The sequence below is a fragment of the Streptomyces sp. iso_384 genome (assembly GCF_056172905.1).
The window spans coordinates 4,528,249-4,987,896 of the sequence record NZ_JBWBTT010000001.1 but is presented as its reverse complement, the minus strand read 5'-3'; the positions used below and the strand labels follow the sequence as shown (position 1 = coordinate 4,987,896).

Sequence of the window (459,648 nt, the reverse complement as noted above, 5' to 3'; positions counted from 1 at the left end):
TCCTCGAAGTACCTGCGCCGCAGCCCGGTCTCCTCGGCGATGTCCATCCGGTCCAGATACGGCTGCGGCAGCAGGCCCCGGTAGGCGTGCTGCCAGCCGCGCACCCGGACCGTGGCGACCGCCTCGCAGTCCTCGGTCCTCATGTCACGGACGGTGGCGCCGGGCGAGGACGGGGACGGGTGCGGGGGAGTGGCGGAGTGGCTCATGCCGGGCCATCCTGGTCCACTCTCCCGCGCCCCGCCCGTGATTTTCCTCGTGCCGTCAACCGGCCGGCCGGAGGCGGCTCAGCGGCGGAAGCCCAGCAGACCGTGCAGCCGGCTGCCCTTGCTGTTGTCCACCGACTGGGCCGCCGCCTTCTCGGCGGGCAGCGGCTTCGGGTCCGGCAGGGCGGCACAGACCGCGTCCGCCTCGCCCCGGCCGCGCGGCACCGTGCCGTCGGTCAGATAGGCCGTCAGGTGCTCGTCCAGGCAGTCGTTGCCGCTCAGCGTGATGCCGTGGTTGCCGCCGCCCTCCTCCACGACGAGGCTGGAGCCCTTGAGCTTGCGGTGCATGCTGACCGCGCCGCCGTACGGGGTCGCCGCGTCGTCCGTGGCCTGCAGGATGAGCGCCGGGGGCAGATGGTGGTTGTTCACCCGGATCGGCTGCAGCGGCGCCACCGGCCAGTTCGCGCACGGCGCGTTGTACCAGGTGTTGTTCCAGGTCATGAACGGCGCCTTCTTGTGGATCCGGCGGCTGTCGTTGCGCCAGGTGCTCCAGTGCTCCGGCCAGCCGGCGTCGCGGCACTGGACGGCCGTGTAGACCGAGTAGCCGTTGTCGCCGCTCGCGTCGACCGCGCCGAAGTTCTCGTACACCTCGACCAGCGCCTCGGCGTCGCGGTTCTTCACGTACGCGGCGAACGCCTCGGCGAGGTAGGGCCAGTAGCCGTTGTAGTACCCGCCGGGCAGGAAGGTGTCCTCCAGCTCGCTCGCGCCGACCGTGCCGCCCGCCGGCTCCCGCGCCACGTCCGCCCGCATCCGGTACCAGGCGGCCTCGACCGCCGCCGGGTCGGTGCCCAGGCCGTACGCCGCGTCGTGCTTCGCGACCCAGGCGCCGAAGGCCTTGTGGCGGTCGTCGAAGGCGTAGTCCTGGCCGAGGTTGCCCTCGTACCAGACGTCGTCCGGGTCGACGACCGAGTCCAGGACCAGCCGGCGCACGCGCTCCGGGTGGAGCTTGGCGTAGACCGCGCCGAGGTAGGTGCCGTAGGAGTAGCCGAAGTAGTTGATCTGCCGGGAGCCCAGCGCCCGGCGGATCACGTCCAGGTCCTTGGCCGCGCTGACCGTGTCCATGTACGGCAGCACATCGCCGTGCTTCTCGCCGCAGGCCCGGGCGAAGGACTCCGCCCGGTCGCGGTTGATCCGCTCCGTGCGGTAGGAGTCCGGCACCGAGCCTGGGCGCACCGCATCGAAGTGCCCGGGCAGGCAGTTCAGGGCCGGGGTGCTCTTGCCGACGCCGCGCGGGTCGAAACCGATCACGTCGTACTGCGCGGCGACCTTCTTCGGCAGCGAGGACGCCACGAACCCGGCCATCGACAGACCGCTGCCGCCCGGACCGCCCGGGTTGACCAGCAGCGGGCCCTGGAAGGTCTTCGCGGTGTGCGGGACGCGGGACAGCGCGAGCGTGACCTGACGGCCCGACGGGCGGCGGTGGTCCAGCGGGGCACGGACCTTCGCGCACTGGAGCGTCGGATAGCTCTCGGTCGGACAGGCGGTCCACTTCAGCTTCGGGGCGGGCGGCGTGCTCGCCGAGGTGGCGGCGGCCGGGCCGGGCGCGGCGGTCAGCAGACCGGCCACGGTCGCACCGACGGCGACCAGAATTCCTGCACGTTTCGTCATGGGGCCTCCCGGAGTGGCGGGACGCGGCGCCGGATCACCGGTCCCCGCCGCATGGTCCCCGAATTCCCCGGCGGAAGGGCCCGTTCCGTGCGGACCGGGCCCGTACGGTCACGCCATCGGCCCCACCGCAGGCCCCACGGTCCTCACAGCAGGGTCAGCTGGGTCGGGCCGGGCTCCGGTGCGGCGGCGGGCGCCGGGTCGATCCGCCGGGCCGCGCCCCGGTGCGCCGGACCGATCCCGAACTCGTCCGCCAGCTCGTGCACCTGACGGGTGATCCGGCGCTGGTACCAGGTGGGGGCGTACGCCCCGTCCGCGTACATCCGCTCGTAGCGCTCCACCAGATGCGGGTGGTGCTGCCCCAGCCAGTGCATGTACCACTCGCGCGCGCCGGGGCGCAGATGCAGCACCAGCGGGGTCACCGAGGCCGCACCCGCGTCCGCGACGGCGGCGACGGTGGCGCGCAGCTGCTCGGGGCGGTCGCCGAGGAACGGGATGACCGGGGCCATCAGGACCGAGCAGCCGATGCCCACGTCGGTGAGCGCGCGCACCACGTCCAGCCGGCGTCCGGGCGAGGGCGTGCCGGGCTCGACCGTCCGCCACAGCTCCCGGTCGGTGAAGCCCACCGAGACCGAGACACCGATCTCGGCGACCTCCGCGGCCTGCCGCAGCAGCTCCAGGTCCCGCAGGATCAGCGTGCCCTTGGTCAGGATGGAGAACGGGTTCGCCCGGTCGCGCAGGGCGGTGATGATGCCCGGCATGAGCCGGTAGCGGCCCTCGGCCCGCTGGTAGCAGTCGACGTTGGTGCCCATCGCGATGTGCTCGCCCCGCCAGTGCCGGGAGGCCAGCTCCCGCTGGAGCAGCTCGGCGGCGTTGATCTTGACGACGATCTGGGAGTCGAAGCCGATGCCGGTGTCCAGGTCCAGATAGCTGTGGGTCTTGCGGGCGAAGCAGTACACACAGGCGTGTGTGCAGCCCCGGTACGGATTCACCGTCCATTCGAACGGCATCCGTGAGGCTCCCGGCACCCGGTTCAGGATCGAACGGGCCCGGATCTCGTGGAAGGTGATTCCCCGGAATTCAGGTGTGTCGAACGTGCGCGTGGTCACCGCGTCCGCGGCGAAGAGCGCGCTGTTCCCGGTCGTCGAGCCGTTCTCGACCAGATTGTCCCAGCGCATGGACGCCTCCTCGGTAGCACTGACCGCAGAATAGAACACTTGTTCCCTTGATCGTGCGGGGCAGGCCCGCGACAACCGTGCGACCCTGCGAGAAACCGCTAGGTGACCGGAGGTCCCGACCATGGCCGGCAAGTTCACCGAACTCGCGATCGACTGCGCCGACCCCGCCGGCCTCGCCCGCTTCTGGTGCGCGGTCCTCGGCTACGAGGTGCAGGACGCGGACGAGGACGACGGCGTCGTCATGATCGGCCCGCCCGAGGTGCCCGAGGGCAAGAGCCGCCCCGGGCCCGTGCCCCCGGCGCTGACCTTCGCGCGGGTCCCCGAGGGCAAGACCGTCAAGAACCGGCTCCACATCGACGTCAACCCCACCGACCGGGAGCAGGGCGAGGAGGTCGAGCGGCTGCTCGCGCTCGGTGCCCGCCGCGCCGACGTCGGTCAGGGCGACGCGCACTGGGTCGTCCTCACCGACCCGGAGGGCAACGAGTTCTGCGTCCTCGGGACCCGCTGCCCCTGACCGCACCCGGCGCCTCCCGGCCGGATCCGCTCCGGGCCCCGATTTTGAGCGGCTGTGCCCCAGGTGGTTGGCTCAGCTCACCCACCGAACAACCGAATGCTGGAGGAACAGCCATGGCGCAGGTCGAGGCCACCACGGAGCGGATCATCGCGGCGGACGCAGAGGCGGTGTTCGACGCGCTGGCCGACTACAAGGACGTCCGCGGCAAGGTGCTGACCGGGCACTTCAGCGAGTACGAGGTCCGGGAGGGCGGCGACGGCGAGGGTACCCTCGTGCACTGGAAGCTCCAGGCGACCAGCAAGCGCGTCCGCGACTGCCTGCTGGAGGTCAGCGAGCCGACCGACGGGCAGCTCGTCGAGAAGGACCGCAACTCCTCCATGGTCACCACCTGGACCGTCACCCCGGCCGGTGAGGGCAGGTCCAAGGCCGTCGTGACCACGGTCTGGGACGGCGCGGGCGGCATCGGTGGGTTCTTCGAGCGGACCTTCGCGCCCAAGGGCCTCGGCCGGATCTACGACGAGCTCCTCCAGAACCTCGCCACCGAGGTCGAGAAGTAACTCCCGGGAGCCTCCTCTCCCCGCACCGGAGGCCGGACGATTCCGGCCTCCGCGAGCGCGGCCGGCCTCACCGGAACGGGTGGTCTTCCGGGGCGGCCGGTTGTGCGCCGTAGTGGCTCCCACCGGCGCATAAGCCCTCCGTACGCGCCGTGCACGCCCCTCGTCATGTTTGCCCCGCCTTGCCGCGCGATGCGAGAAATGGGCGGCGCAGGTGCGACGAGGGGAGCGTTACGTGGTGGGTGGTATCACGCTGGTGAAGGACGAGCCGGACGGCACGGGACCGGGCGGCCCGGATCCGGACGGCACGGCGGCGACCCGCGAAACCGCCGCACCGCCGCCGCCCCCAGCGGCCGGACCCGGCCCGGACACCGCGGAGATCAGCCCCCGCAAGGTCCGCATGGTCTTCCTCGGGCTGATGCTCACCCTGCTGCTCGCGGCGCTCGACCAGATGATCGTCGCCACCGCCCTGCCGAAGATCGTCGGTGAGCTGCACGGCCTGGAGAAGATGTCCTGGGCGGTCACCGCCTACCTCCTCGCCTCCACCATCGTCCTGCCGCTCTACGGCAAGCTCGGCGACCTCTTCGGCCGCAAGGGCGTCTTCCAGTTCGCCATCGTCGTCTTCATCATCGGCTCCGCACTGGCGGGCTGGTCGCGCACCATGGACGAGCTGATCGCCTTCCGCGCCCTCCAGGGCATCGGCGGCGGCGGCCTCATGATCGGCGTCCAGGCGATCATCGCGGACATCGTCCCGGCCCGGGAGCGCGGTCGCTACATGGGCCTCATCGGCGCGGTCTTCGGCCTCGCCTCGGTCGCCGGACCGCTGCTCGGCGGGTTCTTCACCGACCACGCCTCCTGGCGCTGGTGCTTCTACATCAACGTCCCCTTCGGCCTGGTCACCCTGGCCGTCATCGCGGTCGTCCTCAAGCTGCCCCGGCCCGCCGTCCGGCCCCGCCTCGACGTCCTGGGCGCGGTGCTCCTCGCCGTCGCCTCCACCTGTCTGGTGCTGGTCACCAGCTGGGGCGGCACCGAGTACGCCTGGGGCTCGCGCACCATCCTGGCCCTCTCGGTGGGCGCGGTTCTCACGACGGCGCTCTTCGTCCTCGCCGAACGCCGGGCCGCAGAACCGATCATTCCGCTGCGGCTGTTCCGCGACTCCGTCTTCAACGTCACCGGCCTGGTCGGCGCGGTCGTCGGCATCGCGCTCTTCGGGGCCGCCAGCTACCTCCCCACCTACCTCCAGATGGTCGACGGGGTCAGCGCCACCGAGTCCGGGCTGCTGATGCTCCCGATGATGATGGGCATCGTCGGCGGCTCCGTCGTCTCCGGCCAGCTCATCACCCGCACCGGCCGGTACCGGATCTACCCGATCGTCGGCAGCGCCGTCTCGGTGGTCGGCATGGGGCTGCTGTCCCTGCTGGAGGCGGACACCTCCCCGCTGGCGTACAGCTTCTACCAGGCCGTTCTCGGCATCGGCATCGGACTGGTCATGTCCGTCCTGGTGCTGGCCGTGCAGAACTCCGTACGCCCGTCCGACCTCGGCACCGCCACCAGCGCCAACAACTACTTCCGGCAGATCGGCGGCAGCGTCGGCGCGGCGATCTTCGGCACGCTGTTCGCCGGGCGGCTCTCCGACGCCCTCGGCGTACGCCTGCCCACCGGCGCGGAGCTGCCCGACCCCGAGTCGATCACCCCGCAGATCGTCCACGCGATGGAACCCGCGCTGCGCGACGCCTACATCCAGGCGTACGTCGACGCGATGCCGCGCATCTTCCTCTACCTCGTGCCGGTGCTCGTGCTCGGCCTGGTCCTCGCCTTCTTCCTCAAGGAGAAACCGCTGGTGTCCCACCACAGCCCCGAAGCCGCCGCCGAGCCCACGACCACCCAGATCCCCGCCGCCCGCGCCGACTCCGGCCGCCCGGCCGCCGGTCACCTCTCCGGCGTCCCGGTCCACGGCAGCGTCCAGCACCCCGATGGCACCACCGTCTCCCGGGCCGCCCTCACCCTCATCGACGTCCAGGGGCAGCAGGTCGGGCGCGGGGCCAGCGGCGAGGACGGGCGGTACGCGCTGAGCGTGCCCGGCTCCGGCTCGTACGTCCTGATCGCGGCGGCGGGCGGACACCAGCCGCAGGCCGTCAGCGTCACCGTGGGCGAGCGTCCCGTCGAACTGGACGTGGTGCTCGGCGGCGCCGGACGCCTCGCCGGATCCGTGCTCACTCCCGACGGCGCCCCCGTACCCGACGCGGCCGTCACGCTCACCGACGTACGCGGCGAGGTCGTCGCCTCCACCCGCACCGGGCGCGAGGGCGGCTATGTCATCGGCGAGCTGATCGCGGGCGAGTACACGCTCGCCGCCAGCGCCCCCGCCTTCCGCCCCGCCGCCCTCCCGGTCAGCGTGCAGGCCGCCCGCGAGACCCGGCAGGACATCGAGCTGGCGGGCGGAGCGGTCCTGCGCGGCGTCGTCCGGGCCACCGGCGGACGCCCCGTCGAGGACGCCCGGGTCACCCTGCTCGACGCGGCGGGCAATGTGGTGGACACCCTCACCACCGGGTCCGACGGCTCGTTCCGGTTCGTCGATCTGTCGTCCGGTGAGTACACGGTGATCGCGGCCGGCTACCCGCCGGTCGCCACCGTCCTCCAGGTCGCGGGCGGCGGCCGCACCGAACGCGACCTCCAGCTCGGCCACGAGGACTGAGGCGAACGGCACGGAGGCGTCCGGGGGCGGGCCGGGCGCCCGGGCCGGTGAGGCTCCGGGGTTCAGCCCGCCGCCGGCTCCCGTACGGCCTCGCCGGCCGGCTCCCGCACCGGGTCCTCCTCCACCAGCCGCATCAGCGCCCGCGCCCCCGGGCTCAGACTCCGCGCCGCCGGCAGCACCGCCACGCTCTCGTACACCGGCCGGTGCGCGCCCGCCAGCTCCACCGTGACCAGCCGGGCCGCCTCCGGCTTCCGGGAGAAGTGGTGCGGCACCACCGCGATCCCCAGCCCCTCCTGCACCAGCTCCAGCAGGCTGTGCACATCGTTGACCTCAAGCCCCACGGTCCGCCGCACCCCGGCCGCCGCGAACGCCTCGTCGGCGGCCCGGCGCGGCCCCCAGTCCGGGTGGAAGTCGATGAACGACGCCCCCGGAAGCTCCGCCCACCCCACCTCCGGCCGCCCGGCGAACCCGTGCCCCGCCGCACACAGCAGCACCATCGGCTCCCGGGCCAGCGGCACCAGCTCCCCGCGCCACTCCGCCGGGCTGACCGTCGCCGCGAACGCCAGGTCGAGCCGTCCGCCCGCCACCCCGTCCAGCAGACTGCTGGTGCCCTCCTGCCGCAGCCTCAGCTCCATCTGCGGATGCTCCCGGTGGAACGCCGCCAGCAGCCGCGCCGGGCTCACCCCCGCCACGCACTGCTCGACCCCCACCGTCAGCGTCCCGCGCAGCAGCCCCCGTACGGCATCGACCGCGTCCCGCGCCGCCCGCGCGCCCGCCAGCGTGCGCTCCGCCTCCACCAGCAGCGCACGCCCGGCCTCGGTGAGCCGGACCGTGCGCGTGGTGCGGCTGAACAACGGGGTCCGCAGCTCCTGCTCCAGCGCCCGTACGGAGGCGGAGAGCCCGGACTGCGAGACGGCGAGGCGCTCGGCGGCGCGGGTGAAGTGCTGCTCCTCCGCCACGGCGACGAAGTGCTCCAGCTGACGCAATTCCATGATTGAGCAATGTAGGCGATGAATCCGAGCGGAATCTCCTGTTGGACTGCTGGATCGATCTGCGGAAGCCTGGGGGCCGTCCCCCTACGCCCCGGATCTCTCCAGCGGAGCCTGCCCATGTACCTGCCGTCCGCCGACCGCTACTCCGCCATGCCCTACCGGCGCACCGGCCGCAGCGGCCTCCTGCTGCCCGCGCTCTCGCTCGGCCTCTGGCACAACTTCGGGGGAGACCGGACGCCCGAGACGCAGGGCGCGATCCTGCGCCGCGCCTTCGACCTCGGCATCACCCACTTCGACCTCGCCAACAACTACGGCCCGCCGCCCGGCTCCGCCGAAGAGACCCTGGGCCGCGCCCTGGCGACCGACTTCGCCCGGCTGCGCGACGAACTCGTCATCTCCACCAAGGCGGGCTACCACATGTGGGAGGGGCCGTACGGGGAGTGGGGCTCGCGGAAGTACCTGCGCTCCTCGCTCGACCAGAGCCTCAAGCGCCTGGGCGTGGAGTACGTCGACATCTTCTACTCCCACCGCCCCGACCCGGACACGCCCCTCGAAGAGACGATGGGCGCGCTCGACTCCGCCGTACGGCAGGGCAAGGCGCTGTACGTCGGCCTGTCCAACTACTCCGCCGCCGAGACCCGCGAGGCCGCCGCGATCCTGAAGGACCTCGGCACCCCGCTCCTCATCCACCAGCCCCGCTACTCGATGCTCGACCGCCGCATCGAGGACGACGGGCTGCCGGACGTCCTGGACGAGCTGGGCGCCGGGTCCATCGCCTACTCGCCGCTGGAGCAGGGCATCCTCACCGACCGCTATCTGAACGGCATTCCGGCCGGGTCCCGGGCGGCGGGCACGAGCCCCTTCCTGTCCGCCGACGCCGTCACCCCGCAGCTGGTGGAGCGGCTGCGCGCGCTGGACGCGCTGGCGAAGGAGCGGGGCCAGTCGCTCGCGCAGCTGGCCCTGGCATGGGTGCTGCGCGGCGGCCGGCTCACCTCCGCCGTCGTCGGCGCGAGCAGCGTGGCCCAGCTGGAGAACAGCGTCGAGGCCGCCCGGAACCTGGACTTCACCGAGGACGAACTGTCCCGGATCGAGGAGCTGCTGCGGGACGCGAAGACGGGCTGACGCCGGTCACGTACGGGGACAGGGCGGGCCGGCGCCGGTCACGTACGGACGGAGGTCAGGCGCCGGAGAGCGGTACGGGCGGGGCGGCCGGCAGCACATGGTCGCCCGCCTTGTCCGTGCTCAGGCACAGCGAGCAGACCATGGCCCCGTGCGCGGCGCAGGCGGCCAGGTCCGGGCGTTCGAAGGACTGCCCGCAGACATGGCAGTCGTACGGGTCCGCGCTCGGGTTGCCCTCGGCGTCCAGCAGCGGCACCGGCATGCCGTCGTCGCTGCGGCGCAGGTAGTACCGGCCCCGGGTGACGATCGCCATGACCGGGGTGAGGACGAAGGCGATCACGACGGCGGCGACCGGGGAGTACGGCTGGACCGTGTCGCCGAAGGCGTGGAAGTACATCGCGATGGACAGCCCGGAGGCGGCGGTGAACGCGGTCACACCGACCGGGTTGACCGCGTAGAGCATGCCGCGACGGAACTCCGGGGCGTGCGGGGACAGCTTCAGCAGGTACTTGTTGACCCCGATGTCGGTGGCGACGGTCACCACCCAGGCGATGGCGCAGTTGGAGTAGAAGCCCAGGATGCTGTTGAGGAAGCTGAACATGTCGGCCTCCATCAGGATCAGCGCGAAGGCCAGGTTGACCAGGACGAAGATCATGCGGCCCGGGTAGTGCTTGGTGACGCGGGTGAAGGAGTTCGTCCACGCCAGCGAGCCGGAATAGGCGTTCGTCACATTGATCTTGATCTGGCTGATCACCACCAGGACCACGGCCAGCGGCACCACCAGCCAGGACGGCATCATCGCGTCGAACGCCCCGCGGAACTGCTGGATCGGCTCGGTCGCCGCGGCCGGCCCCACCTCGGAGAGGATGTAGACGGCGAGGAAGACGCCGATGGCCTGCTTGATCGCGCCGAGCACCACCCAGCCGGGCCCTGCCATGACCATCGCCGTCCACCAACTGCGCTTGTTCGCATCGGTTTTCGGCGGCATGAAGCGCAAGTAGTCGATCTGCTCGCCGATCTGGGCGATGAGCGAGAGGCAGACGCCCGCGCCGAGCAGCACGGACGCGGTGTTGAGGCTGCCTTCGCCGTCGGTGCCCGCGTAGGCGAGGAAGCTGTCGACCGTGCCCGGGTCGGTGGCGACCAGATGGACCAGCGGGCCGACCATCAGCAGCAGCCAGACCGGCGTGGTCCACACCTGGAGCTTGCTGAGCGCCTTCATCCCGTAGACGACGAGCGGGATGACCATGAGCGTGGAGACGGCGTAGCCCAGCCACAGCGGCAGCCCGAAGCCGAGCTTGAGGCCCTGGGCCATGATCGCGCCTTCCAGGGCGAAGAAGATCACGGTGAAGCTGGCGAAGATGACGGCGGTGAGGACCGAGCCGTAGTAGCCGAAGCCGGAGCCCCGGGTGATCAGGTCCAGGTCGATGTTGTAGCGGGCCGCGTAGTAGGCGAGCGGGAAGCCGGTGATGAAGATGAGGGCCGCCGCGACCGTGATCGCGACCAGGGCGTTGCCGGTGCCGTGGGCCATGGCGATCCCGGCGCCGATGGAGAAGTCGGCCATGTACGCGATACCGCCCAGCGCGGTGGTCGCCACGACCATCGGGGTCCAGCGCCGGTAACTGCGCGGCGCGAAACGGAGCGTGTAGTCCTCCAGCGTCTCCCGCACCGCCTGACGTTCGTCGGGGGCGGCGGGCGGTGCGGGGTCCGGTGGGGCCGGTTCGGCGAGCTGTGTGCGGGTGTCCATGGCGGGCGACGCTAGGCAGTCGCCATTACCCTCGCGTACGGCCGGTGTGAAGGCGGCGTTTCGCTGGGCTCACCGCATGGTGACGGTATGTCAGGGCGCGATGCCCACCCCGTCGATCCGGCCCCAGACCCGCTCCTGGGCCGCGGTCATGGCGGGCCAGCCGAGCCCGCCCGGCCGGGGCAGGACCCGGGAGGCGTACGAGAACGGGCGGAAGGCCGGATCGTAGAAGCAGCCCGTGCCGTACGTCCGGTCGAAGGCGGCGCACGAATCGGCCAGCGAGCGCGCGGTGGGCTTGCGGCCGGTACGGGCCCAACGGTCCAGCGCGGTGATGGAGTTGGCGTACTCCGCGCTGCTCAGCCCGGAGTGCTCGCTCTCGCGGGTGAAGCTCTGCAGGAGACGCTGCTCCCGGCCCGCGCCGCGCAGAGTGGCCCGGTAGGCGGACTCGTGCTCGACGAACGCGGTGGGGTCGTCGATCGCGTGCAGGGTGAGGACGGGCAGCGACACCCGCCCGGTCAGGTCGCTGTCCCACGAGAGGTCGCGGCGCGCGGCGGGGTCGGCAGAGAAGCGCTCCACGCCCGCGTTCAGCGCCCGGTCGTCGTGCGAACCGGCGTACCGCACACCCCGGTTGGAGAAGGGGTTACGGCCCTCCAGCCGGGTCGAGACGATGTCGCGGAAGGTGAACGTCGCGAACCGCAGATGTGACTCCAGCGACCGCTCCGGAACACCGGTGACCGCCAGGATGTCATCGAGGTTGCGCTGCTGGAGCGCGGTCCGGGCGGCCGGGTCGGCGTCGAAGCCGGTGCACTCGCGCAGCCGGGCGCGCAGGCCGGTGGCCGTCATCGTGGAGTCCGGGCGCAGTCCCTGCCACAGCGGGTACCGCGGCTCGGTGGGGCGGGGGTGGTTGCCGCAGTAGTACTGGTAGACCACGCGCAGGTCCACGCGGTAGTCGTAACCGCGCGAACCGCCGCCCAGCACGCCGTTGGTCAGCAGCACCCCGTCGTACGCCCCCGGCTTCGTGCCGTACGTCTCCGCCACCTTGGCGGCCACGTTCCCGCCCCAGGACTGGCCGTGCACAAAGGTCCGCTCCGGCTTTCCGAACCGGTCGAGGAACACCCGTCGCACGCTCTCGGTGTCGGCCGCCGCCATCCGGGTCCCGTAGCCGCCGCGCCGGTAGGAGGAGCCGGCCCAGGCGTACCCCTCCTCGACCATGACCGCCCAGCGCTCCAGGTCCTCGGTGGAGCGGGCCGGGTCCGAGGCGTCGCCCAGGTAGGGCCCGCCGTGCGCGTGCACCACCAGCGAGCCGTTCCAGCGGGTGGGCACGGCGAGCGCGTAGTGCGCCCCGTTCCCGTCCTGCCCCGTGTAACACCGTGCCTTTCCGGCCAGCGCCGCCGGGCAGTCGGCGGCGACCGGGGCCCCGGCCGGGCTACCCGCCGGGGCGGGCGCCGCCGGAGCCTTGCCCGCGGTGCCGAGCAGCAGAGCCGTGATCGTGGCGGCCAGCGCGGCGGAGCGGAACCGGTGGCGGCGGTACATCGGCCGGACACGGGCGGGCGGGTGGGGGGAGTTCACGGGCGCGGCTCCTGGCTGTCTGCCCGGCGCGGAGTGCGCGGGGATTGCCGGGATGCTAGGAAGCGCCGCGGCCGGGGGAGAAGCCCCGCGCACATTGCGTTCATAGTGTTCGCCCGGACGCCCGACGAGGGCCGGCGACGAGGGCCGCCGGCGAGGGCCCCGAAGGGGCCACCGGAGGGACCTTCGGCGGACTGGACCACTGGCGGGCCGCCCCTCCCTGGCCCGCGCCGCTCACGGCGCGTACGGTGTGGCGGCATGAAGATCCTCATCAGCGCGGACATGGAAGGCGCGACCGGAGTGACCTGGCCTGCCGACGTGCTGCCGGGGACTCCGCAGTGGGAGCGCTGCCGGTCGATGTTCACCTCGGACGTGAACGCGGCGGCGCTCGGCTTCTACGACGGCGGCGCGGATGAGGTGCTGGTCAACGAGGCCCACTGGTCGATGCGCAATCTGCTGCTGGAGCACATGGACGATCGCGTTCAGATGCTGACCGGCAAGCACAAGTCGCTGTCCATGGTGGAGGGCATCCAGCACGGCGACGTGGACGCGGTGGCCTTCGTCGGCTACCACACCGGGGCCGGCACGGAGGGTGTCCTCGCCCACACCTACCTCGCCAACTCCATCACCGGCGTCTGGCTCAACGGCATCCGTGCCAGCGAGGGCCTGCTCAACGCGCATGTCGCCGCCGAGTACGGCGTGCCCGTCGTCCTCGTCACCGGAGACGACCTGACCTGCGTGGACGCCGAGGGGTACGCCCCCGATGCCCGGAAGGTCGCCGTCAAGGACCACGTCTCCCGCTACGCGGCGGTGTGCCGCACCCCCGCCCGTACCGCCGCCGACATCAGGGCGGCGGCGAAGGCGGCCACCGTGCTCGCGGGCCGGCGGGAGCCCGTCACCGGCACCGCGTTCACCGTGGAGCTGGAGTTCGACGCCGAGCATCTGGCGGCCGCGGCCACCGTCGTCCCCGGCGTGGCGGCGAGCGGTGAGAGGCGTGTCGCGTACACCAGCGCGACGATGTACGAAGGAATTCGCACGTTCAAGGCGGTGACGACGATCGTGTCGGCCGCCGTGGAGGAACAGTATGGCTGACGCCCCCGACCTGCTCGGCCCCGTCGACCGGCAGGCGCTCGACGAAGTGGTGACGTTCACCTCCGAACTCATCCGCATCGACACCACCAACCGGGGCGGCGGCGACTGCCGGGAGCGCCCGGCCGCCGAGTACGTCGCCCAGCGGCTCGCCGACGCCGGAATCGAACCGACGCTGCTGGAGCGGACCCCCGGCCGGACCAATGTGGTCGCCCGGATCCCCGGCACCGACCCGTCGGCCGACGCGCTGCTCGTCCACGGCCACCTCGACGTGGTGCCCGCCGAGCCCGCGGACTGGACCGTGCACCCCTTCTCCGGCGAGGTCAGCGACGGAGTCGTGTGGGGGAGGGGCGCCGTCGACATGAAGAACATGGACGCGATGGTCCTCTCCGTCGTACGGGGCTGGGCCCGCGAGGGCTCCCGGCCCCGGCGCGACATCGTCATCGCCTACACCGCCGACGAGGAGGACAGCGCCGCCGACGGCTCCGGCTTCCTCGCCGAGCAGCACGCCGACCTGTTCGAGGGCTGTACGGAGGGCATCAGCGAGTCCGGGGCCTTCACCTTCCACGCGGGCGACGGCCTCTCGCTGTACCCGATCGCGGCGGGCGAGCGCGGCACCGGCTGGCTGAAGCTGACCGCCGAGGGCCGGGCCGGTCACGGCTCCAAGGTCAACCGGGAGAACGCGGTGAGCGCGCTGGCCGCCGCCGTCGCCCGGATCGGCGAGCACGAGTGGCCCATCCGTCTCACCCCGACCGTCCGGGCCGCGATCACCGAGATCGCCGCCCTGCACGGCATCACCGCCGACCTCGACGACCCCGGCTTCGACATCGCCCAGCTCCTCGGCAAGCTCGGCCCGGCCGCCTCACTGGTCGAGAACACCGTCCGCAACAGCAGCAACCCGACGATGCTGGACGCCGGTTACAAGGTCAACGTCATCCCCGGTCACGCCGCCGCCTTCATCGACGGGCGCACGGTCCCCGGCGGCGACGACGAGTTCCACGAAACCCTCGACCGGCTCACCGGCCCTTACGTCTCCTGGGAGTTCTACCACCGCGAGACGGCCCTGACGGCCCCCGTCGACTCACCGACGTACGCCAAGCTGCGCGCCGCCGTCGAGCGGTTCGACCCGGACGCGCACACCGTCCCGTACTGCATGTCGGGCGGCACCGACGCCAAGCAGTTCTCCCGCCTCGGCATCACCGGCTACGGCTTCACCCCGCTGAAGCTGCCCGTCGGCTTCGACTACCAGCGACTCTTCCACGGCGTCGACGAGCGCGTCCCCGTCGACGCCCTCCACTTCGGCGTGCGCGTCCTCGACCACTACCTGCGCACCGCCTGACCGCCCGTCCGACCGCCTGCCCGTCCGACCTCTGCCGACCGATCCGCACCCCGGGGGGACCGACCCACGTGAACACCGTGCCAGCAGCGCCGTACGGAAGTTGGCCGTCGCCGATCGACGCGGCGCTCGCCGCCTCGCACGACGGCCGACCCGACCACCTCGGCACCGTCGGGGACGAGGTGTGGTGGACCGAGCCGCGCCCCGCCGAGGACGGCCGGCGCGCCCTGATGCGCCGCCGCGCCGACGGCACCACCGCCCCCGTGCTGCCCGCCCCCTGGAACGCCCGCAGCCGGGTGATCGAGTACGGCGGACAGCCCTGGGCCGGCACGGTGCGCGAGGACGGCGAACTCCTCGTGATGTTCGTCCACTTCACCGATCAGCGGCTGTACGCGTACCGCCCCGACGGGCCGGACGAGCCGTGGCCGCTCACCCCCGTGTCGGACCTCGGCGGCGGGCTGCGCTGGGCGGACCCGCAGGTGCGCCCGGAGCACGGCGCGGCGGGCGAAGTGTGGTGCGTGCTGGAGGAGTTCACCGGGCCCGCGCCCACCGACGTACGGCGGGTCGTCGCCGCCGTTCCGCTGGACGGCTCGGCGGCCGACGACCGTTCGGCGGTCCGTGAACTCTCCGACGACCGGCACCGGTTCGTCACCGGACCCAAGGTCTCCCACGACGGTCGGCGGGCGGCCTGGATCGCCTGGGACCACCCCCGGATGCCGTGGGACGGCACGGTGGTCATGCTGGCCGACATCACCGACTCGGGCGCGTTCGCCGGCGCACGGCCCCTCGTCGGCGACCTCGACGAATCGGTCTGCCAGGTGGAGTGGGACCGCGACGGCAGCCTGCTGTTCGTCTCCGACCTCGCCGACTGGTGGGAGCTGCAGCGCATCCGGCCCGACGCGGTCGCGGGCGGCGTGGTTCCCAGCAGCCGCCTGCTGCCGCCCCGGGGCGAGGAGTTCGGCGGTCCGCTGTGGAAGGTCGGGCTGCGCTGGTTCCATCCGCTGGACAACGGGCTGATCGCCGTCCTGCACGGCAGAGGCGGCATGCGGCTCGGCATCCTCGACCCGGAGACCGGTGAACTCGCCGACGTACCGGGCCCCTGGACCTCCTGGGCCGACACGCTCGCCGTCCACGGCAGCCGGGTCGTCGGCGTCGCTGCGAGCCCCCGCAGCAGCCCCGAGATCGTCGAGCTGGACACCGCGACCGGGCACGCCCGCGTCATCGGCACACCCCACCACGACGCGGTCGACCCCGCGTACTACCCGGTGCCCGAGGACCGCACCTTCACCGGTCCCGACGGCCGCGAGATCCACGCCCACATCCACCCGCCGCACAGCCCCGACCGCACCGGACCCGAGGGTGAGAAGCCGCCGTACGTCGTCCGGGCGCACGGCGGGCCCACCGGCCACGCGCCGCTCGTCCTCGACCTGGAGATCGCCTACTTCACCTCGCGCGGCATCGGTGTGGCAGAGGTCAACTACGGCGGCTCCACCGGTTACGGGCGCGGCTACCGCGAACGGCTGCGCGGCCAGTGGGGCGTGGTCGACGTGGCCGACTGCGCGGCCGTGGCATCGGCCCTGGTCGAGGAGGGCTCCGCCGACCCGGACCGGCTCGCGATCCGGGGCGGCAGCGCGGGCGGCTGGACCACGGCCGCCTCGCTGACCTCCACCGACCTGTACGCCTGCGGGACGATCCTCTACCCGATCCTGGACCTCGAAGGGTGGGCCGCGGACGAGACCCACGACTTCGAGTCGCGGTATCTGGAGTCCCTCGTCGGCCCGTTCGCCGAGGTGCCCGAGCGCTACCGGGAACGCTCCCCGATGAACCGCACCGACCGGCTCAACACCCCGTTCCTGCTGCTCCAGGGCCTGGACGACGTGATCTGCCCGCCCGCCCAGAGCGAGCGGTTCCTCGCCGCCGTCGCCGACCGGGGCGTCGCCCACGCCTATATCGCCTTCCCGGGGGAGAGCCACGGATTCCGGCGAGCGGAGACCCTGGTCCGCGCACTTGAGGCCGAACTCTCCCTCTACGCACAGACGTTCGGTATCGACCGGCCCGATGTGGACCCCCTGGAGCTGACCACATGACCGGTGAGGACCGGGCCCCGGCGGCCGGGGCCCACAGCCCGGCCGCGCCGCTCGCCCGGCCGCCCCGGCTGCGCCCCGGCTCCCGGGTCGCCGTCGTCGCGCCCAGCGGCCCGGTGCCCGCCGACCGGCTGGAGGAAGGTCTCGCCGTGCTGCGCGACTGGGGCCTCGAACCCGTCGTCGGCGCCCATGTTCGCGACACCCACCCGGAGCTGGACCACCTCGCCGGGGCGGACGCGGACCGTGGTGCGGACCTCCGGCAGGCGTGGTGCGATCCGTCCGTGGACGCCGTCCTGTGCGCCCGGGGCGGCTACGGCGCGCACCGGATGGTCGACCTCGTCGACTGGGCGGCGATCCGGGCCGCCGGGCCCAAGGCGTTCGTCGGCTACAGCGACATCACCGTGCTGCACGAGGCGTTCGCCCTGCGGGCCGGGTTCTCGACCCTGCACGGGCCGATGGTCGCCACCGAGACGTTCCTCAAGGACGCGCCGACCCGCGAGCACCTGCGCGCCACACTCTTCGAGCCGGAGAGCGTCCGCACCTTGGGCCTGGAATCGGCCGGGGCCCTGGTCCCCGGCCGGGCGCGGGGCGTCCTGTACGGCGGTTGTGTCAGCCTGCTCGCCGCCGACCACGGCACCCCGGGAGGCCGGACGCACGGCCGGGGCGGGCTCCTGGTGATCGAGGACACCGGGGAGGAGCCCTACCGGCTCGACGGCATCCTCACCCGGCTGCTGCGCTCCGGGGCCCTGGACGCGGTCGCCGGAGTGGCCTGCGGCTCCTGGCAGGAGTGCGGACCGTACGAGAAGATCCGCGCCGTCCTCGCCGACCGGCTGGGCCCGTTGGGCATACCCGTGGTCGAGGAGCTGGGCTTCGGCCACGGCCCGACCGCCCTCACGATTCCGCTGGGCGTGTCCGCGGTGCTCGACGCACCGGCGGACGGCGGGCGTTGCACGCTCACCGTCGAAACCCCCGCCCTGCGCTGAGCCTGTCCTCGGGCCTCCCGCCCGAAGATGTGTGCATGGGTGCGCGGAACGTGAACTTCCGTCAAGAACCGCTGACCGATGCGTTGACACGGCTATGAGCTGTGTCACAGCATGAGCGCGGCCCAATACTTACCGGCCGGTAAGGTGTCCTCGGTGTGGAGGTCTTCGTGTCAGGTGCTGTTTCCAGAGTGCGCGGCCCGCTGGTGGCGGTCGCCGGGGCGGCCCTCGCCGCCCCCCTCGTCCTCGCCGGCCCGGCCCATGCCGAGGCCGACCCGTACACCGTCACCCCGCTGACGTTCACCGTCGAGGCGGGCGACCGCACCTGCACGGTGGACGCCGATCTCTACCGGCCCACCGGAGTCGACGCGGGCCGCCCCGCCCCCGCCGTCCTCGCCACCAACGGCTTCGGCGGCAGCAAGGACGACGGCTCCACCGACGCCATCGGCAAGGCCTTCGCCGAACGCGGCTACGTCGGGCTCGTCTACTCCGGCCTGGGCTTCGGCAAGTCCGGCTGCCTGATCACCCTCGACGACCCCGGGATCGACGGCAAGGCCGCGACCGAACTCCTCGACTTCCTCGGGGGAGCCCGCACGGCCGACGACGGGACCAGGGCCGACTACGTCACCCAGGACGCCGACGGCGACCCGCGCGTCGGCATGATCGGCGGCTCCTACGGCGGCGCGATCCAGCTGGCCACCGCCGCCGTCGATCCCCGCGTCGACGCCCTCGTCCCGCTGATCACCTGGAACGACCTCGGCTACGCGCTCGCCCCCAACAACACCGGGGCGCGCACCGGCGTCACCTCCGACACCCCGGGTGTCTTCAAGTGGCAGTGGACCAACGGCTTCTACCTCATCGGCGAAGGCCAGCCGCTGCTCAACCCGAGCCTGGACCCGTCCCGCATCAACCGGCTGGACTGCCTGCACTTCGCCACCCGCGCCTGCGAGACCATCCGGCTGCTCAACTCCGGCCGCTACCCCGCCGATCAGGCCGAGGACATGCTCGCCTACGCGCGCAGCGTCTCGCCCGTCTCCTACCTCGACCGGGTCAAGGCCCCCACCCTCATCGTCCAGGGCCAGGCCGACAGCCTGTTCAACCTCAACGAGGCCACGGCGACCTACCGGACGCTCAAGGCGCAGGGTACCGAGACGAAGATGATCTGGCAGTCCTGGGGGCACAGCGGCGGCCAGGTGCCCGGCGAACTCGACCTGAGCCAGGGCAATCTGGAGAGCAGTCACGTCGGGCAGCGGGTCCTGTCCTGGTTCGACCGCTACCTGCGGAAGAGGACGGACACCGACACCGGACCCGCCTTCTCCTACTACCGCGACTGGCAGAGCGGCTACGGCTCGGCCGCCGACGTCCCCGCCCTCTCGCAGTCCCTCTACCTCTCCGGCGACGGCAAACTCGTCGACAACCGGTCCAAGGTGGCGCGCGGCAGCCGCCAGTACACCAACTGGCTCGTGCCCACCAGCCACTCCGAGAGCTCCATCGCCCCGCTGATCGGCCTGCCCGACCCGAAGCCGTACGACATCAAGGGCACCTACCTCGGCTGGCGCAGCGAGCCCCTCACCGCGCCCCTCGACGTCGTCGGCGCGCCGAAGGCCACCCTGAAGGTCCTCTCCCCGAAGGCGGAACGGGTCCAGAACAGCGGCGACGCCTCCGACAAGCTGGTCCTCTTCTCCAAGGTGTACGACGTCGCGCCCGACGGCACCCGGACACTGGTGAACCGGCTCGTCTCGCCCGTCCGGGTCCCCGACGTCACCCGGCCCTTCACCGTGGAGCTGCCCGGCATCGTCCACCGGTACGAGGAGGGGCACCGTCTGGAGTTCGTGATCGCCGCCAGCGACACCGCGTACTTCGGCAACCGGGGCGTCAAGCCCGTCACCGTCGTCCACGCCCCCGAGGACACCGGCGTCCTGGAGCTCCCGGTGGTCCCGGCCGGCTGATACCCGTCACCCTCGCGTTCACCCGAACGGCGCAACATCACCGCCCTCCGGACCCGGCATCCGTCCATGCTGGGAACCCGGGGGGCGGTCGCGCGCACGACGGCGGGCCGACGGGCCAGGAACGAGCGAAAGGGCCGGACCATGAGCCCCAAGGACGTATCGAGCGACAGCGGGCGCGCCCAGGGGTGGCTCACTCCAGGGCGTATCGCGGTCGGTGTGGTGGTCGTGCTCGTCATCGTGTTCATCTGCGTGAACACGAACGACGTCACCATCCGGTTGCTGATCCCCGAGGTGACGATGCCGCTGTGGTCCGCGCTGGCCGCCATGTTCCTCATCGGGCTCGGCTGCGGCGGCTACCTCTTCCGCCGCCGGGGGAAGTGACGGCGGGCACGGACCGGGCCGGACGGGAGCCGCGCGCTGTCGGCGAAGCGGCTTGAGGGCTGTGCGCCACGACCCGGGCGACCGGCAGGAGCGCGACGGGGTGGTCGACGCCGCCGCCATCGCCCGGTACCCCCGCACCCTCGCCGACCGCGTCGAAGGACATGCACGGGCCGGGGAGTTCGCCCTCGTCCTCGGCGGCGACTGCTCCATCCAGCTCGGCGCCGCCCTCGCCCTGCGCCACATCGGCCGGTACGGGCTCGCCGCCGTCGACGGATCCGCCGACTTCCGGCACGCCGGCAACAGCGACCGGATCGGCGCGGCGGGCCCGGGCGCGCGAAATCCGGCCGACCGGGCTCTGGTCCACGCGGCCACCTGCGTGTTCCATGGTCACCGGGGGCGCCCGGACCTGCGGCGGCCCGCCGCGAGGGAACGAGGGTGCCTTGGCCACGACCGTACGACGTGCCGTACTGAACCTGCCCGCAGCACCGCTCGGGCCGGAGAACCCGCTCCCACCGCTGGGCACGCCCGCCGCGCCGCCCACCCTCGACCCCCGCGAACGGGCCGGTCTGCCCCGCGACATGGCCCGGCAACTGGGCCACCGGCCGCTGCGCACCATCCTGCCCACCCGGCTGCTCGACGGCTACGGGCGCGAGCGCACCCCCACCGACCTCGACGCCGTCGTCATCGAGAACGACCGGCTGCGGGTCACCGTGCTGCCCGGACTCGGCGGCCGGATCCACTCCCTGCACCACAAGCCCACCGGCCGTGAACTGCTCCACCGCAACCCGGTCCTGCAGCCCGCGGCCTTCGCCCTCAACGGGGCCTGGTTCGCCGGCGGGATCGAGTGGAACATCGGCGCCACCGGCCACACCACCCTGTCCTGCGCACCCCTGCACACCGCGCTCGTGCCCGCACCGGACGGGGGCGCGATGGTCCGGCTCTGGGAGTGGGAGCGGCTGCGCGACCTGCCCTTCCAGGTGGACCTCTGGCTCCCCGACGACTCCGACTTCCTGCACGTCGGTGTACGGATACGCAACCCGCACGAGCAGCCCGCACCGGTCTACTGGTGGTCCAACATCGCCGTCCTGCAGACCCCGGACACCCGGGTGCTGGTCCCGGCCGAGGAGGCCTGGCACTTCGGCTACGACCACACCCTCACCCGGGTCGGCGTCCCGGAGACGGACGGCCTCGACCACACCTACCCGCTGCGTTCCGCGTACCCCGCCGACCACTTCTACGAGCTGCCCGAGGACGCCCGCCGGTGGATCGCCGCGCTCGACGCGGACGGCCACGGACTCGCCCAGACCTCCACCGACCTGCTGCGCGGCCGCAAACTGTTCCGCTGGGGCCACGGGAAGGGCGGCCGCCGCTGGCAGGAGTGGCTGAACGGCCCCGAGGGCGGCGGCTACGCGGAGATCCAGGCCGGTCTCGCCCGCACCCAGCTGGAGCACGTCCCACTGGATGCGGGCGCCGCGTTCAGCTGGCTGGAGTCCTACGGCCCGCTGTCCGCCGACCCGGCCACCGTGCACGGAGACGACTGGGCCGCCGCCACCGAGGAGACCGGCGCGCGGCTGGAGCAGGCGCTCCCGCGCGGCACGGTGGAGGAGGCCTACGCGGCCTGGCTGCCGTACGCCGACGCCGAACCGGGCGAGATCCTCGCCACCGGATCCGGCTGGGGCGCGCTGGAGGTGCTGCGGGCCGGCCACCGGCTGCCCGGAACGCCGTTCCCGGTCTCCGCCATCGGCGCACCGCAGGCCCCTTGGCGTGCGCTGCTGGAGCACGGCACCCTGCCGCAGCCGGGCCCGGACGGCATACCGGGGCCGACACCGGTCTCGCCGCCCTGGCGCGACATGCTGGAGACCGCCGACGCCGACCCGCACACCGAATACCACCTGGGCATCGCGCAGTGGCACGCCGACGACCGGGCCCAGGCCGTCCGCAGCTGGGAACGCGGCCTGGAGTGCGATCCGGCGCCCCGCTGGCCGCTGCTGCGCTGCCTCGCCGTCGCCGCCGAGGAGAGCGGCAGGCCGGACCACGCCGCCGAGCTGTACGCCGAGGCCTTCGCGGACCTCGGCGCTCCGGGAACGGGCGACCTCGCCACATCGCCGGAGGGCGGCGCCCTGCTCGCCGCCCTGGCCCGCGAGACCATCGAGGCACAGCTGTCCGCCGGCCGGTCCGGCGCGGCCCGGACACTGCTCACCGGACTGCCGGGCGCGATCCGCGAGCGCGGACGCTTCCGGCTGCTCGACGCCCGGATCCTGGTCGCCGAGGGCGACACCGGAGCGGCGCGTGCGATCTTCGACGCCGGATTCGAGGTCGCCGACCTGCGCGAAGGGGCCGCAATCCTCGGTGAGTTGTGGGCATCCGTCAGCGACGAGCCGCTGCCGGACGCCTACGACTTCCGGATGCGCCCGCCCCAGGAGTGATCGCCGCGCCCCGGGCGGCCGGTCAGACGGTGACGTTGCGGTCCACGTACTCGAAGACCGAGCCGTCCGGGTGCAGCGCGATGAGATTGCGGCCGGCCGGGGTCGGCACCGGCCCCGCGATGACCCGCGCGCCCGCCCGGGTCAGCGCCTCGTTCGCCTCGTCGACATCCTTGACGGCGATGGTCGCGCCCACCTTGCGCAGCACCTCCAGCTCCGACTCCGGCCCGCTCATCAACAGGAAGCAGCCGATCGCGGCCACCGACACCCCGCCGCGCTCGAAGCGCAGAGCCGGGGTGCCCGTCAGCCCCTCGTAGAAGGCCACCGCGGCCTCCAGGTCGTCGACGCAGATACGCAGCGTGGTTCCGAGGATCTCCATGCGTACGAGGGTAGTTGGCGGCCGCCGCCGGCGTGATCGATTCCGGTCGGGCCGGGCTTCCGCTCACGCGCCGTCGCGTCCCCCGCGTCACCTCACACCCGGCACAGCAGCTCACCGTGCGGGACCAGGAACCAGCCGTCGCGCTCCTCGCCCCAGGAGCGCCACGCCCCGGCGATGGCCGTGAGCTGTTCGGTGCTCGCATGGCCGCCGCGTACGGCCAGTTCGGCGTAGACCGAGTCCGTCGTACGGTCCGCCCACAGGCCGCTCCACCAGGCTCGGGTCTCCGGGGTGGCGAAACACCAGGCGCCCGCGGTCGGGGTGATGTCGGTGAACCCGGCCCGCCGCGCCCACGACAGGAGCCTGCGGCCGGCGTCGGGCTCGCCGCCGTTGCCGCGGGCCACCCGGCCGTACACCTCCTGCCACTCGTCGAGCCCGGGGGCCTCCGGATACCAGGTCATCGCCGCGTAGTCGCTGTCGCGCACCGCGACCGCGCCGCCGGGCCGGCAGACCCGTCGCATCTCGCGCAGCGCCTGGACCGGGTCGCCCACGTGCTGGAGCACCTGATGGGCGTGGACCACGTCGAACGAGTCGTCCGGGAAGTCCAGCGCATGGACGTCGGCCACCGCGAACCCGACGTTCTCCAGGCCTCGTTCGGCCGCCACCGCGGCGGCCTGGCCGAGGATGTCGGTGCTGGTGTCAACCGCGGTGACCCGGCCCGGCGCGACCAGGGCGGCCAGATCGGCGGTGATGGTCCCGGGACCGCAGCCGACGTCCAGCACCGTCAGGCCGGGGCCGAGTTCACCGAGGAGATACGCCGCCGAGTTGGCGGCGGTCCGCCAGCGGTGCGAGCGCAGGACCGACTCGTGGTGGCCGTGCGTGTACACGGCGGTCTCCTTCGGCATGGCGTTGCGTCCTCTCCCGAAACCTCGCGCCGACGGGCACGGCGACAGGAACCACCGTACGTCGCCATGTCGGATGATGAGATAGGCGTCTTGCCATGCGGACCAGTGCTGCGGTGCGTCAGACCGGCATCGGGCAGTAGACGGTCAGCGCCTCCGGCAGCTTGTCGATCAGCAACTCCGTTCCGGAGTGCGCCACTTCACCGTCGTACGCGTACGGCGTACCCGGCGCGAGGCCGCCGATCCGCACCCGGCGCCGCCGCACCGCCGCATGGGCGGGGGAGCGGGTCAGCGGTCCCGCCACCGCCGCCGCCAGCAGCCGCAGCGCGGGCCCCCGGCCGCCGTGCACCACCCGGACGTCCAGCAGCCCGTCCGCCAGATTGTGGCGGCGGCCCGGAGCGGGGCCCACCCGCTGGAAGAGCCCGTTCCCGACGAAGAGCAGCCACAACGGACGCCTGCGGCCCTGCAGTTCGGCCTCCAGCGGCCGCTCGCCGCGCAGCACGTGGAACGCCGCGAGCACCCCCGCGGGCCAGCCGCCGATCCGGGGCGACCAGTGCTCCCGGGTGCGCACGAGGTCCGGATAGACGCCCAGCGAGAAGGCGTTGAGGAAATAGCCGTCCGCCCCGTCCGCGCCCTTGGGGCCCGGCCGGAAGCGGCCGAGGTCCACCCGGATCGCATCGCCCGCGGTGAGGGCGGCGGCGGTGTCGTGGACGGTCTCGATGCCCAGGTCGTAGGCGAAGTGGTTGAGCGTGCCGCCGGGGAAGACGGCCAGCGGCATCCCGTGCGTCGCGGCGACGGACGCCGCCAGGTTCACCGTGCCGTCGCCGCCGCACACGCCCAGCGCCCGGCCCTGGCCCGCCGCCTTCTCCAGCGCGGCCGACAGCTCCTCGGGCGGCACCTCCACGACCTGCGCCGCGGGCAGCGCCTCGCGCACCAGCGACGCGGTCGCGGTGGCCGTGCCCGACTCCTGGTTCACCACCACGACGAGGTCCTTCCCGGCGGGCAGCGCCGGGGCCTCACCGGGCGGGCGGCCGGGCGCGGGCAGCTGGCCACGGGTGGGCACGACCCCGCGCAGGGTGAACGCGGCGCCCACACCGAGCGCCGCACCCGCCAGCACATCGCTCGGATAGTGGACGCCGGTGTAGACCCGGGAGGCGGCCACGGCCACCGCGACCGGGGCCACGACCGCGCCCCAGCCCCTGGACTCCAGCGCCACCCCGGTGGCGAAGGCGGCGGCCGACGCGGCGTGGCCGGAGGGGAAGGAGGTGGTGACCGGCTGCCGCTTGAGCTGCCGCACCACCGGCACCAGGTCGACTATCGGCCGCTCGCGGCGCACCGCGCCCTTGCCGACCGTGTTGATCGCCGCCGAGGCCACGGCGAGGGACGCCACCCCGCGCACCGCGGCCCGCCGGGAGCGCGCACTGCTGCCGAGGGCCGCGATCCCGGCCGCCGCCCCGAACCAGAGCAGCCCGTGGTTGGCGCTGCGGCTCAGCCTGGGCAGCAGCGGGTCGGCGCCCGGCCAGTGCCGGTCCGCGACGCTCCGGAAGACGGCCAGGTCCCGCCCTTGCAGCCAGCCGCGCAACCGGGCGGCGGCGGGGGCGGCGGATGAGGTTCTCGGTGTGGACATGGCTCAGCGAATACCCGGCCGGGCCGGGCTGAACCAGCAGGCGCGCTGAGACCCCGGCCACGTGGAGCCACCGACCGGCGGAACAGCCCACGCGGTGACGGCCCCGGCGCCGGGTGCGCGATGTGAGCGGGCGGGCCGCCCGGAACCTCCGTATAAAGAAGCCAGAGAGGCCGTCATGGAGAAGCCGCGGACGCCGTCGGCCCGGGGCCGGAGCCGGATGCGGCCCCGGGCCCGGTGGCAGGGCGGGCGGCCGGGGGCGCGCAGACGCGGAGCGACGAACGGCGGAGGAGGCCCGGATGCACGGGACCGAGGACACCGGCCGGCCCGGGAACCGGGCCGGGGCGCAGGACCCGGCTCACGGGCAGGACCGGGTCCGTCGGCCGGGTGAGGAGGCCGCCCACGCGCAGGACCCGGCCCGTCGGCCGGGTGACCGGGCCGTCCACGCGCACGAGGACCACGGGCCCGTCCGCTACGGGCCGCCCGCGCCCGACCCCGGTCTCCCGGTCGTCCCCGAGCTGGCCGCCGTTCTCGCCGCCGCCTCCGCCCGGACCCGCCCCGAACCTCCCGGCGGCGGCCCGGTCCTGCGGGAGGCGGCCCGCGGCTACTGGGACCGGCGCGGGCTGCACGGTACGGCGGGCAGCATCGCCGCCGCCCCCGGCGCCCAGCCGCTCCTCCTGGCGCTGATCGGCGCGCACGGCGGCGACGTCCTCATGCCGCGACCCTGCCCGGCCACCTGGATGCCACAGGCCCGGCTGCTGGGGCGGCCCGCCTACCACGTGCCGACCCCGGCCGAGTGCGGCGGTGTGCCCGACCCGTACGCCCTGCTGGAGACCGTCCGCCGGGTCCGCGCCGAGGGCGGCCGGCCGAAGCTGCTGCTGCTGTCCGTCGTGGACGACCCCACCGCCACCGTCGCCCCGCCCGAGCTGGTCCGTGAGGCCTGCGAGGCGGCGGTCGGCGAAGGGCTGCACATCATCAGCGACGAGACCTGGCGCGACACCGTGCACCGGCCCCGCGACACCGTCCTGCTCAGCCCCGCCGAGATGTGCCCGGACGATGTGACGGTCATCGCCGACCTGGCCGGAGCCCTCGCGCCCGCCGCCTGGCCGGTCGCCGTCGCCCGCTTCCCGGACACCGCCCGGGCCGCCGTCCGGCACGCCCGCACCCTGGACATCCTCACCGCACTCGGCGCGCTCGTCGCCGGTCCGATCGCCCACGCGGCCGCCCACGCGCTGGCGGAACCGGATTCCGTACGCGACCGGATCCGGCGGGCCGCGGCGCTCCAGACCGAGGTCGCCGCCGCCGCCCACCGCGCGGTCCTCGGCTCCGGCGCACTGGCCCGCCCACCGCAGGCGGGCCGCCACTTCTACGCCGACCTCGGCCCGCTGCGCGCCCGGCTGGCCGATCTGGGCGTCACGGACTCCATGGAGCTGGAGGAGTACCTCACCGACCGGCTCGGCGCACCGGCCCCGGGCGGTCACCGCTTCGGGGACGAGCTCGGCGCCCTGCGCGTACGCATGGGCACGGGTCCGCTGCTGGGCGCCACGCCGCAGCAGCAGACGGAGTCCCTCACCGCCGCGAAACCCCTGGAGCTCCCGCACGTGGTGCAGGCGCTGGACGGCTTCGCGGCGGTCTTCGCCGCACTGCGCCGATGACGGGCGGGACCGTGCGTGGCCGCCGAGCGAGGCTGCGAGGGCACGCGGTCACGAACACGCCGGGCCGAACCGCGACCGCAGCCTGCGCCACACCGCCGGGGCCCCGCTGACCAGCAGCGTCAGGACCACCGCCGCGACCACCCCCTGCCACGGCTCCGGAAACAGCGAACCGCCCAGGATGCCGATCAGCTGATACGTCGCCGCCCAGGCCAGACACGCCGGAACGTCGCCCCGGGCGAACCGGCGCAACGGCATCCGGCCCAACAGGCAGGCCAGCATCACCGGGATCCGCCCGGCCGGCACCAGCCGGGAGAGCACCAGCACCGTTCCGCCGCGCTCGTCCAGCTTCGCCTGCGCCTGGGCCAGCCGCTCCGGCGCGGCCCGGCGGGTGATCGCCTCCAGCCACTTCGAGCCGTTCTTCGACCGCACCCCGCGCTGCCCCAGCCAGTACAGACAGATGTCGCCGAGGAACGCGGCGGCCGACGCCACCACGAACACGAAGAGCAGGGCGAACGGCGACGTCTGGTGGAACGCCACCACCGCCGCCGTACTCACCAGCGCCCCCGTCGGCACCACGGGCACCAAGGACCCCAGCGCCACCAGGGCGAACAGCGTCGGGTACCCGACCGCCTGCTGGGTCGACTCGGTGGGCAGCTCCCGCACCACCTGCTGGATCTCCTGGATCACCGGCCCACCTCCGGACCCACCCGTTCTCCGTGCCCCAGCAGGTGCACCGCCACCTCGGGCGCGCGCTTCGCCGCGTGCCGGACGAACTCGTCGCCCGGCGCGTGGAACTCGTGCGGACGCACCCCGTCCAGACCGATCGGCCAGTACGTGCCGTAGTGCACCGGCACCGCGGAGCGCGGCGCGAGCCGGGTCAGGGCCTCGGCGGCACGGGACGGGTCGAGATGGCCGTGCCCCAGGTAGGGACCCCAGCCACCCACGGGCAGCAGCGCCACGTCCACCGGACCCACCGCGTCCGCCATGTCGTCGAAGAGCCCGGTGTCCCCGGCGAAGTACGTCCGGGCCTCGCCCTCGACCACGTAACCGAGCGCGGGCGCGCGGTGCGGGCCGACCGGCAGCCGTCGCCCGTCGTGCAGCGCGAACACCGCCCGCACCCGCACCTCACCGACCCGAACCGTGTCGCCCGGCTTCACCTCGGTGATCTGCAGCTGCCGCCTCCGCCGGAGCATCCGCAGCCCCGGCACGGCCGCAACCGCGCCGCTCGGCACGATCAGCCGGCTGCCGGGGGCCAGCCGGGCCAGCGACGGCAGATGCAGATGGTCGGAGTGGAGGTGGGAGACCAGCACCACCTCCGCGACCGCGGCCTGCGGCGGCGGCACCTCGCCCCGGCGGCGGCGCAGATGCGCGAAGCGCCGTACGAACAGGGGGTCGGTCAGCACCCGCACCCCCGAGTCCTCGATCGTGCAGGTGGCATGACCCCACCAGGTGACCTCCACCGGCACGTCCGCCTCCTCGCTCGACCCCCGTGACCCCGTGTCCCGGCGCGGCCCGCGCCACCCGTGCCCGGGTGCGCTGCCGCTACGAGCCTATGCGCCCCCCGTACCGTCCCGCCGCCCCCGGCCGGTCCGCCCGGAAGCCGCTGACCGGGACCGACGCTGTGAAAAGCTGAAGAGCGGGCCCCGGACGCGCGGGGCCGGGGGCGGAGAGGGCGTGAGGTGGACCGGCGTGGGTGACGGGAAGTGGCGTACGGCGGGCAGAGCCCTGATGCGGGTGACCGCGGTCTGGGCGGTGTCCACCCTCACCATGCTCGCGCTCGCCGGCATCCTGCCCGACTTCCAGCTCCAGTCCGACGACGGCGACACCATCACCAAGACGGCCTTCACCGCCGCCTGGGGCGCGGGCGCGTTCGGTCTGCTCTCCGCCCTGGTCTGGCCCGTCCTCGTACGGTCCCTGCTCATCGTCCCGGCGCTCGTCCTCGGCGCGCTGGTCTTCTTCCTCAACGGTTCGCTGCTGCTGATAGCGCTGCGGCTCATCCCGGACGGACGCGGCGACGCCGCGCCGGAGACCGCCGTCGTCGTGGCCGCCGTGATGTCCGCCGTCGCCTCCGCCACCTCCACCGCCCTCGCCGTCCGCGACGACGAGGCCTACCGCCGCCGGCTGTCCCGGCTCGCCGACCGGCGCCGCAGACGCGGGCGCTCCCCGCGCCCGCCGGAGCCCGGCCGCGAAGGACCGCCCGGCACCGTCTTCCTCCAGCTCGACGGCGTCGGCCACGACGTCCTGGTGAAGGCCGCCGCAGACGGGCTGATGCCGACCGTCGCCGGCTGGCTCGCCGACTCCTCCGGACACCGGCTCACCCCCTGGCGCACCGACTGGTCCAGCCAGACCGGCGCCAGCCAGCTCGGCATCCTGCACGGCAGCAACCACGACGTGCCCGCGTTCCGCTGGTACGAGAAGGAGACCCGCACGCTCATGGTCTCCAGCCGGCCCGCGAGCGCCCTCGAAATGCAGCGCCGGGCCATCGCGCGCACCCGCGACGGAGGGCTGCTCACCGTCGACGGCGCGAGCCGCGGCAACCTCTTCAGCGGCGGCGCCGGACAGCTCGCCCTGGTCCTCTCCATGGCCGCCCGGCGCGGCAAGGGCCGCCGCTCCCGAGCCGGGTACTTCGCCTACTTCTCCGACCCCGCCAACGCGACCCGCACCGCGCTCTCCTTCGTCGCCGAGGTCTTCCGCGAGATCGGCCAGTCGATCCGCGCCCGCGCCCGGAAGGCCACCCCCCGGATCAAGCGCGGCGGGCTCTACCCCTTCATCCGCGCCTTCGCCACCGTCGTGGAGCGCGACGTGGTCGCCGCCGCCGTCCTCGGCGACATGTTCGCCGGACGCACCGCCGTCTACGCCGACCTGGTCGCCTACGACGAGGTCGCCCACCACTCCGGCCCGCACAGCCGCGACGCGGAGAAGGTCCTCGTACGCCTCGACCGCTCGCTCGCCCTGATCGCCAAGATCGCCGACCACACCCCGCGCGCCTACCGGATCGTGCTCCTGTCCGACCACGGCCAGAGCCCCGGCGAGACCTTCGCGGGGAAGTACGGGCTCACGCTCAAGGACCTCGTCCGGGCGGGCTGCGGGCTGCCCGTGCCACGCCGGGCCCAGCGCACCCGCAGCGCCTCCGAGGCCCGCGACGCGGTGCGGATCGCCCTCCACCGTCCGGTCGAGGACCAGGAGGCCGAGCACCCGGCCAAGCTCTCCGACCCGATCGTGCTGGCCTCCGGCAACCTCGGGCTCATCTCCTTCCCCGACATCGAGGGCCGCGCCTCCCGCGAACAGATCGAGCGCCGCCATCCGGCGCTGCTCTCCACGCTCGCCAACCACCCGGGGATCGGCTTCCTTCTCGTACGCAGCGAGGCACACGGCTCCGTGGTGCTCGGGCCCGGCGGGGCCGAGGTCCCCGTCGCCGGACTGGCGGACGGCGAGGGCCCGCTCGCGGACTTCGGCGTCGGGGCGGCGGCCGCCGTACGGCGCACCGACACCTTCCCGCACGTCGCCGACGTCATGGTCAACTCCATGTACGACCCCGCCACCGGCACCGTGCACGCCTTCGAGGAGCAGATCGGTTCGCACGGCGGCCTCGGGGGCGAACAGTCCCGGCCGTTCCTGCTCTGGCCGCGCGGACTGACGGATCCGCTCGACATCGTGGCCGCCGAGACCGCGGAGGGCGCGCCCGCGCCGCCGGGCGGCGGGCTGGTGGGCGCCGAGGCGGTGCACCGGGTGCTGACCCGCTGGCTCCAGGAGTCCTCAGGACCTCAGGTACCGGTCCGGGCGGAGGGCTTCGCCGGGGCCGACCTGGCGGACGAGCCGTTCCCGGCCGCGGCTCCGGTGCCGAGGACTCCCGTTCCGGAGGCCCCTGTTCCGGACGTGCCGGAGACGGAGGCCTGACTCAGGCCGACTGACGCCGTACGAGCGTCGGCGGGAAGAGCACGGAGGGCGAGGGGCCGCTCGGCTCACCGATCTGCTTCAGCAGCAGCCGGGCCATCTCCGCGGCCATCTCCTCCACCGGCTGCCGGACCGTGGTCAGCGGCGGGTCGCAGGCGGCCGCCGCGCTGCTGTCGTCGAAGCCGACCACCGCCACATCGGACGGCACATCGCGCCCGGCCCGGAGCAGCACCGGGAGCGCGCCCAGCGCCATCAGGTCGGAGGCGATGAACACCCCGTCCAGGTCGGGGCGGTCCGCCAGCAGCCTGCGCATGGCCGCGGCCCCGCCCAGATGCGTGAAGTCCCCCTCGGCGCAGGCCACGTCCTCGATGCCGTGCGCGGCGACGGCCTCCAGGAAACCGGTCAGCCGGACCTGCCCGGCGGGCATGTCCTGCGGCCCCGAGACGGTGCCGATGCGCCGCCGCCCCAGCGCGGCCAGGTGGTCGGCAGCAAGCCGCGCCCCGGCGTGCTGGTCGACCTCCACATAGGCCAGCGGCGACGGCTTGTGCGGACGGCCCGCGAGGACGGCGGGCATCCGGGTCTCCTGGAGCAGCCCGGGAAGCGGATCGTCGGCGTGCGTGGTGATCAGCACGACCCCGTCGACATGGCCGTGCCGCAGATAGGAGAGCAGCTGGGTCCGGGAGGCCTCGTCGTCGGCCAGCATCACGACCATCTGGATCCCGGCCGGGCGCAGCACCTCCAGCAGCCCGCTGACGACCCGGCCGAAGTACGGGTCGGAGAACATCCGGCCGACGAACGGCTCGGACATCGGCCGCCGTTCCCGCTCGGAGACCACCAGGGCCACCGAGTCGGTCCGCCGGGTCACCAGCGAGCGCGCCGCCCGGTTGGGCACATAGCCGGTGGTCGCCACCGCCTCCTCGACCACGGTGCGCAGGGCGGGGTCCACCGTGGTCGCCCCGTTGATCACCCGGGACACCGTCGCCCGTGACACACCGGCCACGGCCGCCACGTCCTCCAAGGTCGTGGGGCGTACGGGCGGCGGCACTTCGGCTGTCATGCAGCCCTTTATACCCGCAGGCAGGCCGCCCCGTTCAGCCGAGGGCCCGCTCCGCGCCCGGCAGTCGTTCCAGCTCGGCGAGGAAGGTCTCGCGCGCCGTGACAAGGGCGCGGGCCAGTTCACGGGCGTCCGCCCGGCCGCCCGCGGTGATCTCGGAACGCGACACCTGCGCGGACTGGCGCAGATGGTCCCGGATCCCGGCGAGGACGAGCCGGTCGAACGCGGGCCCCTCGGCTGCGCGGGCCGCCGTCAGGTCCCGCTCGGTCACCATGCCGGGCATGTCGTGCCCCGCGTGCACATCGGTCAGGGGCAGCCCCATCCGGGTCGACAGAGGCCGCAGACGGTCGAGTTCGGCCTCCTGGCCGGCGCGCAGCCGGACCGCGAAGGCGCGGAGCCGCGGTTCGTCCGCACGCTCGGCGGCGAGCGTCAGCAGCTTCACCGCCTGCTGGTTCATCGGCGTCATCAGCTGGATCCAGCCGACGTCGGTGGCGGAGGCGGATCTGATGGCGGACGGCGGGGTGGACTTCCGTACCTCTGCGGTACGGGGCGCGGAGTCCGCCGCCGTACGGGGTCCGGAGTCCGCCGCCGATGAGCAGCCGGCCGCGCCGGTGAGGACCAGCACGCCCAGCAGGCCGAGGACGGCGGCCCGGTGGGGGAGCGGCGGGAGGTTCATGCGGTTCATGAGGTGTCCTCGTACGGTGGGGGAGGGTGCCCGCCCCGGAGCCGGGGCCCCGGAGCGGACGCGGTGCGCACGGAGTTGACGGCTGATCAGGGCATGCCGTCGAAACCGCACTTGACGATCGCGTTGATGCAGTCGCGGACGCGCTGCGTCATCTCCTCCTCCGGCCATACGGTGAAGAAGTCGCCGTGCATGGTGTAGCCGGGCCCGGACGCCAGCCGGAAGCGGGCCGGGTCGCCGTTCACCGGATAGCGCAGCACCTGCCGGAGCTTGGGCACCGGCACCGGGTGGGTGGCCGGGCAGCCCCCGGCCACCGGGTAGGCCATGTGGCTCTTGTGGTCGGCGGAGTCGAGATCCGTACCGTTCCAGCACTGCGGGAAGTCCAGGTAGGACTCCATCATCGTGCCGGGCGGGCAGTTCACGAAGTCCGTCGAGGGGTTGACCTCACCGGCGTGCAGGCACGACCAGCGGGCGATCGTGTTGTCCTGCGGGCCGGTCGCCTTCGCGTTGCCGGCCACGATGCGCAGGCCCCGCGGGAAGGGCTGGATCTGCCGGATGACGTCGTCGCTGACCCCTTCGCCGAGGTAGTAGAAGGTGGTGCCGGTGGGCTCCACCTCCTGGTCGCCGTCGTAGAGGGTGGGCACCCAGTACGACGACAGGTCGGTGTCGGGGGAGCACGAGGTGCGGCCCTGCTCCAGCGAGGCCAGGTCGGAGCCGGCGTGCGTGGTGTCGTTGCCGAAGAAGCTGTGCATGTGGGAGGCGCCCGGCAGCCCGGGGAAGACGATCGGGTCGCCGGGGGCCCGGTGGGTGTACGGGCATTCCGCGAGGAACTCGGCCACCCGCACCACATCCGCGGCGGCCTTCGGAGCGGTGTCCGCGGTGGCACGGTCGGCCGCCGCGTTGCCCACGTTGGCCTGGAGGAAGGAGAGGGCGAGGGCCGCCGCGGCGAGCCCGGCGATTCTGTACCGCCAGGGCGGCAGGGAACGTTGGCGGCGGTGGTCCGGATCGCGTCGATGACGAAAGAGCACGGCACTCCTGTTCGGGACGTGGGGGATGGAGGATTCCTCGATCATGAGAGAGAGCGCTCTCTCGGAGGAACGTGGAATTGCCTTCTGTGCATGCCAAGAGAGTGTGCAGGCCAAAGAAATAAGCCTGATCGAAAGCGAGTTGGGGATGCCTGTGATGAAGAGCGCTCTCTCGCGATCGAGGTGGAGGAGGGATCAGCGGCGTTGTCAGTGGTGGGCGGAAGAATGGTGGCCATGACGAACTCAGCTGCTGTGCTCGCCGATGCCGCCGCCTATGCCGCCGCGGTCGAAGAGGCCTCGCTCGCCGCCGCCGCGTACTACGCCACGGGCGAGAGCGCGCTGGACGACGACGCCTACGACCGGCTGGCGCGCGGGATAGCCGCGTACGAGGCGGACCACCCGGACGAGGTGCTCGCCGCCTCGCCGACGGGCAAGGTCGCGGGCGGGGCCGCCGTCGGCGACGTGCCGCACACGGTGCCCATGCTGTCGCTGGACAACGTGTTCTCGGCCGAGCAGTTCGCGACCTGGACCGCGTCGCTGGAGCGCCGGATCGGCAGACCGGTGACGGCATGGAGCGTCGAGCCGAAGCTGGACGGCCTGGCGGTCGCCGCGCGCTATCGGAGCGGCCGGTTCGAGCGCCTCATCACCCGGGGCGACGGCACGGCGGGCGAGGACGTCTCGCACGCGGCCGGTGCGGTCGTCGGGCTGCCGGAGCGGCTGGCCGAACCGGTCACCATCGAGGTGCGCGGCGAGATCCTCATGACCAACGAGCAGTTCGAGCAGGGCAACGCGATCCGTACGGAGCACGGCGGCGCCCCCTTCGCCAATCCGCGCAACGGGGCGGCGGGCACCCTGCGCGCCAAGGGCCGGGCCTACCGCGTGGAGACGACCTTCTTCGCCTACGGCGCACTGCCGCTGCACGATTCCGGGGAGCTTGCCGAGCCCCTCCCCGAACTGCCCCACAGCGAGCTCCTGGCGTACGTCGCCGGCCTCGGCGTGCACACGGCCGCGGGCACCGACGTGGCGCCGGTCCGGGTCGCCACGGTCGAGGAGGTCCAGGCACGGGTGGCCGAGACGGCCTCCCTGCGCGCCTCGCTGCCGTTCGGCATCGACGGGATCGTGATCAAGGCCGATCTGGCGGCCGACCAGCGCGAGGCCGGCTCCGGCACCCGCGCGCCCCGCTGGGCCATCGCCCACAAGCTGCCCGCCGTGGAGAAGATCACCCGCCTGCTGTCCGTCGAGTGGAACGTCGGGCGCACGGGCATCATCGCGCCGCGCGCCGTCCTGGAGCCCGTGGAGATCGACGGCTCCACCGTCGGTTACGCCACCCTGCACAACCCGGCCGACATCACCCGCCGCGACCTGCGGCTGGGGGACCAGGTGATGGTCTACAAGGCCGGCGACATCATCCCGCGCATCGAGGCTCCCGTCGTGCACCTGCGCACCGGCGACGAGACGCCCATCGCCTTCCCCGAGAGCTGCCCGCAGTGCGGTTCCGCCATCGACACGAGCGAGCAGCGCTGGCGCTGCACCCGGGGCCGCGACTGCCACCTGGTCGCCTCCGTCTCGTATGCGGCGGGGCGCGATCAGCTCGACATCGAGGGCCTCGGCTCCACGCGGGTCGTCCAGCTCGTCGACGCGGGTCTCGTCGCCGACTTCGCGGATCTGTTCACCCTGGAGCGCGAGCAGCTGCTCTCCCTCGACCGGATGGGCGAGACCTCCACGGACAACCTCCTGGCGGCCATCGACACCGCCCGCGCCCGGCCGCTCTCCCGGGTCTTCTGCGCCCTGGGCGTGCGCGGCACGGGGCGTTCCATGTCGCGCCGCATCGCGCGGTATTTCGCCACGATGGACCGGATCGTCGCCGCCGACGTGGAGACCCTTCAGCGGGTCGACGGCATCGGCAAGGAGAAGGCGGCCGCGGTGGTCGCCGAGCTGGCGGAGCTGGCTCCGCTGATCGGCAAGCTCGTCGCGGCCGGGGTGAACATGACGGAGCCGGGCGCCACCCCGCCCCCGGAGCCCGGGACGGAGGCGCCGGGCGGCGCGGACGCGCGGACGGGTGGCGGAGAGACCGTGGCAGAGGCCGGTGGCGACGGCGGAACCGGCTCCGCGCTGCCCCTGTCGGGGATGACCGTGGTGGTCACGGGCGCGATGTCCGGAGTGCTGGAGAAGCTGACGCGCAACCAGATGAACGAGCTGATCGAGCGGGCCGGCGGCAAGTCGTCCTCCAGCGTCTCCAGGCGCACGAGTCTGCTGGTCGCCGGGGAGAAGGCCGGATCCAAGTGCACCAAGGCGGAGGACCTGGGGGTCCGGATCGCGGTGCCGGAGGAGTTCGCGGAGCTGGTCGGCGCCTTCCTGGAGGCGGGGGAGGAGCGCTGACCTGATGGCGCCCGCTGTGCGAAGTCGAGGTTCAGTCCTGTGAATCTGCGGGGAAGTGGCGTTCCACCACCCCGTATTGCATAGTGAGGGATCGGTCGCGCCTCGCTATCAGCGGGCCGACGGGGTGCTTGGACGGCTGCGACGGGCGGCCGGGGGTGAGGGACGATGCGTTCTGTGCACGACGGACAGCGACCGGGTCGCGCCGTCCCCCCGTCGTCGGGCCCCGCCCCGGCCGCCGCCCTTCCGACCACACCGCCACCGGCTGTCCGTATCCCGATCGCTTCCGCGCCCGGCGAGTGGCGAGGGCCGCTCCGCCCGGGTGCGGGCCCATGGGGGAAGGGCCCCGGACCGCTTCGTGACGGGAGCGGTGCCGGGGCGTTCGGGGCGGGTCGTTCCCACGCGGTCCTCCGCACGTACCACCGGCACGAGGGCGCGCCGGGCGCACCGGGTGCCACTCCGGCCGCCCGGGGGCTGGCCCTGGACCTCGGCAGCTCCCGTACCCGGGCCTGGGTGCCCGGCCGGGGCCTGGTTCCCGACCCGTACCCCGCCTCCGGCCCCCACGGGGGCGCCGAACGGCCGGTCCGGCGCGGACGCATCGTCGACCCCGAGTCCTGCGGACGGCTGCTCGGCCGGATCGCCGACGCGGCCCTGGGCCCGGACCGCAGCGACAGCGTGATCGTCCTCAGCCACCCGGTGCTCGCCGGGGCCGAACACCGCACCGCCGCACGGGCGTTGCTCGCCGGGCTCGGGACGACGCGCGTCGTGGTCCTCAGCAGCGCCCGGGCCGCCGCCGCGTACGCCGGTCCGAGGGAGGCGGGCCCGCTTCTCGTCGTCGACATGGGGGCCGAGCTGACCGAGGTCACGCTCCTGGTGGGCGGCCTGGTCGCCGACGCCCGGCAGGCCGAGAGCGGACTCGACGATCTCGACGGCCTCGATCCGGCGGCGCTGCCCGCCGCCCTCGTCCGCACCGTGCTCGACATGATCACCTCCATGTGGCGGCACGACCGGCACGGCGCGATCCGCGGAGCCCTGCGCAAGGGCCCGGTGCTCGCGGGCGGCGGCGCGCTGCGGGCGGATGTCACCGATCGCATCGCCCGCTGCCTCGGCACCCGGGTGCGGCTGGCCGACGACCCGTCGACCACGGTCGTCCGGGGCGCCGGACAGATCCTCAGCTCCGTGCTCCGCCATCGGACGGCGCCGCCCGAGCATTCCGGCCGACCGAGGTGACGCCGTACCCGGGACGGCCCCGGGCGAACGCGTTCCGGGTGCGGTCCGTGCTGACCACGCTGCTTCTCACCGTCCTCACCCTGGTCGGCGGCGCCGCCACGGCGAGCGGCGCGGTACCCGCCCTGACCGCCCGAAGCACGGTGCCCGCCGTCACGGGCGCCGGCGCGCCCGCCGCCACCGCCGTGTCCTCGGTGTCCGCCGCACCGACGACCCACCGGACCGGGACCGGCCAGGCGCGGACCGATCGCACAGAGGCCCGCCGCACCGGTGCGGTGGCGCGGGCCGGGCACGAGCAGCCCCGGGCGGCGGCCGACCCGGCGCAGGCTCCGCGGGCGGGCAGCGGCCGGCCGTATCTGCTCCTTCACGCCCCGCCGCCACCGCACGACGCGCTGACGCCCGCTCCGCCGGGGCTCGCCGAGCCGCGCGCCGGAGTACGGCGGACCGCCACGGAAACCTTCGACGCACCCGGCAGCCGCAGGGGCGCGCTCCCCGGCGTCCGGGGGCCTCCGGGCAGGACGACCACCGGTCCCACGACCGGTCATCCGTCCTGTTCCGCATCTGCCGCATCGGCGTCGCGTCCTCACTGAGGTGAGGGCGCTCGACGCCCCACCGGAGGATTTCCATGACTCGCGCCACCGTGGTGCGAGCGGTTCTGGCTGTCGCCGTCCTGCTCGCCTCCGCCTTCATCAGCTTGACCATGTCGCCCAGACTCGGCCTCGACCTCCAGGGCGGCACCCGTATCGTGCTCCAGGCCCGGGACACCGCCACCGTCCAGGCGGACCGGGAGACCACCGACCGCACCCTGGAGGTGCTGCGCCAGCGGATCGACTCGCTGGGCGTCTCCGAACCGAATCTGACCCGTTCCGGCGAGGACCGGATCATCGTCGAACTGCCCGATGTCCAGGATCCGCGCCAGGCCGCCGAGGTGATCGGCCGGACGGCCCAGCTCAGCTTCCACGCGGTCGAGGGCCCGGCGGCCGAGGAGCCGGACGGGAAGGCCCCGGAGTCCGACCCCACCGACCCCGAGCGGCTGACCCTCCCCGACGAGCAGGGCCGCCTCCTCGCGCTCGGCCCCAGCCGGCTCTCCGGCGCGGGCGTCGAGGACGCCACCGCCGCGTTCGACGCGCAGCGCGGAGCGGGCTGGCGCGTCTCGCTCGAATTCCGGAAGGACGCCGGAAAGGACTGGACCCGGCTGACCGGCGAGGCCGCCTGCCATCCCGCCGGGGACGACCGGCGCAGGGTCGCCATCGTGCTCGACGAGAAGGTCATCTCCTCACCGCAGGTCGACCCGTCGGTCGGCTGCCGGGCCGGACTGCCGTCGGGGGCCACCCAGATCACCGGTTCGTTCGGCGCGGACGAGGCGCGTGACCTGGCGCTGCTCATCAAGGGCGGGGCCCTGCCCGTACCCGTCGAGATCGTCGAGCAGCGGACCGTCGGCCCGACGCTCGGCGCGGCGGCCATCGACGCGAGCGCCCGGGCCGCCCTCATCGGAGCCGCCGCCACCGCGCTCTTCATCACCCTCGTCTACCGCCTGTTCGGCGCGCTGGCCGCCGTGGCGCTGGGCGCGTACGGGGTGATCTCCTACGCCGCGCTCGTCGCCCTCGGCGTCACGCTGACCCTCCCCGGCCTCGCCGGTTTCGTCCTCGCGATCGGCATGGCGGTCGACGCGAACGTCCTGGTCTTCGAACGGGCCAGGGAGGAGTGCGCGGAGCGGCCGAAACGCTCGCTGCGCTCCGCGCTGGCCACCGGGTTCCAGCAGGCGTGGAGCGCGATCGCCGACTCCAACGTGACCACCCTCATCGCCGCCGGGCTGCTCTTCTTCCTGGGCTCGGGCCCGGTCAAGGGCTTCGGTGTCACCCTCGCCATCGGCGTCGTCGCCTCGATGTTCTCCGCGCTGGTCATCGCCCGCGCGCTCACCGAGATCGCCGCGAACTCCCGCTTCGTCAGCGACTACCGCAGCGTCAACGGCATGGGGCGCCCCGGCGCCGTGCGGACCTGGCTGGTCCGCAAGGATCCGAAGCTCTTCCGGAAGCCGGCCCGCTGGCTCGTCGTCTCGGCGGCCCTGGTCGCCGTCGCGGTGGCCGGGATCGTGGTGCGCGGGATCGATCTGGGCGTCGAGTTCACCGGGGGCCGGCTGGTCGAGTACTCCACCAGCCGGCCGGTCGACGTCGAGACGGCCCGGGACACGCTCACCGCCGCCGGGTTCGGCGACGCCGAGGTCACCACGGCCGGCGACGGCGATCTGTCCGTACGCACCGGGAAGCTCGACAACGACGGCGAACACGCCCTGCGGGCCGCCCTTGCCGAGGAGGGCGGCGAGACGACGAAGGTGCGGGACGAGCTGATCGGCCCGAGCCTCGGCGACGAACTGCGGCGCAACGCGCTGATCGCCCTGGCGGTCGCGGTGGCCGTGCAACTGGCCTATCTGGCGGTCCGGTTCCGCTGGACGTTCGCCGTCGCCTCCGTCGGGGCCATGGTGCACGACGTGATCCTCGTGGTGGGCGCCTTCGCCTGGCTGGGGCGGCCGGTGGACGGCATCTTCCTGGCCGCCCTGCTCACCGTCATCGGCTACTCGGTCAACGACTCGGTGGTGGTCTTCGACCGGGTCCGTGAGCTGTGGGGGGCCAACCGGAAGAGCCCGCTGGACACCATCGCCCGCCGGGCCGTTCTCCAGACCGTTCCGCGCACCGTGAACACCGGGATGGGTGCCCTGTTCATCCTGGCCGCCCTCGCGGTGCTGGGCGGCGACTCGCTCGCCGACTTCGCGCTCGCCCTGCTCATCGGCATCGTCGTCGGCACCTGGTCCTCGGTGTTCGCCGCCGTGCCGGGCGCACTCGTCCTGGAACGGACCGCCAAGGCCCCGCCGCCCGTACCGGGCAAGGGGAAGGGCACGGCGCGCGGCAAGGCCCGTGCGAAACGCCGCGACCCGCTCGACAACGGAGCCCGCGTCTGAGGACGGGCCCGTATCCGAGGTGACGGGCCCGCGTGCGAGGTGACCGGAAGGGGGCGGGTCAGGACGGCACGTGGGCGTGCAGATAGGCGGCGGTCTCGCGGTCGGCGGGAAGGAACGTCTCGATGGCCAGCTCGGCCACCGTCACGTCCATGGGCGTGTTGAACGTCGCGATCGACGACACGAACGACAGGACCCGGCCCCCGTGTTCGAGCCGCATCGGCAGCGCGAACGCGGCGGGCCGCTCCTGCTCCCGCCCCCGCCCGGGCTCCGTGGCGTCCGCCCGTGCGGGTACGGGATAGGCGGCGACCTCGTCGTACAGCGCGCGCAGCTCCGGCGAGCGTACGAGGGCGATCTGCCGGTCCATCTGTGCCAGCAGGTCCGCCCGCCACTCGGGGAGGTTCACGATGCGCGGGGCGAGCCCGTCCGGGTGGAGGGTGAGCCGCATGGCGTTCACCGGCGGGGCCAGCAGCTTCTCCGACACCCCTTCCAGCAGCAGGGTGATGCCCCGGTTGGCCGCCACCACGCCGTAGACGCCGTCCACCACGAGCGCCGGATACGGCTCGTACGCCGCCAGCAGCCGGTCGAGACCCTCGCGCAGGGCGGCCATCGCGGGGTCGTCGAGCGGCGTCTGCGCATAGCGGGGCGCGTAACCGGCGACCACGAGCAGCGCGTTGCGCTCCCGGACCGGGATGTCCAGCTGCTCGGCCAGCCGCAGGACCATGTCCTCGCTCGGCCGGGAGCGGCCCGTCTCGATGAAGGAGATGTGGCGGGCCGAGGAGTCCGCGCGCAGGGCAAGCTCCAACTGGCTGATGCGCCGCTGCTCCCGCCAGTCGCGCAGCAGCGGCCCCACTCCCGTGTCGGGCAAGACAGTCGTCATGCCAAGACCGTAACGTCACCGGCGGGCCGGGGCCGGTACGGGTCGCTCCGGCCCGCTGTGACGCATGCGCCGACCACCGCGACGTAAGCGGCCGAGACACCAGCAACCGAGATACCAGCAACCGAGACCCGAGCAACCGAGACACCAGCAACCGAGACCCACGGGAGCCGTTCCATGAGCGCCGAACCGCTGTCGCCGACCGAGATCGACCGCCGGCTGGAGAGCCTGCCCGGCTGGGCGCTGGAGGGGGACCGGATCACCCGGACCTTCCGGCTGCCCTCCCACTTCGCCGCCGCCGCGCTGACGGTCCACATCGCGCGGATCCAGGACGAGCTGAACCACCACTCCGACCTGACGCTCGGATACAACACGGTGGCCCTCTCCGTCCACACGCACGACGCGGGAGGCGCGGTCACCGAGAAGGACCTCGCGCTCGCCGCCCGGGTGGCGTCCGCCGCCCCGGCCCACGGCGCCGAATAGCCCGGCGCACCACGCGGCCTCCGGCTCAGGACACTGTGCCGAACCGCGGGTTCGCGCCGAGCCACTGTGCGTAGACCGGGCTGCGCGACACCGCTTCCGCGTACGCCGCGCGGGTCGCCCCGGCCACCGTCCCCGCCGCGGCGTCCGCGGCGGGGGAGTGCGGGTGCCAGCCCACCAGATGACGCCAGCTGAGCGGCGCACCTGCGAGCGGTCTGGTCACCACCCCGGGCGTGGGCGGGAACGTCGCCCGGCACAGCCCGATCGCCCGCCCCACCTGCACCAGATGGACGACGGAGGAGGTGTCCGTCTCGTACACCGACACCGGGGTGAAGCCCGACCGCGCACAGGCCGCGGTGAAACAGTCGGCGAAGCAGCCGTCGCCCGGCACATCCGCCCAGCACTCGTCCGCGAGCGCGGCCAGATCCAGTTCCGCTTCGCCGGCCAGGGCGTGATCCTCCGGCAGCATCACGAAGACCGGATCCACCCCGACCACCTCCCAGACCAGCCGGTCCACCAGCGGTGGCGGACTCTCGCCGCACGTGCCGATCAGCGCGAAGTCCAGCCGCCCGTCGATCACCAGCGAGGCGATCTCGGCCACCGACCACGAGGTGTACGTCGACACCGGCACCGACGGGTGCGCGGTGGCCATCCGGTCCACCAGACCGCCGAGCAGCGGACCGTGCGTGCCGCCCAGCCGGAACCGGTCCAGCGCCCCCGTGGCATTGGCGAACCGCACGGCCTCCGCCTGCAGTTCGCTGACCGCGGGCAGGACCACCCGGGCCCGCTCCAGCACCAGTTCGCCGAGCGGGGTGGCACGGGCTCCGGTGTGGTCACGGTCGAAGAGAGCGCCGCCCAGGGCCTTCTCGATCCGCCGCAGCTGAGCACTGAGAGCGGGCTGGGCAAGCCCCAGCGTGGCGGCGGCCTTGGTGAGGCTGCCGGTGTCGGCTATGGCACGGACCGTTCGCAGATGGCGCAACTCCAGCTCCATAAGGGCAAGTTATGGGCCCGGCGTCACCCCGGCAATATGTGTGCTCCGCCTACCGTTCGGTCGGTGTACAGGTGAGGGCATTCCGCCCGGCCGGACGACGGCGAACGACGTTCCGGTTCAGCCGTGCCGGGCGCCGTCCGCGACGGCGGCCTCGACTTGCCGAACCGGCAAAGAAGCTTGCCGCGCGCATTCCGTCCGGGGAGGCTGACCCCATGAGCAGCCACGCCGGCCACGGCCACCACGAAGCGCACCCCGCCGACATCGACTGGGACGTCCTGGGTCCCCTGTTGGAGCAGGAGGCCGAACTCAACGGTACGCAGTACGAGGAGGCGGCCCGCTGGATCGCCGCCCTGCCCACCGCGCCGAAGGTCCGCCGGGCCCTGGACGTCGGCAGCGGTCCCGGTGTCGTCTCCTGTCTGCTGGCAGAGGTCTTCCCGGAGGCCGAGGTGGTGGCCGTGGACGCCACGCCCGCTCTGCTGGAGCGCGCGACGACCCGTGCCCGACGCCTCGGCGTGATCGACCGCTTCCGGACCCTGGAGGCCGAACTGCCCGGCGACCTCGACCGGTTGGGCGAGGCCGATCTGATCTGGGCGGGCAACTCCCTGCACCACCTGGGCGATCAGCGCGGCGCTCTGGCCGGATTCGCCGCGCTCCTGCGGCCCGGCGGCACGGTCGCGCTCGTCGAGGGCGGCCTGCCCGCCCGGCGGCTGCCCCGCGACATCGGCATCGGACAGCCCGGTCTGGAGGCGCGGATGACCGCGGCCGCCGCCACGCGCTTCGAGCGCATGCGGTCCGAACTCCCCGGCGCCAAACGGGAGACCGAGGACTGGAGCGCCCTCTTCACCGCGGTCGGCCTCGTCCCGCAGGGCACCCGCAGCTTCCTGCTCGACCTGCCCGCCCCGCTCTCCCCGGCCGCCCGCGACCATGTCGTCGCGAGCATCACCCGCGAGCGCGAGGTGCTCGGCGACCTGCTGACGGCCGAGGACAGCGCCGTACTGGACCGGCTGCTGGACCCCGAGGACCCCGAAGGCCTGCACCACCGCCCCGACGTCCACCTGCTCGCCGCCCGCACGGTGCACCTGGGCCGCCGCGGCGACTGAACCGGCGACGCCGGTCCCGGGCTGCTCCGCGGCCCTACGTCACCGGCTCTCTCCGCGGTCTTACGTCACCGGCTCCAACTGCCACCACTGGAAAGGGGAGTCGGTGTCCTCCCACTGCTGGATCGTGCCGCCGCCCTCGGTGGAACGGTCCGCGACCTCCATGACGAGCCCGCTGATGAAGCTCACCAGCGTCACCGTTCCGGGGGCCTCCGGATGCTGCTCGATCAGCCACTCCTGGGCGCCGAAGTTGTTGGCCTTCCACTGCTGGATGCGGGTGCCGTTCGACGTATCGGCGCCTGCCACGTCCAGCCGCTTCCCGCTGTGCTCGTTGACCAGGTGGAAGAGGGCCGCGCCCTCGTGCACCGGGGACAACCGCCACACCTGCGCGGCCGTCCCGTCGTCCTCGCCCTGCTGGACCCGGGCCCCGCTGCCCCTGGCCGCGCCGTGCACCTCCAGCAGCAGCCGGCTGCCGACGTTGCGCAGGCGGTAGAGACCCGTCTCGACGACGGGCGCGAGTTCGCCGCTCATGTTTCCTGTCTCCCCGACTCGACGTGTGTGCTGCCGCTGGAACACGGCTGACGACGGCGGCGCCCCCACCGCGATCACGGTGGGGGCGCCGGGTGGCCGTCGGTTCAGGCGCCGGCGTCGAACTCCGCCGGGTCGGGGCCGAGCCGCCTGCCCTCGTCCAGGGCCGCGAAGGCGGCGAGGTCGTCGGCGTCCAGCTCGAAGCCGAACACATCGAGGTTCTCCTTGATCCGCGACGGGGTCACGGACTTCGGGATCACGATGTTGCCGGTCTGCAGGTGCCAGCGCAGCACCGCCTGGGCGGGGGTGCGGCCGTGCTTCTGGGCGATGGCGACGACCGTCGGCACCTCCAGCAGGCCCTTGCCCTGGCCCAGCGGCGACCACGCCTCGGTGGCGATGCCGTGGTCGGCGTGGAAGGCGCGGGACTCGGCCTGCTGAAGCTGCGGGTGCAGCTCGATCTGGTTGACGGCCGGGACCACGGAGGTCTCGGCGAGCAGCCGCTTCAGGTGCTCGGGGTGGAAGTTCGACACGCCGATGGCCTTCGCGCGGCCGTCGGCGAGGATCTTCTCGAACGCCTTGTACGTGTCGGTGTAGGCGTCCTTCACCGGAACCGGCCAGTGGATCAGGTACAGGTCGACGTAGTCCAGGCCGAGCTTGTCCAGCGAGGCGTCGAAGGCGCGCAGCGTGCTGTCGTGGCCCTGCTCGCCGTTCCACAGCTTCGTGGTGACGAAGAGCTCGTCGCGGGCGACGCCGGAGGCGGCGATGGCCTTGCCGGTGCCCGTCTCGTTCTCGTAGATCGCGGCGGTGTCGATGCTCCGGTACCCGGTCTCGATGGCCGTGGCGACCGCCTTCTCCGCCTCGTCGTCCGGCACCTGCCAGACGCCGAAACCGAGCTGCGGCATGTCGAGGCCGTTGTTGAGGGTGATGGAGGGGACCTGGCTCACGAGCGATCGATCCTAACGTCGTCGGTTGGTGACTCCCCACGACAACGACCGGGCTGGTCCAGGCATTCCCGTGGCCGCCGGTCAGTGGTAGAGCGCGTCGACCTCGACCGCGTACGCCGTCTCGATCGCCTTGCGCTTCAGCTTCAGCGAGGGCGTCAGCAGCCCCAGCTCCTCGGTGAACGGATGGGCCAGGATCCGGAACGTACGGATCGACTCGGCCTGCGACACCGCCGTGTTGGCGGCAACCACCGCCCGCCGGACCTCCATCTCCAGGTCCGGGTCGCGCACCAGGTCGGCCGGGCCCAGCGGGGTCCGGCCCTGCATCGACAGCCAGTGCTCCACGGACTCCTGGTCGACGGTGACCAGCGCCGCGATGTACGGGCGGTCGTTGCCGACGACGATGCACTGCGCCACCAGCGGATGCGCCCGTACGCGTTCCTCCAGGCCGGCCGGCGAGACGCTCTTGCCGCCGGACGTCACCAGGATCTCCTTCTTCCGCCCGGTGATCGTCAGATAGCCGTCCTCGTCCAGCGCACCGAGGTCCCCGGTCGCCAGCCAGCCGTCCTGCAGCACCGCCCGGGTGGCCGCCGGATTGCCCAGATAGCCGGAGAACACGTTCGGCCCGTGCACCCACACCTCGCCGTCGTCCGCGATGTGCACCGAGGTACCGGGGATGGGCTGCCCGACCGTGCCGTACCGGGTCCGCTCGGGAGGGTTCGCCGTCGCCGCGGCGGTCGACTCCGTGAGCCCGTACCCCTCGAAGACCGTCACCCCGGCGCCCGCGAAGAACAGCCCGAGCCGGCGGTCCATGCCCGAGCCGCCCGACATCGCGTGCCGCACCCGGCCGCCCATCGCGTCGCGGACCTTCTTGTAGACGACCTTGTCGAAGAACTGGTGCTGCATCCGCAGCCCTGCCGAAGGGCCGGGACCGTCCCCGAACGCCTTCTGCTCCAGGGCCTCCGCGTACTTCACCGCGATGTCGACGGCCTTGTCGAACGGCCCGGCCCGGCCCTCCGCCTCGGCCTTGCGCCGGGCCCCGTTGAACACCTTCTCGAAGATGTACGGCACCGCCAGGATGAACGTCGGCCGGAACGTCATCAGGTCCGGCATCAGCGCGTTCGCCGACAGCTCCGGCTGATGGCCGAGCTTGACCCGGCCGCGGATCGCGGCGATCTCGACCATCCGCCCGAAGACATGGGCCAGCGGCAGGAAGAGAAGCGTGGCCGCCTCGTCGCCGGGCTTGGAATGGAACACCGGCTCCCAGCGCGTGACCATCGTGTCGCTCTCGAACATGAAGCTCGCGTGCGTGATCACGCACCCCTTGGGGCGGCCCGTGGTCCCCGAGGTGTAGATGACGGTCGCCACGGAATCGGGCGTCACCGCGCGCCGGTGCCGCTGCACCACCTCGTCGTCGATGCCCACGCCCGCACCGACCAGCTCGTCCACCGCTCCGGCGTCCAGCTGCCACAGCCGCTTCAGATGCGGCAGCCGGTCGATCACCGAACCGACGGTCATCGCGTGGTCCTCGTGCTCGACCATCACCGCCACCACCTCGGCGTCGTGCAGCATCCACAGGACCTGCTCGGCGGAGGAGGTCGGGTAGATCGGCACCGACTGGGCCCCGACGGTCCAGAGCGCGAAGTCGAAGAGCGTCCACTCGTAGCGCGTACGCGACATCAGCGCGACCCGGTCACCGAACCGCACCCCGTGCGCGATCAGCCCTCTGGCCAGGGCCAGCACGGAATCGCGGAACTCCCCGGAGGTCACATCACGCCACTGGCCCCGGGCGTCCTTGCGGCCGAGCGCGACGCGGTGCGGATCGTCCTCCGCGTAGTCGAAGACCACATCGGCCAGACCGCCGACCTGAGGCGCCGCCGCCATGGGTGGGACAGTGAAATCGCGCAATGACATGCTCCTAATGGCGCTCCGCACAGCGCCGCGACGCTACCCCAACGCGTGGCCCGGCGGGAGGGGCCCGGAGCCTCCGCACACCGAGTCGTCCGCACAGGTCAACCGTCGAAATCCGGCCAGATGGGCAAGGCTCGGGCGTCCGCCCGGTCCAGTTCTGACGGAGGGGTAAGCGGCTCGCGCCGGAATCTCCACCGAATCCGCCCGCTGTTGCCACGGCCGGCCCGCGCCGGACGCGGAGAGGGCGGGGTCGCTTCCAGGGCGTGTCCGGCGGATCAGGACCGGACAGGCCGTGCCGGGCGTCGCGGCCCCGGTCAAGATCGGCCGGACACGCCCTGGCCGCCCGCCCCGCGGTGCAGCCGGTCGCCGCCCGCCAGGATCGCGGAGGCCAGCGCGTCGGCCGCCTCCTGGGACGCGCCCCGGCGGCTCCCGTGCAGCAGGACGAAGTCGACGGTGCCGAGCTCCGGCAGCCCCGTCCTGGCCGGAACCGGCACCAGGCCCGGTGGGACCATTCCGCGCGAGTGCGCCATCACCCCCAGGCCCGCCCGCGCCGCCGCGACCAGACCGCTCAGACTCGTACTCGTACAGGCGATCCGCCAGGTCCGCCCGTGCTCCTCCAGCACCTCCAGGGCCCGGGCCCGGGTGATGGCCGGCGGCGGGAAGACGACCAGCGGCACGGGGCGCTCCGGATCGACGCGCAGCTGTGGTGCGCCGATCCAGTCCAGCGCGTCCTGCCACATCAGTTCGCCGTGGGTGTCACCGGTACGCCGTTTGGCCAGCACCAGATCAAGCCGGCCCGCTTCGAGCTGCCGGTGCAGCGTCCCGGACAGCTCCACGGTGAGCTGGAGCTCGACCTCCGGATGGTCGCGGCGGAAGGACTCCAGGATCTCGGGGAGCCGGGTCAGCACGAAGTCCTCGGAGGCCCCGAACCGCAGCCGACCGCGCAGCCGGGTGCCCGCGAAGAACGCCGCGGCCCGCTCGTGCGCCGACAGGATCGTCCCCGCGAAGCCGAGCATCGCCTCGCCGTCCTCGGTGAGATCGACGCGATGGGTGTCCCGGGCGAACAGCTGCCGCCCGGTCGCCTCCTCCAGCCGCCGCACATGCTGGCTGACCGTGGACTGGCGGATCCCGAGCCGGCGCGCGGCCTGGGTGAAGCTGAGCGTCTGGGCCACGGCGAGGAACGTACGCAGCTGGGCGGGGTCGTACGTGGCGTCCATGAGGTCACGTTATCGGGTTCTGTGATGACAGTCAGAGTGGAATACCGGATTCCCGATGGCCCGGTACGGGAGCAGGATGGACGCCGGAACAGAACGCCTACCGCCGGAGCGCCCGAGCACATGACCCGCCGCTTTCCACGACCGCCGTCCTGGCTGCCGGTCGACGCCTACATCCTGGCGCTGGCCGCGACCGTGGCCCTCGCGGCGCTGCTGCCCGCCCGGGGTACCGCCGCCGATGTGGCGGGCGGGGCCTCCACCGGTGCGGTCGCCCTGTTGTTCTTCCTCTACGGGGCGCGGCTCTCCACGGCAGAGGCGCTCGACGGACTCAAGCACTGGCGCCTCCACCTCACCGTTCTGGCCTGCACCTTCGTCGTCTTCCCGCTGCTGGGGCTGGCGAGCCACGGCCTGGTGCCCCACGTGCTGACGCCCGAGCTCCAGGCGGGCTTCCTCTTCCTGTGTCTGGTCCCCTCGACGATCCAGTCGTCCATCGCCTTCACCTCGATCGCCCGGGGCAATGTGCCCGCCGCGATCTGCGCCGGGTCCTTCTCCAGCCTCGCCGGGATCTTCGTGACCCCGCTGCTCGCCGCTCTGCTCCTCGGCTCGACCGGGGGAGGCTTCTCGGCGGACTCGCTGCTGCGGATCGTGCTCAAGCTGCTCGTCCCGTTCCTCGCCGGACAGCTGCTGCGCCGCTGGGTCGGCGGCTTCCTCGCCCGGCACAGGAAGGTGCTCGGACTGGTCGACCGGGGGTCGATCCTCCTCGTCGTCTACACCGCGTTCAGCCAGGGGACGGTCGCGGGTGTCTGGCACCGGGTCACCCCGGCCCGGCTCGGCGGGCTGCTCGCCGCCGAGGTGGTCCTGCTGGCGCTGATGCTCGCCCTGAGCTGGTACGGGGCGCGGCGGCTGGGGTTCGACCGGGCGGACCGGATCGCCATCCAGTTCGCCGGTTCGAAGAAGAGCCTGGCGGCCGGGCTGCCGATGGCGAGCGTCATCTTCGGGGCGCACGCGAGCCTCGCCGTGCTGCCGCTGATGCTCTTCCACCAGATGCAGCTGATGGTCTCCGCGGTGATCGCCGAACGCCGCTCCCGCGACCCCGGACAGCCGCAGGACCCGGCCGTTTCCGAGCGCGCCAAGGACTCCGGTCACGCCAAGGGCTTCACGCCGGAAGCCCCGGAAACCACCGGCGCCGCACCGGCCACGATGCCCCGCTAGGACCTGGCGTCGAACTGCCGCCTGCCGTCCCCGGCCTCACCCCCGGGGCACCGCCGCCTCCAGCGCGATCCGGTGCTCACCGGCGTACACGTTCATCGACGGGCCGCGCAGGAAGCCGACCAGCGTCAGTCCGCTCTCCGCCGCCAGGTCCACGGCCAGCGAGGACGGGGCCGAGACCGCCGCGAGCACCGGGATCCCCGCCATCACGGCCTTCTGCGCCAGCTCGAACGAGGCCCGTCCCGACACCAGCAGCACGGCCCGCGACAGGGGCAGCCGATGGTCCGTGAGCGCGCGGCCCACCAGCTTGTCGACCGCGTTGTGCCGGCCGACGTCCTCGCGGATGTCCAGCAGCTCACCCTCCTCGGAGAACAGCGCGGCGGCGTGCAGACCGCCCGTCCGGTCGAACACCTGCTGCTCGGCCCGCAACCGGTCCGGGAGGGCGGACAGCAGTTCCGGAGTGACCCGCACCGGGGGAGCGTCGGACACCGGGTGCCGGGTCGTGGTGCGTACCGCGTCCAGGCTGGCCTTGCCGCACAGGCCGCACGAGGAGGTGGTGTAGACGTTCCGCTCCAGCGTGATGTCGGGGACCCGGACCCCGGGAGCGAGCTTCACGTCCACCACGTTGTAGGTGTTCGCACCGTCCGCCGTGGCCCCGGCGCAGTAGACGATCGACTGGACCTCGTCCCCTTCGGCGATCACCCCCTCGCTGACCAGGAAGCCCGCGGCCAGTGCGAAGTCGTCGCCCGGCGTCCGCATGGTGATGGCCAGTGGCCGGCCGTTCAGCCGGATCTCCAGCGGTTCCTCCGCCACCAGGGTGTCCGCGCGGGAGGAGACGGCACCGTCCCGGATGCGGAGGGTGCGTCGGCGTTCGGTGACCCGTCCCATGGATGTGAACCCGATTCTGTCCGTGTGCGGCGGCTTCCGCGTCCGTGGGCGGAAGCCGAAACCTGACTCCGTCATTGTCCGGCACCCGCACCGGCGTGTCGCAGCCGCCGGTCCAGCACGCTGACCTGGCTGTTGTCAATGCTCCAACGTGTGGGCCGGATATCTGTGGGATCACGTGCCCCCGTACCCGGCGGTAGCGACCAAGACTGGATGTTTCCTGCCCTACCTGACGATGGGAACCCGTATGACCGGCTCACGTGTCGTGGCGCTCGGCCACTACCAGCCCGCCAAGGTGCTCACCAACGACGACCTGGCGGCCATGGTCGACACGAGCGACGAGTGGATCACCAGCCGGGTCGGCATCAAGACCCGCCATGTGGGTGGCCCCGACGAGCCGGTGGACGAGATGGCCGCGCACGCGGGAGCCAAGGCTCTGGCCACGGCCGGTCTGCAGGCCTCGGACATCGATCTGGTGCTCGTCGCCACCTCCACCGCGATCGACCGGTCCCCGAGCATGTCGGCGCGGGTCGCGGCCCGGCTCGGCATGGGGTCGCCCGCCGTGATGGACATCAATGTGGTGTGCTCCGGCTTCACGCACGCGCTGGCCACCGCCGACCACGCGATCCGGGCCGGTGCGGCCACCCGGGCGCTGGTCATCGGCGCCGACAAGATGGCCGACATCGCGGACTGGACCGACCGCTCCACCTGTGTGCTGCTCGGTGACGGCGCGGGGGCCGCGGTCGTCACCGCCGACCCGGCCGCCCCCGACACCCCGGACGGGCCCGGCATCGGACCGGTGCTGTGGGGCTCGGTGCCGGAGATGGGCAACGCGGTCCGGATCGAGGGGACGCCGCCGCGCTTCGCGCAGGAGGGCCAGTCCGTCTACCGCTGGGCCACGACCCAGCTCCCCCCGATCGCCCGGCAGGTCTGCGAGAAGGCGGGCATCGCCCCGGAGGACCTGGGCGCGGTCGTCCTGCACCAGGCCAATCTGCGGATCATCGAGCCGGTCGCCCGCAAGATCGGCGCGGTCAACGCCGTCATCGCCCGGGACGTCGTGGACTCCGGAAACACCTCGGCCGCCTCCATCCCGATGGCCCTGTCGAAGCTGGTCGAGCGCGGTGAGGTGGCCTCCGGAGCGCCCGTTCTGCTCTTCGGATTCGGCGGGAACCTCTCGTACGCGGGCCAGGTCATCCGCTGCCCCTGACCGCCTCCGAGGATCTCCGCGCCCCCTCCCCGTCGATCTCCGTGACCCCCCTGTGCCGACCTTTGTCCTGAGTGTGGAAAAAGTTGGGGCCGATTCCTGCGCAACTTCTTCCCACTCCGGGAAAGCGCTGCTACGTTCCCCTCGAAAGCCCGACGGACTGGCCGATGTGGCGGGGAGGGACGCGTGAGACGTATGACGGCACGACCCGCGAACGCGCATCAGGCGCGGCTGCTCCGACTGCTGCGCGACGGGGGCCCCAACTCCCGTGCGCAACTGGGTGATCAGGTCGATCTCTCCCGCTCGAAGCTCGCCGTCGAGGTGGACCGGCTGCTGGAGACCGGCCTGGTGGTGGCCGACGGACTCGCCGCATCGCGCGGCGGGCGCCGCTCGCACAACATCCGGCTCGCTCCCGAACTGCGGTTCCTCGGGGTCGACATCGGTGCCACCTCGATAGATGTGGCCGTCACCAACGCGGAGTTGGAGGTACTGGGACACCTCAACCACCCGATGGACGTGCGCGAGGGACCCGTCGCCGTCTTCGAGCAGGTCCTGTCGCTGGCCGCCAAACTGCGGGCCTCCGGGCTCGCCGAGGGCTTCGACGGCGCGGGCATCGGGGTTCCCGGCCCCGTCCGCTTCCCCGAGGGCGTGCCGGTCGCGCCGCCGATCATGCCCGGCTGGGACGGTTTCCCGGTCCGCGAGGCGCTCAGCCAGGAGCTGGGCTGCCCCGTCATGGTCGACAACGACGTGAACCTCATGGCCATGGGGGAGCAGCACGCGGGCGTGGCCCGCTCCGTGGGCGACTTCCTCTGCGTCAAGATCGGTACGGGTATCGGCTGCGGCATCGTCGTCGGCGGCGAGGTCTACCGCGGTACGACCGGCAGCGCCGGCGACATCGGGCACATCCAGGTGGACCCGGACGGCCGGCCCTGCGCCTGCGGTAACAAGGGCTGCCTGGAAGCCCACTTCAGCGGCGCCGCGCTCGCCCGCGACGCGGAGGACGCGGCCCGGGAGGGCCGCTCGCCCGAGCTCGCCGCCCGGCTGGAGACGGCGGGCCGCCTCACCGCCGCCGACGTGGCGGCCGCCGCCGCTGCCGGCGACGCCGCCGCCCTCGACCTCATCCGTGAGGGCGGCAACCGACTCGGCCAGGTCATCGCGAGTCTGGTCAGCTTCTTCAATCCCGGTCTGGTGGTGATCGGCGGCGGGGTCACCGGCCTCGGTCACAACCTCCTCGCCAGTGTCCGCACCCAGGTCTACAAGCAGTCCCTGCCCCTGGCCACCGGCAACCTCCCCATCGTGCTGGGCGAGTTGGGGCCCACCGCCGGAGTGATCGGCGCGGCCCGGCTCATCAGCGACCACCTCTTCTCACCGGCCTGATCCCAGGCCGTACGACGCACCACGGAACCTTCCCGTCAGCAGTGGTACGCACCACGCGCCACGGAACCACCTCCTGTCAGCAGCCGTTCGCGGTGCCGCCGGCTCCACGGCACCTCCAGCCCTGCGCCCTGTCCGCTCACCGGCCCTCCCCGGCCTCTCGGCACCGCCCGAGCAGGGGAGACCCCATTCGCCGAGGGGATTCGTCATGGCACCAGAACCACCCCTGCTCACCATGTCAGGCATCACCAAGCTCTTCCCGGGCGTGCGCGCCCTGGACGGCGTCGACCTGGAAGTCCAGGCCGGCGAGGTCCACTGCCTCCTCGGCCAGAACGGTGCGGGCAAGTCCACCCTCATCAAGGTGCTCGCCGGAGCCCACCAGCCGGGCGACGGCGAGATCACCTGGCGCGGCGAAACCGTCCAGCTCAAGTCGCCGATCGCCGCCATGCGCCTGGGCATCGCCACCATCTACCAGGAACTCGACCTGGTCGAGGGCCTGTCGGTCGCCGAGAACGTCTTCCTCGGCCACGAGCCCACCAGCGCGGGCTTCATCGTCCGTACGGGTGAGGGGCGTTCGGCGGCGAAAGCGCTGCTGGCCCGCCTCGGTCACCCGGAGATCGACCCGGCCCGGCACGTCGGCGACCTCTCCGCCGCCCAGCAGCAGATCGTCTCCATGGCGCGGGCGCTCTCCCACGACGTCCGGCTCATCGTGATGGACGAACCCTCCGCCGCCCTCGACCCCGACGAGGTCGACAACCTCTTCCGGATCGTCGACGGCCTCACCGCCGACGGGGTGGCGGTCGTCTACATCTCGCACCGGCTGGAGGAGATCCGCCGCATCGGCGACCGGGTCACCGTCATCAAGGACGGCCGGACCGTCGCCGTCGGACTGCCCGCCGCCGACACCCCCACCCGAGACATCGTTGCCATGATGACCGGCCGCGACGTCGCCTATGTCTTCCCGCCCCGCCCCGAAGAGCCGGTCTCCGTCACCGCCGAACCGGTGCTCCGGGTCCAAGGCCTGTCCCGCAAGGGCGAGTTCGCACCCGTCGACCTCGAACTGCGGCCCGGCGAGATCGTCGGCCTGGCCGGGCTCGTCGGCTCGGGCCGCTCGGAGATCCTGGAGACGATCTACGGCGCCCGCAAGGCGAGCACCGGAACCGTCACCGTCGCGGGCCGGCAGCTCCGGCCCGGCAGCGTCCGCGCCGCCGTCGCCGCGGGCATCGGCCTCGCCCCCGAGGAACGCAAGGCCCAGGCCCTGCTGATGACCGAGTCGGTCACCCGTAACGTCTCCGTCTCCTCCCTCTCGCGCTTCGCCCGGATCGGCTGGATCGACCGGAGCGGCGAGCGGAAGGCCGCACGGAGCGCCACCCGCGAACTGCAGATGCGGCCCGACAACCCGGACGCCGCCGTCCGCACCCTCTCCGGCGGCAACCAGCAGAAAGCCGTCCTCGCCCGCTGGCTGCTGCGCGGCTGCCGGGTCCTGCTGCTGGACGAACCCACCCGTGGCGTCGACGTCGGCGCGCGCGCCGAGCTCTACGCCGTGATCCGCCGGCTGGCCGACGAAGGCCTCGCCGTACTGCTCGTCTCCAGCGAAGTGCCCGAAGTCCTGGGCCTCTCCGACCGGGTGCTGGTCCTCCGCGAGGGCGAAGTGGTCCACACGGCCCCCGCCCAGGAGCTCGACGAGCACCGCGTACTCGACCTCGTGATGGAAGGGAGCCCGACGCCATGACACAGCCCGCCCCGTCGGCGCAGCACAACGGGCCGGACAAGGGGGCCCCCACCGGCTCCTCCGACGCACCGCACGGGAAGCCGGGCGGCGGCAGGCCGGCCCTCGGACTGCGGCTCGACGTCCGGATCCTGTCCCTGCTCGGCGTCCTCGCCGCCCTGATCCTGGTCGGCGGCATCACCGAACCGGACGCCTTCCTGGACACCGGCAACCTTCAGCTGATCCTGACCCAGGCCTCCGTCATCGGTGTCGTCACCGTCGGCATGACCTTCGTCATCATCAGCGGCGGCATCGACCTCTCCGTCGGAGCGATGGTCGCCCTCGCCTCGGTGTGGGCGACGACCCTGGCCACCCAGGAGTACGGCTTCGCGGGCATCGCGTTCACCGCGGTGATCGTCGGCCTCGCCGCCGGACTCGTGAACGGCGTCCTCATCGCGTACGGGGGAATGGTCCCGTTCATCGCGACGCTGGCCATGCTCGCCTCGGCCCGCGGGCTCGCCCTCCAGATCACCGACGGCAAGACCCAGATCGTCACCGTCGACTCGGTCCTCGACCTCGGCCTGCCCGACTCCTACATCCTCGGGGTCCCGCCGCTGGTCATCATGTTCGCGGTGGTCACCGTCGTCGGCTGGCTGATCCTCAACCGGACCACCTTCGGCCGCCGCACGGTCGCCGTCGGCGGCAACGCGGAGGCCGCCCGGCTCGCCGGCATCGACGTCCGCCGTCAGCGTCTGTACCTCTACCTGCTGTCCGGGCTGTGCTGCGGCATCGCCGCCTTCATGCTGATCGTTCTGGCCGGCTCCGGCCAGAACACCAACGGCAACCTGTACGAGCTCGACGCCATCGCCGCCGCGATCATCGGCGGGACGCTGCTCAGCGGCGGCCGCGGCACCATCGTCGGCTCCGTGCTCGGTGTCCTGATCTTCACCACGATCACCAACCTCTTCGCGCTCAACAACCTCCAGAGCGACGTCCAGCAGATCGCCAAGGGCGCCATCATCGTCGCCGCCGTCCTGGTCCAGCGCCGCACCATGCGCGGCAGGGAGACCTGACCGCGCGCAACCGCACCCGAGCGCCCCACAACGCACCCCCCCGCACCCGCACCTCGTAGCACCCACCGGATGAAGGGTCAGACCGTCATGCCAGAAACCAGCCGCAGAGGGCTGCTGTTCGGAACCGCCGCCGTCTCCGCGGGCGCGCTCCTCACCGCCTGTACCAGCAACGAGCCCAAGAAGACGGAGCCCGCCGGCAACAGCGCCCCCGCCGACGACAAGCCGGGCAAGGCGGTCACCATCGGCTTCGCCGGACCGCAGGCCGACCACGGCTGGCTCAACGCGATCAACGTGAACGCCAAGTCCCGGGCGGAGACGTACTCCGACGTCACCCTGGAGATCACCGAGGGCTCCAACGACACCGCCGCCCAGATCGGCCAGGTCAAGACCCTCATCAACAAGAAGGTCGACGTCCTCGTCGTCCTCCCCGCCGACGGCAAGGCGCTCACCCAGGTCGGCCTGGAAGCGATGCGGGCGGGCATCCCGGTCGTCAACCTGGACCGCATCTTCGCCTCCCCGCAGGCCTACCGCTGCTGGGTCGGCGGCGACAACTACGGCATGGGCCTCAACGCCGGGCACTACATCGGCGAGCAGCTCAAGGACAAGCCGAACGCCAAGGTCGTCGAACTCGCCGGGATCGACAACCTGGAGCTGACCAAGCAGCGCAGCCAGGGCTTCGCCGACGCGCTCAAGAACTACTCCAACATCAAGCTGGTGGCTCGTCAGGCGGCCGAATTCACCGTCGAGTCGGGGCAGGCCAAGATGGCCCAGCTCCTCCAGGCGCAGAAGCAGTTCGACGCCCTGTGGAACCACGACGACGACCAGGGCGTCGGAGCCCTCCGCGCCATCAAGCAGGCGGGCCGCGACGAGTTCATCATGGTCGGCGGCGCCGGCGCCAAGTCCGCGATGGACGCCATCAAGGCCGACGACTCGGTCATCAAGGCGACCGTCCTCTACCCGCCGACGATGGCCGCGTCCGCGATCGACCTGGCGCGGGCGCTCGGCCAGGGCAAGGGCGTCAGCGGACTCTCCGAGATGGAGATCCCCACCTCCCTGACCCTGTACTCCGCGGTCGTGACGAAGGACAACATCGACCAGTACCTGCCGACGGGCTTCAACTGACCGGGACTCCGGGGGGTGCGGAGAGCGCATCCCCCGGCCCGTTACCGCACATCGACGAGGAGGAAGTCCGCATGGCCCGTAGTCAAGAGACGGAAACGCAAGCCCCAGCAACCCCGCCGCGGCAGGCGCCGGGAACGCTCGGGGTCGGCATGGTCGGATACGCGTTCATGGGCGCCGCCCACTCCCAGGGGTGGCGCACCGCCGGACACGTCTTCGACCTGCCCCTGCGGCCCGCTCTCGCCGCGATCTGCGGACGCGACCGGGCGGCGGTCGAGGCCGCCGCCGCCCGGCACGGCTGGGCCGCGGCGGAGACCGACTGGCGGGCCCTGATCGCCCGGGACGACGTCCAGCTGATCGACATCTGCACCCCGGGCGACAGTCACGCGGAGATCGCCATCGCCGCCCTGGAGGCGGGCAAGCACGTGCTGTGCGAGAAGCCGCTCGCCAACAACGTCGACGAGGCGGAAGCGATGGTCCGCGCCGCCGAAGCGGCCGCCGCACGCGGCCAGATGGCCATCGTGGGCTTCAACTACCGCAAGGTGCCCGCGATCTCCTACGCCCGCCGGCTCATCGCGGACGGCCGGCTCGGCCCGCTGCGCCATGTGCGGGCCACCTACCTCCAGGACTGGCTGGTGGACCCCGCCTCCCCGCTCACCTGGCGGCTCAAGCGCGAACACGCCGGGTCCGGCGCGCTCGGCGACCTCGGCGCGCACATCGTCGACCTCGCCCAGTTCCTGTCGGGCGAGCTGATCACCGGGGTGTCCGCCGTCTCCGAGACCTTCGTACGGGAGAGGCCCCTGCTCTCCGGGGCCTCGGCCGGGCTCTCCGGCAGCGCCGACACGGTGGAGCGCGGTGAGGTCACCGTGGACGACGCGGCGATCTTCACCGGCCGCCTGGCCTCCGGCGCACTGGCCTCCTTCGAGGCCACCCGGATGGCGGCGGGGCGCAAGAACGCCCTGCGCCTGGAGATCAACGGGGAGCTGGGCTCGCTCGCCTTCGACCTGGAGCGGCTCAACGAACTGTCCTTCCACGACCACACCGAACCCGCCGCCACCGCGGGCTTCCGGCGCATCCTCGTCACCGAACCCGAGCACCCCTACCTCGAGGCCTGGTGGCCGCCGGGCCACGCCCTCGGCTACGAGCACACCTTCGTCCACCAGGCCCGCGACGTGATCCACACGATCGCCGAAGGCACCGCGCCCCGGCCCTCGTTCGCGGACGGGCTCCAGGTGCAGCGGGTGCTCGCCGCCGTCGAGGAGAGCGCCGCCAAGAACTCCGTCCACACTCCGGTCCCCGCCTAGGAGGTCGCCGCCCATGCCCCGCCCCTTCACCCTCTTCACCGGCCAGTGGGCCGACCTCCCGTTGGAGGAGGTCTGCCGGCACGCCCGGGACTTCGGCTACGACGGACTGGAACTCGCCTGCTGGGGCGACCACTTCGAGGTCGACAAGGCGCTCGCCGACCCCGGGTACCTTGACGGCAGGCACCAACTGCTCGACAAGTACGGGCTGAAGTGCTTCGCGATCTCCAACCACCTGGTCGGCCAGGCCGTCTGCGACCACCCGATCGACGAACGCCACCAGGGCATCGTGCCTGCCCGCATCTGGGGCGACGGCGAGCCCGAGGGTGTACGGCAGCGGGCCGCCGCGGAGATCGCGGACACCGCCCGGGCCGCCGCCGCCTTCGGCGTCGACACGGTCATCGGCTTCACCGGCTCCTCGATCTGGCACCTGGTCGCGATGTTCCCGCCCGTTCCGCCGCACATGATCGAGCGGGGCTACGAGGACTTCGCCGAGCGCTGGAACCCGATCCTGGACGTCTTCGACGCCGAGGGGGTGCGCTTCGCCCACGAGGTGCACCCGAGCGAGATCGCCTACGACTACTGGACCACCAAGCGCGCGCTCGAAGCGGTGGACCACCGGCCCGCGTTCGGGCTGAACTTCGACCCGAGCCACTTCGTCTGGCAGGACCTCGACCCGGTCGGCTTCCTCTACGACTTCCGTGACCGGATCTACCACGTGGACTGCAAGGAGGCCCGCAAACGTCTTGACGGACGCAACGGCCGCCTCGGCTCGCACCTGCCCTGGGGCGACCCCCGGCGCGGCTGGGACTTCGTCTCCGCCGGCCACGGCGACGTGCCCTGGGAGGACGTCTTCCGGATGCTCCGGTCCATCGGCTACGAGGGCCCCGTCTCGGTGGAGTGGGAGGACGCCGGCATGGACCGGCTGCACGGCGCTCCGGAAGCGCTTGCCAGCCTCAAGCGGTTCGACTTCGACCCGCCGTCGGCCTCCTTCGACGCGGCCTTCGGCGGCGGCGAGTAGCACGGTCTGCCAGGCCCCGGGGGCATGATCCGCGCATCGGGCCCCAGCCCCCGGGGTGGCCTCGCCCTGCCCGGAAATCGCTTTGTCCTGACGGAAGCAGAAGTTCGACTTACCTGTTGCACAAGGGCTTTCCGTCGAGGACGAACAGGTCTACCGTCCACCACGTGTACACGACATGACTCGCGTCACCGGGGTCGCTCCTGACCCCGGCGACGCACGCGCGGCAGTCCCCGCGCGGCACGGCACGGCTACACCCGCCCGTACAACCGGCACTCTCCGGAGGACCTACGTGCACAGAACCAGAAAGCGGCTCCTGGCCCGGACCCCCGTCCGTAAAACCCTCGCGCTGCTCACCGGCGGCCTGCTCGCCGCAGCCACCCTGACCCTCGGCTCCGCCCCCGGCGCCGCCGCCCACCCGGGCCACCCCGGGCACGACGAGCCCGTGGCGGAGGACTTCCAGCAAGTCACCCTCGCCAAGGGCGCCGAGGAGACCGGCGAGCCCATGTCGCTCGCCGTCCTCCCCGACCGCAGCGTGCTGCACACCTCGCGCGGCGGCGAGCTGCGGATCACCGACAGCGCCGGCAACACCAGGATCTCCGGCACCCTCCCCGTGTACACGCACGACGAGGAAGGCCTCCAAGGCGTCGGCGTCGACCCGGACTTCGCCGAGAACCGGGCGATCTACCTCTTCTACGCGCCCCCGATGGACACCCCGGCGGGCGACGCCCCCGAGACCGGAACCGCCGCCGACTTCGCGAAGTTCGACGGCGTCAACCGGCTCTCCCGCTTCGTCCTCAACGAGGACGGCACCCTCGACACCGCCAGCGAGAGGAAGGTCCTGGACGTCCCCACCTCGCGCGGCATCTGCTGCCACGTCGGCGGTGACATCGACTTCGACAAGGACGGCAACCTCTACCTCTCGACCGGCGACGACACCAACCCCTTCGCCTCCGACGGCTTCACCCCCATCGACGAACGCCCGGACCGCAACCCGGCGTTCGACGCCCGCCGCACCTCGGGCAACACCAACGACCTGCGCGGCAAGATCCTGCGCATCAAGGTCGCCGACGACGGCTCGTACACCGTTCCCGAGGGCAATCTCTTCGAGCCGGGCACGGACAAGACCCGCCCCGAGATCTACGCGATGGGCTTCCGCAACCCCTTCCGCTTCTCCGTCGACCAGGCCACCGGCACCGTGTACGTCGGCGACTACGGCCCCGACGCGGGCGCGGCCGACCCCAAGCGCGGACCGGCCGGCAAGGTCGAGTTCGCCCGGGTGACGAAGGCCGCCAACTTCGGCTGGCCCTTCTGCGTCGGTGACAACGAGCCCTACATCGACTACGACTTCGCCACCAAGACCTCCGGTGCCGCCTTCGACTGCGCCGCCCCGAAGAACGAGTCGCCGCACAACACCGGGCTCGTCGACCTGCCGCCGGCCGAGGCCGCGTGGATTCCGTACGACGGCGGCTCGGTGCCCGAGTTCGGCACCGGCTCCGAGTCCCCGATGGGCGGACCCGTCTACCGCTACGACGCGGACCTCGACTCCCCGGTGAAGTTCCCCGAGGCCTACGACGGCGACTTCTTCGCCGGTGAGTTCGGCCGCCAGTGGATCAAGCGCATCGAGCAGGACGCCGACGGCGCCGTCCAGTCCATCAACGACGTGCCGTGGTCCGGCACCCAGATCATGGACATGGCCTTCGGCCCGGACGGGGCGCTGTACGTCCTCGACTACGGCCTCGCCTGGTTCGGCGGCGACGAGAACTCCGCGCTCTACCGCATCGAGAACGCCACCGGAGGCCGCTCGCCCATCGCGGAAGCCTCGGCGAACAAGACCTCGGGCACCGCGCCGCTGAAGGTGAAGTTCTCCTCGGCCGGCACGGCGGACGGCGACGACGACCCGCTGACCTACTCCTGGGACTTCGGTGACGGCGGCACCTCCACCGCCGCCAACCCCACGTACACGTACAAGAAGAACGGCACCTACACCGCCACCCTCACCGCCGAGGACCCGACCGGCCGCACCGGCTCCGCCAGCGTCCACGTCACCGTCGGCAACACCGCCCCGACCGTGGAGCTGGTGCTCCCCAAGGACGGGCAGCTCTTCGAGTTCGGTGACTCCGTGCCGTTCAAGGTGAACGTCAGCGACCCGGAGGACGGCACCATCGACTGCACCAAGGTCGAGGTCAAGTTCACCCTGGGCCACGACAGCCACGGCCACGACATCACCACCGAGCACGGCTGCGAGGGCACCATCAAGACCGCCATGGAAGGCGGCCACGATCCCAACGCCAATATCTACGGCGGCATTTCGGCCTCGTACACCGACAACGGCGGTGGCGGCCAGGGCAAGCTGACCGGAAAGGACGCCTCCCGGCTCCAGCCCAGGCACCGCCAGGCCGAGCACTTCGACGACTCCTCCGGCGTCACCACGCCGAGCAAGTCCAGTGCGCACGGCGGCAAGACGGTCGGCGACATCCACAACGACGACTGGATCTCCTTCAACACCTACGTCCTGGCAGGCACCACCAAGCTCACCGCCCGTGTCTCGTCGGCCGGTTCCGGCGGCTTCCTCGAAGTCCGCACCGGATCGCCCACCGGCAAGATCCTCGGCTCCGGCCCGGTCCCGGTGACCGGCAGCTGGGACACCTTCCAGGACATCGACATCCCGCTGCGCGGCGCGCCCAAGAAGCAGACCGAGCTCTTCCTCGTCTTCAAGGGCGGCGACGGAGCCCTCTACGACATCGACGACTTCGAGCTCTCCAACACCCCGGTCGACAAGACCGCCAAGCGCGTCCTGGTCTTCTCCAAGACCGCCGGCTTCCGCCACGACTCGATCCCCACGGGCATCGAGGCACTGAAGGAGATCGGCAAGGACACCAACATCACGGTCGACTCCACCGAGTCCGCCGCTCAGTTCACCACCAGCAACCTGGCCCGCTACGACGCCGTCGCGTTCCTCTCCACCACCGGAGACGTCCTCAACGCCGAGCAGCAGAAGGCGTTCGAGAACTACGTGGCCACCGGGGGCGGTTACGTCGGCATCCACGCGGCCGCCGACACCGAGTACGACTGGGAGTTCTACGGCGGCCTCGTCGGCGCCTACTTCGACTCCCACCCGCAGATCCAGCCCGCCACCGTCCGCGTCGAGGACCACGACCATCCGGCCACCGCGCACCTGGACGAGGAGTGGGAGCGCACCGACGAGTGGTACAACTACCGCACCAACCCCCGGGACAAGGCCAAGGTGCTGGCCACCCTCGACGAGACCACCTACACCGGCGGCAACATGAAGGGCGATCACCCGATCTCCTGGTGCCAGACCTACGAGGGCGGCCGCTCCTTCTACACCGGCCTCGGCCACACCAAGGAGTCCTACGCCGAACCGGCCTTCCGCAGCCACGTCCTGGGCGGCCTGCGCTACGCCACCGGCCAGGTCAAGGCCGACTGCAAGCCGGACAAGGACTACCGGCCCATCTTCAACGGCAAGACGCTGGAGGGATGGAAGCAGGCGGGTCCGGGGAAGTTCTCCATCAGTGACGGAGCCCTGCACTCCGAGGGCGGCATGGGCCTGCTCACCTACCAGGCCAAGGAACTGAAGTCGTACTCGCTCAAGCTCGACTGGAAGATGGCCGGCGACGACAACTCCGGTGTCTTCGTGGGCTTCCCGGAGTCCGACGACCCCTGGTCGGCGGTCGACAACGGGTACGAGATCCAGATCGACGCCACCGACGCCGCCGACCGCACCACCGGCGCCGTCTACACCTTCAAGTCCGCCAACATCAAGGCCCGCGACCGCGTCCTGCGGCCGCCGGGACAGTGGAACAGCTACGAGATCAAGGTCCGGGGTGAACGTCTGCAGGTCTTCCTCAACGGAGCGAAGATCAACGACTTCACCAACACCGACCCGGCCCGCAGCCTGAAGGACGGCTACATCGGCCTCCAGAACCACGGAGCCGACGACCAGGTGTCCTTCCGCAACATCCAACTGAAGGAGCTGCCCTCGAAGTAGGGCGGCCGCCTCTGCCGACGACGGGCGGGGGAAGCACGCACCTTCCCCCGCCCGTCGTCCACCACCCCGACATCCCCCCAGGGAGGCAGCCCGTGACCGCACACGCCGATCGTGAAGGCCGAACCGACGCCCCAGGCCGAACCGACACCCCGAGCCTTTCGGAGGCTTCCGGCCTCGCGGGCTCCGCGGAGGTCATGGGCCTCGCCGGTGCCGCGGACCGTGCGGAGGTCGCGGGCCGTACCGGCGTCTGGTTCATCGGAGCGCGCGGCTCGGTGGCGACCACCGCCACCGCGGGCTGCGCCGCCATCGCCGCGGGCCTGCACCCGCCGACCGGCATGGTCACCGAGACGTCCCCCTTCGCCGACGCCGGTCTGCCCGCCCTGACCGACCTGGTCTTCGGCGGCCACGACACCCTCGACTGCCCGCTGTCCAAGCGGGCCGAGGCACTGGCCGACGGCGGTGTGCTGCCGCACGGACTGCCCTCCGCCGTACGCGCCGAACTCGACGCCGCCGACGCCGAGATCCGCCCCGGCGGACCGCTCCCCGGCGACACCCGCAGCGACCAGGAGCTCATCGCCGCGTTCGCCGCCGACCTCACCGACTTCGCCCACCGCCACGGCCTGGCCCGCGTTGTCGTCGTCAACGTCGCCTCCACCGAACCCGCGCCCGGCCCCGACGACACCCGGCTGCCCGCCAGCTCGCTCTACGCGGCCGCCGCCCTGCGCGCCGGCTGCGCCTACGCCAACTTCACCCCCTCCACCGGACTGCGCGCCCCCGCGCTCACCGACACCGTCGCCTCCAGCGGACTTCCCCACGCAGGACGCGACGGCAAGACCGGCCAGACGCTGCTCCGTTCCGTGCTCGCCCCGATGTTCCTCCAGCGTGCCCTCGCCGTACGGGCGTGGTCCGGGTCGAACCTGCTGGGCGGCGGGGACGGGGCGGCGCTGGCCGATCCGGCGGCCGCCGCCGCGAAGAACGCCGGGAAGGAACGGGTCCTGGCCGACACCTTCGGCACCCCGCCCGAGGGTGAGGTGCACATCGACGACGTGCCCGCGATGGGGGACTGGAAGACCGCCTGGGACCACATCGCCTTCGACGGCTTCCTCGGCTCCCGCATGATCCTCCAGACCATCTGGCAGGGCTGCGACTCGGCCCTCGCGGCCCCGCTGGTCCTGGACCTGGCCCGGCTGCTCTCCCGCGCCCACGAGGCCGGGATCAGCGGCCCGCTGCCGGAGCTGGGCTTCTACTTCAAGGACCCGGACGGCGGCACCTCGGCTGCGCTCGCCGAGCAGTACGCCACCCTGCTCTCCTTCGCCGAGCGGCTGCGGGCCCAGGCATGAGGCGGCGAGGGCGAGCCGTTCCGGCCGCGCTGGTGGCGGTTCTGGCGCTGCTCCCGGCCGGGCGGCGGAACGGTTTTGCACACGGCGGCCCGTCGGCTGCCGTGACCGATGACCGCCTGTCCGGTGCGGGTGGGACTGCGCCCGCACCGGACAGGCCCGGACCGCCCCCCACGGGCCGGACCGGAGAACAGGGCGCGGACACCGGCGAGAGCCGGCCCCACGCGGCGCCCGGCCGGGGCACGCCCCGGGAACGCCTGCGGGCCTGGGCGGAACTGCTCCGCGTCGCCGCCCTGTTCTCCGTGCCCGGGGACGCGCTGGCGGGCGCGGCGGCGGTGGGCCGCCGTCCCGGCCGGGGCACCGCACTGGCCATAGGCGCGTCGCTCTGCCTGTACGAGGCCGGGATGGCCCTCAACGACTGGGCCGACCGCGAAGAGGACGCCGTGGACCGCCCGCACCGCCCGATCCCCTCGGGCCGCATCAGTCCGGCGGCGGCCCTGGGCGCGGCCGGGGTCCTGACCGCGACGGGTCTCGCCCTGGCGGCCCGGGCGGGTCGGCCCGCGCTGACCGTGGCCACCGGCCTGGCCGCCACGGTCTGGGCCTACGACCTGCACCTGAAGCACACGAAGGCGGGCCCGGCGGCCATGGCGGCGGCCCGCTCACTGGACCTCCTGCTGGGAGCGACGGCCACGGCCACAGCGCCGGGGGCCGGTACGCCGGGCGGTGGAGGGCTCTCCGACAACGTTGCCGGGGTGACGGCGGCCGCGACAGCGGCAGTGGTGCCGGCGCCGGGCACGCTGACGGCATCCCTGCCCGCGCTGCCCGCCGCCTTGGTGCTCGGGGCCCACACCTACGGCGTCACCGCCGTATCGCGCCACGAGGCGCAGGGCGGTTCCACGGGCGTCCCGCTCGCGGTGCTGGCCACCACGACGGCACTCGCGGCAGCGGTGCCGGGGGGTGGAGGGCGTTCCAGCTGGGCCACCGCCCGCGGTGCGGGCCCACAGTCCGGCGGCACCCCAGGGCAAGACCTCTTCGGGCGAGGCATCCCCGGGCGAGGCCTCCCCGGCCGGGCCACCGACCTCCTCCGGCTCCTCGTCATCGCGCTCACCGGCGCCTACCTCCGTACCGCCGGGCCACCCCTCCTGCACGCCGCACTCAACCCGTCCCCGCCGCTCACCCAGCGGGCGGTCGGCGGGGGCATCCGGGCCATGATCCCGCTCCAGGCCGCGCTCGCCGCCCGCGCCGGCGCGCCCGTCACCGGACTCGCCGTCATGGGGCTCGTCCCCCTCGCCCGCAGCCTCGCCCGGAAGGTGAGCCTCACATGACCCTCCACCTCGGATACGGCACCAACGGGCTCACCGACCTCCGCCTCGACGACGCCCTCGGCCTGCTCGCCGACCTCGGCTACGAGGGCGTCGGCCTGACCCTCGACCACATGCACCTGGACCCCATGGCCCCGGACCTCGCCGAACGCACCCGCCAGGTCCGCCGCAGGCTCACCTCCCTAGGGCTCCGGGTCACGGTGGAGACCGGCGCCCGCTATGTCCTCGACCCGCGCCGCAAGCACGGCCCCTCCCTCCTCGACCCGGACCCCGACGCCCGCGCCGCCCGCACCGCGCTGCTCGTCCGGGCCGTCGACGTGGCCGCCGAACTCGGTGCGCACGCCGTCCACTGCTTCAGCGGCATCACCCCGCCCGGCGCCTCGACGGACACCGCGTGGAAACGGCTCACGGAAGCGCTCGCCCCCGTCCTCGAAGCCGCGGACCGGTCCGGCGTTCCTGTCGCCATCGAGCCCGAACCCGGTCACCTCCTCGCCACCCTCGCCGACTTCCACCATCTGCGCGGCCTGCTCGGCGACCCGGGGCCGCTCGGCCTCACTCTCGACATCGGCCACTGCCAGTGCCTGGAGGAGGCCTCGCCGGTGGAGTGCATCAAGGACTCCGCACCCTGGCTCCGGCACGTCCAGATCGAGGACATGCGGCGCGGAGTCCACGAACACCTCCCGTTCGGCGACGGGGAGATCGACTTCCCACCCGTGCTCGCCGCCCTGGCCGCCTCGGACTACCGGGGCCTCAGCGTCGTCGAACTGCCCCGCCACTCCCACGCGGGCCCCGAACTGGCCCGCGCGTCCATCGACTTCCTGCACGACGCCATGACACGCGGTACCGCGACCAGGGGAGCCGCCCCGTGCTGAAGTCCCGCAAGGAACTGGACGCCGAACTCGGCGGGGCCGCCCGCGACTGGCTGGACGAGGCCCTCGCCGAGGCAGCCCACGACGCGGCCCGTGCGGACACCGCGCACGACGCCCCCGGTGCGGAGGCCGCCCACCCCTACGCCTCCCCGCCGTGGGAGTTGCGCTACGCCGCCGCAGGCCGGCACTGCGGCCTCGATCACGCCGACTCCGTACGCTCCCTCCTGCTCGTCGAGGCCCGCGCCTCACTGCCCTCCGTCACCCGGCTCTACCAACAAGGCACCGCCGCCGAACGCCGCGCCGTCCTCCTCACGCTGCACCTCCTCGACCTCGACGACACCGCTCTCCCGCTCGTCGAGGACGCCCTGCGCACCAACGACACCCGGCTGGTCGCCGCCGCCGTCGGCCCCTACGCCGCCCAGCACCTCGACACGCACGCCTGGCGGCACGCCGTACTGAAGTGCCTGTTCACCGAGGTGCCGGTCGCGGCCGTCGCCCGGCTCGCCGAGCGGGCCCGCGGCGACGCCGAACTCGCCCGCATGCTCGGCGACTTCGCCGCCGAACGCACCGCCGCCGGCCGCACCGTCCCCGAAGACCTGCGCACGGTCCTCGCCCTCACCGCCCCGGCCGCCGAGGAAGGCCGCCCGGCCCCGCCGACCGCAGCTCCCGCAGCCCCCGCCCCCACGGAGGAGTCCTGATGCGCATCTTCGACCCCCACATCCACATGACCTCCCGCACCACCGACGACTATCAGGCGATGTACGACGCGGGCGTCCGCGCGCTCGTCGAGCCCTCCTTCTGGCTCGGCCAGCCCCGCACCTCGCCCGCCAGCTTCTTCGACTACTTCGACGCACTCCTCGGCTGGGAGCCCTTCCGCGCCTCGCAGTACGGCATCGCGCACCACTGCACGCTCGCCCTCAACCCCAAGGAGGCGAACGACCCCCGCTGCACCCCCGTCCTGGACGCGTTGCCCCGCTATCTCGTCAAGGACTCCGTCGTCGCCGTCGGCGAGATCGGCTACGACTCCATGACCCCGGCCGAGGACCACGCGCTGGCCGCCCAGCTCCAGCTCGCCGCCGACCACGGCCTGCCCGCCCTCGTCCACACCCCGCACCGCGACAAGCTCGCCGGTCTCCACCGCACCATCGACGTCATCCGCGAATCGAACCTCCCCCCGGAGTTCGTCCTGCTCGACCACCTCAATGAGACAACCGTCAAGGCCGCCACCGACAGCGGCTGCTGGGCCGGGTTCTCCATCTACCCGGACACCAAGATGGACGAGGACCGCATGGTCACCATCCTCCAGAACCACGGCACCGAGAAGATCCTCGTCAACTCGGCCGCCGACTGGGGAAAAAGCGACCCCCTCAAGACCCGCAAGGTCGCCGACGCCATGCTGAAGGCCGGCTTCACCGAGGACGACGTCGACCAGGTCCTGTGGCGCAACCCCGTCGCCTTCTACGGCCAGAGCGGCCGCCTCCAGCTGGACGTCCTGGCACCCGATCCACTCCACGAGGGCAACTCCATCCTGCGCGGCGGGGAGTGAGGCGGCCATGCGCTTCCGCCACCCGGACGGCTCCACCGTCCACCTCGCCTACTGCACCAACGTCCACCCCGCCGAAACCCTGGACGGCGTCCGCGCCCAGCTCCGCGACCACTGCGAACCCGTCCGCCGCCGACTCGGCCGGGACCGCCTCGGCATCGGCCTCTGGCTGGCCCGGGACGCCGCCCGCGCCCTGATCAACGACCCCGCCGAACTCCGCGCGCTGCGCGCCGAACTCGACGGCCGCGGCCTCGAAGTGGTCACCCTCAACGGCTTCCCGTACGAGGGGTTCGGCGCCGACGAGGTCAAATACCGGGTCTACCGGCCGGACTGGACCGAACCCGACCGGCTCGCCCACACCACCGACCTCGCCCGCCTCCTGGCCACCCTGCTCCCGGACGACGTCACCGAGGGCACCATCTCCACCCTGCCGCTCGCCTGGCGCACCCCCTACGACGGTGACCCCGAGGCCGCGCGCACCGCACGAGCCGCCCTCACCACGCTCGCCCAGCGCCTCGACGCCCTGGCCGAGATGACGGGCAAGTCCGTCCGTATCGGACTCGAACCGGAACCGGGCTGCACGGTGGAGACCACCGCCGACGCCATCGCCCCGCTCACCGACGTCGGGCACGACCGGATCGGCATCTGCGTCGACACCTGCCACCTCGCCACCTCCTTCGAGGACCCCGCAACCGCCCTGCAGGCCCTGGCCGCCGCCGGCGTACGCGTCGTGAAGTCGCAGCTCTCCGCCGCCCTGCACGCCGAGCACCCCCACCTGCCCGAGGTCCGCTCCGCCCTCGCCGCGTTCGCCGAACCACGCTTCCTGCACCAGACCCGCACCAGCACCGCCGCCGGGCTGCGCGGCACCGACGACCTCGACGAGGCCGTCACCGGCCGGGCACTCCCCGATTCCACCCCCTGGCGCGCCCACTTCCACGTACCGCTCCACGCGCCCCCCGCGCCCCCGCTGACCTCGACCCTGCCCGTGCTCCGCGACACGCTCGCCCGGCTCGTCGGCGGACCCGCGCCGCTGACCCGGCACCTGGAGGTCGAGACGTACACCTGGCAGGCGCTGCCGGCCGAACTGCGGCCCCGCACCCGCACCCAGCTCGCCGACGGCATCGCCGCCGAACTCACCCTCGCCCGCGACCTCCTGGTCGACCTCGGCCTCAAGGAACTGCCATGAGCGCGCCCGAACCCGGCACGGAAACCGCACAGGAGACCGGCGGCCCCACCCCGCTCCTCGTCCTCGACGTCGTCGGCCTCACCCCCCAGCTCCTGGCCCATATGCCGAACCTCCGGGCCCTGGGCGAGCAGGGCGCACAGGCGCCGCTCTCCACCGTGCTGCCCGCCGTCACCTGCGCCGCCCAGTCGACCTTCCTCACCGGCGCCATGCCCGCCGAACACGGCATCGTCGCCAATGGCTGGTATTTCCGCGAGCTCGGCGACGTCCTGCTCTGGCGCCAGCACAACGGGCTCGTCGAGGGCGACAAACTCTGGGACGCGGCCCGCCGCGCCCACCCCGGCTACACCGTCGCCAACATCTGCTGGTGGTACGCGATGGGCGCCGACACCGACTGGACCGTCACCCCGCGCCCCGTCTACTACGCCGACGGCCGCAAGGAACCCGACTGCTACACCCGGCCCCCCGCCCTGCACGACGAACTGACCGACAAACTCGGCACGTTCCCCCTCTTCCACTTCTGGGGCCCCGGCGCCGACCTCGTCTCCTCCCGATGGATCATCGACGCCACCCGGCACATCATCGCCACCCGCACCCCCGACCTCGCCCTCTGCTACCTGCCCCACCTCGACTACGACCTCCAGCGTTACGGCCCCGACGACCCCCGCTCCCACCAGGCCGCCACCGACCTCGACCGGGCCATGGCCCCGCTGCTGGCCGACGCCCGGGCCGAGGGGCGTACCGTCGTCGCCCTCTCCGAATACGGCATCACCCGCGTCGACCGCCCCATCGACATCAACCGCGCCCTGCGCCGGGCGGGCCTGCTGGAGGTCCACACCCAGGACGGCATGGAATACCTGGACCCGATGGCCTCACGCGCCTTCGCCGTCGCCGACCACCAGCTCGCCCACATCTACGTACGCCGCCCCGAAGACCTGGAGGCGACCCGGGCGGCCCTCGCGGACCTGCCGGGCATCGAGCAGCTGCTCGACGACGAGGGCAAGAAGGCGCACCACCTGGACCACCCCCGCTCCGGCGAACTGGTCGCCGTCGCGGAGAAGGACGCCTGGTTCACGTACTACTACTGGCTCGACGACGCCCGCGCCCCCGACTTCGCCCAGCTCGTCGAGATCCACCGCAAGCCCGGCTACGACCCCGTCGAGCTCTTCATGGACCCCCAGGACCCCTACGTCCGGGTCAAGGCCGTCTCGGCGGTCGCCCGCAAGAAGCTCGGCCTGCGCTACCGCATGGCGGTCGTCCCCCTGGACCCCTCACCTATTCGCGGCAGCCACGGCCGCCTCCCCGAGAGCGACGACGAAGGTCCGCTCATCCTCTGCTCCACCCCCCACGCGTTCACCGAACGGGTCAGGGCCACCGAAGTGAAGTCCCTGCTCCTCCAGCTTGCCGGACTGCACTGACATTCCCCGTCACGCACCCGGCACCGCACCACTCATCCCGCACCCACCCGTCAGGTCACCAAGGGAGTCACGCGAACATGAGCCGCACCTCCAAGGACACCGAACTCGCCCGCAGACTGAGCCGCCGCAACATCCTCGGTGTCGCCGCCGGAGCCACCGCCGCCACGATCATCGGCACGGCGAGCGCCCAGGCCGACAGCCGCGACCGCGGCCAGGGACACGGCAAGGGCCACGGCCACGGACATGACCACGGCCACGGCCACGGGCACGGCAAGGGCAAGCCCGTCCTGCCGCCCGGCCGCCTCGGCATCCAGCTCTACAGCCTCCGCGACCAGGTCTCCACCCTCGGCTTCGCCCCCGTCTTCGCCGAACTGGAGAAGTACGGCTACGACGAGATCGAGTTCGCCGGCTACACCCAGGGCTCGGCCGGCGCCATCACGCTCGCCCAGCTCAAGCGGCTGGCCCGCGACCACGGGCTCAACCCGATCGGCAGCCACGTCGGCTACTACGACGACAACAACCCCGGCGCCTACACCTTCGCCCAGAACCTGGAGAAGGTCCTGGACGATGCCCAGGCGCTGGGCCTCAAGCACATCGGCACGGCCTCGGGCCCGTTTCGTTACGGCGACACGGTGGACGGCTGGAAGCGTGCGGCCGAGGACTTCAACACGTACGGGGCGGCCGCCCGTAAGCGCGGCATGAAGTTCTACCAGCACAACCACGCCGAGGAATTCTCCTTCGCGAGCGACAAGCCGCGCGTCCGCCTCTACGACGTGCTGCTCGAAGAGACCGACCCGGACCTCGTCTACCTGGAGATGGACATCTACTGGGCGTTCTGCGCCCAGTTCCGCTTCAGCAGGCGCGCGGACGGCAGTTCGGCCCCGCTCGACCCGCTGAAGTACGTCCTGAAGCACCCGAACCGCTACCCGCTGTTCCACGTCAAGGACGGCGTCCGCGACGACACGACGCGGGACGGCTACCGCATGTCGGACGTCGGCGACGGGGACATCGACTACAAGACGTTCCTGTCCAAGGTCACGCACCGGACCCATCAGGGCCGGACCTACCACCACTGGCAGGCCGAGCACGACAACCCGGTCGAGTCGCTCGCCTTCGCCCGCAAGTCGAGCGAGCACCTGCACTCCCTGCGCGAAGGCCGCTGCGGCGACTGAGGTACGAGGCCGGGCCCGCCGGATACGCTCCGGCGGGCCCGGCCGCCGCCCTGCTCACCGCGCCGCTGCCGCTACCCGATGCCCTGCCGGTCCGGAAGCAGGGCGAACTCCCGGTCGGCGGCCACCGGTACGTTCCGCTCCACGGTCTGCACGAGCAGCTCACGATGCCTGACCAGTGACCTCTTCCGGTCCTCCGGGGCGATCAGCAGCAGGTCGTCGAGGGCGGCCATGAGCCGGCGCGACACCTGGGGACTCCCGGCGACACACCAGCGGATCTCCTCGAAGGCGAGGTCGACCAGGTCGTCCCACCCCGGACCGTCCTGCACGAGACGCACCCGCCCGGCCCGGTCCCGGTGGTGGACGGTACCGAGCGGCAGATGCGCCACGGCCGCGAGGAACTGCACGATCCGGTCCAGGCACTGCACGGCGGTGGTCGGATCGTTCACGGACGTCGACAGGGCCCGCAGCGCGATGTCCGTGAGCTGCCGCAGCCCGAACGCCAGATCCTGGTGCAGGGTGCGCTCCACCGAGACGGACACCGAGTGCCGGAGCCGGTGCCGGGGCGGCACGGACCCGCCGTGGACGGCGAGGACCGGCGTCCCCGGCACCACGAAGTCGCCGATCCGCGGGATGAGCCGCAGCACGACGTCCTGCCGCCGCGCGGCCCGGACCAGCCGCGCGGTGTTCACGTCCCGCAGCACCCCGGCCCGCCCCTCGTGCCTCACCCGCGCGGTCTCCGGCCCCGGATCGTCCTCGCCGCCCAGCCCCCTCGGCATCCTGCCCAGCACCCGGAACGAGTCCCGCGCGATCTTGTCGACGACCGGCCCCACCTGCATCAGCCGCAGCGTCGCGCTCACATAGACGACGAAGAGCAGCAGACTCAGCCCGAGCAGCACCAGGATGAGCAGGCTCTGCACCAGCGGGACCGAGACCACCAGGCGCGGGTCGGTCTCGCCCTCGTACGAGGAGAGAACGAGCAGCGAGAAGAGGAACGTCGCCAGGAACACCGTCAGCGTGAGCTTGCTGATCCGGCTCCGGACGAAGATCCGCACCACCCGGGGCGTCAGCTGGCCGCTGGCCATCTGCACCGCGACCAGCGAGATGCTGAACACGACACCGATGAAGGTCATCATCGCGGAGCTGATCGTGGTGACGATCGTCTTCGCGTCCTGGGAGAACGCGATGAGCTGACCGAGCTCGTCGTACGCCTCCTCCCGCCGGAGCAGTGTGACGATCGCGTCGTCCAGCTCGGTGGCGATCAACCACAGGACGAACACGCAGACGAACCCCATGGTCGGGGCGAACCAGAACGTGTCACGCAGATGCTCACGCAGAGGGGACAGTGGACGGGGCCGGCGGTAGCCGCGATCACTCATGGACGCGAAGGTAGCCCCGGGAGCTCCACGGACCGGGGAGGCCGAGGTCGCATCGGCACGCCGCACCGCACTGACCACCAGATATGCACCGGATACGCAGGTGAAACGCACTCCGAACCCCTGGTATTGTTTTCCATGTCGCCGCGGGGAACACACCGCGAACGACAGACACCTTGTCCGGGTGGCGGAATGGCAGACGCGCTAGCTTGAGGTGCTAGTGCCCTTTATCGGGCGTGGGGGTTCAAGTCCCCCCTCGGACACCAGACCAGCAAGACCCCACTTCAGGTGGGGTCTTTTGCTTTGCCGCGCGGCCCCGCGGCGTGGGCCGGGGCAGCGCGCGCGGCGGAATCGGTCACCCGACGGAGAACAGCGCGACCGTCGCCAGGACCAGGGGGGCCGGGCAGGCCAGAGCTCCCAGCAGGAGGCTGCGTCCGTCACCGGACATACGCCGCACCGGCGGTGCCCGGCAGACCGCGACGAACATGCCCGCGCCACCGCACAGGACCGCCGAGCAGCACAGCAGGAAGCCGCCGACCGGCGCGCCCGACGCCGCGCCCCACAACGCCGTCATCCCGACCAGGAAGCACAGCCAGGAGAGCGACATCGCGGTGAGCAGCCACAGCGCCGCGGACAGCAGCACCACGCCGGGGCGCCGAGGCGGAGGCGCGATCCGGGCCGGCCGGTAGAGGGCGTCATACGTGCGGGGATCCATGCGCCGATCCTCGCCGGGCGCCCGCCGTCCGCGCCTGAGGTGTACGACTCGGCCGGGCGCGACTTGGTACTCACTTCGGCGAGGGCGCCACTCGCGGTACGGCACGGTCCGTCCGTCCCGCGTCCTTCCCACGCCCGCGCTCCCACCCCTCCGTCACGATCCGGTCTCGGCCACGGGAGGGGGTCTTGATTTCGGCCATGTAATCGATTCCAATCATCCGTGTAATCGATTCCACGGATGTCGTGCCGCCGGCCGTCACCGGTTCGTCGCCGATCGTCCCCAGGTTTCGAGGTGTACGGAAACCACAGGGAGGTGGTCCGGACATGGCGGGCATCAAGGATGTCGCGGCCGAGGCGGGAGTGTCCGTCGCGACGGTCTCGCGCGTGCTGAACAGCCATCCGTCCGTCAGCGAGGAGGCGCGAGGGCGCGTCCTCGCCGCCGTCGAGGCCCTCGGCTACCGGCCCAACGCGGTGGCCCGCTCGCTGCGCACGGCCCAGACCCGCACCCTCGGGCTGGTCATCAGCGATGTGCTCAACCCGTACTTCACCGAGCTGGCCCGCTTCGTCGAGGAGGAGGCCCGCGCCCTCGGCTACAGCGTCATCATCGGCAACGCCGACGAGCGGCCCGAGCTCCAGGACCACCACATCCGCACGCTCATCGACCGCAGGATCGACGGGCTTCTCGTATCGCCCGCCGACGGTGGCTCCCCGGTGCTGCGCGAGGTCGCGCCGAGCGGTACGCCGATGGTCTTCGTGGACCGTTGGATCCCCGGCATCGACGTTCCCGTCGTCCGGGCCGACGGTACGGGCGCGGTCAGGGATCTCGTCGCGCATCTGCACGGACTCGGTCACCGCAGGCTCGCCATCATCGCCGGGCCCGCGGCCACCACCACCGGCAACGAGCGCGTCGAGGCCTTCCGGGACGCGATGCGGGAGCTCGGGCTCGCCCTGCCCGACGCCTATATCGGGCAGGGCGACTTCCAGGCGGCCAGCGGGCGCCGGGCCACCGAGGGGTTCCTCGCCCTGCCCGACCCGCCCGAGGTCGTGTTCGCGGCCGACAACCTGATGGCGCTCGGCGCGCTGGACGCCATCAGGGCCCACGGCCTGCGCGTCCCCGACGACATCGCGCTCGCCGCCTTCGACGACATCCCGTGGTTCGTCCACACCGATCCGCCGATCACCGCCATCGCCCAGCCGACCGCGGACCTGGCACGGGCCGCCGTGCGCGCGCTGGCCGATCTGATCGAAGGGCGGACCCCGCAGTCCGTCACCCTGCCCGCCCGCCTCGTCGTACGCCGCTCGTGCGGCGGGGCCGCAACGAACCAGAGGAGCGACCGGTGACCCCACTGGAGGAGCAACCGGCCACCGTGCCGGACGAGTTGCTGCGCATCGAAGGTCTGCGCAAGACCTTCCCCGGCGTGGTGGCGCTCGACAACGTCGACTTCGACCTCCGCAGAGGCGAGGTCCATGTCCTGCTCGGCGAGAACGGCGCGGGCAAGAGCACCCTCATCAAGATGCTCTCCGGCGCCTACCGCCCCGACCGCGGCCGCATCCTGGCCGAGGGCCGCGAGGTCCGCATCGAGGGCGCCCAGGACGCCGAACGGCTCGGGATCGCGACCATCTACCAGGAGTTCAACCTCGTACCCGACCTCACGGTCGCCGAGAACATCTTCCTGGGCCGCCAGCCGCGCCGCTTCGGGCTCGTCGACCACCGCCGGATGCGCCAGGACGCGGAGAAGCTGCTGCGCCGGGTCGGCGTCGACGTACGCCCCGACGCCAAGGTCCGTGAACTGGGCATCGCCCGGCTCCAGATGGTGGAGATCGCCAAGGCGCTCAGCCTGGAGGCCCGCGTTCTGATCATGGACGAGCCGACCGCCGTGCTCACCTCCGAGGAGGTCGACAAGCTCTTCGCGATCGTGCGCCGACTCCGCGAGGACGGCGTCGGAATCGTCTTCATCACCCACCACCTCGAAGAGATCGCCGCACTCGGCGACCGCGTCACCGTCCTCCGCGACGGCCGCAGCGTCGACCAGGTCCCGGCCTCCACCCCCGAGGACGAACTCGTCCAGCTCATGGTCGGCCGCAGCATCGAGCAGCAGTACCCGCGCGAACGCCCCGATGCGGGCGACGCGTTGCTGTCCGTGCGGGGGCTGACCCGTAACGGCGTCTTCCACGACATCAGCTTCGACGTGCACGCCGGTGAGGTCGTCGGCCTCGCCGGACTGGTCGGCGCCGGGCGTACGGAGGTGGCGCGCGCGGTCTTCGGCGCCGACCCGTACGACACCGGCACCGTCGACGTACGCGGCGAACGCCTCGCCCGGCACGACGTTCCGGCGGCCATGGGCGCCGGAATAGGCCTCGTACCGGAGGACCGCAAGGGCCAGGGCCTGGTCCTCGACGCCTCCGTGCAGGAGAACCTGGGCCTGGTCACCCTGCGTTCCGCGACCCGCTCCGGGCTCGTGGACCTCAAGGGCCAGCGCACGGCCGCCGCCCGCATCGCGAAGCAGCTCGGCGTCCGCATGTCCGGCCTCGGCCAGCACGTCCGCACCCTCTCCGGCGGCAACCAGCAGAAGGTCGTCATCGGCAAGTGGCTGCTGGCCGACACCCGGGTGCTCATCCTCGACGAACCCACCCGGGGCATCGACGTCGGCGCCAAGGTCGAGATCTACCAGCTCATCAACGAGCTGACGGCCTCCGGCCACGCCGTCCTGATGATCTCCAGCGATCTGCCGGAGGTCCTCGGCATGAGCGACCGGGTGCTGGTCATGGCCCACGGCCGGATCGCCGGGGAGCTCCCCGCGGACGAAGCGACCCTGGACGCCGTCATGGCCCTCGCCGTCGGCACCCAGGGCCCCGCCGACACGCCCACCGACGCACCCGCGCCCACCGAACACCCCGCACCGAAGAAGGAAGAGGAGGGCCCCCGTGGCCACTGAGACACTCAAGAGTGACACGGGCGTAGGGGGCACCTCCGTGATACGCCGCGTCCTGCTCGACAACGGCGCGCTCAGCGCCCTGGTCGTCCTGGTGGTGGCGATGTCGCTGCTCTCCGGCGACTTCCTCACCACCCAGAACCTGCTGAACGTCGGCGTCCAGGCCGCCGTCACCGCCATCCTCGCGTTCGGCGTCACCTTCGTCATCGTCTCTGCGGGCATCGACCTGTCCGTCGGTTCGGTGGCGGCCCTGTCCGCGACGGTCCTCGCCTGGTCGGCGACATCGGCGGGCGTGCCGGTCGTCCTCGCGGTCGTCCTCGCGATCGCCACCGGCATCGCCTGCGGCTTCGTGAACGGCGCGCTCATCTCGTACGGCAAACTCCCGCCGTTCATCGCGACGTTGGCGATGCTCTCCATCGCCCGCGGTCTCTCGCTGGTCATCTCGCAGGGCAGCCCGATCGCCTTCCCCGAGTCCGTCTCGCGGCTCGGTGACACGCTCGGCGGCTGGCTCCCCGTACCGGTCCTCGTGATGATCGCGATGGGCCTGATCACCGCGATCGTCCTGGGCCGCACGTTCATCGGCCGCTCGATGTACGCGATCGGCGGCAACGAGGAGGCGGCCCGGCTCTCCGGGCTCCGGGTCAAGCGCCAGAAGATCGTCATCTACGCCCTGTCCGGCCTCTTCGCCGCCGTCGCGGGCATCGTCCTGGCCTCACGCCTCGTCTCCGCGCAGCCGCAGGCCGCCCAGGGGTACGAACTCGACGCCATCGCCGCCGTCGTCATCGGCGGCGCCAGCCTGGCCGGCGGCGTCGGCAAGGCATCCGGCACCCTGATCGGCGCGCTCATCCTCGCCGTCCTCCGCAACGGCCTCAACCTCCTGTCCGTGTCGGCGTTCTGGCAGCAGGTCGTCATCGGCGTCGTCATCGCGCTCGCCGTCCTGCTGGACACGCTGCGCCGCAAGGCCGGTTCGGGAGCGGCCTCCTCGGCGGGCGCCGCGCCCGGCGCACCCGGGTCCGGCCGCAGGAACGTGCTCAAACTCGGCGGCGCGGCACTCTGCGTGGCGATCGTCGTCGGAGCGGTCTCCTTCTTCAACTCCGGCTCCTCCGGCGGCACGACGAAGGTCGGTATGTCGCTCTCCACGCTCAACAACCCCTTCTTCGTACAGATGAAGGAAGGCGCGCAGGCCGAGGCCGAGAAGGCGGGCATCGACCTCACCGTCACCGACGCCCAGAACGACGCCTCCCAGCAGGCCAACCAGCTCCAGAACTTCACCAGTTCCGGCGTCTCCTCGATCATCGTCAACCCGGTGGACTCGGACGCCGTCGGACCGGGCGTCCGCAGCGCCAACAAGGCGGACATCCCCGTGATCGCCGCCGACCGGGGCGTCAACAAGGCGGACACCGCGACGCTCGTCGCCTCGGACAACGTGGCGGGCGGCAAGCTCGCCGCCGACGCGCTGGCCGACAAGCTCGGCGGCAAGGGCAGCATCGTCATCCTCCAGGGCACGGCGGGCACCTCCGCCAGCCGTGAGCGCGGAGCCGGCTTCGCCGAGGGGCTGAAGGCGTACCCGGACATCAAGGTGGTCGCCAAGCAGCCCGCGGACTTCGACCGCACCAAGGGCCTGGACGTCATGACGAACCTCATCCAGTCGCACCCGGGCGTCACCGGAGTCTTCGCCGAGAACGACGAGATGGCGCTCGGCGCGGTCAAGGCGCTCGGCAACAAGGCCGGAAAGTCCGTCTCGGTCGTCGGCTTCGACGGAACCCCGGACGGACTGAAGGCGGTCGAGGCCGGCACGCTCTACGCGTCGGTGGCCCAACAGCCCGCCGAACTGGGCAAGATCGCGGTACAGAACGCCGTGAGGGCGGCGAAGGACGAGAAGGTGGAAAGCACGGTGAAGGTGCCGGTCAAGGTGGTCACCCGCGAGAACGTCGCCGACTTCTCGTGAACCCGGCCCGCGTACCGGTTCTCCTGAACCGCTCCCGCGAACCGGCCTGTTGATTCCGGTGATCCCGGACCGACGAAAGCAGGAAGCACGCACATGCACGACAACGCCCCCGACGACCGGTACGACCTGCTGGTCGTCGGGTCGGCCAACGCCGACCTGGTGATCGGCGTCGAGCGCCGCCCCGCGCCCGGCGAGACGGTCCTCGGCTCCGACCTGGCCGTCCACCCCGGCGGCAAGGGCGCCAACCAGTCGCTGGCCGCCGCCCGCCTCGGCGCCAGGACGGCCCTGCTCGCCCGGGTCGGCGACGACGACCACGGACGGCTGCTGCTGGAGACCCAGCGCGCGGCCGGCGTGGAAACGGACGGCGTCCTGGTGGGCGGGGCACCCACGGGCGTCGCGCTGATCACCGTCGACCCCTCGGGCGACAACAGCATCGTGGTCTCGCCCGGCGCCAACGCACTCCTCACACCCGAGGACGTCCGGGCGGCGGCCCCGCTGCTGGCGGCCGCCCGGGTCATCTCCGTGCAGCTGGAGATCCCGCCGGCAACGGTGGCCGAGGCGGTACGCGGCCGGGGGCCGGAAACCCGCTTCGTCCTCAACCCGTCGCCGCCCGCCCCGATCCCGGAGGAGGTGCTCGCCGCCTGCGATCCGCTGGTGGTCAACGAGCACGAGGCGCGGTACATCCTGGGCGAGGACGCGGGGGAGACGCCGCACGACTGGGCCACGGCGCTCCTCGCGCTGGGACCGCGCTCGGTCGTGGTCACCCTCGGCGCGGCCGGTGCCCTGGTGGCCGACAGCCGAACGGACTCCCTGGACCACCTCGTCAGCCCGAAGGTGGAGGCCGTCGACACGACCGGCGCCGGGGACGCGTTCACGGCTGCCCTCGCCTGGCGGCTGGGCCGGGGCGACGACCTGCGGGAGGCGGCGGCCTTCGCGGTGCGGGTGGGCGCGGCGGCGGTCACGGCTCGGGGGGCGCAGGAGTCGTTCCCGACGCTGGAGGAGGTCGACGCGCTGTGAAGAAGTCGGGCATCCTCAACCGCCATCTGGCGGGAGCCATCGCCGAACTCGGCCACGGCGACACCGTCCTGATCTGCGACGCCGGTATGCCGATCCCACCCGGCCCCCGCGTCGTCGACCTGGCCTTCCGCGCCGGCACTCCGTCGTTCGCCGAGGTTGTGGACGGCCTGCTCGACGAGCTGGTCGTCGAGGGCGCGACGGCCGCCGAGGAGATCCGGGAGGCCAACCCGGAGGCAGCGGCGCTCCTCGACACCCACTTCCCCTGGCTGGAACTGGTGCCGCACGACGATGTGAAGGCGCTGACGCCGGCCGCCCGCCTGGTCGTCCGGACGGGGGAAGCCCGGCCGTACGCGAACGTGCTGCTGCGGTGCGGGGTCTTCTTCTGACGGGCGTCCGGCCGAGGAGCTGTTCTCAGCCGGACGTGCCCGAGGCGAGTGCGCAGGAACCGGACCTCTGCGCCCCGTCCTGTCCCCTCAGCGTCACGACCCCCCGGCCGTCGGTGGCCTGGTTGTAGGCGATCGTGCAGGTCAACTGGCGTACGGCCGTGGCGTCCAGTCCCTGCACGGCGAGGGGCAGGCGGGCGGTGACCCTGCCGTCCGAGGAGACCTCCACCTTCACGGTTCCCTTCTCGCGGACAGCGGGAAGCGCCGTGGTCAGACCTGCGGCCCGGTCCGCCTCGGCCGGCCCGGAGAGCAGCGCCAGGACGACCTTCTCCGTGGGTGCGGGGCCCGCCGGCCCGGAGGGGTCCCGTTCGACGGCGCCCGGCTCGACGTACTCGTCGCCGAACCCGGCCGAGGGAGTGACATCCCGGATCACGGGACTCAACCCGCCGTCCGGGGAAAGGAAGAAGAGCAGCATGTCGGCGTCACGGTTGAGGAAGGCCTCGACCGTCGCGGGGCCGCCCGCCTCGATGACGTCGGAGTCCTGGATCCCGCAGCCCCCCACCAGCGGTGCCCCGACCGTGGCGACGACGGCCGTGGCGAGGCCGCGCCACCACGCACGCCCCCTCGCGACACCGCGCCACCGCGTACGTCTCATCTGGCGGCCTCCTCGGCACGGAGCGGTATCTCGACGGTGAAGACGGCACCCCCGCGGGGCAGGTTCCCCGCGCGGATCGTGCCGCCGTGCAGATTCACGTTCTCCAGGGTGATCGCCAGGCCCAGGCCACTGCCGGGCGAGCGCGTGCGGGCCGCGTCGGCCTTGTAGAAGCGGTCGAAGATGTGCGGGAGCGCGGCTGCGGGGATGCCGGGGCCGCGGTCCGCGACCTCGACGACGAGCGCGAGCGTGCCCGAGGAGCTCGGTTCGGTGCGCAGGAGCACAGTGACGGGCGCGCCGCCGTGCCGCAACGCGTTCCCCACGAGGTTGGCGATCACGACGTCGAAGCGGCGCGGGTCGAGCCGGGCCCGGACGTCCGGGGGGAGTTCGGTGCGGATCCGGTCGTCGTCCGCCCAGCGCCGGGCCTGGAGGGTCTTGCGGATGGCCTCGGCGACATCGATCTCGTCGGAGTTCAGCTCGGCCGCGCGGGCGTCGAAGCGGGAGATCTCCATCAGGTCCTCGACGAGCACGGCCAGCTTTCCGGTCTCCGCGCTGACCAGCCGGACCGCCTGGGCGGTGTCGGGGTCCAGCCGGCCCGCGTCCTGGTCGAGGACCTCGGTGACGGCAAGCATCCCGGCGAGAGGGGTGCGCAGTTCGTGAGAGACGTCGGAGGCGAAGCGGCGCGCACGCGCTTCGGCATCGCGCAGTTCACCCACGGAGCGCTCCAGTTCGCCCGCCGACTCGTTGAACGTGTCGGCCAGGTCAGCCAGTTCGTCCCTGCCACGTACCGGTATGCGGGTGTCGAGTCTGCCGCTGCCCATGCTCCTGGCCGCACGGCGCAGCTCCCGCACCGGACGCAGCACACTGCGCGCCGCGAGCAGGGCGGGCACGAGCGCGACCGCGAGGCCGGGCAGGGCGCCGTTCCGGGCGGCGATGTGGAGGGCTTCCACGTTGATCTGCTCGTCGGTCATCCGCATGACGGCGTACAGGACGAGCCCGGTGGGGAGCTCACTGTGGGGCCCGGTTCGGAAAACAGTGGGCATGCCGATGGTCAGGTAGGGGACGCCGTCCTTGACCACCCGCTCGAAGCTGCCGTACCGGGCGCCTGTCGCGGCCCGGCGCAGTTCGGGGGTGATGACGGTGGAGACCGGGTTCTCGCCCGAGGACGCGCGGATCGAACCGTATTCGGCGAACACCACCCAGGGGCGCGGCTTGCCCGAGCGGGCGAGGTCGCGCAGGAAGTCCTCCAGCCCCTCCTCCTGGACGGGCAGCCCCCAGCCCGTCCGCTGAACCTGGTCGCGGAACGTCGAGACGGCCGTGTCCTGGGAGGTCTTCAGCAGCGCGTTGCGGGCCTCGCGGAAGGTCAGTGCGGACGTCGTGCCGGCGCTGACCGCGGCGACCAGAAGGAAGGCGGCCAGCAGCCGGGTGCGGAGACCGAACGCCCTGACCCGCGAACGCTCACGGGGGTGTGCGGCCGGCCCCGCGCCGTCCGTTCGCTCGCTCCCGCCGCCGCGCGGGCGGCCGGGGCGGGGGACGGTGGTCACAGCGGGCCGAAGCGGTAGCCGAAGCCCCGCAGGGTCTGGACGTACCGCGGGCTGCCGACCTCGTTCTCGATCTTGCCGCGCAGTCGGGCGACGCAGGCGTCGACCAGTCGGCCGTCGGCGTGGAAGGTGTGCTCCCAGACGTTCTCCAGGAGCTGCTGCCTGCTGAACACCTGCTCGGGAGCGGCGGACAGGTGCAGCAGCAGTCTGAGCTCCGAGGGAGCGAGCGTCAGAGGTCGGCCGGCCTTGGACACCGTGAGCCCGACCCGGTCGATGGTGAGGTCGCCGTAGACCTCGATGGCCGGGCGCCCCGTCGAGCCGTCGTCCATGCGGCGCAGCACCGCACGGATCCGGGCGTCGATCACCTCGGGCCGGGCGGGCTTGACGATGTAGTCGTCGGCACCGGCCTCAAGACCGATGACCACGTCGAAGTCGTCGCCGCGCGCGGTGAGCATGATGATCGGCAACTGGCTGTGCTCCCGGATCCGCCGGCAGACCTGTACGCCGGTCATGCCGGGCAGCATCAGGTCCAGCAGCAGCAGATCGGGGCGGAACTCGGCCAGCGCGGCGAGGCCGTCCTCGCCGGTTCCGGCTGCTCGTACGTCGTGGCCGCGTCGGCGCAGACCGAGTTGGACCCCCTCACGTACGAAGGGGTCGTCCTCGACGAGGAGCACGCGGGACATCGGCTGTTTCTCCCTCGGTGGTGGTGGGCGGGTCAGGTCCGGAGCCGCCGACTGTGTACACGCGAAAGCAGCGCGTTCAGTTCGGCGAGTCGCAGCGGACGGGCGAGCAGGGCGAAGGCGAGGCCGACGGCGGCCGCGCCGGCGACGGCGGCGGCCAGGGCTCCCGCCCGTGCCGCCCCGAGGTACGCGAGGTGGCCGAACGCGACGGCGGGGACGGCGGCGAGCAGCAGGCGTACGTGAGCGGCCACGGGGGACGACCGGAGGGGCCGTACGACGTCGAGCCGGCGGCACAGCACCCTGCCGGTCAGTGCCCAGCCCGCGCACAGAGCCAGCGAGTAGGCCGCTGCCATGCCCGTGACGGCCCAGCGCGCCGGCAGCAGGTGCGCGGCGGCCAGGGACAGTCCCGCGTTGAGCGCGACGATCACCAGGTTGAGCAGGAACGGCGTGCGGGTGTCGGAGAGCGCGTAGAAGGCGCGGGACAGGACGTACTGGCCCGACAGGGCGATCAGCCCCGGAGCGAAGGCCATCAGGATCCCGGCCAGGGCGGCCGTGTCGGCAGAGCTGGTCCTGCCGTACCCGAAGACGAGGGACGTCACCGGCCCGGCGAGGGCGAGCAGCGCGCAGGCGGCCGGCACGACGGCGGTGGCGCAGACCCGCAGGGCGTGGGAGACATCGCGCCGCACACCGTCGAGGTCCCCGTCGGCCGCCGCCGCACTCATCCGCGGCAGGAGCGCCGTCACCACGGACACGGTGATGATGCCGTGCGGTACGACCCACAGGACGTAGGCGTTGTTGTAGGCGCCGAACCCTGGTCCGCCGTCGAGGCCGGCGCTCGTGGCGAGCCGGGTGGTGACCCAGTAGGCGGCCTGGTTCGCGAGGACCAGCAGCACCAGCCACCCGGCCGCCCGCAGGGGCCGGGTCAGGCCGCTGCCGCGCCAGTCGAAGCGGGGCCGCCAGCGGAAGCGGGTGGCGCGCAGGGCCGGGACGAGAGCGAGCGTCTGGACCGTGATACCGGCGGTCGTGCCCCAGCCGAGCAGGGCCGTCCCGGTCGGTGTGAGGGTGTCCCCGCCACCCAGGGACAGGGCCAGGTAGAGGCCGAAGACGGCGATGACGACGACGTTGTTCAGGACCGGCGTCCACATCATCGCGCCGAACCGGCCCCGTGCGTTGAGTATCTGTCCGAGCAGCGTGAACAGTCCCAGGAAGAAGATCTGGGGCAGGCAGTAGCGGGCCAGCGCGACGGTCATCGCCGACTGTCGGCCGGTGTAGTCGGTATAGACGTCGACGATGGCGGGGGCGGCCCACACCGCGGTCGCGGTGATGACCGACAGGGCGACGACGCAGACGGTGACGAGCCGGTCGGTGTACGCCACCCCCTCGTCGGGGTGCTCCTTCGCGGCCCGCACCAGCTCGGGCACGAAGACGGCGTTCAGCGCGCCGCCCAGCAGCAGCATGTAGACGATGGTGGGCAGGGCGTTGCCGACCGCGTAGCCGTCGGCGGTCGGCCCGATGGTGCCCAGGGCCGCCGCGACCACAGCGGACCGGGCGAAACCGGTGGCGCGGGCGACGACGGATCCGGCAGCCATGACCGCACTGCCGCGCGGAGCGGTGACCGTCGTCTTCGTATCCGGCGGGACCGCGGCGCCGGGGTCGGTGCGCGTCGTCGGTGACGTCTGCTTCATCGGCGGTTCAGGTAGGCCTGGAAGGCACGGTGAAGCGCATGGTTGGCGCTACCGCCCACTGACCTCTCCCATTCCCCCGACGTCTCGACGACCTGACCACCGGTGCCGAGCTTCCACCGCAGCAATCCGTACGCACGTTCGCCCGGATCGAGAGTGGAGGGTACACCGCGCATGTCGTAGATGTCCGCTCCGGTCGCGTGGGCGTCCAGCAGCATCCGCCACTGAAGGGCGTTGGAGGGCCGGACCTCGCGGCGGTGGTCGGCCGACGCGCCGGTCTGGTACCAGATCCGGCGGCCCACGGTGATCATCGTGTGGGCGGCCAGGATCTCGCCCCGGTGCCGGGCGAGGTACAGCTTCATGCGGCCCGGTTCCTCGGCGTTGAGGGCGGCGTACTGACGCTCGTAGTACGCGAGTGAGCGGCCGAGACGGAATCCGTCGCGACGCTCGGTGAGGGTGAGCAGGCGGCTGAACTCGGGCAGGTCCGCGGCACTGCCGACCACCACCTCCACGCCCTCCTTCCGGGCCCGGCGCACATTGCGACGCCACTCCTGGTTGAGCCCGGCCCACAAGTCGTCCGGGGTGCGTCCGGCGAGCGGTACCTGGAAGACGTGGCGGGGCTGGGCATCCCCGCCCTGGCCCGTCCCGTCGCCACCGCAGCGCCGCCAGCCCCTGACCCGCAGCCGGTCGGCGACGGCGGAGCCGAGGGGATCGACCTCGCTGGCCAGGATGTCGCCGAGGCGGCGGCCCGGGCCGGCGAGCGGCTTGAGCCGGGCGGCGTCCCAGCGCCGGTAGGCGGGTGACGGTCCGATGCGCACGGCGAAGACCCCCGCACGGCGCAGGTGTTCCAGCAGCGGATCGAGCCAGTCGTCGACGTCGGGGTCGCTCCAGTCGACGACGGGCCCTTCGGGGAGGTAGGCGAAGTACTTCCGCGTACCGGGGAACTGACGCAGCAGCACCAACGCCGCCCCTGTCAGCGCGCCCGCCCCCGGATCGGGCCCCCAGCCGAGCAGTCGGGAGTGCCAGCCCTCCTTGACGTCGGCCCAGGACGGGCACTGGAGGAAGCCGGGGCCGAGGGCCCGGCCTTCGGGGGACGCGAGAAAGGCGCGATAGGTCTTCGGGGGGATGGTTTCCAGGGCCGGGCCCCGGTTCCGTGCGCGGCGCACGGGGCTGGACGACGACGACACGAGCAGCGCTGACACGGTCTGGCCTCTCCTTCTCCCCGGACGCGGTCGCGGGAGGGATGGCCCCCTCGGATGTTCCGTGGGGGCGACTCCCCGGACGTTCCGTGGGGGCGGCTCCCCGGACGTTTCGCGGGGATGCAGAGGATGCTCACAGCGCTTCATGACCGCTCCGAGCGGCGAATGTGACCGGACCATGACCGTTCCTCGCCAGTCTCCGTCACATCGCACCAGGGCGTCTGAACTGGGGTTTTCCGGCTCTACAGTCGCAGCATCGCCGACTCGTCCGGCTCTCTCACGGCTCTCCCGGAGGTCCTGTTGTCCCGCTCGTCACGCATACCCGTACTGATCCACGCCCGCGTCCGCGCCGCCGTCGTGGCCGCTCTGGTGGCACCGCTCGCCGCCTGCTCGTCGAGCACCTCTTCCGGCCCCCCGGTCGTCGAGGCGACACCGAGCCCCGACGACCGGCCCGTCACCGTCTCCGTCACGCCGACGGGCAAGCAGGTCCCGGCCGGTGAGCCCGTACGGGTCACGGTCTCGGGCGGCCGTCTCAACTCGGTGGCCGTCACCGACGCCGAGGGCCACCGGCTCGCCGGCAAGGCCTCCGCCGACGGCCGGTCCTGGGTCTCCGACCGTAAGGCCGTCCCCGGTACGGCGTACGAGGTGACGGCCGCGACCCGGAGCGCGGGCGGAACCGCCCGGAGCGTCCGGTCCACCTTCACCACGGCGGCGGCCGGCACGGTCAACAAGGTCGACTGGCGACCGGGCACCGGCACCACCGTCGGCGTCGCCCAGCCCATCTCCCTGGTCTTCGACCATCCGGTCCAGAACCGGGCCGAGGTCGAGAAACAGCTCAAGGTCACCACCTCGAACGACACCGAGGGCTCGTGGGGCTGGATGCGCGACTGGTCGGGCCGGGACCGGGTGGACTGGCGGCCCAGGACGTACTGGAAGCCGGGGACCGAGGTCACGCTGAAGGCCGAGCTGAACGGCACCGACTCCGGAGCGGGCGGCGGCTGGTTCGTACGCGACTACACGACGGCCTTCACCGTCGGGGACCGCCAGATCGTCGAGGTCGACCTCGACCGCCACCGGCTCTCCCTCGTACGGGAGGGAAGGACGGTCCGCCGGATCCCGGTCTCCGGCGGCACGCCCGGCGGCGACAAACGGTCCTGGCGAGGGACCGCCGTGCTCATGGCCAAGGAGGGCACGATCAACATGAACTCCGAGACCGTGGGTCTCGCCGACGCCTACGACAAGATGGTCGATCACTCCATGCGGTTGACCTGGTCGGGAATGTACGCGCACGCCGCCCCTTGGAACGCCCGCCATCTCGGCAGGGCCAACCGGAGTTCCGGGTGCATCGGCATGAGCGACGCGGACGCGGCCTGGTTCTACGGGCAGGTGCGGCCGGGTGATCCGTTCGAGATCACCGGCAAGGACACCAAGGGCGTGGTCGCGCCCGGGAACGGATTCGGCGCATGGAACCTCTCGTGGACCGAGTGGCAGGGGATGAGCGCGTTGCGCTGAGACGAGTGCCGGTCAGGAACGAGAACCTGAACTGCCTTGCGGGCCGGGGCGGGTGCGAGGAACGCGCCGGGGTGAAGCCACCGGCGCGACATGTCTCGTCGGGACTCCAGTCCCATGAAGGCGCCTGACGGCATCCGCCTCGGCAACGCTGTCACCGCGCAAGCGGGCCGCGGGGATGCCGGGGCGATCGCCCGTGGTGACACGGTTCCCCCGGGTTGTGCGGATACGGTCGACGTGCAGGGGACCGACCACGACGTGGTCGGGCACGAGTCCGGCCGGTGGGAGTGTTCCAGGCCCACCGGGGGCGCGCGGCGCAGGATGAGCCGGCTTGTTCCGGTCAGCGGAGTGGCCCGTCAGCGCTGCTCAGGGGTGATGCCGATGGCCCGCCGACCTCCGAGCGCCGCTCCGTCGGAGAAAAAAGCTCTGGCAGATCCTGGTGACCGGAGTTAGGATCCCCGCGATGACTCACTCCATGAACAGATTGGGGGACCCGTCCGCGCAAGGTGAGTGCTGATGCTCACTTCGACCGCGGATCGGGATTTCCACCCGTCCTTCCCGCCTTCCCCCTTCTTCCCGTCGTTCTGGCCGCGTGTACGTGAGTTCGCCGTGCCGAGCGCGATGATCGAGACTGCGACCGCCCGCCGTGAGGCCGGGGACTGGGCAGGAGCGTGCGCCGCGGCAGGCGTCGACATCGATTTCCGCCTCCGTTCCGTGGCGCGCAGCCACGGCCGGGAGCTCGCCGCCCGGATCCGGGCGGACCTTCGCCGTCTGGCTCCCGACCTGCTGCGCTGGCATCTGCCGAGAATCGCCCCGCACGGGCTGCTGCGCCCGGGGCTGACGATCGCGCTGGCCCGCTACGACCCACCCGAGCGAGACGGGCCGAGCCCCTTGCACCTGGTCGTCCGGACCCCGCCCGCCTGGGCGGACGCCGGGCAGCGGATCAGCCTCGCGCTGTGGGACGGGTCGCACACCGAACCGGGCGCCCGCCGCCATCCTCACCCGCATCCCAACCGGCGCTACCGTCTCGATCTGCACCGCCATCTGTGGGATGCGCGCAGGGTCGATGAGTTGCGGATCCGATCGGGCGTTGACGGTTCGTCACCCCGGCATGTTTCCGGCGATGTTGACCCGGAGACGTGGCGGTTCGTGCCGACGGACCGTCGCTGCGCAGTCGAACGGTGGGCGGCGGAGGCGGCGATCCTGCTCCGGGCCGAGGGGCTGGGACCGGGCGGAACGGTGGGCGTGCGGCTGGGCGGTCGGCGGCGGCTTCTCCTGCACGTGGAGGCCGGGGAGGAAGGCGGGGGCGGAAATGCTGTCGCGCGGATCGCAGCCGTGACCCCGGACCCGGGTGCGTCCACCGCGCCGGTGCTGCCGGACGCGGCCACCTGGGTGCTGCCCGACCTCGATCTGCTCCGTGCCGGGGCGATCGAGGCCGGCCGGCTGCACCCGCTGGTCGCGCGGGCCCTCGTGCCCGATCTGCCGCCGCCGGATCCGGCGGCGGCAGATCGGGCGGCGGCTCGCTCGCGTAACGGCGAACCGGCCGGGGCGCCGCGCCTCGTGGAATGCCGGGGGGCCCAGCACCGGATCGGCCTGGTCGAAGGGGCGCTCGCTCCGCTGGACCACGACCCGGCCGAGATCCGCCGCGAGGAGCTGCTGGTCGCCCTGACCGGCACTCCGCTGCCCTGCCTCCAGGCCATCGACGAAGCGCACCGCCGGCCGGACTGTCTCACCGGGGTACGTGAACGTCTCGACCACGGGGACATCGCCGGTGCCCTGGCCGTAGTCGAGGGGCTGCTCGGGCCTGGAGCGGTGCTGAGGAGCGGACCACTGCGGGACGAGCTGGAGGCCGCCGCGCAACGGCGGATCACCTACGGGCTGTTCCGCGCCGACCTGCTCGGGCCCGGCCCCATCCGCCACCGCTCCGACGCTCGCCGCATCGTCGACCCCCGTCCGCGCCGGGCACGGCGCTCGCGCCCCACAGCCGTCCGCTGACCCTGGGTCCCGGGCCCGCGGACCCTCGCTCCCCGACCACACGTACCCGCACCCACACCCGTACGCAACCGTACGCACCCGTGCTCATTCGCCCTCCCGCATACCCTCAGGTGATCACCCATGTCTTTGAACAGCCCGTCCGCTCCCGTGCTCACGGACCCCACTCCTGCCTCCCAACTCGCCGTCGCCGACGCGCTGATGAGCCTGCTCCGCGACACCACCACCGAGCCGCGCCCCGACATCCAGCTGGAGGCGCTGACCCTGGCGGTCTCCGCCGATCTGCCCGTGCTGCTCTGGGGTGAGCCGGGGATCGGCAAGACCGCCGCCCTCACCCAGCTCGCCGCCTCCCTGGACCTGCCGCTCACCACGGTCATCGCCAGCGTGCACGAGCCGTCCGACTTCTCCGGGCTGCCCATCGTGGGCGACGATCCCGCCGAACAGGGGGTTCCGATGGCCCCGCCGGACTGGGCCGTCCGTCTCGTACGGGCCGGAAAGGGCCTGCTGTTCCTCGACGAGCTGTCCACCGCACCGCCCGCCGTGCAGGCCGCACTCCTCCGTCTCGTACTGGAGCGGCGCATCGGTGCCCTCCAACTCCCGCCCGGTGTAAGGATCGTCGCCGCCGCCAACCCGCGTTCCTCGGCGGCCGACGGCTGGGAGCTGAGCCCGCCGCTCGCCAACCGGTTCGTCCACCTCCAGTGGACCCACGACCACGAGGTCGTCGTACGCGGACTCGCCGGCACCTGGCCCCGCGCGACGCTGCCCCGTCTCGACCCCGAGAGGCTGCCCGAAGCCGTGGACTTCGCCCGGCGCGCGGTGTGCGGGCTGCTCTCCGCCCGGCCCACGCTCGTCCACCGGCTGCCCAGTACGGAGACACGCCGGGGCGGCCCGTGGCCCTCCCCGCGCAGCTGGGACATGACCCTGAGTCTGATCGCCTTCGCGACCGCCGCCGGGTACTCCAGGGAGGTGCTGTCCCTGCTGGTCAGGGGCACGGTGGGGGACGGCCCGGGGCTGGAGCTGCTGGCGAGCCTGGACCGGATGGACCTTCCCGACCCGGAGGACCTCCTCGCCGACCCGGAGGGGGCGGTGCTGCCCGATCGCGGCGATCTCCGCCAGGCCGCACTGGACGGGGTCGTCGCGGCGGTGCGCACCCGCCCGGACCGGGTCCGTTGGGACGCGGCATGGGCGCTGCTCGTCCGGGCACGGGAGACCGGCGCCCCGGACCTGGTGGTCGTCCCCGCGACGACACTCGCCGCGCTCCGCCAGGAGGACTGGGACGTACCGGCGGCCATCGAGCAGCTCGCGGGCGTCGTGTCCCTGTCCGGACGCGCGGACCGCGCGGCGGCCCGGGTCGCGGCGAAGGCGAAGTCCCCGGCGACGGTGGGACGGTGAGGATGACGACGACGGGAGCGCCGGGCGCGCTCGACCTGGACAAGCTCTTCGCCGCCCGACTACAGGCCGCCCGCGCCCGCCCCTATCTGGCGACCGCCCTGTTCGCCCTGCACGCCGTGGAGTCACGGCAGGTCCCGACGATGGCCGTCGACCGGTACTGGCGGTGCTACGTCTCGCCGTCCTTCGTGGCCCGGACCCCGGTGGAGGAGCTGGCCGGTGTCTGGGTCCACGAGGTGTCGCACCTGCTGCGCGACCACCACGGCCGCAGCGACCGGGTCGCCAGGCAGCGCGGGCTGACCGCGCCGGGCGACCGGCTGCGGATGAACATCGCCGCCGACTGCGAGATCAACGACGACGTGTACGGCGACGGTCTGGCCCGGCCGAAGGGCGCCGTCTACCCGTCGACGCTGCACCTGCAGTCCGGCGAGCTGATGGAGGACTACCTGTACCAGTTCCGCCTCGGATCGCGCACCCAGCACCTCGCCTGGCTGGACTGCGGAAGCGGCGCGGACGGGCTGGAGAGGGAATGGGAGCTGGGGCCCGACGGTGCCCACGGGCTCAGCCCGCACGAACAGGACGCGGTCCGTTTCCGGGTGGCGCAGGGCATCACGGGCCGGCCGGGAAACGCCTCGAAGGGCTGGAAGCGGTGGGCGGAGGAGGCGTTCCATCCTCCGCAGCCCTGGCGGGAGTTGCTGGGCGCGGCCGTACGCTCGGCCGCCTCGGGGCCGGGAGCGGGGGAGGACTACACCTACGGCCGCCCCTCGCGTCGCTCCACCGGGCTGCCCGGTGTCGTCCTGCCGAGCCTGCGCCGCAGACCGCCCCGGGTCTCGGTCGTCATCGACACCTCCGGCTCGGTCAGCGACGCCGAACTGGGCAGCGCCCTCCTCGAAGTCGCCGCCATCTCACGTGCGGTGGGCGGCCGCCGCGACCTCGTCACCGTCCTCGCCTGCGACGCGGCGACCCGGGTCGTCCACCCGCTCTGCCAGGCCGAGGGCATCCCGCTGGTGGGCGGAGGCGGAACGGATCTGCGTACGGGCTTCGCCAGGGCGCTGCGGGCACAGCCGCGGCCCGACGCGATCGTCGTCCTCACCGACGGCCAGACACCGTGGCCGTCCTCGCAACCTGCGTGCCGGACGGTCATCGGACTGTTTCCACGTGAGCGCAGGAGGCGTTCCCACGACGAGGAGAACCTCGACTACGTGCCGCCCGGACCGCCGCTGTGGGCGCGGGTGGTGGAGATCGGTTGAGGGCCGGCGCATCGGGGGCCTTCGCGCGCTGTCACTCCGGATCGTTCCGGATGCCGTGGCACGGGGGCCGGTGAATACATTGCGTACCAGCGGAACCTTCGGCATCGGGCGTTGGTTCGACCACGGGAAGGAAGCGTGCGTAGACGTGCGCAGTACGAGCAAAGTCTTTGCGGGCGGGGCTGTTGCCATCGCCGCCCTCGTGTCCCTCGTCCAGGCTCCCGCCGCCCTGGCAGCCGGCGCCCCGTCCTCGTCGGCCGGCGCCGCGGCTCCGGTGAGCCTGTACGACGCCCAGTCCTTCCGGAACCAGGCCACGGGCCGGTGCATCGACGACACCGACAACGGCTTCCGCACCTGGAGCTGCAACGGCAGCAACGCGCAGAAGTGGAACGTCATCTCCTGGAACGACGGCACGCGCCAACTGCGGAGCGTCAACACGGCCCGCTGCATGGAGGACACCGCCAACGGCTTCCGCACCGTGCAGACCTGCAACTCCAGCCCTGAGCAGAGCTGGTGGGTCAAGGTATGGAACGACGGCTCGATCCGGTTCCAGAACCAGGCCACCGGCCGGTGCATCGACGACAGCAGCCTGGGCTTCCGCACCTGGGCGTGCAATGACACCGCGTTTCAGAGCTGGTTCTGATACCGGTTCGACGAGCTGACCGACCCGCACCATGAACCCTCGCGACAGGAGATCACGTTGAACGACAAGCAGCCGCCCACCCGCAGGAACGTCCTCCGGGCCGTCGGAGGGGTCTCCGCGGCCATGGCCCTCGGTGGCGCGGGCGTCCTCGCGTCGGCGTCGTCGGCGACCGCGGCCACCCGGGGGGCCGCGGCCGGTGACGGCTTCGGACTGCGCATCGTCGACCGCATGGAGCACGACCCCCGCATGTGGTACTACCGCTTCGAGACCGCCGCGATCGGCTGGGCGCCCGCCGTCAACGTCCTGCTCCCCGACGGCTACCACGGAAGCGGGCGCACCTACCCGGTCCTCTATCTGCTCCACGGCGGCGAGGAGGACTTCATCTCCTGGGACCGCAGGGAGATCCGTGCGATCACCGCGGGCAAGCCGATCATCGTGGTGATGCCCGACGGCGGACGCGCGGGCTGGTACTCCAACCCGGTCAGCACCAACGTCGGCCCCCGCAACTGGGAGCACTTCCACATCGAGCAGCTGATCCCGTGGATCGACGCCAACTTCCGGACGTACGCCGAATTCGACGGCCGGGCCGTCTCCGGCTTCTCGATGGGCGGCTTCGGCGCCCTGAAGTACGCGGCCAAGTACTGGGGCCACTTCGCCTCGGTGAGCTCCCACTCCGGCCCGGCCAGCCTGCGCGGCCCCGTCGCCGGAGTCAACGGCGCGGTCACCCACTGGGCCAATGCCTCGTCCGCCGCCGTCGAACTGGGCGGCGGCACCATCTACGGCGCGCCGTTCTGGGACCAGGCGAGGGTCACCGCGGACAACCCGATCGAGCGGCTGGAGAGCTACCGGGGCAAGCGGATCTTCCTGGCCGCCGGCACCAGCCCCGACCCGGTCAACTGGTTCGACACGTTCAACGAGGTCGGCGTGCTGGAGACGCAGCGGGAGTTCCGCGGCTTCCTCGACCGCGCGGGCATCCACCACGAGTGGCGTGAGCGGGGAGGCGGCCACTATGTCGACCGCCGCATCTTCGAGGACGACCTCAACGGCATCATCGGCCGCCTTCGCAAGGCGTAGCGGCGGACAACGGCGCCCCGGTCCCAGCCCCGGCTCCTGCCTCGGCGCCGGGGCCGGGGCGCTCGCGCGCGTACGCAATCACGGGTGCACGAGCGCGCGGCGGCCGGAACGATCACACCGGCCCGACGAGCCCCACCAGCTCCGCCAGCGCCCCGGCCAGCATGTCGAGCCCCGGCCCCGCGTGGCCGCCCGGCTCACTCATGTACGTGTCGCGACGGATCTCGATCATCAGCGCGCTGACCCGGCGGTCCGTTCCGTAATGCCGGAGCGGAACGTACGTACCGGCGAACGGTGTGTCGTGCCCGATGCCGTCGTGGCCGACGCGACCGCCGAACGCCTTCTCCGCCGCCGCGAGGAGCCCGGGCGGGGTGTGGAACGGGTCGGTGCCCAGACAGACGGGTGGGCGGGGGCCCGTGCCGTGCAGTTCGTAGGGGAGGGGCGCGGTCGGGTACGAGTGGACGTCGATGATCACCGCGCGGCCCGCGGCGGCGAGGCGCGCCTCGACCGCCGCCGTCATCGCCTCGGCGTACGGGTGGAAGTACGCCTCCAGCAGCGGGCCCGGGTCCGTCCCCGGCGGGCGGAGCGGCTCGCGGTGGGTGGTGCGGGTGTAGACGGCGCCCATGCCGGCGGCGAGCATCTCCTCCCGCTCGTCCGGGAAGCGTTCCGGGTCGACGACCAGCCGGGAGAGGTTGTTGACGAAGCGCCACGGGGCGGACGGCGCGGCCCTCGCCGCCGCGGCGGCCAGTTCGGCGGTGTGGGCGTCGGTGATGTGGTCGAGCTCGCGTTCCAGGGCGGCACCGTCCAACGCGATGCCGGCGCGTACCTGGTGGGGGAGGTGGCGGGATCCGTGCGGTACGTGCAGGAGGACCGGTGAGTCGGCAGCTCCCGGGATGAGCGTGAACGGCTGCTGCGGATCTCTCACGGGTACTCCTTCGGTGTGCTTCGTCCGTTCCCGCACCAGCATCCCCGACCGCTCCGGAAGCCGTCGTGCGGCAGTGGCGCTTCGCGGACGCGTACGACTGCTTCGACGAGGCGTACACCGTCTTCGACGGCATCGGCCCCTGCGACGAAGGCGCGGCGGACGTACCGGGAGCGCGGGCGTGGCCCAGCGTGCCGCTTCGTCGCCGACAGGCACCCGTATCCACTGGGCCTGACCCTCGTTCATACCGGCCCTCTCGCGCTCCCGGACGCAAGCGCCGGCCACGATATGTCGGCAGGGTCCGGGCGATGTCGCCGTCCCCTTTGGCGCGGGGCGGAAGGGGACGGCGGCGTCATGGTGCGGTTACCGGCCGGAACCGATCACCGGGTAGTGGTCGGAGAGGTTCGTGTACGTGTAGCTGGTGCCCCAGCTGGACACCGTCCAGGGGGCGCTCTCCTCCTTGATCACATCGTTCTTCCAGCCCGACGGCTTGGCATGGCCCGCGCGGTGCAGGACATGGTCCAGGTCCTCGCGCGGGTCGTCGGGGTAGCGCTCGGAGGCGATGGAGTTGTCGCGGGTGTCGAAGGAGTACGGGTGGCCCGTCCGCGCGTCCGGTGCGGTGAGGCCGGCGTCGGCGAGGAACGAGGCGTACTCCGCCGAGTGCCCGTCGACGTTGAAGTCGCCCGCGACGACGACCTGTTCCGATGCCGGTATGTTCTTCGCGTCGAGGAACGCGTCCATCGCCTTGAACTGCCGGCTGCGCATCTGGGCGGCCTCGCCCGCCGAGCAGCCGGGGTCGGTGGACTGGGCGTGGGTGCCGACGACGTGGACCCGGGCGCCGTTGACGTTCAGCACCGTGTACGCGAAACCCTTGTTCGACCACCAGTCGGCGCCGCACGCGTCCTTGTAGACGTACTGCTCCTTGCGCACGATCGGCCACTTGCTCAGGATGGTGACGCCACCGTCCTCCGGCGTCGCCGCCGCGTACGAACCGCCCGTCGCGTCCCAGCCGCTCTTGCTCCGGCCGACCACCGGGGTCTGGTACGGGTACTGGGCGGCGGCGTTCCGCAGCAGCGCGTCGGAGGAGCTGTTGTCGAAGGCCTCCTGGATCACCACGACGTCGTTGCCCTGGAAGAACGAGGTCTTCGGGATCTCGGCCGCTCGGTGGTCCTGGCCCCAGTTGGGGTAGAGGTTCTTGCTGAAGAGGAACGCGTTGTACGAGAGCACCCGCAGCGCGGGGGTCTCGGCAGCCGCTGCCTGCGGTGTGCTCACGGCCAGGGTGACGGACGCGAGAGTGGCGGACAGGGCCACGCCGGTCAGACGGCGGAACGCGGTGTTCGGCACGGAATCTCCTGCGGGTAGGTGGGGGGCGTACCGGGTGCCACCCATCAAAGCAGCGGCAGTTACCCACGGGTAGACATCGGATGGCACGAGTCTGTCCGGACGGCCGCCATCCGGATTCCCGGACCGAACACGCCGCCTACCGGACGAGGGCGCCGTACACGATGAGGTTGTCGACCGGATGGCCCTCCGCGTCGAACTCCCCGTCGCACGTGATGAGCCGCAGCGTGCTGTCCTTCGTCGGGCCGTAGACCTTCTCGGTGGGGAACGCCTTCTTGCTGACCGCTTCCTTGCCCGTGACCGTGAAGCGCAGAGTCCTCCCCGTCCCGTCGCGGACCAGCACCTCGGCGCCCTCGTGGATCTTCTTGAGGTCGTGGAAGACGGCCCGGCCGAAGCGGGTGTCGTTGTGGCCGATCAGCACGGCGGGCCCCGGTGCGCCGGGCGTGGACCCGCCGCTGTACCAGCCGGCCGTCATGCCCTGCTCCGCGGGCGGGACCTCGACCGTGCCGTCCGCGTTGAGACCCAGCTCCATGAGGGTGCTCCGTACGCCGATCGAGGGGATGGAGACCTCGGTGGGAGCCGGCCGCTCCGGCTCATCGGTCCGGGGCGGCGTGGCCGGCCCGGAGCCCGCCGCGTCCCGCGCCGACGCGGAGGGGGCGGCGGCGGTGGCTGCGGAGGGCTCGGCGGACGAGCAGCCGGCCAGGGCGACGCAGGCCGCGACGGCCGTCAGCAGGGCGGCGGTCCGCCGGAAGCGGTGGGGCGTACGGGACGGCGACGGCGACGGCACAGAGGGCTCCGGGATCGGGGTGGGGTCGGGTGGGAGGAGGAAGGGGCGTGAGTGGGTGTGGCGCCGCCCCGGTGCGGGGCGGCGCCACGGTCAGCGGTGGTGCGCGGTGCAGGTCAGCCGTTGTGGCCGGCCGCCGAGCGGCGGCGCAGCACGATCGTGCCCGCGCCCGCGAGCAGCGCGGCCCCGGCCACCGAACCGGCCAGCACCGCGGTGCTGTTGTCGCCGCTGCCTGCGGGACGTTCACCGGCGGCGACACCGCCGCGCGGCGTGACCGACGGTGCGGCCTCCTTCGCCGCGGGCGCCGGGCGGTCGCCCGCCGCCACGCCGCCGCGCGGCGTGACCGACGGTGCGGCCTCCTTCGCCGCGGGCGCCGGGCGGTCGCCCGCCGCCACGCCGCCGCGCGGGACGGCCGACGGGGCGGCGTCCCTCGGGGCTTCCGCGGCGGCCTCGCTCCGCTCCGGGGCGGGCGTGGCCACGGCGGGCTCCGACGGCTTCGGGGAGGCGTCGGCGAAGGCGGCGGCGGACGGGACCAGCACCGCTCCGGCCGCGACAGCGGCGAGGACGGCCGCACGCAGGGTGGGGCGAGAGATCAAAGCGGTCATACGGATGGCTCCATTCCATACTCGGCCCCATGACGGTCCCGGATGCGGGTGCGCACCGGGGACGGGGCATGCGGCCAGGCTGGCGTGGAGATATGAAGAAGCTGTCAGAACGCTGTGGTCATCCCATCAGGGGCCGGAAGGCTCCGTTCCGGCGGGCAGCCGGAGAGCGAACGTCGATCCCTCGCCCTCGGTACTCGTCGCCTCCACCGTGCCGCCGTGCGCCTCGACCAGCTTGCGGACGATGGCCAGGCCCAGTCCGCTGCCGCCCGTGCGGCGGCTGCGGGACTTCTCGGCGCGCCAGAACCGGTCGAAGACGTGCGGCAGATCCTCGGCGGGAATGCCGGAGCCGGTGTCCTGCACCTCGATCACCACCGTGCCGTCGCACGCCTTCCCCTCGTCGTCGCCCTCATCGCCGCCCTCGGAGGCGTACGCGCTCAGCGTCACCCGCCCGCCCTCCGGTGTGTGCCGTACGGCGTTGGACACCAGGTTGCCCACCGCCTGCCGGAGCCTGACCGGGTCCGCGCGCAGGGCCGGTTCCGGGCCGGTGGCCGCGACCGCGACGGTGAGCGTGACGCCCGCGTTCTCCGCCCGGGCCTGATGGGCGGCGGCGACCTGGCTCAGCAGCTCCCGGATCCCGACGGATACGGCATGCAGCCGCAGCACCCCGGCGTCGGCCGCGGCCAGGTCCTGGAGGTCGTCGATGATGTGCTGGAGCTGCACGGCCTCCTCCAGCAACGAGGAGACGAACGCCGGGTCGGGGTCGGCGAGTCCGTCCTGGGCGGCCTCCAGCCAGCCCCGGATGTTGCTCAGCGGGGTGCGCAGCTCATGGGCGACGTCGCTCACCATGGCCTTGCGCTGTTCCTCCAGCCGCGCCCGGTGCGCGGACATGTCGTTGAACGCGGCGGCCAGCCGTCCGACCTCGTCGTCCCCCGACACGGGCACCGACGCCGGCTGTTCCCCGTCCCGCATCCGCTGCGCCGCTCCGGTCAGCGCGTGCAGCGGGCGCACGAGCCGGGTGCCCGCGAACACCGACGCGCCCACGGTGAGGGCCAGCACGAGCGCCGCGGCTCCGGCGATCTTGGCCGTGTTCGCGGGGGAGAGGTCGAAGCCGGGCAGCGTCGCGCCGCCCTCGTCGCCGATGAAGAGGAGGGCGGGGGAGGCCACGTACGAACTGAGCTGTTCGCTGCGGGCCGTGCCCACACAGGACGCGATGGCCCGGTCGTTCTCCCCGGTGCGCTCCTGCGGCACGACGGACGGCGCGGTCTCCGCCGCGGGGACGTCGCGCGGCGCCGGCTCCGGCCGTGGCGACAGCGGCCCGGCTTCGCCCGGTACTTCCACGGCGGCCGGATCGCCCCAGGACAGATCGTTGTTCAGTCGCACGCCCTCGCGGCCCTGGCGCTTCAGACAGGCGTCGGCCAGTGCGGTGAGTGCGTCGAGCGCCTTCTGTTCCGAACGGGTCGGCGTGTCCAGCGCGGCCAGATCGCAACGGGTGCCCAGAGCGCGTTCGGGATCGTTGCCCACGATCTGCACCCGGGGCCGGCCGCTCGCGCCGACCACCACGTCGGAGGCGATCCCCGCCCGGTTCAGGCACGCCACCTTGGCGTCGGCGATCCGTCGCAACGCCGTGCTGTCGGCCGTCGACAGCCGGAACGGACCCACCGCCCGCGGATCGATCCGGTCGGCCGCGGTGCGCTGCCCGTCGGTGCCGCGCGCCGCCAGGACGGTGTCCACGGACAACGGGTCGACCACGGCGGACGCCTGCGGCGGGAGCGCCGGGGCGGTCGCCGCGGTGGCGGAGTCGGCGAGCGGCTGCCGGCTCTGCGTCGTCAGGGCGACCCGGCGGCCCGACTCCCGGGCCAGCTCCCGCACGGTCGCGCCGACTCCGTCCCAGGTCGGGTTGCGGGCGGCGTACTCCAGCAGGGTGTCGTAGATCCGGGCGTCCGCGGTGAGGTTCTGCCCCTGCTCCTGCTTGATCGCGCCCGAGGTGGTCTGCACGGCGATCCAGGCGGTGGCCGCCACCGAACACGCGGCCACCAGCGCCGAAACCGCGAGCAGCCGCCCCAGCAGGCTCCGGCGCAGCGGCAGCCGCGCCCGGCCGCCACGTCCCTTTCCGGCCGCCACCCCATCGCCCCCGCCGCGCGTCCTACGCACGCCGGGCGGCCTTCTCCGGGTCGGTGAGTTTGTAGCCGACGCCGAAGACCGTGAGCAGCCGCTCCGGCCGGCGCGGGGCCCGCTCGATCTTCTTGCGCAGGTTCATGACGTGCACGTCGACCGTCCGGGCGCTGATGTAGCGGTCGAAGCCGTGGAGCTCCTCCAGCAGCCGCTGACGGCTGAACACCCGGTCCGGCTCCGCCGCCAGGGCCGCCAGGATCCGGAACTCGCCCGGGGTGCACTCCACCGTCGCGCCGCCCACCGACACCTCGTGCCGCTCCGGGTCGACCACGAGGGCGCCGACGCGCAGGACGGGGTCCTCGGCCACCGGCTCCGGGGCGAGCGGCCGCCGGGCCCGCCGCAGCAGCGTACGGACGCGGGCCATCAGCTCGCGCGGACTGTAGGGCTTGGTCATGTAGTCGTCGGCGCCGAGATCGAGGCCGAGCAGGAGATCGTCCTCGGTCGACCGGGCGGTCAGCATCAGCACCGGCAGTCCGCGGTCCTCGGCCCGCAGCACCCGCACCACGTCCAGGCCGTCGGCCCGGGGCATCATCACATCGAGGACGAGCAGATCGGGCTCCTGGTGCCGGACGGCGTCGAGCGCGGCGAGGCCGTCGCCCACGATCCGTACGGCGTGTCCTTCCCGTTCCAGATAGCGGCGTACGAGTTCGGCCTGCTTCTCGTCGTCCTCGGCAACTATGACGTCTGCGCACACGCCTCCGATCGTAGAGCGCGGATACAGTGCGAGGCCGGGGCGGGTTCCGGAACACGGAAGCCGGGAAGGGAACCGGCGCGTTTCACCTGCGCGAGGTGGTCGCACCGGCGGAAGGAGACGGGTTGAACAGCTTCGGTACCGACGGCGGCGGGGCCGCGTCCCACGCGGCGTACAACACGGTGTCGGGGGACGCCGTCATCGTCGGGCCCGTCCTGATGGCGCAGCACATCGAGGGCATCCAGCTGCCCACGCCCCCGCCGGACGTCCCGCCGAGCCAGGGGCCCATGCCCAGCCGGGTGTTCGTCAACCGGACGGAGGAACTGGCCGATCTGCGGGACGCGGCCCTGTCCCTGGCCGCCGGACCGGAGCCGGGCGTCGTGCTGGTGGTCGGGGTAGGCGGGGTCGGCAAGACACAGCTCGTCGCCCAGGCCGTCCGGCGCGAGCTGCACCAGCTCTTTCCCGATGGTCAGCTCTACGTCGACCTGGCGGACCACCGCCGGGACGGAGCGGTCGACCTCGCCGCGGTGCTCGGGGAGTTCCTGCGCGCCCTCAAGGTCCACAAGGACTACGTGCCCGGCGGACTCGCCGAACGGACGGCGCTCTTCCGCAGCGTCGCCGCCACCCTCCGCCTCCTGGTGAAGGTGGACGACGTCCAGCACGCCCCGGAGACGAGGGCCCTGGTGCCGCCGCAGGGGCTGCTCGTGGCGACCGGGCGCCGGGTCCTGCCGTCGCTGCTGATGGACGGGGCCGTGCTCATCGATGTCGCCCCGCTGGACGAGGCGGCGGGGACTGAGCTCGTACGCCGTTGGCATGCCGACGCGGACGAGGGGACGGCCGCCGATGTCGTGCGGCTCTGCGCGGGGCACCCGTTGGCGCTGCGGGCGGCGCTGGAGTGGCTGGCCGCCCGGCCGCAGCTGACCCTCGAAGACGTGGTGCGTGATCTGACGGCCGGGCGGCACGGAACGGGCGACTACGGCGTACGGGAGGCGATGGCGGTGACCATGGGTGTGGGTGGAGGGACCGATGAGGGCGGTGTGGGCGAGGCCGTCGACGCGGTGCTGGACTCGGTGGTGGCGGGGGTGGCCGGACACACCCGGCACCTCTACGACCTCCTGGGCGTCCTGCCCGGCACGACGGCCACGGCCGATCTGCTGAAACGGCCGCCGGCGCCACCCGGGTCGACGAGGGCCTCGGTGAGCTGCTCTCCTGCCGGCTCGCGGTCCTGGTGGAGTCGTCGGACCGGCCCCGCCGCTACCGGCTGCACGACGTGGTGCGGGCCCATGCCCGGCTTCGCGCAAGGGCGTTGCCCGAGGAGCGGCGGCGGGCCGTCCTGCGGCTCGTCGTGGACTTCTACGCCGACGCGGCGGCCCATGGCGACGCGCTGGTGCTGGGCGACCGGTTCCGGATCCAGCCGCCGCCGGGCCGTCCGCTCTCCGAACTCGCCGTGCGGGGCACGCTGTTCACCGGCCGGGCCGAGGCCCTGGAGTGGCTCGACGCGGAGCGCGTCAACCTCCGGGCCGTCGTCCGGGTCGCCGTCGACGAAGGCTGGTACGAGGAGGCGTGGCGGCTCTGCGAATCGCTGTGGGCGCTCTACCACAGTCGTAAACACCTCGCGGACTGCGTCGAGTCGGGCCTCCTCGGCATCGAGGCGGCCCAGCACGAGGCGCGCCCCGATGTCGAGGTCAGGATGCGGAACCAGGTCGCCCGGGCCGCCTACGAGCTGGGCGACCTCGACCGCGCGGAGTCCCAGCTCGACGCCGCGGTCGACCTGCTGGGGCTGGCCGGCGACCCGCGGCTGAGCGGGGTCGTCCAGGAGAGCCGCGGGCTCATCGCCCTGGCGCGCGGCCGGTCGGAGGAGTCGCCCGGGGCGGCGCGCGGGCGGGCCGAGGAGGCGCGGGAGCTCTTCGAACGCGCGCTGGCGGCCAACCGTGCTGTCCCCGACCCGCACGGCATCGTCGTGCAGAGCTACAACGTGGCCCAGGCGCTGGTAGCGGGGGAGCGGTGGGCCGACGCCCTCGACGTGCTGGACGAGGCGGCCGCGACCGCCCGGACCACCGGCGACGAACCCATGCTGCCCCGGATCGACCTCGTACGGGCGCACGCCTTCGCCGGGCTGGGCGCGCTGGACCGGGCGGTGGCCGCCGCGGGCGAGGCGGCCGACGCGGCGGCCGGGCTCAGACAGTTCGCCAAGCTCGACCAGGCGCTCGAACTGCTCACCGCGCTGGCCGACCGGGCCGAGGACCGGCCGCTGCGGGCCGCCTGCGAGGAGAAGCTCGCCACGCTGCGAGCGACCATGGGGCTGAGGCCACCGGTCGCGCCGACGGCCTGAGCCTCCGCCTACTCTTCTCCCTGTCCCTTTGCCTCCCCCGGAGCCACGCGTTGTCCTCGGTGTCATCACTGCTGAGCCGCCCGTCCGGCTGGTTCCGTCGTTCCGGCCGGTCGGCCCCGTCCCGCTGGAACACCTGGGATCCGCCGAAGGCCGAGGTGCTCGGAGTGGCCCGGACGCTCACGTCCGCCACCCGGGTGGCGGACGTGATGCATCTGCTGCGCAGCGAGGACGGCATCGAGAAGTACTACACGGTCAACCCGGGTTCGGCGTTCGCGGACGGGCTCGACACCTATCTCTCCGGCCTCGGGATCCATGTGCTGAGCTGGGAGGAGGCGACCCGGCGCTCCTTCGACCTGGCCGTGAGCTGTTCGGTGCATCCGACGATGCGCCGCCTCGACGCCCCGCTGATGGTGCTGCCGCACGGCGCCGGGTACAACCGCCTCGTCACCGAGTCGACGGGTGACGCCCTCGCCCCCGCCGGGCTGTCGCGTCGGGAGCTGATGTGGCGGGGGAAGGTGGTCCCGAAGGCGATCGGCGTCTCCCACCAGGGGCAGATCGACCGGCTCGCCGAGACCTGCCCCGAGGCCGTTCCGTACGCCCTGGCCGTCGGCGACTGGTGCTTCCAGCGCATCATCGCGAGCATGTCCCACCGGGACCGGTACCGCTCGCGGCTCGGTGCGGTCGACGGGCGGCGGCTGGTCGTCGTGCACTCCACCTGGAGCGAGCACTCGCTGCTCGGGCTCCATCCGGAGCTGCCGCTGCGGCTGGTCGCCTCGCTCCCGGCCGACGAGTTCGCCGTCGCGGCCGTCTTCCACCCCAACGTGTGGGCCCGGCACACCCACGCCGGTGTGCTGGAGCGGCTCGGGGCCGCGATGGACGCCGGGCTCATGGTCATTCCGCCCCAGGAGGGCTGGCGCGCCGCGGTGGTGGCCAGTGACTGGGTGGTCGGCGATCACGGCAGTACGTCGTTCTACTCGGCAGCCGCGGACCGCGTCACGCTGCTCGCGGCCACCGGCCTCGACGAGCTGGACCCCCTCTCGCCCGCCGCCGCGTTCGCCCGGGGCGCGCCGCGCCTGGACCCCGACGGGGACGTTCTCGAGCAGCTGCTGGACGCGGCGCGCCGGCACGACCCGGCGGCGCTGAGGCCGGTGGTCGACGGGCAGCTCGCGTCGGTCGACACCTCCGGTGAGGTGACGCGGGCCCGGATGTACGAGTTCCTCGCCGGGCGCGGGGTCCGCGCTCCCCGGGAAGCGCCGCGGCCCGTTCCCGTACCGGCGCCCGAACCGGTGCGCAGGGCGCAGGTCACGGCGTACGACGTGACCGGGACGCACGACGCCTGGGGCGTGGCCGAGGTCCGGCGGCGGCCTCTGGTCGCCGGGCACCACACGGAGGCGCTCGGCTTCTACGCCGTCACCACCGAGGAGAACCACCCCCACTGGCCGAACGCCGCGGAGGTGCTGGCCCGTACGGTCGAGGACGCGGAGGTGGCCGCGCTCGACTGGATCGCGGACGCGGCCCGGCGCCACGAGAACCTCAACGTCCTGGTCGCCCGGCTGGACGAGACCCGCTGCCTCGTCCAGCTGCGCGGCGGGCGGCAGTTGGAGGCGCGCACCGAACGCGCCTGGGGCGCCAGGCGACCCGCGCTCGACCCGGTGCTCCTGGGCTCGGCCGTCAACCTGTGGCTGACCGACCTGGAGCGGTCGAAGGATCTGACGGACGGTCTGACGCTCCGCACCGGACAGTGGACCGTACAGGTGGCCTTCACCCCGGGGAAAAGGGGAGAGTAAACCGAACCATACCGAACCGTTCCACGGCCGGTCGAAAATGATCGCTCAAGCCCTCCAAGGGTTCACGAAACCTCCTTATAGTGGTGCCGCGTTGATCGTATGGTCACAACGCGCGAAGCCGTCGCCACTGGAGTCCGTACGATGACGAACCCCTCGTCCGCCATGCCCGCGTCCACGACCGGCGGCGGAGGCTGCCCCATGGGCGCCGCCACGGGCGCCGTCCAGCTCGGCGGACCCGGCTTCACCGCCGAACCGCAGGCGCTCTACCGGTCCATGCGGCGCGAACACGGGCCCGTCGTCCCGGCCGAGCTGCCCGGCGGCTTCCCCGCCTGGCTGGTGATCGGCTACCGGGAACTCCACCAGGTCACCAGCGACGGGGAGTTGTACCCCAGGGACGTATCGCTGTGGAACCAGTGGGAGAACATCCCCGCCGACTGGCCGCTGCTGCCCATGGTGGGCACCCCCATGCCGTCGATCTACTTCACCGCCGGGGCCGAGCACCGCCGGCACGTCGAGATGGTCGTACCGGCCCTCGAAGGTGCCGACCCCTTCGAGATCCGGCAGCACTGCGAGCAGTTGGCCGACCGGCTCATCGACGCCGTGTGCAGCCGGGGCACCGCCGACCTCGTCGCCGAGTTCGCCGAGCCGCTGCCCGTCCTGGTGCTCGCCCGGCTCGTCGGCTTCCCCGACGACGAGGGCACCGACATCGCGCGCGTGCTCAAGGACCTAGCCGACGGCGGGCCCGACGCACAGAATGCGCATCAGCGCTTCGGAGAGCACATGCACCGGCTCGTCGCGGCCAAGCGGGCGCGGCCCGGCGACGACGTGACCTCGCGGATGCTCGCCCACCCCGAACCGTTCACCGACGAGGAGTACGCGCTCGACCTGATGGCCATCACGGCGGCCGGGCACCTGACCACCGCCGACTGGATCGGCAACTCCACCCGGCTGATGCTCACCGAGGACCAGTTCGCCGACGCCCTGTCCGGCGGCCGGCACAGTGTCGCCGAGGCCATGAACGAAGTGCTCTGGGAGGACGGACCCACCCAGATCCTGGCCGGCCGCTGGGCCGCCCGCGACAGCCGGCTCGGCGGCCGGAACATCGCCCGCGGCGACATGCTGCTCCTCGGCCTCGGCGCCGCCAACGCCGACCCGCACATCCGACAGCAGGTCACCGCCTCCGCCGTACGCTCCGGGCAGGGCGGCAACAGCGCGCATCTGGCGTTCAGCCACGGCGAGTACCGCTGCCCCTTCCCCGCCCAGGAGATCGCCGAGATCATCGCCCGTACCGGCATCGAGGTGCTGCTGGACCGGCTGCCCGACATCGAACTGGCCGTACCCGCCGCCGAACTGGTCCGCCGGCCGTCCGCGTTCCTGCGCGGGACGACCGCGCTGCCCGTCCGCTTCACCCCCGTACGCACGACAGGAGACGCATGGTGAACTGCCCGCACGCCGAAGCCGCACAAGCCGACCGGAGCGCCGGGGTCATCACCATCGACCCCATGGTCCAGGACCTGGACGGCGAGACCGCGCGGCTGCGCGACGCCGGGGTCCTCGCCCGGATCGACCTGCTCGGCGTGCCGGCCTGGACGGTCACCCGGCACGCCGAGGCACGCCAACTGCTCGTGGACCCGCGGCTGGTGAAGGACATCGACGCCTGGGGCCCGTGGCAGAGCGGAGTGGTGACACGCGCATGGCCGCTGATCGGCATGATCGACGCCGGGCGCTCCATGTTCACCGTCGACGGGTCCGAGCACCGGCGGCTGCGCACCAAGACCTCGCAGGCGCTGACCCCCCGCCGCCTGGAGGCGATCCGCTCGGACATCGAGAAGTTCACCGAGGAACTGCTGGACGCCCTCGACGCCGCACAGGGCGAGGACGGCGTCGTCGACCTGAAGGCGGTGTTCGCCCAGCCGCTGCCGATGAAGGTCGTCGGCATGCTCATGGGTGTCGACGAGTCCCAGCACGCCATGCTCACCCGGCAGTACAAGGCGTTCTTCTCCATGCTCACCCCGCAGGACGAACGCCTCGCTCTGCTGGCCGAGTTGGACGTCTTCTACACCGACCTCGTCCGGGAGAAGACCGCCCGGCCCACCGACGACCTCACCAGTGCGCTGATCCTGGCCGAGGAGGGCGGCGACCCGCTCACCGAGGAAGAGGTCGTGGGCAACCTCAAGGCCATGGTCGCCGCCGGGCACGAGACCACCATCGGCCTCGTCCTCAACGCCGTGCGGGCTCTGCTCTCCCACCCCGACCAGCTCCGCGCGGTGCTCGCCGGAGAGATCGGCTGGGACGCGGTGGTCGAGGAGACGCTGCGCTGGGACACCCCCACCACCCATCTGCTGATGCGGTTCGCCACCGAGGACATGGCCGTCGGCGACGAGGTGATCCGCAAGGGCGAAGGAGTCGTCATCTCCTACCGGGCCATCGGACGCGACACCGAGCAGCACGGCCCCGACGCCGACGCGTTCGACATCACCCGGCCCACCCGCAACCGCCACATGACCTTCGGCCACGGCCCGCACATCTGCCCCGGCGCGGCCCTGTCGCGCGTCGAGGCGGGTATCGCGCTGCCCGCCCTGTTCGGCCGCTTCCCCGGACTCCGCCTCGCCGTCCCGGACGAGGAGATCACCAGGCTTCCGGTGATGACGCAGAACGACATGGCCGCCTTCCCCGTCCTCCTGGGCTGACGGCGACCGGCCCGGGCGCCTGGTCCGCGAACGGGACCGGGCGTTCCGGCCGGCCCGCCCCGCCGGGGCCGTGCCCCGGGCCCCGGGACGGTGTTCGAAACGGGCGCGGCGGGGCCGGACAAGATCCTGGTTGCCGAAGATTCAATCGTGATAACTTCGCCGCCAGCCATGTGAGTTGGACCGACTCGGCGGGGGATGGTCGGCTGTGGACGCTGTCCCGCACGGGCGCCCGGGACCGGATCTGGTGCAGGCGCTGGTCGATGCCCTGACCCTGCTCGACTGCGTCAAGGACCGGGGCCAGCGGTACGAGTTCGTGGACACGGTGGCCTACCGGCTCGACATCGAGCTGACCTACCCGGACAGCACGCCCCGCATCGACATGATGCATCTGGTCCGCAAGGTGATCCACCGGACCGGCGGCCCCGAGGCGATCCTCTACGCGGTCCGCGTCGTCTCCGGCAAGGACGACGCCGAGCGGATCGCCGCCGAAGCGGGCATCCGCACCGACGGCGACCGGCCGGGCCCCTGGCCCGCACCCGTCTTCGCCGAGAGCGTCGCCCGGCAGGCGCGCCCGCTGCTCGACGAGGCGACGGACATCGACGGCGTACGGCTGCGCGCCCTCCTCGCCGAGGAGCTGCCCGGCGAACTGCCCGACAGCGGAACCCCGGCCGAACTCTTCGACCAGGCGCAGGACATGACCGCGCGCGCCGACGGCCTCCCGGCCGCCGTCGTGCTGGTCGAGGCGGCCGCCACCCTGTCGGCCGAGCGCGGCGCACCGCTGCGCCGTTGGTCGGACCGCTGGGCGACGGGCGACCCCACGGCGGCGGCCGACGACGCCCGGGCCGGGGTTCCCGGGGCGTCGGATGCACTCGCCGTCTGCCGGCAGCGCCTGGAGCGGCCCGCCGCCCCCGACCCGACCGTGCCCCGGTGCCTGGTCGTGATGGTCGACCCGGCCCGGGACGGTTCACCGGACGTCTTCGTCCGGCACTGGATCAACAAGGCCCCCGGCTACTGGCGACCGGAGCCGGGCCAGGTGCAGACCGTCACCCTGGACACCCTGGCCGAAGCGGTCGAAGCCGCCGTCGAGCAGGGCGAGGCACTGTGGGCCGACCGGCCCGCGACCGGCGAACAGGGTCCGGTCCACGTCGAGTTCCTGCTCCCTTTCGACCTGCTCAACCACGACATGGCCCGCCTGGAACTGGGTACCGGAGCCCCGAGGCCCTGGCCGATCGGCCTGCGCTACCGCGTCCATCTGCGCAGCCTGGACCGGATGCGCGGCGACGCCGGGCAACTGCGCCGCTGGCAGGCCCGCTGGGACCGGCTGCGGACCGCACCCGCCCCGGCCCCGCACCGATGGAAGGCGGCGGACCGGGACGGCTTCGAGCGCTGGCGCGCCCATCTCGCCGGTGACGAGTCGCTGACCGCGGTCATCCTCGACGCGCCCGCGGTCCAGGGGCACGGTCTGGAGGCGCTGCAGACCGCCGTCGTCGAGGGCATCGGTCTCGCCGCCTGGGACCGCAGGCTGGAGAGCACCTCGCACTCCAGTGAACTGCTGACCCTGCTCCTGGGACACGCCTACGCCCAACTGCCGGACATCGTGAACAGGTTGAGGATGGGAGCGGAGGTCGACGAGGACGGCCCGCTCTGGGTGGGCCGGCACATCGCGTTCTTCTGGGACGACCCGTACCGACTGGTCGATCGTGAGGAGTTGTTGTCGGCATGACCGGACCTACCTCCGCCGCCCCGCCGCCCCCGTGGTGGGTCTTCCACGCGACCGGCAAGGCGCCCGCGGGCGAGCCGCCGGAGCTGCCCGCGCCGCCGCCCTGGCGGACGTTCCCCGGCGCACCGCTCCAGCCGCCACCGCCCGAGGACGACCGGGCCGCCGATCGCCGCCTCGGCCGGGTCCAGGACGGGCCGCAGCTCCGCCGCGAGGAGATCGACGCGGTCAACGCCGCCCTGCTGCTGCGCCGCCCGCTGCTCATCACCGGACCGCCGGGCGTCGGCAAGTCCACGCTGGCCTATCTGCTCGCCCGTGAGCTGGGGCTCGGCCGGGTGCTGCCCTGGAGCGTCGTCAGCCGCAGCACGCTCAGGGGCGGTCTGTACGCGTACGACGCGATCGGCCGCGCCCAGGCCATCGCCGCCTGGCGGGCGGCCGACGCCGGGAACACCCACGGCCCCGCACCGGACGACGCCGGTGCGGACGCGGGTGAGCGGGAGGCGACCGGTGAAGGGCCGCCCGCGCTCGGCGACTTCGTCACCCTTGGCCCGCTCGGCACCGCCCTGCTCGCCTACGAGCGCCCCCGGGTGCTGCTCGTCGACGAGCTGGACAAGAGCGACATCGATCTGCCCAACGACCTCCTTCACGTCCTGGAGAACGGCAGCTACGAGATCCCCGAACTCGTGCGCAGCAACGAGGAGTCGGCGACCGTGTTCACCGACGACCCGCGCGGCACGGCGAGGATCGAGGGCGGCCGGGTGGAATGCGCGCAGTTCCCCGTCGTCGTCATCACCAGCAACGGCGAACGGGAGTTCCCCGCCGCGTTCCGCCGCCGCTGTCTGCCGCTGGAGATGGAACCGCCCGGCCGCGAGCAGCTGATCGGCATCGTCGTCAGCCATCTGAGCCAACGCCCGGAAGGCGTCGAGGCGCTGGTGGACGAGTTCGTCAACCGCCAACGCGGCGGCGGCACCCAGTCGATCGACCAGTTGCTCAACGCCGTCCAGCTGACGACCGCGGGCGGTTTTCAACCCGACGCCGACGGGCGTAAGCTCGTCGAGATGCTCCTCCGAGACCTCTCGAAGGGCCGCTGATGAACGGCTTGCCCAGGGAGCGCGCTCCGGACCCCGCGTCCGCGCCGGCCGCCTCCCCCGATCGCGCCACCGGCGACCGGACCGAGGACGGCAGCCCGTACGACCCGGGCGCGGGCGCCGACTGGACGGAGCTCGCCGACGCCGCCTGGCTCGCCGCCGCCCGGCTCGACGCCCACCGCACCACCGGGCCCGCCCCGGACCACCCTCCCCACGCCGAACCGCGCCCCGACGCGCCCCGCCCCGCCCGCCCGTCGCCCCTCGGGCCACCGTCCGCAAGAGCGCCCGAGCCCCCGCCCGACCCGTTCCCCGGCCCACCACCGCACCCCGCGCCCGACACCGTGCCCGGGGTCTCCGGGCTGCCGGGGCCCGCGGCGTACGAACGCGAGATCCGGACCGTCCGGGAGCACACGCGCACCGGCCCCGACCGGCTGCCGGGCTCCGGACGCGACCGGGCCGTGCGGAGGGCCCGGTTACGGCTGGCCAGGTCGCTGCGCGGGCTGGGCCGCAGGGTGCCCACCGGCGGCCGCAGCGCGCTGGACGAGGAGAGCACCGCCGAGCACGGGCTGACCGACGGCCTCTGGGTCCCCTACTTCCTCCCCGACCGTGAGCGCGCCTTCGACCTGGTGCTCCTCGTCGACCGGGCCCCCACCATGCCGCCGTGGCACGGCACCGTGCGGCAGATCGCCGACGAGGCCACCCGCAGCGGGGCCTTCCGTGATGTCCGCACCGTCGGGGTGACCCTGCCCGCCGACGGCGAACCCGCTCTGCGCTGGCCCGGCGGACGCGACGGCGACCCCGCCGAACTGCTCGATGGCCGGAGCTCACGGCTCTTCCTCGTCGTCACGGACGGGCTCGCCCACGGCTGGGCGGGCCCCGGCGCCGACCGGTTGCTGGAACGGCTCACCTCGGGCGGGCCCACCGCGCTCGTCCACCTCCTGCCGCCCTATCTGCGCCACCGCTCCTCGCTGTTCCCCTTCCGCGCCCAACTGGACGCCGGCGGCTTCGGCGCACCGAACCGCCGCTTCCACTGCCGCCCGCCGCACGGCGCCCACGACCCCGTACGGCCGCTGCCCGAACCGGACGACGACACCGTGCCCGTACCGGTGCTCAGCGTCCGCGCCGGGTCCTTCCGCGCCTGGGCCGACCTGGTCACCGGCGAACGCGGGGTGCGACGGACCCTGCCGGTCGTGCTGGCGGGCGCGATGGCCAAGGGAGCCTCCGCCCCCGGGCTGCGCGCCCCGGTTGTCGACGGCCCCCGGGCGGCGGCCGCCGCCGTACGCAGGTTCCGCTCGCTCGCCAGCCCCCTGGCCCGGCAGCTCGCCGTGCTCCTGGCCCTCGTCCCGATGGACTTCGCCGTCATCCAGGAACTGCGCGAGGCAGCCCTGCCGGACGCCGGGCCCGAGCACCTCGCCGAGGTCATGATGGGCGGCCTGATCGACTGGGACACCGACGCCGAGGGCGGGCCGGACTTCGCCGACGACGTACGCGAAGCGCTGCTCGCCACCAGCACCAGGACCCAACTCGCCCGCACCGTCGGCCTGCTGGCGGAACTGCGTACGGGCAAGGGGCACGGCGCCCGGCTCCGCGCGGCCCTCCACGACCCGGTGCGCACCGCCCTGCCCGGCGTGGAACCCGGCGCCCGCCCCTGGCTCCGGATCGAGCTCGCGGTGCTGCGGGCGCTGGCCGGCCCGTACGCGGGGCGGGCCGCCCGGGTGGCGGCCCGCCTGGTGCGCCCGCCGGGCGGCCCCCCTGCCCGGCCGGGTGAGATCGGTGCGAAACCGATGAAAGACGCCCCGAATTGGGCAAAGCTGCCACCGGACAGCGTCGTTTCACCAGGAGGACCCGTGCCGCCCACGACACCACCAGCAGCTGACACCTCGGCACCAGCTGACAACACCGCCCGGAGGGCCCACAAGGAGATGGAAGTCAAAACGCCGGAAGCACGCTTCGTCCGTTCGGGCCAGCCGAAGATCATGGGCAATGTGCCGCCCAAGAACCCCAACTTCACGGGCCGCGAGTCGCTTCTCGCCGCCGTGGAGCGGCAGCTGACCGAGGACGAGACGACGGCGGTCCTCCCGCACGCTCTGCACGGCCTCGGCGGCGTGGGCAAATCGCAGATCGCCGTGGAGTACGTCTACCGCCACAGCGGCGACTACAACGTCATCTGGTGGATCCCCGCCGAGCAGGAGAGCCTGATCCTGGCCGCGCTCGCCGAGCTGGCGGCCAGCCTCGGCCTGCAGGTCGGCCCGCAGGCCAACACCGCCGTGCCCGCCGTCCGCGAGGCCCTGCGCACCGGAAAGCCCTTCGACAACTGGCTGCTGGTCTTCGACAACGCCGAGGACATCGAGGCGGTGCGCTCGTACTTCCCCAACGGCGGCACCGGAAAGATCATCGTCACCTCGCGCAACCGGGAGTGGGAGCGGATCGCCACGCCCCTCAGCGTCGACGTCTTCGACCGCGAGGAGAGCATCGCCCTGCTCCAGCGCCGGGCCCGGGGACTGAGCACCCACGACGCGGGCCGGCTCGCCGAGGCGCTCGGCGATCTGCCGCTCGCCGTCGAGCAGGCCGGCGCCTGGCACGCGGCCACCGGCATGCCGGTCGACGAGTACCTCCAGCTGCTGGAAGAGCGCCGCCCCGAAATCCTCGAACTGGCCCCGTCCCCGGACTACCCGCTGCCCGTCGCCGCGGTGTGGGACATCTCGCTCGGCAGGCTCACCGCCGAGAACCCGGCCGCCCGCCAACTCCTCCAGATCTGCGCCTGCATGGCGCCCGAACCCATCCCGCTGAACATGCTCCGCGGCGGCCGCAACGTCCAGATCACCCCCGAGCTGGACCCCGTGCTCCGCGACCCGCTGCTGCTCGCCCGCGCCACCCGCGATCTGAGCAAGCTCTCGCTGGTCCGCCTCGACCACAAGGCCGGCACGCTCCAGATGCACCGGCTCATGCAGAACGTGATCGTCGCCCGGCTGGACCCGGAGGAGCGGGAGCGGATGCGCAACGCCGCCCATCTGCTCCTGACCACCGCCAAGCCGGGCCTGCCCGCCTCACCGGAACAGTGGTCGACCTACCTCGGACTGCTGCCCCACATGATCGCCTCCGGCGCGGTCAACAGCTCGGACGCCTGGGTGCGCGACCTGGTCTTCGACATGGTCACCTTCCTCTACTACTGGGGCGCCCACGACGCGGGCGCGGACCTGACCCGGCAGGCGTGGGAGGCCTGGAGCGAGCAGTCCGCCGAGGACGACCTGCACGTCATCCGGATCACCAAGATGCTCGGCTTCTACCTCCACCACCTCGGCCGGATCGCGGAGGCCGCGGCGCTGAGCGAACAGGCCATGGAGGTCTCGCGCACCGCGCCGATCCCCGAGGAGGAGGTGATCGACTCCATGCTCCAGCTGGCCGGCTCGCTGCGGTACCGGGGCGACTTCGAGGCCGCCCGCGAGCTGAGCGCCGAGGCCTACGAGCGGGCGAGCGACCTCTACGGCCCCGAGGACCCGACGACGCTGAGCGCGGCCCACAGCTACGGCCTCTCGCTGCGGGTGAACGGCGACTTCCGGCAGGCGCGGGAGATCGACGAGGAGTCCGCCAGGCAGCGGCAGTTGCTCTACGGCCCGACCAGCGGGCTCACCGTCAACACCCTGAGCGCCCTGGCGGCGGACACCCGCGAGGCGGGCGACTTCCTGGAGGCCCGGGCTCTGCAGGAGTCGACCTACCAGACCTACCGCACCCACTTCGGCCCCACCAACGCGGCGACCATCCGGGCCGCGCTGAACCTCGCGATCTGCCGGCGCCGGGCCGGATTCCTGGAGGGGGCGGCGGAGCTGGTCGAGGATATCCTGGAGCGCTTCACCAGCAGATACGGCGCGGCGTACCCGGAAACCCTGGGGGCGGCCCTGGCGGCGGTCGTCGACCGCCGGATCGCGGGCAGGCTGGAGGACTCCCGCCGCCTCGGGCGGCAGACCCTCGACGGCTACCGGGACATCTTCGGCGAGCACCACCCGTACACCCTGTGCGCCATGATCAACGTGGCTGCCACCCTGCGGGCCCTGGGCGAGGTGGAGGAGGCCGAGCGGCTGGACACGGTCGCGGGGGAACGGCTCCGGGCGGACCTGGGGGAGCGGCACGTCTACTCACTGGCCGCCGCTTTCGGCCGGGCCAACGACCACTACGCCAGGCTGGACTTCGCCGGCGCCCTGGAGGTCGACAGCGCCACGCTGCCCCTGCTCACCGAGGTGGCGGGCGAGGATCACCCCTTCACCCTGGTCTGCGTCGCGAACCTCTCCCTGGACCATCGCGGACTGGGCCACTCGGCGGAGGCGGACCGGCTCAACGCCCGGGCGGTGGAGGGCCTGACGCGTGTTCTGGGGGAGGAGCACCCGTGGCGGACCTCGGCCCGGCTGCACCAGCGCATCGAGTACGACGCGACGGTGATCCCGCTGTGACGTGACGTGACGTGACGTGACGGATCGGTACGGGGGCGGGGCCGGGAGACCGCCGGCGCCGGACGTGTGACGGGCAGGCCGGTAAGCCGCTGACGGCAGACGTGTGACGGGGTGCGGCCGGCGGGAACACCACTGACGGGGGCGACGCATGACCACGGTCATCTTCATCCACGGCACGGGCGTGCGGCCGCCGCACACCGAGGCCCTGAACGCGAAGGTCACGGCCTCGCTCACCGAGGCCGCCCCGGGTGTGCGGGTCGTGCCGCTCGACTGGGGCGAACGGTACGGCGCCCGGCTCGCGGCGGGCGGGGCCAGCATTCCGCCGGACGGGGCCGGGGCCACCGAACGGGACGCGGCGGGCGAGGAGGACGAGGAGACCGCCGCCTGGGAGCGCCTCTACCGGGACCCGGAGGCGGAGTTGGCCCTGGTCGCCGCGCACGGCCCGGCGGAAGAGACACCCCCGGGCGCGGCCTTCCCGGACGAGGAGTTCCAGGACCGGCTGGCCCGGCTGGCGGCCCGCGGCGAGAGCGTCGCCCCGGAGCTGGGGCCCGGCCTCGGAGCACGGGCCGCCGACCTCGCCCGCAGCCCCCTGCTGGCCCCGGCCGCCGAAGCCCTGGACCCCGAAGACCTGGCGCCGCTGCTGGCCCGCGCGCTGGCCGCCGCCGTGATCGGCGCGGCCCTCGCCGAGGACGCGCCGGTGATCACCGACGGCCCCACCCGCGACGCCGCCGTGGACCGGATCGCCAGGGAGCTCGGCGCCACCGCTTCCGGCTCCACCAGGGGTCCGGTGGGCCGGCTGATCGGCCGGCCCGCGCTGCGGCTCGGCTCCCGTTACGCGGTGCGCCGCCGCCGCGCCCTCACCGGGGCCGCCCACCCGGCCGCGGGCGACGTGCTCAAGTTCCTCGTCCGCGGCGGCCCCCTGCGCACCGCTCTGCGCGAGCTGGCCGCCGCCGTGGAGCCGCCCGTCGTCCTCCTCGGCCACAGCCTCGGCGGGATCATCGCCCTCGACACCCTGATCGAGGCCCCACTCCCCGGCGTCCGGCTGCTGGTCACGGTGGGCTCGCAGGCGCCGTTCCTGTACGAGACGGGGGCGCTGCCCCACCTCGACCACCCGGAACCCCTGCCCGCCCATGTCCCCGGCTGGCTCAACCTCCACGACCGCCGCGATCTGCTCGGCTTCGCCGCCGCACCGGTGTTCCCCGGCCGGGCCGAGGACATCGCTACGGACAACCGGCAGCCGTTCCCCGCCGCCCACAGCGCCTACTGGAGCGACCCGGCCGTCTACCGCGCCATCGCGGAGCGGCTGCCGTGAGCGCGCCCACCGTCGACCCCGCCCGGGTGGTGGCGCTCGTCGTCGGCGTCGAGGCCTATGCGGCGGGTCCCCGCTGGACCCTGCCGGGCCCGGCCCGCGACGCCCTGCGCTTCCGGGACTGGCTGCGGTTCACGGGCGTGCCGGACGGCAACATCCTGCTCCACCTCGCCCCGGCACAGGGCCCGGACGCGGTCACCGGCCACCGCGGCGCCGACCACGAGACCCTGCGACGGGCCCTGGTACACGAACTGCCGGCCCGTCAGGGGGACATGCTCTGGATCTGGTGGGGCGGGCACGGCGTCCTGGACCGGGACGAACACCTGCGGCTCTACTGCGCCGACGCCACGGAAGCGGACCGCCGCAACATCGACCTGGAGTCCGCCCGCCGCCGGCTGAGCAGCGATGTCCTGCCCGGGTTCGAGAGGCAGAACTGGGTCGTCGACGCCTGCCAGACCTTCGAGGAGCGCCACCGCCCCGCCGTCACGATCCCGGACGGCAGCCTCCCCGCCGGGCAGCGCCTGCGGATCCACCGGCAGAGCGTGCTGCTGGCCGCCGACCGGGGACAGCGCGCGGCCAACGACCCCGTACGCGGTCAGGGTGTCTTCTCGGACATCCTCCTGCGCGAACTGGCCACCCTGCCCGGCGGCCCGGCCCCCGACCCGGAAGCGCTCTTCGCGGCCGTCCGGGGCCACTTCGACCGGCTGCGCGCCGAGGGAGGCCCCACCCAGCTCCCCACGCTCCAGCTGCACCGCCCCGGACACACGGAACACCTGCCCGCCCCGCCACCACCACGGAACGGAGAGGCCGCCGGGCGGGGCCGGGCGGGCGGCGGGCTGGTCCGGGTGGTCGAAGCGCTGCTCGCCTATCCGCTGATGAGCGACCGCGACGAACGCCAGACGATGGTCGCGGAGCTGGACCCCGTCCTGGTGGCCCGAATGCCGCGGCACGCGGTGCCCCGTACGGACATCCTGGGCATCCTGCGGACGCTGCGGCGGCGTCCGGAAGGCCCCTGGGACCTCTACCGGGCCGTCACCCTGCTCGACGACGACCCGGACCGGGCCGCCGAACTGGAGCAGGCCCTGCGGGAGTTCCTGGACGAGGAACGACCGGGCCCGTGATCGTACGGCGTGATCGCACGGGTTTCCGGAAGGCAACCTATTCGTCATGATGGGGAAGGACGGGTGGCATCGTGTGCCGCCGGACCGATAAGGGGGAACAGGCCTTGCAGCAGACGGCATCGGCCGGCGATCCGGCCGACTACCTGGAGTCCGATGTCGCGGACCTCGCGGAGGTGGGCGTCGCCGCCGTGCGCGCCCTCGCTCCCGCTCCCGGACGGCGTCTGCTGGAGGAGATCCGAAGAGCGCGCACCAGCACGCTGTCCGAACCCCCCACCGCCCGCGCCGACTGAGCGCTGTGCGGCCCGCCCCGGAAGAGACCCCACAGGGTCACGTCGGGACCACGACAGAGGAGAGCGGGTGCGCGGACCGATACGGATGCCCGGCCGCTGGTTCGACGAACTTGCCACGGGCGGAGGGTCGGTGGAGGCGGTCGGCTTCCTCGCACAGGCCGAGCGGTCCCGATGCCTCCTTATGATCGGCGAGTTGCTGAGCCGGCTGGAGGAGCGGCCCGCCCTGCTCGGCCCCGTCGACCTCGGCGCCGGCTGGCGGACCGTGGAGCGGGCCGAGGCGCGGAGGCCGGGCTGCGCAGAGGAGTTGCTGCTCAGCCCACAGGTGGGCAGCTGGCTCGCCCATACGCTGCGCCGCCTGCACGGTACCGCCGTCGGCCCGCCGTTCTGGGTGGACACCGGGCACGTGGCCGCCGTCGCCCTGGTGGCCGCGCTCCGCGCCGGAACGGCTGCCGACCTCGTCGTACCCGCGAGAGAAGGCGCGGTGTCGCTGCCGACGCTCGGACTCGCCCGGCTGCCGGGCACCCCGCTGCTGGGCTTCCAGCCGGTTCGCGCGCGCGTACGCGAGGGGGAGCTGCACCTCGCCCCGACCGTACGGGGCACGGGGGCGACCGCGCTGACCGTGCGCCCGCTCACCGCACCGCAGAGCGCCGTGTGGTGGCCGACGCACCGGCTGCCGGTCAGGCCGGGCGGGCCCGCGGTCGCCCTCGACGACACCGACCCCTACCGCGACCTCGACCGCCCGATCCCGCCCCGCCGGCTCACACCACGCGAACTCGGCACCTGGCAGCGGCTGTTCGCCGAAGCAGTGGGGCTGCTCGATGCCGACCCGGCCCTCGCCCCCGCGTCAGGCTCCGACGCCACGCCCGCTTCCGGCCCCGATCCCACCACCGGATCCGGCTCCACCCGCCCCGGCACGCTGCGACCCGAGGAGGTCAGGCGCATCGTGCCCTGGCCCGGGCGGCTGCCGAACGGCCCCGTCGAAGGGCTCAGCGCCTCCACGGCGGACGCGTTCGGCTCCATGGTGGTGGCGGAGCCGCCGAACGGCGCGGCGCTCGCCGAGACGATGGTCCACGAGTTCCAGCACAGCAAGCTCGGGGCGCTGCTCCACCTCTTCGCGATGCTCGACGACGACCGCACCGATGAGCACTACGCCCCCTGGCGTCCGGACCCGCGCCATCTGCCGGGGCTTCTCCACGGCGCGTACGCCTTCGTCGGCGTCGCCGGATTCTGGCGGGACCGGATCGGGGACCGGGCGGCCGATCCGCTGGACCTGGCGCCCTTCCGCTTCGCACTCCGCCGCATCCAGACCCGTACGGTCCTGCGGACCCTGGCGACCCGCGGCGCGCTCACCGGCCCCGGCCGCCGGCTGGTCGCCGGGCTCACCCGCACCGTCGACGGCTGGCTGCGCGAACCGGTGGACGGGCGGGCCGTGGCGCGGGCCCGGGCGGCGGCGGCCGGCCACCGGGCCGAGTGGCGGCTGCGCCATCTGCGGTGCGCGGACGAGGAGCGCGCCGGGCTGGCGGCGGCGCTGCGCTCCGGGACGCCGCTCCCGCCGGCCCGGCCGCCCCGGCTTGTCCCGGCAGCGGAGCGCACCCACTGGCAGGACGTACGGGGCGCGCTCTACCTCCGTCCGGATGCCGCACCGGACACCGCACTGGACATCGCACCGGGCCCCGGGCCGGACACCGGGCCGGACACCGCACCGCCCCGGGCCGATGTGCTGTTGGTCCGGGGAGAGGCCGCGGCCGCACGGGAGGCGTACCGGGAGCGCTGGTCCGACGCGCCGGGGGATCCGTACCTCCTGGCGGGCTGGCTGCTGGCGCACACCGCGCTGCACCCCGGCCACCGGCGGCTCCTCGCCCGCCCGGAGCGGTTCGCCGCCGCCGTCGCGGGGGAGGGGCCGGAGGTGTGGGAGCGGGCCGCCCGTCTGCTGGCCGGTACGGAACCACCCGCCTGACCAGTACCGGGCCGTCCCGCACGGAGCCCCGGGAACCGCCCCGAAGAGGCCGTCACGCGTGAGGCGCATCACTCTGCGTGAAATTCTCGGCATACATTCCGCCGGACCGGGGAGGGGTCCAGGCCGCTGGTGTGCCGTACCCCGGTCCACCGCGCAGCTTGCCCCGGCCGAACCGGAGGGGGCATTTCAGGCACGGAAGGCGAAAAACGACATGTCGGCGCTCACTACCATCCACATCGACGGCACCTGGCGGGCCGCCGGATCAGGCGCGACGCGCGAGATCCTCGACCCCGCCGACGCCACGGTCGTGGCCGTCGTCGCGGAGGGCGGAGCCGAGGACGCCGATGCGGCGATCGCGGCGGCGCGGCGCGCCTTCGACGACGGCCCCTGGCCGCACAAGCCCGTCGCCGAGCGGGCCGGACTGCTGCGCCGGGTCGCCGAGCTGCTCCAGCGGGACCGCGAGGAGATCGCGATCACCGAGAGCCGCGACACCGGCAAGACCCTCGAAGAGGGCCGGGTCGACGTCGACGACGTGACAGGAGCTTTCCGCTACTTCGCCGACCTCGTGATGAACGAGAGCGGCGGCCGGGTCGTCGACGCGGGCGACCCCGACGTCCACAGCATCGTCGTCCACGAGCCCGTCGGTGTCTGCGCCCTGATCGCCCCCTGGAACTACCCCCTCCTCCAGGCCAGCTGGAAGATCGCCCCGGCCCTCGCCGCGGGCAACACCTTCGTGCTCAAGCCCAGCGAGGTCACCCCGCTCTCCACCGTTCACCTGATCCGGCTGCTCTCCGAGGCCGGACTGCCCGACGGCGTCGCCAATCTGGTCACCGGCGCGGGCGACCCGGTGGGCGCCCGGTTCTCCGAGCACCCGGACGTGGACCTGGTCTCCTTCACCGGCGGCCTCGCCAGCGGTACGAAGGTGGCCCAGGCGGCCGCGCCGACCGTGAAGAAGGTCGCCCTGGAGCTCGGCGGCAAGAACCCCAACGTGGTGTTCGCCGACGCCTGCGCCACCGAGGAGGGCTTCGACACCGCCGTCGACCAGGCGCTGAACGCCGCGTTCTTCCACAGCGGCCAGGTCTGCTCCGCCGGAGCCCGCCTGATCGTCGAGGAGGGCATCCGCGACCGGTTCGTCACCGAGCTGGCCCGCCGCGCCGACGCCATCCGCCTCGGCCGGGGCACCCTCGACGGTGTCGAGTGCGGCCCCCTCGTCTCCGCCCAGCAGCTCGCCAAGGTCGAGATGTACGTCGCCTCCGCCCGCGAGGAGGGCGCGATCGTCCGGGCCGGCGGCGAGCGCCCGAAGCCGAACGACGTACGCCCCGAGGGCGGCTACTTCTACCGGCCGACCGTCCTCGACGGCTGCCACCGCGGGATGAAGGTGGTCCGCGAGGAGACCTTCGGCCCGATTCTCACCGTCGAGACCTTCCGTACCGAGGAAGAGGCCATCACGCTGGCCAACGACACCGACTACGGTCTCGCCGGCGCGGTCTGGACGACCGACGCGGGCCGGGCCCGCCGGGTCGCCGGACGGCTGCGCCACGGCACTGTCTGGATCAACGACTACCACCCCTACCTCCCGCAGGCCGAGTGGGGCGGCTTCGGGAAGTCCGGCACGGGCCGTGAGCTGGGCCCGACCGGGCTCGCCGAGTACCGCGAGTCCAAGCACATCTACCAGAACCTCAACCCGCGCCCCCAGCGCTGGTTCGCCGGCTGACGCCTGCCAGCGCCTGTCGTCACATTCCCGCCTGCCGGGCGACGACGGGAATGTGACGACAGGCCCTGGGGCCCCGACCGCATCGACCCCGGGGCCCCCGGCTGTTCGCAGCACCACGTACACGCACGAACCTTGCAGAAGGAGCAGTGACCGATGCCCTCCACCCCACGCAGCACCGCAGTCCCCGACGGCCCCGTGGCCGACTACGTGATCGTCGGCGGCGGCACCGCCGGATCGGTCATCGCCTCCCGGCTCACCGAGGACCCGGACGTCACCGTCACGGTCATCGAGGGCGGCCCCACCGACATCGACCGCGACGACGTGCTGACCCTGCGCCGCTGGCTCGGCCTCCTCGGCGGCGACCTCGACTACGACTACCCCACCACCGACCAGCCGCGCGGCAACAGCCACATCCGGCACAGCCGCGCCCGGGTCCTCGGCGGCTGCTCCTCGCACAACACCCTCATCAGCTTCAAGCCGCTGCCCGGCGACTGGGACGAGTGGGCCGAGGCGGGCGCCGAGGGGTGGGACGCGGCCGCGATGGACCCGTACTTCGCCAAGCTGCGCAACAACATCGTCCCGGTCGACGAGAAGGACCGCAACGCCATCGCCCGCGACTTCGTCGACGCCGCCCAGGAGGCGGCCGGAGTGCCGCGCGTGGACAGCTTCAACAGCAAGCCGTTCCACGAGGGCGTCGGCTTCTTCGACCTCGCCTACCACCCCGAGAACAACAAGCGCTCCTCCGCCTCGGTCGCCTATCTCCACCCGCACATCGAGGCCGGTGACCGCCCCAACCTCCGTATCCTGCTGGAGACCTGGGCCTACCGCCTGGAGTTCGACGGCACCCGCGCCACCGGCGTACACGTCCGCACCAAGGACGGCGAGGAGGTCCTGCTGCGCGCCGCCCGCGAAGTCATCGTCTGCGCGGGCGCGGTGGACACGCCCCGGCTGCTGATGCACTCCGGGATCGGCCCGCGCAAGGACCTGGCCGCGCTGGGCATCGAGGTGCGCCACGACCTTCCGGGTGTCGGCGAGAACCTGCTCGACCACCCCGAGTCCGTCATCGTCTGGGAGACCGACGGGCCCATCCCGGAGAACTCCGCGATGGACTCCGACGCGGGACTCTTCGTCCGCCGCGACCCCGGATCCCGGGGCCCGGACCTGATGTTCCACTTCTACCAGATCCCGTTCACCGACAACCCGGAGCGGCTCGGCCACGAGAAGCCCGAGCACGGGGTGTCGATGACGCCGAACATCCCCAAGCCGCGCAGCCGGGGCCGCCTCTACCTCACGAGCGCCGACCCCGAGGTCAAGCCGGCTCTGGACTTCCGCTACTTCACCGACGAGGACGACTACGACGGCCGCACACTGGTCGACGGCATCAAGCTCGCCCGGGAGATCGCCCGCACCGAACCGCTCGCCCACTGGCTCAAGCGCGAGGTCTGCCCCGGACCCGAGGTCACCTCGGACGAGGACATCAGCGAGTACGCCCGCAAGGTCGCCCACACCGTGTACCACCCGGCGGGCACCTGCAGGATGGGCGCAACCGACGACCAAGAGGCCGTCGTGGACCCGCAGTTGCGCATCCGTGGCCTTCAGGGCATCCGGATCGCCGACGCGTCCGTCTTCCCGACCATGCCCGCCGTCAACCCGATGATCGGGGTCCTCATGGTCGGCGAGAAGTGCGCCGAACTCCTCGCGGACCGGGCGCGTGAGACCGCGCCGGCCGCCGGAACCAGCACCAGCACCGGAGGCGATGCCCGATGACCGGAACCAATACCGTCGAGGCCACCGAGCCCGCCGGGAACACGGCGGCCACCGGGACGGACGAGAACGCCGTGTTCTCCGTACGCAATCTCTGGAAGGTCTTCGGCCCCAAGGCCGACCGGATCCCCGGCAGCGAGCACGCCGCGCTGCCGCCCGCCGAACTGCGCGAGGCCACCGGCTGCACCGCCGCCGTCCGCGACGTCTCCTTCGACGTCCGCAAGGGCGAGGTCTTCGTCGTCATGGGCCTGTCGGGCTCCGGCAAGTCGACCCTCGTACGCTGTCTGACCCGGCTGATCGAGCCGACCAGCGGCACCCTCGCCATCGACGGCGAGGACGTCCTCGCGATGGACCGGGCCCGGCTGCGCGAACTGCGCCGCCACCGCGCCGCGATGGTCTTCCAGCACTTCGGACTGCTGCCGCACCGAACGGTGTTGGACAACGTCGCCTACGGCCTGGAGATCCAGGGCCTGGGCAAGGCCGAACGCCGGGCGAAGGCAGCCGAGTTGGTGGCGAAGGTCGGCCTCGCCGGTCTGGAGGACCGGCGCCCGTCGCAGCTCTCCGGCGGCCAGCAGCAGCGCGTCGGGCTCGCCCGCGCGCTCGCCGTGGACCCCTCCGTCCTCCTCTTCGACGAGCCGTTCAGCGCGCTGGACCCGCTGATCCGCCGCGAGATGCAGGACGAGGTGGTCCGGCTGCACCGCGAGGAGGGCCGCACCATGGTCTTCATCACCCACGACCTCAGCGAGGCGCTGCGCCTGGGCACCCGGATCGCGCTCATGCGCGACGGCGGCATCGTCCAGCTCGGCACCCCCGAGGAGATCGTCGGCTCGCCCGCGAACGACTACGTCCGCGAGTTCGTCCGTGACGTGCCGCGCGAGCAGGTCCTCACCGTCGCCACCGCCATGCGCCCCGCGCTCGCCGGGGAGAGCGAGCGCGGCCCGGCCGTACGCCCCGACGCCACCGTCTCCGAGGCCATCGAAGCGGTCTCCCGCTCCGGCGACCCCGCCGCCCGGGTGATGGACGGCGGCCGGCTCGTCGGCGTCGTCGACCACGCCTGCCTGCTCGACGTCGTCGCCGGAACATCCGGCCCCGGCGAGGCGACCACCACGGCCACCGCCCCGGACGCCTCCACCGCCACCGATGCCCCTGACGCCCCCGACGCGCCCGACACACCGGACGGCTCCCGCGAGGTGACCCTCTGATGGCCACCGCACAGGCCACCGGGGCCCGCGCCGTGCCGGCGGGCGCGCGCCGGGGGCCGGTGGCCGCACTCCGCGACCGGCCGGCCGCCGCCAAGCTCCTGCTGCTCGCGCTCGTCGCCGCGGTCGTCGTTCCCGTCGTGCACAGCCGCTGGGGCGGGGGCATCTGGCCCGACGCGCTGACCGCCGACCTCTCCGCGCCGCTCGGTGACGTGACGGACTGGATCATCTCCAACCGCGACAGCCACCCGCTGTTCCTCTACGTCTTCGGCCACATCAGCAACGCCGTCGTGCTCTCCGTGCGCGGCGTCTATCTGGTCCTCCTCGCCCTCGGCTGGGCCGGTGTCACGGTGTTCGCCGCCGCCGTCGCCTGGCGCGTCGCCGGTCTCCGGCTCGCCCTCACCGCGGCCGTCTCGTTCCTGGTCTGCGGACTGCTCGGCATGTGGGTGCCGACGATGCAGACGCTCGCGCTGATGGTCGTCGCGGTCCTCGCCTCCGTCGTGCTCGGTCTGCTCCTCGGCCTCGCCGCCGGTCTGTCCGACCGCGTGTTCCGCATCCTGCGCCCGGTCCTGGACACCATGCAGGTGCTGCCCGCCTTCGCGTATCTGCTGCCCGTGGTGCTGGTCTTCGGCATCGGCGTGCCCGGAGCGGTCCTCGCCACCGTGGTGTACGCGGCTCCGCCGATGGCCCGGCTCACCGCGCTCGGACTGCGCGGCGCGGACAGCGGGGTCATGGAGGCCGTCGCCTCGCTCGGCGCGACCGGCAAGCAGCGCCTGCTGAGCGCCCGGCTGCCGCTGGCCCGCAAGGAACTGCTCCTCGGCCTGAACCAGACCATCATGATGGCGTTGTCGATGGCCGTGATCGCGTCCGTGATCGGCGCGGGCGGCCTCGGCGACCGCGTCTACCAGGCCCTGTCCTCCGTGGACGTCGGCGCCGCCCTCGCCGCGGGCATCCCGATCGTGCTGCTGGCCGTCGTGCTGGACCGTACGACGGAGGCGGCCGGACGCCGCATCGGCGCCGAGCCCACCGGTCCGGCCCTGCTGCGCGGTTGGCGCGGCTGGTCCCTGGCCGCCGCGGTCACCGCGGCCGTCGCCGTCGCCGGACGGGCCACCGACGGCCGGGTCTGGCCCGAGGACGTGACCGTGGCCATCGCCGGACCGGTCAACACCGCCAAGGACTGGATGGTCGACCACCTCTACACCGGGGTGCCCGTCGTCGGCGGCACCGCCGACCTCGCCTCCCACTTCACCAGCGGCGTCCTCAACCCGCTGCGCAGCGGGCTCACCGGACTGCCCTGGTGGTCGGTGCTGCTCATCGTCGCCGCCCTCGCCTGGACGATCGGCACCTGGCGCACCGCCGCCACCGCCGTCCTCGCCATGGCCGCGATCGGCGTACTCGGCGTGTGGGAACCCTCCATGGACACCCTCAGCCAGGTGCTCGCCGCCGTCGCGGTCACCCTGGTCATCGGCTTCGGCGTCGCCGTCGGCGCGGCCCGCAGCGAGCGGCTGGAGAGGCTGCTGCGGCCGGTCCTGGACGTCTTCCAGACCATGCCGCAGTTCGTCTACCTGATCCCCGTCGTCGCCCTGTTCGGCGTCGGCCGCGCCCCCGCCGCCGCAGCCGCGGTCGTGTACGCGCTGCCCGCCGTCATCCGCATCACCACCCAGGGCCTGCGCGGAGTCGACCCGGCGGCGATGGAGTGCGCCCGCTCGCTCGGCGCGACCCCCGGCCAGCAACTGCGCCAGGTCCAGATCCCGCTGGCCAGGCCCTCCCTGCTGCTCGCGGTCAACCAGGCGGTCGTGCTGGTCCTCGCCGTCGTCATCATCGGCGGACTCGTCGGCTCCGGCGCACTCGGCTACGAGGTCGTCCTCGGCCTCGCCCAGGGCGACCTGGCCACCGGCCTCGTCGCCGGAGCGGCGATCGTCTGCCTGGGCCTGATGCTCGACCGGGTCACCCAGCCCACCACCCGCCGCCAGCGACAGGAGAGCTGAGATGAACCGCTCCCGTACGCGCCTGATCACGGCGCTGTCGTCGGCCGCCGCGCTGCTCGCCACGGCGGGCTGCGGCGCCGCCGACATGACCAAGCAGGCCTCGCCGTTCGCGGCCCCCGCCGGGGTCAAGACGGTCACGCTCTCCGTCCAGTCCTGGGTCGGCGCCCAGGCCAACGTCGCCGTGGCCGAGCAGCTCCTCAAGGAGGAGCTCGGCTACCGCGTCGACCTCGTCCAGACCGACGAGGTGCCCGCCTGGGACGCCCTCAGCCAGGGCCGCGTCGACGCGATCCTGGAGGACTGGGGCCACCCGGACCAGGAGAAGCTGTACGTCGACGAGAAGAAGACCATCGTCCGCGGCGGCGACCTCGGCGTCACCGGCCACATCGGCTGGTACGTCCCGAAGTACTGGGCCGACGAGCACCCGGACGTCACCGACTGGAAGAACCTCAACAAGTACGCGAAGGAACTCCGGACCGCCGAGAGCGGCGGCAAGGGCCAGCTGATGGACGGCTCGCCGTCCTATGTCACCAACGACGTGGCCCTGGTGAAGAACCTGGACCTGGACTACAAGGTGGTCTTCGCCGGCTCGGAGGCGGCCCAGATCACCCAGATCCAGCAGTTCGCCAAGGAGAAGAAGCCCTTCCTCAGCTACTGGTACCAGCCGCAGTGGCTGTTCAACGAGGTTCCGATGGTCGAGGTGAAGCTCCCCGAGTACACCGACGCGTGTGCGGCCAAGGACCCGGCGGACATCGACTGCGCGTACCCGACGACACCGCTGCAGAAGTTCCTCAACGCCGACTTCGCCGAGCGCGGCGGTGAGGCGTCGGCGTTCCTGAAGAAGTTCCACTGGTCGGAGAAGGACCAGAACGAGGTCTCCGAGATGATCGCCTCGCAGAAGCTGACGCCCCAGGAGGCGGCGGAGCGCTGGATCGAGCGCCATCCGGACGTCTGGAAGAAGTGGCTTCCGCAGGACTGACGCGACCGGCATCACGGCGCCCGGCCCCTCGCACGAGGAGCCGGGCGCCGACCGCTTTCCGGCCCGTCCGGCTATCGCGCCCGGACCGTCGCCAGCACGTCCCGGTCCGGCTGGAGCGTCAGGCCCGTCACCGGCCCGATCTCGCCCGGGTCGACGTCCAGGGTGAAACGGCGGGCCAGCACGGCCAGCAGCAGCACCGCCTCCACCATCGCGAAGCGCGTACCGATGCAGACCCGGGGGCCGCCGCCGAACGGGAACCACGCGTACTCCGCGATCTCGTCGCCGCTCGTGGCGTCCCAGCGCTCGGGCCGGAACTCCTCCGGCTCGGGGAACCACCGCGCGTCGCGGTGCGTGGCCCACTGGCTGCTCCACACCCGGGTGCCCTCCTCGATCGGCAGGCCCCCGATCGTCGCCCCTTCCTTCGCGACCCCGGTGATCAGCCAGACCGCCGGATACAGCCGCAGGGTCTCCTTCACCACGGCCTGGGCGTACGTCAGCCGGGCGTAGTCCTCGAAGCCCGGCTCGCGGTCGCCCAGCACCCGGTCCAGCTCCTCGGCGAGCGTGTCGCGGACGCGGGGGTTGCGGGCGAGCAGATACCACGCCCACACCAGCGTCGTGCTCGTCGTCTCGTGGCCGCCGATGTACAGCGTGACCGCCTCGTCGCGGATCTCCTCGTCGCTGAGGTGCGTTCCGCTCTCGTCGACCGCGGTGAGCAACCGGCTGAGCAGGTCGGGGCGTTCCTCCTCGCCCTCCCGGTGCCGGGCGACCACCCGGCCCACCTCGGCGTCGATGACGGCGGCGGCCTTCCTGATACGCGCCCGGCCCGGCGTCGGCACCCAGTCGGGGAGCAGCGCGCCGATCCCGGCGAACTCCTTGCCGATCTCCAGCTGGGCGACGTCCATCGCCCGGCCCATCGCCTCGGAGTCCGCCGGGGTGTCCACCCCGAAGATGGTGCGCACCGCGATCTTCTGCGTCAGCTCGGCCATCTCCCGCTTGATGTCGACGCGTTGGCCGTCCGACCAGCGGTCCGCCAGCTCCACCGCGCAGTCGGCCATCGTCGCCGCGTACGACTTCACCTGCTTGGGCCGCACCGAGGGCTGCACCAGCGAGCGTTTACGCCGCCACTCCCGGCCGCGCGACACGATCACCCCGTTGCCCAGCACCGTACGGAACGCGATGCCGAGCTTCGGCTGGTCGAAAGTGCGTTCCGTCTCGGTGAGCAACTCGCCTATGCAGTCGGGTTCGGTGAGGAAGACGCACCGGTTGCGGCCGAACCGCCAGCGCACCATGTCCCCGTGCTCGCGGAGGAGTTCGAAGAACGCGAGCGGATTCTTCCCGAACTGCGGCAGATTTCCCACGAGCGGCAGCCCCTTGGGGCCGGGGGCGAACGCGTGGCCGCGGGGCTGGGTGTCGAGCGCCGGGCCGGTCTGCGTGGACATCGAGGAACTCCGCTCCCTGGGGCGCGCCACTGCCGGCGCGCGCACGTTCGAAGCCCATCGAACAGGACGGGGGCAGCGCTCCACCAGGGCGGCGACAGGGCGTGGCCTGAAACCGTCATCAGCTCTACGGCATACGGGAGTTGTCTAGCGCAACCGGTGAACGCCACGTATCCGAACGATAGTTCCGGTGAGAGTTGCGCCGGGCGCGCGAGAATCCCGCCATGCCGCCCGACCCGGCCGACCCGCTGGTGTCCCGCGCCCGTGCGCTGTGGCGGGAGCTGGCCGCCGGACCGGCGCCGCCTTCGGAACTCCCGGCCGCCCGGGGGTGGTCGTCGCCGGGGTCGTCGCCGGCCCCGCCGTCCTGGGTGGGCGTGGTGGCCGTCGGCGACGCCGCGCTGATCACCGCGCCGACCGACCGGGCCGCCCACCTCTGCGTGCTGACCGCACCGGACGCACACGGGGCAGGGGCCTCGCCCGACAAGTGGCGCGCGCGGCCACCGCGCACGCACTCATCGCCGAGCTGCTGCCGCAGTGGCGGCCCGGCCTCCCGCCTCCCGCCTCCCGCCGGGTCGCACAGGCGCTGGGCTACCGGGAAGCGGGCCGTCAGCTGAGCGTACGGCTGCCCTGAGCAAGCTCCGCCGCATCCGCTTCGGCGTCCGTTCCTGCCCCGTGCCCGCCACCGGTCCGGGGCACCACCACGATCTGGACATCGTCCTCGTACACCACCCGGCCGGGATCCGTCGACTCCAGCCGCTCGCACGGCACCCCGTGCGCGGCCAGCAGCGCGAGATAGTCCGGGATCCGGTCCAGCAGATGGGTCGCCGACGTCTTGAACCAGGCGACCGCACCGGGATTCACCGCCGGGTCGTACACCGTCGGATCGACGCTCGAGGGATCGGCGTAGGCGGCGTCGTACCAGTCGTTGCCCGCCCGCCAGACGCGGTGCTGCTCCTCGGTCAGACGGCCTTCCCGGGCCAGGCCGTTGGCCAGCGCGAAGATGCCGGGGAAGTGGCCCCGGGGGCTGCGCCCGGTGCTTTGGAACCGTACGTACGTCGTCGTCGCGCTCATCCCGTTGTCCTCCGCCGCGGCCGGTGAAGGATCCAGCGTAGGTGCGGAACTGCCACACCGGCCGGACCTCCCCGACCTCGAAGATCCCGCCCCTTCGGGGGCCAGGATCTTCGAGGTCCGGGGAGGCTGCCGACCGGGGGAGTGGCCGACGGGACCGTCAGGCGCCCTGCGGCGCCCGGGCCGGCCGGCCCCGGCCCCGTGTCAGCGAGTAGCCGAACACGGCCGCCAGCGCGGCGAGCACACCACCGCCCACGGTCCACAGCCAGCGGTCGGTCCACCAGCCCGAGGCCCAGCCGTCCTCCGGCTCACCGGCCGACGGCACACGCGGCGCCGCCGATCCGGCGGCGTCGCCCGCCGAGGCGACCGAGACGCCCGGCACCAGCGGCTCGGAGAGCGCGCCGTCCACGTCGTGGGCCCCGCCCTGCTCCTTGACGGTCGCCTTCACCTCGGCGCCGACCGGCAGTCCGAGCTCGTCGGCGGGCAGGTCCACCACCGTGAGCCGGACGTAGTAGCTGCCGGGCAGCGGGTCGTTCGCCCACGGCTCGGACCAGGCCCGCACGGGCCGCAGGACGCAGGACAGCTCGACGGTGGCCGCGTCGGCCGCCGCCTTCCTGGTCTGGTGCCCGTACATGCAGGCCTGGCGGCGGCGCAGCCCGTCGTACACATCGATCTGCCAGGTGGACGTGGAGCGCCGGGCCGCGTTCTCGGGCAGCTTCACCGTGGCCTCGACGGTGGGCCGCTGACCGGCGTCGGCCGGGAACACCCAGTACAGGTAGTCACCCGCCGAGGCCTGGGCGGTGCCGGTCTGGTCCGGCTTCAGCGCGGTGGCCGTACGGAAGGTGGTGCCGGCCTCCGTCGGGCCCGCCTCGTCCCCGGCGGGGCTCGCGCTCGCCGACGGGTCGTCCGCCACCGCCGCGCCGGCCGAGGTGAGCAGGGTCAGTCCGGCGAGCAGCGCTCCGGTGAGCGCGCGTCGTACGCCGTGGGTACGGCGAGTTGTCGTACGCATCAGTTGGTCCTCCATACGGCGACGCGCCAGCGCGAGATCCAGCCGGTCAGCAGGCCCGCGACCAGTCCGGTCAGGAACAGCACGCCGAGCAGCCACCAGCCGCGGCCGAGCCCGAAGGCCGCCACGTCGGATGCGGTGTCCGGGCCGTCCACCAGATCCACGGTCAGTTCGACCGGCAGACCGGGGGACTTCTTCACCGAGGCGGGCGCGGAGAAGGAGTGGGCGAGCTGGAGGCAGACGGTCTCGGCGGCGGGCTTGCCGTCGCCGTCGTCGCCGTCCTCCACCTCGGGCTTCGGATAGCGCAGGCCGGACGAGATCACGTCGGTGCGGCCGGTCCCGGCCTCGGAACCCCGGACGATCTCGCGCCCGTGCGCGGTCACCGCGCGCAGCAGGACCCCGTAGTCGTCGTCCACGGCACGGTCGGCGGCCACGCTCGCGGAGGCGCGCAGCTCCTGACCGGGCAGCACGTTCACGCGGTACCAGCGGTGCTGGCCGATCTCCGAGCGGTCGGTGAAGAGACCCGGCTTCAGCTCGGGCGCCGCGGAACAGCTCTTGGCCCCTTCGGTGGCCACCGGAGTGACCGCGGGCTCGGCGGCCCGGTCCACCAACTGCTTGACGCGGCCGGACAGTTCTTCCTTGTGCTGGACGGCGGTGTAGGTGCCGCCGGTGGCCTCCGCGATACAGGTCAGCTGCTGGCGGATCTTGGCGTTGGGCACCAGGCCGAGCGTGTCCACGACCAGGTGGGTGCCGCGCGCGGCGATCTCCCGGGCCACCTCGCACGGGTCGAGCGGCCCGCAGGTGTCCTCGCCGTCCGTGATGAGCACGATCCGCCGCGAACCCTCCCCACCCTCCAGGTCGTCGGCCGCGCCGAGCAGGGCCGGGCCGATCGGGGTGAAGCCGGTCGGGGCGAGGGTGGCGACCGCGGTCTTGGCCTCGGTACGGTCCAGCGGGCCGACCGGGTAGAGCTGCCGGGTGTCCTTGCAGCCGACCTTGCGGTCCTCGCCCGGATAGTCCGCGCCGAGCGTCCGGATACCGAGCTGTACCTGCTCGGGCACCGCGTCCAGCACATCGTTGAACGCCTGCTTCGCGGCGGCCATTCGGGACTGGCCGTCGATGTCACGGGTGCGCATGGAGCCGCTGACGTCGAGCACCAGCTCGACCTTGGGGGAGGGGGCGGCGGGGGCTTCGTCGGCGGCGGCGGGGATCGCGGTGCCGAGCCCGGCGGCCAAGGTGGCGAGCGCTATGCCCACCCCGGTCGTCAGCCGTTTTCTAGTGATCATCGCCGGATCTTATGGAAAATCAGATCGTATTCCCAACCGAGCTCCTCGGGGCCCCCTGCCAGTGCTCGGAGACGCCGTTCGCGGCATGCGGATCCTGCCTATGCTGCGCCCGTGGGGATGGATCTCACGTTGTTCATGGTGGACTGGGGGTGGCTGGGCGCCGTCCCCGTCGCGAGTCGGATCGAACGGCTTCAGGACGCTGCCTGGCCGTCGGAGACCGATGTCCCGTACGGGGTCGGCCGCCGGCGGGACGACGGCTGGGGCCGGCCCCCGGGTCCGGGGGCGGCGTGGTGCGCCGAGTACGCCTTCTCCACCACCACCGGCGCTCATGCCCCGCATGTTCGCGCGGGCGCGGCATGGGAGGACATGCGGTTGCTCGTCGACCCCTCCGTGCGTGAGCCGATGGACACCTTTCTCGACGGTCTGCTCCGGGACGCGGATCCGGTCTCGGCCGGCGGCGGGGCGTTCTTCCCGACGGCCTCCGCGGACACCCGGCACCGGCGCGTCCTGCTGGCCTGCCCGCCGGAGGTGCTACCGGGCAAGGTGCGGGCCTCGGCGACGTCCCGCCCAACGTCGAAGTGCGCTCCTGGGTCCCGCAGCGGGCGATTCTGGAACAGGCGGACGCTTTCGTCACCGACGCCGGAATGGGCGGCTGCGGCGAAGGGCTCCTCGCGGGCGTCCCGATGATCGCCGTGTCCCAGGGCGCCGAACAGTTCATGAACGGGGACCGGTTGGTGGAGCTGGGCGTGGCCCGTCGCATCGACACCCCGGACGCCACGGCCGCGACCCTGCGAGCGGCCCTGGAGGAGCTGATCGACGACCCCGAAATCGCCCGTCGGTGCGCACAGTTGCGGGCTGACGCCCGAAGCGAGGGCGGCCCCCCGCGCGCCGCCGACCTCATCGAGGACATGCCGGCCTCCGGCGGTGTCAGGAACCGCCGAGCAGCGGACCGGACGCCCGCTCCAGGACCGAGGTGACCCGCCCCCAGGTCTCCACATCCCGTTCCACCGGCTCCAGTCGACGGTCCGAGCCGGACTTCTGCCAGGCCGTCGCCAGCGCCACCGGATCGCCCCCGCCCGCCGCCGACGCGGCGAGCGCCGCCGCACCGAGGGCCACCAGCTCCCCGCTGCCCGGGATGACGAGCGGGCGGCCCGAGAGCCGGCGTACCGTCTCCACCCACATCCGCCCCTGCGCCCCGCCGCCGATCAGTCGCAGCGGGCGGCCGGCGACCTCGGGCGCGTCCGGGTCGAGGCCGCAGGCCGACAGCAGTTCGTCCATGGCCCGCAGCACGGTGACGGCCGCGCCCTCGTAGGCGGCGCCCAGCAGCTGCTGCCGGGTCGTGTCGTGGCGCAGCCCGGTCAGGAGCCCGGAGGCGGTCGGCAGGTCGGGGGTCCGTTCACCGTCGAGGTACGGGAGGAGGACCGCCTCGCCGCCGGGCGCCGCGTCCTCGCGGTCCAGGCCGAGCAGGGCGGCCACCTTGTCCACGGCGAGCGTGCAGTTGAGGGTGCAGGCCAGCGGCAGGTACGTACCGTCGGCGGCGGCGAAGCCGTTCAGCGCGGTGGACGTGGGCCGGGTGCGGGAGGCGGCGAACACCGTGCCGGAGGTGCCGAGGCTGAGCGCCGGGTGGTCCAACAGGCCGTCGCCGCCCAGCCCGAGGCCCACGGCGGCGCTCATGTTGTCGCCGGTGCCGGCCGCCACCGCGATGCCCGCGGGCAGCCCGAGCGCGCTCGCCGCCGCCTCGGTGAGCGAGCCGATCCGGGCCGCCCCGGTGGGTGCGACCTCCGGAAGCAGGGCCGCGTCGAGACCGAGGAGCTCCAGCAGATCGGGGTCGTAGGCGCCGGTGGCGGTGGAGTACCAGCCGCTGCCCGAGGCGTCCCCCGGGTCGGTGGCGGCGACGCCCGCGAGGCGCTCGGTCAGGAAGTCGTGGGGCAGCCGGACCGCCGCCGCGTTCGCGGCACTCGCCGGGTCGTTCTCGCGCAGCCACTGCCACTTGGATGCGGTGATGGACGCCACCGGCACGGACCCGGTCCGCTCCGTCCAGGCCCCGGGCCCGCCGAGCGCCTCGGTGAGAGCGGCGGCCTGCGGCGCGGAGCGGGTGTCGTTCCACAGCAGCGCGGGGCGCAGCGGCCGGCCCGCCGCGTCCAGCACGACGAGCCCGTGCTGCTGTCCGGCGACCGCGATACCGGTGACCGCGCGGGCCGGAAGCCCGGACTCCTTCAGCCCGGCGGTCACCGCATCGCACAGCGCCCGCCACCAGATCTCCGGATCGCTCATCCGGGCCCCGGCCTCGCCGGTGACCACGTGAGGGGCACGCCCCACGGCGAGCTGCTCGCCGGTCTCGGCGTCGATGATCGCGGCCTTGGTGGACTGGGTCGAGCTGTCCACGCCGATGACGACGGCGGGTGACGGCATGGGGGCCTCTTTCGCGCTGCGGGTGCTTGCGGGTGCTGGGTGGCACGCGTGCTGATCATTCGGCTGCGGCACGAACAAATTACGGGATGAGCGGCCCTCTGCACAGGGGGTCGGAGGTGCTCCGTACGGCAGAGGGCTTCCGTGCCCGGGGTGCGGTGTGCTTGATTAGTCATGACACTGAACAAATAGGGGTGCCGGGCCTGTCGCCGGGCGTCCCGACGGCAGGCGAAGGCGGTCGGACGACGATGACGGAACGCTTCACCCCCACCCCCGAGGACAAGTTCAGCTTCGGTCTGTGGACCGTGGGCTGGCAGGGCCGGGACCCCTTCGGCGACGCGACCCGCGCGGCCATCGACCCCGTCGAGTCGGTGCAGCGGCTCGCGGAGCTGGGCGCCTGGGGCGTCACCTTCCACGACGACGACCTGATCCCCTTCGGCGCACCGGAGACGGAGCGCGAGGCGATCGTCAAGCGCTTCCGGCAGGCGGTCGACAGCAGCGGACTCGTCGTGCCCATGGTGACGACGAACCTCTTCACACACCCGGTCTTCAAGGACGGCGGGTTCACCGCCAACGACCGTGACGTACGCCGGTACGCGCTCCGCAAGACCCTGCGCAACATCGACCTCGCCGTCGAACTGGGCGCGACCACCTTCGTGGCGTGGGGCGGCCGCGAGGGCGCCGAGTCCGGCGGGGCGAAGGACGTCCGCCTCGCACTGCACCGGATGAAGGAGGCCTTCGACCTGCTGGGTGAATACGTCACCGAGCAGGGTTACGACCTCCGCTTCGCCATCGAGCCCAAGCCCAACGAGCCGCGCGGCGACATCCTGCTGCCCACCATCGGCCACGCCCTGGCCTTCATCGAGCGCCTGGAGCGCCCGGAGCTGGTCGGCGTCAACCCGGAGACCGGGCACGAGCAGATGGCCGGGCTCAACTTCCCGCACGGCATCGCCCAGGCGATGTGGGCGGACAAGCTCTTCCACATCGACCTCAACGGCCAGTCCGGCATCAAGTACGACCAGGACCTGCGCTTCGGCGCGGGCGATCTGCGCCAGGCGTTCTGGCTCGTCGACCTCCTGGAGAGCGGCTACGAAGGCCCCCGCCACTTCGACTTCAAGCCCCCGCGCACCGAGGACTACGAAGGCGTCTGGGCCTCGGCAGCGGGCTGCATGCGCAACTACCTCATCCTCAAGGAGCGGGCCGCCGCATTCCGCGCCGACCCGGAGGTGCGGGCGGCCCTGCGCGCCTCCCGCCTGGACGAACTGGCGCGCCCCACCGCCGGAGAGGGCCTGGCGAGTCTCCTCGCCGACCGCAGCGCGTACGAGGACTTCGACGTTGACGCCGCCGCGGCGCGTGGCATGGCCTTCGAGGCGCTGGACCAGCTCGCGATGGACCACCTGCTCGGCGTGCGCTGACGTCCGGGCCGATGCGCCGGGTGGGCCGGGGCCGCTGACGTACCGGCCGGCCCGGCGTCGGCGGCGTACCGGAGTGGTCGGGCCCCTTGCCGCACCGGACGGGCCGGGCCCCTCGTCGCACCGGACGGGCCGGGCCTGCGGGCGTACCGGAGGAGCCGTGCCCGCGGGCGTACCGGAGAGGCCGGGGCTCACCGGCGTACCGCACGAGCCGGTGCCTTCCGGCAGGCCCCGCCCACGGCCCCCGCCCACGGCCCCCGCCCACGGCCCCGGCCCACGGCCCCGGCTCACCCGCCGGACGGCTCCGCGTACGCCACCGGATCGTCCAGCACGTCCTGCACCACGAGCGCCGCCGCGCCCCGCGCCGCGTCGCCCGCCACCGACGACGCGCGGAGCCGGCCGCTGCCCGGGGACCAGAGCCCCGACACCACGCGGCCGGTCAGCTCCTCGTCGGCGGGCGACGCCAGCCACGGCATCAGGCCCCGGTAGATCCCGCCGAGCACCACCGCGTCCGGGTCGATCAGATTGACCGCCCCCGACAGCACCCGGCCCAGCATCCGGCCCGCCTCGGCGACCGCCGCCACCGCGCGCGGGTCACCGGCCTCCGCGCGCCGCTCCAGCTCCAGCACCCCGGAGGCGCCGCCGAGACCGTCGATGCCGGCCGCCCGCAGCAGCGCCGCCTGGCCGGCGTACTGCTCCAGGCACCCGCGCGAACCGCACCGGCACTCCGGCCCCACCGGGTCCACCACCACATGGCCGATCTCCCCGGCGAAACCGTGCGCCCCGCGCAGCAGTTCGCCGTTCAGGACCAGCGCCCCGCCGACCCCGATCTCGCCGGTCAGATAGAGGAAGCTGCGTACGTCGTCGAGTCCGCCGAACCACAGCTCGGCCAACGCCGCGAGATTGGCCTCGTTCTCCGAGGCGACCGGCAGCACCGGGCGGCCCGGGCGCAGGGCGGCGAGGGCGTCGGCGAACAGTCTCTGCGCCGGGACCTCGTTCCAGCCGAGGTTGGGCGCCTGCCGCACCGAGCCGGCGGAGACCAGGCCGGGCAGCGCCAGCGCCGCGCCCACCGGACGCAACTCCTGCTCGTACGCCGATTCCAGGGTCCGCGCGGCGATCCGGGCCGCCCGCTCCAGGGCCTCCTCGGCGGGCGCGCCCCGGTTGTCGAGGTGCTCGGTCTGCCGGACCCGGCCGGTGCCGGCCAGATCCACCACGCACACCGACACGTAATCGATGTTGATCTCCACGCCCAGCCCGGCCGGGCCGGTGCGGGCCACCTTGAGCGCGGTGCCTGGGCGGCCCGCGTGCCCGCTGAACGTCTTGCCCGACTCGGTGAGGAATCCGCTGTCCATCAGCTGCTCGACGAGCGAGGACACCGCGGCCCGGGTCAGCCCGACCCGGGCGGCCACTCCGGCCCGGGTCGCCTCGCCGCGCTCGCCCTCGTCCCGCACGGCGCGCAGTACCAGGCTGAGATTGTGCCGTCGCACGGTGTCCTTGTCGGCCTTGGGCCCCAGCGGAGTGAGGATGCTCTTCATATCGTCGCCGAGCCTATGTGATGTCGGGCTCCCGGCGGGGGTACGGGAAGGGGGCGGCCCCGGCCGTCCGGCCGGAACCGCCCCCTCCTGGCTCAGGGCTTGGCGCCCCGGGCCTTCAGCATGTCCGCCATCAGGCCGATCTCCGACTGCTGGCCGCGGACCATACCCGCCGCCAGGTCGCGGATGACGTCCGTCTTCGCCGCACCGGCGGCCGCTTGCGCCATGTCCGCGCCCGCGCGGTGGTGCACGGTCATCAGCCGCAGGAACAGCACCTCGGCCGCCTTGTCCTCGGCGGCCCCCAGCTCCTCCAGCTCCGCGTCGGTGGCCATGCCCGGCATCAGCGAACCGTCGTCGGTCGGCGTGACGGTGTGCCCCATCCACTCCATCGGCGGCCCGGCCGCGCTCTTCGGCAGGCCCCACATCTCCAGCCAGCCCAGCATCATGCCGCGCTGGTTGGCCTGGGTGTTGATGATGTCGTACGCGAGCCGCCGCACGTCCTCGTCGTCGGTGCGGTCCCGCACGATGAACGACATCTCGACGGCCTGCTGGTGGTGGATCGCCATGTCCCGGGCGAAGCCCGCGTCCACGGAGTCCTCCGCCGGAGCGGACCGCGCCGCCGAGGACGCCCCGGACGGGGAGGCCTCGGAGGGACGCTGGATCATCAGCGCCACCAGGCCCAGCGCCAGGAGCAGGACACCGGCTCCAGCGAGGACCATCCGGCGGGTGGAGGCGGAAGGCGTCGAAACGGTCACTTGTCCAGCCCGCCGGTGCAGGCGGCCCCCGGCTCGGGGGTCTGCGGGCCCTGCACGTACTTGGTGAAGAACTGCGCGACCCGGTCGTCCGAGGCGCTCTCGACCGTGACCTGCTTGCCCCACGCGCTGAGCATCAGCGGGTCCTTCTGGTCCTTGACCGGGCTCATCAGGGAGTACGGGGTCGACTTGACCTTCTTGGCGAGCGCCTCGACGTCGGCGTCCGAGGCCTTGTCGTTGTACGTGACCCAGACCGCGCCGTGCTCCAGCGAGTGCACGGCGTTCTCCTTCGGTATCTCGTCGGTGTAGACGTCCGCGTTGCAGTTCATCCAGACCTGGTTGTGGTCGCCGCCGACCGGCGGGTTCATCGGATAGTCGACCTTGTTCGCCACGTGCTCCTGCGTCAGCTTGTCCCAGCTGCGCTCGCCGGTGACGGGCGAGGTCTTGGCCTGCTCCTCCTTCTTGTCCTTCTCGTTCGCCTGCGCCATCAGGTAGCCGCCTCCGGCGACCAGGGCGCCGACCACGGCCACCGACGCGCTGATGGTGATGATGCGGACCCGGCGCTCACGGGCGCGCTCCTTGCGGCGCGCCTCCTCCAGCTTGGCGCGACGTGCCGAGGCCGGGTTGTTCTGGTTCTTGGCGGAAGCCATGGGAAGTCCTCGTCGTTCAACCGATGCATACGGGGCGATGCATGAGGGGGAAAGGAATGCGGTGCATACGGAAAGCCGCTCCCGGTGAACCGGCGCCAGGGCGCGGCGGGAGAGCGGATCCGGCCTCTAGATCCGTTGGATCTGCAGGCGCAGTTGATCGACGGAGCGCACACCGTCGTGCGCGGGACCCCGGATGGCCGCCGCGCCGGTGAGCGGGGAGGCGGGCACCTGGGCCACGAGGGAGGGAACGGCCACGGGGGCGGAAGACGCCGGAAGCACGACGGCCGCCGTGTGCGTCGAGCCGCCGTGGCACGAGGTCCCGAGTCCGCGGTCCGCCGCGGTGGCCATGACGACCGGTTCGAAGGCCGCGTCCGGTGTCGGGGTGAACGCACGGACGGCGCCCGCGCCGGCCGGGCCCGCCGCGACCGGCACGGCGGCGGACGAGGTGGTGGCCGAGCAGCAGAAGAGCATGGCGAGCAGGAAGAACACCCAGCCCAGGGCGAGAGGCGCACGGGAGCGGTACCGCTGCCGGTCGGTCCGCGTGCTCACCCTGGTCATCGCCCGTCATCGTAGTGGGTGTATGAAGATTCAAAGAATATGGGTCGCGCTGTCCGCGGGATAGTGTGCCCGAGTGACCACGCAATCGAACATAGCCGCGGGCTGGTTCCCTGATCCCCATGGCGCCCCGCAGCTGCTGCGCTACTGGGACGGGACCCGGTGGACCGAGCACACGCACCCGGCCGACGGACAGCAGGCCCCCGCCGCCGCCCCCGCCCAGCAGGCGCCGAACGCCGGAGGATTCCCGGCCCAGCAGCAGGCCCCGGGCGCCGGAGGTCATCCCGCTCAGCAGGCGCAGGCCGCCGCCGGAGCCCCCGGTCAGCAGGCGGTGTCCGCCGGCTCGCTCTTCGACCAGCCGGTCCTGGTGGTGAACCAGAAGGCCAAGCTGATCGAGGTGACGAACGAGTACCGCGTGTTCGACCAGCACGGCGCGGCCGTAGGCTCGGTCGTCCAGGTCGGCCAGAGCGCGCTGCGCAAGGTGCTCCGGTTCGTCTCCAGCATCGACCAGTACCTGACGCACCGCCTGGAGATCCGCGACGCGCACGGCCGGCCGCAGCTGCTGCTGACCCGCCCCGCGAAGTTCATCAAGTCGCGCGTCATCGTCCAGCGCCCCGACGGGCAGCCGGTCGGCGAGATCGTCCAGCAGAACGCCATCGGCAAGATCAATTTCGCGATGACGGCCGGCGGTGCGCAGGTCGGCGCGATCAAGGCGGAGAACTGGCGCGCCTGGAACTTCGCCATCGTCGACCACAACGGCACCGAGATCGCCCGGATCACCAAGACCTGGGAAGGCCTCGCGAAGACCATGTTCACGACGGCCGACAACTACGTGCTCCAGATCCACCAGCGACTGCCCGAGCCGCTGCTCAGCCTCGTCGTCGCCACGGCGCTGACGGTGGACACCGCCCTCAAGCAGGACGCCCGGGGTCTGGGCTGACCGACAGCCCTCTCCGTCACCCCTCAGGACGCCGCCGCCCCGAACCGGGCGGCGGCGTCCTGTCGCGTACCGGGGAGAGGCAGGGCGATAGGCAGGTCTTTTACAGGTGTAACACCTGTTAACGTGTAGGGGTGAGTGATACATCCGTACGGCCTCGGCGGCCCTCCGTCCGAAGCCTTCCGCTGGCCTCGGCCCTCCGGCTCTCGCGACCCTCGGACACCTGGTTCAAGCCCGCCCTCAGCGTGGTCGTCGCCTCCGCCGTACCCCATCTGACGCTCCTGGCCCTCGGCCGGCTCGACCTCGTGATGTACACGATGGCGGGTTCGCTCTGTGCGCTCTACGGCCACGGCCTGCCGTACGCCCGGCGGGTCAGGTCCGTCGCGGGCGTGGTGCTCGGAATGACGGCCGGGCTCGCGCTCGCCCTGCTCACCGCCTCCCTCATCGGATCGACCGCCGTACTCATCGCCGTCGGGGCGCTGCTCGCCGCCGCCCAGAAGGTGCTGTGCGACGCCACCCGGATCGGACCGCCCGGCCATGTGATCTTCACCTTCGTCAGCTCCGCCGCCCTCTTCGCCCCGCAGCACCCGGCGCAGATCCCCGGCCACCTCGCCCTGACCCTCGGCGCCGGCGCGGTCGCCTGGCTGGTCGCCGTCGCACCCGCCCTGGTCCGCCGGGAGGGCCCCGAACGCCGCGCCGTCTCACGCGCCCTGGAGGCCGCGGCCGCGTGCGCCGCCGACCCCGGCCCCCGTACCCGCAACGCCGCGGCCGCCGCCGTGCACGCCGCCTGGCAGTGCCTGCTCGCCTCCGGCCGCCCCACCCCCGTGCGCCGGTCGCTGGAACGCCTGGTGGTGCACGCCGAAGCCGCCTTCGCGGCCCCGAGCCCCGGCGGCGGAGCGGCGGATCCGGACCGGCTGCGCGCCTGGGCCGCCCTGACCCGGGCCCGGGGTCCGGTGCCCGCGCCGCCGCCGGCCCCCGGCACCGCCGACGAGCTGTACGGGATCGACGCCGAACGCGCCGCTCTGCGGACCCCCGACGGCCGCCGCGCCACCCGCCGCACCCTGCTGCGCCGCCTCGGCCCCGGATCGCCGCTGCTGCCCGTCGCCGTCCGCACCCTGACCGGCTGTGCGCTCGCCGGATACCTCTGCGCCGCGCTCGGCGTCGGCCGCCCCTACTGGGCGATCGTCACCGCCGCCTCCCTCTACCAGGCCAACATCACCCTCTCCTGGAACCGGGCCCTCCAGCGCACCCTCGGCAACCTCCTGGGCGTACTCGTCTTCGCCGCCGTCCTGCCGGTGTCCCGCATCAGCCCGCTCGCCCTCGTCTGCTGCTGTCTCTTCTTCAGCTTCGCCGCCGAGGCCCTCATCACCCGCAACTACTGGCTCGGCTCCGTCGCGGTGACCCCCATGGCCCTGCTGGTCCTTGATTTCGGCGGTACCCACCCGGCCGGCGAGCTGATCGGCGACCGGGTCCTGGACACCGTCCTCGGTGCGGTCGCCGGCTTCCTGGCCGCGACACTCGTCACGAACCGGCGGGCGGCCGGGCGGGTGGAGCGGGCCCTCGACGCCACCCGCCGGGCCCGCGCCGACGCCGAACGGACCGGCGCCGACCCCGCGGCCGCCCCCGCCGATCGGGACCGGGCACGCCGGACGCTCACCGCGAGCCTCGTCGAACTGCGCGAGGCGGGTGACACCGCTGCGGGCGAATGGTGGCAGCGCGCCCTGCCCGAGCAGCGCCTTCTCGCGGCCGAGCAGGCCGGACACCGTACGCTCGCCGCGACAGCACAACGGCGGGGACCCGCGGTCCGCGCCCCTTCGATCGGAGCGGAGTGACCGACGACATCGTTGCCTCGGTGGTCCGGCAGTGGCAGGCCGTCAACCCGGAGCTCGACACCGGACCGATGGAGATCATCGGCCGGATCAACCGCTGCGCCGCCCTCCTCCAGCAGGCGGAGGACGCCCCGCTGCGCGCCGCCGGACTGACCCGCGCCGAATTCGACCTCCTCGGCGCCGTACGCCGGACGGACCGGGAGCTGACCCCCGGTGAGCTGGCCCGCGAGACCTTCTCCTCCGGGGCCGCCGTCACCAAGCGGCTGCGCGCCCTCCAGGACCGCGCCCTGGTCGACCGCCGCGGCGACGACCGCGACCGACGGGTCGCCCATGTCCGCCTCACTGACGAGGGTCGCTCCCTGGTCGACCGGCTGCTGCCCGAGCAGCTCGCCTACGAACGCGCGGTGCTCGCCGGTCTCGACGAGGGAAGCCGCGACGAACTCAGCTCCCGCCTGGGCGAGTTGCTCGTGCAGCTGGAGGGCCGACTCGGCGGCGCCCGGCGCTGAGAGGGGGGCGGACCGGGCGCGGCGGAAGGCCTGCGCGCCGGGCCTCCGTATACGCGTCAGCACGGCGTATTTTCGCATCACCCGCCCGTCGGCGAGGAATCTGCTCCTTTCGATCCGGTTCGATCACCTGTGCCTTTGGCTTGTTTCCTGGGGCTTGAGCCGTTGATGAGATGTCACTTCGCCAGCGAATGCACCAATTTGGTCATTCGTTCCTCTTCCCTTTCGGTGTGAGCTGCCCTGTTCGGCGGCGACTTTCGGCCTCGATCACTCACCGCGCACGCTCCGGAGCGCAGAGTAGAAAAACTGGCGAGTGTATTCCTCTCGGCGGGCTTCCGCAGGGGGTTGGGTGAATATGCCGAAGCACTGTTCTGATCTGGCTAAGCTCACGCGCAGTGAAGTCGAGTTGAGATGAATTCGAGCACTTGTTCCCGAGTCTCCGCTCACGTGCGCATACATCCCGGAATCAACCGCCAGAGGGTTTTAGATGGTCCGTGTTGAATCACCGCCGACCGACAGAGAAATTCCCGTCGTTCGCGTAGTCCTGCTGCCCGTGGTCCTGCTCCTCGGCGCAACCGCCGCCGGATCGGCCCTGGTCGCACCGGCCGCGCGGATACCAGTCGCCGTGTGCGGCGCGATCGCCACGCTCGTGGTCGCCGTACTCACCGTGGCGCTGCACCGCCGCCGGCGCGCCTTGCGCGTCCAGCGCGCGGAGTACGAGCAGCGCATCGCCTACCTGGAACACCGCATCCAATCGCACGACGCCGAGACGGTCCGGCTCACCAAGGACGTCATGCCTGCCGCCATCCGGCGGCTGCGGGTGGGCAATTCGCCCGAAGAAGTGATGCGCGACATCGTCGACGCGGACGTGGCCAACCGCCATCTGCCCAAGGCGCTGCGCGAGCAGATCTACCAGGTCCTCGAAGTCATCGACAACGAGGAGGCGCGGCGTGACTCCGCTCAGCGCGCCTTCGTCAGCGTCGCCCGCCGCGTCCAGGCGATCGTGCACCGCCAGGCCAGTGAGCTGCGGGAGATGGAGAACCACTACGGGCGTAACCCCGAGGTCTTCGACGACCTCCTGCGCATCGACCACGGCACCGCGCTGATCGGCCGCCTCGCCGACTCCATCGCCGTGCTCGGCGGCGCGCGTCCCAGCCGCCAGTGGCCCAAGCCCGTACCGCTGTTCAGCGTGTTGCGCGGCGCCATGTCCCGCATCCTGGAGTACCAGCGCGTCGATCTGCACTCGATCGCCAAGGTCGCCATCGTCGGCACCTCGGTCGAGCCGCTCATCCACGCCTGCGCCGAACTCCTCGACAACGCGACCCGCTACTCGCCGCCCCAGACCCGGGTGCACGTCACCGCGGTCGAGGTGCAGACCGGCATCGCCATCGAGATCGAGGACGGCGGCGTCAGCCTCAGCGAGGAGGCCCGCGCCCGGGCCGAGAACATGCTCGCCCAGGCCCAGGCCGGCATCAACATGAACGACCTCGGCGAGTCCCCGCGCCTCGGCATGGCCGTCGTCGGCCGGCTCTCGCGGATGTACCAGCTCCAGGTGTCGCTGCGTCAGTCGGCGTACGGCGGCGTCCGCGCCGTCCTCATCGTGCCGCGCGACATGATCACCACCGGGCCCGCCCCGGGCATCGCCCACGGCATCGGCGCCACCTCGCGGCCCACCAGCTCGCTGGACATGTCGCAGCTCCAGCATGTGGTGCCGCCGCCCGGCAAGCGCAAGCCCAAGCCCGCCGCCACCGGCCCCGTGCCGTCCGTGGCCGCACCGGTCTCCACCGGAGCCCCCGCGGCCACCTCGCGCCCGGCCGTGCCCCCGGCGGCCATGGAGGACGACGTTCCCGTGGTCACCGAGTGGACCGAGAACGGGCTGCCGCAGCGCCGCAGCCGGGGCCGCGCCCCGCTCGGCTCGCACAACCTCCCGCAGCAGCCCCCGCCGCCCCCCGCCCCCGCCCCCGCCAACGGGTTCCAGCCCGGCCGGGACGAGGGCACGGACGGCGGACGCGGCGAGGAGAAGCCCCCCGGCCTGTGGCTGGAGGCCTTCACCAAGGCCGTCAACGGCGTACCGCAGGAACGAAAGCACGGCGAAGACTCCGATGACGCGTGGGACAAGGGAGACCTGAAGTGATCCAGCAGCGGGGAAACATGGACTGGATGCTCAAGGAGCTGGCCGACGACGTTCCGAGCATCCACCAGATCGTGGTGCTCTCCTCGGACGGCCTGCGCATCGCGATGCACGGCGGCGACCCCGACGTCGCCGACCGGCTCGCCGCGGCCTGTGCCGGACTGCAGAGCCTGGCCGCCGCGGTGGCCACCGAGATCCCTTACAGCGACGGCCTCATGAAGCTCGTCGTCATCGAGGTGACGGGCGGGTTCTTCTACCTGATGGCGGCCGGCGCCGGCGCCTATCTCGCGGTCCTGGCCGGCGAGACCGTCGACGCCGGCCTCGTCGGCGCCCGGATGCGGGACATGGTCGTGCGGATCGGAGCCCACCTGACCAGTCCGCCCCGCCACGGCGGGCAGTCCGGATGAGTGGACCTCGACGAGAACGCCGCAAGGCCGACCCGGATCTCCTCGATCCGGAACGGCTGTACGTGATCACCGGCGATCTCGACGACAGCGAACGGGCCGCGCTCGACCTGGTCACGATGGTCGTCGCGCAGGCGGAGCCCTCGCCGACCTTCCAGCCCGAGCAGGCGGCCATCCTGCGGCTCTGCCAGGCCCCGTTGTCCGTCGCCGAGATCTCGGCCTATCTCAGCCTGCCGTTCAGCGTGGTCACCTCGCTCCTGAGCGATCTCCTCGCGACCGAACTCATCGAGTCGCGCGCGCCGATCGTCCGCGCCACCCTCCCCGACAGGTCCCTTCTCGAAGCGGTGATGCATGGACTTCAGAAGCTCTGACACGATCACCGGACCACGCACCGAGGACGTCCTTCCCACCACGGCCACCGCCGCGGTGAAGGTCGTGATCGTCGGCGGGTTCGGCGTCGGCAAGACGACCATGGTCGGCTCGGTCAGCGAGATCCGGCCCCTGACGACCGAAGAGACCATGACCCAGGCCGGCGTGGGCGTGGACGACAACGCCGGGGTGGAGACGAAGACCGCCACCACCGTCGCCATGGACTTCGGCCGGATCAGCCTCAGTGAGGAACTGATCCTTTATCTGTTCGGCACCCCCGGCCAGGAACGCTTCTGGTTCCTGTGGAACGGCCTCTTCGAGGGCGCACTCGGCGCGGTCGTCCTCATCGACACGAGGCGGCTCGAAGTCAGCTTCGACGTCATCGGCCGGCTGGAGGAGCGCGGCGTGCCGTTCGTGGTGGCCGTGAACACCTTCCCCGACGCACCGCACCACCCGGTCGAGGCCCTGCGCAGGGCCCTCGACCTGCCGGACGAGGTCCCGATGATCGACTGCGACGCCCGGCTGCGGGCCTCCAGCCGCGATGTGCTGATGACCCTGATGCGCTATCTGCACAGCCTGGCCGTCCCGCTCGCCTGACGTCCCCGCGCCCCGGGCCCCGGCGACGGGACCGCCCCGGGGGCGCGCGCCATCCCCCGGCGTACGTCCCCGGCCCGGTCCGTGCCCTGACGGTCCGTCCCGTCCCACCCCGTCCCGCCCGCTTGCGCACTAGCCCTGGAATCCTGATCCCTGGAGCCCCTGTGACAACCCCCTTCCACCACGAACCCGGCGCCGTGCCGCCGCCCCAGTGCCCGGCCCACAACCTCGACATCGGCCCCGGCGGACTGCGCCGGCTCTACGGCCCCGAGGCGGAGGACAACCCGGCCGGCCTCTACGACAAACTCCGCGCCGAACACGGCACCGTCGCCCCGGTCCTGCTCCATGGCGACGTCCCCGCCTGGCTGGTGCTCGGCCACAGCGAGAACCTCCACCTCACCCGTACGCCCTCCCAGTTCTCCCGGGACTCGCGGCGCTGGCGGGCCCTCCAGGACGGCAGCGTCGCCCCGGACCACCCGCTCGCCCCGATCTTCACCTGGCAGCCGGTCTGTGTGTTCGCCGACGGCGCCAAGCACGAGCGGCAGCGCGGCGCGGTCACCGACAGCATGGGGCGCATCGACACCCGCGGCGTGCGCCGTCACATCAACCGCTTCAGTAACCGCCTCGTCAACGACTTCTGCGAGAAGGGCACCGCCGACCTGGTCAGCCAGTTCGCCGAGCATCTGCCGATGATGGTGATGTGCGCGATCTTCGGCATGCCCGAGGAGTACGACGAGCGCCTCGTCCAGGCGGCCCGGGACATGACCCGCGGCACCGAGACCGCCGTCGCCAGCAACGCCCACATCGTGGCCGTGCTGACGCGCCTGGTCGAGCGGCGTCGCGCCGACCCCGCGCCGGACTTCGCCAGCTGGCTCGTCGAGCACCCCGCCACGATGACCGACATCGAGGTCGTCGAACACCTGCGGCTCATCCTCATCGCCGCCTACGAGTCCACCGCCAACCTCATCGCCAACGTGCTGCGCATGGTCCTGATCGACCCGCGCTTCCGCGCCCGGCTCAGCGGCGGGCACATGACCGTGCCGGAGGCGGTGGAGCAGACGCTGTGGGACGAGCCGCCGTTCACCGCCGTGTTCGGCCGCTGGGCGGTCGGCGACACCGAGCTGGGCGGCCAGCAGATCAAGGCGGGCGACGCCCTGCTCGTCGGGATCGCCCCGGCCAACACCGACCCCACCGTCCGCCCGGACCTGAGCGCCGACATGGGCGGCAACCGCGCCCACCTCGCCTTCAGCGGCGGCCCCCACGAGTGCCCGGGCCAGGACATCGGCCGCGCCATCGCCGACGTCGGCGTCGACGCCCTCCTGATGCGCCTGCCCGACCTGGAGCTCGGCGTCGGCGAGCGCGAACTGCGCTGGGTCGGCAACATCATGTCCCGCCACCTGGTCGAGCTGCCGGTGAAGTTCGCCCCCAGCCCGCAGCAGAAGCTGGACGCCGACCCGCTCGCCGTGATGAGCCGCACCGCCCGCCCGGCCGACGCCTGGGAGATCTCCTCCCCGGCCAGGACCGTGCCCGAGCCCCGGCACGAGGCGGGCGGCGCGCAGCCCGCCCACGCCCCGGGCGCGGTCCCTGGAACCGCCCCGGCCGCACCGCCCGCCGCCGAACCGGCCTCCGCCTCCGAGCCCGCTCCGGTGGCCACCATCCCGCGGCAGCGCCGCCCGGCCGCCCCGGCCCGGCTCTGGCAGGCGGTCGCCCGCTGGTGGAGCGGCTACTGACAGCTCGTCGCCCGGCCCCGTCGCGGCGGCCCCGGATCACGCCCACCGGCCCGGGGCCGCCGCGTCGTCCGCGCCGGGGCCGGGCGCGGCCCCCACCGGACGGCTCCGGCCTGCCCGTACCATCGAGCAGCGTGAAGCTGACAATTCTTGGCGGTGGCGGATTCCGGGTGCCTCTCGTGTACGGGGCCCTCCTCGGCGATCACGCCGAGGGCCGCGTCACCCGGGTCACGTTGTACGACACCGACGCCGACCGGCTCACCGCCGTCGCCCGCGTCCTCGCGGAACAGGGGCGGGACAGCGCGGACGCCCCCGCCGTCGTCGCCACCACGGAGCTCGACGAGGCGTTGCGCGGCGCCGACTTCGTCTTCTCCGCCATCCGCGTCGGCGGCCTGGCCGGACGCGCCGCCGACGAACGGGTGGCCCTCGACGAAGGCGTCCTCGGCCAGGAGACCGTCGGCGCCGGAGGCATCGCGTACGGTCTGCGCACCGTCCCCGTGGCCCTCGACCTCGCCCGGCGCATCGCCCGGCTCGCCCCGCACGCCTGGGTCATCAACTTCACCAATCCGGCGGGCCTGGTCACCGAGGCCATGTCCCGGCATCTGGGCGACCGGGTCATCGGCATCTGCGACTCGCCGGTCGGTCTCGGGCGGCGCATCGCCCGCGTCCTGGGCGTCGACCCGGACCGGGCCTGGATCGACTACGCGGGGCTCAACCACCTCGGGTGGGTGCGGGGGCTGTACGTGGACGGGCGCGACGAACTGCCCCGGCTGCTCGCCGACCCGAAGCTGCTCGACTCCTTCGAGGAGGGCCGCCTCTTCGGCGCGGAACTGCTCCGTTCGCTGGGCGCGATCCCCAACGAATACCTGCACTACTACTACTTCAACCGGGAAGCCGTACGCGCCTACCAGGAGGCCGAACAGACCCGGGGCGCCTTCCTCCGGGACCAGCAGGAGGGCTTCTACGCCCGGATGCGGGAGCCCGGCACCCCCGCCCTGGCCACCTGGGACCGTACCCGCGCCGAACGGGAGGCGACGTACATGGCGGAGAACCGCGAGGTCGCCGGGGCGGGGGAGCGGGCGGAGAGCGACCTGGAGTCAGGCGGCTACGAACAGGTCGCGCTCGCCCTGATGCGGGCCGTCGCCCGCAACGAACGCACCTCGCTGATCCTCAACGTCCGCAACCGCACCGCGCTTCCGGTCGTGGACGCGGACGCCGTCGTCGAGCTGCCCTGTCTCGTGGACGCCAACGGGGCCCATCCGGTGGCCGTCTCGCCCCTCCCGTACCACGCGGTCGGTCTCGTCACCGCGGTGAAGGCCGTGGAGCGGGCGGTGCTGGCGGCGGCGGAGAGCGGATCCCGCGCGGCGGCCGTGCAGGCGTTCGCGCTGCACCCACTGGTCGACTCCGTGGCGGTGGCCCGGCGACTGCTCGACCGGTACGCCGAGGTACACCCGGGGCTCGCCTACCTCGACCGGCCCTGAATCACCGGATCGACGACGGATCAGGGCGCGGACACGACGCTCGGCGCGCCGGCGGCCACCCAGCTCGGCGCCACCCCGGTCACCTGGCAGACCATCAGGAAGAGCGGAATGGGCGGGGTGTACGGAGTGAGGCCGTCCGGTGAGTGGATCAACCGGGGCCGGCCGCCGGGCACGTCCGCGTCCCGTGCGTACGTCACCTGCTCGGGCCAGTCGAGATCCAGGTCGGAGCCGGCCGGGACGATCCACCACCAGCGGTCCGCGTCGGCGAAGACGCATCCGGTGCGCGGCAGATGGGACATGAGGTGGAAGCCGTGCCGGGCGGGCACCCCGACCGCGTCGCAGCCCAGGCTGGCCGACATCGAGGCGGGCAGCGCCAGCCGCACCCGGCCGCCGCGCGTCTGCTCGGGCGTCCGGGACCGGTGCGCCGAGCGGAGCCGGGACAGCGCGTTCTTCAGCATGGCTGCTCCGTGCCGGACGGCTGCTCCGCGTCGTGCGGCAGCTCCGCCCAGACGATGCGTCCGGAGGCGTACCCCGCGTCGTGCGAACCCCAGGCGCTGCTCATCGCGTCGACGAGGAGCAGACCACGGCCGTGCTCGTCGTCGGAGGACCGGCGCAGCCGCGGGCCGCCGGGCTGGTGCCCCTGGTCCTGCACGGCTATCCGCAGTCGTCTGCCGAGGCGGCTCAGCTCGCACACCACCCGGGTGCTCGCCGTGTGCACGACCGCGTTGGTCACCAGCTCCGAGACGATGAGGACGGCGGCGTCGCAGCCGTCGCGGCCCAGCTTCCAGGCGTCCAGCCTGGCTCGCGTCAGCTCGCGCGCGCCGGCCACCGACTCGGGGTGCGCCGGCAGCGCGAAGCAGTAGCGGAGGGCCTCCGTCCCGGGGCTGAGGTCCATGAGCCGGGGGATGAGCGCACTGCCAGGTGCCACGACCGATTCCTCACAGTGGGGGCTGCGTCACGCTTCGTTCTCCGGACGGCCGGGGGCGGGCATGACTGAGCGAACTGGTTCGGGAGTCAACTCTCCCCCTGACGATGACACTTGGCAAGGGGCACTCTGAAATTTCCAGAGTGACTGTGTCGTCGGGGGCGCACGCATGGCACACTGCTCGCAAAACAGCGCATGGGGAGGTCTGAAGTGAGCGAACCGCGGTCCGCCCCGACCGTGGGCCAGGTCGTTCTCGGCAAGCGCCTGCAGGATCTGCGTGAGCGTGTCGGCCTGACCCGTGACCAGGCGGCGAAGGTGCTCAGGGTCGCCCCGGCGACGATACGCAGGATGGAGACGGCCGAGGTCGGGCTGAAGATCCCCTACGTCCAGTCGCTGCTGAAGGCGTACGGCGTCGCCGAACAGGAGGCCGACGCCTTCGTCGAGCTGGCGGAGGAGGCGAACAAGCCGGGCTGGTGGCAGCGTTTCCACGACGTCCTGCCCGACTGGTTCAGCATGTACGTCAGCCTGGAGGGCGCGGCGAGCCTGCTGCGTATGTACGAGCCGCACTTCGTGCCCGGACTGCTCCAGACCGAGGACTACGCACGCTCCGTGATGCGCACCGGAGCAGTCGGCCAGACCCGCCCCGAGGACATCGAGCGCCATGTGGCGCTGCGGATGGAACGCCAGTCCCTGCTGGCCAAGGACGACGCCCCCAGACTGTGGGCGATCATGGACGAGACCGTGCTGCGGCGGCCCGTCGGCAGCCCGCAGGTGATGCGCGGGCAGATCGACAAGCTGCTGGAGGCCACGGAGCTTCCCCACGTCACGCTTCAGATCGCGGAGTTCGCCACCGGCCACCACCCGGGAACCTACGGACCGTTCGTCCTCTTCCGGTTCGCCGTCCCCGAACTCCCCGACATGGTCTACAGCGAGTACCTGACCGGTGCCGTCTACTTCGACGCCCGCCCCGAGGTGGCCTCCTACCTCGAAGTCATGGACCGCATGGCGGCTCAGGCCGCAACTGCACAACGCACGAAGGAAATCCTCCGGGACTTCCGCAAGGAGCTGTGATGAACCACATATACAACGGCATGCCCGCCGCTGACCTCGGCTCCGAAGGCTGGTACAAGCCGTGGAGCGGCGGGAACGGCGGCAACTGCATCGAGGCCATGAAGCTCGCCGACGGGCGGGTCGCCGTACGCCAGTCGGCCGACCCGGACGGCCCCGCCCTCATCTACTCCAACGGCGAGATCGCCGCGTTCATCCAAGGCGCCAAGGCAGGCCAGGCGGACTTCCTTCTCACCTGACATCGCACCCCTCCTCCGTACGGATCCTCCGTGCGGACCCTCGACCACGGAGCGCGCCATGACCGGGCAAGAACCCCATTCCATCGAGATCGACACCAGCACGCCGCATCCGGCCCGGATGTACGACTGGTTCCTCGGCGGCAAGGACAACTACCCGGTCGACGAACAGATGGCGCGCCAGCTCCTCACCCTCGACGCACGGGGCCGTGACATGGCGCGGGTCAACCGGGCGTTCATGCACCGGGCCACCCGCTGGCTCGCCGAGAGCGGTGTACGTCAGTTCCTGGACATCGGCACCGGCATACCCACCGAGCCGAACCTCCACCAGATCGCCCAGCAGGCCGCCCCCGACGCCCGTGTCGTCTACTGCGACAACGACCCGATCGTGCTCGCCCACGCGGCGGCCCTGCTCCGCTCCACGCCCGAGGGCGCCACCGAGTACATCCAGGCCGACGCCCGCAAGCCCGAGACGATCCTGGCGCAGGCCGGCGAGGTCCTGGACTTCGACCGGCCGATCGCCCTCTCGCTGCTGGCCCTGCTGCACTTCATCGACGACGAGGACGGCGCGGCCGAGCTGGTCGACAAGCTGGTCGGGCAGCTTCCCTCCGGCAGCTATCTGGTGCTCTCGCACACCACCGGCGACTTCGACCCGGAGGGCGCCGCGCAGGCGCGGGCCATGTACAAGGCGCGCGGGATGACGCTGCGGCCCCGCAGCCGCGCCGAACTCACCGCGTTCTTCGACGGCCTCGAACTGGTCGAGCCGGGCGTCACGCTCTCCGCCGAGTGGCATCCGGAGCTCGGCGAGGCCATCGACGTACCGGGCGACGAACCGATCCCCGGATACGCAGGCGTCGCCCGCAAGCGCTGACCGGATCCGCGCTCAGGTGCCGAGCGCGTGGCCCGTGGTGACGTCCACATGTCCGGGCACCACGTCGTGCGCGTCGCCCACCGTCGACGTACCCGACGGCTCGAAGAGCAGGATCGAGGCACCGCCGCTCGAACGCGGCAGATGCCAGACGCCGCGCGGGACGACGAAGACCGAGCCCTGCTCCAGGGTCACGGACCGTTCGTCACCGTCGCCGCCCCTGTCCCCGTCGCGGAGAGCGATGTGCAGCGTGCCGTCCAGGACGAGGAAGAACTCGTCCGTGTCCTCGTGCACATGCCAGACGTGCTCGCCGGCCACCTTGGCCACGCGCACGTCGTAGTCGTTGACCCGGGTCACGATGCGCGGGCTCCACAGCGCGTCGAAGGAGGCCAGGGCGGCGGTCAGCGGAAGGGGTTCGGTGGCGGCCGGCGCCGCGTTCTCGTTGCTCATGGGCACCATCCTGTGCGCTGGACGCCGCTGCTCGTGAGTGCTACGAATCGCATATGGCGAAAGAATCCTCGCATCGGGTGGTGATGATCGTCTCGGTCGGTTCCAACCCGTTCGAGATGGGTGTCGCGACCGAGCTCTTCGGCCTGCGCCGGCCCGAGCTGCCCGTCGACTGGTACGACTTCACCCTCTGCTCGCCGACCCCCTCGGTCCGCATGCACTCCGGCTTCTTCCAGCTCTCCGAGGTCCCCGGGCTGACCGCCGTGGACCGCGCGGACACCGTCATCGTGCCCAACCGGCCCGACCCGCTGGAGGAGCCCGACCCGGACGTCCTGACGGCGATCCGGCGCGCCCATGCCCGCGGCGCACGCCTCGTCAGCTTCTGCACCGGCGCCTTCACCCTCGCCGCCGCCGGAGTGCTGGACGGCCGGCGGGCCACCACGCACTGGCGGTGGGCGGACTCCTTCACCGCCCGGTACCCGCGGGTCGACCTCGACCCGGACGTCCTCTTCGTCGACGACGGGCAGGTGATCACGGCGGCCGGCAGCGCCGCGGCCCTGGACGCCGCGCTCCATATCGTCCGCGGCGACCACGGCGCCGAGACCGCGGCGGCCGTCAGCAGGCGGCTCGTCCACCCGGCCCACCGGGACGGCGGCCAGCGCCAGTTCGTCGAGCACCCGGTGCCCGGCACCGCCGAGGCCTCGCTCGCACCGCTCCTCGACTGGGCCACCGAGCACCTGTCCGACGGCCTGGACGTGGCGGCGCTCGCCGCCCACGCGGCCGTCAGCCCCGCCACCCTCCACCGCCGCTTCCGCGCCCAGCTCGGCACCACCCCGCTGGCCTGGCTCACCGAGCAGCGCGTCACCCTCGCCCGCCGCCTCATGGAGCGCGGCGAGGAACGCCTCGACGTGATCGCCCGCGCCAGCGGACTCGGTACGGCGACGAGCCTGCGGACCCAGCTCCGCCGCCGTACCGGGCTGACGCCCACCGAATACCGACGCCGCTTCGCCCCTGCCCCCTGAGCCCGTCCCCACGCGTCACAATGGACCCATGGAACGACGCACCTCCCGGCCCCGGGGTTCCGCCGCCCCGCGGATCACCGCGGCCTCCCCGTGCCCCTGCGGCCTGCCCGCCGTCTATGGGGACTGCTGCGGCCGCTTCCACTCCGGCAGCGCCGCCGCGCCGACCTGCGAGGCCCTGATGCGCTCCCGGTACGCGGCTTTCGTCGTCCAGGACGCGGCGTACCTGCTGCGCACCTGGCACCCCGAGACCCGGCCGCCCGGCGTCGACTTCGACCCGTCGATGCGCTGGGTACGCCTGGAGATCCTGGAGACCACCGAGGGCAGCGCCTTCCACTCCACCGGAACGGTCACCTTCCGCGCCCACTACACCGACGACGGGCGCCCCGACTCCCTCCACGAGAAGAGCCGGTTCGCCCGCGTCGAAGGAGCCTGGGTCTACACGACGGCCGTCTTCGTCGACTGAGACGCGTCGAGAACCGCGACCGCGACGACTTCCTCGTCCTCCTGGAGGACGGCACCCCGGTCGGTCACATCGCCCTCATCGGGGAGGACTTCGCCGACGGCACCGCCGAGGCCCACCTCGCCCTGAGCGGAGCCGGTTTCGTGCCGGAAGGCGCTCCGCCCGTACGGGCCCGGGGCCCGGGGATGCTCAGGCCGGAGCCCCCACCCGCGTCGAGCCGCCCGGTCCGGCCGCGGGTGACAGCTCCTGCGCAAGGTCCTCCGCCAGCAGCCGCTTGGCGATCATGTCCACGGTGGCCCGCAGCCGGCGGTCGTCGGGGCGGGCGCCGTCCTCGGCCAGGCGGTCGTTGAGCCAGCGGCCCCAGGCGTCGGAGATCACCGCCGCCTCGCGCCGGCCTGCCGCCGTGTGGGAGAAGATCCGGCCGTCGCCCGTCAGATAGCCCTCCTCGATCATCCGGTCGAAGACGGGCACCAGCACTTCCGGCGGAATGCGGTGCCGGGCGGCGATCAGACCGAGGCCCGCGTGGCCGACCATCCTGGTGAACAGGTCCACCTGCATCACCGCCCAGGCGCCCGCCATGTCGAGCCGGGTGTCGCACCCGGAGGTGATCCGGCGGGCGGTGTCCGGGCCCGCGCCGTGCAGGATCGTGGCCACCGAGTACTCGAGCAGCTTCGCCGAGTCCCCGCTGCCCGGCTGCGCGAAGCCCTCGCCCATGTCCGTCGACCCGAGCCGGGCGGAGTCCCGCAGCTTCACCTCCTTCAGGAACAGCGCGACGACGAAGCCGATCAGCGCGACGGGCACCGTCCACAGGAACACGGTGTGCAGCGTGTCCGCGTAGGCCAGCGCCAGCGGTTCCAACTGGGCGGCGGGCAGCGCGTGCAGGGCCTGCGGGCTCTGCGAGGCATTGGCCAGGACCGCCGGGTCGCCGCCCGCGGCCACCGCCTGCGCGACCCCGTCGGTGAGGTTCGGCTTGAGCGCGTTGGCGTAGATGGTGCCGAACACGGCCGTTCCGAAGGCGCTGCCCAGCGTACGGAAGAACGTCACGCCCGAGGTGGCCGTGCCCAGGTCCTCGTAGTCGACGGTGTTCTGCACGGCGATGGTCAGCACCTGCATGGCCAGGCCGATGCCGAGCCCCAGCACCACCATGTAGAGCGACTCCAGCCAGACACCGGTACCGGGCCCCATCCTGGACAGCAGGAACAGCCCGGCCGCCATCACCAGCGTCCCCACGATCGGGAACACCCGGTAGCGGCCCGTCTTGCTCACCACGTTGCCGCTGAAGATCGAGGCGGCCAGCAGACCGACGACCAGCGGCAGCGTCCGCACTCCCGAGAGCGTCGCCGAGTCCCCGTCCACGTACTGCAGATAGGTCGGCAGGAAGATCATCGAGCCGAGCATCGCGAAGCCCACGATGAAGCTGAGGATCGAGCAGACGGTGAACACCGGGTTCCGGAACAGCCGCATCGGCAGCATCGGTTCCTTCGCCCGCGTCTCCACCCGGCAGAACAGCGCCAGGGCGATCAGCCCGGCGACGAACAGCCCGATGATCATGCCCGAACCCCAGGCGTACTCGTTGCCGCCCCAGCTCGTCGCCAGGATCAGCGCGCTCGCCCCGACGGTGACCAGCGCGATTCCGGCGTAGTCGATGACCGGCCGGCCCGCTGCCTTCACCGACGGGATGTTCCGGGCGGCGGCGATGACCACCACGATGGCGATCGGCACATTGACGTAGAACGCCCAGCGCCAGGTCAGATGGTCGGTGAACAGCCCGCCGAGCAGCGGCCCGATCACGGTCGAGATGCCGAAGACCGCCCCGATCGCCCCCTGGTACTTGCCCCGTTCGCGCAGCGGGATCACATCCGCGATCAGCGCCATCGACGTGACCATGAGACCGCCCGCGCCGATGCCCTGCATACCGCGCCAGATGATCAGCAGCAGCATGTCCGAGGCGAGGCCGCAGAGGAACGATCCGGTGATGAAGACGATCGCCGAGACCTGGAAGACCAGCTTCCGCCCGAACAGGTCGCCGAACTTGCCGACCAGGACGGTGGCCACCGTCTCGGCCAGCAGATAGGCGGTGACCACCCACGACATGTGCGCGGCGCCGCCCAGGTCCGAGACGATCGTCGGCAGGGCCGTGCCCACGATCGTCTGGTCCAGTGCGGCGAGCAGCATGCCGAGCACGATCGTGGCGAAGACGATGTTGCGCCGCCGCCGGTCGAGGACGGGCGGCGGCGCGGCGGCACTCTGCGCGGCGGGGGCTTGCTCGCTGGCAGTGGTCACCTTTGCACCCTCACACCGGCCCTCCGCCCCCGCATGCGGGGGCGGGCCGGACGGGGGTCAGCGTGGCAGCGAGGCCAGCGACCTCTTCAGCCGCGCGACGAACGCCTCCCGGACCTCCTCGCCGACCCGGTCGAGCGACAGATACGGATTGAGGTCCTCCAGCTCCACGAGCAGCAGCCCGCCCCGGGCCGTACGGCAGGCGTCGACGCGCTGGACGCCGTGCGTGAGGGAGTTCCAGGCGATGAAGCGCCGGGCGAACGCCAGATCCTCCGCGCTCGCCGCGTACGGCTCCAGCACCCAGCGCCGCTCCGGGTCCGGGGCGTACAGCGCGTACTGGAAGTCGTGGTCGACGAAGTAGAAGGACACCTCGTGGCGGAAGTCGATCCGCGGCTGTACGAGGAGGGAGCCCTCGGCCGCCCGCTCCAGCTCGGCCCGGGCCTCCGCCGCCGTGACGAACCGCAGCCCGACCGAGTCCGCCCCCAGCTTCGGCTTGACCACGTACCGGGGCACGTCGGGCAGCTTCGGCAGGTCCGCCGCACGGTCCACGGTGGGGATGACCGGGAGACCGGCCCGGCTCATCTCGACGAGGTACTCCTTGCCCGCCATGTCGCCGCGCCCGCCGAGCGGGTTGTAGACCGCCGTCCCCAGCTCCCGGGCCCGTGCGCAGAACGCGTCGTACGCCTCCCGGTAGTGCAGCACGGGCCCGCTGTTGCGTACGAGGGCGAGATCGAAGCGGTCCAGCAGCGCGGCCGCGTCCCGCGGATGGCACAGCGCCACGTCGAACGTCTCGCGCAGCCGGGAGCCGAGGTGGATGTCCTCGTCGCAGTAGCGGCGGCCGCGCGCCTCGTACGCCAGATCGGTGACGAGCAGGAGGGACGGGCGGCGGGCGCCGGCGGGTGACGCGGCGGTCATGTGGTTCTCCCGGGGTGAGGACGCGGACGGACGCTCACTATCGCCGACACCCCGGCCGGGCCGGGCGGAGGGGGTGGCTCCCATCGCGCCGGGGCCCTCACCCGCTCCCGGCGCGCCCGCCGCCGTCCCCGTACGTCAGACGGCTTCGGTGGATCCGCCCCGCACGGCCGCCACCCACTCGACGAGAAGCCGCTCGTACTCCCGGCGGCCCTCCGGCGACACCACACCGCCGTCGGCGACCAGCGCGCGGATCTCCGCGTTCAGTTCAACCATCGGGCGGGCAGGCATCGGCTCGGTCGAAGTGGAGGTCATGTGAAGAGGCTAGTGGCACGGAGCCGGACCGGGTGCCGATACAGCGTGTGGAACCCGCCACGCACACCGTGCGGCCCGGCCCGGCGCCCGCGTCGGCGCGCTGCCCTCCCGCGCCGCGGGCATCTCCACATCGTCGTCACGCATCGCCATGACCGGGCGCCCCGAACCCTGTTGCCCCACGTCCACGGCGTGTGACGGGCTGTCGGCACTGTCGCATGCGCTTCCCGACACGCTCGGTGACGACCCCTGCCGCCGGGGCCGGAGGCCGAAGTCCGGGCTTCGGTTCCGGTGCCGTGCTACGAGTCAGGGCGACGAGAATCACATATGCCGACGTCCTGCTCCCCCTATTCGCAGCCCACTCCGTCGCCGTCACGGTCCAGGTGCCGCCCGTACCCGGGCTGCCCGGACCGGATGGGCGCGACACCGGCGGATGAAGTACGACCAACTCAACAGCGGGGACCTCGCCGTCCACGGCGGCCTCTACCTCGGCAAGACGAGCGACGACCCCTACGAGTTCAGCACCCTCAACCCCACCGCCGGCTACCACCTGATCCTCCGCCAAAGCGGGGTGCTGCGCCTCTATCGGCACCTCACCACCCAAACCGGCGTATGGCCCTTGGGGCCGGAGACATCGCAACAGATGCCGCAGTGGCCGGCCAGTCCATGACCATCCAGGTCGACGTCACACCCACCACCATCGAAGCCCGGCGGCTCGGCAACGCCGCGTGGACCACCGGGCCGATCACGGACACCACACACCGCGGCGGCTACTTCGGGCTCAGCAACGGCAGCATCACCGACACCGCTTCCCGCCCGTTCTGGCGGAACCTCGTCATCACCCAGCTCTGACAAGGCCCGCCGGCCGCCTACTTGATAGTGCCGGTGAACTCAGGGAAGGCGAGGAAGTCGTCGTCCGTGGTGCGCTGCACCGTCACCACGATGTCCCTGCCGTACCGCTTTTCCAGGGAGTGGTCGCTGGTCTTCACTGCCGACACCCCTTTCGCGAGACGCCCTTCGAGAGGGGCACTGTTCTTCGAGAAGATCGTCAGGTCAGCGGTGCCACCGTTCGTCGCACCGTCCACCGACACCGACAACTGATCCAGGTCAATGGCCTGTCCGCTCTTGTTGTCGAGCTTCACCCGCACCCGGAACTCGTGCGACTTCGGGTCGGGCTCCTCGAACTCGTCCCAGTCAGAGAACACCTTCGCGTCCACGACCGTGACCTCCAGGCCGTCCGGCCACGCGAACGGCTTCCCGAACGCCAGATCCGTCGACGGGGCCTCCGACTCGGCAGGAGTCTCGGTATTGCAGTGCTCCATCCAGTCCGACTGGTTCAGCGACGTATCCGAGCAATCAACCTCGTGCTCCGGGACCGACGCCTTCACCGAGGACTTGGGCGCGGCCGGCTCGTCACTGCCACCGCAGGCAGTGAGAGAGCAGGCAAGGAGAAGGGCTGCCGCAGCAGCAGAGCGGGTACGCATCAGCAGCTCTCCTCGAACTTCACTGCGGTGAACTCGACCGGCTGACCGTTCAACGCGGCACCGGCGGCGGGCTTCTGGGTGCACACCTTCCAGTTGGACTCCAGCAGCACCATCCGGTCCTCGGCCGCATCGGTCACGGTGATCGACGTACCGGAGGCCAAGGTGCCACGAGCCGCCTTCACGGACTCCCCGGTCAGGTCCGGCATCTTCCCGCCTGCCGCCTCGGGTGCCTTCTTGTCGCTGGCCGGGCACTCCTCTTCCAGCTTCACTGCACCGAAGTCCAGGGTGCTGTCCGTGGATGCCGTCTTCCCCGCCTTGATGTTCTGCGAGCAGACTTTCCAGTTCCGGTCGAACGCCTGGAACCTGTCCCGGCCGGTGCTGTCGTGGGACTTCAGCGAGTAGAAGCCCTTCTCCTGCGCGGCGTCCTGCGCAAACTGGAGACCCATCCCGACGAAGTCAGGGACCTTCTGTCCGTCGTCGGCTTCCTTCTTCGGCGCCTCAGCCTGCTCGGCCTTCGCGGGCTTGTCGTCGGCCTTGTCCTTCGCTGGCTCCACCGGCTGGGCGGTCACGGTCTTCGTCACCGTGGGGGCCGGCTTGCTACTGGCAGCGTCCTCGGTGCCGCCACTACCGGCGGCACCGAACATGATGCCGAGGACGAACAGACCGGCCCCCGCAGGGATGACCACCCGCTTCTTCGCCCACTTCGGCCCACCGGTCTTCGGCGGCTCGGGCGTGAACGGCTGCTGCCCCCAGCCGGGCTGCTGGTACGACATGTGTCCCCCTACGTGCGGTTCGTGGAGGCCTGACCGTAGCCACCCGACCACACTCGGGGGAGCGACTTGTTCCGGTGGTGACGGAGTTGTGACCAAACAGCGAGGGAAAGGTGGCGGGGCTGTCAGGTGCCAGCGTCGAACGCCGGGTTCTCTAGTTGTCGGGCGATCTTCCACTCCCGGTCACCGCGGCGGCACGTCAGCACGAGGCGGATGGGCTGGCCCACGTACTCTCCCTGCCACACGCCCTGGGTCTTTCCCTCCATCCAGAAACCGGGGTGGGTTCTCTGCATCGCTCGTCGTGTACCCGTGCCAACCTCCAGCGGGAAGGGCTCCGGGCCGCGGCCGTGTTCGTCAGTCCCGTTCGCGCCGTAGCTGAACTTGAACGGTCCCCACACGAAGTTGTCGAGGTCAGCTCGGGTGACCCCAGGGCCCGGCACCACGGAGGCAATGTCCCTGTCGTCGTTACCAACCTCTATGGCGATGTGGTCGAGGTGCCGCAGCGAATCGGGCCCGTTGAGGTGGGCAGACAGCAGGGCGTGGCCGTTGCCGGTCTCGATCAGCCTCAGGTCGAACTGAGGGGTGAGGTCGGACTGCCACCGCTCCTCCTCGATACGAGTGACGGAGGCAGCCGCTTTCGCTGATCGCTCCGCTGCGCGCCAGGCGCCGAACGCGGCGGCCACGCCAGCCGCGGCGGTGATGTAGGTGGCGATGTCGCCCCAGGGGGTGCTCATGCGCCGGGACTCTAGCCGCGGACACCGGCAACGCGCCCAACGCGCCTGCGCCCCGCTCTCATTCGAGGGCGGGGCGCAGTGCTGTGTGCGGGGTCAGGCGTCAACGAAGGGCGCCGGCCCGATGCCAGAGCAGCCGCTCTCGCGTCGGCCGCCGGTTGCCATGAACTCGCTCTCGCGCCCGTTGGGCAGCCGGAGCACTCCGGGGAACGCGTCCGAGAGGTCAACGTCTGGGGCGTCCGCAGCGAGCGTGACGCTGCCAGCCCAGGTGCTGTTCCGGTCGGACTCGCGGTTGTCGTCGCGGCTCGGGTCGTAGCGCAACACGAGAGAGGCGGCGACGGGGGCTTCGCTTCCGTCCTCAAAGACGACGATGGCGGGGCCCACGTAGCGAAGGCGTCCGTCTCCGGGATGGAAGGGGCGGCGAGTTGTCATGGCGGGAGAGTAGTCCCGGAGTCCCGGCGCGCGCCGACAGGTAGCACATAACGTTCCCTTATGCGCTAGGAATTCGGTACCTCTGTAGCATGGACAAGGACGCGCTTCCGCTGCTCTTAATCGACGTCGATGGACCGCTGAATCCGTGGATGGCGAAGCCCTCTCGCCGCCCTGAGGGCTACACCACGCACCGGATGCGCCCGACCGGGTGGGAGCAGCCGTACCAGAAGCCTCTGCGGGTCTGGCTGAACCACGAACACGGCGCCCAGCTCACCGCCCTGCCGTACAACCTCGTCTGGGCCACCACCTGGGCCCACGAGGCGAACGAGTGGATCGGCCCCCACCTCGGGTTGCCCGAACTCCCCGTCATCACCTGGCCCGATGATCGGCCCGCGAGCAGCCCGTACTGGAAGTCCGAGCCCCGGATCTTCTGGAAGACCGCCACGATCGTCGAGTACGCCGCCGGGCGCCCCTTCGCATGGATCGACGACGACATCACCGACCTCGACCGCGAGTACGTCACCACCCACCACCAGGGGCCCGCGCTGCTCCACCACATCGACCCGCACCTCGGGCTGCTCCCCGCCGACTTCGACACGCTCGCCACATGGGCCGCGTCGGTCCGAGAGGATGCTGCGTGACCGAGCAGTCCATCACTCAGCGAGCCGGGCAGTCGATCGCACTGCCTGGCTCGGACCTCTTCGAGGAAGTCCGCCGCAAGCTCGTCGACGACCTCGGCATGGTTCAAGTCGACCGCCAAGGACAGCAGCGTACCTACCGACCCCGCGCCGAACTCCTCGCCGAAGCCGTCACACCCGAGACCTTCGTCTGGGTCATGGACTGGCTTACCTCCGTCCGTCGGAGCAGCCTCCAGACGAAGCGCAACTACGTCGACGACATCCGGCGCGTCTGGGGCGCCTACGCGCAAGAGCTGGGCCACGAGCGGTTCGCCCTCGGCTGCTTCACCGCCGACCACATCCGCGCCTGGCGACTCCGCATGGAAGGCCGTGGGGCGCCCCCCACCACGATCAGCCGCTACCTCAACACGCTCTCCTCACTCCACACCTACGCCGCCGAGAAGATCGACCTCCCAAAGAACCCCGTCACCCAAGACGACCGACCCAAGGTCGACAAAGGCAACACCTCCCGCAGCACCCCCGTGCTTGAAGTCGACGAAGTCCAGGCAGTCGTGCGAGCGGCGGAGAACGAGTTCGATGCCCTCGTCGTCCTCCTCCTCTACACCCTCGCCGGACGCGTCTCCGAGATGTGCGCCGCCGACGTCACCGACCGGATCGAACGAGGACGACGCTCCTACCTCGACGTCACCCGCAAAGAACACAAGGAACGCATCCTCCCGCTCCCCGTCACCGTCGCCGAACTCCTCGACGCCCACACCGCAGGCCGCGCGGTGGTCACAGAAGGCGTAGGAAACGCCTTGCTCCTCGACTCCGCTGGCGAGCGCCTGGACCGGCACGACATCGCCCGACTCCTCACCCGCCTCGGACGCAAGGCGCGCGTCCTCACGTGCCCGGCCGTCGACCAGCCGGGCCACGCCTTCGCCCGGTGCAAGATCTGCCGGAAGCTCACCCCGCACGTCCTGCGCGCCAGCCGAATCACGCACATGCTCGACGACCACGTCGACCTCGCAGAAGTCCAAGCCTTCGCCGACCACGACAACCCCGCCACCACCGTCGGCTACTGGAAACGCCGCAACAAGGGACAGCGCAACGCCAAGCACGTCGACGCAGCCGAAGCCCTCTTCGGCGGCATCACCGACCGCTTCCGTCAGGAGACAAAAGGGTGAGCACCGCACACGACGGAGACCACGAGCATGAGGTAAGGGCCCGGTTGCTCATGCTCCGGGCAGAGCAGTCCGTAGTTGCAGCTTTCAGGGTCCGTGCCTACGAGTTGGGCTGGTCCCTACGCGGGCCGGTAGGCGGCGTCAACGAGCCCGTGAAGATGGCTTGCGGCGAGGGGCACACCGCAGAGGCGAAGCCCATCAGTGTTCTGGTGGGCGGCTTCACTCTCGACAGCCATGTGGGGCCCCTGCCGAGGAACGAGCTGGAGTCGTGCTTTACCTGCATGAGGGCCCGGAAGGAGGTGGAGGGGATCGCAGCCTTTCCGCAGTACGCAGCCGATTTCGATCTGCGGGTGTTGAGTGACGAGAAGACTCAGTACGGCAGGCCCGCGAAGGTGGTGCGGTGTCTCTCTGGGCACGTCTTCACGCTGCCCGCTTTGGATCCCCGGATTGATTGGCAGCCATCACCGAATCACGAGTTCCTCAACTTCAAGGAACGAGATCCGCACGAACACCCATGCCCCACATGCAAGAAGATCCGCGAGACCCCCAAGCTAGCCGCCTTCAAGGCCAACGCCGCCGCTCAGGGCGCGATGATCCTGGAGCCACTGGTTGGACGCGTAACTCAGCGAGTGGCGATCTGCTGCATCGTTGGCCACCTCTCCCAGATCGGCATCAATCAGGGGTACAACGCGGAGGCCATGTGTCGAGTATGTAGGACCGGGCGAAGTGCTCCGCCGCACGATGTTTTCTACATCGTCAGCGGCACCGACACCGTCACAGGGATGCCGACGGTGAAGCTTGGGATCAGCTCAGGCGCCGGGCACAAGCGCCTGGAGCAGCATTCGACTGTCGGTCTCAGCCAGCGGCACCTCGTGCGAACAGGGCTATCCCACGGCGTGGCGCGCACGTTGGAGTCCGCCCTATTGGCGCACCTAGCTGAGGAGGGATGGAAGCGAACCCGCGGCGAGGAGTACTTCCCGGCTGAAGCGCTGCCTGCTGTTGTCGCTTTCGCGGAGAACTGGTTGGGCGCTGGCCAGTACGAGACCGACGCCGCATCGGAGGGCATCGGCCTATGAGGCCCCAGGGGAGGGCAGCCCAGACAAACCGTCGGCTGTCCGCTACCGTCGAATCAGGCGCGGGGCCTGCAGCGGTCGAGGGATGACCGCAATGAGTCTTGGAGGACTCATGCCCATAGGCCGCGTCAACGCCGCCAAGTTCATCTCGCGCTACCTCGACGAGCCGCATGAAACGGACTTCGGCGGCGAGGAAGCCCACCACCTGATGGCCACCGTGCACGCCGACCGCGCCTGCCCGCCTTCCGGGCACAGCATCGGCTGGCACGACTGCTACCTCAGCGCCGACATCCTGCCGCTCATCTGGAAGGCGGATCTGCTGCTGGAACCGAACGGAGACCCGAGACCCATCCCGGACTACCTGACCGGGGAGGCGCGGGAGCGGGCCATAGAAGCAGGGCGGCTCGCCGCTCGGATCCGACGCGAGGCTCATCGCAGGGGCCTGCACTGATCTGAGGCAACCGTTTCCGGTCACACCTCTACCCCTGTGGCCGAATCGGGTGCATCGTTGCTCTTGCGGCGCCGGATGCTCGCCAGGTTGAGGGCCCCGCTTCAGGCCCTGCCCGCTGACCCCCTGCGGGCGGGGCCTGCCGCTCCTCCCGGCTCCCCACGGGAGGCCAAGCGGCTGCCCGCGCAAGGGCGTTGGTTGTAGCATCGACGTACCGTCCCATCGGGGGATGGCGTAGCACCTAGTCCTGTCGGAGGACACCATGGCCTTGAGCCGTATCGCGCGTGAGCATGCCGCCGAGATCAGAAGGCACGACTGGTCCGATGCCCCTTTCCGGGCCGACCGTGCCGGTCACGACCGTGCAGTTGACGGCAAGGGTGGGCGGGTGCTCACCGACCAGGAGGCCGACACCGTCCGCATGAACGTGATGTGGGTGACTGCCCAGGTGTTGGGCTACCAGGACCCCAACTTCGACGTCTACGAGTTCGCTGCGGCGTGCGGCGTCGAGATCATGACTCGGTCGGGGCGCCTGAACGGCGGCATCGAGGCTGGGGTCCGTCTCCACGATGGCAGGTACATGCGCCCCGGGACATGGGACTCATCCGAAGGCGACTGGCTCGACGAGGTAGACGCCCAGGACCGTCGGTGAACTAACTAGCTGCACTCGCCCTCCCTCGGTTCGTCCGGGGGAGGGCGTTCCTATGCCGCTTCGTAGTGGTGCGCCCGCCCACCTCGCCATTCGACCCAGTCGGATTGGTCTACGAGGTCCGCCGCGTCGGGGAGCCCGGCCCGTCTCTGGAATTCGATGACGTCCTCATCGTTGTGCGCGAGCCCGGCGATCTGTCCTTGGATGGTGACTCGTCGGCCGCCGGTGGGGGAGGGGCGGTGGATGGCAATGGGCGCGGACATACATCCAGCGTGCTCCCGACCTGCTGCTATCGCATGCGGGTGACGGTGAGCGTCCCGTGCCTGCCGGAGGCAGCGAGCACCTCGACGGTGAGGTCGGACTCAACCCGGGTGTACGTCTCTCCTTCGGCCCGCCGCTCCCCGACAACCTCGGCCGCGGTGAGCGCCTCACCGATCCGCCCGGCGAGTACAGGGTCGAGGCGTGTGGTCAGCCGGATGGGTCCGCCTTCGTCGCCTACTGCGGGTGCGAGCCGGTGGGGTCGGCACCGGGGCCCGAGGTAGCCGACGACGAGCGCGTCCTCGGTGTCGGCGTGCCGGACCTTGGTCCACCCGCGGCGGCCGGCGGGGTAGCCAGCCGCCCCCTTCTTACAGACGATCCCTTCGATGCCCTGCTCCTGGAGTCCCTCGTACCAGGCGACGGCAACCGCTCGGTCGTCGGTGGCAGGGACGGCCTGGATCGGGGGCGGGATGTCGTGGAGGAGGTCGACGAGCAGTCCGCGCCTCTCTGTGTAGGGGAACCCTGTGGTCTGCCCGCGCTCGGGGTGCTCCAGAACGTCCCACGCGGCGTAGCTGGCGGGGTGTTGTGCGGCGAGGGCGCGGGCCCGGGTGATGGTGGAGGCGGCCCGGGACTGGGCTGCCCCGAAGTCGATGCGGCCGTCCCGCCAGATGACGGCTTCCCCGTCGAGCGTGGTCCCGGGTGGGAGTTGCATGGCGGCGACGGCGAGGTCCATCCAGTGGCTGGTGACGACCCGGCCCGAGCGCGCGTACAGGATGACCTTGTCTTCGGTGCGCCGGAGGATCGTGCGGTGCCCGTCGAACTTCGGCTCGTACCACCAGTCGGGCCCGTCGGGGATGGCGGGTACGGCTTGGGTGAGGGCGGGTCGGATGGGGTATTCCACGGTCCGATCCTGTGCCGAGGCAGTGGTGGCCGCACGGCTAGCTACTCCGGGCCACCGAATCAGACGAGAAGCTAAAGAGAATTAATGGGTGACAGATGAGGGCTGCCGCGCTACTCTCGTTTGGCAGGCATTAATCCACGTCTGTAGCAGTGAGGGGAACATGAAGATCACGATCACCGTCGAGGAGCCCACCGGGGACTTCCAGGAGAAGCTCCTGGCCCTCCTCGCCGACCACACCGCCGACATCGAACCCGACACCACCTGGACCAAGGAACGAGCCGAGCGTCTCTACCTTGCCCTGCCCGCCAACGCACGCCGCATCATCAAGGAAGCCGCCAATCGCGGCGGATACGTCTCCGCCGGCGACCTGCGCAGCGGGGAGGACAGCAGCCTGCGGGGCCACAGCGCCGCCATCAAACGGGCCGTCGACCGTGGGGCGCGTGACGGCTGGTGGCCGGACACCCTCAAATCGCCGATCCAGGCGCAGGGCCCGGGCTTCGGCAAGGTCGTCGGCTACCTCATCCCCGAGCCCCTCGTTGAGGTGTTCAAGCACGCCGCCAACAAGCCCAGCCGCGACTGGTAGACGACACCAGAGCAACCACCCAACCAAAGGAGAAGTGACCGTGAACGGTATCTACGACGACGGCGCAACCTACGGCCCCAACCCGGACGCCCAGCTCCCGCAGGATGTTCCGGCCGACCCGATCTACGACGACGGAGCCCAGTACGGGCCCACCACCGAGCAGTGAGGACCACGACCATGGGGCAGCAGGTCATCACCACACTCAAAGGTCGCAACTACCACCGTCCCGACTGCGGCCCCGGCTTCCTGTCGGCTCGCGCGAAGGGCGAACGCCTTGGGCGCAAGCTCCACCCTGTCCTGACCATGACGGAAGCCGATGCACTGCAACTCGGCAAGAAGGCGTGCGGCCATTGCGGCGGCACCGAGGCGAAGGAGCACTGACCATGCCTTCACAGGCAGCCCAGGCCTTGGAGAAGACCATCCGTGCCCTCGGCGGCACGTGGGATACCCGCCGTTCCGTGACCGCCCTGCGTGACGCAGGGCTTGGTGATGGCGACCAGCGGGCACAGGAGAAGCGGGCCCGTGACGCGCTGCGGGACCTGGCGAAAGCGGGCGTCATCGTGAAGATCGACCCGGACAGTGCCACCTACCGACTCGGCGCCGAGCAGTGAGGACCACGACCATGGAGTACATGCCGCCTGTCGGTGGAGCGAAGCGGGATCTACCGGAGCTGACGGATCAGTGCCGCCCGAGTGGCGAGCGGACCTTCGCAGAACACGACTACGCACCGGAAAGCACGCCACGGTGCCGTAGGTGCGAAGCTGTTGAGCAGTAGCCGCACAGCGCGACGCCCCGGCCGAGGTAAGCGGCCGGGGCGTCGCCGTGTCAGCGTATCGCCCACCTGGGCTGGAACGCACCGTCACCGGCTGGCCAGGTACCGCCTTCGCAGCGGGCCTGGCATCGGCCAGTGCCACCAGCGCTCCAGCAGATCCATTCGGGCAACCTCGACGAAGGAGCGCATGGCGTGCATGAAGAGCACCTCCTCATCCTTGGAGAGGTCCACCCCAAACTCTTCTTCAAGATCTGTACGGGGCAGATAGTCCTGCTCTTCGGTGTCAAAGATCCATCGCTGCCCTTCTCCGAGAGCCCCCGCGTCTGCAGTGGCGTAGACGCGATCGACTAGGCCGGAAGCCGCCTCGCGCACCTTCTTCCCGGAACGCAGATTGACGGCTTGCCATGTGGACCAGACCTCGGCGACGCCATCGGTAGTGGAACGGTTGCGTACTGCGCCAGCGCACGCTTTTAGGAATCGGTCGTAAGCCATCGCGCGGTCCTCTCGGCGACCGTGCTTGACGAGCGTCACAGGACTAGCGGCTGCCTGCGCCATCGATACGAGTTGACGCAGCGCAGCCATCGGGATGGCGGAGGTAGGTTCGGGCATGCGGAGAAAAGTAGCGCGCCCTGCGCGACCCCGGACCGTTTCGAGACAGTTGCCCGAGCGCCTGACCGCAACTGAACCAGCACTGCCTTGCGCCCGCCACGCCGGGGCTGATCGAGCACGGGTTGTCAGTGCCCGGTCGTAGGCTTGTCACATCAACCCCCAGGGCCCACGGGCCCACGGGCCCACGGGCCCACAAACAAGGGGATTGCTCACCACCCCCATCCCGGCTGCTCCCGGGACGGGGGCGGGGCTGCGTCGGGGGCTACTCGACAGCGCCCAGCCGCTTCGCCATCCGCTCGAACAGTGCAGCGGCGGCCTGCTTGTCAGCGGGGGAAGGCGATCCGTCTGGGCGAGCCACGTTGAGCGCCGCACGCAGCTCGCGCTTCGTGCAGTACAGGGTGTACGCCGCGTCCTCGTCGGCTTCGGCGGCGGCACAGGCCTCTGCGAAGGTCATCATGACCCGCTAACGGTCCCGCCAACAGAAGGTCACCTCAACCGTCCAAGGACTCCTCCGGGGGCAGTACGGCCTTATTCGCGGCCTGCTCCAGCTCGAACCGGCTCTGCTTCGGCTCCTGTGCGGCCTCGGTTGTCACCGCAGCTTGGAACGTTTCCGCAGCCTCACGCCACGGCCGCCAGCCTTCCTCCGTGTACGGCTGGGACAACGCCTCACGCTGAGCTTCCACGGAAGCCCGGTACAGCTCGATCAGGTTCTCACTCGGATTCGCCACGGCCGGAAGCCTAAACGGCACCACTGACAACGGTCGGTCTGCCGCGCTGGGTGGCGACGACGGAAGTCCTAGGAGCCTCCGCCCGGAACGGCGCGTGCGGGATTCCACCCCTCAAGGGGCGGTGGAGCCTACTCCGGGCAGGCGGCGCACATCCGCGATGGGGCGTCACTCCGCCGCCGCGTCTGCCGGAACAGCCGGGTCTGCTGCCAGACCCACCCGCAAGGTGCCCCAACAGGGGGACGTCCACCGAACGGGACAGAGGCCCCGGCAACGTCCAGCCTTACGCCCGCCCTCCATGTGGGGGCGGGCGTTCGTGCGTGGCGGACGGAGCCTCCATGCCACACTCGCAAGATGAAGATGTGGCACAGCTACTCCTACGGCTTGTGGTACGGCCTCTTCCAGGCGTTCATGGTCACCGTCTGGGTCGCCAGCGGCATCGGAATGGTCGCGGGAATCCCTTGGCTTCTCTGGCTCGAAGCCGGGCTCTAAGCCGCCTCGGTGACATCCCCGCGCACCGCCGCAGCCCACTCCACCAACAACTCCTCATACCGGCAGCGCCCCTCCGGCGTGACCAGACCGCCGCCCGTGAGTAGCGCCCGGATCTCCTCATTCACCACAGCCAACGACCGGGCGGCGCGCGGCGAGGCAGGAGGAGTAGGCATGCCGTGAGTCTACGGGCGGGGTGTGACAACCGCCTCGACCGCGTCCAAAGCGCGAGACCACGGAAACGCCTTCGAGTCGCCCTGCTTCGGCGGGTGCGACTCGTACCCGTCCGGACCGTCTAGGTACACCACACCCTGCGCCCGCAGATCCGCGACGCTCCGGGCCACCGCTGGCTGAGCCCCCTGCGCCTGGTTGAAGTACGGCATCGCCAGCACCGGCACACCCAGGTGCACGCCTTCCGATACCAGACCCAAAGCCACGGTGTCCGCGATGCCCGCCCCCCACTTGTTCAGGGAGGTGCACGACAGCGGTGCCACCAGCATCGCGTCCGCCTTCGGCAGCGCATCCTTCTCGCCCGGCAGCTTGTACTGCGACCGCACCCGGTGCCCTGTCAACGCCTCCAGCTCACCCATGCGCGGCTCCCACCACCGGGCAGCGGACGGCGTCAGGATCAGGCACACATCCCACCCGCGGGCCTGCGCCAACCTCACCCCCTCGTCGACGTACTCGGTGGGGCCGGCGGCACAGGCGATGAGGTACAGGACTCGGGTCATGCCTGGAGTCCACATCGTGCGGCCAATGCGCGCAACTCCCCGCCCGGCTTGGCCGTTGCCCCCACCACGTCCTTCACCAAGTTCACCGTGGCCGGCCTGCCCTTGAACTCCTCCGGCGCCAACCGGGCCGCCTCCGTCAGCGACTTGGCGGCGGCTTCCTTCTTCCGTGTCAAGAGCTGAGCGCGTGCCATCGTAATCAGGTGCCCGGCCTGCCGCTCCGCCTTCAGCCCCTGCACCGCCGCACCGTCCATGCCGTCGGCGGCTTCGAGCGCTGACCAGCCGTCTTCGAACCGGGCCAGGACATCCACCCGGTGCAGGCTGACGTTCGTCGGCCCGAAGTTCGTCCAGTCGGCGTTCATGTCGGCACCCTGCTGGTCGGCGACCTCATCAGCCTGGTCGACGTGCTCCACGCGTCCCGCACACGATCCGGGGTCCGTCCCATCGACGACGCAGAGATCGCCGCAGACAGGTACAGCATGCCCAACGTCGACAACCCGAGCGGCCCGGCCGTAGTCAGGTCGGCATGGAGGCGGCGCGCGGACCCTATGGCGAACTCCACTGCGGCGGCCGGCTGCTGTTGGTTCGAGAGGGACTTCGCGACCCGCCTCGACGCGGCTCCGATCGCCACCGGATCCCCGGCCCGCTCCGCGGCCGCCAGGGCCCGATCCGCCACCACCGCAGCCGGCGCGGCCGCGGGCTGCCCGTACTTATGGAGGAACGACGCGGCCAACTGCAGCACCCGAGAGTTCAGCATGTGCGCCTCCCGGCCCTCGGTTCCGGCTGCCGCCGCGGCTTGGCCGGCGCCGACAACAAGGGCGGGGAGGTCACGGCCGAGCGCACCGTAGTGGCAGGCCTGGAACGCCTCGCAGCAGTACGTGAGCCTCCGCCGCAGGGCATCCAGTGGCAGCGGCGGGTCGTCGACGGGATCCCGGTAGAGGATGTCGATGACCGCGGCGGCCTCAACGGGTGGGCGGCCGGGCGCGGGGGCCGCGGGTGTGGTGTCGGTCAAGAGTTGCTCCAGGGGGACGCGCAGGGCCTCGGCAGCCCGGACGAGCACGGACAGGCGCGGGTCCTGCTGGCGCTGGCCGCCTTCGAGGTCCTGTACCCACCGGCGGCTCTGCCCCATGATTCGACCGAAGTCTTCCTAGGTGAAGCCGCGTTGCTCACGCCAGTACGCGATACGGCGGCCGATGCGCTCAGTGTTCATGCAATGCCCCCGGGTAAGGCACGCAGGTTGCGTGCACACCCCTGTTGTACCGCGACCTACCGTGCAGAAACAGCAGGTCGTCAACACCAAGGGGCCGCCATGACCACCAGAGCCTTACCGCCAGTCACCGCCCTGACCGAGGCACAGCAGCGTGGCTGGGCGTGCGTCTGGTGCCGGGCCCCGCTCGGTATCGGGCTGGGCGCCGACCTCAGCGAGCAGCGGGTCCGACCGGCCGACGGCGCGGCGTACTCCGGTTCCCACGCCAGTGCCTCGACCCGATGGCATGTGCCGAGAGGGAGGCGTCGTGATCTGTGCCCGCTGCGACCAGCCGATCACCGGCGACAGTGTCACCCTGGACCGGTCGGACTCGATGTCCGGCGCCCGCCCGGACGACCATGCCCACCGGGTGGGGGATCCGGAGTGCCGACCGTTTCCGGCCGCCACGTCACCGCTCCAGACCGCACTCCGACGCCATGGCCGGTAAGGGCAACCTGGCCTCTGGGCTGGAGTTATACGCGCGGTGACCCTGACGGATGGTTAGGGCATCAATTGCCACTCGACACTAGTTTTTCGGTCAAAAGTGAGTAAGGCTCGATGGGCTGACTGACCCCAGAGTCCGTAGCCGGAGTGTGTCACCGGCTGCGCAAACGGATCAACCAACGATCGATGGGGAGGACGAGATCAGCAGTCTCCACCGGAGCGCCGTCCTCACCGAGGCGAGTCCGCACCAGACGAAACGCCACCATGTCCACCAGCAGGCCCAGAGCGTGGGCCTGGTCCGCAGTCAGAGGCGCCGTACCCACCTCCACCACATGGCTGGTGTGCGGCCTGCGCTGCCCCCCGCCACCACGACGACACGATCATCGCCGAATGCCCCCGGGGTCCAGGCACTCCACCGTTTCGTGATGCAGCATCACCCCAGGCCGGACCTCCAGCCGTGCGGCGAGCTCCTCGGTCGCGGGCCGCGGCCGGGTGTCGGTCGTCTCGCTGCTGTACGGCCATGGCAGGTCGGCGTTCGTGAGGGTGCGCACAGCAGGAGGATGCGCCACCGTGACGTGACGCCCCTTCTCTTCGTCGAGAACACCACTCCTGCGGAGCAGGTCGTAGGTGAGGCGGATCGTCTGCTCGTGGACCCGGTAGTGGCCGGCGATCGTCCGTCGGGAAGGCAGTGGCTGGCCGATGGTCCACTCGCCGGCCCGGATGCGGCGGCGGATGTCGGCGGCGATACGCCGGTACGCCGCTTCTGCCATCCGAATCTCTTACGCCGATCGATGATCATCGAGTGAGGTTCGAACCTATGAAGCGGGCTGTGGTCCTGATATATCAAGATGACCGTGCAGGGTCGTGGCATATGCCGCAACGCCGGGAGCAGTCTCTCTACTCGAATATATGTTCGATTGATCACGTGACTCGATCCTTCTCCATCCGTTAAGCGGATAGAAGGGTCGCCTCCCCAAGGGCGTGCCGGACCCAGTGAAAGAGTGGCCTCCTCGCCGGGCCTCCGGCACAAGTGAGCCCCCTCCGCTCAGTGGAGGGGGCTCGCGCATATTCTGCACTGTTCGCCGTCGAGGGTGACACCCACTGCCTGATTCGAAGCGGCCCTCGCGTAGCGCTCCAATTCTGGGAGATTCTTGGGAGACGGGGGGTGCCGCGCAACCCCGTAGAGCGCTGCGCAACGCGACGCAACGCCAGCCGTTCAGCGGATGGGCCGCCCCGAGATCGCCCGGGCGATCACCAGCCGCTGGATCTCGCTCGTCCCCTCGAAGATCGTGTAGATCTTCGCGTCGCGGTACATGCGCTCCACCGGATGCTCCCGGCTGTAGCCCGCGCCGCCGAGGATCTGGACCGCCTTCTCCGTTGCCGCGACCGCGAGTTCGCCGGCCCGCAACTTCGACATGGAGCCCTGGCCCGCGTCGAAGGTTCGGTCGTTGCGGGCCATCCAGGCGGCCTGCCAGATCAGCAGGCGTACGGCTTCGATCTCGGTACGGATATCGGCCAGGGCGAAGGCGATCGACTGGTTCTCGATGATCGGCCTGCCGAACGCCTCCCGTTCACCGGCGTATTCCAGGGCGTATTCGTAGGCGGCCCGCGCGATGCCGAGTGCCTGCGCGGCGACGGTCGGGCGGCTGACCTCGAACGTCGCCATGGCTGCCTGGCCCTTGGCGGTGGCGCCCTCGCGGGCTCTGGCGAGGCGGGCGTCCAGTTTCTCCTTGCCGCCGAGCAGGCAGTGGCCCGGCACGGTGACCTCGTCGAGGAAGAGGTCCGCCGTGTGCGAGGCGCGCAGGCCGAGCTTCTTGACCGTGCGGCCCGCCGTCAGGCCCTTCGTGCCGGGCGGCACGATGAACGCGGCCTGTCCGCGGGAGCCGAGCGACGGGTCGACCGAGGCGACGACGACATGGACCTCGGCGATGCCGCCGTTGGTGATCCACGCCTTCTGGCCGGAGATCACCCACTGGTCGGCCGCCTCGTCGTAACGGGCCCTCGTCGTCATCGCGGAGACGTCGGATCCGGCGCCCGGTTCGGAGACGCAGAAGGCGGCGACCTTCGGATCGTCCTCGTCGCCGTAGCACTGCGGCACCCACTCGGCGAGCTGGTCCGGGGTGCCGGAGGCGAAGATTCCGGCGACCGCGAGAGAGGTGCCGAACAGGGCCATGCCGATGCCCGCGTCGCCCCAGAACAGCTCCTCGTTGGCGATCTGGAGGGACAGCCCGGTCGGGTCCCCGTACAGGTCGGCGAGCGACTCGAAACCGTACAGACCGATCCGCGCGGCCTCCTGGATCACCGGCCAGGGGGTCTCCTCGCGGGCGTCCCACTCGGCGGCGGCCGGGCGGACCACCTGGGCGGCGAAGCCGTGCACCCAGTTACGGAGGTCCTGCTGTTCCTCGGTCAGGGCGAGGGAGAAGAAGCTCATGCCCTCACGCCTTCGGGATGTCGAAGTAGCGGGTCAGGCCGGAGGCGAGGCCGACGTCACCGGCGACCTTCAGCTTGCGCGTCATGAACATCGTGACCGGATTGCCGTTGCCGGAGACCAGTTTGAGGAACTCGGCATCGCCCATCACCAGTGTGGTGCGGGGTTCGGCATCGGAGCGTCCGGAGGTGACCCGGCAGGCGCCGTCGGCTATCGCCGTCTCGTAGACCACGTCGTCCTCGCCGGTGATCCTCCAGCGGATCAGGGCGGTGAGGCCGCCTGCCGCGTCGGGCCGGAACTGCTGCCGCATCCGGCCGAAGACCTCGCCGAGTATCCGGGTGCGCAGCTCGCCCCGCATGACCTCGGCGAGTTGCTTGGCGGACAGCCCCTTGACGATCCGTGCGAACTCCTCGGGCCCGACCGCCGCGAAGTCGAGCCCGGCCAGACCGTCGGTGAGGTTGCCGCTGCTGGTTCCGTCCACGCCAATTCCTTACTCCAGAGTAAACTTACTTTGGAGTAAGGTAAGGGGAGTGACGGCGGGTCGCAAGACCGGTCCGCCGCCGAGGCGCTCGATGGCGATGCGGGTTCAGAACGGTGAGCCGGGCAGTACCGCCAGTCGCGGATGGTGCGCGGCCAGCACCTTGTTGGCGCGTGCCAGGTCGGACAGGGCCTGCTCCCGGTCGGCCTGGTCCTCGACGCCGAGCCGGGGGCCGCGGAACCTGCGGACCTCGCGGGCCGCGCAGTAGGCGTCGAACTCCGCCTGGAGGATGTGCGGCGGAATGCACGAACCGATCAGCGCGGCGACCCGGTCCGGGATCGGCACGGGGACGAGGAGGTGCGAGGCGGTCATGGGGTGTTCCCTCTCGGATGGTTGGCCAGGAGGCGGTGCACGGGGCCTGTCGCCTGATGGGCGGCAGGTTCCTTCCTGTGTACGGGACGCGGTTCCGGGTTTCTCGTCGGATACGTCTCCGTGTCGCAACCGTTTGGGACTGACCGTCTATTTCGCCTTACGCGCCGGTAAGTTGACCCGGCGCGCCGAACATGATCCGGATCAGGGGGATGTGCCGGTGGCGCGGGATCGCAGGCGCTGTGCCCGTAACACCGCCTCGGTGGCGAAACGGCGCTCGGGATCGACGAGTTGGTCACCGAAGATGGTCTCCAGGCTCCGCATGCGGTAGCGCACGGTCTGCGGGTGGACATCCAGCAGTGCGCCCATCTGCGCTGCCGTGCCCCGGGTGTCGAGCCAGATCCGCAGCGTCTCGACCAGCCGGTCCCGGCGGGTGGCGCTGATCCCCGCGACGGCGGCCAGCTCCCGCTGGGCGAGCTGGTCCAGCAGGGCGGGGTCGGACAGCAGCCACAGGGTGATGAGGTGGTCCTCGCAGCGGATCAGCGGGGCGTCGTCGATCACGCCGGAGTCGACGAGCTCCAGGACCCGGCGGGCCCAGCGGATCGACTCGCAGGCCAGCGCGGTCGGCACGGTCAGGCCGATCGCCGCACGGCCGGCCGGCAGGGCCTGCTCCAGCATGGCTCTTCGCGCGTCGTCCAGAGCTCCCGGGACGAGCAGGTGCGGCTGCGGGGCGCTCAGGTCGACGAGCAGGTCACGGTCCGCGCTGAGCCGGTCCAGCTCCGCCGGGGCGCGCACGGCGATCAGCGTGACCTCCTCCGGCAGCGGCCAGCCGGCCTGCTCGCACAGTTCGGCGATGGCGCTGCCCGGGGCCGGACGCCCGGCGAGGATCAGGTGGAGCAGACGGCGGCGCAGTGCCTCGCTGTGCTCGCCCGACTGGGACTGCACTTCCAGGAATCCTTCGCGGGAAAGCGATTCCAGTTCGTCGACGTAGGCGAAGAGCGCGTCGGCGAAGCTCAGCATCAGCGTGGGGGAGAGGTGATAGCTCTGCCCGACCTTCTTCGCCCGCCGCAACGCCACCCGCGCGCCCAGCCGGTAGGCCCCCTGGAGGGTGTCCATGCTCCGGCCCTCGTACGCCTCGAACCGTCCGAAGCGCCGGCACATGTCGTCCCGGAGCGTGGTGGAGGAGGAGGGTTCGGCCACCAGATCGACGAAGGAGGCGAGGCTCTGCTCCACGCCCACCCGGATGGCCTGCCCGTTCGGCCCGTCGAGCAGTCGGGCGTATTCCGGATACGCCCGGGTGACCTCGACGCCGATTTCCTTGATGAGGCTGGGCAGTTCGGGCCGCATGATCGCCGCGAATTCCTGGGGAAGCGGCCCCAGCGGGTCCTCGGTGTCCAGCGGCTGTATGAGATGTGCCATGACATGTCCCCTTGCTCTCGGCGCCCGGTGGGGGTGAGGCGGTGGGGGGAAAGCGCTCCCACGAACCGACAGGTGCGTACCAAGTTCGCGACGAAGATAGACCAAGGAACAGGCACTGCACACCACTTGGACAAGATCGAAGTGCAAGGGGCACACATCCTGGCCGCACTGTGCGACTTCCGTGCAGGTCGGGCCGTACTGCGCGCTTTCGGACAATGAATTTCGGCCGCCTGCTCCGGTGATGACAACAAAGCCGTTCCGTGACGACCGAGTTGTTCCCGGCCCGGTGTACGCAGGACCGGTCGGCACCCGCGATGGCCGCGCACACGGGCGTCTCACCACGGCGAACGCGGGTGAACAGTCCCTCCTGGGCGGGCATTTCCGGCCGTATGGCCGAATCGCAGACCGTCTGTGAGCGAACGGAAGCGGGACTTCCGCAGCCCCCCGCTCCGCGCACGCCGGATGCGCACGACGCGCGGGGTTCCGGTCGTCGCCGGGTATTTCCACGCCGCCGCGTACGCATTCCTTGACAAGGGCACGGCACTCCGATGCTCATTTCCGGATCAAAAAGAGTGCTGCACAAAGAATCTTAGACGGACGGATTGTGTCGCCCTGTTTCCCGCGAGTAACATCACGCCTCGATCAATTCGGTCACGAAATCTGCCCGAAATTTGATGCTCCGATCATCCGCCCCCGGGCCCACCCGAGGCTCCATCGCCGTCGACGTCCGTCGCGGTGCGGGCATGCGTTGCAGAACCGGTCAACTTCGTGCACGAGGCCGCGCCACGGCGGCCGACAGAGGGGACGACATGAGATCTGTTTCCAATCGAACCCGCGTAGGTCTGCTCGCGGCATTCACGGCGTTCAGCGCTCTGCTCTCCACCGGATCGGCCACCGCCGCCACTCAGCTCAACGGCGACTGGGCGCCCTTCGACCGCTGCCCGGTGGACGCACCCGCCATGCTGGCCGCGGACGGCATCAACACCATCGCCACCTGCATAGCGTCGAACTCGGCCACCGGATCCATCACGCTGGGCAAGACGGAGGTGGCCACCGGAAAGACCGATCTGCAGCTCGGAGTCATCCAGCGCGCCGACGGCACCGCCGCACTGGTGGCCCCGCCCGAGGGTGCGCTGACCGCCGACCCGGCGGAGATCCCGGGCGGGCTGCTCGGGCTGATGTGCCCCAGCGGAATTCCGCTCGTATCAGGAATCTGCCGACAGCTCACCGACAACAATCTCAACCGGGTGACAGCCACCATCGAACCGGCCGGAGCGCCGCGCGACTTCAATATGAGCGCCGCCTTCTCCACCGGTGAGCCCATTCTCACCATCCCGGTCCGCATCCACCTCAAGAATCCGTTCCTGGGTGACAAGTGCTACATCGGGACCACCGCGAATCCGGTGCTCCTGAAGCCGCAGAACGTGACGGCGCCGACCCTCTCGCTGCAGCGGTTCTCGGCCGACGGAACCCCGAACGACGACGAGGGCGAGATGGGGCGCTACACCTTCGACGGCGCCGACCAGGGCGACGCGGCCTTCGCGGTGCCGGGTGCCAGCGGCTGCGGCGCCGGGCTCCTGAACTGGGCGGTGAACCTCAAGACCGGTCTGCCGTCCGCCGCCGGGAAGAACAGCGTCTCCCTCGACGCCACCACGACCTACTTCGGCAGCCCCTACGACCCCGCCGGCCTCGCGCCGGACGAGGGCCGGAAGCTGTCGGAATTCTGGCACTCCGCGAAGCGGTAGGCCTCACCCCCGGTGCGAGGAGGTGATGCGAGAGCCGCCCCCACGTCCAGCCCTGTGGACCCCGCCGCATGTGCCGCACCGTCCGGCACGGCGGACAACAGCGCAGAGACCTCTCCAGTCACGTTCAGCCGAATCCCCAACGGAACGAGAAAAGGGAGTACCCCCATGTTCAAGCGAACCGGTTTCCTGACCGCGATCGGTGCCGCCGCGGCATCCGTGGTCCTGGCCGCCCCCTCGGCCGTCGCAGCGCCCACCAGCTGGACGATCAGCCCGACCGGTGCCTTCAACGGCAGCGCCGGAGTGACCGTCCTGACCGACAACAACGGCAACAAGATCCAGTGTGCGACCTCCGCCGCCTCGGGCTCCGCGCCGACCTCCCCGGTCGCCGGCAGCCCGGCCAAGCTCGCGTCCATCTCGGCGATCTCGTTCAACTCGCCGTGCACCGGGCCGTTCAGCTCCACCTGGACGGTGTCCACCACCCCGCCGTGGGAGATCTGGGGCCTGGACTACGCGCCGGGCGCCGGCACCAACTCCACGGGCCAGACGACCGGTGAGATCAGCACGATCAAGGCGAAGGTGACCGGGAGCAGCATCCTCGGACCCTGCACCTTCGACGTGACCGGCAAGGTCGCGGCCAAGTACAACAACCCGAGCGCGGGCGGCAGCAACGGCACCCTGAACACCGCGGGCGGCGGGCTCACCCTGTCCATCGCCAACAAGGTCGGCGGCGGCTGCGGCATCGTCGGCACCACCGCCAGCTTCCAGGGGCTGTACACCATCGTGAACGCGGCATCGGGCCAGTCCCCGGTGATCAGCGGGTGACCCACCGCCGCTGACGTCCCGTACCGAGCGTCGTGCCCGGCCGTGCGCACCCGACGGCCGGGCACGACCGTGGCCGGGCGCGCCGCTCTTTTCGCGCACCCGCGGACAAGGGCGCGACGGCGGATTTGTCACCGTCTGCCAAACTCCGCGGGCCGGTGATCCGATCGGGAACCCGGCCCTTCCCAGGCGTCGTCGGCGTGCGTACCGTACCCGTCGGTAGGGGGATCCGAAGCCCGGCCGGGCCCCGGCCGGCGTACGGCGGACCCCGCTTGACGTACGGCCGCACCCGCTCGAGCCACAGCCGAACCGAACCCCGCCCGACGTCCGTTCGCGGTCCGCCCGGCCCCAGCCGCGAGGCCGTCGCCGGGAAGCGGACCCGCTGTCCGCAGCCACCCCTCCTCTGGGCCCACGCGCGCCGGAAGGACACATCCGTATGACCGTCGATGCACGCGCCGCAGCGAGACGACCGATCCACTGGGCCGTGGGCGGGGCGCTCGTCGTCGCCACCGCGCTCGTTCCCAGCGCCGAATCGGCCGCCGCGGAACAGAAGTCGGAGGTCGCCCTCCGCTACGCCTGCCCGTTCCCCTCCGGGCCCGAGGAGGTGGACGTCGCCGTCTCGGCGGTGCTGCCCACCTCGGTCCGTACGGGCGAGGAGATCCGCCCCGACCAGGTCTCGGTGGACGTCACCCTGCCGCCCACGGCGCTCGCCCGGTTCCGTGACCTCGACACCGGGACCCTGTCGGCCGTCGCGCGGCTCACCGTCCGCAACACCGTCGGCGACCGGTCCGCCGACGCCTCCTGGCAGGAGCTGACCGCCCCGCCCGTGCCCCTGCCCGACGAGGGCCAACTGGCGCTCACCGCCACCGGGGACGTGCCGACGGTCGCCTTCGGCAGCCCCGGACGCGCGACGCTGACCCCCGACGCGCTCGCCCTCTCGCTCTCCTCCCGTACGGCCGACGGCGAGCCGACCGAGCCGCCGGGGCTCGACGTCGCCTGCGAACCGGTCCCGGGCCAGGAGCCCGAACTGGCCGCGGTCACGGTCCGCGGCGACACCGACCCCACGGCCCCCGCCCCTCGCCCCGGGGAGAGCGACTCGGTACCGGAGCCGAAACCCACCCGGCCGGACGAGGGGCTGCCACCCACCGCACGGGAGAAGATCGACGCCCTCACCGACGAACGGCTCGAAGCCCTCGCCGACGAGGACCCGGGCAGCTGCCCGATCGAGATCCCGCCCGAGTGGGTGATGACCACCGCCGAGACCTACGCGGCCGGCTACGCCAACGCCGCCAAGCTGGACGGCGCGGCGGCGCTGGGGCCCGCGTTCATGAAGGTGGTGCTGAACAAGCGCTACATCAACGACTCCTGCGCCTCGACCGTCGACGTCAGCTCGGAGGTGAACTTCGACTACGAGGGCCGCCGTCAACTCCCGCCGACGAAGGCCACGTTCCTCAGCTACGGCTTCATGCCGACCACCGCGACCATGACACTGGAGCAGGTCGGTCCGCCGGCCGCGATCCACACGCACACGGTCACCAACACGCCGACCTACCCGGAGGAGACGACCGTCACGGCCCAGCTCGTCATGCGGCTCTCCGATGTGAAGGTGAACGGGGTGCCCCTGGACGTGGGCCCCGACTGCCGCACGGAACGCCCCTTCGAGCAGGTGCTGCGGGGGTACGGCCAGAGCTATCCGCCGGCCGGTTATCTCGTGGCGTTCGGCGGCTCCTTGACCGGCTACGCCCATATCCCGCCGTTCGAGGGGTGCGGTGTGGGCGAGGACCTCGACCCGATCTTCACCTCGGCCATCTCCAGCCCGGGCAAGAAGGCCGACAACTACACCAAGATGACGCAGGCGCCCCTGTGCGTGGCGACGAACCCGGAAGGGCCGGACTGCCCGCCGAGGGTGCCCGACCCCGAACGGTGACCCGAAAAGCCTCCGAGCCCTTCCGGTCCCACGGGACCGGAAGGGCTCTTTTCATGCCCGCCGGGCCGGTCCGCCGGCATGCGTTTCCTCATCATCCGACAGGTTTGACGGGCGGATTGCTCACCCGGCAACAATCCTTCGCACCACATGAATTCTCGCCGAGGAAAATCTGTACCCAGTATTGCGAAGTCAGGTTACCGGCCCGTAGCGTCCCAGACGTGCCGATCGGGAACGCCCGGGTGCTTGCGCAGATTTCGACAAGGTCGGGGACCGGCTTTGTCACCGAATGACAAGTGATCCACTCTCAGCACCGCGTTCGTCGATCTCCGCTGTTCAACGGCTTGCCCTGGCGGTTTCGGCGGACATAACGTGCGCCCCCCGGTGCATGTGTGACGAGCCGCCATCGCTTTTCTCAGAGCCGGAGCGCCTAACGATGAACACGTTCACCGCCACCTGGAGGGAGGGCCGATGGGAATCGAAGTAGTCGTCGAGGGCCTGACGAAGTCCTTCGGCAAGCAGAACATCTGGCAGGACGTCAGCCTCACCCTGCCCGCCGGTGAAGTGAGTGTCATGCTCGGTCCTTCCGGAACCGGAAAGACCGTTTTTCTGAAATCCATCATCGGGCTTCTGAAGCCCGAACAGGGACGCGTCCTCATCAACGGCGTCGACATGGTGAACAGCTCCGAGCGCGACATCATGGAGACCCGGAAGCTCTTCGGTCTCATGTTCCAGGACGGGGCTCTTTTCGGCTCGATGTCGCTCTTCGACAACATCGCCTTCCCGCTGCGCGAGCACACCCGCAAGAAGGAATCCGAGATCCGCCGCATCGTCATGGAGCGGATCGACATCGTCGGGCTCCTCGGCGCCGAGGGCAAACTGCCGGGCGAGATATCCGGCGGTATGCGCAAGCGGGCCGGCCTCGCCCGCGCCCTGGTCCTGGACCCGCAGATCATCCTCTGCGACGAGCCGGACTCCGGCCTCGACCCGGTCCGCACCGCCTATCTCTCGCAGCTCCTCATCGACCTCAACGCGCAGATCGACGCGACGATGCTCATCGTCACCCACAACCTCGACATCGCGGCCACCGTCCCCGACAACATGGGCATGCTGTTCTGCCGCAACCTCGTCACCTTCGGCCCGCGCGAGGTGCTGCTCACCAGCGACACCCCGGTGGTCTCCCAGTTCCTCGCCGGACGCCGCGAAGGACCCATCGGCATGTCCGAGGAGAAGGACGCCGCCACTCTCGCCGCCGAGCAACTGGGCGACACCGCACCGCTGCCCACCGGGCCCCGCACCGTCGTCCCCCAGCTGGAGCCCTCGCCCGGGATGCCCGTACGCCAGGGCGCGCTGCGCCGCCGCGAGCGGGTCATGTCGATGATGGGCCAGCTGCCGGAGGCCGCCCGTACAGCCATCCTCAACAGCTACGCTCCGGCCGCGGGAGGTGCGCGCGCGTGACCGCCCCGATGCCGGTGCGGCCGCCCGAGCCGCCCGAGAAACCCCCGCCCGCCGCCTCCGGGAATGCCTCCGGGAAGGCCCCCGAGCAGCGCCGGCCCTCCCGGCTGCTCGCGCCGCTCCGCGAGACCGGGAAGCTGTTCGCGCTCGCCGTCGCCGTGGCTAGGGCCATCTTCCGCCGGCCGTTCCAGGTAAGGGAGTTCATCGAACAGTTCTGGTTCGTCGCGAGCGTCACCATCCTGCCCGCCGCCCTCGTCTCCATCCCGTTCGGCGCGGTCATCGCCCTCCAGGTCGGCTCGCTCACCCAGCAGCTCGGTGCCCAGTCCTTCACCGGCGGCGCCAGCGTCCTCGCCGTCATCCAGCAGGCGAGCCCGATCATCGTGGCGCTGCTGATCTCCGGCGCCGCCGGATCCGCGATCTGCGCCGACCTCGGCTCGCGCAAGATCCGCGAGGAGCTGGACGCGATGGAGGTCATGGGCGTCTCGCCCATCCAACGCCTCGTCGTGCCCCGGGTGTTGGCCACCATGCTCGTCGCCGTCCTGCTCAACGGGCTGATCTCGGTGGTCGGCACGCTCGGCGGCTACTTCTTCAACGTGATCATGCAGGACGGCACCCCGGGCGCGTACCTCGCGAGCTTCTCCGCCCTCGCCCAGCTGCCCGACCTCTACATCAGCGAGTTCAAGGCGCTCATCTTCGGCTTCATCGCGGGCATCGTCGCCGCCTACCGCGGCCTCAACCCGCGCGGCGGTCCCAAGGGCGTCGGCGACGCGGTCAACCAGTCCGTCGTCATCACCTTCATGCTGCTGTTCTTCGTGAACATGGTCCTCACGGCGATCTACCTCCAGATCGTCCCCGCGAAGGGGAGCTGACCGATGGCGATGCTCAGCTGGCTCGACCGATCCGGCGACCAACTCACCTTCTACGTCAAGGCGCTCGTCTGGATCCCGCGCACCCTGCGCCGCTATCTGCGCGAGGTGCAGCGGCTGCTGGCCGAGGTCGCCTTCGGCAGCGGCGGACTCGGCGTCATCGGCGGCACCATCGGCGTGATGGTCGCCATGACCCTCTTCACCGGCACGGTCGTCGGACTCCAGGGATACGCGGCCCTCAACCAGATCGGCACCTCGGCGTTCACCGGATTCATCTCCGCCTACTTCAACACCCGGGAGATCGCCCCGCTGGTCGCCGGCCTCGCCCTTTCCGCCACCGTCGGCGCCGGCTTCACCGCGCAGCTCGGCGCGATGCGGATCAACGAGGAGGTCGACGCCCTGGAGGCGATGGGCGTGCGGTCCATGCCCTATCTCGTCACCACCCGGATCATCGCCGGAGTCGTCGCGATCATCCCGCTGTACGCGATCGGGCTGCTCTCCTCCTACGTCGCCTCCCGCTACATCACCATCTTCTTCAACGGGCAGTCGGCGGGCACCTACGACCACTACTTCAATCTCTTCCTCTCCCCGCAGGACGTCCTGCTGTCGGTGCTGAAGGTGCTGATCTTCAGCGTGCTGGTGATCCTCGCCCACTGCTACTACGGCTTCCACGCCACCGGCGGACCCGCCGGCGTGGGCGTGGCGGTCGGCCGGTCGGTGCGCAACGCGATCGTCCTGATCAGCGTCACCGACTTCTTCCTCTCGCTCGCCATCTGGGGCGCCACGACGACCGTGAAGGTGGCCGGCTGATGCGTACCTCCAGCACCCGCACGGTCCGCCGACGCCTGGCCGGAGTCACCTTCCTGCTGGTGCCCGCCGTCCTGGTGTGGGTCTCGGTCTCCGTGTACGAGAAGGACTTCACCGACGACGCCACCGTCACCGTCCGCACCGGCCCGGTCGGCAACGAGATGCACGACAACGCCGACGTGAAACTGCGCGGCGTCGTCATCGGGCAGGTCCGCTCCATCGCCGCCGACGGCGGGGGCGCCCGCCTCACCCTGGCCATCGACCGCGACAAGCTCGGGCAGATACCCGCCGACGTCACCGCCCAGATGCTGCCCACCACCCTCTTCGGCGCACGGTTCGTCGCGCTCGTCCCGCCCCGTATCCCCACGGGTTCCACGCTGCGGGCCGGGGCCGTCATCCCGCAGGACCGCTCCTCCAACGCCATCGAGCTGGAACAGGTCCTGGACAACGTCCTGCCGCTGCTGACCGCCGTGAAGCCCGAGAAGCTCTCCGCCACCCTCAACGCCGTCTCCCAGGCACTGGAGGGCCGCGGTGAACGCCTCGGCGAGACGCTGACCACGCTGGACGGCCACCTGAAGAAGTTCAACCCCCAACTCCCCACCCTCAACGCCGACATCAAGGAACTCGTCAAGGTGAGCACGCTGTACGCGGACGCGGCGCCGGACGTCCTCGACGCACTGACCGACGCCACGGTCACCAGCTCCACCCTCGCCGACCAGGAGGCACGGCTGGCCGGCCTCTACGGCACGACCACGGCCGCCGCGCAGGACGTCACCTCCTTCCTGCGGGAGAACAGGGACAACCTCATCCGGCTCTCCGCAACGAGCCGCCCCTCCCTCGAACTCCTCGCCGAATACGCCGAGTCGTTCCCCTGCACCCTGCGCACCATGGCCGGCTTCGTGCCCGCCATGGACAAGGCCCTCGGCAAGGGAACCGACCAGCCGGGACTGCACGTGTCGGTCAAGGCCGTTCCCTCCAAGGGCAAGTACGTCCCCGGCAAGGACACCCCGGTCTACGACGCCACCGGCGGACCGCACTGCTACTCGGTGCCGTACGTCGGGAAGCACGCCCCGACCGCCGACACCCGCCGGGCCGCCGACGTCACCGCACCACCGCCCACCCAGGGCGACGGCGGCGACGGCACGGACACCGCGCTCGGTCTGCCCAACTCGCCCCAGGAGTCCCGGCTCGTCAACGAACTGGTCGCACCCTCGCTGAAGGTCCGGCCGGGAGACCTCGCCGACTGGAGCAGCGTGCTCATCGGCCCGGCCTTCCGAGGTGCGGAGGTGAAGCTCAAGTGAAACGCCGCTCGCTCGCCGGACCGATCACCAAGTCCCTCGTCTTCATCGTCGTCACCGTGCTGGCCACCACCGTCCTCGGACTCTCCATCGCCAACACGGGCGTCGGCGACACCACCACGTACAAGGCGCGGTTCACCGACGCCACCGGTCTCATTCCCGGCGACAGCGTCCGGATCGCCGGGGTGAAGGTCGGCCAGGTCGAATCCGTGAAGGTCGCCGACCGGCGGGTCGCCGAAGTCGCCTTCGCCGTACGCAAAGGACGCACCCTCCCCGCCTCGGTGACGGCGTCCATCAAATACCTCAACATGGTCGGCCAGCGGTACGTCGACCTCGACCAGGGAACAGGACCCGTCGGCCGCGCCTTCGCGCCCGGAGCCACCATCCCGCTCTCCCGCACCACCCCGGCGCTCGACCTCACCCAGCTCTTCAACGGTTTCCAGCCCCTGTTCGAAGGTCTCTCGCCGCCCGACGTCAATCAGCTCGCCGGCTCCATCGTCCAGGTCCTCCAGGGCGAGGGCGGCACCGTCGACAGCATCCTGCGGCACGTCGGCTCGCTCACCACCACCGTCGCCGCCAAGGACAAGGTGATCGGCGAGGTGATCAAGAACCTCAACACGGTGCTCAAGACGGTGAACGACCGGGAGGCGGGCTTCGACGACCTCGTCGTCACCCTCCAGAAGCTCGTCACCGGATTCTCCGGCGACCGGAAACCGCTCGGCGAGGCCATCACCGCGATGGGCGCGCTCACCACCGTCACCGCGGACCTCTTCCAGGACGGCAGAAAGCCGCTCAAGGACGATATCAGGCAACTCGGACGGCTCAGCGGCCAGTTGGAGAAGGGCACCCCGCAGATCGAGAACTTCCTCCAGAAGACCCCGGCCAAGATGGCGGCCATCACCCGGCTGACGTCCTACGGATCGTGGCTCAACCTCTACCTCTGCGAAGCGAAGGTCAGCGGCGTCACCCACGACGACGGCAGCACGCCGCCCACCGGCATCGCGATCACCCAACCGAGGTGCCTGGCATGAGAATCACCCCCATCCGGGAACGCAACCCGGTCGCCGTCGCCGTCGTCGGGCTCCTCGTCCTGGCGCTGGTCGGCCTCGCCGCCTGGCGCGCCGACTCCCTGCCCTTCCTCGACAGCGGCACCTCCTACAGCGCCGACTTCAGCGAATCCGCCGGACTCGCCGACGGCGACGAGGTACGGATCGCCGGAGTGAAGGTCGGCGAGGTCACCGGCGTCTCCCTCGACGGCGCGAAGGTCCGCGTCGACTTCCGGGTGAAGAACGCCTGGATCGGCGACTCCTCCACCGTGGGCATCGCCATCAAGACCCTGCTGGGCGAGAAGTATCTCGCCGTCGACCCCCTCGGCGACGCCCCGCAGGACCCCGGCTCCCGCATCACCGCGAGCCGCACCACCTCCCCGTACGACGTCACCCAGGCGTTCAACGGGCTCGGGGACACCATCGGCGAGATCGACACCGAACAGCTCGCCAAGAGCTTCGAGGCGATCTCCGCCACCTTCAAGGACTCCCCGCCCCACGTCCGCAGCGCCGCCGACGGGCTCTCCGCCCTCTCCCGTACGGTCTCCGAACGCGACGCCCAGCTCGCCACCCTGCTCCGCAGCAGCAAGCAGCTCACCAAGACCCTCGCCGGAAAGAAGAGCAGCTTCGAAACGCTCCTGGAGGACGGCAACCTGCTGCTCGGCGAGATCCGGGCCCGCCGCGACTCCATCCATCTGCTGCTCACGGGCACCCGCGACCTCGGCACCCAGCTCGCCGGACTCGTCAAGGACAACGACGAACAGCTCGGGCCGACCCTGGACTCCCTCGGCCGGGTCACCGCCGTCCTGGTCAAGAACCGCAAGAGCCTGGACAAGGTCCTCGCCGCCACCGGCTCCTACAGCCGGCTCGTCGGCAACACCCTCGGCAGCGGGCGCTGGTTCGACAACTACGTCTGCGGCGTCGTGCCCAAGAACTACCTTCCCGCCGGCACACCCCCGGCGACCGGATGCATGCCACCCCGGCAGCAAGGGGGCCGCTGACATGAGACGCACCCGCATCATCGGCATCGGAGCCGGACTCGCCCTCGTCGCCGTCGCGGCCGCCACCGGCGTCAGCGCCCTGGAGGAGGACGGAAAGACCACCGTCACCGCCTACTTCGACCGGGCCACCGGCGTCTACGCCGGATCCGACCTCCGGATCCTCGGCGTCAAGGTCGGCACCGTCGACTCCGTCGAACCGCGCGGCAAGGAGGTGAAAGTCGTGCTGCGCCTCGACGAGGGCATCGACGTCCCCGAGGACGCCCACGCCGTCGTCGTCGCGCCCAGCCTCGTCGCCGACCGCTACATCCAGCTCGCCCCCGCCTACGACGGCGGACCCCGCCTCGCCGACGACGCGGTCCTGCCCGCCGCCCACAACGCCACCCCCGTCGAGGTCGACGAGCTGTACGCCTCCATCACCGAACTCTCCACCGCGCTGGGCCCGAACGGGGCCAACGCCGACGGGGCGCTCGCCCGGCTCCTGGACACCGGGGCGAAGAACCTCGACGGCAACGGCAAGGCCATCGGGGACTCCATCGAGCAGTTCGGCAAGGCCACCAAGACGCTCGACAAGAGCAGCGGCGACCTGTTCGACACCCTGGCCCACCTGCAGACCTTCACCACCATGCTCAAGGAGAACGACGGCAACGTCCGCAGCGCCGAGCAGCAGCTGAACACGGTCACCTCCTTCCTCGCCGACGACAAGAAGAACCTCAGCGCGGCCCTCAAGGAACTCGGCACCGCCCTCGGCCAGGTCAAGACCTTCATCGCGAAGAACCGCGGCGCGCTCAAGAAGAACGTCGAGGCCCTGGTGCCCGTCACCCAGGCCCTCGTCGACCAGCGCGCCTCGCTCGCCGAGGCGATGGACACCCTGCCGCTCGCCGCCGGAAACGTGCTCAACGCCTACGACCCGGCCAACCGCACCCTCAACGGGCGCACCAACCTCAACGAACTGTCCATGGGCGGACCGCTCGTCGACCCCGGGGCCGCCGAAGCGGCCGGCCGGCTCACCGGCCTCGCCCCCGTCGACGCGACCCGCCGCAAGGCCCTGCCCGTCCTGCCGCTGCCCGAGGTCGGCACGGTCTACGGCACCCCCGAGAAGCAGCCCGGCAAGCAGAAGGGGGCACGACGATGAACGACGACGCCCGGCGCAGACCCGTCGTACGGGCCGCCGTCTCAGCCGTGGCGCTGCTCGCCACCGGCGCCCTGATCGCCCTGGTCGTGGTCCGCCCCGACACCCCCTCCTTCACCGGCATCGAACAGTTCCCGCTGCCCGGCGGCGCGGACCTCGGCGACCGCCCGTACGAGGTCACCGCCGAGTTCGGCGATGTCCTCAGCCTCGCCCCGCAGTCCTCGGTCAAGGTCAACGACGTGTCCGTCGGGCGCGTCACGAAGATCGCCCTCGCCCCGGACGGCTGGCGGGCCCGGGTCACCATGCGGGTCAACGGGAAGATCGAGCTGCCCGCCAACGCGTACGCCCGGCTGGAGCAGTCCAGCCTGCTCGGCGAGAAGTTCATCCAGCTCGCCCCGCCCCCCGAGGGCACCGCACAGGGCTCGCTCGCCGCCGGCGGACGCATCCCGCTCTCCCGCACCAACCGGAACCCGGAGGTCGAAGAGGTCTTCGGAGCCCTGTCCCTGCTCCTCAACGGCGGCGGCGTCAACCAGCTCAAGACCATCACCACCGAGCTGAACAAGGCGCTCGCCGGACAGGAACCGCAGATCCGCTCCATGCTCAAGCGGGTCGACACCCTCGTCACCAACCTGGACGAGAACAAGGGTGACATCACCAAGGCCCTCGACGGCGTCAACCGGCTCGCCGCCACCCTCGCCACCCGCAAGCAGGACGTCGGCACGGTCCTGACCGGGCTCAGCCCCGGACTCAAGGTCCTGGAGAAGCAGCGCGGCTCCCTGCTCACCATGCTGCGCTCCCTCGACACCCTCTCCACCGTGGCCGTCGACACGATCAACCGGAGCAAAGCCGACATGATCGCCGACCTCAAGGCGCTCGCCCCGACCCTCAAGGCGCTCGCCGACTCCGGCCAGGACCTTCCCGACTCCCTCCAGGTGCTGCTGACCTACCCCTTCACGGACGAGGTGCTGCGCGGCGTCAAGGGCGACTACCTCAACGTCTACCTGGATGTGACGGCCCTGCCCGGTACGCAGATCATCCCGCCGCTCACCCCGGACGAGCCCGGCATCCCGCTGCCCCCGGCCGAGGGCGAGGGCGCGGCGGCAGCGGCCCGCAGCACGCTGCCGCTGCCGCTGCCGGCCGTGTCGGGCACACCGAGGACCACCGCTCCGGGCACGCCGAAGACCACACCGGGCACGCCGAAGACCGAGAAGGAGGCGACACCGTGATCACCCTCGCCATCCGGCTGAAGAACCTCGCCTTCCTCGTCATCGCCGTCCTGGTCCTCGGCTATCTCGGCGTGCGGTACGCCGATCTCGGCCACTACGTCGGACTCCGCAGCTACTACACCGTCACGGTCCAACTCCCGCAGACGGGCGGCCTGTACACACACTCCAACGTCACCTACCGGGGGGTCTCCGTGGGCCGCGTCGGCCCGATCGAGCTGACCGACGAGGGCGTCGAGGCCGAGCTGCGGATCGAGAAGGACGCCCCGCCGATCCCGGACAGCCTCACCGCCGTCGTCGCGAACCTCTCGGCGGTCGGCGAACAGTACGTCGACCTGCGGCCCACCCGCGAGGACGGGCCCTACCTGGGCAACGGCTCGGTCATCGACGAGGCCGACACCACCATCCCCGCGCCCCCGACCGACGTCCTCACCAGCGTCGACGACCTGGCGAGCTCGGTGGACCTGGAGAGCCTGCGGACCGTCGTCGAGGAGTTCGGAGCCGCCTTCGAAGGGCGCGGCGACGACCTCCAGGTCCTGCTGGACACCGGCGGCGACTTCATCGAGTCCGCCGACAAGTCCCTGCCGGTCACCACCCGGCTGATGGCCGACGGCGAGCGCGTCCTGCGGACCCAGGCCGAACAGGGGCAGGCCCTCAAGGGCTTCGCCTCGGGAGCCAAGGAACTGGCCGCCGAACTGAAGGGCTCCGACACCGATCTGCGCCGACTGATCGCGACCACCCCGGACGCCGCCGTCCAGATCAGCGGACTGCTCCGCGACCTGGACCCGGCCTTCGGCGTCGTCGTCGCCAACCTCCTCACCACCTCGGAGGTCGCCGTCACCCGACAGCGCGGCCTGGAGGAACTCCTGGTGAAGCTGCCCGCCGTCGCCGCCGCCGGAGCGAGCGCGGTCGACGACGACGGCGCCCGGTTCGGCATGTCCGTCACCTTCTTCGAACCGCTGCCCTGCACCGCCGGCTACGGCGGCACGGTCTACCGCAACGGCCTCAACACCTCGGCCGGGCCCGCCGTGAACACCGCCGCCCGCTGCACCTCCTCGCCCGGCACCGGCATCAACGTCCGGGGCAGCGCCAACGCCCCCAAGGGCGGCCCGGTGCCGAAACCCGCCGTACCGGGCTCGATGAAGCTGCCCGGAACCGTGGACGGCGCAGCCGCGGCCCCGCAGTCGCCGGCCGAGGGCATGGCCGGACTGCTCGGCCTGGGAGGCGGCTCATGACACCTCGCACCCGAAGCCGGGCCGGCTGGGCCGTCCTCCTCGTCGCCGCACTGCTCTGCGGCCTGGGGGCCTGGTCGTACGGGCAGGCCCGCGGCGACCGCTCCCTGGCCTACGCGAAGGCCCGCGACACCGCCCTGACCGAGGGCAAGCGGCATCTCGCCACGCTGAACAGTCTGGACGGCGAGAACGCGAAGCAGGTCGACGAGGGGCTGCGAGCCTGGCTGGACTCCTCCACAGGCCCGCTCCACGACCAGCTGGAGCGGACCCGGAAGGCCGACGCGAAGTCCCTGACGACAGCGGGCGACACGGCCCGCGGCAAGGTCACATCGGCGGCGCTGACCGCACTGGACGAGCGCACGGGCACGGCGGAGCTGATCGCCACCGTGGACGTCCAGGTCACCCCGCGCACCGGCGCGGCCGGCACCCAGCGCAAGCGGTTCACGGCGACCCTCGCCCGTACGGCCGACGGCTGGAAGGTCAAGGCGCTCACGGCGATCGGAACGGGCGGCGGCCGATGAGGCCGCGGGGAGGAACGCCGACGATGAACAGCACGACGAAGGACGCGACGGGCGCGACGGACACGGACACGGATACGGACGTGACGGGCGCGACGGTCACGGACACAGATACAGACACAGAGACGGTCGCGGTGGACGAGCCGGTCCTGGCGGATGCCGTGGACGCGCCCCGCCGCCGGTGGCCACGCGTCCTCGGCGTCCTGCTGACCGTCGCCCTGATCGCCACGGGCGCCGCCCTGTACGCCGAGGGCCGCCAGCTGCGCGACACCCCGGCCACCGCGAACCTCGCCCTCACCGACGCGGAGGCCACCGTCCGCGTCACCGGCGACGTCAGCAGCGCGCTCGGGAAGATCTTCTCGTACGGTCCCGGGGCCACCGCCGTCACCAGGGCGGCGGCGAAAGAGGTCCTGGCGGGCAAGGCGCTCCAGCAGTACGCGGCGCTGTTCGGCCAGGTCGAGCGGCAGTCCACCGACCAGAAGCTGACACTCACCACCGAGGTCGTCCGGGCCGGGGTGACCCGGCTGACCGGCAGCAGCGCCCACCTCCTGGTCTTCCTCGACCAGGTCTACGAGCGCCGGGGCCGCGCCCCCACCACCGCCTCCGCGCAGCTCACGGTGACCGCCGAACTGCGCGACGGGCGCTGGTGGATTGTCGAGATCGGCTCCATATGAGGGCGGCCCGGACACGTTGGCGCACCGGTCCGGTTCGGCAGGCAGGGGAGAGGCAGCACATGGCACGGCAGCGGAAAGCAGAGCAGGACACGGCGCAGCAGGACGCCGCAGAGCGGGACACCGCGCAGCAGGACGCGGTACCGGTGGCCGCGGCACCGGACGGGACCAGGAATCCGCTGGTGATCGTCGCGCTGGCCCTCGCCGTGTGCGCGGCCGGAGCGGCGGGCTGGGGCGGCTGGTCGCGCTACGAGGCAGCGCACGACGACGCGGCGTCCTTCGCACAGGCGCGGGACGACGCGCTGGCGGCGGGCGAACAGGCGGTGCAGAACATGAACACCCTTGACCACCGCTCGCTGGAGAAGGGGCTCGACAGCTGGGAGCAGTCCACCACCGGCGATCTGCACCGCCAACTCACAGACGGACGCGACGCTTTCGCGAAGCAGATCACCGAGGCGAAGACGGTCAGCACGGCCAAGGTCCTCTCCGGCGCGGTGACCGAACTGGACCAACGGGCGGGCCGGGCCGGGGTGATGGTGGCGATCCGGGTCACCGTGACCGCACCGAAGGGCGAACCGGCGGTGAAGGAGAGCCGGTTGCTCGGGAGCCTCGCCCGGACCGCCGACGGGTGGAAGCTCAGCGCGCTGGGTCAGGCGCCCGTCGGCAGCACGGCCGGCTGACCTCCGCCCCCTCGCATCCGCCCAGCCCCGCACGCCCCGGAGAGGACCCCGCCCATGTCGACGACCCGCCACCTCGTCAACCGCCGCCGCCGGCTGGCCACGGCGCCACCGCGCACGGCGGAGACCGGCACGGAACCCGTGGCCGGGCCGACCGCCGGCCCGGCCACCACGACCGAGCCCGATCCACCGGCCGCCCCGTCCCCTTCGGACACCGCCGCCGCATCGAGCACCGATGCCGACACCGCTCCCGAAGCCACGGCGGACGCCCGCCGCACCAGGACGCCCCGCCTCCGCGTCACGCTGCCCGTCCTGCTGTGTGCTCTCACCGTGGTCCTGGGGGCCTTCGCCGCCTGGGCGTTCGCCTCGGCGAGCGGTCTCCGTGACGAGCCGGCCCGGCAGAACACCGCGCTCACCGACATCGGCCGGACCAGTGAGGTGAAGGGCCGGATCAGCGAGGCGGTCGGCGCGGTGTTCTCGTACGACTACGCCTCGCCCGCCCGCTCCGACCGTGCGGCGAGCACCTATCTGACCGGCCGGGCCGTTCAGCAGCACAAGGACATGCTCGCCGACGTACGGGAGCAGGCCCCGAAGCAGAAACTCGTCCTGACCACCACCGTCACCGAGAGCGGGGTCGAGTTCCTCGACGGTGACCGGGCCCGGCTGCTGGTCTTCGCCGACCAGAGCAACACCCGTACAGGCAAGGACGAGGAGACGACGTACGCGGCGGCCATGTTCGCCGTGGACGCCGTCCGCCGGGGGGACACCTGGCTGATCGCCGCCATCGACACGTTCACTCGCTGAGACCCGGAGAGGGGAGCCCCCATGAGGTTCGACCGCACCGTGCGCCGCAGGCTGAGCACCACGGCCACCGCCGTCGCCGCGATGACCGCGCTCACCGCGTCCCAGGCCCCGGGGTTCGCCCTGCCCGAGCCACGGCAGGAGAAGGCGGCGGCCTCCGACGACGTCGTGTGGACCGAGGTGCCGGGCGACGACGTCTACCACACCGAGTTGCCGCCGCTACGGTCCCCGAAGCCGCCGGGGCCACTGAAGCCCGGCGAGAAACCCGACCCCGTAGTGGTCCGCGCCTGGTCCGAGGCGGGCATTCCGGCCACCGTCCTGGCCGCCTACCGCAAGGCCGAGAGCGCGGTGGGCCGCAGCGACCCGGGCTGCGGACTGCCGTGGCAGCTGCTCGCGGCGATCGGCAAGGTCGAGTCCGGCCAGGCCTCCGGCGGGCGGGTCGACGCACGCGGGACGACGCTCAGCCCGATCCTCGGCCCGGCGCTCGACGGCAACGGCTTCGCGCTGATCCGGGACACCGACAAGGGGGCGTACGACGGCGACCGCGCCTTCGACCGGGCCGTCGGGCCCATGCAGTTCATCCCGTCCACCTGGGCGTCCTGGGGCGCGGACGGCAACGGCGACGGACGCAAGGACCCGAACAACATCTACGACGCGGCGCTCGCCGCCGGGCACTACCTCTGCGCCGGGCCGCGCGACCTGGACCGGCAGGCCGACCTGGACCGGGCCATCCTCAGCTACAACCGGTCCGACACCTATCTGCGGACGGTGCTGTCGTGGCTGGAGTTCTACCGCACGGGCAGCCACCCGGTCGCCGACGGCGATGGCGTCCTCCCGGTCAGCCCCGGCCCCGGCGGGAAGACCCGGCCCAAGGCCCCGGTCGGCGGCCCCGGCGCGCCGGAACGCCCCGGCGAGGGCGACGGAGGCGTCGTCGTCGGCCCGCAGCCCACGCGGTCGCCGAGCCCGACGCCCACACCGCGCCCCACGGGCCCCGGCTCGCCGAGCCCCAGCCCCGACCCGACCGACCCCGGCCCCGACCCGACCGACCCCGGCCCCGACCCGACCGACCCCGGCCCTACTGAGCCGGGCCCGAGCCCCAGCCCGGACCCGACCGACCCGGGTCCCACCGAGCCGGGCCCGAGCCCCAGCCCCGACCCGACCGGGCCCACCACACCGCCCGACCCCGGCGGGACCGACCCGGGCTGCCCCGGCGACACTCCGTCGCCGTCCCCGTCCGACGACGCCGGGACGCCTGAGCCGGCCGGGTTGGACGAGCCCTGCGCCACGCCGACCGGTGACCCGGAGTCAGCCGCCTGACAGCACCTCGGACAGGTCGTAGGAGACGACCTCCTCCAGCTGTGCGTACGTACAGCCGGCGGGGGACCGGTCCGGCCGCCACCGACGGAACTGCGTGGTGTGCCGGAACCGGTCGCCCTCCATGTGGTCGTAGGCCACCTCGCACACCCGCTCCGGGCGCAGCGGTACCCAGGACTGGTCCTTCTTGCCCGACCACCGGTTCTGCGTGCCCGGCAGCCGGGACTGCTCGTGTGCCGCCGCGTCCGCCCAGGCGGCCCACGGATGCTCGGCGAACGAGCAGCGCAGCGGGGCGAGTTCCTCGGCCAGCTCGGCACGCCGCTTCATCGGGAAGGCCGCGCAGACCCCGACGTGCTGGAGCACGCCGTCGGTGTCGTACAGGCCGAGCAGCAGCGAGCCGACGACCGGGCCGCTCCTGTGCTCGCGGTAGCCCGCCACCACGACATCGGCGGTCCGCTCGTGCTTGATCTTGTACATGGCCCGGGTGTCGGGCCGGTAGGGGAGGTCGAGCGGTTTCGCCACGACCCCGTCGAGCCCGGCGCCCTCGTACCGGTCGAACCACTCCCGGGCGATCTCGATGTCCGTGGTGGACGGGGCGAGGAGGACGGGCGCGGACGCGCCGGAGAGTGCCGCCTTCAGCACCTCCCGCCGGTCCGCCTGCCGGGTGGAGAGAAGAGAGGTGTCGTCGACCGCGAGGACGTCGAAGGCGATGAAGCTCGCCGGGGTCCGCTCGGCGAGCATCCGCACCCGGGAGTCCGCCGGATGGATGCGCTCGCTGAGCCGCTCGAAGTCGAGCCGCCCCTCGTGGGCGATGACGATCTCCCCGTCGATCACACAGCGCGGCGGAAGGTTGTCCCGTACGGCGTCGACCAGGTCGGGGAAGTAGCGGGTGAGCGGTTTGCCCGTGCGGCTGCCGATCTCGACCTCGTCGCCGTCCCGGTACACGATCGCCCGGAAGCCGTCCCACTTCGCCTCGTAGGCCATGCCCGGCGGGATCCTGGCCACCGACTTGGCGAGCATCGGCTTCACGGGCGGCATCACCGGCAGGTCCATGGTCCGATTCTGGACCGCTCACCCAGCCCATGTCGCCCGATGTGCGGCATATGTGCGACCGGCCTACGGTGGCCGTCATGGGAGCTGCGGTGGAGCTGGACGCGGGCGGACGGGCCGTGAGGCTGTCCAACCCGGACAAGGTGTACTTCCCGGAGAAGGGCTACACCAAGAGGGACGTGGCCGAGTACTTCCTGGCGGTCGGCCCCGGGATCACGCGTGCCCTGAACCACCGGCCGACCACGCTCCAGCGCTTCGTGGACGGGGTCGAGGGCGACTTCTTCTACCAGAAGCGCGCCCCGAAGAACCTCCCCGACTGGATCCCCACCGCGCGGATCGCCTTCCCCAGCGGGCGTCCCGCCGACGAGATCTGCCCTACCGAGCTCGCCGCCGTGATCTGGGCCGCCAACCTCGGCACGCTCACCTTCCACCCCTGGCCCGTGCGGGCCGGGGACACCGACCACCCGGACGAACTGCGCATCGACCTGGACCCGCAGCCCGGCACCGACTACGCCGACGCGGTCACCGCCGCCCACGAACTGCGCTCCGTCCTGGAGGACCACGGTGTACGCGGCTGGCCCAAGACCTCCGGCGGGCGTGGGATGCATGTCTTCGTGCCCATCGAGCCCGCCTGGACCTTCGTCGAGGTGCGGCGCGCCGCCATCGCCGCCGGGCGCGAGCTGGAGCGGCGGATGCCCGAGCGGGTGACGACCGCCTGGTGGAAGGAGGAGCGCGGGGAGCGGATCTTCGTCGACTTCAACCAGACCGCCCGCGACCGCACCATCGCCTCCGCCTACTCCGTACGCCCGTTTCCGCACGCCCCGGTCTCCGCACCGCTGCGCTGGGAGGAGATCGACGACGCCGAGCCGCGCGACTTCGACCTCCGCACGATGCCGGGGCGGTACGCCGAACTCGGCGACGTACACGCGGACATGGACCAGGAGGCGTTCCGGCTGGACGGGCTGCTGGAGCTGGCCGACCGGGACGAGAGGGAGCGCGGGCTCGGCGACATGCCCTACCCGCCGGAGTACCCGAAGATGCCCGGCGAGCCCAAGCGCGTCCAGCCCAGCCGCGCCCGCCACGACGACGGCGAGATGGCGTGAGCGGGAGCGGCGAGACGGGGAGCGAGCACGTCGGCGGGCCGGGCGGGAGCGGCGAGCGGCACGGTGCGCACGGGCGGCCGCTCACCCTCCGCGAGCGCTGGGAGGCCTACAAGAACAGCCCGTTCCTCCCCGCGACCGTCCTCGTCCTGATCATCGCCGCGGCGGCCGGCCTCTTCGCCGGCTCCTACACGTACGCCATGGCCAACCCCACTCCGCACCGCATCCCGGCCGCCCTGGTCACCCAGCCGGAGGTGGAGCGCGGCGAGGCGTTCGTCGCCGGGATGGAGAAGGCGCTCGACGCCTCGCTGGAGCTGCGCGACTACCCGGACGTCGCCGACGCCCGCCGCGCCCTGGACGAACAGAAGGTCTTCGCCATCGTGCGCGCGGCCGACGACGGGGTGGCACTCGACGTGGCCGGAGCCTCCGGCGCGTCCGTGGCCGAACTGCTCGGCAAGGCGGGGCTCGAAGTCGGGGACGCCACCGGCGTCGAGGTCACCGTCCGGGACGTCAAGCCGCTCCAGCGGGGCGATCCGCGCGGGCTCGCCCTGTTCTACATCTCGCTGGCCGCCGTGATCATGGGCTTCCTCGGCGCGATCCAGCTCAGCGTGCACGCCCACGGACTCAACCCGGCCGAGCGGATCGCCTTCACCGCCGCGTACGCCCTGCTCGGGGGCTTCGCCATCGCGGCGGCCGTGGACTGGTGGCTGGGCGCGGTGAACCTGCCGTTCGTCCAGTCCTGGCTGATCCTGGCGTTCACGATGTTCACCTCCGGCATGGTCTTCACCATGTTCAACACCCTGATGGGCCGCTGGGCGATGATCCCGACCTGGGGCGTCATGGTGCTGCTCGGCAACCCGTCCTCCGGCGGGGCGGTGTCCTGGCCGCTGCTGCCCTCGGCGCTCGGCCACATCGGCCGCTGGCTGCCGCCGGGCGCCTCCGTCAACGCCCAGCACACCGCCGTGTACTACCAGGGCCACCAGTTCGTCTTCCCGTATCTGGTCCTCGCCGCCTGGGCACTGGTCTCCTGCACGGTCTTCTGGGTGTGGCGGCACCGACACCCAGGTGGCCGCGCCCGCACGCCGGAGCATGCGGCCACGGCCACCTGAGACTCTGGCTCTTCCCTGCGGGTTACAGCTCCTTGATGCGGATGTCGCGGTACGAGATGACGTCGGTGACGCCGTGCACCTGGAGCCCGATGTAACCGGAGGCGAACCGCCGGCCGTCGGTGCCCGGGTCGTCGCCGCGCGGCGGCTCGAAGAGCTGACCGCCGGTGTTGTCGAACTCGTTGATCAGGACACCGTTGCGGTAGATCTCGTAGTGCTGGTCCACCACCTTGATCTCGTAGTCGTTCCAGGTGCCCTTGGGCGTGACCCCGGCGCCGCCGAGACCCACCCGGTCGAAGCCGTACACCGAACCGGTCTTGTACATGTCGCCGTCCGGCCGGTCGTTGACCTGGATCTCATGGCCGTACTTGATGGCGACCCACTCCGGACGCGACTCCTCCGGGTGGTCGTGGACCTTCGGGAAGCGGACGAAGACCCCGCCGTTGGCGTTGCCCGAGCCCGGGGCGTCGTCCCGCCACTGGAGCTTGAGCGAGTAGTCGCCGTAGGCCCGGTTCGGCAGCCACAGCATGCCCATCCCGTCCACCGTGGTGGAGCTGGTGATCGAGCCCTCCTCCTCGTTCAGCTCGAACTTGCCGCCGCCCACGTGCTCCCACTTGGCGAGCGAGGCCGCGGTGCCGTCGAAGAGCTTGGTGTAGCCCTCGGACTGCCCCGGCTTGCCGATGCCCGACTGCTTGGCGGCCTGGTTGATCGCCTTGCGCTCGCGCCGGTCGATGACGCCGTCGGTCTTGAGCTTGTCGAGGACCGCCGTCACGTGCTTGAGGAACAGGGCGTGGGAGGACCAGTCCTTCTCGTCCTCGATCAGCTCGTTGATCGTGCAGCGGTTACGGGTGATCCGGTTCGGGACGCCCGTGTCGATCGTGCCGACGAAGACCGTGTGCCGCTCGTCGAACTCCGCGCAGTTCGGCGCGGGAACCCCGCCGCCCTGGGCGATGGTGAACGACACCTTCTTCGCCTCGGAGGTGTTGCCCGCCTTGTCCGTCGCCCGGTGGGCGATCGAGTGGTGGCCGACCCGGTCGACGATCACCGGGGCGGTGTAGGCGAGGTACGGTCCGCCGTCGAGGCTGTACTCGACCTTGTCCACACCCGAGTCGTCGTCGGTCGCGGAGACGGTCGCCTTGGCGCTGGTGATGAACGCGCCGTCGCTGTTCTTGTCGCCCTCGACCTTCACCGAGGTCTCCGGAGCCGTCTGGTCCTGCGACGGCGGCTCCACCACCGTGAACTCGACGGACTTCTCGTCCGCGACGTTGCCCGACCGGTCGGTGGCCCGGTAGCGGACGGTGTGCTCGCCCACCTCGTGGACCATCACCGGTGCGGTGTACGCCTTCCATTCGCCGTCCGCGCCGAGCGCGTACTCGATGGAGTTGACGCCGGACCCGGTGTCGGACGCGGTCACGGTGACCGTGGCCATGCCCAGGTACGCGCCCGCGTCGTCCTTCTCGCCCGAGACGGTCGCCGAGGTCTCCGGCGGGGTCTCGTCGTCGGTCGGCGGGGCGGCCACCGCGAAGTCGACGGACTTCTCCCCGGCCGCGTTGCCCGCCTTGTCGGTGGCCCGGTAGCGGACCGTGTGGTCGCCGACCTCGTTCACCACGACGGGCGCGGTGTACGGCTGCCACTCGCCGTCCGCGCCGAGCGCGTACTCGACGGTGTCGACGCCGGAGCCCTCGTCGGTGGCCTCGACGGTCACCGTGGCCTGGCCGATGTACGCGCCGTCGCCGTTCTGGTCGCCGTCGACCTTCGCCGAGGTCGCGGGGGCCTCGGTGTCCTCGCCGCTGCCCTCGGTGACGGTCAGGATGCCCTGCATCATGCCGTGGCCGGGGATCGTGCAGTGGTAGAAGTACCGGCCGGGCGACAGCGTGACCTCCACGCTGTGCTTGCCGCCCTCGGAGTCACCGGGGTTGGCCAGGATGTTCAGCTGGACGTCGTTGTTGAACTCCGGGTCCGACACGCTGAACGTCAGCGTGTGCGGCATGCTCGTCGTGTTCCCGGTCGCCGTGCTGTTCTCGAAGACGATCGTCGCCTTGCCGGCCACCGCCGTCTTCGGCGCGGTCAGATAGTGGTCGATCGGGTCGCCCGCGGTCCAGGTGAGCACCTGGTCGGCGGCCTTGGCCCCGGGAGCGTCGCCGCCCTTGCCGTACGCGGCGGTGGAGGTCAGCCCGAGGACCATCAGGAGGGAGGCCAGCAGGGCCACCCAGAAGCTCGGCGGACGGTGCCGCCTGCGTGCGAGGTAGGGGAGATGTCTCACTTCGCCGCCGCCTTGTCCACGAGATCCGCGGCGGCCGGCGTCGCGCCGCCGCCCTTGTACGACACGCGCCACAGCGCGGACTTGGAGTCGGAGGTGAAGAAGCCGCGCCCGTAGTCCAGGACGTACAGAGAACCGTCCGGTGCGAACTTCCAGTCCATCAGATTGCGGATGCCGTCCGCTCCGACCGGGATGATCTTCTTCAACGACTCGGCGTGCGTGGGCAGTCCGCCCTTGCCGACCGTCTTCGGGTCGGTGAGCACGGCGTGCCGGGGCTGGGTGTCGTCGTAGAAGTCGCCCACGAACCACTTGCCGTCCCAGTAGGCGGGCCACTTGGCGGTGGACTCGCTCTGCGCGTCGTAGCGGTAGACCGGGCCGTTCATCGTGGCCTGCCCGCCGCCCTTGAGCCAGGGCAGCAGCTCCTTGCCCTCCTCCGCCTGGTAACTCGGTACGCCGTTCTCGTCGCGCGGATAGTCGACCCCGCCGCCCTGCGGCGAGTACCAGATGGTGTTCGGGGTGACCGGCGGCAGCTTGACCAGCCCGTCGTTGTTCGGCGACTCGTTCTTCGGGGCGTCGCAGTCGTACCAGCCCAGCGGCTTGGTCGGATCCGGCAGATTACGGTCCCGGTAGGGCTGGTTGTTGCCCATGCAGAACGGCCAGCCGTGGTTGCCCGCCTTGGTGATCGCGGCGAACGTGTCGTACTTCGCCGGACCCCAGGTGGTGGACGGCGAGCCCGCGTCGGGGCCGACCCAGCCCGCGTACAGCGTGTCCGTCGAGGGGTCGATCGAGATCCGGGCCGGGTTGCGCACGCCCATCACGTAGATCTCGCCCCGCGTCTTGCCGCCGCCCTCGTCCGGCTCCTCGCCGGTGAAGAGGTTGCCGGAGGGCAGGGTGTACGTGCCGTCGTCCTCCGGGTGGATCCGCAGGATCTTGCCGTTGAGGTTGTTGGTGTTGCCGGCCGTGCGCCGCGCGTCGGCGAAGGAGACGCCCTTGTAGTTCGGCTGCGGGTTGTTGCCGGAGTAACCGTCGCTGAAACCGGAGGAGTTGTTGTCACCGGTCGCGATGTACAGGTTGTCCTTCGAGTCCCACGCCATACCGCCGCCCGCGTGGCAGCAGCTGTTGATCTGCACCGGCCAGTCGAGCAGCACCTTCTCCGAGGCCAGGTCCAGCTTGTCGGTCGCGGAGTCGAAGGTGAAGCGGGAGACCTGCCGGGTCGCCATGCGCTTGTCGCGGTCGATCTTCGCGTGCGGGGTGTAGTGGAGGTACACCCATCCGTTGGAAGCGAAGTCCGGGTCCAGCTCGATACCGAGCAACCCCTCCTCGACCTTGACCAGTTCGTCGCCGCCGCCCTTGTTGCCGAAGACGTCCAGCGCACCGGCCAGGGTGACCTTCCCGGTCTTCGGGTCGTAGACGTGGATCTCGCCCTTGCCCTTGCCGATGTTCGGGTCGTTCCAGTCGATGACGACCGGCTGGGAGCTGTCGGCCCCGCCGCGCCCGATGTAGAAGACCCGTCCGTCCGGGGCGGTCACCAGACCGTGCGGCTCGCCGATCTGGTCGTTCTGGCCCGGCTGGTTGGGCTCGGTGACCCGCTCGGCGGTGTAGTTGGAGGTGATCGTCGCCTTGCAGTCGGCCTGCGAGGTCCGGTTCGTCCAGGAGAGCGCGCCGCGCAGATGGTCGCGGAAGTCGGTCTCGGCGAAGCTGTCCGCCGTGCCGCCCATGGCCGTGTAGAAGGAGCGGCCGCCGTCGTAGTCGCGGCACCAGGAGACCGGGTGGTCCCAGCCGTTGGCGCTCGCGCCCGGCTTGTACGTCAACTCCCGTACGCGCGCCACGGTGTGGACATCGCCGGACGGGTTCTTCGTCCAGTTCAGCCACTTGTCGGGCCGCTTCCACTCCAACGGCAGGCTCTTGGTGGCCGGGTGGACCCGGTCGCCGATCTCGACCGTCGCGCGCTGCACGGTGGCCGGGCTGTTCGCCGCCGGGCGGGCCCCGACCAGACCGGTGAACCAGTCCGAGTAGGGCTCGGTGCGCGCCGCGTCATGGATGCCGAGGAAACCGCCGCCGGCCTCCATGTACGCCTCCAGGCCCGCTTCCTGCTCCGGGTCGAGGACGTCGCCGCCGCCGGTCAGGAAGACGACGGCGTGGAAGGAGCCGAGCCGCTTGCCGTTGGTGAACACCTTCGGGTCGGCGGTGGCCACGGTGGTGAACCGCCGGGCCTCCGGACCGGTCAGCCCGATCTTCTCGATCGCCGCGATCCCGGCGTCGGTGTACGGGGCCTCGTCACCCGCCGACGCGTGGAACACCAGCACCTTCACCTGGCTCTTCGCGCCCGGCGGAGAGGGGAGCGACAACGTTGTCGCCATCTTCTCCACCAGGGCCCGGTCCGGCGATGTGTCGGCGCTGGCCGGGCCGCCGCTGCCCAGCATGGACACGGTCAGTGCGCCGGCCGCCACGGCCGCCGCGAGGCCGCGTCGTGATCTGGACCGGTGATGTGATGCGCGCTGCATGTGGTCACCCACCCCTCTGTGGTCACTGCACCTCTCGGTGACTGTGGCTTGCTCACTCTTCGTCAGGAGCTGTCGACCTACTGGCTCTTGGTTCGCCCGCTCTTGATTCACTGCGACAGCGCACGAAGCTAGACCTCTTTTCGCGGTCCGCCAATAGCTACGGCAGCAATCGCACGAACTTTGTCCTGAGTGTGGATAAACGGAGATGCCCCGGCTACGGTGTGGCCCGTTCCGGGGATCCCGTGAGCTCTGTCCCGTACCGGCGGCTTCGCCAGTTTCCTTATCGCAGTGGGGAGTTCGACATGGACCGAAGGACCTTCAGCCGGCGGATGCTGGTCGGCGGCGCGGCGGCCGCCGCGACCGGAGTGACATCGTTGTCGCTCGGGGCGGTGGAGGCAAGCTCGGCCGAGAACACGCCGCGTACGGCCCCGGCGGGCGGCGTCACACGCCGACTGAAGATGTACGCCGAGAAGTTGCCGAACGGTGAGCTGGGCTACGGCTTCGAGAAGGGCAAGGCCTCGATCCCGGGACCCCTCATCGAGGTCAACGAGGGCGACACGCTGCACATCGAGTTCGAGAACCTCACGGACGTCGACGCCAGCCTCCATGTCCACGGCGTCGACTACGACATCGCCAACGACGGCACCCGGATGAACAAGAGCCACGTGGAGCCCGGCGGCACCCGGACGTACACCTGGCGCACCCATGCCCCGGGCCGCCGCAAGGACGGCACCTGGGAGCCGGGCAGCGCGGGCTACTGGCACTACCACGACCATGTCGTCGGCACGGACCACGGCACCGGCGGCATCCGCAAGGGGCTCTACGGGCCGGTCATCGTGCGCCGCAAGGGCGACATCCTGCCGGACCAGACGTGCACGGTCGTCTTCAACGACATGACGATCAACAACAAGGCGGAGCACAACAGCGTCAACTTCGAGGCCACGGTGGGCGACCGGCTCGAATTCGTGATGATCACGCACGGCGAGTACTACCACACCTTCCACATCCACGGTCACCGCTGGGCCGACAACCGCACCGGTCTGCTGACCGGCCCCGACGACCCCAGCCGGGTCGTCGACAACAAGATCTGCGGACCCGCGGACTCCTTCGGCCTCCAGATCATCGCGGGCGAACGCGTGGGCGCGGGCGCGTGGATGTACCACTGCCATGTCCAGAGCCACTCCGACATGGGGATGGCGGGGCTCCTGCTGATCAAGAAGCCCGACGGCACGATCCCGGGCTACGAACCCCACCACCACACGGCCGGAGCCACGGAGAAGAAGGCCGGCGAGAAGGCCGGGAAGAAGAGCGCCGACACGGGCACGGCGGAGCACCAGCACTGACCCCGGCCGTCGCGGGGCCCGCGGAGGGGGCGGGCCCGGTCACGGCCGGCGGGAGTCGTCCACGAGACGCTGCTGCTCCTCCTCGACGATGCGCCGGGCCAGCTCGGCGTCGGAGACGTCCACCGCGTCCGGAGTGGTCTCCGCGAGGTCGCTGCGCCGCGCGTACGCGTCGAAGAGCCGGTCCTTGCGGGCCAGCAGCTCCACCAGGCGCTGGTCCACACTGTCCGTGGCCAGCAGCCGGTGCACCTGGACCGTGCGCACCTGGCCCATCCGGTGGGCACGGGCGACGGCCTGGTGCTCCAGGGTGGGCTTGATCTGCGGCTCGCACAGGACGACCACGGAGGCGGCCTGCATGTTCAGCCCGGTGCCGCCGGCCTGGATCTGGCTCAGCAGCACCGCGTGCCCGTCCACCGCGGAGAACGCGTCCACCAGCTCCTGCCGCCGGGCGGGCGGGACGCTTCCGGAGAGCGGTCCGAAGGCGTCCGGGCCCAGGGTGTCGCCGATCGTCGCGAGGACCTCGCGGAAGTAGGAGAAGACGACCACCTTCAGGCCGTTGTCCCGTGCCTCGTCGACCAGTTCGCGCAGCCGCTCCAGCTTGGCGGAGGTCCCGGGCACGGCATAGGCGGCCCGGCGCATCCGCATGAACCGCCCCGAGGCGACCGCCTCGCGGTAGGCCTCCCGGTCCTCGGCCCCGAACTCCTCCCACTCGTCTACCTGGACCAGCGCCGGGAGTTCGGCCAGCACATCCACCTGGTTGCGGCGCAGATAGGCGGGGGCGACGGCCCGGCGGAAGGCCCGCGAACCGGCCGCGCCGTGCGTGGAGCTGACCGACGGCGCGAGTTCCGGGCGCAGTTGGCGCACCAGGCTGCGGAACTCCTCCACCCGGTTCTCCATCGGGGTGCCCGTCAGGAACAGCACCCGCTCCACCTGTTCCGCCCAGCCGGCGACCGCCCGGGACCGGCGGGCCTCGGGGTTCTTCACGAAGTGGGCCTCGTCCACCACCAGCATCCCGGGCCTCACCTCGGCCGCCGCCCCCTCGGGCAGCAGACGCAGCGCGTCGAAGGTGGTCACCGCGACCCCGCCGCTCTCCCGCCAGTCCGCGAACGCCTCGGTCCGCTCCGCGCCGTGCACCGCAACGGCGCGCAGGGTGGAGCGGGCCCGGATCTCCCGGGTCCAGTTGATCAGCACGCTCGCCGGGCACACCACGAGGAAGTGCCGCTCGCCGTGGGCGGCGAGGTGTGCGAGGGCGGCGATGGCCTGCACCGTCTTGCCGAGCCCCATCTCGTCGCCGATGATCACCCGCTTCTGTGTCAGCGCGAAGCGCGCCCCGAACGCCTGATAGCCGCGCAGGGACACCCGTAGACGTGTGTCGTCGAGGCGCAGCGCGCGTACCCGGTCGGCGATTCCGGCGGGCAGGAAGCCCTCGGCGGCATCGCGGTCAGGACCGCTGCCGGACAGCTCGGCGAGCAGGCTGTAGTACTCGGCGGACCGCAGCTCGAAGTCCACCCAGGCCTCGGCAGGCGACGCCGGTGAGCGCAGCAGATCGGCCGACGCCTGCGCGAACAGCACCGGCAGCTCCCGCTCCACCGCGTCCGCCACGGCCGACCGCACCGCGTCGAGGGCCTCCCGCACCCGCGTCCGCTGCTCCCGCCCGCTGAACAGCATCCGCAGCCGGCTCCCGGCCGGTGCGGCCGCCGCCACCGGAGGGCCGAGCCGTTCGCCGAGCCGACGGGCCGCGTCGACCGCCCGCCGCGCCTCCGTACCGGCCTCGACCAGCCGGTGCAGGGCGATCACCAGGGCGGTGCTCGTGTCGTCCGGGGTGTCCACGTCGATCCGCACCGAGACGGTGTCCCGTACGGCGTGGGCGATCTGCCCGGCGGCGCCCAGCGCCTGGTCGGCGGTGTGCGCACCGACCCCGGGGAGCTGCCGCAGCTCGTAGCGACCGGTGCCGTGGACCTGCCCGACCGTGCCGAACCCGGCCTGCTCCAGCGCCACCAGACGCAGCCGCCCCTCCGTGACGTCCTTGAGCCGGCCGACGGGAATGTGGGCCAGCTCCTGGTCCACCAGGGCGTCGAGCAGCGGATCGAGCACGGACCGTACGGCGTCCACGGCGGCCGCCCGGTCCGCCGGCACGGCCCGGGCGCTCTCCAGGAGCCGCTCCGCCCGCGCGAGCAGCTCACGGGCCGCGCCGCCGGTGGGCACCGGACCCCCGGCGGCCCCGCGCGCGAGCTTCCCGCCCGCCGCCCCGTTCTGCTTCATGTGCGTCCTTCTGTTCCCGAGGAGGCGTCTAGCAACCCCGGGACCCGCTCCTGTGGCCTCCCCGCCATCGTGCCACGCCCCGCCGACACCCCCGGACCCGTCGCGACGGGTCCGGCGCGCGGGCTCGTGCGCGGGCCGCGGCGAGGTGCGGTGCGCGGGGAGGCGGGCGTGCGACGCGCCGGTCCAACGCTTGGCCCCGGCGGGTGCGCGATGCCTACCCTGGGCCGCACGGCGGGGGCGAGTGCCCGCCGGTGGAACGCCCCGGTCGGCCCCGCGCGGACTGCGGTTGTCCGTGCCCGGTGCAAGACTCGGAATGAGAGGAACCACCCCGGCGGTACGACGAGCGGGACCACCCGGACCGGACGAGCGGAATCCACCGGATCGACTGAGGAGCACGCCATGATCAGCCCCACCTTCCTCGACGGAGCGCCCAGTTGGGTCGATCTCGGCACGCCCGATCTCGACGGGGCCGTCGCGTTCTACCGGGGCCTGTTCGGCTGGGACCTGATCCCCGGCGGTCCCGAGGTCGGTGGCTACGGAATGCTCACCCTGGACGGCCGGTACGTCGGCGGGGTGATGACGGTGTCCGAGGAGGAGTCGCCGAGCGCCTGGTCGGTCTCCTTCCAGTCACCCGACGTCGCCGCCACCGCGGCGGCGGTGGAGCGGGCGGGCGGCAGCGCCGCGTTCGAGCCGATGGACGTCCTGGACTTCGGCAGCATGGGCGGCTTCACCGACCCGGCCGGAGCGTATTTCGGTGTCTGGCAGCCGAAGGAGCACCCCGGCTTCGGCGTCGTCCAGGAGCCCGGCTCGTTCCTCTGGGCCGAGCTGTACACCCCCGACGTCCCGGCGGCGGCCGCCTTCTTCGGAAGCGTCCTCGGCTGGCGGACCGACGAGCTGAAGGTGGAGGGCACCGATTACACCTACACCACGGTCCACCCGGCCGGCGCCGGCCCGGAGGCGTCGTTCGGCGGCCTGGTCCGGATGGGCGACGTCCCGACGGAGGCCGCCCGCGGCCCCCACTGGCTGCCCTATTTCGACGTCGCCGACGTGGACGCCACGGTGGCCGATGCCAAGCGGTTCGGCGGCACGGAGACCCTGGCCGCCATGGAGGTGCCCGGCGTCGGAAAGATGGCCAACATCGCCGATCCGTACGGGGCGGTCTTCGCGGTCATGAGGCCCGAGCCGAGGCAGTAGCCGCGGACCGGCGCGGCGGATTGATGAATCGTTGATCAGTTGTTTATCGCCGCCGGGAACCGTGGTCACCATGCTGATCAACACCGTGACCGACGACGCACTCGCCTGGCAGGAGACCGCGTTGTGCGCGCAGGCCGGGCCCGAGTTCTTCTTCCCCGCCCCGGGCAGCTCGACCCGCGAGGCCAAGCAGCTGTGCAACGCCTGCGAGGGGCGTCTGGCCTGCCTGGAGTACGCACTCGCCAACGACGAGCGGTTCGGGGTCTGGGGCGGGACGTCCGAGAAGGAGCGCGAGCGGCTGCGCAGAGAAGGACGCGACCGGAGCTGAACGCCCCGGTCGCACCCGCGCACCGTAAACCCCTGGGGTGATCGTGCGGAGCCCGGCACAATCGGGCCATGACCGACGCCCAGCCGCTCGTCCTCGCCGCCGCCCTTCTCGACGCGCTCGAACCGCTGCCCCATGCGGGCCGCGGAAGTGAACTGGCGGTGCGGGCGGGCCGGCTGGCCGCCGAGGGATCGCTGCGCGCCGTCCTCGACGAGCTGGAGGACGGCGACCCGTACGAGCGCAGGATCGCCGTGATCGCGGCCTCGGCCGGCCGGGACGCCGAGTGGATCGCCGCGCACCTCGCCGACGAGGACGCCGTCGTACGCGGGCACGCCCTGCGCGCGGCACGGACGCTCGGAGTGCCGGACACGGCGTACGAGAAGGCTTTCGTGGACGCGCCCGCCGCCGTGCGCCGCCACCTCGTGCGGGCGGTCATCGCCGACCGTCGCACCGCGCTCGCCGACCGGCTGATCACCGTCCTGCGCGACACCTGGGGCGACATCGAGGCGGCCCGCCTGCTGCCCGCCTGCTCGGCCGCCACGGTCGAGGCGCTGCTGCCGGAACTGCTGCGCTCGACGGCCTGTTGGTCCTCGCTCGGCCACCACCACCCCGGACCGGTCCTGGACTCCGCCGAGGACGAACTGACCCGCCTGCCCGCGTCCGGGCGGGACGCCTGGTGGCAGCGGTACGGCCACCCCCGGGGCATCGCCGCCGCCACGGCGGCCCTCCCGCACCGGGTGCTCGACCTCCTCGAACGCTTCGGCCCCAGCCGGCTCCCGGCCGACCTGCACCGCCGGCTCGGACGGCTCGTCGCCGCCGACCCCGTACGGGTCGCCCGACTCGCCATCAGGCCCGACGTCTGCGCGCACCTGCACCGCGCGCTCAGCGGAACCGAACTGCGCCGCCTCGTCCGGGCGTTGCCCGAACCCCTCCTCGTCGAGCTGGGCCGCAGCGCACCGGACCCGACGGGGCCGCTCGTCCGGATCCTCCGCGCCCTGCCGCCCGGCCGCCGCACCGCGCTCCACGAAGAGGTCACCGAGATCCGGGGCGAGGGCGCGTCGGGGAGTACCACCGACACCCGGCTGCTGGACGCGCTGCCCCGTAACGGCGTGGTGGCCGTCGCCCGGCGAGCGGCGGAGCGGGCCAGGGCGCGCGGAGACGCCGCAGCCGTCCTCGACGCCACGTCCTACCTCCCCTTCGACGAGGGACGCCCGCCGCTGCTGGCCGCCACCCGGGGGCCCGCCGCCGACGACCGCGCCAGGGCCTGGTCGCTGCTCGTCGGCAGCGCGGGCCGCTCCGGCGACCCGGCCGGCGTCGCCACCGTGCTGGAGGACCTGCTGCGCCTGCGCAACGAGCAGGACCCCGTCCGCTCCGCCGCCCTCACCGCCCTGACCGGGGTGGGCCCCGCCCTCTTCACCGACGCGGCGGAACCGCTGCTCGACCGGGTCGCCGCCGACGCCGTGGAGGCCCGTGACTCCTCCGCCGCCACCCGTTCCGCCCTCGGCGCCCTGGCCGTCGGCGTGCTGCGCGAGCACGCGGTGACCGGACAGCGCGACCTGCTCAACTGGGCGCTGCGCACCCTGGTCCGGATCACCGGCACCAGCGGCAGCGCCGACCTGGGACGACTGGACCGGTCGCTGCGCCGGGGCCAGGAGCACACGGTGTTCGACGCGCTGCGGCCCTGGCTGGAAGCGGGCGCGGAACGCTCCGACTACGGCCTGGTGCTGGCGCTCGCCCGCGCCGTGGGCCGTCGTGCCGACGCCATGCCCGGCCTCCAGGACCTGCTGTGGCAGGCCGTGAACTACGGCGAGCCCTCCGCCGCCCGGAGTGCCGCCGCCCTCTGGCTCCAGGCCCCGGCCGGCCGGGACGGGCGGGTGGAGCGGCTGCTCGCCCGGCACCCCTCCGCCATCGCCCTCCCGGAGGTCCGGCGCGCGGTGACCGCCCGGCGGACGGACCTGCTGGAGGCGTACCTCGACGGGACTCCGCCCCGGGGCCGGTTCCTCGCGCCCGGCACGTCCTGGACCCTCGGCGTCGCCGGAGCCGAGCGCTGGACGCCCCGTCAGCAGCGGGCCGCACTGCGCGCGGTGGAGCGCACGGTGGCGGACGAGAAGCTGCCGCTGTATGCGCGCACCGCCGCCCTGGGGCAGCTCGCCCGGATACCCGGGCGGGGAGCCGACGCCGTACGCGCCCGGACCGAGGACCGGGACGTGGTGATCGCCGAGGCCGCGCTCGCCGCCCTCGCGCACACCGACCGGCCCGCCGACGCCCTGCCCGACCTGCTCGCCCACACGGGCGACGACCGGGCCCGGGTCGCGGTGTACGCGGCGCGCCGGGCCGCCGCACGCACCCGGCCCTCCGAGCTGGCCCCACTGCTCGCCGCCCGTACGGCTCCGGGCTCCGGCAAGGTGACGAGCCGCAAGGAGATGGTCCGGCTCGCCGCTGATCTGCTGCCGCGCGCGGAGGCGGCCGGCCTCCTCGCCGACGCCTACGCGCAGCCCGGCCAGCACCTCGACGTACGGGCCGCCTGCGTGGCCGCCGGTACGCCGCTGCTCGGCGACGTACGGATGTGGGAGGTGACCGAGGACGCGGCGGGCGGCGAACGCGCTCTGCGGGTGGCGGTGTTGCGGGCGCACCCGACGCAGCTGGACCCGGCCCTGCGGCCGCGCTACGCCCGGCTGATCCAGGACCTGTGCCGCACCGACGACGACACGCTGGCCGTCCTCGCCCACACCGCGCTGGTCCCCTGGCTGCCCTGGGCCCCGCACGCGGCGGCGGTCCTGGTCGAGGCGGTCACCGATCTGGACCGGCGGGGGAGGTGGCGCCCGGCCGCCGAAGCGCTGGCGGCCGCGGCTCGGACCACCCCGGAGGCGGTCGGATCCCTGAACCGCGCCCTGTCGCTGCTGGCCACCGGCGAGACGGCGGACGACGCGGGAGCGGAGCGGGACCGGCCCGCCCGCCGGCGGATCGGCCATCTGGCCAGGACGCTGGCGCTGTGGTCCGGGACGAACGACCGGCAGGTCGCGGCGGTGCTCGCGGAGGCGGGCCGGACCCTGGCGACCCACCGTGACCTCGTGCCGGACGCCGTCGCCCTGCTCGCGCGCTCCCTCGACCTGGCGGGGGACCCGGACACCCTGCACACCGGGCTGGTCACGCTCGCCGCCCTGCACACCGGCCGTCCGGCACTCGCCGCCAGGACGGCGCAGACCGTCGGCAGGAGGGTGGTCGGATACCGGGGGGCGGAGATCGGCGACCCGGACACCCTGTTGCTCGTCGTCGCACGGCTGGCGGCGACGGGGGATCCGGCCGAGGGTCTGTTCGCCGCCGAACTGACGGTGGCGTGCGGTCAGCGCACCGGGTGGACCGGGCCGTGGCGCACCCAGCTGCGGATGCTCCGCCAGCACCCCTCGGACGATGTCCGCGACGTGGCGTACGCCGAGGCCACCGCCGAGGAGTGAGCTTTCCCGGGCGCGGAACGGGGCGCCCGGGAGGGGAAGACTCAAGCGCGGCCGCGCGCCACCAACCGGGCCTTGCGGGCGGCGAGCTTCTCGTCGAACTTCGACGCCTCGCTGTCCAGCCCGCCCATGTACAGACCGAGCTCCTCCTGGGCCTTCGCACCCTCCGGGCCGAGCCCGTCGATGTCCATGACCTTCAGGAAGCGCAGCACGGGCTGGATCACGTCGTCGTGGTGGATGCGCATGTTGTAGATCTCGCCGATCGCCATCTGCGCGGCGGCCCGCTCGAAGCCGGGCATGCCGTGTCCGGGCATCCGGAAGTTGACGACGACATCGCGCACGGCCTGCATGGTCAGGTCCGGGGCCAGCTCGAAGGCGGCGCCCAGGAGGTTCCGGTAGAAGACCATGTGGAGGTTCTCGTCGGTCGCGATCCGGGCCAGCATCCGGTCACAGACCGGGTCGCCGGACTGGTGACCGGTGTTGCGGTGCGAGACGCGGGTGGCCAGCTCCTGGAAGGCTACGTACGCGACGGAGTGCAGCATCGAGTGCCGGTTGTCCGACTCGAAGCCCTCCGCCATGTGCGCCATGCGGAACTGCTCCAGCTGGTCCGGGTCCACGGCCCGCGAGGTGAGCAGGTAGTCGCGCATCACGATGCCGTGACGGCCCTCCTCGGCGGTCCAGCGGTGCACCCAGGTCCCCCACGCGCCGTCGCGGCCGAACAGCGAGGCGATCTCGTGGTGGTAGCTGGGGAGGTTGTCCTCGGTGAGGAGGTTCACCACGAGGGCGATCTTGCCGATGTCGGTGACCTTGGACTGGTCCGCCGCCCACGCCTCGCCGTCCTCGAAGATGCCGGGGAAGTTCCGGCCGTCGGAGAACGGAACGTACTCGTGCGGCATCCAGTCCTTGGCGACCTTGAGATGGCGGTTGAGTTCCTTCTCCACCACCTCTTCCAGCGCGTACAGCAGCTGGGCGTCGGTCCACGCCTTCGAACTGCCGAGGTGGGGAGAGGTGATCGTCACGGGGAGCTCCTGGGGACGGGAGAATTACCTACGGCTTCGTAGGTTACGAGACCGTAGGTTAAGGCGGCCGTAAGGTCAAAGCCAAGCCCGCTCCCGCCAGTGATCGACCACGTACGGTCATCAGCCCAGGTGAATCGCCATGTGACGGCCCTCTCGGAGCCCTTCCAGGCCCCGTCTCACCGTTCCGGAACGGCGTGCTCCACCCCTGGATCGCGGCGCAGATACCGGCCGGTGACGGACGTCGGATGCGCGAGGAGAGCGGAGGGCGTCCCCTCGAAGACCAGCTCCCCGCCGCCCTTGCCGCCGTCCGGACCCAGATCGATCACCCAGTCCGCACGCTTGACCACATCCAGGTTGTGCTCCACGCAGATCACCGTGTTCCCGGCGTCGACCAGCCGGTCCAGCAGATCCACCAGCGCGCCCGTGTCCGCCAGGTGCAGCCCGGTCGTCGGCTCGTCCAGCACGTACACGCTGGAGGTGCGGTGCAACTGCGTGGCGAGCTTGATCCGCTGCCGCTCGCCGCCCGACAGCGAGGAGAGCGGCTGCCCCAGCGCCAGATAGGTGAGGCTCACCGCGTCGAGGGTGCGCAGCTTCCGCGACAGCGCCGGATCCTCGAACAGCCCGGCCGCCTGCGCCGCCGTCATGTCCAGGACGTCCACGATCGACCGGCCCCCGACCCGGTGCTTCAGCACGTCGTCGTGGAACCGGCGGCCCTCGCACTCCGGGCAGGTGGTGGTGACCGGATCCATGAACGCCAGATCCGTCGAGATCTCCCCGCGTCCCGAGCAACCCGCGCAGGCCCCGGTGGAGTTGAAGCTGAACAGGCCGGCGTCCACACCGTTCTCCCGGGCGAACGCCTTGCGGATGGCGTCCAGTGCGCCGATGTACGAGGCGGGCGTGGAGCGCGACGAGGCGGTGATCGCGCTCTGGTCGATCACCACCGCCTCGGGGTACGCCGCCGTGAACACCCGCGACACCAGCGTCGACTTCCCGGACCCCGCCACCCCCGTCACCGCGGTCAGCACCCCGGTGGGGAACGACACGTCCAGGCCCTTGAGGTTGTGCAGATCGGCCCCGTGCACGGGCAGCCGGCCGGTGGGGGAGCGGACGGCCCCCTTCAGCGGGATGCGGCGGCGCAGCGACCGGCCGGTGAGCGTGTCGGACTCGCGCAGTCGCTCGAAGGGTCCCTCGAAGACGACGTGACCGCCGTCCGCCCCGGCCCGCGGCCCCATGTCGACGACATGGTCGGCGACGGCCATCACATCAGGGTCGTGCTCGACGACCAGTACCGTGTTGCCCTTGTCGCGCAGCCGCACCAGCAGATCGCCCAGCCGCCCCACGTCGCGTGGATGCAGGCCGACGCTGGGCTCGTCGAAGACGAACGTCAGCCCGGTGAGCGAACTGCCCAGGTGGCGCACCATCTTGAGCCGCTGCCCCTCGCCTCCCGACAGCGTCGTGGTTTCCCGGTCCAGGCTCAGATAGCCGAGCCCGATCCCCACCAGCCGCTCCAGCCGTTCCCGGGCGGCGGCGGCGATCGGCCCGCCCACCGGATCGTCGATCCGCTCCAGTACGCCGACGAGTTCGGCGACCTCCATCCGCCCGTAGTCGGCGGGCGAGAGCCCGTCGATCCGGGTGGCGAGCGCCGCCGCGTTCAGCCGTGCCCCGCCGCAGGCCCCGCAGACCCGCTCCACGGTGAACCGGGCGGCCGCCTCGCGCCTCTTCTCGGACAGCGAGGCGGTGTCGCGCTTGAGGTAGAGCCGCTCGAAGCGCGTCACGACCCCCTCGAACCGCATGTCGGCCGAGCCGGTACGCATGTCGATACGGACGGTGAACCCCGACCCGTACAGCAGGAGTTGGCGCTCCTCCTCGCCGAACTCGGCCAGCGGCAGATCGTTGTCGAAGCGCCCCGAGCCCCCGTACAGATTCCACTCCCAGCTGCCCACCGACAGACCGGGCAACATCAGGGCCCCCTCGTTCAGCGACTTCGACCAGTCGATCGCCCGGTCGAGATCCAGCTGGACCGTGCGCCCCACCCCGTCGCACTCCGGGCACATCCCGGCGGTGTCGTTGAACGAGTACGCGGTCGCCCCGCCCGCGCTGGGGGTCCCGCACCGGGAGAACAGCACCCGGATCACCGACCAGATGTCGGTCGCCGTGCCCACGGTGGAGCGGACGTTGCCGCCCAGCGGCTTCTGGTCGATCACGATGGCCACCGACAGGTCCTCGACGGACTCGACGTGCGGCCGCTCGTACTTCGGCAGCCGGTTGCGGAGGAACGAGGTGAAGGTCTCGTTGAGCTGCCGCTGCGACTCCACGGCGATCGTGTCGAAGACGACCGACGACTTGCCCGAACCGGACACACCGGTGAAGACGGTGATCCGGCCCTTGGGAATTCGGAGGGAGACGTCGCGCAGATTGTTCTCGCGCGCGCCGGTGATGACGATGTCGCGGTGGGCGGAGCCGGGGGTGTCCGGCTCCGCACCGCGCGGGGAAGAGCGATCCATGAGGGCGACGCTAGGCGGGATACCGGACAGCTTCTGTCGTCTTTTCCCGGGAGATCCGCGGTTCCGCGTTTCCGGGAGATCCGGGGGCACGCCCGGACGGTGACCGCGCACCGCGGCCGGGGCGCGTGCGGCATTCGTACACGACCGGGGAGTGGCGGCTCGGCCATCCTCACCCGCATGGGCATCGATGACAGCACATACGTGCACGGAATACACGTGGTCCACGACGGCCCGCGGGACGCGCCGCCGCTCGTGCTCATCCACGGATCGGGCGCCTCGGGCAGCTCCTGGGGCCCGGTGGTGCCGGCGCTGGCCCGCCGGCACCACGTCGTCCGGGTCGACCTGCCGGGCCACGGGCAGTCCCCGCCCGCGGCGTCGTACGACGTGCCCGGGCAGGCGGCGGGCCTGGCCGCGGCGCTCGATGAACTCGCCCTGAGGTCCGTGACCGTGGCCGGGCACTCCAGCGGCGGATACATCGCCACCGCCCTCGCCGAGCAGCGCCCGGACCTGGCGGGAGCCCTCGCACTGATAGCAGCGGCCCGAGTCTCGACACGCTCCTTCCGTAGCCCGCCGCCCTCCGGGCGCTCATCGCCCCACCGCTCGGTCCGCTGATGTGGCGCGTCCGGTCCGACGCGATGCTCCGCCGGGGGGTGACCGCGGTGTGCAGCCGCCCGGTGAGCGTCCCGGGCGAGGTGGTCGACGACGCACGGGGCATCAGCTACCGCACCTTCGGGACGGTGCTGCGCCGCAACGCCGAGTACATCGCCGAGCGGAGCGTCCCCATGCGTCTCGGCGCACTCGACGTCCCGGCTCTCGTGATCTTCGGCGCCGCCGACCCCCGCTGGGACCCGGATGCGGCGCGCCTCTACGAAGCGACACCGAACACGCGGGTCGAACGACTGACCGACGTCGGGCACTTCCCCGTCTCGTCGAACTGCCGCCTACCGGGCGGCGAAGGGGGCGCTGAGCGTGCGAGAGACGCGGTCGGGCGGTTCCGCCGACGAGGTCGGTCCCGCCTGCCGGGGCCGCACCGCGTCATGGACACCGCCTCAGCGCCCCGCGCGCACCGCCTCCGCCGTCGTGTCCCGCAGCTCGCCGTCGAGCCGGAGCCAGCGGGTGATCCCGATCGACTCCAGGAACGGCACATCGTGACTCGCCACGATCAGCGCCCCCTCGTACGCCTCCAGCGCCTCGGTCAGCCGCCGTACGCTCGCCAGATCGAGGCTGTTCGTCGGCTCGTCGAGCAGCAGCAGCCGGGGCGCCGGGTCGGCCAGCAGCAGCGTCGCCAGCGTCGCCCGGAACCTCTCCCCGCCCGACAGGGTCCCCGCCGGGCGGTCCGCCGCCGCCCCCTTGAACAGGAAGCGCGCCAGCCGCGCCCGGACGGCGTTGTCCGTGCTGCCGGGCGCCGACCGGGCCACGTTCCGCACCACCGACGACGCGTCGTCCAGCACATCCAGCCGCTGCGGCAGGAACCCCGTCGCGACCAAGGGGCTCGCCTCCCCCGAGAGCGGCGCCAGATCACCCGCGATCGTCCGCAGCAACGCCGTCTTGCCCGCTCCGTTGCGCCCGGTCAGCGCGATCCGCTCCGGGCCCCGAACCATCAACTCGCCCCGCAGTGCCGGACCGTAGGGCGGCACCGGATCGCGCAGCAGCAGCACCTCGCCGCCCGGGTGGACCCGGGTGCCCGGCAGCTCGATCCGGATCTCCTCGTCCTCCCGCACCGCCGACTCCGCCTCGTATAGGCGCTCTTCGGCCGCCGCCAGTCGCTCGGTGTGCAGGATGCGGTGCTTGCCGGCGGACACCTGGGCGGCGCGCTTGCGCTGCCCCATCACGACCTTGGGCTCCCGCTTGGTGTCCCACATCTTCTGCCCGTACCGCTTGCGACGGGCCAACGTGACGTGCGCGGCCGACAGTTCGCGCTTCTGCCGCTGTACGTCGGACTCTGCTGCCCGCACCATGCGCTGCGCCGCCTCCTGCTCGACGGCGAGCGCCTCCTCGTACGCCGACAGATTCCCGCCGTACCAGGTGACCGAGCCCTCACGCAGATCGGCGATCCGGTCGACCCGCTCCAGCAGCTCCCGGTCGTGACTGACGACGATCAGCGCCCCGGTCCAGGCGTCGACCGCGTCGTACAGCCGCCGACGGGCGTACGCGTCCAGGTTGTTCGTCGGCTCGTCCAGCAGCAGCACCCCGGGCCGGTCCAGCAGCAGCGCGGCCAGCCGGAGCAGTACGCACTCGCCGCCGGACATCTCCCCGATGGTGCGGTCGAGCCCGATGTGGCCGAGGCCGAGCCCGTCCAGCGTGGCGAGCGACCGTTCCTCGATGTCCCAGTCGTCGCCGATCACCTCGAAGTGCTCGGCCCGTACATCGCCGGACTCGACCGCGTCGAGCGCAGCGCGCCGGTCCGCGACGCCGAGCACCTCGTCGACCCGCAGCGCGGTGTCCAGGACCAGGGTCTGCGACAGGTGGCCGAGTTCGCCCCGGACGGTGATCACCCCTTCCTGCGGGGCGAGTTCACCGGCGATAAGGCGCAACAGGGTCGACTTGCCACAGCCGTTGAGGCCGATGAGCCCGGTGCGGCCCGGGCCCACGGTCAGATCGAAACCGGTGAAGACCTCGCTGCCGTCGGGCCATGAGAAGGCGAGGGAGGTACAGCTGACGTGGGTGTCGGAAGCAGACATACGGATCTCCCGTGAGCGTCGGGGAACGACAAGGACGGCTGAAGAAGACCGAGATCGCACACGGGCGCTCCGGCCGCGGTAGGCGCGGCGGGCGCTGCACGGTGTGCACAGGACCTCAGATCAGCAACGTCCCACTCCGATCGACGACAACAGGAACCATCACGAAGGTAGGCCGGGGGAGCGGGCGGGGCAACCGGATTCACGGCCGGGGAGAGGGCCCGGGGCCAGGGTCAGCGGGGGCCGCCGCCGAGCAGGTCGGTCAGACCCCGGTCCAGGTCCAGGTACCGGTGCTCTTCGCCCACCGGAACCAGCTCCTGCGCCCGCTGGAGGAAGCGCCGCAGCTCCTCGGTGCGCACATGGACCATGGCGATGCCCTCGGGGGCGTGGAACTCCAGCACGGTCCGCTCGTACCCGAAAGGCCGCACCCGCACGTCTCCCTGCCCGGTGGGCGAGTCCACCCCGGTGGTCAGCAGCTCGCGCGAGAACTCCCAGGACACCTCGGTGCCCTCCAGCGTCGCCGGGGCCGGGAACGCCATGCGTACGGCGAAGGGGTACTGGCGGTCGTAACTCAGGGTGGCGGGCAGGGTCTCCATCCGCGGTGCGGACGCGACCATGCGGGCCTGCACGGACTGCTCGATGACGCTGGACAAGACCTGCTCCCTCTCCCTGCCGGGTGAACGGTTCCCGGCACTGGAGTAGACGACGGAACTCCTCGTTTCGTGCACCGGCGTGCGGCGTGAGCTGCGTCACCGGTTGCGGGCGGCCCCGTCCGGACCTCCACGCACCCCCGCACTCCTGCCCGTTCGGCGGCAACGCACCCTGGACGGGCCGGAACCCGTGGGCTAGCTTCCAGCGCCATGAGGACCACGGGGAACACGAGACGGCTGATGGCACTGGTGACCGGCGGCGCGGCCCTGGCCGCCGTACTGGTCGCACCGGGCGCGTACGCGGCACAGGACACCGCGGGAAGGACGGCCTCCCAGGAGGCCGCCGCCCGCGGACTCCTGCCCGGCTGGAAGCTCACCGACACCGGCACCGACGCCCGCTTCCGGGGGCTCGCCGCCGTCAGCCGCACCACCGCCTGGGCCGCCGGGTCGAAGGGTACGGTCCTGCGCACCGGCGACGGCGGCCGCACCTGGCGCGATGTGTCACCGCCGGGCGCCGCCGACCTCGAACTGCGGGACATCGAGGCGTTCGACGGCCGCCGCGCCGTCGCCCTGGCCATCGGCGAGGGCGAGGCCTCCCGGGTCCTGCGCACCGACGACGGCGGAGCCACCTGGACCGAGTCCTTCCGCAACACCGATCCGCGGGCCTTCTTCAACTGCCTGACGTTCTTCGACAGCCGGCACGGTCTCGCGGCGGGCGACCCGGTGGACGGAAAGTTCCGGATCCTGTCCACGGCGGACGGCGGCCGTTCCTGGCGGGTCCTGCCCGACGCCGGAATGCCCGCCGCCCTGCCGGGCGAGGCGGGGTTCGCGGCGAGCGGCCAGTGCCTGGTCAGCTTCGGCGCCAAGGACGTCTGGCTGGCCACCGGGGGAGCGGAGACCGCCCGCGTCCTGCACTCCGAGGACCGGGGCCTGACCTGGACGGCGAGCGCGTCGACCCTCCCGGCGGGCGACCCGGCCCGGGGGGTCTTCGCCGTCGCCTTCCACGGCCGGGGCCACGGCATCGCGGTCGGCGGCGACTACCGCCCCGACCAGGCATCCCCGCAGGCGGCCGCCGTCACCGGGGACGGCGGCCGCACCTGGCGGCAGTCCGCCACCCCGCCGCCCGCCTACCGCTCGGGCGTCACCTGGCTCCCGTACAGCCGCACCGCCGCCCTGGCCGTCGGCCCCACGGGCACCGACCTCACGCTGAACGGCGGGCGCACCTGGCACACGGTGGACTCCGGCTCGTACGACACCGTCGACTGCACGGCCGACCTGGGCTGCTGGGCGGCGGGCGAGAAGGGGCGGGTGGCCCGGCTGGGGTTCTGACGCCCGGGCGGCCTCAGGAGGCGTCCAGCACCTCCCGCAGCCGCGCCGCGAACTCATCGGGCTTCCCGGGGTAGCCGAACTCCCCGTCGAGGAAACCGCCGTGATGGCTCGGGAAGACGGTCACCCGCTGCCCGAGCAGTTCGGCGGCCGCGTCGGACGTCCGCCCGGTCTGCACCGCCCGGGACTCCTCGCCGACGGCGATCACCACGCGGGTGGAGGCCGCGGCGATGGCGTCGACGTCCGGCCGGTGGTCGCTGACCGCCCAGGACCGGTCGGAAAGCAGCGGGTCGCCGCGTGTGCCGTCGTCCTCGGCGGGCATACCGAACGCGGCGGGATCGGGCGCCGGCCGGGCGAAGTACGCGTCGGTGAACTCGCCCCCCACGAGGTCATGGCCACGAACGCGGCCATCCCGGCGCCCCACCCCCGCTTCTCGTACGCGTCCCGGACCCCGGCCCGCGCCCGGACGGCCGCCGGGCCGTCCGGGGTGATCGTGATGAGCGGCGGCTCGTGCGCGACGAGGGTGGTCACGTCGTCGGGGTGGCGCGCCACGAGGGCGAGCGCGGTGACCGCCCCGCCGCTGCTGGCGAACATCTCGACCGGCCCGGCCCCGAGCGCCGCGACGACCGCGTGCACGTCGTCGGCCAGAATGCCGGGCGACTCATCGCCGACGGCGGCGGCCATCGTGAGGCTTCCGGCCCGCTACGGCAACCGCTGCTCGTACGGGGCGAGTTCGGGCGCCGTCTTGGTGGCGATGAACTCGGTGATCCGGTACGCGCACACCTGGTGCCCGGCGAAGGGGTCGGCCGCCGCGATCCTCTCGATCGCCGCCCGGTCGTCCCCGACGGCCAGGATCACCCCGCCGTCCCGGGGGTTCTTGCGCCCCGAGGCGATGAAGACACCGGCCGCGTACTGCTCGTCGAGCCAGGCGATGTGCTCCTGCATGAGCGCGTCGACGCGCTCGACGGGGGCCGTGTAGGTCAATTCGAGTACGAACATGATCGTCAGGCTACGGGATGCCGGCCTTCCGTTCCGAGGTGTCGTGGCGGGCGGCCTCCGGCACTCCGCGTAACAGCGGCGCCCTGGCCGGCGCATAAGCTTCCGGACATGACGACCTCCCCCACCCCCGCCCACGAGACCCCCGCCGACGAAGCCGAGGGCCGGGCGATCCAGGACCGGCTGCGCGGCCGGGTGATCCTGGACGAGGCGGGGCCGGAGCCCGGAACCGGGCTGGTCACCGGGGTGGACGTGGCCTACGACGATGAGAAGGACGTCGTCGTCGCCGCGGCCGTGGTGCTGGACGCGGTCACGCTGGAGACGGTCGACGAGGCCACCGCCGTCGGCACGATCGCCTTCCCGTACATCCCCGGGCTGCTGGCCTTCCGGGAGCTCCCCGCCGTGCTGCAGGCCCTGGAAGAGCTGAGCGTCGACCCCGGTCTCGTCGTCTGCGACGGGTACGGTCTCGCGCACCCGCGCCGTTTCGGCCTCGCCAGCCATCTGGGTGTGCTCACCGGGCTGCCGGTGATCGGCGTCGGCAAGAACCCGTTCACCTTCACCTACGAGGCCCCCGGCCCCCGGCGCGGCGACTTCTCCCCGCTGCTGGACGGCGAAGAGGTGGTCGGCCGGGCGCTGCGCACCCGGGAGAACACCAGCCCGGTGTTCGTCTCGGTGGGCCACCGCATCAGCCTCGACAACGCCTGCGCCCACACGCTCCGCCTCGCCGGCCGCTACCGCCAGCCGGAGAGCACCCGCCGGGCGGACGCGCTGTGCCGGCAGACCCTGAAGGAAGCGACCGCCTGACACGAGCGGCCGTGGTGCGGGCGGGCGGCACAGCTGTGGGCCTGCGGCACGGATCCGGGTGAGCGGTACAGCTCCGGGCGAGCGGCACGGTTGAGGCCGGCGGCCGCCTCGATGTGCGGGGCCGCACCCCGATAGCGTGGTCCGTCATGACGCGCGTATGGGTGCTGCCGGTCCTGTTGCTGCTCAGCGGTGCGGTTCTCGCGACGGGGCTCGCCCTCAGGGGCGACCTCGCCATGGCGGCCGTACTCCTGCCGCTGTTCGTGCTGTTCGCCGGCGTGAACTCGCCCCTGATCTTCCCCGGGCCGGTCTCCGCGGCCGAGGCGCAGCGCCGCAGCGCGGCCGACGGCCGCCCGGTCGTCTACTGGCGGCCCGGCTGCACCTTCTGCCTGCGGCTCCGGCTCCGGCTGGGCCGCGACGCCTCCCGGCTGCACTGGGTCGACATCTGGCGCGATCCGGCGGGAGCATCGGTGGTGCGGGCGGCCAACGGCGGCGACGAGACCGTGCCGACCGTCGTCGTGGCGGACCGTGCGCACACCAACCCGGACCCGGCATGGGTACGCGAACAGCTGCCGCCGCGCACGTGACGGTCCCGGGCGTGGAACAGTCCTGCAACTGAGTACCCGTACGGATGGCGTAGATCCGTACGGGTGGGCAGGCTGACACGTATGAACGCAACACGCACAGCTGTCCGCCCCGCGCCCGTCGACCCTGCTCAGCGCCGTATGGCCCTCGGCATGCTCCTCGGGAGCGCCGTCGGGCTCGTCTGGCTGGGTGCGATGCTCTATACGCTGGCCGGCTGGGTGTTCTAGCGGTCCGTGGGGGAGGGCGGTATGTCGGGGCCAGGGGATGTGAGCATGTTCGAACGGGTGGTTCCGCCGCGTGTGGTCGCGGCGGCAGAGGTCGCCGCCGGGTTGGGATTCACCAAGAGCTGCACCCCCGAAGTGGGACGACTGCTCAGCTTCGCCGCCGCCGCCAAACCGGGCGGAGTCGTGGCGGAGAGCGGCACCGGATCCGGAGTGGGCACGGCCTGGCTGCACAGCGGCCTCGGCGCCGGTGCGCGCCTGGTCACCGTGGAGCGTGACGAGGGGCTGGCTCGCCGGGCGGCCGATGTCTTCGCGGACGACGAACGCGTCGGCGTTCTCATGGGGGACTGGCGGCTGCTCGAACAGCATGCCCCGTTCGACGTCTTCTTCTGCGACGGTGGCGGCAAGCGGGACGACCCCCGGCGCGTGGTCGAAATGCTCGCCCCCGGCGGGCTGCTCCTGCTGGACGACTTCACTCCGTCGCACGACTGGCCGCCCCGGTTCGGCGGCGAGGTCGATGAACTCCGCCTGTTCTACCTCACCCACCCGGATCTGGACGCCACGGAAGTGCTCACCACTCCCACCAGCTCGGTGATCGTCGCCGCCCGCCGGTAGCCGTGCGCCGGCAGCCGATGCGGCCTACCGCACCGCCGCCACCCGGAACCGCAGCCCTGCCGCCGTGAGCCGGTCCAGGAGCGCGTCGCCCATGGCCACCGCCGTGGTCACCTGCCCGGAGGTCTCCGGCAGCTCGTCCAGGGCCAGGCACACCGCCGACTCGGCGAGGATCTTCGCCGTCTCGCCGTAGCCCGGGTCGCCGCCCGACACCTCGGTGAAGACGCGACGCCCGCCGCCCTCGCCGACGAAGCGGATGGTGAACCAGCTGCGCTCGCGGCGCTCCTCGTCCGGACCCTGGCCCGGCTCGTAACGCCCCATCAGCCACTCCCGTACGCCCTCCACCTGTGCGGCGGCCACCAGTGCGCCGATCGCCACCGGGGCGCCGAGAGTCATCGGCAGGGTCTTGACCGAGGCGAAGTGCCGGTAGCGGAAGTCGGGGCCGTAGCGTTCCAGGGCCCGTGCGGAGCGGCCCACGATCGTCGGGTCCACCGTCGGCAGCGGCAGTGCCCAGGTGCCGACGGACCCGTTGAAGTGCGGGGAGCCCGCCGGGGTGCGGACGCGGCGGCCGACCAGGCGGGGCTCGTGCAGCCGGCGCTCCCGGGCGGCGGCCAGCATCTGCGGGCCCCGGCTCATCGCGGTCAGCGCCGAGGCGAACGTGCCGCCGGAGAACACCGCGTTGGTGCGGACGAAGCCGTCGACGGCCAGGGGGACGTCCTCGGGCAGCTGCTTGACGGTGAAGTACGCCCCGAGGTCGTGCGGTACGGAGTCGAAGCCGCAGGCGTGCACGATGCGCGCCCCCGTCTCGCGGGCCCGCGCGTCGTGCTCCAGATACGTCCGGTCGATGAACTCCGCCTCGCCCGTGAGGTCCGCGTAGTCCGTCCCGGCCTCCGCGCAGGCGGCGACGAGCTTCTCGCCGTAGCGGATGTACGGGCCCACCGTCGAGGCCATCACCCGGGTGGAGGCGGCCAGTTCGGCCAGCGCCTCCGCATCGTCCGCGTCGGCGTCCAGCAGCGGCAGCTCCGCGCAGCCCGGGGCGATCGCGGTGAGCCGTTCGCGCAGCGCCGCCAGCTTGGTCCGGCTGCGTCCGGCCAGTGCCCAGCGGAGGCCCGCGGGGGCGTGGGCCGCCAGGTATTCGGCGGTGAGCGTCCCCACGAAGCCGGTGGCACCGAAGAGGACGACGTCCAAGGGGCGTGTCGTGTCGTTCTGCCTGTTCACGAGTACCTCCGCTGCGAGCCTGGTGCCGACGTGGCAGGCAGAGGGTAGCGGAGAGCGACGTGGCGGCGTGCGGCCGGGCGGGGCGGATGCGAGAGGATCGGGAGAAGGAACTAAGCGCTTGCTCGTCCCGAGGGGTTGTGCGGAGCCGGGCACGTTCTTAGCATCACAGGTGTTACATCGGTTGTGTCACACCCCTGGGGGCTCACAGATGGCGAAAGGCCCAAGGCCCGAACACGGTCCGCTGACCGGTGTCCGGGTCGTCGAGCTGGCCGGCATCGGCCCCGGACCGTTCGCCGCGATGCTGCTGGCGGACCTCGGGGCCGACGTCGTACGCGTCGACCGGCCCGGCGGCGCGGGGCTCGGCATCGATCCCGCGTACGACCTCACCAACCGCAACAAGCGCTCCGTCCTCCTGGACCTCAAGAGCGACGAAGGACCCGCCCGCGTCCTGGACCTGGCCGAACGCGCCGACATCCTGATCGAGGGCTACCGCCCCGGTGTCGCGGAGCGGCTGGGCGTCGGCCCCGAGCCCTGTCTCGCCCGGAACCCGAAGCTGGTCTACGGGCGGATGACCGGCTGGGGCCAGGACGGGCCGCTCGCCGAGCGCGCCGGGCACGACATCGCGTACCTCGCACTCACCGGCACCCTGTCCATGATCGGCAGGCCGGGCGAACCGCCCACCGTCCCCGCCAACCTGGTCGGCGACTACGCGGGCGGCTCGCTCTACCTCGTCGTCGGCGTCCTCGCCGCCCTCCAGCACGCCCGCGCCCACGGCGAGGGGCAGGTCGTCGACGCCGCCATCGTGGACGGCGCCACCCATCTCGCCTCGATGATCCACGGCATGCTGGCCGCCGGGAGCTGGCAGGACCGGCGCGGCGCCAACCTCCTGGACGGCGGCTGCCCGTTCTACGGCACCTACGCCACCTCCGACGGCGGCCATATGGCGGTCGGGCCGCTGGAGGGGCAGTTCTACGCCGAGTTCGCCGGTCTCCTCGGCATCGCGGACGACTTCCCCGACCGGTGGGACCTCGCCCGCTGGGACGAGCTGCGCGCCGCCGTCACCGAGCGGTTCCTGACCCGTACGCGCGCCGAGTGGACCGAGGTCTTCACCGGCACCGACGCCTGCGTCGCCCCCGTCCTCTCGCTCACCGAGGCGCCGCACCACCCCCACCTCGTCGCCCGCTCCACCTTCGTCGAGCACAGCGGCATCACCCAGCCCGCCCCCGCCCCGCGCTTCTCGGCCACCCCGGTCTCCGTCCGCGGCGGGCCCGCGCGGCCCGGCGCCGACACGGCCGCCGTCGCCGCCGACTGGGACGTACCGGGGCTCGGCCCCACCTCTCACGACTAGGAGACCCCGTGCAACGGCAGATCTTCACCGAGGAGCACGACGCGTTCCGCGAGACCGTCCGGGCCTTCCTGGCCAAGGAGGTCCTCCCGTACTACGAGCAGTGGGAGCAGGACGGCATCGTCTCGCGCGAGGCCTGGCTCGCCGCCGGGCGCGCGGGACTGCTGGGCCTCGCCGTCCCGGAGGAGTACGGGGGCGGCGGCAGCGACGACTTCCGCTACAGCGCCGTCCTCGCCGAGGAGTTCACCCGGGCCGGGGCCGCCGGACTCGCGATCGGCCTGCACAACGACATCATCGGCCCCTACCTCACCGGCCTCGCCACGGATGAGCAGAAGCGCCGCTGGCTCCCGGGCTTCTGCTCCGGCGAGACCATCACCGCGATCGCCATGACCGAGCCGGGCGCCGGATCCGACCTCCAGGGCATCCGCACCACCGCCGAGGACAAGGGCGACCACTGGCTGCTCAACGGCTCCAAGACCTTCATCTCCAACGGCGTCCTCGCCGACCTGGTCGTCGTGGTCGCGAAGACCACCCCGGAAGGCGGGGCCAAGGGCCTCTCGCTGATCGTCGTCGAGCGCGGCGCGGAGGGCTTCGAGCGGGGCCGTAACCTCGACAAGATCGGCCAGAAGTCCCAGGACACTGCCGAGTTGTTCTTCAACGACGTCCGCGTCCCCAAGGAGAACCTCCTCGGTGAGCTCGACGGCGCGTTCATCCACCTGATGACCAACCTGGCCCAGGAGCGCATGGGCATAGCGGTCGCCGGGATCGCCGCCGCCGAACACCTCCTGGAGATCACCACCCAGTACGTCAAGGAGCGCGAGGCTTTCGGACGTCCGCTCTCCAAGCTCCAGCACATCCGCTTCGAGATCGCCGAGATGGCCACCGAGTGCGCCGTCACCCGGACCTTCCTCGACCGGTGCATCGTCGATCACTCCGACGGCGTCCTGGACGCCGTCCACGCCTCCATGGCCAAGTGGTGGGCCACCGAACTCCAGAAGCGCGTCGCCGACCGCTGCCTCCAACTCCACGGCGGCTACGGCTACATGAGCGAGTACAAGGTCGCCAAGGCCTTCACCGACGGCCGCATCCAGACCATCTACGGCGGTACGACCGAGATCATGAAGGAGATCATCGGCCGCTCGCTGCTCGCCTGACGCACCCTCACCGCGCCGACAACCACCCTCGAAAGGCAGCTGTCTTGAGTACCGAAGCATTCGTCTACGACGCGATCCGCACCCCCCGCGGCCGCGGCAAGGCCAACGGAGCCCTGCACGGCACCAAGCCGATCGACCTGGTCGTCGGCCTCATCCACGAGATCCGGGGCCGCTTCCCGGACCTCGACCCGGCCGCCATCGACGACATCGTCCTCGGTGTGGTCAGCCCGCTCGGCGACCAGGGCTCCGACATCGCCCGCATCGCCGCCATCGCGGCCGGGCTGCCCGACTCCGTCGCCGGGGTCCAGGAGAACCGCTTCTGTGCCTCCGGCCTGGAAGCGGTCAACCTGGCCGCCGCCAAAGTCCGTTCGGGCTGGGAGGACCTCGTCCTGGCCGGTGGCGTCGAGTCGATGTCCCGCGTCCCGATGGGCTCCGACGGCGGGGCCTGGGCCATGGACCCGATGACCAGCTTCGAGACCGGCTTCGCCCCGCAGGGCATCGGCGCCGACCTCATCGCCACCATCGAGGGCTTCAGCCGCCGCGACGTCGACGAGTACGCCGCCCTCTCCCAGGAACGCGCCGCGGCCGCCTGGAAGGACGGCCGCTTCGCCCGCTCCGTCGTCCCCGTCAAGGACCGCAACGGCCTGATCGTCCTCGACCACGACGAGCATCTGCGCCCCGGCACCACCGCCGACTCCCTCGCCGGTCTCAAGCCGTCCTTCGCGGGCATCGGCGAGATGGGCGGCTTCGACGCGGTGGCGCTCCAGAAGTACCACTGGGTCGAGAAGATCGACCACGTCCACCACGCGGGCAACTCCTCCGGCATCGTGGACGGCGCGGCCCTCGTCGCCATCGGCTCGAAGGAGGTCGGCGAGCGCTACGGTCTCACCCCGCGCGCCCGCATCGTCTCCGCCGCCGTCTCCGGCTCCGAGCCCACCATCATGCTCACCGGACCCGCGCCCGCCACCCGCAAGGCGCTCGCCAAGGCCGGGCTGACCATCGACGACATCGACCTCGTCGAGATCAACGAAGCCTTCGCCGGAGTCGTCCTGCGCTTCGTCAAGGACATGGGCCTGAGCCTGGACAAGGTCAACGTCAACGGCGGCGCCATCGCGCTCGGCCACCCCCTCGGCGCGACCGGCGCGATGATCCTCGGCACCGTCATCGACGAACTGGAGCGCCGCGACCAGCGGTTCGGCCTGGTCACCCTCTGCGTCGGCGGCGGCATGGGTGTCGCCACCGTCGTCGAACGCATCTGACCTTCCAGGGCCTGCCGTCAAGCCGCCGGCGTCGCCCGGAGCGCGGCAGGCGGCAGTTCGACGACAGGCCCTGGCCCGGCCCCATCTGCTTACGGAGAAGACACCGACATGACCGAGAGCACGACCATCCGCTGGGAACAGGACGAGACCGGCGTCGTCACCCTCGTCCTCGACGACCCCAACCAGTCGGCCAACACGATGAACCAGGCCTTCAAGGACTCCATCGCGGCCATCGCCGACCGCGCCGAGGCCGAGAGGGAATCCATCCGCGGCATCATCTACACCTCCGCCAAGAAGACCTTCTTCGCCGGCGGCGACCTCAAGGACATGATCAAGGTCGGCCCGGAGAACGCCCAGGCCGCCTTCGACACCGGCACCGAGATCAAGAACTCGCTGCGCCGCATCGAGACCCTCGGCAAGCCCGTCGTCGCCGCCATCAACGGTGCGGCCCTCGGCGGCGGTTACGAGATCGCGCTCGCCTCCCACCACCGCGTCGCCCTCGACGCCCCCGGCTCCCGCATCGGCCTGCCCGAGGTCACCCTCGGCCTGCTCCCGGCCGGTGGCGGCGTCACCCGGACCGTACGCCTCATGGGCATCGCCGACGCCCTGCTCAAGGTGCTCCTCCAGGGCACCCAGTACACCCCGCGGCGGGCCCTGGAGAACGGCCTCGTCCACGAAGTCGCCGCCACCCGCGAGGAGATGATCGAGAAGGCCCGCGCCTTCATCGACGCGAACCCCGAGTCGCAGCAGCCCTGGGACGTCAAGGGCTACAAGATCCCCGGCGGCACCCCGTCCAACCCGCGCTTCGCCGCCAACCTGCCCGCGTTTCCGGCCAACTTGAAGAAGCAGCTCGCGGGCGCGCCCATGCCCGCGCCGCGCAACATCCTGGCGGCGGCCGTCGAGGGCTCCCAGGTCGACTTCGAGACCGCCCTGACCATCGAGGCCCGGTACTTCACCGAGCTGGTCACCGGCCAGATCTCCAAGAACATGATCCAGGCGTTCTTCTTCGACCTCCAGGCCGTCAACTCCGGTGCCAACCGCCCCAAGGACATTCCCGAGCGCCCCGTCCGCAAGGTCGCCGTCCTCGGCGCCGGAATGATGGGCGCGGGCATCGCCTACTCCTGCGCCAAGGCCGGGATCGACGTCGTCCTCAAGGACGTCTCCACCGAGGCCGCCGCCAAGGGCAAGGCGTACAGCGAGAAGCTGCTCGCCAAGGCCCTCTCCCGGGGCCGTACGACGGAGGCCAAGCGTGACGAACTGCTGGCCCGGATCACCCCCACCGGCGACGCGGCGGACCTCGCGGGCTGCGACGCGGTGATCGAGGCCGTCTTCGAGGACACCGCCCTCAAGCACAAGGTGTTCCAGGAGATCCAGGACGTCATCGAGCCGGACGCGCTGCTCTGCTCCAACACCTCCACCCTCCCCATCACCGTCCTCGCCGAGGGCGTCTCGCGCCCCGTCGACTTCATCGGGCTGCACTTCTTCTCGCCCGTCGACAAGATGCCGCTCGTCGAGATCATCAAGGGCGAGCGCACCGGCGACGAGGCGCTGGCCCGCGCCTTCGACCTGGTCCGCCGGATCAAGAAGACGCCGATCGTCGTCAACGACTCGCGCGGCTTCTTCACCTCGCGCGTCATCGGCCAGTTCATCAACGAGGGCGTGGCGATGGTCGGCGAGGGCGTCGAGCCCGCCTCGATCGAACAGGCCGCCGCCCAGTCCGGCTACCCGGCCAAGGTGCTCTCCCTGATGGACGAGCTGACCCTGACCCTGCCCCGCAAGATCCGCAACGAGACCAGGCGCGCGGTGGAGGAGGCCGGCGGCACCTGGCCCGGCCACCCCTCCGACGAGGTCATCGACCGCATGGTCGACGAGTTCGGCCGCCCGGGACGCAGCGGGGGAGCGGGCTTCTACGACTACGACGAGGACGGCAAGCGGGCAGGCCTCTGGCCCGGCCTGCGCGAGCACTTCACCAAGCCGGACGCCGACGTGCCCTTCGAGGACATGAAGGAGCGGATGCTCTTCTCCGAGGCACTGGACAGCGTCCGCTGCCTGGAGGAGAACGTCCTCGTCTCCGTCGCCGACGCCAACATCGGCTCCATCATGGGCATCGGCTTCCCGCCGTGGACCGGCGGCGTCCTCCAGTACATCAACGGGTACGAGGGCGGCCTGCCCGGCTTCGTGGCCCGCGCCCGGGAACTCGCCGAGCGCTACGGTGACCGTTTCCTGCCGCCCGCGCTGCTGGTGGAGAAGGCGGAGAAGGGCGAGACCTTCCACGACTGAACCCTCGACAGGGCCTGCCGCGGGCCGCGTTCACCGTCACTCGGCGGTGAAGGCGGCCCGCAGCTCCTCCTTCAGCGACCGCTGAAACGCCGTCACCAGCGCCTGCACCACGATCGGTTGCATATCGGCGGACAGCGACTTCATCGCCGCCACATGCTCCGGGTCGCCCTCGCGCTCCCGGTAGGGGTTCCACACCTCGTCCCGGAACAGCCGGGTCATCTCCTGGGCGGCCGAGCGGGTGTGCTCCAGCAGCACGGTCCGTGCCGCCAGGATCGTCTCGTGCGCGATCGGCACGTCCAGCAGCTCCACCCCGAGCCGCAGCAGACCCAGATCCACCCGGTAGGCCCCGCCGGCCTCCTGCGGCCGCACCAGCACCCCCATCGCCGCCAGCCGCTCCACATCCGGCTCCGACAGCGCCCGCCCGGCCCGCCGCTCCAGCTCGGCCCGGGAGAAGTCCTCGGTCCGGTCCGGCGCCCAGGACGCCACCAGCGCCCGGTGGATGGCCAGATCATGAGCGCTCAGGTCGGGCGGCAGCTGCTCCAGATACCGTTCGATCGCGGCCAGTGTCATGCCCTGCTGCTGGAGCTCCTCGATCAGCGCGAGCCGCGAGAGATGGTCCGGCCCGTAGTGCCCGACCCGGCGGGGCCCGATGACCGGCGGCGGCAACAGGCCCCGGGTGCTGTAGAACCGCACGGTGCGTACGGTGACTCCGGCGCGCGCCGCCAGCTCGTCCACCGTGAGCGTCGGCTCGTCGGTCCCCGTCGCCATCTCTGCTCCCCGCAGTCGAACCTCGTATCGGACAGTTCCGCTGTCTCACCACTACTGCGAAAGTCTCCGGCACCGGCGCTCCGCCGTCCACCCCGGTCCCGTGGTCGGTCCCGGCCCGTTGTCAGTGGCGGCCCGTACGGTGAGGCCATGTCGGAGATCACCTACGTACGGGGGGACGCCACCGCGCCGCAGGGCAAGGGCGTCAAGCTGATCGTCCACGTCTGCAACGACCTGGGCGGCTGGGGCAAGGGCTTCGTGCTGGCCCTCTCGCGCCGCTGGCCGGAGCCCGAGGCCGCCTACCGGCGCTGGCACCGCGAGCGCGCGGACAACGACTTCACTCTCGGCGCGGCACTGTTCGTGCAGGTCGGGCCCTATCTCTGGGTGGCCAACATGATCGGCCAGCGGGGCATGCGCACCGGCAGCAAGGGGGTGCCCGTGCGGTATGAGGCGATCGACGCGGCGCTCGGCGCGGTGGCCGCCAGGGCGGGCGAGCTCGGGGCCTCGGTCCATATGCCGCGGATCGGCTGCGGGCTCGCGGGCGGCAAGTGGTCCAGGATCGAGCCGCTGATCGAGCGGCGTCTGATAGCCGCCGGCCTGCCGGTGACGGTGTACGACCACGACTGACCGGCTCACCTACCGCCCAGGACCCCGCCACCGCGGCCCTCCCGCACCCGAGGGATCATGGGGAGGAAGGGGACGGGCAGCGCACGGCAGGCCCGCCGGGACCGCGGGAGCACCGGATGAGCAGCGCGACCGACGCCAGGACCGCCGAGCCGCCGCAGTCCGGCGGGGCGAAGGACCCCGAGCCGCCTGCGCCCGGCGGGGTGCTCTGGAGCATGTCCGGGGACGTCCGCTCCCTGCTGATGCTGCCCGCCGCCCTCACGCTCCAGGTCGCCCACCCGGCGGTCGGCGCCGGGGTCGACGAACACTCCGTCTTCCGCACGGATCCCTGGGGGCGCGGTGAACGCTCGCTGCGCTCGCTCCAGCTCTGGGTCTACGGCGGCGCGGAGGCCGCCGAGGAGGGCCGCAGACTGCGCCGGCTGCACCGCACGATCCGGGGCACCGACACCCGGGGGCGTCCGTACCACGCCCTGACGCCCGCCAACTACGCCTGGGTGCACTCCACCGGCTTCCCCGTCTACCGGCACGCCGCCCGCTATCTGATCCGGCCCATGACCCCCGCCCAGGAGCGCGCGCTGTACGCGGAGTGGCTCCAGGTCGGCCGGATCCTCGGCATCCACGACCGGGACATGCCGCAGACCATCGAGGAGTTCTGGCCGTACTGGGAGAAGATGCTCGCCGGCGAGATCGAGGCGACCACCGTGGTGCGGGAACTGGTCGACGTCGACCAGCCCGTACCGCCGCCGGACCGGGGCCCGTGGTTGCTGCGGATGGTCCTGCGGGCCCTGTGGCCGGTGCTGCTGCCGTCGCTGGCCCGCTTCCGGCGGTTCGTCACCATCGGGTTCATGCCGCCCGACGCCCGCGCTGCCATCGGTCTGCCGTGGACCGACGACCAGGAGAAGCGGCTGCGGCGGATGTGCGCGGTCCTGCGGGTCGTCGTCCCCGCCCTTCCGGAACGGCTGCGCTATCTGCCCCGGGCCCGGGCGGCCCGCGCCGCCCGGCGTACGGCCCTCTCCGACGGCTGAGCCCCCGGAACGGCCGAAGAGCCGTCGGAGCAGCTGGACTTCGCCGCTCCGACGGCCCCGGTGTCCGTGCGTACGGCCGTCAGCGGTGCTCGTGACCGCCCTCGGACCGGTGCGCGGAAGCCGCGTGGTCGCCGTGGTCGAGCACGGTGTTCGTCGCCGCGATCTTCTTCCAGGACGCGGGCCGCTCGACCCGCCCCGCCGAACGTGCCGACAGCGCCGCCTCGGCGAGACCCGCGTCCGGGTCTCCAGGGCGAAACCGCTCGTCACGTTGGGCCGTGGGAGACGTCGTCGCCACCGTTTCCGCCGGCCGGGCAATAGAGGTCGCCGATACCCGGGGCGCCCACGGCGCCCGGTGCGGCCGCTGCCGGGATCGCCAGCAGAAGGGTGGCCGCCGGCGCGCCGGGGACGATGAATCTGCGGTGCACGACAAGCTCCGATGAGCCGGGACGGATGATCTTCCGACCGGTCGTCACGAGGCTGTGCACCCGCCGGAGCGGGACGGCCCATTCCGGGCACTCCTGTCACACGATCGCCATTGCGTCGTCACGGGCGGCAGCACCCCGTGGCAGTGATCGCCCCCTGTTGCACAGGAGTTGACCGGTGTAACGTCCGCACATCGCCGTGGGGCCGACGGACGTCACGGTGTCCCCCCCCCACATGCCCGTGCCCGTCCAACATGCCGGGAGGCAGCCGCCGATGACCCATCGCGTCGCTCGTGCGCTCCGCATGCTCAGCCCGCACCCGTGGCTCGCGCCGGTCACCGGACCCGCCCGGCCGGAGTCCGAGCCGCCGAGCCGGGGTGCCAGGGCGATGCGCCGGACGGCCGTGGCGGCGACGCTCGCCGCGCTGGCCCTGCCGTTCGCCATCGCGCCCGCCGAGGCCGCGCACCGCCCGCCGCGCACCGGGTTCGAGACGAGCGACGGGGCGCGCTGGACCGGCGAGGCGGAGGAGCGGTCCTTCCTCGCCGCGGTGGACCGGGAGAGCGACCGGGTCTCCGTGGACCGGATCGGCACGACGGAACAGGGCCGCCCGCTCCGCCTCGTACGCGTCGGCCAGGAGCGTTCCGGCGCCACCACGGTCCTGCTGATCTGCAGCCAGCACGGCGACGAGCCTGCCGGGCGCGAGGCCTGTCTGACCACGGTCCGTGACCTGGCGTTCGCCGAGGACCGGGCGACCCGCGCCTTCCTGGCCCGTACGAGCTTGCTGGTGCTGCCCACGGCCAACCCCGACGGGCGCGCCGCCGACACCCGCGGCAACGCGGACGGCGTCGACATCAACCGCGACCACATCGCCCTGGAGACCGCCGAGGCACGGGCGATCGCCGCCGTCGTACGCGACGAACGACCTCATGTGATCTACGACTTGCACGAGTACGGCGCCACTCCGCCGTACTACGACAAGGACCTGTTCGCCCTGTGGCCGCGCAACCTCAACGTCGACGACCGGGTCCACGATGCCTCGCGCACCCTCTCCGAGCGCTATGTCCGCCCCGCCGCGACGGCGGGCGGCTACAGCAGCGGCCACTACGGTATCTGGACCGATCCGGCCACCGGGGAGCCGATCAAGCAGGTCGCGGGCGACGGCCAGGAACGCATCCTGCGCAACACCTCCGGCCTCAAGCACGCGGTCGGCCTGCTCATCGAATCCCGGGTCGACGCGCTGAGCGAGGCGGAGAAGGACGATCCGGCGCTCAACCACCGGCGCAGGGTCCACTCCCAGCGGACCGCGCTCGGCGGCCTCTTCGCCTTCACCGAGGAGCAGCGCGCCCGGCTCCGGACCGCCACCGCCCTCTCGCGCCTGACCGGCCTGGCCGACCGGGGCCCCGTGTATCTCGGCGGCGCCGACAACGACCCGGCCGAACCCGCCGAGGTCCTCGACGACCCGCCGTGCGGCTACCGGCTGGACACGGCCCAGTACGCGGAGGTGAAGGACGAGCTGGCCCTGCACGGCGTCAGGGCCCGGCCGGACGAAGCTGGCGCGTTTGTGCCCCTGCGTCAGTCGGCCCGAAGTCTGATTCCGTTGCTTCTCGATCAACGGGCGACATATCACCTCACAAACGGGCAAGCCAGAACTGCTTGTTGATCCTTCGAGATCCGGGGCAGGTGTGGTACTGCCTACGGAGAGCGTTTTTCAGACTCGGTGAAAGGTGCCATTTGTGTCCCAGGACGACCAGACAACGGGCGGGCGGGAGGGGCTGTCGGTCACGGCGGACCTTCCCCCCGATCCGGTCAGTACCAGGACTCCGACCACCGACCGGGTGGTGTTCGGCGTCACGGCGGCCTTCACCCTCGCCTTCGTCGTCTGGGGTGCGACCGCCACCGACTCCCTGGAGAGCGTGTCCGGCAAGCTGCTCAACGGACTGATCCACAACGGTGGCTGGGCCTTCATACTGGCCGCGTCGGCCTTCGTCATCTTCGCCCTGTGGCTGGCCATCAGCAGGTACGGCAAGATCTGCCTCGGCCAGGAGGGTGAGGAGCCGGAGTTCCGGACCATCTCCTGGATCGCGATGATGTTCAGCGCCGGTATGGGCATCGGGCTGATGTTCTGGGGCGTGAGCGAGCCCCTCGCCCACTTCCGGAACCCGCCGCCCGGTACCGACCCCGCCGACGCGGCCGAGGCCATGCAGACCGCGATGGCGACCACGCTCTTCCACTGGACGCTGCACCCCTGGGCCATCTACGCGGTGGTCGGACTCGCCATCGCCTACAGCGCCTACCGGATGCGCAGGCGGCAGACGATCAGCGCCGTCTTCGAGCCGCTGATCGGCAAGCGCCACGCGTACGGCGGCGTCGGCCGCGTCATCGACATCCTGGCCATCTTCGCCACCCTGTTCGGCTCGGCGGCCTCCCTGGGCCTCGGCGCGCTCCAGATCGGCAGCGGCATCCAGGAACTGGACTGGATGGAGAAGGCCGGAACCGGACTACTCGTCACCATCATCGCGGTGCTGACCGTCGCCTTCGTCGCCTCCGCGGTCTCCGGGGTCGAGAAGGGCATCCAGTGGCTGTCCAACATCAACATGGTGCTGGCCCTGCTGCTCATCGTGTTCGTCTTCATCGCCGGTCCGACGATCTTCGTGCTCGACCTGGTGCCCACGTCCCTCGGTGCGTACATCACCGACCTGGGGCAGCTCGCCGGACGCACCGAGGCGACCGGCGGCGGTGACGTGGCCGACTGGCTCGGCAGCTGGACGGTCTTCTACTGGGCCTGGTGGATCTCCTGGACGCCCTTCGTCGGCATGTTCATCGCCAGGATCAGCCGCGGCCGGACGATCCGTCAGTTCGTGGGCGGCGTCATCCTGGTGCCCAGCACCGTCAGCCTGATCTGGTTCGCTGTCTTCGGCGGCACGGCCATGAAGCTGGACGAGGCCGGGAAGCTCACCGGTGCCGACACCCCGGAGGCGCAGCTGTTCGGCGTCCTCCAGGAGTTCCCGATCGCCACCGTGACGAGCCTCCTGGTGATGATCCTGGTCGGCATCTTCTTCGTCTCCGGCGCGGACGCCGCCTCGATCGTCATGGGCACCCTCTCGCAGAAGGGCGTCCTCGAACCGAGCAAGTACGTCGTCATCTTCTGGGGCGTCGTGACCGGGGCCGTGGCCGCGATCATGCTGCTCATCGGCGACGGAAAGGAGAACGCGCTCGAAGGGCTCCAGAACCTCACCATTCTGGTCGCCGCCCCGTTCACCATCGTGATGATCGGTATGTGCGTGGCCCTGATGCGGGACCTGCGCAGGGACCCGCAGATCGTCCGCCAGGAGTTCGGTGTGGAGGCGGTCGAGTCCGCGGTGATCGAGGGGCACGCCAAGTACGACGGCGACTTCGAGATCCGGATCGGCCCCGGGACGACTCCGGTCACGGACGAGCGCCACAAGCACGAGTCCGGCGGATCGGGTTCGACGGCCACCTCCATCGAGAAGCGGCCCTCCGACTGACCGGGGGACCGCACAGCCGTACCGCTGCACCATCGCGGAGCAGCACAACCGCACAACGGCTCCGGAGCCCGCGACCACCGACCCGGTCGCGGGCTCCGGCCCTGTGCTCAGGCCGCTCCGGGCGGCAGGGGCGGGCGCCCGGCCGTGGACGGGCGGGCCTCAAGGGCGGGGCGCCCGGCGGTGCGGAGGCGGGTCCGCCGGATTCCGGTCGCGGTCAGCCCACCAGCGCCGCCGCCGCCCGCGCGCACCCCCAGGCCACGGTGACGCCCGCGCCGCCGTGCCCGTAGTTGTGCACCAGCAGTCCGCCGCCCGGCAGCGCCTCCGCCTCGATCCGCACCCCGGCCTCCCGCGCCGGCCGGAGCCCCACCCGGTGCCCGAGCACCCGGGCATCGGCGATCTCCGGCCGGATCCGGGCGCACCGCGCCACGATCTCCCGGGCCGTCTCCGGGGCGGGCTCGGTGCGCGGATCGTCCGCCTCGGCCGTACCGCCCAGCACCAGCCGGCCCGGCTGCGGGAAGAAGTACGTCGTCGCGGCCGACGCCGGATCCGCCTCGGTGTACCACTCCTCGATCCCCGGGTTCTCCACCGCGACCAGCTGCCCCCGCACCGGCCGCACCCCCGCGTCGGGCACCAGCTCGCGCGCCCCGAGCCCCGTGCAGTTCACCACCACCGGGCTGAGTTCCGCCGCCTCGCCGAACCCCGTCACCGTCCGCCGCTCCACCGCACCGCCCGCCGCCCCGAGCCTCTGCTCCAGCCAGGCCAGATGGACCGGCATGTCCAGCAGCGGCAGCGTCACCCGCAGCCCCTCGGGCACCTCCACCGCGTCCCGCAGCCCCGTCGCCCAGTCGCCCAGCGCCGCGAACCGCTCACCGGCGTGCAGCCCCGCCACCCGCCGTACCCCGGTCTCCTCCGGCGCGCCCGACAGCTCCTCGTAGACCGCCAGCGTCTCCAGCGACCAGTCGCCCACCCGCCCGGCCGGCTCGATCCGGTACGGCCACCACAGGGCCCCCGCCACCGCCGACGTCGTCGCCCCGGCCGGATCGCGCGACCAGACCCGCACCCGCAGCCCGCGCTCCGCCAGCGTCACGGCGGTGGTGAGACCGACGACCCCGCCGCCCACCACGATCACATCCGCCACCACGGTCACTCCCCTTCTCTCGCCCCCGCCCGTCGCTGCCCGGACGCTAACCGAAAGCGGAATCCCGGGGCCAGCGGAACCGGAACCCTCGGCCAGGGGGCGGGAGGCAGCGGGCCCGGCGGGGCACGGGCCCCCGCGGGTTCGACAAGTTGAGACAGGTTCGTTGACAGAGGTCGCTCACCGCAGGATTCTGAGAGCGCTCTCAGGCTCGCAGGTGATGTGCCCCCGTTCCACCCACGCATCCGCCCGATGAGGAGAACGAGCATGCCCGCTCCACGGAGAAGCCTCGGCTTACGGAGAAGTCTCGGCGCGCTGACCGCGGCCCTTGCCCTCGCCCTGGGTCTGACCACCGGCGTCGGCCAGCCGCCGGCCGAGGCGGCGGTACCCGCCACCATCCCGCTGACCATCACGAACGACTCGGGACGCGCCGACCGGATCTACGTCTACAACCTCGGAACAGAGCTCTCCACCGGCCGTCAGGGCTGGGCGGACGCGAACGGTACGTTCCACCCCTGGCCGGCCGGAGGCAACCCGCCCACCCCGGCCCCGGACGCGTCGATCGCCGGTCCGGGGAACGGTCGGTCGGTGACGATCCGGATGCCGAAGTTCTCCGGCCGCGTCTACTTCTCGTTCGGACAGAAGCTCGTCTTCAAGGTCACCACCGGCGGTCTCGTCCAGCCCGCGGTGCAGAACCCGAGCGACCCGAACAGGAACATCCTGTTCAACTGGACCGAGTACACGCTCAACGACGCGGGTCTGTGGATCAACAGCACCCAGGTCGACATGTTCTCCGCCCCCTATTCCGTCGGCGTCAAGGCGCCGGGCGGGACCGTCAAGAGCACCGGCAAGCTCAAGTCGGGCGGCTACAACGCCGTGTTCGACAACCTCAGGAACCAGTCCGGCGGCTGGTCCGGCCTCATCCAGACCCGGTCCGACGGAACGGTGCTGCGCGCCCTGTCCCCGGGGCACGGCGTCGGGAGCGGCGTCCTCCCGTCCGGGATCATGAACGACTACATCGACCGGGTCTGGAACCGCTACAGCGGCTCCGTGCTGACGGTGACCCCGTTCGCGCACGAGCCGAACACCAAGTACTACGGCCGGGTCTCCGGCAACGTCATGAACTTCACCAACGGCTCCGGCGCCGTCGTGACCTCGTTCCAGAAGCCGGACTCGGACAGCGTCTTCGGCTGCTACAAGCACCTGGACGCGCCGAACGACCAGGTGCGCGGCCCGATCTCCCGCACCCTGTGCGCGGGCTTCAACCGCTCCACCCTGCTGACCGGCGCGAACCACCCCGACAACAACGCGGCGAACTTCTACAAGGACTCCGTGACCAACCACTACTCTCGCCTCATCCACGCGCAGATGGTGGACGGCAAGGCGTACGGCTTCGCCTTCGACGACGTGGGCGCCCACGAGTCGCTCGTCCACGACGGCAACCCGCAGGAGGCGCTGATCACGCTCGACCGCTTCAGCTGACCGCCCCGCTTTCCGGACCGGCGGGCAGCGCTCCGCAGCGTCCCGCCGGTCCGGTGCCCGTCCGTGCACTCCTCTGCTCTGCTCCGTTCTCACTCGTCCAAGAGATGGTCAAGGTCCGGCCAAGGGTTGTCCGGCGTCAACTTCCCGCCTGGGCAGGGGGGGTTAGCGTCCGCGCGTGAGAATCAGCCGAACCCCCCGCACGGCGCCGACCACGCGCCGCACCCTGCTCCGCGCCTCCGCCGCCACCGCGGCGGCGGGCGTGCTCGCCGCGGGCTCCTCGCCCGTGGGTGCCGCCCCGCGCACCCGGTCCGAGGCTGCGGCGAGGCCCGCGACCCCGGCCGCGGCGCTGAAGGCACTCGCCGCCGGGAACCGCCGCTGGCGCACGCTCCACCAACGGCATCCCCACGAGGCCGCCGGGGTGCGCACCACCCTGGTGTCCGGCCAGTCGCCGTTCGCGCTGATACTCGGCTGCATCGACTCCCGCGTCCCACCGGAGCTGGTCTTCGACCAGGGACTCGGCGACCTGATGACCGTCCGCTCGGCCGGCGAGGTGCTGGACGAGGCGGTGCTCGGCAGCATCGCCTACGGCGTCCTCGAATTGGGCATCCCGCTGGTCGTGGTCCTGGGACACCAGTCGTGCGGCGCGGTCGCCGCCGCGGTCCACGCGGAGGAGACCGGGGAGCGCCTGCCCGCGCACATCCAGTACGTGGCCGACCAGATCAGGCCCGCGATCGTGCGCGGACAGCACGGCGACGCCCGGGTGGACGCCACGGTCAGCGCCCAGGTCCGGCTGGTCCGGTCCCGCCTGGCGCGCGAGGCCGATCTCGCGGCGAAGGTGGCCGCCGGGGAGCTGGCGATCGTGGGGGCGCGGTACGAACTGAGCACCCAGCTGGTCCACCGGGTCGGCTGACGCCCGGGCCTCGGGCCGCGGGGCCGGGGCCCTGGTCCCTGCGCCCGCGGGTCTCCTGCGCGCGCGCGGGTCTCCCGCGCCCGCGGGTCCCCTGGCCCTCGGGCCCCGGGGCCCCCGGGCTCGCGGATCGGGGCATCGGCCGGAGAGGGCATCGGGTCGCGGGGGCCGGGCAGGCCGGGGCATCGAGCAGCGGCGACTAGGATCGGCACCCTGATGACTGCCACTCTCGTCGCCAAGGACCTCGCCGCCGGACACGGTGACCGCACGCTCTTCGCCGGGCTCGACCTCGTCGTCGCCCCCGGTGACGTGATCGGTCTCGTCGGAGCCAACGGCGCAGGAAAATCCTCCCTGCTCCGCCTCCTCGCCGGGCTCGACCGCCCGGAGGAGGGCGAGCTGCGCCTCTCTCCGCCCACCGCCACCGTCGGCCACCTCCCGCAGGAGCCCGAGCGCCGCGACGGCGAGACCGTGGCCGCCTTCCTGGCCCGCCGCACCGGTGTCGCCGACGCCCAGCGCATCATGGACGAGGCGACCGAGGCCCTGGTCGCCGGAGCCCCGGGCGCGGACGACGCGTACTCCGACGCCCTGGAGCGCTGGCTCGCCCTCGGCGGCGCGGACCTGGAGGAGCGGGCCGAGCAGGTCGCCGCCGAGCTCGGGCTGACCGTGGGGCTCGACCGGCCCATGACCGCGCTCTCCGGCGGACAGGCGGCCCGCGCCGGACTCGCGTCGCTCCTTCTCTCCCGCTACGACGTCTTCCTGCTCGACGAGCCCACCAACGACCTCGACCTCGACGGTCTGGAGCGTCTGGAGCGCTTCGTGTCCGGCCTGCGCGCGGGCACGGTCGTCATCAGCCACGACCGCGAGTTCCTGATGCGCACGGTCACCAAGGTGCTGGAGCTGGACCTCGCCCAGCAGCAGATCAATCTGTACGGCGGCGGCTACGCGGCCTATCTGGAGGAGCGGGAGACCGCCCGCCGGCACGCCCGCGAGGGCTATGAGGAGTACGCCGACAAGAAGGCGTCCCTCGAAGCGCGCGGCCACATGCAGCGCTCCTGGATGGACAAGGGCGTCAAGAACGCCCGCCGCAAGGCCACCGACGGCGACAAGCTCGGCCGTAACGCCCGCAGCGAGGCCAGCGAGAAGCAGGCCGCGAAGGCCCGGCAGACCCAGCGCATGATCGAGCGTCTCGACGTCGTCGAGGAGCCGCGCAAGGAGTGGGAGCTGCGGATGGAGATCGCCTCCGCCCCGCGCTCCGGATCCGTCGTCGCCACTCTGCGCGAAGCCCGGGTGGCGCGCGGCGACTTCACCTTCGGCCCCGCCTCGCTCCAGGTCGACTGGGCGGACCGGGTCGCCATCACCGGGGCCAACGGCGCGGGCAAGTCCACACTGCTGGCGGCCCTGTTGGAGCGGCTGCCGCTGGACTCCGGCGACGCCACACTCGGTTCGGGCGTCGTCGTCGGCGAAGTGGACCAGGCCCGCAAGCTGTTCCTCGGCGCCCAGTCGCTGCTGGACGCGTTCTGCGCGGCCGTGCCGGACACCGAGCCGGCCGAAGTCCGCACGCTGCTCGCCAAGTTCGGCCTGCGCGCCGACCATGTGATGCGCCCGGCCACCAGCCTCTCCCCGGGTGAGCGCACCCGCGCTGCCCTCGCCCTGCTCCAGGGGCGGGGTGTCAACCTCCTGGTGCTCGACGAGCCGACGAACCACCTCGACCTGCCCGCCATCGAGCAGTTGGAGGCGGCCCTGGAGACGTACACGGGCACCCTGCTGCTGGTCACGCACGACCGGCGGATGCTGGAGGCGGTCCGGACGACCCGCCGCATCGAAGTGGCGGACGGTCAGGTCAAGGAGGTCTGAGCACGGTTACGGGGGTTGGCTGCGGCCCGCATCCAACTCCCGTAACCGTGCGGGGCGGTGAGGGGCGGGCCGCACCCGGCGACCCGCCCCTCACCTCTCGCCTCGTTCAGCGGCCCCGGCCGCCGCCCGGCTTCGGGTCGGCCAGCCCGGCCCGCCGCAGCGCATCGGCCATCGCGCTGTTCGCCGGAGCGGGAGCGCCTTGGCCGCCCTGCCGCGAGCCGCCGCCGCGCCGGTCCCGGCCGCCGCCGCCCTGCCGGCCCTGACCGCCACCGGGCGGCTGGCCCTGCCCCTGGCCCTGGCGCTGCTTCGGGGGCCGGCCGCCCCGCTCGCCGCGGCCCTGCTGCCCGCCGCCGGCACCGCCGCCCGCGCCGGGCTCGTCGTCGAGGCGCAGCGTCAGCGAGATCCGCTTGCGCGGCACATCGACGTCCATGACCTTGACCTTCACGATGTCCCCGGGCTTCACGACGTCCCGCGGGTCCTTCACGAACGTCTTCGACAGCGCCGAGACATGCACCAGACCGTCCTGGTGGACGCCGATGTCGACGAACGCGCCGAACGCGGCCACGTTCGTCACGACGCCCTCCAGCACCATGCCCGGCTCCAGGTCGCCGAGCTTCTCGACGCCCTCCTTGAAGGTCGCCGTGCGGAAAGCGGGCCGCGGGTCGCGCCCCGGCTTCTCCAGCTCCTTGAGGATGTCCGTCACGGTCGGCAGTCCGAACATGTCGTCCACGAAGTCCGCCGCGCGCAGCGCCCGCAGGGCGTCCGCGTTGCCGATCAGCGAGGCCACCTCGCCACCCGCGCTCTTCCCCATCCGCCGCACCACCGGGTAGGCCTCCGGGTGCACGCTGGAGCCGTCCAGCGGGTCGTCGCCGCCCCGGATCCGCAGGAAGCCCGCGCACTGCTCGTACGCCTTCGGGCCGAGCCGCGCCACGTCCTTCAGCGCCTTGCGGGACCGGAAGGGGCCGTTGGTGTCGCGGTGCGCGACGATGTTCTCGGCGAGCCCCGAGCTGATCCCCGAGACCCGTGAAAGCAGCGGTGCGGACGCGGTGTTGACGTCCACGCCGACGCCGTTCACACAGTCCTCGACGACCGCGTCCAGCGAACGGGACAGCTTCACCTCGGACAGGTCGTGCTGGTACTGGCCGACGCCGATCGACTTCGGGTCGATCTTCACCAGCTCCGCCAGCGGGTCCTGGAGCCGCCGCGCGATGGAGACGGCGCCGCGCAACGACACGTCCATGTCGGGCAGTTCCTGCGAGGCGAACGCGGAGGCGGAGTACACCGAGGCGCCCGCCTCCGAGACCATCACCTTGGTGAGCTTCAACTCCGGGTGCTTGTCGATCAGTTCACCGGCGAGCTTGTCCGTCTCCCGGGACGCCGTGCCGTTGCCGATCGCGATCAGGTCGACCGCGTGCTCCTTCGCGAGGTGCGCGAGCTTCGCCAGCGCCTGGTCCCACTTGTTCGCGGGCACATGCGGGTGGATCACATCGGTGGCCACCACCTTGCCGGTCGCATCGACGACCGCCACCTTCACCCCCGTACGGAAACCGGGGTCGAGACCGAGCGTGGCGCGGGTGCCGGCCGGGGCGGCGAGCAGCAGATCGCGCAGGTTCGAGGCGAAGACGCGTACCGCCTCGTCCTCCGCCGCCGTGCGCAGCCGCAGCCGAAGATCGATGCCCAGGTGCACCTGGATCCGGGTCCGCCACGCCCAACGCACGGTGTCGCCCAGCCACTTGTCGCCCGGGCGGCCCCGGTCGGCGATCTCGAAGCGGCGGGCGATCATGCTCTCGTACGAGGAGGGGCCGGGCTGCCCGGCGGCCTCCGGCTCCTCCGGTTCCAGGACCAGATCGAGCACGTTCTCCTTCTCGCCGCGCAGCATCGCGAGCACCCGGTGCGAGGGCAGCGCGGTGAACGGCTCCGCGAAGTCGAAGTAGTCGGCGAACTTCGCGCCCGCCTCCTCCTGGCCCTCGCGCACCTTCGCCGCCAGCCGGCCGCGCGTCCACATGCGCTCGCGCAGCTCGCCGGTCAGGTCGGCGTCCTCGGAGAACCGCTCGGTGAGGATCGAGCGGGCGCCGTCCAGAGCGGCGGCCGCGTCCGCGACGCCCTTGTCGCCGTCCACGAACGCGGCGGCCGCCGCGAGCGGGTCGACCGACGGGTCGCCGAGCAGTCCGTCCGCCAGCGGTTCGAGCCCCGCCTCCCGGGCGATCTGCGCCTTGGTGCGCCGCTTCGGCTTGAACGGCAGATAGATGTCCTCCAGGCGCGCCTTGGTCTCCGCGGCCCGGATGCTCGCCTCCAGCGCCGCGTCGAGCTTGCCCTGTTCCGTCACGGATTCGAGGATCGCGGTGCGCCGCTCCTCCAGCTCCCGCAGATAGCGCAGCCGTTCCTCCAGCGTGCGCAGCTGCGCATCGTCGAGGGATTCGGTCGCCTCCTTGCGGTAGCGCGCGATGAACGGCACGGTCGATCCGCCGTCGAGCAGCTCGACGGCGGCCCTGACCTGTCGCTCACGTACGCCGAGCTCCTCGGCGATCCTGCCTTCGATGGACGTCGTCACGGTTTTCCCGACTCGCCTTCTCGTACTGGCTGTGCTGGCCGTGCTCGTGTGGTGATGAGCACGTTCTTGCTTGCCGGGGGCATCCCCCAGGCCTGCATTGTGCCGGGTGGCCGGGGGGCGTGTCGCGTGGCCTCGGGCGACACGCCCGGGAGCCCCGACGCGGTGCGCGGGGGTCCCGGGCGTGCGGGGGCCCGTCCCGGTTCAGCCCTGGCCGGTCGCCGAGGCCGGGAACGCACCCGCCGCGGCGGCCGTGAACAGGAAGCCGCGCCCCAGCTCGGTGAGCCGCTCCACGCCTTCCGCGCCCAGGTGTTCGTACGGTGCCGAGTCCATGCGGTCCGTCGCCTGCTCGACCTCCGCGCGCAGCGCCGTACCTGCCTCGGTGAGCGCCAAGTCCTCGCCGGCTGCCAGCAGCCCGCGCTCGCGCAGCCGCTCGGACGCCGCCTCCCAGTCGGTGCGGCGCCAGCCCCGGGAGGACAGGATCCAGCGGATCGCCATGCCCTTGCCGGTCGCCGTGTGGCTGACCAGCGACTCCAGCGGGTCGAGACCGGCGGCGAGCAGGGCGGCCAGATGCGCGTCGCCCCGGTGCTCGCGCAGCAGGGTCGCCGCGTGCCAGAACGCCAGGTGCGGCTCCTCGGGCACCGGCAGCTCCGCGTGCGCCGCGTACAGCGGACGGGCGTGCGGGGTGCAGGCCTCGGTGGCGCGCAGCGCGAGCCGGGCCGCCTCCGCCATCTCGGCGGAGGCGATGACCTCCTCGCCGAGCAGCCGCCGCAGCGTCGAGTCCGCCGCCCGCAGCCGGGCCCCGAGGACCACCTCGGGAGAGGCGGCCTCCCAGACGGCGGGCACATGGCGGGCCACCAGCGCGGGGTTGAAGTTGTAGAAGGTGGCGCTGACGGTCCCCGCGCCCACCGCGCCGAGCGCGGCGGCCCGGGTCGCGAAGTAGGCGGCGCCGGGGTCCTCGATACCGATCTTCGCCATCTCCGCACCCAGGTCGGGGGAGAAGAAGAGGCACGAGTGCAGCGGGTTGACGGCGTTGTGGCAGCGGCGCTCCGCGCGGGCCGGGAGAGTACTCATACAGGCACGTTACCGACTGGTCGGTACGGAGGGGAACCCCGGGGGAGGGGTGGCCGTGCCACGGAAGGCCGGTGGCAGGAAAGGTGGGGTATTCGTCATTGCGGCCATCCTCGCCCGTCGCCCAGGATGACGGACGTGAAGCAGCGAACCGTGCTCGTCGTCCTCTTCGACGGTGTCCAGAGCCTTGACGTGAGCGGCCCGATGGAGGTCTTCTCCGGCGCCTCCCGGTCGCCCGGCGTCTCCTACGACCTGCGGACCGCCTCGCTCGACGGCGGCCCGGTCCGGTCCACCAGCGGTCTGACCCTGGTGCCCGACAGCAGCCTGGCCGACGCGCCCGCCCCGCACACGCTGCTGGTGCCCGGCGGGCAGGGCACCCGGGGCTCGCAGCCCGAGCTGACCGGCTGGCTGAGGGAGCACGCGCCACGCGCGGAGCGGCTGGTCTCCGTGTGCACCGGGGCGCTGCTGCTGGCCGAGGCGGGCCTGCTGGACGGGCACCGGGTCACCACCCACTGGAACTACTGCGAGCGGCTCGCCCGTGACTATCCGGCCGTCCGGGTCGATCCGGAGCCGATCTTCGTACGGGACGGAAGGCTGGCCACCTCGGCGGGCGTCACCGCGGGCATCGATCTGGCCCTCGCGCTCGTCGAGGAGGACCACGGGCGCGACCTCGCGCTGACCATCGCCCGCCATCTCGTGGTGTTCCTGCGCCGCCCCGGCAACCAGGCCCAGTTCAGCGCCCAGCTCAGCGCCCAGACCGCACAGCGCGAACCGCTGCGCGAGGTCCAGCACTGGATCGCCCAGCACCCGGACGCCGACCTCGGGGTCGACGCCCTCGCGGCCCGCGCCCGGCTCTCGCCCCGGCACTTCGCCCGCGCGTTCCGGGCGGAGACCGGCACGACCCCGGGGCGGTACGTCGAACGCGTCCGTCTGGAGCACGCCCGCCGGCTCCTGGAGGACACCGGCGACGGGGTCGAGCGGATCGCCCGCGCCAGCGGCTACGGCACCCCGGAGGCCATGCGCCGGGCCTTCGTGAAGACCCTCGAGACGGCGCCGGCCGAATACCGCCGCCGCTTCCGCACGCCCGCAGCCGGCACCTGATACCTGAAACGCACCGTCGGCCGGCCGCCCATCCGGTCCGTCCGACCGACCGAACCGAGAGGCAGTTCCCGTGCAGATCGCCATCCTGCTCTTCGACCGTTTCACCGCCCTGGACGCGGTGGGCCCCTACGAGATCCTCAGCCGTGCCCCCGGCGCCGAGACCGTCTTCGTCGCCGAACGGACCGGACCCGTCCGCAACGACAGCGGGAGCCTCGCGCTCGTCGCGGAGAAGACGCTCGCCGAGGTGCCGTCGCCCGATCTGGTCATCGTGCCCGGCGGCCCCGGCCAGAGCGACCAGATGGAGAACGAAACCCTGCTCGGCTGGCTGCGGGCGGTCGACGCCACCACCACCTGGACCACCTCGGTCTGCACCGGATCGCTGCTGCTGGCGGCGGCCGGACTTCTGAAGGGGCGTCGGGCCACCTCGCACTGGCTGGCGCTGGAGGTGCTGAAGGAGTTCGGCGTCGAGCCCACCGGGGAGCGGGTCGTGCTCGACGGCAAGTACGTCACCGCCGCCGGGGTCTCCTCCGGCATCGACATGGGGCTGACCCTGCTCGGCCGGATCGCCGGCGACGACGTGGCGCGCTCGGTGCAGCTGCTCACGGAGTACGACCCGCAGCCGCCCTACGACTCCGGCTCGCCGCACAAGGCCCCGGCCGCCCTCGTCGAGGAGTGGCGGTCCAGGAGCCGTCACATCACCCGATAGGGCCCGTGGGGCACCGGGTGGTGTAGGTGAACCGGGGCGCGCGGCGCTCCAGGAAGGCGGCGACACCCTCCGCCGTGTCCGTACTGGTCCGCGCCTCACCGGCCCAGTACACGTCCCGGTCCGTCCGGCCCGCGGCGAACTCCTTCGCCGCGGCCTGGGTCAGCTGGGACCGGGACGCCAGGACCCGTACGTACTCCTCGACCCGCTTGTCCAGGCCGCCCACGGGCAGCACCTCGTCGGCCAGGCCGGTGCGCAGCGCCCGTTCGGTGTCGATCAGCTCGCCGGAGAACAGCAGATGCTTGGCCGTGCCCGGGCCGACGAGGGCGACCAGCCGCCGGGTCGAGGACGCCGGATAGACGATGCCGAGCTTCGCCGGGGTGACCCCGAAGGAGGCGCCCTCCTCCGCGAACCGCAGATCGCATGCGGCGGCCAGCTGGCTGCCGCCGCCCACGCAGTAGCCGCGCACCGCGGCCAGCGTCGGCCGGGGGAACGCGGCGAGCGCCTCCTCGGCCGCCACCGCCAGGCCCTGGGCGGTGTCCGGGCTCTCCCGCAGCGTGGAGATGTCGGCCCCGGCGCAGAAGGTGTCCCCGGCTCCGGTCAGCACCAGGACCCGGACCGCCGGGTCGGCCGCCAGCCGCTCCAGCAGCTCCGGCAGGCTCCGCCACATCGCGGCGGTCATCGCGTTGCGCTTGGCGGGGTTCGTGATCACGACGGTGGCGACGCCGCGCTCGACGGACGGGATCAGGCTCGGTTCCGTACGGTCCATGGGCCGGATGCTATCCGGGTGGTTCGAACCTATGATCAAGAAGGGGTCGTGAGCCGGGCACGCACCGTGAGGAGCTGTCGATGAACGAACCCACAGCCGAGGGCAGGAAGCTCAGCCGCAGTTTCGGCTGGCTCGCGCTGCTCGGCGCGCTGCTCGTGATCGCGGGCATCATCGGCCTCGTCTACACCGGCGTCGCCACCCTCACCTCGATGCTGCTCTTCGGCTGGCTGCTGCTCGTCGGCGGTCTCGTCGGACTGCTGCACGCGATCGAGTCGCGCGGCACCAACTACTTCTGGCTGGGTGTGGTCGTCGCGGCCCTCAACATCGCGGCGGGCGTCGTCGTCATCAAGCACCCCGAGGGCACGGCCGAGGCGCTCACCATGTTCGCCGCCCTGCTCTTCCTGACCGGCGGGGTCTTCCGGCTGGTCGGCAGCGTCGTGGTGCGCGGCCCGCAGATGGGGTGGACGCTGCTCCAGGGCGCCTTCGGGCTGCTGCTGGGGCTGCTGGTGCTCTTCGACTGGCCGCACAGCAGCCTGTACGTCCTGGGCTGCTTCTTCTCGCTGGCCCTGCTGTTCGACGGGCTCGGCCTGATCGCCATCGGCATCGGCGGCCGCCGCATCGTCAGCATGGTCTCGGAGCGGCTCGATGAAACTGCCCCGACCTCGGACGAGCCGATCAAGTCACCAGAAGAAGAGCAGAAGTAGTCCCTGGGCTTGCAAAGGCGTGCTCGTCCGGTCGAATAGCGCCGATACCTGGCTACTTCCGATCAGTGGCACGGTCCGGACCAAGCCATTCCCAACACTCTTTACTCGACGGTCAGTGCAGTGCGAGTGAGAGCTGGTGCCGGACGATGGAGAGTCTCGGGAGTGCCCCCGCCGACCCCGTGTCGTACGAGGGGGTGTGGCGCTTCACCGCCCCCGCCGTGGACGCGTCCGTGCCCAGTGCCCGACACGCCGTACGTGATCTGCTCGGACGGCAGGGCGTGCCCATCGAGGACGACATCCTCCAGGGGCTCCTGCTGATCGTCTCGGAGCTGGTGACCAACGCCGTCAAGCACGCGGCGCTCCTCTCGCCCGAGCTGGCCGTCGAGGTGGCCATCGCCGCCGACTGGGTCCGCGTCTCGGTCGAGGACAACCACCCCTACCGCCCCACAGCCCTGGAGACGGACTACGCCCAGACCGGCGGCCGGGGCCTGCTGCTGGTCAAGGTCGTCACAGCGGAGGCGGGCGGCACCTGCGACGTCGAGCACACCGCGAGCGGCGGGAAGATCATCTGGGCGGCGCTGCCGTTGAAGACGCAGCTCTGACCGCCCCGTACGGAGAGGAGCGAGGGCTCACCAGCCGGCGGAGGGCCCCGTCAGCTCACGGATCGCCGGCCGTGCCGCGTCCAGCACAGTCATGAACCATGCCGAGAACGGCGCCCGCGCGTGCCGCTCCGCCAGCTCCGCCGCCGTCACGAAGGCCGTCTCCCCGACCTCCTCGGGGTCCGGCTTCAGGGCCTCCTGCGCCATTCCCACGAACAGGTGGTTGAACTCCTGCTCCACCAGACCCGACGCGGGGTCCGGGTGGTTGTAGCGGACCGTGCCCGCCTCGGCCAGCAGCGAGGGCGAGAGCCCCAGCTCCTCGTACGTGCGCCGGGCGGCGGCCGCGAACGGCGCCTCGCCCGGATAGGGGTGCCCGCAGCAGGTGTTCGACCAGACACCGGGGGAGTGGTACTTGCCGAGTGCCCTGCGCTGGAGCAGCAGCCGCCCCTGCTCGTCGAAGAGGAACACCGAGAACGCGCGGTGCAGCTGCCCGGGGGCCTGGTGGGCCGCCAGCTTCTCCGCGGTGCCGATCGTGGTGCCGTTCTCGTCGACCAGTTCGAGCATGATCGCTTCTGCGGTGCCGTTCGACGAGCTGTGCGTCGCGGTGGCTGGTGTGGTCGGCATACCCATCCTTCGCTTTGGTCCCCGGCCTCGTGCGCCGGGCCCCTGGAGTCCGGTCAAGTCTGCCGTACAAAAGCCGCTTGTCCGCACTTCGGGTCCGGGCATGTCCGTCCCGCCGCGCCCTGCGAGCGCGGCGGGACGGACGGGCCGTCAGACCCCGAAGGCCGCCGGATAGCGGATCATGCCCGCCGGAACCGGGACGGAATCGTCCAGCACCAGGGCCGTCATCGCCTCGTCCGGAACCTCGAAACCTGGCCGGATCCCGTAGCGCGAGGCCGGCACGAAACCGAAGCGCGGGTAGTACTCGGGATGACCGAGCACCAGCACCAGCGCCTCACCGCGCACCCGGGCGGCGTCCAGCACCGCCCGCACCACGGCCTGCCCCGCACCCTGCCGCTGGTGGGCGGGAGAGGTGGCCACCGGGGCCAGCGCGAGCGCCGGGGCGTCGCCGACCCGGCAGCGGGTCAGCAGCGCGTACGCCGCGAGCGACCCGTCCGGTGCCTCGGCGACGTAACCGAGATCCGGCAGCCAGGCCTCGGGGTCGGCCCGCAGCGCGTCCACGAGGTCGGCCTCGTCCCGGGTCGGGAACGCGGCCGCATTGACCGCGTGCACGGCCGTACGGTCCGCCGGTGTCTCCGGCCGGGTGGCCCACCGGGGATCGGCCGGGCGCAGCACATACGCGGCGTAGCCGTACTCCGTGCCGTGCTCCCGCCGTACCGCCAGTTCCTCGCGGGTGGCCGCGAGCGCCCGCTCCATACCGGGAGCACCCGGGTTGGTGTGCGCGACCCGCTCGGCGAGCGGTACGTAGTACTCGTCCCAGTCGCTCTCGGGCTGGACCAGCACGGCGCGGACCGTGCAGCCCGCGGCGACGGCCGCCGCGGTGGTCTCCGGCAGGGTGCGCAGGGAGCCGTTGCGGTCCCAGAAGCCGCGCACCCCGGCGGACGGCGCGTCCGTGGTCCAGACGCACTCGGAGATCATCATCGCGCCGCCCGGGGCCAGCAGCCGCTGCCAGTCGCGGACGGCGGTGTCGAACCCGATGCAGTACGCCGAACCCTCGGCCCAGATCAGGTCGAAGGATCCCTCGGGGAACGCGGGGCCGGTGAGATCGCCCATGTCGGCCCGGACCGTACGGATCCGGTCGCCGAGGCCACGGGCCCCGGCCGCCTCACGCAGCTCGTCCAGGAACGGCTGGTGCAGGTCGACCGCGGTCACCTCGGCGCCCGCCTCGGCGGCGAGCAGCAGAGCGGCACGGCCCGGACCGCAGCCCAGGTCGAGGACGCGCGGACGGTCGGGCAGCGGACCGGCGAGCTCCAGCAGCCGGCGCGTGGTCGCGTCGGAGCCGGGGCTCTGCCGGGGAAGACGGTGATGCAGGGTGAAGAACGCCTCGGTGCGCGAGGCGTCGTCGGTGTGGTCGGTCAACGTGGGAACCCTTGTGTGTGAGGGCTCCGACCCGATCCGGGATGAAGGTGGACCTAGCCGGAAACCCTGGAGATGAGGAAGGACCGATTGCTGCGCCGGGAAGGCGTCGTCGCGACCGTCATCAACCTCAGCTCCTCTCGAAAGGTCCCGGTGACACCGGGTTCCGCTCCACCGCGAGACTAGAACGTCTCAGCGAAACCACCCTAGCACCGGCCCCCGCGTGCCTCAGTGGCAGAGGTGCGCCTCGTGCTCGGCGTGGCCGCTCGGCTCCAGCTGGAAGGTGCAGTGCTCCACGTCGAAATGGTCCCCGAGGCAGCCCTGCAGCTCGTGCAGCACCTTCTCGTGGCCTATCGAGTCCAGCATCTCCTGACGCACCACCACATGGGCGGAGAGCACCGGCATGCCCGAGGTGATCGTCCAGGCGTGCAGGTCGTGGACGTCCAGGACTCCGGGCAGCGCCGTGATGTGGGCCCGTACCTCCGCCATGTCCACGCCCTTGGGCGCCGCCTCCAGCAGCACGTTCAGGGTCTCCCGCAGCAGCTTCACCGTCCGGGGGACGATCATCAGGCCGATCACCAGGGAGGCGATCGGGTCGGCGGGCTGCCAGCCGGTCGCCATGATGATGCCCGCCGAGACGATCACGGCGAGCGAGCCCAGGGTGTCGGCCAGCACCTCCAGATAGGCGCCCCGCACATTGAGGCTCTCCTGCTGTCCGCGCATCAGCAGCGAGAGGGAGACGATGTTGGCCACCAGGCCGACGGCGGCGAACGCGATGGCCAGGCCGCCCTTGGTCTCGGCCGGGGTGACGAACCGCTCGACCGCCTCGAAGACCAGATAGCCGCCGACGCCCAGCAGCAGCACACAGTTGGCGAGCGCCGCCAGGATCTCCGCACGGGCGAAGCCGAAGGTGCGGTTCGGGCCGGCCGGACGGTTGGCGAAGTGGATGGCGAGCAGCGCCATCCCGAGCCCCAGGGCGTCGGTGGCCATGTGGGCGGCGTCCGCGATCAGGGCCAGCGAGTCGGAGAGGACACCGCCGACGATCTCCATCACCATCACGCTCAGCGTGATCGCGAGGGCCACCCGGAGCCTGCCCCGGTACGCGGCGGCCGCCGTGCCGGCCGGAGGCGGCCCGCCGTGCGTATGTCCGTGATCGTGGCCAGCCCCCATGCGAAACGCCTCCAGGTCCCTAGGACGAGCCGGGGCGGAACCGCCCCGACCAGGCCAGTGAACTACGGGTGGGGGGTATGGGGCAACACGGGACTGAACACCGTTGTCATGTGCTCTGACCTGCGGAAACGTTCCGCAGGTCAGAGCGTTGACACGATCACCGACGCCGCCGGGAACCGATCACGCACGGGCCTCGGGATGGCGCAGGCACCAGCCCTCCCAGGCCGACTCCACCATCTCGCGCACACTGCGCCGTGCCGTCCAGCCCAGCTCCTCGGTGATCCGCGCGGCCGACGCCACCGCCTTCGGCGCGTCACCGGCCCGGCGCGGCTCCACCACCGGCTCGAGGCCGTGACCCGTCACCTCGCCGATCACCTCGGCCAGCTCCCGCACCGAGACGCCCTCGCCCCGGCCGACGTTCAGCGTCAGGTCGACGGCGTCCGCCCCGTCCAGCCGCCGCGCGACGGCGAGATGCGCCTCCGCCAGGTCGGCGACATGGATGTAGTCGCGGATGCAGGTGCCGTCCGGCGTCGGATAGTCGTCACCGAAGATCCGCGGGGCCTCGCCGCGTGTCAGCCGCTCGAACATCATCGGCACGATGTTGAAGACCCCGGTGTCCGCGAGCTCCGGTGCGGCTGAGCCCGCCACGTTGAAGTACCGCAGGCAGGCGGTCGAGATCCCGTGGGCCTTCCCGGTGGCCCTCACCAGCCACTCCCCGGCGAGCTTGGTCTCGCCGTACGGGTTGATCGGCAGGCAGGGCGTCTCCTCGGTGATGAGCTCCACGTGCGGTACGCCGTAGACGGCCGCCGACGACGAGAACAGGAAGCGCCGCACACCCGCCGCTACCACGGCCTCCAGCAGCACACCCAGCCCGGTGACGTTCTCCCGGTAGTACAGCAGCGGCTTCTCCACGGACTCGCCGACCTGCTTCTTCGCCGCGAGATGCACCACACCGCTCACCGCGTGCTCGGCCAGCACCCGGTCCAGCAGGGCCCGGTCGGAGGCCGAGCCCTCCACCAGGGTCACGTCCTCGGGCAGCCGGTCCACGATGCCGCTGGAGCGGTCGTCGAGCACCACGACCCGCTCGCCCGCCGCCACCATGGCCCGCGCCACGTGTGCCCCGATATAACCCGCCCCGCCTGTGATCAGCCATGTCATGACCGTCAGCCTAAGGGCCCGTCGTCCGCGGCCCGCCCCGCGGGTTTGTGGGCCGGGCCCCCGATCGATGATGATGATCGCGAACGGCGACCGCGCTTGCGGATCCACCCGAACAGCGCACAAACGGGTGGTGAACTCAGCCTTCCGTTCATCGGATAGCCTCAGCCGACACGCCGCCGGCCCGTCCCGTGGCCGTGCGGCCGTGTGTCGCCCCCGTCAGTGCCAAGGAGTGAGTTCGTCTGTCGACCGCCATCCTCACCGGTACGCCGGTACCCGGGTCGTCGCTCGCGGACGATCTGCGGTCCCTGGGCTTCGATGTGCAGACCGCCGTCGACGCCGGTGACGCCGCAGCCCTGCTCGCCGCCGTTCCGGCCGGCCGCCGGGTCGCCCTCGTCGACCCGCGTTTCGTGGGCCACGTCCACGCGCTGCGGCTCGGACTGACCGACCCGCGCTTCGCCGCCGCCGCCGTCCCCGGCGCACTCACCGCCAGGCCCGAGGCACGCGGCGCCCTGCTGCGTGCGCTCCGGCGCACCACGGCCGCCGTCGGCGCGGGCGCCCCGGTCGTCGAGCCGGACACCGACCCCGCCCCCGAGGACCGCACCGTCCCCGGCCGGATCGCCGTGGCACTGGAGTCCGACGGCACCGCCGTGCAGCGCCCCGCCCTCGGCTCGCTCGTCGCGGCCGTCCCCACGGACCCGGAGCAGCGGGCCGCCGCAGAGGCGGACCTCGCCTCGGTCGACGACGAGGCCGTACGGCTGCGCAGCGCGGTCAAGGCCCACGACGGCTTCTTCACCACCTTCTGCATCAGCCCCTACTCCCGCTACATCGCCCGCTGGTGCGCCCGCCGCAACCTCACCCCGAACCAGGTCACCACCGCCTCGCTGATCACCGCGCTGATCGCGGCGGGCGCGGCGGCCACCGGCACCCGGGGCGGCTATGTGGCCGCCGGGATCCTGCTGCTGGTCTCCTTCGTGCTGGACTGCACCGACGGGCAGCTCGCCCGCTACTCGCTGCAGTACTCCACGATGGGCGCCTGGCTGGACGCCACCTTCGACCGGGCCAAGGAGTACGCGTACTACGCGGGCCTCGCCATCGGCGCCGTACGCGGCGGCGACGACGTATGGGTCCTGGCGCTGGGCGCGATGGTCCTCCAGGCCTGCCGCCATGTCGTGGACTTCTCGTTCAACGAGGCCAACCACGACGCGGTCGCCAACACCAGCCCCACCGCCGCGCTCTCCGACAAGCTCGACAACGTCGGCTGGACGGTCTGGGCGCGCCGGATGATCGTGCTGCCGATCGGCGAGCGCTGGGCCATGATCGCGGTGCTCACCGCGCTCACCACCCCCCGTATCGTCTTCTACGCCCTGCTCGTCGGCTGCGCCCTGGCCGCCTGCTACACCACCGCGGGCCGTCTGCTGCGCTCGCTGACCCGCAGGGCGCGCCGTACCGACCGCGCCGCGCAGGCCCTGGCGGACCTCGCCGACTCCGGCCCGCTCGCCCAGGGCGTCGCGGCCGTCGCCCCCGGGCTCCGGGGCGCGTTCACGGCTCCGGCCGTCGCCCTGCTCGGCACGCTCGTCATGATCGGCGGCGCCCTCTTCCTCCCGTACGGCAGTTGGCTCGCCGTCGCCGCGGCGGCGGTGTACGTGGTGCTCTCCGGCCTCGCCGTCGCCGGCCCGCTCAAGGGCGCGCTCGACTGGCTTGTGCCGCCGCTCTTCCGGGCCGCGGAGTACGTCACGATCCTGGTGCTGGCGGCCCGCAGCGACGTCCCGCACGCCGTTCCGGCGGCCTTCGGGCTGGTCTCGGCCGTCGCCTACCATCACTACGACACGGTGTACCGCATTCGCGGAGGCACCGGCGCGCCGCCCCAGTGGCTGGTGCGGACGATCGGTGGACACGAGGGCCGTACCGCGCTGGTGGCCGTCCTCGCCGCCGTACTCACCCACACCTCAGGTTTCACCACGGCCCTGACCGCACTCGCGGTCGCCGTGGCTCTGGTGGTGCTCGTGGAGTCCATCCGCTTCTGGGTGTCCTCCTCGGCGCCCGCCGTACACGACGAAGGAGAACTCGCATGATCGGCCTCGTACTGGCAGCCGGTGCAGGACGACGTCTGCGCCCCTACACGGACACGCTGCCCAAGGCGCTCGTCCCTGTCGACGGCGACAAGACGGTCCTCGACCTCACGCTCGCCAACTTCGCCGAGGTCGGACTCACCGAGGTCGCGATCGTCGTCGGCTACCGCAAGGAGGCCGTCTACGCCCGCAAGGCCGAGCTGGAGGCGACCTACGGCCTCACCCTCACGCTGATCGACAACGACAAGGCCGAGGAGTGGAACAACGCCTACTCCCTCTGGTGCGCCCGTGACGTCATCAAGCGCGGCGTGATCCTCGCCAACGGCGACACCGTGCACCCGGTCTCCGTCGAGAAGACCCTCCTGGACGCCCGCGGCAAGGGCCAGAAGATCATCCTCGCCCTGGACACCGAGAAGGCCCTCGCCGACGAGGAGATGAAGGTCATCACCGCGGAGGGCAAGGGAGTTCATCGCATCACCAAGCTGATGGACCCGGCCACCGCGACCGGTGAGTACATCGGCGTCACCCTCATCGAGGCCGAGGCCGCCGAGGAGCTGGCGGACGCGCTGAAGACCACCTTCGAGCGCGACCCCGACCTCTACTACGAGGACGGCTACCAGGAGCTGGTCAACCGCGGCTTCACCGTGGACGTGGCCCCCATCGGCACCGTGACCTGGGTCGAGATCGACAACCACGACGACCTCAAGAAGGGCCGTGAGATCGCGTGCCAGTACTGACCCGGCTCATTCCGTCCCCGGTCGTCGTCGACATCCGGCGCGGCGCCATGGACGATCTGGCGGGTCTCCTGGCCGATCAGCGGATCTCCAGCTCGGGCAAGCTCGCCATCGCGATCAGCGACGGCTCCGGGCGCGCCCTGCGGGAGAGGCTCGCTCCGGTCCTGCCGGGTGCCGACTGGTATCCGGTCTCCGACGGCACGATCGACTCCGCGGTGAAGCTCGCCGACGGCATCAAGGGCAACCGCTACGACGCCGTCGTCGGCCTCGGCGGCGGCAAGATCATCGACGTGGCGAAGTACGCCGCGGCGCGGGTCGGCCTGCCCCTGGTCGCCGTCGCGACGAACCTCTCGCACGACGGCCTGTGCTCGCCGGTTGCCACGCTCGACAACGACAACGGGCGCGGCTCCTACGGGGTGCCCACCCCGATCGCCGTGGTCATCGACCTCGACGTGATCCGTGAGGCGCCCGCCCGTTACGTCCGTTCCGGCATCGGCGACGCGATCTCGAACATCTCCTGCGTCGCCGACTGGGAGCTGGCCCACGAGGTCAACGGCGAGGAGATCGACGGTCTGGCCGCCGCGATGGCCCGCCAGGCCGGCGAGGCCGTACTGCGCCACCCCGGCGGGGTCGGCGACGACGCCTTCCTCAAGGTGCTGGCCGAAGGGCTCGTGCTCACCGGCATCTCGATGTCGGTCGCGGGCGACTCACGTCCCGCGTCCGGCGCCTGCCACGAGATCAACCACGCCTTCGACCTGCTCTACCCCCAGCGCGCGGCCAGCCACGGCGAGCAGGTCGGCCTCGGCGCCTGCTTCGCCATGCATCTGCGCGGTGCCCGCCAGGAGTCGCTCCTGATGGCATCGATACTGCGCCGCCACGGTCTGCCGGTCCTGCCGGAGGAGATCGGGTTCAGCGTCGACGAGTTCGTCAAGGCCGTCGACTACGCGCCGCAGACGCGTCCGGGACGCTTCACGGTCCTGGAGCACCTCAACCTGTCCACCGACCAGATCAGGGACGCGTACGCCGACTATGCGACGACCATCAGTAGCTGAACTCCGTCCGGTCGTTCACCCCCCGGGGGTCAAGGACCGGCGCAGCGGCGAGCACTGGGCCGGGCGCATGTACATGCGTGAGGTCTCGCTGCGCGTGGACCGCTACCTGGTCAACACCCGCGTCACGCCGAACCAGGTCACGTACGTGATGACGCTGGCCGGTGCGCTGGCCGCCCCGGCGCTGCTGGTGCCGGGCGTCTGGGGCGCCGTGCTCGGTGTGGTGATGGTCCAGCTCTATCTGCTCTTCGACTGCGTGGACGGCGAACTGGCCCGCTGGAAGAAGCAGTATTCGCTCAGCGGGGTCTATCTGGACCGGGTCGCCGCCTATCTGTGCGACGCGGCGGTGCTCGTCGGCCTCGGCCTGCGCGCCGCCGACATCTGGGGCGAGGGCCGGATCGACTGGCTCTGGGCCTTCCTCGGAACGCTCGCCGCGCTCGGCGCGATCCTGATCAAGGCCGAGACGGACCTGGTCGGCGTGGCCCGCCACCAGGGCGGGCTGCCGCCGGTCAAGGAGGCGGCCGCCGAGCCGCGCTCCTCCGGCATGGCGCTGGCCCGCAAGGCCGCCGCCGCGCTCAAGTTCCACCGGCTGATCCTCGGTATCGAGGCCTCCCTGGTGATCCTCGTGGTGGCCGTCGTGGACGCGATCGGGGGCGACCTCTTCTACACCCGCCTGACCGTGGCGGTCATGGCCGGCATCGCGCTGCTGCAGACCCTGCTGCACCTGGTGTCCGTCCTGGCGTCCAGCAGGCTGAAGTGACCTCACCCATGAAACTGGGCGCGGTGATCATCACCATGGGCAACCGCCCGGACGAACTCCGCGCCCTCCTCGATTCGGTCACCGCCCAGCACGGTGACCGGATCGAGGTCGTGGTGGTCGGCAACGGCGCCCCGGTGCCCGAAGTGCCCGCCGGGGTACGCACTGTTGAACTGCCCGAGAACCTGGGCATCCCCGGCGGCCGCAATGTCGGCATCGAGGCGTTCGGCCCCTGCGGCGCGGACGTGGACGCGCTGCTCTTCCTGGATGACGACGGGCTGCTGCCGAACCGGGACACCGCCGAGCTGTGCCGGCAGGCGTTCGAGGCGGACCCGAAGCTGGGGATCGTCACCTTCCGGATCGCGGACCCGGAGACCGGCGCCACCCAGCGGCGGCATGTGCCCCGGCTGCGGGCCGCCGACCCGATGCGCTCCTCGCGGGTGACGACGTTCCTGGGCGGCGCCAACGCCGTACGCACCCGGGTCATCGCCGAGGTGGGCCCGCTCCCGGAGCACTTCTTCTACGCCCACGAGGAGACGGACCTGGCCTGGCGGGCGCTGGACGCGGGGTGGATGATCGACTACCGCGCGGACATGGTGCTGAACCACCCCACCACCGCCCCGTCCCGACACGCGGTCTATCACCGCATGGTCGCCCGTAACCGGGTCTGGCTCGCCCGCCGGAACCTGCCCGCCCCGCTGGTCCCCCTCTATCTCGGGGTCTGGCTGCTGCTGACCCTGGTGAGGCGTCCGTCACCACCCGCGCTGAAGGCGTGGTTCGGCGGTTTCCGGGAAGGCTGGTCGGCGCCCTGCGGGCCTCGGCGTCCGATGAAGTGGCGTACGGTGTGGCGGCTGACGAGGCTGGGCCGACCTCCGGTCATCTGAGAGGCTTTCCTCTGAGAGCATGAGGCGTATTTTCTTTCCGGAACCTGTCCGCCTGAGCCGCGCCCGCGACTGGCTGCGCGTGAAGACGAGAGTTTCAACTTGTGAGTGACACGACCCACGACGGTGGGGTAGCCCTCGGGACCCCGCCGTCCGCCGACGAGGGCCTCGGCGCGGCCCAGCTGGCCGCCAAGTACGGCCTGACCGTGAGCGGCGCCCGGCCGGGGCTGTTCGCGTACATGCGACAGCTCTGGGGCCGACGCCACTTCATCCTGGCCTTCTCCCGGGCGAAGCTGACCGCTCAGTACAGCCAGGCCAAGCTCGGCCAGCTGTGGCAAGTGGTCACGCCCTTGCTGAACGCCTGTGTCTATTACCTGATCTTCGGGCTGATCCTGGGGACCAGGGAGGGGATTCCCCACGACGTCTTCGTGCCGTTCCTGGTCACCGGCGTCTTCGTCTTCACCTTCACCCAGAGCTCGGTCATGGCCGGTGTCCGAGCGATCTCCGGCAACCTCGGCCTGGTCCGGGCCCTCCACTTCCCCCGGGCCTCGCTGCCCATCTCCTTCTCGCTCCAGCAGCTCCAGCAGCTGCTGTTCTCGATGATCGTGCTGGTCGCGGTCGCCGTCATCTTCGGCAGCTACCCCTCGCTGTCGTGGCTCCTGGTGATCCCCGCCCTGATTCTCCAGTTCTTCTTCAACACCGGCCTGGCCCTCGTCATGGCGCGGCTCGGCTCCAAGACCCCCGACCTCGCGCAGCTGATGCCGTTCGTCATGCGGACCTGGATGTACGCCTCGGGCGTCATGTTCTCCATCCCGGTGATGCTCAAGGACAAGCCGGCCTGGATCGCCGACGTACTGCAGTACAACCCGGCGGCGGTCTACATGGACCTGGTCCGCTTCGCGCTGATCGACGGTTACGGCTCCGAGAACCTGCCGGACCACGTCTGGGCCGTCGGCCTGGGCTGGGCCGTGCTGCTGGGCGTCGTGGGATTCGTGTACTTCTGGAAGGCGGAGGAACGGTACGGCCGTGGCTGACGACAACGCACAGGGACGCATCCCCACGGTGATCGCCGACGACGTGCACATCGTGTACCGCGTCAACGGCACGGGCGGCGGCCGGGGCAGCGCCACCGCCGCGCTGAGCCGCATGATGCGGCGGGGCAAGGGCGAGCCGCGCGGCGTGCGGAAGGTGCACGCGGTGCGCGGGGTCTCCTTCACCGCCTACCGCGGCGAGGCCATCGGCCTCATCGGCACCAACGGCTCCGGCAAGTCGACGTTGCTGCGGGCCATCGCCGGTCTGCTGCCGACGGAATCCGGCCATGTGTACACGGACGGCCAGCCCTCGCTGCTCGGGGTGAACGCGGCCCTCATGAGCGATCTGACCGGTGAGCGCAACGTCGTGCTCGGCGGCCTCGCGATGGGCATGAGCCGGGACGAGGTCCGCGAGCGCTACCAGGAGATCGTCGAGTTCTCCGGGATCAACGAGAAGGGGGACTTCATCACCCTGCCGATGCGGACGTACTCCTCCGGTATGGCTGCGCGACTGCGCTTCTCGATCGCCGCCGCCAAGAACCACGACGTCCTCATGATCGACGAGGCGCTGGCCACCGGCGACCGCAAGTTCCGGGTCCGCTCCGAGGAGCGGATCCGCGAGCTGCGCAAGGAGGCGGGCACGGTCTTCCTGGTCAGCCACAACAACAAGTCGATCAGGGACACCTGTGACCGTGCGCTCTGGCTGGAGAAGGGCGAGCTTCTGATGGACGGCCCCACCGAGGAAGTCCTCAAGGCGTACGAGCGAGAAACGGGCAAGTAGCCCCCAGCTCTCCCCGTGGCCCCCGCCGGACCGTTCCGGCGGGGGCCGTGCGGTGCCCGGCAGACCGTCCGCAGTAGGCCCCAGGGGCGATCTCCTCCCGGCGGATGACGTCAATTCCGCCGTGCGCGGGGAAGGTTGACGGGCACGGCCGGGAAGCGGCGGTGGGCGCTCCACCCCGGCGGTCCGCTGTGAGCTGTACAACGTAAGCTGTAGCGGTGCTGATTCATGGCAAGTAGGGCGATACGCCCGGCACCGCCCGCTCTGCCGCAGCAGTGCACTCGGAAGAATGAGCGGCGTGTCCGAAAAGGGTTGTTTTGGGTCAGCAGTGTAGAACGGGAGATGTGACGGCAATGACGGAAGATCTCCAGCTCCGACGTGGTTTCGCCGTCCCCGCGCCGGGCGGTCCGCAGTGACCTCGACCCCCGAGGCGCGCATCGGCGACGCCACCCTCGGCAAGGCCGCGGACGAGAACTTCCCCGTGGCGCCCTTCTTCCTGCCCCGCGCCTGGCGCGACGACCTGATGGCGGTCTACGGATTCGCCCGGCTCGTCGACGACATCGGCGACGGCGACCTCGCCCCCGGCGGCGCGGACGCCCGCCGCCTCGGCCTGGAGCCGGAGCAGAGCGACGACCGCCTCGCCATGCTCGACGCCTTCGAGACCGACCTCCACCGGGTCTTCGCCACCACCGGCGAGGAGCCGCACCACCCGCTGCTGCGCAACCTGCGCCCCACCGTGCGGCGCCGTGCGCTCACCCCCGAGCCCTTCCTCGGCCTGATCGAGGCCAACCGTCAGGACCAGAAGATCCGCCGCTACGGCACGTACGCCGAGCTCGCCGCCTACTGCGAGCTCTCGGCGAACCCGGTCGGCCGTCTGGTCCTCGCCCTCACCGGCACCGCGAGCCCGGAACGCGTCCGCCGCTCCGACGCGGTCTGCACCGCGCTCCAGATCGTCGAGCACCTGCAGGACGTGGCCGAGGACCTGGCCCGCGACCGGATCTATCTGCCCGCCGAGGACATGGAACGCTTCCGGGTCACCGAGACCGACCTGGCCGCGCCCACCGCCGGAGCCTCCGTGCGCGCCCTGATCGCCTACGAGGCCCAGCGTGCGAGCGACCTGCTGGACGAAGGCGCCCCGCTGGTGGGCAGCGTCGACGGCAGGCTCAAGCTGCTCCTCGCCGGATTCGTCGGGGGCGGGCGCAGCGCGCTCACGGCGATCTCGGCCGCCGGGTTCGACGTACTGCCCGGACCGCCCAAGCCCACCAAGCCCAGGCTGCTGCGCGAAGTGGGAATCGTCTTGCGAAGAGCGCGTGGAGAGAGGTGAGCCGGACCGTGGAGGGACAGACGACGTACATGTCGCCGCCGGTGCAGGCCGCATACAGTTACTGCGAGGCCGTCACCGGACAGCAGGCCCGTAACTTCGCCTACGGCATCAGACTGCTGCCGTACGAGAAGCGGCAGGCCATGTCGGCGCTGTACGCCTTCTCCCGTCGGGTCGACGACATCGGCGACGGGGAGCTGGACCCGGAGACCAAGCGGACCCGGCTGGAGAGCACCCGCGAGCTGCTGGAGCGGATCCGCAAGGACGCGGTCGACGAGGACGACACCGACCCGGTGGCCGTCGCGCTCGCGGACGCCGCCCGCCGCTTCCCGCTCCCGCTCGGCGGACTCGACGAGCTGATCGACGGCGTCCTGATGGACGTCCGGGGCGCGACCTACGAGACCTGGGACGACCTCAAGTCCTACTGCCGGTGCGTCGCCGGAGCCATCGGACGCCTCAGCCTCGGCGTCTTCGGCACCGCGCCGGGCGCCCGCGGGGCCGAGCGCGCCGCGGAGTACGCCGACACCCTCGGCCTCGCCCTCCAGCTCACCAACATCCTGCGCGACGTCCGCGAGGACGCCGGCAACGGACGCACCTATCTGCCCGCCGACGACCTGGCCAAATTCGGCTGCTCGGCAGGGTTCCACCGCACCACCCCGCCCCCCGGATCGGACTTCGCAGGCCTCATCCACTTCGAGGTCCGCCGCGCCCGCGCCCTGTTCGCCGAGGGCTACCGGCTGCTGCCGATGCTCGACCGCCGCAGCGGCGCCTGCGTCGCGGCGATGGCCGGAATCTATCGCCGCCTCCTCGACCGGATCGAGCGCGACCCCGAGGCCGTCCTGCGCGGACGGGTCTCGCTGCCCGGCCACGAGAAGGCCTACGTCGCGGTGCGCGGCCTGTCCGGACTGGACGCCCGCCACATCTCGCGGCTCACCGCCAGGGGGCGATCCTGATGGACGCCGGCACCTCCGGCCGCCGGGCAACCCCCCGGTGGCCCGACGCGTCACGGACTGCGACGATCTCCAGGGTGAGGACCCGCCAGACGGCCACGACCCGACGGGAGGGGCACGCATGAGCGACGAGACCCCGCGCCCCGTCGCCGTCGTCGTCGGCGGCGGCCTCGCCGGCGTCACGGCGGCGCTCCGCCTCGCCGACGCCGGACTGGACGTGACGCTCCTGGAAGGGCGGCCCCGCCTCGGCGGCCTCGCCTTCTCCTTCCAGCGCGGCGACCTCACCGTCGACAACGGCCAGCACGTCTACCTGCGCTGCTGCACCGGCTACCGCTGGTTCCTCGACCGGATCGACGCCGCCCACCTGGCCCCGCTCCAGGACCGCCTCGACGTGCCCGTGCTGGACGTCGGCAGGGCCGCCGGACCGCGCCTGGGGCGGATCCGCCGCACCGGCCTGCCCGTACCGCTGCACCTCGCCGGCGGGCTCGCCGCCTATCCCCACCTCTCGCTCGCCGAGAAGGCGAGCGTCGGCCGTGCCGCCCTCGCGCTCGGCCGCCTGGACCCCGCCGACCCCGAGCTGGACCGCGTCGACTTCGCCACCTGGCTGCGCCGCAACGGCCAGTCCGAGCGCACCATCGAGGCCCTCTGGGACCTCGTCGGCGTCGCCACCCTGAACGCCACCGCCCCGAACGCCTCCATGGCGCTCGCCGCGAAGGTCTTCAAGACCGGCCTGCTCTCGGAGCCCGGCGCCGCCGACATCGGCTGGGCCACCGTGCCCCTCGGCGAGCTGCACGACACCCTCGCCCGCAAGGCCCTGGACACCGCGGGTGTCCGCACCGAGCTGCGCGCCAAGGCCGGATCCCTCACCCGTACCGAGGACGGCCGCTGGAGCGTGGAGACGGCGGGGGAGCGGATCACCGCCGACACCGTCGTGCTGGCCGTGCCGCAGACCGAGACCCACGCCCTGCTGCCCGCGGGTGCGCTGGACGAGCCGGAGCTGCTGCTCGACATCGACAATGCTCCGATCCTCAACGTGCACGTCCTCTACGACCGCAAGGTGCTGCGCAGGCCGTTCTTCGCCGCGATCGGCTCCCCGGTCCAGTGGGTCTTCGACCGCACCCACTCCTCGGGGCTCAAGGGCCCCGGGCAGTATCTGGCCGTCTCGCAGTCGGCCGCCCAGGACGAGATCGACCTGCCCGTCGCCGAACTGCGCTCCCGCTATCTGCCCGAGCTGGAGCGGCTGCTGCCCGCCGCCCGCGGCGCCGGCATCCGCGACTTCTTCGTCACCCGGGAGCGCACCGCCACCTTCGCGCCCGCCCCGGGCGTCGGACGGCTGCGCCCCGGCCCCCGCACCCGGCTGCCCGGCCTTCAGCTGGCGGGGGCCTGGACCGCCACCGGCTGGCCCGCGACGATGGAGGGTGCCGTGCGCAGCGGCGCCGGAGCCGCCGACGCGGCCCTCCACGACCTCGGCCGCCCCCTTGGACATCCGCTGCAGGAGGCGGCATGAGCAGTACCACCGGAACAAGAGGAGAGTCTGTGACCCCGGCGAATCCGGCTTTCGACACCGTGGCGGACACCGCGGACGTCACCGCGCTTCTGGAGCGCGGACGAGCCCTGTCAGCGCCGGTCCTGCGGGCTGCCGTGGACCGGCTCGCGCCGCCCATGGACACCGTCGCCGCCTACCACTTCGGCTGGATCGACGCCGAGGGACGGCCCTCGGCCGGCGACGGCGGCAAGGCCGTGCGCCCCGCGCTCGCCCTGCTGTCCGCCGAAGCGGCGGGCGCCCCCGCCGAGGCCGGCATCCCCGGCGCGGTGGCCGTCGAACTCGTGCACAACTTCTCGCTGCTGCACGACGACCTGATGGACGGCGACGAGCAGCGCCGCCACCGCGACACCGTCTGGAAGGTGCACGGCCCCGCCCAGGCGATCCTGGTCGGCGACGCGCTCTTCGCCCTCGCCTACGACCTGCTGCTGGAGCTCGGCACGGTCGAGGCGGGCCGCGCGGCCCGCCGGCTGACCACCGCCACCCGCAAGCTCATCGACGGGCAGGCCCAGGACATCTCCTACGAGCACCGCGAGCGGGTCACCGTCGAGGAGTGCCTGGAGATGGAGGGCAACAAGACCGGCGCGCTGCTGGCCTGCGCCGTCTCCATCGGCGCGGTGCTCGGCGGCGCCGACGACCGCACCGCCGACACCCTGGAGGCGTACGGCTACCACCTCGGCCTCGCCTTCCAGGCCGTCGACGACCTGCTCGGCATCTGGGGCGACCCGGAGTCCACCGGCAAGCAGACCTGGAGCGACCTGCGCCAGCGCAAGAAGTCCCTCCCCGTCGTCGCGGCGCTCGCCGCGGGCGGCGAGGCGTCCGAGCGGCTGGGTGAACTCCTCGCCGCCGACGCCAAGAGCAACGACTTCGACAGCTTCTCCGAAGAGGAGTTCGCCGCCCGCGCGGCACTCATCGAGGAGGCGGGCGGCCGCGAGTGGACCGCCCAGGAAGCCCGTCGTCAGCACGCGGTCGCCATCGAGGCGCTGCACGCCGTCGACATGCCCCACCGGGTGAGGGAGCAGCTCACCGAGCTCGCCGACTTCGTGGTGGTACGAAAGAGATGATCACTTTCCGCATATGACTCGCAGTCGCCGGCCGGCGCCCCTCACCGGGCGCCGGCCGACGGAGACCCCAGCACAGCAGAGAACCGACTGCACGTAAGGGGAAGCTCATGACAGCGACGACCGACGGATCGACCGGGGCCGCGAACCTCTCCGGGGCCCCGGCCGACGATCCGGCCGACACGACAACCGCCGCGGACGACGTGACCGCCGCCGCGCGCCGGGCCGCGGAACGCTCCGTGGAGCACCTGCTCGGCAGACAGGACGAGCAGGGCTGGTGGAAGGGCGACCTCGCCACCAACGTCACGATGGACGCCGAGGACCTGCTCCTGCGTCAGTTCCTCTCCATCCAGGACCCGGAGACGACCCGGGCGGCCGCCCTCTTCATCCGCGGCGAACAGCTCGGCGACGGCACCTGGAACACCTTCTACGGCGGACCGGGCGACCTCTCCGCCACGATCGAGGCGTACGTCGCCCTGCGGCTGGCCGGGGACCGCCCCGACGAACCGCACATGGCCCGCGCCTCCGGCTGGATCAGGGAGCAGGGCGGCATCGCGGCCGCCCGCGTCTTCACCCGCATCTGGCTGGCCCTGTTCGGCTGGTGGAAATGGGACGACCTCCCCGAACTGCCGCCCGAGCTGATGTTCTTCCCCAAGTGGGTCCCGCTCAACATCTACGACTTCGGCTGCTGGGCCCGGCAGACCATCGTGCCGCTCACCATCGTCTCCGCGAAGCGCCCCGTACGCCCCGCGCCCTTCGCCCTGGACGAGCTGCACACCGACCCGGACCACCCCAACCCGGCCAGGAAGCTTGCCCCGCCGACCAGTTGGGACGGACTCTTCCAGCGCCTCGACAAAGGGCTGCACCTCTACCACAAGGTCGCCCCGCGCCCGCTGCGCCGTGTCGCGATGAACGCGGCCGCCCGGTGGATCATCGAGCGCCAGGAGAACGACGGCTGCTGGGGCGGGATCCAGCCGCCGGCCGTCTATTCCATCATCGCGCTGCATCTGCTCGGCTACGACCTCGACCACCCGGTGATGAAGGCGGGTCTGGCCTCGCTCGACCGGTTCGCCGTCCGGCGCGAGGACGGCGCCCGGATGGTAGAGGCCTGCCAGTCACCGGTCTGGGACACCTGCCTGGCCACCATCGCGCTGGCCGACGCCGGACTGAGACCCGACCACCCCGCACTGGTGAAGGCCGCCGACTGGATGCTGGCCGAGGAGATCACCAGACCCGGTGACTGGTCGGTGCGAAAGCCCGAACTGGCCCCCGGCGGCTGGGCGTTCGAGTTCCACAACGACAACTACCCGGACATCGACGACACCGCCGAAGTCGTCCTGGCGCTGCGCCGGGTGCGCCACCCCGACCCCGCCCGGATGCAGGCGGCCATCGACCGCGGGGTCCGCTGGAACCTCGGGATGCAGTCCCGCAACGGGGCCTGGGGCGCGTTCGACGCCGACAACACCAGCCCCTTCCCCAACCGGCTGCCCTTCTGCGACTTCGGCGAGGTCATCGACCCGCCGTCGGCCGACGTCACCGGCCATGTCGTGGAGATGCTCGCCGTCGAGGGCCTCGCGAACCACCCCCGTACCCGCGAGGGCATCGAGTGGCTGCTCGCCGAACAGGAGGCGTGCGGCGCCTGGTTCGGCCGCTGGGGCGTCAACTACGTCTACGGCACCGGGTCCGTGGTGCCCGCCCTGATCGCCGCCGGACTGCCCGCCGGACACCCCGCGATCCGCCGGGCCGTCGGCTGGCTGGAGTCCGTCCAGAACGACGACGGCGGCTGGGGCGAGGACCTGCGCTCCTACCAGGAGGAGAAGTGGATCGGCCACGGTGAGTCCACGGCCTCCCAGACCGCCTGGGCGCTGCTCGCCCTCCTCGCCGCGGGCCGCCGCGAGACCCGCTCGGTCGCCCGCGGCGTCACCTGGCTGACCGAGGCGCAGCAGGCCGACGGCTCCTGGGACGAGCCGTATTTCACCGGCACCGGCTTCCCCTGGGACTTCTCCATCAACTACCACCTCTACCGCCAGGTCTTCCCGCTCACCGCACTCGGGCGCTATGTGTACGGCGACCCGTTCGCCGACCGCGCGGACGCCGCCGAGGGGGCCTGATGGGCGATCCGAGAGGGCCCGGGAGCCCCGTGCCGCCGCTGCTGGTCGCCTGCGCCCTCGGCATCGAGCAGGTGGCCCTGCGCAGCGGCAGGGGCGCCCCGGGCCCGGTCCGGGTCCTGCGCACCGGAATGGGCCCCCGGGCGGCGGAGACGGCCGTGGCGCGCCTCTTGGGCCCCGAGGGGGTTCCGGACGCCGCCGTGATCGCCTCCGGGTTCTGCGCCGGCCTCGTGCCGGGGATGCACCCCGGCGACCTGGTCGTCGCCGAGGAGACCCGGGACGTGGACGGCACCACCCCCTGCACCGGCACCGGCGTCCTGGTCGCCGCGCTCGCCAGGGCCGTCCCCGGCCGCATCGTCCACACCGGCCCCCTGACCGGCTCCGACCACGTCGTACGGGGCTCCGAGCGGGCCGCGCTGCGGGCGGGCGGGGCCATCGCGGTGGACATGGAGTCCGCCGCGACACTGCGTACCGCCCTGTGTCACGGACCGCGCCCGGTTGCGGCCGTCCGGGTGGTCGTGGACGCTCCAGAGCATGAGCTCGTCCGCATCGGCACCGTACGCGGTGGAATATCGGCGTTCCGTGTTCTTCGTGCCGTCCTTCCGGCTTTCTACGAATGGCACCGATCTTTACTGCTCCCCAGGAGGTGAGCTAGATGGCCATGCCGCTCCGTCAGTCCATCAAGGTTGCGACGTATCTCTTCGAACAGAAGCTCCGCAAGCGTGAGAAGTTCCCGCTGATCGTCGAGCTGGAGCCGTTGTTCGCCTGCAATCTCGCCTGTGAGGGCTGCGGGAAGATCCAGCACCCGGCCGGTGTCCTGAAGCAGCGCATGCCGGTCGCCCAGGCGGTGGGCGCGGTGCTCGAATCCGGCGCCCCCATGGTGTCCATCGCCGGTGGCGAACCGCTGATGCATCCGCAGATCGACGAGATCGTGCGCCAGCTCGTCGCGAGGAAGAAATACGTCTTCCTCTGCACCAACGCCATGCTGATGCGCAAGAAGCTCGACAAGTTCACCCCGTCCCCGTACTTCGCCTTCGCCGTGCACATCGACGGGCTGCGCGAACGGCACGACGAGTCGGTCGCCAAGGAAGGCGTCTTCGACGAGGCCGTCGCCGCGATGAAGGAGGCCAAGCGGCGCGGCTTCCGCGTCACCACCAACTCCACCTTCTTCAACACCGACACCCCGCAGACCATCATCGAGGTCCTCAACTACCTCAACGACGACCTGCACGTCGACGAGATGATGATCTCGCCCGCCTACGCCTATGAGAAGGCTCCCGACCAGGAGCACTTCCTGGGCGTCGAGCAGACCCGCGAGCTGTTCAAGAAGGCCTTCGCGGGCGGCAACCGGGCCCGCTGGCGGCTCAACCACTCGCCGCTCTTCCTCGACTTCCTGGAGGGCAAGGCGGACTTCCCGTGCACCGCGTGGGCGATCCCGAACTACTCGCTCTTCGGCTGGCAGCGTCCCTGCTACCTGATGAGCGACGGCTACGTACCGACGTACCGTCAGCTCATCGAGGAGACCGACTGGGACAAGTACGGCCGCGGCAAGGACCCGCGCTGCGCCAACTGCATGGCGCACTGCGGCTACGAACCCACGGCGGTGCTCGCCACCATGGGGTCCCTCAAGGAATCCCTGCGCGCGGCCCGGGAGACCATCACCAGCAACCGGTGAGCCGGTGACCGACGAGGTACGGCCGGCCGTCACGGGTTCCCCGGGGCGGCCGGCCGCACGACGCAGCACATCCGAAGGAGAAGAGCGCGCGATGACGGACGGCGGATCCCAGGGCTTCGATCTGACGCGGCTCCTCGCCGAGCGCGGGTCCGAGCGGTACGAGCTGCACGCGCGCCACCTCAACCACCAGCTGCCGCGCATGCTGCACACCATCGGCTTCGACAAGGTCTACGAGCGGGCCGAGGGCGCGTACTTCTGGGACGCGGAGGGCAACGACTACCTCGACATGCTCGCCGGCTTCGGCGTCATGGGCCTGGGCCGCCACCACCCCGTCGTCCGGCAGGCCCTGCACGACGTCCTGGACGCCCAGCTCGCCGACCTCACCCGCTTCGACTGCCAGCCGCTGCCCGGACTGCTCGCCGAGAAGCTGCTGACCCACAGCCCGCACCTGGACCGCGTCTTCTTCGGGAACAGTGGCACGGAAGCGGTCGAGACGGCGCTGAAATTCGCCCGGTACGCCACCGGGAAGCCCCGGATCGTCTACTGCGACCACGCCTTCCACGGGCTCACCACCGGATCCCTGTCGGTCAACGGGGAGAGCGGCTTCCGCGACGGCTTCGCCCCGCTGCTGCCCGACACGGCCGTGCCGCTCGGCGACCTGGACGCGCTGCGCCGCGAACTGAAGCGGGGCGACGTCGCGGCCCTGGTCGTCGAGCCGGTCCAGGGCAAGGGCGTGCACGCCGCGCCGCCCGGCTATCTGCGGCAGGCGCAGGAGCTGCTGCACCGGCACAAGGCGCTCCTGATCGCCGACGAGGTGCAGACGGGCCTGGGCCGGACCGGCGACTTCTATGCCTACCAGCACGAGGAGGGCGTGGAGCCCGATCTGGTCTGTGTGGCCAAGGCGCTCTCCGGCGGCTATGTGCCCGTCGGCGCGACCCTCGGCAAGGACTGGATCTTCCGCAAGGTCTACTCCTCGATGGACCGGGTCCTCGTCCACTCCGCGAGTTTCGGCTCCAACGCGCAGGCGATGGCGGCCGGGCTCGCCGTCCTGACGGTGATGGAGGACGAGGAGACCGTCGCGAACGCCCGGCGCACCGGCGATCTGCTCCGCGAGCGGCTGGCGGCCCTGGTGGACCGCTACGAGCTGCTGCACGAGGTCCGCGGGCGCGGGCTGATGATCGGCATCGAGTTCGGCCGGCCGTCGTCGCTGAAGCTCCGCAGCCGCTGGACCATGCTCCAGGCGGCCCGCAAGGGGCTCTTCGCCCAGATGGTCGTGGTGCCACTGCTCCAGAAGCACCGGATCCTCACCCAGGTCTCCGGCGACCACCTGGAAGTGATCAAGCTGATTCCGCCGCTGGTGATCGGGGACGCGGAGGTGGACCGCTTCGTGGCGGCGTTCACGTCCGTCATGGACGACGCGCACAGCGGCGGCGGACTGATGTGGGACTTCGGCCGCACCCTGGTCAAGCAGGCCGTGGCCAACCGCTGACGGGTGCCGCTTTGCCTCCGGGGCAAGATATTTGCCCCGGAGGAAATACCCTGGCCCAATGGAGGCATGAACCCTCCGGACGAAGGGGTGCCGGACGAGCTCCCCGGCGTCGCACCCCGACTGCGTGACCTGCGCCGAAGCCGTGGTCTCACCCTGGAGACCGCCGCCCGGCGGGCCGGGCTCTCCCCGGCCCATCTCTCCCGGCTGGAGACCGGCCGCCGACAGCCCTCGCTGCCGATGCTGCTGGGGCTGGCCCGTATCTACGGTACGACGGTCTCCGAGCTCCTCGGCGAGCAGCCGCCCGAACGGGACGCGATCGTTCGCGGCGGCGGCTTCGAGGGGGCGGAGGCGGACGGCTGGATGTACCGGCAGGCGGGCGGCTCCGGCCGCGCGATGCAGGCCCTGCGGGTGCGCGTTCCGTACGGGGCCCAGGGCGACCTGGTCCGGGTCCATCCCGGCGAGGAGTGGCTGTACGTCATGGAAGGGCGGCTGCGGGTCGGGCTCGGCGACACCGTGCACGACCTCGAACCCGGCGACAGCGCCCACTTCGACTCGCTCACCCCGCACCGGATCGCGGCCGTCGACCGCGGCGGCGCGGAGCTGCTCTTCGTCCACACCCTGCTGCAGAGTCCCGCCGCCGAGCTCTGCCTCGGCAACGCCCTCCACGCGCGCTGACCGGCCGTCCCCGCCGGCTCCATCCTTCGCTCCACCGGCCGTGAGGCCGACAGAGAGGACCGTCATGTCCGATTCCGAACACTACGACCCGCTGGGTCCCGGACGCCGCAAGGACGAGGACCCGCAGGAGAAGCGGATGCCGCGCGGCGTCATCATCCGGCTCTTCGCCTATCTGGTGGCGGGCCATGTCATCGCGGCCTTCCTCTACCTGCTCTTCGTGGTGGCCGGGAGCAAGTGACGGCCCGCCGCCGGCCGGGTCAGTCCTGGTCGAGCAGGCGCTCGCGCAGCCGCTCCCGGGTCCCGGAGGAGATCTTCAGCCCCTCGGTGAGGTAGCGGTCGGTCGTGCCCCAGTTCTCCTCGATGGTCGCGAAGGCCTCCGCGAGGTAGGCCGGCCGCGCCCCGAAGAGCGGGTCCAGAAGCTCCAGCACCTCGGGCGACATACCGGCCTCGGAGGCGTCGGAGCGCTTCACGTTGTAGCGGCGGTGGAGGTCGTTGGACTTGAGGTAGTCCTCCTCGATCGCCTCCACCTCCACGCCGACCGCCAGCAGCGCGACCGCGATGGAGAGGCCGGCCCGGTCCTTGCCCGCCGCGCAGTGCATCAGGGCCGGAACGCTGTCCTCGGCCAGCGCGTGCAGCACCCGGCTGTGCTCGGCGGTGCGGTCCTCGATCGTCGCGCGGTACATCCGGATCATGCGGTCGACGCCCTTGCCGTCCGCGAGGACCGAGCGCAGCTGCTCGATGTTCCCGTCGCTCACCAGCCGCCAGAACTCCGCGCCGTCGGCCGGGTCGGAGAGTGGAATGCTGACATTGCGGACACCGGGCAGCTCGATGTCGTAACCGTCGAGGCGGTGGTCGGCGGAGTGCCGGAAGTCGAAGACCGTGTGCAGTCCGAGCCCGCCGAGGAAGGCCGCGTCCTCAGCGGTGGCGTGTGCCAGGTGGCCGCTGCGGTAGAGCCGTCCGAAGGCGGTGCGCCGCCCGTCCGTGGTGGGGAGCCCGCCCACATCGCGGAAGTTGCGGACTCCGGTCAGCACGGTCTCTGTCGGCGGGACCTGCGGCACCTGCTGCGTCACGGTGGCTCCTGGGATCTCTGGCGTCGGCGCGGCTCGCCGGCGAGGGCGCTCCCGTGACGATACGACATCGATTCGACAGAAAATCATCACGGTCGCCACCCCGTCGCGGGGTGCCGTCGAGGCCGGACTGACCCGGCGTCAGGAGCACCCTCGGCAGCGTGTCCGTATTGGTGCATTTCGCAGAACATGCCCCGCTAATGGGGGAGATGAGATTCCGGAGGTGAGCGGGATCATATCCGTGACGGACCGTGGCGAGGGCGCCCGGGGGTATTCCCGTTGCCCGTACGGAAATCCAAGATCCGTAATCCACGGAGTGTGACGGGAAAACCGGGGCGATAGCGAATCGATGATTCCGGCGCGCAACCGATGGCTTGTTCCGCTCGTCCTGACCGGTTTACGGTCGCCGCAATCCGGACGGACCGCCTAATCCTGCCGCCGCCCGGAATTCGCACCCACCCACTCACGTGTGGCAGGAGCGGGGGAACCAGGTAAGCCGCCGATCCGGAGCGATCCGGACCGGCTCGGGGTGAAGTCGCCGCAACGCGACCGGGCATCTCCAGCCCGAACCCGACAGCTCACCTCGCAGGCGCCGGAGAGGAAATTCCCCATGCCCGCAAAGGGTAAGCACCGTCGTCCGAAGTCCGGCCCGATCTCCCGCGGCGTCCTCGTCGCAGGGACCGGCGGCGCCGCACTCGCCCTCCCGCTCATCGGCGCCACCGTCGCGAGCGCCGCCGACCAGGCCGCTCCCGCCGCGAAGCCCGCCGCCGCCTCGGTCGCCGCCGCGCACACCGCCCCGTCGGCCGCCCCCGCCGCGTCGAAGGCCGCCCCGAAGACGTACTCCGTCGTCTCCGGCGACTACCTGTCGAAGATCGCGGCCGAGCACCGGCTCAAGGGCGGGTGGGAGAAGCTGTACCAGGACAACCGCTCCACCGTCGGCGACAACCCCAGCCTGATCCACCCGGGCATGAAGCTGACCCTCGGCGCCAAGGGCTCCGCCCCGGCCGAGAAGTCCGCCGCTCCCAAGGCTGCCCCGAAGAAGGCCGCTCCGGCCCCGAAGGCCGCGCCGAAGGAAGCCCCGAAGGGCGACACCATCTCCGCCGACGACTCCGAGGGCTCCGACAACTCCGCGCGGACCGGCTCCTCCGAGGCCACCGGCTCCGGCTGGTCCGCCCCGCTGGCCAACGCCAACGTCACCACCCAGTACCGCGCTTCCGGCGCCAGCTGGTCCAGCGGCTACCACACCGGCTCGGACTTCCAGGCCGCCTCCGGCACCCCCGTCCTCGCCATCGGACCGGGCACCGTGGTCTCGGCCGGCAACAGCGGCTCGTACGGCAACGAGGTCGTCATCCAGCACGAGGACGGCATGTACTCGCAGTACGCCCACCAGTCCTCGCTGAACGTCTCCGTCGGCCAGACCGTCACCGGCGGCCAGCAGATCGGCCTCTCCGGCTCCACCGGCAACTCCACCGGCCCGCACCTGCACTTCGAGGTCCGCACCGGCCCGAGCTACGGCTCGGACGTCGACCCGATCGCGTACCTGCGTCAGCACGGCGTCTCCGTCTGACCGGACGCGGACAGAAGTAACCGAGGGGCGGTGCGCGGCGGCGCACCGCCCCTCTCTTTATTCCGGCTTTACCAAAACCTGACCGGGTGGTCTATCTCACCACCCGTCAACCCCGTATTACGGTCGCGTAGGTCACATCGGACGATGCAGGATAAGTCCTTGTGGCAGACGATTCGAGAAACAACCAGCAGCACATCATCGGGTCGTACGCGGCGATCGGCGACAGTTTCACCGAGGGCGTCGGCGACCCCGGCCCCGACGGGACCTATCTCGGCTGGGCGGACCGTTTCGCGGTCCTCCTCGCCGACCGGCTCCCGGCCCCCGACACGGAGGCCGGCCCCGAGGACTCCTCGCACGGGGACTTCCGCTACGCCAATCTCGCCGTACGAGGACGTCTCCTCGACCAGATCGTCGAGGAGCAGATCCCCCGTGCCAAGGAACTGGCCCCCGACCTGGTCAGCTTCTGCGCGGGCGGCAACGACATCATCCGGCCCGGCACCGACCCCGACGACCTCGCCGAGCGCTTCGAGCGGGCGGTCGCCGACCTGAGCAACGCCGTCGGCACGGTCATGGTCACCACCGGCTTCGACACCCGGGGCGTTCCGGTGCTGCGCCACATGCGCGGCAAGATCGCCACGTACAACGTCCATCTGCGGGCCATCGCCGACCGCTACCAGTGCCCCGTGCTGGACCTGTGGTCGCTGCGCTCGGTCCAGGACCGGCGCGCGTGGGACGCCGACCGGCTGCACCTCTCGCCCGAGGGTCACACCCGCGTCGCCCTGCGCGCCGCCCAGGTGCTCGGCCACGACGTGCCCGCCGACCCCGACCAGCCCTGGCCGCCGCAGGCCCAGCGCAGCCCCTTCGACGAGCGGCGCGACAACATCCAGTGGGCCCGCGAATACCTGGTGCCGTGGATCGGGCGACGGCTGCGCGGCGAGTCCTCCGGCGACCACGTCGAGGCGAAGCGCCCCGACCTGCTGCCGCTGTAGCGGCCGGATCGCTCAGGGCTCCAGCAGGGGCAGCGCGCGCCGGGACGGGTTCGGCACCACGAGCCCGTCCGGCGGCGCGCCTCCGCCCGGCGGGCGCCCCGCCGGTATCCGCTCCAGGACGCCACCGGCGAACACGTCGTACAGCGGCAGCGACTCCAGATGCACATAGCCGATGTGGCAGTCGCACACGGAGAGCGGACAGGCCCGGGGGCCGAGCGCCCGGCGGTAGCTGCCGTCGTAGAGGTTGCCCAGCTCCGCCTTGACGAAGTGACAGCGCCGCACCGTGCCGTCGCCGTCCACCGAGATCACCGACTCACCCGTCCGGCAGGGCAGCCCCGCCGAACGGTGCGGATCACGGCTGTAGGGGAACAGCGGATCCAGCTCCGTCCAGCGTGCCGCCTCCTCGTCGGTGTACGCACGGCCCTCGGCGGCGTTCACCCAGAGGTAGACCTCATCGGGCAGCGCCGCCCGCAGCCGCCGCGCCTCCTCCAGATGCTCGTCGAACCCCACCACGCCCACGCTGTAGCGGATTGCCTTCGCCGACAGATCCCGGCATTTACCCAGAAACCGGTCGTACGGGGTCTGCCCCGGGTGATACGTGCACCAGAGCGCGATCCGCTCGGGATCGGTGTCCGCCAGCCAGTCGGTGCGGCCGCTCAGGTTCGTCTGGATCGCCACCCGCTCGATGTGCGGCAGCCGCGACAGCTCGGTCAGCGCCCTCCGGTACCAGGAACGCACCAGCCCTTCGCCCCACGGGGTGAACAGCACGGACAGCCGGTCGCCCGTCTGTGCCGCCGCCCAGCCGGTGAACCGCTCCAGCGCCTCACGGTCCGCCGTGAGCTGCGCGCGACTGTCCCGCCGCTTGGCGAACGGGCAGTAAGGACAGTCGTAGTCGCAGGAGGCGAGCGGGCCCCGGTAGAGAATCGTCAGGTCCATGTCCGGCTCACTTCCGCTCGTACGCGGCCATCGCCGTCCGAACCCCGGGCGAGAACAGCGCCGGACCCAGCGCGTCGGAGTGGGCCAGACCTGACGGGGACAGCCGCAGCAGCCCCTCCGGGGCCGAGGTGTCCAGCCAGCCCCGGGCCGCGAACTCCGCCAGCTCGGCCGGGAAGTCCGCGCCCGGATCCGTACCGAACCGCGCCCGGTACTCCGCCACCGGCAGCCCTGCCGCCTGGAGCAGCGACTGCAGCAGATGCCGCCTGCGCGCCTCGTCGGAGTCGACGTACCTGCCGACCTCGGCCCGGGAGAAGTCCTCGGTGGCGGTGAAACGGTCGATGATCGACCGGATCTCCCGCATGTCCACCGCGTAGTCGAAGGAGTAGTGCAGGGCCGCCGTGTACGAACGGGCCCCGCAGCCCAGGCCGATCATGCCGTCGGTCTGGCAGGCGTAGTCCTCGGGACCCTCCTGCTCCCGAGGGGCGTCGGCCCGCCGGAACATCCGCATCGACACCTGCTCGTAGCCGTGCGCCAGCAGATGGTCCCGCCCCACCGCGTACAGCCGCAGTCGCTGCTCGTCCCAGGCGGCGTCCTCCAGGGCCTGTGCCTCGGCGTCGGCCGCCGCGCCCAGGCGGTGCAGACCGGTGAGCGGGCGGACGTACAGCGGATACAGATACAGCTCCTCCGGCCGCCAGGCCAGTGCCGCGTCCAGCGAGGCGAGCCAGCTGCGCTCGGTCTGCCCGTCGATGCCGTAGATCAGGTCGATGTTCAGCACCGGGATCCGGGCGTCGCGGATCCGGCCGAGCGCCGCTTCCACATCGGCGCGGCGCTGCGGTCGGACGGCAGCCCGGGCCTCCTCGTCCACGAAGCTCTGCACGCCGATGCTGATCCTGGTCGTGCCCCGGTCGGCCAGCACCGCCAGCCGGTCGGCGGTGGCGGTGGAGGGCGAGGTCTCCACGGACAGCGGGACCGCGCTCAGGTCGGCGCCCATCCGCTTCTCCCCTATGTCGCAGAGCCGCTCCAGCTCGCCGGCGGTCAGGAAGGTCGGGGTGCCGCCGCCGAACGCCGCCGCCGCGAACCGCACCGGCTCCTCGTCGCCCAGTGCCTCCCGCACAGCCACGGCCTGCCGCTCCAACGCGTCCAGATAGCGCGTCGTCAGCTCCTCGGGCGCGCCGATCCGGGTGAAGAGGTTGCAGAAGCCGCAGCGGACCTCGCAGAACGGTATGTGGAGATAGAGGGAGAGCGCGTCCTTGGGTTCCCTCGCCCACAGCGACCGCAGCGACGGGCGGTCCGCGAGCGGCCGGTAGGCCGTCTTGTGCGGATAGGCGTAGACGTAACTCTCGTACGGCCGGACGGCGGGCGGCGCGGGAGTGCTGGTGGTGAGCGTCATCGGTCGGCCCCCGGTTCTGGCGGTGCGGGTGGTTCGGATGCGGGTGGTTCGAGGAAGAAGTGGGCGTACGGGACGGTCCAGACGGCCGGGTGGCCGAGCCGGTGACCGGTGTACCCGTCGTCGCCGTAGGCCGTGCCGTGGTCGGAACAGACGATCGCGAAGCAGCGGCGGCGGCTGCTCGCCGCGGCGAAGAGCCGGCCGACGTGCCGGTCCACGTACTCCAGGGCCGCCGCGTGCGTGGCGCGTGAGTCGCCCGCCTCGTGGGTCGCGCCGGGCAGATGGAACCAGTTCGGCTGGTGCAGCGCGGACACATTGACGAAGAGGAACATCCGCTCGTCCCGGGGGAGCGCCGCGACGACCTTCTCCGCCCTGGCCACCTGCTCCTCGAACGAGGTGGGCGAGGCGACGCCGAAGCCGGGCTCCCAGTGGCTCTCCTGGAACATGCCGGGCAGCACCGAACCGAGCGGCCCCTGACGGTTGAAGAAGCCGACCCCGCCGATACACACCGTGCGGTAGCCCTCGGCGGCCAGCCCCGACACCAGATCCGGCGTGTCGAACACGAACGTGCCGTCCGCCGTGGTCTCACTGCCCGCGAACCGCGCCGCGAACAGCCGCGGATGCGGCCCGGGGGAGGCGGGCGTCGGCAGGAACCCGGCGAACATCGCCTGGTGCGAGGCGTAGGTGAAGCTGCCCGGAGCGTGCCGCTCCTCCCAGGCGCCCCCGGGCAGATGCCGGGCGAGGTTCGGGATGCGCCCGGCGGCCGCCAGCTCGACGGCCACGTCGTGGCGCAGGGTGTCCAGGGTGACCAGCAGCAGATCGTGGCTGCCCACGACCTCGGCCATGTCGGGCCGCCCGGGGCCGCCGGGCTCGTGGGGCGCGGTGGGATCAGGAAGCGGTGACGGCACGGTGGTTCCTTGCTCGGTCCAGTACGGCGGCGACCTGCGCCGCATAGGTGTCCAGGCCCTCGGCGCCGCTGCCCGGCAGACCGGTCAGTCCGGGCAGCAGATCGCCGAAGGCGTTGACCTCGCCGACGGCGAAGCGCCGCCAGCCGGCCGTGGGCAGCAGATCGACGCCCACACAGAGCGTCCCGGGGAAGCAGGCCGCGGCCCGCTCGCACATCGCCAGCGCCTCGCGCCAGGAGCCGCCCGCCGCCGCCACGGCGGCCCGGACCTCGCCCAGGTCACCGCGCGCGCCGCCGAGATGCAGATTGGTCATCGGGCTCGTGCTCGTCCGCACCACGGCGTGCGTCGCCCGGCCGCCGGTCACCACGATCCGTAGATCCGCGGCGCGCCCCCGCTGGGACGCCTTCGGCAGCCAGCGCTCGATGTGCAGCCCGTCCGGGGCCAGCGCGTCCACGATCGCGCCGACCTCCCGCTCCGAGGTGTAGCGCCGCACCCGGAGCGAGTTGAACAGCCGCCCCGACGCGTCCCGCTCCACCGAGGTGGTGGCCCGGGCCCGGCCGGGGCCCGCCGTCTCCACCGCCAGCACCCCGGAGGCGGAGGAGCCGTGCGCGAGCTTCACGAACGCCCGGGGCATCCGGTGCTCGCGCAGCGCCTCCCGTACGTCGGACCAGCCGCGCACCGGCGCCGCCCCGGGACCGGACGTCGGCGAGGCGGGCACGGAGATCCCCGCCCGGTCCAGCAGCCCGTGGCACAGCCGCTTGTCGAAGAGCACGGCGATGTCACCGGGGGAGCCCAGCACCTCGGAGCCCGCGGCCGTGGCCGCGCTCGCCACCGCTTCCACTGCGGCGGTGAACCGTGCGTACCACCGGGCCGAACCCTCCACCCGGGTCGGGTCGTCGACCCCGCGGAGCAGCCGTTCCACTTCGGCGTCCTCACCGGGCGAATCGATCCGCACGCTCTCGCCGGGCCCGAACAAAGCCTCGCCGCGCAGCACCTGGAGCCAGGACACGACCCGGGCCGCCGGGAGGCCGGCGGTGCGCACGGCCTCCTGGAAGAAGGCGACGCGGCGGTTGTCCGGATTGCCGACGACCGCGAAGCGCGGCAGCGGGCCGCCGCCGGGGCTATTCACTGACCGCGACATAGCGCTCCGGTTCGTCGTCCTCGTCGTCCGGGTCCGCCCAGTCCTCCTCGGCCTCGCCGCCCTCGACCACGGCCGGGGCACAGGCGGCCCGGATGCGGTCCAGCACCGGGCCGGAGAGGTAGTGGTGGCGCAGGTCGAGCGTGGCCAGATGGTTCAGGGGCTGCCCGTTGAGCAGGGCCTCGCCGCCCGTGTCGCTCAGGGTGCCCATGGACAGCGCCAGGGTCTCCAACTGGGCGACGACGGGTGCGGAACCCACCGCGGTGGCGATCTCGTCCTGGAACTCGCTGTTCTGCAGCCCCAGATGGCGCAGCCGGGGGAACACACCGCCCGACAGGACCGGCCGGATGTCCTCGGCCGTCGCGTCGCCGCCGTACCATGAACTGCCGAACCACAGATCCAGCCGCTCCAGCGCGGGCAGCTCGCTCGCGGCGAGGGCCCGCACCAGCCGGCCGGGCAGCCCGCCGGACTCGAAGCGCAGCGACTTCAGCGACGTATGACGCAGCGGGTGCAGCCCGAGCCCTTCCTGGCCGCAGCCGCGCACGGCGAACTCCTCCAGCGACGGCAGCGCTTCGAGCACCGGGGTGACGTCGCACATGCGCAGCCAGGACACCTCGCACTCCTCGCTCACCACATCGGCGAGGAAGAGCCCGCGCAGCGCCGGGAAGAGCGGCGCGTCGTCGACGAGCACCTCCATCACCTCGGCGAACGGCGTGTAGTCCCCACGCCACCAGGGGCCGATGACGAGCGCCCGGACCTGCTCCGTGTCCACCATGTCCTTGAACTGGTCCCACAGGGTGGCGAAGTCGGTCTCCTCGTCGTACGCGCACTCCAGCCGCCAGGCGACGGAGCCGGCGGCGGGCAGGGCACCGGACGAGGGCACGGGGGTGTGCACCGGCAGCCCGTGGAAGCGGTCGAAATGGCTGATTCCGAGGTACGTCACGACATCCTGCCCCTACTCCGAGACGGCGGTGTAGCGGCCCTCGACGCCACGGTCACCCCAGGGCTCGCACTTCTCGGAGAGATCGACGCGCACCCCGTGCGGCTCCAGGGCGGAACGGACCCGCTCCTCCATGGCATCGCTGAGGAAGTGGTGGTGCAGATCGAGGGCTTCCAGATGGGTCAGCGGCTGCCCTTCCAGCAGAGCGGCCGCCCCCTCGTCGCCCAGCGTGCCGTTCGAGAGGTCGAGCACCCGCAGCTGGGCGACGACCGGAGCGGAGGCGACGGCCGCGGCGATCTCGTTCTGGATCTCGCTGTTGCGCAGGCCCAGGTGGTTCAGCCGGGGAAAGCGGGTGCCGGAGAGCAGCGGAGCGAGGTCGGCGACATCGGTGTCGCCCTCGTAGGCCGACACCCCGAGCCAGAGGTCCAGCCGCTCCAGCGCGGGCAGTTCGCTGTCCAGCACACCGCGCACCACGTCGACGGGCAGCCCGCCCGCCTGGACGGTCAGCGCCCGTAGCCGCTCGTGCTTCGTCGGCGGGAACAGCAGCTCCGAGCCGCCGCGCACCCCGAGCTCCGTCAGTGCGGGGAAGGCCGCCAGCAGCGCCGTCACATCCGACTGCTGGATCCAGGTGATCTCGGCCTCCTCCGCCTCCAGATCCCCGATGAACACCGCCTCCAGCGAGGTCAGCCGGTCGGCGGCGGCGATCAGCAGACCGATCGGCACGGAGGAGTTCTCCTCGTAGGCCTCGCCCCACTGACCGATGATCAGGGCCCGCACTCCGGCCGGGTCGACCGAGTCCAGGAAGTCGGCGAACTCCTCCTCCCAGGGCCGGTCCCGGTCCTCGTCGCCTCCGTACGGATCGACGTGGACGCGCCAGGCCACGGCATCCGCGGCGGGCCGGGAGCCCCCGTCGGTCGCGCGCTGGAAGTCGACGGCCGGAAGGCCGCCGAACTCGTGCAGATGCTGTGCACCGTACATGGCCCTGAGCTCCTGATCCTGGGGACGGCAGTTGTCCGCAAGGTTTATCAAGCCGCACTGACAACGCCGCCGCCGGGACCCGATCCGGGCGTCGGCGGGGCCTGTTGTCAGACCCTGCCCGTAGCGTTTTTCGCAGGGTCGGCACAGCGGGTGCCGCGACGAGGGGAGACGTCTGTGTACCGGCAGGGCGATGTACTGATCATGGAGCTGGACGAGTCGGCGGTGCCCGCCCCCTTCCTGGAGGCCCCGGGTGAACTGCGCGACGGGCGGGGGCGGCTGGTGCTCGCGCTGGGCGAGGTCACCGGGCACGCGCACGCCGTGCAGGGCCCCGGCCGGCTGATCCGGGAGGCGGGGCAGTTCGGCCCGATGCTGCTCCATCTCCCCGAGGGCGGACGGGTGGTGCACGAGGAGCACGCGGTGATCCCGCTTCCCAAGGGCTGGTTCCGCGTCGTGCGGCAGCGGGAGTACGCACCGGGCGCGATCCGCATCGTGGCGGACTGACCGCGCACCACCGGCATGCCTGAGCAGGCACAGCCATACGCGGCACGAGCACGGCCGTGCGGCACGAGCACAGCCATCAGAACGAGCACAGCCTTTCAGTTCCGTACGAGAACAGCTGACGAGACAGCTGACGAGCACAGCAGGGGACGGGGACAACCGATGCAGAACGTGACTTCCTGGCGGAGCGTGGCGGCGGCGACCGGCCGGGCGGACCGGGCGGCGGCCGAGGCCGGTGTGCGCCGCGCTTACCGCACCGCCGGCCTGGCCGAGCCGGAGCGGATCATCTGGGCCGCGTCGCCCCGGGCCGCCGTCGGGATCGTGGAGAAACTGACCGACGCCGGACGGTCGGTGCGTGAGGAGGTCCGCACCCGACCGTGGGCCGCCGAACGCCGCCGGATGTACGACGAGCTGGGCCCGGCCGGCTGGTCGGCGCTCTGGTCCGCAACCGGCGCCCAGCTGTGGGAGACCACGGCCGCGCTCGCCGACCGGATACGGACCGGTGTCGTCGCCGACCTGGCGCCCCGGCCGGAGGACGAGGGGGCCGTGCGGCTGGTGCTTCTGGACGCCGTGCTCGGCCAGCACGACGCCGCCTGGCTCGCCGCCTTCGACGGGCGCGGCGACCGGCTGACGGGCCTCGCGGAAGTGGCCCGCAACGCCGGCTGGTGGTGGCCCTACGAGAGCGCCGTGGTCATCAGCGAGCGGCCCGACGTCCTCCACCGCGACGAGGCGGGCCGGCTCGACCACGGCGAGGGACCGGCCCTCGCGTACGGGGACGGATTCGCCCTGCACGCATGGCGCGGCATGCCCGTTCCGGCCGCGTTCCTCGCCGAGCTGTCCTCGCTCACGCCCGAGCGGATCCGGGCCGAGGAGAACGCGGAGCTGCGCCGCGTGATGCTGGAGTACTACGGCTACGACCGCTATCTCGCCGAGTCGGGCGCCGAGCCCGTCCACCGCGACGAGACGGGCATCCTCTGGCGCATCGCCCTCGACGGCGACGAGGACGTGGTGATGGTCGAGGTGGTCAACTCCACCCCCGAGCCGGACGGCACGTACCGCACGTACTGGCTGCGCGTGCCGCCCGCCACCCGGACCGCGAAGGACGGGGTCGCCTGGACGTTCGGCCTGGAGGGGGCGGCCTACGCACCGGTGCGCCAGACCTGATCCGGGGGCCGGTCAGCCGTCGGCCGACGCGTCCGCGATCGGCGAACCGGTCAGCTCCGAGAGGTCGATGCCCAGCTCGCGGGCGAGCGCCTCGTCGGTCCACCGCAGCATCGTGGCCCGGGAGAGCGGACCGGAGTACGAGGTCGTCTGCACCGCCATCCCGTCCAGCAGGGCGGTCAGCCGCCAGGCCGCCGACCGGGGATCCTCGCACCGGAACTCTCCGGCGGCGGCGCCCTCCTCGATGACCTGGGCCAGCTCCGCCTTCCACCGCTGGTCGAGGTCGCCCGCGACCTCACGGAGGGCGGGGTCGCGCAGGGAGGCCGCCCAGCCCTCGATCCACAACCGCCAGCCCTTGGCCTGCCCCGTCGGCGCGTACCACCGCACAGCCGCCCGCAGCCGTCGTACGGCGGTGGTGCGCCGGGCCAGCAGCTTGCGGAGATGGGCCAGGTCGCCCTCGGCCGCGTACGCGAACGCCGCCGCGACCAGCTTCTCCTTGGTCGAGAAGTGGTAGAGGACGAGCGCGTTGCTCACCCCCAGTACCGAGGCGATGTCGGCGATCCGTACGGACGAGACCCCGCGGACCTCGATCTGCACGACCGCAGCGCGCAGCAGCTCCTCACGCCGCTCCGCCACGTTCAACCGGACTCTAGCCACCGGGCCACCCTAACCAATACGCCAGGTCAGCGACGGTGGGACGGCATCCGGAGGAACCGGCGCGGCGGGCCCGGCGCACCGGAATCCTCCGACCGGCCCGGACGTTGGACCCTGCATGACGCGAATCGAACCGGCACAGGAAGCACTGCTCCGCCTCTTCGGCGAGCACGACGGCGGTGTACTGGTCACGCTGAAGCAGGACGGACGCCCTCAGCTGTCCAACGTCAATCACGCCTACTACCCCGAGGAACAGGTGCTCCGCGTCTCGATCACCGAGGGCCGGGCCAAGACCCGTAACCTGCGGCGCGACCCCCGGGCGAGCTACCACGTCACCAGTGACGACCGCTGGGCCTGGACCGTCGCCGACGCGACCGCCGAGCTGACCCCGCCCGCCGCGGCACCGGACGATGCCACGGTGGAGGCCCTGATCACGCTCTACCGGGACGTCAAGGGCGAGCACCCCGACTGGGACGACTACCGGCGGGCGATGGTCGAGGACCGCAGGGTGCTGCTCACCCTGCACATCGACCATGTCTACGGGCAGCAGCGTGGCTGATACCGCCACCGGCCGGAGCGGCTGCCCCGTTCAGCATCTTCTGGTCGCCCTGTCGTACAGGCCGACCATAATGGGACGACACCGACTCCCTCAGGAGATGTTGTGACCGGCGCTGACTACTTGCTTCCGCTCCGCACGAAACTGCGCTCGATGCGCACCGAGTCCTTCGGGGCCGACCCGGCCGGAGCGCGTATGGAGCGCATCCGCCGCTCGCCCCATTTCGTCGACGGATCGTTCCAGAACCCGGTGGGGGCCCGGATCAGGCCCTCCGGGTCCACCCTCGAATTCGCCAAGATCTACTTCCACAAGGAGCAGCGGGCCCGCCGGATGCCGACGGGCACCGTGCCGGTCCACGCCACGACCCTCGCCGATCTGGCCGCACCGCCCGCCTCCGGGCTCCGGCTGACCTGGATGGGCCATTCCAGCGTGCTGGCCGAGATCGACGGCCGGCGGATCCTGTTCGACCCGGTCTGGGGCGAGCGCTGTTCGCCGTTCCCGTTCGCCGGGCCCAAGCGCCTGCACCCCGCTCCGCTGCCGCTGGCCGCGCTCGGCCCCGTCGACGTCGTCGTGATCTCCCACGACCACTACGATCACCTCGATCTGCCGACGATCCGCGCCCTGGCCGGCACCGACACGGTCTTCGCCGTGCCGCTCGGCGTCGGAGCTCATCTGGAGCGCTGGGGTGTGCCCGCGGCCCGGATGCACGAGCTCGACTGGAACGAGACCGCGACGGTCGCGGGCATCAGCCTCACCGCCACCCCCGCACGCCATTTCTGCGGGCGCGGGCTGCGCAACGGGCAGCACACCCTCTGGGCGTCCTGGGTCGTCGCGGGCCCGGAACACCGGATCTACCACAGCGGGGACACCGGCTATTTCCCCGGCTTCCGGGACATCGGGGCCGAGCACGGGCCCTTCGACGCCACCATGATCCAGATCGGTGCGTACTCGGAGTACTGGCCGGACATCCACATGACCCCGGCCGAAGGCATGCGTGCCCATCTGGACCTCCAGGGCGGCAGCCCGCACGGCGTGCTGCTGCCGATCCACTGGGGCACCTTCAACCTGGCCCCGCACGCCTGGGCGGAGCCGGGCGAGTGGACGAAGGACGCCGGCGAGGACGCCGGGCAGGCGGTGGCGTTCCCCCGGCCGGGCGAACCGTTCGAACCGACCGGAACGCTTCCCGTGGAGCCGTGGTGGCGACCGCTGTCCGCGACGCTCGCCCGTCCGTGGCGCCGCACCGAGGAGCAGGCGGGACCCGGCCCGGGTCCCGGCCCCGAGGCGGCAGCCCGGGGCGATCTGGACCTCGCCGGGGAGCGCTGACCGCTCTCCGGCCCCTGGCCCGGGGCCGCCGCCGGTCCGTCCGGCGGCGGCCCTTCGGCGGCTCAGCCCAGCCGGGACACCGCGTAGACCTCGATCGCGTCCCGCTGGTACTCCGCCAGACCCGGGGCGATGGCCTCGTACGCGGCGCGCCACTGCTCGTTGTCCACGCAGGAGCGCCCGATCGCGCGGTACTCGTCGGCGGACACGGGGTGGGGTGCAGTGCCATGAGCGCCCGGTACTGCGCCCCGATCTCGGCCTGCACGGGCTCCGCGTCGGCCGGCGTGCCCGCGGCCATGTGCTCGGCCAGCCGGATCATCAGCGCCGTGCGCACGCGCTGCCCTGCCTCGGCCTCGGCCGGTGTCGTGGTGGCGGCCAGTCGTCCGGCCTTCTCGTGGAGGCCGGGGAAGTCGCGCAGATTCGCCTCGTACAGCGAGGGATCAATGCCCTCGAACAGGTTCTCCGGTCGGTTGATGGCGGTCATGGGCGTGCCGTCCCTTCTGGACTGTTCCAGTTCGGCGATCGTGCGGGAGACGGTCGCGGCCAGGGTGTCCAGCCGGTCCCGCTCGGCGAGCAGCCGCAGATGGTGTCCGCGCAGGGCCTCCACCGTGTCGACCTGGTCGGCGAGGACCTTGCCGATCTCCGGCAGACCGACGTCCAGCGCGCGCAGTACGAGGATCTGCTGCAGCAGCAGAAGCTGGTGCTCCTCGTAGTGGCGGCGGCCGTTGGAGCCGATCCGGGCCGGCGGCAGCAGACCGATCTCGTCGTAGTGCCGCAGCGTCCGGGCGGTCACCCCCGACATCCGCGCGACCTCGGAGATCGGCCAGTCCATCGCCACTCCTCCACTCCCTTCACGAGCACTCCCTCACAGAGCACTCCTTCACGGAGCACTCGCTCACGAGCGCCTCACAGGGCCGGTTCCTCCGGCCCCGGTCACGACCGTAGAAGCTGCCGCAGCGGCACCTTCAAGTCCGGATCCGCTTCGGATCGACGCCGGTCGGGTTCAGCACCCGCCCTCCTCGACGGCGATGGAGAGGCTGACATCGACACCCGTCAGTCCCGGTTCCGGCTCCGGCGGCGACGCGCTCAGACAGAACGAGGCGTCGACGTTCTCCGCCCTGACCTCGAACAGGTCGACGGAGGGGTTCGCGTCCTCGTCGTAGGGATCGTTCGCCTCCTCCACGTACACCACGCCGCCGGTCGAGGGGCCCTTCCCGCTCTCCTCCAGCGCGTCGCGGATCATGCTCTTGTATCCGCCGGTCCATGAGCCCAGGGTCTGCGGCGTTGACTCCAGCTCCCGGACGGCCACGTTCACGGCGTCGCGCAGCTCGCCCTCGCTCCAGGAGGAACGTGCCTGGAGGTAGTACATGGCCCCGGCGGCGAACAGCAGGGAGCCGATGATGAGGCCCATCCCGATCGGATTTCTCGGGTTGTAGACATAGCGACTCGTTCCCCAGTTCGAGCGGACGAATATCGGCTCGTCGTCATGGCCGCTGCTCATGCCAGGGAGCCTAGTCGCCGCCCGAACGTGCAACGAATGTCGCCCCGTACGCGTCTCATCGTGCATGAACGATCTTCCTGAGAGCCTCGTCAACGGTCTTCCCGATGACCCCGACGACTCCGAGGACGCGCACGTGCGGCCCGGCCCCCTCTGGCGCCATGCGGTGTGGGCCGTGGCCGTCACCGCCGCCGGTGTGGCGCTGGGATGGGTGGGCGCGCTCTTCCGCATCGGGCCGGAGGAGTTCGGTCTGCCGCCCGCCGCTCCGGGACCGCTTTGGCCCTATCTGCTCGCCTGGACCGCGATCGGTCTGGCCCTGGCCGCCGTACTGCGCCTCGTCGCCGCCAAGGTGCCCGTCCACGAACCGGAGACGGCCGCCATCGGCGTGGTCATGATCGGTACGCGGCTGACCCTCGGCTGGCGGCCGGAGCCGCTCGAAGTCGCCGGTCTCGCCGCCGCCGGCCTGCTGCTCGTGGCCGTCTGGTGCGCTGTCGCGCTGCGGGGTGCGGCCGTCGTGCGGCGGACGGAGGAGGCCCCCCGCGCCCAGGGAGCCGCGTAGGACACGCCGACGGCGGGGACCGGGGGACAGGCCCGGCGCGCGGGGCACACTGGTGCAGCCCCGAATCCCCCCTACGAAGGAGCGCGCAGTGGCACTCACCCGTGAAGAGCGCGAAGAGTTCCTCGCCGAACCCCATGTCGCCGCACTCGCCGTCGCGTCGGGGGCCGGTGACCGGGCCCCGCTCAGCGTGCCGATCTGGTACGAGTACGAAGCGGGCGGCGACGTCCGGATCCTCACCGGCCGCACCTCGCGCAAGGCCGAACTGATCGCCGCCGCCGGCCGGTTCACGCTGCTCGTCGACCGGCTCGAGCCGACCATCCGGTACGTCTCCGTCGAGGGACCCGTCGTCGACACCCGCCCCGCCACCCGTGCCGACCTGGAGCAGGTGTCGGCCCGCTACCTCCCGGCCGGGAAAGTCGCCGGTTACGTGGACTTCGCCTGGGAGAACCACGGCGAGCAGGTCGTGATCACCCTGCGCCCCGAACGGTGGGTCAGCTCGGACCTCGGCCAGCTCTGAGCCCCGCCCGCGCGGCGGGGCCCCGCCGCACGTGTGGCGACGCCGACACGGGGGAGGCGTGCCCCATGCACTCCTGGACGCTTGACGACATGCCCGACCTCGGCGGCCGCCCTGCCCGTCCTGTACGCGGCGACGCTGCCGGACGCCCCGGGCGGCTCCTGCTACGGACCAGCCCGGCTCGGCGAGACCCGGGGAGCGCCCGTGCCCGCCCGGAAGTCGAAGCGCGCCCAGGACGCCGTCATGGCGCGGGCGTTGTGGGAGGAGTCGGCCCGGCTGACCGGACTGGACGCCGACGCCGTGCGACGCGTTCCGGGGCCACCGAAAACACCTCGTGCGGCCGCGGCACACGTTGATAGGAAGAGGCGATGGACACCGATGCGCTGAATCCCCCGGAGCTGCCGGGCCCCCTGGAGCGTCTGATCGCCGAGCGCGCCTGCGAACGGCTGGTCGTCGAGTTCGTCCGCACCCTCGATCTGGGTGAACCCGGCGACGTGGCCGAGCTGTTCACCCCCGACGGGGTCTGGGAATGGGCCGAGGGGGACCGGCGGATCGAGGGCCGGGCCGCCCTGCGCGCCTACTTCGGCGGCCGCCCCGCCGACCGGCTCTCGCGCCGGCTGTGCACCAACATCCTGGTGACCCTGACATCCGCCGCGACGGCGACCGCGAGCACGTACTTCACGACGTACCGCGTGGACGGCCACTCCGGCGGCATGCTGCCGCCGCGCCTTCCCGTGCAGGTCGGGCACTACGAGGACACGTTCCGGGTGGTCGACGGCCGGTGGCTCCTCGCCGAGCGGGCGCTGTTCCTCGACTTCGGCGGCCCGACCGAACGGCTGGAACCGGCGGACGCCCGGCGCCGGGCGTAGGCCGGGAGATACGCCGGTGCCCGGCAGGATCCCTGCCGGGCACCGGGCGACGTACCGAACGAGCGTGCCGGGGTCAGACCGCCGGGGCCGGGTAGGTCGGGTACTCCACGCCGGAGACGTGCTGGACGACCCGGATGACCTGGCACGAGTAGCCGAACTCGTTGTCGTACCAGAGGTAGAGGATCGCGTTGTCGCCGTCGACCTTGGTGGCGCCCGCGTCGACGATCGAGGCGTGGCGCGAGCCGATGAAGTCGCTGGAGACCGCGTCGGGCGCGCTGATGAAGTCGATCTGGCGCTTGAGCGGCGAGGCCAGCGAGACGTTGCGGAGGTAGTCGAGGACCTCCTCGCGGGTGGTCTCGCGCTCCAGCCGCAGGCTGAGGATCGCGATCGAGACGTCCGGCACCGGGACACGGATCGAGCTGCCGGTGATCGGCGCGTCGAGGTCGGGCAGCGCCTTCGCGACGGCCGAGGCGGCCCCGGTCTCGGTGATGACCATGTTGAGCGCCGCCGAACGGCCACGACGGTCCGAACCGTGGTAATTGTCCAGCAGGTTCTGGTCGTTGGTGTACGAGTGGACCGTCTCGACGTGCCCGCGCAGCACACCGTACTCGTCCGCCATCGCCTTCAGCGGCGGCACGATCGCGTTGGTCGTGCAGGACGCGCAGGACAGGATCCGCTCGTCCGGCTTGACCGTGTCGTGGTTGACGCCGTGCACGATGTTCGGGACGTCGCCCTTGCCCGGCGCGGTGAGCACGACCTTGGCGATGCCCGGCTGGAGGTGCTTGGAGAGGCCCTCGCGGTCGCGCCACCGGCCGGTGTTGTCGATCAGGATGGCGTCCTTGATGCCGTACGCCGTGTAGTCGACCGTCGTCGGGTCGTCGGAGTAGATCACCTTGATCTCGTTGCCGTTGGCGATGATCTTGCTGTTCGCCTCGTCGACGGTGATCGTTCCCTGGAACTGGCCGTGGATCGAGTCGCGCCGCAGCAGCGAGGCGCGCTTGACGATGTCCTGGCCGGAGCCCTTGCGGACGACGATGGCCCGCAGGCGCAGGCCGTTGCCCGAGCCGGCCTTCTCGATGAGCAGGCGGGCCAGCAGACGGCCGATGCGACCGAAGCCGTAGAGCACCACGTCACGCGACGCACGGCGCTCGATCTTGTTCTCGCCCGTCGCCCCGGCGACGGCCTCGGCGGTGAACTCCTCGACGGAGAGCCCGCGCCCGTCGGCCCGGTACGTCGCGGCCAGCATGCCTATGTCGATCTGGGACGGGCCGAGGTCGAGCGTCGTCAGCGCCCGCAGGAACGGCATCGTCTCGGTGACCGAGAGTTCCTCACCGGCGATCTGCCGGGCGAAGCGGTGGGTCTTGAGGATGCTGACCACCGACTTGTTCACCAGGGAGCGGCTGTGCAGCAGGACATTGACGTCCTGCTCGCGGTGCAGCTTCCCGATGATCGGGATCATCGACTCCGCGATCTCCTCGCGGTGCATCCAGTTGGTGAACGAGTCGTCATTGACAGTCACAAGTTTATCTTTCGAGCTAGGCGGCGCTCATATGGTAACCGGCCCGCCTTCCGCCCCTTCGGGCGGTGCCCTGCCTGCGGGTAAACCCGGAATCGGCGCCCCTTGTGCGGCCTCGCCGCATGCGATGTGTCCAGCATGTGGGCAGCCGTCGGTCGCGCGGGGCGATTCGGGGTCAACGCGGCGCAATCGGGCGCGCGTGCGAGCTGTCATACCAGAGTGGGACGGATGGCGGGCAAGTTCGACAACTGCCCGTCGCGCATACGTCATTGACGACTACCGTGTGTGCCCGGTGATCAACGGTGGGCTCATAACGTTCGGGCCTGGCCGACCGATGACCCGAGCCTGACCGACCACCGTAGGGGCCACCTGATGGACGCCGGCACGACCGCCGATCCCCGGTGCCCCCTGTACCTAGGACGCTGATGTCTCAACTTCGCGCACCTGACGCGCGACCGGACCGCCGTGAGGGCGGGCGGCACGGCCGCCCCGGTACGCGCGCCCACTCGGCCACGAGCAGGCCGCGCGCCGCAGGGCCTTCCCCCGACGCCCGCATACGTCCCCAGCTGCTGCGGACCGCGCTGCTCCCGGCCATCGCCGCGGTGCTCAGCGGAGCCGCCGCTGTCATCTTCACCGTCCGCGCCGGAGCCGTCGCCTCCTCGCCCAGCCTCTGGGCGGCGCTCGGCGGATCGGCCGCCCTGGCCGTCGCCGCCGTCGCGGCCGCCTACCTCGGAGCCAACCGGGTGGCCGGCCAGGTGCTCGACCGGGCCCTCACGCTCCGCCGGGCCAGCGCCCAGGGCCAGGCCGAGCTTCAACGGGTGATGGAACAGCTCCGCAACGGCGAAACCGTCGCCGCCCGGCGGCCCTCGGAACCGGCAGCGCCCGGGGCCGACGCCTTCGATCTGCTCGGACAGGAGATGGCGCGGGCCCAGGACGCCGCCGTCACCGCCGTCGTCCAGGCCTCCCAGCTCTTCAGCAGCGCAGGCAACGAACAGAAGGTCGAGGTCTTCGTCAACCTCGCGCGGCGGCTGCAATCCCTCGTCCACCGCGAGATCCAGATCCTCGACGAGCTGGAACACGAGGTCGAGGACCCCGACCTCCTCAAGGGCCTCTTCCACGTCGACCATCTCGCCACCCGGATCCGCCGCCACGCGGAGAACCTCGCCGTGCTCGGCGGGGCCGTCTCCCGGCGGCAGTGGAGCAACCCGGTCACCATGACCGAGGTGCTCCGCTCGGCCATCGCCGAGGTCGAGCAGTACCCCCGGGTCAAGCTGGTCCCGCCGATGGACGGCACCCTGCGCGGCCACGCCGTCGCCGACGTGATCCACCTGCTGGCCGAACTGGTCGAGAACGCCACGGTCTTCTCCGCCCCGCACACCCAGGTGCTGCTGCGCGTCCAGCACGTCACCGCCGGACTGGCCCTGGAGGTGGAGGACCGCGGCCTCGGGATGCCGGACCACGAGCAGAAGCGGATGAACGCCCTGCTCTCCGACCCCGACCAGGTCAACGTCGCCCACCTGCTCCAGGACGGCCGGATCGGCCTGTTCGTCGTCTCGGCCCTGGCCCGCCGCCACGGCATCGCCGTCCGCCTCCAGAGCAACATCTACGGCGGTACGCAGGCGGTGCTGGTCCTCCCGCAGTCGCTGCTCGGCACCGACCCGGACGCCCCGCCGTCGCCCGACGCCGTGCCCGTACCGCCGCCCGGCGCCGTGCACCGGCCGCCCGTCGAGGCCGGGAACGGAAGCGGGAGCGGAACGCCCCGGCCGGCGGCCCAGGTACCTGCGGCCGGCCCGCCCCAGGCGCCCGTCTCCGGGCAGAACGGCCGGCGGCGACCGCCCGAGGGCGAGGCCCCGCCCCTCCCGCTGCGCGCCGAGCGCATCGACCGCCCCGCCCCGCCCGCCTCCCCGCCCGAGCGCGACCACCGGCCCGAACCGGCGGCGGTCCACGAGCGCGACGACCGCCCGGCTCCGTCCCCGGCCCGGCCCGAGCTGCCCAAGCGGACGAACCAGGAAAGCCTCGTACCGCAGCTGCGCGAGGCGCCCGCCCCGCGCGTCGAGGACGAGCACGCCCTGCACGACCCGGGTCTCATGGCCGCCTTCCGGCGCGGCGTCGACCTCGCCGAGGCCCAGACCGCCGAGGAGGAGGGCCCCGACGGCGGCTACGGAAACCACGGCGGCACGGGCACCGGGGGCCAGACCGCGCTCGACGCCCCCCTGGAGTCGCTCTCGCCCCTTCCCGTACGCGGAGCCACCGCCCCGCCCGGCCGCCCCGGTCCGGCCCGGACGCCCCTGCCGGACCAGGCGCTGCCCGCGGCCGGCCTGCCCGTACCGGACAGCTATCCGCCCGACGCGTACCCGCACGACACCTCGGCGCACCGGCCCGGCGGCCAGGCCGAGGGCGCCCGCGGCCGCGCGGCGGGCGAGGCCGGAGCGTTCACGGCCGAGTCCTTCCTGCCCGGCCGGGCCGTCCCGGAACCCCGTAAAGACACCACCTTCAAGGAGTAGACACCATGACGAGCGATATGCCGTCCGGCCAGGTCTCGGACCTGGACTGGCTGCTGAGCGGGCTGGTCCAACGCGTGCCCTACACCCGCAGCGCGGTCCTGCTCTCCGCCGACGGGCTGGTGAAATCCGTGCACGGCATGGACCCCGACAGCGCCGACCACATGGCAGCCCTCGCCGCCGGTCTGTACTCGCTGGGCCGCAGCGCCGGGGCCCGCTTCGGTGACAACGGGGACGTCAGGCAGGTGGTCGTCGAGCTGGATTCCACGCTGCTGTTCGTCTCCACCGCCGGATCCGGCACCTGTCTCGCGGTCCTCTCCGGGCGCGAGGCGGACGCCGCGGTGCTCGGCTACGAGATGGCGATGCTGGTCAAGAGTGTCCGTCCCTATCTGACGACCCCGCTCCGGCAGCCGGCCGGGGCGCCGTTCACCCCGGGGATCTGAGGATGCCGGCCCCGCAGGACGGGCCCCTGCTCGACGACGCGGCCGGCCGGCTGATCCGCCCGTACACGATCAGCAACGGCCGCACCCGGCCGTCCACCGCGTTCGACCTGCTGTCCCTGATCATGGCCACGGGCATCGAGCCGGACATTCCGCTCGGCCCCGAGCACACCGTGGCCCTCGGCCTGTGCGAAGGGCCGATGTCCGTCGCCGAGATCGCCGCACACCTCCGGCTGCCCGCGGTCGTCGCCAAGGTCATCCTCTCCGACCTGGTCGCCTGCGGCGCCGTCACCGCGCACGCTCCCGCTTTCCATGACATGCCCACCGACCGATCCCTGCTGGAGGCAGTGCTCGATGGTTTACGACGACAGCTCTGACCGCACCGGAACCTCCGAGTTCTTTCCCGTCGCCCTCAAGGTCCTGGTCGCCGGCGGATTCGGCGTCGGCAAGACGACGTTCGTGGGAGCGGTCAGCGAGATCGCCCCGCTGTCCACCGAGGAACTGCTCACCCAGGTCAGTGTGGGGACGGACAACCTGGACGGCGTGGAGGCCAAGACGGCCACCACCGTCGCCATGGACTTCGGCCGCATCACCCTCTCCGAGCAGCATGTGCTCTATCTGTTCGGCACACCGGGCCAGGAGCGCTTCTGGTTCATGTGGGACGAGCTCTCCCAGGGCGCGCTCGGAGCCGTGGTGCTGGCCGACACCCGACGCCTCGCCGAATGCTTCGCCGCGGTGGACTTCTTCGAACGGCGCGGCATCGGATTCATCGTCGCCGTCAACGAGTTCGACGGCGCCTACCGCTACGAACCGGACGAGGTCCGCGCCGCGCTCGACCTCGGGCCCGAGGTGCCCGTCGTCCTGTGCGACGCCCGGATCGCCAGCTCCGGCACGGGCGCCCTCGTCACCCTCGTACAGCACCTCATCAACGCCACCACGGCCCCCGCACCGCTGCAGACCTTCGGAGCCCACCCGTGACATCCTTCGCCACCGGCCGGATGCTGCTGACGCCCACCGACCGGCACGGCCCGGCCCGCGCACAGCGGCTGCGCAAGCTGGATCTCGGGGAACGCCCCGACGCCTCCTACGACAACTTCGACGCCTTCGCCGACAAGGTGGCCGAAGTGACCGCCACGCCCTTCTCGATGGTCAACTTCATCGACGAGAACCGGCAGTTCTTCGCCGGACTGCACACCCCGGCGGGCAACCGCGGTGGGCAGGACCTCGGTTCGGCGGCGGCGGGCAGCAGCCGCAGCAGCCGGTACCTGGCCCGCGACCACGGCTACTGCCCGCACGTCCTCGTCCGGCGCAAGGCCCTCGTCCTGGACGACGTCTGCGACTACCCGCGGTTCGCGGGCAATCCGGTGGTGGACGACATAGGCATCCGCTCCTATCTCGGGGCGCCGCTGATCGACCGCACCGGCATCGCGCTGGGCACCGTCTGTGCCGTCGACATCGTGCCGCGCCCCTGGGGGCGAGCCGGGCTCGACACCATCAAGTCGCTCGCCCATGAACTCGTCCGCCAGATCGACGACCGGGAGGGCCACCACCCGCTCTGACTCCGACCGCTCCCCGCAGCCGGCAAGGGCCGCTCAACTCCCGGGCGGCGCACCGGTGCTGCCCCGCAGGACCACATTCCCCTCGATCCGCAGCACCCGGGAACGCCCCGCTCCCGACGGTGTCCGCAACGCGAGGGCGATCACCTGCTCGCCCATCTCGGTGAGCGGCAGCGCCACCGTGGTCAGCGGCGGCGACACCTCCCGTACGACGGGGATGTCGTCGAACCCCGCGAGCGACATGTCCTCGGGCACGCGTATGCCGGCCTCCCGCAGCGCGGCGAGCGCGCCGACCGCCATCACATCGGTCACCGCGAACAGACAGGTCGGCCGCGGCCCCCCGGCGGCCAGCAACTGCCGCGCCGCCGCGTGTCCGCCCTCCCGGGTGAACGCGCCCCGCACCACCCGCTCCAGGGTGATGCCCGCCCCGGCGAGCCCCTCACGGAACCCGGTCAACCGGTCTGCCACCGTGGTCAGTTCGGGCGGACCGCTCAGCACCGCGAACTCCCTGTGCCCCAGCGCCACCAGCGAGGCCGCGAGCGCCGCCGCCCCGGCCCGGTTCTCCGGTTGTACGGTGTCCACCCGCATGGACCGGTGCCGGCTGACCACCGCGACCCGGCCGCCGGCCCGGACATACGGCTCCAGCTCCGCGTCCATCGCCCGCTCCCAGGCCCGGTCCTGGAAGCCGGATCCGATCAGCAGGATGGCCCGCGCGCGCTGGGCCCGCAGCATCGAGACGTACGCGATCTCGCGGGCGGGTTCGCGGAAGGTGGAGGCGAGCATCACCAGGAGGTCCTGTTCGGCGGCCGCGCGCATCACCCCGCCGGCGATGCCCGCGAAGTAGGGGTCGCCGACGTCGTGGCAGATCAGCCCGACCGTACGGTTGCCCTCGGCGCTCGCCAGGGCCTGGGCGTGGGCGTTGGGGATGTAGCCGAGCAGATCGGCCGCCGCGCGGACCCGGCCGCGCAGATCGTCGCGGACCCGGGTGGTGCCGTTCAGCGCCCGGGACGCGGTGGCCAGCGAGACGCCCGCCTCGCGCGCCACCGCGTCGAGCGTCACATGGGCGGCGGGGGCCCGGCGGCGCGTATCGGGGTGGACCGGTGTTTCCCGTTCACTCAACTCGACCCCCAGGGGTGCGGTGGTGGCAGGGCCCCGAAACTTCGGGACGACCTATTGACCGTGCGAGGGAGCAGTCATTAGCGTGGCGGCACCTTACCAGAAAGCGCTTTCTGAAAGCGCCTTCACGGTAAGGTCCGCAGCATCGCACCCTTGCACAGCTCTCCACAACTGCCCCCGAAGTCCAGGGAGTTCACCGTGAGTCAGAGCGCGCTGACCAAGCGCCCCGCCGATGTGGCGGGGGTCGCCCGCAGGGCCGGTCCCACGACCGGCGAGCGGCTCGCCCGCGCGGCGGAGCAGAGCTGGCGCCCCCTCGCCCTGCTGCTGGCCGCGCTGGTGGTCTGGTGGGCGATCGCGGCCGCCGAGCTGATCGAGCCCTATCTCGTGCCGTCGCCCGGTGCGACTCTCGACGTCCTGACCTCGAAGGCCGGTTACCTCTGGGAGCACACCTGGGTGACGACGTACGAGACGCTCCTCGGCTTCGTCATCGCGGTCGCCGTCGGCGTGCTCGCCGCGGTGGTGATGGTGTACTCCTCGACGGTGGAGCGCACGCTCTACCCGATCCTGCTCTTCGCCCAGGTCGTCCCGAAGATCGCCATCGCCCCGCTGTTCGTGGTGTGGCTCGGCTTCGGCATCGCCCCCAAGATCCTGATCGCCGTGCTCATCGCCTTCTTCCCGGTGGTGATCTCGATGGTCACCGGGCTCAAGGCGGTGGACCCGGAGATGCTCCAACTGTCCGCCACGATGGGGGCGAAGCCCTGGCAGACCTTTGTGAAGATCCGCTTCCCGGCGTCCCTGCCGCATCTGTTCTCCGGCCTCAAGGTGGCCGTCACCCTCGCGGTGACCGGCGCGGTCGTCGGCGAGTTCGTCGGGGCGAACGAGGGGCTCGGCTACGTCATCCTCCAGGCCAACGGCAACCTCGACACCCCGATGCTCTTCGCGGGACTGCTGGTGATGTCGCTGATCGGCGTCGTGCTCTTCGTCGTCGTCGAGATCGCCGAGAAGCTGCTCCTGCCGTGGCACGCCAGCCGCCGGGAGTCCTCGGCCACCACCACGTTCTGAAACACGCACCGACCTCCTCGTGAGAAGGGCCAGCCCATGCATGCGCGCAGACTCCTGATCGGTGTCGTACCCCTCGTCCTGGTGGCCACCGCCTGCGGCGGCGAGGACGCCTCGACCAGCACCAGTGACTCCGGCAAGAAGCTGGACAAGGTCACGCTGACACTCAACTGGTATCCGTACGGCGAACACGCGCCGTTCTACTACGGCAAGCAGCAGAAGATCTTCGAGAAGCACGGCATCGACCTGGACATCCGGGCGGGCCAGGGCTCCCAGAAGACCGTCCAGGCGACGGCCGCCGGGCAGACCGACTTCGGCTGGGCCGACACCCCGGCCCTGCTCGCGGGCGTCGACCAGGGCGTCAAGGTGAAGAGCCTCGGCGTCTTCCTCCAGACCACCCCGGCCTCCGTGCAGTCCTTCGACGCCAAGGGCATCGAGGGGCCCGCCGACCTGAAGGGGCGGACGATCGCCGGAACGGCCGGGGACGCGCTGTCGAAGACCTTCCCGATCTTCCTGAAGAAGAACGGCATCGGGGAATCGGACGTCACCGTCCAGAACACCGACCCGGCGGGCAAGATCGCCGCGGTGATCTCGGGGAAGACCGACGGGCTGCTCGGCTACGCCAGCGACCAGGGCCCGACCATGCAGGACAAGGCCAAGAAGCCGGTCTCCTACCTCCGCTTCTCCGAACACGGGCTGAACTTCTACTCCAACGGGCTGCTCGCCGGTCAGAAGATCCTGAGCTCCAAGCCGGAGGTGGCGGAACGCATGGTGGAGGCGGTCAGCGAGGCCTGGACGGCCGCCGCGAAGGCGCCCGAACCGGCCGTGGCGGCGATGGAGGGGGCCTCCGAGCAACTGCCGCCGAAGGCCGTGCTGTCCGAGCAGTTCACGACGACGCTGACCCTGCTCCACACGGCGGCGACCGAGGGCAAGGCGCCCGGAGTCAACACCGAGGAGGACTGGCAGCAGACCATCGACGTGTTCGCCGAGGCGGGCATGGTCACGAAGCCGAAGGCCGTGGGGGAGTACTGGGACGCGAACACGGCGCTGAAGGGATGACGATGCCGAAGCAGCAGACGACCCCGCCCGCCCCGTCCGCCGCCGGGGCGGGCCCGGCGGCCGGGGTCCGGCTCACGGACGTGGCGGTCCGTTTCCGCAGCAAGAAGCGCGACGTCACGGCGCTCAGCGATGTGTCGCTGGAGGTGACGCCGGGCGAGTTCGTCGCCATCGTCGGACCGTCGGGGTGCGGCAAGTCCACCCTCCTCAAGCTGGTGGCCGGCCTGCTCACCGCCTCCTCGGGCGACGTCCTCCTCGGCGGCGAGCGCGTCACCGGGCCCCGGCACGACATCGGTTACGTCTTCCAGCGCGCGGCCCTGCTGGAGTGGCGCTCGGCACTCCGCAACATCCTGCTGCAGGCCGAGATCCGGCACATGGAACCGGCCCAGGCACGTGGACGGGCCGACGAACTGATCCGGATGACCGGACTGACCGGCTTCGAGGACGCCTATCCGCACGAACTCTCCGGTGGCATGCAGCAACGCGTCGCGCTCTGCCGGGCGTTGCTGCACGAACCGCCGGTCCTGCTGATGGACGAGCCGTTCGGCGCGCTCGACGCCCTCACCCGCGAGCAGATGAACACCGAGCTGAACCGGATCTGGCGGACCACCGGCACCACGGTCCTGCTGGTCACCCACTCCATCTCGGAGGCCGTCTATCTGGCCGACCGGGTCGTGGTGATGAGCCCGCGCCCGGGCACCGTCACGGAGATCATCGAGGTGGGCCTGCCCGCCGAGCGCGACTACAGCGAGACGCTGGGCCGCCCGGAGTTCCGGGCGGCTGCGGCGCACATCCGCGACCTGCTGGGGGCGGTGTCCGCGCACGACTGAGGGTGTTGACGCAGGGAGGTGTCGGTCCCGGGCAGGGTTTCCTGTCCGGGACCTTCGCGTTAAGGGGTCTAACGAAAACTGTTGCGATCAGTACTCTCGGAAGTTATTGTCTCTAACGGAAGCGAGTGCTTAAAACGTGCTTCAAACGTACGTGCTCCTGCTTCCTTCGCTGCCACCGCCCGAAGGGACCTGCCATGACCGTCGCCCAGCCCCGCCACACCGTCCTCGGCTCCGGACCCGCCGGTACCGCCCTCGCCCGCGAACTCGTCCGCCGGGGCCACCCCGTCCGGCTGGTCGACCGGTCGGGGAGCGGACCCGCGCTCGAAGGCGTCGAGCGGTTCGCCGCCGATGTCGCCACCGCCGAAGGCGCTCGCGCCGCCGTGGCCGGGGCCGCGGTCGTGTACCACTGCGTCAATGTCGGCTATCACCTCCAGGTGGAGGTGATGCCGAGGATCCAGGAGGCCGTCGTCGGGGCGGCCGAGGGGGCGGGCGCGCGGCTGGTCGTGCTCGACACCGTCTATCCGTACGGGGAGACGCACGGCGCGGTGATGACCGAGGACAGCCCGTGGAACGCCACCACCCGCAAGGGCCGGATGCGCGCCGAGCTCGACGCCCGCTACCTCGCCGCCCACCGCGAGGGCCGGCTCCCCGTCGTCCTCGGGCGGTCCGCCGACTTCGTCGGGCCCGAGGTCCTCAACTCCACGCTCGGCGGCGCCGTCTTCCCCGCCGCGCTCACCGGGCAGCCCGTGCCCGCGCTCGGCGACATCGACCTGCCGCACAGCTACACGTACATCGAGGACGTCGCCGCCGGCCTCGCCACGCTCGGCGAACACCCGGACGCCGACGGCCGGGTGTGGCACCTGCCCACCGCATCGGCCCGCACCACCCGTGAGATCCTCGCGCTCGTCGAGCAACGCACCGGCCGGCCCCTCGACTTCACCGTCGTCGCCGAGCCCCGCCCCTTCGGCCCGTTCGACGGGACCTTCATGGCGGAGTACGCCGAGATGTTCTACCAGCACACCGAACCGCAGATCCTGGACTCCTCCGCCATCGAGAAGGCCTACGGACTCGCCCCCACTCCGCTGGAGGCCGCGCTGGACGCCACCCTCGCCTGGTACGGGGAGTTCCTCGCCGCCCACCGCTGAGACGCGGTCCGGCCCCGGGCGTCGTACCGCACACCCGGGGCCGGACCGCAGAAGCCGTCGCTCAGTAGCGCAGCCGGGACAGATACCGGTAGCTGGTACGCGCCGAGGCGAACGGATCGGCCGGGGCGTCATGCTCCACCAGCCACTGCTTCACCCCGCCCTGCCGCGCGGTGTCGAACATCGCCGGGAAGTCCAGGATCCCCGACCCGACATCCGCGAAGTCCCCGTCGGGCGCCATGTCCTTCACGTGGAGCGCGGGGAAACGGCCCCGGTGCCGGACGAACAGTTCGCCCGGGTCGGAGGAGCCGCCGTCGGCCGCCCAGTACAGGTCCAGCTCGAAGCCGACCAGCTCCGGGTCGGTCTCGTCGAGCAGGATGTCGTACAGGCTGACGCCGTCCACCACTTGATGGTCGCTGCCGTGATTGTGGTAGAGCAGCTTCAGCCCGGACTCCCGGGCCGCCAGCCCGGCGCGGTTGAACTGCCGTGCCACCTCCCGGTATCCGTCAGGCGAATGCAGCGAACCCGGCAGGCTCGGTACCACGATCCACTGACCGCCGAGGGTGTGGACGTCCTCCAGCGCCTGCGGCAGACCGGGGCCGGTCACGATGCCGTAGCCGACGTGCTCCAGCACCGCCTCGAGTCGCGTCCGGTCCAGCATCCGCCGTATCGCCGCAGGGGAGTTGCCGTGCCGGCCGCTGACGCCGACCGTCGCGTACCCGATCTCCGCCAGCTGCTCCAGCGTGCCCGCGAAGTCCTCCGCGAGCGGCGTCCGCATGGTGTACAGGTGCATCCCGATCCCCGACGGCGGAATCCGCCGGCAGCCCCGCCGGCCGGCCGCGACAGCCGGGGCGGCGCCCAGTCCGACGGCGGCCACCGCCCCCAACGCCGTACCGAGAAAGGCTCTTCGGGCTCCGTTCACGTGCTTCGTTGTCACGGGACTCCTCACTTCACGTCGATGCGGACGGCGCCGGTGCTCGTGTCGCCCTTGTCGTCGGTGACCGTCAGGTGCGCGGTGTAGGCGCCCTTGCGGTCGTAGGTGTGCGTCGCCGTCGCACCCTCGGGGCCGGACGGCTTCACGTTGTCGCCGAAGTCCCAGTGGTACGAGGCGATCGTGCGGCCCTCCGCGAGCTCGACCGTGCTGCTCAGCGACACGGCGAGCGGTGCGGTGCCGGACGCCGGTTCGGCCTTCACCGCCACCGTCGTCCCGGCCTCCTTCTCCACCCCCGGACCGTTGAAGTGCAGCCAGTCGACCGACAGCAGATCGGCCTTGTCCGGACTCCAGTCGGGGTTGGTGAAGACCGCGTACAGCGTGGTCGTGGAGCCCGGGTCCTTGAGCTTCGTCGTCGGCGAGATCAGCTGGTCGTAGCCGCCGGTGTTCGGGACCTCCACCGAGCCCAGCAGCTTGCCGGTGGGGGAGCCCGCGCGGAACTCCACGGTGCCGCCGAGCCCGCCGGAGGACGCGCCGACCGTGACCGAGTCGACGTTCTCGAGGTTCACCGGTTCGAAGCCGACCCAGTCGCCGTCCTCGATCTCGATCAGCCGCTTCCCGCCGGAGGCGTCGGCCCGACTGCCGATGTCCGCACCGCCGTTGGCGCCGCCCGTCGCCGTGCGGTGCTCGGCCTCGCGGAAGGAGGTGCGCAGGGTCAGCGAGGTGGAGCCGGTCAGCGCGGGCGCGTCCGGTGCGCCCTCGTCCTCGTACTGGGCGGTGATCCCGTAGTAGAGGTTCTGCCCCGGACCGTGGCTGTCCCCGGCGTCCGTGACGATCTCGCCGGTGCAGCCGGTGTAGTTGTCCAGCGGATGCAGATGGGTGTCATGGCCGAGCTGTGACTGCACCACGACCCGCGAGCAGTCGATCGGACCGCTCGCGTCGTCCTCCGCGTCGGTCACCTCCACCGTGAAGGGGATCGTGTCACCGAAGCTGAACATCCCGCCGTCCGGAGGCTGTTGGATCGTCACCTCGGGCCGGGTGTTGCCCACCGTGATGTCCTGCACCGCGAGCGCCGTCAGTTCGTCGGGGCCGGTCACGGTGAGCCGCGCGGTGTGCAGACCCTTGGCGGTGTACGTGTGCGAAGGGGCGGCCTCGGTCGAGTCCGTGGTGCCGTCACCGTCGAAGTCCCAGGCGTAGCTGACCGGTTGGTCGCCGGGCAGGCCCGATCCCTCGCTGGAGAACGTCACGGTCAGCGGGTCCGGTCCGCTGTCCCGGTCGACGGTGATCTTGGCGTCGGGCAGTCGGCCGTCGCCGACGTGGTCGATCCGGTAGATGCCCGCGCCCTCGTTGCTGCCGCCGCGGCCCGTTCCGCTGCCGAGGCCGAAGTCGATGACGTACAGCGCCCCGTCAGGACCGAAGTCCGCGTCGAAGGGCTGGTTCCACTCCATGTCCTCGAAGATGCCGTTGATCGACTGGAGGTCCCCCGCCTCCACCGGGTCGAACCGGGGATCGGTGAAGGTCTGGTCCTCGCTCTGGAACGAGAACGTCTTGAACCATCCCCTGGTCAGCTCGTAGTTGAACGCCTTCCCCGCGAAATACTCCGGGAACTTGGTGCGGTAGGTGTTGTCCGGGTCGTAGTCGTAGACCGGGCCGCCCATCGGACCGCCGCCACCGGTGCCCACCTCCGGGAACTCGGCCGAGGCGGAGTAGGCGTACCAGACCGTCGCGGGCTGGGCCGGCGGCAGCTCCCGCAGCCCGGTGTTGTTCGGCGAGTCGTTCACCGGCGCCGAGCAGTCGAACTTCGGGCCGGATGTCTTCGTCGCGAAGTCGTAGTCGTTGAACGGGGTGTTGTTCCCGACGCAGTACGGCCAGCCGAAGTTGCCCGCCTCCGTGATACGGGTGTACTCGACCGTGCCCTCCGGGCCCCGGTCCGCCACCGCCTCGCGGGCGTCGGGGCCGTAGTCCGCGACCATCAGGGCCCCGCTGACCGGGTCGGTGGTGATCCGGAACGGGTTGCGCATGCCCATCGCGTAGATCTCGGACCGCGTCTTCTCCGTGCCCGGCGTGAAGAGGTTGCCCTCCGGGACGGAGTACGTGCCGTCGTCCTCGGGAGTGATCCGCAGGATCTTGCCCCGCAGGTCGTTGGTGTTGCCCGCGGTGCCCTGTGCGTCCCAGGCGCGCCGGCCCTCGCCCTCGTCGATCGGCGTGAAGCCGTCCGAGGCGAACGGGTCGGTGTTGTCGCCGGTCGCCGCGTACAGATCGCCGTCCTTGCCGAAGGCGAGCGAACCGGCCATGTGCGAGTTGGCCCGGCCCTCGCCGCGCAGCGTCGGCACGGTCAGCAGCCGCTTCTCGGAGGCCGGGTCGACGGTGTTGCCGTCGACGGTGAAACGGGACAGGTTCAGCCGCTTCTCGACCTTGTCCGAGTAGAGCAGGTACAGCCAGTTGTTCTCCGCGAACCCGGGGTCGAGCGTCAGCCCCAGCAGCCCGTCCGACTGGCTGGTCATCTCCGGGGTGTACGCGAAGTCCAGCGCGGTGGAGACCTTCATCGTCTCCTGGTCGATGACCTTCAGCTCGCCCGTCCGCTGGGCGAAGAACACCCGGCGGTCGGGGGCGACGGCCAGCTCGAACGGGTCCGCCAGATCGCTCGTGGCGAGCGGGGTCCGCTGGAACGAACCGGTGCGCGTGGCGGTGCAGTCGCCCTCCGCCGCGCCGGCCGCCCACTGGATGCCGCCGAGCAGGTGCTGGACGAAGGCCTCCTCCTCGAAGGCCGCCTTGTCGTGCCCGCCCGCCGTGAACCAGGAGCGGCCGCCGTCGTAGTTCTGGCACCAGGAGAACGGATGGTCCACGCCCTCGTCGAGCCCGTCGATGCCGTCGCGCACCTTGATCTGGGCGAGGGTGTGCACCTTGGACGTGGGGTTGGTGCGCCAGTTGTACCACTCCTCCTGGCGCTCCCAGAGGTCGGGAAGGTGCCGGGTCGAGGGGTGCGCGTGGTCGAGGACCTTGATCCGGCCGGTCTGGGGCACGGGGTGCTTGTCGAAGATCGCGCCGACCAGGCCCTCGTACCACTCCCAGTCCCGCTCGCTGGCGGACGCGGAGTGCAGCCCGACCCAGCCGCCGCCCGCCCGGATGTACCGCTGGAGGGCGGCCCGTTCCTCGGCGTTGAGCAGATCACCCGTCTCGGGCGTGGAGTTGGTGTTGTTGAAGACGACCGCCTGGAAGCGGCCCAGGTCCGCGTCGTTGAAGACCGCGGAGTCGGCGGTGGCCTCCACCTCGAAGCCGTGCTCGGCTCCGAGCTTCTTCACCGCCTCGATGCCGGCCGGGATCGAGGGGTGGTCGGAGTTGGTGACCTCGGAGTAGACGAGCACCCGGTACGGGGCGGCCGCCTGTGCACCGGCCGGCGAGGCCACCAGCAGAGCGAGGACCAGCGCCAGGAGCAAGGTGACGGCGATGAGGGGGGACGGGCCGCCGGGGGATCGGCCGACGCGGCCGGCCCGGCGTAACGAACGGCGTCTCATGGGGCGCTCCCTGTGCGGTAGAAGCCGACTGTGGGGTGTATAGAAAGCGCTTTCTGAAGTACGCCGTTCAGCGTAGGTTCAGCCCTCCGGCGGGGTCAATGGGTCTGCAGCGCCCACCGGGCCGGCCCGGCGCGAGGCCCGGTCGCGGGTGGCTGTCGGTGCTGGGCGTTACGGTCGGATCGAACCCGGCCACGGCCGCCGGTGCCGTCGAAACGGAGACACGGGATGACCGCCGACCCCACGATCACGGCCGCCGACGTCCGCTCGGCCGCGCTGTCCCTGCCCGACACCACCGAGAAGCTCGCCTGGGGGCAGCCCACCTTCCGGGTGGCCGGCAAGATCTTCGCCTCGCTCGGCGACGACGAGACGACGATGGGCGTGAAGTGTCCCCGGGAGGACCGCGCCGAGCTGATCGCCACGGAGCCGGAGAAGTTCTTCATCCGCGAGGGGCATGACGACCACTACGCCTGGATGCGCGTCCGGCTGTCCGCGCTGGAGGACGCGGACGAGCTGGCTGCCATCCTCGCCGACTCCTGGCGGCAGGTCGCCCCGCGCCGACTGGCGGCGGCGCATCCGGAGCTGGCGGCCCAGGGGGAGGACGGACCGGGGGAGGGGTGAGGCTGAGCGTGGCGGCCGGCCATCAGAGTGCCCCCGGACATGCGCCGGTCAGGGGCGCGGGAATCCCGTGATCCGCGCCCAGGCCTGCGGGTCAGGGGCGCAGGAAGCCGGTGATCCGGGCCCGCAGGCTCTGCGGGTCCAGGCCGTGGGCCGCGAGGTGCTCCTCCATCTGCCCGTACCGGCGCAGCTCGGCGCGGCCCACGCCCAGTCCGAGCACCCGGTGGGGCAGGTCCATGAGCGCCTCGCCCGTCGTGGCGGCGGAGGTGCCCGCAAGATACGGCTCGACGATCACCACGTCCGCGGTCGAGGCGGCGCCGGCGGCCCGGCGCACCCCCGCGGCGTCGAACGGCCGCACGGTCGTCGCGTACAGCACGGTCACGTCGAGCCCCTCGGTTGCGGCGAGCACGTTGTCGAGCATGGGTCCGACCGCGACCACGGTCCCGCGCCGCCCTTCACGCACCACGGTGAACCCGCCCGCGCCGCCCACCGGCCGCGCCTCCCGGTTCGCCTGGAGGGAGAGACGTACGTACACCCGGTCGTCGCCCGCGACCGACTCCCGCAGCAGGGCCTCGGCCTCGTCCGGATGGCCCGGCACCTGCACGGTCCAGCCGTCGAGCGTGTCCAGGAGCGCGACGTCACCGGGGGCCATATGGGTGAAGCCGCCGGCCGGCCAGTCGTACGAGCCGCCCGCGCTCACCAGGATCCCGCCGACCCCCTGGTGCCCGAAGTCCAGCTTGACCTGCTCGAACGGGCGCTCCACCAGGAAGCTGGCGAAGGTGTGCACGATCGGCCGCATGCCCGTCAGCGCCATCCCCGCCCCGGCCCCGACCAGCAGCTGTTCCCGGATGCCGACGTTGACGACCCGGTCCGGGTGGGCGCGCCGAGCCGGCGCGAAACCGTCGGCGCTGATGTCGGCGAGCACCACGGCCAGCCGGGGCTCCTCGTCCAGGAGCTGCGAGGCGGTGCTGATGAATCGGTCACGCATGGTGTCCATGAAGGGTCCCTCCCGGGGTTCTCGCTCTGCTGCGGTCAGTTCTTGGGGTCGACGCGGGCGACGACGGCCATCGGTCTGCCCGGGTGGGGCGCGGTGAACGCCGTGTACAGGGCCTCGTGGTCGCGGCCGTCCACGGTCACCGCCGCCCATCCGGCGGAGGCGAAGCGGGAGGCGATGCCGCCGGGCCAGCCATGGGTGGCGGAGGCGTTGTCGATCACCAGCGTGTGCAGCTGTTCGAGCCCGGCCGGGCCCGCGTGGGCGATGGCCTCGTGATTGCTGCCCTCGTCCAGCTCGGCATCGCCGATCAGGACCCACACCCGGGGATCGGTGCGGCCCTGGGCCCGCAGACCCAGGACGGTCCCGACGGCGAGCGGCAGCCCGTGCCCCAGCGACCCGCTGCCGATCTCCGCCCCCGGCACCAGCAGCCGGTCCGGGTGATGCCCGAGCGGTGAGTCGTACGCCCCGAAGCCGGGCAACAGCTCCTCGCCGAAGAAGCCGTGGGCGGCGAGGACCGCGTAGTACGCCATCGGCCCGTGCCCCTTGGACAGCAGGAAGCGGTCCCGCGCGGGGTCGTCGACCGTGTCCGGTGCGACCCGGAGCACCCTGCTGTAGAGCACCCACAGGGCGTCGAGCGTGGAATGGGCGGCGGGCGCGTGCTTCTCGTCCCCGGTCATCAGGGCGATCAGACGCGGCAGATCCCGGAGATCGGGGGCGGATGCGACCCGGTGGCCGGAGGCCGGTGCGGCGGTTGTGTTCGTCATGGCACCGAGCGTTCAACATCAACCATGGTTGAGGTCAAGCGCGGAATGGTGTTGGTGACCACCTCCCGGAGTGCGGTATTGTTCTCATGCGCGTTCAGCCAGGGGAAACCCCAGGTCAGACGCCAGCGGGACGTGGCGCAGCTTGGTAGCGCACTTGACTGGGGGTCAAGGGGTCGCAGGTTCAAATCCTGTCGTCCCGACTCGAAAGAGTCGCAGGTCAGGGGTCGTTTCAGAGGAAATCTGAAACGACCCCTCGATCATTCTCGGGGACTCGTTGAGGACCAGCACACTCGACGGACCTGACGCGCACCACCTTGACTCGGTCAAGGTGAGCCGTGTTCGACCAGCGCCGGCCCCTCACTTCAGGAGCACCGGCCGGCCACGCGTCATCCTGGTCGTCGACCACCGCCTCTCCCCGTTCGGCATGCCTCCGGATCGTCGTTCTGTCCGACGGGCCGTCGCGGCCCACGGCCGCCACCAGGACCTCTTCGCCACCAGTCCGGTCCATCGCATGCCCTGGCAACCGCCCTGACGTTCGCGCGGTCGCCTTCCTGAGGCGACGGCGGGTCAGCGGACGAACCGTGCTCTAGGAGAGGGCACTGCCGACGGCGGGGAGGACCTGTTCGGCCCAGATGACCTTGCCCTCCGGCGTGTACCGGGTGCCCCAGTGCTCGCTGAGCTGCGCCACCAGGAACAGTCCGCGGCCTCCCTCGTCCGTGGTGGCGGCGTACCGCAGGTGCGGGGCGGTACTGCTGCCGTCCCACACCTCGCAGGTCAGAGTGCGATCGCGCAACAGACGAACGCGAACCGGCGCGGCGCCGTACCGTATGGCGTTGGTGATGAGCTCGCTGAGGATCAGTTCCGTGGTGAAGGCGAGTTCCTCCAGGCCCCACTCCTCGAGTTGCTCGGCCGCGAGGCCGCGCATGGCGCCGACCTCGCTCGGGTCGAACGGTACGTCCCACTCCGTGACCCGGCCGGGGCCCAGAGTCCGTGTCCGGGCGATGAGCAGCGCGATGTCGTCGGAGGGCCTGCTGGGGAGCAGGGCGTCGAGTACGGCGCGGCGACTGGCCTGCGGGTCGCGGTCGGGGTGGCTCAGCGCCGTGCGCAGCCTTTCCAAGCCCTCTGAAATGTCCCGGCTCCGCTCCTCGACCAGCCCGTCGGTGTACAGGACGAGCTGACTGCCTTCCGCAAGGCGCAGTTCCATGGTCTCGAACGGCCTGCCTCCCAACCCCAGCGGGGGGCCGGCCGGCAGTTCCGAGATCGTCGTCGTGCCGTCCGGGGCGACCACGAGCGGTGGCATGTGCCCTGCCCGCGCCATGGCGCAGATCTGGGAGACCGGGTCGTAGACGGCGTACAGGCAGGTCGCGCCCAGGACGCCGCCGTCCGATGCAGCGCTGTCGCCCTCCTGGTCCATGCGCTGGACGAGGTCGTCGAGACGGGCGAGGAGTTCGTCGGGCGGCAGGTCCAAGGCGGAGAAGTTGTGCACGGCGGTGCGCAGCCGCCCCATGGTGGCCGCGGCGTGCAGGCCGTGCCCGACGACGTCTCCGACGACGAGCCCCACGCGGCTGCCCGGCAGCGGGATCACGTCGAACCAGTCCCCGCCCACCCCGGACTGGGCGGGCTGATAGAAGTGCGCGACGTCCACGGCGCTCTGCTCGGGCAGTTCCCGCGGCAGCAGACTGCGCTGGAGCGTCACGGCGAGATTGTGTTCGCGGGTGTAGCGGCGAGCGTTGTCCATCATGACCGCGGCGCGGCCGACAAGCTCCTCGGCCAGGGACAGGTCGTCCTCGTCGAACGGTTCCGGCTTCTGAGACCGCCAGAAGTTGACCACCCCGAGCACGACGCCCCTCGCCTTCAGCGGAGCCGCGATGAGCGAGTGGATCCCGTAGCCGACGATCGCCGATGCCCGCGGCGCGTCCTGGGCGTGCCAGCCCGGCGCGTCATGGAGATCGGGCACGAGTTCGGGTGTGCCCGTGCCGTATCCGCGGGCCTGCGGCGTGGACGGCAGGAATTCGATCAGGTTGCCGAGCGGGTACAGCGGGTGATCGGAGCGAATGCCGCTGACCGCCGTGCGCCGCATGTCGGCGCCCGGGCCGGGCTCGTCGCCCGTCAGCACCGGGTCGGCCAGATCGACCGTGACGAAGTCCGCGAACCGGGGAACGGCGACGTCGGCCAGTTCCTCCGCGGTGCGCACCACGTCGAGGGTGGTGCCGATGTCACCTCCGGCGTCGTGGAGCAGCTTGAGTCGCCTGCGGGCCGTCTCCGCCCGGCTGCTCAGGAGCTGCATCTCGGTGGAGTCGCGGATGGTGACCGCCGAGCCCCGTGGCCGGGTGGGCCGCTGATTGACCACGAGCAGCCGGTCCCCGGCCTCCAGCACTTCGTCGGTGGCCAACCGGCCGGACAGCAGCAGTTCCGCCATTCGGCTGTCCATGCCGACTTCGTCGACGAGGCGTCCCTCGGCGTCGTCCGGCAGGCCGAGCAGCCGTCCGGCCTCGTCGTTCGCCAGGAGCAGTCGTCCGTCGCCGTCGGTGATCAGCACCCCTTCCCGGACGGCATGGAGCACCGCGGCATGGTGCTCGTACATGCGGGTCATCTCCTGCGTGCCGAGCCCATGGGTCTGGCGGCGCAGTCTTCGGCTGATCAGCGCCGTGCCGACGGTGGCCAGAGTGAGACCGATGGCGAGGGCCAGGAGGATGACCGGAAGCTGACGGTCGGCGATGCCGGTCACGCTCTGCACCGTCAGACCCGCCGAGACCAGCGCGACGACCTCGCCCTCGGGAGAGGTGACCGGGACGATCGCCTGGATCTCCTTGCCGAGCGGTCCCTCCACGCTCTCGGTGTGCACCTGGCCGGCCAGTGAGGGCTCGATCGTGCCGACGAACCGCTCGCCGATGCGGTCGGGCTGGGGGTGGCTGTAGCGGATGCCGTTCGTGTCCATCACCACGATGAAGTCCACGCCTGCGGGCTTGCGTGTCTCCTCGGCGAGGGGCTGCAGGATCGCGGACGGGTCCGGAGACCTCAGCGCTTCCTGCAGGTCCAGGGATTTCGCGAAGGTCTGAGCCACGGAAACCGACCGGTTGCGCGCCTCACGGTCGATGTCGTACCGCGACTGCAGGACCAGGGCCAGCAGCGCACCAGCCGCGAGCAGCACCACGATCGCCACCTGAAGGACGAATACCTGTCCGGCGACGCTTCCGAATCTTCTGCCTAGATTCGCCCGCACCGGTCCGCCGGGCGCGAGAGACGAGACGGGTTCACATCCTCAGTTGTAACACCTCCCCCCGGCCTGGGCTCCCGGCATTCGGTACGCATCGGCGCCAGGACACAAGGTCCCCATCCCTGCGGGCCGGGGACGGGGCGTGATCCACACCTGCCGCTCCTGTCCGGGGTGCCGGAGACGCTGGCCGGCGAGCACGGCCTCGTCCTTCACGCCGCTGGCCTCCCGGACAGGTTTCCCGGCCGTCCGGGGCGGTAGCCGCGCCTCGTCAGGCGCCGCGGGCGGCGGGTGACCGGTGGCTGGAGCGGCGGCGACTACGCCGTCGGTGACGCCTGGGCCCACGCCGCCGACGACGTGACCGCCACAGCCCTGGCCGAACTCGGCCGCAACGCGACCGGGACCGCACCGTGCGTGCTTGACGTGGCCACCGGCACGGGGCCCGCTGCCCGCTCCGGAGCCTCGGCCGTGGGCCTGGACCGCGAGCTCGGTCTGCTGCGGACGGCCGGGGAACCCGCCCGGCAGGCGCGGGCGGGTGAGGCTGTCTGGACGTCAGACGGACATCGATCGGACAGTGTTCCAGACAGGACTCGATCCGAAATAGGAGTCGTAGAGTTCCTGAACATCGAGGAGGCTCTCCGGCGGCACCTTGCCGTAGTGGACGCGCTCGAGGTGGCGGAAGTACTCGAAGCGCTCCACTCCGGGCGTGATGATGACCAGCATGTTCGCGATCTCGCCGGGTGCGGCGGCGAAGGCGTGCTGGGTACCGGGTGGTACGACGACCACGTCTCCGCGCTCCGCGGTGACCACGTGATCGCCGGACAGGAGCTGGGCGGTGCCGTCGAGGACGTAGAACATCTCGGCGGACTTGCGGTGGTGGTGAGGACGGGCGCCGTCGGCGCCCTTGCCGAGGGTGACCCGCATGCTGGAGAGCGCCCCGCCCGTGGCGGAGCTGTCGATGAGCAACTGGTTGGTGACCGGGCCACCCTCGCCTATCAATTCGGCGTCAGCTGAGCGCACCACGACGGTTCCGTCGAAATCGGGAATGAAGAGGGACATTCTTTGCTCCTGCGATATTTGATCCTGCTGAAAGGCAGGAACCACTGGGCAGGCAGCGGTCGGACGGGTAGCGAATGCCGCCTGCCCGCCGCCTGCCCGGGCGTCGGCAGGGCGAACGGCGCGCCTTGCTCGGGGAGCACACCATCGGCCGGCGCCGTACGCCGTCAGCCGAGGACCGCCACGGCCTCGATCTCGATCTTCAGCTCGGGGCCGACCAGGCGGTTGACACCGATATGGCTGCGTGCCGGCCTGTGTTCGCCGAAGAACTCCGCGTAGACCTGGTTGACCTCGTTCTGGGCGTCCATGTCGGTGTTGAAAATAGTGACCTTGACGATGTCCTGGAGGTCGCCGCCGGCCGCCTTCAACGCGATGAGCAGGTTCTCCAGGCAGGCCCGGGTCTGCTCCGCGATTCCCTCGGGCACGGTGAGCCCGGCCTCGTCGTGGGGGTGCTGATGTACGAGCGGGTAGGCGGTGGCGCCCGAAAGCCACACAGTGTCGCCGCGCGTGACGACCGCCGGGGCGAACGGCATGGAGTCCGCCCCGGTGTCCTCGCGCAGTTGTGCGGCCCAGGCCAAGGAATCGGGTGTGATGAGTTGCTTCACCGTAGCTCCAAATTTGTATGACGACTGATGAATGATGGCAGGTGATCAGGATACTGTAGGGCCGGAAGATGGCAACCGGCGAAGGAGCCCCCATGCGCATGATCGGCCGCAGGTCCTCGGTCGACGAGGTGGTAGGCCAGCTCAACGAAGCTCTGATGCAAGGCACTTGGGTGATCGGGGACCGGCTGCCGACCGAGCAGCGGCTCACCGAGGAGCTGGGAGTGAGCCGTACCGTGGTCCGGGAGGCGGTACGGGCCCTGGTGCACTTGGGGGTACTGGAGACCAGGCAGGGGGCCGGTACCTACGTGGTATCCACCACCGACCCGGCCCCCATGCTGCGACGGTTCGGGACGGCCGACGTCCGCGAAGTGTTCGAGGTCCAGCTCGGCTTCGACGTTCAGGCGGCCCAGCTCGCCGCCGTCCGCCGCACCGATGCCGACCTGCGGCGGCTGCGCAGCTTGCTCGCTGCCCGAAATCACGCCACTGCGCCGGAGGACTTCGCCCGTGCCGACGCAGACTTCCACCTGGCAGTGGTGGAAGCAGCGGGAAACAGCATGCTGCTCGAGTGCTACCGCTTCTTCGTCGGCCGACTCCATGACAGTCTGCACGCGCTGCGCAGCCAGGACGTGATCGAGGAGAGCGGCGCCGAACCCCACGACGCACTGCTGGCGGCGATCGAGGCAGGAGATGAAGCCGCTGCCGCCGCCGCGGCTGCGGCAGCGATCCGCCCGAGCCTCGATGCGCTCGCTGAGCAGTTCCGAGGTCCGTAGCATGCGGTTCTTGTGGTTTCGGGCGGCGTTCGTGGTTGCGGGTCGGTGGCGCCGAGCCTCGAATTCCTCGGGCGAGCGGTGGCCGAGTTCTGAGCGCGGGCGGTCGGTGTTGTGCCGGCCGACCCACTGGACGTCACGTTGTGCCTGGTCAGCGCCTCCCAGGGCCCTCGGTGCTCGATCGCCTCAGCTTCGTACAAGCCGTCGGTGGCGCGCGTGAGACCGCGGCGAATGATGTCCGGGCCGCGTGGAGATGCGCCGAGTGGCCGATGTCGTCGGCGAGCAGGGAACACCCGTTGCGGCCCGGCGGTAGTGCTCGTTCATGGCCTGTACCACCGTCCCGAGCACCTCGGCAGGGTGGTGGAACGCTTGCGGACCGCGGGGATCGAGGCCGTCGTTCCCGAGCTGCACCGAGGCTCGCTGTCCGCTGACACCGCAGCGGTCCAGAACGCGGTCGATTCGCTGCCGGAACCCCCGCTCGTGCTCGGGCACTCCTACGGTGGGTCGGTGATCACCGGAGTGCGCGGAGCGCGGCATCTGGTCTATCTGGCGGCCTTCGTGCCGGACACCGGCGAGAGCGCGGCCGCTCTGGGCGGGGCGTCCTCGCGGCTCCGGGCGGCGATCAGTCCCGGGCCCGACGGATCGACCAGCCTGCATCCCGACCGGGCTGCCGACGTTCTTTACCACGACTGTTCCGAGCCTCTCGCGGCCCGGGCGGTCGGGCTGCTTCGTCCGCAGGCCCCCGGCTGCGGACGAGGAGTCCCCGCCTATCACAGCTGGAAGGACACTTCCTCCACCTACGTCGTCTGCGGCCAGGACCGGGCCATCGCTCCGGCCCTGCAACGGAGGATGGCCGCTCGCTGCACCGAGGTGCGTGAGTGGCGGACGGGCCATTCGCCCTTCGTAGGGCGACCCGATCTCCTCGTGGGACTCCTGTGGGAACTGCTCGTACCGCTGCCTCAGCCGTAGTTCCCTGATCATCCGGTGGGGCAGAGTAGGGCCCATGCCTACGTACGAGACGATGCCGTTCCACCTGGAGACCGAGCGCCTGATACTCCGGCCCTGGGCCGAGTCCGACGCCGCCGACTTCTCCGCGCTCCTCGCGGAACGCGGCAACGGCACACCCCCGGTCGAGCGCATCCGGAAGTCCATCGCGGAGCTGCTGGCCGCGACGGAGACCAACGGGATCGCCCTGCTGCCCGTCCAGCGCCGCGAGGAGGGGGACTTCATCGGCTACTGCGGGCTGATCATCGGCCGTACCACCCTGGAGGAGCCCGAGATCGCGTACGAGCTGTTCCAGCACGCGCACGGGCGCGGCTACGCCACCGAGGCGGCCGGCGCGGTGCTCGGAGCCGCCGTGGCGACCGGCCGGAAACGGCTCTGGTCGACCGTCGGGGCGTGGAACGCTCCGTCGCTCCGCGTTCTGGAGAAGCTCGGCTTCGAGCGCGATCACGTCAGCACGGAGGACAACGGCGAAGTGGTGTGGCTCACGCGCTCGTTGCCGTGAGGTGGGGTCCGCCGCGCGCCCCACGACCTCCTGGGGCGCTCAGCTACGGCCGCCGCGCTGCCAGCGCTGGGCGGTGAGCGGCACGGGCCCACCGCCGAGCCGGTCCGCCAGCGGCTGCACCAGGCTCCGCGCCTCGTCCGGGCGCGCCCGCACGGCCGCGACTAATCCCGTCGTACGGTCCTGGTCGTCGTCGACCAGCGCGGCCACGAAGGCCGGCCGCTCGTCCGCGTCCACGGCCGACAGCCACGGCTCGGCCTCGCCCGGCGTGCGGGTGCGCGGCGACCAGCGGGCGGTGACGAGCGTGTACAGGACGTCCGCCACCGGTTCGCGGTGCAGCAGCACCATCACCGGGTCCGCCGTCCAGTCCTGGTAGAGACCGGCCTTCCAGAACGGCTCCTCGGTCGCGAACCGCTCCGCCGTCGCCCGGTCGGCCAGGTCGACCACATGGACGCTGCCCGTGTGCTCCTCCCCGTCGTCGGACAGGGTGGGCCCGCGAAATATCAGCCCGTCCGCGAACCGGTCCATGTAGGACCAGTGCTCCTCGCAGAGTTCGGCCAGCTGGTCCGCGACATCCGGCTTGTCCTGTGCGTGTACGTAGAACGGCATGCCGGAACCGTACCCGGGCGCCCCGGAGCGGATGGCACGCGTCGCGCGTACCGCCGACGTTAACCGTTGCGTCACGACCTCTTCCGTTCTGTTCGGTTCTCTTGGAACATCCTGTTCGCTTCTGTTCCCCACACCCCAAGAGGCCCCTCACCCATGGCTGATATGAATCGGCGCCGCTTCTTCCGGATAGCCGGTGCCACGGCGGGGTTCGCCGCGCTGTCGGGCAGCATCGACCGCGCCGCCGCGATTCCCGCCCACCGCGCTTCCGGGACGATCGAGGATGTCGAGCACATCGTCGTCCTGATGCAGGAGAACCGTTCCTTCGACCACTACTTCGGCGCGTTGAAAGGGGTACGGGGATTCGGCGACCCGCGGCCCGTGACCCTGCCGAGCGGGAAGTCCGTCTGGCACCAGGCCGATGCGGCGGGCAAGGAGACCCTGCCGTTCCACCCGACCGCGGACGACCTGGGCATGCAGTTCCTCCAGGGCCTCAACCACGACTGGGCGGGCGGCCACCAGGCGTACAACGACGGGCGTTACGACCGCTGGGTCCCGGCGAAGACGCCGACGACCATGGCTTACCTGACCCGGGACGACATTCCGTTCCACTACGCGCTCGCCGACCGCTTCACCGTGTGCGACGCCTACCACTGCTCGTTCATCGGGGCCACCGACCCCAACCGCTACTACCTCTGGTCGGGGCACACCGGCAACGACGGCACCGGCGGCGGGCCCGTCCTCGGCAACGAGGAGCGGGGCTACGGCTGGACGACGTACCCCGAACGGCTGGAGGAGGCCGGGGTCTCCTGGAAGATCTACCAGGACATCGGCGACGGTCTGGACGGCCCCGGCGGCTGGGGCTGGATCGACGACGCCTACCGGGGCAACTACGGAGACAACTCGCTGCTCTACTTCGACAGGTACCGCACCGCCCGGCCCGGCGACCCGCTGTACGACAAGGCGCGCACCGGTACGAACGTGGCCGACGGCGACGACTACTTCGACGGGATCGCCGCCGACGTCCGCAACGGGAAGCTGCCGCAGATCTCCTGGGTAGCCGCCCCGGAGGCCTTCACCGAGCACTCCAACTTCCCCTCGAACTACGGCGCCTGGTACATCGCGCGGCTGCTCGACGCGCTGACGTCCGACCCCGAGGTGTGGAGCCGCACCGCCCTGTTCATCACCTACGACGAGAACGACGGCTTCTTCGACCACGTCGTACCGCCCCACCCGCCGACCTCCGCCGACCGGGGCCTGTCCACGGCCGACACCTCGACCGAGGTGTACGCGGGCGGCTCCTCGTACGGCCCCGGTGTCTACGGACTCGGGCCGCGCGTCCCGATGCTGGTCGTCTCGCCCTGGAGCACCGGCGGCTACGTGTGCTCCGAGACCTTCGACCACACCTCGGTGCTCCGGTTCATGGAGCAGCGCTTCGGTGTGCGCGAGCCGAACATCTCACCGTGGCGGCGTGCCGTGTGCGGCGACCTGACCTCCGCCTTCGACTTCGCCCGCACCGAACCGGCCCCGGACGACCTGCCCGACACCTCCGCCTACGAGCCGCCGGACCGCGAGCGGCACCCCGACTACCGGCCCACCCCGCCCGCCGTCGGCTCGCTGCCGAAGCAGGAGCCGGGCGGCCGCCCCGCCCGGCCGCTCCCGTACGCCCCGTACGTCGATGCCGTCGTCGACACCGGCACCGGGAAGATCGCGCTCACCTTCAGCCCGGGGACGGCGGCCGGTGCGCAGTTCTACGTCACCTCCGCGAACCGGACCGACGTCCCGTGGACGTACACCGCCGAGGCGGGCAGGACCGTGGCGGACGCCTGGAACTCCGCCTACTCCGGCGGCACCCACGACCTCACCGTCCACGGCCCCAACGGCTTCCTGCGTACGTTCAGGAGCCCGGGTTCCACCGCCGGTCCCGAGGTCACCGCCCGCCACAACGACGGGAGCGGCAACCTCGACCTGAAGCTCACCAACCCCGGCGACACCGAGGTCCGCCTCACCCTCGCCAACGCCGAGGCGTACGGGGGAGCGGAGCAGACCGTCACCGTCCGGCCCGGCGCCACGGTGTCGCGCACCATGGACCTGCGGGCGGGCAAGCGCTGGTACGACGTGTCCGTCACGGCCGAGGGCGACCCGGTCTTCCTGCGCCGCTTCGCCGGTCATGTCGAGACGGGGGCCGTCGGGGTCAGCGACCCGGCGACGGCCACGGACTGAGCACGGCGGGCCTGCGACAACGGACAACGGCGGGCCCGGACCTCTCGGTCCGGGCCCGCCGTTCCGTGCGGTGCGGGCCGGTGGTGTGCGGTGCGTCAGACCGCCCCGCCGGTGCTTCCGCCGGCACCGGACGCTGCCTTGATCCCGCCGGTGATCTCGTCGAGGACCGACAGCTTCGGCGCGTCCTTGTCGATGTCGAACCCGGACCGGACCACGACGAGCATGTCCTTGGAGGTGGGGGAGGGGAACACGAGCGATTCCACGTAGCCGTCGTCGCCCTTCTCCGTCACCACCTTCCAGCGCACGACATAGCCCTTGCCGCCCGCCACCGTGACGGCCTCGGACTTCAGCTCCTCGTGCGAGCCGATCTTCCCGTAGCTCTTTCCGCCGTAGGACTCCTCGGCGTTGGCGGCGATGTCCTTCTTGGCCACCTCCTCCGGCGTCCCGGCGGTGAGCTTCATGGCGGCCGCCGGGGCGGAGAACACTCCGCCGCGCACGCAGGTCTCGGCGGTGTCGCCGGGGCAGGGGTGCTCACCCGTCGTCACTCCGGCGCCGACCGCCCCGGACCTTCCCTTCCACCCCTCGGGCACCGGGAGGCTGATCCCGGCGGCGAGGTCGGTGGCGAAGCCCGGCTCGCTCGGCGGAAGCTGCCCGCCGGGCCCCTGGCCTTCGCCGTTCTCCCCGCCGTCGCCCTCGCCGCCCGTTCCGCCGTCCTTCCGGTCGCCGTCCGGCGGGCCCGGCAGGTCGGGGGCGGCGGACGGCGATGAGGCCGCGGTGTCCGGCCGGTCGTCGCCGTCCTCGCCCAGCAGATACACGCCGCCCCCGATGGCGGCGAGCACCACGACGGCGACCGTCACGCCGACGCCGATGCGGATCCCGCGACGGCGCGCCGCGCCGGGCGACGCGCGGACATGGCCGGTCCACTGCGCTCCGTCCCACCAGCGTTCCTGAGCGGGGCCTTTGCCTGAGTGCCCGGGGTCTGGATGCCAGCCGGGCGGGGTCATCTGGGTCACGGGGGCACCCTATGCGGACCGGGTGAGAATCACATGAACTGCCCGCCCCCGCTCGGCCGGGGCGGCGCGTCCCCGCCGGTCCGGTCAGGGTTCGATCAGCCCGGCGCGGATCGCGTAGCGGGTGAGCTCCAGGCGGTCGCGCAGTCCGAGCTTCTGGAGCAGGTTGGCGCGGTGCCGCTCCACGGTCTTGACGCTGATGACGAGCAGCTCGGCGATCTCCTTCGAGGAGTGGCCCTCGGCGACCAGCTTGAGGATCTCCTCCTCGCGCTCCGTGATGGCCCGCGCCGGCAGGTCCTCGCCCTCCTTGGCCCGGTCCAGGAAGTTGCGGATGAGTGCGGTCACCGCGCCCGGGTAGAGGAACGGCTCGTCGCGCATCGCCGCCCGGCAGGCCTCCACCAGGTCCCGGTCCGCGACCGACTTGAGGACGTACCCGGCCGCCCCGGCCTTCAACGCCTCGAAGAAGTACTGCTCGTTGTCGTACATCGTGAGCATCAGGATGCGCAGCCCGGGCATGACCCGGGACAGTTCGCGCGCCGCCTGGAGGCCCGTCAGACGGGGCATCGCGATATCCAGAATGACCAGGTCGGGCTGTTCGCTGCGGGCCATCTCCACGGCCTCGGCACCGTCGCCGGCCTCGGCGACGACCGTCAGGTCCGGTTCGCCGTCGAGGATCAGCCGGACGCCGCGACGCACCAGGGCGTGGTCGTCCGCCAGCAGGATGCGGGTCGGAGCGGCGGCGCCCCGGGCGGGTGTGGCGATGGACGGTGAGATGGGCATGGTCACTTGCTTCCGTTCGGGGCGGGCACATCGAGACGTACTTCGGTACCGCCCTGCGGGCCGGGACCGAGGTAGACCTCGGCCCCGATCAGCAGAGCGCGCTCGCGCATACCGCGCAGGCCGGCCCCCTCGGGCGCGTTCCCGAGGCCGCGGCCGTCGTCGCGGATGCGCAGCTCCACCCCGCAGGCGCTGCGCCGCAGAGAGAGTTCGAGCCGGGTGGCGCGGGCGTGCCGGACCGTGTTGGTGAGGGCTTCCTGCGCGATTCGGTAGACGACCAGTTCGGCCTCGGCGCCCAGCTCCGGCAGATCCTTCTCCATCTGCCGGCGGATCGTCAGCCCGTCCGGCGTCGGCGTCTCGGTGATCAGCGCTGTCAACGCGCTGACCAGGCCCAGCTCCTCCAGGACCCCGGGCCGTAGCCGACGGGCGATCCGGCGGATCTCGTCGAGCGACCCCCGGGTGATCTCCTGGACCTGCCGCAGCTCTCCGCGCAGCGGCTCCGGGGCCTGGTCGGCGACCCGCTTCAGCTCCAGCAGAACCGCGGTCAGCGTCTGCCCGACCTCGTCGTGCAGTTCCTGCGCCACGCGCCGGCGTTCGGCCTCCTGGGCGGAGAGCGCGCGGGCACTGCTGGCGGCGCGTTCGGCCTCCAGCCGGTCCAGCATCGTGTTGAACGTCTCGATCAGCGCGGCGATCTCACCGTGCCCCGCGACCTCGGGGCGCGGGCTCGGGCGCAGCAGGTCGGTGGTCGTCATCGCCCGCGTGACCCGTTGGAGCGGGAAGAGGCCGAGCCGGAGCAGGGCCGCGTTGGCCGCGAGCATGAAGGCGATACCGCCGGTCAGGATCATGGCCTCGGTCAGCAGGACCGGGGTGGAGATCGTGATCGGCCCGAGCAGCAGCAGGGCGCCGGCCGCGACCAGCACGGCGGCGTTGAGCAGGAAGATCCGCCAGAACAGGGACAAGATCGGACGGCTCCTTGGGAGGTCGGGTCGTGCGGGCGCGCTGACAGCCTTCACTATCGCCGCTGCGCGGGGCGAAGCGTGCCGCCCGGGCATGCGGCCGGACACGCCGCCCCGGCGGCCTCTGCCCCCGGCCTCTCTCCGGAGTGCCGCGTGCGCGCCCCGTCTGCATGGTGCGCGCCCCTGGATATGGGTGCTGCCCCCGATGGTCCCTGCGGGCCCCTCCGGACGACCATGAGGTCCAGGGCCCCGGGGGGCCCTGCCCCGTGCCGCGGTACGGGGAGCCGGGGCTTCAGGAGCCGAGAGGGTTTCCGTACCGGGAGGGAGACACCATGCCCACGTACGACGAGCGGCTGCGTGAACTCGAGGAGCAGCTGCGTCACGACGATCCCGGCTTCGCCGAGGCGATGTCCGACGGGACGCCGCGCACCCCCCGCGAGTACCGCCGCCGCAACGCCTGGCTGTGGCTCGCCGTCGGGCTTGCCGCACTGGGCATCGGCATCGCCGGGGGTCACGGCCTCCTGATCGCCGCGGGACTCGTCGTGTCCGGCGCGGCGGCCAACCTCTTCGACCCGCAGCGCGGACGTCAGCACGGGCGGGACATCCCCACCACCCGCTGACCCGCGCCCCATCTCCCGGCGGTGCCCGGATGCGCCGCCCCACCGGCCCCGTCCGGCCGGCGTCAAGGCCTCGTCCGGACTCCGGGCGGGGCCTTCGCGTGCAGGTGGTCGCACGCACGGATGGACGTACGGTCCGATGTGAGGTCCGACCACATGCCCGGTGTGACATAGGCTGCATGTCCGGATCCGGCCGAGGCAGGGAGATACGGATGCCCGTCGAATGGCAGCCCGTGCAGCAGTCCCGAACCCATGAACTCGTGCTCCGCAGCATCGAGGAACGGGTCGTCGCCGGAGAGCTCCGGGCCGGCGACCGGCTGCCGCCCGAACGGGAGCTGGCCCCGGTGCTCGGCGTCAGCCGCTCCGCCCTCCGCGAGGCGCTGCGCGTGCTGGAGACCATCGGCGTCCTGGTGGCCCAGCCCGGCCGGGGGCCCGACGCGGGGGCCCGGATCGTCCGCAACCCGGACGACGCCCTGGGCCGCCTGCTCCGCCTGCACTTCGCCCTCGGCAGCTACAGCCTCCAGGACGTCCTGGAGGCCCGGGTGATCCTGGAGCGGTCCAGCTTCGAGGCCGCCGCCTGCCACGCACCGGACGAAGACCTCGACGCGGCGGAGGAACTGGTGGCGGGCATGGCGGAGCCGGGGATCGGGGTCAGCGGCTTCAACGATCTGGACACCCGCTTCCATGTGCTCATCGCCCGCAGCTCCGGCAACGCCCTGACGTCCACGCTCACCTCCGCCGTACGCGAGTCCGTGCGACCGCTGATCCTGCGCGCCCTGGAAGCCGTCGAGGACTGGCCGGCCACGGCCCGCGCCCTCAACGCCGAGCACGAGGCCCTTCTCGCGCTGGTACGGGACGGGAAGGGCGCGGCCGCCGCTGACCTGGTGGAACGGCATATCCGGGGGCTGCACGGGACCCTGGTGGACGAGCCCACCGCACCGTAGGGGCCCGAGAGGGCGATCCGGCTGCCGGGTGACGCCGGGTACCGCAGACACGCGGCGTCACAGCCACACGGACGTTCCCTTCGGCGGCCCGTGCCTAGTATGGTCCGACCATAGAAACCTCGATCCCAAGTGAACCCGACCGGGGAGGCTCCATGCGCATCGGACTCTTCGCCACCTGTCTGGGAGACACGCTCTTCCCCGACGCGGTGCAGGCCACCGCGATCCTGCTCACGCGCCTGGGGCACGAAGTGGTGTTCCCACCGGGTCAGACCTGCTGCGGGCAGATGCACGTCAACACCGGCTACCAGCGAGAACCCGTGCCGTTGGTGCGCAACTTCGCGGACGGGTTCGGCGACGCCTCGATCGAGGCGGTCGTGATGCCGTCGGGCTCGTGCGCCGGTTCCGTACGGCACCAGCACCGGATCGTCGCCCACCGCTACGGGGACGCCGCGCTCCGCGCCGGAGTGGAGACCGTCGCCGCGAAGACCTACGAGCTCTCCGAGCTCCTCGTGGACGTCCTCGGCGTCACGCGGGTCGGCGCGTACTTCCCGCACCGGGTGACGTACCACCCCACCTGCCACTCGTTGCGGATGCTCCGCGTCGCCGACAAGCCCCTCCAACTCCTGCGCGCGGTCGAGGAAATCGACCTGGTCGAGTTGCCCGGAGCCGAATCCTGCTGTGGATTCGGCGGCACCTTCGCGCTCAAGAACTCCGAGACGTCCACCGCGATGCTCCACGACAAGACGGACAGCATCACGGCCACCGGGGCGGAGGTGTGCACCGCCGGGGACTCCTCCTGCCTGATGCACATCGGCGGCGGGCTCTCCCGGATCCGGTCCGGCACCCGCACCCTGCACCTCGCCCGGATCCTCGCCGCGACCCGCACCACGCCCGACGTCCTGACGGAGGCCTCCGTATGAGCACGTTCCTCGGCATGCCCGCCCCGCCGCCCCGCTCGCCGTACGGCACCGGAAACCTCCGCGGCGACCAGGCCTTCCCCCGCGCCGCCCACGACGAACTGGGCAACGACCAGCTCCGCCGCAACCTCGGCCGCGCCACCGGCGCCATCCGCGCCAAACGGCTGAACGTCACCGGCGAACTGCCCGACTGGGAAGCCCTGCGGGACGCGGGCTCCGCCATCAAGACCGACGCCATGAACCGGCTGCCCGAACTGCTCGAAGAACTGGAGCGCAAGGTCACCGAGCGCGGCGGCACCGTCCACTGGGCCCGCGACGCCGCCGAGGCCAACGAGATCGTCGCCCGGCTGGTGAGGGCCACCGGCAGCGACGAGGTCATCAAGGTCAAGTCCATGGCCACCCAGGAGATCGGACTCAACGAGCACCTGGAGTCGGTCGGGATCACCCCGTACGAGACCGACCTCGCCGAACTCATCGTGCAGCTCGCCCACGACAAGCCCTCGCACATGCTGGTGCCCGCGATCCACCGCAACCGGGACGAGATCCGGCAGATCTTCCTCGACCACGTCCCCGGCATCGACCCGGAGCTGGACAACGTCCCCGCCCACCTCGCCGCCGCCGCGCGCGGCTACCTCCGCGAGAAGTTCCTGACCACGAAGGTCGCCGTCTCCGGCGCCAACTTCGGCATCGCCGAGACCGGCACGCTGGCCGTCGTCGAGTCCGAGGGCAACGGCCGCATGTGCCTGACCCTGCCCGACACCCTCATCACCGTCATGGGCATCGAGAAGGTCATCCCGCGCTACCAGGACCTGGAGGTCTTCCTCCAGCTCCTGCCCCGCTCCTCGACGGGGGAGCGGATGAACCCCTACACCTCGCTGTGGACCGGCGCGACGCCCGGCGACGGACCGCGCGACTTCCACCTGGTCCTCCTCGACAACGGGCGCACCGCCGCCCTCGCCGACGCCGCCGGACGCGCGGCCCTCAACTGCATTCGCTGCTCCGCCTGCCTGAACGTCTGCCCGGTGTACGAGCGGACCGGCGGCCACGCCTACGGATCGACCTACCCCGGACCGATCGGCGCGGTCCTCACCCCGCAACTGGCCGGGATGCACGCGGCGAAGGACGACCCGAACAGCTCCCTGCCGTACGCCTCCAGCCTCTGCGGCGCCTGCTTCGACGCCTGCCCGGTGAAGATCGACATTCCGTCGCTGCTGGTGGAGTTGCGCCACCAGCACACCGAACAGACCGGCGTCACACCGGAGAAGCTGGCGATGAAGGCGGCCGCCGCCGTGATGCGCCGCCCGGGTCTCTACACCGCCGTGCAGAAGGCGGCCGGCCTCGGGCGCGTGATCGCGGGGCGCGACGGAACGATCTCGCGGCTGCCTCCGCCGCTCAGCGGCTGGAGTGACAGCCGCGACACCGCGGCCCCGCCCCGGCAGACCTTCCGCGCCTGGTTCGCCTCCGACGAGGGCACGGCAGCCCTGCGCGCCGCGGCCGCCGAACACGACGCCACGGCTACAGGCGAACACGACACCGCGGCCTCCGGCGGCGGGCACGACGAGGAGGACGCGACATGAACCGTGCCGCCGGCAGTGCCCGCGACACCGTGCTGGGCCGGATCCGCGACGCCCTCGCGCTCGCCCCGACGCCCGCCGTCGTCGTCCCGCGCGCCTACCGCACCGGCCGCGCCCTGCCTGACGACCAACGCCTCGCCCTGTTCACCGACCGGCTCCTCGACTACAAGGCACGGGTCCACCCCTGTACCGCCGACCGCACCGCCGAGGTCGTCCGCGAAGTCCTGCGGGAGCACGCTGTCCGCCGTATCGGCGTGCCGGCCGGGCTCGACGCGCGCTGGCTCGCCGGGTACGACGGCGAGGTGCGGCAGGACGACGCCGGCGTCACGCCCGCACAACTCGACGCCCTGGACGCCGTGGTGACGGCGTCGGCCGCCGGCTGCGCCGAGACCGGCACGATCTTCCTGGACGGTTCGCCCGGCCAGGGCCGCCGGGCGCTGTCCCTCGTCCCCGATCTGCACGTGTGCGTCGTCGACCTCTCCACGGTCGAGGTGGGCGTGCCCGAGGCGGTGGCCCGGCTGGTGCCCGAACGGCCGACGACGCTGATCAGCGGTCCGTCCGCCACCTCCGACATCGAGCTGGAGCGGGTGGAGGGCGTCCACGGGCCCCGGACGCTGGTGGTGGTGATCCGTACGGACGCGTAGCCGTCGGGGCGCCGGCGCCCAGCGGAGGTCAGGGAGTGTCCGGCCGCGCGTGCACCGCGGTCACCACCGGCACGGCCGACACAGCCGTACCGCCGAACGTGATCCGCGTCCGCGCCCCGTCCTCGGCCCAGCGCACCTCGACCGTGTCACCGGCCACCTCCACCCGGTCCACCACCCCGTCCAGCGGGTCGGTTTCCGGGGCGGCGTCCGGTGCGGCTTCCGGTTCGGCGGTGAGGGACGCCAGCGCCGCCAGGACCACCGTGCCGGTCACCTCGGCGGCGAGCCGGGGCACGGTCGCCCAGGGCGCGAACGCCGTTCCCCGCGGGGCCCGTACGTCCTCGGGCGCTTCCCAGCCGCGCAGCCCCCGCAACCGCGAGCGCACCGGCCCGCCGGGGTCGGTCGCCCAGCCCGTCAGCTCCGCCCGCGCCCCGTCCGGCGCGCCCAGCACCCGGTGCACCCGCAGCTCGTGGCGGCCCCGCGCCACGGTCACGCTCTCCACCCGCAGCCCGGGAACGGTGGACGGGCCCGCCGGGAACACCGGCAGGTGCCAGGAGGCCGCCCAGCCCCAGCCGTCGCCGTGCCCGGCCCCGAGCGGACGGATGCGCCGCCGGGCGCTGCGCACCCCGCCGACCGTCACCGACAGATGGTTGTCCGCCGTGTTCGCCGCGGAGGTGGGTCCGGTCACGGTGGAGTACGCGAGCCGCGCGTAGTGCGGGTCCTCGTCGGCCGCCGACTCGCCCTCGTCCGGGCGGACGTGGTCGCTGCCGTGGTTGTGCAGCCGCACCACGCCGTCCGCCCGCGTCGACTGCAGCAGAAGGCCCGCCGCCGGTACGGACAGCACCCGGTCGGGGCCCTCGCTCGGAGCCTCCTCCTCCGGCGACGCCCACAAAGGATGCTCGGCCGGGGCCAGGAGAGCCACGAAAGCCTTCGACGCCCAATAGGGGGACGCGGGACCGGAATAGCTCTGCAGCGTCGCCGCGTGCGGGCCGTGCCAGCCGAGGCTCAGCAGCCCGTCGTTCCCGACCGCGCCGCGCTCCAGGAAGTACCGCAGCGCCCCGCTGACCACCCGTCGCGACACCCCCGGGGCGAGCGGCGTGTGTCCGGTCACCGCGCCCAGGCCCACACCCGCGCACGCCGCGAACCGGTAGGTCAGCGAGCGCCCGAAGTGCAGCGGGGCCCCGTCGCCGCCGAACATCAGCGAGAAGCTCTCCAGATGCTCGCGCAACCGCGCCCCGTGGAGCGCCGACTCCCGTGCGTCGCCCGCGAGATGGGCGTCCAGGAGCGGATACAGGTGCAGCGCCCAGCCGTTGTAGTGGTCGAAGGCGCGCCCGTCGCCGTCGGCGTACCAGCCGTCGCCCCGGTACCAGCCCGCCAGCAGCTCCAGCGCGCGCTCCCGGGCCCGTGCCGTCTCCGCGTCGCCCCGGCCCACCGACTCCAGGAACCCGGCGACGGTGTACGGGAAGAGGTACCAGTTGTTGCCCGCCGGAACGTGCCGCAGCGCGCCCCTCAGCCAGTGCTCCGCCCGGTCCTGTACGTCGGACGTCAGCCGGTCCCAGAGCCAGGGCCGGGTGAGCCGCAGCCCGAGGGCCACGGACGCGGACTCCACCATGGGCTGGCCCTGCACATCGTGGTCCAGGATCAGCGGCCAGGACTCCGCGTCGTCCCGGCCCGGTGTCCGCGTACCGGCGTCGAGCCCGTCCGCGTACCGCTCCAGCAGACCGTGCGGATCCTTCCCGCCCGCCCCCGCGACCCGGAAGCCCGCCGCCAGGAACGTACGCGCGTACCCCTCCAGGCCGTCGGAGCGGACGCCCGAGTGCGACGGCGGTCCGGGCAGGTCGAGCCGGGCGCAGCCCGGCGTGGCCCACTTCCAGGCGGCGTCCAGCATCCCGTCGGCGGCCGCCTCCCAGTGGGCGCGGGTGTATCCGGTGTACGGGCTCGACGCACGGTCTTCCGGGGGCAGTCCGAAGAGGGCGGCAGCGGAGGCGGTCATCCGGGAATCCTGATCGACTGATCGAAGAGGGTCAATAGATCGATCACATGCGGGCTCAATCGATCAAACGCTCACCGGGGGAGTGGGAGCCTCCGGGCGTCGGCCGAAACCGTTGTGCTTACCATCTTTCCCGACATGGACACCATCAGCCTCTGGCAACTGGCCGTACTCGCGGCGGCATCCACCCTCGTCGGCTTCTCCAAGACGGCCGTCAGCGGTGCCAATACGATCAGCCTCGCGGTCTTCGCGGCCGTACTCCCGGCCCGCGAATCGACCGGAGTGCTGCTCCCGATCCTGATCGCCGGCGATCTCCTCGCCGTACGCGTCTACCGCCGTCACGCCCACTGGCCCACCCTGCTCCGGCTGTTCCCCGCCGTCGCCGTGGGCGTCGTGGCGGGCACCCTGTTCATGCTGTGGGCCGACGACGCGGCGGTCCGCACCTCCATCGGCGCGATCCTGCTGTTCATGACGGGCGTCACCCTGTGGCGTCGCCGGATCGCGGAGAAGGAGGCGGAGGAGAAGGAGGCGGAGGAGCAGAGGACGGAGAAGGAAGCCGGGACCGGGATCGGAGCCGACAGTGCGGGCGAGGGCGGCACCGGTCGGACCGCCGCGCGCGGCTACGGCGTTCTCGGCGGGTTCACCACGATGGTCGCCAACGCCGGCGGCCCGGTGATGTCGCTCTATCTGCTCTCGGCCGGCTTCCGCAAGCTCGGCTTCCTCGGCACCTCGGCCTGGTTCTTCCTGATCGTGAACGTGTCCAAGGTGCCGTTCAGCGTGGGCCTCGGCCTGATCGACGCCCGCTCCCTGCTGCTCGACGCCTGTCTGCTGCTGTTCGTCCTGCCCGGCGCCTACCTGGGCCGCGCGTGTGTCGACCGGATCAACCAGAAGGTCTTCGACCGGATCGTCATCGGCGCCACGGTGGCCGGCGGACTCCAACTCCTGCTGATCTGAGGCCGGCCGGCCGCATGACCGCCCGGCGGCCGCTTCAGGGAAGCAGCAGCCAGTCCGCGCCCACGGCGGCCAGCAGCCCCGCCCCCAGCAGCCAGCTGGCCAGCCGGGTGCGGCCGTTCCTGCTCAGCTCGATCATCACGCCGCACAGGATGAGCGCGAGTCCGTAGACGCCGACGACCAGCACCGACGAGCGGCTCGCGATCCGCAGCCCGAGCACGACGGCCATCGCGGCCATGCCCACCGAGGAGAGGACGATCCGCAGGTGCCGGGCCTGGCGCGGAGTGAGTCTCTTCCCGTCCTGACCGTCCGGGACATCGTCGATCTCGTCCCCCTCCGTCCCCGTCTTCACGGTGGTGCCGGCTATCGGGGCGTCGGCGCCCCGGTCCTGGTCGGACTGCTCGTCGTTCGGTCCGTCCTCGCGGCCGGTCTCGCGCTCGTCCCGGCGCTCGTCCCGGCGCTGGTCCCGGTGCTGGTCCTGGTCAGAAGTGCTCATGGAGCCGGATCGTAGTAGCTGCGCGGACCTCCGGTTCCCGGACCCGGATCTTCCGCTCCCGGCCCGCCCTTCCGCCCTCGGGCCCGGCCCGGGCCCCGCCCGCCGGACTACCCCAGCAGGCGGGGCGCCTCGGCCGCGGCGTCCACCGGTGGACCCGACTCCACCCGGACCGCCAATTCCCGCGCCCAGCCGGACAGTCCGCCGACCGCGATCCCGTGCGGCCCGGAATCGGCGAACGGGGCGAGCGCTCCCGCGCCCCGGCGGAGCAGCCGGGCCCCGCCCTCGGTGTTGCCCCGGGCGGAATGGGTCAGCCCCACCGCGATCTGGGCCAGCCCGCGCCAGAGCTCGCGCTCGTCCTCCGGCCCCGATTTCCAGGCGTCCTCGAAGACCTCGTGCGCATGGAACGGCATCCCCGCGTCCAGCAGCCGCTGCGCCTCCCGGAGCGTCTCCGCGGGCGTGCGGACGACCCCCTCCGGCTGTCGTTCGACGCCGGGTGTTCCGTACGGGAGGGGGCGTCCCAGTCCGTCACGGGGGCGCGCGTTGCGCGCCCGGCCCTCGGCATCACGGTCTCTGCGCGTCTCGTTCACTACTCGATTGTGCCCCGCACCTGCAAGGAATCGTGCGAACCCTGTCGGCGAGCACCCGCGCACGACTAGGCTCGACCGTCGAAGAAGACTGCCTCTGTGGGAAGGGTGGGCATGAAGCCGTCCCGTCCGTTGTACGAGCGTGAACCGGAACTCGCCGCCGCTGCCGAGGCGGTGGATTCCCTGTGCGGTGCGCAGGCCGTCGGCGGGCTTCTGGTCTTCAGCGGAGAGGCGGGGATCGGCAAGACCGCGCTGCTCGCCGAGATCCAGGCGATGGCCGCCGACCGCTGCACCGTCTGGTCCGCCCGTGGCGGCGAGACCGTCACCTCCGTACCGTTCCACGTCGTACGGCAGTTGCTGCAGCCCGCGCTCGACCAGTTCCCGCCCGACGAGACCCGGGCGTTGTTCGGCGACTGGTACGAGACCACCGCGCCGGCCCTGGGACTCGCCGAGCCGAGCGGCCCGCAGCCCGACCCGCAAGGTGTGCGCGACGGGCTGGACTTCGTCGTCGGCCGGCTCGCGTCCCGGCTCAGCCACCGGCCGCTGCTGCTCATCGTGGACGACGCGCACTGGGCCGACGGCGAATCCCTCGCCTGGCTGGCCTCGTTCACCGCCCGCCTCGGCGAACTCCCGGTCCTGGTCGTCCAGGCGCACCGCCCGCAGGAACTGGCCGAACGCGACGCCAACTACATCGCCGACCGCGAGGCCGAGCGCGGCTCCGGCGGTCAGGGCACGGTGAACCGGGTCGCGCTGCGGGCCCTGACGCCCGACGCCACCGCCGTGCTGGTCCGCGCGGGCCTCGGCGACCACGCCGACGACCCGTTCTGCCGCGAGGTGTGGGCCGTCACCGGAGGCAATCCGTACGAGGCGGTCGAGCTGGTCGCCAAGGTCCAGGACCGCGAACTGCCGCCCGTGGAGGAATCGGCCGGCGAACTGCGCGAGCTGGGCGCGTCCGCACGGGGCAGCGGGCTCGTCGCCCGGCTGGAGCGGCTCGGCACGAACGCCAACCGGTTCGCCTGGGCCGCCGCGGTGCTCGGCACCGACATCTCCCAGGAGCTGGCCGCCACCCTCGCCGGAATGAGTTCGGCGGAGGCCGCCGACTGCACGGCCCGGCTGCGCGACGCCCGTATCGTCAGCGGCTTCGACCCGCTGGAGTTCGTCCACCCGCTGATCGCGACCGCCGTCTACCGCTCGATCCCGCCGGCCACCCGCACCGCCATGCACGGGCGCGCCGCCTGGGCGATCACCCGGGCCGGTCTCGGCGCCGCCGCGGCCTCCCGGCACCTCCTGGAGGTCCACCCGGACGACGACCAGGAACTGGTCGCGCAGCTGCGCGAAGCCGCCGGCCAGCACCTCGCCGTCGGCGCGCCCGAAGCGGCCCGGCGCTGTCTTGAGCGGGCACTGGAGGAGCCGCCGCGCCCCAAGGACCGGGCCGTCCTGCTGTACGAGCTGGGCTGCGCGACGCTGCTCAGCTCCCCGCCCACCACGGTCCAGCACCTGCGCGCCGCCCTGGACATGCCGGGGCTCGACGACGGACTGCGGATCGACGCCACCTTCCGGCTCGCCGCCGCGCTCGCCCACAACAACCAGCTCAAGGACGCGGCGCTGTCGCTGGCCGCCGAGGCCGCGCGCACCGCGCCCGGCCCCGGGCTGATGCGGCTGCAGGCCGCGCACTTCATGTGGGAGGGCATGCAGGCCACCGAGGACGACGGACCGACCCGCTCCCGGCGGCTCACCCGCAACGCCGACCACCTCAAGGGCCGCGACAACGCGGAGCGGGCGCTGCTCACGCTGCGGGCCTTCGACGCCATGCTGCGCGGTGAGAACGCCCAGCTCATCGTCGACCTCTGCGAACGCGCCCTGGTCGACGGCAGCCCCGCCCGGGGCCTCGGCTGGACCGACTCCGAGTGGGGCTTCGAACTGCCCACCATGGTCGGCATCACCTACACCTTCGTCGACCAGCTGGACCGTGCCGAGAGCCTCTTCGGCGAAGCGGTCCGGGCCTTCGAGATCTCCGGCTGGAGCGGGGCCCACCTGGCGTTCGCCCACACCCTGCTCGGCATGGTCCACCGCCGTCGCGGCCGCCTCGCCGAGGCCGAGGGCTTCCTGCGCGAAGGGCTCCGCCTCGCCGACCGTGTCGGTTCCGGGCTGCCCGTGCACTGGGACGCGGCCTGCCTGCTCATCGACACCCTGCTGGCCCGCGGACGTACCGACGAGGCCCGCAAGATCGCCGACCGGTACGACTTCGGCCCGCCCTACCCCAGCGCCATGGTGCTGCCGGACGGACCGTGCGTGCGGGGCCGCCTGCTGCTGGCGGAGGGCCGCAAGGAGGACGCCATCGCCGAGCTGGAAGCGGCGGGCGCCGCACTGGAGCCGCGCGAACGCTTCAACGGCATCTGGGCTCCCTGGGCCGGTGACCTGGCGCGCGCCCTGGCCGAGACCGACCCGGCCCGCGGGGCGCATCTCGCCGCCCGCAACCGGGTGCACGCCGAACGGTTCGGCACACCCACAGCCCTGGGCGAGGCCCTGCGCTGCGTCGCCCTCTTCGCGCCCCCGGAGCGCTCCGCGCAACTGCTCGCCGAGGCGGTGGGCCACCTGGAGAAGTCCTCCTCCGCCTATGAGCACGCCCTCGCCCGGGTCGACTACGGGATCGCGATCGGATCGCACCGGGAGCTGGCCCGTGCGCAGAAGCAGGCGATGACCTGCGGAGCCGAGGGGCTGGCGGCCCGCGCCCAACAGGCACGCGCGTCGATACGGTCCTCGGAGTGAGGTAATGTTTGTCCTGCGCGGCCGCCCGGGACGACCGGGGGGAAACGCGGCGGGACGTGGCGCAGCTTGGTAGCGCACTTGACTGGGGGTCAAGGGGTCGCAGGTTCAAATCCTGTCGTCCCGACTGGAGACAGTCGCAGGTCAGGGCCGGTTTCGGAGCAATCCGAGTCCGGCCCTTGATCATTTCTGGGGACGGTTGGGGTACCGCGAGCCCGGTCGCCGGGGTGTGGTGCGGCCGGGCTCGGGTGGTCATCGTGGCGCAGGGGCGAACTACGGGAGTTCGTGGACGTGCGGTGCCACGCCGTTGACCCAGTTGTCGCCGTTCGACGCGTCCCAGTTGGTGGACCAGGTCATCGCGCCGCGCAGCTGCGGGTAGGTCTTCTCGGGCTTGAACGCGCCGCAGTTCTCGCCCTTGGTCAGGCAGTCCAGCGCGTCGTTCACGACCGCGGGGTCGACGTAGCCGGAGCCGGCGCCGCTGGTGGAGGCGGGGGTGCCGATGCCGACCTGGTCCGCGTCGAGGCCGTTCTCCAGTTGGATGCAGGCCAGCGCGGTCAGGAAGTCGACCGTGCCCTGGGCGTGGACGTTGCCGTCACAGCCGGCCATCGAACCGCTGTTTTCGTACTGCATGTTGACGACGGTCAGAATGTCCTTCACGTCGAGTGCCAGCTTGAAGTACTCGGTGTCGGTGTTCTGCATGTCCAGCGTCTGCGGCGCCATCGTGAGGACCATGCCGTCACCGGCCTTCTCGGACAGCGACTTCGATGCCTCGCCCATGTACTGGGCGTTGACGCCGTGCTCCAGGTCGATGTCGACGCCGTACTCCTGCATGAGGGCGTAGGTGCTGTCGGCGAACTTCTGGGCCGACGCGGAGTCGTTGACCGCCACGGTCCCGAGTTCGCCGCCGACGGAGATGATGACGGACTTGCCGGCCTCCTGATTGGCGGCGATGTCGGCCTTGAAGTCGTCCTCCGATGCGTAACCGACCTCCGGGGCGAGGTTGAACTCGATCTCGCCGGCAGTGCTGGTGGAGTCGGCGAAGGCGACCGCGATGATGTCGTAGCCGTCCTGGACGTCGCCCAGCTTCTGGACGGTCGCGCCGTTGTCGAAGTTCTGCCAAGGAACCACCGGACTTCCGGGCGACCTTGACGCCGCGCGCCGGCCCGACCACGCTCGGAGGCACGACCGAGCGACTGCCGGGGTGGAACAGGCGCTGAGACGGCTCGACCGGTGTCGGCCGGTTCGACGCGTTCGCCTGGTTGTACGGGTCGGGCGCGGGCACGGAGGTTCCTCGGCCGGTGCGGCGCCGTCGTGGCGACAGGGGGCATCCTGCTGGCGGCGGTGATGCTCATCGGCGTGGTGTTCACCTCCGGCGAGCTCTTCGCCGGTCTCCCGGAGTGGTTCCGGCCCGGCGCGGTGCTCGCCGCGAGTGCGGGCGCGGCGGTGCTGGGGCCGTTCGCGTTCGCCTTCTGCGAATCCCGCAGGGCGGCGTTGTCCCGCTAAGGGCGCAGTCCGAAGGGCTGATCGCGGGAGCGACTCGGCGGCTGCCCCATGGCATCGCCTCCCGTGACACCGCGATACTGCGACCGTTCGCATCGTCGAAAGGGTCCACGTGACGTATCAGCTCCCCACCACCACCCGGCTCGGTCTGGGCGGCCTGGCGCTCCTGCTCGCCGTCGCGGGCACCGTCCTGCCCGCCACGGCCTCCCCGGCGGACACCGCCCGCATACCCACGGAGGCGACCGTCGAGGAGCAGCGCCTCGACCGGGCAGCCCCGCAGGAGATCCTGAAGCGCAGCGCGTTCGACGCCTTCGCCCCGCGTTTCCAGCGCGCCCTGAAAGACGCCCGGAGCTACGCGCAGGCGGAGCGAACGGTGACCCGCCATGCCGCGGAGCTGTGGCGGCGCGCCGTGGACCGCGCCCAGGGCCGCGGACCCGCCACGGGCGATCTGAGCCGGGGCGACGACCGCCCGCTGTACTGGGCCCGGCTCGCGCTCAGCCGTGAACTGCGCACGTGGGAACCCCGGTTCGGGCTCGACGACGAGCAGCGCAGGGCTTTGCACACCGCCCTGGAGACATCCTCGCGCGGCCAGGCGGACATCCACTACCCGGGTCACCGGGTGAAGCGGGTGCTCGTCACCGGCTTCGACCCGTTCACCCTGGACAGGGACGCCCGGATCGGCAATCCCTCGGGCGCGAGCGCGCTCGCCCTGGACGGCACCCTGGTGCGGACCGCCGATGGCCCGGCCCGGATCGAGACCGTCGTCTTCCCCGTGCGCTGGGCGGACTTCGCCGAGGGAACCGTCGAGCGGGCCCTCGCCCGGCAGTTGCCCCGTCTGGACCTGTTCACCACCGTCAGCCAGGGCCGTGAGGGCCGCTTCGACGTGGAGCGCACCAACGGCGCCTGGCGCGGCGGCTTCCCCGACAACGAGAACCTGGCGAGCACCGGCCCCGTGCCCGTCACCGACCCCGGCTCACAGCCGCAGTGGACCTCCACCACGCTCCCGTACCGACAGCTCGCCGAAGCGGACACGGGCCGCTTCCCGGTGTACGACAACACCGAGGTCACCGAGATCCCGGCGGGCGGCACCGAGCCGGTGACCCGGCCGGACGGGCCCACCCCCGGCTCGGCGGCCCGGGCCGGGGGCGGCGGTGACTACCTCTCCAACGAGATCGCCTACCGGGTCACCCTGCTCCGCGACCGGCTCGGGCTCCCGAAGCTCCCGGGCGGTCATCTGCACACCCCGGTCCTGCGGTTCGGCGCGGAGAACTCGAACCCGCAGACCGGCACGGTCACCGACCCGGAGTTCGAGCGCAACCGCACGGACATCGTGCGCCAGGTGCGGGAACTGGTGAGGACGGCGGTGGGCGCGGCCGATCGGGCACAGCCGGCCGAGCGCGGCTGATCGGGCGACAGAGAAGCGCCGTGCCACCGCCTCGACCGGTCGAGGCGGTGGCACGGCGTCGGCCGGTCCGATGTTCCCGTACCGGCGATGGAGTCTTCGCCGCCCGGCCTCAGGCCAGCAGCTTCGCCTTCGCGCGCTCGTACTCCTCGGCGTTGAGCGCACCCTTGTCCTTGAGCTCCGCGAGCTTCGCCAGATCGTTCACATGGCTGTTCCCGCCGGACCCGCCCTGCGTTGCCGCCGCGTCCTGGACGTACTTCCGGAAGGCGGCCTCCGAGTCCTTGGCCAGCTTCTCGTCGCGTTCGTGCATGCTGCGTCCGCGGACGATGAGGTAGACCAGTACGCCCAGATAGGGCAGCAGAATGACGAAGACCAGCCAGCCCGCCTTGGCCCAGCCGTTCAGCGAGTGGTCCCGGAAGAGGTCGGTGATCACCTTGAACAGCAGGAAGAACCACATGACCCACAGGAACAGGTACAGCATGGTCAGGAAGAGGTTCAGCAGCGGGTAGTCGTCCATGGGCCTACTCCGATCGCGCGGATGGTCCCTTATTCATACAGCTGGTCCGATTGGTCCGCATCCGGCGATCCGCAGCACGTGCGCGGGCGGGTGGGCGATGCCCAGCTCCGGCCGCCAGGCCGCCAGGATCTGGGCCGACGGGTCGAACAGCGGGGCCGGCAGCTCCTCGGGCGCGGTCCACCGCCACGCGCTGATCAGGTGCGGCTCGGTCACCTCCGGGACGCCGGAGGCGAGGCCCACGACGGCCGCCATGCTGATGCGGTTGATCCCGCCGATCACGTCGTGGACCATCGCGATGATCTCCACGGACGTCTCGTCGACCACCAGGCCCGTCTCCTCGCGCAGCTCCCGTGCGGCCGCCTCGGCGATCGACTCGTGCGTCGCGTCGACCTTTCCGCCCGGCAGCTCCCACGTACCGCTGTGGTGCCGGCCCAGCAGAATGAGCCCCCGGTGGTCCTCGACGATCACTCCGACCCCGAGGGCGGCCTGGGCCGTGGGCGGACGGGTGTTGCGGGCGGGTTCGGTGACAGGGTCGGCTGACATGATGTCGGCGCTCCGCTCTCCGGTACGGGTACGGGTACGAGTACGGGCCACCGTAGCCAAGCGGCCGGGGCGGGCGCGCTCAGGTCACCAGCCGCAGCGACCTCTCCGCGATGCCGAGCCGTACGCTCTGCCCCCAGGTCAGCTCCAGCGCGTCGGACTCCATCCCGTCGCCGAAGACCACGATCCGGTCCGACTCCACGGTCAGCCGCAGCCCCTGCCCGCGCCCCAGTTCGCCCGCCACCCTCGACGTACCGGTCGCCGGTGAGGGCCAGGCCTCGCGCACGAACCACAGGAGCCGCGCGTCGCACGGCGCGGGCAGCGGCACGGTGGCGCCGCGCTCCAGCCACAGCGAGCGGAGCCAGCCGGTGGCGCCCGTGCCGGTGCCGACCAGCACCCCGGAGGAGGCCTGGGCCTCGCCGGGGGCCGCCTCGCCGTCGTCGCCCAGGCGGTAGCGGGCCGTCTGATGGCCGGGCGGCCCGAGGTAGATCTCGTTGAGGGCGAGCAGGCGCTGCGTGTCGTCGGCGACGGCCTCGACCATCGTCAGCTCCTCGGCCCCGCCCCCGGCGGCGGTCGCGGCGCGCAGCAGGGCGGCCGCGTCGGCGTGGCGGTGCCGGACCAGGACGCCGGGGTTGCGTCCGGGGTCGGTGTCGATGCCCACCACCGGCTGCCCGGACAGGTACTTCGCGGTGTTGGCGACCAGGCCGTCCTGGCCGACCACGACCACCACGTCCTCCGGGGCGAACAGGAACCGGTCCAGGTCCGCCCGCTCCACCCGGGTACTGCGCCAGGTGAGCGGCACCGCCGCCGCCACCTCGCGCAGCGCCTGCCGGGTGTCCTCGTGGCGGCGGGCCACCTCGTCGATCGAGCGGCCCCGGCTGGACAGGAAGAACGCGGCCTGCCCGTGCGTCCCGTGCCGGGCGAGCAGCTCCTCGTACTCGGTCCGCCGGTGGACGAGCACCGCCCGGGGCGCCAGGCTCACGCGCCCGTCCCGCCTTCCGGGCGGCCGAGCTTGGCGAGCAGCCCGGTGAGGACGTCGGGGGAGAGGGTGAGGCTCTCGATGCGCGGCAGGTTCTCCGCGAGCCGGGTCGCCGCCAGGGCGTGCAGCGTGGCCGGGTCGACCTCGCCGTGCACCCGCAGCCAGGCGGCCTGTGCCTCGGCCCGGGCCGCGCCGGTCTCGCGCGCCGCCTCGGCCTCCGCCCGCGCCAGGCGCACCGTGCGGGCCGCCTGCGCCTCGGTCCGTACGCCGTCGGCCCCGGCCTTCTCCTCGGCCTCGCGGCGGGCGTTGGTGCCGCGCTGGTCGACCAACTGCTCCTCGCGCCGGGCCAGTTCGATCTGGCTGGCCAGCTCGTTCTCGGCGATGGCGCGTTCGCGCTCGACGGCCACGGCCCGCCGTTCGTAGGTCGCCCGGTCCGCCTCCTGCTGGATCTGCTCGCGGGCCGGGGTGCGCAGGGCGCGCTCGACCTCGGCCTCAGGGCGGATCGCGACGACGCGCACGGCCACCACGTCGATGCCGGTGGCCGGGAGCCGGGGCTCGGCGGCGAGACCGGTGGCGACCCGCTCGCGCACCGAGGCGACACCGTCCACCAGGGCCGCCGCGAGCGGGGTGCGGGCCAGCACGTCCAGCGTGTGCTGCTGCGCGGTCTCGGTGAGCAGGGTGGCGATCTGTTCCAGCGGTGCGCCGCGCCAGCTGCCGGTGTCCGGGTCCACGGAGAAGTCGAGCCGGTTCGCCGCCTCGGCCGGAGCGCTGATCCGGTAGGTGACGGTGGCCTGCACGGTGACGTCCTGGAAGTCCGCCGTACGGGCGTGGAACGCCATGGCCAGCTCCCGGTCGTCGACCGGCACTTCGGAGAGCGCCGCCGAGAGCGACCGGTACCAGAAGCTCAGCCCCTGGCCGTCGTGGGTGAGCTTCCCGCGCTTGTGGTGGCGGATGTGGGCGGTGGGCGCGGAGCGCAGGTGGCGCCAGCCGAAGCGCCGGGTGATGTCGGCCATGATGGAGACCCCCTCGATTTCGTCATGACGACGATAAGGGGGGAGGGGTATTAGAGTCAAGGTGACTATTAATGGGGTGTGGGGCGGCGGCCGGCCATGTGCCTGGCCGGGATCTCGCCGCCCCCGTGCACGGCGAGGTCGGCGCCGTTGACGTACGAGGAGAGTCCGCAGGCCAGCCAGAGGCAGGCCCGCGCCACATCGTCCGGTTCCGCCAGCCGCCCCATCGGAACGATGCCCGCCACCGCCGCCCCGTCGTCGTCGCCGTACAGCGCGGTGGCGTTCTCGGTGCGGATGAGGCCCGCCGTGATGTGGTTGACCCGGACCCTCGGCGCCCATTCGAGGGCCAGTGCCCGGGTCAGCCCGAGCAGGCCCGCCTTGGCCGCGGAGTAGGCGGCGGTGCCCGGCTGCGGGTGGTGGGCGGAGACGCTGCCGATGTTGATCACGGCCCCGCCGTCCGGCTGTTCCCGCATCACCAGGTTCGCCGCCTGGGCTGTGTAGAAGGGTGCCAGGAGGTTGAGCGCGACCACCTTCTCCACGAAGCGCGGCGAGATCGTCGCCGCGTCGGCGTCCGGTGAGCCGCCGGCGTTGTTCACCAGCACATCGAGCCGCCCGAACCGCTCGGCGGTCGCGGCGACGAGATCGGCCGCCTCCACCGGATCCCGCAGGTCGGCGGCCCGGAACACGGCTTCGCGCCCGCCCGCCGAAGGAGGCTCGGCAGGTGCGCCCCGCCCGCAGACCAGGACGTCCGCGCCGCCCGCGAGGAAGGCCCGCGCGATCGCGGCCCCCAGGCCCCTGGTGCCGCCGGTGACGAGCACCGCCCGCCCGGTGAAGTCCGTCGCGTGGGACTGGTCGTCCATGGTCGCCCTCCTGCGTCGGAATCTACCAAGCGCTTGTTAGGCGCGATAGGGGCAGGAGCGGATGGGCCGTGCCGTGGGTGTGGATACACGGGCGGCCGGTGACCTCCGCAGAGGTCACCGGCCGGCCGGGCGGTGCGCCGCCCCCGTCCCCACGGTGCGGCGCGGGTGGACCGTCCCCATCCGCTGGGACCGGTCCACGTCTGTCAGGACTCCGGCGCTCCCGCCGTGAGCCCGAGGCTCGGGAGAACCGCCATCTCCACGAACCTGGTCAGATACGCCGCGTCGGCGTAACGCCCCTCCAGCAGCGGCCGGGCGCGCATCACGCCGAGCAGCTGGGCCGCCACGAACTCGGCCCCCGGGAGGTCCGCCGCGATCTCGCCGCGCGCCTGGCCCCGCCGGACCATCGCGTCGATCGCCGCGATCTCCGGCAGGATCAGCGCCTCGCGCAGCGCGCACAGCAGCTCCGGGCTCTGCAGCGCGGCATGGCTGAGGGCGTGCATCAGCGGGGTGTCGCTCTCCGAGGCCTCGCCGATCGCCCGCGCGGCCGCCAGCAGGTCCCCGGCCAGCGTCCCGGTATCGATGTTCGGCAGCCGCATCCGGCGGGTGCCGTGCAGAGCGGCCACCACCAGCTCCGGCTTGGAGCCCCACTGCCGGTACAGCGTCGACTTGCCGCAGCGCGTGCGCGAGGCGACGCCCTCCATCGTCAGCGATTCGTAGCCGCTCTCCCGCAACAGCTCCAGCACCGCCGCGTAGAGCTCTTGCGCCCGCTCCGGTGTGATTTTCGACCGGCGGGACACGAGGGCTGACTCCGGTGCGGAATCGGGGGACGGCATGGGCTCTACCTCCTGCGGCGGTGCGGCGAGGTTCTCGATACGCCAGTGTACCGATACGTACGTGTACCGATACGCCAACGTATCGGTACACTGGCGTATCGATACGGCGTGGATCTCACCGGGCCGTCCTGACACCGCTTCGCATCCAAGGGGGCACCGGGTGACGTACGCCCGCACCGAGCCCACGGACCAGGAGCCGGACATACGTGCCCGACCGCCCCTCGTCCGCGAGTTCCTTCTCGTGGCCGGACTCTTCCTGGCCTACAAGTTCGGCCGCCGGGCCGCCAACGGTCATGTCGAGGAGGCGTTCCGCAACGCGGGGAACGTGTGGGACCTCGAACGCGCCCTGCACCTGCCCGGCGAAGGCGCGGTCCAGGAGCTGCTGCTGCACGGCCGGCCCCTGATCCACGCGGCGAACACCTACTACGCCACCGTGCACTTCCCGGCCACGGCCCTCTTCCTGGTCTGGCTCTACTGGCGCCGCCCCCGGCACTACGTCTGGGCGCGCCGCGTGCTCGCCGCGCTCACCGCCGCCGCCCTGGTACTGCACCTGCTGTTCCCGCTGGCCCCGCCCCGGATGCTCCCGGTCGCCGGAATGACCGACACCGGGCAGGTCTACGGGCCGACGGTGTACGGACAGACGCCCGCGACGGACACGATGGCGAACCAGTTCGCCGCGATGCCCTCGCTGCACGTCGGCTGGGCCGTGATGGTCGCCGTGGGGCTGATCGCCGCCACCCGTTCCCGGTGGCGCCGGCTGTGGCTGCTGCACCCGGCACTCACCCTGCTCGTCGTGGTGGGCACGGCCAACCACTACTGGCTCGACGCGATCGTCGTCGCGGCGCTGCTCGCCGTCGCCCTCGCCGCGTTCCGGCTGCCGCCCTCCGTGCGTAACGCTCCCCCGCTGCTGCCCCGGCCGGAGCTGTGGGGGAGCGGCGACGGGTCTCCCGTACCTGCGTACGCGGGTGGCGCGGCGAGGCCCGCGGCCCTCGCGCAGGCCGTCGTGCCGGGGGCCTCCGGGCCCGGCGCCGGTGCGTCGGCCGGGCCGCCCCAGCCCTGCGAACCCGCCGCCGGTGCATCGGCTCCGCGGCCCCGGTCCATCGAGTCCGCCACCGGTGCCGGATCGCGGGCGCGTGCCCGGGCCGGAGGCGTGCGATGAGCGCCACCCTGCTCGCCGTCGCGCTCTCCCTCGTCTCCGCCGCCGCCTACGCGGCCGCCGCCGTGGCCCAGTCCCGGCTGGCCGGCCGCACCGACCCCTCCACCGGTGTCCTGCGGCTGCTGGGCCGGGGCGCCTGGTGGTCGGCGGTCGGCCTCAACGCCGCGGGCGCGCTGCTGCACGTCGCCGCGCTCAACTACGGCCCGCTCACCCTGGTCCAGCCGCTCGGCGCGCTCACGCTCGTCGTCGCCGTGCCGCTCGGGGCGCGTGCGGCAGGCCGCCGGGTCGGCCGGGTCGAGTGGCGGGGTACCGCCCTGACCCTGCTCGGCCTCGGCGCCCTGCTCCTGACCGCGGGCGGCTCCGCCCCGCACGAGACGCTCAGCCTTCCCGAGGCGCTCGGCGTGGGCGCGGTCACCATGGCGATCGTCGCCGGACTGGGCAGGCCCGGGGCCCGGCCAGGGCTGCGGCACGCGGCGGCCTCCGGGATCACCTCGGGGGTCGCCTCCGCGCTCACCCAGACCCTCACCGTCGCCGTCACCGACCACTCCGGCGGCCCGCTGTTCAGCTGGCGGCTGCTGACGGTGGCGCTGCTCGTCTCCGCCTTCGCGATGGGCGGCCTGCTGCTCTCCCAGACCGCCTACCGGGGCGGGCTAGGCGCACCGCTCGCGGTGGTCACCCTCGCCAACCCGGTCGCCGCCGCCGCGATCGGCCTGGCCCTGCTCGGCGAGCGCCTCCAGGGCGGGCCGGTCAGTCTGGTGCTCGCCCTCCTCGGTACGGCGGCGGCCGTGCGCGGGGTGATCCTCCTCAGCCGGTCCCAGGCGCGGAACACGGAACAGGGCGGCGTGGCCGAGGAGCCGGTCGCCGCCCCGGTGGACCCGGTGCCCTCCCGGGTGGTCATCGGCAGCCCCCGCCTCGCGGTCGCCCCGGAACCGGTGGCCGTACGGGCGGGCGGCGCGCCGCACCCGTAACGCTCCCCGCGGTCAGCCGTCCAGGTCCGCGATGGCCCGGGTCAGCCAGCCGATCCAGAACGTCTCCAGGTCGATGCCGCCCCGCAGCACCAGATACCGCAGCCGGTCCTCGGCGGTCGTCGGCGCGGGGGTGAAGCTGCGCTCCTCGATCTCGCGGTACTCAGCCAGCTGGCGTTCGTGCAGCGCGAGGTGACGACGCAGCTCCGCGCCCATGCCGTCCGCCCCGACGACCGCCGCCGCCCGCATCCGCAGCAGCAGCGGATCACGGACCGGCCGAGGATCCTCGGGGAGCGCGACCCAGGCCGCCAGTTCCTCGCGGCCCGCGGGCAGAACCTCGTACTCCTTCTTCTGCCCCCGGGCCGGTACCGCCGTGGGCAGTGCCCTGATCCGCCCGGCCTGCTCCAGTTTTCCCAGCTCGCGATAGATCTGCTGGTGCGTCGACGACCAGAAGTAGCCGATCGACCGGTCGAACCTGCGGGTCAGTTCCAGACCCGAGGACGGCTTCTCCAGCAGAGCGGTGAGAATCGCGTGCGGCAGTGACATGGAGTGCATCCTAAGGACGGGGGCGCACAGCGGTACGGGCTCCCCGGAGGACGGGCTCAGAGCGTGGCGGCCAGCTCCGTGCCCTGGCGGATGGCCCGCTTCGCGTCCAGCTCGGCCGCCACGTCCGCGCCGCCGATCAGATGGACCGGCACGGCCCCCGCGCTCAGCTCCTCGTACAGCTCGCGGCGCGGCTCCTGGCCCGCGCACAGCACCACCGTGTCGACCGGCAGCACCCGCCGCTCACCGTCGACGGTCAGGTGGAGGCCCTCGTCGTCGATGAGGTCGTAGGAGGCTCCGGCGATCATCTCGACGCCCCGGTGGCGCAGTTCGGTGCGGTGGATCCAGCCCGTCGTCTTGCCGAGCCCCGCGCCGACCTTCGAGCTCCTGCGCTGCACCAGGTGCACCGTACGCGGCGACTTGGGACGTTCGGGGGCGCGCAGCCCGCCCCGGTCCTCGTACGCCGTGTCCACGCCCCACTGCCGGAAGAACGTGTCCGCGTCCAGGCTCGCCGCGTCGCCGCCGTCGGTCAGGAACTCCGCGACGTCGAAGCCGATGCCGCCCGCGCCGACGATCGCCACCCGGTCGCCGACCGGCGCCCCGTCGCGCAGCACGTCCAGGTAGCTCACGACGTTCGGGTGGTCGGTGCCGGGGATCGCCGGGGTACGCGGCTCGACGCCGGTGGCGAGCACGATCTCGTCGTAACCGTCCAGGGTGCCGGCGTCGGCCCGGGTGGACAGCCGCACCTCGACGTCCAGCTCCGCCAGTCGCGTACGGAAGTAACGCAGCGTCTCGTCGAACTCTTCCTTGCCCGGCACCCGGCGGGCCACGTTCAGCTGCCCGCCGATCTCGTCCGCCGTGTCGAACAGCGTGACCGCGTGCCCCCGCTCGGCCGCCGTCACGGAGCAGGCGAGCCCCGCCGGACCGGCGCCGACCACGGCGACGCGTTTGCGGGTCCGGGTCGGGCTGAGCACCAGCTCGGTCTCGTGGCAGGCGCGCGGATTGACCAGACAGGAGGTGATCTTGAGGCTGAAGATGTGGTCCAGGCAGGCCTGGTTGCAGCCGATGCACGTGTTGATCGCGTCCGCCCGGCCGGCCGCCGCCTTCGCGACGAACTCCGGGTCGGCCAGGAACGGCCGGGCCATCGAGACCATGTCCGCGCGGCCGGAGGCGAGGATCTCCTCGGCGACCTCGGGGGTGTTGATGCGGTTGCTCGTCACCAGCGGTACGGAGACCGCGCCGCGCACCTTCTCGGTCACCCAGCTGAACGCGCCGCGCGGCACGGAGGTGGCGATGGTCGGGATGCGTGCCTCGTGCCAGCCGATGCCGGTGTTGATGATCGTCGCGCCCGCCGCCTCGATCGCCTTCGCGAGCGTCACGACCTCCTCCAGCGTCGAGCCGCCCGGCACCAGGTCCAGCATGGAGAGCCGGTAGATCAGGATGAAGTCGTCGCCGACCCGTTCGCGGACCCGGCGCACGATCTCGACGGGCAGGCGCATGCGGTTCTCGTAGCTGCCGCCCCAGCGGTCGGTGCGGTGATTCGTCGCGGAGACGATGAACTCGTTGATCAGATAGCCCTCGGAGCCCATGATCTCGACGCCGTCGTACCCGGCGAACCGCGCCAGCTCCGCCGCCCGCACGAACTCCTCGATGGTCTCCTCGACCTGGTCGTCGGTCAGGGCGTTCGGGGTGAATCCGCTGATCGGGGCCTTGAGCGCGCTCGGCGCCACCAGGTCGGGGTGGTGCGCGTACCGGCCGAAGTGCAGGATCTGCATCGCGATCCGGCCACCCGCCGCGTGCACCGCCGAGGTGATCTCCCGGTGCTGCTCCGCCTCCGCCTCGGTCGTCATCTTGGCCCCGCCGGGGAAGGAGCAGGCCCGCTCGCTGGGGGCGATACCGCCGGTGACCATCAGGCCCACGCCGCCCCGGGCGCGCTCGGCGTAGAAGGCCGCCATCCGCTCGAAGCCGCGCTCGGCCTCCTCCAGACCGATGTGCATCGATCCCATGAGCACCCGGTTGGGAAGGGTGGTGAACCCGAGGTCCAGCGGGCTCAGCAGGTTCGGGTACAGGCTCAGGGGGGCGCTCATGGGGTCTCCTCCGCACAGGGTCGTCGGGTCAGTTGTAGACCAGCCCCCTGTCATTATGCAACAAGTTGCACAATGACATGCGTCGCACCGCGGCCCTTGCGGCGCCCAGCCCGTGCCCCGTACGGCGTAGTCGGCCGCGCCCGTCCGGCACGTGACGACGAGAGTGGGATCCGTACCGAAACCCCCTCACCCCGGGAGCCCCCATGGTCTGCGTCAACCGGGTCGACCGGCGTGATCTCGGTCTGCTCGCCCTGCGCGTCGGCACCGGCGCGGTGCTCGCCGCCCACGGCAGCCAGAAGCTGGCCGGCTGGTTCGGCGGCGGCGGCATCCAGGGCACCACGGCCGCCATGGAGGCGATGGGATTCCACCCGCCCAAGCACAGCGCGGTGGCCGCCGGGCTCGGCGAGGCGGGCGGCGGCGTGCTGCTGGCGCTGGGCCTCGCCACGCCGGCGGCGGGCGCGGCGGCCGCCGGGGCGATGGCCGGTGCGGTGGCCGTGCACGCCCCGGCGGGCTTCTTCGCACAGGGCGGCGGCTACGAGTACCCGGCCTTCCTCGGGTTCACCGCCGCGGCCATCGGGCTGACCGGCCCCGGGCGCTACTCCGTGGACCACGCCACCCGTCATGTCTTCGACCGCCCCTGGATGGTCGCGCTGTCCTTCGCGGGCGCGGCGGTCGCGGCCGCCGCGGTGGTCGGCAGGCGGGCGAAGGGGCAGGACGGCCAGGCGCGGAAGGAGTCCTCATGACCGAGGACCCGGCCCGGCCCGGCTCTCCGCCGCCGTCCCGCCCCGTGGCCTCCGGCCCCGATGCCGTGACGCCGACCGGATTCGGCCAGGGGCCACGGCCCGGACCCGGTCAGGCGGACACGCCGTGGCAGCGCGGCGACGGCCCGGCCGGGCCCGCACCGACGCCCGATCCGGACAGCCCCTGGGTGACCGGCGGCGTGCTCTTCGCCGGGGTGCTGATGCTCTGCCAGGGCGTCCTGGCGGCCCTGGAGGGCATCGCGGCCCTGGCCGACGGTGACGTCTACGGCGATGTCGGCGAGTACCTCTACCGGATCAGCCTGACCGGCTGGGGCTGGATCCATCTGGTGCTCGGCGCCTGTGTGGCCGTCACCGGGGCCGGGGTGCTCAAGGGGGCGGGCTGGGCTCGGGTGACCGGCATCCTGTTCGCCTCCCTGAACCTCTTCGCGCACTTCCTCTTCCTGCCGTACGCGCCCCTCTGGTCGGTGATCGTCATCGCTCTGGACATCTTCGTCATCTGGGCCCTGGCGGCCTACCGGGACCCGGGCTGGGCCCCGGGGGACGCGCTGCGCCGGCCCTAGGACCGGCGCAGGACGGCCTCAGCGCGTCTCGCGGCTCAGCGCCCCCGGCCACCACGCCTTCGGCCCGATGTCCCGTACCAGTGCCGGGACGAGGAGTGACCGGACGACCAGCGTGTCCAGCAGGACACCGAAGGCCACGATGAACGCGATCTGGAGCAGGAACGCCAGCGGGATCACGCCGAGCGCGGCGAACGTGGCCGCCAGGACGACGCCCGCCGAGGTGATGACCCCGCCGGTCGTGGTCAGCCCGCGCAGGATGCCCTCCCGGGTGCCGTGCCGCAGTGACTCCTCCCGGACCCGGGACATCAGGAAGATGTTGTAGTCGACGCCCAGGGCGACCAGGAACACGAACCCGTACAGCGGCACCGATGAATCCGTGCCGCTGAAGCCGAACACATGGGTGAAGACCAGCGAGGAGATGCCGAGCGTGGCCAGGAAGTTCAGCGCCACGGTCGCCACGAGCAGCACCGGCATCAGCAGTGACCGCAGCAGGAAGACCAGGATCACCAGGATGATCGCCAGCACCACCGGCACGATCAGCGTGCGGTCGTTCTCCGCTGTGCGCTGGGTGTCGTACTGCTGGGCGGTGTAGCCGCCGACCAGGGCGTCCGATCCGGGTACGGCGTGGACCTCGGTGCGCAGCGCCGCCACCGTCTCCTTGGCGCCGTCGCTGTCGGCCGCGTCCTTCAGGGTCGCGTCGATGCGGACCCTGCCGTCGACGACGAGGGGTTCGCCGCCCGGCCGTCCGCTCGCGCTCACCGGCGCGGCCGAGGCCACCCCGTCGGTACGGGTGGCGGCCTCGGTGACCTCGGTCAGCCGGTCGGCCGACGCGATGATCACCGCCGGATTGCCGGAGCCGCCGGGGAAGTGCTCGCTCAGCGTCTCCTGGGCGGCCACGGACGGGGCGTCGTTGACGAAGATCTCGTCCAGCGGAACGCCCTTGGAGGTGAGCGTGGGGGCGAACGCGGCGCAGGCGATCAGCGCCGCCAGGGTGATCGCCCACACCTTGCGGGGCGCCCGGTCGACGAGGGCCGCGACCTTGTGCCAGATGCCGCGGCCGCCGGAGGCGTCGTGGTCGCCGGCGGGCTTGGGCTTCGCCGGCCAGTACGCCTTCCGGCCCAGCAGCACCAGGACGGCGGGCAGGAAGGTGAGCGCGCTCAGGACCGAGCAGACGATGCCGATCGCGCCCACGGGACCGAGGGCCCGGTTGTTGGTGAGGTCGCTGAGCAGCAGCGCGAGCAGTCCGGCCGCCACCGTCGCTGCGCTCGCCGTGATCGGGCCGAAGGACTCGCGCAGCGCGACACGCATCGCGGTGAACCGGTCGCCGTGGACGGCGAGTTCCTCCCGGAACCGGGCGGTGAGCAGCAGTGCGTAGTCCGTCGCCGCGCCGATCACCAGGATCGACAGAATGCCCTGCACCTGACCGTCCACGCGCACGATGTCGTGGTCGGCGAGGACGTAGACGATCGCACAGGACAGGGCGAGGGCGAACACCGCGCCGATGATGATGAGGAAGGGCAGCAGCACACTGCGGTAGACCAGCAGCAGGATGACGAGCACCGTGATCAGGGCGACCCCGAGCAGCAGCCCGTCGATGCCCGCGAAGGCGTCGGAGAGATCGGCCTGGCTCGCGGCCGGACCCGCGAGCCGGGCCGTCGTCCCGGACACGGACGCACCGGCCCTGTCGACCTCCTCCAGCACCGTCGGCAGCTCGTCCCCGAGGTCCGGGCTCAGCTGCACGATGCCCTGGAGCGCGAGGCCGTCCTCGGAGGGCAGCGCGGGGGAGGGGGTTCCGACGACGCCTTCGTCGCCGGCGAGCGAGGCGAGCGCGCCGGTGGCGGCCTCGCGCTGCCCGTCGTCCACCGGGGCGTCCTTCTCCGCCGAGGTCCAGACGAGGATGACCGGCAGGGTCTCGTTCTGCTGGAACGCCTTCTGGGCCTCGATGACTTGGGTCGACTCGGCGTTCTGCGGCAGGAAGGCCGCCTGGTCGTTGGTGGCGACCTCGCCGAGCTTCCCGGCGTACGGGCCGAGCCCGCCGCCGATGCAGAGCCAGGCGATCAGCAGAACGACGGGGATGAGTCGGCGGACCGACCGAGCAGGGGTGGACATGCCTCTCCCGGGGGTGGAGATACTTTGACGATGAACAATCTCAATCGTTGAAATACATTACGCGAGTACTCGCGAAGGCAACCGCAAGGGGTGACGATCTCAGCGACGCGCCGGGGGGACCTCGGCCAGTTCCTCGTTCATGGCGGCGAGGAAGCGCAGGGCGGTCGTCAGCTCGGCCTCGCTGAAGCGGGCCCTGGCCCGTGCCGTGGCCTCGGCGAGCGGCATGAAGTAGTCGCGCGCGGCCGTCCGGGCGCTCGCCTCGTAGTACACGTGCACCACCCGGCGGTCGGCGCTCTCCCGGGCCCGCCGGATGTGCCCGGCCCGCTCCAGCCGGTCCAGACAGGCCGTCACCGCGCCGGAGGTGAGGCCCAGATGCTCGCGCAGCGCCCCCGGCGTCAGGGGCGACGGGGCGTCGAGGATGGCGGCGAGCGCGCTCACGTCCGTGGGGTGCAGCTGCTGGCTCGCCGCGAACCCGTGGGTCATCCGGTTGATCTCGCCGTTCATCCGGCGCAGCTCGACCGCGAACGCGTGAAGGCCCGCGAGCGGCGCCCCGGAATCCGGGGCGCCGCTGCGGGTCGGTCGGTCGTCGGCGCTGGTCACGCCCTCAGCGTATAGAACCTCCGCCCGTCGATGCCCGGACCGTCACGACGACGGCGGCATGAGCACCGTGTCGACCAGGTTGACCGTGGCGTTGGCCGTCGGCACATCACCGCAGACGATCTTCGAGGTGTCGTTCACCGTGAACTCGGTGCCGGAGCCCTTGGTCGTGAGGTCGCTCCCTTCCAGTGTCTTGAAGGAGCCGTCCTCCAGCTGCTGGGTCGTGATCTTCTCGCCCACCACGTGGTACGTCAGCACCTTGGTGAGCTCGGCCTTGTCGTTGAGCAGCGCCTCCAGGTCCGCCTGCGGGATCTTGTCGAAGGCATCGTTGGTCGGCGCGAACACCGTGATGTCCTTCGCGTTGTTCAGGGTGTCGACCAGACCTGCCTTCTCCACCGCGCTGACGAGGGTGGAGAGTTCGGGGTTGTTGGACGCGGCGGTGGCCACCGGGTCCTTCGCCATGCCCTCCAGGCTGCCCGCGCCCTCCGCGGGCACGGAGGAGCAGGCGGGGCCGTACGGTTCGGCGGGAGTCACGGCCTGGGCCTGCGGAGCGAAGAACGCCAGAGAGGCGGGAAAGGCGAGTGCCGCGGCGGCCGCCGCGGTGCGCTGCAGACGGTTGATCGTCATGATGTCTCCTCCGGCGAGCGGGGGTGGTCTTCTCCTTCACCACCACGCTGCCGCGCATCGGTCCGCTCCGCGCGTCGCGTCGTTTCTGCGTCGATCCGCCCGATGGGGGCAATCGGAATGACATGAATACCCGTTCAGTAGCAGCGCAGGGACGCGGCCGGGCCAAGCGGGCCGCGAACAGCACCGCGGTCGAGGCAGGGGCCCGTGCCGGGTTCGGGGCCCGTGGGGTGATCTACGTCCTCGTGGGCGTCCTCGCCCTGCGGATCGCGCTCACCGGCGGCGGACAGCAGGCGGACCGGGGCGGCGCGATCGCGGAGATAGCCGAGAAGCCCTTCGGCAAGGTCCTGCTGTGGGCGCTCGGCATCGCCCTGGTGGGGATGGCGCTCTGGCGGCTGTCGGAGGCGCTGTTCGGTCAGGCCGGGCCCGATGGGCGCAAGCCCACCAAGCGGGCCATGGCGGCGGGCCGCTTCGTCTTCTACGGCTTCGTCGCCTACTCCGTGCTGTCCTTCGCCGCCGGCGACTCGGGCAGCGGCGGCGGGTCATCGGACCAGCAGTCGCAGGACGTCACCGCCAAGGCGCTCGGCTGGCCCGGCGGCCAGTGGATCGTCGGCATCGCGGGGGCCGTGGTGGCGTGCGCCGGTCTCTGGATCGCGGGCCGGGCGCTCCTGCGGAAGTTCCACGAGCACCTGAAGATGTCGGAGATGTCCCGGCGGACCCGTCGCGCCGTCGACTTCACCGGAGTGTTCGGCGGTACGGCGCGGGGCATCGTCTTCGCCACGGCGGGCGGCTTCGCCGTGGCCGCCGCGATCGAGCATCAGCCGGACAGGTCCAAGGGCATGGACGACACCCTGCGCTCCTTCACCGACACCCCGGCGGGGCCGTGGCTCCTGGTGGTCATCGCCCTCGGACTGGTGGCCTTCGGAGTGTTCTCCTGGGCGAACGCCCGCTATCGCAAGGTCTGAACGCGCGGCGACCTGGACTCGCAGGCCCGGAGCCCGCGCGCCCGGCACCGTCACCGCCCGAGAGTCCCGCGCGCCGCCGCACTCCTGCGGGCGGCGGCGGCCTCGCGGTCAGCCTGCTCCGGATGGCGGTGACGCCAGTACGGGTTGTCGTGCGGCAGACCGCCGGTCACCCGCCCGTACATCCCGAACATGAGGATCAGCAGGCCCATCACGAAGCTGAAGATCACATTCGGCATGCCGAAGTCCAGGATGTTCGCGGACCGGTCCAGGACGAGGAGGTGGGCGAAGCCGCTCAGCAGGAAGAGCGTGCCGATCGTCATGTTCAGCGTGGACGCGACGTTGCCGCCCACCGCGGCCCCGGCGATCAGCAGCACGCCGACCACCACCGAGATCAGGCTCAGCAGGCCGTTGGACGACAGTCCGGCGATACGGTCGCCGCTGGTGTCGAAGAAGCTCAGCCGCTGCGTGAAGCCGAGGATGCCGAAGGCGAGCAGGATGGTGCCGCAGAGGCCCGCGCCCATCCGGTACACCGTCGCCAGCCGGTGGTCGACGGGGAGTTCGTCGCTCAGTTTCATGTCCGTCCCCTCTCATTCCTGTTGTTCCCGGCCCGGTTGCCATCAGCGAACAGCGCGTCGGCATTTCGGGCAACATGCATCGCTTTTGCATCGTATGGTGGATTTATGGACCCAGTGATGAGCCCTGCGGCGGACCCGGCGAGCGGGGGTCTGACCACCGGTGCGGTGGCCCGACTCCTGGGCGTCGCGCCGACCACGCTGCGCTCGTGGGACCGTCGCTACGGCATCGGCCCTGCCGCCCGGGAGGGCGGCAGACACCGACGCTGGACCGGAGCGGACATCGCCGCTCTGCGGGACATGTGCCGTCTGACGAGCGCGGGTCTGCCACCGGCCGAGGCCGCCCGCACCGTCCTGGGCGGAACCTCCCGCGACGCGCCCGTGCCACGTTCCGGGCCCGCCTCCCGGGCCCCCGGGCCGCTTCCGCTCGGCATGGCCCGCCGGGAGTGCCGCGGCCTGGCCCGGGCGGCGGTCCGGCTGGACGCGCCGGCCATGGAGGAGCTGCTCACGGCGGTGCTCGACCGCTACGGACTGCCGGCCGCCTGGGACGAGGTGATGATGCCGACGCTGCACGCGGTGGGCAGCAAGTGGGAGACCGCGGGGGAGCGGTACATCGAAGTCGAGCACCTGCTGTCGTGGCATGTCTCCGGCGCGCTGCGCGCGTTCTCGGCCGCGCGGCCCCCGGCCCCGGGCGCGGGTGTCTCCCTGCTGGCCTGTGTGCCCGGCGAGACCCATACGCTGGCCCTGGAGGCGCTCGCCGCCGCCCTCGCCCAACAGGCCGTGCCGGTCCGGATGTTCGGCGCCGCCCTGCCCGCCGGGGCGCTGGAGGAGGCGGTACGGCGCACCGGCCCAGCGGCGGTGGTGCTCTGGGCGCAGTCCCGCAGCACGGCCAGCCGCTCTCTCGTGGCCCGGGTCGGGGCGATCGAGTGGGGCGTACGGGGCGCGCGCAGGCGGCCCGTCGTTCTGGCGGCCGGGCCCGGCTGGGCCGGCGAGCTGCCGCCGGGGGCCCGGTATCCGGCCGGGCTGGCCGACGCGGTGGACGTACTGGCCACGCTCGGCGCGCGGTGACCGTATCCGCTGTACCCGCCGTGTCAGCTCGCTCCGGTGTGTCCGCCGTGCCGGCCCTGCGTCACCGCAGGAAGTCCGACAGCCCCGTCAGAAGCCGCTCCACATCGTCCGTGTCGTTGTACGCGGACAGCCCGACGCGCAGACCGCCGCTGTCACCGAGCCCCAGGTGCCGGGAGGCCTCCAGGGCGTAGAAGGAGCCGGCGGGTGCGTGCACGCCGGTGCGGGCGAGTGCGCGGTAGGCGTCCGCCGCGTCCCGGCCCTCGAAGGTGAGCAGCAGGGTGGGGGTGCGTTCGGCGGCCCGGGAGCGCACCGTCACCCCCTCCAGTCCGCGCACCGCCTTCTCGATGTACACACGCAGCGCCGTCTCGTGCGCGTCGATCGCCGCGTACGCCGACCGCAGCCGCTCACGACGCCCGGCATCGGCGCCGGCACCGGAGCCCAGGCTCGCGAGGAAGTCCACCGCCGCGCGGGTGCCCGCCATCACCTCGTAGGGCAGGGTGCCGAGTTCGAAGCGCTCGGGTACGGCGTCGGTGGACGGCGCCAGCTTGTCCGGGCGCAGCGTGTCGAGCAGTTCGGGCCGCGCGGCGAGCACCCCGTGATGAGGGCCGAAGAACTTGTACGGGGAGCAGACGAAGAAGTCCGCCCCGAGCCGCTCCACATCGACCGTGTGGTGCGCGGTGAGGTGGACCCCGTCCACGTACAGCAGCGCACCGGCCCGGTGGACGAGTCCGGCGATGGCCGGGATGTCGGGCCGGGTGCCGATGAGGTTGGACGCGCCGGTCACCGCGACCAGCCGGGTCCGTTCGGTGAGCTGCGCGCCGACGGCCTCCGGGGGCAGCTCGCCGGTCGCCGGGTCGAAGTCCGCCCACCGCACCACCGCCCCCGCCCGCTCGGCCGCCCGCACCCACGGGCGGATGTTGGCATCGTGGTCCAGCCGGCTGACCACCACTTCGTCCCCCGGGCTCCAGGATTCGGCCAGGTTCCGCGAGAAGTCGTAGGTGAGCTGGGTGGCGCTGCGGCCGAACACGATTCCGCCCGGGTCCGCGCCCAGCAGATCCGCCATCGCCTGCCGGAACCCGAGGACGATCTCCTCCGCGTTCGCCTCCCCGGGCAGGGCGGCGCCCCGGATCGACAGGGGGCGGCTCATCGCCTCGCCGATCGCGGCGATGACGGTGGCCGGGGTCTGGGTGCCGCCCGGCCCGTCGAAGTGCGCCGTACCGGATCGCAGGGCGGGGAACTGTGCGCGCACCGCGCCGACGTCGTACGACAAGGAGACTCCTCGATTCGCTGATGTGCTGCCGGGTTCTGCCACCGGGCTTCGCCACGGGGCTTCGCTGTCGGATCCGCCGTGATCATCGCAGGCGGTGTCCTCCGGCGGAAGGCGTGGGACCGGCCGGGGGCGCTTTCGGTGTGCGGCTTTCGCGCGGGCGCACCGCTCCCCGCCCGGACGCACGCCAGAGCGTGAGACATCAGACACCGGCGCACCGGAATGCGCCGTATTTCGGTGTAGCGATGATCCTATGAAGGAATTGCTCGCACAAATGAACCCGCCTCGGTCGTGCGATCCGCTGGTGCGATCCTCTCCGTATTCCTGCCGTAGATAAATGCGGCGCACAATTTCTGCGCGTCGGTCGTGATTAAAGCCGCAGGAACGGGAAATAGATGATCTGGGCTGATGGGGTCGGGGGCATCAGTTCACGCCACGGCCGAATTCCGTCGGGCCGGGTGTCTGAAAGTCGCCGGCGCGGCCGCCATGGTCGCCACCCGGGTTCCTGTTTCCCACCAGGCTGCTCCGGCCTGCGCTGATGCGATGCGACGAGTATCTCTCCCCCGCACTGTCACTTGTGGAGGGTCACGGATGGACGAGCGTGAACGCTCCACCGATGGCGAAATCTATTCGGCCGACTCTTCGGTCGGATTTACGGTCGGGCGGAAGGGGCGGGCGGGTAATTCCCCTACGCGGTTCCTTTGTGCCGTCGCCTACCCCGCTCTCCTCCTGTCGGTCGTCGCCGTGAGTGTGGCCGCATTGTGGCTGAAATGGGATCCGGTGTGGGTCAGCCCGCTATTCCTCGTCGGGGTCATCGCCTATCTGGCCCTCTTGGAACGGCTGATTCCTCATGACCGGAACTGGCACCCGGGAAAGGACGAGTGGCGCTGGTACGGCATCTACTTCCTGCTCACCATGACTGGAAGCGGTCTGGCGCAACTGCTGGTGGCGCTGGCCGTCGGCCTGATCTCGCCGGAGGAGCCGGCCCGTCACCTCTGGGCCGAGATCCCGGGAGCGCTCCTGGCCGGATCGCTCGTCAGCTACCTGGTGCACCGGCTGGGCCACCGCAGCGCCCTCCTCTGGCGGCTGCACGGAGTGCATCACGTGCCGGAGAAGGTCAACGTCGCCAACAACGGCGTCAACCACGTGCTGGACATCGTCCTGGCCCAGGGCCTCGTCCAGCTGACCCTGGCCCTCGTCGGATTCTCCCGCCCCGCGGTGCTGGTGGCCGGACTCTTCGTCGCCGCGCAGGGCTACTTCGTCCACGCCAACATCGATGTCCGCATCGGGCCGCTCAACCATCTGCTGGCCAGCCCCGAGCAGCACCGACTGCACCACAGCACCGATCTGTCCGAAGCCGGCCACTACGGCTCCGACCTGTCGTGCTGGGACCACCTCTTCGGCACCTTCACCTGGCGCCCCGGCCGCGAACCCACCGCCGTCGGTCTCCAGGACCCCACGGCCTTCCCCGGCACCGGCGAGATCCTCGCCGCCCTCCTGCACCCCTGGCGACGCAGACCCGCACCGGGCCCCGGTCCGGAATGACCGCCGCCTCCCTGACGCTCCACCACGACTTGAGGAGTTCGAATGGCCGACGCGAACAACCGGGCGTTACGGAACAAGGTGGCGATCATCGGGATGGGCTGCCGCCTGCCCGGCGGCGCCTCGGACCACCGCACGTACTGGCGCAACCTGATGGCGGGCAAGGACTGCATCACGGCCACCCCGCCCGACCGGTACGACGTCCGTACGCTCGGCAGCCGGTTCCGCGACAAACCCGGGCGCCTCGTCGGCGGCCGCGGCGGATACATCGACGGCTTCGACGAGTTCGACCCCGCGTTCTTCGGCATCAGCCCGCGCGAGGCCGACCACATGGACCCGCAGCAGCGCAAGCTCCTCGAAGTGGCCTGGGAGGCCCTGGAGGACGGTGGACAGCGGCCCGCCGACCTCGCCGGCGGCAACGTCGCCGTCTACGTCGGCGCGTTCACCCTGGACTACAAGATCCTGCAATTCGCCGACCTGGGCTTCACCTCGCTGGCCGCCCACACCGCGACCGGCACCATGATGACGATGGTGTCGAACCGCATCTCGTACTGCTTCGACTTCCGCGGCCCCAGCCTGTCCATCGACACCGCCTGCAGTTCCTCCCTGGTCGCCGTCCACCTGGCCTGCCAGGCGCTGAACAACGGCGAGAGCGACCTCGCACTGGCCGGCGGCACCCTGCTGCACATGGCCCCGCAGTACACCGTCGCCGAGACGAAGGGCGGATTCCTCTCGCCCGAGGGCCGCTCCCGTACGTTCGACGCCGCCGCCGACGGTTACGTACGGGCCGAGGGCGTCGGCCTGGTCGCGCTGAAACGGCTGGACGACGCCGTACGGGACGGGGACCGGATCCACGCGGTGATCGCCGGCAGCGGCGTCAACCAGGACGGCCACACCAACGGCATCACCGTGCCCAACGCCGACGCCCAGGTCGACCTCATCCGCCGGGTCTGCGCCGAGGCGGGAATCGCCCCCGGAGACCTCCAGTACATGGAGGCCCACGGCACCTCGACGCCGGTCGGCGACCCGATCGAGGCGAACGCCCTGGCCCGCGCGCTGGCCATCGGACGGGCCCCGGGCGCCCGCGCCTATGTCGGCTCGGTCAAGACGAACATCGGCCACACCGAATCCGCCGCCGGGATCGCCGGGCTGATCAAGACCGTCCTGAGTATCCAGCACCGGACCGTCCCGCCCCACATCAACCTGGAGAACCTCAACCCCGCCATCGACCCGGCGACCCTGCCGTACGAGATCCCGACCCGGCCCACCGCCTGGCCCGCCCACGAAGGACCCGCCCGTGCCGGGGTCAACTCCTTCGGGTTCGGCGGCACCAACGCCCATGTCGTCCTGGAGGAGGCCCCGCCGCCTCCGCCGGAGACCGACGCCGCCCCGCCCGCCGGGCGACCCTGGAGCATCCTGCCGCTCAGCGCCCGAAACCCGGACGCCCTGGTGGAACTGGCGGCGGGCATCCGGGGCGAACTGGCGGGCGACAACGGCCCGGCCGTGACCCTCGACGACCTCGGCCACACCCTCGCCCACCGCCGCCAGCACCTCCCCGAGCGGCTCTCCGTCGTCTACTCCTCGCGCGCCTCCCTCGACGAGGCCCTCGCCGCCCACGAGCGCGGCGAGCCGCACCCCCGCGTCGTCCACGGCCGCGCCCGGGAGTCCGCCGACCGGCGGCTGGTCTGGGTCTTCACCGGCATGGGCCCCCAGTGGTGGGGCATGGGCCGCCAACTCCTCGCGGAGGAACCGGTGTTCCGCGAGGCGGTCGAGGCGTGCGACCGGGCGCTGCGGGAGTTCGCCGACTGGTCGCTGATCGAGGAGCTGACCGCCGACGAGTCCGTCTCCCGGATGAGCCAGACCTGGCTCGCCCAGCCCGCCAACTTCGCCGTACAGGTCGCCCTGGCCGCCCTGTGGCGGTCGCACGGGGTGCACCCCGACGTGGTGGTCGGCCACAGCACCGGCGAGATCGCCGCCTTCCACGCGGCGGGCGTCTACTCGCTGCGGGACGCGGCCCGGATCGTCGTCCACCGCAGCCGCCTTCAGCAGACCCTGGCCGGCACCGGCGCCATGCTCGCCGTCAGCCTGTCGGAGGACGAGGCGGAACGCCGGGTGCGCCCCTACAGCGACCGGGTCTCCGTCGCCGCCGTCAACAGCCCCACCGCCATCACCCTGGCCGGGGACGAGGCGGCGCTGACCCTGCTGGCCGAGGAGTTGCGGGCCGAGCAGCAGTTCGCGAAATTCCTCACCGTCGAAGTGCCCTACCACAGCGTCGGCATGGAACGGATCAAGGACGAACTGCTGGCGGAGCTCGCCCCGTTGGAGCCGCGACCGGCCCGGGTTCCGCTGTATCCCACCGGCGTCGAGGGAACCGCCCGGGGCGAGGAACTGGACGCCGCCTACTGGTGGACGAACGTCCGCGACCGCGTCCGCTTCCGCTCAGCCGTCGACCGGATCGCTGCTGACGGCCACCAGCTGTTCCTGGAGATCGGCCCGCACCCGGTCCTCGGCCACGCGATCCGCGAATGCCTGGAGGCGGGCGGCACGACCGGGCTCACCCTGCCCTCGATCCGCCGCCGGGAGAACGAGAGCGAGCGCTTCGCCGCCTCCCTCGGCTCGCTCCACACCCTGGGCGTCACCGTCGACTGGAACGTACTCCAGCCGGCCGGCCGGCCGGTCACCCTGCCCCGCCACCCCTTCCGGCGCGACCGCCACTGGACCGAACCCCGCCCGGTGGCCCAGGTCCGCCTGGGCCACCGGGACCACCCCCTCCTCGGCCGCCGCACCGACCGTACGGAACCCACCTGGCAGGCCCGCCTGGACACCGAGGACCTGCCCTACCTCGCCGACCACCGCATCCAGGACACCGTGGTCTTCCCCGCCGCCGGCTACCTGGAAATGGCCGCCCAGGCCGTCCTGCGGCTCACCGGCGGCACCACCGCCGTCCTCGCCGACATCGATCTGCGCAAGGCGCTCTTCCTGCCCGACGGCGAGGACCGCAGCGTGGAGGTGTCGCTCTCGCTGGAGAACGCCGCCTTCACCATCGCCTCCCCGACCGGGGACGACGGGGAACGGGCCGTGCACGCGAGCGGCGTCGTCCGCACCGGGCAGCGCCGCCGCAGCGGCCCACCGCTCGACGCCCCCGCGATCCGGGCCCGGTCCCTGCGCCATCTCGAAGGCCCCGACTGCTACACCGCCCTGGCCGCCCTCGGCTACCACTACGGCCCCGCCTTCCGGGCCGTCGAGGAGGTCTGGATCGGGGCCGGCGAGGTCCTCGCCCGGATCCGCCCGCCCGAGGCGATCGGCGACGACGCCGCAGGACATCATCTCCACCCCGTCCTCCTCGACGCCTGCTTCCAGACCCTCCTGACGCCGCTGATCCCGACGGACCCCGAAGGACCCGCACCGGGCACCGGGATCAGGCTGCCGCTCTCCGTGGCCGAGGTCGCCCTCGAACCCATCGGCGACCAGCCGTTCTGGGCCCACGCCACCCTGCTCCCCGGCGACGCGGACACCACCCTCGGGGACATCGCCCTGTACGCCGACGACGGCACCCCGCTCGGCCGCGTCCACGGCTTCCGCGCCGCCGACGTGGAGAAGGCGGCCACCGCCGTCGCACGGACCACGATCGACTCCTGGCTCGCCGAACCTGTCTGGACCGACTGCCCGCCGCTGCCCGACGAGGACACCTCCCGCGACCACGACTGGCTTGTCCTCGCCGACTCCGGAGGCGTCGCGGACGCCTTCGCCGCCCTCGCCGCCGCCCGCGGCGAACGCTGCCGCCTGGTGCGCCGGGGCGCCGCCTACACCGCCTCCGGCGACGGCGTCACCTTCACCGTCGACCCCGCGTCCGACGCCGATCTGCGCCGGCTCCTCACCGACCTGGACCGCGACGGCGGGCCTTTCCGCGGGGCTGTCCTGCACCTGTGGAACCTCGACGCGCCCGCTCTCGCCGACTGCGACCGGGCCGCCCTCCGCGACCACACCGGCGCGGGCGCGTACGGGCTGATCGCCCTCGCCCGGCTGCTCCTCGCCCGGGGCGGCGGAGGCCGCCTGCACATCGTGACCCGTGGCGCCCAGCCCGCCCTGCCCGGCGAGGCGCCCGAACCCCTCGGGACGCCCGCCTGGGGCATCGGCCGGGTGCTGCGCCACCAGGAGCTGATCGACCACCCCGGCAAGCTCATCGACCTCGACCCCCGGCGCCGCCCGGGCCCCGACGGCGACCGGGCCGAGGCCGAAGCGCTCCTCGCCGAGGTGCTCGGCGACGACGAGGAGGAGATCGCCCTGCGCGACGGCGGCCGCCGCACCAGCCGCCTCCGCCCCGCCGAGGGCCTGACCCGGCCGCTGCCGCTGCGCCTGCGGGCCGACGGAAGCTATCTGGTCACCGGTGCGTTCGGCGCGCTCGGCCGGCTCCTGTGCCGCACCCTCGTACGCCGTGGAGCCCGCCGGATCGTCCTGGTCGGGCGGACCCCCGTGCCGGCCCGGGAGAAGTGGGCCGGCACCGACCCGGCCACCGCCGAGGGCCGGGCCGTGGCCCTGCTCCGCGAGTTGGAGGCGCTCGGTGCGCAGCCCGTTCTCGCGACCCTCGACATCACCGACGAGGACGCCCTGAACGGCTGGCTCGACGCCCACCGGCAGAGCGGAGCCCCGCCCGTACGCGGCGTGTTCCACCTGGCCGGGCAGGTCCGCGACACGCTCGTCGCCGATCTGGACCGGGCCGCCTTCGACGCCGTCCACGACCCCAAGACCGTCGGCGCCCACCTCCTGCACCGGCACCTGCGGGACGAACCGCTCGAACACTTCGTGCTCTTCGCCTCGATCGCCTCCCTCCTGACCACGGCCGGTCAGACCAACTACGCCGCCGGGAACGCCTTCCTGGACGCCCTCGCCCACCACCGCCGCGCCCAGGGCCTGCCTGCCCTCAGCCTGGACTGGGGCCCCTGGGCCACCGGCATGATCGAGGAACTCGGCCTGGTCGAGCACTACGTGCACAGCCGCGGCATGAGCTCGCTCTCCCCGGACGCCGGCATGGCCGTCCTGGAACGCGTCATCGGCCAGGACCACGCCCAGCTCGTCGTCGCCACCGTCGTCGACTGGCCCGTCTTCCTCGCCTGGTACCCGACGCCGCCGCCGCTGGTCGCCGACCTCGCGGCAGCCGCCGCCCCGCCGGGCGACGCCGTCTCCGGCAACGGATTCCTCGACACCTTCCGCGCCGCCGACGAGGAGGCCCGCCGCGCCCTGGTCGTCGAGCGGTTCGCCGCGCTCTCGGCCACCGTGCTGCGCACCGGCACGGACCGCATCGACCCCGCCACCGGACTCGGCGAGCTCGGGCTCGACTCGCTCCTCGCCATGGAGCTACGGGCCCGGATCCACGCCGAGCTGGGCGTCGCCCTGCCCGTGGTCGCCCTGCTCAGCGGCACCCCGGCCGGGGAACTCGCCGCCCAGCTCCACGACGGACTCAGCGCCCTGGCCGCGACCGACACCCCCGACGGGGCGGCGGACACGGCCGAACCCCACCGCGACGAGCGGCAGTACCCGCTGACCCAGAACCAGAAGGCGCTCTGGTTCCTCAAACACCTCAACCCCGACGGCTACGCGTACAACATCGGCGGGGCCGTGGAGGTGAACGTCGCCCTCGAACCTGACCTGATGTTCGAGGCCGTCCGCCGCCTCATCGCCCGCCACCCCGCGCTGCGCACCAACTTCCTCCTGGTGGACGGGCAGGCCGTGCAGCGGGTCTCCGAGGACGCCGCCACCGACCTCGCCCTCTTCGACGTCCAGGGCGAGGACTGGGACTCCATCCACGCGACGATCGTCCAGGAGTACCGCAAGCCCTACGACCTCGCCCACGACCCACTGGTCCGCTTCCGCCTCTTCAAACGTGGCCAGGACCGCTGGATCATCATGAAGGCCGTCCACCACATCGTCTCCGACGCCATCTCCACCTTCACCTTCATCGAGGAACTCCTCGCGGTGTACGAGGCGTTGCGCCGCAACCGGGAACCGCAGCTCCCACCGGCCGAGGCCCGCTACCTCGACTTCCTCAACCAGCAGAACGCCTTCCTCGCCGGACCCGAGGCCACGGGCATGCTCGACTACTGGCGCACCCATCTGCCGGCCGAGGTCCCGCTCCTGGACCTGCCCGTCGACAAACCCCGCCCGGCGGTCCAGACCCACAACGGGGCCTCGGAGTTCTTCGTCCTCGACGACGCCCTGAGCGCCCGCGTCCACGCGCTGGCCCGCGCCCACGGCGTCACACCGTTCATGGTCCTGCTGAGCGCCTACTACCTCCTGCTGCACCGCTACTCCGGGCAGGACCACATCGTCGTCGGCAGCCCGGTGACCGGCCGCACCCGGCAGGACTTCGCCTCCGTCTACGGCTACTTCGTCAACCCGCTGCCCCTGCATGCCGACCTGTCCGATGACCCGACCGTCGCCGAACTGCTGCAACAGGTCCGCCGGACCGTCCTCGGCGGACTCGACAACCAGGAGTACCCCTTCGTCCTCCTCGTCGAGGAACTGGGCCTCCAGCACGACCCCAGCCGCTCCGCCGTCTTCCAGGCGATGTTCATCCTCCTCACCCACAAGGTGGCCACCGAGCAGTACGGCTACCGCCTGGAGTACATCGAACTACCGGAGGAGGAAGGGCAGTTCGACATAACGCTGTCCGCCTACGAGGACGAGGCCGAGGGCCGCTTCCACTGCGTGTTCAAGTACAACACCGACCTCTTCCTGCCGGAGACCATGCGCCGCATGGCCGCCCACTACACCCGCCTCCTCGACCGGATGACCCACGCCCCCGGCGAACAGCCCGCCTCCCGGCTGGAGATGCTCGGCGACCAGGAGCGGGAGCGGCTCGTCGGGGAGTGGAGCCGCCCGGCGCTGCCTGCCGCCGGATCCCGGGAGGAGCCGTTCGCCCCGGTCCAGGCGCTGATCGCCCGCATCGCCGCCGAGCACCCAGCGGCCGTCGCCGTCACCACACCCTCCCCGCGCGGCGAAGCGCGCCGGCTGAGCTACGCGGAACTGGAGCGGCGGGCCGCCGACAGCGCAGCCCGGCTGCGGACCCTCGGCATCGGCGAGGGCTCGGTGGTCGTCCTGTGCCTGGACAAGTCGCCGGAGCTGATCGTCGCCCTGCTCGCCGTGCTCAAGGCCGGCGCCGCCTACCTGCCGCTGCGGCCCGACCAGCCCGCCGACCGGCTCGCCCACCTCGTGACGGCCACCGGTGCGGCACTCGTCCTCGTCGCGGACGACGCCGGGCCGGTGCAGGCAGGGGCCCTGGCCGTCCCCACGCTCACCCTCGACGCCCTCGCCCGCACCGCACCGCATCCGGACGGACCGTCCGGCGAAGCCGGCCCGGAATCGCCCGCGTACATCATCACCACCTCCGGCTCCACCGGCCGCCCCAAGGCCGTCCGCGTCAGCCACCGCAACCTCGCCTCCGCCCACGCCGCATGGCGTCAGGAATACCGGCTGGAGACGGACGTCCGGGTGCACCTCCAGATGGCCGAACCGTCCTTCGACGTGTTCACCGGCGACCTGGTGCGCGCCCTGTGCTCGGGCGGCACCCTCGTCCTGGCCGACCGCGACCTCCTCTTCGACACCACGCGGCTCTACCGGACGATGCGTCAGGAACGTGTCGACTGCGCAGAGTTCGTGCCCGCCGTCGTGCGCGGCCTGATGGACCACTGCGCCCGCGAAGGGCTCCGGCTGGACTTCCTGAAGCTGCTGGTGGTCGGCTCGGACGCCTGGAGCGTGGGGGAGTACCGCCGGCTCGCCGAGCTGTGCGGACCCGGCACCCGCCTCGTCAACTCCTACGGCCTCACCGAGGCCACCATCGACAGCGCGTACTTCGAAGGCCCCGCCGACGACCTGGAACCCGGCGCGATGGTCCCCATCGGCCGCCCCCTCCCCAACAGCACCCTCCATGTCCTCGACACCCACGGCGAACCCGTACCACCCGGCGTGCCCGGCGAGCTCTGGATCGGCGGCGACGGCGTCGCCCTCGGCTACGCCGGAGACCCGGAGCAGACCGAGGAACGCTTCGTCACCCGTACGCTCAGCAGGTCCGCCGACGGCGACGCCCGGCCCGAGAGGCTCTACCGCACCGGCGACATCGCCCGCTGGGACGCGCGCGGCCGGGTCCATCTGCTCGGCCGCACCGACGGACAGGTCAAACTGCGCGGCCACCGCATCGAGATCGGCGAGATCGAGGCCCACCTCGCCCAGTGGCCGCCGCTCGCCCGGGCCGTCGTCACCGTACGCGCCGACACCGGCGGAGAGGCGGCGCTCTGCGCCTACTGCGTCCCCGCGCCCGGTGCCACCCTGGACTCCCGGGCCCTGCGCCGTCACCTGGCCCGCTCACTGCCCTCGTACATGATCCCGTCCCACTTCGTCGAGCTGCCCGCCCTGCCGCTGACCGCCAACGGCAAGGTCGACACCGCCGCCCTGCCCGCCGCCCGGGCCGAGACCGGCGACCGGCCGCACGAGGAGCCCGTGACCCTGTACGAGATCAGCGTCGCCCGGCACTGGAAGACCCTCCTGGGCCGTGAACAGGTCGGCCTGGAGGACGACTTCTTCGAACTCGGCGGCAGCTCGATCAAGCTCATCGAACTCCTCCACCAGCTGCGCACCGAGTTCGGCGTCGGCGTCCCCGTCAGCAGGCTCTACCAGGTCACCACCCTGCACGGCATGGCCGCCACCGTCGAGGACGTCCTGCACGGCACCAGCGCCGACGAACTGCCCAGCCTCACCTTCAACGCCGGACAGCACCCCGCCCTCTTCTGCTTCCCGCCCGCCGGCGGTCACGGGCTCGTCTACCGGGGCCTGGCCGCCCACCTCCCCGACCACACCCTCATCGGCTTCAACTACCTCCCCGGCGACGACAAGGTCGCCCGGTACGCCGACCTGATCGAGGCGGCCCGGCCCGACGGGCCCTACCGGCTCCTCGGCTACTCCCTCGGCGGCAACCTCGCCTTCGAGACGGCCAAGGAACTGGAGCGACGCGGCCGGCACGTCGCGCACGTCGTCATCCTCGACTCCCGCCGCATCCTCACCGCCTACGAACCGGACGCCTCCGGCATCGCCGCCTTCGAGGCCGAACTCGCCGACCACCTCCGCGAACACACCGGATCCGAGGCCGTCACCCGCGAAACCCTCGCCCACGCCGCCGAATACCTCGCCTTCTGCGGCCGCACACCCAACACCGGCACGGTCGCCGCGACCGTCAGCGTGATCACCGACGAGGAGAAGGCCTCCCTCTACGCCGCGGGCGAGCACGGCACCTGGCACGGCAGCTCCACCGGCGCCACCGCCGTACTGCGCGGCTCCGGTGTCCACGCCGACATGCTCGACGCCAAACACCTGCCCCGCAACGCCGAGCTGGTGCGCTCCGTCGTGACAGGAGACCCGGCCCATGGCGGATGACGACTCCACCGACTGGACCAGCCGGGAACGCGCCCCGGGCACTCCGCCCCGCGTCATCGTCGTCGGCGCGGGCGTGGCCGGCCTCTCCACCGGCTGCTACGCGCAGATGAGCGGCGCCAGGACCCGCATCTTCGAGAAGCATGTGCTGCCCGGCGGCTGCTGCACCGCCTGGTCGCGCGACGGATACCTCTTCGACTACTGCATCGAGTGGCTGATCGGCACCGCCCCGGGCAACGACGCCCACCGGGTGTGGAGCGAACTCGGCGCGCTCGACGGCAAGACCGTCACCAACTTCGACCTGTTCAACAAGGTCGAGGACGAGAACGGCCGGTCGGTGACGTTCTACAACGACCCCGACCGCCTGGAGGCCCACCTGCTGGAGATCTCACCCGCCGACGCCCCGCTCATCCGGGCCTTCACCCGGGACCTGCGGCGCTTCATCGACATCGAGCTGTACCCGTTCCTGACCGCACCCGCGCTGCGCACCGTACGGGAGCGGGCACGGACCCTGCGCACGGTGCTCCCCGCCTTCCGGCTGTTCTGGCGGACCGCCGCCACCCCGATGCACGTCTTCGCCGACCGGTTCCAGGACCCGCTGCTGCGCACGGCGTTCCGCAACATCTTCTTCCAGGACCCGGAGGGCTTCCCGCTGCTGCCGTACCTCTTCAACATGGCGGCCGCCCACCACGGCAACGCCGGCTTCCCGCAGGGCGGTTCACTCGGCCTCGCCCGCTCGATCGAGGAGCGCTACCGGAGCCTGGGCGGCACGGTCACCTACCGGGCCCGCACCGAGCGGATCCTGGTCGAGGACGACCGGGCGATCGGCATCGAACTCCGTAGCGGCAAAAGGTACTTCGCCGAACACGTGGTCTCCGCCTGCGACGGTCACACCACCGTCTACGGACTCCTCGGCGGCCGGTACACCGGCCCCCGGATCGACAAGCTCTACACCGACCTCCTGCACCGCCCCGGCACCCTCTTCCCCGCCGTCGTCTCCGCCTTCGTCGGCCTGCGCGGCGACCTGGACCCCGACGAGGCGCACAGCACCACGCACCTCCTCGGCCCGGACGACGCGGCCCACCTCCCCGGCGCCCTGCAGGACAGCCTCGTCGTCCAGGCCCGCTCCCGCTACTCCGGCGGCTTCGCACCACCGGGCCGCTCCGTCCTGCACTGCACCTACTTCAGCGACTACGCCCACTGGAAGGACCTGCGCACCAGGGACCGCAAGGATTACCGCCGCCGCAAACGCGAAGTCGCGCACTTCGTCCGGGACTTCCTGGAACGCCGCAGCCCCGGCATCGCGGAGCGCATCGACATCGTCGAGATCGCCACCCCCGCCACGACCCATCGCTACACCGGCAACCTGGGCGGCTCCATCCTCGCCTGGAAGGCGTTCTCGGACGCCGACGACGTCGCGGCGCGCCTGGTCGGCAAGGACCGGATGCGGCTGCCCGGACTGAGCGGCTTCTCCATGGCCGGGCAGTGGGTCGGCATGGGCGGCCTGATCCGCGCCGCCTCCACCGGCCGCTTCGCCGTCCAGTACCTCTGCCGTGAACTCGGCCTGGAGTTCCGGGCCTGGGAGAGCAAGGGCGCCGAACCCTGGCACCCCGGGAAGCTGGGGCATCTGCCCCAGCTCGACCGGTGGTCCGCACACGAGGGCGAGAGCTCATGAGCGGCGGGAGGAACCGGACCCGGAGTGACGGCGGCGCACGCCGGCCCCGGGAGACGATGATCATCATCGGGGCCGGACTCGGCGGCCTCTCCACCGGCTGCTACGCCCGGATGAACGGCTACCGCACCCACATCCTGGAGATGCACGAGATCCCCGGCGGCTGCTGCACCGCCTGGGAACGCGGCGGCTTCACCCTGGACGCCTGCGTCAGCTGGCTCCTGGGCAGCGGCCCCGGCAACGAGATGCACCAGATCTGGCTGGAGCTCGGCGCCCTCCAGGGCAAGGAGATCCGCCACTTCGACGTCTTCAACATCGTGCGCGGCACGGACGGCCGGGCCGTCCACTTCTACTCCGACCCGGACCGCCTCGAAGCCCACCTCATCGACCTCTCGCCCGCCGACGCCCGTCTCGTGCGGAAGTTCTGCTCCCAACTGCGCAGCTTCCGCAAGGCTTTGGCGGTCTACCCCTTCCTCAAGCCCGTGGGGCTGATGGGCCGTCGGGAGCGCTGGCGGATGCTGGCCTCGTTCCTGCCGTACGTCAACGCCGTACGCACCACGATCACCGTCCTCATGACCGACTTCTCCGCGAAGTTCACGGACCCCCTTCTGCGGCAGGCCTTCAACTTCATCCTGTACGAGAAGCACCCGGCCTTCCCCGTGCTCCCGTTCCACTTCCAGCTCGCCTCGCACGCCAACCTCTCCGCAGGCGTCCCCGAGGGCGGCTCGCTCGGGCTCGCCGAGTCGATCGAGGCCCGCTACCGCCGGCTCGGCGGTGAGGTCTCGTACAACACGAAGGTCGAGACGGTGATCGTCGAGGACGACCGGGCGGCCGGCGTCCGGCTCAGCGACGGCCGGGAACTGCGCGCCGACATCGTCGTATCGGCCTGCGACGGCTACACCACCACCATGAAGTTCCTGGAGGGCAAATACCTCGGCGAGGACTACCGCAAGCTCTACACACAGACCATCCATGAACCCGGCATGGTCTTCCCCGGCTACTTCACCCTCTTCCTCGGCCTCTCCCGCCCCTTCCCCGAGGGCGACCCCTGCACGACGTACCTTCTCGACGAGGCCACGGCCGCGGAACTGACCGGCATCCGCCACCCCAGCATCAACGTCCAGTTCCGCAACCGCCATTACCCCGAGCTCTCCCCGGACGGCACCACCGTCGTCTACGCCACCTACTTCTGCGACATCGCCCCCTGGCGCGCCCTGGACGAGGGCCCCGAACAGGTCACCCGCACCCGTGGCGGAACCGAGCTGCACACCCTGCCCGTACGGCACGGGCGCGGCTACTACGCGGCGAAACGGCGGGCCCGCGAAGCCCTCGTGGGCTTCCTGGAACAGCGCCACCCCGGCCTGCGGGACGCGATCGTCGTCCGCGACGTCTCCAGCCCCCTCACCCAGGTCCGCTACACCGGCAACTACGACGGCACCGTCCTCGGCTGGCAGCCCTTCGTCGAGAGCGGCGAAACCCTGGAAGAGCTGATCAAGAAACACGGCCCCGGGCTCCCCGGGCTGCGCGACTTCTACCAGTCAGGCGTCTGGGCCACCACCGGCGGGCTCATCCGGGCCGCCGCCGCCGGACGCCACGTCATGCAGTTCGTCTGCCGCGACGACGACCGGCCCTTCACCGCCTCGCTCGACCTCACCGCACCACCACCGACCCACCGGGTCATCCCCGTGCCCGTCCGCCCCGCCGCACCGACGGAGAGGAAGCCATGAAGATCGCGAAGTGGGTGGTCCGCGAACACGTCGAGGGCGTACCCGACGTGGACCGCGTCTACGAGAAGGTCGTCGAGAACGTCGATGTGACCCTCGCCCCCGACGAGATGCTCCTGCGCACCCTGTACGTCTCCGTCGACCCCTACCTCCAGGGCATCGCCCTCGACACCCCGATCGGCCGGCACATGGGCGCCGACTCGATCATGGAGGTGGTGGAGGCGGGCCCGCGCGCCGCGCACCGCGCGGGCGACCTCGTCCAGGGCTTCGGCGGCTGGCGCACCCATGTGATCAGCACCGGCGCGGCCGAACTCTGGCAGACCGGCACGTTTCCCATGGTCTTCCCCGCGTACCGCAGGCTCGACCCCCGGTGGTACGACGACGCCCTGCCGCTGCCGACCGCCCTCAGCGTGATGGGCGGACCCGGCATGACCGCCTGGGGGACCCTCTCCAAGTACATGACGATCAGCCCCGGTGAAACCCTCGTCATCAGCGGGGCCTCCGGCGCGGTCGGCGCCCTCGTCGGCCAGCTCGCCGCGCTCGCCGGCGCCCGGGTGATCGGCACCACCTCGTCCCCGGAGAAGGCGGACTACCTCACCGGGCTCGGATTCGACGCGGTGATCGTCTACCGCCACGGGGACGGCGAGGCCACCGTCCGCGAGGCGCTCGCCCGCGCCGCCCCCGACGGCGTCGACCGGTACTTCGACAACCTCGGCGGCACCGTCACCGACGCGGTGTTCCCCATGCTCAACATCGGCAGCCAGGTGGCGGTGTGCTGGCAGTGGGCGACCCAGGTCGGCAACGAGGACACCGGCCCCCGGCTCCTGCCCTACCTGATGTTCCCGCGCGCCACCGTCCGCGGCATCTTCTCCCTGGAATGGTTCACCGACCAGAACTGGCAGGACCTCCACACCGAGCTGGGCGGCCGGGTCCGGCGCGGCGAGGTCGTCTGCGACCACACCCTGCACCACGGGTTCGACCGCATTCCCGCCGCCTACGGAAGCCTCTACGACGACCGGGCCGCCAACCGCGGCAAGGTCCTCGTCGAACTCTGAACGCGGCACCCGGGCCGCCCCCGACCACCCCGCCCAGGAGGCATGGTGACCGCCACCGAACCCACGCATCCCGCGCCGGTACCGATGCACCGCCTGCACTTCGAGAAACCCGGACCGCCCCGCCCGGCCGAGCTGCCGGGCGGCGCCCCCGCCTGGCTGGTCAGCCGGTACGAGGACGTCCGCCAGGTGCTCTCCGACCCGCGCTTCGGCCGGGCACAGCTGTACGCCGCCGACGCACCCGCCCTCTCCGACGTACCCGACCTCGTGAACGACCCCGACCTGATGTTCAACCAGGACGGTCCCGGCCATCTGCGGCTGCGCCGCACCCTGCGGCGCGCGTTCACCCCGAGGGCCGTCGCCCGCTGGCGGCCGTGGATCGCCGCGATCGTCGACGAACTCCTCGACCGGCTGCAGTCCACACCGCAACCGGCCGACGCGGTAGCGGAGTTCACCCTCCCGCTGCCGGTGGCGGTGATCAGCCGCCTGATGGGTCTGGAGGAGTCCGCGTGGGACCGGATGCGGCACTGGAGCGAACACGCCTTCTCCGACGGCACCCACGAGGGCGAACAAGTGGCCACAGTCCTCCAGGAGTTCGGCGCGTTCGGCGCGGACCTCCTCGCGGCGCGACGCCGGACGCCCGGCGAGGACCTGATCAGTGGCCTGGTCGCGGCGGCCGACGAGGAAGGGGGCGTGCCCGAGGCCCAGTTGGTGAGCCTGGTATGCGGTCTCGTCGTCGGCGGCCACGACAGCACGATGACGATGCTCGGCAACGCGCTGCTCTACCTCCTGGGCGAACGCCGCACGGCATGGCCCCGCCTGGGCGCCGACGAGGAGGCCGCCGGACGCGTCGCCGACCGCCTCGTCCACCTCGTACCCCTGGGAGACGACCGGGGCAGCGCCCGCCACGCCGCCACGGACGTCGAGGTCGGTGGGGTGACGATCCCGGCCGGTGCGATCGTGCTCGCCGACTGTGGCATGGCCAACCGCGACCCCGAGGTCTTCCCGCCCGCCACCCTCCACGACCTGTTCGCCCCGCTGGAGGCCCCCACCCTCTCCTTCGGCGCCGGGCCCCACTACTGCCTCGGCGCCTGGCTGGCCCGCACGGAGCTCCAGCTCGCCCTGCACCGCCTGGCCGCCCGTTTCCCGGCTCTCGCCCTGGCGGAACCCTTGGACTCGGTCGCCTGGCGGACCGGCACCACCTCCCGCAGCCCGCAGCGGCTCGCCGTCCGGTGGTAGGGGCGCCCTACCGGCCGGTGGCGCGCCCGGGGCTCAGCGGCCCCGGGCACACAGGGCCGCGTCCACCGCACCACGGAGGTGACGCAGACATCGCCCGGGGTGGAGACGAGCCCGCCGGACGCGCCGAACTCGTAACCCCTGGACGTGACGCCGGCCGGGCCGCGCGTGAACCCCGGCCGTGCGGATCGTTCCTCCGCCGACGACCCTGCCGGCCGCCCGGCACGGGGTCAGGCCGTCCGGACCCCGGGTCGGGGGTGTACCCAGGCCCCCTGGGCGGGGTTCCCGAGAGCCCTCCGCAACACCGCGATCTGCTCGGCGGCGGCCCTGCGCGGGAGGGTGAGACGGGGCAGCACACCGTCGAATCCGTGGAACGCGCCCGGCCACAGATGGAATTCGGTCGACACCCCGGCGGCGACCAGCCGGAGCGCGTACCGCGCGCACTCGTCCCGGAACACCTCCAGCTCGCCGACATCCACGTACGCGGGCGGGAGCCCCGACAGATCGGTGGCGCGGGCCGGCGCCGCGTAGGCGGGCACCTCGTCGCCGTCGGCCAGCGGGCCGAGCAACGCGGCCCAGCCGTAGAGGTTGTTGGCGCGCGGCCAGGCGACGGGATCGGTGAACTCACGGCTCGACGCCGTGGTGTTGCGGTCGTCCAGCATCGGGCAGAGCAGCAACTGGAAGGCGAGGCGCGGTCCGCCGCAGTCCCGGGCCAGCAGCGCGGTGGCGGCGGCCAGCCCGCCGCCCGCGCTGATCCCGCCGACCGCCAGGCGCTCCGGGTCGACGCCGAGCGCGTCCGCCCGCTCCGCCGTCCACCGCAGTGCGCGGTAGCAGTCCTCGACGGGCGCCGGGTAGGGGTGCTCGGGCGCGAGGCGGTAGTCCACGGAGGCCACGACACAGCCCGCCTCCAGGACGTACGCCGAGAGCCGGGCGTCGTCCATCTCGGGCGTACCGAGCACCATGCCTCCGCCGTGCATCCACACCAGGCACGGCAGCGGCCCGTCGGCGGCCGCACGGGGCGGGTGGACCCGTAGCCGTACGGAGCCGGGGCCCGGCAGGCGGTGGTCGGTCACCCGGACGCCCTCGGCGGGCGGCGGGAACACGGCGTCCGCGCGGGCGGCGCGCAGGGCGGCCAGCTCCTCGCGGGTGAGGCCGGAGAGGATGGTGGGCGGCAGCGGATCCGCGGCCAGCGCCGCGGCCATCTCCGGGTCCAGACGGGGGTCGTGCGACATCGGGGGGCCTTCCTGAGGACTCCGCGACCGTGCCCCGGCACCGGACGGCGGGGGCACGGCCGCGGGGCGCGAACCGACAGATCCGTCAGTAGGCGAGCGTGATGCTCACCTCGATCGAGCCGGTGTGCGGGATCTTGAGGATGTGCATCCTGCGACTGCCGTCGCGCAGATACCTGATGGAGGCGGCGGCGAGGGAGACGGGACGGGCCGCGCCCCACCGGATCCGTACGACCCCCGGGCCCCGGTGCAGATCGAGGCCCGTGGCGGTGGCCGAGGCCGAGCCGCCCCACGGCACCGTGGTGCCGTTGCCGAACACCACCCGGTCGGAGGCCTTCAGGATCAGCGGCACCGTCTCGGTCGCGGACGAGGCGGCCCGTACCGAGCGCCGCACCAGCCCGTCGCTCACCCGCACATCGGTGACGACCGAACCGCTGGGGGTGGCGAAGCGGAAGGCGTACGGGCTGCCGCCGAGGAACTGTCCGGCCTGCGGCCCGTCGGAGTCCGGGGCCTGGCCGGGCAGCACCGTGGCCCACACCCCGTGGTTGTTGTCGTTGAGGGTCTGGATCACCGTGCCGGCCACCGGGTGCCACAGGAACGACAACCCGGTGCGCGCCATGGTGGTCGCCCGGTCGCCGAGGTACGCGCCCAGATAGACGTCGGGCCGCCGGATGTAGAGGAAGTCCTGGCCCCGGTCCGTCCGGCGCTCGGTGAAGTTCTTCGAGGCGAGATACGGCAGGGCCCGCACCGCGTCGGCCTTGGCCTGCCGGGTCGGGTACCGCTCGCCGTAGAGCGCGTGGGCGAGGATCCGCGGCGAGGTGTCCTGCTTGGTCAGGCCCGCCACCGGAGCGGCGTCGGCGGCCCAGGCTGCGCGTGCGGCCGACAGATCCTCGCGGGCGGAGGTGAACGCCCCGAGCGCCGGCACCTCCGGGACGAACTGGGCGTTGAGCGCCGTGCGTTCCGGATCCGGGCGGGTGTTGTCGTAGGCGAGCGCGCTGGTCCGCGTCGAGGGCGCCACATTGCTGAACCAGCCCGAACCGTCCGGCTCGCGCAGCAGGTTGTAGCCCAGCCAGCCGGTGTACTTCCGGGCCATGGACACCAGGTGGGCGTTGTTCGACTGGCGCCAGGCGTCGGCCAGTTCGGGGAGCATCACCTCGAAGTTGTAGTTCATGTCCGTGCCGCCCTTCTCGTAGAAGAAGCCGGCCGGTCCCTGTCCGTGCTGGGCGATCCGGGCGAAGGCGTTGTTCAGCCGGGTGCGCAGAGCCGCGTCGGGATTGGTCCGCAGCGCCAGGGCCGAACCCGCGAGCCCGGCGGCGACCTGGTTGGCGAAGGAGATCGGAGTCTGCCACACCCGCCCGTTGGCCGGGTCGAGCAGCCAGGTCATCGCCGCGTGCGTCGCGCGGGCGATCTGGGTGCGCCGCGCGGGCAGCAACTGCGCGTTCTTGAGCAGTACATGGGTCTTGCTGAGATAGCCGAGCGCGAAGCCGGTGGCGGCGAGCGAGTGCTCGTCCGGGCGGTACTCCGGCCAGGAGCCGTCCGCGTGCTGAAGCCCCAGATAGTGGCCGAGCGCCGCGTCCAGGCCCGCGAGCAGTTCGGAGTTTCCCCGGTACGGGTTCCAGTAGCGGGAGGTGGTGAGGAACCAGGCGAGTGTGTAGACGTGCTCCTGCACCCGCGCGTTGTACGGCTCTGCGGGCTTGCGCCACCAACCACCTCCCAGGAAACCCGGGTTCGGCGAGCCGGTCCTGATGTCGCCGACCATGCCGGCCAGGCTCACCAGGTAGGGCGCGTAGAGCTGTTCGTCGGGGGCGAAGGAGCGCCGGCCGGGGGAGACCGGGGGCAGGGCCGCGAGGTTCGGTGCGGCGGTGGCGGCCAGGGCGGCGGGCGCGGGCAGAGCGGCGGCGAGGCCCGCGGCACCGGCGGCGGTCAGCAGGGTGCGGCGTGAGAGGAACGTTCCGTACGTCACTGGGCGACTCCTGGGCAGAAAAGGGCTGCGGTGGCTGCGGTGAAGGGGCGGCGGCGGGCTGCCGGGGTGCGCCGGTCGTCGTGCGGCGCACCCCGGCCGGGGCGGTCAGCCGCGTGCGACGGCGATCGATCCGCCGAGCCGGTCGCCCGCCTCGTAGACCAGGTACGGCACGCCCCGGTCCGTCCCGAAGCTCGGCGAGGCGGCGCGGCCGTTCTCCGGGGCCGCGCTGCCGGAGTCGTAGAAGACCCCGAGGTGATTGCGGCGGGAGAAGTCGTTGCCGACCTCGGTGATCAGGATGTTCCCGCCGTTCTCCTTGCCGGTGTGGTAGACGACGTACGTGCTGCCGCCCCGGGTCAGCAGATGCGGACCGCTGAGGTTGTTCACGCCGACGTCCGAATGGCGTACCAGCGGCTGCTGGGAGAAGGTCCAGGCCCGGCCGTCCTTCGACCAGCCCCAGCCGATGTCACGGTGGTTGGACTGATTGTTGATCATGAAGAGCATCACGTACCGCGCGTCGCGCGCGGGCAGATCGTGCCGGAACACCCGCGCGTAGGACGTCTCGTTGGTGCCTGCGGGCAGCATGTCCTTGGTCAGCACCGTCCGGTCGTACGTGAAGGTGATGCCGTCCTTGGAACGGGCGAGCCGGGTGGTGTGGTTCTCGCCGTGGAAGTAGAGCCACAGCTCCTTGACGTCCTCGTTCCACAGGACGTGCGGCGAGGAGACATGGCTGACCTTGTAGTGCGGCTGCCAGTCGTTGGAGACCAGCGGGTTCGCCGGGTACTCGGTGAACGGGCCCTCCAGCGAGTCGCCGTACGCCAGGCAGATGCCGCCCGGCGCGTCGTGCGGGGCGTAGTAGAGGTAGTAGCGGCCCAGCGGGTTCGCCAGCTTGTCGTAGACGCCCCGGATGCACGGGAAGATGATCTCGCCCGTCGGGTTGTACTTCAGCTGCGAAGGCGTCAGCAGCGGCTTCAGATGGCGGTAGTCCGGAAAACCGCCGGGGGCCGCGGCGGCGCGCCCCGCCGAGGCCCCGGTGGCGATGAGCCCGGCGGTCGCCGCCGTGCCCGCCACCGCGCCGCGCAGAAAGATCCGCCGGCTCGGCCGGAACGCCCCATATACGGAAGGGGTGTTGTCCTCGTGCTGTGTCATGTCGTTCTCCGTCCCGAAGAGTGAGCGATCACAGATGACTGGCGGCGGTGACGCAGAACCCGCCCAGTGCCACGGCCCAGACGTACGGCAGGGTCCGCAGCATCACCTGCTGCGGCGTCACCCCCGCGTACTGCGCGCTCCACACGGTCTGCGTGCTGGTGGGGTCCGACACCCCGAAGACCTGGTTGTACGAGGTGGCCAGACCCAGCACCGCGACGGCCGGGTAGATGCCGGCGGCGATGAGGACCCCGGCGATGCCCGCGCCGAGACCGAAGACGTTCAGCGGCCCCCGGTACAGGCAGAGCGGCACGAGCAGCGTGAAGACCAGCACGAACAGCACCGGGTTCTGCGGACTGACGGCCTTGACCAGCGGCTCCAGCGACTCCACCGCACCGGGCAGCTTCACCGCGGCGAGCAGGATGCCGATGGCGACGAACAGGACGATCGGAGCGGCCGCGACCTCGAACGAGCCGTACAGCGTCCGCAGCAGCCGCTTGTTCATCTCACGCGGCCGGGTCGTCGTGACCAGCGCGAACAGGACGCCCGCCAGCATGGAGGGCAGGATCGCGATCTCGAAGCCCAGGGCGAGGACCAGCGGAACGACCGGGGTGAGCAGGGCGTACCACGGGGCGTCGCCCAACTGCTTGCGGCGCGAAACGGGCTTGGCGGACGCCGACTTGAGCGACCAGGCGTGTTCGACACCGCGCCGCCGCGTCTCGATGAGCACGAAGAGGACGGCGGCGGCCAGCGCGAACGGGAACAGCTTGAACATGAAGCCGCGCACCGTCTCGACCGGCAGCTCCAGTGCGGTGGAGAAGAACTGCCAGATGGGCAGCTCGAACGGCATACCGGCGGCGATGCCCATCAGGATCGTCCCGGCCGCGGTGACCTTCGGGATGCCGACGGCGATCATGGCGGGGATGCCGATGATCCCGGCGAGCATCGCCGCCGGAGCCGAGCCGGTGACCGTGCCGACCAGCGTGGAGACGGCCAGGACGCCGAGGGCGACCACCACCGGCCGGTCCCCGCCGAACTCGACGATCTTGCGCACCAGGGTGCCCGCGATGCCGGTCTCGTCGAGGAGCTTGCCCAGCCAGGAGCCGAGGAGGATCGCGATCATCGTGGCGGCGAGGGCCGGCGCGCCCTCCTGGACGACCGTGTCCAGCACGCTGTTCTCGCCGGTCAGCGGAGCGCCCGCGACGAACGCGATGACGACGGCGAGGATGACGAGCGCGAAGGCGGTGGGCAGCCTGCGGGTGAGCATCGCGGCGACACCGGCCGCCATGACAAGAAGGATGACGATGCCCATGGCGCTACTTCTCTCTTCCGTGCGGGTGCGGGTGCGGGGATCGGGTCGCGGACCCGTGCTGTGGCTCGGCCGCGGTGGCCAGGGCGGCCGTCAGCAGGAGTGGACTGCGGCCCAGACCGCAGACCGTGCGGGCGTGGGCGTGGGCGGCGATCTCGTCGGCGCCCGCGACATGGCCGTACAGGGTGTGCCGTCCGGCGCGCAGCACCACATGGTCCAGGGCGCGCTTCAGCGACTTCTTCGCCGGGCCGTGGTGGAGCCGCTCGTGCACCGCCTCGTGCGCGATCGCCGCCGCCCGGACCGAACCGGCCGGATACCAGTGCCGCCAGCCGAGCAGGTCGATCAGTTCCTCGGCGAGCGCCAGGGTGTCGGTGAACAGCTCGACGGTGGGCACCGGCCGTGAGGTGTAGCGGGCCAGCAGCCCTCTCGCCAGCCCGCCGCCGCTCTCCACGACCCGGGCCGTCGAGGCGACCGGCGGCAGCGCCGCGCCGAACGCGTCGGCGGTACGGGCCCAGTGGCGCAACAGCTCCGGGTCGCGCCCCTCGTGCGTCGGGGTGTTCGCGAGCAGCCGTACGCCGAACTCGACGTCGTCGTCGGCCTCCAGCGCCGAGATGGCCGTACGCGCGGCCCGGTCGAGCAGGGCGGCGGTCATGAGCGCACCTCCACGACCGCGACGACCGGTTCGTCGGCGGCCCGGGCGCGCAGCTCGCTGCGGGCGAGCGCCAGCAGCGGATCCGGGTCGATCACCCCGGACAGATCGGCGATCCGGGAGCCGAGCAGCAGCCGCAGCGCCGGGGCGCGCACCCCGCCGTCCCCGTACGACGTGGCCTCCTTCACCAGCCCCGCGAGTACCTCGGGCGCCCGGCCCACGGTGGTCGTCTCCACCCGGGCGTCCGGCGCGTGCAGCCGTACGACGCCGTCCGCGTCCACGACCCGCACCGGGTGCCGGTCGGCCCGGAACCGCCGGCGCACCTCGGTGCCGTACACGGTGTGGGCCGGCGTGCCCGCGAGGACCCGCACCGAGGCAGGGTCGGTCCGCAGACTCGTCGCGGCGGCGCGCAGCCGGTCCGCCTCGTCGGCCCGGTGGGCGCGGTCCTGGGTGCGCAGTTCGGTGGCACCGGTCGCCACGGCCCGTACGGTGCTGGTCTGCGGGTCGACGGTGACCTCCACCTCCACCCCGTCGGCGGCGGCCCCCTGAGCGATGACGGCGGCCTCGGCCTCCGCGCGCACGGCGAGGATCTGCTCCTGGCCCGCCCCCGGAATGATCCGCTCGACCTGCTCCCGGATCAGCGCCAGCGCCACGCCGATCGGGCTGATCACCTCGTTGTGCTGGGCGATCCGGCCCTCCTGGCCGGTGACGGCCGCCAGGTGCGGGGTGACGGAGGCGGCGCCGCCGCCCCCGCCGACGAGCAGCGCGGTGTCCTTGTCCAGCCGGTAGTCGCGCATCATCGCCTCGACCACCGACCTCACCTGATCGGTGCCCGCGTCCAGGAGCTTCGCCGCGGCCGTGGCGGCATCGGTGCCGAGCGCGGCGGCCAGCGGAGCGATCGCGGCCTTCGCCACGGCCGGGTCGCACCGGGCGAAGTCCCCTTCCGGCACCCGGCCCAGCGCGTTCGCCGCACACGTCATGGTGATCGCGAAGCGGCCCCCGGCGGCGTCCAGCACCGCGTAGTCGGCCGGGTCGTCCGCCATCGGCCGGACCGTGGTGAGCGTCGCGCCCGCAAGATCCTCCAGGCTCGCGAAACAGGCGTACGGCAGTCCCGCGATATGCGCGCTGCGCGGCCCCACGCCGACGACCTTGCCGCCGTCGACGCGGACCATCGAGCCGCCGCCGACCCCGACGGTCCGCACGTCGAGCGCCGAGAGGTACGACGTCCGGCCGAGCATCGTGGCGTGCCGGACGGCGACCTTGCCGCGCCGCACGACGCTGATGTCCGTGGACGTGCCGCCGGTCTCCAGGAACAGGCCCTCGCTGATGCGCTCCTGCATCAGCGCGCCGGCGACGCCCGCCGCCGGACCGGACAGCACCGTCAGCAGCGGTCTGCGCCGCATCTCGTCCAGCGACATCACCCCGCCGTCGCAGCGCATCACCATCAGCGGCGTGCTGACGCCCGCCTTGGTGATGGACGCGTCGACCAGGTCGGCGGTGGCGAGCATGCGCGGCAGGATCGCGGCGTTCACCACGGCGGTACGGGTCCGCTTGTGGAGCCCGTACAGCGAGGTGATGTCGTGCGCGGCGGTGGTCGGCAGCCCCCGCTCCTCGGCGGCGGCCACCACCGCGTCCTCGCCCTCGGGCCGGTCGACGCTGAACGGCTGGCTCGCGACGACGACTTGGGCGCCCTCCCGGACGACCGCGTCGAGCGCGGCCCGGACGGCGGGGGCGTCGTCCGGGTCGGCCACATGCCCGTAGGCGAGCGGCAGCCGCTTGCCGGGCGTCAGTTCCAGCTTGCGGAACGCGGCCAGCCGCCGGGTCAGCGCGGCGCTCGGGCCTGCACCGATGCCGATCAGGCCGACGGTGGCGACGTCGCCCTCCAGCAGGGCGTTGGTAGCCTGGGTGGTGCCGTGGGCGAGGAATGTCACGTCCTCGGGCGTGTGGCCGGTCTGCTCCAGCAGACGGTCGAGAGCTTCGACGATGCCGTGGGCGACACCGTCCTCGTGATGGTGGCTGGTGGGAACCTTCACCTGCCCCAGCAGGTTCAGGGTCGTGGCGTCTACGGCCACGGCGTCGGTGAAGGTTCCGCCCACGTCGATGCCGACGCGTATGCGGTGGGTGTTCATGGCTGGGCACCTCCTTGTGCGGGTGGCAGGGCGAGGGCGGCAGGCCCGGGCATCTCGCGAGAGGTCCGGGGCCTGGGGCCGGGCGGGTACAGGTGGAGCTGCGCCCGCCCGGCGCTCCGCACGCACCCTGGGGGCCGTGCGGTGAAACGGGGTGGTGCGTGATGCAGGTGTCGTGCGGTGAAGCGGGTGTCGTGCGGTGAAGCGGGTGTCGTGCGGTGAAGCGGGTGTCGTGCGGTGAAACGGGTGGTGATGCGTCGTTCGCGCCGTCCATGGTCCGTGATCCGTGACCCGTGACCCGTCGGGCGCGTACGGGGTCAGTAGCCGCGTACGTCCGGCCAGTGGCGCTGCACGCCGTCGCGCTCCAGCAGCCGGGCGAACACCTCGAACCGCTTGTCCTCGGCCTGGACCTGATGCGGCTCGACGCTCTCGGCGACACAGTGCGCGGCCAGTGCGCCGGCGACCTCGCCGATGTTCCATTCCACCGGGTGGAGCCGGTAGCAGCCGTTGGTGATGTGCGTCGTGCCGATGTTCTTGCCGGCCGGCAGCAGATTGCGGACGCGGCGCGGGACGAGCGCGCCGAGCGGGATCTCGAACGGCACCGAACCGATGTCGATGTAGTTGTCGCCGCCGGTCGAAGGATGCAGATCGATACGGTAGTTGCCGACACCGACCGAGTCCCGGTGGCGGGTGCCGCCGTAGGGGCCGACGATGTCGATCGAGACGTCGTGCTCGGTGACCGTGGTGACGGCCTTGATCCGCCGCGACTCGCGTACGTAAGGGGCCTTGGCCAGACCGTCCGGGGTGCCGGTGACGTCCGGACGTATCCGCAGACCGGGAAAGCCCTTGCCGCCGTCGGCACGCGGGGCCTCGGTCTGGAGCCAGTACAGGACCGACAGCGACAACTGGCGGGCCTCGGCCAGCGCGGCCGCCGAGGTCTCCTCGCCGCCGCCGATCAGCGGCTTCAACCAGTAGTCGTTCAGCGGCCAGTTGACCAGGGTGATGTCCGAGTCGAACGCACCGGGCCGGTGCAGCTTGCGGGCCAGGATCCGGCGGAAGCCGAACAGCTCCTTGTCGCCCGCGTCGGCGGACTGGTCGGCGCTGACGTCCAGCGGATCCAGCTCCGGATTGGGTACGAAGGTGCGCGGCACGGCCTCCAGGCTGCGCGGATCGGGGGCCAGGAAACCGAGCAGCGGACCCGGCCAGAAGTCCGGCCGATAGGTGCGCCAGAAGTCGTAGTCGGCCGGGCGCTCGATGGTGTGGTCCTCGCCCTCGTGGTGCGAGAGGGCGAAACACACCGTGATGCCCTGCTGGTTGAGGGGCTGCGCCTCCTCGGACGCGTGCGGTTCGTCGAACTCGCTCCGCGCCTCGGCGCCGATCACATGCTCCACACCGGCGAGTTCGAGCAGTTCGCCGGTCTCGGTGGCGTCGATGACGTAACGGGCGCTGATCGTACGGCGGTTGCCGCCGCGCAGATCGGCCAGCGTGACGGACCGTACGGTGTCGTCGTCGCCCGCCTCGGCGGCCACCGGCTTGTGCTCGGTGAGCAGGGTCAGCAGACCCGAGGAGCGGTACGGCGCGATCATGGCCTCCATGACGGCGAGGGCGACGCGCGGCTCGTGGCACAGCTTGCTGACGCGCCCGGCGCCCGGGTTGAGGCTGCGCAGCGCCAGCGCCTCGGAACGCATCGGATACCACTGGCGGTAGTAGTCCCGGATCGCGTCGCGCAGGGTGCGGTACGAGGCGGTGGTGCCGAACTCCTCGACCCACGGGTGCTCGTCCGGCGGAACCGCCTGCGAGGTGAGCTGGCCGCCGATCCAGTCCGTCTCCTCGGTGAGAAAGACGGTGCGCCCCGCCCGGCAGGCGGCGAGAGCGGCGGCCACGCCGCCGAGTCCGGCGCCCACGATGAGGATGTCGGGTTCGGATGTCACGGTTCTCCTTGAAGTGCTGGGTGTACGTGGTGCGTTGGAGCGTCGGTCGGCCCTCTCCCGGGGCCGGGTCCACGAGGGTCAGAGGTGTACGGGGGCCGGGCCGGCCGTCGAGCCGGGCCGGAAGGTGCAGGCCACCAGGGGCTCCGTCGCCTCCTCCCCGGCCACCAGCGCGGCGAGCATCCGCACGGCGGCCGCGCCCAGTTGGGGCCGGGGGACGTCGAAGCCGGTGGGGACGGGCCCGTCCGCCAGATCCGGCGGGGGGCTGCCGAGCAGGGCGAGCGAGGCGTCGCGCGGGCAGTCGATGCCGACGAAGTGCGCGGCACCGTGCAGGGCGCGCCAGGCGTCGCCGGTGTCGGTCTCCTCCGCGACGAACGCGGTCACGCCCTCGTCCAGCCAGCCGCGCAGCCGCTCGGCGGTCAGGTCGCGCTCGGGGTCGGCGGAGCGGAAGACGGCAGCGGGACCGCCGGGCAGCCCCGCCTCCTCCAGGCCCTTGAGGAAGCCGTGCTCACGGTCGGTGGAGGCGGGCGCCTCGTCGTCCTCGCGTACCAGCACGATGCGCCGGTGTCCGAGGGCGGCGAGGTGCGCGACGACCTCCTGGGCGGCGCTGATGTAGTCCGCGCCGACCCACGCCAGCCCCTCCAGCTCGTCCCGGCGGCCGAGATGCACCACGGGGAACCCGTCGGCGACCAGCCGCAGCAGCTCGTCGGCCGGGGCGTGGCGGCCGAGGAAGAGGCAGCCGTCGGCGAGCCGCACCCGGTTGAGGGCGTTCGGTCCGGCGGCCCCCGCCCCGCCGGTGCTGGAGCCGGTGAAGAGCACCAGGTCGTAGCCCCGGGCGGCGGCCTCCTGCTCGACGCCGACGAGGAAGGGGTAGTACGAGTGCTGTACGTCGGTGGGGAAGGTGGACGTGAAGCTGAAGACCCCGAGCAGATTGTTCCGCGCGGCGGCGAGCCGGCTGGCGGCCGGATCCGGCACATAGCCCAGGGCCCGCACCGCGTCGAGCACCTTGCGCCGGGTCTCCTCGGAGATCGTGGCGCCCTGCTTCCGGGCCCCCAGCACCAGCGAGACGGTGGCCTGCGAGACCCCGGCCAGCCGGGCGACCTCGGCCTGACGCGGCCGGGACGTACGACCTGCGGGAGCGGGCGCCCGGCCCGGCCTGGACCGCTTCCTGGGTTCTTCCACGGTGTTCCTCCGGATCACTAATGCGTATTAGTAATGCGCATTAGTGAGTACTGTGAACCTCCGTTCCGCACGGGTCAAGGGATCGCGCAAGACTTCTTTCGGCCCATGTGGGTGCGGGGCCCGGCGCACGCCGGACCCCGCACAACTCGTGGGCGAAGGGACCTCACCAGTCGTGCACGGTCCCGTCGTGGAGCCGGTTGACCGGCAGATAGGCGGGCGCGTACGGGTGGGCGGCGGCCAACTCCTCGTCGAGCTCCACCCCGATGCCGGGCGCCTCGCCCGGGTGCAGGCAGCCGTCCGTGAAGGTGTAGGAGTGCCGGAACACCGCTTCGGTGAGCGGGGTGTGGCCGGAGTACTCCTGGATGCCGAAGTTGTGCACGGCCAGGTCCAGGTGGACGGCGGCGGCCATCCCGACCGGGGAGATGTCCTCGGGGCCGTGGACGGCGCTCTTGATCTGGTATTGCGCGGCGAAGTCGAAGAGCTTGCGCAGCGGGGTGACGCCGCCGAAGTGGGTCACCGCCGAGCGCACGTAGTCGATCAACTGCTCGGTGATCAGGGCCTGGTAGTCGTAGACCGTGTTGAACACCTCGCCGACGGCCAGCGGCGTGGTGGTGGATTGGCGGACCAGACGCAGCGCCTCCTGGTTCTCGGCCGGGGTGCAGTCCTCCAGCCAGAACGGCCGGTAGGGCTCCAGGTCCTTGCCGAGCCGGGCGGCCTGGATCGGGGTGAGCCGGTGGTGGGCGTCGTGGAGCAGCGGCAGTTCGGCGCCGAACTCCGCGCGTACCGCCTCGAAGACGGCCGGCACATGGCGCAGATACGCCGCGGTGTCCCAGTCCTCCACCAGCGGGCGGGCCTGCTGGTGGAGGACCTGCGCCCCGGTGTCATCGGTGGCCGACACCCCGTACACCGCCTTGAGTCCGGGGATGCCGGACTGGATGCGGACGGCCGGATAGCCCTCGGCGAGCCGGGCCCGTACGGAGTCGAGCAGCTCGGGTATGTCCCGGCCGTTGGCATGACCGTACGTGCCGATCCGCTCCCGGCTCGCGCCGCCCAGCAACTGGTACAGCGGCAGCCCGGCGGCCTTCGCCTTGATGTCCCACAGCGCCACGTCCACGGCGGCGATGGCGGCCATCGTCACCGGACCGCGCCGCCAGTACGCGCCCCGGTACAGCGACTGCCAGGTGTCCTCGATGCGATGCGGGTCGAGTCCGATCAGCAGCGGGACGACATGGTCGGTGAGGTAGCTGACGACGGCCAGCTCCCGCCCGTTCAGGGTCGCGTCGCCGAGGCCGGTGAGCCCTTCGTCGGTCGTCAGCTTCAGGGTGACGAAGTTGCGGCCGGGGCTGGTGACGACGACCTTCGCGTCGACGATCTTCATGCGTGTGCGCTCTTTCCGCAGGTGAGGGTCAAAGGTCGGGGGAGCGGTGCTCAGCCCTTGGTGGCGCCGGACGTCAGCCCGGCCACCAGGTACTTCTGGCCGAGGACGGCGGCGAGGACGACGGGCACGGTGATGAGGGAGGCGGCGGCCATCAGACCGCCCCAGTCCGTGCTCGCGTAGGAGATGAAGTTGAACAGGGTGACCGGCACGGTCTGGGTCCGGTCGTCGGAGAAGACCAGCGCGAACATGAAGTTGTTACGCGACATCGGATTCCGCGATTCCTCCAGGCCCTAGGTGTATTGACCCGCAGGGTTGTTCACGCGGGTGATGGGGGGGCTGGCCTCCGAGTGCGGTGTGGCTGCGGTGGTGGTTGTAGTTGTGGAGGAAGTCTGCCAGGGCTGCCGTGCGCTCGGCGTTGGAGGTGTAGGGCCGCTGGTAGGCCCATTCGTCGGCGAGGGTGCGGTTGAAGCGTTCGGCTTTGCCGTTGGTCTGGGGCCGGTATGGGCGGGTGAGTTTGCCGGTCGCGCCGAGATCGGCCAGGGCTTGCTTCCGGGCCAGGCCCTTGCGGTAGGCCCAGGCGTTGTCCGTCAGGACGCGCTCGATGGAGACGCGCAGCCGGCCGGCGGAGGGGAAGCGGACGGCGACGCCGCCCTCGGCCGCCTTCTCGCCGCCGCCGGACCTGCCCGCCTCGGCCCACTCGGTGAACGGCTTCAGCGGTGCGTGCTGGTCGAGTACGACACCGCCGGGGCCGGTCAGCGCCTCGGCGTGGACCATGACATTGCCGGTGATCAGCAGCCCGGTACCGCCTGCCGCCCACCGCCGGTACAGCGTGAACAGCTAATCTTCAGGCAGCGGACCGTCGCCGGCCATGTTCTCCTCTGCCGCCGCCTTCGCGATCCGGTTCTCCAGTCCCTGTCCGGCGCGCAGACGCAGCGGCGAGAACAGCTTGCTGGTCATGCCGACTCTCTCTTCCGTCTCGATCTCCTGCGATGTGTGCACCACTCACATCAGGGCGCGAATGTGATCACCGTAGACATCGACTGCTGCGGGTTCGCCACTGCGGCATGGTCGCCTGACGGGCTCCTGTGCGGGTTGCGGCGGACGAATGGGGCGCAAAGGATGGAATCGCCCATCCATGGAAAGGGCATTTCGTGTGCCCGTGACAGGGAGCCGACATGACTGATCTACCTCCTCCGATCACCCCCTACCTCGAACCCGCGGCGAAGGAGCTGTGCGAGGCCACGGACCCGCACCCGCGGATCTACGAGGTCCCCCCGGAGAAGGGCCGTGACATTCTGCTCGGCCTGCAGAGCGACCTGAGCGTGCCCCGTCCCGAGGTCGACGAGGAGTGGGTCGACGTGGACGCGGGCGAGTGGGGCACGGTCCGCACCCGGATCATCCGGCCCAAGGGAGCCACCGGGCAGCTGCCCGTGGTGTTCTACATCCACGGCGCCGGCTGGGTCTTCGGCGACGACAGGACCCACGACCGCCTCTTCCGCGAACTCACCGTCGGCGCAGGTGCGGCGGGCGTCTTCCCCGTGTACGACCGCGCACCCGAGGCCAAGTACCCCACCCAGGTCGAGCAGAACTACGCGGTCGGCCAGTGGGTTCTGGAACACGGTGCGGAACACGGCCTGGACACCTCGCGGATCGCCGTCACCGGAGAGTCGGTCGGCGGCTGCATGTCCACCGTCTTCGCGCTGATGAACAAGGAGCGCGGCGGGGTCGACCTCAAGGCGCAGGTCCTGCTGTACCCGGTGGCCGACGCCGACTTCGACACCCCGTCCTACCTCCAGTTCGCCGAGGGCTACTACCTCACCCGCGACGGCATGAAGTGGTTCTGGGACGCCTACACCAGCGACCCCGCCCAGCGCACCGAAGTGCACGCCTCCCCGCTCCGGGCTTCCCTGGACCAGCTCCGGGGGCTGCCCACCACCCTGGTCATCACCGACGAGGCGGACGTCCTGCGCGACGAGGGCGAGAGCTACGCCAACAGGCTGCGCGAGGCCGGCGTGGACGTGACCTCCGTACGGGTGGCGGGCATGGTCCACGACTTCCTCCTCCTGGACAGCCTGCGCGACACCCGCGCCGCCAACGTCGCCCGCACCCTCGCCGTCGACGCCCTCAGGACGGCCCTGCACGACAGCTGATTCGCCCCGAGCTCAGGCGCCCGCGTGGACGTGCGCTGCCCACACCGACGGCAGGTTCGGATACGTCGTCCTGAGCCGCCTGACCGCACGGTGGACCGCCGCCGACGCGCACAACGCCCCGGATCGATCGGCCGTCAGCTCGCCGTAGATCTGCCGGCTGAAAGCCGGAGCCACAGCGTCGTCCACGCGCCAGAGCGTTCCGACCACCTGGGAGAAACCGGCGATCTGAAAGGCCGCCAACGGGTGGATCGCCTCGTCGGACAGGCGCGCGGTCGTACGGGCCGTGTCGCAGGCGGACAGAAACGCGAACTCCGCGTTCCGCAGGCGCAGTCGGGAAAGGTCCAGTACCCGGAACGGCGCGCGGTCGTGGTCGTGCAGCGCGAGGTGGCTGTCCGAGGGATTCTCCGGGTCGCTGTACCCGTGGCAGGCGAAGTGCGCCCACCCGCCGGCCGACAGGGCGTCGAGAACGGCGTCACGCGTCGCGTCCGCGCCGACCAGGACCGTGGCGCCGGGGACGAGGGCGGCCAGGTGACCGGCCTCGGCCGCCGCACCGGGCAGGTCCGGGGCGTCCGGAGTGTGCGGCATCGCGACCACCAGCAGCCGCGGCTCGGCCCGGTCGTCGCGGCGTCCCGCGCGGGCGTGGCCCAGTGCGCGGATCGTCGGCGTCATCGAGGAGACGACGCGGTCGAGGAGCGCGGGTCCGCCGTCCCGGTGGTGGCCCGCCGCATGCAGGGGGAGCAGGCTGAGCGCCCCGACCGGAGCCCACCAGATCCTCGGCCACGGACCGTCCGCCGCCGGTGGCGCCGTCAGCCCCAACGCGCCGAGCACCGGGCCCGCCACGGTGTCCCACAGCCAGCCGAGCATGTCGTGGACCGTCTGCTCCGCGGCCATCCGCCCCTCGGCGAACGCGGTGTGCAGCGTGCGCACGCGCTGACTCACGGCCTGCTCGCTCAGCCCGTCCAGCCGGAGCGACCGGACCCCGTCCGGCGTGAGGATCAGCGCGTCACACCGGTGCCGGCTGACGTTGACGTACACGATCGGACCCTCGTGCGCCTGCGCGGTGAGGTCGGTGAGCAGCGGCGGCCGCAGGAACCGCTCCAATCCGGGCAGCGCGCGGATACGTTCGGTCACCGCGTCGAGCTCGTCGGCGAGGGCCACCCGGTCTCTCGTGGTGTCGGTCTCGAACTCCGCGGTGAGCGTACGGAAGCGATCGGCCAACTCGGGTGCGAGCTCGCGCAGATCGGAAAGATCGCCGCGGCTGTCGAGCGCCTGGGCGGCCAGCACGCAGCGCCCGGATTCGAGCAGGGTCACCGCGCTCACCTCGTCACCGGCGGCCAGCGCGCACGCGGCCGCGTCGGCGGCGACCCCGGCGAACCGGCCGAGCCAGTACTGGGCGTCCTCGCGGTCCAGGCGGCGCCCGGCGATCCGGGGCAGCAGCCGGACCGCGGCGGCGTACCCCTCGGCGGCGACGTCGAACTGCCCGGCCTCGGAGGCCAGATCACCCCACCTGCCCGCCCCTTCCGCCCGGCTCCGCGCGGGCGATCCGGCGGACGCCGCGGCTTCCCGGTAGCAGCCGAGTGCCTCGGCCAGTGCGTCGTCGTCGCCGAGGTGCCGGAAGCCGAGCGCCAGGACGTCGGCGACGCGGGTCAGCAGACCGGCCCGGGAGTAGGCGTCCTGCTCGGGCCTCAGCGCCACACTCCGGGCCAGACCGACCGCCTCGGCGAGAACCTGCGCGTCCACCGGCTCCGGCGGCTCTTGTCGCGCGACGGCGGGCACGGCGGACACGGCGGACACGGCGGCGTGCGAGGCGGGCGCGGCGCCGCGTGCGGCGGGCGCGACGAGGCTCGTGCACCAGTCGCCGAGCACGGTGGCCAGGCTCGCGATGTACCCGGGCCGGTGCGGGCTGTCCTCCGGAGTCGCCGCCACGGACGCGCGCCGCGCGGCGATCGCGTCCAGCAACGCGTTCCGGTCGCCGAACCTGCTGTACGCCAGTTCCAGCACACCGCCGAGATTGGCCAGCCGCCCCGCCCGTTCCGGGTCGTTGTCCGCCGTCACCTCCACGGCCGCACGGTGCGCGTCGATCGCCTCGTCGAGCACGCTCGCCCCGCCCGTCCTGGTGAACCGGTCGGACAGGATGGCACCGAGGTTGGAGAGCCGCTGGGCCTGCCCGGCGACCAGGCTCGCGCCGAGGCGGACGGAGTCCCGCGCGTGGTCGACCGCCTCCGACAGCACCCGCAGCTCGCCGGTCACCCGGAACCGGTTGTGCAGCACGACGGCGAGGATCCCGAGCGAACGCGGGAGGTCACCCCGCCCGGCCGCGGCCGCGGCCTCGGCGGCGCGGCGGGCGACGTCGATCGCGTCCACGACGTGGGCCAGGTCTCCGGTCGCGTGGAAGAACGCGTTCAGGTTGACGGCGAGGTTGCCGAGGAACTGGACCCGCAGCGGATGGCCGGCCGGCGTGCACGCGACCGCCTCCCGTTCGACGGCGACGGCCTCCGCGAGCGCGGCGTGATCCCCGAACTCCTCACCGCGGGTGGCCAGCGCCGTGGCGAAGTGGTCCAGCCGTGTGCACCGGCGCGGGTGCCCGGCGGGCGTCCCCGCCGCCATCATGCGCCCGAGTTCGATCGCCCGATCGAGCAGGGCCGGGTCCCGGGTCCGCTGGAACTCGGCGGCGTACCGGCCGATCATTTCGGCTTCGCCGTCGGCGTGTTCCCAGCCGCCGGTCGCCTCCGGGCGCTCGCCGGTGAGCGCGGCCCAGTCCCGTTCCGTGGTCGTCAGATCGACGAGGTTCCGCGAGTGCCCCGGATCGGTGACCGGGGTGTGGGCCACCAGCGTCCGCCTGACCCGGAGCAGTTCGGCCAGGTCGTCTCGCGCTCCGTGCGCCCGGTAGCGGTCGTCGAGGAGGTACGCGAGGTGCCTCAACCGTTCGCGTACGTCGTCCGATCCGGCCGGGGTGAACTCCACCGCTCGCCGCGCGGCGTCGACGGCTTCCTCCACGACACCGGTGTCCCCGGTGCCGCGGGACCAGTCGCGCAGGACGACGGCGAGGAAGTGCAGACTCCTGGCGGTGAGCGCGTCATCGGGGGAGCAGTCGACGGCGGCCCGCGCGTGCTCGACGGCTTCCGCCAGCGGAGCGAGGTCCTGCGTCACAGTGAACGCCGTCCGCAGCGCGACAACGAGGTTGCCCAGGTAGAACGCCTTCCTGGTGGACGGTGCCTCGTCGATGGCGCTCCGGCTCCAGTCCACCGCGTCGGCCAGGGTGTCGCGGTCCTGGTTCCGCTGGAACGCGGTGTGCAGCAGCATGCCGATGTTGTTGGCGTAGCTCGCCGAATCCTCCGGGCTTTCGTACGCCAGGAAATACGCCTCCGTGACGTTCTGAACGGCCTCCTGGAGGAACTCGAAGTCGCCGGCCTGGTGGTAGAGGGTCTGCAGCAGGCCTCCGAGGTCGGACAGTACCGAGCGGCGCTCGGCCGCGTCCGCGTCCGCGTCGAGCTTGGACAGCACGGCACGGCCGAGCTCGACCGCTTTCTCGACCGACGCGGGGTCCGGGCTGTGCCGGGCCACGCGGAACGCCTCGTGGAACCGCGCGGGCAGGTCGTCCGCGGGACAGCCCACGCGTCAGTCCTCGTTGCCGTTCGAGGTGCCGGCCGGTCCGCCGGGCGCCTCGTCCGGCTCGGCGACCTCGCGTTTCGGGGTGTAGCCGCGTCCCTCGTCCGTCTCCAGCAGCGCCGCCTCTTCGGGCGAGAGCTCGGGTTCGTACGCCATCACCGCTCCTCATCCGGCACCGTGACCGGTTCTCCCGCTTCGACGAACTCCAGCACGTCGAAGTCTTCCGCCCGCAGTTGGAGGCCCGCCGTCCCGTGCACGCGCGCGCCGAACGACCCGTCGGCACCCATCACGCGCGCCGATTCGAGGTACAGCTCGGCCGGGTGGGGATACGAGGAGGCGTACGACCGGTGGCCGTACCAGCCGCCCGCCCAGTTGCCGTCCTTGAGCCGTACGCGGACGAAGCACGGTTCGCGGTCGCGGAACGCGTGGTCCCAGGCGCTGGGCGTGCGCAGGAACCGGGCCCTGCGGTGCTGCCGGTCCACCAGGGAGACGGCGACCGCCGCCACGGCCGGCACGACGAGGAACAGCATCAGGGCGACGAGACCGACCATCCGCGGCCGCTCCGCGAATCCGTCCCAGCCGGTGCCGCCGCCGCTGCCGGTCCCGCGCGCCAGGCGAACCAGCGCCGGCCCCGCCACCACGGCGTACAGGGCGTCCAGCGCGATCGACGCGACGATCGCCCGCAGCACCCGCTCACCCAGATCACGCTCACCGGGCACCGGCCCGCGACGGCGTTCCCGGATGAACTGGTAGGTGACCCCGGGCAGCACCAGAAGGACGAGCAGAGCGAGCTGCACGACGGTCGCAGGCGCCTGCACCTCACCACCCCCCATGTCACACCGGAATGTCTCTCGGACTCCGTTCGATCACGCTACTGGTTCGCGTGCCCCGCTCCCGGCGGAACAGCCCTTTCCGCCCTTTCCACGCCGACGGCCGCACGGTCCGGTGCGGCGGCGCACGCCCATGGCCGAAAGGACCGTGCCGGGCGCGGAAAGCACCCGTCCGGGCGTCCAGGGCGGGCGCGCGTCCATGGGCTGCGGCCACGATGGGGAGGGGTGCCCACGTACGAGGGAGAGGCATGACCGGGAACAGGTCGGACAAGAGCGCACGCGGTGGGCCCGAAAAGCGCGGTAACCCCCTGTCCGGCCTGCCCGACCTGCGGCGGTTCGGGGCGAACCCGGATTTCTGGTACCCGGTCGCCCTGTCCCGGAGCGTGCGCAAGGGGCGGGTGGTCGCGACCGCGTTCGCCGGGGAGCGCATCGCGCTCTTCCGCAGCCGGAGCGGTGCCGTCCACGGGCTGGAGGACCGGTGCGCCCACCGCCAGGTGCCGCTGAGCATGGGCGTCGTGGACGGCGAGACGCTCCGCTGCTGCTATCACGCCTGGGCCTACCGCGGCGACGGCCGCATCTCGCAGATCCCGTACCTGTCCAAGGGCGACGGCCGACCGCCGCGCGGCGTGCGCGCCTACCCGGTCCGCGAGGCGTACGGCCTGGTGTTCGTCTTCCCGGGCGACCCCGAGAAGGCGGCGATCACCGGGCTGCCCGAGCTTCCCGACTTCGCCTCGCCGGCGTACCGGACCATGACCTTCTCCCGGACCGTGCGCTGCCACTACTCGTTCATGCACGAGAACCTGCTCGACATGAACCACCAGTTCCTCCACCGGGGCGTGGTCGGCAAACTCCAGCCGCAGCTGCTGGGATACGAGAGCGGCCCACGATCGGTCGAGGCCCGCTACCTCTTCACCCACACCGGGGGCAAACGCAACCGCAGCGCCCGCATGCTGGCCGCCGAGGGCATCGGCGGCCAGGCCTCCAGCGACGTCATGACCATCCGCACCGAATACCCGTACCAGACACTGGACCTGGTCCCGGAGAAGGCCGACCGCCCGGCACTGCGCCTCTGGGCCGTGTACGTACCCGAGGACGCGGAGCAGCGCAGGTGCCACGCGTACGGCCTGCTCATGATCGAGAAGCCCAGGATCCCCGCCGCCCTGCACGTGGCCTGGCCGTTCATCCGGCACTTCACCGAACGGGTCTTCGCGGAGGACCGCATGGCCGTCGAGGCCGAACAACGAGCGTGGGACGAGCAGGGCGAGGACCGCAACCACGAGGTCTTCCCCCTGATCCTGGACGTCCGCGACGTGCTGCGCGCCAACGGCGTCCCGCTCGGCCCCCGTGCTGCCGCAGCCGGCACCGGCACCCCGGCGTGCGACGGCCGCGCGTGCGACGACCTGGTGCCCCGTACGGATCCCGGACCGGGCCATGTCGGCGCCAGGTGGGAAGCCTGATCGCCACGGCGCAGGAGTCCGTTCCGGACCACGTGGATCGAGGACATGAAAGCCCTCGGTTGATCACGGTTGTGTCCCGCGCCGGAACTGTGGCTTCCGTCACTGCCAACGCGATCTCGCCAGGTCAAGATCGCCGGGTGCTCGGTTTCCTCTTCCGGCTCCTGCCCTTCTGGGTCCGTGAGCCCCTGTTCATCGTGGTCGGGTCGGTTTTCGGCGTACGCATCATGTATCTCGCCCTCCGCGACCGTGAATGGCCGGCAGCCGGCATCGGCGTGGTGTTCCTGGTGTTCACCGCGGTGCGCGTCCACACGGTGATCCGGGCGCTCCGCGCCCGCCGGGACGTGCGGCCGACGTCATCCGCGGACTCCGCGGTACCCGACGTTGCTGTCAGGCCGCAGCCTCCGGCGGGGCGGCGTCCCGCCTCGGCTGCTCCGGCGAAGGAACCCAACGCATGGGGCCAGGCCGTCGCCGCCGTGGCCCTGTTCGCGGTACTGGGGGCCGCGCTGTGGCTGGGCCCACGGCTGCTGCCCTCCGACGACAGCACGCCCCGGGCTGCCTCGTGCTCGCACGGGGAGGGCGAGGAGCTGCCGGGCGCGTACGAGAAGACGCCCCGGGCCGTCACCGGCGACGAACTGTGCACAGCACTCAACTCGCCTGACCTGGCCCGGCTCCTCGGAACACCCGCGGAAACCGCGACCGTGGCATCCGGCACGAGCGACACCGCCCCGCTGACCGACGGAAAGGTCGCCCAACCGGAGGCCGAGGTCCAGTTCGACACCTACACCGTGAACGTCTCGGTCGCGTACAACGAGTTGACGATCGCCCAGTACGTGAACCTGATGGAATTCGGGAAGGAGACGGAGGCCAGGACGGTCTCGGTCCTCGACCGGCCCGCGGTCCTCTCCTCCGGTCACACCATGGCGATCGAGATCGATCTAGGGAGCGGAGAATCCGGCGGACCCGTCGAGCAGGGCCCTCCGACCAGAACGCTGTCCGTGGCCCTCGACAGGAAGGACCGGGGCGGCTATTGCGACATCACGGTGTGGAGCAGGTCCGGAGCCCTCCCGGACGACAGCGCGCTCCTCGCCATCGCCGAGACCGTTCTTCCGGCGATCCCCGAACGGACTGCGTGACGAGACGCTCGGGGGCACACGGCTCAGCCGCGAGCTGACCGGATCTGCACCTCGTTGTCAAGCGTGTTGCACAAGGCTGCGGGATGGGTATTTCTCCTGTATGGGTGGGGTGCTGTGGTCTGAGGCGTTGTGGGTGGAAACGTTCACCGGGCTGCGGATGCGGTAGTTCGACCGGCTTCTGAAGGTCGTGCGTGAGCGGGGTGGCAACGGGCCTGGCGGGGGTCGGCCGTGGTGCGTGCCGTTGGCGGACCGGGTGCTGCTGGTGGCCGTCTACTACCGGACCAACCTCACGATGCGGCAGCTCGCGCCGTGTCCGGCTGTTCGCCGGCCACCGTGTGCCGGGTCATCCATCGGCTGCGGCCGCTCCTGGCGATCGAGCCCGCCGCCCGCCCGGCGGACGCCGTGCACCGGCTGTGGATCGTGGACGGCACCCTGATCCCGGTCCAGGACCGGAAGGTCGGCGCCTCCTCACGCAACTACCGGTTCTCCGCGAACGTGCAGGCCATCATCGACGCGGACACGAAACTCGTGAGTGCCACTGAGCTGCAACGATGTGATTTATCCGGGGTTCTGTCAGCTACACGGGGAGAGGCACTCTTCAGGTGGGTGAGCGTATCGGGTGGTACTCGAGTGTCCGTGCCGAGGCTGGACGCAGCGCGGCAGGTTCACTGGTCGGGGCGGGAGTCGTTCTTATCGGCGGTACTGAGGTGGGTGTTGAACCAGTCGATCGCGACCGTGGAAGAGAGTTCGAACTGGTGGATGCAGGACAAGAAGTGGTCGCCGTCCGTGAGGACGAGCTTCTTCGGTTCGCGGGCGCGGCGGTTGGACTAGAGGGTCACCTTGTTCGTCTATATGTCGTCCGGTGCCCGGTCGAGGTAGAAGTCGGCCGCCCCCTTGTGTGGGTAGGCCGCTGGGGAGCCAGGGCTCGTGTCGGTGTCGACGAAGGGTATGTAGACGGGCGGCTTGCCGGCCGACTGGTCGCGTTCGTCCTGGTGGAAGCGCTCTTCCAGGGCGCGTACCTCGTGGGGCGGGACGCGGCGCAGGCCGGTCTCGTAGCCGCTGACGGTGGAGGCCTGGGCGTAAACGGCTTTGATGCGGCGGTCGGTGGCGCCGAGGACCAGGGCGTGACCACCGGCGTAGCTGAATCCCCAGATGCCGATGCGCTGTTCGTCGATTTCCCCGCGTGTGCCGAGGTAGGTGATCACCCATCGCCAGTCCGCGATCTGCTGGTGGGGGTCGATGTCCTGGCGAGGGTTACCTGCCGTTCTTCACCGCTCACGACTGGCTTCCGTCCCTTTTCCTGTCCAGTGACTCCGGGCGGTGGACGGCCTTCCTGCCTGTCCTGTCGCTCTGTACTTCGTACTGCGGCTCATTCTCGGATGCGTCGACCGTCCGGCCGGCTCTCTCGGTCCGCTCTTCGATCTTTCCGGTCACGGAGCCCTCGACGTCCTGCCCGTGGCTCCGCCAGACGACATCGTCGCCCTTGGACAGCTTCTTCTTCGCCATGGTGCGCTCCCTTCTGTACTTGATCGTCCGTCGATTCCTGCTGGTGGCCCGCCGGGCGGGTGCCCGACGCGGACCGACGAGCGGTCAGCCCAGTGCGGACAAGAGGTCGTCGCAGGCCTGCTCGCAGCGCCGGCACGCTTCGGCGCAGACACGGCAGTGACCGTGCCGGTCCGCATGGGCCTCGCACTCGTCGGCGCAGGCCTTGCATACGGTGGCGCAGGCCCGGAGGAGCGCGCGCGTCACGTTCGCGTCGTACCCCGTGTGGCGCGAGAGCACGGCCGCGGTCGTTCCACAGACGTCGGCGCAGTCCATGTCGGTGCGGATGCACTTGGTCAGCTCGGCGACCGTCTCCTCCGACAGACATGCGTCGGCGCAGGCCGTGCAAGCCTGGGCGCAGGTGACGCACTCCTCGATACAGCGGGTGAGTTTCCGGCGGTCCACCCCGCCCAGGTCGGCAGGGTAGGTGTTGAGCATGTCCTCGACCACGGTGGTCATGAGCGCCTCCCGGCGAGTAGGTCTCCTGTGCGGCGGGGTTCCGCCATTCCGTACGGGTAGACCGATCGCGGGTCGCGAAACGCCTGGGAGTCAAAAACACGCCAGATCACGAGCGAGCCCCTCGGTCCGCGAGGCACGGGTTTGTACTCCGGTATCGGTGGTACCCGGTCGCGGCACGAGGTGCGGTGTTCGGGACGCTTTGACCGACGAACCGAGGACGAACATGACGCCGGAAGCTGGAGACCGGAGCCGGCCCGGCTGGGTTCGGCACGCATCGCCCTGGACTTCCGTCCGTGGGGCGACACGACCCGTGACCGTTCGTCGCACCGGCAGCCGGCCGCCCATGGGTTCCCGCTGTACGTGCACCCCATGGAGAAGGGGTTCGCGCTGTCGAAAAGAAGGGTGCTCCTATGGTTGACGCAGTAGTGGTGGGCAGCGGCCCGAACGGGCTGGTCGCGGCCAATCTCCTTGCCGACGCCGGCTGGTCGGTGGAAGTGCTGGAGGCGCAGGACGAGCCGGGAGGCGCGGTCCGCAGCGATCGCGGTGTCCACCCCGAATATGTCAGCGACCTGTTCAGCTCCTTCTACCCACTGGCCGCGGCCTCTCCGGTACTGGCCAGGCTGGACCTGCACCGGGAAGGGCTTCGCTGGAGCCACGCGCCCCAGGTGCTCGCCCACCCGTTGCTCGACGGCACCTGCGCGGTGCTGGACCGTGACCGTTCGACTACTGCCGCAGGCCTGAACCGTTTCGCACCCGGCGACGGCGAGGGCTGGCTGTCCCTCTGCCGGATCTGGGACCGGCTGGGCGAGGACATCGTCGACGCACTCTTCTCGCCCTTCCCCCCTCTCCGGGCCGGGACCGCGCTGGCGGCACGGCTCCGGGCTGCGGGTGGGCTGCGGCTCGCCCGGAGCCTCCTCCTCCCGGTCCGCAGGCTGGGCGAGGAGGAGTTCGCCGGGGAGGGCGGGCGGCTGCTGCTGGCGGGCAACGCCCTGCACGCTGATCTGGCGCCGGAGGCGGCGGGCAGCGGCGGCTTCGGCTGGCTGATGTCGATGCTGGGCCAGTTCCATGGTTTCCCGGTGCCCGTCGGGGGCGCGGGGGCTCTCACCGCTGCGCTGGTGCGCCGGTTGCAGCGGCGCGGGGGAAGTGTGCGGTGCGGGCATAGGGTCACCGAGGTCGTCGTGCGGCGGGGGCGCGCCGTGGGCGTTCGTACCGAGAGCGGAGAGGCGGTCCCCGCCCGCAGGGCCGTGCTGGCCGACGTGTCCGCGCCGAGCCTTTACGGGGCGCTGGTCGCCGCCGAGCACCTGCCCGGCCGGCTCCTGGACGACATGCGACGGTTCGAGTGGGACTTCGCCACGTTCAAGGTGGACTGGGCGCTGAACGGCCCTGTCCCGTGGAGCAGCGCGGCCGCCGCCTCGGCGGGGACCGTCCACCTGGCCGACGGGGTCGACGAACTCACCAGATGCGCGTCCCAGATCGCCCGCGGCCTGATCCCGGACCGCCCGTTTCTCGTGCTGGGGCAGATGACCGCCGCCGACGCGACCCGGTCGCCGCTGGACACCGAATCAGCATGGGCCTACACGCACGTGCCCCACGCGGTGAAGGCGGACGCCGGCGCCGACGGTCTCACCGGCGGGTGGGACGCCAACGAGCGGGAGCGGATGGCCGACCGGATGGAGGACGAGGTGGAGCGCTACGCTCCCGGCTTCCGCAGCCGGATCCGGGCCCGGCGGATCCTTTCCCCGGTGTCGCTGCAGGACGCGGACGCCAATCTGCGTAACGGCGCCATCAACGGGGGTACGGCCTCGATGCACCAGCAGTTGGTGTTCCGGCCGGTGCCGGGAAAGGGCCGCCCCGAAACGCCCGTGAAGGCGCTGTACCTGGCGTCCGCGTCAGCACATCCGGGCGGCGGGGTGCACGGTGCTCCGGGCGCCAACGCCGCCCGTGCCGTCCTCCGCTCCGTCCGGGGAAAAACGGCCGTGCTCTCTGCCGCGCAACGACTGCTCGCCCTCCGGGGCCGGACCGGCGAGGAAGCAGCGTACCGGTCGAAGTAGGACTCCAGGCTGCCGCGTCCGAGAATCTCCGCCGGTGGTCGACCGCGTCGGGGCGGGTGACCGTGATGCCGAGGGACTGGAGGAGCCTGATGAACTGGTCGAGTTCTCGCTGAGCCGGTTCGATCAAGGCCCGTGGATATCTGAATCCTGCGGTGATCCGCTGGAACCGCGCGGCCCACGGCGGGACATCGCAGGAGACGACGGAATGCCGTGAGGGGGTGGTGGCCCCGTCGAGACGGCCGACGACGAACTCCTCGAGAGGATCCCATTCATTGTGTGAAGCGACGGGGGAACGAAGAATCTCCGCAGCGCCTTCGGCCGGCGTTTTGTACGGGTCACTCATGCGCGGCCCCTGACGTCGACAGAGGACCCAGCGAGTTCGAGTTCCTTCTTCTCCGCATCGCGCTCACCACGCTCCTCCGCGTCCCGCCGGCGGCATGGTTTCCGGCCGGCTGAGTGATGGCTTTGTACGCGAGTATCCCGTTGCCCCCGTTCGTAACGCCGCGGTCCTGTCCAGGGCTCCGCAGGACGCGGATCGCTGTCGTGGACAGAGCCTGCTTGTCCTACTGGTCGGAAGGGGGAGCGGGGCGGGAGGCCCGGTAGGAGTCCCAGTCGGCCTGCCCTCCGACGCCCAGGACCTCGCCGCGCGAAGCCGTCGCCCCGCCGGTCCGTAGTTCACGCCGGGTGGTCCGGGCGACGAGCGCCGGGAACAGGGGCCTGAGAGGCTGGCACCAGCGGAGCCAAGGCGGGGCGTAGATGTGACGGCTGCGGCGGGCGATGCCGTGAGTGAGCCACTGGGCGACCTGGGCGGCGCTGTGGATGCGGCGGGCGGGGCGGGGCTGATTGCGGCGCAGCGCTTCGAGAACGGGGTCGTCGTCGATGCCGGTGAGCATGTCGGTGCCGGTCCAGTGCAGGTAGGCGATGCCGACCTGGATGCCCTCCGGTTCGACCTCGCCGCGCAGGGAGAGGGCGAACGACTCCGCTCCCGCCTTGGAGGCGCAGTACGCGCTCATCATGGGCGCGGCACCGAACGCGGCGGTGGAGGCGATCTGGAGGAAGTATCCGCGGGTGGTGGTGAGCTGGGGCAGGAAGGCGCGGGCGGTGTTGGCGGAGCCGGTGAGGTTGACGTCGATGACGCGTTGCCAGAGTTCGGCGGCGGTACCGTCGAACGGGCCGCTCACCGCGATGCCGGCGTTGGCCACGACTACGCTCGCGGGCCCGAGTTCCTTCTCCACGCGGCGTGCCGCGTCCGCCAGCGCCGTGCGGTCGGTGATGTCGCACTCGACGCACATGCTCCGGCCGGACAGGGATTCGGCGGCCGTCAGGAGGGTCGTTTCTTCCCGGCCGAGCAGGGCGACCTGCATGCCGGAGCCGGAGAGGCTGCGGACGAGCGCTTCGCCGACACCGCGAGCGGCGCCGGTGACGACCGCGACCCGCCCGTGCAGAGCATGGGCGGGGGCGGTCCGGGCCCGGCGCCCGCCTGGGCTGTCGTCCATAGCTTCTCCTCGCTTCCTGACCGCGCCGCTGCGGGCCGCGCTCCGGGCACCACCGTCAGGCCAGGAGCCGACCACTGCAACCGGGCCGTCGGCAACTCGGCCGACGGGGCCGGGCTCGGGAATCGCGGCGCGCCCGTCACCCATCCTGCTCGTCACCGGCGGTGAGAAGCTGCGGGGACAGGTTTTTGATCATGGTGGTGGACCAGTGCATCTGGCGCAGCGTCCGGGGATGGCAGAAGGAGACGACATCGAGAAGGCGGGTGTCCTTCGACGCATGCGCGGCCTGGTCCAGCATCACCCAGTGCAGTGAGTTTCCGGCAGCGACCAGATGCAGTTCCCAATGGTCCCGAAGGAGCTCCGGTACGTACTCCGGCGTTCGGCCCAAGACCTCGGCGGCGCGGTGGCGGTCGTTCGCCGACGGCTCCGACGGGGACGGCGACGGCCTGTCGAGACGCAAGCCGTAGTGCCGACCGGCCTCGGCCAGGCGCCGGCAGTTCTCGTTCGACCAGAGAGCCAGACCTCTGGTGACGTGGCACACCTCGTGCTCACGCGTGTGCCGTGCGGCGATGACCGTCAGCTGCTCCGCCAGGGCCTGTTCACCCCGGTGGAGCGCGTTCATCGTGAGGACGATGCCCTTCATCGGGTGCCTCCCGGGGTGCGGTCGACGGGAGCCCCGGTGGACTCGTGGACGTGGGCCGAGGCACCGCCGCGGGTAGCCCGGACGCCGGCGCGGCGGGTGGGCGCCGACGCGGTGTTCGTCGGTGCGGGAGCCTGTTGCCCCGAGCTCTTCTCCAGCAGCCTCACCTTTGCGATGGCGGTCTTGAACAGCGGCTGCTTGGACACCGGGTCCCAGTCGGTGACGGTGGCTTCGTTGGCCGCCCGGCTCGCTGTCGTGCTGTCCGGTCCGCAGCCCGACGCCGTGTCCCAGTAGCCGTAGTGGAACGGTACGAAGAGCAGCCCGCGGCGGATGCCGGTGACGCGCGCGCGGGCCCTGATGACACCGTGCGGCCCGGCGATCTCGACGAGATCGCCCTCACCAACCCCGTGCTCAGCCGCGTCCGGGGCGGACATCTCCACCCGTACGTCCGGTGCGGCGGCGTTCAGTTGGGGAGCGCGCCCTGTCTTGGTGCGCGTGTGGAAATGGAAGATGGTGCGGCCGGTGGTCAGCTGGAAGGGGAACGCCTCGCTCGGCGCCTTGTGCGGGAGCACGTACGGTACGGGCTTGAGCATGGCCCGGCCCTCCGGGTTGCGGGACCGGTACTCGGCCTCCGACGTGGAGGCACCGGTGACGAGGTCTCTGCCGTACGTCTCGCACACGCCCGGGTGGGCCCACGCGACCCCGTTCGTGTAGAGGCGATCGGTGCCCTGGGGCGCCCGAATCTCACACGGCCACTGGATCCCGCTGCCTTCGCGCAGCCTGTCGTAGGTGAGCGCGGTGTAGTCGCAGGGTCGCCCCGCGCTGCAGCGCTTCCACGCCTCGAAGGCGGCTTCCGGGTCGTGCCAGGTGATCAGGGGAGCGCCGTCCTTGTCCCGAAAATCCATCCGCCGCGCGTAGTCGAGGAAGATGTCCAGGTCGGGTTTGGCCTCCCCGGGTGGCTCCACAGCCTTGTCGGACAGGTGCACGATGCGGTCGGCGTTGGTGAAGGTCCCCGTCTTCTCGCCCCAGGTCGCGGCCGAGAGCACGACATCGGCCAGTCGCGCGGTCTCGGTGAGGAAGGGGTCCTGCACCACGACCAGCAGCTGGTCCTGGGAGAGGATCGAACGGATACGCGGCAGTTCGGGCAGCGAGACTGCGGGGTTCGTGCCGCTGATCCACAGCATGCGGATCGAGCCCTGCTCGGCGTAGCGGAACATCTGCATGGCGTGCGTGGGCGGAGCGTAGTGCGGAATGGTCCCGGGATCGACGTTCCACACCCTCGCCAGGTCCGCCACGTGCTCGTCGTTCTGCCAGTTCCGGAAGCCCGGAAGGTCGCCGTCGGCACCGCACTCGCGGGTGTTCTGCGCCGTCGGCTGCCCGTTCATCTGCAGGACGCCCGCGCCCGGCCGTCCGAGCATGCCGCGGATCAGGTGGATGTTGTTGATCTGGACGGCGGCGCCGGTGGCCTGATGGGACTGGTAGACGCCCTGAAGCACGGTGGACAGGAGCCGGTCGGCGGTGCCGAGCAGTTCCGCCGCCTCCCGGATCCTCGCTGCGGGGACGTCGCAGACATCTGCCGCCCACTCGGGGGTGCACGGCTCGACCTCCTTCGACAACTCCGCGAAGCCGATCGTGTGCGCCTCGATGTAGCCGGGGTCGACGCGGTCGGTACGGATGATCTCGTGCAACAAGGCGTTGAGCAGCGCCACGTTCGTCCCGCCGCGCGGAGCGAGATGGACGACCGCACGTCGTGCGACGGCTGTCGGGCGTGGATCGATACAGATCAGGCGCGGAGGATCGGTGCCATCGAGCCGGTCGAGGATGCGCATCCACTGGACGCGTTGCGTCTCCGCGAGGTTGTGACCGTACGACGCGATGACATCGGCGTGGTCGATGTCATCGTGACTTCCGGGCTGGCCGTCGTAACCGAAGGACTCCTTGAGGGCTTCGGCCGCCGTGGAGGTGCACAGGCGGGTGTTGCCGTCCAGATGGTTGGTGCCGACGCCGGCCCTGGCCGGAACCGCGAGCGTGTAGTACTCCTCCAGGAACAGTTGGCCGGACGTGTAGAAGCCGATCGAGCCCGGACCGCGCTCGTCGAGGAGCCCACGCGAGCGCGAGACGATCACCTCCATCGCGGTGTCCCGGCCGCACTCGGTCAAGCGTCCGCCGCGGCGGACAAGCGGCCTGGTCAGTCGGGAGCGCGAGGCATTGGCCTGCCAGCCACAGGTCCTTGGGCCCGAGTCGGCCGCGGCTGACCCGGTCCGAGGCCCTGCCCCGTACGCCTACCATCGAACCGTTCCTGACGGCGACGTCCATGGCATCACCGTCGGAGTGCAGGACCGAAGCGGTCTGCACCCACCGCTCGACGTCCGCGTACCTCACCCCCTCGGCCAGGAACGTGTCGACCCTCGTCGGCCAGGTCTCGTGTCGGCTGTACGGCGTGCGAGTTCCCCACGGTTCAGCGATCCGGTCCATCGACATCTGCACCACCGTCCTCGTGACGTTCCTGGCGGCCTCGTCCTCGCAGCGAGCGCGGATCAGGCTGCCGGGTAGGGGCTGTCGGCGAGAAGGCGGGCCAGGTGGACAGCGTTGGCCGCGAGGGCCTCGGTGGTGGAGGCGACGGCTTCGGGGGTTTCGTCCAGGTCCTGGTAGTCGGTGCCGTGCATGGCTTCGCCGACCCAGTACGTGACGGCTCCAGGGGCGAGCGAGAAGCCGACGTCGTTGAGGCCCTGGAACACGTCGGCGCTGACCTTGTGCGCGCCGTCCTCGTTGCCGACGACGGCCACGGCGGCGACTTTGCCGTAGGTGTGCGGGCGGCCCTGGTCGTCGGTCTCGGAGGACTCGGCGTTGAGACGTTCCAGGACCTGCTGGCAGACGCTGGAGGGGTGCCCGAGCCAGATGGGGGTGGCGACGAGGAGGATGTCGGCGGCCAGCACCTTCTCCCGCAGGGCCGGCCACGCGTCGCCGTTGCCCATGTCCACGCCGATCCCCGGGCGGACATCGTGGTCGGCGACCCGGATGACCTCTCCCTGGACGTCATGGTGGGCGAACTTGGCCATGACCTGCTCGGCCAGGTACTGGCTGCTGGAGGGGGCGGGTGAGGCGTTCAGGGTGCAGACGAGAGCGAGAGCACGCATGCGGGGCTTCTCCTTGGTCTGAGCGGGCGGGGCGCTGGGCCCGTCGCGGTGTTCCCGGGGACGGCGTTGTTCGGGCCGAAGCTGTCGGGGCGTGGTTGTCAGGGGCCCTCGGTGCGGACGCGGATGGTCTGAAGGGTGGGGTCGGCGGGGTCAGGGATGTTCATGCCTGCCTCGACGCCGGTGCGCAGGTAGCGCAGGAGGGGGTCGGTGATCCGCTCTCCGGGCAGTACGGCCGGAATGCCGGGAGGGTAGGGCGTGAGCATCTCGGCGGCGACGCGGCCTACGGCTTCCGGCGGAGGGACGTCCTGTGTCCGGGCGAAGTAGGCGTCGCGCGGCAGACATACCTGGTCGGGACGGAGCTCGGCGGGCGTGGGCACCTGTACCTCGGGAGCGGGGCGGAGCGTGTGCGCGTGGTCGGCCAGGTCACGTAGGGTCGCCAGCAGCCGGTCGGCGGTGTCCTTGTCGTCGGCGTGGGTGAACTGGGCGCTGATCCGGCGGTGGTCGACGAGGTGCATGTCGATCCGGTGGTGCTCGCGCAGCCAGTCAGCCGCCCGGTACCCGGTGGTGCCCAGTTCCTCGATGTCGATGATCACAGGGAGGGGGTCGAACTCGGCGGCCGCTCCGGGTCCGCAGAAGTCGTCCTCCCCGTTGACGTGCATTCCCTCGATCTCCTCGATGCGTCGGCGGACCGTCGCTACGAGGTCGAGCGCTCGGGAGAGCAGCCCGTGGCCTTCCAGGACCATCTGTCGGCGCCAACCGTCGATTCCGGCGTAGAGCAGCACGGAGGGGCTGGTGGTGCCGAGAAGGTCGGCCCGGGAGGCGAGGGTGTCGCGGTCCACCAGGTCGCCCTGGAGGTGAAAGACGGAGCCTTGTTCCAGGCCGCTGCCCATCTTGTGGATGCTGGTGACGCAGACGTCGGCGCCGGCGTCCATGGCCCAGGACGGCAGGTCCGGGTGGAACGGCAGGTGGGCGCCCCAGGCCTCGTCGACGATCAGCGGCTTGGAGCGCCGGTGACAGATGTCGGCCATGGCGCGCAGGTCGGCCGCCGTGCCGTACGGGGTGGGGCTGGTGATCAGGGCGCCGCGTGCGTCCGGGTGCCGGGTGCCGGGTGAAGGCTTCTTCCAGAGTGGAGGGGGAGGGCGGGTGTGCGAGATGCCGCTCCCTGTCCCACTGGGGTTCCAGCCAGACAGGCTCGATGCCGCAGAGGATGAGGCCGGCGATGACGGACTTGTGGGCGTCCCTGCCGACCAGCAGCTTCTGGTGGGGTGCGGCGACGCTGAGCATGGCGGCTTTGACGGACAAGGAGCTGCCGCAGGTGGAGAAGAAGGTGTGCTCCGCGTGGACGGCGTCGGCCATGAGGTTTTCGGCCCGCTGTAGTACGGAGGATTTCTCCCGGCGGTCGTCCAGCCCTCCTGTGGCCAGGACGTCTCCGAAGAACACCGCGTCGCCCAGCACGGCGCGCACGGCTGGGGCAGCGCCTCGCGCCTGCTTGTGACCGGGCGGGGAGAAGCCCAACTCGCCCCGGTCACGATAGGCGGCGAGAGCGTCGAGAACTGGTGTTTCATGATGGTTCATGGTCGTATGGCACGCCTTCTCGACCGGCACGTGGGCAAATCAGCTGACACGCCTTCCCGACCGGCGCGCGGTCAAATCAGCCTGCCTTTCACGGATCAGGGAAGCGGTGTGCCGCCGGTGGCGTTCATGATCTCGCCGGTGATGAACGAGGCGTTCCGGGAGGCGAGGAAGACGAAGGCGGGTGCCATCTCGGCGGGCTGTGCCGGGCGGCCCAGCGGGCTCTGCTTCCCGAACTCGGCGGTGTCGGGCAGGGTCGCCGGGATGAGGGGCGTCCAGACCGGGCCCGGGGCGACCGCGTTCACGCGGATGCCGTCGGAGGCCAGCATCTGGGCCAGGCCCTGGGTGAAGGTGACGATCGCCCCCTTCGTCATCGCGTAGTCGAGGAGGTGGGGGCTCGGCTTGTACGCCTGCACCGAGGTGGTGTTGATGATCGACCCTCCTGCCGGAATGTGTGGCAGGGCGCTCTTGCACAGCCAGAACATGCCGTAGAGGTTGGTGCGCATCACCCGGTCGAACTGCTCGGTCGAGATCGCGGAGATCCCGTCGGGCTGAGACATCTGGTACGCCGCGTTGTTGACCAGGACATCGATGCGGCCGAACTCGGACACCGCTTGCTCGATGAGGGAACGGCACTGCTTCTCGTCCCGGATGTCACAGACGACGGGTAGCGCCCGGCGGCCCGCTTGCTCTACCAGGCGAACCGTCTCCCCGGCTTCCTTCCCCTCTTCGGGGAGGTGGGTGAAGACCACGTCCGCTCCCTCGCGGGCGTAGGCCAGGGCGACCGCGCGGCCGATACCGGAGTCGCCTCCGCTGATGACGGTCTTCCGCCCGTGGAGCAGGCCGGAGCCCCGGTAGGACTCCTCGCCGTGGTCGGGCGGCGGGTCCATGGGGCCGGTCCAGCCGGGGTGTGCCTGGTCCTGCTGAGGGAAATCGGGGCGGGGATGGGCCGTATTGGGGTCCTCGGGCTGTTCACTGCTCGCCATGGTGGTCCTTTCTGGTCGTCCGTCGTCGCGAAGGTCCGGTGCATCGGATACGCCCGGTGCCTGCGGGCCGATCCGCCGGATCTTTGCCGACGGCGCGGCTGTGGGTGGATCAGCCGGTCTTTCGGCCGGACAACGGTGCCGTGTCTTCGCCGGTACCTTCACGCACACCTCGTAGGAAGGCGTTCAGCGCATCTTCCGCCGTACGCGTGGGCTGCCAGCCCAGTACGTCGCGGGCGCGTCCGGAGTCCAGTACGGGCAGCCGCAGCACCGCGTCGAACAGGTGCGGGGAGGCCGGTACGGCGTGGGCCCGCCAGGCGGCTGCGAGTGCCGTGCGGACCAGGGCCCTGGGGATCCGCACGATCCGGGCATCGAGCAGGTCCGCCAGCCTGCGGGCGTCGACGACCGGGTCTGCCGCCAGGTTGAAGGGGCCCCGTACATCGCGGAGCACGGCAAGCCGGTAGGCCTCCGCGGCGTCGTCGGTGTGGAGGACCTGGAATCGCAGCCCGTCCAGGTCGGGTATGAAGGGCAGCAGGTCGGGCCGCAGGAGTGGTCCGGGGGCGTAGCGGCCGGCGAAGATCCGCCGCTGCTCGGGGGCGGCGGTCCCCTTGAAGAGGAATCCGGGCCGCATGCGGACCACCCGGATCTGCGGGTGCCGCAGTTCGAAGGTGTCGAGGACGCGCTCCAGGTAGGCCTTCTCCCGGCAGTAGGCCGCGTCCGGCCAGCCGTCGGTGGGCCACTCCTCATCGACGCCGGGTTCGTCCTTGGGGCCTGGGGAGTATGCGCCGACGGACGAGGCGTGCACCAGGGCGGGAACCCCGCTGTGTGCCGCGGCCTCGAAGACGCGCTGGGAGCCCAGCACGTTGCTCTGCCAGGTCACTACCGGGTCGTGGGTGGGCTGAAAGCGCCAGGCCAGGTGGACAACGGCATCGGCGCCTCGCTGGAGACCGACGAGCCGGTCCTCGCTGTCGGCCCGGGACAGATCGATGGTGTCCCACTCCACCTTCGGGATCTCCAGCCCGGGCCGTCTGCGGGCCAGCCCCAGGACCGAGCCGATGTCGGGGTCGGCGGCGAGCGCGCGCACCACGCTCGTTCCCACGTTGCCGGTGGCTCCGGTGACCACGACTCGCTGGCCAGAACCAGGGCCGTTGTTCTTCATGCCGGGGTCTCCTTCCTTCGTGGCTGCGCACCGGTCTCCGTCGCCGGGTCAGGGGACGAGCAGGGTCTTGATCATGCCGTCGGCCTTCTTCTGGAACGTCTCGTAAGCCTTCGGGCCCTCTTCCAGTGGCAGGTGGTGAGTGGCGAAGGAGTCCACGCCCAGCGGGTCGTCTTCGGTGAGCAGGGGCAGGAGGTCATCCACCCATCGCTTGACGTTGGCCTGCCCCATGCGCAGCTGGATCTGCTTGTCGAAGATGGTGAGCAGGGGCATCGGGTCAGTGCTGCCGCCGTACACGCCGGAGACGGAGATCGTGCCGCCCCGGCGCACCAGGTCGATCGCCGCATGCAGCGCGGCGAGACGGTCGGTCCCCGCTGTTTCCATCATGCGCTGCGCGATCCCGTCGGGCAGCAGGCCGACCGCCGTGTGCGCCGCCTTGGCCACGGGAGAGCCGTGGGCCTCCATGCCGACCGCCTCGATCACCGCGTCCGTGCCGCGCCCGTCCGTGAGGTCGCGGACGGCATCACCTAGGTTCTCGCCGTAGCGGCGCAGGTCGAGACAGGTCGCGCCGTACCTGCTCGCCCGGTCGAGGCGTTCGGGAACCAGGTCCACGCCGATGACGAGACCGGCGCCCCGGTGGCGGGCGATGCGGGCGGCCATGGCGCCGATCGGGCCGAGGCCCAGGACGGTGACGCTGCCGCCGGGCGGGATGTCCGCATACTCCACGGCCTGCCAGGCGGTGGGCAGCACGTCGGAGAGATACACGAACCGGTCATCCGAGGGCCCGTGCGGGACCTTGATGGGCAAGTCGTTGCCGAAGGGGACCCGCAGGTACTCCGCCTGGCCTCCAGGCACCTGCCCGTAGAGCTTGGTGTACCCGAACAGGGACGCGCCGGTGCCTCGCTCGCGAACCTGAGTGGTCTCGCACTGCGAGTGCAGTCCCTGCCCGCACATGTAGCAGTGCCCGCAGGACACGTTGAAGGGGATCACGACCCGGTCCCCCGGAGCGACGGCGGTCACCTCACGGCCGACCGCCTCCACGACTCCCATGGGTTCGTGACCCAGAATGTCACCCGGGTCGAGATAGGGACCAAGGACCTCGTAGAGGTGAAGATCGGACCCGCAGATCCCGGTGGACGTGATCTTGACGATGATGTCCGTCGAATCCTGGATCCGCGGATCCGGGACCGACTCCACCCGGACATCCCGCTTTCCCTGATAGGTCAGTGCGCGCACGGTCCCGCTCCCTCCGGCGCCGGCATTCGTGGACGAGTGTGCCGGGTTCCCATCAGACGCCTCATGAAACACGCAGGCAGATCGGGGTCGAAGTACGAGCGGCCCATTTGCCGTTATCGCATTTTCTGCTGATCCAGCCATTTGAAGGCCTCGGTCCTTTTGTGCAGACCTTGGCGTTCCTGCCTCGGCCGAGCTTGTAGCCCTTCAAGCCCAGTTTTGACGCCTCCCTGTGGACCCAGCTTGTGGACATGCTGAGCATGGTGGTGACTTCGGCGGTGTCTATGAGGACAGGCTCGAAACCCTGGTGCCTGCGCGATCGGCTGGTGTCGGTGCGGCTTTCATCGGGGTGTGACTGCGGTCCCACGGGCACAAGGGCTCCTTGAGGCTGGTTCGAGGCCGATCGCTGTGTCGGGTCGCTTCCGGTTCCAGTCGGATCTCGAAGGTTCATGGCGCCCGCTCCGTGCTGCTCCTGAGAGCCGTCGGGCGGGCCGTGACATGGTCGTGGGAATCGGCGGCTTGGCTGCCCCGGGATTCGCTGCCAGGTTCCCGCGCCGCATCGGGCTCCCGTGCGCTAGCGACGCCCTTCCAGGGGGTATGGAGGCTCGCAACCGCTGTCGGCTCGTCGGGGTGATGGTGATCACTGATATACGAGGAGGTGCTGCGTAGGCTTGCGGAGTCGTCCCGGCGGAGTCCGGGAGGGTGAGGGGGCCTCCCCATGTCAACTGACGAAGCGTCAGGGAAGTTGGCAAGTGGTCAGCATGAGTCCTGAAAAACCTGGGGAGCGCTGCCTGAACATGCGTCTCGTTGTAGGGTGAAGAAACAGCCCTTGACCTGCAAATACGCGGGCAGGGAGCCGTCTTCGAGGAGTCCACTGTGCTGCGCACCATGTTCAAGTCCAAGATCTGACTATTTGGCGTTGCCGCAGGTCAGGGGCATCATGTGCCCGCCTCAGGTCAGCAAACGGTCAGCATGCGTCCCGGACGCGTCCCCGCTTGCTGACCCGCGACCTGCAGTGCGGCGCCTGAGCATGATTCTTGGGCCGGAACGGATGGTGCACGACACATGGCCCGACAGCTCGCCCGCGGTAGGGGGTCCTTCTTCAAGGACTGCGGCTGCGCGAAGCCCACCCGCTGCCCCCACCCGTACTCGATCCGCTACCGGGACGCGCTCGGCAAGCAGCGCGAGGAGTCCGGTTACGGCACGCAGGACGACGCGACCGAGCGTCTTACGCAGGTGTACGCGGAGAAGAAGACCACGGCGCCGACCGTGGCGGCGGCCCGCCGTGAACTGGGTCAGTTGACGCTCGAGGAGTACGCGAAGCAGTGGCGTCCCCGGCAGCGCAAGATGACGGATTACTCAACGGGAGAGCACGTCGACAACTCGATCAACGTACACATCGTCCCCCGCCTCGGGTCGCGGAAGCTGAACTCGGTCACACCGATGGTGATCGAACGCTTCCTGGACGAGATGGAGAACGACGGGGTCGGCCGCGGAAACCAGGTGAACATATTCCGGGTCCTCAAGACCATCCTACGGGACGCCTACGGCAAGGGGGCCATGGCGGACGACCCGGTGAAGGGGATCCAGGAACCGGAATATGTGCGGGCAACGGTCGCTATTCCGTCTCTCGTTTACGTAAAGCAGGCGCTGGCTGTCGCTGACGAAGATCTCGCGCTCGAGATCGTCATGATGACGGGATGCGGCCTGAGGAACGGTGAGGCGCGGGCGGTGAACGTCAGCAATGTGGTGGCGCAGGACGTGTACCGGGTGCGCGAGCAGATCCACTCCAACACGCTGAAGCCGGCGAAGCTGAAGCACCGCAAAGTGGGGGAGTTCCGCGAGGTGCCCTTGCCCCGGTCTGTGCGGGAAGCGATCGAGCGCTACGAGGCCAAACACGGCACCACGAAGAACGGATACCTGCTACGCGGTCCGGGCGGCTACTTCACCGAAGGCATGGAGCGGCGCCGGGTGAAGAGGTTCTTCAAAGACCTCCCGCCGGAGGAGGGTGTCGGAATGTATGGGGTTCCGCCACTACTTCGCCTCGAACGCCCTCGGCAACGGGATCCCCATCACCGATGTCGCGGAATGGATGGGTCACAAGTCCATCGAGGAGACCTACCGCACCTACCGGCACCTGATGCCGGGCAGCATCACCAAAGCCGCCCGGATCCTCGACGCCGGCCTCTGGCAAGCAGCGTGACTTCCTGTTTTGGGAGTACAGCAGGATCTTCGTCGCTTGGTGGTGCACGGACATTACCTCAGCTGACCTGCCGTGAGGCTGTGATGCCGGTGGGCAGGATTCGGGGTCAAGGCCCGTTCACGGTGCGGGCGGCGGTGCCGCGGGCGCAGGCGGGCCGGTCGGGGCACGGGTTGCACTGGTATGGGCGGAACCGGGCCACGGTGTAGGGGGCCATGGCCGGTGGCTCGAGCCAGATGTGGCTGGTCTCGCCATTGGGGCAGATGACCTGGCGCTGGTCGAAGTCGATGGTGAAGTCGTCCCGGGTAAAGCAGGTCTGTTCCTTGCTCCGCCATGCACCGCTGGCCTTGACCGGGCCGACGAGTTCGACCTGGTGGTCGCGGAGGAAGCGGTGCAGCAGCGAGACCGAGAGGTAGCCGCCGTCGAGAAGGTGCTGCCGGGGCAGCAGCCCGCGGTCACGGAGCCGGATGTGGATGCCGGGGAGGGCCTCGGTGTCCCGGGTCGGCCCGGTGGTGGCGATGTCCGTGATCAGGTTGGCCTGAGGGCCGGTCTCGCAGGTCTCGGTGACATGGACCAGATAGCCGCTCCAGCGGGTATCGCCGCGGATGGCCCGGCGGGCTTCGCGGTCGTAAGGCGAGACGATCCGCACGGCTCCTCTGGGCTGTCCGTCCTTCTCGGCGCGAGGACGTAACCCGCCACGGGCATCGAGGAGGAAGTTCTGCACGAAGATCTGTCGCAACGCTTCCGCGCGAGGCCCACGCCGGTGGTACGGAAGGCGATCGAGGAGCCGGCGGGCGTCCGCTCCCGCCTGCTTGAGCCGGGTGACAGGGTGACGCGGCTGACTGGGGAGTCGGACTGGACGCCCTCAGCGGGTGGCCTACTCGGCATCCACCAGGCCGTCGAGGATGTCCGGTGCCCGCTGGGCGGCTTCTTCCAAGGCCGCGCGCACCGCTTCGAGTACCAGCTACAGACTGGTGAGGTCCCGCGCGGCGGCCAGGACTTGGGTGGAGTCGGTGCGCTGCCTCCCGCGTTCGGCGACCACGCCGGCTTCCCGCATCCGTGTCAGCGACAGGGAGAGCAGCTGGTCCGCGCGGTCGTCCTCGCACAGGCGATCACGGAAGTCCGTCAGCACGCTGTGGTGGAATCCCGGGTCGTCCAGGTCCAGAGCGAGTGCGTACGTGAAGTCGATGCGGCACCGCACGGCCTCGGCCGCCTGCCGGTCGGAGAGATTGAGCAGAAACTGCAGAACACAGACCGTGGCCAGCTGGGCCGGTGAGATTCCGGGGCGGCCATCGCGCGGGTACCAGGAAGCGAAGTCCCTGTCGTCCCAGAGACCATCGAGGTGATCACGTACCCACATCGCCGTGGTGCCGCTGGGCTACTGGCCCGCGCCATCTGGGCGGTGAGCTCGGGAACCACCGCACCGGACCGGGGACGAACGGACACTGACCACCTCAGGAGGACGGAACTACGCAGGACCGTCCGAAGTGTTCCAAGCGCCAACAGCCCCGTCCCGAGAACTCCAAGATCCCCGACAGAGTCGCTCAGTGCCGCGGGGATTCCAGGTGGTTGCGGGCTCTCGGGTGCGGTTGGCCGCGACGGTAAGCGGCCCGGCCCTCCAGTGTGTGGGAGGGCCGGGCGGCTGTCAGTCCTCCACTGCCATGCCGAAGTAGCGGCCGAGGTACGTGATGATCTCGGCGCTGTGGAGGAGCAGTTCGGGCAGCTGGGCGGCCAGGGTGTCGCGGGTTGCGGTGGCGAGGGCGGCGCTGCTGGTGGCGGCGGGACGGACGTACGGTTCGAGACGCTTGATCAGTTCGTAGTTGCTGTCGATGTTCTCGGCGCGCATTGCCTTCTCCAGCGGCGGCGCTCCGGGCGGCGGGACGGGTGCCAGGACCCGGCTGATGTAGGTGACGCGGTGCAGGATGCGCCAGCACGGGGGTTTCGCGGAGTTCTGGCGGGTCTGGCGCAGTGCGGCGGCGTCGGAGGCATTGCTGCCCGAGAGCCAGGCCGGGTCGACGACCTTGTGGTAGAAGTCGTCGAAGTTGGCGCTGGTCTCGCCGAGGTAGAAGGTGAGGAAGCGGTAGGCGTCGACCTTGCCCGGCACCAGGGCCGGTTTGCCGGCGATGTCGTAGACCGGTTTGCCATCCTTGTCGCGGCGTTGCAGGTCGCCGGAGGGCGCGCACTGGACGTTCAGGCCGAAGGAGCGGGAGGCGTCTTTGCCCTTGGCCCGGGTGGTGCTGAAGCCGCCGCCCACCGAGGCGTCCATCTGGCCCCAGAAGCCAAGGCCGAGGGCGCCGAAGCTGACCCCCATGCTGGCGCCGAGCTTGCCGCTGAAGGCGTATGAGCCGGAGGTGGTCTCGCTGACGGCTTCGGTGGCCTCGGTGGTCTCGGCGAAGAAGCCGCCCTTCGCGGTCCAGACGTAGGTGTTGACCAGGTCCCGGTGCGAGAAGCCGTTGGCGGCGGCGCTGCCGGCGGTGTTGCGGCCACTCTCCTGCTGCCCGGCGGACATCCCCATCGAGTGCAGCACTGCGGTGGCCTGGGTCTCGGCCGGGTCCCGGCGGTGCGGGTCGGTGGAGATCGACTCGTAGAAGGCGTGCAGACGCTGCTGGTCGCGGGTGATCCGGCGCTTGAGCGCGTAGGCGTCGCCCGGTTTGAAGTAGCTGTACTCGCCGTAGTTGGCGGCGGTGGGATAGTCGGGGTCGAGGACCTTGCCCCGGTCGTTGAAGCCGACCGCGCCGTCCAGGGTGCCCTGCTTGGTGTACCGGGGGTTGATGGGGAAGTGGATGACGTTCCAGTCCCGCGGGATGTCGGGGTTGGGCAGCATCCGGTAGGCGACCAGGGCGCCGGTGTGCGCCAGGCGCAGGGCGAAGACGTCGGCGGTCTGGGACTGGACCAGTGCCAGGCCGGTGTTGGCGGGCACGTACCGTCGGCCGATCGCGGCGTTCAGCACCTTGGCGGGGTCCTCGGTGTGGCCGGTCAGCGCCAGGCTGGTCTTGCGGGCGGTGTTCTTGCCCTGGCTGACCCTGGTGTCCTGGCTCCACGTGTTGGCGTATTCCAGGCTGCCCGACAGGCCGAACTTCATCTGGCCCTCGGCCAGTGGGGTGGCGGTGCCGAAACCCAGTGGCGCCGTGATCGTCATGACACTCGCGTCGGTCTCGATGCCCAGGGCGATGTTGAATGCGGCGTTCACGCTGCGGGTCTTGCTGGAGGACAGGCTCTGCACCACCTGGTCGGCCTCAGCGAACTCCACCGAGGAGGCGCCGGCGTAGCCGTCCCCCTTGTCGGTGAGGTTCTCCGAGGGCACCGGCGGGGCGCCCTCGACGTAGCCCATGAGCTGCGGGTCGAACTGGGCCTGGCCGACCCACTCGGTGACCAGGTCGCCCACCTTGTAGCCGGTGACCAGGTGCCAGCGGCCGCCCCGGACGAAGCCGTAGCAGCGTTTGAGGACGCCGAGGGTATCGCCTTTGGCGTCGAACTGGAGGTCCGCGTACTCGGTGGCGCCGGGTGCGCCGGCGATGGTGTCGTGGAAGGGGGTGCGGACGTCTGCGAGGGCCGAGCGCACCTGGGCGGTGTCGGTGGACACCGGCGCGGTAGAGAGCAGGATGCGCGGCCGCTTGGCGGAGAAGCCCAGGTCGTTGCCACGCAGGCCCTCGTCGCGCACCTGGGTGGTGCCGGGCGTGGTGGAGTCCCGGTCGAAGGGCCAGTAACCGAGCAGGTCCTGCTTGCCCCCGTGCAGGCGGGTGAACAGGTTGTCGGAAATCTGCTCCCGGGTGCGGACGGTACGCCAGATCCGCACCTCCTCCAGGGTTCCGGCCAGCAGCTCGGTGGGCTTACCGGCGTCCAGACGTGCGCCCAGGGTGAGTTGGAGGTCGCCCCAGGCGCCGGTGTCCTGCGCGGTGGTCGCACCCTCGGACAGCGGTTCGCCGTTGCGGTACAGCCGCATCGGACTGGCCAGGGGGTCGGGGTCGCGGATCCAGCGCGCGCCCCGCAGCTTCGCGGGGAAGGAACTGGAGGCGTCGAAGGTGACGTTGCCGGTGTTCTCGTTGAAAGCCCAGCGGGCCACGAGCCCTTTCTCACGCGCGGTGACCGGCAGGCCGAGCTGGACGGCCGGCCGCGCGGCGTTCCACAGCCGCACCTCGCCCAGGACGCCGCGCAGCCCGCGGCCGATCTCCAGTTCGCTGCTGTTGGCCTGCGCGCCGGGGCCGCTGTACAGGTGGCTGCCGACGAACCCGCCGTCGAGGTAGAAGCGGATGTCTTGCTCGGGCTGGATGTTCGCGTTCGCCGGCGTGGCGGCGGAGACGTCGGGTTCGCGGCGCTGGCGCACCACGCTGACGCGATGGAAGGCGCCGGCGGTGACGGCCCGCTCGGAGGTGTACCGGACGGCTTTGCCGTCGGCCTCGGTGAAGGCGAACTCCACCTTGCCGTCCGCCAGGACGCTCAGCTGGTACGGGACGCCGTCCCGGCCGCCGTTGACGACGGCGCCCTTGGCGAGCAGGCCCATCGGCGTGCCGAGGCGTTCGATCTTGACGAACGCCTCGATGGTGAGGTCCTCCAGAATGTCCAGCGTGTTCTGCGAGGCGACCGACAGGCCCGCGCCACCGTCCAGGCGCAGTGCCCAGGACTGGGAGAAGGTGGCGGCGAGGTGCGCCCAGTCGTTGCAGGGGAAGCGTTCCGCGGAGCGCAGTACCCGGTCGCCGACCCGGGCCACCACCTGGTAACCCTTGATCGGCGAGGCAGGGCTGCCCGGCCCGTCGAAGGTCCAGTGGCCGAGCAGCGCGGGCTCCCGGCCGGAGAGCCGCTGGTTGCAATCGGCGGATATCTCCTGCTGGGTGCGCGCCCGGCCGAAGACGCGGACCTCGTCGATCTGGCCGTCGAGGTAGGTGCCGGTGAAGGACTGGTGGCCCAGGACCAGCGGCCCGTTGCCCGTGTAGACGCCGGTGGAGGTGCGGCGGCCGACCTCGGTGCCGTCCCGGTAGAGGATCTGCTCGCGGGTGGCGTGCTTGTACACCGCTGCCCAGTGGTGCCATTCCAGGTCCGGGTAGGACTGAGCGGTGGTCAGGTCGTCGCTGAACAGCGCGAAGCCGAAGGCGGCGTTCGGCTCGTAGTACAGGTGCAGGGTCTGGTCCGTCCGGCCTTGCAGGGTGCCATGGGTCAGTAGCGGCTCGCGGCAGCCCCGGGACTGGTTGCGCTTGGCCCGCACTTCGACGGTGAAGTCGCGGTTGGACAGGTCGAGGGAGGGGGTCAGCTCGACCTTGGTGTCGCCGATGAACTGCTTGACGGGCAGCCCGACGGGGGCCAGTGCCAGGGAGTAGGCGGACTCGTCCGTCTTGGCGTGGATGATCCGGCCCTGCCCGGCGTCGGGGTGGACCCAGGCTTCCAGGGTCACGTCGCCGGTCGGGGTGACGCTGGGCAGTTTGGCGGCGGGCAGCGTCAGGTACTGGTCCTTGCCGTCGAGCAGGAAGGCCCGGCCGGGCATCTCGGCCCGCCAGCGGCAGCCGCGGCCGGTGATGCTCGCCCTGGCGGTGCCGTTGGGCACGGAGTCGACGCTGCCCGTGGTCAGGGAGATCAGCCGGGAGCCGGTCGAGAGCAGGACCCCGGGGCGGGTGGACTCGGCCCGGGCCCAGTCATAGCCCACCAGGCTGACCTTGTCGCCGGGCTTGATCGCGGTGACCGCCGTCGAGAGGGTGAGCGTCTTGGAACCGGTGGGGGCGTCCGCGTCCACCGCGTACCCGGCGCTGCCGATCATGAGGTGGGCCTTGGCCAAGAGCGGGGCGGGGGTGGCCGCGGTGAGCTCCACGGTGCTGCCGCTCACGCGGGCGACCGCGCCCACCGTCACCGGCCGGCCAGGGCTCCCGGCCAGCGCGGCCACCATCTGGTCGGCCTTGCGGGGCAGGGACTTCCAGGTCTCGGTGTCGGCGCCGACGGTGACGGTCAGGTCGCAGCGGCCCGGGGCGTCGCCGTCGCCGACTTTGATGGTGGCGCCGTCCAGGGTGATCCCGGGGTCGCGGGCGAGGAAGGTGAGCGTGCCGCCGTCCCCGGCCAGCGTCTGGGCGCCGCGGACGACAGCGGTGTCGTAGTACACGGCGAAGAACTGGTCGTCGGACCCGCGAAAGTACAGCACGACGTTGCCGGTGCCGCTGTCCAGCAGCGCGGGCCGATCCGTACCGCGGGCGAATACCAGCAGGCCGCCGGACAGGCTCAGACCGGTGCTGTCCACCGCGAGCAGCGGCATCGCCACCGTCAGGTCGTCGTCACCCTGAAGAGCGCCCGACAGGCGGGCCAGCCGGTCCCGGGCGTCCTGCAGTTCCGCCTGCTTGGCGGTCAACGTGAGCTTGAGTTCGCTGACGCGCTGCTGGGCGGTCTTCGCCTCCTGGAGCAGGGCGCGGGCGGCGTCCATCCTCTCCTTGGCCGCGACGTAGTGAACGTCCAGACCTGAGCGCATGGACAGGCGCGTCAGGCGGAACAGACCCGACTCCGCCTTCAGGCATTCGCTCGACTGAACCGGGATTTGGTTCTGGGCGGTGGAGGGCAGGCCGATCGCCAGGCGGCTCCTGCGGTTGACAATGCGAACATACTCGTCCTCGAAAACCAGCTGGAATTGCTCGGACGGGTTGCTCCACTCGCGGGAGAGAGCCGTAACCAACTGGGCGTTCTCTGCGGTTGAGTTGCCTTCCACGCGCAGGTCCGCGTTGCGATCGTGGGAGACCAGGAGGTAGCAGGGCCGACCGTCCTGACTATCGCTGACGGCCTCCACCCGCCAGGTCATCCACTGGCCGGTCGTGCTGGCAGGGACGAGTAGCACCCGGGCCTCGTTCGACGAGCTCGGGACGGCGTAGAGCCGCTGCACCGTCGCGTCCTTCACCACGCGCGGAGTCTTGAGATCCACGTTGTAGATCCAGGAGGTCACCAGGTCCTTCTCCGCGAAGTAGCGTCGCTCCAGGTCCTCGAAACTCGCCTTCAGCCGGTCGTGTTCCGCCTGCCGCTCGGCCACCTTGCCCGCGGTGGCGTCCAGCCGGGCGATCTCCGGTGGAAGGTTCGCAACCTCAGGCTCCAGCCGCCTGATGTCCTGCTGGAGCTTGCTGATCTGCTCCGAGTCCTGGCCCTTCGTCGGCCGCTTGAGCAGCGCCGGGTCCAGCACGTCCGGCACCTGGGCCAGCCGGCCGTCGCGACCGACCGCGAAGTCCAGGCTCGCCAGACACGGGTTCTGGCCGTACTTGGCGGCGAACGCCAGCATCACCCGGGCCTGCCGCTTGGCGGGCTTGGGATCGGGGCGGTACCCGGCGACGGCACTCTCCTGCTGGTGGTAGAGCACCGCCGACATGCCGGACACCACCGAGCGGCCCTTGAGCACGAAGCTGTCACGCCGCACCCCGGGATGGTCACCGACGGGTGCGTCCGAGCCGGTCCACCGCACATCGGCGCCGAGCGTGCCGTGCAGGGCGTTGTCCGTCTGGTCGTAGGCAGTGGTGCCCGCGCCCTCGTCGAAACGGTAGTAGGCCGCCAAGCCCGGCTCGTTGCCGACCAGCCGGTAATTCATGTCTTCGGCGAGCTCGGCCGCCGAGCGCGCCCGGTTCCAGATCCGGACCTCGTCGACGTCACCCTTGAAGTAGCCGACCGTCCGGCCCTGGTGGACCTTCTTGCCGATCAACGCGACCGCGCCGGCGTCGTCGACGAACGGCATGTCCCCACTGCCGGACAGCCTGCCGTTGACGTACACCCGCGCGGTCTTGCCGTCGAAGGTGCCGGCGATGTGGCTGTACACGTCCTTCGCGATCCTGTCGCTGGAGCTGATCAGCCACGGGCCGGCGTTGTGGGCCAGGTACACCGTGCCGTCAGGGCTCAGGGCGAGCTGGTACGCCGCGCCCCTGGCCACCACGGGGCCGCTGAGCTCCTCGGGCTTGACCCACGCCTCGATCGAGTACGGCTTCCCCCCGAACCGCAACGCCACCGGATCGCCCAGGTCGACGTGGGGATCGGCGCCGGCCAGCCGCACCGAGGTCTCCGCGTACCCCTCGGTGCCCGTCACCGGCACCAGCTCGCGCTTGGTGAACGGGCAGGCCCCGGGGCTGCGCTCGAACACCGCGTCCCGGTAGAGCGGGTCCGGGCTGGTGTAGAAGCGGGTGCCCTGCGTGTTGAACAAACCCTGCGCGCCCTGCTCGACGTTGAAGGAGTCGATCCGCCCGGTGGCGTCGTTGTGGGCGAATAACTGCCATCGCTGCGCACCGCTGATCGCGGTCGGCACGAGCACGGCGGCGAACCGTCCCTGTGTCAGGTTCCGGACGAACGACAGTTCCTGGGTCGGCTCGTAGAACGGGCGGCCCTCCATATCCTCGGTGCCCAGGCTGTCCTTGGCGGACTCCGCAAGGGTGGCGTGCCGGCTGCGCTTGTAGCGCGCCTCCAGGACCGGCTTGAGCTTGCCGTCCACCAGCAGGAACCGGTCGCACAGCAGGGTGTCGCGCACCAGCGGCACCTTCTTCGTGCCGCTGAGCACGTAGTCGGTGCGAGAGGCGTCCGCTGAGCTGCCGCCACCGGTCAGCTTGAACACCGCGGCCGGATGGGTCTCGTTGATCGACTGCCGCAGGACCACCACGTACGTGCCGTCGGATATCGCATGGAACGGGGCGTCCGCCGTCAGCCGCGCGGTGGTGGACAGAAAGGAGTCCGTCTCCCCGGCCGTCGGCCGCTCAGTGGCGGCCGCCTCGGACCCGCCCCGCTTGACTGTCGGCATCGCCGTCGCGCCGACGACGGCGTACCCCACCTTGGCCACTTCCCTGGGGAAGGGCAGTTCGGCCGGGTTCTCGCTCCAGTACGCGGCATCGGCCTCCCCCTTGGTCGACGGGCCGGACAGGTCCAGCACGGAGTAGACGATCCGATGGGACGTGTCCATCGCGAACGCGATGGTCGTGCCCTGATGCCGCGTCATGGTCACGTGCCGGTACGACCGGTCCCCGTAGACCTTGAATAAGGAATCCTGAGATGCCACTGTTCCCCTCCCACGAGCATGAACGCCGGGCCTCCGGTTCCCCCTGCGGTCCGGAGCGGCGATGGACTTGCGGTGCACCCTGTGGGATGCACCGGGCAGTCTGACATGTGGGGACTTGGTGAAGGGGTCGTTTCGAAATCACCTCATCAGCAAGTAACTTGATGCTATGCCAGGAGGCCGGACTGTGCAGTCCTCGGCGAGGTCGAAGGCTGCTGCCCGGACGGACCGTCAGGCGGCTGTTCGCCCGCACAAGGCCGCTCAGCGAGGTCACCTGCGGCCAGAAACCGGACCAGCCGCAAGCGGTCCGGTGCCTCCGCCTGGACCCTGGACGACCGTGACCGCACCTCCGCCAACCTCCGCCGTAGCCCATTCGTGCCATCCACTGTCCGCCCACCGCCGCGCCGCTTCCCGGCGCCGCTCAGCTCACCTCACCATCGGGCCCTGACCAGGGACTCCTGGAAGGCATGGACCGTGACCTCGGCGGTCGGCGGCCTATGCGGGGCTGTGCTGGGGTGTGATGGGGGGGAGGTTGTAGGTTCCGTCGAAGACGGCGGGGCGTGGCTGGTACATCCGCAGGACCGGGCGGAAGGGCCCGGGCGGGGTGGGCAGCCAGTTGGCCGCTGCTGCCGGGTCTGCTGGGCGGTCGGGCTGGAGGTGCAGGGTCAGCGAGCCGTCATGCTCGTAGTGCAAGCCGGGGGTGCGGTCGCCGGCGGAGTAGCGGTTGATGGGGTTGGCGACGAGGTAGTAGTCGGGCAGGTCGTACATGGTGACCGACCAGAAGGCGTCCACCGGCGGCGTGGTCTGGAACCGCAGTGTGTACGCCTGGGTGCCGTCCAGGGGGCTGCCGTTGCCGTCGTTCCAGGTCATCGCGTAGGCGGCTTCGTAGCCGTGGTTGCCCCACAGGCCGGCGCGGGCGGAGGCCGCCCGCACGACCCGGGCGGTCGCCCGGTCGGAGAAGACCCATTGAGGGGTGTTGAGGGTGCCGGGCCCGAAGAAGTCGAGGTTGTAGTTGAAGGCGTCGTAGGCGAGCTTCCAGCCGTTCTGCTCCGGGCTGCTGCCGTGAGTGGTGGCGTACTCCACCCGCTCCTTGCCCGCGGTGTGGCCGGCCCGCAGCGCCTGCTGCAGCCCGGCGGGCGGGTCGCTGTAGGGGCTGGCGGATTCCAGCAGCCCCAGTGGCGCGAATCTCTGCTGGTAGTCCTGGTCGGCGCCGGCGGGCGGGAACGCCCGCGTCCGGGTGCGGAGCTTCTCGAAGAACAGCAGATCGTTCCCGTCGACGGCGGCCTCCGGCGCGGGGAGCCCGGTCGGCGCGGCACGGTCGCCGAAGGGGGCCAGGGCGGTGGCCTGCTGCAGGGCGCGGACAGCGGCCAAGTCATCGGGGCCGTCGCATGCCCAGCGGCCCACGATCGAGGCCACCGAGGTCGGCGAGGCGATCCGGACCGTACCCGCGGGGACCTCGCCGCTCCAGCCCGGCCCGGTGAGCAGGAACGCCCCGGCCGCGGTACCGGTGGCCCGGCGGCCGACGTAGGCGAAGTTGTTCGTCCACGTGTCGACGAACTGGAACACGTAATACCGCCCACCCGTGTCGGGCACCCGCAGGAGCAGCGGCCCGCCGCTCAGGTCCAGCTGTGCCATGGAGTAGACGGTGTCGTTGTTGATGCTGACGAAGGTGTCGTCAGGCCCTGCCAGGGTGTCGGCATGGCTGAACCTGTTGAAGGCGGTCGGGGCCAGCGACCCCATGCCCTTGCGGGTGAAGCGCTCCACCTCGTCCAGGTTGAACACCAGCGGGAAGCCGTACACGTACGCCTCCGCCGCCAGGGCCTCAAGATCCGACACCGTGCACCGCCCTCGTCTGCGAAACAGCCCGAACCGCCATCGTCACCCGGACCACCTCGGCCCGCGACCGGGACGCACCGGGGAGCAGCGAGCCACCCACCTGGCCCCCCTGCCGGGCGTGTCAATCGCAGGGCCCTGCCGCACATCCGGCAGCAACGGGGTGCCAGGTTCCCCCACCATCAGCTGCAGAGCGTGCGAATAGTGCCCTGCTCTCGATGTTCCGTAGGCGAACGCGACTGCCGTGCGGAAGACGCCCCCGCGCGCGGGGCTCCCGTCCGCGGGCACCGTGCGGGTCTGCCGACTCCGGGACCTGTGACTCTCCGACCGGGCGGGTCCGCCACCACGGATGTGCGACGGAGTCAACTGTTCACAGCCCCGCGCTGGCGGGCTTGCTCTGAGTACTCGGGGTGGTGCCGTCGCGTGCATGTCGCCCAGGACGGCTGGCGCTCGCTGGTCGTGGCAAGTGCGAGAGCGCCTACGGCATTCTGTGGGGCGTGGGGTCGTGGCCGGTGGTGATCACTGGATCGGATGAGGCAGCACTGGCGTCCGGTCACGCAGGGCTCTAGTGTGATCGCGCTGCGCGATGTCGTTGCGCTTTCACGGATTGAGGTTCCATGAGGTTTCGGCAGCACCCCCTTTCCCGGCTCGCCATCTGCGTTGCGGCGGTCGGGCTCGCGATGTCGGCCGCCGGGCCGGCGTTCTCCGCGCCGAGCGCTCCGGGGCCGCCCTCGGCTCCGCCGCTGATGGGCGTCGAGGTCGTGAAGACCACGCGGAGCGTTCCCGACTACGAGAAGGTGCGTATCTTCTGCCCGGACGGGAAGGTCGCCATCAGCGGTGGCGCGGAGGCGACGGCCACCCACTCCGGCTACGACTCCGTGGCCCTGGTCAGCAGCTACGCGGAGCCCTACCGGGACACGACGCTGTGGGTCGCCAGCGCCCGGAACTTCGCGGGTCAGCCCAGCACGGTGACGGTGTGGGCGATCTGTGCGTGGAAGCCCAGCGGCTACGAGGTCGTCCAGGCCCCGCTCAGCCAGGTGCCGGTGGACCAGCCGGTCACGGTGCCCTGCTCGGCGGGCAAGGTCGCGCTCGGCGGCGGCGGCGAGATCCAGGGCGACAGGAGTTCGCTCACCAAGTCCTTCCCGGCGGCGTTCAACTCGGCCAAGCAGCCCACCCAGTGGGTGGTGGCCGGCACGACCGGCGCGAACCGCACCGCCGGGGTCGTCGCCTCCGCGATGTGCGCCGACCCGATCACCGACGTGACCTGGTCGACGGGCAGGGCGACCTCGAACAGCCCGGCCGGCGGCTTCCTCGTGTGCCCGGACGGACGTCAGGTCGTGGGCGGCGGTGCTTCCGCGAGCGGGCCCGGGTCCGTCCTGATCTCGTCGAAGCCCGGCCTCAAGAGCGAAGGCGCCCGCAGCGACGGCTGGTGGGCCCAGGCAGGCAGCCTCTACGAGCCGCTCACCGCAGACGTCTACGTGACGTGCGCCACCAGGTAACGGCCAGAGCGTAGGAGGGCCCGTCGACCCCGACCGGTCGTGCGGGCCGTGGCCCGGCTGTTCGACCTCGCCGGCGTCGACACGTACCTGAGGATCTATCCCACCCTGGACACTGCCCGCGTCTCCTGACAGCCCACAGCCCACGAAACCGCCAGCCCCCGCACCTCCGCCCCGAACCGCCCGGAGAGTGCCGACCCGTGCCGGGCATGCGCACGAGAGCGTCCCTGCGCGCACCAGAGCGCGGCACGCCCCGCGCGCGTAGGACGCCGCCCACCAGGGCCCCGGGCGTCCGTCCTGCGGTCCGCCGGGAGTCCGTCCTGCGGTCCGCCGGGAGTCCGCCGAGACCTGTGCGGGGGCCCGTCCGGACATCACTGTCCGGACGGGCCCCCGGCGGACCTGCGGCGGACGCCTTGGCAGACCTGAGCTGGTAGAACACCGAAGTCCCCGGATGGACGGGAAACGGGCCTAGATCCCGGTATCGGGGTAGAGCCGGAGACGGAGCCCGGGGCGACGCGCGCAGGCGGAGACCCGCCGGGCCACCTCCCGGCGGGAGCCCCGCCCCGGGCCCTCCACCCATCACCTGGTGATCCCCCGTGCGGGCCACTGAGCCCCGATCTCCGGCCCCGGGCCGGACCCGCCGCCGGGCCGGCCGCGCCAGCCGGCATGGGAGCCGGGGCCCGTGAGCCGAACTCGACGACGGCCAGAGCCATCGCGGCGGGCCCCCGGACAAGCGAAAGGACGAGTCAGAGCACCCGGATCCGGGTAGAACCCGCAGACGAAGCCCGGGGCGGCCCCCCAGACGAAGTCCCGGCGGACCCCCACCCGCGGGAAGCCCGCCCCGGGCCCCCGCCACCCCTCAGTGACCGCCTGTACGGGCCACTGGGCACTGACTGGGGTGCCACGTTCTTTCCTGGCCTGATAGTGGCCAGCTGGATCTCCCCGCTGGCGGCCAGTCAGCGGGGAGATCCAACTGGCCACGGATGGTAGCGGCGCTGTGTGCATCCCCAGGTGGCCGGCTTCCGTTCTCAGGGGGCGGGGCGTAGGACCGGGTTGAGGGCCAGGCGGTTGTCGGTGGAGTGGTGTCCCTCGGGACTGAAGGGTGGGATGGTCGCGGGCAGGCAGTCGGCGATCAGGAGGCAGTCCTGTTGACGGTCCTCGGCGGTGGCCGCCACCAGCGGTTCGCCGTCGGGGCCCCAGATGCCGGAGTTTCCCTGGTACTGCCAGGCGCCTGCGGGGACCTGTTCCCAGCCGCGGCGGTTGGCGTAGGCGACGAACAGACGCCAGATGCTGGCCATGGCAGGGATGATGTGGCGGGTGGCGTCCTGGTAGGGGACGCGGCTCATGGTGCCGTCGGCCAGACGGAAGTGGCCGTCGGCCGCGGTGGGGCCCAGCACGATCTGTGCGCCGTGCTCGGCCAGGTACTGGTAGAGCGGCGGGAACTCGCACTCGTAGCAGTTCAGCACGCCTACCGTGATGCCGTTGATAGTGACGAGCGGTGGCAGGTCCTGGCCGAAGGAGTAGTTGCGTCGTTCGGCGGCCCCGTACAGGTGGGTCTTGCGGTAGTTGGCAGCCACCTGTCCGTCGGCGGCGACCACGCTGATGGAATCGTAGAAGCCGCTCCCGTCGCGTTCGGGGTAGGGCAGGACCACGGCCAGGCCGTTCTCCTTGGCCGCCAGGCGGGCCCGGTCGACCGAGGGGCCTTCGCGGTGCTCTGCCAGTTCCCGGCACTGACCGGGGTCGATGGCGTAGCCGGTCGTGTACTTCTCCGGGAATACCACCACCTGGCAGTCGTAGGCCGCGGCCAGAGCGGTGACCTCGGCCAGCCGGTCCATGTTCTGCCGCACTGCCTCCCGGCTGCCGACCGGCCCCTGGCCCTGGTACAGCGCCACCCGCAGACCCTCGCAGGCGGCGGGCGCGTCACGTAGTGCGGAGCGGAACACGATACGGATGGGCTGCGTCATCGGCGAGTGCTCTTTCCTGATCGGCGATCCCCACGACCGCCACACGAGAAGAAACGAATCACCACCGCGCCGGACACCATGATCACTCCGATGGCGGTACCGACCCGCCCCACCACATCGTGACCCAGCGTTACAGTACCTCTGTGCTGGCCTTACACGGGGAATCCCCGGTGGCCGCTGTCAGGGATCGGACGGCGTCTGGAATCTGCCCGGGCCGGAAGGAACATTCTGGACGTCTACTCTGCCGGAGGGGGTCGTCCAGGCGAGGGTGGAGATGAAACCGGACTGCCGATCGGTATGCAGTTGATGGCGCGCCCCTTCCATGACGCGACGGTGCTCCGTGTGGGCCGGGTCTACCCTGGCCGGCGATCCGGGCCAGGGCGAAGGCGGAGAACGCCGAGGTTCTCTTCGCCGACCAGGTCGGTATCCGCTCGGACCAGGTCACCGGCCGCGCCTGGGGCGCCAAGGCTCCACCCCCATCGTCCGCCGGACCGGGAACCGGTTCTCCGTGAATGCGATGTCCGCGATCAGCACCCGTGGCCGGATGCACTTCATGGTCTTCACCGAGTCGTTCGACGCGAAGGTGATGTGCCGCTTCCTGGACCGGCTCGTCGGGCACTTCGACCACAAGGCCCACCTGATCGTCGACCGGCACTCGGCCAACCGCTCGAAAACCGTCCGGGCCTGGCTCGCCGACCACCATGACCAGATCGAGCTGCACTTCCTACGCTCGTACTCACCCGAACTGAACCCCGACGGGCTGGTCAACGCCGACCTGAAACGCAGCCTGCCCCACACCCACCGGGCCAGGAACCAGGCCGAACTCGCCGCCGAAACACGAAGGTTTTTCCACAGACGCCAGCGTCAGCCACACATCGTCCGCGGCTACTTCGGCGGCCCGCACGTCCGCTACGTCCTGGACAAGAACCCCATAAGTTTCTGATCAATATCAGCCAGTTGCCGATGGCTGACATGGGTCTTCCGGTGTTCGCCCGGCCGCCGTGGCGCGGCGTTCTCCGTCGAGCAGCGGGCGCAACGCGATCTCAAGTCATTGTGTGCCGACGGCTTCGCGGATATCGAGTGCGGCGAGAGCGTACCGAACACCCAGCGACATACTGCGGCATGGGAGCGGAGGACGCGCATGACGCGGCGTTGCAGGAAGCGGGTGATCGGACTGCCTGCCCACACGAGGGGCGAGGCCAGCGGGCGGGCTTCGACTGCCAGTGTCCAGGGGGCAGGCGCGAGGCGCTGGGGGCGGGTTCGATGATCCAGTCCTCCGCGGCACGGCGCAGGCCGGGCAAGGATGCCTCGACGACGGTGTGCGTGAACTGTTTCGTCTCTTCCCAGCGGAGGAAGCGCTCGCGGACGCTGAGCACTCCCAGCAGTGTCACTTCGCGGATCGATCCGACGCTGATCGGAGGCGGCGGGCCCCAGCGCATGCCGGTGAACACGTACGCCCAGCGGACCAGTGCGTCGCCGGTCAGTACCTTCCAGATCCATTCGGGCGGGGCGGCGATCTCCACCTGGCGCTCATAGCGAAAGCGTGCGGACTTGAGGAAAGTGTCCCCGCTCGTGGCGAGCGGGTCCCAGTGTCCAGCGGTGACGTCATTCTTCCGTCGAGGACGTTCCACTACACATCAGGGCAATCCTCCAGGAGCGATACGGAGTTCGAGGAGAATTTTTGGGGGGGGCTACGCTGATCCTTCTCGTCTTCGGAGCCGTGTCGCTCGGCCCGGCTCTGGCGCCCCCGTACTGGCGGCTCGTCACATACGCGGTGCTTGCGGGCGTGCTGGGGAGGCTTCTCGGTGGTAGGTCGGGGTTCGCGGAATCGACGCGCGTTGACAGGATCGCGCATGTGGGGTCTTCGGGGTCAGGGGGCGAGGATCGTGCGCTTCTGCGCTTCGAACTCGCTCTCGGTGAGGATGCCCTGAGCCTTGAGCTCGCCGAGTTGTTTCAACTGCTCGATCTTGCTGGTCATATCAGGACTCGCCGGAGCCGGCTCGGCGTAGGACGCCGGCTGAGCTGAGGGTGCCGCGGATCCCTGCTGCTCTGCCCAGCGTCCCTGCTGGCGGCGTGACACACGGTTCGACACGGAGGTCGCGGTTCCGGCGATGACTGCGGTACGCGCGACCCCTCGGAGGAGACCTGGCATGGCTCATTCCCTTCTTCTCGGAACATTTCAGCAACCGCTGGCGGGTGTGGTTCAGGGAGTGGCCTCGGTCGCGTCGAGCGCGTCCAGGACGGCTGACACGGGGATTCGCCCGGAGGCGACCATTCGGGCTCCGCCCCGGCGCAGGGCGGCGGCGAAGGGGGCGGCCCACAGGTTCTCGTAGACCAGGATTCCGGCGGAGCTGCCCGGCTCCAGTGCGGTGCCCGCCTCCTCGATGTCGTCCTGGCCCAGGAGCCCGGAGGACGCGCCCTCGAAGAGGGCGAGGTCCAGTTCGCCGTCGCCGGTGAGGTCGGCGATCTCCATGCCGCTCACGGAACCGTCACTGTCCTTCCTGACGAACGTCAGGTCGAGGATCCGGATCAGGCCGCGGTCCACGAGATCGACCAGAAGGGGGAAACCCTCACCTGTCATTCGGTTGCCAGGGAACTCGACGACCAGATAGTCGATCGGGCCGAGTTCTTCGATTTCGTCACTCAAGGCGTCGCCTCCGTTGCCTTTCCGCGCTCGTGGTTCCCCCCTGGCCCGATTGCATCATCGGCCTGCGGCCCGCGCACCTCAGGAGTGCCCCCGCTCACCCGTGTGGTTCGCCCGGTTCGCGCGGTTCGCCCGACCCGCGCCGTACGGATGCTGTTGTTTCCATGACTGACAACGGCGATGGCCGGCCCTCGGCCGGGGAGCTCGGGGAACTGGACGAACTGCGGCGCCGGCTGAGCGCACTGGAGAAGGGCGGGCCGTCGGCGTCACATCACCGCTTCCGCTCGTTCGGCTCGGTCCTGCTGATCCTCCTCGCCGCGCTGCTGTCGATGCTGTCCGTCGTCGCGGTGCGGGCGGACAGCATCGTGGGGGACACCGACCGCTACGTTGCCACGGTCGGGCCGCTGGCCGGTGATCCGGATGTGCAGAAGGCGGTCACCAACCGGGTCACCGCCGCCGTGCTGGCGGAGGCCGATGTGGAAGCCCTGGTCAAGGAGCTGACGGCCGCGGCGTCGCAGTTGGGTGTCCCGCCGCGGGTGGCCGAGTTGCTCGGCGAGCTGGCCGGGCCGATCGCGAACGGTCTCCAGCGGTTGGTCAGCGGCACGGTGGAGCGGGTGGTCACCAGCAGTGCCTTCGAGACGGATACACGGATCCGGCAGCGGCCTGGGACGCCCCGGGAGGCAGGTGGTCAAGGCTGGGTTTTTCGCCGACGAGACCGTGCTCTCGCCTCCGCCCGTCAGAGCTTCGTCTGGGTGAACGGCAACCGCAGGGCACACGCGGCGTTCGGACGTGGCGGTGTCGGCGGGGTTTCGCCTGGGTCCGGTCGGGCGGTTCGTGCACCGTTTCAGGTACTGGATCGGGGCCGCCATACTGGCTGCCGCGGCGATCGTCCTCTCGGCCTGGAGTTACCCGAGCCCGATGGTCGTGGTGTGGACCGCGGTGCTCACGCTGGTGGGCTTCGCGATTCGCGAGTTCTTGGAGGTCGGCTCCGCCCCGCCTGCCGACTCCCGCGCTGGGGACGCCGCACTCTGAGCGGCGCGCGGCGCTCGCGGAGGCGTTCGTACGGAGGACGTGGTGCCTCTCCGGGCTGCTTGGCGCTGGCAAGACAAGACGAGGCAGGAGAGGCACCGCCCTTGAGACCTCCGGCCTTGCCCTTTCAGGCCGATGCGATGGGCAGGCGTCCCGCCCGGACGGCGGCCACGAGAGCTTGATGGTCGAGCTCGTTCTGGTCGGCGTAGCTCTCGGCGAAGGTCACCAACGCTCGATCGAAGAGGTCCCCGCCGCCCAGATAGGCGGCGATGGCGATGCGGTCGCCCGATCTCGCGTGCGCCCGGGCCAGCGTCGCTCCGCACAGTGCGCCGAACGTACGCATGCCGCGGGGCACCATCTCCTCGGCGGTGGCGACCCACTTCCAGTCCCTCAACTGCCGTACGTAGAAGTCCCGCCGTCGACCGTCGATGCCCTCGACACGCTCCCAGCCCAGGAAGATGTCGCTGGTCGCCTGCATCAGGCGCTGCCCGGCGACCACCCGTTCGCCCTGTGTCCGGTACGTGCCGGCCCCCACATGAGGCGCCAGCACCGACTCGTCGGCCTCCTTGGCCTGGAGGAACAGCGGATCCTCCTCGTCCCGGCCGAGCAGGAGCACGATCCAGCAGCGGGTGCCCACACTGCCGACTCCCACGACCTTTCGGGCCATGTCGGCCACGCGGTACTGCTCCAGCAGGAACCGCCTGTCGGACGGAAGACTCTGGCCATAGCGATCGATCAGCCCCTGGATTTCCTGCCGCACTGCATCGCGCCGGTCACCCTCCAGGAGGTCTTCGAGGGGGGTGATGAGGGGTGGATCGGGGGCGATGTGGCGTTTCCCGTCGACGACGTGGGTGAGTTTGTCGAAGGCCTGAAGGGTGTCGTGCGAACGTGCCTTGGTCACGGCCTGCGACCACCGTGCGCGGCCCCGCGCGGACAGGTCCGCTCCGAACCGGTCCCGTATCCGGTCGACGTCGAACTGCTCGTACCAGACCGCCATGTTGCCGAGCGTGGCGTAAGAGCGCATGGTCTCGCGATAGGACCGCACGGTGGCCCGTACGATCGTGGCCCGTGTCTTGTCGCTGAAGCCGTTCGATCGTCCTGCGATGACGAGGCTGCTCGCCAGGCGTTTGACGTCCCACTCCCATGGGCCGGGAAGTGTCTCGTCGAAGTCGTTGATGTCGAACATGAGCCGTCGCTCGGGCGACGCCAGAAGCCGGAAGTTCAGCATGTGGGCGTCGCCGCACAGTTGGGTTCGAAACCCGGTCGTCGGCGTGCCCGCGAGGTCCGACGCCATGATGGCGGCGGCCCCCCGGTAGAACCGGAACGGAGACTCGGACATCCTGCCGTAGCGGATCGGCACGAGCTCGGGCAGCCGCGTCGCCGACTGCTTCTCGATGATCTGCAACGGGTCCGGCCGCTCCGGCCCGCGGGCGAACTCGGCGTGGCTGGAGCGGGGTGCCGAGGCCCGTGCGGCCTTACCGAGTGCGGCCCGCTCCTGCGGGGTGTGGTGCCGCATGTCGTCTCCGTCCTCCCGCGTGCCGGGACAGGGCTAGTGGAGGATCTTCTCCTTGGCCCGCTGGAACTCCTCGTCGGAGATGTCCCCCTTGGAGCGGAGGTCGGAGAGTGTCGCGAGCTGCTCCGTTTCGCTGCCTGGCCCCGCGCCTTCGCCGGCGGTGGTGCGGATGTAGTCGTCGAGCGCCTGCTGCTGGGCTTGGGCATGGCGCACCTCGCGCTTGCCCATGCCCTTGCCGCGGGAGAGGACGTAGACGAACACGCCGAGGAACGGGATCAGGAGGACGAAGACGAGCCATCCCGTCTTGCCCGCCCCGCTGAGCGTGTCGTCGCGGAAGACGTCGCCGATGATCCGGAAGAGCAGAACGATCCACAGGACCCACAGGAAGATCCACATGACCGTCCAGAACGCTCCGAGGACCGGGTAGTCGTAGGCCAGATTCATGTCACCGCTCCTTCTTCCTCGCCACCGTCGGGCAACATGGGCAGCCCGAAGGCTTCACCGATACTGCGGGCGGCGGACACCACGCGGGCGCTGCCGACCACGGGGGCGATTGCCACGAGGGTGCCCTGGATCCGTTCCCAGGGCACGCCGAGTTCCTCGGCGGCGCCGAGGTTGAGCAGGTACGAGGCGGGGGAGGCGTCCATGGCCACCAGCGCCGCGATGCGCGTCAGCAGGTAGGTCTCGGCGTCCAGTCCCGACCGCTCGAACGTGTCGAGCGTCATCTGGACAAGCGTCTCGAACACGGGGGCGTCGGCCCCGGCGAGGGTGCTGACGCCATTCGCCCCGATGGGTTCGTCGGCCATGGTCCGGCTCCTTCGTCAGCGAGTGTGGTGAGGTTGTTCCTTCACGGCTCGGGTTCGAGCCTCGTCAGCTTTGAGTGGCACCGGCCGCAGCGGGTGATCGGATACGGTGTCGCCTGGGGCGATGCGTCGGCGGGCCGAAGTTATCGTCAGTCGACCATGAACCAGCCGCGTACCTGCGCCTGGTGGTCGATGTAGCGTTCGCCCGAGACATCGACGACGACCTTGTCGATCGTGCCCCCGGTGAACGGGAACTGCCCTTCGTAGTCGGGGGTGACCGGTGAGGCGTCGTCGCGGCCCACGCAGATCCCGTCTCCGACGACGCAGAAGTTGCCGGGCTGGGTGACGATGTCGTCGCTGCCCACCCGCTGGTCGTCCACGTAGAGGGTGAGCGTGCCCGCGGCGCCGGGCATCGCCGCGTCGGTGCTGCGGCCGGCGACCGCGAACTCGGCGGTGAGCACGTGCTTGCCCGGCGGGATCTCCCGGTCACCGTCCACGACCTGCAGCTCGCTGCCGACCCAGTTGAACGCGTAGTGCAGGCGACGGTCCTTGACGTAGAGGCTGTGACCGCCCGCCACACCGCCGTGGGCGTACAGAACGCCCTCGGCGTCGGCCGAGTCGACATCGACTCCGGCGGCTATGGTGTACGACCGGCCGCTGGTCACGACGCCGGACTGCTCGGGCACCGCCGCGCAGTCAGGGTAGTACACGTAGCGGTCCCGCTCGGGTGTTCCGTGCGGGCGTTCGGCCAGGATCTGTTCCAGGGCGGTACGGTCGTCCAGCGGCAGCCCCTTGTAGATGCCCGCGTAGTAGTACCAGAGGTTCTTGAGAGCCTCCAGCCGGGCAGGTTCCCGTGCCGCCAGGTCCGTCGACTGTGCGCGGTCGGTGGTGAGTTCGTAGAGTTCCCACACGTCGTTGGCGAAGTCGCCCCAGCCGCTCAGCGGCGGGTGAACCGTGCAGGCCAGCCACCCTTCGTGGTAGATGGACCGCTGCCCGAGCATGGTGTAGAACTGGGTCTGCCGTCCCGGCGCATCGGGGTCCGTGAGCGAAGCCCGGAAGCTCTCGCCCTCGATCGGGTTCTGCGGGTAGCCCTTGATCACCTCGGGTGGTTCGGTGCCGAGCAGGTCGTAGAGGGTGGGCACGACGTCCACCGCGTGGACGTACTGCTGGCGTACCTCCCCCCGGGCCTCGATCCCCGCGGGCCAGGCGACCAGGCACATGTCGGCCACGCCACCCTCGTAACCGGCCCAGCGCTTCCAGTACGGGAACGGGGTGTCGAACGCCCAGGCCCAGCCGGTGTTGTAGTGGTTGTACGACTTCGGTCCGCCGAGCTCGTCGATGTGTTCCAGCGACAGCTCGGCCGGCGTGTCGATGCCGTTGAAGAACCGCCACTCGTTGAACGTCCCGTTCGGTCCGCCCTCACCACTCGCCCCGTTGTCGGAGACGGCCACGATGATCGTGTTGTCGAGCTCGCCGGCGGACTCGAGGAAGTCGAGTACCCGTCCCAGCTGGTCGTCGCTGTACGAGACGTATCCGGCGAAGACCTCGGCCATCCGGACGAACAGCCGTCGCTCGTCGGCACTGAGGTCGGCCCAGGGCCGGACCGTGTCGAGCATCGGCCACAGCTGGCCTTCAGGGCCGGTCTCCGCGGGCTCGCCGTGGGGGTTGATCCGGGAGAGCTCGGTGTCCTCCGGCAGCAGACCGATGTCCTTCTGGCGGCGCAGGATCCCGGACCGGATCGCTTCGTAACCCTCGTCGAAGACGCCCTTGTACCGGTCGGCCCACTCCTTGAAGACGTGGTGCGGCGCGTGGGCCGCGTCGAGCGAGAGGTACATGAAGAACGGCTTGTCGGGGTCGACGACCTTGGCGTCCTGGATGAACTGGACGGCCTTGTCGGAGAAGTCCTTGGCGATGTGGTAGCCCTCTTCGGGCGTGGCCGGCGGTGACACCGGGTGGTTGTCGTGGATCAGGTCCGGGTACCAGCAGTTCGACTCGCCGCCGAGGAAACCGTAGAACCGCTCGAAGCCGCGCCCCAGCGGCCAGCGACCCTTGTACGCGGCCATGTTGGTCTCTTCGCCGGGGGTGAGGTGCCACTTGCCGACACAGTAGGTGTTGTAGCCGCGCTCGCTCAGGACCTCCGAGATGAATCCGTTCTCGAACGGGATGCGGGTGGATATCCCGGGGAAACCGGAGCTGAACTCGGCGATCGTCGCCATCCCGTTCGACGTCGCGTTCCTGCCGGTCATCAGCGAGGCTCTGGTCGGGGAGCACAGTGCCGTGGTGTGGAAGTTCGAATAGCGCAGGCCCATGTTCGCGATCCGCGTCATCGTCGGCGTTCTGACCGGACCGCCGAAGCAGTCCATCGTCCCGTAGCCGACATCGTCCCACGCGATCACCAGCACGTTCGGGGCGTTCTCGGCCGCCTTGGGCGCTAGGAAAGGGCCCCAGTCCGGCTGTGAGTCATGGATGTCGAGGGCGATCTTCCCCCTGAAGGGCTTGGCCATGACGATGCTCCTCGTTCCCCGAGTTCTCAGAAGCTGTCGTCTTCACCATGGCCCCGGCCTTCGGGGCATGCCTCACCCCGTACGGGTGACTGACAGAAACTCTCGGGTGGCACGTTGGCACGCACGGTGGGCGTTCGACGTCATCGAGTGCTCCCCCGCCGCTCCGCGCCGCGGGGAACGGGACTGGCCTCTCGTAGCTCTCGGCCCCTGGCAGTGGTCTCTTCGTGCCAGCGGCCGTACCGGTTGGCCAGGACAACGGCCGAGATGCCATGCAGAAGGACGCTCAGGCCGACGGTGACCGCGACCACCCTGCCCACCAGCTCCACTCCGTGGACGTGCTCCTCCAGGACGAGCAGCCCCAGCACGACAGAGGCCAGACCGCGCGGCCCGAACCAGCCGATGTACGCCACCGTCGGCGGCCGGAGCCCGGAGCCGACGAGGGCGAGTGCCACCGGCACCATCCGGACGACTGTGAGGCTGAGGACCGCGTAACAGACGATCCGCCAGCTCAAATCCTCCAGCGTCGGACCGAGCAGCACCGCTCCGAAGACCAACAGGCTGACCGAGGCCAGGAGCCCCCCGAGCTGTTCGGTGAAGTCCGCGGTTCGTTCGGGTTCCTTCGGCGGCTCGGCGGCCGGCCCGGTAGCCCGGAACCGGCGCAGGGCGAACCCGAAGGCGAAGCCGGCGACCCATGCGGCGATGAAGCCGCTGCCGTCCGTCACGACGGCCAGCGCGTACGACGTCGCCGCCACGGCCGGGACGAAGAGTTGCGTCCACTCGCGCGAGACCCATCCACGCGCTTGCGACGCTCGCAGCAGCCGGCCGCCGATCGCGCCGACCAGCAGTCCCAGCACCGTGCTCACCACGAGCGCGCGCCAGAAGACGCCCGCCACTCCTTCCTGCGCGGCGGACGTGCCCGGGATCGCGGCAAGGAAGAGGACGAAGAACGGCAGCACCATGCCGTCGTTCAGGCCGCTCTCCACGTTGAGCCCCCGCCGTACGAGAACCGGGACCCGTGGACTGGACATGGCGGTCTTGCCGAGGGCCGCGTCCGTGGGGGCGAGGACGGCGCCCACCAGCGCGAGCTCCCAGACGGTCAGCCCGGGCAGCAGGGGCCACGCCAGCAGCCAGCCCGCCCCGATGCTCAGCGGCAGTCCGATGCCGAGCAGCCGACCGGGCAGGAAGCCCCCGGATCGCAGGTCCCGTCCGCGGACGGTCATGGCGTCGGTGAACAACACCAGGGCCAGCGCTGCTTCGAGGAGCGTGAGGATCGGCCCGGCGTCGTGCTCCAGGTCCACGACATCGAGCACGGCGGGCCCCAGGAGCACCCCACAGCCGACGAACACCATCGCCGACGACACCGGTGTCGACGCCAGCCGTCGAGAGCCCAGGGCGTAGGCGGCGACGACGCCGGCCACCGCCACACCGGTCCAGGCTTCACCGCTCATCTCCGAGCCCTCCAGTCCCTGCGCCGCCGCACCCGGCGAGTTCCGTCTGCCCCTTGTGGCGTGTCCGCGTTCCAGGCCACCAGTGTTCCGTGTCGCGGACTTCACCCGTCGCGGGTGATCACCCTTCTCCGGACATCTCACATGCTCGGAGATACAGCGCCGTGCTGCGCCTCGCCGAGGAAATGAGGAACCCGCCATGACCACGACCACGCCTCACCACCGGTCCGAAGCGGGGGAGGGAGCCGCCGGCGGCCTGGTGGTGCTCGCCGCCGTCATGCTGTTCGTCGCCGGCGTCCTCGACCTCCTCCGGGGCATCATGGCCATCGCCGAGGACGACGTCTACGTGGCCACCCCCAACTACCTCTTCAAGTTCGACCTGACCAGCTGGGGCTGGATCCAGCTGGTCCTCGGAGCGATCGCCGTCCTCGTGAGCATGGGTCTCTTCTCGCGCGCCACGTGGGCGCGGGTCGTCGGGGTGGGCATGGCGGGACTGCTGATCATCGCCAACTTCCTGTCGATCCCGTACTACCCCTTCTGGTCGCTCACCCTGATCGTGCTGTACGCCTTCGTCATCTGGGCACTGTGCGTCGTGCGGCGGGGAGACTGAGGGAGGGCGCCAGAAGAAGCGGCCTGTGGTGAGAGGGGCTGAGGACATGCTCGTCGCTCTGCTCGCCGTGCTCGGCGTCAACCTTCTGGCCCTGGTGGTGCTCGTGGCGGCCATGGTCGGCCGTCGGCGTTGGCTCGCCCGCCAGCCGGGCGCGTTCCGGGGTGCCGCGCGGGTCGTGGAGGGCGAGACCAAGGGGTTGCGGAGCCGATGGGGAGTCGGCTACGGCCGGTGGGTCCGGGACGTCCTCGTCTGGACTCCGGCACCGTTGCTCCTACGGGCCGTGCTGCTGCCTGTGGACGCCGTGAGCGCCGCACGCCCGCTCGGCCCCAAGGAGGTACGTCGGCCTCGCGGTCTCACAGCGGTGGTCACGCTGAACGTCGCCCATGGTCTGCTCGAAGTCGCGGTGCGGGAGCAGGACGGGTCGCCCGTCCGGCGGAGTCCTTGAGCGCGTCACCCGTACAGGGTGACGCGCTCAAGGCGCCGGAGCTCCATTCTGGGAGGATGACCAGCGTAGAACTGCCCGATCCGGGTATCCGCCGCCGACCGTTCCATCTGCTGGCCAAGCCGGCCGGGGCGATCTGCAACCTGGACTGCACCTACTGCTTCTTCCTGTCCAAGGAACTGCTCTACGAAGGCAGCCGATTCCGAATGGCGGAAGAGCTGCTCGACGCCTACATTCGGCAGCTGATCGAGGCGCACGGCTCGGCGCCCGAGGTCACGGTGGCCTGGCAGGGGGGTGAACCCATGCTGATGGGCCTGGACTTCTTTCGCCGGTCACTAGACTTCGAGCGCCGGTACGCGCGCCCCGGGCAGCGGATCGTCAACACCATCCAGACCAACGGAACACTCGTCGACGAGGAGTGGGCACGCTTCTTCCGCGACAACGGCTTCCTGGTCGGCCTGTCGATCGACGGGCCGAGCGAGCTGCACGATGCCTACCGGGTCGACAAGGGAGGCAAGCCCACCTTCGATCGTGTCATGAGCGGGCTGGGCCAGCTGCGCGAGCACGGCGTGGAGTGGAACGCGCTCACCACGCTGCATGACATCAACGCCGGGCACGGCCGTGAGATCTACGCCTTCCTGCGCGACGACTGCGGTGCGGACTACATCCAGTTCATCCCGATCGTGGAACGCACCACCGCGCACACCCTGCCGCTGGCCAACGACGGCTGGGGCGCCCGCGCGAAGGACCGGCCCCTGTACCGGCAGGAGGGCGACCGCGTCACCGACCGGTCGGTGACGGCCGAGCAGTACGGCAGGTTCCTCATCGACGTCTTCGAGGACTGGGTACGCCGCGATGTCGGTCAGGTCTACGTCCAGATGTTCGACGTCGCCCTGGCCAACTGGTACGGGGAGCAGCCTTCCCTGTGTGTGCACTCCAAGACGTGCGGCGCCGCCCTCGCCCTGGAACACAACGGAGACCTGTACTCGTGCGACCACTTCGTCGAGCCCCAGTACCTGTTGGGCAACATCGGCGACCGGCACATCCTGGAGCTGGTCGACTCACCGCAGCAACGGAAGTTCGGCCAGGACAAGTACGACACCCTCCCGCAGTACTGCCTCGACTGCGATGTCCGCTTCGCCTGCCACGGCGGCTGCCCCAAGGACCGCTTCGACACCACACCGGAGGGCGAGCCCGGCCTCAACCACCTGTGCCCGGGCTTCAAGGCGTTCTTCCACCACGTCGACCGGCCGATGCACACGATGGCCGGGCTGTTGCGCCAGGGACAGGCCCCCGCGCTGATCATGCGCCAGTACGCGAGCGCCGACGCCGAGCGGGCGCACAACGCGCCCTGCTCGTGCGGAGGCGGACGCAAATGGGCCCGCTGCCACGGCCGACCCGTCGCGACAAGTCAGGCGTAGTCGTCACGATGTGTGGAGTGCCGGCTGCTGAGCGCCGCGCCCCTGGCCACGGCCCGCACTGGGCGATCACGGAGCCAGCCTGCGCATCTCCACCACATGCAGTCCCAGTGACTGGAACCGCGCGAGCAGCCCGTACAGATGCGCCTCGTCGACGACCTGGCCGAAGAGCAGGGTCTGCCCGAACACGACGCAGCTCTCCAGCTCCGGGAACGCCTCGGTCATCGTCCTCGACATCTGCCCTTCGACGCGGATCTCACAGAGCATGAGCACGCATCCCTTGCAGCGGTACGGCCGCTCCCGGCTGTCCCCCTCACTCTCATGCTGTGCCGTCGCTCGGCGCACATCATCACCCTGGCAGGGTGACCCCGGCCGACTGCCGGACCGGCTTCACAGCAACCCCGCCTCCCGGGCCCGGCGCACCGCCTCGCCACGCCGGGTCACCGCGAGTTTGCGATAGATGTTCCTCAAGTGGGTCTTGATCGTGTTGACGGACAGGAAGAGGTCGGCGGCGATCTCCTCTGTGGACATCATCTGCGCCAGTCGGCCCAGGACTTCGCGTTCGCGTTCGCTGAGCGGCTCGAGCACCGGGGCCCGGGCCGGCTCGCCGGAATCCACCGTGGACAGACCGGTCGAAAGCCATTCTGCTACCTGCCCCGGAGCGGGGCGGTGGTCGAGCAGCTTCCGAAGCCAGGGGCCGGCCTCCAGGAACGGCCGCCTCAGGCGCTCGGGTCCGGCGGCGGTCAGGGCGCGGGCCACGAGGCGCCGCGCCGAGGCGTCGTCACCCAGCGCGTCGGCGGCCTGAGCCCGCACCAGCAGGGCCGGGACCCTGACGGCCGGTCCGCGGCCGTTGACGCTGGACAGAGTGCCGAGGAGTGTGAGTGCGGCTTCGGTGTCGCCGGCCGCCAGCAGGGCACAGGCCGAGGCGGTCGCACATTCCGGCCCGGCGTCCCTCTGCTCGGCCAGCGCCGCCACCGCTGCCTGCGGGTGTCCCCGGGCCATGTGCACGGCGGCCGAGGACAGGGCCACCTGGGTGTCCACCCACGGCGAGGGCGTCTCGGAGACCGGTGCTTCTTCCATGTCGTCGAGGACTCGGAGGGCCTGCTCGTGTTCGCCCCGGGCCAGCAGCAGCCGGGAGCGCACGATGGCCAGCCACGACGTTACGATCGGGTCGCGGTTCCCGGCAGCGGACACGGCCGCCTGGTGGAGATGTGTTCGTGCGGCGATGAGATCGCTGCGGTCGATGGCGACAGCGGCCAGCACCAGCTCCCCGACAGAGGAACGGGCGGCGGCCGGCAGCCCGGAGCGCTCCGCCTCGGAGATCGCCTCGCGCGAGAGCGCCTCCGCCCGGCCCGGCCATCCCCGCAGGAAGTCGATCAGGGCGAGCCGCCCCAGGGATTCATGCCGGGGGACAGCCGTCGAGGGGCCGCCGGGCGCCTTCGCCGCTTCGGACAGGGCCGACCGGGCCGCCTCGAAGCGGCCTGCCCACAGCCGAGCCGATCCAAGGCCGGCGAGCATCAGAGCCGGAATCTCCGGATGCGCCTCCAGGCGCTCGGTGAGCCCCTCCCGCCCGTTGAGTCTCCCGGCACGCCGGGCAGCGGTCTCGGCCATCTCCGCCGAGCCGAGCAGGCAGGCGGCCCGGATGCGCAGCAAGGCAGAGCTCAGCTGGGCGGCCGAGCTGTTCAACGCCCCAGCCTCGGTCAGGAACGCCTCGGCCCGCTCCAGACCCTCGAGACCTCGATCGATGTCGTAACGAGCCAGCGCACACGCCGAACGGATCAGGTCCGAAGCAGGGCACGAGGTCTCCGGCGCCATCCGGGCGAACAACGCGCCGAGGCGGTCCGCGCCGAGCCCCGTGAACAGTTGCCCGATCGCCAGATCGTCGACGAACCGGTCCGCGGCGAACTCCCAGTCCTCCGCATCGGCGGCGTGCGGCAGAGCTTCCGAGAGCCGCCCGGCGTCGCTCAGCCATCTGGCTGCCGTGCCGTGCAGTTGCCGTTCGAGCCCGGGATGCCTGGTGTTCAGGTGGGCCCGCAGGATTTCGGCGAAGAGAGGATGCAGCCGGTACCACGAGTGACCGATGTGCTCGACGAACGCGTTGGCGTCCTGCAGCTCCGTAAGGATCGGCGCGGCATCGTCCCGTCCGGTGAGGGCGTTCGCCAGGCCGGGGTGGGTCCGCTCACAGATGCTGTTCCTCAGCAGCAGGTCCTGACTCTCGGCGGGCTGGGCGTCGAGCACCTCGGCCAGCAGGAAGTCCGCGATCGTGCTCTGTCCCGTCTCGAACTCCTTCAGGAAAGTGTCCGGGTCCTCCGCCTGCTGCGCCGCGAGGACGAACAGCCGCAGACCCGCGGCCCACCCCCGGGTACGTTTGGTCAGGGCGCGGGTGCCGTCATCCGGCAGGGACAGGCCGTGCCGGACGGCCAGCTCGGCCGTTTCCTCGGGCAGGAACGCCAGGTCGGCGGCACGGATCTCGGTCACTTCGTCGGCGGCCCGGTACCGGTGTAGCGGCAGCAGCGGCTCGGTACGGCTGATGAGGACCAGGCGCAACCCCGTGCCCGAGTGGTGGAGCACGAACTGCAGCTCGTCGGCGATCTCCGGCGAGGACACCCGCTCGAACTCATCAAGAACAAGGATCACCGGCTCGGGCTGTCGGCTCAGGTGCGCCGCGAGCCGGGACAGGAACGAGGGGTCCACCTCGTCCGGGCGAGCCGGAGTGCCGACGTCGTCGGGCACGGTGAGCCCGTGGTGTCGCAGGGCCCCCAGGAGGTAGGACCAGAAGGTTCCGGGGGCGTTGTCACCGGCCTCGACCGTCAACCACGCCGTCGGCCCCGGTCGCGGCGAGGTGGCGACCCAATCGGCCACGAGCAGTGTCTTGCCTGCTCCCGCAGGCCCGTTGACCAGTACCAAAGGCCCCGCCAGGGCCTCGGTTAGGCACTCGGTCACGCGCGGTCTGCGGACGAAGGTCTTCGGCGCAAGGGGCACAGTGAACCGAGCGAAGAGAACAGGGTCGCCGTTCGGCGTCGGTGCCCCGGCAGCGGCGCCTTCGCGGGAAGAACCGCAGGATGTGTGGGGCATGGCATTGACCACGCTGCCAGAAATGTCCGAAGAGTCAAATCGGCCATGGTGTCGATCCCCACGTGCGCGAGATGCGCTTCCATCGTGCTGCCGCCGATCACCGGCGCGCTCCTCACCACGTGCGGAGTAGGACGGGTCACAGGCGGATGATGACCAGCGCCGTGTCGTCGATGTTGCCGGTGGGCGGGAGGAGATCGGCCAGGAGGGAGTCGGCCAGGGCCTCGGGGGCGGCCTCCCATGGCGGACGAGGGCGTCGGCCAGACGGGTCAGCCGACGTCGATGTCCTCGCGACGACGCTCGATCAGACCGTCGGTGCACATGACCAGAATGGCTCCCTCGGCGAAGGCCGTACTGGCCTCCGGCCGCCGGACGTGCTCGGGGCGCGCGCCGAGAGGCGGATCAGTCGCCCGGTCGAGGAAGGCCACGGTGCCGTCGTCGTGAAGCAGGGCGGGTGGAGGATGGCCCGCGCTGCTGTACGTGATGGTGTGGGTGGCCCAGTCGATGAAGGTCTTCACCACCGTGGTCGACTCGGCACCATCGACATGCCGGGCGTACAGGCCCAGAGCCTCCAGGGCGCGGGCCGGGCCGTCGGCGACGCGAGCGGCCGCGCTCAGCGCGCTGCGCAGTTGCCCCATGACGCAGGCGGCTTCCAGCCCGTGGCCGACGACGTCGCCGACAGCGACCGCGATGCGGTCGCCGGGCAGGTCGACCAAGTCGTACCAGTCGCCGCACACGTTCAGGGTGCCGACGGCGGGGCTGTAGCGGACGGCTGCCCGGTGGTGCCCGACCGGGTCGGGGGCGGGCAGCATCGCCGCCTGCAAAGCCAGCGCGACCTCCCGGTCGCGCGCCTGGGCCCGACGCAGACCTTCGTTCACCTGCTGCAGATCACGGGCGCGGGTGTACAACTCGGCCTCAAGGACGCGTGTGGCGCGGTCACCGCCGCGGTCGCCGCGAGCGCGGATGAGTCCGGTGACCTCCTCCACCCGGTGCACGATCAGCACGACGTCACCGTCCGGGCCGAGCACCGGCGCGTTGACCGGACTCCAGAAGTGCTCCACCCAATGGCCGGGCCGCTCGCGGTCCTCGATGTCGTAGCGCAGCAGCGCCATGGTGTCGCGCTCGCCGGTGGCCACTACGCGCAACATCGACGCCTGGGTCTCGCGCATGCCGGCCGCTGCTGGTTCGTCGGGGTGCTCGGGAAAGACGTCGAAGATGTAGTGGCCCAGCAACTGTTCTCGGGTGCGCCCGACCAGCCGGAGGAAATCTCTGTTGGCATCTGCGTACACCAGCTCAGGGGTGAGCAGAGCCACCATGCCGGGCAGGGCGTGGAAGACCGCCGCGTAGTCGATCTGCGGTTTCCTCATGTGCTTGCCGCCTCGGTGTCGACCATCACTGTGCTTTCCACGATAGGAGTGAACGCGCCACGGAGCCCGGGCTTGTTCCCTCCCGGCCTCCGGCGGTCACATGGGCGGCGGACCCGTCGAAACGAAGCGCTCGAACGTCGGCCTTGCGAAGCTCCGGGCCGGAGCCGGAGCCGCCGCGCGCGTGTCCTGCCCGAGGGAAGCGTGCCGGGCGTGGTTGTTTGAGGACATGTTCAGCAAGATGCGCGCGCGTGTTCTGCCGGCCTCCCAGCGCCGCTCGCTGGACGAACTGGCCCACGATCTGTACCTGTCGTCCGGGGACACCACGTCCAAGCGCTCGGCCTTCTGGACCATGCTGACGCTGTCGTCGGTCATTGCCGCCGGCGGGGTGCTCACAGACTCGACGGCGACCGTGATCGGCGCGATGATCATTGCGCCCCTGTCCACCCCGATCATGGGCATCGCCCTGGGCTCGGTGCAGCGCCGCCGCACCGGATCGGCGATGGTCGTCCTCCTTGCCTGCCTGCTGGTGATCGCGATCGGGATGGTCATGTCGCTGGTCCTCCCCAGTGACTTCGACCTTCTGTCCGACAGCCAGATCTCGTCGCGGACGTCACCGGGCCTGATGGACCTGATCGCTGCCCTGGCGACCGGTTTCGCCGGCGCGGTGGCGCTTGCCCGTCGGGACGTCGCTGCCGTACTGCCCGGGGTCGCGATCGCCATCTCCCTCGTCCCGCCTCTGGTGGTGGCCGGGGTGTGCCTGGGACAGCTGTCGGGATGGCTGGCGCTGGGAGCGCTGGTGCTGTTCGTCTCGAACCTCTTCGCTCTGGTCTTCGGGGGCATGGTCGTCTTCGCCTCGCTCGGCTACGGCGTGGAGGCCGACAAGGCAGCGGGACGGCCCGCCCGAGGGGCATATGCGGCCATGGCCCTGCTGTTCGTCGTCGTGTTCGTCCCGCTGACGGCCAACACCGTGGTCACGGTTCTGCTCAACGTCTGGACCGGCCGGACGAAGACCGCGGCGGAACAATGGCTCGCCGACGAGCCGGGCGCGTCCGTCACGCGTGTGGACGCGACCTCCCGGACGATGTACATCCACGTCCGCACCCCCGGAGACCTCCCGCCGCTGGAGTCTCTGCTCGAGCGGCTCGAGGGACGGATTCCGGACGGTATCCCCGTCGTGGTGGACGCGTCACGCGGTCGGCGCATCGACGTCGGAATGGTCGGCGACTGAGTGCCGGACCTCAAGGCTCACGCGCTCGCGGAGCCTTTCGGGGCCGCTTGAGTTCCTCGCGCTCGGTGCCGGTCAGCTCGCCGGAGCCGACCTTGCCCCGATCCGCCTTCGCCCGGCGGTACCAGCCGAGCGGGGACTCCGAGCTGATGCCGGCTCCCGGGCATCGCGGTGACCGTCCTGCTCGGGAAACCACGAGCGCGACCGAGTCCCGCTTGAACTCCTCGGCGTGCCGCTTCGTGTGCGTGAACCACCACGGCCTGGCCCACCGGGGTGTCTCCTCGCACCGGGAGACGGCGGTCGCCGAGTCGGTCGTGATGAAGGCACCGGTCGATTTCCACAACCGGGCCGACCTCGACGTGCTGCAACGCGTCCAGGCGATCCTCTTTGAGGACGACACACCACGGCGAGGAATGAACCGATGCCGGGAGTGCGCCGGTGGATCAGCCTCTCGTGACGCTCGTTTGACGCTCCGGGTGCCCACGCGCGACACGGAGAGTCAAGGAACCTTTTCTGACCTGCTCTTCCTCACGGTGGGAAGGCCTGTCGCCAGGGCTCGGGGCCGGACGGCATCGCGGGGTGCAGAGGGACCTGGAAGGCGTCGGCGAAGTGGACCTTTGGCAGTGCGCCGGGCAGCAGCAGTGAGGTGGTGGGAGGATCGACCTTGCGCGGCCGATACCAGAACAGGCGGTGCAGCAGACGCACCCAGCATGAGCGGCTCGCGGGCCGGGCCACCCGTTCTACCGAACTGCACGGAAGATTGTCCAGGGCTCCCTCGATGACCGTGTCGTGCAAGTGGCCTACCGCGAGCGGCCAGCGCAGCACATCTGCGCGGGGGGTGCCGATGAGCATGTCGTGGCGGGCCAGGCAGCCGCCGCCGTCCAGAGGGTGGATGAAGAACTCGTGGTAGCCCGCGCGGGGTGGGCCGAACCGGAAGCGGACCCGGGTCCCGGGCTCGTACTCCTTGACGGTGTAGCCCGTCCGCGAGCCGACAGGATCTGCTGGAGGCTGTGTGCGCCTACCCCTTGCGCAACGGCCTCGGAACCTTGTCGCTGCGCCCGCTGGCCGAGGAGATCCACTCCAGCCCACGTGTACTGATCTACCTGTTCGGCAGCAAGGACGGCCTCCTCCGCGCCCTGCTGGCCCGGGCCAGATCAGACGAACGGTTCAGATCCAGCGGATTGCCGACTTCCGGAACGAGAACGCCCACGACGGTCTGCGTTCGGCCGCTCGATCGCTGTGACAGTGGCTGTCCGAAGACTCCCGCCGCGGCCTGCTTACGCTCTGGATCGAGAGCTACGCCCACTCCCTCCTCCACCCGGACGGGCATGGGGCCGGTTTCGCTCGCGACACGGTCGACGACTGGCTGAACCTGCTCGCCGCCTGCCAGCCCGCCGCGCTGCGCTGCGCGACACCGAGGCCGGGGCCACACCGCGCACGCCTTGCCGTTTCCCGTCAGGTGTTCACGGCCCCGGAGAGTAAGGTCCGGGCACTTTGGCCGCTTCGGGCCCCGGTGCGACTGCGAGCCGCGCGACCTCGGCCCGCAGTGCGGTGACTTCCGCGGTCAGGGCCTCCAGGAGGGCTGTCTGCCTGCGTTCCTCGGCGTTGTCCCGTTCGAAGCGGGAGATGAACCAGGCCGCGATGTTCGCCGTCACGACACCGAGCAGTGCGATGCCGGAGAGCATCAGCCCTACGGCGAGCAGTCGGCCGAGCCCGGTGGTGGGCGCCAGGTCCCCGTACCCGACCGTCGTCATGGTGGTGAAGGACCACCACACCGCGTCGCCGAGGGTGCGAATGTTGCCAGTGGGTGCGTCCCGCTCCACCTGGAGCACCGCGAGCGAGCCGAACATCATGAGTCCGACGACCGAGCCGGCGACGTAGACCGTCATCGTGATCTGCGGCGCGTGCCTGGCCCGTCGGCCCACCAGGAGCAGAGTGGAGACCAGCCGCAGCAGACGCAGCGGCTGAACCAGCGGCAGGACGACGGCCACCAGATCCAGCGGATGGCTCCGGACGAATGCCCACTTGCCGGAGGCCAGTGCCAGCCGAACCGCGTAGTCGACGGCGAACGCCGCCCAGACGGTCCACTCGGCGGCACGGCACGCCGCGTGCACCCAGTCCGGTGCATCCGGAGCGAGGACAGGGAAGGCGTATGCGACGGCGAACAGCACTGCCAGCAGCAGAAGGGGTGTACGCGTGCGCTGCTCCCATCGGCTCAGCCTGGTTCCATTCTTCATACGGGCATCGTAGGATCCGGGAAGGAGAGAGGCCCCAGAGGGCCTCGCCGAGAGAGGCAGGGGTCCCGTTCCGTGTTTCGTTGAACCGTTCGCTGCCGGGACTGCGGTGGCGAGCGGCCAGGGCAGCTGTGACGGAAGAGGGAACCTTTCCCCGAGTGTTCCGCCAGTCCTCGGCTCGCCCCGCGCCATGACAGGGCTGTGGCCCGGGCGAGGGTGTGGAGCACGTCCCAGAGGGTCACTTCGAACTGCCGGGGCAGCTCCGTCTGCGGGATCGGAGCGAGGGCGGGCTTCCGGCGGAGCGGCTCGTCCTCGTTCTCCTTCCGCTTCTTGTCGTCCGCCGCGATGGCGGCTTCCACCTTCCCGACGAGTACCACGTCGGAGTGGACGGAGACGTTCGACGGCTGGGTCAGGTCCTGGAGCACTTCTTCGGTCGGCTTCAACAGCTCTCCTTCACAGTGTGCGAGGCCGGTTCACCATCGGCTGGACCGTACGGAGGGAAGGAACGGCGCACACACGTGCGCAGGGGCGCATGACATGGACCTCGGCTCGGTCGGGTCGGCGTCGACGCCTCGGCCCGCCTCGCCCACGAGGTCCACACTGCCGAGGAGTTTCGGACGGGCGGAAGGCGGCGATCCGGTTTCCGGGCTGTCGAGCATCGATCGGCTGATGGCTAAGAGGGGGCGCGTTCCGTGAGCCGGAGCGATGGCGGGGCCCGGCAGGTCGGTGCGTGGGCGCACTTCGTCCGTGTGCTGAGGTGTCTTCCGCATGCATGATGACTCGTCAGGTAAGTCAGCATCCGGTCAGCGCAAGCCCCCGCGCGTTCCGGGGCGATTGTCCCCACAGACGTCTGAGCGAAGGGGAAGCCCAGGTAGGAAGCCATTTCCTGATCGGAGCGATGTTCTTCACAAACATCGTTCGGCGTGTCCCGGTGTACAGTCGAGATCGCCCTTGACCTGCACAAAGTAGGCAGGGAGCCGTCTTCGAGGAGTCTCAAGTGTTGCGCACTCTGTTCAAGTCCAAGATTCACCGGGCCACCGTCACCCAGGCCGACCTGCACTATGTCGGATCCGTGACGATCGACGCCGCCCTGATGGAGGCCGCCGACCTGCTGCCCGGCGAGCTGGTCCATATCGTTGACATCGACAACGGCGCACGCCTGGAGACGTACGTCATCGAGGGCGAGCGCGGCTCCGGTGTCATCGGGATCAACGGCGCGGCCGCACACCTCGTGCACCCCGGTGACCTGGTCATCCTGATCAGCTACGCGCAGGTCGACGATGCCGAGGCCCGTGCACTCGTGCCGCGGGTCGTCCACGTGGACGCGGACAACCGGATCGTGGCACTCGGTGACGACGCCTCGGCGCCGGTACCGGGGAGCCGTACGGAGCGGAGCCCGCAGGCCGTCGTCGCGGACGTCTGAGGCCGCCGTCCGCGCTTCCGGGACGAGCGCGGTGTGCGCGGTCCACGAACGAGAGGGCAGGAGCCATGGCGGAGAACGCGGCAGTGGAGATCAGGGACGACCGGGAGCACGGCACTCTCGTGGCGTACGAGGACGGTACGTCGGCCGGGACCATCGCGTACTTCGTCATGGACCCGGCTCCCGGCGCGCTCGTGGCCGTGCACACGGTGGTCCGGCCCGAACACGAGGGCAAGGGCATCGCGGGCGCGCTCGTGAGGGAGTTCTACGCCATGGCCGCCCGCGAGGGCGTTCCCGTCGTGCCGCTGTGCCCGTACGCGGCGAAGTGGGCGCAGCGCCACCCCGACGAGGCGCCCGAGGCGCCGGGCGAGCTCGTCCGGGAGGCGGGGCGGCAGCTCAGGCACCATCCTGAGCTGTTCTGAGCCCTCCGCCCGCATCGAGCTCGCCGTCAGGCGCTCAGCTCCGTGGCGGACCCGCTCCGAGGCGTGAGGTCCTGGCGGATGTACCACTCGGTGCCCAGCACCTCCCGCTGAACTGCCGGTGACAGAGCGGCGATCCGGCCCGGTGCCGCTCCTCGTTCCACCTCGCTGCGGTGCGCGAGGATCGCGGCCAGCTTCTGCGGGAGCCAGGGGCCGACGTCGACGGTCGTGGTGATCCACGCGTCCTCCGAGCAGTACAGCGCGTCGGCCGGGGTGCCCGCCCGGGCCAGCCGTCCGCCCACCGGAACGGCCGCCGAGCGGGGGTACGTGGCGAGGTGGAGCGCGCTCGGCTGCCAGGGATCACCGGCTCGTGGACCGTAGCGGGGGAGCCCGGCGGCCCGGACCGCCAGCGCGGTGATCCGGTGGGCGTGCACGTGGTCCGGGTGGCCGGTCATGCCCCCGTAGGCGTCCACCGTGATCAAGACCTCCGGCCGGACGTCCCGGATGTGGCCGACCACCGCCTCCACGGCTTCGTCCAGCGGCGCGTCGAGGAACCGGGGCCTGCCCGGTGCCGACTCCGGTACCCGGGCGTCCGCGTAGCCGAGCAGGCGCGGGGCGCCCGCGCCCAGGGCGTCCAGGGCGCGGCCCAGCTCGGCGGCCCGGTGTGTGCCCGGCGCCCAGGTCGCGGTGACCACCGCCGTGCGGGCGCCGGATGCCGCGTGCTGGGCCAGTACCCCTCCGCAGAACAAGGACTCGTCGTCCGGATGGGCGTGGACGGCGAGGACGCTCGGCAGAGACATGGGGACGCCTTTCGTGTCGACGGTGCCGGTCGTGGATCCCGGACGGGGCAGGGGCCCCGGAGTGCTGCCCACTCCGGGCGGGCAACGCACCCGGCCGTGCGCGTTGCCGTCGCCGGGCGCATGTGTGGACTCGGCAGGCGCGGGCAGCCGCACCGGGAGACGGTGGAGGAAAGCTCCATCTGTCCTTTCCGTGCCGTTGTGGAGGATCGCGATGACCCACCCGTACCCCGACCCCGTACCGCCCTCGCCGACGCCTCCGCCCGTACCGGGCCCGCCCACCCCGGTGCCCGGTCCGCCGCCCGTGCCGCCGGGTCCCGGGCCCGTTCCGCCCGGCCCCGCGCCCGACCCGATTCCGCAGCCGCCGGGCCCCGACCCCGTACCGGATCCGGAACCCGAGCCCCAGCCCGCCGGGACGTGAGCGGGGGCCGGTACCGGTGACGGTGCCGGCCTCGGCGGCGCTGACCGACCGTCGCCCGGCGCTTCTCGGTCCCGCACCGGCCCACCGCGGTGACGCCGAGGGGCGCCGGAGGGCCGGGGCGCCGGGCGGCTGTACGTTCCCAGGCATCCGCCCCGGTCAGTCGCTCCGCTCGACCAGCGCGTCGGCGTGCGCGAGGCCGCTCTCCGCCGCGATGGCATCCATCGACTGCGCGTCCCGCACCGTCGCGAACGTCACCGCCGTCCCGTCGCGCCCTGCCTCCGCCGCCACCCGGAACCCGTACACCGCCGGCCGTGGGAGGCTGTTGTACGCCCACGGGGTGGAGAAGTAGTACGCCCCCGTGTCGTACAGCACCACCACATCGTCCTGGGCCAGCTCCGGCAGCTCCCTGCCGTACGCCACCACGTCGCCGGCGAAGCAGCACGGTCCCGCGATGTCCTGCGCCAGCACCGGGCCGCCCTTCGGTGTGCCGTCCGGGCCGAACGCCCCGATCCGCAACGGCCAGGCGTCGGGCATGAGGACGGTACGGGTCGCGGTCTGCGCTCCCGCGTGGGTGAGCGCGATACGGCGGCCCCCGGCGTCCTTCGTGTACTCCACCCGGGCCCCGATGAACCCGTTCTTCGCCAGCAGCGACCGGCCGAACTCCGTGACCAGCGCATAGCGCCCGGAGAAGAGGCCGGGGGCGGCCGCCGTCAGGGCCGCCACGTAGTCCGCGTAGGTGGGGTGCACGGTCTCGTCGGCGAAGTTGACCGGGAGTCCGCCGCCGATGTCGAGGCTGGTGACCTGCCGGTCGCCCAGCGTCGCGTTGATCTCCTCGGCCAGTTCGTAGGTCTGTGCCACCCCCGCCGCGATCAGCTCCAACGGGCAGCCCTGGGAGCCCACATGGGCATGCAGCCGGGTCAGCCACGGCCGTTCCCGGAAGGCCGCCACGATCGCCTCGCGGGCCCCCGGGTCGCGCAGCGCCACCCCGAATTTGGAGGTGTCCGTCGCCGTGCTCATCGGCCCGATCGCGCCACCGCCGACCTGAGGGTTGACCCGCAGCCCGAGTACCGAGGCGGTGCCCGGGTTCCGGAGGGCGTCGATGCGGCGCAGTTCGTCGAGGCTGTCGGCGTTGACGGCCACGCCGAGGGCGAGCGCCAGCCGGATCTCCTCGCGGGTCTTGGCGGGGGAGTCCAGGACGATACGGGAGGCGGGGAACCCGGCCTCCAGGGCCAGCCGCAGTTCACCGGGGCTGGCCACTTCGCAGCCCATGCCGCGGTCGGCGAGCAGCCGCAGCACCGGGATGAGGGAACAGGCCTTGGCCGCGAAGGTGTGCAGCACCCCGGGTGTGGCGGCGAAGGCCTCGCGCAGGGTTCCGACGGAGGCGCGCACCCCCTCCGTGTCGATGAATCCGGCGACCGGGCCGCCCTCGTCCAACAGCCCTTGCTGGACGGCCGCCTTGACGACGGCGTCGAAGCGGGCGGCGGGCGGGGCCGTGCCGTCCTCGTGGTGTGGTGCGGAAGTCGTCTGCGTCATACGGTCAGAGTCCCTGATGGCTGCCCCCAGGGTCAGGCGATCAGACCGACCACGGCCTCCGGCGTCAGCATCCGGAAGGTGAAGGCCTGCTGGAAGTAGAGGTGGATGCTGGTGGTGTCGTGGTCCGCGTAGCCGATCGACAGGTCCTGGCCCAGGCAGAGTTCGAAGTCTCCGCCCCGGGTGCTGAGCAGCACCCCGCCCTTGACCGCGGGCGCCCACAGGATCTCGTCGTCCACCAGGCGGCTCAGATGCGTCTTGACCGGATACCCGTGGTCCGAGGTCTCGGCGGCCTCGGTGAACGCGTCCGCGCCGAGCAGCAGCCGGTACGGTCCGTCGACACCGGCCAGCCGCAGCCGGGTCACGGCCTGGCTGACCGCCACCGGATAGTCCCGCGCGTCGGCGGGCAGCGGCAGCGGCTCGTGCGAGGAACCGTCCCGCAGGCCGGTGATCCCGGCCGCCCCGTACCCGTCGATGATCGCCATGTCCTCGGCGAACGCACAGGTGCGCGCCGCGTCCTTGACGGGCTGCCAGTCGCTGTCGGCGGAGCCGCGCTCCACGTCGTCCACGGCCTGGCGGGTCACCGTGAACGGCACCCGCCACTCGATGACCGGCATCGAGGTGCGGGCCCGCGCCACCACGTCCGGGGTGGGCGGATCGATGTCGCGCAGATGGCCGTCGCCCACGGCGGACAGCGTGGGGCCCTCCGGATCGGACACGTCGACGACACGGCGGCCGGCGACATGGCGGCGGAAGGTGCGGCGGGCCTCCTCCTCGATCTCGTCCCAGGCGGACGGGGTGACCGGTGCGAGTTCGCGGTGCAGATTGTTCATCACGGGGCACTTTCTTGCAGGCTGCCGATGCGCAGCGAACCGTGGTCGGGACCGGCCGCGACCGCTTCCTGCCGGACCGGTACGGGCACCGGTTCCGGCCGGTCCCCGGAGCGGGCCACGACGGGCAGGGGCGGCGGAGCGTCGAGGAAGTCGGCGCGGGGGGCGAAGAAGAGCGAGCCCGTGACCGCGGTGGAGAAGTCGAGGATGCGGTCGTGCGTCCCGGGTGGATCGCCGAGGAACATGTTGCGGAGCATCCGCTCGGGCACGTCGGGATCGGCGGCGTACCCGATGAAGTACGTACCGAACTCGCCCTTCCCGAAGCTCCCGAACGGCATGTTCGCCCGCAGGATGTCGCGTTCGGTGCCGTCCGGGTCGGTGATGGTGTTGAGCGCGAGGTGGGAGTCGGCGGGCTTGTCCTCGTCGGGGAACTCCACGTCGTCGAGCTTGGTGCGGCCGATGACGCGTTCCTGCTCCTCGACGGAGAGCGCGTTCCAGGACGTCAGGTCGTGCAGATACTTCTGTACGACGACGTAGCTGCCGCCCTCGAAGTCCGGGTCGTCGTCCGCGCCGACGAGCGCCGCCGAACGGGCGTCGTCGCCGACCGGGTTCTCCGTACCGTCCACGAAGCCGAGCAGATCCCGGTGGTCGAGGTAGCGGAAGCCGTGCGTCTCGTCCACGATCCGCAGGGCCCCGCCGAGCTTGTCGAGCAACTGGGCCGCCCACGCGTAGCAGACGTCCATCCGCTCGGCCCGGATGTGCAGCAGCACGTCACCCGGGGTCGCCGGGGCGTGGTGCAGAGGTCCTCGCAGCTCCGGGAACGGGTGGAGGTGCGCGGGCCGTGGCCCCGCGAACAGCCGGTCCCAGGCGCTGGAGCCGAAGCCCGCCACACAGGCGAGGCCGGAGTCCGGGTACCGGAATCCGAGCGACCGGGCGACGGCCGCGAGATCCGGCAGCACGTCCCGCACCGCGCCTTCGCCGCCCGGCTCGATCGTGCCGACCAGGAACAGCGCCGCGCTGGTCAACGGTGCCACGACGGGCTGGACGGAGACGGGGTCAGGCACGGCGTCGGGCATGCGCGCACTCCACTACGAACGGCGGACAGGACTCGCAGCCACTAAGCCACGCCCTGCGGCCGGCCGCACCCGGGGTGGACCGTGCGGGTCAGCGGCAATGGGTCGGTAGCCGACGATCGGCGGGCTGTGCAACCTGAACTGTTCGAGGTACCCGGGGCAGCCGTGTTCGCAAGACAGTCGGGTGTGCCCGACCGGCAGGCACGCACGGCCGGGCGATACCGACCACGCACCCTCTCAGGAGTTCTTCCATGGCTCTCACCGCAACCCGCAGGCGCACCGCGATCGTGTTCGCCTCCCTCGTCCTGCTGGGAGGTACGGCCACCGGCGTCGCCGCCGCGGCCGGGACCGGCGCCGCCGCTGCCGCGGCCTACCCGTGCGACGTGAAGATGAGCTCCGCCGGCCGGCTCTCGGCCGGCTACCACGACGGCAACACCGTCGTCCCCTCCACCTCGCAGGTGACCGCCGCCGGCAAGGAGGCCCAGTGCCTTCTCCAGTACCAGGGCCACAACCCGGGTACGATCGACGGCATCTTCGGCCGCAACTCCCAGGCCGCGGCGAAGAAGTTCCAGAAGGGCGTCAACTACGCCTGCCGCACCACCCTGGCCGAGGACGGTCAGGTCGGCCGGCAGACCTGGCCCTACCTGCGCCGGCTCTACTGCTGATCCTCCGCAGCGCATCAACTCCTGCGCGCATCAGCCCCTGCGCGCATCAGCCCCTGCGCGGGTCGGGCGCAGGGGCGGACGGGTCAGCTCTCCACTTCGGTCCTGTCGCCGCCCCAGAGCGTGTGGAACGAGCCCTCCCGGTCCGTGCGCCGGTAGGTGTGCGCCCCGAAGAAGTCCCGCTGTCCCTGGGTGAGCGCCGCGGGCAGCCGGTCCGCGCGCAGCCCGTCGTAGTACGAGAGCGCGGCGGCGAAGCCCGGGGTCGGCACGCCCTGGCGTACGGCCTCGGCCACCACCGCCCGCCAGTCGTCCTGCGCCGCGCCGATCTCCTGCCCGAACTCCTTGTCGGAGAGCAGGCTGACCAGGTCGGGCCGGGAGTCGTAGGCGGCGCGGATGCGGTCGAGGAACGCCGCCCGGATGATGCAGCCCGCCCGCCAGATCGCCGCCACGGAGCCGAGATCGATGTCCCAGTCGTAGGTCTCGCCGCCCGCCCTGATCTGGTGGAAACCCTGCGTGTACGAGACGACCTTGGAGGCGTACAGGGCCTGTTCCACCTGGTCCGCGAACGCCGCTGCCGCCGCCCCGTCCAGCGGCTTCGGGGTGGGCCCGGGGAGATCGCGGGCCGCCTCCCGCAGATCGGCGTGGCCGGACAGCGACCGGGCGAAGACCGCCTCCGCGATGCCCGACACCGGGACCCCGAGGTCGAGCGCGATCTGTACGGTCCAGCGCCCGGTGCCCTTCTGCTCCGCCCGGTCCTGCACGATGTCGACGAACGGCTTCCCGGTCGCCGCGTCCGTATGGGCGAGGACCTCCGCCGTGATCTCGATCAGATACGAATCCAGCCGGCCGGTGTTCCACGTACGGAAGACGTCGGCGATCTGCGCGGGGGAGTACCCGGCCACCGCGCGCAGCAGGTCGTACGCCTCGGCGATCAGCTGCATGTCCGCGTACTCGATGCCGTTGTGCACCATCTTCACGAAGTGGCCCGCGCCGTCCGGACCGATGTGCGTGGTGCACGGCGTGCCGTCCTTCGCCTGCGCGGCGATCTTCTCCAGCATCGGGCCCAGCGACGCGTAGGACTCCGCCGAGCCGCCCGGCATGATGCTCGGTCCGTTCAGCGCGCCCTCCTCGCCACCGGAGATCCCCACCCCGACGAAGTGGATCCCGCGCTCGCGCAGCTCCTTCTCACGGCGGCGGGTGTCCTCGAAGTGGGCGTTCCCGCCGTCGATCATGACGTCGCCCTCCTCCAGCAGCGGCGCGAACTCCTGGATCACGGCGTCGGTGGGGTCGCCCGCCTTCACCATGATCACCAGACGCCGGGGCCGCTCCAGCGCGGCGACGAACTCCTCGGGCGTGTGCGCGGCGACGAACGTGCCCTCGTCGCCGAACTCCTCGACCAGGGCGTCCGTCCGGGACGTGGTGCGGTTGTGCACGGCGACGGTGAAGCCGTTGCGGGCGAAGTTCCGGGCCAGGTTGCGGCCCATGACCGCGAGTCCGGTGACGCCGATCTGGGCGGTGCCGCTCATTGGTGCGCTCCTGGGGTGCGAGTACGTCGGTGCGTGCGCTGGATGCGTGCGGTTCGGGGGTGTGCGTGCTGGCCGGTGTGCGCTTCGGTCAGGGGAGTACGGGCCCGGGGACTGCCGCGTTCAGGGCGAGCGCTCGCCGGCGGTCCGCTCAGGACGGCGGCGAGGCTGCCGTGCCGCCGCCGGCGGGGCCGGAACCTGGGGCGGCGGGGGGTGGGCCGGCCTCCAGGAGCGCGTCGTCGTCCCCCGGCTCGGGGATCACATGCATCGCGGCCTCCTCGGCCGACGCCGCCGCACCGTCGATGCCCACGTCACTGGCGGTGAGGGTGGCCGGGACGCGCCCGTCGGCCTGCTGGGTGAGCCGCCCGGCGCGGGCGACGCCCACCTCGTCGTCCCAGGGCTCTCCGTCGCCGTCCACCAGATCGCCCACACCGTCGCCGGCGGAACCGTCCGGCTCGGGCACTTCCCTGGTCAGCCGCGTTTCGAGGGACTCTCCGGTGTTCCGCTCGTCGGCCGTGGTGCCGAGTCCGTCGACCACCCACGGGCGGTCCGGCGGCGAATACCCCTCGTCCAAGGGGTCGCCGGTGCCCGACGGATCCATGAGCGTGTCCTCGGCGCCGAGCTGTTCGCCGGGATCCGAAGCCTCGGGTTCCTGGGGCTGGTAGACGTCGTCCCCCCAGTCGGTGTCGCTCATGGCGCGTCCTTTCCTCGGGTCGTCCGGGAGTGACGGGTTCTCCTGTCCCCTGTACGCAATTCCACTCCCGTCCCGCTCCGGCCGCAAAGGGAAGATCGGTTTCCGGAGCCGGGCTCAGGCGATGCGAACCGGTCCGTACGCAGGTCGCGGCCGCTTCGCCGCGCATATGAGGAGCTCGTGGGAGTCCGGGCACAGGGTGTTCGAATCGTCGAACGGCTGGGCATGGGGTGGCGGCCCATGGGGAACGGACAGCAGTCGCCCGGGGGCGATCACCACCAGCAGGATCAGCCGCAGGCGTACGGACAGGGCCCGGGGCAGCAGCCGTACGGACAGGGCCAGGGGCAGCAGCCGTACGGGTGGCCGCCGCGGGAGCAGCAGGCCGGCGGGCAGCCGCCGTACGCGGGAGCCGGGACCGCCCCGTGGGACGCGCGCACCGAACCCGCCGGGCAGCCCGCATCCGCCCCCTGGAGCGCGCAGACCGTTCCCTCCGGGCCGCCCCCGTCCGGCGGCGGCCTCCGTAGCGCGGTCATCGCCGTGGTCGCGGCCGCCGCCGTCGTGCTCGCCGCCGGAATCACCGGATTCCTGGTGCTCGGCGGCGGAGAGGACGACGGGAAGCCGGTCGCGGGACCCGCCGGGTCGGCCACCGTGGCACCGTCGGCGTCCCCGGGCGAGGCGCGGGGCGGTGCCGAGAACGGGACCGCGCCCCTCGTGCCCGGCTGGAAGACCGTGGTCAACCCCAAGCGCGGCATCGCCTTCGACGTCCCCGTCCCATGGGCGCTCAAGTCGACCGGCTGGGTGAGTTACGTCGCCGCGAACGACGACCCCGACGAGAAGCCGCTCGTCGGGTTCTCGGCCCCGGCGATCCTCCAGGAGAAGTGGTGCCGGTCCGACGACGACGGCAACGGCGCCCAGGAGGACACCCCGCTCGCCGCCGCGGGCTCCCGGGGCGAGCCGGGCGCCCGAAGCACCGCCGAAGCGGCCCGGGAGAACGCCCGCCTGTGGGTCTACGGCAGCTACGCCCAGCCGTCGAAGAAGAGGTCACCACCGGGGCGGCGAAGCCGTTCACGACGAAGTCCGGCATCACCGGGAGCGTGGCGACGGCCACCTCGACCGGTGTCGGCCGGACGGGCGGCTGCTCCTACGACGGCAAGGCGACCGCGTTCGCCTTCGAGAACCCGGCGGGCGAGACGGTCTCCTGGACCTTCGTCGGCGTACGGGACGTCGACGACGAGGTGGCCGAGCCGACCGTGCGGAAGATCCTCAGCACCGTCCGGCTCATCGACAGCACCCCCTGACGACGCCCGACTCCCGCTGACGGGACTGTCCGACCGAGTCCGGCCGCGGCGCCGGTCCTGCTCCTGGTCCCCGCCCCTCTCCGCGTCGGTCGCCGTCCCGGTCCGCTCCGGTCGGGGCGGACCGGCGCCCTTCCCCTGCCCCGTACACTCGGCCCATGGGACGCAGCGCCGCACCGAGGACATGCCCGCTCAGGGCCGCCTCCGCGCTGCCCCCGGCCGCCGCCCGTGCGGCCGTGCCCCCGGCACCCGCCGACGCGGCGCCCGGAACGGGCCGAACCGCGCTGCACGGCCACGGCTAGCGATCCACAGCGATTCGCCGGCCATCCACCAGCGACACATCCGCGATCGGCGCGGCGGCTTCCGACCGCCGTATCCGGCGTTGCCGACCACGGCGTCATCGCTCCCGGCCCACCGTCTCCTCACCGACAGCACCTCTCCGGCCCGCTGAGCGCCGGGGCACACCGTCGCTCCGGCGTTCGCCGGACGCGCGCGTTCCACGATCGGCTCCACAGCACCACGCGGCCTACGGCGCACCTGCCCGGGCTGCTTCACGGCGACGGCCGCACCATCTGGCCGGCGTCGCACTCGAAGGGATCATCGTGAAGCTGAGCGACCTCTTGTCCGGGCAGGTCCACCACGTGCTGCGGGGAACCCCCGACCGCACGGACGTCACCGCCGGTGCGACGTTCGACGCGGACCGGGTCACCCCGGGTTCCGTCTTCGCCGCGGTGCCCGGCCACGCGGCCGGCGGTCCGGACGCCGTCGCCCCGGCCGTCGCTCGCGGCGCGGTCGCCGTACTCGTCGACGAACAGGCCCCGCCGTTGCCCACGACCCTGGGCGACGCGTGCGCCGTACGCGTCCCCGACGTCCGCAAGGCCGCCGCCGTCCTCGCCTCGCGCTACTTCGGCGAACCGGGCCGGGCGATGGACCTGATCGCCATCACCGGCACCAATGGCAAGACCTCCGTGTCGTACATGACCGAGTCGGTGCTGCGGCTCGCCGAGGGCACCCGGGTCGGGGTGATCGGCACGGCGGGCAGCCGCATCGGGGACGAGCCCATCCCGATGCCGCCCTCGGTGCTCACCACCCCGGAATCGCCCGATCTCCAGTACCTGCTGGGGCACATGCGCGACCGGGCCACCGGCAGTGTCGTCCTGGAGGCCACCTCGATGGGGCTGCTGACGCACCGTCTGGACCGTACGTTCATCGACGTCGGCGTCTTCACCAACCTCACCCAGGACCACCTCGACGACCACGGCACCATGGAGAACTACCGGGACGCCAAACTCCGGCTGTTCCAGGGTCTGTGCCGCCGCGCCGTGGTCAACGCCGACGACCCGGTGGGCGCCGGGATCCGGGAGCTGATGCCCGATGCCGTGAACACGTACGCGCTGGACGGCGACGCGGACTACCGCGCGAGCGATCTCACCGTGGACGCCTCGGGCACCCGGTTCACCCTGCACCACGACGGCCGCAAGTACCCGGCGGCGATCCCTTCGCCGGGCCGGTTCTCGGTCTCCAACGCGCTGGCCGCGGTGGCCGCCTGTCACCTCCTCGGCCACGGCCTGGCAGGGCTGGTCGACGCGCTGGAGCGGATGCCGCAGATTCCCGGCCGCTTCGAACGCTTTCACACCCCCGACGGCACCTCGGTGATCGTGGACTACGCCCACTCGCCGGACTCCCTCAGCAAGGTCCTCACCACGATCCGCGGCTTCGCCCGGGGCCGGGTCATCACCGTCTTCGGCTGCGGCGGTGACCGCGACACCACCAAGCGCGCCGAGATGGGCGCCATCGCCGGCGCCCACTCCGACCTGTGCGTCCTCACCTGCGACAACCCGCGTTACGAGAACCCCGAAGCCATCCTCGACCAGATCGCCCCGGGCATCGTGTCGACCGGGACGCCGTTCGAGCGGATCACCGACCGCCGCCGGGCCATCGCCGCAGCGCTGGCGGAGGCGGGTCCGGCCGACATCGTGCTCATCGCGGGCAAGGGCAGCGAACCGCACCAGAGTGTCCGGGGCGAGCTGCTGCCGTTCAGCGACATGGCCACCGTGCGCGAGCTGATCGGCGGGTGGTCCGCGATCAATCCGTTGGTGCGGGCCACCGCTGACCTGGAATGATGACGCGGCCGCGCCGAACGACGGACGGGCAGGAGCGGGGGAGCGGGAGCCGTGGACGTCTTCACGACGAAGGCCGGGGCGGTACGGGGGCGGCGCGCCGCCCGGGACCGCGGCATCGTCGCCGTACTCGGACTCCCGTACGCGGCACCGCCGTTCGGCGGCCGCCGGTTCCGTGCGCCGCAGCCGGTGGAGCCCTGGGACGGCGTACGCGACTGCTCCGCCTTCGGGCCGGTGGCACCCCAGTCGGCCGAACTGCCGGGCGCGCCGGTCTGGTCGCCCGGTGACGAGGACATCCTCACGCTGAACATCTGGACGCCCGCCGACGGACCGGGCGACCTCCCCGTGCTGGTCTGGATCCACGGCGGCGCGTACGTCTTCGGGTCCGCCGCCCAGCCCGACTTCGACGGCACCGCGCTGGCGGGCCGGGGCCTGGTCGTCGTCACCCTCAACAGCCGCATCGGCTTCGAGGGGTTCGGCCACGTGCCCGACGCCGAAGGCCACGACGGACCCGCCCCCGACGCCGACGGCAGCGGCACCCCTTTCCCCGACAACCGCGGCCTGCTCGACCAGATCGCCGCCCTGGAATGGGTCCGCGACGACATCTCCGCGTTCGGCGGCTCGCCCGACCGGGTCACCCTCGCCGGACAGTCGTCGGGCGCCACCTCCGTGGCCTGCCTGACGGTGGCCGACCGGGCGCGCGGCCTGTTCCGCCGCGCCGTCCTGCACAGCGCCGTCAACGCCTTCGCCACGGTGGAGCAGGCGGCCCGCACCACGGCCGAGGTCGCCGAGGCGGCCGGCGTGCCCGCCACCCGCGCCGGGCTGCTCGCCGCCCCGCCCGAGGCCCTCGTGGCCGCCGCCGACCGGGTCTGCGAACGGTACGCACAGAACCCCGGCTCGGGGCAGCGCCACTACGACCCGGCGATCTACGGACCGGTCGCCGACGGCGTTCTGCTGACCGCCGACCCGTTGGAGGCACTGGCGGCCGGAGCCGGCGGGACGGTGGAGCTGCTGGTCTGCCACACCACGGAGGAGTACTGGCTCCTGGACGCGGTCGGCAGCAGCGCGAAGATCACGACGGAGGAGCAACTGGCCACGTTCGCCGCCGACTTCGGGCTCCCGGCCTCGCTCGTCGAGGGCCACCGCGCACGCCTGCCCGACCCCCCGGTCCTCGACGTCTACCTGTCCCTCTGCTCCGGCCTTCTGTTCGCCGAGTACAGCACCCGCCTCGCCGAGGCCCACGCCCTGGCAGGCGGCCGTGCCTTTCTCGCCCGCTTCGACCGCCGCCGGGACCACACGGGTCAACGGGTGCGCGCCTGGCACTGCGCGGACGTCCCGTTCGCGTTCGGCAACCTTCACGAGGAGAGCGTCCACTTCCTGGTCGGCGGCCCGCCCGGCCCCGCCGACCAGGAGCTCTCCCGGCGTATGACCCGTGCCTGGGCCGACTTCGCCGCGCACGGCGACCCGGGCTGGGACGCACTCGACGGGCTTGCCGGGAGCGGGGCGGCGGTACGGGTCTGGCGTACGGCGGAGGAGCGGCAGGGGACGGAGCGCGGGCACGGGCTCGGCGCCGCGGACGGGTTCCGTGATCTGTGGCGTACGGCAGGACTGCCGCTCCTGGCGCCCTGAGGGCCACCGCCCGGCAGCGGACCGCAGGCCGTCCCGCGCGCCTTAGGGTCCCGCGTGGTGGTTCCGTCTACGCGAAGCCGCCCGAACGGGCCAGCCAGCGGCCCGCGTGCCGGGTCACCTCGACGGGGCGGCCGAAACAGGCGGTCATGCGCTCCTCCGTGAGCACGTCCTCGACCGCCCCTCCCGCCAGGACGCGCCCCTCCCGCAGAAGCAGGGCGTGATCGATCGCGGGGGACAGCTCCTCCAGATGGTGGGTGACGGTCACCGTCGACAACTCCGGCCGGTTCAGCGCGAGATGGCGCATGGTGTCGATGAGGTCCTCGCGCGAGGGCAGATCGAGCGCGTTGAACGGCTCGTCGAGCAGCAGCAGGGCCGGGTCCGCCATCAGCGCCCGGGCGATGAGGATCCGGGCGCGCTGGCCGCCCGAGCAGACGCCGTACGGGCGGTCGGCGAGCTCCTTGATCCGGAGTTCGGCGAGCAACGCGTGGGCGCGCTCGCGCACATCGCCGTCGTACGCCTTCCACAGCGGCTGGACCGTGCCGCTGTGGCCGGTGAGGACCGTGGTGTGCCCGGTCAGGTCGCCCGGGACGCGCTGGGAGGTGGAGACATGGCCGATGCGGGCGCGCAGTTCCCGTACGTCGACCCGGCCGAGCCGGTGACCGAGGACGTCGACCGTGCCGGTGGTGGGGAAGGCGGTGGCGCCGACGAGACGCAGAACGCTGGTTTTGCCGGCCCCGTTGGGCCCGAGCAGCGCCCAGTGCTCGCCGGCCCGCACGGTCCAGTCGATGCCGTCGAGGATGACCTGGCCGGTGGCGTGGCGGCGCATGCTCACGCCGTCGAGGGCGGCGACGACGCGCCCGTGACCGCTGCCGGTGTTCCCGTCCATGCCGTCGTCCAGCCCTTTCGTTCCGAAGACCACGGCACGGAGGGTAGCTGTAGACGGCAATGACCTGCGTGGGTGACTGCATCGTGGACGCGATACGGTCCCCTCGCTGTCCTCACCGCCGTGCCAGGGCCAGCACGCTCAGCCCGAACATCAGGACGCCCAGCGGGAGATGGACCGCCGGGATGTGCGCGATGCCGACCGCGACCTGGACCGAGGCCAGGGCCAGGAAGCCGGACGCGTGCAGCACCGGCCGGGGCGAGCCGCCGCCCGGCTTCCAGGCCAGCACCGCCGCGAGCACGTACAGCATCGACGCCCCGTACATCACGCGCGCTCCGACGCTGTGCAGCACCTCTCCGTAGGCCGTCGTCATCAGCAGTCCGGACGAGACCGCCTGAAGGAAGATCGTCAGGGTCTGCAGAGCGATCGCGATCCGCACGAAGGAGAAGCCGTGCGAGCTGCGTGAGCCGCGCCCTGTCGTCGCCTGGGTGGTCATGCCACGCTCCCGTTCTCCGCCCGTGGGCAGTTGATCGATAAGGTTTCACCAGCCCGACGACGCGGGCCCGCGAAAGGTAAGGCGAGGGGCGGTCGGAACATGGGGGCGGCACGTGCGGGCATCGAGGGCATAGCCGGTGAACGCGGCCAACTGATCAATGTCGCCTATCGGTTGCTCGGATCACTGGCCGAGTCCGAGGACGCCGTGCAGGAGGCCTACGCGCGCTGGTACGCGCTGCCGCGAAGCCGCCGGGACGAGATCGTGTCGCCCGGCGCCTGGCTGACGACGGTGACCGGCCGCATCTGTCTGGACGTGCTCGGCTCGGCGCGGGTCCGGCGCGAACGGTACGTCGGCGCGTGGCTGCCCGATCCGCTGCCCGGCCCCGGCGGACGCGGCCAGGGCTCGGACCTCGCCGATCTCGCCGACCAGATCGTCCTGGACGAATCGGTGACGATGGCGTTCCTCGTCGTCCTGGAGACGATGACCCCCGCCGAGCGGGTGTCGTTCGTCCTGCACGACGTCTTCCGCTACCCCTTCGCCGAGATCGCCGGCGTCCTCGGCCGCACCCCCGCCGCCTGCAAGCAGCTCGCGGCCTCCGCCCGGCGGCGGGTGCCCGACGCCCCGGCCCCGGTGCCGGCGGACCTACGGAGCGACGCCGTGCGGCGCGTGAAGGAGGCCTGGCAGAACAAGGACATCGCGGCCCTCGTCGACCTCCTCGACCCGGCCGCCGTGATGACCGCCGACGGCGGCGGCCTGGTCGGCGCGGCCCTGCGCCCGATCGAAGGGGGCACGCGCATCGCCCCGTACATGGTCGCCATCGCCGACCGCGCGCCCGGCCTCGAACTCCTGGAGCGTACGGTCAACGGGGTGCCGGGCCTGGTGGCCGTGCGCGACGGTGTCGTCGTCACCGTGGCCTCGTTCGATGTCGTGGAGGGGCGGGTCGCCCGGATCTGGGTGGTCCGCAACCCGGAGAAGCTTCAGCCGTGGGCGGCTCTCCGGGAGGCCGAGGAAGAGGTCCGGGACCTTCCGTGATCACCGGTCGCGCAGGTCGAGCCGCATCAGGACGCGGGGGTGACCGGCCAGCACCGAGGTGGTGTCGGCGGCGTGGGTGAACCCGGCCCGTTCGAAGTTCCTGCGGATCCCGGCGTACGCCATCGTCAGGTCGACCTCGGCGCCACCGCTGTCGATCGGGTACGCCTCGATCGCCGGCGCGCCGTGCGCACGGGCGAGGTCGACCGCGCCGGCGATCAGGGTGTGCGAGATCCCCTTCTTACGATGACCGGGGCGCACGCGGATGCACCACAGCGACCAGACCGGCAGATCGTCCACGTGCGGGATCTTCCGGCTGCGCGCGAAGGAGGTGTCCGAGCGCGGTGCCACGGCGGCCCAGCCGACCGGCTCGTCGCCGTCGTAGGCGAGCACCCCCGGCGGAGGCTCCGCACGGCACAGCTCGGCGACGTACTCACCGCGCTCCGGACCACGGAGCTCGTTGTTGAGCTTGGACGGAATCCGGTGGCTCAGGCACCAGCAGACGTTGGCCCCGGGCGACTTCGGACCGACCAGGGTACGGACATCCTCGAAGGCCGAAGCCGGGCGGACCGTG

At 71.7% G+C, this 459,648-nt stretch carries 387 protein-coding genes, 3 tRNA genes, 16 pseudogenes and 1 riboswitch (2 of these 407 cut by a window edge); of the genes and pseudogenes, 224 read left to right on the top strand and 182 right to left on the bottom strand.

Annotated elements, in window-relative coordinates:
- From AC0VY3_RS22370 to AC0VY3_RS22360, 3 genes are all read right to left on the bottom strand, one after another.
- Nucleotides 1-206, bottom strand: the beginning of a protein-coding gene (locus tag AC0VY3_RS22370; RefSeq protein WP_475550427.1) for an N-acetyltransferase family protein. It extends 370 nt beyond the left edge of the window; the window shows 206 of its 576 coding nt (coding positions 1-206); the start codon lies at nt 204-206; its stop codon lies beyond the left edge, outside the window.
- Nucleotides 207-284: 78 nt separating this feature from the next.
- Nucleotides 285-1,871 (bottom strand): alpha/beta hydrolase, encoded by a 1,587-nt coding sequence (locus tag AC0VY3_RS22365; RefSeq protein ID WP_475550426.1) that lies wholly within the window; start codon nt 1,869-1,871, stop codon nt 285-287.
- A 143-nt stretch (nt 1,872-2,014) separates the two neighbouring features.
- Nucleotides 2,015-3,046, bottom strand: a complete 1,032-nt coding sequence (locus AC0VY3_RS22360; RefSeq protein WP_103507623.1) for an Rv2578c family radical SAM protein — start codon at nt 3,044-3,046, stop codon at nt 2,015-2,017.
- A 121-nt stretch (nt 3,047-3,167) separates the two neighbouring features.
- Here AC0VY3_RS22360 and AC0VY3_RS22355 point away from each other — a divergent pair, with 121 nt between their 5' ends.
- From AC0VY3_RS22355 to AC0VY3_RS22345, 3 genes are all read left to right on the top strand, one after another.
- On the top strand, nt 3,168-3,560 hold the full coding sequence (locus AC0VY3_RS22355; protein ID WP_103507622.1) for a VOC family protein: 393 nt from the start codon (nt 3,168-3,170) through the stop codon (nt 3,558-3,560).
- Between the two features lie 113 nt (nt 3,561-3,673).
- The gene (locus tag AC0VY3_RS22350) at nt 3,674-4,117 is read left to right on the top strand and encodes an SRPBCC family protein (protein WP_103507621.1); all 444 of its coding nucleotides are present in this window, start codon (nt 3,674-3,676) and stop codon (nt 4,115-4,117) included.
- Between the two features lie 232 nt (nt 4,118-4,349).
- On the top strand, nt 4,350-6,809 hold the full coding sequence (locus AC0VY3_RS22345; RefSeq protein ID WP_475550425.1) for an MFS transporter: 2,460 nt from the start codon (nt 4,350-4,352) through the stop codon (nt 6,807-6,809).
- Nucleotides 6,810-6,871: 62 nt separating this feature from the next.
- Here the strand turns inward: AC0VY3_RS22345 and AC0VY3_RS22340 are convergent, their stop codons facing one another.
- Nucleotides 6,872-7,801, bottom strand: a complete 930-nt coding sequence (locus tag AC0VY3_RS22340) for a LysR family transcriptional regulator (RefSeq protein ID WP_475550424.1) — start codon at nt 7,799-7,801, stop codon at nt 6,872-6,874.
- 117 nt (nt 7,802-7,918) lie between these two features.
- On the opposite strand from AC0VY3_RS22340, the gene AC0VY3_RS22335 reads away from it, so the two are divergent.
- Complete coding sequence (locus AC0VY3_RS22335; protein WP_103507618.1) at nt 7,919-8,923, top strand: aldo/keto reductase; 1,005 nt, start codon at nt 7,919-7,921, stop codon at nt 8,921-8,923.
- A gap of 55 nt (nt 8,924-8,978) precedes the next feature.
- On the opposite strand, the gene AC0VY3_RS22330 is transcribed toward AC0VY3_RS22335, so the two are convergent.
- Together AC0VY3_RS22330 and AC0VY3_RS22325 are read right to left on the bottom strand one after the other, a co-directional pair.
- Nucleotides 8,979-10,664 (bottom strand): purine-cytosine permease family protein, encoded by a 1,686-nt coding sequence (locus tag AC0VY3_RS22330; protein ID WP_475550423.1) that lies wholly within the window; start codon nt 10,662-10,664, stop codon nt 8,979-8,981.
- Nucleotides 10,665-10,754: 90 nt separating this feature from the next.
- The gene (locus AC0VY3_RS22325; RefSeq protein ID WP_475550422.1) at nt 10,755-12,230 is read right to left on the bottom strand and encodes an alpha/beta hydrolase family protein; all 1,476 of its coding nucleotides are present in this window, start codon (nt 12,228-12,230) and stop codon (nt 10,755-10,757) included.
- Nucleotides 12,231-12,485: 255 nt separating this feature from the next.
- Between AC0VY3_RS22325 and AC0VY3_RS22320 the strand changes: the two genes are divergently transcribed.
- The 8 genes and pseudogenes from AC0VY3_RS22320 to AC0VY3_RS22285 all read left to right on the top strand — a co-directional run bounded on the left by AC0VY3_RS22320 (nt 12,486) and on the right by AC0VY3_RS22285 (nt 22,472).
- On the top strand, nt 12,486-13,319 hold the full coding sequence (locus tag AC0VY3_RS22320; protein ID WP_103507228.1) for a M55 family metallopeptidase: 834 nt from the start codon (nt 12,486-12,488) through the stop codon (nt 13,317-13,319).
- Nucleotides 13,312-14,655: a M20/M25/M40 family metallo-hydrolase gene (locus AC0VY3_RS22315; RefSeq protein WP_475550421.1), complete on the top strand. Its 1,344-nt coding sequence runs from the start codon at nt 13,312-13,314 to the stop codon at nt 14,653-14,655. Before AC0VY3_RS22320 ends, AC0VY3_RS22315 begins: the two co-directional genes overlap by 8 nt.
- 68 nt (nt 14,656-14,723) lie before the next feature.
- Nucleotides 14,724-16,739 carry a S9 family peptidase gene (locus AC0VY3_RS22310; protein WP_475550420.1) on the top strand — a complete coding sequence of 672 codons (2,016 nt, stop codon included), beginning with the start codon at nt 14,724-14,726 and terminating at the stop codon, nt 16,737-16,739.
- Nucleotides 16,736-17,719, top strand: a complete 984-nt coding sequence (locus tag AC0VY3_RS22305; RefSeq protein WP_475550419.1) for a S66 peptidase family protein — start codon at nt 16,736-16,738, stop codon at nt 17,717-17,719. Before AC0VY3_RS22310 ends, AC0VY3_RS22305 begins: the two co-directional genes overlap by 4 nt.
- 188 nt (nt 17,720-17,907) lie before the next feature.
- Nucleotides 17,908-19,665: a CocE/NonD family hydrolase gene (locus AC0VY3_RS22300; protein ID WP_475551720.1), complete on the top strand. Its 1,758-nt coding sequence runs from the start codon at nt 17,908-17,910 to the stop codon at nt 19,663-19,665.
- A 141-nt stretch (nt 19,666-19,806) separates the two neighbouring features.
- Entirely contained in the window at nt 19,807-20,046 is a 240-nt protein-coding gene (locus AC0VY3_RS22295) for a LapA family protein (RefSeq protein WP_103507223.1), read from the top strand.
- Nucleotides 20,047-20,110: 64 nt separating this feature from the next.
- Nucleotides 20,111-20,416: pseudogene (locus tag AC0VY3_RS22290) on the top strand (hypothetical protein); the annotation flags it as partial.
- 70 nt (nt 20,417-20,486) lie between these two features.
- Entirely contained in the window at nt 20,487-22,472 is a 1,986-nt protein-coding gene (locus AC0VY3_RS22285) for a DUF5107 domain-containing protein (RefSeq protein WP_475550418.1), read from the top strand.
- Nucleotides 22,473-22,494: 22 nt separating this feature from the next.
- Here the strand turns inward: AC0VY3_RS22285 and AC0VY3_RS22280 are convergent, their stop codons facing one another.
- From AC0VY3_RS22280 to AC0VY3_RS22270, 3 genes are all read right to left on the bottom strand, one after another.
- Nucleotides 22,495-22,848, bottom strand: a complete 354-nt coding sequence (locus AC0VY3_RS22280) for a VOC family protein (RefSeq protein ID WP_103507221.1) — start codon at nt 22,846-22,848, stop codon at nt 22,495-22,497.
- A gap of 92 nt (nt 22,849-22,940) precedes the next feature.
- Nucleotides 22,941-23,750: a methyltransferase domain-containing protein gene (locus tag AC0VY3_RS22275; RefSeq protein ID WP_475550417.1), complete on the bottom strand. Its 810-nt coding sequence runs from the start codon at nt 23,748-23,750 to the stop codon at nt 22,941-22,943.
- A gap of 118 nt (nt 23,751-23,868) precedes the next feature.
- The gene (locus tag AC0VY3_RS22270; protein WP_475550416.1) at nt 23,869-25,374 is read right to left on the bottom strand and encodes a diacylglycerol kinase family protein; all 1,506 of its coding nucleotides are present in this window, start codon (nt 25,372-25,374) and stop codon (nt 23,869-23,871) included.
- Nucleotides 25,375-25,670: 296 nt separating this feature from the next.
- Here AC0VY3_RS22270 and AC0VY3_RS22265 point away from each other — a divergent pair, with 296 nt between their 5' ends.
- The gene (locus tag AC0VY3_RS22265) at nt 25,671-27,026 is read left to right on the top strand and encodes an aminotransferase class I/II-fold pyridoxal phosphate-dependent enzyme (RefSeq protein WP_475550415.1); all 1,356 of its coding nucleotides are present in this window, start codon (nt 25,671-25,673) and stop codon (nt 27,024-27,026) included.
- A 48-nt stretch (nt 27,027-27,074) separates the two neighbouring features.
- Here the strand turns inward: AC0VY3_RS22265 and AC0VY3_RS22260 are convergent, their stop codons facing one another.
- Together AC0VY3_RS22260 and AC0VY3_RS22255 are read right to left on the bottom strand one after the other, a co-directional pair.
- Entirely contained in the window at nt 27,075-27,713 is a 639-nt protein-coding gene (locus tag AC0VY3_RS22260) for a DedA family protein (protein ID WP_103508007.1), read from the bottom strand.
- Nucleotides 27,710-28,492 carry an MBL fold metallo-hydrolase gene (locus tag AC0VY3_RS22255; protein ID WP_475550414.1) on the bottom strand — a complete coding sequence of 261 codons (783 nt, stop codon included), beginning with the start codon at nt 28,490-28,492 and terminating at the stop codon, nt 27,710-27,712. The genes AC0VY3_RS22260 and AC0VY3_RS22255 overlap by 4 nt, the downstream gene beginning before the upstream one ends.
- Before the next feature lie 223 nt (nt 28,493-28,715).
- On the opposite strand from AC0VY3_RS22255, the gene AC0VY3_RS22250 reads away from it, so the two are divergent.
- Nucleotides 28,716-30,923, top strand: a complete 2,208-nt coding sequence (locus AC0VY3_RS22250; protein WP_475550413.1) for a phage holin family protein — start codon at nt 28,716-28,718, stop codon at nt 30,921-30,923.
- 1 nt (nt 30,924) lies between these two features.
- Here the strand turns inward: AC0VY3_RS22250 and AC0VY3_RS22245 are convergent, their stop codons facing one another.
- From AC0VY3_RS22245 to AC0VY3_RS22235, 3 genes are all read right to left on the bottom strand, one after another.
- Nucleotides 30,925-31,977 carry a LacI family DNA-binding transcriptional regulator gene (locus AC0VY3_RS22245; RefSeq protein ID WP_030083698.1) on the bottom strand — a complete coding sequence of 351 codons (1,053 nt, stop codon included), beginning with the start codon at nt 31,975-31,977 and terminating at the stop codon, nt 30,925-30,927.
- A gap of 34 nt (nt 31,978-32,011) precedes the next feature.
- The gene (locus tag AC0VY3_RS22240) at nt 32,012-32,659 is read right to left on the bottom strand and encodes a DUF305 domain-containing protein (RefSeq protein ID WP_103508009.1); all 648 of its coding nucleotides are present in this window, start codon (nt 32,657-32,659) and stop codon (nt 32,012-32,014) included.
- Nucleotides 32,660-32,745: 86 nt separating this feature from the next.
- Nucleotides 32,746-33,684 (bottom strand): DUF1996 domain-containing protein, encoded by a 939-nt coding sequence (locus AC0VY3_RS22235; protein WP_475550412.1) that lies wholly within the window; start codon nt 33,682-33,684, stop codon nt 32,746-32,748.
- Nucleotides 33,685-33,906: 222 nt separating this feature from the next.
- Here AC0VY3_RS22235 and ligA point away from each other — a divergent pair, with 222 nt between their 5' ends.
- The 4 genes from ligA to secD all read left to right on the top strand — a co-directional run bounded on the left by ligA (nt 33,907) and on the right by secD (nt 40,240).
- Entirely contained in the window at nt 33,907-36,060 is a 2,154-nt protein-coding gene (gene ligA / locus AC0VY3_RS22230; protein ID WP_475550411.1) for an NAD-dependent DNA ligase LigA, read from the top strand.
- Nucleotides 36,061-36,570: 510 nt separating this feature from the next.
- Nucleotides 36,571-37,287: a rod shape-determining protein gene (locus AC0VY3_RS22225; protein WP_475550410.1), complete on the top strand. Its 717-nt coding sequence runs from the start codon at nt 36,571-36,573 to the stop codon at nt 37,285-37,287.
- A gap of 47 nt (nt 37,288-37,334) precedes the next feature.
- On the top strand, nt 37,335-37,874 hold the full coding sequence (locus AC0VY3_RS22220; protein ID WP_475550409.1) for a hypothetical protein: 540 nt from the start codon (nt 37,335-37,337) through the stop codon (nt 37,872-37,874).
- Nucleotides 37,875-37,909: 35 nt separating this feature from the next.
- Nucleotides 37,910-40,240 (top strand): protein translocase subunit SecD, encoded by a 2,331-nt coding sequence (gene secD, locus AC0VY3_RS22215; protein ID WP_475550408.1) that lies wholly within the window; start codon nt 37,910-37,912, stop codon nt 40,238-40,240.
- Between the two features lie 58 nt (nt 40,241-40,298).
- Here secD and AC0VY3_RS22210 read toward each other — a convergent pair whose 3' ends face one another.
- Nucleotides 40,299-41,117 carry a helix-turn-helix domain-containing protein gene (locus tag AC0VY3_RS22210; protein ID WP_475550407.1) on the bottom strand — a complete coding sequence of 273 codons (819 nt, stop codon included), beginning with the start codon at nt 41,115-41,117 and terminating at the stop codon, nt 40,299-40,301.
- Between the two features lie 174 nt (nt 41,118-41,291).
- On the opposite strand from AC0VY3_RS22210, the gene AC0VY3_RS22205 reads away from it, so the two are divergent.
- Nucleotides 41,292-41,597 (top strand): 4a-hydroxytetrahydrobiopterin dehydratase, encoded by a 306-nt coding sequence (locus AC0VY3_RS22205; protein WP_007459845.1) that lies wholly within the window; start codon nt 41,292-41,294, stop codon nt 41,595-41,597.
- Between the two features lie 25 nt (nt 41,598-41,622).
- On the opposite strand, the gene AC0VY3_RS22200 is transcribed toward AC0VY3_RS22205, so the two are convergent.
- Nucleotides 41,623-42,585: a LysR family transcriptional regulator gene (locus AC0VY3_RS22200; RefSeq protein WP_475550406.1), complete on the bottom strand. Its 963-nt coding sequence runs from the start codon at nt 42,583-42,585 to the stop codon at nt 41,623-41,625.
- Between the two features lie 212 nt (nt 42,586-42,797).
- Between AC0VY3_RS22200 and AC0VY3_RS22195 the strand changes: the two genes are divergently transcribed.
- A complete protein-coding gene (locus AC0VY3_RS22195) occupies nt 42,798-43,685 on the top strand; it encodes a class I SAM-dependent methyltransferase (RefSeq protein ID WP_475550405.1) in 888 nt (295 codons plus the stop codon).
- 60 nt (nt 43,686-43,745) lie between these two features.
- Here the strand turns inward: AC0VY3_RS22195 and AC0VY3_RS22190 are convergent, their stop codons facing one another.
- The 4 genes from AC0VY3_RS22190 to AC0VY3_RS22175 all read right to left on the bottom strand — a co-directional run bounded on the left by AC0VY3_RS22190 (nt 43,746) and on the right by AC0VY3_RS22175 (nt 48,279).
- Complete coding sequence (locus AC0VY3_RS22190; protein ID WP_475550404.1) at nt 43,746-44,213, bottom strand: RICIN domain-containing protein; 468 nt, start codon at nt 44,211-44,213, stop codon at nt 43,746-43,748.
- 104 nt (nt 44,214-44,317) lie between these two features.
- Nucleotides 44,318-45,154 carry an aldo/keto reductase gene (locus AC0VY3_RS22185; RefSeq protein ID WP_103507953.1) on the bottom strand — a complete coding sequence of 279 codons (837 nt, stop codon included), beginning with the start codon at nt 45,152-45,154 and terminating at the stop codon, nt 44,318-44,320.
- A gap of 81 nt (nt 45,155-45,235) precedes the next feature.
- Nucleotides 45,236-47,035, bottom strand: a complete 1,800-nt coding sequence (locus AC0VY3_RS22180) for an AMP-dependent synthetase/ligase (RefSeq protein WP_475550403.1) — start codon at nt 47,033-47,035, stop codon at nt 45,236-45,238.
- Nucleotides 47,036-47,376: 341 nt separating this feature from the next.
- The gene (locus AC0VY3_RS22175) at nt 47,377-48,279 is read right to left on the bottom strand and encodes a LysR substrate-binding domain-containing protein (RefSeq protein ID WP_475550402.1); all 903 of its coding nucleotides are present in this window, start codon (nt 48,277-48,279) and stop codon (nt 47,377-47,379) included.
- A 120-nt stretch (nt 48,280-48,399) separates the two neighbouring features.
- On the opposite strand from AC0VY3_RS22175, the gene AC0VY3_RS22170 reads away from it, so the two are divergent.
- Nucleotides 48,400-49,488 carry a bile acid:sodium symporter family protein gene (locus AC0VY3_RS22170; protein ID WP_475550401.1) on the top strand — a complete coding sequence of 363 codons (1,089 nt, stop codon included), beginning with the start codon at nt 48,400-48,402 and terminating at the stop codon, nt 49,486-49,488.
- A gap of 36 nt (nt 49,489-49,524) precedes the next feature.
- Here the strand turns inward: AC0VY3_RS22170 and fdhD are convergent, their stop codons facing one another.
- Nucleotides 49,525-50,373 carry a formate dehydrogenase accessory sulfurtransferase FdhD gene (fdhD, locus tag AC0VY3_RS22165; RefSeq protein WP_103507949.1) on the bottom strand — a complete coding sequence of 283 codons (849 nt, stop codon included), beginning with the start codon at nt 50,371-50,373 and terminating at the stop codon, nt 49,525-49,527.
- A gap of 244 nt (nt 50,374-50,617) precedes the next feature.
- On the opposite strand from fdhD, the gene AC0VY3_RS22160 reads away from it, so the two are divergent.
- The 16 genes from AC0VY3_RS22160 (at nt 50,618) to AC0VY3_RS22085 (ending at nt 72,023) form a co-directional block, all read left to right on the top strand.
- Nucleotides 50,618-51,577 (top strand): beta-ketoacyl-ACP synthase III, encoded by a 960-nt coding sequence (locus AC0VY3_RS22160; RefSeq protein WP_103507948.1) that lies wholly within the window; start codon nt 50,618-50,620, stop codon nt 51,575-51,577.
- A gap of 192 nt (nt 51,578-51,769) precedes the next feature.
- The gene (locus AC0VY3_RS22155) at nt 51,770-52,951 is read left to right on the top strand and encodes an ROK family transcriptional regulator (RefSeq protein ID WP_030076071.1); all 1,182 of its coding nucleotides are present in this window, start codon (nt 51,770-51,772) and stop codon (nt 52,949-52,951) included.
- Nucleotides 52,952-53,156: 205 nt separating this feature from the next.
- Nucleotides 53,157-54,680: a sugar ABC transporter ATP-binding protein gene (locus AC0VY3_RS22150; RefSeq protein ID WP_475550400.1), complete on the top strand. Its 1,524-nt coding sequence runs from the start codon at nt 53,157-53,159 to the stop codon at nt 54,678-54,680.
- A complete protein-coding gene (locus AC0VY3_RS22145; protein ID WP_475550399.1) occupies nt 54,677-55,729 on the top strand; it encodes an ABC transporter permease in 1,053 nt (350 codons plus the stop codon). Before AC0VY3_RS22150 ends, AC0VY3_RS22145 begins: the two co-directional genes overlap by 4 nt.
- 87 nt (nt 55,730-55,816) lie before the next feature.
- A complete protein-coding gene (locus AC0VY3_RS22140) occupies nt 55,817-56,851 on the top strand; it encodes a substrate-binding domain-containing protein (RefSeq protein WP_103507945.1) in 1,035 nt (344 codons plus the stop codon).
- A gap of 71 nt (nt 56,852-56,922) precedes the next feature.
- Nucleotides 56,923-58,152: a Gfo/Idh/MocA family protein gene (locus tag AC0VY3_RS22135; protein WP_103507944.1), complete on the top strand. Its 1,230-nt coding sequence runs from the start codon at nt 56,923-56,925 to the stop codon at nt 58,150-58,152.
- Nucleotides 58,153-58,165: 13 nt separating this feature from the next.
- The gene (locus AC0VY3_RS22130) at nt 58,166-59,170 is read left to right on the top strand and encodes a sugar phosphate isomerase/epimerase family protein (RefSeq protein WP_475550398.1); all 1,005 of its coding nucleotides are present in this window, start codon (nt 58,166-58,168) and stop codon (nt 59,168-59,170) included.
- Between the two features lie 289 nt (nt 59,171-59,459).
- Nucleotides 59,460-63,179: a ThuA domain-containing protein gene (locus tag AC0VY3_RS22125; RefSeq protein ID WP_475550397.1), complete on the top strand. Its 3,720-nt coding sequence runs from the start codon at nt 59,460-59,462 to the stop codon at nt 63,177-63,179.
- A 92-nt stretch (nt 63,180-63,271) separates the two neighbouring features.
- Nucleotides 63,272-64,519 carry an inositol-3-phosphate synthase gene (locus AC0VY3_RS22120; RefSeq protein ID WP_181010760.1) on the top strand — a complete coding sequence of 416 codons (1,248 nt, stop codon included), beginning with the start codon at nt 63,272-63,274 and terminating at the stop codon, nt 64,517-64,519.
- Nucleotides 64,516-65,841 carry an SCO3242 family prenyltransferase gene (locus AC0VY3_RS22115; protein WP_475550396.1) on the top strand — a complete coding sequence of 442 codons (1,326 nt, stop codon included), beginning with the start codon at nt 64,516-64,518 and terminating at the stop codon, nt 65,839-65,841. The genes AC0VY3_RS22120 and AC0VY3_RS22115 overlap by 4 nt, the downstream gene beginning before the upstream one ends.
- The gene (locus AC0VY3_RS22110) at nt 65,838-66,710 is read left to right on the top strand and encodes a sugar phosphate isomerase/epimerase family protein (RefSeq protein WP_103508652.1); all 873 of its coding nucleotides are present in this window, start codon (nt 65,838-65,840) and stop codon (nt 66,708-66,710) included. The genes AC0VY3_RS22115 and AC0VY3_RS22110 overlap by 4 nt, the downstream gene beginning before the upstream one ends.
- Complete coding sequence (locus AC0VY3_RS22105) at nt 66,704-67,405, top strand: EboA domain-containing protein (RefSeq protein ID WP_103508653.1); 702 nt, start codon at nt 66,704-66,706, stop codon at nt 67,403-67,405. Before AC0VY3_RS22110 ends, AC0VY3_RS22105 begins: the two co-directional genes overlap by 7 nt.
- The gene (locus AC0VY3_RS22100; RefSeq protein WP_103508654.1) at nt 67,405-68,253 is read left to right on the top strand and encodes a TatD family hydrolase; all 849 of its coding nucleotides are present in this window, start codon (nt 67,405-67,407) and stop codon (nt 68,251-68,253) included. Before AC0VY3_RS22105 ends, AC0VY3_RS22100 begins: the two co-directional genes overlap by 1 nt.
- Before the next feature lie 7 nt (nt 68,254-68,260).
- Nucleotides 68,261-69,436 (top strand): metabolite traffic protein EboE, encoded by a 1,176-nt coding sequence (eboE, locus tag AC0VY3_RS22095; RefSeq protein WP_103508655.1) that lies wholly within the window; start codon nt 68,261-68,263, stop codon nt 69,434-69,436.
- On the top strand, nt 69,433-70,851 hold the full coding sequence (locus AC0VY3_RS22090) for an alkaline phosphatase family protein (protein WP_103508656.1): 1,419 nt from the start codon (nt 69,433-69,435) through the stop codon (nt 70,849-70,851). Before eboE ends, AC0VY3_RS22090 begins: the two co-directional genes overlap by 4 nt.
- A gap of 77 nt (nt 70,852-70,928) precedes the next feature.
- The gene (locus AC0VY3_RS22085) at nt 70,929-72,023 is read left to right on the top strand and encodes a sugar phosphate isomerase/epimerase family protein (protein WP_103508657.1); all 1,095 of its coding nucleotides are present in this window, start codon (nt 70,929-70,931) and stop codon (nt 72,021-72,023) included.
- Between the two features lie 71 nt (nt 72,024-72,094).
- Here AC0VY3_RS22085 and AC0VY3_RS22080 read toward each other — a convergent pair whose 3' ends face one another.
- Nucleotides 72,095-73,399: a DUF2254 domain-containing protein gene (locus AC0VY3_RS22080; RefSeq protein ID WP_475550395.1), complete on the bottom strand. Its 1,305-nt coding sequence runs from the start codon at nt 73,397-73,399 to the stop codon at nt 72,095-72,097.
- Nucleotides 73,400-73,574: 175 nt separating this feature from the next.
- On the opposite strand from AC0VY3_RS22080, the gene AC0VY3_RS22075 reads away from it, so the two are divergent.
- Nucleotides 73,575-73,662, top strand: a tRNA-Leu gene (locus tag AC0VY3_RS22075).
- A gap of 89 nt (nt 73,663-73,751) precedes the next feature.
- Here the strand turns inward: AC0VY3_RS22075 and AC0VY3_RS22070 are convergent.
- A complete protein-coding gene (locus AC0VY3_RS22070) occupies nt 73,752-74,111 on the bottom strand; it encodes a hypothetical protein (RefSeq protein WP_103508659.1) in 360 nt (119 codons plus the stop codon).
- A 323-nt stretch (nt 74,112-74,434) separates the two neighbouring features.
- Between AC0VY3_RS22070 and AC0VY3_RS22065 the strand changes: the two genes are divergently transcribed.
- The 5 genes from AC0VY3_RS22065 to rbsD all read left to right on the top strand — a co-directional run bounded on the left by AC0VY3_RS22065 (nt 74,435) and on the right by rbsD (nt 80,394).
- On the top strand, nt 74,435-75,451 hold the full coding sequence (locus AC0VY3_RS22065) for a LacI family DNA-binding transcriptional regulator (RefSeq protein ID WP_103508660.1): 1,017 nt from the start codon (nt 74,435-74,437) through the stop codon (nt 75,449-75,451).
- The gene (locus tag AC0VY3_RS22060; protein ID WP_475550394.1) at nt 75,448-77,046 is read left to right on the top strand and encodes a sugar ABC transporter ATP-binding protein; all 1,599 of its coding nucleotides are present in this window, start codon (nt 75,448-75,450) and stop codon (nt 77,044-77,046) included. The genes AC0VY3_RS22065 and AC0VY3_RS22060 overlap by 4 nt, the downstream gene beginning before the upstream one ends.
- On the top strand, nt 77,036-78,991 hold the full coding sequence (locus AC0VY3_RS22055) for an ABC transporter permease/substrate-binding protein (RefSeq protein ID WP_475550393.1): 1,956 nt from the start codon (nt 77,036-77,038) through the stop codon (nt 78,989-78,991). The genes AC0VY3_RS22060 and AC0VY3_RS22055 overlap by 11 nt, the downstream gene beginning before the upstream one ends.
- Nucleotides 78,992-79,084: 93 nt before the next feature.
- On the top strand, nt 79,085-80,008 hold the full coding sequence (locus AC0VY3_RS22050) for a ribokinase (protein WP_475550392.1): 924 nt from the start codon (nt 79,085-79,087) through the stop codon (nt 80,006-80,008).
- On the top strand, nt 80,005-80,394 hold the full coding sequence (gene rbsD, locus AC0VY3_RS22045) for a D-ribose pyranase (RefSeq protein WP_103508664.1): 390 nt from the start codon (nt 80,005-80,007) through the stop codon (nt 80,392-80,394). Before AC0VY3_RS22050 ends, rbsD begins: the two co-directional genes overlap by 4 nt.
- Before the next feature lie 25 nt (nt 80,395-80,419).
- On the opposite strand, the gene AC0VY3_RS22040 is transcribed toward rbsD, so the two are convergent.
- From AC0VY3_RS22040 to AC0VY3_RS22020, 5 genes are read right to left on the bottom strand one after another with little or no spacing between them, the layout of a single operon-like run.
- Nucleotides 80,420-81,046, bottom strand: coding sequence for a hypothetical protein (locus AC0VY3_RS22040; protein WP_103508665.1), 627 nt, complete (start codon nt 81,044-81,046; stop codon nt 80,420-80,422).
- A complete protein-coding gene (locus AC0VY3_RS22035; protein ID WP_103508666.1) occupies nt 81,043-82,587 on the bottom strand; it encodes a sensor histidine kinase in 1,545 nt (514 codons plus the stop codon). Before AC0VY3_RS22035 ends, AC0VY3_RS22040 begins: the two co-directional genes overlap by 4 nt.
- Nucleotides 82,584-83,267, bottom strand: a complete 684-nt coding sequence (locus AC0VY3_RS22030) for a response regulator transcription factor (protein WP_103508667.1) — start codon at nt 83,265-83,267, stop codon at nt 82,584-82,586. Before AC0VY3_RS22030 ends, AC0VY3_RS22035 begins: the two co-directional genes overlap by 4 nt.
- A gap of 32 nt (nt 83,268-83,299) precedes the next feature.
- Nucleotides 83,300-84,949, bottom strand: coding sequence for a murein biosynthesis integral membrane protein MurJ (gene murJ / locus AC0VY3_RS22025; RefSeq protein ID WP_475550391.1), 1,650 nt, complete (start codon nt 84,947-84,949; stop codon nt 83,300-83,302).
- Entirely contained in the window at nt 84,946-86,148 is a 1,203-nt protein-coding gene (locus AC0VY3_RS22020) for a lipid II:glycine glycyltransferase FemX (protein WP_103508668.1), read from the bottom strand. Before AC0VY3_RS22020 ends, murJ begins: the two co-directional genes overlap by 4 nt.
- A 297-nt stretch (nt 86,149-86,445) precedes the next feature.
- Here AC0VY3_RS22020 and AC0VY3_RS22015 point away from each other — a divergent pair, with 297 nt between their 5' ends.
- The 6 genes from AC0VY3_RS22015 (at nt 86,446) to AC0VY3_RS21990 (ending at nt 93,999) form a co-directional block, all read left to right on the top strand.
- Nucleotides 86,446-87,657 carry a L,D-transpeptidase gene (locus AC0VY3_RS22015; RefSeq protein WP_103508669.1) on the top strand — a complete coding sequence of 404 codons (1,212 nt, stop codon included), beginning with the start codon at nt 86,446-86,448 and terminating at the stop codon, nt 87,655-87,657.
- A 513-nt stretch (nt 87,658-88,170) separates the two neighbouring features.
- Nucleotides 88,171-89,649, top strand: a complete 1,479-nt coding sequence (locus tag AC0VY3_RS22010; RefSeq protein ID WP_475550390.1) for a hypothetical protein — start codon at nt 88,171-88,173, stop codon at nt 89,647-89,649.
- A 120-nt stretch (nt 89,650-89,769) separates the two neighbouring features.
- Nucleotides 89,770-91,038, top strand: coding sequence for an AAA family ATPase (locus AC0VY3_RS22005; RefSeq protein ID WP_475550389.1), 1,269 nt, complete (start codon nt 89,770-89,772; stop codon nt 91,036-91,038).
- A 2-nt stretch (nt 91,039-91,040) separates the two neighbouring features.
- Entirely contained in the window at nt 91,041-92,285 is a 1,245-nt protein-coding gene (locus tag AC0VY3_RS22000; protein ID WP_475550388.1) for a vWA domain-containing protein, read from the top strand.
- A gap of 145 nt (nt 92,286-92,430) precedes the next feature.
- Entirely contained in the window at nt 92,431-92,925 is a 495-nt protein-coding gene (locus AC0VY3_RS21995; protein ID WP_475550387.1) for an RICIN domain-containing protein, read from the top strand.
- A gap of 57 nt (nt 92,926-92,982) precedes the next feature.
- Nucleotides 92,983-93,999 carry an alpha/beta hydrolase gene (locus AC0VY3_RS21990; RefSeq protein WP_242737759.1) on the top strand — a complete coding sequence of 339 codons (1,017 nt, stop codon included), beginning with the start codon at nt 92,983-92,985 and terminating at the stop codon, nt 93,997-93,999.
- A 112-nt stretch (nt 94,000-94,111) separates the two neighbouring features.
- Here AC0VY3_RS21990 and AC0VY3_RS21985 read toward each other — a convergent pair whose 3' ends face one another.
- The 7 genes from AC0VY3_RS21985 to AC0VY3_RS21955 form a co-directional block, all read right to left on the bottom strand.
- Nucleotides 94,112-94,963 (bottom strand): N-formylglutamate amidohydrolase, encoded by an 852-nt coding sequence (locus tag AC0VY3_RS21985; RefSeq protein ID WP_181010825.1) that lies wholly within the window; start codon nt 94,961-94,963, stop codon nt 94,112-94,114.
- 318 nt (nt 94,964-95,281) lie between these two features.
- Complete coding sequence (gene sph / locus AC0VY3_RS21980) at nt 95,282-96,262, bottom strand: sphingomyelin phosphodiesterase (protein ID WP_103508675.1); 981 nt, start codon at nt 96,260-96,262, stop codon at nt 95,282-95,284.
- A 136-nt stretch (nt 96,263-96,398) separates the two neighbouring features.
- Nucleotides 96,399-97,046 (bottom strand): class F sortase, encoded by a 648-nt coding sequence (locus AC0VY3_RS21975; protein ID WP_475550386.1) that lies wholly within the window; start codon nt 97,044-97,046, stop codon nt 96,399-96,401.
- Between the two features lie 113 nt (nt 97,047-97,159).
- The gene (locus AC0VY3_RS21970) at nt 97,160-97,639 is read right to left on the bottom strand and encodes a hypothetical protein (RefSeq protein WP_475551719.1); all 480 of its coding nucleotides are present in this window, start codon (nt 97,637-97,639) and stop codon (nt 97,160-97,162) included.
- Between the two features lie 135 nt (nt 97,640-97,774).
- Nucleotides 97,775-99,769 (bottom strand): ATP-binding protein, encoded by a 1,995-nt coding sequence (locus AC0VY3_RS21965; protein ID WP_475551718.1) that lies wholly within the window; start codon nt 99,767-99,769, stop codon nt 97,775-97,777.
- 22 nt (nt 99,770-99,791) lie between these two features.
- Nucleotides 99,792-100,514, bottom strand: coding sequence for a response regulator transcription factor (locus tag AC0VY3_RS21960; protein WP_181010747.1), 723 nt, complete (start codon nt 100,512-100,514; stop codon nt 99,792-99,794).
- Nucleotides 100,496-101,605, bottom strand: coding sequence for a hypothetical protein (locus AC0VY3_RS21955; protein ID WP_475550385.1), 1,110 nt, complete (start codon nt 101,603-101,605; stop codon nt 100,496-100,498). The genes AC0VY3_RS21960 and AC0VY3_RS21955 overlap by 19 nt, the downstream gene beginning before the upstream one ends.
- A 134-nt stretch (nt 101,606-101,739) precedes the next feature.
- Between AC0VY3_RS21955 and AC0VY3_RS21950 the strand changes: the two genes are divergently transcribed.
- The 16 genes from AC0VY3_RS21950 to AC0VY3_RS21875 all read left to right on the top strand — a co-directional run bounded on the left by AC0VY3_RS21950 (nt 101,740) and on the right by AC0VY3_RS21875 (nt 126,888).
- Nucleotides 101,740-102,843: a hypothetical protein gene (locus AC0VY3_RS21950; RefSeq protein ID WP_475550384.1), complete on the top strand. Its 1,104-nt coding sequence runs from the start codon at nt 101,740-101,742 to the stop codon at nt 102,841-102,843.
- A 50-nt stretch (nt 102,844-102,893) separates the two neighbouring features.
- Nucleotides 102,894-104,630, top strand: coding sequence for a hypothetical protein (locus AC0VY3_RS21945; protein ID WP_475550383.1), 1,737 nt, complete (start codon nt 102,894-102,896; stop codon nt 104,628-104,630).
- Between the two features lie 141 nt (nt 104,631-104,771).
- The gene (locus tag AC0VY3_RS21940) at nt 104,772-106,070 is read left to right on the top strand and encodes a cytochrome P450 (protein WP_475550382.1); all 1,299 of its coding nucleotides are present in this window, start codon (nt 104,772-104,774) and stop codon (nt 106,068-106,070) included.
- On the top strand, nt 106,067-107,320 hold the full coding sequence (locus AC0VY3_RS21935; protein ID WP_475551717.1) for a cytochrome P450 family protein: 1,254 nt from the start codon (nt 106,067-106,069) through the stop codon (nt 107,318-107,320). The genes AC0VY3_RS21940 and AC0VY3_RS21935 overlap by 4 nt, the downstream gene beginning before the upstream one ends.
- Nucleotides 107,321-107,525: 205 nt before the next feature.
- Nucleotides 107,526-109,043, top strand: coding sequence for a VMAP-C domain-containing protein (locus AC0VY3_RS21930; protein ID WP_475550381.1), 1,518 nt, complete (start codon nt 107,526-107,528; stop codon nt 109,041-109,043).
- On the top strand, nt 109,040-110,128 hold the full coding sequence (locus AC0VY3_RS21925; RefSeq protein WP_475550380.1) for an AAA family ATPase: 1,089 nt from the start codon (nt 109,040-109,042) through the stop codon (nt 110,126-110,128). The genes AC0VY3_RS21930 and AC0VY3_RS21925 overlap by 4 nt, the downstream gene beginning before the upstream one ends.
- On the top strand, nt 110,128-114,570 hold the full coding sequence (fxsT, locus tag AC0VY3_RS21920) for an FxSxx-COOH system tetratricopeptide repeat protein (protein WP_475550379.1): 4,443 nt from the start codon (nt 110,128-110,130) through the stop codon (nt 114,568-114,570). Before AC0VY3_RS21925 ends, fxsT begins: the two co-directional genes overlap by 1 nt.
- A gap of 148 nt (nt 114,571-114,718) precedes the next feature.
- Nucleotides 114,719-115,882, top strand: a complete 1,164-nt coding sequence (locus AC0VY3_RS21915) for a hypothetical protein (RefSeq protein ID WP_475550378.1) — start codon at nt 114,719-114,721, stop codon at nt 115,880-115,882.
- The gene (locus AC0VY3_RS21910; RefSeq protein WP_475550377.1) at nt 115,879-117,000 is read left to right on the top strand and encodes an effector-associated domain 2-containing protein; all 1,122 of its coding nucleotides are present in this window, start codon (nt 115,879-115,881) and stop codon (nt 116,998-117,000) included. The genes AC0VY3_RS21915 and AC0VY3_RS21910 overlap by 4 nt, the downstream gene beginning before the upstream one ends.
- Nucleotides 117,001-117,104: 104 nt before the next feature.
- Nucleotides 117,105-117,290 carry a hypothetical protein gene (locus AC0VY3_RS21905; protein WP_240805778.1) on the top strand — a complete coding sequence of 62 codons (186 nt, stop codon included), beginning with the start codon at nt 117,105-117,107 and terminating at the stop codon, nt 117,288-117,290.
- A gap of 67 nt (nt 117,291-117,357) precedes the next feature.
- Complete coding sequence (locus tag AC0VY3_RS21900; RefSeq protein ID WP_475550376.1) at nt 117,358-119,247, top strand: HEXXH motif domain-containing protein; 1,890 nt, start codon at nt 117,358-117,360, stop codon at nt 119,245-119,247.
- A 211-nt stretch (nt 119,248-119,458) separates the two neighbouring features.
- Nucleotides 119,459-120,961 (top strand): aldehyde dehydrogenase family protein, encoded by a 1,503-nt coding sequence (locus AC0VY3_RS21895; RefSeq protein WP_475550375.1) that lies wholly within the window; start codon nt 119,459-119,461, stop codon nt 120,959-120,961.
- Nucleotides 120,962-121,114: 153 nt separating this feature from the next.
- Nucleotides 121,115-122,728, top strand: a complete 1,614-nt coding sequence (locus AC0VY3_RS21890; RefSeq protein ID WP_475550374.1) for a GMC family oxidoreductase — start codon at nt 121,115-121,117, stop codon at nt 122,726-122,728.
- Nucleotides 122,725-123,927 (top strand): quaternary amine ABC transporter ATP-binding protein, encoded by a 1,203-nt coding sequence (locus tag AC0VY3_RS21885; protein WP_475550373.1) that lies wholly within the window; start codon nt 122,725-122,727, stop codon nt 123,925-123,927. The genes AC0VY3_RS21890 and AC0VY3_RS21885 overlap by 4 nt, the downstream gene beginning before the upstream one ends.
- Nucleotides 123,927-125,912: an ABC transporter permease gene (locus AC0VY3_RS21880; RefSeq protein ID WP_475550372.1), complete on the top strand. Its 1,986-nt coding sequence runs from the start codon at nt 123,927-123,929 to the stop codon at nt 125,910-125,912. The genes AC0VY3_RS21885 and AC0VY3_RS21880 overlap by 1 nt, the downstream gene beginning before the upstream one ends.
- Before the next feature lies 1 nt (nt 125,913).
- The gene (locus AC0VY3_RS21875; RefSeq protein WP_475550371.1) at nt 125,914-126,888 is read left to right on the top strand and encodes an ABC transporter substrate-binding protein; all 975 of its coding nucleotides are present in this window, start codon (nt 125,914-125,916) and stop codon (nt 126,886-126,888) included.
- A gap of 71 nt (nt 126,889-126,959) precedes the next feature.
- On the opposite strand, the gene AC0VY3_RS21870 is transcribed toward AC0VY3_RS21875, so the two are convergent.
- Nucleotides 126,960-128,327, bottom strand: coding sequence for a cytochrome P450 (locus tag AC0VY3_RS21870; protein ID WP_475550370.1), 1,368 nt, complete (start codon nt 128,325-128,327; stop codon nt 126,960-126,962).
- A gap of 221 nt (nt 128,328-128,548) precedes the next feature.
- Here AC0VY3_RS21870 and AC0VY3_RS21865 point away from each other — a divergent pair, with 221 nt between their 5' ends.
- Nucleotides 128,549-128,938, top strand: coding sequence for a hypothetical protein (locus tag AC0VY3_RS21865; protein WP_475550369.1), 390 nt, complete (start codon nt 128,549-128,551; stop codon nt 128,936-128,938).
- On the opposite strand, the gene AC0VY3_RS21860 is transcribed toward AC0VY3_RS21865, so the two are convergent.
- The 3 genes from AC0VY3_RS21860 to AC0VY3_RS21850 form a co-directional block, all read right to left on the bottom strand.
- Nucleotides 128,931-129,395, bottom strand: a complete 465-nt coding sequence (locus AC0VY3_RS21860; RefSeq protein WP_475550368.1) for a hypothetical protein — start codon at nt 129,393-129,395, stop codon at nt 128,931-128,933. The two genes, AC0VY3_RS21865 and AC0VY3_RS21860, sit on opposite strands and share 8 nt — an antisense overlap.
- A 157-nt stretch (nt 129,396-129,552) precedes the next feature.
- Entirely contained in the window at nt 129,553-130,401 is an 849-nt protein-coding gene (locus tag AC0VY3_RS21855) for a hypothetical protein (RefSeq protein ID WP_475550367.1), read from the bottom strand.
- Nucleotides 130,401-131,681, bottom strand: a complete 1,281-nt coding sequence (locus AC0VY3_RS21850) for a VWA domain-containing protein (RefSeq protein ID WP_475550366.1) — start codon at nt 131,679-131,681, stop codon at nt 130,401-130,403. Before AC0VY3_RS21850 ends, AC0VY3_RS21855 begins: the two co-directional genes overlap by 1 nt.
- Nucleotides 131,682-132,226: 545 nt before the next feature.
- On the opposite strand from AC0VY3_RS21850, the pseudogene AC0VY3_RS21845 reads away from it, so the two are divergent.
- Nucleotides 132,227-132,658, top strand: a pseudogene (locus AC0VY3_RS21845) (nucleotide disphospho-sugar-binding domain-containing protein); the annotation flags it as partial.
- On the opposite strand, the gene xylB reads toward AC0VY3_RS21845, so the two are convergent.
- On the bottom strand, nt 132,609-134,093 hold the full coding sequence (gene xylB / locus AC0VY3_RS21840; RefSeq protein ID WP_475550365.1) for a xylulokinase: 1,485 nt from the start codon (nt 134,091-134,093) through the stop codon (nt 132,609-132,611). The pseudogene AC0VY3_RS21845 and the gene xylB overlap by 50 nt on opposite strands.
- Nucleotides 134,094-134,338: 245 nt before the next feature.
- Here xylB and xylA point away from each other — a divergent pair, with 245 nt between their 5' ends.
- Nucleotides 134,339-135,505 carry a xylose isomerase gene (gene xylA, locus AC0VY3_RS21835; RefSeq protein ID WP_103508005.1) on the top strand — a complete coding sequence of 389 codons (1,167 nt, stop codon included), beginning with the start codon at nt 134,339-134,341 and terminating at the stop codon, nt 135,503-135,505.
- A gap of 284 nt (nt 135,506-135,789) precedes the next feature.
- Here xylA and AC0VY3_RS21830 read toward each other — a convergent pair whose 3' ends face one another.
- From AC0VY3_RS21830 to AC0VY3_RS21815, 4 genes are all read right to left on the bottom strand, one after another.
- Nucleotides 135,790-137,037 carry an ROK family protein gene (locus AC0VY3_RS21830; protein ID WP_475550364.1) on the bottom strand — a complete coding sequence of 416 codons (1,248 nt, stop codon included), beginning with the start codon at nt 137,035-137,037 and terminating at the stop codon, nt 135,790-135,792.
- 92 nt (nt 137,038-137,129) lie between these two features.
- Nucleotides 137,130-137,753 (bottom strand): DUF305 domain-containing protein, encoded by a 624-nt coding sequence (locus AC0VY3_RS21825; RefSeq protein ID WP_103508279.1) that lies wholly within the window; start codon nt 137,751-137,753, stop codon nt 137,130-137,132.
- Nucleotides 137,754-137,785: 32 nt separating this feature from the next.
- Nucleotides 137,786-138,436 (bottom strand): DUF3105 domain-containing protein, encoded by a 651-nt coding sequence (locus AC0VY3_RS21820; protein WP_030076194.1) that lies wholly within the window; start codon nt 138,434-138,436, stop codon nt 137,786-137,788.
- A 126-nt stretch (nt 138,437-138,562) separates the two neighbouring features.
- Entirely contained in the window at nt 138,563-138,994 is a 432-nt protein-coding gene (locus AC0VY3_RS21815) for a hypothetical protein (protein WP_475550363.1), read from the bottom strand.
- Between the two features lie 73 nt (nt 138,995-139,067).
- Between AC0VY3_RS21815 and AC0VY3_RS21810 the strand changes: the two genes are divergently transcribed.
- The 9 genes from AC0VY3_RS21810 to AC0VY3_RS21770 all read left to right on the top strand — a co-directional run bounded on the left by AC0VY3_RS21810 (nt 139,068) and on the right by AC0VY3_RS21770 (nt 148,966).
- Entirely contained in the window at nt 139,068-139,931 is an 864-nt protein-coding gene (locus tag AC0VY3_RS21810) for an LURP-one-related family protein (protein ID WP_475550362.1), read from the top strand.
- A gap of 131 nt (nt 139,932-140,062) precedes the next feature.
- A complete protein-coding gene (locus AC0VY3_RS21805; RefSeq protein ID WP_475550361.1) occupies nt 140,063-141,760 on the top strand; it encodes an FUSC family protein in 1,698 nt (565 codons plus the stop codon).
- Nucleotides 141,757-142,263: a MarR family winged helix-turn-helix transcriptional regulator gene (locus tag AC0VY3_RS21800; protein WP_475550360.1), complete on the top strand. Its 507-nt coding sequence runs from the start codon at nt 141,757-141,759 to the stop codon at nt 142,261-142,263. Before AC0VY3_RS21805 ends, AC0VY3_RS21800 begins: the two co-directional genes overlap by 4 nt.
- Nucleotides 142,264-142,747: 484 nt before the next feature.
- Complete coding sequence (locus tag AC0VY3_RS21795; protein WP_475550359.1) at nt 142,748-144,394, top strand: sensor histidine kinase; 1,647 nt, start codon at nt 142,748-142,750, stop codon at nt 144,392-144,394.
- Complete coding sequence (locus AC0VY3_RS21790) at nt 144,391-144,798, top strand: roadblock/LC7 domain-containing protein (protein WP_007454741.1); 408 nt, start codon at nt 144,391-144,393, stop codon at nt 144,796-144,798. The genes AC0VY3_RS21795 and AC0VY3_RS21790 overlap by 4 nt, the downstream gene beginning before the upstream one ends.
- Nucleotides 144,795-145,166: a DUF742 domain-containing protein gene (locus AC0VY3_RS21785; RefSeq protein WP_103509680.1), complete on the top strand. Its 372-nt coding sequence runs from the start codon at nt 144,795-144,797 to the stop codon at nt 145,164-145,166. Before AC0VY3_RS21790 ends, AC0VY3_RS21785 begins: the two co-directional genes overlap by 4 nt.
- On the top strand, nt 145,147-145,761 hold the full coding sequence (locus AC0VY3_RS21780) for a GTP-binding protein (protein ID WP_010058144.1): 615 nt from the start codon (nt 145,147-145,149) through the stop codon (nt 145,759-145,761). The genes AC0VY3_RS21785 and AC0VY3_RS21780 overlap by 20 nt, the downstream gene beginning before the upstream one ends.
- A 161-nt stretch (nt 145,762-145,922) precedes the next feature.
- Entirely contained in the window at nt 145,923-147,488 is a 1,566-nt protein-coding gene (locus tag AC0VY3_RS21775) for a cytochrome P450 (RefSeq protein ID WP_475550358.1), read from the top strand.
- A gap of 131 nt (nt 147,489-147,619) precedes the next feature.
- Nucleotides 147,620-148,966 carry a 6-phospho-beta-glucosidase gene (locus AC0VY3_RS21770; protein WP_103507034.1) on the top strand — a complete coding sequence of 449 codons (1,347 nt, stop codon included), beginning with the start codon at nt 147,620-147,622 and terminating at the stop codon, nt 148,964-148,966.
- Between the two features lie 20 nt (nt 148,967-148,986).
- On the opposite strand, the gene AC0VY3_RS21765 is transcribed toward AC0VY3_RS21770, so the two are convergent.
- Both AC0VY3_RS21765 and AC0VY3_RS21760 read right to left on the bottom strand, forming a co-directional pair.
- Nucleotides 148,987-149,424 (bottom strand): hypothetical protein, encoded by a 438-nt coding sequence (locus AC0VY3_RS21765; protein WP_103507035.1) that lies wholly within the window; start codon nt 149,422-149,424, stop codon nt 148,987-148,989.
- Entirely contained in the window at nt 149,418-149,894 is a 477-nt protein-coding gene (locus AC0VY3_RS21760) for an ATP-binding protein (protein ID WP_103507036.1), read from the bottom strand. Before AC0VY3_RS21760 ends, AC0VY3_RS21765 begins: the two co-directional genes overlap by 7 nt.
- A gap of 207 nt (nt 149,895-150,101) precedes the next feature.
- Between AC0VY3_RS21760 and AC0VY3_RS21755 the strand changes: the two genes are divergently transcribed.
- From AC0VY3_RS21755 to AC0VY3_RS21745, 3 genes are read left to right on the top strand one after another with little or no spacing between them, the layout of a single operon-like run.
- Nucleotides 150,102-150,962, top strand: coding sequence for a helix-turn-helix domain-containing protein (locus tag AC0VY3_RS21755; RefSeq protein WP_103507037.1), 861 nt, complete (start codon nt 150,102-150,104; stop codon nt 150,960-150,962).
- On the top strand, nt 150,962-151,198 hold the full coding sequence (locus tag AC0VY3_RS21750) for a DUF397 domain-containing protein (RefSeq protein WP_030573999.1): 237 nt from the start codon (nt 150,962-150,964) through the stop codon (nt 151,196-151,198). The genes AC0VY3_RS21755 and AC0VY3_RS21750 overlap by 1 nt, the downstream gene beginning before the upstream one ends.
- A 58-nt stretch (nt 151,199-151,256) precedes the next feature.
- On the top strand, nt 151,257-152,066 hold the full coding sequence (locus AC0VY3_RS21745) for an SAM-dependent methyltransferase (protein WP_475550357.1): 810 nt from the start codon (nt 151,257-151,259) through the stop codon (nt 152,064-152,066).
- Between the two features lie 12 nt (nt 152,067-152,078).
- Here the strand turns inward: AC0VY3_RS21745 and AC0VY3_RS21740 are convergent, their stop codons facing one another.
- Nucleotides 152,079-152,513, bottom strand: coding sequence for a cupin domain-containing protein (locus AC0VY3_RS21740; RefSeq protein WP_475550356.1), 435 nt, complete (start codon nt 152,511-152,513; stop codon nt 152,079-152,081).
- A 53-nt stretch (nt 152,514-152,566) separates the two neighbouring features.
- Between AC0VY3_RS21740 and AC0VY3_RS21735 the strand changes: the two genes are divergently transcribed.
- Complete coding sequence (locus AC0VY3_RS21735) at nt 152,567-153,532, top strand: helix-turn-helix domain-containing protein (protein ID WP_475550355.1); 966 nt, start codon at nt 152,567-152,569, stop codon at nt 153,530-153,532.
- A gap of 28 nt (nt 153,533-153,560) precedes the next feature.
- Nucleotides 153,561-153,995, top strand: coding sequence for a YchJ family protein (locus AC0VY3_RS21730; protein WP_103507041.1), 435 nt, complete (start codon nt 153,561-153,563; stop codon nt 153,993-153,995).
- A 186-nt stretch (nt 153,996-154,181) separates the two neighbouring features.
- Here the strand turns inward: AC0VY3_RS21730 and AC0VY3_RS21725 are convergent, their stop codons facing one another.
- The 4 genes and pseudogenes from AC0VY3_RS21725 to AC0VY3_RS21710 all read right to left on the bottom strand — a co-directional run.
- Nucleotides 154,182-156,275, bottom strand: a complete 2,094-nt coding sequence (locus AC0VY3_RS21725) for an MDR family MFS transporter (RefSeq protein WP_475550354.1) — start codon at nt 156,273-156,275, stop codon at nt 154,182-154,184.
- 57 nt (nt 156,276-156,332) lie between these two features.
- A complete protein-coding gene (locus AC0VY3_RS21720) occupies nt 156,333-157,187 on the bottom strand; it encodes an ATP-grasp domain-containing protein (protein WP_475550353.1) in 855 nt (284 codons plus the stop codon).
- 135 nt (nt 157,188-157,322) lie between these two features.
- Complete coding sequence (locus AC0VY3_RS21715) at nt 157,323-157,499, bottom strand: hypothetical protein (protein WP_170994368.1); 177 nt, start codon at nt 157,497-157,499, stop codon at nt 157,323-157,325.
- Nucleotides 157,500-157,843: 344 nt separating this feature from the next.
- A pseudogene (locus tag AC0VY3_RS21710) lies at nt 157,844-157,930 on the bottom strand (excalibur calcium-binding domain-containing protein); the annotation flags it as partial.
- Here AC0VY3_RS21710 and AC0VY3_RS21705 point away from each other — a divergent pair.
- Nucleotides 157,930-158,166, top strand: a complete 237-nt coding sequence (locus tag AC0VY3_RS21705; RefSeq protein WP_475550352.1) for a hypothetical protein — start codon at nt 157,930-157,932, stop codon at nt 158,164-158,166. The pseudogene AC0VY3_RS21710 and the gene AC0VY3_RS21705 sit on opposite strands and share 1 nt — an antisense overlap.
- Nucleotides 158,163-158,348, top strand: a complete 186-nt coding sequence (locus tag AC0VY3_RS21700) for a hypothetical protein (RefSeq protein ID WP_475550351.1) — start codon at nt 158,163-158,165, stop codon at nt 158,346-158,348. The genes AC0VY3_RS21705 and AC0VY3_RS21700 overlap by 4 nt, the downstream gene beginning before the upstream one ends.
- 17 nt (nt 158,349-158,365) lie before the next feature.
- Here the strand turns inward: AC0VY3_RS21700 and AC0VY3_RS21695 are convergent, their stop codons facing one another.
- The 4 genes from AC0VY3_RS21695 to AC0VY3_RS21680 all read right to left on the bottom strand — a co-directional run bounded on the left by AC0VY3_RS21695 (nt 158,366) and on the right by AC0VY3_RS21680 (nt 160,913).
- Nucleotides 158,366-158,980 (bottom strand): hypothetical protein, encoded by a 615-nt coding sequence (locus AC0VY3_RS21695; RefSeq protein ID WP_475550350.1) that lies wholly within the window; start codon nt 158,978-158,980, stop codon nt 158,366-158,368.
- Nucleotides 158,980-159,753: a protein kinase family protein gene (locus AC0VY3_RS21690; protein WP_475550349.1), complete on the bottom strand. Its 774-nt coding sequence runs from the start codon at nt 159,751-159,753 to the stop codon at nt 158,980-158,982. The genes AC0VY3_RS21695 and AC0VY3_RS21690 overlap by 1 nt, the downstream gene beginning before the upstream one ends.
- Nucleotides 159,754-159,875: 122 nt before the next feature.
- Nucleotides 159,876-160,484: a hypothetical protein gene (locus AC0VY3_RS21685; RefSeq protein WP_475550348.1), complete on the bottom strand. Its 609-nt coding sequence runs from the start codon at nt 160,482-160,484 to the stop codon at nt 159,876-159,878.
- 93 nt (nt 160,485-160,577) lie between these two features.
- A complete protein-coding gene (locus tag AC0VY3_RS21680; protein ID WP_475550347.1) occupies nt 160,578-160,913 on the bottom strand; it encodes a hypothetical protein in 336 nt (111 codons plus the stop codon).
- A gap of 89 nt (nt 160,914-161,002) precedes the next feature.
- On the opposite strand from AC0VY3_RS21680, the gene AC0VY3_RS21675 reads away from it, so the two are divergent.
- The 5 genes from AC0VY3_RS21675 to AC0VY3_RS21655 all read left to right on the top strand — a co-directional run bounded on the left by AC0VY3_RS21675 (nt 161,003) and on the right by AC0VY3_RS21655 (nt 164,884).
- Nucleotides 161,003-161,554 (top strand): hypothetical protein, encoded by a 552-nt coding sequence (locus tag AC0VY3_RS21675; protein ID WP_475550346.1) that lies wholly within the window; start codon nt 161,003-161,005, stop codon nt 161,552-161,554.
- Nucleotides 161,551-162,717, top strand: coding sequence for a tyrosine-type recombinase/integrase (locus tag AC0VY3_RS21670; RefSeq protein WP_475550345.1), 1,167 nt, complete (start codon nt 161,551-161,553; stop codon nt 162,715-162,717). The genes AC0VY3_RS21675 and AC0VY3_RS21670 overlap by 4 nt, the downstream gene beginning before the upstream one ends.
- The gene (locus AC0VY3_RS21665; protein WP_475550344.1) at nt 162,714-163,790 is read left to right on the top strand and encodes a hypothetical protein; all 1,077 of its coding nucleotides are present in this window, start codon (nt 162,714-162,716) and stop codon (nt 163,788-163,790) included. The genes AC0VY3_RS21670 and AC0VY3_RS21665 overlap by 4 nt, the downstream gene beginning before the upstream one ends.
- A gap of 109 nt (nt 163,791-163,899) precedes the next feature.
- Nucleotides 163,900-164,238, top strand: coding sequence for a hypothetical protein (locus AC0VY3_RS21660; RefSeq protein ID WP_475550343.1), 339 nt, complete (start codon nt 163,900-163,902; stop codon nt 164,236-164,238).
- Between the two features lie 259 nt (nt 164,239-164,497).
- Nucleotides 164,498-164,884, top strand: a complete 387-nt coding sequence (locus tag AC0VY3_RS21655; protein WP_475550342.1) for a hypothetical protein — start codon at nt 164,498-164,500, stop codon at nt 164,882-164,884.
- 50 nt (nt 164,885-164,934) lie between these two features.
- Here the strand turns inward: AC0VY3_RS21655 and AC0VY3_RS21650 are convergent, their stop codons facing one another.
- Nucleotides 164,935-165,144 carry a hypothetical protein gene (locus AC0VY3_RS21650; protein ID WP_475550341.1) on the bottom strand — a complete coding sequence of 70 codons (210 nt, stop codon included), beginning with the start codon at nt 165,142-165,144 and terminating at the stop codon, nt 164,935-164,937.
- Between the two features lie 26 nt (nt 165,145-165,170).
- A complete protein-coding gene (locus tag AC0VY3_RS21645; RefSeq protein ID WP_475550340.1) occupies nt 165,171-166,040 on the bottom strand; it encodes an ATP-dependent DNA ligase in 870 nt (289 codons plus the stop codon).
- Between the two features lie 160 nt (nt 166,041-166,200).
- Here AC0VY3_RS21645 and AC0VY3_RS21640 point away from each other — a divergent pair, with 160 nt between their 5' ends.
- From AC0VY3_RS21640 to AC0VY3_RS21625, 4 genes are read left to right on the top strand one after another with little or no spacing between them, the layout of a single operon-like run.
- Complete coding sequence (locus AC0VY3_RS21640; protein WP_475550339.1) at nt 166,201-166,623, top strand: hypothetical protein; 423 nt, start codon at nt 166,201-166,203, stop codon at nt 166,621-166,623.
- Between the two features lie 40 nt (nt 166,624-166,663).
- On the top strand, nt 166,664-166,789 hold the full coding sequence (locus AC0VY3_RS21635) for a hypothetical protein (RefSeq protein ID WP_475550338.1): 126 nt from the start codon (nt 166,664-166,666) through the stop codon (nt 166,787-166,789).
- Between the two features lie 11 nt (nt 166,790-166,800).
- Entirely contained in the window at nt 166,801-167,004 is a 204-nt protein-coding gene (locus AC0VY3_RS21630) for a hypothetical protein (protein WP_475550337.1), read from the top strand.
- Between the two features lie 2 nt (nt 167,005-167,006).
- Nucleotides 167,007-167,234, top strand: a complete 228-nt coding sequence (locus AC0VY3_RS21625) for a hypothetical protein (protein ID WP_475550336.1) — start codon at nt 167,007-167,009, stop codon at nt 167,232-167,234.
- Nucleotides 167,235-167,482: 248 nt separating this feature from the next.
- Here the strand turns inward: AC0VY3_RS21625 and AC0VY3_RS21620 are convergent, their stop codons facing one another.
- The 3 genes from AC0VY3_RS21620 to AC0VY3_RS21610 form a co-directional block, all read right to left on the bottom strand.
- Nucleotides 167,483-168,004, bottom strand: a complete 522-nt coding sequence (locus AC0VY3_RS21620; RefSeq protein ID WP_475550335.1) for a hypothetical protein — start codon at nt 168,002-168,004, stop codon at nt 167,483-167,485.
- A 262-nt stretch (nt 168,005-168,266) separates the two neighbouring features.
- Nucleotides 168,267-168,461, bottom strand: a complete 195-nt coding sequence (locus AC0VY3_RS21615) for a hypothetical protein (protein ID WP_475550334.1) — start codon at nt 168,459-168,461, stop codon at nt 168,267-168,269.
- A gap of 34 nt (nt 168,462-168,495) precedes the next feature.
- Nucleotides 168,496-168,732, bottom strand: coding sequence for a hypothetical protein (locus tag AC0VY3_RS21610; RefSeq protein WP_475550333.1), 237 nt, complete (start codon nt 168,730-168,732; stop codon nt 168,496-168,498).
- A 351-nt stretch (nt 168,733-169,083) separates the two neighbouring features.
- Here AC0VY3_RS21610 and AC0VY3_RS21605 point away from each other — a divergent pair, with 351 nt between their 5' ends.
- Nucleotides 169,084-169,221: a hypothetical protein gene (locus AC0VY3_RS21605; RefSeq protein WP_475550332.1), complete on the top strand. Its 138-nt coding sequence runs from the start codon at nt 169,084-169,086 to the stop codon at nt 169,219-169,221.
- On the opposite strand, the gene AC0VY3_RS21600 is transcribed toward AC0VY3_RS21605, so the two are convergent.
- The 9 genes from AC0VY3_RS21600 to AC0VY3_RS21560 form a co-directional block, all read right to left on the bottom strand.
- The gene (locus tag AC0VY3_RS21600) at nt 169,218-169,394 is read right to left on the bottom strand and encodes a hypothetical protein (RefSeq protein WP_475550331.1); all 177 of its coding nucleotides are present in this window, start codon (nt 169,392-169,394) and stop codon (nt 169,218-169,220) included. The genes AC0VY3_RS21605 and AC0VY3_RS21600 overlap by 4 nt on opposite strands.
- A 9-nt stretch (nt 169,395-169,403) precedes the next feature.
- Nucleotides 169,404-169,949 (bottom strand): flavoprotein, encoded by a 546-nt coding sequence (locus tag AC0VY3_RS21595; protein WP_475550330.1) that lies wholly within the window; start codon nt 169,947-169,949, stop codon nt 169,404-169,406.
- On the bottom strand, nt 169,946-170,308 hold the full coding sequence (locus AC0VY3_RS21590) for a hypothetical protein (RefSeq protein WP_475550329.1): 363 nt from the start codon (nt 170,306-170,308) through the stop codon (nt 169,946-169,948). The genes AC0VY3_RS21595 and AC0VY3_RS21590 overlap by 4 nt, the downstream gene beginning before the upstream one ends.
- On the bottom strand, nt 170,305-171,075 hold the full coding sequence (locus tag AC0VY3_RS21585) for a hypothetical protein (protein ID WP_475550328.1): 771 nt from the start codon (nt 171,073-171,075) through the stop codon (nt 170,305-170,307). Before AC0VY3_RS21585 ends, AC0VY3_RS21590 begins: the two co-directional genes overlap by 4 nt.
- A gap of 941 nt (nt 171,076-172,016) precedes the next feature.
- The gene (locus AC0VY3_RS21580) at nt 172,017-172,406 is read right to left on the bottom strand and encodes a GntR family transcriptional regulator (RefSeq protein ID WP_475550327.1); all 390 of its coding nucleotides are present in this window, start codon (nt 172,404-172,406) and stop codon (nt 172,017-172,019) included.
- A 446-nt stretch (nt 172,407-172,852) separates the two neighbouring features.
- Nucleotides 172,853-174,067: an acyl-CoA dehydrogenase family protein gene (locus AC0VY3_RS21575; RefSeq protein ID WP_103507045.1), complete on the bottom strand. Its 1,215-nt coding sequence runs from the start codon at nt 174,065-174,067 to the stop codon at nt 172,853-172,855.
- Between the two features lie 4 nt (nt 174,068-174,071).
- Nucleotides 174,072-174,545, bottom strand: a complete 474-nt coding sequence (locus AC0VY3_RS21570; RefSeq protein ID WP_475550326.1) for an SCP2 sterol-binding domain-containing protein — start codon at nt 174,543-174,545, stop codon at nt 174,072-174,074.
- Nucleotides 174,546-174,650: 105 nt separating this feature from the next.
- Nucleotides 174,651-174,914 carry a hypothetical protein gene (locus AC0VY3_RS21565; RefSeq protein ID WP_103507047.1) on the bottom strand — a complete coding sequence of 88 codons (264 nt, stop codon included), beginning with the start codon at nt 174,912-174,914 and terminating at the stop codon, nt 174,651-174,653.
- Nucleotides 174,915-175,115: 201 nt separating this feature from the next.
- Nucleotides 175,116-176,330, bottom strand: coding sequence for a PucR-like N-terminal domain-containing protein (locus tag AC0VY3_RS21560; protein WP_242737681.1), 1,215 nt, complete (start codon nt 176,328-176,330; stop codon nt 175,116-175,118).
- Between the two features lie 809 nt (nt 176,331-177,139).
- Between AC0VY3_RS21560 and AC0VY3_RS21555 the strand changes: the two genes are divergently transcribed.
- The 17 genes from AC0VY3_RS21555 to AC0VY3_RS21475 all read left to right on the top strand — a co-directional run bounded on the left by AC0VY3_RS21555 (nt 177,140) and on the right by AC0VY3_RS21475 (nt 194,859).
- Nucleotides 177,140-178,075: a hypothetical protein gene (locus tag AC0VY3_RS21555; RefSeq protein WP_475550325.1), complete on the top strand. Its 936-nt coding sequence runs from the start codon at nt 177,140-177,142 to the stop codon at nt 178,073-178,075.
- 165 nt (nt 178,076-178,240) lie between these two features.
- A complete protein-coding gene (locus tag AC0VY3_RS21550; RefSeq protein ID WP_475550324.1) occupies nt 178,241-178,897 on the top strand; it encodes a hypothetical protein in 657 nt (218 codons plus the stop codon).
- A 433-nt stretch (nt 178,898-179,330) separates the two neighbouring features.
- Nucleotides 179,331-180,821 (top strand): DUF6801 domain-containing protein, encoded by a 1,491-nt coding sequence (locus tag AC0VY3_RS21545; protein WP_475550323.1) that lies wholly within the window; start codon nt 179,331-179,333, stop codon nt 180,819-180,821.
- A gap of 468 nt (nt 180,822-181,289) precedes the next feature.
- A complete protein-coding gene (locus tag AC0VY3_RS21540; protein WP_030076269.1) occupies nt 181,290-182,276 on the top strand; it encodes an ABC transporter ATP-binding protein in 987 nt (328 codons plus the stop codon).
- The gene (locus tag AC0VY3_RS21535) at nt 182,273-183,142 is read left to right on the top strand and encodes an MlaE family ABC transporter permease (protein ID WP_103507052.1); all 870 of its coding nucleotides are present in this window, start codon (nt 182,273-182,275) and stop codon (nt 183,140-183,142) included. Before AC0VY3_RS21540 ends, AC0VY3_RS21535 begins: the two co-directional genes overlap by 4 nt.
- A 3-nt stretch (nt 183,143-183,145) precedes the next feature.
- On the top strand, nt 183,146-183,949 hold the full coding sequence (locus AC0VY3_RS21530; RefSeq protein ID WP_097867568.1) for an MlaE family ABC transporter permease: 804 nt from the start codon (nt 183,146-183,148) through the stop codon (nt 183,947-183,949).
- Nucleotides 183,949-185,247, top strand: coding sequence for an MCE family protein (locus AC0VY3_RS21525; RefSeq protein ID WP_242737673.1), 1,299 nt, complete (start codon nt 183,949-183,951; stop codon nt 185,245-185,247). Before AC0VY3_RS21530 ends, AC0VY3_RS21525 begins: the two co-directional genes overlap by 1 nt.
- Complete coding sequence (locus AC0VY3_RS21520) at nt 185,244-186,275, top strand: MCE family protein (RefSeq protein ID WP_103507054.1); 1,032 nt, start codon at nt 185,244-185,246, stop codon at nt 186,273-186,275. The genes AC0VY3_RS21525 and AC0VY3_RS21520 overlap by 4 nt, the downstream gene beginning before the upstream one ends.
- Nucleotides 186,272-187,291: an MCE family protein gene (locus tag AC0VY3_RS21515; RefSeq protein ID WP_242737671.1), complete on the top strand. Its 1,020-nt coding sequence runs from the start codon at nt 186,272-186,274 to the stop codon at nt 187,289-187,291. The genes AC0VY3_RS21520 and AC0VY3_RS21515 overlap by 4 nt, the downstream gene beginning before the upstream one ends.
- A 1-nt stretch (nt 187,292) precedes the next feature.
- On the top strand, nt 187,293-188,423 hold the full coding sequence (locus AC0VY3_RS21510) for an MCE family protein (protein WP_475550322.1): 1,131 nt from the start codon (nt 187,293-187,295) through the stop codon (nt 188,421-188,423).
- Nucleotides 188,420-189,646 (top strand): MCE family protein, encoded by a 1,227-nt coding sequence (locus tag AC0VY3_RS21505; RefSeq protein ID WP_103507057.1) that lies wholly within the window; start codon nt 188,420-188,422, stop codon nt 189,644-189,646. The genes AC0VY3_RS21510 and AC0VY3_RS21505 overlap by 4 nt, the downstream gene beginning before the upstream one ends.
- Nucleotides 189,643-190,878 (top strand): MCE family protein, encoded by a 1,236-nt coding sequence (locus AC0VY3_RS21500; RefSeq protein ID WP_103507058.1) that lies wholly within the window; start codon nt 189,643-189,645, stop codon nt 190,876-190,878. Before AC0VY3_RS21505 ends, AC0VY3_RS21500 begins: the two co-directional genes overlap by 4 nt.
- Entirely contained in the window at nt 190,875-191,396 is a 522-nt protein-coding gene (locus AC0VY3_RS21495; protein ID WP_103507059.1) for a hypothetical protein, read from the top strand. Before AC0VY3_RS21500 ends, AC0VY3_RS21495 begins: the two co-directional genes overlap by 4 nt.
- Before the next feature lie 23 nt (nt 191,397-191,419).
- A complete protein-coding gene (locus AC0VY3_RS21490) occupies nt 191,420-192,067 on the top strand; it encodes a hypothetical protein (protein ID WP_475550321.1) in 648 nt (215 codons plus the stop codon).
- Between the two features lie 179 nt (nt 192,068-192,246).
- Complete coding sequence (locus tag AC0VY3_RS21485) at nt 192,247-192,744, top strand: hypothetical protein (protein WP_475551716.1); 498 nt, start codon at nt 192,247-192,249, stop codon at nt 192,742-192,744.
- Between the two features lie 54 nt (nt 192,745-192,798).
- A complete protein-coding gene (locus AC0VY3_RS21480) occupies nt 192,799-193,545 on the top strand; it encodes a hypothetical protein (protein WP_475550320.1) in 747 nt (248 codons plus the stop codon).
- 21 nt (nt 193,546-193,566) lie between these two features.
- Nucleotides 193,567-194,859 (top strand): lytic transglycosylase domain-containing protein, encoded by a 1,293-nt coding sequence (locus tag AC0VY3_RS21475; RefSeq protein ID WP_475550319.1) that lies wholly within the window; start codon nt 193,567-193,569, stop codon nt 194,857-194,859.
- On the opposite strand, the gene AC0VY3_RS21470 is transcribed toward AC0VY3_RS21475, so the two are convergent.
- Nucleotides 194,848-195,909: an ATP-dependent DNA ligase gene (locus AC0VY3_RS21470; protein ID WP_475550318.1), complete on the bottom strand. Its 1,062-nt coding sequence runs from the start codon at nt 195,907-195,909 to the stop codon at nt 194,848-194,850. The genes AC0VY3_RS21475 and AC0VY3_RS21470 overlap by 12 nt on opposite strands.
- 77 nt (nt 195,910-195,986) lie before the next feature.
- Here AC0VY3_RS21470 and ligD point away from each other — a divergent pair, with 77 nt between their 5' ends.
- Entirely contained in the window at nt 195,987-197,009 is a 1,023-nt protein-coding gene (gene ligD / locus AC0VY3_RS21465) for a non-homologous end-joining DNA ligase (RefSeq protein ID WP_475550317.1), read from the top strand.
- Nucleotides 197,006-198,115 (top strand): ABC-2 transporter permease, encoded by a 1,110-nt coding sequence (locus AC0VY3_RS21460; RefSeq protein WP_475550316.1) that lies wholly within the window; start codon nt 197,006-197,008, stop codon nt 198,113-198,115. Before ligD ends, AC0VY3_RS21460 begins: the two co-directional genes overlap by 4 nt.
- 22 nt (nt 198,116-198,137) lie before the next feature.
- Here the strand turns inward: AC0VY3_RS21460 and AC0VY3_RS21455 are convergent, their stop codons facing one another.
- Nucleotides 198,138-200,375: an OmpL47-type beta-barrel domain-containing protein gene (locus tag AC0VY3_RS21455; protein ID WP_475550315.1), complete on the bottom strand. Its 2,238-nt coding sequence runs from the start codon at nt 200,373-200,375 to the stop codon at nt 198,138-198,140.
- Nucleotides 200,372-202,876: a ThuA domain-containing protein gene (locus tag AC0VY3_RS21450; RefSeq protein ID WP_475550314.1), complete on the bottom strand. Its 2,505-nt coding sequence runs from the start codon at nt 202,874-202,876 to the stop codon at nt 200,372-200,374. Before AC0VY3_RS21450 ends, AC0VY3_RS21455 begins: the two co-directional genes overlap by 4 nt.
- A gap of 302 nt (nt 202,877-203,178) precedes the next feature.
- Here AC0VY3_RS21450 and AC0VY3_RS21445 point away from each other — a divergent pair, with 302 nt between their 5' ends.
- On the top strand, nt 203,179-204,219 hold the full coding sequence (locus AC0VY3_RS21445; RefSeq protein WP_475550313.1) for a multicopper oxidase domain-containing protein: 1,041 nt from the start codon (nt 203,179-203,181) through the stop codon (nt 204,217-204,219).
- A gap of 39 nt (nt 204,220-204,258) precedes the next feature.
- Here AC0VY3_RS21445 and AC0VY3_RS21440 read toward each other — a convergent pair whose 3' ends face one another.
- A complete protein-coding gene (locus tag AC0VY3_RS21440; RefSeq protein WP_475550312.1) occupies nt 204,259-206,478 on the bottom strand; it encodes a DEAD/DEAH box helicase in 2,220 nt (739 codons plus the stop codon).
- A 399-nt stretch (nt 206,479-206,877) separates the two neighbouring features.
- Between AC0VY3_RS21440 and AC0VY3_RS21435 the strand changes: the two genes are divergently transcribed.
- From AC0VY3_RS21435 to AC0VY3_RS21425, 3 genes are all read left to right on the top strand, one after another.
- A complete protein-coding gene (locus tag AC0VY3_RS21435; RefSeq protein WP_103508215.1) occupies nt 206,878-207,672 on the top strand; it encodes a VOC family protein in 795 nt (264 codons plus the stop codon).
- A gap of 70 nt (nt 207,673-207,742) precedes the next feature.
- Nucleotides 207,743-207,997, top strand: coding sequence for a WhiB family transcriptional regulator (locus tag AC0VY3_RS21430; protein WP_103508239.1), 255 nt, complete (start codon nt 207,743-207,745; stop codon nt 207,995-207,997).
- Between the two features lie 68 nt (nt 207,998-208,065).
- Nucleotides 208,066-211,449: a hypothetical protein gene (locus tag AC0VY3_RS21425; protein ID WP_103508216.1), complete on the top strand. Its 3,384-nt coding sequence runs from the start codon at nt 208,066-208,068 to the stop codon at nt 211,447-211,449.
- Between the two features lie 41 nt (nt 211,450-211,490).
- Here the strand turns inward: AC0VY3_RS21425 and AC0VY3_RS21420 are convergent, their stop codons facing one another.
- Nucleotides 211,491-212,465 carry an acyl-ACP desaturase gene (locus tag AC0VY3_RS21420; RefSeq protein ID WP_103508217.1) on the bottom strand — a complete coding sequence of 325 codons (975 nt, stop codon included), beginning with the start codon at nt 212,463-212,465 and terminating at the stop codon, nt 211,491-211,493.
- 176 nt (nt 212,466-212,641) lie between these two features.
- A complete protein-coding gene (locus tag AC0VY3_RS21415) occupies nt 212,642-214,969 on the bottom strand; it encodes an ATP-binding cassette domain-containing protein (RefSeq protein ID WP_475550311.1) in 2,328 nt (775 codons plus the stop codon).
- 177 nt (nt 214,970-215,146) lie between these two features.
- Between AC0VY3_RS21415 and AC0VY3_RS21410 the strand changes: the two are divergent.
- A pseudogene (locus AC0VY3_RS21410) lies at nt 215,147-215,895 on the top strand (alpha/beta fold hydrolase); the annotation flags it as partial.
- A 123-nt stretch (nt 215,896-216,018) separates the two neighbouring features.
- On the opposite strand, the gene AC0VY3_RS21405 reads toward AC0VY3_RS21410, so the two are convergent.
- Complete coding sequence (locus AC0VY3_RS21405) at nt 216,019-217,650, bottom strand: ABC-F family ATP-binding cassette domain-containing protein (protein WP_475550310.1); 1,632 nt, start codon at nt 217,648-217,650, stop codon at nt 216,019-216,021.
- A gap of 230 nt (nt 217,651-217,880) precedes the next feature.
- Complete coding sequence (gene ssgD / locus AC0VY3_RS21400) at nt 217,881-218,300, bottom strand: spore wall synthesis regulator SsgD (protein WP_103508220.1); 420 nt, start codon at nt 218,298-218,300, stop codon at nt 217,881-217,883.
- Nucleotides 218,301-218,507: 207 nt separating this feature from the next.
- On the opposite strand from ssgD, the gene AC0VY3_RS21395 reads away from it, so the two are divergent.
- On the top strand, nt 218,508-219,626 hold the full coding sequence (locus AC0VY3_RS21395) for a WD40/YVTN/BNR-like repeat-containing protein (protein ID WP_258047089.1): 1,119 nt from the start codon (nt 218,508-218,510) through the stop codon (nt 219,624-219,626).
- 13 nt (nt 219,627-219,639) lie between these two features.
- Here the strand turns inward: AC0VY3_RS21395 and AC0VY3_RS21390 are convergent.
- Both AC0VY3_RS21390 and AC0VY3_RS21385 read right to left on the bottom strand, forming a co-directional pair.
- Nucleotides 219,640-220,274, bottom strand: a pseudogene (locus AC0VY3_RS21390) (alpha/beta fold hydrolase); the annotation flags it as partial.
- Between the two features lie 51 nt (nt 220,275-220,325).
- Nucleotides 220,326-220,622: a YciI family protein gene (locus AC0VY3_RS21385; RefSeq protein ID WP_242737632.1), complete on the bottom strand. Its 297-nt coding sequence runs from the start codon at nt 220,620-220,622 to the stop codon at nt 220,326-220,328.
- 108 nt (nt 220,623-220,730) lie between these two features.
- Between AC0VY3_RS21385 and AC0VY3_RS21380 the strand changes: the two genes are divergently transcribed.
- From AC0VY3_RS21380 to AC0VY3_RS21365, 4 genes are all read left to right on the top strand, one after another.
- Nucleotides 220,731-221,423, top strand: coding sequence for an endonuclease V (locus tag AC0VY3_RS21380; RefSeq protein WP_103508223.1), 693 nt, complete (start codon nt 220,731-220,733; stop codon nt 221,421-221,423).
- 146 nt (nt 221,424-221,569) lie between these two features.
- Nucleotides 221,570-222,007 carry a glutaredoxin domain-containing protein gene (locus AC0VY3_RS21375; protein WP_475550309.1) on the top strand — a complete coding sequence of 146 codons (438 nt, stop codon included), beginning with the start codon at nt 221,570-221,572 and terminating at the stop codon, nt 222,005-222,007.
- A gap of 81 nt (nt 222,008-222,088) precedes the next feature.
- Nucleotides 222,089-222,232, top strand: coding sequence for a morphogenic membrane protein MmpA (gene mmpA / locus AC0VY3_RS21370; RefSeq protein ID WP_167396344.1), 144 nt, complete (start codon nt 222,089-222,091; stop codon nt 222,230-222,232).
- A 45-nt stretch (nt 222,233-222,277) separates the two neighbouring features.
- A complete protein-coding gene (locus AC0VY3_RS21365) occupies nt 222,278-222,841 on the top strand; it encodes an O-methyltransferase (RefSeq protein ID WP_475550308.1) in 564 nt (187 codons plus the stop codon).
- Between the two features lie 24 nt (nt 222,842-222,865).
- Here AC0VY3_RS21365 and AC0VY3_RS21360 read toward each other — a convergent pair whose 3' ends face one another.
- Nucleotides 222,866-224,056, bottom strand: coding sequence for a saccharopine dehydrogenase family protein (locus AC0VY3_RS21360; protein ID WP_475550307.1), 1,191 nt, complete (start codon nt 224,054-224,056; stop codon nt 222,866-222,868).
- Between the two features lie 208 nt (nt 224,057-224,264).
- Here AC0VY3_RS21360 and AC0VY3_RS21355 point away from each other — a divergent pair, with 208 nt between their 5' ends.
- The 4 genes from AC0VY3_RS21355 to AC0VY3_RS21340 all read left to right on the top strand — a co-directional run bounded on the left by AC0VY3_RS21355 (nt 224,265) and on the right by AC0VY3_RS21340 (nt 230,094).
- The gene (locus AC0VY3_RS21355) at nt 224,265-225,404 is read left to right on the top strand and encodes a CaiB/BaiF CoA transferase family protein (RefSeq protein ID WP_103508227.1); all 1,140 of its coding nucleotides are present in this window, start codon (nt 224,265-224,267) and stop codon (nt 225,402-225,404) included.
- 8 nt (nt 225,405-225,412) lie between these two features.
- On the top strand, nt 225,413-226,555 hold the full coding sequence (locus AC0VY3_RS21350; RefSeq protein WP_103508228.1) for an acyl-CoA dehydrogenase family protein: 1,143 nt from the start codon (nt 225,413-225,415) through the stop codon (nt 226,553-226,555).
- Nucleotides 226,556-226,599: 44 nt separating this feature from the next.
- On the top strand, nt 226,600-227,814 hold the full coding sequence (locus AC0VY3_RS21345; RefSeq protein ID WP_103508229.1) for an acetyl-CoA C-acetyltransferase: 1,215 nt from the start codon (nt 226,600-226,602) through the stop codon (nt 227,812-227,814).
- A 108-nt stretch (nt 227,815-227,922) separates the two neighbouring features.
- Complete coding sequence (locus AC0VY3_RS21340) at nt 227,923-230,094, top strand: 3-hydroxyacyl-CoA dehydrogenase NAD-binding domain-containing protein (protein WP_103508230.1); 2,172 nt, start codon at nt 227,923-227,925, stop codon at nt 230,092-230,094.
- Between the two features lie 36 nt (nt 230,095-230,130).
- Here AC0VY3_RS21340 and AC0VY3_RS21335 read toward each other — a convergent pair whose 3' ends face one another.
- A complete protein-coding gene (locus AC0VY3_RS21335; RefSeq protein ID WP_103508231.1) occupies nt 230,131-230,862 on the bottom strand; it encodes a MerR family transcriptional regulator in 732 nt (243 codons plus the stop codon).
- A 147-nt stretch (nt 230,863-231,009) separates the two neighbouring features.
- Here AC0VY3_RS21335 and AC0VY3_RS21330 point away from each other — a divergent pair, with 147 nt between their 5' ends.
- Nucleotides 231,010-231,486: a macro domain-containing protein gene (locus AC0VY3_RS21330; protein WP_475550306.1), complete on the top strand. Its 477-nt coding sequence runs from the start codon at nt 231,010-231,012 to the stop codon at nt 231,484-231,486.
- Nucleotides 231,487-231,602: 116 nt separating this feature from the next.
- Nucleotides 231,603-232,508, top strand: a complete 906-nt coding sequence (locus tag AC0VY3_RS21325) for an oxygenase MpaB family protein (protein WP_103508233.1) — start codon at nt 231,603-231,605, stop codon at nt 232,506-232,508.
- 79 nt (nt 232,509-232,587) lie between these two features.
- On the opposite strand, the gene AC0VY3_RS21320 is transcribed toward AC0VY3_RS21325, so the two are convergent.
- Both AC0VY3_RS21320 and AC0VY3_RS21315 read right to left on the bottom strand, forming a co-directional pair.
- Complete coding sequence (locus tag AC0VY3_RS21320; protein ID WP_475550305.1) at nt 232,588-232,803, bottom strand: hypothetical protein; 216 nt, start codon at nt 232,801-232,803, stop codon at nt 232,588-232,590.
- Nucleotides 232,784-232,933: pseudogene (locus AC0VY3_RS21315) on the bottom strand (M1 family peptidase); the annotation flags it as partial. The pseudogene AC0VY3_RS21315 and the gene AC0VY3_RS21320, both read right to left, overlap by 20 nt.
- A gap of 271 nt (nt 232,934-233,204) precedes the next feature.
- Here AC0VY3_RS21315 and AC0VY3_RS21310 point away from each other — a divergent pair.
- Together AC0VY3_RS21310 and AC0VY3_RS21305 are read left to right on the top strand one after the other, a co-directional pair.
- A complete protein-coding gene (locus AC0VY3_RS21310) occupies nt 233,205-234,590 on the top strand; it encodes a M14 family metallopeptidase (RefSeq protein WP_475550304.1) in 1,386 nt (461 codons plus the stop codon).
- Between the two features lie 73 nt (nt 234,591-234,663).
- Entirely contained in the window at nt 234,664-236,436 is a 1,773-nt protein-coding gene (locus tag AC0VY3_RS21305) for a BCCT family transporter (protein ID WP_103508236.1), read from the top strand.
- Nucleotides 236,437-236,650: 214 nt separating this feature from the next.
- On the opposite strand, the gene AC0VY3_RS21300 is transcribed toward AC0VY3_RS21305, so the two are convergent.
- Complete coding sequence (locus AC0VY3_RS21300) at nt 236,651-237,583, bottom strand: FAD-dependent oxidoreductase (RefSeq protein ID WP_475550303.1); 933 nt, start codon at nt 237,581-237,583, stop codon at nt 236,651-236,653.
- 255 nt (nt 237,584-237,838) lie between these two features.
- Here AC0VY3_RS21300 and AC0VY3_RS21295 point away from each other — a divergent pair, with 255 nt between their 5' ends.
- The 3 genes from AC0VY3_RS21295 (at nt 237,839) to AC0VY3_RS21285 (ending at nt 241,814) form a co-directional block, all read left to right on the top strand.
- Nucleotides 237,839-239,053, top strand: coding sequence for a glycoside hydrolase family 64 protein (locus AC0VY3_RS21295; protein WP_103508238.1), 1,215 nt, complete (start codon nt 237,839-237,841; stop codon nt 239,051-239,053).
- Between the two features lie 175 nt (nt 239,054-239,228).
- A complete protein-coding gene (locus AC0VY3_RS21290; RefSeq protein ID WP_475550302.1) occupies nt 239,229-239,963 on the top strand; it encodes a carbonic anhydrase in 735 nt (244 codons plus the stop codon).
- A gap of 213 nt (nt 239,964-240,176) precedes the next feature.
- Nucleotides 240,177-241,814: an ABC-F family ATP-binding cassette domain-containing protein gene (locus AC0VY3_RS21285; protein WP_103508118.1), complete on the top strand. Its 1,638-nt coding sequence runs from the start codon at nt 240,177-240,179 to the stop codon at nt 241,812-241,814.
- Between the two features lie 106 nt (nt 241,815-241,920).
- On the opposite strand, the gene AC0VY3_RS21280 is transcribed toward AC0VY3_RS21285, so the two are convergent.
- Together AC0VY3_RS21280 and AC0VY3_RS21275 are read right to left on the bottom strand one after the other, a co-directional pair.
- On the bottom strand, nt 241,921-244,365 hold the full coding sequence (locus tag AC0VY3_RS21280) for a Tex family protein (RefSeq protein ID WP_475550301.1): 2,445 nt from the start codon (nt 244,363-244,365) through the stop codon (nt 241,921-241,923).
- A 201-nt stretch (nt 244,366-244,566) separates the two neighbouring features.
- Nucleotides 244,567-245,436, bottom strand: a complete 870-nt coding sequence (locus AC0VY3_RS21275; protein WP_103508724.1) for an SCO6745 family protein — start codon at nt 245,434-245,436, stop codon at nt 244,567-244,569.
- Nucleotides 245,437-245,571: 135 nt separating this feature from the next.
- Between AC0VY3_RS21275 and AC0VY3_RS21270 the strand changes: the two genes are divergently transcribed.
- Together AC0VY3_RS21270 and AC0VY3_RS21265 are read left to right on the top strand one after the other, a co-directional pair.
- The gene (locus tag AC0VY3_RS21270) at nt 245,572-246,534 is read left to right on the top strand and encodes a GlxA family transcriptional regulator (RefSeq protein WP_103508723.1); all 963 of its coding nucleotides are present in this window, start codon (nt 245,572-245,574) and stop codon (nt 246,532-246,534) included.
- Between the two features lie 70 nt (nt 246,535-246,604).
- Nucleotides 246,605-247,240 carry a DJ-1/PfpI family protein gene (locus AC0VY3_RS21265; protein ID WP_103508722.1) on the top strand — a complete coding sequence of 212 codons (636 nt, stop codon included), beginning with the start codon at nt 246,605-246,607 and terminating at the stop codon, nt 247,238-247,240.
- Here AC0VY3_RS21265 and AC0VY3_RS21260 read toward each other — a convergent pair.
- Nucleotides 247,230-248,006 carry an enoyl-CoA hydratase/isomerase family protein gene (locus AC0VY3_RS21260; protein ID WP_475550300.1) on the bottom strand — a complete coding sequence of 259 codons (777 nt, stop codon included), beginning with the start codon at nt 248,004-248,006 and terminating at the stop codon, nt 247,230-247,232. The genes AC0VY3_RS21265 and AC0VY3_RS21260 overlap by 11 nt on opposite strands.
- Nucleotides 248,007-248,086: 80 nt before the next feature.
- On the opposite strand from AC0VY3_RS21260, the gene AC0VY3_RS21255 reads away from it, so the two are divergent.
- Together AC0VY3_RS21255 and AC0VY3_RS21250 are read left to right on the top strand one after the other, a co-directional pair.
- On the top strand, nt 248,087-248,710 hold the full coding sequence (locus tag AC0VY3_RS21255; RefSeq protein WP_030076392.1) for an HdeD family acid-resistance protein: 624 nt from the start codon (nt 248,087-248,089) through the stop codon (nt 248,708-248,710).
- A 146-nt stretch (nt 248,711-248,856) separates the two neighbouring features.
- Complete coding sequence (locus AC0VY3_RS21250; RefSeq protein WP_030076393.1) at nt 248,857-249,312, top strand: ATP-binding protein; 456 nt, start codon at nt 248,857-248,859, stop codon at nt 249,310-249,312.
- Nucleotides 249,313-249,339: 27 nt separating this feature from the next.
- On the opposite strand, the gene idi is transcribed toward AC0VY3_RS21250, so the two are convergent.
- The 4 genes from idi to galE all read right to left on the bottom strand — a co-directional run bounded on the left by idi (nt 249,340) and on the right by galE (nt 253,674).
- Nucleotides 249,340-249,933 carry an isopentenyl-diphosphate Delta-isomerase gene (idi, locus tag AC0VY3_RS21245; protein WP_030076395.1) on the bottom strand — a complete coding sequence of 198 codons (594 nt, stop codon included), beginning with the start codon at nt 249,931-249,933 and terminating at the stop codon, nt 249,340-249,342.
- Between the two features lie 147 nt (nt 249,934-250,080).
- The gene (locus tag AC0VY3_RS21240) at nt 250,081-251,349 is read right to left on the bottom strand and encodes a GNAT family N-acetyltransferase (protein WP_475550299.1); all 1,269 of its coding nucleotides are present in this window, start codon (nt 251,347-251,349) and stop codon (nt 250,081-250,083) included.
- A 225-nt stretch (nt 251,350-251,574) separates the two neighbouring features.
- Complete coding sequence (locus tag AC0VY3_RS21235) at nt 251,575-252,516, bottom strand: cation diffusion facilitator family transporter (protein ID WP_103508719.1); 942 nt, start codon at nt 252,514-252,516, stop codon at nt 251,575-251,577.
- Nucleotides 252,517-252,696: 180 nt separating this feature from the next.
- The gene (galE, locus tag AC0VY3_RS21230) at nt 252,697-253,674 is read right to left on the bottom strand and encodes a UDP-glucose 4-epimerase GalE (protein WP_103508718.1); all 978 of its coding nucleotides are present in this window, start codon (nt 253,672-253,674) and stop codon (nt 252,697-252,699) included.
- A gap of 317 nt (nt 253,675-253,991) precedes the next feature.
- Here galE and AC0VY3_RS21225 point away from each other — a divergent pair, with 317 nt between their 5' ends.
- From AC0VY3_RS21225 to AC0VY3_RS21145, 17 genes are all read left to right on the top strand, one after another.
- Nucleotides 253,992-255,746 carry a DUF5941 domain-containing protein gene (locus AC0VY3_RS21225; RefSeq protein ID WP_475550298.1) on the top strand — a complete coding sequence of 585 codons (1,755 nt, stop codon included), beginning with the start codon at nt 253,992-253,994 and terminating at the stop codon, nt 255,744-255,746.
- Nucleotides 255,743-256,480: a phosphocholine cytidylyltransferase family protein gene (locus tag AC0VY3_RS21220; RefSeq protein WP_103508716.1), complete on the top strand. Its 738-nt coding sequence runs from the start codon at nt 255,743-255,745 to the stop codon at nt 256,478-256,480. Before AC0VY3_RS21225 ends, AC0VY3_RS21220 begins: the two co-directional genes overlap by 4 nt.
- Nucleotides 256,468-257,529, top strand: coding sequence for an iron-containing alcohol dehydrogenase family protein (locus AC0VY3_RS21215; RefSeq protein WP_103508715.1), 1,062 nt, complete (start codon nt 256,468-256,470; stop codon nt 257,527-257,529). Before AC0VY3_RS21220 ends, AC0VY3_RS21215 begins: the two co-directional genes overlap by 13 nt.
- Entirely contained in the window at nt 257,507-258,286 is a 780-nt protein-coding gene (locus tag AC0VY3_RS21210; RefSeq protein WP_103508714.1) for a CDP-alcohol phosphatidyltransferase family protein, read from the top strand. The genes AC0VY3_RS21215 and AC0VY3_RS21210 overlap by 23 nt, the downstream gene beginning before the upstream one ends.
- Before the next feature lie 8 nt (nt 258,287-258,294).
- Nucleotides 258,295-259,167: a glycosyltransferase family 2 protein gene (locus AC0VY3_RS21205; protein WP_475551715.1), complete on the top strand. Its 873-nt coding sequence runs from the start codon at nt 258,295-258,297 to the stop codon at nt 259,165-259,167.
- Between the two features lie 101 nt (nt 259,168-259,268).
- Nucleotides 259,269-260,198: an ABC transporter permease gene (locus AC0VY3_RS21200; protein WP_030076413.1), complete on the top strand. Its 930-nt coding sequence runs from the start codon at nt 259,269-259,271 to the stop codon at nt 260,196-260,198.
- Complete coding sequence (locus AC0VY3_RS21195) at nt 260,191-260,976, top strand: ABC transporter ATP-binding protein (RefSeq protein ID WP_103508712.1); 786 nt, start codon at nt 260,191-260,193, stop codon at nt 260,974-260,976. The genes AC0VY3_RS21200 and AC0VY3_RS21195 overlap by 8 nt, the downstream gene beginning before the upstream one ends.
- A gap of 409 nt (nt 260,977-261,385) precedes the next feature.
- Nucleotides 261,386-262,297 carry a squalene synthase HpnC gene (hpnC, locus tag AC0VY3_RS21190; protein ID WP_475550297.1) on the top strand — a complete coding sequence of 304 codons (912 nt, stop codon included), beginning with the start codon at nt 261,386-261,388 and terminating at the stop codon, nt 262,295-262,297.
- Between the two features lie 29 nt (nt 262,298-262,326).
- The gene (gene hpnD, locus AC0VY3_RS21185; protein ID WP_170994406.1) at nt 262,327-263,247 is read left to right on the top strand and encodes a presqualene diphosphate synthase HpnD; all 921 of its coding nucleotides are present in this window, start codon (nt 262,327-262,329) and stop codon (nt 263,245-263,247) included.
- A gap of 118 nt (nt 263,248-263,365) precedes the next feature.
- A complete protein-coding gene (hpnE, locus tag AC0VY3_RS21180) occupies nt 263,366-264,751 on the top strand; it encodes a hydroxysqualene dehydroxylase HpnE (protein ID WP_475550296.1) in 1,386 nt (461 codons plus the stop codon).
- Nucleotides 264,748-265,851 carry a polyprenyl synthetase family protein gene (locus AC0VY3_RS21175; RefSeq protein WP_475550295.1) on the top strand — a complete coding sequence of 368 codons (1,104 nt, stop codon included), beginning with the start codon at nt 264,748-264,750 and terminating at the stop codon, nt 265,849-265,851. Before hpnE ends, AC0VY3_RS21175 begins: the two co-directional genes overlap by 4 nt.
- A 107-nt stretch (nt 265,852-265,958) precedes the next feature.
- Nucleotides 265,959-267,959, top strand: coding sequence for a squalene--hopene cyclase (gene shc, locus AC0VY3_RS21170; RefSeq protein ID WP_103508709.1), 2,001 nt, complete (start codon nt 265,959-265,961; stop codon nt 267,957-267,959).
- Nucleotides 267,959-268,606: a phosphorylase family protein gene (locus tag AC0VY3_RS21165; protein WP_103508708.1), complete on the top strand. Its 648-nt coding sequence runs from the start codon at nt 267,959-267,961 to the stop codon at nt 268,604-268,606. The genes shc and AC0VY3_RS21165 overlap by 1 nt, the downstream gene beginning before the upstream one ends.
- 5 nt (nt 268,607-268,611) lie before the next feature.
- Nucleotides 268,612-269,631, top strand: a complete 1,020-nt coding sequence (gene hpnH / locus AC0VY3_RS21160; protein WP_103508707.1) for an adenosyl-hopene transferase HpnH — start codon at nt 268,612-268,614, stop codon at nt 269,629-269,631.
- A gap of 91 nt (nt 269,632-269,722) precedes the next feature.
- Nucleotides 269,723-271,120 carry an aspartate aminotransferase family protein gene (locus tag AC0VY3_RS21155; protein WP_475550294.1) on the top strand — a complete coding sequence of 466 codons (1,398 nt, stop codon included), beginning with the start codon at nt 269,723-269,725 and terminating at the stop codon, nt 271,118-271,120.
- Nucleotides 271,121-271,186: 66 nt separating this feature from the next.
- On the top strand, nt 271,187-271,795 hold the full coding sequence (locus AC0VY3_RS21150) for a helix-turn-helix domain-containing protein (protein WP_030623236.1): 609 nt from the start codon (nt 271,187-271,189) through the stop codon (nt 271,793-271,795).
- A gap of 64 nt (nt 271,796-271,859) precedes the next feature.
- Nucleotides 271,860-272,033 carry a DUF6126 family protein gene (locus AC0VY3_RS21145; RefSeq protein ID WP_170994386.1) on the top strand — a complete coding sequence of 58 codons (174 nt, stop codon included), beginning with the start codon at nt 271,860-271,862 and terminating at the stop codon, nt 272,031-272,033.
- A 19-nt stretch (nt 272,034-272,052) separates the two neighbouring features.
- Here AC0VY3_RS21145 and AC0VY3_RS21140 read toward each other — a convergent pair whose 3' ends face one another.
- On the bottom strand, nt 272,053-272,865 hold the full coding sequence (locus tag AC0VY3_RS21140; protein WP_103508705.1) for a tyrosine-protein phosphatase: 813 nt from the start codon (nt 272,863-272,865) through the stop codon (nt 272,053-272,055).
- 443 nt (nt 272,866-273,308) lie between these two features.
- Nucleotides 273,309-273,469: riboswitch (cyclic di-AMP (ydaO/yuaA leader) on the top strand.
- Nucleotides 273,470-273,472: 3 nt separating this feature from the next.
- Here AC0VY3_RS21140 and AC0VY3_RS21135 point away from each other — a divergent pair.
- Both AC0VY3_RS21135 and AC0VY3_RS21130 read left to right on the top strand, forming a co-directional pair.
- Nucleotides 273,473-274,429, top strand: a complete 957-nt coding sequence (locus AC0VY3_RS21135; RefSeq protein ID WP_475550293.1) for a M23 family metallopeptidase — start codon at nt 273,473-273,475, stop codon at nt 274,427-274,429.
- Between the two features lie 161 nt (nt 274,430-274,590).
- Nucleotides 274,591-275,418: an SGNH/GDSL hydrolase family protein gene (locus AC0VY3_RS21130; protein ID WP_103508703.1), complete on the top strand. Its 828-nt coding sequence runs from the start codon at nt 274,591-274,593 to the stop codon at nt 275,416-275,418.
- A 12-nt stretch (nt 275,419-275,430) separates the two neighbouring features.
- Here AC0VY3_RS21130 and AC0VY3_RS21125 read toward each other — a convergent pair whose 3' ends face one another.
- From AC0VY3_RS21125 to AC0VY3_RS21100, 6 genes are read right to left on the bottom strand one after another with little or no spacing between them, the layout of a single operon-like run.
- A complete protein-coding gene (locus tag AC0VY3_RS21125) occupies nt 275,431-276,354 on the bottom strand; it encodes an STM4011 family radical SAM protein (RefSeq protein WP_475550292.1) in 924 nt (307 codons plus the stop codon).
- 7 nt (nt 276,355-276,361) lie between these two features.
- Complete coding sequence (locus AC0VY3_RS21120) at nt 276,362-277,744, bottom strand: STM4012 family radical SAM protein (protein WP_475550291.1); 1,383 nt, start codon at nt 277,742-277,744, stop codon at nt 276,362-276,364.
- A complete protein-coding gene (locus AC0VY3_RS21115; RefSeq protein WP_103508700.1) occupies nt 277,741-278,586 on the bottom strand; it encodes an STM4013/SEN3800 family hydrolase in 846 nt (281 codons plus the stop codon). Before AC0VY3_RS21115 ends, AC0VY3_RS21120 begins: the two co-directional genes overlap by 4 nt.
- Nucleotides 278,587-278,629: 43 nt before the next feature.
- Nucleotides 278,630-279,787 (bottom strand): STM4014 family protein, encoded by a 1,158-nt coding sequence (locus tag AC0VY3_RS21110; RefSeq protein ID WP_475550290.1) that lies wholly within the window; start codon nt 279,785-279,787, stop codon nt 278,630-278,632.
- Nucleotides 279,768-280,727, bottom strand: a complete 960-nt coding sequence (locus AC0VY3_RS21105) for an STM4015 family protein (RefSeq protein ID WP_475550289.1) — start codon at nt 280,725-280,727, stop codon at nt 279,768-279,770. Before AC0VY3_RS21105 ends, AC0VY3_RS21110 begins: the two co-directional genes overlap by 20 nt.
- A gap of 12 nt (nt 280,728-280,739) precedes the next feature.
- The gene (locus AC0VY3_RS21100; protein WP_103508698.1) at nt 280,740-281,702 is read right to left on the bottom strand and encodes an STM4015 family protein; all 963 of its coding nucleotides are present in this window, start codon (nt 281,700-281,702) and stop codon (nt 280,740-280,742) included.
- 174 nt (nt 281,703-281,876) lie between these two features.
- Here AC0VY3_RS21100 and AC0VY3_RS21095 point away from each other — a divergent pair, with 174 nt between their 5' ends.
- Nucleotides 281,877-282,203, top strand: a complete 327-nt coding sequence (locus AC0VY3_RS21095; protein ID WP_030076453.1) for a hypothetical protein — start codon at nt 281,877-281,879, stop codon at nt 282,201-282,203.
- 159 nt (nt 282,204-282,362) lie between these two features.
- A complete protein-coding gene (locus AC0VY3_RS21090; RefSeq protein ID WP_103508697.1) occupies nt 282,363-283,364 on the top strand; it encodes a DUF6745 domain-containing protein in 1,002 nt (333 codons plus the stop codon).
- 12 nt (nt 283,365-283,376) lie between these two features.
- Here AC0VY3_RS21090 and AC0VY3_RS21085 read toward each other — a convergent pair whose 3' ends face one another.
- The gene (locus tag AC0VY3_RS21085; RefSeq protein WP_103508696.1) at nt 283,377-284,018 is read right to left on the bottom strand and encodes a TetR family transcriptional regulator C-terminal domain-containing protein; all 642 of its coding nucleotides are present in this window, start codon (nt 284,016-284,018) and stop codon (nt 283,377-283,379) included.
- Nucleotides 284,019-284,133: 115 nt separating this feature from the next.
- Between AC0VY3_RS21085 and AC0VY3_RS21080 the strand changes: the two genes are divergently transcribed.
- Nucleotides 284,134-284,574 carry a PPOX class F420-dependent oxidoreductase gene (locus tag AC0VY3_RS21080; RefSeq protein ID WP_103508695.1) on the top strand — a complete coding sequence of 147 codons (441 nt, stop codon included), beginning with the start codon at nt 284,134-284,136 and terminating at the stop codon, nt 284,572-284,574.
- A gap of 102 nt (nt 284,575-284,676) precedes the next feature.
- Nucleotides 284,677-285,894 (top strand): MBL fold metallo-hydrolase, encoded by a 1,218-nt coding sequence (locus tag AC0VY3_RS21075; RefSeq protein WP_475550288.1) that lies wholly within the window; start codon nt 284,677-284,679, stop codon nt 285,892-285,894.
- A gap of 62 nt (nt 285,895-285,956) precedes the next feature.
- On the opposite strand, the pseudogene AC0VY3_RS21070 reads toward AC0VY3_RS21075, so the two are convergent.
- A pseudogene (locus AC0VY3_RS21070) lies at nt 285,957-286,723 on the bottom strand (MerR family transcriptional regulator).
- Nucleotides 286,724-286,894: 171 nt separating this feature from the next.
- A complete protein-coding gene (locus AC0VY3_RS21065; protein WP_475550287.1) occupies nt 286,895-287,392 on the bottom strand; it encodes a hypothetical protein in 498 nt (165 codons plus the stop codon).
- A 64-nt stretch (nt 287,393-287,456) separates the two neighbouring features.
- On the opposite strand from AC0VY3_RS21065, the gene AC0VY3_RS21060 reads away from it, so the two are divergent.
- From AC0VY3_RS21060 to AC0VY3_RS21045, 4 genes and pseudogenes are all read left to right on the top strand, one after another.
- Nucleotides 287,457-287,948 (top strand): hypothetical protein, encoded by a 492-nt coding sequence (locus AC0VY3_RS21060; protein WP_103508691.1) that lies wholly within the window; start codon nt 287,457-287,459, stop codon nt 287,946-287,948.
- Between the two features lie 88 nt (nt 287,949-288,036).
- Nucleotides 288,037-288,465, top strand: coding sequence for a pyridoxamine 5'-phosphate oxidase family protein (locus AC0VY3_RS21055; protein WP_103508690.1), 429 nt, complete (start codon nt 288,037-288,039; stop codon nt 288,463-288,465).
- A 78-nt stretch (nt 288,466-288,543) separates the two neighbouring features.
- Nucleotides 288,544-288,765, top strand: a pseudogene (locus AC0VY3_RS21050) (short-chain dehydrogenase); the annotation flags it as partial.
- 65 nt (nt 288,766-288,830) lie between these two features.
- Nucleotides 288,831-289,331, top strand: coding sequence for a nuclear transport factor 2 family protein (locus AC0VY3_RS21045; protein ID WP_103508689.1), 501 nt, complete (start codon nt 288,831-288,833; stop codon nt 289,329-289,331).
- Nucleotides 289,332-289,404: 73 nt separating this feature from the next.
- Here AC0VY3_RS21045 and AC0VY3_RS21040 read toward each other — a convergent pair whose 3' ends face one another.
- Nucleotides 289,405-290,850 carry a glyceraldehyde-3-phosphate dehydrogenase gene (locus AC0VY3_RS21040; RefSeq protein WP_137228475.1) on the bottom strand — a complete coding sequence of 482 codons (1,446 nt, stop codon included), beginning with the start codon at nt 290,848-290,850 and terminating at the stop codon, nt 289,405-289,407.
- Nucleotides 290,851-291,272: 422 nt separating this feature from the next.
- On the opposite strand from AC0VY3_RS21040, the gene AC0VY3_RS21035 reads away from it, so the two are divergent.
- The 5 genes from AC0VY3_RS21035 to AC0VY3_RS21015 are packed head-to-tail and all read left to right on the top strand — an operon-like array spanning nt 291,273 to nt 295,347.
- Nucleotides 291,273-293,351, top strand: coding sequence for a sensor histidine kinase (locus AC0VY3_RS21035; RefSeq protein ID WP_475550286.1), 2,079 nt, complete (start codon nt 291,273-291,275; stop codon nt 293,349-293,351).
- Nucleotides 293,352-293,356: 5 nt separating this feature from the next.
- Nucleotides 293,357-293,791 (top strand): roadblock/LC7 domain-containing protein, encoded by a 435-nt coding sequence (locus AC0VY3_RS21030; protein WP_030582309.1) that lies wholly within the window; start codon nt 293,357-293,359, stop codon nt 293,789-293,791.
- Nucleotides 293,792-293,793: 2 nt separating this feature from the next.
- On the top strand, nt 293,794-294,165 hold the full coding sequence (locus tag AC0VY3_RS21025) for a DUF742 domain-containing protein (RefSeq protein ID WP_030076475.1): 372 nt from the start codon (nt 293,794-293,796) through the stop codon (nt 294,163-294,165).
- On the top strand, nt 294,143-294,766 hold the full coding sequence (locus AC0VY3_RS21020) for a GTP-binding protein (RefSeq protein WP_103510748.1): 624 nt from the start codon (nt 294,143-294,145) through the stop codon (nt 294,764-294,766). Before AC0VY3_RS21025 ends, AC0VY3_RS21020 begins: the two co-directional genes overlap by 23 nt.
- Entirely contained in the window at nt 294,763-295,347 is a 585-nt protein-coding gene (locus AC0VY3_RS21015; RefSeq protein WP_475550285.1) for a GAF domain-containing protein, read from the top strand. The genes AC0VY3_RS21020 and AC0VY3_RS21015 overlap by 4 nt, the downstream gene beginning before the upstream one ends.
- 33 nt (nt 295,348-295,380) lie before the next feature.
- On the opposite strand, the gene AC0VY3_RS21010 is transcribed toward AC0VY3_RS21015, so the two are convergent.
- A complete protein-coding gene (locus AC0VY3_RS21010) occupies nt 295,381-296,403 on the bottom strand; it encodes a LacI family DNA-binding transcriptional regulator (protein ID WP_103510750.1) in 1,023 nt (340 codons plus the stop codon).
- Nucleotides 296,404-296,658: 255 nt separating this feature from the next.
- Between AC0VY3_RS21010 and AC0VY3_RS21005 the strand changes: the two genes are divergently transcribed.
- From AC0VY3_RS21005 to AC0VY3_RS20990, 4 genes are all read left to right on the top strand, one after another.
- A complete protein-coding gene (locus AC0VY3_RS21005; protein WP_242737541.1) occupies nt 296,659-297,522 on the top strand; it encodes an ABC transporter permease in 864 nt (287 codons plus the stop codon).
- A 36-nt stretch (nt 297,523-297,558) separates the two neighbouring features.
- Nucleotides 297,559-298,578: an ABC transporter substrate-binding protein gene (locus AC0VY3_RS21000; RefSeq protein ID WP_103510752.1), complete on the top strand. Its 1,020-nt coding sequence runs from the start codon at nt 297,559-297,561 to the stop codon at nt 298,576-298,578.
- Complete coding sequence (locus tag AC0VY3_RS20995; RefSeq protein WP_475550284.1) at nt 298,575-299,405, top strand: ABC transporter ATP-binding protein; 831 nt, start codon at nt 298,575-298,577, stop codon at nt 299,403-299,405. The genes AC0VY3_RS21000 and AC0VY3_RS20995 overlap by 4 nt, the downstream gene beginning before the upstream one ends.
- Before the next feature lie 194 nt (nt 299,406-299,599).
- On the top strand, nt 299,600-300,550 hold the full coding sequence (locus AC0VY3_RS20990; protein ID WP_475550283.1) for an NAD-dependent epimerase/dehydratase family protein: 951 nt from the start codon (nt 299,600-299,602) through the stop codon (nt 300,548-300,550).
- Nucleotides 300,551-300,611: 61 nt separating this feature from the next.
- Here AC0VY3_RS20990 and AC0VY3_RS20985 read toward each other — a convergent pair whose 3' ends face one another.
- Both AC0VY3_RS20985 and AC0VY3_RS20980 read right to left on the bottom strand, forming a co-directional pair.
- Nucleotides 300,612-301,340, bottom strand: coding sequence for a sugar phosphate isomerase/epimerase family protein (locus AC0VY3_RS20985; RefSeq protein WP_475551714.1), 729 nt, complete (start codon nt 301,338-301,340; stop codon nt 300,612-300,614).
- A 152-nt stretch (nt 301,341-301,492) separates the two neighbouring features.
- The gene (locus AC0VY3_RS20980; RefSeq protein WP_475550282.1) at nt 301,493-304,993 is read right to left on the bottom strand and encodes a ThuA domain-containing protein; all 3,501 of its coding nucleotides are present in this window, start codon (nt 304,991-304,993) and stop codon (nt 301,493-301,495) included.
- A 225-nt stretch (nt 304,994-305,218) separates the two neighbouring features.
- Between AC0VY3_RS20980 and AC0VY3_RS20975 the strand changes: the two genes are divergently transcribed.
- Nucleotides 305,219-305,611, top strand: a complete 393-nt coding sequence (locus AC0VY3_RS20975; protein ID WP_103510757.1) for an MmcQ/YjbR family DNA-binding protein — start codon at nt 305,219-305,221, stop codon at nt 305,609-305,611.
- 91 nt (nt 305,612-305,702) lie between these two features.
- On the opposite strand, the gene AC0VY3_RS20970 is transcribed toward AC0VY3_RS20975, so the two are convergent.
- Complete coding sequence (locus tag AC0VY3_RS20970; protein ID WP_475550281.1) at nt 305,703-306,605, bottom strand: transketolase family protein; 903 nt, start codon at nt 306,603-306,605, stop codon at nt 305,703-305,705.
- Nucleotides 306,606-306,640: 35 nt separating this feature from the next.
- Nucleotides 306,641-307,366, bottom strand: a complete 726-nt coding sequence (locus AC0VY3_RS20965; protein ID WP_103510759.1) for a thiamine pyrophosphate-dependent enzyme — start codon at nt 307,364-307,366, stop codon at nt 306,641-306,643.
- Between the two features lie 126 nt (nt 307,367-307,492).
- Between AC0VY3_RS20965 and AC0VY3_RS20960 the strand changes: the two genes are divergently transcribed.
- Nucleotides 307,493-307,566 (top strand) — tRNA-Pro (locus tag AC0VY3_RS20960).
- A gap of 386 nt (nt 307,567-307,952) precedes the next feature.
- Here the strand turns inward: AC0VY3_RS20960 and AC0VY3_RS20955 are convergent.
- The 3 genes from AC0VY3_RS20955 to AC0VY3_RS20945 form a co-directional block, all read right to left on the bottom strand.
- Complete coding sequence (locus AC0VY3_RS20955; RefSeq protein WP_475550280.1) at nt 307,953-310,529, bottom strand: SpoIIE family protein phosphatase; 2,577 nt, start codon at nt 310,527-310,529, stop codon at nt 307,953-307,955.
- Between the two features lie 603 nt (nt 310,530-311,132).
- Nucleotides 311,133-311,639 (bottom strand): cupin domain-containing protein, encoded by a 507-nt coding sequence (locus tag AC0VY3_RS20950; protein WP_475550279.1) that lies wholly within the window; start codon nt 311,637-311,639, stop codon nt 311,133-311,135.
- Nucleotides 311,640-311,803: 164 nt separating this feature from the next.
- Nucleotides 311,804-312,241, bottom strand: a complete 438-nt coding sequence (locus AC0VY3_RS20945; RefSeq protein ID WP_219821356.1) for a RidA family protein — start codon at nt 312,239-312,241, stop codon at nt 311,804-311,806.
- A gap of 92 nt (nt 312,242-312,333) precedes the next feature.
- Here AC0VY3_RS20945 and AC0VY3_RS20940 point away from each other — a divergent pair, with 92 nt between their 5' ends.
- The 3 genes from AC0VY3_RS20940 to AC0VY3_RS20930 all read left to right on the top strand — a co-directional run bounded on the left by AC0VY3_RS20940 (nt 312,334) and on the right by AC0VY3_RS20930 (nt 314,515).
- The gene (locus AC0VY3_RS20940) at nt 312,334-313,011 is read left to right on the top strand and encodes a FadR/GntR family transcriptional regulator (protein ID WP_103510762.1); all 678 of its coding nucleotides are present in this window, start codon (nt 312,334-312,336) and stop codon (nt 313,009-313,011) included.
- A gap of 309 nt (nt 313,012-313,320) precedes the next feature.
- The gene (locus tag AC0VY3_RS20935; protein WP_475550278.1) at nt 313,321-313,977 is read left to right on the top strand and encodes an alpha/beta hydrolase; all 657 of its coding nucleotides are present in this window, start codon (nt 313,321-313,323) and stop codon (nt 313,975-313,977) included.
- 34 nt (nt 313,978-314,011) lie between these two features.
- Complete coding sequence (locus AC0VY3_RS20930; RefSeq protein WP_242737522.1) at nt 314,012-314,515, top strand: GNAT family N-acetyltransferase; 504 nt, start codon at nt 314,012-314,014, stop codon at nt 314,513-314,515.
- Between the two features lie 39 nt (nt 314,516-314,554).
- Here AC0VY3_RS20930 and AC0VY3_RS20925 read toward each other — a convergent pair whose 3' ends face one another.
- Nucleotides 314,555-315,121, bottom strand: a complete 567-nt coding sequence (locus AC0VY3_RS20925) for a YciI family protein (protein ID WP_475550277.1) — start codon at nt 315,119-315,121, stop codon at nt 314,555-314,557.
- A 153-nt stretch (nt 315,122-315,274) separates the two neighbouring features.
- On the opposite strand from AC0VY3_RS20925, the gene AC0VY3_RS20920 reads away from it, so the two are divergent.
- Nucleotides 315,275-317,341: a phosphocholine-specific phospholipase C gene (locus AC0VY3_RS20920; protein WP_475550276.1), complete on the top strand. Its 2,067-nt coding sequence runs from the start codon at nt 315,275-315,277 to the stop codon at nt 317,339-317,341.
- 95 nt (nt 317,342-317,436) lie between these two features.
- Here AC0VY3_RS20920 and AC0VY3_RS20915 read toward each other — a convergent pair whose 3' ends face one another.
- From AC0VY3_RS20915 to AC0VY3_RS20905, 3 genes are all read right to left on the bottom strand, one after another.
- The gene (locus tag AC0VY3_RS20915) at nt 317,437-318,345 is read right to left on the bottom strand and encodes a DUF2510 domain-containing protein (RefSeq protein ID WP_475551713.1); all 909 of its coding nucleotides are present in this window, start codon (nt 318,343-318,345) and stop codon (nt 317,437-317,439) included.
- A gap of 93 nt (nt 318,346-318,438) precedes the next feature.
- Nucleotides 318,439-319,131, bottom strand: a complete 693-nt coding sequence (locus tag AC0VY3_RS20910) for a response regulator (RefSeq protein WP_475550275.1) — start codon at nt 319,129-319,131, stop codon at nt 318,439-318,441.
- Between the two features lie 2 nt (nt 319,132-319,133).
- Nucleotides 319,134-320,087, bottom strand: coding sequence for a HAMP domain-containing sensor histidine kinase (locus AC0VY3_RS20905; RefSeq protein WP_475550274.1), 954 nt, complete (start codon nt 320,085-320,087; stop codon nt 319,134-319,136).
- A 329-nt stretch (nt 320,088-320,416) separates the two neighbouring features.
- Here AC0VY3_RS20905 and AC0VY3_RS20900 point away from each other — a divergent pair, with 329 nt between their 5' ends.
- From AC0VY3_RS20900 to AC0VY3_RS20880, 5 genes are all read left to right on the top strand, one after another.
- Nucleotides 320,417-320,704, top strand: a complete 288-nt coding sequence (locus AC0VY3_RS20900) for a DUF3040 domain-containing protein (protein WP_103510768.1) — start codon at nt 320,417-320,419, stop codon at nt 320,702-320,704.
- Between the two features lie 209 nt (nt 320,705-320,913).
- Nucleotides 320,914-321,645: a FadR/GntR family transcriptional regulator gene (locus AC0VY3_RS20895; RefSeq protein WP_103510769.1), complete on the top strand. Its 732-nt coding sequence runs from the start codon at nt 320,914-320,916 to the stop codon at nt 321,643-321,645.
- A 152-nt stretch (nt 321,646-321,797) separates the two neighbouring features.
- Nucleotides 321,798-322,565: a (Fe-S)-binding protein gene (locus AC0VY3_RS20890; RefSeq protein WP_475550273.1), complete on the top strand. Its 768-nt coding sequence runs from the start codon at nt 321,798-321,800 to the stop codon at nt 322,563-322,565.
- Nucleotides 322,562-324,139 (top strand): lactate utilization protein B, encoded by a 1,578-nt coding sequence (locus tag AC0VY3_RS20885; RefSeq protein ID WP_475550272.1) that lies wholly within the window; start codon nt 322,562-322,564, stop codon nt 324,137-324,139. The genes AC0VY3_RS20890 and AC0VY3_RS20885 overlap by 4 nt, the downstream gene beginning before the upstream one ends.
- A complete protein-coding gene (locus AC0VY3_RS20880) occupies nt 324,136-324,780 on the top strand; it encodes a LutC/YkgG family protein (protein WP_103510772.1) in 645 nt (214 codons plus the stop codon). Before AC0VY3_RS20885 ends, AC0VY3_RS20880 begins: the two co-directional genes overlap by 4 nt.
- 28 nt (nt 324,781-324,808) lie before the next feature.
- Here AC0VY3_RS20880 and AC0VY3_RS20875 read toward each other — a convergent pair whose 3' ends face one another.
- Nucleotides 324,809-326,770 (bottom strand): DUF2264 domain-containing protein, encoded by a 1,962-nt coding sequence (locus tag AC0VY3_RS20875; protein WP_475550271.1) that lies wholly within the window; start codon nt 326,768-326,770, stop codon nt 324,809-324,811.
- A 135-nt stretch (nt 326,771-326,905) separates the two neighbouring features.
- On the opposite strand from AC0VY3_RS20875, the gene AC0VY3_RS20870 reads away from it, so the two are divergent.
- Nucleotides 326,906-327,721, top strand: coding sequence for a sulfite exporter TauE/SafE family protein (locus tag AC0VY3_RS20870; RefSeq protein ID WP_475550270.1), 816 nt, complete (start codon nt 326,906-326,908; stop codon nt 327,719-327,721).
- Between the two features lie 34 nt (nt 327,722-327,755).
- On the opposite strand, the gene AC0VY3_RS20865 is transcribed toward AC0VY3_RS20870, so the two are convergent.
- Both AC0VY3_RS20865 and AC0VY3_RS20860 read right to left on the bottom strand, forming a co-directional pair.
- Complete coding sequence (locus tag AC0VY3_RS20865) at nt 327,756-328,214, bottom strand: hypothetical protein (protein ID WP_475550269.1); 459 nt, start codon at nt 328,212-328,214, stop codon at nt 327,756-327,758.
- Between the two features lie 107 nt (nt 328,215-328,321).
- The gene (locus AC0VY3_RS20860) at nt 328,322-328,801 is read right to left on the bottom strand and encodes a DUF309 domain-containing protein (RefSeq protein WP_475550268.1); all 480 of its coding nucleotides are present in this window, start codon (nt 328,799-328,801) and stop codon (nt 328,322-328,324) included.
- A 111-nt stretch (nt 328,802-328,912) separates the two neighbouring features.
- Between AC0VY3_RS20860 and AC0VY3_RS20855 the strand changes: the two genes are divergently transcribed.
- Nucleotides 328,913-331,567 carry an ATP-binding protein gene (locus tag AC0VY3_RS20855; protein ID WP_103510777.1) on the top strand — a complete coding sequence of 885 codons (2,655 nt, stop codon included), beginning with the start codon at nt 328,913-328,915 and terminating at the stop codon, nt 331,565-331,567.
- Between the two features lie 50 nt (nt 331,568-331,617).
- Nucleotides 331,618-331,691: transfer RNA gene (locus AC0VY3_RS20850), tRNA-Pro, on the top strand.
- A gap of 146 nt (nt 331,692-331,837) precedes the next feature.
- On the opposite strand, the pseudogene AC0VY3_RS20845 reads toward AC0VY3_RS20850, so the two are convergent.
- Nucleotides 331,838-332,809, bottom strand: a pseudogene (locus AC0VY3_RS20845) (chitinase); the annotation flags it as partial.
- Between the two features lie 66 nt (nt 332,810-332,875).
- Here AC0VY3_RS20845 and AC0VY3_RS20840 point away from each other — a divergent pair.
- Nucleotides 332,876-333,067: a hypothetical protein gene (locus AC0VY3_RS20840; protein WP_475551799.1), complete on the top strand. Its 192-nt coding sequence runs from the start codon at nt 332,876-332,878 to the stop codon at nt 333,065-333,067.
- A 109-nt stretch (nt 333,068-333,176) separates the two neighbouring features.
- A complete protein-coding gene (locus AC0VY3_RS20835) occupies nt 333,177-334,469 on the top strand; it encodes a pyroglutamyl-peptidase I (protein ID WP_475550267.1) in 1,293 nt (430 codons plus the stop codon).
- Nucleotides 334,470-334,578: 109 nt separating this feature from the next.
- On the opposite strand, the gene AC0VY3_RS20830 is transcribed toward AC0VY3_RS20835, so the two are convergent.
- The 6 genes from AC0VY3_RS20830 to AC0VY3_RS20805 form a co-directional block, all read right to left on the bottom strand.
- Complete coding sequence (locus AC0VY3_RS20830; RefSeq protein WP_475550266.1) at nt 334,579-334,983, bottom strand: SHOCT domain-containing protein; 405 nt, start codon at nt 334,981-334,983, stop codon at nt 334,579-334,581.
- Between the two features lie 33 nt (nt 334,984-335,016).
- Complete coding sequence (locus AC0VY3_RS20825; protein ID WP_103510781.1) at nt 335,017-335,526, bottom strand: nucleotide triphosphate diphosphatase NUDT15; 510 nt, start codon at nt 335,524-335,526, stop codon at nt 335,017-335,019.
- A gap of 79 nt (nt 335,527-335,605) precedes the next feature.
- A complete protein-coding gene (locus AC0VY3_RS20820) occupies nt 335,606-336,505 on the bottom strand; it encodes a hypothetical protein (protein WP_103510782.1) in 900 nt (299 codons plus the stop codon).
- The gene (locus AC0VY3_RS20815) at nt 336,502-337,515 is read right to left on the bottom strand and encodes an SPFH domain-containing protein (RefSeq protein WP_103510783.1); all 1,014 of its coding nucleotides are present in this window, start codon (nt 337,513-337,515) and stop codon (nt 336,502-336,504) included. Before AC0VY3_RS20815 ends, AC0VY3_RS20820 begins: the two co-directional genes overlap by 4 nt.
- 68 nt (nt 337,516-337,583) lie before the next feature.
- Nucleotides 337,584-338,372, bottom strand: a complete 789-nt coding sequence (locus tag AC0VY3_RS20810) for an SDR family oxidoreductase (protein WP_475550265.1) — start codon at nt 338,370-338,372, stop codon at nt 337,584-337,586.
- A gap of 203 nt (nt 338,373-338,575) precedes the next feature.
- Entirely contained in the window at nt 338,576-339,205 is a 630-nt protein-coding gene (locus tag AC0VY3_RS20805; protein ID WP_475550264.1) for a TetR/AcrR family transcriptional regulator, read from the bottom strand.
- Between the two features lie 160 nt (nt 339,206-339,365).
- Here AC0VY3_RS20805 and AC0VY3_RS20800 point away from each other — a divergent pair, with 160 nt between their 5' ends.
- Both AC0VY3_RS20800 and AC0VY3_RS20795 read left to right on the top strand, forming a co-directional pair.
- Nucleotides 339,366-340,364: a phosphatase PAP2 family protein gene (locus AC0VY3_RS20800; protein WP_475550263.1), complete on the top strand. Its 999-nt coding sequence runs from the start codon at nt 339,366-339,368 to the stop codon at nt 340,362-340,364.
- Complete coding sequence (locus tag AC0VY3_RS20795; RefSeq protein ID WP_475550262.1) at nt 340,361-341,329, top strand: DMT family transporter; 969 nt, start codon at nt 340,361-340,363, stop codon at nt 341,327-341,329. Before AC0VY3_RS20800 ends, AC0VY3_RS20795 begins: the two co-directional genes overlap by 4 nt.
- A gap of 12 nt (nt 341,330-341,341) precedes the next feature.
- On the opposite strand, the gene AC0VY3_RS20790 is transcribed toward AC0VY3_RS20795, so the two are convergent.
- Nucleotides 341,342-341,872: a PadR family transcriptional regulator gene (locus AC0VY3_RS20790; protein WP_103507129.1), complete on the bottom strand. Its 531-nt coding sequence runs from the start codon at nt 341,870-341,872 to the stop codon at nt 341,342-341,344.
- A 56-nt stretch (nt 341,873-341,928) separates the two neighbouring features.
- Entirely contained in the window at nt 341,929-343,944 is a 2,016-nt protein-coding gene (locus tag AC0VY3_RS20785) for an oxidoreductase (protein WP_475551712.1), read from the bottom strand.
- 215 nt (nt 343,945-344,159) lie between these two features.
- Here AC0VY3_RS20785 and AC0VY3_RS20780 point away from each other — a divergent pair, with 215 nt between their 5' ends.
- Nucleotides 344,160-344,699, top strand: a complete 540-nt coding sequence (locus AC0VY3_RS20780) for a DoxX family protein (protein WP_475550261.1) — start codon at nt 344,160-344,162, stop codon at nt 344,697-344,699.
- A complete protein-coding gene (locus AC0VY3_RS20775; RefSeq protein ID WP_475550260.1) occupies nt 344,696-345,277 on the top strand; it encodes a DUF7144 family membrane protein in 582 nt (193 codons plus the stop codon). Before AC0VY3_RS20780 ends, AC0VY3_RS20775 begins: the two co-directional genes overlap by 4 nt.
- A gap of 18 nt (nt 345,278-345,295) precedes the next feature.
- Here the strand turns inward: AC0VY3_RS20775 and AC0VY3_RS20770 are convergent, their stop codons facing one another.
- The 3 genes from AC0VY3_RS20770 to AC0VY3_RS20760 all read right to left on the bottom strand — a co-directional run bounded on the left by AC0VY3_RS20770 (nt 345,296) and on the right by AC0VY3_RS20760 (nt 348,610).
- Nucleotides 345,296-347,386, bottom strand: coding sequence for an MMPL family transporter (locus tag AC0VY3_RS20770; RefSeq protein WP_475550259.1), 2,091 nt, complete (start codon nt 347,384-347,386; stop codon nt 345,296-345,298).
- Between the two features lie 99 nt (nt 347,387-347,485).
- The gene (locus AC0VY3_RS20765) at nt 347,486-347,986 is read right to left on the bottom strand and encodes a MarR family winged helix-turn-helix transcriptional regulator (RefSeq protein ID WP_475550258.1); all 501 of its coding nucleotides are present in this window, start codon (nt 347,984-347,986) and stop codon (nt 347,486-347,488) included.
- A gap of 42 nt (nt 347,987-348,028) precedes the next feature.
- Nucleotides 348,029-348,610: a fasciclin domain-containing protein gene (locus tag AC0VY3_RS20760; protein WP_475550257.1), complete on the bottom strand. Its 582-nt coding sequence runs from the start codon at nt 348,608-348,610 to the stop codon at nt 348,029-348,031.
- A 122-nt stretch (nt 348,611-348,732) separates the two neighbouring features.
- Between AC0VY3_RS20760 and AC0VY3_RS20755 the strand changes: the two genes are divergently transcribed.
- The gene (locus tag AC0VY3_RS20755) at nt 348,733-349,572 is read left to right on the top strand and encodes a DUF1206 domain-containing protein (RefSeq protein ID WP_475550256.1); all 840 of its coding nucleotides are present in this window, start codon (nt 348,733-348,735) and stop codon (nt 349,570-349,572) included.
- Between the two features lie 50 nt (nt 349,573-349,622).
- On the opposite strand, the gene AC0VY3_RS20750 is transcribed toward AC0VY3_RS20755, so the two are convergent.
- A complete protein-coding gene (locus AC0VY3_RS20750) occupies nt 349,623-350,147 on the bottom strand; it encodes a DUF4383 domain-containing protein (RefSeq protein WP_475550255.1) in 525 nt (174 codons plus the stop codon).
- 105 nt (nt 350,148-350,252) lie between these two features.
- Between AC0VY3_RS20750 and AC0VY3_RS20745 the strand changes: the two genes are divergently transcribed.
- A complete protein-coding gene (locus AC0VY3_RS20745; RefSeq protein ID WP_475550254.1) occupies nt 350,253-351,212 on the top strand; it encodes a MerR family transcriptional regulator in 960 nt (319 codons plus the stop codon).
- Between the two features lie 61 nt (nt 351,213-351,273).
- On the opposite strand, the gene AC0VY3_RS20740 is transcribed toward AC0VY3_RS20745, so the two are convergent.
- A complete protein-coding gene (locus AC0VY3_RS20740) occupies nt 351,274-352,482 on the bottom strand; it encodes a cysteine desulfurase-like protein (protein ID WP_475550253.1) in 1,209 nt (402 codons plus the stop codon).
- A gap of 588 nt (nt 352,483-353,070) precedes the next feature.
- Between AC0VY3_RS20740 and AC0VY3_RS20735 the strand changes: the two genes are divergently transcribed.
- From AC0VY3_RS20735 to AC0VY3_RS20710, 6 genes are read left to right on the top strand one after another with little or no spacing between them, the layout of a single operon-like run.
- Nucleotides 353,071-354,024: a sterol desaturase family protein gene (locus tag AC0VY3_RS20735; RefSeq protein WP_103509000.1), complete on the top strand. Its 954-nt coding sequence runs from the start codon at nt 353,071-353,073 to the stop codon at nt 354,022-354,024.
- A 42-nt stretch (nt 354,025-354,066) separates the two neighbouring features.
- Complete coding sequence (locus tag AC0VY3_RS20730; RefSeq protein WP_475550252.1) at nt 354,067-363,444, top strand: non-ribosomal peptide synthetase/type I polyketide synthase; 9,378 nt, start codon at nt 354,067-354,069, stop codon at nt 363,442-363,444.
- Nucleotides 363,434-365,116 carry a phytoene desaturase family protein gene (locus AC0VY3_RS20725; protein WP_475550251.1) on the top strand — a complete coding sequence of 561 codons (1,683 nt, stop codon included), beginning with the start codon at nt 363,434-363,436 and terminating at the stop codon, nt 365,114-365,116. The genes AC0VY3_RS20730 and AC0VY3_RS20725 overlap by 11 nt, the downstream gene beginning before the upstream one ends.
- Nucleotides 365,113-366,840, top strand: coding sequence for a phytoene desaturase family protein (locus AC0VY3_RS20720; protein WP_475550250.1), 1,728 nt, complete (start codon nt 365,113-365,115; stop codon nt 366,838-366,840). Before AC0VY3_RS20725 ends, AC0VY3_RS20720 begins: the two co-directional genes overlap by 4 nt.
- Nucleotides 366,837-367,892, top strand: coding sequence for an MDR family NADP-dependent oxidoreductase (locus AC0VY3_RS20715; protein ID WP_137228324.1), 1,056 nt, complete (start codon nt 366,837-366,839; stop codon nt 367,890-367,892). Before AC0VY3_RS20720 ends, AC0VY3_RS20715 begins: the two co-directional genes overlap by 4 nt.
- Nucleotides 367,893-367,937: 45 nt before the next feature.
- Nucleotides 367,938-369,128: a cytochrome P450 gene (locus tag AC0VY3_RS20710; RefSeq protein WP_475551711.1), complete on the top strand. Its 1,191-nt coding sequence runs from the start codon at nt 367,938-367,940 to the stop codon at nt 369,126-369,128.
- A 227-nt stretch (nt 369,129-369,355) separates the two neighbouring features.
- Here the strand turns inward: AC0VY3_RS20710 and AC0VY3_RS20705 are convergent, their stop codons facing one another.
- From AC0VY3_RS20705 to AC0VY3_RS20655, 11 genes and pseudogenes are all read right to left on the bottom strand, one after another.
- Nucleotides 369,356-370,357, bottom strand: a complete 1,002-nt coding sequence (locus tag AC0VY3_RS20705) for an alpha/beta hydrolase (protein ID WP_475550249.1) — start codon at nt 370,355-370,357, stop codon at nt 369,356-369,358.
- 85 nt (nt 370,358-370,442) lie between these two features.
- Nucleotides 370,443-372,317, bottom strand: a complete 1,875-nt coding sequence (locus AC0VY3_RS20700; protein WP_475550248.1) for a hypothetical protein — start codon at nt 372,315-372,317, stop codon at nt 370,443-370,445.
- A 105-nt stretch (nt 372,318-372,422) separates the two neighbouring features.
- Complete coding sequence (locus AC0VY3_RS20695) at nt 372,423-373,463, bottom strand: glycoside hydrolase family protein (protein WP_475550247.1); 1,041 nt, start codon at nt 373,461-373,463, stop codon at nt 372,423-372,425.
- Between the two features lie 28 nt (nt 373,464-373,491).
- Nucleotides 373,492-374,772, bottom strand: coding sequence for a TRAP transporter large permease subunit (locus AC0VY3_RS20690; protein WP_475550246.1), 1,281 nt, complete (start codon nt 374,770-374,772; stop codon nt 373,492-373,494).
- Nucleotides 374,773-374,776: 4 nt separating this feature from the next.
- Nucleotides 374,777-375,421, bottom strand: coding sequence for a hypothetical protein (locus AC0VY3_RS20685; protein ID WP_103509331.1), 645 nt, complete (start codon nt 375,419-375,421; stop codon nt 374,777-374,779).
- On the bottom strand, nt 375,418-377,547 hold the full coding sequence (locus tag AC0VY3_RS20680; protein ID WP_475550245.1) for a hydantoinase/oxoprolinase family protein: 2,130 nt from the start codon (nt 377,545-377,547) through the stop codon (nt 375,418-375,420). Before AC0VY3_RS20680 ends, AC0VY3_RS20685 begins: the two co-directional genes overlap by 4 nt.
- Nucleotides 377,548-377,861: 314 nt before the next feature.
- Nucleotides 377,862-379,475 (bottom strand): FAD-dependent oxidoreductase, encoded by a 1,614-nt coding sequence (locus AC0VY3_RS20675; protein WP_475550244.1) that lies wholly within the window; start codon nt 379,473-379,475, stop codon nt 377,862-377,864.
- A gap of 78 nt (nt 379,476-379,553) precedes the next feature.
- Nucleotides 379,554-380,654 (bottom strand): LacI family DNA-binding transcriptional regulator, encoded by a 1,101-nt coding sequence (locus AC0VY3_RS20670; RefSeq protein ID WP_030623029.1) that lies wholly within the window; start codon nt 380,652-380,654, stop codon nt 379,554-379,556.
- Between the two features lie 163 nt (nt 380,655-380,817).
- Nucleotides 380,818-382,032, bottom strand: a complete 1,215-nt coding sequence (gene manD, locus AC0VY3_RS20665; RefSeq protein WP_475550243.1) for a D-mannonate dehydratase ManD — start codon at nt 382,030-382,032, stop codon at nt 380,818-380,820.
- Between the two features lie 50 nt (nt 382,033-382,082).
- A pseudogene (locus AC0VY3_RS20660) lies at nt 382,083-382,295 on the bottom strand (carbohydrate ABC transporter permease); the annotation flags it as partial.
- Between the two features lie 27 nt (nt 382,296-382,322).
- A pseudogene (locus AC0VY3_RS20655) lies at nt 382,323-382,641 on the bottom strand (integrase core domain-containing protein); the annotation flags it as partial.
- A gap of 566 nt (nt 382,642-383,207) precedes the next feature.
- Between AC0VY3_RS20655 and AC0VY3_RS20650 the strand changes: the two are divergent.
- Nucleotides 383,208-384,182, top strand: coding sequence for an alpha/beta hydrolase (locus AC0VY3_RS20650; protein WP_475550242.1), 975 nt, complete (start codon nt 383,208-383,210; stop codon nt 384,180-384,182).
- Between the two features lie 12 nt (nt 384,183-384,194).
- On the opposite strand, the gene AC0VY3_RS20645 is transcribed toward AC0VY3_RS20650, so the two are convergent.
- Genes AC0VY3_RS20645 through AC0VY3_RS20635 form a run of 3 tightly spaced genes read right to left on the bottom strand, consistent with a single transcriptional unit; the run spans nt 384,195 to nt 388,609 of the window.
- Nucleotides 384,195-387,797 (bottom strand): CHAT domain-containing protein, encoded by a 3,603-nt coding sequence (locus tag AC0VY3_RS20645; protein ID WP_475550241.1) that lies wholly within the window; start codon nt 387,795-387,797, stop codon nt 384,195-384,197.
- Nucleotides 387,798-387,800: 3 nt separating this feature from the next.
- Nucleotides 387,801-387,947 (bottom strand): hypothetical protein, encoded by a 147-nt coding sequence (locus tag AC0VY3_RS20640; RefSeq protein WP_181010886.1) that lies wholly within the window; start codon nt 387,945-387,947, stop codon nt 387,801-387,803.
- Nucleotides 387,947-388,609 carry a DUF6338 family protein gene (locus AC0VY3_RS20635; protein WP_103509338.1) on the bottom strand — a complete coding sequence of 221 codons (663 nt, stop codon included), beginning with the start codon at nt 388,607-388,609 and terminating at the stop codon, nt 387,947-387,949. Before AC0VY3_RS20635 ends, AC0VY3_RS20640 begins: the two co-directional genes overlap by 1 nt.
- Nucleotides 388,610-388,869: 260 nt before the next feature.
- On the opposite strand from AC0VY3_RS20635, the gene AC0VY3_RS20630 reads away from it, so the two are divergent.
- From AC0VY3_RS20630 to AC0VY3_RS20620, 3 genes and pseudogenes are all read left to right on the top strand, one after another.
- A complete protein-coding gene (locus AC0VY3_RS20630; protein WP_475550240.1) occupies nt 388,870-390,078 on the top strand; it encodes a Rieske 2Fe-2S domain-containing protein in 1,209 nt (402 codons plus the stop codon).
- A gap of 137 nt (nt 390,079-390,215) precedes the next feature.
- Complete coding sequence (locus tag AC0VY3_RS20625; protein WP_475550239.1) at nt 390,216-391,211, top strand: DUF6215 domain-containing protein; 996 nt, start codon at nt 390,216-390,218, stop codon at nt 391,209-391,211.
- 100 nt (nt 391,212-391,311) lie between these two features.
- Nucleotides 391,312-391,751 (top strand): annotated as a pseudogene (locus AC0VY3_RS20620) (transposase family protein); the annotation flags it as partial.
- A gap of 308 nt (nt 391,752-392,059) precedes the next feature.
- On the opposite strand, the gene AC0VY3_RS20615 reads toward AC0VY3_RS20620, so the two are convergent.
- The 3 genes from AC0VY3_RS20615 to AC0VY3_RS20605 form a co-directional block, all read right to left on the bottom strand.
- On the bottom strand, nt 392,060-392,434 hold the full coding sequence (locus AC0VY3_RS20615; protein WP_475551710.1) for a hypothetical protein: 375 nt from the start codon (nt 392,432-392,434) through the stop codon (nt 392,060-392,062).
- A 52-nt stretch (nt 392,435-392,486) separates the two neighbouring features.
- A complete protein-coding gene (locus AC0VY3_RS20610; protein ID WP_475550238.1) occupies nt 392,487-392,717 on the bottom strand; it encodes a hypervirulence associated TUDOR domain-containing protein in 231 nt (76 codons plus the stop codon).
- Nucleotides 392,718-392,801: 84 nt separating this feature from the next.
- Nucleotides 392,802-393,212 (bottom strand): four-helix bundle copper-binding protein, encoded by a 411-nt coding sequence (locus AC0VY3_RS20605; RefSeq protein ID WP_475550237.1) that lies wholly within the window; start codon nt 393,210-393,212, stop codon nt 392,802-392,804.
- Between the two features lie 410 nt (nt 393,213-393,622).
- Here AC0VY3_RS20605 and AC0VY3_RS20600 point away from each other — a divergent pair, with 410 nt between their 5' ends.
- A complete protein-coding gene (locus AC0VY3_RS20600) occupies nt 393,623-395,263 on the top strand; it encodes a phytoene desaturase family protein (protein ID WP_475550236.1) in 1,641 nt (546 codons plus the stop codon).
- A 563-nt stretch (nt 395,264-395,826) separates the two neighbouring features.
- Here the strand turns inward: AC0VY3_RS20600 and AC0VY3_RS20595 are convergent.
- From AC0VY3_RS20595 to AC0VY3_RS20560, 8 genes and pseudogenes are all read right to left on the bottom strand, one after another.
- Nucleotides 395,827-396,759 carry an SDR family oxidoreductase gene (locus tag AC0VY3_RS20595; protein WP_475550235.1) on the bottom strand — a complete coding sequence of 311 codons (933 nt, stop codon included), beginning with the start codon at nt 396,757-396,759 and terminating at the stop codon, nt 395,827-395,829.
- Between the two features lie 136 nt (nt 396,760-396,895).
- Nucleotides 396,896-397,399 carry a hypothetical protein gene (locus AC0VY3_RS20590; RefSeq protein WP_103509345.1) on the bottom strand — a complete coding sequence of 168 codons (504 nt, stop codon included), beginning with the start codon at nt 397,397-397,399 and terminating at the stop codon, nt 396,896-396,898.
- Nucleotides 397,396-399,877, bottom strand: a pseudogene (locus AC0VY3_RS20585) (molybdopterin oxidoreductase family protein). Before AC0VY3_RS20585 ends, AC0VY3_RS20590 begins: the two are co-directional and overlap by 4 nt.
- A 56-nt stretch (nt 399,878-399,933) precedes the next feature.
- Nucleotides 399,934-400,533 (bottom strand): flavodoxin family protein, encoded by a 600-nt coding sequence (locus AC0VY3_RS20580; protein ID WP_103509346.1) that lies wholly within the window; start codon nt 400,531-400,533, stop codon nt 399,934-399,936.
- A gap of 98 nt (nt 400,534-400,631) precedes the next feature.
- Nucleotides 400,632-402,108 (bottom strand): annotated as a pseudogene (locus AC0VY3_RS20575) (aminotransferase class I/II-fold pyridoxal phosphate-dependent enzyme).
- A gap of 95 nt (nt 402,109-402,203) precedes the next feature.
- Entirely contained in the window at nt 402,204-403,091 is an 888-nt protein-coding gene (locus AC0VY3_RS20570) for an SDR family oxidoreductase (protein ID WP_103509348.1), read from the bottom strand.
- A gap of 109 nt (nt 403,092-403,200) precedes the next feature.
- Nucleotides 403,201-404,247 carry an SDR family oxidoreductase gene (locus AC0VY3_RS20565; RefSeq protein ID WP_475550234.1) on the bottom strand — a complete coding sequence of 349 codons (1,047 nt, stop codon included), beginning with the start codon at nt 404,245-404,247 and terminating at the stop codon, nt 403,201-403,203.
- A gap of 48 nt (nt 404,248-404,295) precedes the next feature.
- Nucleotides 404,296-405,480 (bottom strand): zinc-dependent alcohol dehydrogenase, encoded by a 1,185-nt coding sequence (locus tag AC0VY3_RS20560; RefSeq protein ID WP_103509350.1) that lies wholly within the window; start codon nt 405,478-405,480, stop codon nt 404,296-404,298.
- 1,062 nt (nt 405,481-406,542) lie between these two features.
- Between AC0VY3_RS20560 and AC0VY3_RS20555 the strand changes: the two genes are divergently transcribed.
- The gene (locus tag AC0VY3_RS20555) at nt 406,543-407,886 is read left to right on the top strand and encodes a tyrosine-type recombinase/integrase (RefSeq protein ID WP_475550233.1); all 1,344 of its coding nucleotides are present in this window, start codon (nt 406,543-406,545) and stop codon (nt 407,884-407,886) included.
- Here the strand turns inward: AC0VY3_RS20555 and AC0VY3_RS20550 are convergent.
- The 4 genes from AC0VY3_RS20550 to AC0VY3_RS20535 all read right to left on the bottom strand — a co-directional run bounded on the left by AC0VY3_RS20550 (nt 407,787) and on the right by AC0VY3_RS20535 (nt 418,493).
- Nucleotides 407,787-408,326 carry a hypothetical protein gene (locus AC0VY3_RS20550; protein WP_358872553.1) on the bottom strand — a complete coding sequence of 180 codons (540 nt, stop codon included), beginning with the start codon at nt 408,324-408,326 and terminating at the stop codon, nt 407,787-407,789. The two genes, AC0VY3_RS20555 and AC0VY3_RS20550, sit on opposite strands and share 100 nt — an antisense overlap.
- Nucleotides 408,327-408,641: 315 nt before the next feature.
- The gene (locus AC0VY3_RS20545) at nt 408,642-409,037 is read right to left on the bottom strand and encodes a transposase (RefSeq protein ID WP_358769945.1); all 396 of its coding nucleotides are present in this window, start codon (nt 409,035-409,037) and stop codon (nt 408,642-408,644) included.
- Nucleotides 409,038-409,322: 285 nt separating this feature from the next.
- Nucleotides 409,323-416,564, bottom strand: a complete 7,242-nt coding sequence (locus tag AC0VY3_RS20540) for a LamG-like jellyroll fold domain-containing protein (protein WP_475550232.1) — start codon at nt 416,562-416,564, stop codon at nt 409,323-409,325.
- Nucleotides 416,565-417,152: 588 nt separating this feature from the next.
- Nucleotides 417,153-418,493 carry a DUF1254 domain-containing protein gene (locus tag AC0VY3_RS20535; protein WP_358769947.1) on the bottom strand — a complete coding sequence of 447 codons (1,341 nt, stop codon included), beginning with the start codon at nt 418,491-418,493 and terminating at the stop codon, nt 417,153-417,155.
- A gap of 614 nt (nt 418,494-419,107) precedes the next feature.
- Between AC0VY3_RS20535 and AC0VY3_RS20530 the strand changes: the two genes are divergently transcribed.
- Complete coding sequence (locus AC0VY3_RS20530) at nt 419,108-419,989, top strand: hypothetical protein (protein ID WP_475550231.1); 882 nt, start codon at nt 419,108-419,110, stop codon at nt 419,987-419,989.
- Between the two features lie 1,025 nt (nt 419,990-421,014).
- On the opposite strand, the gene AC0VY3_RS20525 is transcribed toward AC0VY3_RS20530, so the two are convergent.
- On the bottom strand, nt 421,015-421,950 hold the full coding sequence (locus AC0VY3_RS20525) for a nitrilase-related carbon-nitrogen hydrolase (protein ID WP_103509383.1): 936 nt from the start codon (nt 421,948-421,950) through the stop codon (nt 421,015-421,017).
- Between the two features lie 322 nt (nt 421,951-422,272).
- Between AC0VY3_RS20525 and AC0VY3_RS20520 the strand changes: the two genes are divergently transcribed.
- A complete protein-coding gene (locus tag AC0VY3_RS20520; RefSeq protein ID WP_475550230.1) occupies nt 422,273-422,893 on the top strand; it encodes an IS630 family transposase in 621 nt (206 codons plus the stop codon).
- 927 nt (nt 422,894-423,820) lie between these two features.
- Here AC0VY3_RS20520 and AC0VY3_RS20515 read toward each other — a convergent pair.
- Nucleotides 423,821-424,102 (bottom strand): SHOCT domain-containing protein, encoded by a 282-nt coding sequence (locus AC0VY3_RS20515; RefSeq protein WP_103509384.1) that lies wholly within the window; start codon nt 424,100-424,102, stop codon nt 423,821-423,823.
- Nucleotides 424,103-424,153: 51 nt separating this feature from the next.
- The gene (locus AC0VY3_RS20510) at nt 424,154-424,597 is read right to left on the bottom strand and encodes a DUF6325 family protein (protein WP_181010890.1); all 444 of its coding nucleotides are present in this window, start codon (nt 424,595-424,597) and stop codon (nt 424,154-424,156) included.
- 161 nt (nt 424,598-424,758) lie between these two features.
- Between AC0VY3_RS20510 and AC0VY3_RS20505 the strand changes: the two genes are divergently transcribed.
- The gene (locus AC0VY3_RS20505; RefSeq protein WP_258047180.1) at nt 424,759-425,805 is read left to right on the top strand and encodes a hypothetical protein; all 1,047 of its coding nucleotides are present in this window, start codon (nt 424,759-424,761) and stop codon (nt 425,803-425,805) included.
- Here AC0VY3_RS20505 and AC0VY3_RS20500 read toward each other — a convergent pair.
- The 5 genes from AC0VY3_RS20500 to AC0VY3_RS20480 form a co-directional block, all read right to left on the bottom strand.
- Nucleotides 425,751-427,139 (bottom strand): DUF2252 domain-containing protein, encoded by a 1,389-nt coding sequence (locus AC0VY3_RS20500; protein ID WP_103509385.1) that lies wholly within the window; start codon nt 427,137-427,139, stop codon nt 425,751-425,753. The two genes, AC0VY3_RS20505 and AC0VY3_RS20500, sit on opposite strands and share 55 nt — an antisense overlap.
- Nucleotides 427,140-427,172: 33 nt before the next feature.
- Nucleotides 427,173-427,580, bottom strand: a complete 408-nt coding sequence (locus AC0VY3_RS20495; RefSeq protein WP_103509386.1) for an SHOCT domain-containing protein — start codon at nt 427,578-427,580, stop codon at nt 427,173-427,175.
- Nucleotides 427,577-427,942 (bottom strand): carboxymuconolactone decarboxylase family protein, encoded by a 366-nt coding sequence (locus AC0VY3_RS20490; protein ID WP_103509387.1) that lies wholly within the window; start codon nt 427,940-427,942, stop codon nt 427,577-427,579. Before AC0VY3_RS20490 ends, AC0VY3_RS20495 begins: the two co-directional genes overlap by 4 nt.
- Nucleotides 427,943-428,088: 146 nt before the next feature.
- A complete protein-coding gene (locus tag AC0VY3_RS20485) occupies nt 428,089-430,443 on the bottom strand; it encodes an arylsulfatase (protein ID WP_359971272.1) in 2,355 nt (784 codons plus the stop codon).
- 140 nt (nt 430,444-430,583) lie between these two features.
- On the bottom strand, nt 430,584-431,891 hold the full coding sequence (locus AC0VY3_RS20480) for a cation:proton antiporter (RefSeq protein WP_475550229.1): 1,308 nt from the start codon (nt 431,889-431,891) through the stop codon (nt 430,584-430,586).
- A 196-nt stretch (nt 431,892-432,087) separates the two neighbouring features.
- Here AC0VY3_RS20480 and AC0VY3_RS20475 point away from each other — a divergent pair, with 196 nt between their 5' ends.
- Genes AC0VY3_RS20475 through AC0VY3_RS20465 form a run of 3 tightly spaced genes read left to right on the top strand, consistent with a single transcriptional unit; the run spans nt 432,088 to nt 434,361 of the window.
- Nucleotides 432,088-432,498, top strand: coding sequence for a DUF7144 family membrane protein (locus AC0VY3_RS20475; RefSeq protein ID WP_358769957.1), 411 nt, complete (start codon nt 432,088-432,090; stop codon nt 432,496-432,498).
- A gap of 46 nt (nt 432,499-432,544) precedes the next feature.
- Nucleotides 432,545-432,943, top strand: coding sequence for a DUF2550 family protein (locus AC0VY3_RS20470; protein ID WP_103509391.1), 399 nt, complete (start codon nt 432,545-432,547; stop codon nt 432,941-432,943).
- 56 nt (nt 432,944-432,999) lie between these two features.
- Nucleotides 433,000-434,361, top strand: coding sequence for an anaerobic sulfatase maturase (locus AC0VY3_RS20465; RefSeq protein ID WP_388641036.1), 1,362 nt, complete (start codon nt 433,000-433,002; stop codon nt 434,359-434,361).
- A 66-nt stretch (nt 434,362-434,427) separates the two neighbouring features.
- Here AC0VY3_RS20465 and AC0VY3_RS20460 read toward each other — a convergent pair whose 3' ends face one another.
- The 3 genes and pseudogenes from AC0VY3_RS20460 to AC0VY3_RS20450 all read right to left on the bottom strand — a co-directional run bounded on the left by AC0VY3_RS20460 (nt 434,428) and on the right by AC0VY3_RS20450 (nt 438,797).
- The gene (locus AC0VY3_RS20460; RefSeq protein ID WP_103512542.1) at nt 434,428-434,625 is read right to left on the bottom strand and encodes a hypothetical protein; all 198 of its coding nucleotides are present in this window, start codon (nt 434,623-434,625) and stop codon (nt 434,428-434,430) included.
- A 123-nt stretch (nt 434,626-434,748) separates the two neighbouring features.
- Nucleotides 434,749-437,445, bottom strand: a complete 2,697-nt coding sequence (locus tag AC0VY3_RS20455) for a winged helix-turn-helix domain-containing protein (RefSeq protein WP_475550228.1) — start codon at nt 437,443-437,445, stop codon at nt 434,749-434,751.
- Between the two features lie 124 nt (nt 437,446-437,569).
- Nucleotides 437,570-438,797: pseudogene (locus tag AC0VY3_RS20450) on the bottom strand (PP2C family protein-serine/threonine phosphatase).
- A 100-nt stretch (nt 438,798-438,897) separates the two neighbouring features.
- Here AC0VY3_RS20450 and AC0VY3_RS20445 point away from each other — a divergent pair.
- Nucleotides 438,898-440,025 carry a TIGR00341 family protein gene (locus tag AC0VY3_RS20445; RefSeq protein WP_475550227.1) on the top strand — a complete coding sequence of 376 codons (1,128 nt, stop codon included), beginning with the start codon at nt 438,898-438,900 and terminating at the stop codon, nt 440,023-440,025.
- Between the two features lie 525 nt (nt 440,026-440,550).
- On the opposite strand, the gene AC0VY3_RS20440 is transcribed toward AC0VY3_RS20445, so the two are convergent.
- Nucleotides 440,551-440,874 (bottom strand): hypothetical protein, encoded by a 324-nt coding sequence (locus AC0VY3_RS20440; RefSeq protein WP_358379665.1) that lies wholly within the window; start codon nt 440,872-440,874, stop codon nt 440,551-440,553.
- A 611-nt stretch (nt 440,875-441,485) separates the two neighbouring features.
- Nucleotides 441,486-442,259, bottom strand: coding sequence for a potassium channel family protein (locus AC0VY3_RS20435; protein ID WP_358769969.1), 774 nt, complete (start codon nt 442,257-442,259; stop codon nt 441,486-441,488).
- Nucleotides 442,260-443,253: 994 nt separating this feature from the next.
- Here AC0VY3_RS20435 and panD point away from each other — a divergent pair.
- Together panD and AC0VY3_RS20425 are read left to right on the top strand one after the other, a co-directional pair.
- Nucleotides 443,254-443,679 (top strand): aspartate 1-decarboxylase, encoded by a 426-nt coding sequence (gene panD / locus AC0VY3_RS20430; RefSeq protein WP_475550226.1) that lies wholly within the window; start codon nt 443,254-443,256, stop codon nt 443,677-443,679.
- Nucleotides 443,680-443,744: 65 nt separating this feature from the next.
- Nucleotides 443,745-444,098, top strand: coding sequence for a GNAT family N-acetyltransferase (locus AC0VY3_RS20425; RefSeq protein ID WP_242739386.1), 354 nt, complete (start codon nt 443,745-443,747; stop codon nt 444,096-444,098).
- 26 nt (nt 444,099-444,124) lie between these two features.
- Here AC0VY3_RS20425 and AC0VY3_RS20420 read toward each other — a convergent pair whose 3' ends face one another.
- Nucleotides 444,125-444,895 carry a PIG-L family deacetylase gene (locus AC0VY3_RS20420; RefSeq protein ID WP_475550225.1) on the bottom strand — a complete coding sequence of 257 codons (771 nt, stop codon included), beginning with the start codon at nt 444,893-444,895 and terminating at the stop codon, nt 444,125-444,127.
- 211 nt (nt 444,896-445,106) lie between these two features.
- Between AC0VY3_RS20420 and AC0VY3_RS20415 the strand changes: the two genes are divergently transcribed.
- A complete protein-coding gene (locus tag AC0VY3_RS20415; protein ID WP_078611318.1) occupies nt 445,107-445,313 on the top strand; it encodes a hypothetical protein in 207 nt (68 codons plus the stop codon).
- Between the two features lie 156 nt (nt 445,314-445,469).
- Here the strand turns inward: AC0VY3_RS20415 and AC0VY3_RS20410 are convergent, their stop codons facing one another.
- From AC0VY3_RS20410 to AC0VY3_RS20400, 3 genes are read right to left on the bottom strand one after another with little or no spacing between them, the layout of a single operon-like run.
- On the bottom strand, nt 445,470-446,846 hold the full coding sequence (locus AC0VY3_RS20410) for a type III PLP-dependent enzyme domain-containing protein (protein ID WP_475550224.1): 1,377 nt from the start codon (nt 446,844-446,846) through the stop codon (nt 445,470-445,472).
- Nucleotides 446,847-446,878: 32 nt separating this feature from the next.
- The gene (locus AC0VY3_RS20405) at nt 446,879-447,676 is read right to left on the bottom strand and encodes a family 1 encapsulin nanocompartment shell protein (protein ID WP_103508940.1); all 798 of its coding nucleotides are present in this window, start codon (nt 447,674-447,676) and stop codon (nt 446,879-446,881) included.
- Entirely contained in the window at nt 447,676-448,749 is a 1,074-nt protein-coding gene (locus tag AC0VY3_RS20400; protein WP_475550223.1) for a Dyp-type peroxidase, read from the bottom strand. Before AC0VY3_RS20400 ends, AC0VY3_RS20405 begins: the two co-directional genes overlap by 1 nt.
- A gap of 248 nt (nt 448,750-448,997) precedes the next feature.
- Between AC0VY3_RS20400 and AC0VY3_RS20395 the strand changes: the two genes are divergently transcribed.
- Entirely contained in the window at nt 448,998-449,411 is a 414-nt protein-coding gene (locus AC0VY3_RS20395; protein ID WP_475550222.1) for a peptidoglycan-binding domain-containing protein, read from the top strand.
- A gap of 83 nt (nt 449,412-449,494) precedes the next feature.
- On the opposite strand, the gene gndA is transcribed toward AC0VY3_RS20395, so the two are convergent.
- Together gndA and AC0VY3_RS20385 are read right to left on the bottom strand one after the other, a co-directional pair.
- Entirely contained in the window at nt 449,495-450,934 is a 1,440-nt protein-coding gene (gene gndA / locus AC0VY3_RS20390) for an NADP-dependent phosphogluconate dehydrogenase (protein ID WP_475550221.1), read from the bottom strand.
- Between the two features lie 148 nt (nt 450,935-451,082).
- Nucleotides 451,083-451,625, bottom strand: coding sequence for a DUF5709 domain-containing protein (locus tag AC0VY3_RS20385; protein WP_475550220.1), 543 nt, complete (start codon nt 451,623-451,625; stop codon nt 451,083-451,085).
- Between the two features lie 222 nt (nt 451,626-451,847).
- Between AC0VY3_RS20385 and AC0VY3_RS20380 the strand changes: the two are divergent.
- From AC0VY3_RS20380 to AC0VY3_RS20365, 4 genes and pseudogenes are all read left to right on the top strand, one after another.
- A pseudogene (locus tag AC0VY3_RS20380) lies at nt 451,848-452,920 on the top strand (DUF8017 domain-containing protein).
- A 155-nt stretch (nt 452,921-453,075) separates the two neighbouring features.
- Nucleotides 453,076-453,219, top strand: coding sequence for a hypothetical protein (locus tag AC0VY3_RS20375; protein WP_170994379.1), 144 nt, complete (start codon nt 453,076-453,078; stop codon nt 453,217-453,219).
- Nucleotides 453,220-453,519: 300 nt separating this feature from the next.
- Complete coding sequence (locus tag AC0VY3_RS20370) at nt 453,520-455,040, top strand: UDP-N-acetylmuramoyl-L-alanyl-D-glutamate--2,6-diaminopimelate ligase (protein WP_103508934.1); 1,521 nt, start codon at nt 453,520-453,522, stop codon at nt 455,038-455,040.
- A 51-nt stretch (nt 455,041-455,091) separates the two neighbouring features.
- Nucleotides 455,092-456,666, top strand: coding sequence for a carboxylesterase/lipase family protein (locus tag AC0VY3_RS20365; RefSeq protein ID WP_475550219.1), 1,575 nt, complete (start codon nt 455,092-455,094; stop codon nt 456,664-456,666).
- A gap of 67 nt (nt 456,667-456,733) precedes the next feature.
- Here the strand turns inward: AC0VY3_RS20365 and AC0VY3_RS20360 are convergent, their stop codons facing one another.
- Together AC0VY3_RS20360 and AC0VY3_RS20355 are read right to left on the bottom strand one after the other, a co-directional pair.
- Nucleotides 456,734-457,552, bottom strand: coding sequence for an ABC transporter ATP-binding protein (locus AC0VY3_RS20360; RefSeq protein ID WP_475551709.1), 819 nt, complete (start codon nt 457,550-457,552; stop codon nt 456,734-456,736).
- A 112-nt stretch (nt 457,553-457,664) separates the two neighbouring features.
- Nucleotides 457,665-458,045: a hypothetical protein gene (locus AC0VY3_RS20355; RefSeq protein ID WP_242739366.1), complete on the bottom strand. Its 381-nt coding sequence runs from the start codon at nt 458,043-458,045 to the stop codon at nt 457,665-457,667.
- A gap of 99 nt (nt 458,046-458,144) precedes the next feature.
- On the opposite strand from AC0VY3_RS20355, the gene sigJ reads away from it, so the two are divergent.
- Nucleotides 458,145-459,077: an RNA polymerase sigma factor SigJ gene (sigJ, locus tag AC0VY3_RS20350; RefSeq protein WP_475550218.1), complete on the top strand. Its 933-nt coding sequence runs from the start codon at nt 458,145-458,147 to the stop codon at nt 459,075-459,077.
- On the opposite strand, the gene AC0VY3_RS20345 is transcribed toward sigJ, so the two are convergent.
- Nucleotides 459,078-459,648: the 3' portion of a GNAT family N-acetyltransferase gene (locus AC0VY3_RS20345; RefSeq protein ID WP_475550217.1), read on the bottom strand. It continues 8 nt past the right edge of the window; 571 of the gene's 579 nt are visible here — the last part of the coding sequence; its start codon lies off the right edge, out of view; the stop codon is at nt 459,078-459,080.

Excerpts from the sequence above, each read along its gene's own strand:
- AC0VY3_RS22365 (WP_475550426.1), bottom strand. The coding sequence starts at position 1,871 with ATGACGAAACGTGCAGGAATTCTGGTCGCCGTCGGTGCGACCGTGGCC.
- AC0VY3_RS22360 (WP_103507623.1), bottom strand. The coding sequence starts at position 3,046 with ATGCGCTGGGACAATCTGGTCGAGAACGGCTCGACGACCGGGAACAGC.
- AC0VY3_RS22355 (WP_103507622.1), top strand. The coding sequence starts at position 3,168 with ATGGCCGGCAAGTTCACCGAACTCGCGATCGACTGCGCCGACCCCGCC.
- AC0VY3_RS22350 (WP_103507621.1), top strand. The coding sequence starts at position 3,674 with ATGGCGCAGGTCGAGGCCACCACGGAGCGGATCATCGCGGCGGACGCA.
- AC0VY3_RS22340 (WP_475550424.1), bottom strand. The coding sequence starts at position 7,801 with ATGGAATTGCGTCAGCTGGAGCACTTCGTCGCCGTGGCGGAGGAGCAG.
- AC0VY3_RS22335 (WP_103507618.1), top strand. The coding sequence starts at position 7,919 with ATGTACCTGCCGTCCGCCGACCGCTACTCCGCCATGCCCTACCGGCGC.
- AC0VY3_RS22330 (WP_475550423.1), bottom strand. The coding sequence starts at position 10,664 with ATGGACACCCGCACACAGCTCGCCGAACCGGCCCCACCGGACCCCGCA.
- AC0VY3_RS22320 (WP_103507228.1), top strand. The coding sequence starts at position 12,486 with ATGAAGATCCTCATCAGCGCGGACATGGAAGGCGCGACCGGAGTGACC.
- AC0VY3_RS22315 (WP_475550421.1), top strand. The coding sequence starts at position 13,312 with ATGGCTGACGCCCCCGACCTGCTCGGCCCCGTCGACCGGCAGGCGCTC.
- AC0VY3_RS22305 (WP_475550419.1), top strand. The coding sequence starts at position 16,736 with ATGACCGGTGAGGACCGGGCCCCGGCGGCCGGGGCCCACAGCCCGGCC.
- AC0VY3_RS22295 (WP_103507223.1), top strand. The coding sequence starts at position 19,807 with ATGAGCCCCAAGGACGTATCGAGCGACAGCGGGCGCGCCCAGGGGTGG.
- AC0VY3_RS22280 (WP_103507221.1), bottom strand. The coding sequence starts at position 22,848 with ATGGAGATCCTCGGAACCACGCTGCGTATCTGCGTCGACGACCTGGAG.
- AC0VY3_RS22275 (WP_475550417.1), bottom strand. The coding sequence starts at position 23,750 with ATGCCGAAGGAGACCGCCGTGTACACGCACGGCCACCACGAGTCGGTC.
- AC0VY3_RS22270 (WP_475550416.1), bottom strand. The coding sequence starts at position 25,374 with ATGTCCACACCGAGAACCTCATCCGCCGCCCCCGCCGCCGCCCGGTTG.
- AC0VY3_RS22265 (WP_475550415.1), top strand. The coding sequence starts at position 25,671 with ATGCACGGGACCGAGGACACCGGCCGGCCCGGGAACCGGGCCGGGGCG.
- AC0VY3_RS22245 (WP_030083698.1), bottom strand. The coding sequence starts at position 31,977 with ATGACAGCCGAAGTGCCGCCGCCCGTACGCCCCACGACCTTGGAGGAC.
- AC0VY3_RS22240 (WP_103508009.1), bottom strand. The coding sequence starts at position 32,659 with ATGAACCGCATGAACCTCCCGCCGCTCCCCCACCGGGCCGCCGTCCTC.
- ligA (WP_475550411.1), top strand. The coding sequence starts at position 33,907 with ATGGTGGCCATGACGAACTCAGCTGCTGTGCTCGCCGATGCCGCCGCC.
- secD (WP_475550408.1), top strand. The coding sequence starts at position 37,910 with ATGACTCGCGCCACCGTGGTGCGAGCGGTTCTGGCTGTCGCCGTCCTG.
- AC0VY3_RS22210 (WP_475550407.1), bottom strand. The coding sequence starts at position 41,117 with ATGACGACTGTCTTGCCCGACACGGGAGTGGGGCCGCTGCTGCGCGAC.
- AC0VY3_RS22205 (WP_007459845.1), top strand. The coding sequence starts at position 41,292 with ATGAGCGCCGAACCGCTGTCGCCGACCGAGATCGACCGCCGGCTGGAG.
- AC0VY3_RS22200 (WP_475550406.1), bottom strand. The coding sequence starts at position 42,585 with ATGGAGCTGGAGTTGCGCCATCTGCGAACGGTCCGTGCCATAGCCGAC.
- AC0VY3_RS22195 (WP_475550405.1), top strand. The coding sequence starts at position 42,798 with ATGAGCAGCCACGCCGGCCACGGCCACCACGAAGCGCACCCCGCCGAC.
- AC0VY3_RS22190 (WP_475550404.1), bottom strand. The coding sequence starts at position 44,213 with ATGAGCGGCGAACTCGCGCCCGTCGTCGAGACGGGTCTCTACCGCCTG.
- AC0VY3_RS22180 (WP_475550403.1), bottom strand. The coding sequence starts at position 47,035 with ATGGCGGCGGCGCCTCAGGTCGGCGGTCTGGCCGATGTGGTCTTCGAC.
- AC0VY3_RS22175 (WP_475550402.1), bottom strand. The coding sequence starts at position 48,279 with ATGGACGCCACGTACGACCCCGCCCAGCTGCGTACGTTCCTCGCCGTG.
- AC0VY3_RS22170 (WP_475550401.1), top strand. The coding sequence starts at position 48,400 with ATGACCCGCCGCTTTCCACGACCGCCGTCCTGGCTGCCGGTCGACGCC.
- fdhD (WP_103507949.1), bottom strand. The coding sequence starts at position 50,373 with ATGGGACGGGTCACCGAACGCCGACGCACCCTCCGCATCCGGGACGGT.
- AC0VY3_RS22160 (WP_103507948.1), top strand. The coding sequence starts at position 50,618 with ATGACCGGCTCACGTGTCGTGGCGCTCGGCCACTACCAGCCCGCCAAG.
- AC0VY3_RS22155 (WP_030076071.1), top strand. The coding sequence starts at position 51,770 with ATGACGGCACGACCCGCGAACGCGCATCAGGCGCGGCTGCTCCGACTG.
- AC0VY3_RS22150 (WP_475550400.1), top strand. The coding sequence starts at position 53,157 with ATGGCACCAGAACCACCCCTGCTCACCATGTCAGGCATCACCAAGCTC.
- AC0VY3_RS22145 (WP_475550399.1), top strand. The coding sequence starts at position 54,677 with ATGACACAGCCCGCCCCGTCGGCGCAGCACAACGGGCCGGACAAGGGG.
- AC0VY3_RS22140 (WP_103507945.1), top strand. The coding sequence starts at position 55,817 with ATGCCAGAAACCAGCCGCAGAGGGCTGCTGTTCGGAACCGCCGCCGTC.
- AC0VY3_RS22135 (WP_103507944.1), top strand. The coding sequence starts at position 56,923 with ATGGCCCGTAGTCAAGAGACGGAAACGCAAGCCCCAGCAACCCCGCCG.
- AC0VY3_RS22130 (WP_475550398.1), top strand. The coding sequence starts at position 58,166 with ATGCCCCGCCCCTTCACCCTCTTCACCGGCCAGTGGGCCGACCTCCCG.
- AC0VY3_RS22115 (WP_475550396.1), top strand. The coding sequence starts at position 64,516 with ATGAGGCGGCGAGGGCGAGCCGTTCCGGCCGCGCTGGTGGCGGTTCTG.
- AC0VY3_RS22110 (WP_103508652.1), top strand. The coding sequence starts at position 65,838 with ATGACCCTCCACCTCGGATACGGCACCAACGGGCTCACCGACCTCCGC.
- AC0VY3_RS22100 (WP_103508654.1), top strand. The coding sequence starts at position 67,405 with ATGCGCATCTTCGACCCCCACATCCACATGACCTCCCGCACCACCGAC.
- eboE (WP_103508655.1), top strand. The coding sequence starts at position 68,261 with ATGCGCTTCCGCCACCCGGACGGCTCCACCGTCCACCTCGCCTACTGC.
- AC0VY3_RS22090 (WP_103508656.1), top strand. The coding sequence starts at position 69,433 with ATGAGCGCGCCCGAACCCGGCACGGAAACCGCACAGGAGACCGGCGGC.
- AC0VY3_RS22085 (WP_103508657.1), top strand. The coding sequence starts at position 70,929 with ATGAGCCGCACCTCCAAGGACACCGAACTCGCCCGCAGACTGAGCCGC.
- AC0VY3_RS22080 (WP_475550395.1), bottom strand. The coding sequence starts at position 73,399 with ATGAGTGATCGCGGCTACCGCCGGCCCCGTCCACTGTCCCCTCTGCGT.
- AC0VY3_RS22070 (WP_103508659.1), bottom strand. The coding sequence starts at position 74,111 with ATGGATCCCCGCACGTATGACGCCCTCTACCGGCCGGCCCGGATCGCG.
- AC0VY3_RS22065 (WP_103508660.1), top strand. The coding sequence starts at position 74,435 with ATGGCGGGCATCAAGGATGTCGCGGCCGAGGCGGGAGTGTCCGTCGCG.
- AC0VY3_RS22050 (WP_475550392.1), top strand. The coding sequence starts at position 79,085 with ATGCACGACAACGCCCCCGACGACCGGTACGACCTGCTGGTCGTCGGG.
- AC0VY3_RS22040 (WP_103508665.1), bottom strand. The coding sequence starts at position 81,046 with ATGAGACGTACGCGGTGGCGCGGTGTCGCGAGGGGGCGTGCGTGGTGG.
- AC0VY3_RS22030 (WP_103508667.1), bottom strand. The coding sequence starts at position 83,267 with ATGTCCCGCGTGCTCCTCGTCGAGGACGACCCCTTCGTACGTGAGGGG.
- murJ (WP_475550391.1), bottom strand. The coding sequence starts at position 84,949 with ATGAAGCAGACGTCACCGACGACGCGCACCGACCCCGGCGCCGCGGTC.
- AC0VY3_RS22010 (WP_475550390.1), top strand. The coding sequence starts at position 88,171 with ATGCTCACTTCGACCGCGGATCGGGATTTCCACCCGTCCTTCCCGCCT.
- AC0VY3_RS22005 (WP_475550389.1), top strand. The coding sequence starts at position 89,770 with ATGTCTTTGAACAGCCCGTCCGCTCCCGTGCTCACGGACCCCACTCCT.
- AC0VY3_RS22000 (WP_475550388.1), top strand. The coding sequence starts at position 91,041 with ATGACGACGACGGGAGCGCCGGGCGCGCTCGACCTGGACAAGCTCTTC.
- AC0VY3_RS21985 (WP_181010825.1), bottom strand. The coding sequence starts at position 94,963 with ATGCTGGTGCGGGAACGGACGAAGCACACCGAAGGAGTACCCGTGAGA.
- AC0VY3_RS21940 (WP_475550382.1), top strand. The coding sequence starts at position 104,772 with ATGACGAACCCCTCGTCCGCCATGCCCGCGTCCACGACCGGCGGCGGA.
- AC0VY3_RS21925 (WP_475550380.1), top strand. The coding sequence starts at position 109,040 with ATGACCGGACCTACCTCCGCCGCCCCGCCGCCCCCGTGGTGGGTCTTC.
- fxsT (WP_475550379.1), top strand. The coding sequence starts at position 110,128 with ATGAACGGCTTGCCCAGGGAGCGCGCTCCGGACCCCGCGTCCGCGCCG.
- AC0VY3_RS21915 (WP_475550378.1), top strand. The coding sequence starts at position 114,719 with ATGACCACGGTCATCTTCATCCACGGCACGGGCGTGCGGCCGCCGCAC.
- AC0VY3_RS21895 (WP_475550375.1), top strand. The coding sequence starts at position 119,459 with ATGTCGGCGCTCACTACCATCCACATCGACGGCACCTGGCGGGCCGCC.
- AC0VY3_RS21890 (WP_475550374.1), top strand. The coding sequence starts at position 121,115 with ATGCCCTCCACCCCACGCAGCACCGCAGTCCCCGACGGCCCCGTGGCC.
- AC0VY3_RS21885 (WP_475550373.1), top strand. The coding sequence starts at position 122,725 with ATGACCGGAACCAATACCGTCGAGGCCACCGAGCCCGCCGGGAACACG.
- AC0VY3_RS21880 (WP_475550372.1), top strand. The coding sequence starts at position 123,927 with ATGGCCACCGCACAGGCCACCGGGGCCCGCGCCGTGCCGGCGGGCGCG.
- AC0VY3_RS21875 (WP_475550371.1), top strand. The coding sequence starts at position 125,914 with ATGAACCGCTCCCGTACGCGCCTGATCACGGCGCTGTCGTCGGCCGCC.
- AC0VY3_RS21870 (WP_475550370.1), bottom strand. The coding sequence starts at position 128,327 with ATGTCCACGCAGACCGGCCCGGCGCTCGACACCCAGCCCCGCGGCCAC.
- AC0VY3_RS21865 (WP_475550369.1), top strand. The coding sequence starts at position 128,549 with ATGCCGCCCGACCCGGCCGACCCGCTGGTGTCCCGCGCCCGTGCGCTG.
- AC0VY3_RS21860 (WP_475550368.1), bottom strand. The coding sequence starts at position 129,395 with ATGAGCGCGACGACGACGTACGTACGGTTCCAAAGCACCGGGCGCAGC.
- AC0VY3_RS21855 (WP_475550367.1), bottom strand. The coding sequence starts at position 130,401 with ATGCGTACGACAACTCGCCGTACCCACGGCGTACGACGCGCGCTCACC.
- AC0VY3_RS21850 (WP_475550366.1), bottom strand. The coding sequence starts at position 131,681 with ATGATCACTAGAAAACGGCTGACGACCGGGGTGGGCATAGCGCTCGCC.
- xylB (WP_475550365.1), bottom strand. The coding sequence starts at position 134,093 with ATGCCGTCACCCGCCGTCGTCATCGGCGTGGACAGCTCGACCCAGTCC.
- xylA (WP_103508005.1), top strand. The coding sequence starts at position 134,339 with ATGACGGAACGCTTCACCCCCACCCCCGAGGACAAGTTCAGCTTCGGT.
- AC0VY3_RS21830 (WP_475550364.1), bottom strand. The coding sequence starts at position 137,037 with ATGAAGAGCATCCTCACTCCGCTGGGGCCCAAGGCCGACAAGGACACC.
- AC0VY3_RS21825 (WP_103508279.1), bottom strand. The coding sequence starts at position 137,753 with ATGGTCCTCGCTGGAGCCGGTGTCCTGCTCCTGGCGCTGGGCCTGGTG.
- AC0VY3_RS21820 (WP_030076194.1), bottom strand. The coding sequence starts at position 138,436 with ATGGCTTCCGCCAAGAACCAGAACAACCCGGCCTCGGCACGTCGCGCC.
- AC0VY3_RS21815 (WP_475550363.1), bottom strand. The coding sequence starts at position 138,994 with ATGACCAGGGTGAGCACGCGGACCGACCGGCAGCGGTACCGCTCCCGT.
- AC0VY3_RS21795 (WP_475550359.1), top strand. The coding sequence starts at position 142,748 with ATGGTCCGTGTTGAATCACCGCCGACCGACAGAGAAATTCCCGTCGTT.
- AC0VY3_RS21785 (WP_103509680.1), top strand. The coding sequence starts at position 144,795 with ATGAGTGGACCTCGACGAGAACGCCGCAAGGCCGACCCGGATCTCCTC.
- AC0VY3_RS21780 (WP_010058144.1), top strand. The coding sequence starts at position 145,147 with ATGGACTTCAGAAGCTCTGACACGATCACCGGACCACGCACCGAGGAC.
- AC0VY3_RS21765 (WP_103507035.1), bottom strand. The coding sequence starts at position 149,424 with ATGCTGAAGAACGCGCTGTCCCGGCTCCGCTCGGCGCACCGGTCCCGG.
- AC0VY3_RS21750 (WP_030573999.1), top strand. The coding sequence starts at position 150,962 with ATGAACCACATATACAACGGCATGCCCGCCGCTGACCTCGGCTCCGAA.
- AC0VY3_RS21745 (WP_475550357.1), top strand. The coding sequence starts at position 151,257 with ATGACCGGGCAAGAACCCCATTCCATCGAGATCGACACCAGCACGCCG.
- AC0VY3_RS21740 (WP_475550356.1), bottom strand. The coding sequence starts at position 152,513 with ATGAGCAACGAGAACGCGGCGCCGGCCGCCACCGAACCCCTTCCGCTG.
- AC0VY3_RS21735 (WP_475550355.1), top strand. The coding sequence starts at position 152,567 with ATGGCGAAAGAATCCTCGCATCGGGTGGTGATGATCGTCTCGGTCGGT.
- AC0VY3_RS21730 (WP_103507041.1), top strand. The coding sequence starts at position 153,561 with ATGGAACGACGCACCTCCCGGCCCCGGGGTTCCGCCGCCCCGCGGATC.
- AC0VY3_RS21720 (WP_475550353.1), bottom strand. The coding sequence starts at position 157,187 with ATGACCGCCGCGTCACCCGCCGGCGCCCGCCGCCCGTCCCTCCTGCTC.
- AC0VY3_RS21715 (WP_170994368.1), bottom strand. The coding sequence starts at position 157,499 with ATGACCTCCACTTCGACCGAGCCGATGCCTGCCCGCCCGATGGTTGAA.
- AC0VY3_RS21705 (WP_475550352.1), top strand. The coding sequence starts at position 157,930 with ATGAAGTACGACCAACTCAACAGCGGGGACCTCGCCGTCCACGGCGGC.
- AC0VY3_RS21700 (WP_475550351.1), top strand. The coding sequence starts at position 158,163 with ATGACCATCCAGGTCGACGTCACACCCACCACCATCGAAGCCCGGCGG.
- AC0VY3_RS21695 (WP_475550350.1), bottom strand. The coding sequence starts at position 158,980 with ATGCGTACCCGCTCTGCTGCTGCGGCAGCCCTTCTCCTTGCCTGCTCT.
- AC0VY3_RS21690 (WP_475550349.1), bottom strand. The coding sequence starts at position 159,753 with ATGTCGTACCAGCAGCCCGGCTGGGGGCAGCAGCCGTTCACGCCCGAG.
- AC0VY3_RS21685 (WP_475550348.1), bottom strand. The coding sequence starts at position 160,484 with ATGAGCACCCCCTGGGGCGACATCGCCACCTACATCACCGCCGCGGCT.
- AC0VY3_RS21680 (WP_475550347.1), bottom strand. The coding sequence starts at position 160,913 with ATGACAACTCGCCGCCCCTTCCATCCCGGAGACGGACGCCTTCGCTAC.
- AC0VY3_RS21675 (WP_475550346.1), top strand. The coding sequence starts at position 161,003 with ATGGACAAGGACGCGCTTCCGCTGCTCTTAATCGACGTCGATGGACCG.
- AC0VY3_RS21660 (WP_475550343.1), top strand. The coding sequence starts at position 163,900 with ATGCCCATAGGCCGCGTCAACGCCGCCAAGTTCATCTCGCGCTACCTC.
- AC0VY3_RS21655 (WP_475550342.1), top strand. The coding sequence starts at position 164,498 with ATGGCCTTGAGCCGTATCGCGCGTGAGCATGCCGCCGAGATCAGAAGG.
- AC0VY3_RS21650 (WP_475550341.1), bottom strand. The coding sequence starts at position 165,144 with ATGTCCGCGCCCATTGCCATCCACCGCCCCTCCCCCACCGGCGGCCGA.
- AC0VY3_RS21640 (WP_475550339.1), top strand. The coding sequence starts at position 166,201 with ATGAAGATCACGATCACCGTCGAGGAGCCCACCGGGGACTTCCAGGAG.
- AC0VY3_RS21630 (WP_475550337.1), top strand. The coding sequence starts at position 166,801 with ATGGGGCAGCAGGTCATCACCACACTCAAAGGTCGCAACTACCACCGT.
- AC0VY3_RS21625 (WP_475550336.1), top strand. The coding sequence starts at position 167,007 with ATGCCTTCACAGGCAGCCCAGGCCTTGGAGAAGACCATCCGTGCCCTC.
- AC0VY3_RS21620 (WP_475550335.1), bottom strand. The coding sequence starts at position 168,004 with ATGCCCGAACCTACCTCCGCCATCCCGATGGCTGCGCTGCGTCAACTC.
- AC0VY3_RS21615 (WP_475550334.1), bottom strand. The coding sequence starts at position 168,461 with ATGATGACCTTCGCAGAGGCCTGTGCCGCCGCCGAAGCCGACGAGGAC.
- AC0VY3_RS21605 (WP_475550332.1), top strand. The coding sequence starts at position 169,084 with ATGAAGATGTGGCACAGCTACTCCTACGGCTTGTGGTACGGCCTCTTC.
- AC0VY3_RS21600 (WP_475550331.1), bottom strand. The coding sequence starts at position 169,394 with ATGCCTACTCCTCCTGCCTCGCCGCGCGCCGCCCGGTCGTTGGCTGTG.
- AC0VY3_RS21595 (WP_475550330.1), bottom strand. The coding sequence starts at position 169,949 with ATGACCCGAGTCCTGTACCTCATCGCCTGTGCCGCCGGCCCCACCGAG.
- AC0VY3_RS21590 (WP_475550329.1), bottom strand. The coding sequence starts at position 170,308 with ATGAACGCCGACTGGACGAACTTCGGGCCGACGAACGTCAGCCTGCAC.
- AC0VY3_RS21585 (WP_475550328.1), bottom strand. The coding sequence starts at position 171,075 with ATGGGGCAGAGCCGCCGGTGGGTACAGGACCTCGAAGGCGGCCAGCGC.
- AC0VY3_RS21580 (WP_475550327.1), bottom strand. The coding sequence starts at position 172,406 with ATGGCAGAAGCGGCGTACCGGCGTATCGCCGCCGACATCCGCCGCCGC.
- AC0VY3_RS21575 (WP_103507045.1), bottom strand. The coding sequence starts at position 174,067 with ATGAGCTTCTTCTCCCTCGCCCTGACCGAGGAACAGCAGGACCTCCGT.
- AC0VY3_RS21565 (WP_103507047.1), bottom strand. The coding sequence starts at position 174,914 with ATGACCGCCTCGCACCTCCTCGTCCCCGTGCCGATCCCGGACCGGGTC.
- AC0VY3_RS21560 (WP_242737681.1), bottom strand. The coding sequence starts at position 176,330 with ATGGCACATCTCATACAGCCGCTGGACACCGAGGACCCGCTGGGGCCG.
- AC0VY3_RS21555 (WP_475550325.1), top strand. The coding sequence starts at position 177,140 with ATGAGATCTGTTTCCAATCGAACCCGCGTAGGTCTGCTCGCGGCATTC.
- AC0VY3_RS21550 (WP_475550324.1), top strand. The coding sequence starts at position 178,241 with ATGTTCAAGCGAACCGGTTTCCTGACCGCGATCGGTGCCGCCGCGGCA.
- AC0VY3_RS21545 (WP_475550323.1), top strand. The coding sequence starts at position 179,331 with ATGACCGTCGATGCACGCGCCGCAGCGAGACGACCGATCCACTGGGCC.
- AC0VY3_RS21540 (WP_030076269.1), top strand. The coding sequence starts at position 181,290 with ATGGGAATCGAAGTAGTCGTCGAGGGCCTGACGAAGTCCTTCGGCAAG.
- AC0VY3_RS21530 (WP_097867568.1), top strand. The coding sequence starts at position 183,146 with ATGGCGATGCTCAGCTGGCTCGACCGATCCGGCGACCAACTCACCTTC.
- AC0VY3_RS21525 (WP_242737673.1), top strand. The coding sequence starts at position 183,949 with ATGCGTACCTCCAGCACCCGCACGGTCCGCCGACGCCTGGCCGGAGTC.
- AC0VY3_RS21515 (WP_242737671.1), top strand. The coding sequence starts at position 186,272 with ATGAGAATCACCCCCATCCGGGAACGCAACCCGGTCGCCGTCGCCGTC.
- AC0VY3_RS21510 (WP_475550322.1), top strand. The coding sequence starts at position 187,293 with ATGAGACGCACCCGCATCATCGGCATCGGAGCCGGACTCGCCCTCGTC.
- AC0VY3_RS21505 (WP_103507057.1), top strand. The coding sequence starts at position 188,420 with ATGAACGACGACGCCCGGCGCAGACCCGTCGTACGGGCCGCCGTCTCA.
- AC0VY3_RS21495 (WP_103507059.1), top strand. The coding sequence starts at position 190,875 with ATGACACCTCGCACCCGAAGCCGGGCCGGCTGGGCCGTCCTCCTCGTC.
- AC0VY3_RS21490 (WP_475550321.1), top strand. The coding sequence starts at position 191,420 with ATGAACAGCACGACGAAGGACGCGACGGGCGCGACGGACACGGACACG.
- AC0VY3_RS21480 (WP_475550320.1), top strand. The coding sequence starts at position 192,799 with ATGTCGACGACCCGCCACCTCGTCAACCGCCGCCGCCGGCTGGCCACG.
- AC0VY3_RS21475 (WP_475550319.1), top strand. The coding sequence starts at position 193,567 with ATGAGGTTCGACCGCACCGTGCGCCGCAGGCTGAGCACCACGGCCACC.
- AC0VY3_RS21470 (WP_475550318.1), bottom strand. The coding sequence starts at position 195,909 with ATGGACCTGCCGGTGATGCCGCCCGTGAAGCCGATGCTCGCCAAGTCG.
- ligD (WP_475550317.1), top strand. The coding sequence starts at position 195,987 with ATGGGAGCTGCGGTGGAGCTGGACGCGGGCGGACGGGCCGTGAGGCTG.
- AC0VY3_RS21450 (WP_475550314.1), bottom strand. The coding sequence starts at position 202,876 with ATGCAGCGCGCATCACATCACCGGTCCAGATCACGACGCGGCCTCGCG.
- AC0VY3_RS21445 (WP_475550313.1), top strand. The coding sequence starts at position 203,179 with ATGGACCGAAGGACCTTCAGCCGGCGGATGCTGGTCGGCGGCGCGGCG.
- AC0VY3_RS21440 (WP_475550312.1), bottom strand. The coding sequence starts at position 206,478 with ATGAAGCAGAACGGGGCGGCGGGCGGGAAGCTCGCGCGCGGGGCCGCC.
- AC0VY3_RS21435 (WP_103508215.1), top strand. The coding sequence starts at position 206,878 with ATGATCAGCCCCACCTTCCTCGACGGAGCGCCCAGTTGGGTCGATCTC.
- AC0VY3_RS21430 (WP_103508239.1), top strand. The coding sequence starts at position 207,743 with ATGCTGATCAACACCGTGACCGACGACGCACTCGCCTGGCAGGAGACC.
- AC0VY3_RS21425 (WP_103508216.1), top strand. The coding sequence starts at position 208,066 with ATGACCGACGCCCAGCCGCTCGTCCTCGCCGCCGCCCTTCTCGACGCG.
- AC0VY3_RS21415 (WP_475550311.1), bottom strand. The coding sequence starts at position 214,969 with ATGGATCGCTCTTCCCCGCGCGGTGCGGAGCCGGACACCCCCGGCTCC.
- AC0VY3_RS21405 (WP_475550310.1), bottom strand. The coding sequence starts at position 217,650 with ATGTCTGCTTCCGACACCCACGTCAGCTGTACCTCCCTCGCCTTCTCA.
- AC0VY3_RS21395 (WP_258047089.1), top strand. The coding sequence starts at position 218,508 with ATGAGGACCACGGGGAACACGAGACGGCTGATGGCACTGGTGACCGGC.
- AC0VY3_RS21385 (WP_242737632.1), bottom strand. The coding sequence starts at position 220,622 with ATGTTCGTACTCGAATTGACCTACACGGCCCCCGTCGAGCGCGTCGAC.
- AC0VY3_RS21380 (WP_103508223.1), top strand. The coding sequence starts at position 220,731 with ATGACGACCTCCCCCACCCCCGCCCACGAGACCCCCGCCGACGAAGCC.
- AC0VY3_RS21375 (WP_475550309.1), top strand. The coding sequence starts at position 221,570 with ATGACGCGCGTATGGGTGCTGCCGGTCCTGTTGCTGCTCAGCGGTGCG.
- mmpA (WP_167396344.1), top strand. The coding sequence starts at position 222,089 with ATGAACGCAACACGCACAGCTGTCCGCCCCGCGCCCGTCGACCCTGCT.
- AC0VY3_RS21365 (WP_475550308.1), top strand. The coding sequence starts at position 222,278 with ATGTTCGAACGGGTGGTTCCGCCGCGTGTGGTCGCGGCGGCAGAGGTC.
- AC0VY3_RS21355 (WP_103508227.1), top strand. The coding sequence starts at position 224,265 with ATGGCGAAAGGCCCAAGGCCCGAACACGGTCCGCTGACCGGTGTCCGG.
- AC0VY3_RS21340 (WP_103508230.1), top strand. The coding sequence starts at position 227,923 with ATGACCGAGAGCACGACCATCCGCTGGGAACAGGACGAGACCGGCGTC.
- AC0VY3_RS21335 (WP_103508231.1), bottom strand. The coding sequence starts at position 230,862 with ATGGCGACGGGGACCGACGAGCCGACGCTCACGGTGGACGAGCTGGCG.
- AC0VY3_RS21330 (WP_475550306.1), top strand. The coding sequence starts at position 231,010 with ATGTCGGAGATCACCTACGTACGGGGGGACGCCACCGCGCCGCAGGGC.
- AC0VY3_RS21325 (WP_103508233.1), top strand. The coding sequence starts at position 231,603 with ATGAGCAGCGCGACCGACGCCAGGACCGCCGAGCCGCCGCAGTCCGGC.
- AC0VY3_RS21310 (WP_475550304.1), top strand. The coding sequence starts at position 233,205 with ATGACCCATCGCGTCGCTCGTGCGCTCCGCATGCTCAGCCCGCACCCG.
- AC0VY3_RS21295 (WP_103508238.1), top strand. The coding sequence starts at position 237,839 with ATGCCCGCTCCACGGAGAAGCCTCGGCTTACGGAGAAGTCTCGGCGCG.
- AC0VY3_RS21285 (WP_103508118.1), top strand. The coding sequence starts at position 240,177 with ATGACTGCCACTCTCGTCGCCAAGGACCTCGCCGCCGGACACGGTGAC.
- AC0VY3_RS21275 (WP_103508724.1), bottom strand. The coding sequence starts at position 245,436 with ATGAGTACTCTCCCGGCCCGCGCGGAGCGCCGCTGCCACAACGCCGTC.
- AC0VY3_RS21260 (WP_475550300.1), bottom strand. The coding sequence starts at position 248,006 with ATGGACCGTACGGAACCGAGCCTGATCCCGTCCGTCGAGCGCGGCGTC.
- AC0VY3_RS21255 (WP_030076392.1), top strand. The coding sequence starts at position 248,087 with ATGAACGAACCCACAGCCGAGGGCAGGAAGCTCAGCCGCAGTTTCGGC.
- AC0VY3_RS21250 (WP_030076393.1), top strand. The coding sequence starts at position 248,857 with ATGGAGAGTCTCGGGAGTGCCCCCGCCGACCCCGTGTCGTACGAGGGG.
- idi (WP_030076395.1), bottom strand. The coding sequence starts at position 249,933 with ATGCCGACCACACCAGCCACCGCGACGCACAGCTCGTCGAACGGCACC.
- AC0VY3_RS21235 (WP_103508719.1), bottom strand. The coding sequence starts at position 252,516 with ATGGGGGCTGGCCACGATCACGGACATACGCACGGCGGGCCGCCTCCG.
- galE (WP_103508718.1), bottom strand. The coding sequence starts at position 253,674 with ATGACATGGCTGATCACAGGCGGGGCGGGTTATATCGGGGCACACGTG.
- AC0VY3_RS21220 (WP_103508716.1), top strand. The coding sequence starts at position 255,743 with ATGATCGGCCTCGTACTGGCAGCCGGTGCAGGACGACGTCTGCGCCCC.
- AC0VY3_RS21210 (WP_103508714.1), top strand. The coding sequence starts at position 257,507 with ATGCGACGACCATCAGTAGCTGAACTCCGTCCGGTCGTTCACCCCCCG.
- AC0VY3_RS21205 (WP_475551715.1), top strand. The coding sequence starts at position 258,295 with ATGAAACTGGGCGCGGTGATCATCACCATGGGCAACCGCCCGGACGAA.
- hpnD (WP_170994406.1), top strand. The coding sequence starts at position 262,327 with ATGTCGCCGCCGGTGCAGGCCGCATACAGTTACTGCGAGGCCGTCACC.
- hpnE (WP_475550296.1), top strand. The coding sequence starts at position 263,366 with ATGAGCGACGAGACCCCGCGCCCCGTCGCCGTCGTCGTCGGCGGCGGC.
- AC0VY3_RS21175 (WP_475550295.1), top strand. The coding sequence starts at position 264,748 with ATGAGCAGTACCACCGGAACAAGAGGAGAGTCTGTGACCCCGGCGAAT.
- shc (WP_103508709.1), top strand. The coding sequence starts at position 265,959 with ATGACAGCGACGACCGACGGATCGACCGGGGCCGCGAACCTCTCCGGG.
- AC0VY3_RS21165 (WP_103508708.1), top strand. The coding sequence starts at position 267,959 with ATGGGCGATCCGAGAGGGCCCGGGAGCCCCGTGCCGCCGCTGCTGGTC.
- hpnH (WP_103508707.1), top strand. The coding sequence starts at position 268,612 with ATGGCCATGCCGCTCCGTCAGTCCATCAAGGTTGCGACGTATCTCTTC.
- AC0VY3_RS21155 (WP_475550294.1), top strand. The coding sequence starts at position 269,723 with ATGACGGACGGCGGATCCCAGGGCTTCGATCTGACGCGGCTCCTCGCC.
- AC0VY3_RS21150 (WP_030623236.1), top strand. The coding sequence starts at position 271,187 with ATGAACCCTCCGGACGAAGGGGTGCCGGACGAGCTCCCCGGCGTCGCA.
- AC0VY3_RS21145 (WP_170994386.1), top strand. The coding sequence starts at position 271,860 with ATGTCCGATTCCGAACACTACGACCCGCTGGGTCCCGGACGCCGCAAG.
- AC0VY3_RS21135 (WP_475550293.1), top strand. The coding sequence starts at position 273,473 with ATGCCCGCAAAGGGTAAGCACCGTCGTCCGAAGTCCGGCCCGATCTCC.
- AC0VY3_RS21125 (WP_475550292.1), bottom strand. The coding sequence starts at position 276,354 with ATGGACCTGACGATTCTCTACCGGGGCCCGCTCGCCTCCTGCGACTAC.
- AC0VY3_RS21120 (WP_475550291.1), bottom strand. The coding sequence starts at position 277,744 with ATGACGCTCACCACCAGCACTCCCGCGCCGCCCGCCGTCCGGCCGTAC.
- AC0VY3_RS21115 (WP_103508700.1), bottom strand. The coding sequence starts at position 278,586 with ATGGCCGAGGTCGTGGGCAGCCACGATCTGCTGCTGGTCACCCTGGAC.
- AC0VY3_RS21110 (WP_475550290.1), bottom strand. The coding sequence starts at position 279,787 with ATGTCGCGGTCAGTGAATAGCCCCGGCGGCGGCCCGCTGCCGCGCTTC.
- AC0VY3_RS21100 (WP_103508698.1), bottom strand. The coding sequence starts at position 281,702 with ATGTACGGTGCACAGCATCTGCACGAGTTCGGCGGCCTTCCGGCCGTC.
- AC0VY3_RS21090 (WP_103508697.1), top strand. The coding sequence starts at position 282,363 with ATGCAGAACGTGACTTCCTGGCGGAGCGTGGCGGCGGCGACCGGCCGG.
- AC0VY3_RS21080 (WP_103508695.1), top strand. The coding sequence starts at position 284,134 with ATGACGCGAATCGAACCGGCACAGGAAGCACTGCTCCGCCTCTTCGGC.
- AC0VY3_RS21065 (WP_475550287.1), bottom strand. The coding sequence starts at position 287,392 with ATGAGCAGCGGCCATGACGACGAGCCGATATTCGTCCGCTCGAACTGG.
- AC0VY3_RS21060 (WP_103508691.1), top strand. The coding sequence starts at position 287,457 with ATGAACGATCTTCCTGAGAGCCTCGTCAACGGTCTTCCCGATGACCCC.
- AC0VY3_RS21045 (WP_103508689.1), top strand. The coding sequence starts at position 288,831 with ATGGACACCGATGCGCTGAATCCCCCGGAGCTGCCGGGCCCCCTGGAG.
- AC0VY3_RS21035 (WP_475550286.1), top strand. The coding sequence starts at position 291,273 with ATGTCTCAACTTCGCGCACCTGACGCGCGACCGGACCGCCGTGAGGGC.
- AC0VY3_RS21030 (WP_030582309.1), top strand. The coding sequence starts at position 293,357 with ATGACGAGCGATATGCCGTCCGGCCAGGTCTCGGACCTGGACTGGCTG.
- AC0VY3_RS21025 (WP_030076475.1), top strand. The coding sequence starts at position 293,794 with ATGCCGGCCCCGCAGGACGGGCCCCTGCTCGACGACGCGGCCGGCCGG.
- AC0VY3_RS21020 (WP_103510748.1), top strand. The coding sequence starts at position 294,143 with ATGGTTTACGACGACAGCTCTGACCGCACCGGAACCTCCGAGTTCTTT.
- AC0VY3_RS21000 (WP_103510752.1), top strand. The coding sequence starts at position 297,559 with ATGCATGCGCGCAGACTCCTGATCGGTGTCGTACCCCTCGTCCTGGTG.
- AC0VY3_RS20995 (WP_475550284.1), top strand. The coding sequence starts at position 298,575 with ATGACGATGCCGAAGCAGCAGACGACCCCGCCCGCCCCGTCCGCCGCC.
- AC0VY3_RS20990 (WP_475550283.1), top strand. The coding sequence starts at position 299,600 with ATGACCGTCGCCCAGCCCCGCCACACCGTCCTCGGCTCCGGACCCGCC.
- AC0VY3_RS20985 (WP_475551714.1), bottom strand. The coding sequence starts at position 301,340 with ATGCACCTGTACACCATGCGGACGCCGCTCGCGGAGGACTTCGCGGGC.
- AC0VY3_RS20980 (WP_475550282.1), bottom strand. The coding sequence starts at position 304,993 with ATGAGACGCCGTTCGTTACGCCGGGCCGGCCGCGTCGGCCGATCCCCC.
- AC0VY3_RS20975 (WP_103510757.1), top strand. The coding sequence starts at position 305,219 with ATGACCGCCGACCCCACGATCACGGCCGCCGACGTCCGCTCGGCCGCG.
- AC0VY3_RS20970 (WP_475550281.1), bottom strand. The coding sequence starts at position 306,605 with ATGGACACCATGCGTGACCGATTCATCAGCACCGCCTCGCAGCTCCTG.
- AC0VY3_RS20965 (WP_103510759.1), bottom strand. The coding sequence starts at position 307,366 with ATGACGAACACAACCGCCGCACCGGCCTCCGGCCACCGGGTCGCATCC.
- AC0VY3_RS20950 (WP_475550279.1), bottom strand. The coding sequence starts at position 311,639 with ATGTCCCTCTTCATTCCCGATTTCGACGGAACCGTCGTGGTGCGCTCA.
- AC0VY3_RS20940 (WP_103510762.1), top strand. The coding sequence starts at position 312,334 with ATGCGCATGATCGGCCGCAGGTCCTCGGTCGACGAGGTGGTAGGCCAG.
- AC0VY3_RS20930 (WP_242737522.1), top strand. The coding sequence starts at position 314,012 with ATGCCTACGTACGAGACGATGCCGTTCCACCTGGAGACCGAGCGCCTG.
- AC0VY3_RS20925 (WP_475550277.1), bottom strand. The coding sequence starts at position 315,121 with ATGCCGTTCTACGTACACGCACAGGACAAGCCGGATGTCGCGGACCAG.
- AC0VY3_RS20920 (WP_475550276.1), top strand. The coding sequence starts at position 315,275 with ATGGCTGATATGAATCGGCGCCGCTTCTTCCGGATAGCCGGTGCCACG.
- AC0VY3_RS20915 (WP_475551713.1), bottom strand. The coding sequence starts at position 318,345 with ATGACCCCGCCCGGCTGGCATCCAGACCCCGGGCACTCAGGCAAAGGC.
- AC0VY3_RS20910 (WP_475550275.1), bottom strand. The coding sequence starts at position 319,131 with ATGCCCATCTCACCGTCCATCGCCACACCCGCCCGGGGCGCCGCCGCT.
- AC0VY3_RS20900 (WP_103510768.1), top strand. The coding sequence starts at position 320,417 with ATGCCCACGTACGACGAGCGGCTGCGTGAACTCGAGGAGCAGCTGCGT.
- AC0VY3_RS20895 (WP_103510769.1), top strand. The coding sequence starts at position 320,914 with ATGCCCGTCGAATGGCAGCCCGTGCAGCAGTCCCGAACCCATGAACTC.
- AC0VY3_RS20890 (WP_475550273.1), top strand. The coding sequence starts at position 321,798 with ATGCGCATCGGACTCTTCGCCACCTGTCTGGGAGACACGCTCTTCCCC.
- AC0VY3_RS20885 (WP_475550272.1), top strand. The coding sequence starts at position 322,562 with ATGAGCACGTTCCTCGGCATGCCCGCCCCGCCGCCCCGCTCGCCGTAC.
- AC0VY3_RS20880 (WP_103510772.1), top strand. The coding sequence starts at position 324,136 with ATGAACCGTGCCGCCGGCAGTGCCCGCGACACCGTGCTGGGCCGGATC.
- AC0VY3_RS20875 (WP_475550271.1), bottom strand. The coding sequence starts at position 326,770 with ATGACCGCCTCCGCTGCCGCCCTCTTCGGACTGCCCCCGGAAGACCGT.
- AC0VY3_RS20870 (WP_475550270.1), top strand. The coding sequence starts at position 326,906 with ATGGACACCATCAGCCTCTGGCAACTGGCCGTACTCGCGGCGGCATCC.
- AC0VY3_RS20865 (WP_475550269.1), bottom strand. The coding sequence starts at position 328,214 with ATGAGCACTTCTGACCAGGACCAGCACCGGGACCAGCGCCGGGACGAG.
- AC0VY3_RS20855 (WP_103510777.1), top strand. The coding sequence starts at position 328,913 with ATGAAGCCGTCCCGTCCGTTGTACGAGCGTGAACCGGAACTCGCCGCC.
- AC0VY3_RS20830 (WP_475550266.1), bottom strand. The coding sequence starts at position 334,983 with ATGGACGACTACCCGCTGCTGAACCTCTTCCTGACCATGCTGTACCTG.
- AC0VY3_RS20825 (WP_103510781.1), bottom strand. The coding sequence starts at position 335,526 with ATGTCAGCCGACCCTGTCACCGAACCCGCCCGCAACACCCGTCCGCCC.
- AC0VY3_RS20815 (WP_103510783.1), bottom strand. The coding sequence starts at position 337,515 with ATGGCCGACATCACCCGGCGCTTCGGCTGGCGCCACCTGCGCTCCGCG.
- AC0VY3_RS20810 (WP_475550265.1), bottom strand. The coding sequence starts at position 338,372 with ATGGACGACCAGTCCCACGCGACGGACTTCACCGGGCGGGCGGTGCTC.
- AC0VY3_RS20805 (WP_475550264.1), bottom strand. The coding sequence starts at position 339,205 with ATGCCGTCCCCCGATTCCGCACCGGAGTCAGCCCTCGTGTCCCGCCGG.
- AC0VY3_RS20795 (WP_475550262.1), top strand. The coding sequence starts at position 340,361 with ATGAGCGCCACCCTGCTCGCCGTCGCGCTCTCCCTCGTCTCCGCCGCC.
- AC0VY3_RS20790 (WP_103507129.1), bottom strand. The coding sequence starts at position 341,872 with ATGTCACTGCCGCACGCGATTCTCACCGCTCTGCTGGAGAAGCCGTCC.
- AC0VY3_RS20780 (WP_475550261.1), top strand. The coding sequence starts at position 344,160 with ATGGTCTGCGTCAACCGGGTCGACCGGCGTGATCTCGGTCTGCTCGCC.
- AC0VY3_RS20775 (WP_475550260.1), top strand. The coding sequence starts at position 344,696 with ATGACCGAGGACCCGGCCCGGCCCGGCTCTCCGCCGCCGTCCCGCCCC.
- AC0VY3_RS20770 (WP_475550259.1), bottom strand. The coding sequence starts at position 347,386 with ATGTCCACCCCTGCTCGGTCGGTCCGCCGACTCATCCCCGTCGTTCTG.
- AC0VY3_RS20760 (WP_475550257.1), bottom strand. The coding sequence starts at position 348,610 with ATGACGATCAACCGTCTGCAGCGCACCGCGGCGGCCGCCGCGGCACTC.
- AC0VY3_RS20755 (WP_475550256.1), top strand. The coding sequence starts at position 348,733 with ATGAATACCCGTTCAGTAGCAGCGCAGGGACGCGGCCGGGCCAAGCGG.
- AC0VY3_RS20750 (WP_475550255.1), bottom strand. The coding sequence starts at position 350,147 with ATGAAACTGAGCGACGAACTCCCCGTCGACCACCGGCTGGCGACGGTG.
- AC0VY3_RS20745 (WP_475550254.1), top strand. The coding sequence starts at position 350,253 with ATGGACCCAGTGATGAGCCCTGCGGCGGACCCGGCGAGCGGGGGTCTG.
- AC0VY3_RS20735 (WP_103509000.1), top strand. The coding sequence starts at position 353,071 with ATGGACGAGCGTGAACGCTCCACCGATGGCGAAATCTATTCGGCCGAC.
- AC0VY3_RS20730 (WP_475550252.1), top strand. The coding sequence starts at position 354,067 with ATGGCCGACGCGAACAACCGGGCGTTACGGAACAAGGTGGCGATCATC.
- AC0VY3_RS20725 (WP_475550251.1), top strand. The coding sequence starts at position 363,434 with ATGGCGGATGACGACTCCACCGACTGGACCAGCCGGGAACGCGCCCCG.
- AC0VY3_RS20720 (WP_475550250.1), top strand. The coding sequence starts at position 365,113 with ATGAGCGGCGGGAGGAACCGGACCCGGAGTGACGGCGGCGCACGCCGG.
- AC0VY3_RS20715 (WP_137228324.1), top strand. The coding sequence starts at position 366,837 with ATGAAGATCGCGAAGTGGGTGGTCCGCGAACACGTCGAGGGCGTACCC.
- AC0VY3_RS20705 (WP_475550249.1), bottom strand. The coding sequence starts at position 370,357 with ATGTCGCACGACCCCCGTCTGGACCCGGAGATGGCCGCGGCGCTGGCC.
- AC0VY3_RS20695 (WP_475550247.1), bottom strand. The coding sequence starts at position 373,463 with ATGACACAGCACGAGGACAACACCCCTTCCGTATATGGGGCGTTCCGG.
- AC0VY3_RS20690 (WP_475550246.1), bottom strand. The coding sequence starts at position 374,772 with ATGGGCATCGTCATCCTTCTTGTCATGGCGGCCGGTGTCGCCGCGATG.
- AC0VY3_RS20685 (WP_103509331.1), bottom strand. The coding sequence starts at position 375,421 with ATGACCGCCGCCCTGCTCGACCGGGCCGCGCGTACGGCCATCTCGGCG.
- AC0VY3_RS20680 (WP_475550245.1), bottom strand. The coding sequence starts at position 377,547 with ATGAACACCCACCGCATACGCGTCGGCATCGACGTGGGCGGAACCTTC.
- manD (WP_475550243.1), bottom strand. The coding sequence starts at position 382,032 with ATGAAGATCGTCGACGCGAAGGTCGTCGTCACCAGCCCCGGCCGCAAC.
- AC0VY3_RS20650 (WP_475550242.1), top strand. The coding sequence starts at position 383,208 with ATGACTGATCTACCTCCTCCGATCACCCCCTACCTCGAACCCGCGGCG.
- AC0VY3_RS20640 (WP_181010886.1), bottom strand. The coding sequence starts at position 387,947 with ATGGCGTACGAACCCGAGCTCTCGCCCGAAGAGGCGGCGCTGCTGGAG.
- AC0VY3_RS20630 (WP_475550240.1), top strand. The coding sequence starts at position 388,870 with ATGACCGGGAACAGGTCGGACAAGAGCGCACGCGGTGGGCCCGAAAAG.
- AC0VY3_RS20610 (WP_475550238.1), bottom strand. The coding sequence starts at position 392,717 with ATGGCGAAGAAGAAGCTGTCCAAGGGCGACGATGTCGTCTGGCGGAGC.
- AC0VY3_RS20605 (WP_475550237.1), bottom strand. The coding sequence starts at position 393,212 with ATGACCACCGTGGTCGAGGACATGCTCAACACCTACCCTGCCGACCTG.
- AC0VY3_RS20600 (WP_475550236.1), top strand. The coding sequence starts at position 393,623 with ATGGTTGACGCAGTAGTGGTGGGCAGCGGCCCGAACGGGCTGGTCGCG.
- AC0VY3_RS20595 (WP_475550235.1), bottom strand. The coding sequence starts at position 396,759 with ATGGACGACAGCCCAGGCGGGCGCCGGGCCCGGACCGCCCCCGCCCAT.
- AC0VY3_RS20590 (WP_103509345.1), bottom strand. The coding sequence starts at position 397,399 with ATGAAGGGCATCGTCCTCACGATGAACGCGCTCCACCGGGGTGAACAG.
- AC0VY3_RS20580 (WP_103509346.1), bottom strand. The coding sequence starts at position 400,533 with ATGCGTGCTCTCGCTCTCGTCTGCACCCTGAACGCCTCACCCGCCCCC.
- AC0VY3_RS20570 (WP_103509348.1), bottom strand. The coding sequence starts at position 403,091 with ATGGCGAGCAGTGAACAGCCCGAGGACCCCAATACGGCCCATCCCCGC.
- AC0VY3_RS20565 (WP_475550234.1), bottom strand. The coding sequence starts at position 404,247 with ATGAAGAACAACGGCCCTGGTTCTGGCCAGCGAGTCGTGGTCACCGGA.
- AC0VY3_RS20555 (WP_475550233.1), top strand. The coding sequence starts at position 406,543 with ATGGCCCGACAGCTCGCCCGCGGTAGGGGGTCCTTCTTCAAGGACTGC.
- AC0VY3_RS20545 (WP_358769945.1), bottom strand. The coding sequence starts at position 409,037 with ATGTGGGTACGTGATCACCTCGATGGTCTCTGGGACGACAGGGACTTC.
- AC0VY3_RS20540 (WP_475550232.1), bottom strand. The coding sequence starts at position 416,564 with ATGGACACGTCCCATCGGATCGTCTACTCCGTGCTGGACCTGTCCGGC.
- AC0VY3_RS20530 (WP_475550231.1), top strand. The coding sequence starts at position 419,108 with ATGAGGTTTCGGCAGCACCCCCTTTCCCGGCTCGCCATCTGCGTTGCG.
- AC0VY3_RS20525 (WP_103509383.1), bottom strand. The coding sequence starts at position 421,950 with ATGACGCAGCCCATCCGTATCGTGTTCCGCTCCGCACTACGTGACGCG.
- AC0VY3_RS20520 (WP_475550230.1), top strand. The coding sequence starts at position 422,273 with ATGACGCGACGGTGCTCCGTGTGGGCCGGGTCTACCCTGGCCGGCGAT.
- AC0VY3_RS20515 (WP_103509384.1), bottom strand. The coding sequence starts at position 424,102 with ATGCCAGGTCTCCTCCGAGGGGTCGCGCGTACCGCAGTCATCGCCGGA.
- AC0VY3_RS20505 (WP_258047180.1), top strand. The coding sequence starts at position 424,759 with ATGACTGACAACGGCGATGGCCGGCCCTCGGCCGGGGAGCTCGGGGAA.
- AC0VY3_RS20500 (WP_103509385.1), bottom strand. The coding sequence starts at position 427,139 with ATGCGGCACCACACCCCGCAGGAGCGGGCCGCACTCGGTAAGGCCGCA.
- AC0VY3_RS20495 (WP_103509386.1), bottom strand. The coding sequence starts at position 427,580 with ATGAATCTGGCCTACGACTACCCGGTCCTCGGAGCGTTCTGGACGGTC.
- AC0VY3_RS20490 (WP_103509387.1), bottom strand. The coding sequence starts at position 427,942 with ATGGCCGACGAACCCATCGGGGCGAATGGCGTCAGCACCCTCGCCGGG.
- AC0VY3_RS20485 (WP_359971272.1), bottom strand. The coding sequence starts at position 430,443 with ATGGCCAAGCCCTTCAGGGGGAAGATCGCCCTCGACATCCATGACTCA.
- AC0VY3_RS20480 (WP_475550229.1), bottom strand. The coding sequence starts at position 431,891 with ATGAGCGGTGAAGCCTGGACCGGTGTGGCGGTGGCCGGCGTCGTCGCC.
- AC0VY3_RS20475 (WP_358769957.1), top strand. The coding sequence starts at position 432,088 with ATGACCACGACCACGCCTCACCACCGGTCCGAAGCGGGGGAGGGAGCC.
- AC0VY3_RS20470 (WP_103509391.1), top strand. The coding sequence starts at position 432,545 with ATGCTCGTCGCTCTGCTCGCCGTGCTCGGCGTCAACCTTCTGGCCCTG.
- AC0VY3_RS20465 (WP_388641036.1), top strand. The coding sequence starts at position 433,000 with ATGACCAGCGTAGAACTGCCCGATCCGGGTATCCGCCGCCGACCGTTC.
- AC0VY3_RS20460 (WP_103512542.1), bottom strand. The coding sequence starts at position 434,625 with ATGCTCTGTGAGATCCGCGTCGAAGGGCAGATGTCGAGGACGATGACC.
- AC0VY3_RS20445 (WP_475550227.1), top strand. The coding sequence starts at position 438,898 with ATGGGCGGCGGACCCGTCGAAACGAAGCGCTCGAACGTCGGCCTTGCG.
- AC0VY3_RS20440 (WP_358379665.1), bottom strand. The coding sequence starts at position 440,874 with ATGCTCATCGGCACCCCCCGCGCAGATGTGCTGCGCTGGCCGCTCGCG.
- AC0VY3_RS20435 (WP_358769969.1), bottom strand. The coding sequence starts at position 442,259 with ATGAAGAATGGAACCAGGCTGAGCCGATGGGAGCAGCGCACGCGTACA.
- AC0VY3_RS20425 (WP_242739386.1), top strand. The coding sequence starts at position 443,745 with ATGGCGGAGAACGCGGCAGTGGAGATCAGGGACGACCGGGAGCACGGC.
- AC0VY3_RS20420 (WP_475550225.1), bottom strand. The coding sequence starts at position 444,895 with ATGTCTCTGCCGAGCGTCCTCGCCGTCCACGCCCATCCGGACGACGAG.
- AC0VY3_RS20415 (WP_078611318.1), top strand. The coding sequence starts at position 445,107 with ATGACCCACCCGTACCCCGACCCCGTACCGCCCTCGCCGACGCCTCCG.
- AC0VY3_RS20410 (WP_475550224.1), bottom strand. The coding sequence starts at position 446,846 with ATGACGCAGACGACTTCCGCACCACACCACGAGGACGGCACGGCCCCG.
- AC0VY3_RS20405 (WP_103508940.1), bottom strand. The coding sequence starts at position 447,676 with ATGAACAATCTGCACCGCGAACTCGCACCGGTCACCCCGTCCGCCTGG.
- AC0VY3_RS20400 (WP_475550223.1), bottom strand. The coding sequence starts at position 448,749 with ATGCCCGACGCCGTGCCTGACCCCGTCTCCGTCCAGCCCGTCGTGGCA.
- AC0VY3_RS20395 (WP_475550222.1), top strand. The coding sequence starts at position 448,998 with ATGGCTCTCACCGCAACCCGCAGGCGCACCGCGATCGTGTTCGCCTCC.
- gndA (WP_475550221.1), bottom strand. The coding sequence starts at position 450,934 with ATGAGCGGCACCGCCCAGATCGGCGTCACCGGACTCGCGGTCATGGGC.
- AC0VY3_RS20385 (WP_475550220.1), bottom strand. The coding sequence starts at position 451,625 with ATGAGCGACACCGACTGGGGGGACGACGTCTACCAGCCCCAGGAACCC.
- AC0VY3_RS20375 (WP_170994379.1), top strand. The coding sequence starts at position 453,076 with ATGGGACGCAGCGCCGCACCGAGGACATGCCCGCTCAGGGCCGCCTCC.
- AC0VY3_RS20360 (WP_475551709.1), bottom strand. The coding sequence starts at position 457,552 with ATGGACGGGAACACCGGCAGCGGTCACGGGCGCGTCGTCGCCGCCCTC.
- AC0VY3_RS20355 (WP_242739366.1), bottom strand. The coding sequence starts at position 458,045 with ATGACCACCCAGGCGACGACAGGGCGCGGCTCACGCAGCTCGCACGGC.
- sigJ (WP_475550218.1), top strand. The coding sequence starts at position 458,145 with ATGGGGGCGGCACGTGCGGGCATCGAGGGCATAGCCGGTGAACGCGGC.